Here is a 461,373-nt window from a genome sequence, read left to right as displayed (position 1 = left end):
AAGCGCTCAAAGTTCAAATTTTTGAAGAGTTCTAAGTCTTTTTCATTCATTTTTTTAGGTAAAACGGAAAGGTTATTGAGGGAAAGAAAAAGTTTTTTAGGGATAGGTTGTTTCCACAAGCTTGGTTTGAATTGGAATGATTCGAGTGTTGCTTTCAACTGTGGTATATCAACGGTGACGTTATCAACTTTGGCATCGGCTGAGGTAATGGCGAGCAATATGTTTAGAAGTAGACCATTTTGTGCTATTTTTTCAGCGGTTTTATTATTCTCTTTTTTTGCATTAAGATAAGCTTTGATCAATTTTTCAGGAGTTTGTTCAAGTGGCTTCATCTTTAAACCAGATGTTTTAAACTGTTGGAGAAAGAAAGAGCTGTTTTTTTCTGCTTCTTCAAAAATATCAACGCTTATATTATTCAGAGCAATGGGACCAGTAACGGTTTTACCTTGATTGAGAGTATTGTTTTTTCCAAAGATGATAGAATAGGCGTAGTTGATGTCGATATCATGGGCTTTTATTGTATCACTTTTAGCCATAATCTGCATCTGTTTGGCACCATTGACTGCAACTGTTTTAAGATCCATACTTTTGATACTAACTGAACGGATATGGCCATTTCTAAAATCAGAAAGCTGGAAATTATTGACTTCAACCGTTTCTATTTGCTTATTTTTATTTTCTATAGAAAGTTGTATATTGGGAGCAATAATTGAGGAAAGCTCAATACGCATCATTGATTGTAAAAGACGTGATGTTATCGTTCTATCTTTTTCTTTTAAAGATACACTTCGAAGAGAAATTTGGGGAATTTGCACATGAATATTATTATGCTTTAAATCAACATTATAGAGTGTGAAAGTTCCAGGAATAAAGGAAAGAGGAGGACGGGCAGAAATGGCACCAATTTTAAGTGATGTACCAGCTGGAACAGGTATTGTCACATTCTTCAAATTGATTTTACCTAGAATGCTTACTTCAGATGTTTCGGCTTTTATGGAATGACGGGCTATTTCTTTTCTTACAAAACTGTCAAGATAGGGTTTTGCAATATAAAATCCACCAACCATTATAATTGCCAAGATAGCAACAAATCCAATAATGCAAGTGAGCCAATATCTGAGGTTACTTTGATACCCACTATTAAGATTGACCATTCTTTCTTCTTTCATTTTTATCACTCTTTGAATTGAGAGTGAAGATAAATTCTTTTAAGCAACGACAAAGGTTTAAATATAGCGTGTACCAGTTTCAACAATTATCTACGCTCTATATTAGAGTTATTCTCATCTTTTTTGCAATATAGCTTTATCAACTTTTATCAATTTTCTTTGGGTTCAGCACTTTATAGAAAAGCACGCATAATAAGGAGAGGCAAGTTTATGCGCATCATAATTTTTTATCACTTTAAAATTATCCTAAAATATTTCGATGTCTGCTTTTATCTTGCTGCTGTTTATAGGAATATTTAAAACATAAAAAATATGTTCTTGTTCATTATAATTTAATGGGGAGAGGTAAGTGTTATGACAGAAAATCAAATAATGGCTTTTTCGATCATTGGTCTCATGATGGTTGTTTTTATTTGGGATCGATTTCGTTATGATCTTGTTGCTATTTGTACGTTATTAATAGCTTGTGCTCTTGGTCTTGTCAGTCCGAAGGAAGCTTTTAGCGGTTTTAGTAATGATATCGTTATTATCGTGGGGAGTGTGTTTGTTGTCAGTACGGCCGTATCGCGCTCTGGTATAATGGAATTTATTATTCAACGGGTATGGCCAGATGTGAAATCGGTGCGTCTTCAATTAGCTTTTTTGGTTATTTCTGTTGTCGTGTTATCAATGTTCGTTAAAAACATTGGTGCTTTGGCTATTATGCTTCCGATAGCTTTTCAGTTTGCTCGTCGTTCTCAGGTTTCTCCTTCTGTCTTTTTGATGCCCATGGCCTTTGGTTCTTTATTGGGGGGGCTTATGACACAGATAGGAACATCTCCCAATGTTGTTATTTCAGCGATGCAAGAACGCTTAGCAGGAACACCTTTTACGATGTTTGATTTTACACCAGTTGGTGCGGTTATTGCGACGGCTGGTGTTTTATATTTGGTTCTTTTTTATTGGCTTTTGCCTGTGCGTGTGCGTTCAGGTGTATCGTTTGATGATGCCATTGATATTCGTAATTATGTTGCAGAAGTGCATATTCCAATAAATTCACCGATTGTGGGAAAAAATATTGTTGATTTGGTTAAGCCATCAAGTGGTGATGTTATGGTGATTCAAATCATCAGAAACAAAGTATCTATTTCACCATTACCAGATTTTGTTTTGTCTGAAAATGATATTATTTTGCTGGAAGGATCACATACAGGGTTAGATAGCGTGATGAACTCTGCTCGTTTAGAGTTTTCTAAAGGGCGAACTATTGCTGCAGGTGATAAGGACAGTGATATTGATATTATTGAAGCCGTCATTACCCATAATTCACCTCTTATCGGTATTAGTGCGAAAGAGTTTTCCTTATTTGATCGCTATAATGTAAATTTGCTTGCGTTAAGTCGTCAGCATGAAAGGGTGCGGGGAAGACTTGATGATATTATTTTCCATCTTGGAGATGTGATTGTTTTGCAAGGACAGGATGCAGTTATTCCAAATTTGTTAAGGGAATTGAAATGCTTACCCCTAGCAAAACGAAATATTGTGTTTGGAAATTTACGACATGGTTTTATATCTTTGGCTATTTTATTTATAGCAATTATTTTTACAGCTTTTCATATTGTTCCAGTTGCTTTTTCTTTCTTTTCTGCTGCTGCTGCAATGGTGATCTTTCGTGTTTTGCCAGCGCGTGATTTGTATCAGGCATTAGATGGTCCAATATTAGTACTATTAGCGGCTCTTATTCCAGTGAGTGAAGCGTTAGAGAAAACAGGATGTACGGAGCTCATTGGTCAATGGCTGAGCCAATTGGCAATATTTTTCCCGCCATCCGGTGCTTTAGCGCTTATGTTGGTGACAGCTATGTTGGTTACGCCATTTTTGAATAATGCAGCAACAGTGATGATGGTAGCACCAATTGCGTCAAGTTTTGCTCATTCTCTCCATTATAAGCCTGAAGCTTTTTTAATGGCTGTTGCAATCGGTGCAGGTTGTGAATTCCTTACACCTATCGGACATCAAAGCAATATGCTCGTGATGGCGCCAGGAGGATACCGTTTTAGTGATTATCCACGTTTGGGTGCTCCATTGGCGGTGTTGATCGTTATTATTGCTGTTCCAATGCTTATGTGGGTTTGGCCATTACAATAAGATATTTTCAGAAGCTTTGAGTATCTATTACAAAAGGTTATTAATTGTATAAAGATAAATTGAAGGGATACACTTTCTTTGGCAAAATTTTATGAAAACTTCGCATTGATCATTCAGAACGTCTTTCAAATATAGTTGATAAATTAGGTTTATCTGTGTCATTTTTATCTTCTGTAGAAATTGGTAGAAAATCTGTTCCAGTAGGCATGGAAGAGAAAATCATAGAACTCTATGCTTTAGATCAAGAAAAAGCTTCTCTGTTAAAAAAGAAGCCTATCTTTGTCGAAAGAATTTTACAATCAAACCTTCTAATCCGTTGCAACATGAAACTGTTGTTGCATTTATGCTACTTTTAGATGTCTTATTTTAAGGGGCGTTAGCAGATTTCAAAGAAATGTTAGAAACACTCCATGAAGTATGCTTTTTGTAGAGGCTATTGCGAAATTCTATTCCCCAACTTTTATTTACGCATCCCTCATATTAAAAAAGATATATAAATACAGTAAGCTAGATGAATAAAGAATGGTATTAAAATCCTATAATCGAATACAATACAATGATTGTGTTAAAGACTTTAAAAGATATCTTTCATATAATAGAGAGGGAAGGGTGCTGAAGATGGTAGGCAATCATGGATAATATTAAAGCAGTGATTTTTTTATAAGATTCAAAAGTTGTGATGTAAGCTTAAAGAACATTTACATCGTTTTTGACTAAGACAGTTGCAAAAATCCAATTGATTTGGTTACATGTCAATTTGAAATAAATAAATCAGTAATTTAAAGATTTTAGTTGATTTAGGCTACCATCTTTGTCCATTTATGCGTAAAAGCGCAGAGAGTAAATTTTTACAAGGTATGATATATGTCGTATGATAGTTTTATTGCTGAAGTTAATGCTGAATTTCGTCAGGAAAAGGCGCTTGCTTTTTGGAGACGTTATGGTTTTTCAATTATTGGAGCAGTCCTTCTTTTCATCATCATGATAATTATTTATCAAATTTATTATCATGCACAAATAAAGAAAGCTGGTTATATTGGTGACGCATTTATAAAAAGCCTTAATTTTGCGGATACACGTCATTTTGATAAAGCGATAAAGCAATTGGAGAATGTTAAAGACTCTAACTTTGGAGGATATCCTTTTCTTGCTCGTTTGCGGGAGGCTTCTTTACTCATGGAGCAAGGTGATATGATTAAATCAGTGGAGATCTTTGATTCTGTTGCAGCGGATGGGAAAGCACCACAGATTTTGCGGAAAGTTGCAAAAATTCGAGCAGCCTATATTTTAGTTGATACAGGAACTTTGGAGGATGTCAAAAAGCGCGTCAAAGAGATGGCAAGTGATACCGATCCTATGCGTATGTCTGCAAGAGAAGCTTTAGGCTTAGCTGCTTATAAGTCGGATAAAATGGATGAGGCGGTTTATTATTTTAAGAAAATTTCTGAAGAAGGTGCTTTGGGTTTAAAAATAGCAGATCGGGCTCGAATGATGCTTGAGCTCATACAAGCCGAGGGCAAGACAAATAAGGAATAAATTGATGAGCCTTACCATTGCTATTGTTGGTCGTCCCAATGTTGGGAAATCAACACTTTTTAATCGTTTGGTTGGGCAAAGGTTGGCTTTGGTTGATGATAAGCCAGGTGTAACACGTGATCGGCGTATGCATGCGGCAAAACTTCAAGATCTACGTTTTGATGTGATTGATACGGCTGGGCTGGAAGAAGCAGGTGATCATACACTTGAGGGGCGTATGCGTTCTCATACAAAAGTTGCAATTGATGAAGCTGATCTTATTTTATTCGTATTTGATGCAAAGAGTGGAATAACACCAAGTGATTTAAACTTTGCTTCATTGGTTCGCAAATCAGGAAAACCAATAGTCCTTGTTGCTAATAAGTCTGAGTCAAGAGCGGCAACGGGAGGAGAGTATGAGGCGTGGTCATTAGGTTTGGGGGAGCCGTGCCCAATATCGGCTGAACATGGTTTGGGAATTAGTGATCTTCGTGATGCAATTATAGGGGCTGTTGGGGCAGAACGCGCTTTTGACAATAACAAAGAAGAAGATATTACGATACAGCCTGCATCTGTTGGTGATGATATAAACAATTTGGAAGAAGAGGGGCTTATGTACGATGAAAATAAGCCTATTCGGATTGCAATTGCGGGGCGCCCCAATACAGGAAAATCTACTCTTATCAATAGTATGCTGAAACAAGAGCGGTTATTAACAGGACCAGAAGCAGGACTTACGCGTGATTCTATTTCTGTAGATTGGGAATGGCGTGGTCGTCATGTTAAACTGTTTGATACTGCGGGTTTGCGTCGAAAATCGAAAATTCAAGAAAAGTTAGAAAAATTATCCGTTGCTGACACTTTGCGTGCTATTTGTTTTGCAGAAGTGGTGATCATTGTTTTTGATGCAACGATGCCTTTTGAAAAGCAGGATTTACAAATTGCTGATCTTGTGATTCGTGAAGGGCGTGTTCCAGTTATTGCTTTTAATAAGTGGGACCTTATTGAAAATAGTCAGGCTACATTGATTGATTTGCATGAAAAATGTGCACGATTTCTTCCTCAAGTTCGTGGTTTGAGAGCTGTTCCTTTATCGGGACAATATGGTCAAGGAATTGATAAACTTATGGAAAATGTGATGATGATGCACCGTGTATGGAATCGTCGCATTTCGACAGCTAAATTGAACCAATGGCTTGAAACTGTTGTGGCACATCATCCACCTCCTGCGGTTTCTGGACGTCGACTTAAGGTTAAATACATCACACAGGTTAAGACACGTCCTCCTGGATTTATGATTTCTTGCTCGCGCCCCAAAAGTATGCCCCAGTCGTATTTGCGTTACCTTGTCAATGGGTTGCGTGAAACATTTGATATGTTTGGTATACCAGTTCGCATATCATTACGAGCCTCTGATAATCCTTTTGCGACACGTTCCAAGAAGAAATGATAACTCTTTAATTTTATTGATAATCATTTATCATGAGCGCTATTGAATAGAGCTCTCTCATCTTGATAAAGGTCATTTATTTGCATGTCATGAGAAGAGTTTAATAGGGAGTATTTAAGAAAGAGTACATAATCCTCTTAATGGGTTATTATAAGTGCAAGAATAGATGCAATATGAGGGTAGGGGAATATAATTATGATGCTTGTTTGAAAAGCAGCATTAGATTATCGTTTCATAAAAATAAAGCTTATGAATAAGCGCTTTTGCTTACGATAGTTTGTTTGAATAAAAAGCAAAAATATTTGCTGAATCTACGGATATTCAATTGTAAAAAGCGAAGTTCATAAAAGTGGATTAAAATTGTATAAAGTGGTATGGTAATCGTGTTTAAAATTTATTATGTTCTATTGGCTTAATCTATTTGAAATTTTAGATTTATTAATATCTTGTATTTAAAGGAACTTCTCTTAATATCCTCAAGCTCATTTCGTGGTGGGGCCTTTAATGGCGTATGTAAAATACTTTGCGAATAGGATCATATAGAAACAATTGATTATTATTATTTTCATAAAATAAAAAGTGCAAGTTTATTCGAATAAAAGGAGAAAACCAACGCTCTCATACTGTTTTTAGCTTTCTATGTTCTCTTTCAAAACTAGGACTGATATAACATTGGGAGTCGGAAAATAAGATGGTATTAGTTTACACCTTTTGTTAAACGTAAAAATGGTTGTTCTATGAGTTTTATATTATTCACGTGAACTTTTCGTTATACATTCACGGGTGCTGTCGTGAAATCGGTTTAGGTGCTTGGAATATCTTTTTAAGAAAGCATGTAAATTGAAAAATACGTTATTTCTGCAATAAAATTTATACGATAACTTGTGATAGATTTCTTTTAGTATCTTGACGAATAAATTCGGGAACAATATGATGCACACGGTTTTATGAAATGTATTCTTACGTTGCTTTTTAATTAAGGAGCCAATGATGGCGATGGGCGAGAAACCCGTTATGAGCTGTAAGGAGGCTGAAGAGGAAAAGCAAGGAGAGTGTCTTCATTCAGAGGATTTGGAATGCCGTAGTAGGAACTTAAGCGTAGCTTTAGTACGCAAGCAAGCATTAAAGAAGCGGGAGCATAGGAATAAGCGGGAAAAATCACAAGGAAGGATGGCAGGTGCAATTAAGCTTTCCAGTGAGTTTCTGGCAAGTGTTATAGTTGGTATTGTTTTGGGGTTGGGGTTTGATAAGTTAGCAGATTCATGGCCTTGGGGATTGGTATTTTTTCTCTTCTTTGGATTTGCTGCTGGTGTATTGAGTATTCTTCGGTCTGTGGGGTATGTTTCCTCCAGTCAATTAGGAAAAGAAGGCGTATTGCGCCAAGATAAACAAAATAAAGGGGCCAATGAGAGGTCCGATAAATGAGGTTGAAGTGACAGCGCACGCTCCAGATCCTATTCATCAGTTTGAGGTTTTAAGGCTGATTAAGATTTCCATAGGAAATATGGATTTATCGTTTACAAATGTATCATTGTTTACAGTCCTCACGGTTGTTGTAACTTCTATTTTTCTCTTTATTTCATCATCGAGTCGTGGATTGGTTCCAACGCGGATGCAGTCTCTTTCGGAAATGGCCTATGAGTTTGTAGCATCGACTCTGCGGGAATCATCTGGTGTGCAGGGAATGCAGTTTTTTCCTTTAGTTTTTTCTCTGTTTACTTTTATTTTGGTTGCTAACTTTATTGGTCTCTTTCCTTATTTTTATACGGTTACGTCTCAAATCATGATCACGTTTTCATTAGCAATGGTGGTAATTTTGACGGTGATTGGGTATGGCTTTTATAAGCATGGGGTCAGTTTTTTGAAACTGTTCGTTCCCAGTGGAGTTCCTGTTGTGGTTTTACCTCTGGTGACAATGATTGAGGTTATTTCTTTTCTCTCCCGTCCAATTAGTCTTTCTCTTCGTCTTTTTGCGAATATGCTTGCTGGTCATATTACGCTTAAAGTGTTTTCTGGGTTTGTTGTTTCAATGATTGGGGTAGGGCTCGTAGGTGTGGGTGGTTCGATTTTACCGCTTATTATGACTGTAGCAATTACTGCTCTTGAGTTTTTGGTCGCATTTCTTCAGGCTTACGTCTTTACGGTTTTAACTTGTATGTATCTTAATGATGCAATTCATCCAGGACATTAATAAAACTGGCGGTTTTCCGTCGAATAATGCAATTTCGCTTTAAAGGAGAATAACATGGAAATGGTGCTTGCAGCAAAATATATTGGCGCTGGTCTTGCTTGCTTTGGTATGGCTGGAACAGCTTTAGGACTTGGTAATATTTTTGGTAGCTATCTTTCTGGTGCATTACGAAATCCATCAGCAGCAGATAGTCAGTTTGGACGTCTCGTCTTTGGTTTTGCTGTAACAGAGGCTTTGGGAATTTTTTCATTGCTCATTGCTTTATTACTTCTTTTTGGGGTTTAATCATCATCAAAAGGGTATATCTGTTCTTGCATGAGGAAAGATTTACCCTTTTAGGCTCTTAACCAGAGAGATGCCAGAGAGATGTTTGTCAGTTATCATCGGTTATAGAGGGCTTTAATAAGCTATTTAAAGGATGAAAGAAGATGTTTGTTTCAAGCGCTTATGCACAGAACACTGAAACGTCGATAGAACATATTAAAAAGGTGGCAGAGCATGCAAATCGTGTGTTTCCGCCTTTTGATTTTGTGCATTTTGGTTCGCATTTTTTCTGGTTGGCAATTTCTTTCGGACTGTTTTATCTTTTTATCTCCCGTGTAATTGTACCACGTATTGGCGGTGTTATTGAAACACGGCGAGATCGAATCGCATCTGATTTAGATCAGGCAATGCGCATGAAGCAAGAAGCAGACATTGTTGTTGAAACTTATGAGCGGAAATTAGCAGAAGCGCGTTTGAACGCGCAGGCTATAGCGCAGGTAGCTAGTGAAGAATTAAAAGAAAAGGCAGAGCTTGAACGGAAAGAAATTGAAGAGAGTTTAGAGAAAAAACTCGCAGATGCTGAAAAACAGATAGCAAAAATTCGGGATAAAGCCATGCAAAATGTTGGTTCTATCGCTGAAGAAGTAGCTCTTGAAATTGTGAAAAAATTGATTGACGTTGATATCAACAAAGAGGCTGTTCGTTCAGTTGTTAAAACTGCAGATTATTGAGGAAGAAAAAGATGACTGATACTTTTTGGGCATTTGTTGGGTTAGTTCTTTTTTTGGCTCTTTTAGTCTATTTCCAAATTCCACAGAGGGTTATACACCATCTTGATGCGCGCGCGAAACGTATCAAAGATGAACTGGATGAGGCTCTGCGTCTTCGTGAAGAGGCACAGGAAATATTGGCTGAATATCAACGCAAACATGCAGAAGCAGAAAAAGATGCGCAAGAAATTATTGCAGCAGCAAAGCATGAAGTTGAATCTGTTATTGCTGAAGCCCGTGCAAAAGCAGAAGAATATGTAAAAAACCGCAATAAATTGGCAGAACAAAAAATTTCCCAAGCAGAAGCCGATGCTATGCGCATGGTTTCTTCATCGGCTATTGATTTGGCAATTTCTACAGCACGTACCCTTATTACAAGAGAAATAGATGCTAACAAGGTAGATGAACTTATTAAAGAGTCTCTTGAGAAAGAATCATTTATCAAAATGAAAACATATCTTAATTAATGATATTTGAGAGATAAAGAACAGTCTCTTTGGTTGCATAATTTTCTCAATATTAATTAGTATCAATATTAATTAATAAAAGTCATAAAAAAGAAAAATTTATCTTCATTGTTTTTATCAGTTAATAGGCTCTTTGATTTTAAATGACAAGTTTTGAGAAGTCTGCAACCGATTGTGTAACAATGTGAGTGCGTTTGAGAAGAGCAAGACGGTTAGCACGAACATCAGGTTTTTTATCATTCACCAATACTTTTTCAAAAAATATATCAATCAATTTTCCAAGTGGCGCTAGCACACTGAGGGCAAATGATAAATTTGTTGTATTGATGGGAGCAAGAACTTTTTTTTCTACTTCACAGATTGCATGATAGAGCTGTTTTTCTTCTTTCTCGACAAAGAGCTCAAAATTAATTTCATTCGCTATTTTTGTGCTTTTTTGAAATTCATTTTCAAGAATATTGGCAGTACGTTTTACAGAGGCTACAAAGTTCATTCCATCATGGGTGTTGATAAAAGCGATAAGCGATTCGACACGACGTGCAACCAATAAAAAATCATCAGAATCTTTATTTAAAACGGCTTCAAGGGCGTCGTAACGAGCGCCTTCCTCTTTTAGATAGATTTTCAAACGGTCATGAAAAAAGAATAACAGATCTGATAAAATATATTCTGTTTTTTCTGGAAGCAGATTCTGCAATTGTGGATTTTCTCTTTGAGAGATTTCATATTTATTTTTTTGTTGTAAGAAAAGATTCGTTGCTAACTGGAACAGTGGCATAAGATTGATTTTCCAATCTCGCGAAAGTACAAGCCTAATAATTCCCAATGCTGCTCGTCTTAACGCATAGGGATCTTTTGAGCCCGTTGGTTTTTCATTAATGAGCCAAAAGCCAACGAGCATGTCAATTTTGTCGGAGAGCATAACGGTTATAGCAAGTGGTTCTTGTGGAAGACGATCTGTTGGTCCTTGAGGTTTATAATGGTCTTCGATTGCTACAGCGACGTGAGGATCTTCCCCTTGAAGAAGGGCGTATTTTTGCCCCATAACACCTTGTAGTTCAGGAAATTCTCCGACAATTTCTGTTTGCAAATCAGCTTTTGCAAGGATGGCTGCACGTTTCGCTAAGAGAGGATCTGCTTGTATCAAAGGTGCAATTTTTTGTGCGAGTGTAGCGATGCGTTCTACTCTTGCACCTTGTGTACCTAATTTGGCGTGAAAAGTTACATTCAAATGATCAAGTCGCGCCATTCTTTGATCAAGAGGTTTTTTTATATCAAGATCAAATTTTTTTACAGAAGATTCCAATTGTTTAATATCGGGCAAATCACGCTGATCTGTTTTCCAAAAATAGAGTGCATCAGAAAGACGAGCATGGACAACCTTACTATTTCCTTTAGAAATTTCTTTGCCTTCATCATTGGCGAGAATATTAGAAACGAGAATAAAATGATGAGAAAGTTTTATCTTTTCCCCTTGTTTACGGGTGACAAAACATTTTTGATTAGCTCGAATGGTCAAGCGAATAATTTCTGGAGGAATATCAAGGAATGATTTGTCAAAATCACCCATAAGGATAACAGGCCATTCAACAAGGCCAGAAACTTCTTCTAGGAGGGCATTATCTTGAACCAGTTCTAAACCGTTTGCAAAGCAAAGATTTTGAGCATCAGCTAAAATAATATTCTTTCGTCTTTCTGCATCCAGAATGACTTTGTGTGTTTCAAGTTGAGTAACATAGTCATCAAAGCGACGCACCTGGAATGGCTTTCCGTCACTTAAGAAACGATGACCATAAGTTAGATTATTGCTCTTAAGAGAACCAATTGTAAACGGAACAACATGTGTTTCGCCAATTTCTGGTCCGAAGATGCAAAGAATATTTTGTAAAGGTCTAATCCACTTCAAAGTACCACTTTGTGCTGAATCTTTTCCCCAACGCATAGATTTAGGCCATGGAAAGTTGCGGATAATATCCGGTAAAATATCGGCAATAATTTCTTCTGCAGCTCGACCTTTTTTAACAATTTTAGCAATATAAAAATGACCTTTTTTATCATCATGTCCAATATGCGCTTCAGAAACATCATTTAATCCTGTTGCACGTAGAAAACCATCAATTACATGCTGTGGTGATTTTATACTGGGACCTTTGCGTTCTTCATGGACATCTTTGGAGCGTATAGAAAGTCCGCGTACGTCCAATGTTAACCGACGAGGTGTCCAATATTCACGAGCGGCTTTATAGGTTAATCCAGCATTCACAAGTTGATCCGTAACAGCTTTTTTAAGATCAGCAGCAGCTTTTCGTTGCATACGTGCGGGTATTTCTTCACTGAAAAGTTCAAGAAGAAGATCAGACATTAGGCCTCTCCAGTATATATTTGTCCAGCTTCTGTGAGTAAGAAGGCTTCCCCACAACGGCGCGCGAGATTACGAACGCGAAGAATGTAATTTTGTCGTTCGGTTACAGAAATAACGCCACGTGCTTGCAAAAGATTAAAGATATGGCTCGCTTTAATACATTGATCATAGGCAGGAAAAACACAGCGATGGAATACATTTTCTTTATTTGGTTTTCCAGCATCAAGAAGTGCGCTGCATTCGCGTTCTGCATCGATAAAGTGCTGATGGAGCAGTTTTGTATCAGCAAATTCGAAGTTGTAATATGAGTATTCCTGTTCTGCCTGTAAAAAAATATCTCTATAACTTATTTTGTTTTCTCCCTCTAAACCATTAAAGTTAAGGTCATAGACGTTATCAACCCCTTGGATATACATCGCTAGACGCTCAAGACCGTATGTGAGTTCCCCTGAAACTGGAGCGCATTCAATGCCGCACACTTGTTGAAAATAAGTAAATTGAGAGACTTCCATTCCATCGCACCAACATTCCCATCCAAGCCCCCAAGCACCAAGAGTGGGACTTTCCCAATCATCTTCAACAAAGCGAATATCATGCAGTTTTGTATCAAGCCCGATAGCTTGTAGCGACTTTATATAAAGTTCTTGTAGATTGAGCGGAGAGGGTTTGAGAAGCACTTGGAATTGATAATAGTGTTGTAAACGATTTGGATTCTTACCATATCGGCCATCTGTTGGACGTCGAGAGGGTTGGACATAAGCAACTTTCCAAGGGCGTGGCCCTAGAGAGCGTAATGTTGTTGCTGGATGAAAAGTCCCAGCTCCGACTTCCATATCGTAAGGTTGCAAAATTGCACATCCATAGTGTGCCCAATAATTTTGCAAAGTTAAGATTAGTCCCTGAAAAGAACGTTTGGGGTTAAGATGTTCAGGCAGTTTCACGCTTTATACTCTTTATATTGGACTAAACAAAAAAACAAAGTAATTTTAGTTTCTCTATTTATTATTCATGTGGTTTATGGTTAAGCATCGTTTATTGCAAACCAAATTTCAACTTTTCTTGAATTTGTTCAGAATTTTCTGGTTTTCCGTCAATTGCGTGGTTCCATTGAAAGATTGCTTCACGTTTACGTCCAACTTTCCAATAGGCATCCCCTAAATGATCATTCAGTGTTGGGTCTTCAGGTTGTAATCTGACAGCATTTTCTAATATTTGCACTGCTTTATTATATTCTTTTAGTTTATAATAAGCCCACCCTAAAGAATCGAGAATATGACTGTTGTGAGCTTGCAAAGCAGAGGCTTTTTGTAGCATACGGAGCGATTCTTCAAGCTTCTCACCACGTTCCACAAGGGAATAGGCTAAATAATTAAGAACCTGCGGTTGATTTGGGAAAAATTCAAGTGATTTTCGCAAGTCAAGTTCTGCTTTTGGCCATTGCTTTAAACGTTCAAAAGCAATACCACGCTGATAAAAGAGTTTCCAATCGTCCTGCTGAAAGTTTTTTATCTTTGTAATAGCGTAGTCTAGAGTTTTAATAGCCTCAAGAAATTTATTGTCCTGCATATAAAAAGCAACGAGCGTTATCAAAATATTACGATCATTGGGAAATTTTTTATTTAACAATGTGAGTAATTTTATTGCTTCTTTGTAATTGTTGTTATTGGCAAGAAGGAATGCAAGATGAAGTTGTCCATCTTTATAATAAGGAGATTTAGGGGATAAAGCGCGATAAAGTTTAATTGCTTGATGTGGATCGTTCAATTTAGCAGAAATGTGTGCGAGCTGAAACAGTGTTGCGTCATTTTGAGGGTATAAGGCGAAAGATAATTGCTTAAAAATACGTGCAATTCGCCCTGAGTTTTTGTAGTTGAGGGCTGTTCCAAAATTATATAATACCTCGGCTGCTCCTTGTTGAGGTGTTTTAATAACTCTCTCTAAGAAAGAATTTTTTTCAATTTTTTCTTGAAAGTTTTTAAGGACTTCTCGACCTGACAACATTTGTTCGCCATGCTGGATTGTTTGAAGGGCTTGGTTGCGCATATTATGGCGCAATTGGAATGAGGCATAGGCTATGATAATACGCTCATAAGTATTAGGAGCGATAAGAGTTCCCTGTTTGTTACTCAGTGCTTTAATGAAATATTTTTTTGCATCCTTTGGCCGTTCTGCAAGGTCGCTCATAAGTGCTAGATGATAAGATATAAAAAGATCATACCAGACAGGACCTTTGAGTTTCTTAAGATCATCGATTGCCTGAGATTTGTGTCCAGATCCAAATGTAATCCAAGCACTAATTAATTCAGGTATTGGATTATTGGACGTAGGAAGTTCCTTTAATTTCAGAAGAGCCTTGGCATTCTTATAATCTTTTTTGATGAGACTTTCTACTGACAAAGTTAAGGAAACAAAGGGAGTTATAACATCGTTCTCTTTGAGTTTTTGGGCTTGTTGGACAGCTTCTTTAAAGTTTCCGACCGAGAGCATAGCTTCAAGGAGCTCTTTTTGTGTTTCAATGTTATCAGGTTGATAAACCAGTGCTTGTTTAAAATAATTGATAGCAAGTTCTGTTTTATTTTCATGATTTGCAACCCTTCCAGCTAAATAAGCACCTGTAAATGAGCTTGTATGAGTTGCTGCACTTATTTTACTGTAGGTGAGGGATGGCATCAGCATGATACCCACGATAAAGAGGGCAAAAAGTCGAGATACCGTTGCAGAGCACATGGAGTTAATCCTTTTCAAGATAATCAATTGATGGTGTTGTTTATAGATCATATCTCATTACTTTGTTGAGAAATACTGCGATTCTTGCAAAGAATTCAGTTTACGCGCGCAATACAAAATTCAACAGTCTCAACGAGAGCATTATAAGCAAGATTTTCATTCATGGGAACAAGAGCATCAATTGCATATTTTCCATAGATGCGTGCTTGTTCTATTGTATCTGTGATACTATCATACTTTTCCATTAAGTGTTGTGCGTGTGCGAAGGATTCATCATTATTATTGCCATCTTCAAGTGCCTTTTTCCAGAAATCTTTTTCTAGCATATTCCCACGCTCATAGGCGAGAATAACAGGCATTGTGATTTTTCCTTCTCTAAAATCATCCCCTATATTTTTTCCTAAGTTTTGAGCACTACCGCTATAGTCAAGTGCATCATCAATTAATTGGAAAGCTAAACCTAAGGATGTTCCATATTCACGTAATGAAGAACGCTCTTTATTTCCATAGCCAGCAATAATGGGTCCTACTTCAGCGGCTGCTGAAAAAAGTGCTGCTGTTTTTGCATCGATGATTTTGAGATATTCTGAAGGGCTGGTTTTTATATTTTTTGCGGCAGAAAGTTGCATAACTTCTCCTTCAGCAATAATTGCAGCAGCGTTGGCTAGGACAGAGAGCGCTTCTATGGAACCGACATCGACCATCATTTTAAAGGCCTGCCCCAATAGGAAATCACCAACAAGTACACTTGCTTGATTCCCCCAAATCATACGTGCTGTAGATTTTCCACGTCGTAAATTACTTTCATCAATCACATCATCGTGTAGTAATGTTGCTGTATGCATAAATTCAACAGCTGTTGCGAGTTTTATATGCCCGTCACTTTGATAACCGAACATATGAGCAGAAGCGAGCGTAATCATTGGGCGTAATCGCTTTCCACCTGATGAAATAAGATGGTTAGAAATTTCAGGGATCATCTCAACCTCTGATTTTGCCATAGAGAGAATAAATTGATTTACGCAATCCATATCTTTTTGAGTAAGATTGACAAGAGATTGAAGAGAAATTTGATTATTTCTTATTTGTTTTGGTTTGATAGCTGCACTCAATGTGTTTACTCCTAGAGTATTGCAATGGACATATATAAAATTTACTTTATTCATTAGCATAAAGGGGGTTTGGTTTTGACTCAAGCTTTTGATGTCGTTTAAAAGTGTTAGCTTGGAATGTTATTGGCAAGAAATGTTCTTTAGCGAGTGTAATCTTATTGTTATAAAATAATAAAAAATTTAAAATAGCAGCTGAATGGCAAAAATGCAGTTTATAAAGGTGAGCATTAGGCTTTTAAATGGATAAAGCAGCGAATCAGAGTGGTGAAACAATTGACAGTTTTCACCGCGGGAAATTTTATTTGGTTCAACCCCATAAATATGGTCATCGTTCTGGAATGGATGCGATGTTATTAGCTAGTTTGGTTCCAAGTGATTTAAAGGGCAAGGTTGTTGATTTAGGTGCTGGTGCTGGAGCTGCAGGGTTAGCTGTTGCTTCGCGTTGTCTGAAAGTTCATGTTACCTTAGTTGAACGTTCGGCTTTTATGATATCTTATGCTCAAAAAACGCTTATGCTAAAACAAAATAAACAATTTGCTGGCCGCATTTGTTTGCTAGAAGCAGATGTTACTTTCAAGGGGAATGAACGTATAAAAGCAGGTTTGATAGATAATAGCTTTGATTTTGCGATTATGAATCCACCTTTTAATAATCCTACTGATCGCAAGACACCTGATCAACAAAAATCTGAAGCACACGTTATGCCTGAAGCGATGTTTGATAATTGGTTGCGGAGTGCAGCAGCGATTGTCAAGCCAGGTGGATACTTAGGGCTCATTGCACGACCACAATCACTAGTAGATATTTTGCGTGCTTTAGAAGGGCGCTTTGGTGGTATTTGCATCGTTCCTGTGCATGCACGTGCAAAGACAGCAGCAATTCGTCTTTTATTTTACGCAAAACGAGGAAGCAGAGCAGCTTTATCTATTTTACCGGCACTGGTGATACATGAAGATAATGGTCATACTTTTTCACCACGGATTGATGCAATTAATAATGGATATATAAGCTTGTGGGAACTTTTGTAATGGTATCTTGTGTTTTTCAGTTTATTCTTTAAAGTCTACACTTTGTTACTAGGGAGGTTTAGCTTTTGTATGAAATTATATTTCTGGTTGTAATGTGGGGATTGATTGGCGCTTTTGGATGGTATCGCGTTGTTCCTTTTTGTTGTCCTGTCCTCTTTAATTTTTCTTAACTTATAAGGAGATTTTGTTTTGATTGACGTTATCAAGAAACTTGTTCCCCATCGTTTTTCTTCCAATAAATTAGAAATTCCTGTGGTTCGCCTTCAAGGGGCGATTATGGATTCATCAGCATCTATATCTCGTACGCTTTCCCTTAGTAGATGTGCTAGTCTTTTAGAGAAGGCTTTTGCGTACAAAAAAGCACCGGCTATTGCCCTTATTATCAATTCTCCTGGAGGTTCACCTGTACAATCGCGTTTAATCTTCAAGCGTATTCGTGATTTGGCAGAAGAAAAAAATAAAAAGGTTCTTGTATTTATTGAAGATATAGCAGCATCCGGTGGTTATATGATTGCTTGTGCAGGAGATGAAATTTTTGCAGATCCTTCTTCGATTGTTGGTTCCATTGGGGTGGTTTCAGCTTCCTTTGGTTTTCCGGAACTTTTAAAGAAAATTGGTGTGGAACGGCGCGTTTACACAGCAGGAAAGAACAAGGTTACACTAGATCCATTTCAGCCTGAAAAAAAGGCGGATATTGAGCATTTGAAATCTCTCCAACTGGAAGTACATCAAACTTTTATCGATTTAGTTAAAGAGCGGCGTTCTACAAAATTATCAAATGATTTGAATCTCTTTACAGGAATGTTTTGGAGTGGAAAAAAAGGCGTTGAACTTGGTTTGATTGACGGATTGAATGATGTACGTTCTGTTATTAAGGAGCGCTTTGGTAATGATGCAAAACTTCGACTTATTATGCCTCCAAAAAGTTTTTTAAGCCCTAAAACGCCTTCAGGAGTGACTGCTCATACAGTTTATACAGCAGTTGACAGTGCGTTGATGGCAGCAGAAGAGCGGGCACTTTGGCGGCGTTACGGTTTGTGAGGCCAAAAATCATTCGAGAGGAGATTTTATCTAAAAACAGATGATAGAAAAAAAGCTTGAAATGATACGAAAGTTTATTTTGTATAAGCATTCTCCATATTTATTACTTATTTAGAAAACAGTTAAGAATATTTCAAGCTGTTTATAGGGTTTATGCTACAGGTATGAATGAAAGGGGCATATTTATAAAAGAACTCTGTATAGGTTAATATTACGTCATATGATATCACATGTAAAAGCTTCGATCCAAAGACATTCTTATGTATTTACACCCATTAAATTGAATTTGGCTTTGCATGTTGTGGGGCAACGTGCTGATGGTTATCATTTAATAGAAAGTTTGGTTTATTTTAGTCTTAGCGGTGATTGCTTACACTATGCGTCTTGTGAAAGTGACCAGTTTGTTTTAACGGGGCCATTTGCAAAAGGGCTTGTTTCTCATTCAGATAATTTGGTTATTCGTGCACGAGATTTTATGCATAAGACTTTTCCTGAAAGTGCTCAACCTGCGTTTTTTCGACTTGTAAAAACATTACCTGTTGCCTCAGGTATTGGTGGTGGCTCAGGTGATGCTGCTGGGGTTGTAAGCATGTTGTATCAACAGTGGAATCTTGATTGCCCTTATGAAAAATTAGCAAAAATGAGTTTAGTTCTTGGTGCTGATGTACCCATGTGTCTTTTTGCATTAGAATATCAGCAGCCCCTTTTGGTTAAAGGGATTGGTCAAAAGATTATACGATTACAAGAGGCTTGTTCACTGGCAATGGTATTGGTTAATCATGGACAAGAAATTTCAACACAAGCTGTTTTTAAAGCGTTAGAGAAGCGTCATCATCCTTCTTTAAAAATTGATTCAGTCGCTTTAAAGACTGTTGATTCATTGGTTGAGGTTTTACAAGAAACGCGTAATGATCTTTTTTCTCCGGCATTAAAAATGGCACCTCAGTTAGCCGAAGTGTTATCTGTATTAGATGAATGTGGGTCTCTTTTTTCTCGTATGTCTGGAACGGGGGCAACTTGTTTTGGCATTTTTAAAAATCAACAAGCAGCGCAAAAGGCAGCTCTTTTTATCAAATCAATGTACCCAAATTGGTTTGTAAAACCGATCATGACTTTAGGAACTATTTGAGAAATAAAAACTTTTATTTTGTCTTGATTCTACTATACATAATGAAAAGGGTAACTAAAGAAATCTACTTTTTGTTTTTTAAACAAAATGAATACATGCTAGAATAATTTTTTAGAAGAAAAATGGACAATAGGATACTCTTTATCTCATGGTTTGTTTTTATCTTTTGTGTAAGAATTCGCAGAATGTTTGAAAAGCCATTTAAAACTGTAATGCTTGCAAAAAATAAGTAGGTTACAGAAATAAGTGTATATTTGTTGTATTTGTGATTTATCAAAGATGTTTAATTTGCCGCTTCAGCCAAATTTCTTGTGTGAATTGAATTTGCAGAAACAGGGTTTTTTTCATATAGCTGGTGTTGATGAAGTAGGACGAGGACCTCTCGCTGGACCGGTGGTAACGGCAGCAGTTATCTTGGATAAAGGTCATATTCCTGATGGATTAAATGATTCAAAAAAACTTTCTTTTCTTCAACGAAGTAGACTTTATCATGAAATTTTGCAAAGTGCATTGGCGGTTTCAGTTGCTAGTGTTTGCGCTCGTACAATTGATCAATCTAATATTAGACAAGCAACTTTAGAAGCAATGCGTCGCTGTATTAAAGGATTAGCTGTTTCAGCCCACTATGTACTTGTTGATGGACGTGATATTCCCTCTGGGTTGTCTTGTCCCGCAATTGCGTTGATTAAGGGCGATCAGCGTTCGGTTTCAATTGCAGCCGCATCTATTATTGCGAAGGTAACGCGTGACCGGATGATGGAATGTGCAGGACAAGTTTATAAAGGCTATGGTTTAGAGAAGCATGTAGGATATGCAACGTTAGTTCATCGTACGGCTCTTAATAAATATGGTCCAATCGTAGGATTACATCGTTATAGTTTTGCACCACTAAAAGAACGTTATAGGAATGATGTATCATGACGATTCTACCACTCAATAGCGCTTCAATAAAAGAGGCAATAGCGCTTCTTGAACAAGGAAAGTTAGTAGCGTTACCAACGGAAACTGTTTATGGATTAGCAGGCGATGCGACCAATGGGAGGGCAATTTCTTCTATTTATTCTACAAAGGGTCGTCCGCAAATTAATCCTCTTATTGCGCATGTCAGCGGCATCGAAATGGCGGAACGTTATGTTAAAATCGACTTTCTTTCACGCCAATTAATGGAGGAATTTTGGCCAGGACCTTTGACATTGGTTTTGCCTTTAAAGGAACAGCATAATATCCATCCTTTAACGACTGCCGGTTTGAATACATTGGCTATTCGTTTTCCAGACAGTCGTTTTGCGGAAGTTGTACAATATTTTGGACGCCCACTTGCTGCTCCTAGTGCGAATCAATCAGGACGTCTTAGTCCTACTTCCGCTGAGGCTGTTTTTGCATCTTTGGGGGAATCTGTTTCTTTGATATTGGATGGAGGATTTTCTAGAATAGGGCTTGAATCAACGATTATTAAGATTTGTGGTGAAAATATTTATCTTTTGCGTCCAGGGGGGCTTGCGGCTGATGAAATTGAAGAAGTTGTGGGGAAGCCTTTAAAACGGATAGATCAAAGGGCGGCAATTGAAGCTCCTGGGATGTTAAAGTCGCATTATGCTCCCAATGCCACGGTTCGTTTGAATGTAGAAAAGGTGGAAAGTGGTGAAGCGCTTTTAGCATTTGGTTCAAAGCGTGTTATGGGGGCTGAAAATGCTGTTTCTATTTTAAACCTTAGCGAAGATGGAAAATTGGAAGAGGCAGCCTCTCATTTATTTCAATATATGAAGGAATTAGATTCATTTAAAGTGAGATGTATCGCAGTAGAACCTATTCCATCATACGGATTAGGGGAGGCTATCAATGATCGTCTTATACGGGCTGCGGCTCCAAAGGAGAAATGAATATGGAGCAGGAATTAATTGAGGGGTTTAGGGAAATTGTTGGAGCCAAGTATGCTATAACAGATCAGACGTTGATTGCACCGTATTTGCTTGAAGAGCGTGGGCTTTTTCATGGAAAAACACCTTTACTTTTACGTCCATCTTCTTGCGCAGAGGTCTCATCGATTATGCAGTTAGCGAGCAAAACGCACACACCGATTGTACCACAGGGGGGGAATACAGGGCTTGTGGGGGGACAGCAACCAGATGAAAGAGGAGAGGGCGTTCTTTTATCCATGGAGCGATTAAATAAGATTAGAGCTATAAATCTTGAAGGAAATTTTGTTGTTGTAGAGGCTGGTGTTATTTTACAGGATTTGCAGAAAAAAGTGGATGAATCAGGTCGTTTTTTCCCTCTTTCTTTGGCATCTGAAGGTTCTTGCCAAGTAGGGGGAAATCTTTCGTCAAACGCTGGAGGGACAGCTGTTTTGGCTTATGGCAATATGCGTGATCTTTGTCTTGGTTTGGAAGTTGTTTTATCGGACGGGCGTATTTTAGATGATTTGCGTTTTGTTAAAAAAGACAATAGCGGTTACGATTTAAAAAATCTTTTTATTGGTGCAGAAGGCACATTGGGTGTTATAACCGCAGCCGTTTTGAAGATTTTTCCAAAAATAAAAGGAAAAGCAGTTGCCTTGGTGGGATTATATAGTCCGGCGAAGGCTTTAGAGTTTTTATCTCTGGCTCAAGAATATGGAGGAGGGATGTTGACAGGTTTTGAGCTTATGTCAAAGCTCAGTTTGCAAATGGCTTTAGATTATAAGATGTGTGAGAAGCCTCCTCTCCAGCAGAAACATGAATGGTATGTATTAATGAACATTTCATCGTTGCAAGGCAATGATGAGGCGTTATCGGTATTGAGTAGTATTTTAGAAGAAGCTTTAAAGAATGCGGTGATAGAAGATGCAGTTATTGCGCAATCTTTAAAACAGCAAGATTTTTTTTGGCAATTGCGAGAAAGTATATCATCGGCACAAAAGTTGGCGGGAGGATCTATTAAGCACGATATTGCAGTACCGCTTGCTTCCATTCCTGATTTTATTGCTGAAGCTGCACTTATTGTTGAAGATATTTCTCCAGGAGCACGGGTGGTTTGTTTTGGACACATGGGTGATGGAAATTTGCATTATAATGTTACACAACCTGTAGGGGCTGATACGACAGTATTTTTGCAGTTATGGTCAACAATGAACCATCGCATTCATAGTTTAGTGATGAATTATAAAGGTGCATTTTCTGCTGAGCATGGAATTGGTCAGCTTAAGCGCGAAGAACTTCGTTCTTTTAAATCGCCTGTCGCATTGGATATTATGCAAGGGATTAAAAAAACGCTCGATCCTTTAGGGATAATGAATCCTGGAAAAGTATTATAATTCAAGAATGGTGATCATGCATTTTTGTTTAGATTTTAATAACCAAAAAAGAAACCAGTTGTTTTTTATTCAAACTTTTAATAATCCAATGAGAAAAAGCTGCTAAAGGGTGTATGTTATTTAAGATAAATTGGGATAATGTATATGGCTAATCAATGCTTTAATCAGGCAAAAGCGGTGCTTGAATTTCGGTTAGATCCGTGCCATTTGCCACAAACTACGACATATTTTTCATCCAAAACGGGCAATAAGGTAATTTGTTCGTTAAATGAGCGTGGTGTTTCTTTTAAAACGGATATGCCTTCAAGCTTATCGCATTTAATACCTCCTTATCATTTTCAAGGAATTGCAGCACGTACCGTAAAAACGCGTTCAGGAGAAAGAGCTGTTGCATTAGAATTACTTCATGCAGATGAGGAAGCTTGTATACCGCTTTTGGTTTCCAGAGATTTGAATAATGTTCTTCTGGATTGGCGGTTATGGGCGGATACTTATGGCCTTCCCATGCTTATGATCAATGAAGATAATCGCATTCTGGTTGTAAAAGATCGTTCTGATTTACATCGATTTTTTGGTACAACATCGTATTCTAGACAAAAGCGTTTTTTACTTCGTTATAGCAATCCGTTAGGCTTGCGTTTGGTGATTGCGAATCGAATCGCACTCCAGTGATATTAATATGCATTCATTGTTGTACTACTATCAGCATTTATCTTGTTGTGCCGTAAAACATCGTTGTTTGGGGCGGTAACATAAGGGGTGTAAACTTCACACATGAAGTGTTTTTAGAAGATATGGCGAATATTCTTAAGTTTGCTTGTAGGTCTTTGTGTAAGTGCAGCATATGAGTGGGAAGCAAGAGGACCCCGCTCAATGAGAATCCAGACTTTTACAGACGGGATTTGGTGTGACTTTTGGTTCTTGAAAACAAAGAGGAAGTCAATGATTGTAAATGAGAGTTTTTTGACACCATACATTGGCAGCAGAAATCTATTATGTAAAACGCTTTTTTCGGAGAGGTGAAAACGGCTTTTGTAACAATAGAAACTGTTTTTTGCGGTATAATTTTGGGTTTTTGCCACATTATTAAAACATCAGAAAATTACTGGAAGTGTTTTTAAATTTTTTTTAATAAATCATTTCTCCATTTTGAATGAGAGCTTTGAATATTGCAGAACATTCTTATTTCATCTCTCTTTTATAATCAAAATCATTTAGATAGAAAGGGTTATCGTAATATTGAGAGTTGGAAAATACAAAGATGGTATCGGTTTTTATCTTTATTCCAGAAAGATGGCAGAATGGATTTATACTATTTGCAGGTAGTGTCGTAAAATGGGAGTGATGAGCATGAGAGATATTGTTTAAGAATTTGTATGTGAATAACATAACTATCTTTTTTGGGCATTTTATTTTTCGTAAAAGCGGAATTTCATTAAAAAACGCGATAGATAAAAGAAATGATAGTATATATGTTTTTCTTCAGGATTTTATAAAAAAGAAAGTGTTTATAAAAATGATGAGAAAATACGTTTAAAGTAAAGATAACAGTAAAATGATCATTTTATATTATATTCTCAGATTCAGAAATTTTTCCTATTTCATCATGAGTAGGTATCCTATTTACAATATTTGATTGTTCAAAGGAAAGCACACTCATTTTTTCAAAATTATGGTCAACGTAAAACAGTGAGAAAATTTGTGTATCATGCTCTTACGTGAAATCATCAAATTGTAAAAAAGAATAGTCAAAGGATTTAGTTTTTTCGCGCAATAGCTCGCCATCCGATATCGCGACGAACAAAACCCTCTGGCCAATCAATATAATCAACGGCTTCATAAGCACGTTTTTGTGCTTGCGTAATCGTTTTTCCTGTTGCTGTTATATTGAGAACACGTCCACCATTTGCAATGAGTTGTCCATTTCGTAATGCTGTACCAGCTTGAAAAACTTTCACATCGGGAAGAGTATCTATTTTATCAACGTTACGAATAACAGTCCCTTTTTGGGGAGAGCCTGGATAACCATTAGCAGCCATAACAACGGTGAGAGCAGTCTTTTCAGACCACTGAAGAGGTTTATTTTCAAGATTTCCTTGAGCTGCGGCAAGAAAAATTGGTAGAATATCATCTTTAAGGCGCATCATTAAAACTTGACATTCAGGATCACCGAATCGTACGTTAAATTCAATTAATTCGGGTCCTTTTTGCGTTATCATCAAGCCGACGAAGAGAATACCTCTAAAGGGGGCGCCCATTTCGTTCATGCTTTTTAAAGCTGGTTCAACAATTTCTTTAAGGGTACGATTCACTATTTCTTGGGTCATGATGGGTGCTGGTGAATAAGCACCCATACCACCGGTGTTTGCTCCAGTATCTCCATCTCCTACACGCTTATGATCTTGAGCAGATCCAAAGGGAAGAGCAACTTTACCATCACAAAGGCAGAAGAAGCTTGCTTCTTCACCTTCCAGAAAAGATTCTACAACAATTTTGTTTCCTGCATCCCCAAATGCACTTTTGAAGCAGGCATCAACAGCGTTAAATGCTTCTTCTATAGTTGTTGCAACCACGACACCTTTGCCGGCAGCTAAGCCATCAGCTTTAATAACAATGGGAACACCTTGTTGATGAATGTAGGCTTTGGCTCTAGCGGCATCATTAAAGCATTGGTAACTTGCTGTAGGAATGTTATTCTTATGACATAAATCTTTTGTAAAAGCTTTTGAACCTTCTAGTTGAGCAGCTTTTTGAGTAGGACCAAATACACAGATGTTAGCGCTATTAAGAGAATCTGTTATACCTGCAACCAATGGTGCTTCTGGTCCTACAATCACAAGATCAATAGAATGTGCTTTACAAAAATCAATAATAAGGGGGTGATCATCAATGTCTAAATTAATATTTTCACCAAATTCTGTTGTTGCAGGATTTCCAGGAGCACAATATAACTTTGTTAGCAGTGGTGATGCTGCTATTTTCCATGCTAAAGCATGTTCTCGTCCACCTGAGCCAATAAGAAGAATATTCATTGCTTGCTCCTCTCATAGAAGATGATTAATTTCATCTCCTTCTCATAAGAATGAAATGTCTCTATCGCAAGACTAAAGGTAAATCATTTGATGAAAAAAAATAAAAATATCGCACCTGTTCAGTCCTATAATAGCCAAGGACGGGTTATGGATGCATCTTCCAAACAATGGGTCTATAGTTTACTTCCCTGTTCTTTATGGTTTTATGCGCAATTGGCGCGTTGGGATCGGCCTATCGGATGGCAATTGTTGATGTGGCCTTGTTTTTGGTCAACAACAATGGCTTTTCTCTCTTATGAAATGCATTATGATACTCTTTCATCAATGTTGCTTCATTGGGTTTGGTATCTTTTTCTTTTTTTTCTAGGATCCATCGCTATGCGAGGGGCAGGATGTACTTGGAATGATCTTATTGACCATAAAATCGATTCTCAGGTAGAAAGAACACGTTCTCGCCCATTGCCGACAGGTCATGTGAGTCGGTTTCAAGCAAAAGTTTTTATACTTGTGCAATGTTTGGTTGGTTTAGGCGTTTTATCACAATTTAATAGGTTTAGTTTTTTTTTCGGTATTTCGTCATTGATAGCTGTTGCATTTTATCCTTTTATGAAACGCGTAACATATTGGCCGCAGTTTTTTTTAGGCGTTGCATTTAATTGGGGGGCATTAATGGGGTGGGCTGTTGTCTTTGGAAGTTTAAGCTGGTCACCGATTTTGCTTTATGTGGGATCAATCTTGTGGACCATAGGATATGATACAATCTACGCCCATCAAGATAAAGAAGATGACGCTACGGTTGGTGTGCGTTCTACAGCACTTCTCTTCGGTAAAGAAACCAAGCGTGCTTTAGTATTTTTGTATGGTGGTTTTGTACTGTTTGTGAGTTTAGCATTTTATTTAGCTGAAGTCCCTGTTCTTAGTTTTTTTGGGGTTTTTGTGGCAAGTATCCATATGTTTATTCAAATTAAAGTTATTGATATAGATGACAGTGCGCAATGCCTCAGGCTTTTCAAATCTAATTCGCTTATTGGTCTTGTGATTTTTGCTGGTTTAGTATGTGGTGGTATATGGATGATGTTTTATCCTGCAGCTTAACAACAAATTAGATAAAATCATATATTCTGATGATGAGGAGAGGAATGAAAATACAAAGATACTTTCATTAATTTTAAAGTGTATTATTTTTTCATGTTCAAAGCTTTTTGTATTTTATGATTAGTTTTATTCCAGATCTTTCTGGTTTGAAATAACGATTTTTTCAAATTTTATTGAAATAAAAATAGACTTTAGGAGGAATGAACAACTTTTTTAATTGAAAGTGCACTTTCTCTTATCAGAAATTACAAAAGTAAAATCATAATTTTTGCTGAATACCGTGTTTTCTCTTAAAAAAGCTTGTTGCGCATCTATTGTCTTCAAGCAATGCAGTAGGAGATATTATCAACCAACTTTTATAGTGAAAATAAAACTTTTCTATTGAAAGGAAACTAATCATTTTGTTTTAGAAATTTGCAAATAGAAAATAGTCATTGAACCCTTAGGAAGACAAAGTCTTCATAACGATAAAGCTTGAAGGATTAGGGATAAAGTTTTTGTTTTTTCCAATTGCTGTGTTCAACACAATCACGCGTAAAAAGCAGACGATCATGTAAACGAAATGGGCGATCACACCAGAATTCTATAGAAAGGGGTTTAACACGAAAACCAGACCAATAAGGTGGTCGTGGAATATTGCCTACTGCATAACGTGCAGTATATTGAGCAATTGCTTTTTCGAGCACAAAACGATTGTCTAATGGTTGAGATTGTTTAGATGCCCATGCCCCAATTCGACTCCCACGTGGTCGCGATTGGAAATAGGCATCCGCTTCCTGTTGACTTACTTTTTCAACAATGCCTCTAATTCTGACCTGACGACGGAGCGATTTCCAATGAAAACCTAAGGATGCCTTCATTGATTTTAAAATTTCTTGTCCTTTACAGCTTTCATAATTGGTATAGAAGACGAATCCTTGGGGACTGTAGTCTTTGAGGAGAACCATACGAACATTAGGAAGTCCTGTTTCGTCTACTGTTGCGAGTGCCATAGCATTCGGATCATTTATTTCGCTTATTGTTGCCTCTTCAAGCCATTTTGCAAAAAGTTCAAAAGGTTTTTGCATTTGCATAAAATGATCATCTGTTGGGATTTTATTGCTCATAGTGTCTCCAAATGTCAGCGAGCATGGGTAAGGCATTTTCTTATTTACTTTGTCATCTCGAAGTAAAGTAGCATTTTTTCCTATTTTCAAAAAGTCAATGCTATCGTGTATTTTTATAGTGGTTCCATTATTTTTGTCTTTAGCATAGACGATAATGAGCTATATTAAATAAATATCTCATTTTATCTGGTATTTTAGTTTATTGATAGACATATAAAGAAAGAAGAAATTATTCTCTAGAATAGATTGATAAAGTTATGAGGGATATTGAAAACATATCCGTTGATATTTTGAAAACCAAAAAATTGAAAAGAGGGCAATATGCGTGATCCCTACACGATTCTGGGTGTGGCACGTACCGCAAAATCGCAAGAGATTAAATCAGCATTTAGAAAATTAGCAAAGAAGTATCATCCAGATCACAATAAAGATGATGCAAAGGCTAAAGAAAAGTTTGCTGAAATTAATCAAGCTTATGAAATTATAGGTGATAAAGATAAAAAAGCACAATTTGACCGCGGTGAAATTGATATGGAAGGAAAACCACTTTATCAAGCCTATGGTGCTGGTGAGAATTTTAACAATAAACAAAATCCTTTTTCAGGAAGAGCGAGAGGATTTGATTTTTCCTCTTCAGGTGGTGCAGGTTTTGATGCGAGTGATATTTTTCGCGATCTGTTTGGGGGAGGCGGTAGCTTTTCGAATTCCACACACTATAATCGCCCTCAACAAGGAGCACATATTCGTGCTAATCTTGCCATAACATTAGAGCAGATGGTTGGCGCAGAAAAGGTGGAAGCCGTTTTTCCTAATGGAAAAAAGTTAAAAATTAAACTTCCAGATTATATTGAAGACGGGCAAACTATTCGTTTAAAAGGTCAGGGAGAAGAGGTTCCTCATGGGCAAGCAGGAGATGCATTAATAACCATTCAGATTCAAAAACATCCTCGTTTTCGGGTTGAAGGAAGGGCACTTCATCTTGATTTACCAGTTTCTCTTAAACATGCTGTTTTGGGAGCAAAAGAAGAAGTTGAGACATTGGAGGGACGTGTGGTTTTAACGATTCCTGCTTGGTCAAGTTCTGATCGCGTTTTACGGTTGAAAGGAAAAGGACTTCGTTTAAAAAGTGGTACAAGAGATGATCTTTATGTGCATGTTCGTATTATGTTGCCGGAAGGTAAAAATGTTGCGCTAGAACAGTTTTTGCAAATGCAAAAAGATTAAATTTTAATTTTTTTTATATATAAAGCATAGTTTTTGCTTGATTTTAAACCAATTACTTGAAGAAAAAGTTGACCTGTGTCATAGGCAAATGAATAATATTAATTTTAAGTAACAATGGGGCAGTGCTAATGGCTAAGGGTAATGGTTTATTGTACGGTAAGCGTGGCTTAATTTTAGGGTTGGCCAATAATCGCTCCATCGCTTGGGGAATTGCTAAAGCGGCGAGTAGCGCAGGGGCAGAGCTTGCTTTTACCTATCAGGGTGAAGCCATGAAAAAGCGTGTTGAGCCTTTGGCTGAAGAATTAAAGGGATTTGTTTGTGGACATTGTGATGTTTCTGACGGTGCTTCTATTGATTCAGTCTTTAGAGCCATAGAGAAGAAATGGGGCAAACTCGATTTTTTAGTTCATGCTATTGGTTTTTCTAATAAAGATGAATTAAGTGGTCGTTATGTTGATATCAGCGAATCAAATTTTATGATGACCATGAATATTTCCGTTTATTCCCTAACAGCTCTAACAAAGCGTGCAGAAAAGTTGATGCCGGATGGCGGTTCAATCTTGACACTGACCTATTATGGTGCAGAAAAGGTTGTTCCCAATTATAATGTCATGGGGGTTGCTAAAGCAGCTCTTGAAGCGAGCGTGAAGTATTTAGCGGTAGATTTAGGTCCCAAAAATATTCGTGTTAATGCGATATCTGCTGGACCGATTAAAACGTTAGCAGCTTCAGGTATTGGTGATTTCCGTTATATTTTAAAATGGAATGAATATAATGCTCCATTACGCCGTACAGTAACAATTGAAGAGGTTGGTGATTCTGCTCTTTATTTTCTTTCAGATTTGTCTCGTTCTGTTACTGGTGAAGTTCATCATGTCGATTCGGGTTATAATATCATAGGTATGAAAGCAGTTGATGCACCAGACATTTCTGTCGTTAAAGAATAAAGTTTGGTTTATAGGGTTTTATTGAACAGCGGTAATTTGACCAAATTAAAAGCGGCTGAGAGTATTTTGGAACAAAGAGCTGTCTTGTGTATAACTCAACATATGTTGTCGTTGGCGTATATTTGACAGAGAAACGGATCTTTTTTCATGTCGCATAATACATTTGGTCATTTGTTTCGTGTAACCACATGGGGTGAAAGTCATGGTGCTGCTCTTGGTTGTGTCATTGATGGTTGTCCGCCTGGAATTATTTTTACTCTTGCAGAAGTTCAAGCTTATCTTGACAAACGGAGACCAGGACAATCCGTATATACAACGCAGCGACGCGAATTGGATCAAGTAGAAATTCTTTCAGGAGCTATCGCTCAGGACAATGGGACGGCATTGGTTACAACAGGTACACCAATTTCTCTGTTGATTAGAAATACAGATCAGCGTTCGAAGGATTATAGCTCGATTGCCCATCAATATCGTCCAGGACATGCGGATTATACTTATGATATTAAATATGGCATTCGTGATTTTCGAGGAGGAGGGCGTTCTTCGGCAAGGGAGACAGCAGCACGTGTTGCAGCGGGTGCATTTGCACGTAAAATTGTTCCTGGTTTGGTGGTTCGAGGAGCAGTGATAGCAATTGGTCCTCATAATATTAATCGTGATCGTTGGGATTGGTCAGAGGTTGATAATAATCCTTTTTTTACACCTGACGCAGAGATGGTTCACATTTTTAGTGATTATATCAGTAAACTCCGTAAAGAGGGGACATCTGTTGGTGCGGTTGTTGAGATCGTTGCAGAAAATGTTCCGGCAGGTTTAGGAGCACCTATTTACGCAAAACTGGATCAAGATATTGCATCCTTCCTTATGTCGATTAATGCAGTAAAAGGAGTTGAAATTGGGGATGGTTTTGCGGCAGCCCGCATGAAGGGAGAAGAAAATGCCGATGAAATGCGGATGGGAAATGATGGAAAACCACTTTTTTTATCCAATCATGCTGGTGGTATTTTAGGGGGAATATCGAGTGGACAGCCAATTGTTGCACGTTTTGCTGTCAAGCCTACTTCATCAATTTTAACGCCTCGTCGCTCTATTGATGTTGATGGTCATGATGTAGATGTTATAACGAAGGGACGTCATGATCCATGTGTTGGGATTCGCGCTGTTCCCATTGGTGAAGCGATGGTTGCTTGTGCTATTGCGGACCATTATCTAAGACATCGCGGTCAAGTTGGGTGAGTGAGAAGGTGAATAATGGTGTATGATGAAGAAAAAATTGTTTCTGCACTTAAAGCTTTTGAACGCGGTGAAATTGTTGTGGTGACAGATGATGATGACCGTGAAAACGAAGGTGATTTAACTGTTGCTGCTGTCCATTGTACAGAAGAAAAGATGGCATTCATCATTCGCCACACAACAGGGATTGTTTGTGCACCTATGCCAAAAGAAGAAGCACAACGGTTTCATCTTGCTCCTATGGTGCCAGATAATAATTCAGCACATCGGACTCAGTTTACTGTTACTGTGGATTTTAAACATGGGATAACGACGGGTATCTCCGCACACGACCGCACATTAGCGGTTCGCAATCTTGCTAATCCAAATGCTGGTGCTCACGATTTTATTCGTCCAGGACATATTTTCCCTTTGATTGCGCATGAAGGGGGTGTTCTTATGCGTTCAGGTCACACGGAAGCGGCTGTTGATTTATGTAAATTAGCTGGTTTACCGCCAGTTGGTGTTATTGGTGAGTTGGTCAATGATGATGGCAGTGTTAAACATGGAGATGAAGTTACAAAATTTGCACAGGAACATCGATTGCATATGATAACGGTTGCGGATTTAATCGCTTATCGTCAGCGCAAAGAAATGTTGATCAGGCATGTTGGAGAAATGGCTATTGAAACACCAGTAGGACCTGCTATTGTTCAGAGTTATCAACTCCCTTGGGAAACAGTTCAGCATGTTGCAATCGTTTTTGGTGATCTTGGTGATGGTGAAGATATTCCTGTACGTTTGCATCGTGAAAACATTATGAATGATGTTTTTGGTCAAGCGTCAGATGTTACCGCTATCATGCAGCGTATGATGGAAAAAGAAAAACGGGGTGTTTTTGTTTATTTACGTGAAGGATCAGTTGGTATTGATGAAAAATCAGCTATGAGCATTCAGGAAATGGCAAAAGACGGTTCAGAAAACCATATACAGGCAATTGAACGTGAAGAAGAATGGCGACAAATTGGTTTAGGATCACAAATTTTGAAACATTTAGGAATCAGTTCTGTTATTGTTTACACTTCTAAAGAACGTCATTATTTAGATTTAGAAGGTTTTGGAATTCGTATATCCAGAATAGATATTTTGTGAGGTTCATATGAAAAAAGAAATACAAGAGGGGGATATTACGACCTTAAGTTTTGAGCAAGCGCTGAAGCAACTTGAAGTTATTGTTGAAAATTTGGAACGTGGCGATGTGCCTTTGGAACAATCCATAGATATTTATGAACGTGGTGAAGCGCTTAAAAAACATTGTGAAAAACTCTTGAAAGTTGCTGAAGCTAAAGTTGAAAAAATTCAACTTTCAGAAGGAGGTTCTCCAGAAGGAGTAGAACCACTTGATGCTCAATAGTATTAAACTATTTTTGGATATTTATTGCGGGATTAAGCAGTGCAATAACCTTATTTATAGAAAGCAAATTTTATTGGTTTCTTTTTTATAAAATAAGTTAAAAATGAGAAAAATCATAAATCATCTCAAATAGAGATTTTTCAGTAAAAAAGATGCAAAACTGTCAATGAAAGAGTAGAGAAGATGTATTTTTATCGTTGCGTTCTCTTAAGTTAAGGTGATAGGAGGGAGTTTTTTTGTCTCATATCTTAACACCATTGCTTGACCGTATTTGTTTCCCGCAAGATTTGCGGGCTTTGCCTGAGTCTGATTTGGTACAGTTGGCTAATGAGTTGCGGGCAGAAACAATTGATGCGGTTTCTGTAACAGGTGGTCATCTTGGGGCAGGACTTGGTGTTGTTGAGCTCACTGTTGCATTACATTATGTTTTTAATACACCAGAGGATAGGATTATTTGGGATGTTGGTCATCAAACCTATCCACATAAGATTTTAACGGGGCGTAGAGAAAAAATACGTACATTACGTCAAGAGGGAGGATTATCAGGTTTCACAAAACGTTCAGAAAGTGTGTATGATCCATTTGGAGCGGGTCATTCGTCTACTTCTATTTCGGCGGGGCTTGGCATGGCGGTAGCGAGTGCTTTGAAGGCAGAGACAAGACGCAATATTATCGCTGTTATTGGTGATGGTGCAATGTCTGCGGGCATGGCTTATGAAGCAATGAATAACGCTGGTGCTTTGGATGCGCGCTTGATTGTTGTTCTTAATGATAACGATATGTCTATTGCACCGCCTACAGGTGCTATGAGTGCACATCTTGCACGACTAGTTTCTCGTCCTGCTTATCGTCATTTGCGTGAACGCGTAAAGATGTTGAGCGAAAAATTGCCAAAGTTTTTTTTGGATAAGGCACGTCGTTCAGAGGAATTTGCGCGTAGTTTTTTGGTTGGGGGAACGTTATTTGATGAGCTTGGCTTTTATTACGTGGGACCCATAGATGGGCACAATTTAGGGCATTTATTACCCGTTTTAAAAAATATTCGTGAATGTCCTAATGGTCCAGTTTTGGTGCATGTCGTCACCCATAAGGGAAAGGGATATCCACCTGCAGAAGCATCTTCTGATAAATATCATGGTGTTAATCGTTTTGATGTTACGACAGGAAAACAGGTTAAAGCATCAAGTAATACTCTACCCTATACCAAGGTATTTTCTGAAGCCTTATCAGAAGAAGCGCGCCATGATGATAAGATTGTGGGCATAACAGCAGCGATGCCAACAGGGACAGGACTTGATGCTTTTGCAGAAAAATTTCCTGAAAAAATGTTTGATGTTGGTATTGCTGAGCAACATGCCGTAACTTTTGCGGCAGGACTTGCTTGTGAAGGGTATAAGCCTTTTGTTGCAATTTATTCTACTTTTTTACAGCGTGCTTATGATCAAATTATTCATGATGTATCAATTCAAAAATTACCGGTACGTTTTGCTATTGACCGAGCAGGTTTTGTGGGGGCAGATGGTGCAACACATGCTGGAAGTTTTGATATTGTTTTTTTGTCCACTCTTCCTGAGTTTGTTGTTATGGCACCTTCAGATGAGCTTGAATTGATGCATATGGTACGTACAGCTGCAGCCTATGATCAGGGTCCCATTTCTTTTCGTTATCCACGTGGTGAAGGTCTTGGTATAGATTTACCGCAACGTGGTGAGTTATTAGAAATTGGAAAAGGGCGCGTTCTGCGTGAAGGAAATAGGATTGCTTTGGTTTGTTTTGGAACGCGGATGTCAGAAGTGTTGCAAGCTGCTGATGCGTTGGAGGTTGAGGGATTATCTACAACAGTTGCAGATGCACGGTTTGCAAAACCTTTAGATAAGGATTTGATGCGTCGTTTGGCACGTGAGCATGAAGTTTTGGTGACAATTGAAGAAGGTGCAATCGGTGGGTTTGGAGCACACATATTACAATTTTTAGCGCAAGAAGGGCTCTTAGAGCATGGTTTGAAAGTTCGTACACTAAAACTTCCTGATGAATATTTGAGTCATGGTTCACCAGAAAAAGTTCTTTCACGTGTCGGACTTGATGCTATGGGTATTTTAAATACGGTTTTTACTGCTCTGGGACGCGAGATTCGAACGGGATAGAAAATTCAAGTATGAGATGGCTTCCAGAAAAAGGCTCGATATTCTTTTAGTTGAAAGAAACTTTTTTACGACACGTTCACGTGCACGTGATGCAATTATACGCAAAACTGTTAAAGTTAATGGCAAAATAGTTTTTAAAGCTGGGCAAATTGTTTTTGATGATGCAGAAATTTTTGTTTGTGATCCAGCGCAAAATTATGTGTCCCGTGCGGCATTGAAATTGATTTCTGCACTTGATGCATTTCCGATTGTAACCGATAAAGTGACAGCCATTGATGTTGGGGCATCAACAGGTGGTTTTACACAAGTTCTCTTAGAGCGTGGAGCGGCCCATGTCATTGCTGTTGATGTTGGGCATCATCAATTTGATGCACGTTTATTGGGCAACAGGGCTATAACGTTATTAGAAGGCTTAAATGTTAGAGATTTTCAACAGGAACATTTAGGCGGTAGGGAAATTGATCTTATCGTTTCCGACGTCAGCTTTATTTCTCTTAAACTTGCATTGCCTCCCGTTTTATCTTTAGCCAAGAAGGGTGCTCAAGCTGTTTTATTGGTAAAGCCTCAGTTTGAGGTTGGTCGTAAGCACCTTGGAAAGGGAGGAATATTAAATCCATCAAGTGCTAAAAAAACCGCTGAGGCACTTTTTATCTGGTTAGATACTCAAACAGGGTGGCGTGCAAAAGGTTTACTTCCTTCACCCATTACAGGTGGTGATGGCAATGTGGAATATTTACTATTCGGAGAAAAACAAGAGTGAACGATAATGTGATAATCGACTATATTGGAGCAAATGGTTATGGTACTTCCAAGACGTCCCACGGTTTTATTTATGTTCCTTTTACTTTACCGGGAGAGTGTGCTGAAATTACTGTTCATGGAAAATATGCAACATGTATAGCATTAAAAGAAAAATCACCAGAACGTGTTGATGCTCTTTGTCAGCATTTTGGAGAATGTGGAGGGTGTGCTCTTCAGCATTGGCATACTGATGCTTATTGCGTATGGAAACGACAATTAGTTGTTGATGCACTTAAAAAGTATGGACTTAATAATGTTGTTGCGCCTTTAATAGAATGTAAACCCTATAGCCGACGTCGGATGACGTTAACAGCATCCATGACCCCACAGGGGCAAAAAGTTGGTTTTAATCGTTATCTCTCTCATGAGATTATAGCTCTTGAAGAATGTCCAGTGACGCGTTTAGAGATTATGTCTAAACTAGATGATATCAGGTCACTTTGTGCTCTTGTAAGCAATCATGCCAAACGGTTTCATATAACGATAACATCTGTTGAAAACGGTTTAGATATAGCTTTAAGCGGTTGTGTTATACACGATGAGCGTGTTCGTCAGAAAATGATCAGTGCTGCTCTTTCATATGGGATTATACGTTTATCTGTTGACGGAGAAGTTTTGGTTGAGCAAGAAAAACCATTGGTTTATTTTGGAGATGTCCGTGTTGAATTTCCTTCTGGTGGTTTTCTTCAAGCAACTTGTGAAGTTGAACATATAATGGGCAATATTATTTTGACTCATTTAAAAAAAGCAAAGAATGCTCTTGATTTGTTTTCAGGGGTAGGAACATTTGCCTTGCGTATGGCAAAAAAGATGAATGTTCATGCAGTAGAAAATAATGAAGATGCATTAAGAAATCTAAATACAGCAGCACGTTTTGCAACTGGTTTAAAAACAGTCACTTGTGAAAAACGTGATCTTTTTCGCCATCCACTTTCTGTAAAGGAACTTGAGTGTTTTGAAAGCGTTGTTTTTGACCCTCCTCGCGCTGGAGCAGAGGAACAAGTACATGAACTGGCAAAGGCAACAATATCACGTGTTGTGGCAATTTCGTGTAATCCCGTTACATTTGCTCGTGATTTATCTTTTCTTGTTGCAGGGGGATATACAGTAGAAAAAATCATACCAATTGATCAATTTTTATGGTCGCCACATGTCGAAGTTGTTGCTGTTTTGAGCAAAAATAAAAAGAAGAAAAGTTGGAAGCTTTAGCCTGAAAGTTTTTTTGATATAATTCATTTGAGTATTATTATAAAATCTCTCTAAAATTTATCTACAATAATAACCTTTTTCTCGTTGAGTTAACGAGCACTGAATGTAGAAAGTGTTTTTTATTTTAAACTTTTTTATTATGAAACATAAAAGATAGTTGCTCCACTACTCCATACAAAAGACGAATGTATCATAAAGAAGGTGTATTTAAGCAAATACCATCGTAATATTGGCCACTTCCTAATGTTGCTATAGCTCTTGGCACTTGAGATGGTTCATTATAGGTATTTTTAGTTCTTTCTTGTACAGTTTTACTCCATGCATTTCCCCCCGCTTGTAACGTACAAACGAATAATCTTAATTGATTCAACAGACACAAATTTAAAATGAGAGAATCTTACGGTGTTCAAGGTTCTAATTTAAATATGAATAACGTTCAATTATCTTTATAAATCAATGTTTGTAGCAAAAATTCATCCTTCACAAGACCATCTTGATAAACGAGAAGGGGCAGTATTGAATATTGGGAAGGAATGAGCAAGCTTACTTCAACGCAGTTCCACCGATTGTCATATTATTAATCCGTAGATGAGGTTGTCCAACACCAACAGGAACGTTTTGTCCTGCTTTTCCGCACATACCAATACCATTATCCAGTTTACTATCATTTCCAATCATTGTGATACGTTTCATAGCATCCGGTCCATTTCCAATAAGAGTTGCACCTTTAATTGGTGCACCAATTTTACCATTTTCTACTCGGTATGCTTCAGTACACTCAAAGACGAATTTTCCAGAAGTAATATCAACTTGTCCTCCACCAAATGAAACAGCATAGATACCACTTTTAAGTGAAGAAAGGATTTCTTCAGGTGTTTTATCTCCTCCTAGCATGATTGTATTGGTCATTCGTGGCATTGGTGCATAAGCATAAGATTCACGCCGTCCATTTCCAGTTGATTTACCTCCCATAAGCCGTGCATTAAGCCTGTCTTGCATAAAACCAACGAGTTTTCCATCTTCAATGAGAACGTTATATCCTGAAGGCGTCCCCTCATCATCGACAGTGAGAGAGCCACGGCGTTGTGGAATTGTTCCATCATCAACAACTGTAACACCTTTTGCCGCAACTTGTTGTCCTAAAAGTCCAGCAAAAGCAGATGTTTTTTTGCGATTAAAGTCACCTTCCAAACCATGACCTACGGCTTCATGGAGCATAACGCCAGGCCATCCATTGGCTAAGACAACATCAAAAGATCCTGCAGGTGCTGCTTCTGCTTCTAAATTTGTTAAAGCCATACGTAAGGCTTCATCCGCGGCTTCTTTCCAATTGTCTTCACGAATAAATTGGTTAAATGCTTGTCGCCCCCCACATCCATAGAAACCATTTTCACGTCGATTGCCTTCAGCGGCGACCACAGATATAGAAAGTCGTACGAGTGGACGAATATCACGAACCAAATATCCATCTGCACGTAAAATTTCAACATGTTGTAGCGAGCCGGAAAGAGAAACAGTCACTTGATGTAATTTATCATTTTTCGCACGTAAATAGGCATCAATTTTTTGCAAAAGAGCACTTTTTTCTTCAAATGACGGAGCATCAAGGGGATTATGCGGTTGATAAAGTCTCTTGTTTGTTTGTTGAGGTGCTACACTATAAGGTCCAGCATGATTATTATAGGTAACAGCTTTAGCTGCTTCACAAGCACGCTTGAGTGCAGCAGCTGATAATTCATTAGAATGTGCATATCCGGTAGCTTCTCCAGCAACGACACGCAGACCAAACCCCATATCTTGATGGAAAGAGCCGTTTTTAAGCTGTCCATTATCAAATAAAAGAGCTTCGCTTTCTGTATACTCAAGGTAAAGTTCGCCATCATCCGCATGATGAAGCGTTTCCTGTACAAGAGACTGCACTTTAGAGGAAGCAATATCAAAATGATCAATCAGCGATTTCATAAGAATTATCCTATTTTTACGGGGGATGAGAAGATTTTTATTGATCTAAATTAAGGAGCTCTCAAAATATACGATGAGATTTTAATTGTCCAATGTGTGTCGATTTTATTCATGTTGGTAAGGTTGCATAGGCATCGCTAAGACCCTGAAGGTCAACCAGACCTCCAATTCCTTGCTCTGGAGTTGTGAAGATAAAATAGGTTGCCATTTTTCCTTTTAAAAAGAGTTGTAATATGTCTTCTTTCAGAAAAGCTTCAGCAACACAATTATCACCAAGACAACGACGATATTCCATTCTTCCCATATCTTTATCGTCAATTTTAATGCCAACACCAGGACGTAACTCAACGCGAATCGGAACAAAAACACGCATCAAAGCGCCTTGCTTTTGAGGAAGTTTATAAAAGGTAACGCGGAGGGTAATATCATGACGACCTTGTGTATGGACGTTTTGTACAACTTCACACTGCATATTAGGGGTACCTGGTGGTAGAGCACAAACCTTTGTCCATGCACCATAGGTTTGTGGAGCAGGGACATCTTGTGCATAGGGTGTTTGTGCAAATGCATGACTGATAAAACTACTATAAAGTGTGTAAAGAACAGCACCAATAAAAAAAGTTTTTTTGAGTAATTTATAAAGTATCACAGAAAATCCTATCCGACTCAACACCCAAAACCATGCATAGATTTACATAAAAAAATGAATTCCCCATAAAAAACCATAACACAAAATCAGTATTTACCCAAATATATTAATTCATATGATATATTTTTTATGATACATTTGTAATGTGGAGAGAACGTTGATTGAAAAAATGTATTTTTATTGCCAATATTTCCATTTACTTTTAGGGGATACGTGCGAAAGAGATATTTCATATTTTCTCAAAAATACGATTGGTCTTAATTGGTCATTTCCATACGCTAGATAATATTTGTCAGATAATATTGGGTTTGTGAATGACAGAAATGGAAAAGAGCTTTGAGTGGAATGTCAGTTTCAGAAGAGTTATCGGTTGTGAATGGTAAATCAACGCCACCAAAATCCGGTATTGGTGATTACATCACATTATTAAAGCCACGTGTTATGTCTCTTGTGGTCTTTACGGCTCTGGTTGGTTTGCTTGTATCGCCTGTTCCTATCAATCCGTGGTATGGTTTTTTAGCAATTTTATGTATTGCTGCTGGTGGCGGTGGTGCGGGAGCACTGAACATGTGGTATGATGCTGACATTGATGCTGTGATGGAACGGACTAAAAAGCGTCCTATTCCTATGGGTAAAATCAGCTCTCAAAGGGCATTTATTTTTGGCATGGTTCTTTCTATGCTCTCGGTATTGGTTATGGGAAGCTTCATTAATTGGTTTGCGGCATTTTTTCTTGCATTTACGATTTTCTTTTATGTCGTTATCTATACAATTTGGTTAAAGCGTATCACACCACAAAATATTGTTATTGGTGGTGCTTCTGGGGCTTTTCCACCAATGATTGGATGGGCCGTGACAACAGGGACAGTGAGTATTGATAGCTTTTTATTATTTTTAATCATTTTTATGTGGACCCCCCCTCACTTTTGGGCTCTTTCTTTATTTTCATCTCTTGATTATGAGGCTGCAGGTATCCCTATGATGCCTAATGTACGAGGTGAACATTCAACAAAAAAACAGATTTTATTTTATACTATTTTGATGGCATTGTGTGCTGCTGCTCCTTGCTTTACTGGTCTTGGCGGAATTTTTTATGGTATTTTTTCAACAATTTTAAGCATTATCTTTGTTTATTTTGCCTATCGTTTGTGGAAAGCTGATACACATAATGAAACTATTTTGATGGCAAAAAAACTATTTTTCTTTTCATTACTTTATTTGGCAGCTATCTTTGGGGTTCTTTTGATTGAATCTCTTGTTTGGTATTTTATCGCTCTTTAGGAGCGTGAAAATATAAAAAACAAATTTTAAAAGAGCTTTCCTACAAGAAGATACTATAAAGTATGTTTTTATGTAAAAGATGGTATTGCACGTTTTTTTGCATTGATTATTCGTGCATAAGGATAAGTTGTTTGATTATGATACTAAAGCTATAGAGATTAAGGATGATTTATGTCTGGACTTCCTCCTTTAACGATACGTCTTTGTGGTCCACGTGGATTTTGTGCAGGGGTTGATCGTGCTATCCAGATTGTTCTTCTTGCATTAAAAAAGTATGGTGTTCCAGTGTATGTTCGTCATGAAATTGTACATAACCGCTATGTGGTTGAGGGATTGCAGCAACGGGGAGCTGTTTTTGTTGAAGAACTTGATGAGATTCCAGAAGAATATCGCACTCAACCGGTTGTTTTTTCTGCCCATGGTGTACCAAAATCTGTATCAAAAGAAGCACAACGCTATAATTTGTTTTATCTTGATGCAACATGTCCGTTGGTCTCGAAAGTTCACAAACAAGCGATACGGCATCAACGTCACGGTCGTCATGTTATATTGATTGGTCATGCTGGTCATCCTGAGGTGATAGGAACGATGGGACAGCTTGAAGAAGGGGCTGTGACGCTCATTGAAACGATAGAAGATGCTTTGCATTATCAACCAAGGGATCCAGATAAATTAGGATTTGTGACACAAACAACGCTTTCTGTTGAAGATACTGCAGGAATTATCGATATATTACAACAACGTTTTCCTACATTAGCAGCCCCAGCGGCTGAGTCAATTTGCTATGCGACAACGAATCGACAAGATGCGGTTAAAGCCGCGGCAAAAGGGAGTGATTTGTTTTTGATTGTTGGAGCACCAAATTCTTCTAATTCGCGACGTTTAGTCGAGGTTGCTGAAAAGTCTGGTGCGCGACAAGCTATTTTAGTTCAGCGCGCTGATGAAATTAATTTTGAAAACCTAAAAGCTCTTTCTGTTGTCAGTCTTTCAGCAGGGGCTTCCGCTCCTGAAATTATTATTGATGAAATTATTTCAGCATTTCGTGAGCGTTATGATGTCACAATAGAATTGGCTGAAACAGTGGTAGAAACGGAAAAGTTTTTAGTGAGTCGCGAATTACGTGATGTCATTTTAACCTCTCAAGATATGGCTTTTGTTAATGGTCAAGAAAATAGTACAAAAAATGAACATCAAGATACAGACATGTCTAAAATGAAAGCAGAATAATGGCCGTTTATACAGATATTCATCCAAATGATTTAAAAGCGTTTTTAACAGGTTACGCAATAGGGTCACTTTTGTCTTATCAAGGTATAGAGGAGGGGATTGAAAATTCTAATTTTATGTTAGAGACAACACAAGGACGATTTATTCTAACACTTTATGAAAAGCGTATTTCAAAAGATGATTTACCTTTTTTTTGTAGCTTAATGCAGCATTTAGGACAGCGTGGAATTCCTTGTCCTCAACCTGTTATTCAAAATGATGGCATGATGATCAGTGAACTAGCAGGTCGTCCTGCTGCTATTATTACTTTTCTGGAAGGAGAGTGGATCCGCCAGCCCAATATAGATCATTGTGGTGAAGTGGGGACGGGATTAGCACAATTGCATTTAGCAGGACAGGATTTTACACTCAGTCGTAGAAATACTCTTTCTGTTATGGATTGGCAGCTATTGTGGCAACGTTGTCAAACAAAAGAAGATGCATTATTAAAAGAATTTGGACAAAAAATTGAGTGGGAATTGGTTTTTTTACAAGAAAACTGGCCATTAAATTTACCAACAGGCATTATTCATGCGGATTTATTTAATGATAACGTCTTTTTTGTGAATCATCGTCTTTCTGGGATGATAGATTTCTATTTTGCTTGTAATGACTTTTTTGCTTATGATTTAGCGATCTGTTTAAATGCTTGGTGCTTTGAGCCTGATCATTCCTATAATCTTACCAAAGCACGTAAGTTATTGGAAAATTATCAAAAAATAAGACCATTGATCCCTTTAGAATTGGACAAGATGGTTTTATTAGCTCGTGGTGCATCTCTACGTTTCTTACTCACACGCCTTTATGATTGGTTTAATACACCGCCTCATAGCTTTGTTATTAAGAAAGATCCATGGGAATATTGGCACAAGCTTTGTTTTTTCAGTAATGTAAATTCGCTAAGTGAATTAGGTTTTTAAATTTTATGGCAACTCAACAAAAAGTCGTTGAAATTTATACAGATGGTGCTTGCTCAGGGAATCCTGGAATTGGAGGGTGGGGGGCAATTTTACGCTGGAATGGTCATGAACGCGAGCTTTATGGCGGTAAGGTCCATACGACAAACAATCAAATGGAACTCATGGCGGCAATTTGTGCATTAAAGGCGCTTAAAGAGCCCTGTTTGGTCAACCTTTATACAGACTCAGTTTATGTGCGTAATGGGATATCTAAGTGGATTGAGGATTGGAAAAAGAATAATTGGCGCACCGCATCAAAAAATCCTGTTAAAAATATGGAGCTATGGCAAGCTCTTGAGGATGTTTGTTCTTGTCATACAGTCAGGTGGCACTGGGTAAAAGGGCATGCGGGACATCCAGAAAATGAACGCGCTGATGCACTTGCTCGCAAAGCAATTACGCAATATCGCAACAATGGACATTTTCCAGCATAATTGCTGTTTGAGAGCCTTTCTCTTTTATCACGGAGTTGTAAGAGAGGGGGGCTGCGTATGAAATATGAATGTTCCACTTAAGGCGTGATCTTTAAAAGAAACAGTGTAAAAAATTTTTTGGTTTATTTCTTTTGGTACGAAATAGATCGGAGCACTAAAGAGCGTATATTTCGCGTTATCACTGACTTTTTTTGCTGCTCCAATTTGCATTTCTCCTCCATCTAAAAAGAGAGAGGAAGGAGTTGTTTTGTCGTTATTTTTTATTTTTAGAAGAAGAGTATTGTTATTTTTTTCGGCGCTTATTTTGAGTGCATTCTGCATCATGCGAGGCAAAGAATCTTGGGCATTTTTTAAGAAGGAAAGGGGAAGATGCTTGTTTTTAAGAACAGATGGCGAAAAATCAAAGTTAATAGTCAATGGAAGACAGATTTTATTACATAGTCCGAGAGTGAAAGCCCCACTTAAATTTTTGCTTGAACTAGAAAGATTGAAGGGCAATGTCACTTTATCTTTATAGCCTAATGACCAATCATTTTCTGTTTCAAAAAGCTGTGGCGTCGGATAAAAGATTTCATAAGAAACTTGTTGATTGAAATTAAAAAATGGTGCCATGCCAGAATTACCTGGATTACGCCAGTAAGTTTTCCATCCTGGTTTAAGCACAATTTCAATAATACCTTCTCTTATTCCAGAAAGAGAAGGTTCAGTGATTGCTAATCGGATACGACCACCCTCTGATTCATACCAAGATGTTGCGAAAAGCTGGAGTTTTTGTTCTGTTTGAGCATTTACAGGAATGTTAAGTAATTTTAAAACTAAGAATGTTAAGCATAAAGTAACTAAAAGCTTTTTATAAAAGAAAGTTGCGATATTTTGTAAATTTGTAAATATGTGACTTTTTTTCATTGGAGTTTTATTTTCCTAGTGTACTAAATGAACAAACTTTTATCATGTAAATTATGGAGAATAGCAGATTAATGAAGCAGTGTAATGGCTTTTTGGGTGGTCAATTACTCATAGCAATGCCTGGAATGAATGACAAACGCTTTATTCGTTCTGTTATTTATATTTGCGCACATTCTGATGCTGGTGCGATGGGCATCATTCTCAATCAATTGCATCATATTGATTTTCCAGAGCTTTTGCTTCACTTAGGAATCATAGACAGTGGCCAAAAAAAAAGTCTTTCTGAACCGATAAAAAATTTTCCAGTTCGCTATGGTGGTCCTGTTGATCCTTCGCGTGGTTTTGTCCTTCATTCAGATGATTATGCTTGTGAAGAAACTGTTTTTATTGCAGATAAGATCTGTTTTACTGCGACAATTGATATATTAAAAGCGATCAGTTGCGAACAAGGTCCGCAACATGCACTGGTCGCATTAGGCTATGCTGGATGGAAAGCGGGGCAACTTGAGGCAGAAATTTCTACAAATGGGTGGCTAATCAGTTCTACATCACCTAGTTTTCTTTTTGAAAGCGATTTAAGCTGCAAGTATGATAAAAGTTTAACACGCATGGGTATCGATCCAACTTATCTTGCTTCTGAAATGGGACACGCGTAGAGTTTTTTCTAAGCTTTTTAACTTTACACGTTATTTTATCCCTTATGTTTTTATTTTATAAGGGAAATGGCTCTGAACGAGCGTAATTAATTCTTCTATGGCAATCGGTTTCGTCACAAGTGTACTTTGAACATATTTACAACCTTCTTGACGGAGGAAGATTGCTTCTTTTTCATTTTCAACACCTTCTGCGATAATTTGCAAATTAAGATCTGTTGCCATATTAATGATAGACTTTAGAACAATTTTCTTCTTAAGAGAGTCGATTGAGATAAGTGAACGATCAAGTTTAACCATATCAAATGGATAACGTACGAGATAGGTCAGAGACGAATAACCTGTTCCAAAATTATCGAGTGCGAGATTCATTCCAAGTGTTTTAATTTGTTCAAGAAAGTGCGCTGATTGTTCAGGATTATTTCTTAAGACAAATTCAGATATTTCAATCATTAAGCGTCCTTTGTGGAGCGGATGCCGAAGCAAAGCGGCACGCAATTGACTGATAAAACGAGGATGAATCATTTCTGCGCTTGGTAAATTAATTGAAATAAAGAAAGATTGTTGGGAAAACTTTTCTTGTACATTTATAAGATCGATAATGGCATTATCAATGATAAATTGTGACAAATCCATAACAATTTGTTCATTTTCTACGATTTTTATGAAATCAGAGACATTTAAATTTCCATAAGTGGGATGATGCCATTCTACAATTGTTTCAAAACCAATAATATGTCCGTCTGATAAATTAAGAATAGGATGGTAGAGGATTTTCATCTCATTACGTTTTATTGCATAATGAACATCTTTCTCCAGAGTATTATGTTCGAGACCCAGAGTGCGAAAATTAGGACGAAAAGGTTCAATATGATTTCCCCCCATTTGTTTTGCGCGAATCATTGCTAATTCACTATCATTAAAAATATCTTTAGCAGTTGATCGACTTTCACTCCATGTAACCAATCCGATAGAGGTTGAAAGGATTATTTTATTTTCTGAAAGTGAAATAGGTGCTGAAATTGTTTTGTGCAAATGATCTGCAAATGCTGCAATTTTTTGTGGTTCTGTTTCACTGAGTAAAATAATTGCAAAGCGGTCTGCAGAAAGGCGCGATAAGGTATCTTGAAAATTAATGAGACGATTTAAACGACGTGCAATTATAAGAAGTACAGTATCCCCAACAGCGATACCTAATTTGCGATTAATTTGGCGAAAATTATCAAAATCAATCATAAAGACGGTTGGTCTAATTTTGATATTTGCTTTCGCTAAAGAGGTATAATTTTGTAGTCTATCAAAGAAAATTTGTTGGTTAGGAAGTCCGGTTAAGCTGTCGTGGATTGCATCATGCAATAAGCGTTCTTCGGATTTTTTATGGTTAGTAATATTGACAATGGTTCCAATGACACGAGTGATTTTTCCATCTTTTTGCATAGCCGGACGTGCACGAAGAGAAAACCAATGATAATAACCACCACCGGAAGAAAGCCGAAAAATTTGATCAATGCGCCCTTTTTTATTTTTAAGAATGATATCCAATACGGCTTGAAAGCGTTCACGATCATCATGGTGCAAGGCTGAAATCCAGTTGCGCATAGGTCCATTGAGGTTATGAATTTCAGTACCAAAAAGGGTTGCCATGTTTGGATGTACAACAATACGGTCACGCTCAATATTCCAATCCCAAATAATATTTCCAGCTCCCTTTGCTGCGAGTACTTGTTGTTCAAGGTCGGAAAATATTCCTTCATGGAAAGCGTCATTAGAAAAAGTTTGTTGCAGGACAGTAAAGCTAATGAGAAGAACAATGAGCACTAATCCCCCCGCTAATGCTGGCTGGATAATATCATTGTTTAAATGTCCAGCTATGCAGGCATAGGCTCCAACACACCAAAAGCTAATGAGCAACCATGTTGGAATAAGCATAATGGCGCGGTCATAGCTTCTGATTGAGAAATAGATGATTAATATTATACCAAGCACAGCGGTAAGGCCAAAAGACAAACGCGCAATTCCAGCGGCTCTGATGGGATCATAAATAGCAAAGGCTCCTAGACTGCAAAAGGCAATGGTCCAAGCGATAGCCCCGTAACTAAAATGATAATGCCAGCGGTTAAGGCTGAGATAGGTAAAAAGAAAAATGAAGAGTGTAGCAGTAAGTGCTACTTCTGTACCAGCACGCCAGATTGGTTGGGTTGTGAGTGTAACAGCAAAGAATTTATTTAAAAAATTGAAGTCAATACCAATATAAAAAAGCACTGCCCAAGCAACAGCAGCTGTTGCAGGAAACAGCCCTGTTCCACGGACGACGAAGAGAACAGTTAACAAAAGCGCTAAAAGACCTGATATCCCAAGAAGAATACCGTGATAAAGTGTATAAGAATTAATTGCATCTTTATAAGCTTCAGGTTGCCATAAATAGATTTGCGGTAGATTTGCAGAGTTAAGTTCGGCCACAAATGTAATAACAGCACCAGGGTTAAGGGTAATACGAAAGATATCAGAGTTTGCACTAAGTTGACGATCGAGGGAAAAACCTTCGCTTGGCGTTATGGATTGAATCCTTGATGATCCAAGGTCTGGCCAAAAAAATCCAGAACGTGCCATGCGGTAATGGGGGGCAACGATGAGACGATCAACTTGTTCATCTGTTGGATTTGCAAGAGAAAAAACGGCCCAATTTCCGGAAAATTTTTCATTTTTTGCCTGCACTTCAATACGCCATACAATACCATCTGGTCCTGGTGCTGTACTTGTTTGAAAAATAGAATTGTTTGTATGGTGAATTTCAATTGCTTTTGAGAGATCAAGAGCAGCATCCTGAGAAGAAATTTTAACTGGTTCAATTGCTTGTGCTGATGTAAGATGGACAAAAGAACTAACGACTACAATGAAAATGATGTCAATTATTTTACGCAAACTCTTCACAATGTCCCACTCTCAATATTTTAGGATGTTTAATTTTCATTTCGATTTTTGAGAAAAAACGTCCACCTTTTATAATTTATTTACATAATAAATTGTTATCACTTTTTCTTAAGTTATGTGATTTTATATACAAATAGACCACATACCCATCTGCTTCAATGGAACCTGAAGCGAATGAAGTTTTATATTTTAAAAGGGCAAAGTTAAACCATGAATTTCCATATTTCACGGATATATCTTTACTGATTAGAATCTTTATCACATGAAGTATGAATTGGGTAGTTTTGTACACCTCTTTGCCCAATATTTCCAAAACTTATTTAATGAGGAGAGCTTTTGTGGTAAATTTTATGATAAAATATGTGATGTTATTGTGATGCTGCTTTGAAAAGAAGTTTTTACTTTAGCTTGTATGAAAGAGTTGACGTTAAATCATCAAAATTTATGAGGGGGCCTACAGGTCCGACAGCAGTTAGTGTTGGAGTGGAGTTTGTAAAAAGACGATGTGCTAAATCAGTTAATCTTTTAGGAGTGATGAGATTGAGGCGTTCAATTGTTTCCGATATTGGAATTGGTCGACCATAAAGGAGTATTTGGCGAGCAATGAGATGTGCTTGACTAGAGGGATTTTCCTGTGACATTGTCAGATTTGCACGATATTGCGTTTGTGCTCGTTGCAGTTCGTTGGCGTGAATATTTTTGCTGACCTTGGAAAGTTCATCAAGAATCACAGGAATAAGTTCTTTGAGCCCTTCTTGTCCGGTAGCTGCGTGAACACCAAAAAGCCCAGTATCTGAAAATCCCCAATGAAAAGCATAAATAGAATAGCATAATCCACGTTTCTCTCTTACCTCTTGAAAAAGACGTGAAGACATACCACCACCAAGAATGATTGAAAGAATTTGAGCCGCATAAAAATCACGCGCGTGATAAGCACGCCCTTCAAACCCTAGAACAACTTGTGTATCCATTAAATCGCGATATTCACGAAAGTCGCCACCGACATAATTTGCAAGATTAGTAAGAGGTGCGGTTGAATGGGAGCGAAAAGTACCAAGACGACTTTCAACTTCTCGCAAGAAACTTTCGTGCTTTACAGCTCCTGCAGCAACGACAATCATACGATCTGCACTATATTGTTTATTGATGAAATCATGGAGATCAGTAGATGTAAATGATTGAATAGTTTTAGCTGTTCCTAAAATAGAGCGTCCAAGGGATTGATGACGAAAGGCTGTTTCTGTAAAGTGATCAAAAACAATATCATCAGGAGTGTCATGGGCAGCACCAATTTCCTGAAAGATTACTTGTTTTTCTCGTTCTAGTTCATTGTCGTCAAATTTTGAATGCATTAAAATATCGGCTAAAATGTCTATAGCAAGTGGGATATCGCTTTTAAGTACACGTGCAAAGTAAGCTGTTGTTTCAATACTGGTTGTAGCATTGATTTCACCGCCAACATCTTCAATATCGGTTGCAATTTGAAAAGCAGTACGGTTTTCGGTTCCTTTAAAAGCCATATGCTCAAGAAGATGAGCAATACCATGCTGTGTGGAGGTTTCATTGCGTGAGCCCACTTTAACCCATATTCCGAGGGCAACACTATCAATTTGTTGCATTGTATGTGTGGCGATAGTCAAACCATTATTTAGGCGACAGATATCTACATCCATGTATTTACAACTCCATTAAATAAGCTAAATACCTCATTGTAAGGGTATCAGAATCTTCTTGATTTAAATTAATGCAGCTAACTTTAATAAGATGCACGCGATTTTAAAGAAATATAATCTTTTACTATTTTTTCATCATTAGCAAGATTTATAAAATGTTCTTCGTGTTTCATTACATCATTGAGATGAGATGGCCATGGAGCATGAAGGCCACAAGCGCTTTTAATAGTATCAGGAAATTTAGCTGGATGAGCCGTGGCAAGAACGATCATTGGAATATGCGGTTTTTTGTTTTCACGCGCTACTTGAAGAGCGACCGCTGTATGTGGATCAACAAGATAGCCACTTTCCTTATAGACACTATCAATTTTTTGAGCTGTTGCAGCCATGTTGCTTTTCCCAGCGGAAAATAGGGAACGAATATTTTTGAGTTGCTTTTCATCAAGAGTAAAGAGACCCGTTTTTTTCAAGTTTTCCATTGCATTGCGAATCCACATTGGATCACGATTGCCACTTTCAAAGAGCAAACGTTCAAAATTAGAAGAGACCTGAATATCCATAGAAGGTGATGTTGTATGGACTATTGGTTTTGTTTCGTAAGTACCACTGGTCAATGTACGTACAAGGATGTCGTTATCATTCGTTGCGATGACCAGTTGAGCAATGGGTAATCCCATACGGGCTGCGACATAACCTGCAAAAATATCACCAAAATTTCCAGTAGGAACAGTAAATGAAACAGCTCTATCAGGTGCTCCTAAGGAAAGAGCTGATGAAAAATAGTAAACAATTTGCGCCATGATACGCGCCCAATTTATAGAATTAACACCTGAAAGCGCTGTTTTTTTACGAAAATTATGATCATTAAACATTGCTTTGACAAGAGCTTGGCAATCATCAAAATTTCCTTCAATGGCAATGGCATGAACATTGGAACATTGATTGGTTGTCATTTGCCGTTGTTGAACAGGTGATACACGTCCTTTAGGAAATAAAATAAAAATATCTGAGTGCTCTTTTCCAGCAAAAGCTTGTATCGCAGCTCCTCCTGTATCACCTGATGTTGCAGCAATAATCGTTGCACATCTATTTTTTTCAGTCAAAACATAATCCATCAGTCGAGAAAGAAACTGCATTGCGACATCTTTAAAAGCTAAAGTAGGACCATGAAAGAGTTCAAGGATAAATTCATCTGCTCCAGTTTGTCGTAACGGACAGATTGCTGGATGGTGAAAGGTTGCATAAGATTCAGCGATCATATTTTCAAAAGCTGTATATTCGATTTCGTTATTCACAAAGGGCCACAGGATAGTTTTAGCAATTGTTGTATAGGACTGACCACGAAGTGCTCGTAACGCATCAAATGATAGCTGAGGAAATTTATCTGGCAAATAAAGTCCCCCATCACTTGCCAACCCTGTCATGATTGTTTCCGTAAAGCTTAAAGCAGGAGCTTCACCTCTCGTGCTGATATATTCCATAAGTCTTATCCTTTTTTTATTTCTGGCAAATTGGTGAAGTTATTTATTTCACGTTTTTCATAATATTTAAATTATTAAATGGATAGAGCTTCTTTTCTTCTTTTTAACTCAATAATGAAAGGAAATAGCCTTAAGCATTTTTATTTTTGAGATATAAACGCCAAATGTTCACAGAAAATCTTTTACAGTCGAAAATTTTCTCTCTATTATTCATTCACTTAAATTTTACAACGTATCTTCACTTGTGCACCTTCTTAAATAATACAATTAAATAGATAGAATGGCATTTACTGAAGAACTTTTGTATAAAACTCAATCATTTATAGTTATTTTATGCTCTTAATACTTTGTAACAATTAAATCTGCTGAACTGAATGTTAAAATGATACATCTCAGAATTCACATTGGAAGATTTATAAGGTAATTTTATGGCATTTCGTGCACAAATCATACTTTGAATAATCTTTTTTAGCTTAACTTATCACTTTGTATAATAATAGATATTATATTTGTGCTATACAGTATGGTAACCTAAAGTTTATCCATAGAAAACATACAACAGCCTGCTAAATGATGGGAAGCAGGCTGTAAAGTGTTTTCATTTTAAATAGAAAAAAATAACTAAGTATCTTTGAATTATTTGCCTTTAATTTTTCCTATTGCCCATCCGATTATCCCGCTAAATATGGCCATAACAGATCCAGTTAAGAATCCAAAACCCAAAGCTCCTACTGTAGAAAAAACTCCTAGCGTAATTGGTTCAAACACTTTCTCAAATTTTCCTTCAAAGGCAGATTCACTTTTTGCTCTATGAGTGAAACTTGGGACATAAAGAGCAGCTATATCGATAGTTTTTTTCTTTCCTTGTTCTATTAGAGAGACAGTTTCCCATTGAGTATCATTTTTCAAATGATTGGCATGAACATTTATAACTTGTGAAAGCAAAAAAGCAACTGCTATAAAAATATTTAATACGTAAGTTTTCAATACTTTAATCATAGTTTACCACCAATACTTTTATTTTAATCTGAATTGAATAGATGCATCGGCAGAATTAGTGCACATTGAGAGAAACAGAAGCATTTAAAGCTTTTTTCACTCTTATTGTGATAATTCATTAGTTTTTATCATCAACAATGGATAAACACAGAATGTGTTAATAGTTTATATTTCATATGAGAAGGTCTTAATCTGATGAAATTTCAATTTTAACGAGATTTAAAATAGGATATTATTTTGCTGATTATCCATCCTAAAAACATACCTACCGTACTTGATACATAACCAAGAGCCATCCCAATACCAAAAGTCCCGAGTGTAAGAGGTTCAACGACTTTTTCAAATTTTCCTTCGATGGTAATTTCATTTTTCATACCACGATTTAGATTTTGTGTATAGAGAAAAACCGTACTGATTGCATCCTTTCTGTTCTGTTCTGTTAAAGAAATAAAACTATTCTCACGATGAATATTGTTTTGCAAGTAGTTGGCATGTACACTTACAGTCTGTGAAATGTAAAAAACAGATATCATAGAAATAATTAACATATGATTGTTAAAAAATTTAATCATCATTTACCTCAAATACTTTATAGTATTCAATATATATATGTGTGTATATAAATTTATAATTTGGATTTTTGGATGTAATTTACATAATTTATAGTTATAATAAGAGAAATAGAAGCTTCATTATGTAATAAATTTATAATAATTAATAATAAAATAATGAAGCTATATATTCTATATTTCTACAATATATTGAATTACTTGAACATCAATACTATATCATTTATCCAATTTATTATCGATCCTATAAAACTTATTGCATATCCAGCGTACAATAGTCCCTCTCTTACAGTCATAGGCTCAAAGACCTTTTCAAATTTTTCTTCACCTATTGTTCCATGTTCTGTTTGATAATTTACAGACGGAACATAGAAAGCAGTCGTAGAAACTACATCGGATTTCGCATATTTTACTTGTTCCATTGGGAAAACAGAAAATTCCTCTTTTGGAGTATCATTTTTCAAATAGTTTGCATTAACATTTACAGTTTGTGAAATAAAAAAAGTGCTAGCTATAAAAATGCTTAAGATATAATTTTTAAATACTTTTACCATAACTTTACCTCAAATATTTTTAACTTATATATGTAAGAAATATACATATATGTTTATTTATATCACACATATATAGTTCAATATGTATTTTTAGTCAATAATAAAAACACATATAAAAATATAGATATAATTTTTTATAAACATTATTGTAAAAAAGTAACAGTAATAATTACAAAAAATATTTTAAAAAAACTTTATGAAATATTTTATTATGTGTTATATATAAAATAACACGTTGTTATCGTATAATTTTTATAAAATGAGATTAATATTATTTTATAAATACATTTATCGATAATAAAATGATCAAAATTTTTACATATTAAATATATAAAAAATTATTTATTATCGATAGTATAATAAAAAACATGAAAATTATGATATGTTTATATAAATATTCTTAACAATTAAAATATGAATGGACACGCTAAAATTTTATTATTTATAGTAGTTATTATTGTAGAATTTGTGTTATATAGATATTATTTAAGTTATTATTCAATGGTTATTTAATTGCATCGTGATAGCATAATGATACTTCACTATTAATTATATACATTTATGTTATAGATACTAAAAAATGTACAGTTCTCTCATAGTGTAAAGTAGAGCTCGAATTGGATAGAGATAAATGATATTATCTTTTTATCGCCAATGTGAACAGCATATTACTATGATGCAAAGCAGTGTATAGAAGAATCTAATTTAGACATATTTATGAGTGCCGAAAGATCAGTATTAGATAATATTTTTCAACACTTTCTTCTTTCCAAACAGAAAAGCCGCTTTAAGAAAAACACCCTTTCTAATATTTTTAGAAAGGGTGTTTTTCTTAAAGTTGGATTACTTTTAAAAAGATCTGATTTCATTGCTTATTTAAAAAGTCTATTAAGTGCTTTCGGAAAATTTTAAGCAACTATTAGTATCTCTGTAGGTTGTTTAACATGATTATATGTTTCATATTTATGTGTTTTTTTAAAGAAACCGTTCTCAAGGTACTCAAGCCTATTGTGCAATGATAGATATGATGATAAAGCCCCATAATATAAAACTCTTAGGGCATCAGAGTTTTTGGCGTTTATAAAGAAGAAAGATGGCATCGCCATACAATTTGCTCGCTCCTAATGTTGCTACATTTTTGCATTTTGCTTAATTTGAATAATGATTAATTATTGATTATAAATCAATACGTTGTCTGTAAATTACTTGGTATGAAATGTTTTTTATAAAATGCAAATCTTTATAAGAATGTATTCTTTTTGTTTTTTGTAATCTTAGGGAGGTTGTGCCGATTGATGCTGTTAAAATACTGTTTAAGCAGCAAAGTAAATAAGCCTTCAACAAGTTTGCGAGATTTGGATTGAGCAAATATAAGCCCGTGTAATTTAACAAGAATACTTTTGTTTTTTTCAATAAACTCTTGTGTTCCATAGGTTCTGCGAATTTTAATATTTTTTTCACATTGAGATGCAATTCACCCATGTCGTGAATTACGCATTTATTGAAGTTATTATAAAAGGAGCAGCGAGAAGAGAAGGACATTTGAATAAAAGTGCTTCTTACAAGAGTTTACAAACTGATATATTCAAGAGATTTCTTATAATAGATCTCGCCATACTGCCATTGCTTCTAAGACTTCTCCTAAATGAGCATGTTTTGCAATAACTGTTTCTGCACCAGCTTCTGCAAGTGCATTAGAGTGGCCAAGATAGCTATGTGATCCTCCCGTAAAGCCGATGGCACGCATGCCTGCTGCTTTGGCGGCATGTACACCATGAATTGAATCTTCTATAACGATAGTGTTTTGAGGCTCTACTTGTAATTGTTTTGCGGCAAAAAGGAAAATATCAGGGGCAGGTTTGGTTTTTTTTGTTCCAACTTCAGGTGCAGAAAATATTTTACCTTCAAAAAGTTCATAGAGACCAACAGTGGTGAGCATCTCTTTTATATCGATGCTCTTTGCATTAGAGCAGATACAGTAGGGATAGCGTGTTTGAATAATTTCTACTGCTTCTCTTACATCATCAAGAGCACGTAATTCAGTTTTTATTTGTGTACGAAAAATATCAGTCATTTGATCTATGAGATGAGCAGAAATTGGTTTTTCTGTTTCCTGTTCAACTTGTTTAAGAATATCGCGAAAGATAAGCCCTGCAAAACGTTCGCTCAATTCTTCAGGTGAGATTTCATATCCTGTTTGTTTGAGCAATTGAGATCCAATTTTTGCTGCAAGATATTCAGAGTCGACGAGAACTCCGTCACAATCAAAAATAATAAGATCTATTTGAGGCATAAAATATTCCTTTACATGTTACGAGATGAACAATTTTCATGAAAACGACATTGAGAGAATCTTATTTCATAAAAATATATTTTGAAAATGATTCTTATTCATTTTACGAAATAAAAGATAGGGGAACAGTATATTGAAAAAAGAAAAATTCATTCAGATGGAAGTTTTTTTACTTTAAAAAACAAAAAATAATAATCAATTTTTCGGAACTTTAACGATACGTTTACTCTATTTTGTAAATATGGATTGGTAAAGCGGGCCTATAAACTATTTTGGTTGATTATAGGGCAAATTCAGTTCATTTTGTTGGGTTTTTCATGACAGTTATTCAGCTTCAAAAAGATTTCGTTCGTAATCCCTCCCAGACGCCATGGCGCAATAAAATTTTTAAAGGAGATTGTGTTTCCGTTTTAGAAAAACTTCCAAAACATTCTGTTGATATGATTTTTGCGGATCCACCCTATAATTTGCAATTGGATGGTGCTTTATATCGTCCAGATCATTCGCTTGTTGATGCGGTTGATGATGCATGGGACCAGTTTGAGAGTTTTGCTGCTTATGATGCTTTTACCCGTGCGTGGTTGCTTGCTTGTCGTCGTGTGTTAAAACCTAATGGAACCCTTTGGGTTATCGGATCTTACCATAATATTTTTCGAGTTGGTACGGCATTACAAGATTTAGGTTTTTGGATGCTCAATGATATTATTTGGCGCAAAAATAACCCGATGCCTAATTTCCGAGGGCGACGCTTTCAAAATGCTCATGAGACACTTATTTGGGCTGTGCGAGATCAAAAAGATAAAAAGTATACATTTAATTATGATGCTTTAAAAGCGGCAAACGAAGATCTACAAATGCGTTCAGATTGGCTTTTTCCTCTCTGCACTGGAGCTGAACGTTTAAAGGATGATTCAGGGCGTAAATTACATCCAACACAAAAACCGCAAGCGTTATTAGCGCGTATTATTATGGCTTCTAGTAAACCTGGTGATGTTATTCTTGATCCGTTTTTTGGTTCGGGAACAACAGGTGCTGTTGCCAAGCTTTTAGGGCGTGATTTTGTTGGGGTTGAACGCGAGCAAGATTACATTGATGCGGCATGTGAAAGGATTGCGGCGGTTAAACCTTTAGGACAACCAGAGCTGGCGATTTTAGATAGAAAAAAAGCAGAACCGCGCATAGCATTCAACAGTTTGCTTGAAGCAGGTTTACTTTATCCTGGAGAAGTTCTTTATGATCGAAAAAAGCAAGTATCTGCTATTGTAAGAGCTGATGGTACGATTATGCATGGTGGTGAAGCGGGTTCAATTCACGCAATGGGAAGAAAGGCTCAAGATTCGCAGAGTTGTAATGGTTGGACATTTTGGTATTATGAGGAAAATGGACGGTTAAAGTCCATAGATCATTTAAGAATGATCATACGTTCACAAATGTTAAAAACGGGTGTTTTATGAACTAAGCTGATCGCTTCATTCTATTAATCACCAATGTACCTGATCTCGATTGGGATGGATGCAAGCGCGTTTTATGCTTTTCTTAGATATTTTATATTGAAATACTCACCTCGCTTGTAAGCGGCAAGCGAGTATTTTTCGCTTCTTGTAGAAAAAATTAAAACGAGAAATTTCTACTCTATGTTCTGATTTTAGTTCCAAAATAGTAAAATTTCAATATAATCTTATAAAAATGAAATATCAGAATTAAAAGGTTCATTCAGAAGTTCAAAATTAAGTGCTTTTTTGTACGTGCATCTATAAAGTGCGTAAAATATATTGATTTATCAAGATAATTTAGCGCAACTCATATTGAATTGCCCTCGGAATATCGTCAAACTCTTTTATTTCAAACCTGTTTCATATTGAATCAATAAAAATTACTTACTTGCATGTCATAAGCGGGGTTGGCGTGTGAATAAAAATTGTTAAAGAAAGAACTAAAAGTACCTCTTATGAACCGTTTCAAGTGCCAAGGGTGTCGTAGGGGGTGGGTAAATATAACGATGGTGCCGATTTGCTTCTTCATAAGCGAACAAAGGACAGATCCTGAAATTTAAATCTAAGATTTCTATTCCTTCTTAATTCTCATTGATAGAAAAAATGAGACATTCTACGTGTTTAAATTTTTCTTTGTAAAGATTAAGAAATGGTCATTAGGGATACAAAAGTCTCCATTAGCAAACATGTTTACGAATAAACAAGGTTATTTAAATCTGAAAGAATTGGGAAGTGCTACGGAAATGGCTTTTTTCATAACAGTAGGGAGCGCTTCTTTGGCAAGATGTTGAATGTTGCACCACCAACCATTTTCACAATTCATTTCATGAATATCTTCAGTATAGTAGACATCGAGTTTTAGAGAAAAATGAGTAAAAACATGCGTAATTTGCCCTTTGAATTGCCAATTGGCAGGAAAGGGGGCGTTTTGGAGCCCATTTTTGTTGTTTATATCAATATTGTTAGGAATTTGGGTCATTCCACCAAGGAGTTTTTGCGTCTGTCGTTTTTCCAAATAAATTTGTTTATTTTTATTAAGAACCACAAAGGCACTACCTGTTTTTGAAGGGCGTTCTTTTTTAGGGGCTTTAACTGGAAAAGACTCCGGTTGTTTCATCTTTGCCGCTTTGCATAAACTTTGAAGAGGGCAGATATAACAAGATGGTTTGCGTGGAGTACAAATGGTTGCTCCCAAATCCATCATTGCTTGAGCAAAGTCGCCAGGACGATTTAAAGCAGTAATTTTTTGTGTTTTTTCTTTAATTTCAGCTTTTGCTTTTGGTAATATTGAAGCGATAGCAAAAAGGCGCGCTATTACACGTTCGACATTACCATCAACCACTGCCACAGGATGGTTAAAAGCAATTGCGGCAATGGCTGCGGCAGTATACTCTCCAATACCGGCTAGAGTTCGCAATTCTTTTACAGATTGTGGAAATTGTCCTGCGTAGTTTTCAACAAGCTGTCTCGCACATTTTTTAAGATTACGTGCGCGTGAATAGTAACCAAGTCCAGCCCATGCTTTCATAATATCATCTTGTGAGGCTATTGCTAAAGAAGGAAGATCAGGCCAAAATTTCAGAAATTTTTTAAAATAGGGCTTAACCGTTTCAACGGTTGTTTGTTGCAGCATGATTTCAGAAAGCCAAACCTGATAAGGATCAGGACGGATACCTTGTCTTTGCTCTTCGGGGGTAATCCGCCATGGGAGGTTTCTATGATTTTGATCGTACCAAGAAAGGAGGTGCGAAGAAATTTCATACATGATTGTTTTCAAGCATAGAGAGATGTAAAATGCAAAAGAAAAAATATTTATTTTGTAATTCTTTTTTTGCTCTTTTATTGTCGAGACCCTGGTGAGGAGTGGATTTTTATTTTGTTGATATTTTATAAATTAGGGAGGCAATTATTTTTAGATAAAACAAATTATTGTAATTGAGTAAACGGTTGAACAATGATCTAAAAATGAGAAAACAACTAAAAAAACGTATCTTTTATTCTCTTTCTGAGACGGTATTCAAAATACTTGATCCCGTTTTGCGCAAACGGACAGGGCTAAATGTAGAGCTTATAGAGCATTGGCCACAAATTGTGGGCCATGATATCAGTGAACATACAATGCCGCTTAAAATTATTTGGAAACGTCGTGCAGATCAAGATGAAGTTTTTCAGCCAGCAACACTTGTTGTCGCATGTGAAGGATTTGCGGCGTTGAAATTAATGCATGAAACAGAGGAATTTCTTCATAAAATTAATGGATTTTTTGGCTATATTGCTATTGATCGCATCAAGATTGAGCAAAGGAGTCTGTCGGTTTTTATGAATCATTTGCCTCTAAAGTCGACTTTGAGTGAACAAGACAAAAAATGCGTGGAGAAAATGCTTGAAGGAATTGAAGATAAAAGTTTACGCCAATCACTTTATAAACTTGGCTGTTGCATTTTCTCGGAAAAAAATAATAAATAGCAAGATATTTTATATATATTTTCTTTAATATATGAGAAAGCATTGGATTCCTATTCGTTTAATACCAACAGAAAAGTATTATTTATGGTAAAATTTCGTTCTTTTTTATCTTTCGGGATAATTTTTCTCTTCATAACGATTGTACAAAATAGTGTAACAGTTGCTTTAGCGCGTGATCTCAAACCAGTGGCAACAGTTGATATGGCTGAGCTTCTCCAATCAAGTAAAGTAAAGGATCGCTTTGAGGGAGAGGCGGATGCACCAGTCATCATTGTTGAGTATGCTTCGTTAACATGTGTTCATTGTGCACATTTTTACAACGATATACTTCCTCAAATTCGTAAAAAATATATCAAAACAGGAAAAGTGAAACTGATTTTCCGAGAATATGCTTTTGATCCTCGGGCAACAGCAGGTTTTATGTTAGCACGGTGTGCACCAGAAGATCGCTATTTCCCTTTTATAGAAGTTTTATTTCAAAAACAAAATGAGTGGGTTTGGGGAAAAGATGCTCTGACACCATTGAAAAAAATTAGCTTAATGGCGGGTTTTTCAGATGAAAGTTTTACTGCGTGTTTGAAAAATCAGACCATTTTAGATGAAGTGAATGCATCTTTTGAGCGTGGTAAAGAACTTGGTGTGACAGCAACGCCTACTTTCTTTATCAATGGTAATAAATATGAAGGTGCTATGAAAGTAGAAGACTTTTTTTCGGTGATTGATAGTTTTCTTAAAAACTGAATCTTAATCTTCTAGAAGATAGATGGTGATGTGGTCATTATCTCTTTTAAGAAGGTTAGGTATTATGCATTTATGAAGCGATCTTTTTTATTTCGCCGATTTTGAATCATTTAAGTTAAGCCTAGGTTGAATGGTGTTTTGATGCTGATATGGGAGGATTTGTACAATGAAAAAATGGGTTTATAGTTTTGGAGATGGAAACGCAGAAGGAAGTGCAAGCGAGCGTAATCTTCTCGGAGGTAAAGGGGCTAATTTAGCAGAAATGAGTAGTCTTGGTTTGCCCGTACCGCCAGGATTTACTCTGACAACAGAAGTTTGTAATTTTTATTACGCACATGACAAATCATACCCAGAAGAGCTACAGGAATCTGTTAAGCAAGCATTAAGACGCGTTGGTGAACAAACAGGACGTGAATTTGGTAATGAGCAAAGACCACTTTTGCTTTCTGTTCGTTCAGGGGCTAGGGCTTCTATGCCAGGAATGATGGATACAGTGCTTAACCTTGGCATGAATGATAAGACTGTAAAAGCTATTGCTTTACAAGCTAATAATGAACGGTTTGCTTATGATAGTTATCGGCGTTTTATCCAAATGTATTCTAACGTTGTTTTGGGGGTAGACCATTCTTATTTTGAAGAGATTCTTGATGAGGTAAAAGAACGCAATGGTTACACTATTGATACAGAAATGACAGCAGATGATTGGAAACATGTTATTGCTTCTTATAAAGCATATATTGAAGAAAAATTAGGAATTCCTTTTCCACAAGATCCTGAACAGCAATTATGGGGGGCAATTGGAGCCGTTTTTTCAAGTTGGATGACAGCACGCGCAGTCACTTATCGTCGTTTACATAGCATTCCTGAAAGTTGGGGAACGGCAGTTAATGTGCAAGCTATGGTTTTCGGCAACATGGGTGAAGATTCGGCAACAGGTGTTGCTTTTACACGCAATCCATCGACAGGAAAAAAAGAACTTTACGGTGAATTTTTAGTTAATGCGCAAGGAGAGGATGTTGTGGCGGGTATTCGAACGCCTCAAAATATTACAGAAAATGCGCGTATTGTTGCTGGTTCAAATAAGCCGTCTTTAGAAAAAATTATGCCTGAGGCTTTTTTGAAGTTATGTCAGATCGCGCAGAAGCTTGAGCAGCATTATCGGGATATGCAAGATCTCGAATTTACCATTGAAAAAGGTAAATTATGGATGCTGCAGACTCGTTCGGGAAAACGTACGGCTCGTGCAGCTCTCAAGATGGCAATTGAAATGGTTGAGGAGGGGTTAATAAGCCGTGAAGAAGCGGTAATGCGTATTGATGCAAAGTCACTTGACCAACTTTTACATCCAACACTTGATCCCAAAGCAGAGCGTTTTGTTATAGGGCGTGGTTTACCTGCTTCTCCTGGAGCTGCAACGGGTGAAATTGTTTTTACTTCGGAAGAGGCAGAAATTGTGTCAGCAGAAGGGCGAAAAGTTATTTTGGTCCGTGTGGAAACAAGCCCAGAAGATATTCATGGTATGCATGCTGCAGAAGGAATTTTAACAACGCGTGGCGGCATGACAAGTCACGCTGCTGTTGTTGCGCGGGGAATGGGAAAACCATGTATTTCTGGTGCTGGTAGTGTGCGGATTGATTATAATACAAATACGCTATTTGCTTCAGGAGAAAGCTTTAAAAAAGGCGATGTTATCACGATTGATGGTGGAAGTGGGGAAATTTTCAAAGGAAAAGTTGCAATGTTGCAGCCTAAGCTTTGCGGAGACTTTGCAAAATTAATGGAATGGGCTGATGGGATGCGACGTATAAGAGTTCGCGCCAATGCTGAGACACCATCTGATGCCCGTATGGGGCGTTCTTTTGGGGCTGAAGGTATTGGTCTTTGCCGTACGGAGCATATGTTTTTTTCTGGAGAACGTATTGTTGCCATGCGTGAAATGATTTTAAGTCATGATGAACGTGGTCGTCGTAAAGCACTAGATAAGCTTTTGCCAATGCAGCGTTCAGATTTTAGTGAATTATTTGAAATTATGTGTGGTTTACCTGTTACCATTCGTTTGTTAGATCCGCCACTCCATGAATTTTTGCCTAAAACGAAAGCAGAAATTCTTGATGTTGCAACAGCTATGGGGGTTTCTGCTGAAGTACTTGCTGAACGTGCTCAGCAGTTACACGAATTTAATCCTATGCTTGGATTACGAGGATGCCGTTTAGCTATTACTTATCCTGAAATTGCAGAAATGCAAGCGCGGGCGATTTTTGAAGCAGCAGCAGAATCTGCCCAAAAATCTGGATCTCCTGTTATGCTTGAAATTATGGTGCCATTGGTTGCTCTTAAATCTGAACTCGATTTTGTAAAAGCGCGTATTGATCAGGTTGCTGAGGAAGTGATGAAAGAAAAGGGAGGTACTATTCAATATATAGTTGGGACGATGATTGAACTTCCAAGGGCAGCGCTTCGAGCAGATGAAATTGCTGAAACTGCTGAATTTTTTTCATTTGGAACAAACGATTTGACACAAACTACTTTTGGGATTTCCCGTGATGATGCTGCTCCTTTTTTGGCAACCTATTTTCAAAAAGGTCTTTTAGAGCAAGATCCTTTCGTATCTATTGACCGTGATGGAGTAGGGGAACTTATTACCATTGCTGCACAGCGTGGACGCTCAAAGCGTGCAAAAATAAAATTGGGAATTTGCGGTGAACATGGAGGCGATCCTGCCTCTATTGCTTTATGTGAAGAAAATAACCTAGATTATGTTTCGTGTTCTCCTTTTCGAGTACCAATTGCTCGTTTAGCAGCAGCTCAGGCCGCAATAGCAAAAAGGATGTAATGGGTTAATATTTTTTGTTGTATAGTTATTACAGAAATAAATTTTTATATATTTTTTATTTTCTTTAATAAAGGGAATAAAAATGCTTCTAAAATGCACGATAAGTTATGTTACGCGAGAAAGTGTTTTTTTAGAGGTTTATGAGAGAAAATATAAAGCAGGATAGACAAAAGATGTATTATTAATCACTTTCTATTGGCGAACCTCTTGATAGAGAGAAACGTGTTATTGTGCAGTCAATTTATGCATTTGCTTTTTTATAGGGGAATGAGCTCCTCACGCAAGATAGAATGCTGCAAACAAATGCATTTTTTTGCATATCATGCTGTTTGAGATAGACATTTCTCAGTAGATGCCCCATTTCACATTGACATTCGTGGAATGGGGATTATGTAAAACTCTCCGTAAGTTTATGAAAATCTTCCCAAAATTTATAAACTCCATTATGCACTACCGTCTTTACACTTATGAAGGAATATCAAAGTTACACAATCTGTTGATTTATAATGATAATTTTTTATTTCTTATATTGAATGAAAGCTGTAAATATCATAAAATCCTCTCATTTCGACTTTTTTTATAATGAATCAATCAAAACCATGTTTTTTGTGTGTTATAGGCGGGATGAGTGTCTGTGGATAAAAAAATAAAGTAAGGATATGCCTTTTATGAATCATCTCAAATGTCAAGAGCTGTCACAAATTGAAGGTAGGTAAATGTGTAATGGTGCCGGCTTGCTTCTTGACAAAAAGCGTAAAGATGATGCGCGGCGCTGGGGCTGCTATTATTATTCACGGGCGTTGTTGCGAAGTGGTCTTGGGTGCTTTAGAGATGTTTTTTAAGAAAGCCCGTGAATGGCAATCCAAGTATATTCCGTTTGGGACATTTTATTTTAGGTGAGGGGGAGTGAGGCCAAAAAGACATGTGATAAATAAAAGCATGAGGCAATAGGTAATCTCCATTAAAGATATTACTTTAGATGTTATTGAAAGGTGTAAAGCTGAATTAAAAGGAAATGGCAAAGATGAAAACTGGTTTTTACCTTAAATTTTCATATTCTTTCCAAATTAGGCTGTTTTCCTGTTTTAAGGAGATTATACAAACAGAGATGCGCAATATTCTTGCCTCCATTTGGCATACAAAAGCTATGACAGCTGAGAGAAGTACTAAACTGTCTTAATATTTGTTTCAAACATACTGCTGCGTTAGGTTTGGATGTTGATTTATAGGCAATACTAAACGCACACGCTCTCTTAGGAAAACAATGTCATAAAACACATAATTTTCCAGCAATAGATTGGAGAGAAGTGCTGGTTTTTTATCAGACACTTTGCGAAACAACAATCATAACACAACTAGCCTTACGTCTACTTATCTTTACAGATGTTTGCACAAATTCTTTGCATCATATTTATAAAGATCAAATTGACGATAATATATGGACAATTCGTGGCTCGATGATATGAAAGGTTTACGTGATACTACAAAAATTTCGTGTTCTTTTATCATCAGAGGCAATAAAAATGGTAGAACGAGCACGTTTGCTATTTTGCAATATTTCTTTTTTCTGCAATCGGTTGTGTTTTTTTTGCAGCAAATTGTACGGCTCAATATGTAATGTGTAAGAAAACCATTCTGATTGATTGAATATAAGAGGGCTTGAGATGAAGGAATGTTTGAGGGGAATATTAAATAAACGAAAGATGAATTATCATTATAAATTAAGAGATTACTTCAATTTAATAAACCAACTTCACGCATTTTCATTAAAATTGTGTGATTAATTTTACCTGTTACAGGAAGATCAAATATTTTTTGAAACTGTTTTAAGGCTTCTATCGTCTTTTGATCTTCTATTCCTGTGACAATAACCTCCTCATTCCCAAAAATATGTAAAGCTTTTTGCACTTGTATAATATCTTCAACAGAAGGCTCTAAAATAGCTTCTTTTAAGTGTGTCATATTTTTTGTATTGTTTGTTTCTATTTCGCTTTGCTTAATTAATATCGCGATTTCATCTGTTGCGGGATTAGATAGAACATTCTTTTGCATTCTCTGAGCAGTTTGCTGTTTCCATAAAGTGATGGCTCGGCGTGTTTTAGGTCCTTCCAGTCCATCTAATGGTCCATCATAAAGGCCTAATTTTGTTAGTTCTTTTTGCTTTTCCAGCATGCTTGCTGATTGAGAGGGTAAAGGTGAATTTGTGTGGTTCTGACTTTGAGAATGTACAGAAGTTACACGGGAGAGTTCTTGTGATTTTTCTTCTTTTTCCGATAAAATAGAGCTCTTACCTATACTTTGAACAGAGGAAAATTTCATTTGAGTTAAAATATTTTGATGCGTTGTCATTTGCAAAAATAAAGCATTAAATGAAATAAATAAAAAACTAATGCTAAAAAGAAGAGATCCAACAAAAAATAAAGTATTTTTTCTTGTATAGAAATAAAGAGTTTTTACACTCCAAAAAATAAAATGAAAAATTATAAGAAGAAGCGTTATAACAATACTACTATAGTATTTACGGTGTTTTACATTTTTTTTTCGGTATGTCTTTCGTTTTGTTGCCATTACTTTTATTTTCAGTTGCGTTTATTTTTTACAAAGAAACAAATATAAATTAGGAAACGAATATGAATCAGTTCTTATTTTCAGACAGCGAAAAGTGCATTGACATTATTGATTTTCCTTTCAAACTCCTAGAATGAGCGGCTTCATTATATCAATTTATAAGTTGATAAATCAACAAGAGTTCTTATCAACTTTTATTCATTTCATTTTATTTTATATAAATCTTTAATGTGTATAAAGAGAGCACCAAATGATTAGCATTCAAGATCATTTTGGTGTTTGCAAACTGCATTATCACATATAATTATCTAAACAATAATGCCACGTTATTCTTCATTTTGGGGCATATGTTTGGCTATTATTTAAACTAAAATTGAAAATATTTGCCTATAACACTAAAAAGATGACAATCATTATCTATTCTTTATAATTTACATATAGATGGTTACTTATCCATAAACGGTTTGGTAAGAATAATTATCTATCAATATTATTATATTTTTGTATAAATTCCTTCTATTAAATAATTTTCATAAGTATCAATTAAATTGATGTTTACAATGTTATAGAAAAAAACTGGTTTGAGATGTAATCATAAGAGATGCAGTTATTTTTTTGATGTTTTTATCGACATGTTGACTATTTTTATAACATTCCAGTAAAAATTTTATAGATAATATAAATATTTTATCGACACTAGAATCAGAATAACAGAGTTTACTCTTGTTAGCCTTTTCAACTAAGCTAAGATGGTGGATTATTATTTAAAATAATTATGTACACAACATGATTATCTCTCTCATTTTTTATCATAGTATGTTTATTAACATGACCAGCTTGTAAGTGTATAATTTTGATGTTAATTTTTTACTGAATAGACAATGTATCCCATTTTATACAGCGGAATTGTGCCATATTTATAAAAAAGCCAATGATATAGATCCAATACATGAATACTCAATTTTATAAAAAGTACATTTTATAAATTGTTTATAAAGCAACGGTGGATAAAATGCTTCTTTTATTGTATTTACCACTGCGGTACATTGATTATCCATGATACGTTTTTTAATCAAATTATCATTTTTTTTATTTTTTATTTTTGTCATTGTTTCATTTTTTGTAGCAGATCCAAGCAGTAATCATTCTTCTATCCCCCAAAATAATGAGACAACAACGAGCGATGTGATTGTTGCTTTTAAGGAAGCCTTAAATGACTTAGGCGCATTTTGTGACCGTAATATAAAAACCTGCAAAGTAGGAAAATCCTTTTTAAGTTCACTTGGCGAGCGCGCATATTACGGTGCAAGAGCTGCTTATGAATATTTAGGGAACATATTAGGAAACAAAAATAATATCAGAGACTTTCCCTAATGTTTCTTACAAAATCGAAATACAAGAGTTTTTACAAAACCATGCAATGTTATCTTGAAATAAGGATTTTTAACGTTCTTCGTGTTATTTATGTTAGGAAGAATAAATATTTATTTTTTATAAGTGTATTCAAGAATGATTATTCAAACGAAACAGGACTAAAATAATGGCGGACACAATCGGTAATATTATAGATAACTTTTCGCTTTTGGATAATTGGGAAGATCGTTATCGTTATGTCATCGAGCTTGGCTATGAATTGCCACCTTTTCCGGAAAGCGCTCGAAACGATGCTCACAAAGTTCCTGGTTGTGTTAGCCAAGTGTGGCTTTTATCTTCACGTAATAACTCAGAAGATCCAATATTGACGTTTCAAGGTGATTCCGATGCTCATATTGTGCGTGGACTCATTTATATACTTCTTGCTTTTTATTCAGGCAAAAAAGCTTCTGAAATTCGCAATTCTGATGCTCAAGAGCTCTTTGAAAAACTTGGTTTAAATGAAAATCTTACACCACAACGATCAAATGGTCTGAAATCAATGATTAAACGGATTCGTAACGAAAGCTATATGTAATACCTTTGGTAGAAATTGCTATATATACAAAAGCTTCACACAAAACATGTATACTAAAATAAACTTTATACATGAAACCATTTTTTCGCAAAATAAGATTATTTAGTTTTTTTCCGTTTGCTTTTGCGTCCAAGCCCCATTTCTTTGGCCAAAGCCGATCGTGTTTTTGCATAATTAGGCGCTACCATAGGATAAGAACTATCTAACTGCCATTTTTCACGATATTCCTCTGGCAACATTCCATAATGTGTCATGAGATGACGCTTTAGAGATTTAAACTTCTTTCCATCTTCAAGGCAAATGAGATAATCAGGAAATACTGAACGCTTCGGATTAACGGCAGGCCTTTGTTTTTCAACTTCGACTTCTGTTAACTCTAGATTCCCTGCTTTACGAAAAGCAGCATGGACATCAGCAATTAAACTTGGCACTTCAGTCGGTCGAATAGAATTATTACTCACGTAGGCAGCAACAATATCAGCAACCAATGTAATAACTAAATTGCTTTCAGTCTCTAAGACTGCACGATGTTCCATTCTTGTTTCCTTTAATTTAAAATTGAGTAATTCAAAATCGAGATATAGTGCATATACTCATGATATAAAGATCTCATGCACATGAGTTTCATATTGTACAAAAATCTTTTTTGTCAATTCAATTATTCTATAAAATTGCCAAAACACAAAAAAATCAAATAAATACCCATTTTTTGTCATAATATACAATAAGAAAAACGAAATTATTACATGATAAAATATATTTTTACCCTATAACATATCATACATAATATATAATACATCACAAATATAAAAAAATATATGATAAAATTTATTTATTTTTTTTGAGAACGTAAAAATAAAATTACTAATTATAAAAATATAATATATAAATTATTATATTTTGTTTTGAATACTTATAGTTTAGTAAGTTTATGTTTAATAAGTTTTAAATTTATTTTTATTATTTATATTTATAAAATTTAATAATAAAAAAATACTATATTATAAATATGACATAATAGTATTGTTTATAATATAAAACTATTCGTTAAAAGGAGATGGAACATTTTTATTTTTTATACAGTAATAATAATATTTTAGATATATTTATTCCTTTCTGTAAAATTATGCGATTATACTGTTTCAAAAAAAATCAATTCTTTTTCTAATAGTTTAATTGTTTTACCCGTCACTTTCATTATAAAAGTGGTATTATATCCCTAGAAAACAATAGCTGTGATATGTAATGAACAGAAAGGTATTAGTTTTAAAAATTATCATGGTGCTATTTTTGCAAGTGAATAGAACTTATAGATTTTTACACTTTCATCAATCATTGTGATTCTAACATATAAACGAAGCTATTAACATATTTTAATATAGGATTGTGTATGACTCGCACTTTTGCAATTCCTCCCAAAGCATCTAGAATCACTCATAAGGAAATATATCATGGTATTTTTCGTGATGATCCCTATCATTGGCTACGTGCGTCTAACTGGCAAGATGTTTTTAAAGATCCTAACTGTCTTGACCCCAATATTCGACAGCATCTTGAAAAAGAAAATGCTTATCAATCAGCTCAAATGGCTGATACAAAACCATTACGAGATTTGCTTTTTACAGAAATGAAAAACAGGATCCAAGAGAATGATAGTTCTGTTCCTATAAAACATGGTCCTTTTGCTTACGGATTCTCTTATGTTACCGGAGGCCAACAGCCACATTATTTTCGGACACCAAGGAATGGCGGAGAAAAAAACGTGTACCTTAATGGTGATGTCTTGGCAGAAGGCAAAGAATATTTTAAATTTGGTTCAGTTCAAGAATCTCCTGACCATACACATGTGGTATGGACCTATGATGACAAAGGATCAGAATTCTATACAGCTAAAATTCGTAATTTTGAGACATTGTCTGACTGTACGGACACAATTACTGATACATCTGGTCAAATTGTATGGGATGCTAGGTCTGAAGGTTTTTTCTATACTAAGATGGATAAAAACCACCGACCTTCAGAGCTCTATTATCACCAATTAAACACAGATCAATCACAAGATAAGCTTATTTTTCGTGAAGACAATCCAGGTTTTTTCTTAGATGTAAGCGGTTCTAAGCTTAATGATGTTATTTATATTAATATTCATGATCATGAAACATCCGAGATCTGGTTAATTCCTGCTGAGGCACCTTTTACTGTTCCCCAATGTGTACGGAAACGACAACAAGGTATTGAATATTCACTTACAGAGGGTGGTGATGTCTTTTATATTCTAACCAATTTAGATAATGCAAAAGATTTCAAAATTATGGTAGCGCCATATACATCTCCACAATCAGAAAATTGGTCTGAGTTTGTCCCACATCAGCTTGGGTGCCTAATATTATCCCATGATGCTTATCAAGATTTTCTTGTCTGGATCGAACGTTTTGAGGGGCTTCCACGTATAAAAGTAATGGAACGTACCACTAAACAAGTTAATTCCATCGCTTTTACTGAAGAGGCTTATTCTTTAGGTCTGCAAGGAGTTGCAGAATATAACAGTCCAACTATTCGTTTTTCCTATTCGTCTATGACAACACCTGATCAAGTGTTTGATTATGAGATGAAAAGTTGTAAACGAATGCTTTTAAAAACGCAAATAATTCCCTCTGGGCATAATAAAGATGCATATGTAACACGACGGATTATAGCAATAGCAGACGATGGTGAGAAGATTCCTATTTCACTTTTTTACCACAAAAACACTCCCCTTGATGGTGGTGCGCCTTGTCTGCTTTACGGTTATGGTGCTTATGGGATTTCTATTCCTGCCAGTTTCAATAGTAATGTACTTTCTCTAGTAAACAGAGGTTTTATTTACGCTATTGCTCATATTCGCGGAGGAAAAGAAAAGGGAGTAGAGTGGTATGAGAAAGGAAAACATCTCTTTAAGCACAATACATTTACAGATTTTATTGCTTGTGGGCGTTACCTTGTAAACAATAAATTCACTTCTCACAACCGGCTGATTGCCCATGGTGGTTCAGCAGGGGGGATGTTGATGGGAGCCATTGCCAATATAGCTCCCCAGGATTTTGCTGGGATCGTAGCGAATGTGCCTTTTGTTGATGTCTTAGCGACAATGTTAGATGCTTCATTGCCACTCACACCTCCAGAATGGGGCGAATGGGGGAACCCTCTTGAATCAGAAGAAGATTATAAGCTTATTGCTTCCTATTCCCCTTACGATAATGTCAAAGCTCAAAACTATCCCCCTATACTTGTGATGGCAGGATTAACAGATCCTCGTGTAACTTACTGGGAGCCTGCAAAATGGGTGGCAAAATTACGAGACCTAAAAACAGACGATAATGCAGTTTTATTACGTATTAATATGGATTCAGGGCACGCTGGTGCAGCTGGACGTTTTTCAAAGCTAGAAGAAGTTGCCTATATCTATGCATATATTCTAAAGATAGCAGGAAAAGACTTTTGCTAATCCATAATACTTCTGTATGAAAGTCTCCGATAATTTATTGGATTATAGAGACTTTCATACACTAAAAAGTTATCTAGATAGTTTAAAATTCACATTCTTCATAAAGTTCTAAAACATAGTCCCAATTAATTAAATGGTCTACAAAGGATTCGAGGTACTTCGGTCGAGCATTGCGATAATCAATGTAATAGGAATGTTCCCACACATCGACACCCAAAATAGGGCGAGCATTGTGCACTAAGGGATTTTCACCATTAGGGGTTTTCATAATTTCAAGCTTGCCATCTTTAACAGCAACCCACGTCCATCCAGAACCAAATTGGGCACTAGCAGCAGCAATAAAATCAGCGCGGAATTTGTCATAACCACCTAGATCAGCGTCAATAGCTTTTGCTAACTTTTCAGGAAGTTTTTGGCCACCACCATTTTTTTTCATCCAAAGCCAAAAGTGGTTATGATTGTAATACTGCGCTGCATTATTAAACAAACCAATATTTTTTCCAAAACTTTTTTTAACAATATCTTCAAGGCTTTCATTTTCTAAGCCTAACTCTTTCACAAAATTATTGGTGTTGGTAAGATAAGCAAGGTGATGCTTATCATGATGATATTCAAGTGTTTCGCGTGACATATAAGGCGAAAGGGCATCGTAATCATAAGGCAACGGGGGCAATTCAAAAGCCATTTAAAAATCTCCTCGATTCTAATTGTTAAGCTTATTTCATAAGCCTAATTTGCCATTTACCGAATTTAAAAGCAAATGTTGAATACCTAGTTTGTATGAAATAGTTTTAATGTCTCTCTTTTTGTAAAAGAAGCTTTTAGGAAATGTATATTCATCAATCAAAAAGGGTATTGGTCTACATAAAGATTGCTTCTGAAGATTTTTTACATCTATGAGCGGGTAATGAATATCATTATCTTTTGAATAAAAAGTAAATGGAAATAGCTATTATTCCTTGTTTTTGTATATCTATTTTTTCAAATACCATATAAAATGTTTTTAATTTTTGCAAAACTCTTCCAGTTTATTGGTGTATCATAATGTTTTCAACAGAATATTAAGTGTTATTTTTTAGGAAATATTTTTCAATGTGCTTGATTTTATTTTATGGTGCTACCCATGAATAATATAATGTAAAAATTAGTGGACATTACCATCTTTATGCTTAATGCAAGAGCACAGCAGCACTATCATACACTTACCGGTTGCCAATGTGGTGACAGCTTTTTTCTTAAATTGAGCAAGATGAGATTTTAATATATCAAGAAAATTAAATCATATGCAAATTTATTAGATACATGAGTAAACTGAAAGATTTTCATGTTCTGTTCCTAAGACATCAATACAAAGAGCGAAATAATTGGTGGATAAATGGTTGCTACTTATGTTAAAATCACAATTGTATATCGTTTCTGCTACGAATTTGTATCGATGGCAATGCCATACAAGACTCAGAAATTTTATGATAAAAAAGTAAGGTCTTTGATTTTCAGATATTGCGTCCAATCACAGGAATCGCTATAAGGTGCAGGAGTCGCTATAAAGCGTGTTTTTTGGGGTATAGCCAAGCGGTAAGGCACCGGTTTTTGGTACCGGCATTCCCTGGTTCGAATCCAGGTACCCCAGCCAATTTTAGTGAAATGAATCAATCATAAACTTGAGAAATCATAGACTTGAGAGTGGATTAAACCTCTTATATTATCTTTAGCCATTCATATCGGATTGGTTAGAGGGGAAATACGCGTCTGTAGCGGAGTGGCTCTTACTATAACTATAGTCAAAATAGTTATTTTAGGGATTTTTCTTTATAAGAGTGGGGCTTAAATGGTTTATGCGCACTTGCTTTAGAAAAACTATTTGGATGGATTTTGCGCTCTATAGCAACACCAGCGTGCAATTTTTCGTATTCCACCATCTTCATTACGTCGTACAGCATAACAATAACGCTGATCAGGAAATATATTTCGTTGCATATCACGTACAATATGAGCAGTATGGCCATAAGGTGCTACACAATCAATAAACCATACGTATTTTCCATTTTGCCAATTGGCATCGGGTAAAAATTCTCCCTTTTCAAGCATAGATTGATGATTTTTCTCATCTAAAAAAGCCCAAGTGATAAAGGCGCAAAATTCTCCACGTTCATTTTTATAGAGCTTGTATTGCCCAGTCTGTAAAGCTGGACCTAAGTTTCGGTCTATATCCCAAATTCGCCAGCGGCGGTATAAGGGAGATGTAAGCATTAAAACAACCATGGCACCCAAAGCCGTAAGAGGATCTATGAGTGATGGTGATGGATTTTCATTTACAGACATTATCTTTCCTTTAGGGACTGTTCTAAAATTTTGGTGATAGGTTCAAAGAAATAAGAAATGAGACGCCGTTTTGAGGTAATGACATCCGTTGTTACAGTCATGCCAGGGATAAATTTAAATTGTTTGTTATTCAAAGTGATATGATCTTGGTCAATTTTGATTAAAACAGCGTAGACACCATTAATTTCTTTATTATAGCGTGCTGTAGCGCCTACATTAACGACTGAGCCGTGGATAACACCGAAACGTTCAGGCGGAAAGGCAGAAAACTTGATGTAAGCACGTTGGCCCTTTTCTAAAAAACCAATATCTCGATTATCAAAAAATGCTTCAATAATGAGACCGCCCGCACCAGGGACAATGCGCATGAGAGTTTTACCAGCCTCTACAAAGCCACCCAAAGTATGGGTACTTAAATCATCGATACGTCCATCAACAGGTGCATAAAGTGATAAGTGGTCAAGATGGTATTGAGTGCTATCAAGCTTTGCTTTTAATCCTTGAAGATTCAGTTCTGTTTCACGCGAAAGTTGCCGATAGCGGGCGATTTCATCGGAAATGAGACTTTTCCGTTGTTGGCGGAGGGTATTTATTTCGGCGGCATTTTCTTCCAAATGTCTTTGATTGGTTAAAATTTCATGCTCGACATTTTTAAAGTCATGTAAACGCTCTAAGTAAACGGCTTGGCTAATGACTTTTGTTTCCATCAGGCTTTTTGCAGCTTTTAATTTTCCTTGGCTTAATTGACGATCATCTTCCAACCTATCTAATTGCGCATGTTGTGTTGCACCGCTGCGCTCGACGCGGTCCGCTTGTGCTTTTAGCGCTCTTAATTTATCTTGGAGAGATTGAAGGGTAGCGCTAATGAGTTTTTCCCCTTCTATTCTTGCAGTCGTGTTGCCAGAAGGAGGAGCTGGCAGATAGGCAAGCCCTTTGGTCACAAAATCTTTATCCAAAGGATCACTTTCATGCAAAGCTGTTAAAATAGCTGTTGCGATTTGTGCTTGAAGAGTTTGTTGCGCGATATCTGCTTGAACACGTGCGCACTCATTGAGGGCTTCACGGGGATCTAATTGAATAAGGAGATCCCCTTGATGAACAAATTGCCCTTCTTTTACAAGGATTTTTTCAATGCGTCCTGTATTTTGCGCTTGGACAAGCTGAACATAGGTGGTGGGAATAACACTTCCTTGCCCCCGTGCAACAATCTCTGTTTTTGCGATAAAGCTGCCGATCACAATAAAGAGAAATAAAGCAATCAAAACAGCAACCACCATATGAAGCGTTGGTGACAAAAGGCGCAAATAAGGAGCTTTATCTGCCATTTTTTGCCTCCAAATCAGTAAAGTTTAAGACGGTTGCATGCTGAGGAAAGAGGTCACTTTTGTGGGTAATAACAAGAACAATACGATCTTGTGAAAATTTATATAAATGCTCAACAATTTGTGCACTGACAGCGTCATCCAATGCGGAAGTAGGTTCATCCAAAATAAGAAGGCTTGGGTTTATCAGAAAAAAACAAGCCAAAGCCAAGCGTTGGCGCTGACCACCTGATAAAAAACCACCTTGCTCTCCTACTTGAGTATGGAGTCCTAGAGGTAATTGAGCAATCAAATCATGGCAAGCACTAATATATAGTGCAGCGTCGATTTCATCTTTAGTGGCATCTGGTTTTGCAAGAAGCATATTCTCAAGAATGGTTCCGGAAAAAAGGCAAGGATTTTGAGGAAAATACGCGATAGTTTCACGCACGCTACGGACATCAAAATTCTGTAAAGGTTGGGCGTTAATCAATATCTTTCCGCTTGTTGGGGGGGAGAGTCCACAAAAGAGCTTCGCCAAGGTTGTTTTTCCGCACCCTGAAGGACCAAGTAACATAATTGGTTGCCCAGGTTGTAAACAGATATCAAGATGATTGATAATGGACTTATCTCCATAAGAAAAACAGAGATCGTTGGCTTCAAGATGAGGAGGAGCACTGAGTTGAAGAGGCGGTTTTTCTTCTTCCCATTCTGGAGGGGAGTTAAGAATATCGCCCAAACGAAGACGAGAGATTTTCAAATGCTGCCATTCTTCCCATAGGGATGCAAGGCTTAAGATAGGACCAGAAACATTGCCTGCAAGAAGATGAAAGGCAATAAGATAATAAAAATAGTGAAAAGATCACCAAAAATATGGCTCATGGCTCCATTGAGAAGATGCAATTTACTGGTTGTAAGGCTTTGATCCAGACTACGTGCTAGAGTTTCTTGCATGCGTACCGTATGAGCAGCTTCTTTTACGTGTGCTTTAATGGCTTCAAGATTGGTAAAACTTTCAATAAGGCACGATTTATGGACAGCTTGCAGAGTGAAAGAACGGCGTAATTGGCGGCGCAAGAAGGGACCGACCAACGCTAAAGAACCCATTTGTAAAGGTAAAATGATAAGGACAATGAAGGTCAGTTTCGGACTAATGGAAAAGAGTGCAACAATATAAATAATGGCAAAGAGAACATTTAGCACAGTTGTGGTGATGGTTCCTGTTAAAAAACCGCGAATTGTATCAACCTCTCCAATACGTGAAAACAATTCTCCCACTTGCCAACGGCGTAAAGTGGGCAAAGAGAGACTTAAAAGATGGGTATAAATGCGCCGTCCAAATTCTAGCGTAAGCCGATTGGCTAAATAAGCTCCTAAATAACCTGATAGAGTGCTAAGAGCTGTGCTAAACAGCATGATAGCAACCATCAAGACAACGATAGCATAGAGACTTTCAATACGCTGAAAAGGGAGAATACGGTCAATAATCGCTTGAAAAATAAAAGGATTTACCAAGCCCAACAAACGCAAAACAACAGCAACGCAACTGAGTTCGATGACATAATAAATATATTTCTTTGTTGTTCTTGTAAACCAAGAGAAGGCTACAGGTTTTTCTTGTGAATGACTCATTTGATTTTATGATTTTGTTTAAGAGAAAGAGCGATGGATGTCGCATATTTAAACAGTATTGTAAATAGTATTATTACTCAACAAAATATACATTTTGTATGAATATAATATAAACATAATGTATTTATTATTTATACAGTATTTTTATTATTATTTTTACAACTTATGTTTGACTTCTTATAAAGTAAGAAGTAAAGAATTTCTCACTGCATCATTATGATACAGTATTTTAAATATATATAATGGATAATAAAAAGGGTAGTTCAAGCTCATCGCATGATTCAAGTAGTAGTTCACATCCAAAAAGTTGGCTTTTTCCAGAAGAAGATGATTGTAGCGCAGGTGCTCATTCCCAAGCAGCAGGTGCAGGTGGCATCGTAGGAGAATTAATAGGAGGTATTGCTGGTGCAGTTGGAGGTCTTTTTTCTGGACCCGGAGGTGTTGGTTCTGGCTTTGTCAATGGAGCAATAGGAGGTGGACTAGCAGGAGCTGGTGACGCTGTGGTAGATAAATACAATAAATGCTATACGGCACCAAGGTGTGAAACAAGCGATTATGTTGAAGCAGCTGCCATACACGGAGGCATAGGAGCAGCAAGTGGTGCATTATTGGGGCCGGAAGTAGCACTAGCAGGCGGATTAGGAGGAGCTGCTAACGGTTTGATAGATAAGTACAATGAATGCCATCCGAATCCAAGTTGTGAAGCAGGCGATTATGTCGAATCAGCAGCCATAAAGGGAGGCGCAGGAGCATTAATTGGTTTATTAAGTGGTCCGGAAGGAGCAGTCGCAGGCGGAGTAATGGGAGCTGTTAGCGGTTTGATAGATAAGTACAATCAATGTCATCCGTAAAGTGGAGGGACATTGTTTCTAATTTATTTAGAAAATAGCTAGTAAGATATTTCTGAGATCAGTGATATTGTAAACATACTTTAAAGCTATGGCTAAACTGATTTCAGGGATATTTTTGTGTGTAATAATAGATATTTTATTTTGGATTTTTTTGTTATGAATACTTTTACTGGCTCCTTATTGGCAACGTTTATATGTGGATTTTTAATGTTCTCTTACAATAGATTTAAAGGTGAGAACTGGAGTATAAAAAGGACAATATTATCAACAATTATGTTTTTTATATTATATTATGCTGGAAATTTATTAGTTAAATATATGGGAATTTTATAAATATTGTTTATATATAAAATTATACTTAATTAAGTTAAGTTTATTATTTGAATTATACTTTCTATATATATTAAAGACTTCATAAAGTAGATGAAATTTCAGTCTGGATTTTTTGTTATGCATACTTTTACTAGCTCCTTAGTGACAGCAATTGGATTTGGACTTTGCATGTTTTCTTACAATAGATTTAAAGGTGAGAACTGGAGTATAAAAAGGACAACATTATCAACAGTTAGGTTTTTTATATTATATTATGCTGCAAATTTATTAATTGAATATATGGGAATTTTAAAATAATATAAAATAAAGTTGTTATCAGTATTTTATTATTTATTATAATTTATATATTTTTACAAATTATAGTTTATTTTTTGCTAAATAGCATGCTCATCACATAATTCAATTAGTAACTCACATCCAAAAAGTTGGCTTTTTCCAGAAGAAGATGATTGTAGCGCAGGCGCTCATTCCCAAGCAGCAAGCGCAGGCGGCATCGTAGGAGCATTAGTAGGAGGTGTTGCTGGTGTGCAGTCGGAGGTTCTATTGCTAAACTAGGAGGTGCAGGTGCTGGCTTTGTGAGTGGAGCAGTAGTAGGTGGACTAGAAGATCTGGTGACGCCATGGTAGATAAATACAATCAATGCCATCCGAATCCAAGTTGTGAAGTAGGCGATTATGTTGAATCAGCGGTCATAAAGGGAGGCACAGGAGCATTAATTGGTTTATTAAGTGGTGTCCGGAAGGAGCAGCCGCAGGCGGAGTAATGGGAGCTGTTAACGGTTTAAAAGATAAGTACAATCAATGCCATCCGTAAAATGGAGGGAGGCTGTTTCTAATTTATTTAGAAAATAGCTAGTAAGATATTTCTGAGATCAGTGATATTGTAAACATACTTTAAAGCTATGGCTAAACTGATTTCAGGGATATTTTTGTGTGTGATAATAGATATTTTATTTCGGATGTTTATTATGTATATTGGTGATAATATTATTTCACTATTAATGAGTAATGTTTTTGATGTGTTGTATTCAATATTTATTTTTATATTTTTATTTGCATTAATTTATAGATACAGTGGTGACAGTAATTTATAGATACAGTGGTGACAGTTGGAAAAATAGTATAAAGGAATCGCTTAAGACATTTGTTTTGTTCTTTTTGTTCTTTTTAGCATTTTTTTTATTTATTTTTCTTTTAAATATATTAGATATTAGTATTTATATTTAACTTATTATAAAAACAAATTTCATTTAAATAAGTTTATATTATTTTTAATTATATATATTATGTTTTGACTTTCTTATTATGTATAATTTAAAAATTTTTTCTTATATACTTAGATTAAGAAGTTGAAAAGAATATAAAATTAGATTTATTTGAGTTAAGTTTATTATTTATAGAATTCTAAATTTCTATCTATATCTCTATATATATAAAATCATTCGTAAAATAGATAAATTATTTTAAATTAAAATATTATTATATATGATATGTTTTTTATCAGGTTAAATAAGATTTATTTTTAGTATTTGTTTTATATCTATGTAGACTTTTTACATTTCAGAAAATGAGCTGACTTAGTTAAAAAGAGATAGAAAAAGCAACATTCTATACGAAAATTCTATTTTTTGTTATAGATTGTTTGCGTATCTATAAATTTATGTAGCTATAAGTTTATAATCAAATTTGCTAAGTTTATTTGTTTTACAGAGTTTTTTCTTAAAAAGCACGAATTGTATTAATCTTTCCAATACGTGAAAACAGTTCTCCCATTTGCTAATGGCGTAAAACAGGCAGGAGAGCCTTAAAAGATGGGTGTAAACGCGTCGTCCAAATTCTAGCGTAAGCCGATTGGCTAAATAAGCCCCTAAGTAGCTTGATAGAGTGCTAATAGCCGTGCTAAACTGCATGCTAACCATCTTAATTGTATCGTTCTGATATGTTTTTTTACAAAATATAAAGGGGGATTTATATGTTTGGTTCATTTAGTTCTAGTTTTTCTAATGGTTGGTCTCATGTTTCTAATACGTGGTCAAATATTTCATCAATGAATTTTTCAAGCAGTGGATCACGACCTGGGTGTACTGTTGGAGATTATCTCTCGACAGCACATTCATCGGGATTAGTAGGATATCATATAGGACAGACTGGTGGAGTAATTATAGGAGGTGTCGCGGGAGCATTCGGAGCAGGAGCGGGTACGTTGGCAGGAGCGGGAACTGGTGGTGCAATTGGTTCTGGTGTTGGCTACGGTCTTGGAGGACTTGTGGGGATAGGTTTTCGGTATAATGTATGCTATTAAGTTATAATATTTTAATATATATTTAAAGTTATAGTAATATTATAGACATATTTTAATAAATATGTCTATAGGTGTTTATAGAGTATATTTCATTAATAAATTGATTTATATTTTAATTTGGAAATTTTATGTGTTATGTATATTTTAAGTATCTTTTCTGAATTATTTTTTACAGTTTGTTGTTTAAGTATATTTATATCTTTGTTTGAATTGTATTATGTCTCTAAGGGATACGATGAAAAAAATATTAAAAAAAAATCATTAATAAGAATAATTTTATTTTTTAGTGTGTTCTTTATTTTGTTTTATTTAGTTAAGTTATTTGTAAATTAATATATTGTTTAACTAGTTTTTATATATCATAATATTATGTATTAAATTATTTAATTAATTGGAAAATATTATGGGAGATATTTTATTTAATATTAAAAATGCATTACTTGCAACAAACATTTTTTTAATTTTAAGTATACTTTTTTATAAATTACAATTTCCTACTTGGAAAAAATCTATTAAATTGGGGGTAGTTATAATTATTATATACTTTATAATATATTTTGGACTTTATTATTTAATAAATGATATTAATATATAAAATATTTGATGTGTTTTATCTTTATTTATAAGTATTTTACTAATGTAAATATAATCTTATGTAAAAATAAAATTAGATAAATTATATTTTATAATTTTATTATTAACTATTTTAGTGGTTATTATTAATGTGGGAAGATTTTAGTCATTTTATTGTAAATATATTACTTTCAATAATAAGTGTAATTACAATAATATATTATTTATTATTGCAAAATAAATATAAAAATTATAATACGAAAGAATATAAAAGAAATATATTATTATTTATAATAAGCTTAATTTTTATATTAATTTTTATAATATTTTTTATGAATATATACTATAAAATTAATTTATTTAATAGTGTATTAAATATATTTAAATAAAATATTAAACCATTTTAATTGTATCTCTCTAATACATTTTTTAATAAACAAGGAGGTTTTATATGTTCCTAATACGTGGTCAAATATTTCATCAATGAATTTTTCAAGTAGTGGATCTCGACCTGGGTGTACTGTTGGAGATTATCTCTCTGCAGGATTGTCAATGGGACATATCGGACATATCGGACATGATATGGGAGTGGTAACTGGTGGACTTATGGGGTGGTCAGTTGGAGGACCAATAGGCGCTGCGGAAGGTCTAATGTTAGGAGGAAGAGTTGGCACTGGAGTAGGATTTGCTACAGGTGTAGGAAATACACTCTATGGATGTTATCGCTAATATAAAAATCAGCAGATATTTCTAAAATGAACAAGCTTGTAGGCATAATTATGTGTCTACAAACTTGACAGGAAGGTTTAGGTGTATAATTTTACAAAATTATATATTTAATTTGGATTTTTTTTATGAATGAGCTTATTAGTATTATTGTAGAATTATTATTTTCTATAGGTGCTTTATTTATATTTTTCTATACATTGTTTTCATGTTATAAATCTAAAGGTTATAGTAAAAAAGAAATTGTGAAAAAAATTTTTTCACAACATTTTTTTTCATTATATTTATTATATTACTTTCTATAACATTTTTTATTTGTATAAATTATTTATATGAACAATGACTATTTATTATCTTTATATAATAATGTTTTGATATGAGTTTTATAATAATTTATTTAATATTAAACTTTTAAAAATATTTACTGATTACAGTTAGACAGAGGCTTTAATATTAACATTATTATCAATATTTCTGTTTTTTATTTCCTATTTTTTTAATTTTTTTCATTATTTCAAGAATGGTTAGGTTTGAGAATATTATCTTTTGTATAAGAATTTTTAGTTTATAGCTTTGAAAAGTGATTGTTTGCTTATGTATCATAATGTATTGAAAAATAAGCAATTTTTGTGAAATAAAGTGTCTTATCTCTCTCTTGATCGTTATTCATCGTCTTGTGAAAGAGGAAGGGAAGCGATTTCCGTATCAAGGGCATCCATAAAATCGATAATAAAAGCAGCATTTGTCCCCAAATCTCTTGGCAAATAACGAGAAGCAGAACGCATATCAACAAAAGTGGTATCCCCTTCATCAGTTAAACGAACGATGATATCTGAAATAAAGCCAAGGTAAAAAGTTTTTGCTATTGTTTCAATGTAAATTTCATTTTCTTCGCCTTTGAATTCTCTTTGCGCTACAACAGGCCAATCATAGGCTTCTAAAACATTGAGAACAGATTCGCAAATACGATCAGGTGAGCCATCATAACGGCGCCCCGATATTTCTGGCCATTGTGAGATCTGTATTGCTGCTTGTTCAGTCAAAACACTTTTGAGCGGTAAAGCATCGCTGGGACGTATTGTGCGAAAAAAAGCCGGTGGTCTTTGTGTATCGGTAGAAATATCGTAAAGAGCTGGTAAGGTAAACCAAAGTCCAAAAAAGAGCATCAATGGTGTCGCAGTTATTAATGAATAAATGATCCCTTTTAAAGCTTTCATTCCCCCTAGAGCACCATAGACCCACAAACTATGAAGTGCTTTAAGAGCCAGAAAAAGAGAAATAATTACACAGCCAGTAGAGATACCTATCAAGATTATGAAGTCGCTTACGTTAAGTAAGGAAAAACGTTGTAAAATGACTGAAAATAATAAAATAAAGAAGGCTAAACCACCAAATCGAGGGGACCATACTGCTGCTCTTGAAACGAATAGAACATATCTCTTCTTCATGAAGTTTTTTCCCCTCAATTGTAAACTATAAGCCAAGTTTTTTCAGAGTGCTATCTTACAAAAAGCTTCTGCTCATAAACCAAAAATAAAGCACTTATTTTTAAGGTCAAGGATGCGTAATGTCTTATAAGTTTCCAGCGGTTATTTTAGCACTTCATTGAAAGTGATCAGTATTTCTTCTATAGTTTATCATGTTGTTGATGCGAACTTTATGGGAATTTTTGTAAATAAAAAGAAGTAAACTCAAATAACAAGTTCTACGGTTGTTAGCAGCATATATTTTTAGAACTTTACTCTTGATTTTTCTCTTCTAATGGCGGGGAGTTTTTTCTGTCAGATAATGCGTCTCAAATAGGATATGATTATGTGCAATAGAGATTTCATTCTACCTCAATAAAAAATTGAGGGATCTACAATCAGATAAATCTGAATTCGAATATTTGATTAATAGAGAAAAAAGATAACCATTTTGATAGGCTTCATGTATTTTGTACAGAAAGTAAGGTATTGTACAAATGAGAGGTTAGTCCGTTTTTATTCATAAAATATGCGACAGGTCGCAGATGAAAGAAAAGCTTCACTTTCTTTTTTTGCAAGGGAAGAAGGGACAAAAATACGTAAAATAACAAACCCTTCATTCAAATTTTTAGCAACCAAAACTGAATTGGCATTTTTTTTAGGTTTTGATTTTTTGAGTTCTATGATTTGTATTGGTTTTCCAATGATAAGATCGAGTATCGCATCAGGGGCTGTTCGGTCATTAAGGCTATAGAAAATAATTCCGTCGTGTGTGTAGGCTGCTAGTGACCAAAATTGTCGTGTTTTCAAAGCTTTTAAATGAACAGGTCCATTTTCAAGATTAAATCTGCAGACTTTAAGAAGAAAGAGTGGATCAGTATATTGTTGAATAGGATTATCAGGAGTAAAATCGACAAATTGATAAGAGGTTCCAGATTTTTTTAGTGCTGTCCATATATTATTTTGTGCCCAGGTGGGGATCAGAAATAAAAAGCAAATATGAACGATAATAGCGCCAATGATTGCAAGAAGTGCGGTATAAATGAATCTAATCACAATTTATTTGTCCTGATGGAATTTGTTCTATAGAGGGCATTGTGAGCTTTTGTAATGCCGTTGCTGAGATGATTGGAGTATCGTATAAAGTAAGAATAAGCCCGAATTCTTTTTGACTAATTGTTGCAAGCCAATTACCGGTTTGCGGTGTGGGTGAAATATTGATGCGGAATGATCCATCATGCTCATAGATAATATTATTAGTGTGAAGTTCAAAAGGTATTTCTTTGGATGAAGTATAGGGTTTAAGGGATTTGTCAGCTGTATAAAGGGTAAAAAGACGGGTTTCAGGGATGGTGCCTTTGAGCAAATAATGACAGTGATGATGAAGTGGACGCCCTTGGTTATCTTGCCAAATCTGGAACTGAATACCTTCAGTTCGTCCGAGTGAAACAATACCTCGTTTGGCAGTGCGAGCGCGGGTATAAGGATCCATATTGGCGGTTCCTACTTGTGGATAAGCGCTCCATTTTCCAATTGTAAAGTGTCCAAAATGATGAAAGGAATTGAGCACATAATCGACACTCAGTGTTCCACATAAAATGGAAAAAGCGAAGATAAAAAAGAAAATGGTGATATTAAAAAACATCAGTGAATATCTTGAATTCAAAATGTTGAATCTCCAGTTGTTTTCATCTTCAAAGAGATTGAAGAGGTTTTTTCAGATCTTTGTTAATCAATCGCACGATATTTAATGTTTCAGGAGAAAGCGTAGAGGGTATTTGGGAGGAAACTTCAGAATCTGCATGGGCGGAAAGTACTGGAGGCTGATAAGGAAGGAGAGAATCTTTAACACCATAGAGCTGTTTGAGCATAATATTTTGATGCGCAGCAAGCATGATACGATGCCATATCATGGCAGGAACGCCACCCCCAAAAGCACGATTCATCGGTGAAAAATTATCATTTCCCATCCATACCGCTCCCGTATAATTTCCCGTAAAGCCAACAAACCAAGCATCACGATAAGATTGTGATGTTCCAGTTTTCCCAGCGACAAGAGTCATGGGCAACGCAGCACGCTTACCAGATCCTCGTGTTGTGACACCCACCATCATTTGATTCATATAAGCTGCTGATTGTTCACTCAGAACTCGGTGTAGTTTTTTTCCGTTATGTTCGAAATCCCACACAACACGACCACCAATTGTTTTGATTTGCGTAAACCCATGACGATTACCCGCTATTCCTCCATTGGCAAAGACATTAAAGCCTGTAGCTTGATCCATGGGGGTCATGTTGGAAGTGCCAAGAACCATCGTTTTGTGTGATAAAATATGCGCGTTAATCCCCATATTTTTAATGAGATCTATGATAGGTTGGGTATCGCGGTTAAGATATTGGTAGGTGAGATAAACAGGGACTGTATTAATGGAAAAGGCTAAAGCTGTTGCTAAGTCAATTTTTCCCAGATAACGACCAGAATTATTTTTGGGTGTCCAACCTCCCCAATTGATGGGAGCATCTAGAACGATTGTTGAGGGTGATAATCCATGTTCCATTGCGGCTGCATAAACATAAGGTTTGAATGAAGAACCAGGTTGTCGACCGCCCTGTGTTGCTCTGTTAAATTGGCTCTTTTTGTAATCTAGTCCTCCAACAATTGCACATACCGCACCGTTATTATCGAGTATAACGGTGGCTGCTTGTGTTACACGATATTGTTGACCATATTGATGTAAATGATAGGCAATTGATTCTTCTGCTGCTTTTTGAATATTCGGATCAAGGGTCGTTTGAATAATTAAACTATGGCTTGGAAGTTGATTGCGCATTTTTTTGACTTCCTCGAATGCCCAATCAAGAAAATAATCAGGCTGATTATTGTCTATTTGGGGAAGGGCCCTAGCAGGGTGGCGATGCGCGTTGATAATCTGGCTTTTCGTCATAAAGCCACTATTAACAAGATTAGAAAGGACGACATTGGCACGTGTTTGAGCAGCAAAGAGATGACTATGAGGGGCATATTTTGTTGGAGCTTTAAAGAGTCCTGCTAACATAGCAGATTCACTCAAAGATACATGACGGATATCTTTTCCAAAATAAAATTTTGCAGCGGCTGCAATACCAAAATTGTTTCCTCCCATATAGGCTCGATCAAGATAAAGTTGCAAAATCTGCTTTTTGCTAAAATTTGCTTCTAGCCAAAGAGCAAGATAAGCTTCTTTGATTTTACGTGTTATGGTTCTCTCGTTTGTTAAGAATAAATTTTTAGCCAATTGTTGTGTGAGAGTTGAACCACCTTGCACCACCCCTTTAGCTTGAATATTTTGTGAAATTGCCCGTGTAAGTCCTTGAAAATCAACGCCCCAATGATCAAAAAAACGACGGTCTTCTGTGGCAAGAACGGCTTTAATAACAGTGTCAGGCATTTCTTCAACAGGGACAGAAATAGCCGGCATTGCACCACGGTGTCCAATTGGATTTCCATAGAGATCGAGAAAAAGAATGGAAAAGTTTTTAGGAGAAGACCAATCTGTTTTGGTAAGTTCAAAAACAGAAATGCCCAAAATGGTGAAAAGAGTAAATCCCATCAACCCTAATGTTAGTATTTCATCGAGAACTTCAACAATAAAACGTTTCCATCCTTGAAGATGAAAATTTTGTGAGACGATTTTTGCCTTTTTCCAGAAAAAACTGTTAGCAGAACGAATGTGATAAAGCGCTGTGTCTAATCGTGCGTCTAATTCAATGAGAGCAGGACTATGAAATGGCTTACGGTGTTGCCCTTTCTTTTTTTTAAAAAAATCAAACATTTAAAGAGAGCCTATGGCAAAGCAATACAACCAAACAAATCTACAATAAGTATATGGAGTAGAAGTATTTTTTTTCTATAGTTATAACAGAGAAAGAATTTGTTTTAGAATTATGCATTTTTTGTAAGATAGTATATTAATATTTTATTATTTTATTGAATAAATTTTATTCTCATTATTAAAAATATTTTTTTGATTTTTTAAAAATTTGGATTAATGTTAATATGTTACTTCTGTAAGATAGAGGATAAAGTTTTTCCATTTGTGATTTTTTAATCGACCAAAAAAAACCATTATTTCTTTTATCCTTTATCAAGGAAGAGAAGAGATGGGTTATTGAAATATTTATGATGAAAAAAAAATTCTTGTTTGTAATAATAGCAGCTTTTTTAGAAGCAGATTATGTTCTAGCTTCGGGGTGTGCTGAATTAGGTAAGAAGGCTGCTGCGCAAGAGAGCGGGGTTCTCGTCCGTTCAAAACCGGTTGTTCAGGATGGAAAGGACATGTGTGCAATTGTGGTTGTTGTACCAGCCCGTAATGGTGAAAAATTACGTCGTGTTGAGTTTTTTGTTCCTGCTGATTAGTTTTTGGCAGATGGTGTTGTGATGCGTATCTTAATCGTTGAAGATGATCGGAATCTTCACCATCAATTAGCAGAAGCTGTAAGACGTGCAGGATATGTTTCCGATAGTGCTTTCGATGGTGAAGAGGCTTATTTTTTAGGTAGCACAGAGTCTTACGACGCGGTGATACTTGATATAGGTTTACCGCAGATTGATGGTATTAGTGTTGTTGAAAAGTGGCGTCAAGAAGGGCTCTCCATGCCTGTTTTAATGCTAACAGCGCGAGACCGTTGGTCTGATAAGGTGCACGGTATTGATGCTGGAGCTGACGATTATGTTGTGAAGCCATTTCATTTGGAGGAAGTGATGGCGCGCTTGCGAGCATTAATTCGTCGCACTACGGGACATGCGACGAGTGCATTATGTTGCGGAAATGTTTTGTTGGATACAAAGACGTCTCGTGTTTTTGTGGATGGTCAATTGATTAAACTAACATCTTATGAATTCAGACTGCTTTCGTATCTCATGCATCATTGTGACAGGGTCATTTCAAGAACAGAGCTTACTGAACATCTTTATGATCAGGATTTTGATAAGGACTCGAATACAGTGGAAGTCTTTGTAGGTCGGTTACGGAAAAAGCTTGGAGTGGATTTGATTGAAACTATTCGAGGAATGGGATATCGCGTGAGAACGCGAGGTGATTAATGAATGTTTTTGAAGAGAATAATTGGTATAGGAGGTTCTTTTTTGTAATTACTCGATCTCTCAGTTTACGTGTTATGATCTTATCAACATTATGGGTTGTTATTTCTCTTTTATCGATTTCTGCAGTAAGTATTTTATTTTATAAGCGTTCAACTGAACAAAGCCTAGAGCGTATCCTTTCTGCTCAACTCTACAGTCTTATTGCAACAGTGACGGTGTCATCGGAAGGTACCTTGATAGGAGGGGCTGGGATTGATGATATTCGTTATTCTGATCCAACAACAGGATGGTATTGGGAAGTTGTTTCGATATCCCATAATTTAAAAGGAAGATTGACATCTCCTTCATTGGGAACAGGCGAGATATTTACACCAAGTGATGTTGATATACCTTTTGACAATAAATTCTTTCGCTCTTATCGGATAACGGGGAACAATGGTCAAAAGCTACAAGTGATTGAGAGTGATGTTGTTCTTGATAATAAAAATCATATTGCACGTTTTCGGCTTGTTGGGAATATCGATGAAGCTCATGCCCAGGTAAAGGGATTTAAGCGAACTTTGCAAATTTTTCTTTGGAGTTTCGGTCTCGGGAGTGTTCTTATTAATATTGCTATTATTTTCTTTAGTTTTCAACCGTTAAAGCTTATTCGACGTGCATTGAATGATATTCGCGAAGGAAGAGTTCATTATGTGAATACGGATTTAGTAAGCGAAGTGATGCCGCTTGTACAAGAGATGAATGCTCTCATTAATAATAATCAGCGTATTATCGAGCGATTTCGCACACAGGTTGGTAATCTCGCGCATTCATTGAAGACGCCTCTATCCGTGATTATGAATGAGACAGATAAGATGCGCGGAGAAAAGGCTAGTTTGTTGAGAGAGCAAACGCAAATAATGCAAGCTCAAATCAATCATTATCTTCAGCGTGCGCGGATTGCAGCACAATGCGATAGTGTTGTCTATCATACGTCTGTTCGCAGTGTGCTTGAACGCTTGGTGCGGGTTATGAAAAAGCTTAATCCTGAAAAACAAATTCAATTTATTATGGATGTTGATGATATTGTTTTTTCTGGAGAGAAGGAAGATTTAGAAGAAATTATAGGAAATTTGATTGAAAATGCTACTCAATGGTCTCGCGCAAAGGTTTTGATCTCTTGTTGTTTAGAAGAAAATGCTGAAGAAACAGAATATTTTAGTATCTTTGTAGAAGATGATGGTCCTGGTTTAACAGAAGACAAAATTGATGAGGCATTAAAAAGAGGGCGGCGCTTTAATGAAAGTAAACTAGGGTCAGGCTTAGGGTTAGCAATTGTTTCAGATATGGTCAGTGAATATGGAGGCAATCTCTTTTTATCACGTTCTGATTTGGGTGGGTTGTATGCAAAAGTTTTATTACCTAAGATGGGAGAATAACATATTTTCTCCTTAAGCAAGAAATGTCTATAAATTTTGTAAAGCAGTATTTTCAGACAATACATTTTAAAGAGTAAGGAAACATTGTTTTTAGTTTCTTTGTTTAATTGATATATATATAATAGATTTTATAATATTCTCCATGAAAAAATGAATTTTTATTAATTCACATCACTCTTCTTATGAAGAGGATAAAAGGTAAGCGAGAGATTCTCTGTTGGTATTGGAAAAAAGTGATATGCTCTTATTCATTTTTGCAGCATTTTTTCTGGCTTTTCTGGCAAGTGTTCTTTTTCTTTCACTCCGTTTTGACGATAGGATAAAGAAAGAAGGAAAAGATCAAACCATGGATGGTGATAGAAGCCATAGGCATACGATTGAGTGTAACAAGCTTTATATGCATTATAAAAAAAGGAATATTCTTAAGGCCTTAAGTGTTTTATTTGTTCTTCTCATCACATGGAGTATTTATGGGCTGACAGGTAATCCGGAAGTGAAAAGCTATTTTTTTAGCGAATTAATGGATAAAGATCCTAAAATTCTAAGTCAGCAAGAAAAGCTTGTTCGCTTACAAGTGCTGTTTTTCCGATCACCTCGTGATGGCAAGCTCGCAGATGCGTTAGCGGTAGGGTATCTTGAAGAGCGCCATTTTCAAGAGGCGGTCAATGCTTATTTAGATGCACTTCGTTTGAATGGAGAGACAGCTCCAAGGCTTGTAGGATATGGTTTAGCATTGGTTGGTTATGAAGGAGGCATGATAACGCAAGAAGCACAAAATGCTTTTCAAAAAGCAGCGGATTTAGCGCCAACAGATTTTTATCCACGTTTATTGTTGGCTGATGCATTGCATCAAGCAGGAAAAACTGCGCAGGCAGTGCAATTTTTACAAAGCTTTCTTGACACAATGCCTGAAAATTTTTCAGGACGATCACGTGTTGAAAAAATGATGATTCAGTTACGTGATTTATCGAGTGGGCCATACAAAGAAAAGGAATAGGCGTCAATTGAGATGAGAAAATAAAAGAGAAAAGCTGTTTAGGAAGATAAAAGAGGGGGGCATTCTAGAAGAGAAAGGTATGTGTAGAGACGATTAAAGAACAGAAATGAAGAATGGAAAGAGCGCAATATAAGTGGTTATATATTAAATAAAAATTGGTGAAAAAAGTAAGAAAGCTATTGGTAAGCTTATTAGCAAAGGTGAGAGATTGGATAAAAAGTTGCACCTATGTAGAAGATGTGCAAAGCTCTTAAAAAATAAAATATTGATACTTAATTATAACGTATTTAAAATTTTTTCGCAGAGTGTCTATGAACAATCAATCTTTAAAAAGTTCTACTTCGTTGAAGGTTATTTTAGAGCAGCGAAAAAAAAAGCGCTTACTGATCATATTATTATGTTGTTTGGTTATGACAATTGCAGCAAGTCTCATAGTGTATGCAATGCGTCATGCGGTCAGTTTTTTTAGAATGCCCTCTGAAATTACAAGAGAAGATATTTTAACGGGGCGCCCTTTGCGTTTGGGTGGCTTTGTTGAAAAGGGAACTGTTCAATATGTTGGAGAGAGAGGCGTTGTTTTTTTTGTAACGGATAACAAAAAACATGAAAAAGTAGTTTTCAATGGTGCCTTACCGGATCTTTTTCGTGAAGGTCAGGGGGTGATCGTAGAAGGGCATTTCGATAAACAGGGCTTTTTTATTGGGATGCGTATTTTAGCAAAACATGATGAAACTTATATGCCTAAAGAAACAGCTGATCGTTTGAAAAAACATTACATTATGGAGAAATAATTCGATTGTGCTTGTCGAACTGGGTCATATTTTTTTAGCTGCAGCATTTTCAGTAAGCTTATTAGGGGCATTTTTACCTGCTTTAGGTTTTTGGTGGAGAGAGCGTTTGTTAATGCAAACAGTTGTTCCTCTAACATATATCACTTTTATATTACTGCTTTTATCTTTTTTAGTGATAATTTATGCTTATGTCGTATCTGATTTTTCTGTTTTGAACGTTGTTGAGAATTCTCATTCAGAAAAACCGATGCTCTATAAAATTACAGGTATTTGGGGCAACCACGAAGGCTCTATGTTGTTATGGGTTTTAAGTCTTGCTTTTTTTAGTGCATTGATGGCTTTTTTTAACCAACATTTGCCAGAAGATTTTAAGACGCTTGTTTTAATTTGCCAAAGTTGGATTACAACTGCTTTTCTTTTATTTATTCTTTTTGTATCCAATCCATTTTTACGCGTAAATCCACCAGCATTGCAGGGAAATGGTCTCAATCCTCTTTTACAAGATATCGCATTAGCAATTCATCCACCGCTACTTTACTTAGGGTATGTCGGTTTTTCACTTTGTTTTTCTTTTGCCGTTGCGGCATTGATTATGGGACATGTTGATAGAATTTGGGCGCGTGGGATTCGTCCGTGGCTTTTACTTTCTTGGTGTTTTTTGACATTGGGTATTATGGTTGGCTCTTATTGGGCTTATTATGAGCTAGGATGGGGGGGCTACTGGTTTTGGGATCCTGTTGAAAATGTTTCGTTTATGCCTTGGCTTTCAGGAACAGCTCTTTTACATTCTATTCTTGTTCTCGAAAAACGAGAAATATTAAAAAGTTGGACTTTGTTTTTGGCTCTGCTAACTTTTTCTCTTTCTTTAATGGGAACTTTTCTTGTTCGTTCGGGACTTTTAGTTTCTGTTCATAGCTTTGCTATTGATCCAGCACGGGGGCAGGCAATTCTTGCACTTTTATTTTTCTTTACGGGAGCTGCTTTTCTTCTTTTTGCTTTGCGTACCCCTATTTTAAAAACAGAAAGATTTTTTCAACCAATTTCACATGAAGGGTTTATTGTTTTAAATAACTTGTTACTGACAACAATAACAGCAACAGTATTGATTGGTACGCTTTATCCTTATTTTATTGAGATATTAACAGGGCAAAAAATTTCTGTAGGGGCTGCTTTTTTTAACCTTACCTGTGGACCGCTAATGGTTTTGCTGTTGTTGTTTGTTCCGTTTGGGACAATGATGGCATGGAAACGCGGTGATTTTCTTGCAGTTTTTGAACGGTTGTGGTTTGTTTTTGTATTGGTTGGTATCGTCTGTTTTATAATATTTTACGCGACATCTGTGCGTGATATTTTTGCAGTTTTAGGGATTGGGCTTTCAGCGTTTGTTTTTTTAGGCAGTTTAGCGGATCTGTGGGGAAAGAGTGGATATGGCAAGAGAGCTTTTTCAGTACGCGTTAAGAGATTTCTTGGATTGCCATGGTCTACTTTTGGTGCAGCAATAGCACATATGGGATTAGGCGTTACATTATTTGGTATTGTTTGCGTGGCAAGTTTTGGGCAAGAACGTATTTTAATCATGAACGTAGGGGATAGGGTGACGATAGCGGATAAAACGCTTCATTTTGATGCAGTGTATGATGGTGTTGGTTCGAATTATTCGACAATGGAGTTTTATTTTAAAATATATGAAAATAAAAACATTGTAGGTCATGTAACAGCCTCAAAGCGATTTTATTCAAGCCAAAATACATCAACAACAGAAGTTGGTCTTAAAAATCATGGCTTATCACAGCTCTATATTGTACCGGGACATATTGATAATCGGGGTCTCGTTGTGCACATATGGTGGAAGCCTTATGTAATATGTATTTGGTTAGGGGCATTCATGATGGCTATGGGAGGATGTCTTTCTCTTTTGGGGTATTGGTTTCGCATTGGCATGTACAATAAGGTAGTGTTTGCTTTAAAATTTTGGAAAAGACATTGAGATGAAAAAAAATTTTTGGATTGTATTTTTTTTAATAGCAGCGTTTCCTTTTCGATTAGCAATAGCAGTAGAGCCGGATGAGATTTTAAAGGATAAGATTCTTGAAGCGCGAGCACGCCATATTTCATCGCATTTACGTTGTCCGGTTTGTCAAAATCAATCAATTGATGATTCAGATGCTGCTTTAGCACGTGATTTACGGCTTTTAATTCGGGAAAGGCTAAAAATGGGCTATAGTAATCAGCAAGTCACTGACTTTCTTGTTGAGCGATATGGTGAGTTTATTCTCTTGAAACCACCGTTGAATAAGATAACTTGGTTTTTATGGTTCTCGCCTTTGATCATTATTATCATTGGCGTAAGTATCATATTTTTCCACTTCAAACGGAATAATCATGAGTTATGTGAATGAAAAAGGACAGTCAAAAATGTCATTGCATTAAAAAAATGTTACATAAAAGAAAAAATAAGATTATCTGCAATGAGCAGACAATCTTATTGTAATTATATTAGGGAATACTGAAACCTTACAAAACTTTAATAATTTAGACAGAAAACGGTAAGGTCTGGTATTTTATAAGTGATCGGAATTGAAATAAAGGTATGATTGAATAGGAGCATAGAATAAATGGTTAAAAAGGCTTTCTTTAAAACGTTTGTCGCAGTGAGTTTTTCTGCGATATTGGAAAGTGCGCTGTTTTTTAGTGGATGTACATCAAGCTTGTGGATGACAAAGGCTCATGCAAGTTCTGTATTTACTTCGTTAATGCAACAACAGGGATTTGCCGATATTGTTGCTCAAGTGAAACCAGCCGTTGTAGCAGTACAAGTAAAGAGCAATAAAAAGAAAGAAGATAGGTTCTTTAGCAACTTTTTTAGTGGTCCAGGACTTGATCAATTACCAGATCAGCATCCTTTAAAAAGATTTTTTAAAGAGTTTTATGATTTTGATAAACCTAAAAATAAATTTCCGCACCAATCGCAGAGACTCCGTCCTGTTGCTTTTGGATCGGGTTTTTTTATTTCATCTGATGGTTACATTGTGACCAATGATCATGTGATTTCTGATGGAACAAGTTATACTGTTGTTCTTGATGATGGTACAGAATTGAATGCAAAGCTCATTGGGAAAGATCCCAAAACCGATCTTGCCGTATTAAAAGTGAATGATAAAAGAAAATTTTCTTATGTTGATTTTGGTGATGATTCAAAGCTTCGTGTTGGGGATTGGGTTGTTGCCATTGGGAATCCATTTGGTCTTGGTGGAACTGTGACAGCAGGTATTGTTTCTGCACGTGGACGTGATATTGGCACTGGTGTGTACGATGATTTTATTCAGATTGATGCTGCTGTTAATAGAGGAAACTCTGGTGGTCCAACGTTTGATCTTAATGGAAAGGTTGTTGGGGTTAATACAGCAATTTTTTCTCCTTCTGGAGGAAATGTTGGGATTGCTTTTGCTATTCCAGCAGCGACTGTAAAACAGGTTGTACAACAACTTATTGAAAAAGGTTCAGTTCAACGTGGTTGGTTAGGTGTTCAGATTCAGCCGGTAACAAAGGAGATTTCTGATTCAATAGGTTTGAAAGAAGCCAAAGGCGCTTTGGTTACTGATCCGTTAAAAGGACCGGCAGAAAAGGCTGGTATTAAAGCGGGTGATGTCATTATTTCAGTGAATAATGAAAAAGTTGCTGATGCGCGTGAGCTGGCGAAACGTATTGCAAATATTAAACCAGGAGAAATGGTAACCATAGGGATTTGGAGATCAGGTAAGGAGGAGAGCATCAAGGTTAAACTCGCTTCAATGTCTGAAGATGAAAGTAAGAAAGAGACTTCAAAATATTCAAATGGACAGAGTGATTTAGATGAAACATTGGAAGATTATGGTCTGATTGTTATGCCTTCTGATGATGGTGTAGGGGTTGTCGTAACGGATGTCGATACCGATTCAGATGCTGCAGATAAAGGGATACGCCCTGGTGATATCATTGTGACAGTAAATAATAAACCGGTTAAACGAATCTCTGATATTATTAACACAATCAAAAATGCTCAGCAGTTAGGACGAAAAGCTATACTCTTACAAGTGCGAACAAATGATCAAAATCGTTTTGTTGCTCTTCCAATTTTCAAAAAATAAAGCTTTAGTTGTAGGACAAATGTTTATTAAATATTTGTCCTACAACATAATAAAATAATGGAGATACGTTTTATGAAGATACTCGTTATTGAAGATGATCATGAGACGGGGCATTATCTCGAAAAAGCATTTTTGGAAGTAGGGCATTCTGTTGATGTTGCTTATGATGGAGATACGGGATATGCTTTAGCAACCACGGAAAATTATGACGTTATGGTTGTTGACCGAATGCTTTTGCATCGTGATGGTCTTTCTATTATTGCTGAATTGCGCGCTAAAGGCAATGAAACACCAGTTCTTATTCTGTCTGCTTTAGGGCAAGTTAATGATCGTGTAACGGGGCTGCGTGCAGGGGGAGATGATTATTTGACAAAGCCTTATGCTTTTTCTGAACTTCTTGCGCGTGTTGAAGTTTTACAACGGCGGAAAAATCCTAAAGAAGCAGAAACTGTTTACTGTGTAGGTAATCTTGAGCTTGATCGGTTAGCACATACGGTAAAACGGGGTGATAGAAACATTCTATTGCAACCACGAGAGTTTCGTTTGCTTGAATATTTGATGCGTTATGCGGGGCAGGTTGTTACACGCACTATGCTTTTGGAAAACGTTTGGAATTACCATTTTGATCCACAAACGAATGTCATTGATGTCCATATCTCTCGTTTGAGAGCCAAAATTGAAAAAGATTTTGATGTTCCCCTTCTCCATACAGTGCGTGGAGCTGGATATATGCTCAAAGTACCAGATAACAAAGCATGAATCGTTTGATTAATATAATGCGCACGACGGCGCTAAGGCTTTCAGCACTTTACATTTTATTGTTTGGATTGGTGGCAACAGGACTTTCGATTTATATGACGGCATTTTCTGCTTCATTGTTAACAGAGCAAACTGAACAGGCTTTACATGAAGAATTAAAGTATATTGAAAATGCTTATAATTATGGGGGATTATCCTTATTAATGCGCACTATTGATTATCGTTCAAGACAACCAGGAGCATTTCTTTATCTTGTTACAGATTCTATGGGGCGTATTTTAGCAGGAAATGTAGCGCGTATTGAATTAGGTCTTTTGAATCAGAGTGGTTTTATTTCTACCTCTTTTTTGTATTCCCGTTTTGGAGAACATGGCAAAACAAGTGAACATCGCGCTTTGGCGGTTATTGTTGACTTGCCTAATGCTATGAAGATTCTTATAGGACGTGATTTGGATGAGCCAGAACGTTTTGCAGTGGTTATTCGCAAAGCTGTGATCATTGCACTTGCTGCAATGGTTGGAGGCGCTTTACTCATATGGTTTTTTGTTGGCAGGAGAGCTTTACAAAGGATTGATCATGTAACGGCTGCATCACAGCGTTTGATGGATGGTGATTTCAGTGGGCGTTTACCTGTTTCTGGAGTAGGGGATGAGTTTGATCGATTGTCAACCAATCTTAATGTTATGTTAGACCGCATTGAAGAGTTAAATATTGGTTTACGTCAAGTATCAGATAATATTGCTCATGATCTGAAAACGCCGTTAACACGTCTTAGAAATCGCGCTGAAGAGGCGCTTTCAGGAAATAAGACAAAGCTTGAATATCGTCAGGTCCTTGATAGGGTTATTGCAGAATCAGATCAACTTATTTGTACTTTCAATGCGATTTTAATGATTTCACGTATTGAGGCCAGCAGTACAATTGAACATCTTGAAATGATTAATATGAAACTGATCATTGAGGATGCTGTTGAGCTTTACGAACCTTTTGCTGAAGAGTCAGGTGTTTTACTTCAGTTGGGAGATATATTTGATAAAGAGCTAAAATTGAATCGTGAGCTTGTTGCACAATCAATTTTTAATCTTATAGATAATGCAATTAAATATGCGCCTAAAGGTGGAAGGCAAGCGAAGGTTTGCTTATCAATGGAATATCGTGATGAACATTTATTAGTTGTTGTGAGCGATAATGGACCAGGAATAGCAGAGGATAAACGTGAAAAAGTGACAGAACGATTTGTTCGTCTTGAAGAAAGCCGCACACAACCTGGGTTTGGGATTGGTTTAAGTATAGCAAAAGCGGTTATGAAGCTTCATGGGGGTGAATTGTTACTTGAAAATGCAAATCCAGGGCTTAGGGCTATTTTGTTATTTCCTTAAAGATATTTTTCTTCACTTTTCTCTTTTCATACGTAATAACTATTTTAAAAGTATAAAGCAATAGAAAGGAAAGCAAAATGCTTTTCAAGGGAGCGCAGACGAAACAAGCTTTTTTAAAAACACAGCTTCTTTCTTTATGTCCTCTCGATAAAAGTGGTTCCCAATGGTTAAAAGACATGGAAGAACAAGCAAGGAAAGAAGGTTTAGAATCGCTTGTTTCCATCATTTCAGAGAGTGGAACGCAGATTGATTTTATCAGTTCGGTTATGACCTTATCTCCTTTTTTGCGTGAGGTTTTAATTGCCAATCCATCATATCTTAGTGTTTTATTAAATGTTGATATAGAAACAAGGCTGAGCGAAATTATAGATGATATTACGGCTATTGATAAGGATGAATCTATAAATGAAACTTCATTGATGGCTGCTTTAAGGCGCAAAAAACGAGAAGCGCATGTTCTCATTGCTTTAGCTGATTTGGGAGGTGTTTTTACTTACGAAATTTCATGTGCTTGGTTGACACGTTTGGGCGAAGCAGCATTAAGTGTAGCACTACGTTTTCTATTAAGAGAAGCGCATGATCATGGTAAGATTAATTTGCTAAGCCGCGAAAATCCAGAAAAAGACTGTGGTTTAATTATTTTAGGGATGGGAAAGCTAGGAGCAGGGGAACTTAATTATTCTTCTGATATTGATCTTATTGTTTTCATTGATGAAACATCACCTCATATTGGTAATCTTTCTGAAAGTGTTGACGTATTTTCTAAAATGGTACGCCGATTAATCCGTATCATTCAAGAACGCACTGCGGAAGGATATGTTTTTCGTCTTGATTTTCGTCTTCGTCCAGATCCAGGATCAACCCCTTTGGCCTTACCAGTAAGGACTGCATTGCGTTATTACGAAGGGCGTGGGCAAAATTGGGAACGAGCAGCCATGATTAAAGCACGTCCAGTTGCTGGTGATAAGAGGGCAGGTTTTAACTTTCTCAAAGAGCTTTTTCCCTATGTGTGGCGGAAATATTTAGATTACGCTGCTATTGCTGATATTCATTCGATCAAACGTCAAATTCATGCGCATAAAAATTATGGTCAAATTGCAGCTTATGGGCATAATATAAAGTTAGGTCGTGGGGGTATTCGTGAGATTGAGTTTTTTGTTCAGACACAACAACTCATTGCTGGTGGACGTTTTCCTCAATTACGTGGACGTCAGACAGTTGCAATGTTAGCAGAACTTCACACGCTTGGTTGGATCAGTGAAAAAACGAGAAATAGCCTTATAAAAAGTTATGCATTTCTTCGAAATGTGGAACATCGTATTCAAATGCTTTTCGATGAACAAACACATCTTCTTCCAAATGATACTGTTCAATTCACGAGTGTTGCCTATTTAATGGGCTATCACGATAGGAGCAGTTTTATCCGTGATTTATTAAAAACACTTCAGGTTGTTGAAAAACATTATGCTGCACTGTTTGAGAATGAGCAAGAACTTGGTTTAGAAATTGGTAATTTAGTTTTTACAGGTGAAGAAGATGATCCAGAGACATTAATAACGTTAAGCCGTTTAGGCTTTGAAAGAGCAAGTGATATTTGTCGTATTATGCGCACCCTTCACTGTGGTCGTTATAAAGCAACGCAATCAGCCGAAGCACGCGAGAGATTAACGGAATTAACGCCAGCTCTTTTGAAAGCTTTTGGCGCGACAAAGCGAGCTGATGAGGCGATGTTGCGTTTTGATAGTTTTTTACAGGGCTTACCCTCAGGAATTCAACTTTTTAGTCTTTTGCAATCTAATCCCTCTCTTTTGGATATGCTTGTCCTTATTATGGGGGCTGCTCCACGTCTTGCAGAAATTATTGCACGCAGGTCCCATGTTTTTGATGGAATGTTAGATCCGAATATTCTTTCAGAATTACCGACCAAAATGTACTTAGAAAAACGGCTTGAATATTTTCTTGAAAATGTTCTTTCTTATGAGGAAATTCTTGACCATTTAAGAATTTTTGCAGATGAACAACGTTTTTTGATTGGTATTCGAATTTTGAATGGTACAATTACAGGAGAAAGAGCGGGTTTTGCTTTTACTGCGCTTGCTGATCTTATGATTACAAAAACATTTGCTACCGTTCAAGAGGAATTTTCTCGTCTTCATGGTCGTATTAAAGGGGGGCGTGTTGGCATATTGGGTATGGGGAAGCTTGGAAGTCGCGAATTAACGGCAGATTCTGATGTTGACCTCGTTTTGCTTTATGAACATGATGATGATGCAGAAATATCTGATGGAGAAAAGCCTCTTTATATCTCTCAATATTATACGCGTTTAGCACAGCGCCTCGTTTCTGCTTTATCCACTCTTACAAGCCAAGGTGTTCTTTATGTCGTTGATTTAAGATTACGGCCATTAGGCAATAAAGGACCTATTGCTGTTTCTTTTCCATTTTTTAAAAAGTATTATCGCCAAGAAGCATGGATATGGGAATATCTTGCTTTAACAAGGGCTAGAGGCATTGCAGGAGATCCTGATTTTTTACAAAAGCTAGAAAATGAAGTGTGTGCAATTATTGCTATTTCTCGTGATAAGAAGGAAGTTGCAAAAGAAGTATGTGAAATGCGTTCCTTGATTGCAAAAGAAAAGCCGCCAAAAAATCAATGGGATTTAAAAACGATGTCTGGTGGCATTATGGATTTGGAGTTTATTGCTCAATTTTCTCTTATTACGCATGTCATTGAGTTTCACATTGGAGAGACGACAGCAGATATTTTAGATAATTTACCAAATAGTTTTCTTAATCAGTCATGTGTTGCTGATTTACATTATGCCTATGGTCTCTATACAAATTTGAGTCAAATTATACGACTTTGCTTAAATGATTCTCTTGATCCCAATGATATGCCAGCTGGATTAAGTGATCTTTTGTTAAAGAGTGTTGGGGAACCTGATTTGCTTCGTGTTGAAAAATTAATTGCAGAAACTGGGCAATTAGTCTGTTCAGTTTTTACGAAAGTCATGAAACATTAAATGTATTTTATAATGCTTTTATGAAATTATTGAATGCGATTATTAGATAAAATCATAAAAAGATATTATAGAAGCTTAAAAATTATTAATTCCATTTTTATATATTAATTTTGATATTTTATGTCATATAGGTTTGAGAGATCTAGAGAGTAAAAACCATTCTCTACTTATTTCTTCAAGTGTCATGAAAGAGTTTCTCTATCAAAAAAAGTCACTCTAGGTGTTATTCTTTATACAAAAAGAAATAAGGACTAGATTTTAGCGAATGATGTTGCTCATGTATATGATACAAGAATATGGATCAGTTATAAATCAGTAGTATTATATTAGATATACTTATCAAGTTAGAGATATTAAACACAATAATTATATTCAATAATGTTTTTATCATATTAGATTTATATAAAATATTATAGAGGTAGTGGATATATATTATTTATTATTATAAAAATATATTGAAGTAAATATGATAAAAAGTTTTATTGATTATATATCTCATTTTTTAAACAAAATTGATATTGGAGTTGTTTATATTATTATGGATAATAATGAAATATCCATCTATGAAAGCTATTATAAAGTAATAATTTAAGAAAATTATAAATAATTTTTTTAAAGTATTTATAATAATTATTTATTAAAAAATAATTTTATTTTTAAATAGGAGTTTAAAGTTTTTAACTGTGTCATTTTTGCTATAGATTTTTTGCAAAAAATGTGAAACGATTTACTATTATTTATGTATCACATTAGCTTTTAGGGGAGCAATTATGATTACAAAGTATTTAATCTCAACATCTATATTTTCTTTAATTTCAATTTCTATCGTACAGGCAGCGGATAGCGTTATTCCTGAACAGCCTGTTCCTGTTATTGCAGCGCCTTCTTTTTCTTGGACAGGATTTTATCTTGGAGGGCAGATTGGAAACTTTTCAGGCAAAACGACTGCAAGTTATTTAAAAAAAGAGACAGGGATATGGAATCCAGTTGGAAAAGAGAATTTGCCTAAACTTTCTGGTTTTATCGGGGGCGTTTATGCAGGTTCCAATATTGATATCGATAATGGTTTTATTATAGGTATTGATACGGATGTTATGTGGTCTAATAAAAAAAGTACGAAGGATATCCCTCTACCAAAAAATAAACCTGAAGGAATAGCAAAATCTTTAGAAAGAACAGGTTACACGAGAGATTCTCATGAGGAGGAATCTCCAGCGTTACCTATTGAGGCTATACAGCATACTTTAAAACAAAAATGGTCAGGTGCTACGCGAGTGAAAGTTGGTTTTGCACTTGAACGTATGATGCCTTATGTTTCTGGAGGAATTGCTTATACGCAACTTCAGAATATTTTTGCGGCAGTAGCTGATAGCAAAAATGGAGAAGTTGATTTTTCTGATTGGTTGCATGATGAAAAAAAGACCATGATTGGTTATACCCTTGGAGGTGGTATTGATTTTGCAATGACTGATAATATTATTGTACGTGCAGAATATCGTTATTCAGATTTTGGCAAAAAGAAATTCATACAGGATAAATTTGAAATGGGCTACAAGACAAACGATTTCCGTGTGGGGGTAGCTTATAAATTTTAATTTTTTGCAGAATTAAACACTTCAAAAGTCTCATTTTCGAATGAGGCTTTTGTTTTTCAGATATGTTCTAGTAAATATCCTTTACTCAAAAAAGCTACTATTTTATTCGAACAATACTTTGATTTGTAAATATAAATTACTTTTTGTCATGTTGAGTGAGAGACCCAAGTGTCATAAGATTTTCTCATTTTTAACCTATACCATATTGAACCAATCTAAACCATGTCTTTTGTACATCAAAAAGAGGGAGATTCGTGAGATAAAAACATTCAAGAAAGAATAAAAATGCTTCTTATGAACCATCTTAAGTGCTAAAGACTTTCGCTACATTAGGGGGGTGGCGAAGTATGAGATTTGATACGAGCTTGCTTTTCCATAAACGTGAAGATGGTGTTGCTAAATGGACTTAACATTACATCATTCCTAGGTGCCGTCGGGAAATGGGTTTGGGTGCTTTAAAAGATGCTTTTTTAAACCAACATGTGAATTGGCAAGCTAATGGCATTTTATTTTATTTGAAAGATTTCTCATACAATCAACTTTTCTGTTTTGCGGTATCGTAAAATATTTTATTTAATAACAAAAAGCTCGCAAAAAATTCTAAAGAACATAAAATTACATCCACAATGTAACTCAATAATAAAATAATTATAAAGAGTATTATAAAGTGATTTATAGGAAAAAATAGATGAAAAATTAGGAATTTATTGAGATATAAAAAATATTATTACCTATGTTTTTTATCGAAACATAATCTATTATTTTTCCTAAGTTTTTAATGTACGATAATAAATTTTGAGTGAAATAGTAATGGATCATTTCAAATCTATTTACGATAAATCAATCAACATCATTTGTTTATGAATCACAAGTATATTGGGTTATTTAAATTATATAATTTAGTTATTATTTGGCTTTTTTAGCCATTGATTTTCAGGCATAGAAGCTGAATGAGCTTCTCTATTATTCTATAAAATATCATCATTGTAATAATATAAGGATTTTACGCATTAGATGCTTTTGGAGGAGTGGATGATGAAATTCAAAGCAGGGTTTATGTGTAGAGCTTTGTGAAGTAAATCACATGTGCGATTAGCAGATGGAACCCTTGAGACAAGAATCCGAATTATTTATAAATCAGATGTGGTAGAATTTTCGTCCTTTAGGGCGGGAAGGAAGAAAACCAAAACCGATAAGTTTGTAAAAAGCTAGTCACATAAGTGGGGCTGCAGATGGAACTGTCTGAGAAAAATTGATCTATTGACAGAGAAGGTGAAACTTTATCTTTTAAGGAGAAAAAGGAAATAAGAATTATGATTTCCAAAGGGATATGAAATAAAAATATTTTCATTTTTGGTTGTTTGGGCAACTATGAAGGTGTTTAAAGATTAATTGTTTCAGTACATGCAATCTCGTTTTTGGGGTTGATAATGCTATAACGTTGTAATTGGCAATGCCATTGATTTTGTAAGCGTTCAATGGAAAATAAATTAAAGCCTGCGGGCGGTTTTTTATCACCAAAAGCTTGTGATGCGGAAGGAACACCAACAATAGGGATTTTTTTAATTGGTCCTTCAATGTAATTCAATGTGGGTAAATGAGTATGTCCGTGAAGAATAAGCTCACAACCGTGGTATTTGATAACGTCTAGAAAACGTTTTATATCCCGTAGTTTTTTATGCCAAGACGTTGCCTTTGGAAAGGGGGGGTGGTGAATCATGACGACACGAAAAAGGTTGCATTGTGCTGCTTCCTTTAAAAAGAGCGGTAAAGTTTGCGCTTGCATTTTACCAAAATAACCGGAAGCTTGAAAAGGCAATGTCGCAATGGCTGAAGAAGCTGCTATGATGGCAACATCTTTACGAATGCGCATATAAGGAAAGACGCTTTTTTGAGGGATGTCACCTGTAATCCAAGGTTTAAAAAGAGTGCATGCTTTTTGTAAAGCGCCGCGGACATAGGCATCATGATTTCCAAATGTCAAAGAAATATCTTGGGGTTGTCCTAAGTTAAGGAGCCAACGATACGCTTGTTCAAATTCCTTATCGAGAGCAAGATTGACAAGATCACCAGAGATCACCAGGTGATCAGGCTTTGTTTTTTTCAAGGCATCCATTAAAGTTTCTAAGACATTTGTTGCCATCTGACTCTTACGTTTTTTTTGCCAGTTCAGATAACCGGTAAGACGCTTCCCAGAAAGTTCAAAAAGGGAAGGTTGCGGGAGAGGGGAAAGATGTACATCCGATATATGGGCAAGATAAAACATAAAAGCTCGTAGAGTATTAAAAACGATTTAAAGAATAAACATAAGATAACTTAGTGTTTAAAGGCAAGAAAGATGGTAAAATGAAAATTAGCTTGCAAAAAAAGAATGTCTCAAACGGAATGTTCCAAATAGAATATCCCTAATAAAATATTATTGTGTCGTACATTCACATATTTGTAAAAAACATTTCTCAATGCGTTTGAGCTAATTTCAAGACGGTACTCGATATTATAATGGAAAGCTTCTGTGAACTATATAGGGCTTACTGTACACTACCATCTCTACGCTTATACAAGGTGCAAATAAAAAACATCATACTATTTTCCCCCCAATTTTATGAAAATTCTTGCTTTGCTTTAAGAGGATTCATAAGAGGTATTTCACTCTTTTCTTCAATGGTTTCTATCCATACAGCATTTCTTCTAATAATACGCAAGAGAATGTTTTTTATTATTTTAATATGAGGATATTGGAAATAAGGAGAATTCCACTGTATTTTGAGTTATAAATCAATACGTTATATAATTATAAAAGACAAGTAAATACGTAAAAGGATAAGCTAAATTTAAAAACTATTATACTAAATTTCAGATTTTTTAACGGCCTTCACGATACCACATGCTGCTCAACAGTAAAAGGCAGGCAAGCAGTGCAAAAAAGCCAGAAAATATCGAAAAATAAAAGGTATTGATTAAACGGGTTTCGGTTGCTTCTTTCAGAACAATTGAATGTGCTGGGGAAGAGGACGGACTTTTTTTTGATTGAATCAGCTTGAATGGAGGAAGATGAAAATTTTCTTTTCCCTCAGGGTGTAAACGTCCGATGTAGCCACCAGTGTGCTTAATAATGGGGGCCAGTTTTTCTTGTGTTGAAGTTAAGTCAAACAACTCAAGATTATCGAGCATCCCTACAGAAGAAAGTATTGTTAAATCGCCATTTTTAATGGTAAAAACTCCTGTCTCATCAGTGGTCACAGTTGCAGTAAAAAGGCCTTCTTGTTCTTTGGTGAGAGTAATATTTTCTTTTTTTCCAGAGGGAAAGATTATTTCGACGGGCTCTGGATGCTCTTTGAGGGTTTGGCGGCGAATTGTTAAATGATGATTGCTGCTGGTTGCACTTAATTTTTCTTCTTCAAGTTCTGGTTCTTTCATAAGCCAATGGGCAATTCGTCGATAAAGAGCAGCATAAGGACCTCCGCCTTCGAAACCTCTAGCCCAAAGCCAACTTTCATCGGAAAGCAACATGCCTACACGCCCTTTATCAACATGGGAGAGAATTAAAAGTGGTTGTTCATTGGCTCCTTTCATGAGGGCGATTCCGTTATTTATATTTTGAATAGCAATTTGTCGCAACCATTGTCCCCATTGAGAAGCTGGAAGGTTAAGTGTTGCAAGACCCCTTGTGACAGGATGGCGCTCACCTTCTTTGGTTAATGCGGGGCGAAAAGGTTTTTCAATAATAGTTCCATTGGGCAATGCCGGTAGAATGCTTATTAAAGGTGTTTTCGCAAGTGAGTTTTTTTGGGTAAATTCAGGTCCTGTTACCATCAACAATGCACCCCCCTTTTGTACATATTGGGCGATATAATCATAATAGATTAAGGGGAGAACAGTAGAGTGCTGGTAGCCATCAAGGATGATGAGATCAAAGTTATTAATTTCTTCAACAAAGAGTTTTCTTGTGGGAAAGACCACTAAGGATAATTGGCTTGAGGGCGTATTATCTGCTTTGGTGGGGGGACGCAAAATAGTAAAGTGAACAAGATCAATATTGGAGTCACCTTTCAAAAGGTCTCGCCATGTCCGTTCTCCATTATAAGGAGCACCTGAAATAAGAAGAACGCGTAAATTTTCTCTGATTCCTTCAATAATTGTTATAGCGCGGTTATTTTCAAAGCTTAGTTCACCTTTGTATGGATCAGTTATAACTTGGATAATATTTTTTTCAGCATGAGGAAGAGTAATTTCAGTTTGAAAAATCACGCCAGGAGTTACAGAATAATGGCCAATGTCTTGTCCATTGACGCTTAGTGTAATATTTGCTTTCTGTGGTATTGTTTTTTTGGCGGGGCCTTTATCTTCTACCAAAATGGAGAGCGTTTGTGGTTTGTTGACAAGGGCAAAGCGTGGAGGAGAAATAAACTTGATTTGGCGATCAAATTCATCTGAGTATCCTGTAATCAAAGCATTGAGAGGTGCTTCATGATGAAGATCTGATAGGTCAGGGATGTCATGCACTTGTCCATCAGTGATAAAAATGGTTCCTGCATAACGAGAGAATGGTACATCAGATACTGCTTGTGTTAAAGTCTCAAACAAATTCGTTGAGGGCGCATACTGATTATCAGCAAGTTTTCCAGCTTCAATAAAACGTGGTTCAAATTGTGGATAATGCGCCAATACTTGAGTTAATTGCGCGCGCGCTTCATCACTGTCGTTTGTACGTGTTCCAAATGTTTGGCTTTTGCTGCGGTCAATAATAATTCCCACTGTGCTTTTCAGTGGTTCGCGCTGTTCTTTTATGATCATTGGATTAAGCAAAGCAAGGATGAGGGCGCTTAATGCCATCAGACGAAATATAGAACCTTGACGTTGCGTAACAAGACCAACAACGACAAAAAGAAAGGATATTCCGCTTAAGAGCAGAATCCAAAAGAGTGGTAAGAAAGGCTGAAAAGTGAAAAGTGGTATCATTGCCTTCTTTCTCTTTTAAAGCGTTCCAAGAGCGCTGGAACATGAACTTGGTCCGCTTTATAGTTTCCTGTAAGCACATAAAGGACAATATTTAAACCAGCACGAAATGCCCATAGACGTTGCATTGGATCATTGGGAACAAGGGGATATTTCCATGCTCCTTTTTCATCGAGTGCCCAAGCACCGGCAAAATTATTGGCGGTGATGAGAAGAGAACTTACGTTATCACCACTGGCAAGAGAATTTTTATTTTTTTTGTTTATTGATGAAGATTCAACCCATAAAGGTGAACCACGGTAGAGACCAGGAAAATCTGGCATAATATAAAAGGAACGTGCAACAACGTGATCTGTTGATGCTGGCTCGATGGATGGAATATTTAATCCTTTTAAGATGGTTCGTAATCTTTGCGTTTCTGGAGTGGCATCTCCTTCAAGATTAAGGTTGCTCTTTATCTGATCGCGTGTGTCAAATAAAATTGTTCCCCCATGTTTCATAAAATTATTTATTTTTTCAAGGCTTTTGGGAGTTGGTATAGGACTCTCAATATCAATTGGCCAGTAAATAAGAGGATAAAAGGAGAGTTCATCTTTATCGAGATCAAGTGCTGTAACAGAGCCAGGGGAGAGCATTGTGCGCTCTGCGATAAATTGGCTTAAGGCTTCTAGACCACTTTTACTCGTTATATCAATTTCACGATTGTTGGTTATAACGTAGGCAAGATGTGTTGCACCAGCGGCTTGTATACTATCACGATGATTTTCTGTCGTTTGTGCATGAAGAATTGGAGCATATGCAAATAAGGCAATAAGAATTATGATAGGGAGGAAAAACATATTATGCCGTTTATTGAAAGAAAAAATACCTCTCATCCATAAAATGAGAAAATTATCAAAGGCGAATAATAAGATGGCTAATCCTAAAAGTGGACCGGTAAGATTTTTTTCTTTTGTATCGTAAAATAAAGGACTCTTGTTCAGAGAAGGTGGCAATGATGATTGTTTCACCAAGCGCGATGAATGAGTTAAGAGATTAAGCGCATAAAAATCGTTTTTGACACCATAAAGTCCTGGTGGAGTATGATAGGAAGGACGGGGTGGATTTTGAGCATCAAAGACCAGTGGAACAACATCAGAGGGTGGGACTTGTAATTGTCCGTCAGCGGCTATAGTTCGCCAAGGGCTTTGTACCACTGTTCTTTTTTCTCTATGTGTTGGGTTTATATTTTCATAGGTGCTTAATGTGATTAGTTTTTGCAACATTTGTGCAAAAAAGCCAGAAAGAGGAAGATTAGACCATGTTGGGTCAGGAGCAACATGAATGAGAATGAGGGTTCCTTTACCACGTTTTGCTGCGGTAATAAGAGGAGTTCCATCCGAAAGGCTAAGCCACGTTTTTTCAAAAAGATCTGGGGTTGGTTCTGCGAGGATTTGGCGCGAGACAGTAACATCTCCTGGAAAGGGAAGACCAAAGAAAAAGCTATTTTTTGCAAAAGGTGCAAGCTTTTGTGGTTTTGTCCAAGACATAATACTTCCAAGGGAACGTTGACCTGGGCGCAGTGGTATCGGAAGAAGGTTATCGTAATGTTCTACGCTACTGAGATTTTCTCCTGCAAAGCGGATGAGGGTTCCCCCTTTATTCACAAAATCAGAAAGTTTTTTTTCTGCATTTTCGGGCATGTTAACAATGTCACCCATAATAAAAACAGATGGATTTTGTTTAAGCAAATGATCAATATCCGTTGAAAGTTCTCTTCCACCGGCTGTTATAAGCTGTGTATGACCTTGTAAGGCTTTAATAATGTAATAAAATGGAGCAAGTAAAGGCTGTGCCATTTCATTGGTATCTGGTGAGAGAAGAGCAACACGGCTTATCCTGCTATGGCTGTCTACCAAGAAGGTTGCAGCAGCATGGTTTTGATTGTTTATTTTTATCCAAGCGATATCATTGCGTAGTTCAAGTGGGATATCAAAAGGAACAAGTGCTGTTGTTTCTCCTTCAGAGAAATTGTTCATAAATTGACCGAGAAGATGATTATTTGAATCGTAAAGGCTGAGTATAGCGGGAGTATTACTGTGTGTTGTTGAGCGGATAATACGCGCGCCCATGTTTCCATTGTTATTTTCTATGGATGTTATGCCGGTTAAATCGGAAATATCAGTCAAATACCACAAGAAGTTTCTAGGTTTTAATTCTTCAAGAAGAGCAAAAGCTTGCTCATCTTCATTTGTTTGTAATCCATCACTTAAATAAGCAATATCAAGAGGTTTTCCTTTGGTTATTTCGCTGAGTTTTTTGAAGGCATGCACACGGTTGACAGGCCAAGGACGCGGTTGCAAATGCATTAAATACTGTTTTATAATCTTGGCTGGTTGGGGCTCTATATTGGAGATATCATTTTCAGCCGTTGCAACAAGATAAATATCTTTTTGCTGTTTTTCTGCCTGTGCAAGGAGTATTTCAGCGATAGAGATGCGTTTTTTCCATTCTTTTACAGAAACCCAACCATTATCAATAATGAGTGCAAGGGGTTGAGACCCAGAAAAGCTTATTGGTTTTTGATTCCAAGTGGGGCGTGCTAGAGCTATGATAACAAGTGCCGCTATGGTTAAACGCAACAAGAGCAACCACCAAGGTGTATGTTTTGCTGTTTCTTGTTGATGAGTTGGTTTGGGTAAGAAGCGAAAAGGGGGAAAAAGCTCTTTACGCGGAGATGGAGGAGTTATCCGCAACAGCCACCAAATGACCGGTAGGAACAAAAGCCCTAGTAACAGAAAGGGAGCAGCAAAACTCAAAGTGCCCTCCTTTTTTGCAATGGAGAGTCGCTCATTGTATTTGCGAGATGAAAAATAGTCTCTGTTAAAGGTTGATCCGTTGTACTAACGTGATAAGACCATCCTTGGCGTGCGCAAAAATTTACCAATTCTTGTCGCCTTGCGTGATATAGTTTACAATAGCTCTTACGAAGATTTTCTGCTTTAGTGGAAACATGTTTCTCTTTCGTTTCAGGATCCAAAAATGCTGTGTGACCTGTGTAGGGGAAGCTTTCTTCTGCGGGATCAGCAATCTCAATTAAATGAGCTGTCACCTGTTTTGTAGTTAAAACGGTTAAATGTTGGATGATTTTTTCAGGATAGTCGAGAAAATCACTCATTATAACGACATGTGAAAAGCGTGTAATCGTTGAAAAATCCGGAAATGAATTTTCATCTGAATGATTTTCTAAAGCAAAGGCTATTCGTTCTACGACATTGGATGTCATTGTGGGGGACATTAAGTTGGGAATAGCAATATGTTCGCCACTGCGTGCAAGAAGGGATGCCAAGGTAAGGGTAAGAAGAGTGGCATGATTACCTTTAGAGATTTTAGAAAAGCGCGAACAGTAATGCATTGATGCGCTCTGATCAGGACAAAGCCAAACGGTTTGTGTCATTTGCCATTCATGTTCACGGAGATATGTATTTTCATCACGCGCTGAGCGACGCCAGTCAATGCGGCTAATGGATTCTCCTTCCATATAGGGACGAAATTGCCAAAAGTTTTCCCCATTACCGCTTTTACGTTGTCTATGCCATCCGGTTATCAATGTATTAGCGATATGACGCGCTTGTAAAAGGAAATATGGCATTTTGCCAGTATCCTTATGCAGTTCATTTGCCAGCGACAATGGAGGCTTTTGTAAAACTTTTTTGCCAAGAGCCATTCAAAGAGCATCTTTCACAAGGTTATTAATAATATCTTTTACGGTTATATCTTCAGCACGGGCAGAAAAATTAAGAGCCATGCGGTGTTGTAATACGGGATAGGCCAATGCTTCAACATCATCAAGTGAAGGAGCTAAGCGTCCATAATAAAGAGCACGAGCGCGAACACAAAGTGAAAGGGCTTGTGATGCCCGTGGACCAGGTCCCCAAGAAACATAAGTATTAGCAAGGCTATTGTCTTTATGAGGGCGAGATGAGCGGACAATTTTTAAAATAGCTTCAATCACATTTTCTGAAAGAGGCATTTTGCGAACGATATTTTGAATTTTTTGCAATTTTTTGCCGGATAAAATTGGTTTTGCATTTGATTTTTTTTCTTTTGTTGTTTCTAAAATAATCCGTCGCTCTGTTGTGAGGTCAGGATAGTCAATATCGATTTGCATCAAAAAGCGATCCAGTTGTGCTTCAGGAAGTGGATAGGTCCCTTCTTGTTCGAGAGGATTTTGCGTTGCAAGAACATGAAAAGGTTGTGGCAAATCATAACGGGTACCTGCAACAGTAACATGATATTCTTGCATAGCTTGTAAAAGGGCTGACTGTGTCCGTGGGGAAGCACGATTGATTTCATCGGCCATGAGAAGTTGCGTGAAAATAGGACCTTGAATGTATCGAAAAGAACGTTTACCGTCTTTATCGGAATCCATAATTTCAGAACCAATAATATCCGATGGCATTAAGTCAGGAGTGAATTGGATGCGTTTTTCATCAAGCCCTAAGACTGTTCCCAATGTTTCAACAAGACGTGTTTTTGCAAGTCCTGGAGCACCGACAAGAAGGGCGTGACCACCAGCAAAAATAGCGATTAAAGCATATTCGATTACCTGATTTTGCCCAAAAATAACTTTGTCAATTTCTTTTTGTAAAATATCCAACTCTTTGTGTGCCGTATCAATATCATCAATAATGACTTGAGCTTCATGATTGATATTGACCTTTTTTATAGAATTGGATGATGGATCATGTTGACTCATATTTCTTCCTTAAGGCGTTTGTCGCAAAAATGGTAATTTTCTCTGCATGATAATGGATATCTTATTGTTTGTAACAGAAAATGAGAAGAAATGAAGTATCATATGCCGTTTTTTTTCATATTCATATAGAAGAGAAAAGTTTCTTTGGAAGAATAGACGTGCTTTATAAGGGATGTCTTAAAAAAATTGTTTTATGAAGAGAGTTTTTTAAAGCAATGAAGACAACTTTTTTGAAAGGTTAAAGGGTGAATATAAGACAGAACTTCAAACAGGTTGCGTGGTTACAACAAAGCGATATCCAAACACTTCTTCGTGTTTTGTCTGTGGAGGGGGAAGAGGCGCGTATTGTAGGGGGAGCAGTACGCAATCAACTGCTAGGGCAGCCTATTAGTGATATTGATATTGCCACAACCTGCTTGCCGCAACAGATTATCGCACGTGTAGAAGCAGCAGGATTTAAAGCTATTCCTACAGGGATTGCGTTTGGTACAATAACAGTAGTTGCTCATTCATGTTCTTATGAGGTTACAACGCTTCGCTGCGATATTGAAACGGATGGTCGTCATGCAAAAGTGGCATTTGGTCGTGATTGGAAAAAAGATGCTGAACGGCGAGATTTTACGATAAATGCGCTTTATTGTGATGCTGCTGGCAACCTTTATGATGATGTGGGAGGTTTGAGTGATATTGCTAGCCGAACAGTTCGTTTTATTGGGGTTGCAGAAGATCGTATTGGCGAAGATTATTTGCGTATTTTACGGTTTTTTCGCTTTTTTGCGTGGTATGGAGCAGGGCGACCTGATGTGCAAGGATTGAAGGCATGTGTTCGTTTAAAACACGGTTTAAAAAAACTTTCTTCTGAACGTATTTGGGCAGAAATGAAAAAGCTTCTTGCGGCGTTTGATCCAACGCGTGCTCTTTTATGGATGCGACAAAGCAGAATTTTGGCACTCATTTTCCCTGAAACAGAACGATGGGGTATTGATGCAATTCACGCATTGGTGAAGACAGAACAGGCTCTTGGTTGGAAAGTTGATCCATTGTTACGGCTAGAAAGCCTTCTTCCTCCTGATCCCATGCGTCTTCATGAAATGGCACAGCGCTTGCGTTTTTCTCTTAAGGAAACAACGCGATTAAAAGAATGGGCAGAGTTAGAAATAATAAACCAAAACTGTTCTGATCATTTTGTGCAAAAACTGATTTATTTTCATGGACGACAGCCAGTTTTAGATCAATTATCGTTGTCTGTCGCTGCATCACATCTTGATCATCTGGAAAAAAGTGATGCTTTGCAAAAAGCAGAGGGTTATATTAAGCTTTATCAACTTGCCAAAAAATGGCAAATTCCAACTTTTCCTATTAATGGTAACGATTTAATAAAAAAAGGTTTTACGAAAGGTATACTTTTAGGAAAAAAGCTTAAAGAGCTAGAAATGATATGGATTGAAAGCGGATTTTTAATGGATCGTCATGCACTATTAGAAAAAATTGATTTATAATATTTCTGTTTATAAACCCACTGTTTTTTATATTTTTTAAGTCAACATATTAATTTATAATAATCACTATTCATGTGAAAGAAGAGTCCACAATATTGTAAGGTTATTTCAAACCTGTTCATATTACATCAATCAAAATTATTGCCTTACACGTCACAAGTGAGGAAAAATGATTACAGAGGGGGAAAATGTCTCTTATAAACCATCTCAAAGATAAGGATTCTCGAAAATGAGAACGAATAAAGAGAATAGTGATAGCGGTTTGCACCTTGTATGACCATAAAGAGGGGGATGTTCACTGGATTTTTACTATGAGGAGTATTTAATCATTCATAGGTGGTGATATGAGGTGATATGAAATGGATGTGATGGGCACTAATAAATGTTTATTTTACAAGCACTTAATTGTTTGAAAATGATAGGCATTATACGCTCTAACTGTTCTTTATATGTTGTATTATTGTTTTTCGTGATAATTTATATTTTTATAAAATACATTTTCTTTCATAATAACCAATTTGGCGCAATGCTTCTCCTGTTGTTATAGCCACGCTCATGGCGAGATTGAGAGAGCGTGCCTGTGGTTGCATGGGAATTTTCAGTGTGTAATCGGCCGTTTCATGAACATAATCGGGAACTCCAGCTGATTCCCGACCAAAAAGTAAAACATCATTTCTTTGATAGCATATCTGCGTATAGCATGTTTTTGCTTTTGTACTTAAAAGCAACAGGCGGCGGTTAAAGTGTTTCATGGAGCTTATAAAATGTTGCCAATCAATGTGTCGTTCTAAGGAAGCATATTCGAGATAATCCAATCCTGCGCGTTTGAGATTACGATCCGACAGATTAAAGCCTGCAGGTTCAATAATGTGCACATGTAAACCAAAGCAAGCGCTAAGACGTAAAATCGTTCCAGTATTACCAGCAATATCAGGTTGGAAAAGAGCTATATGAAGTGTCATGTTCTCTGTAATATGATTTTTCTTTCGACTTTGTAAAGAAATACCACAATTTATTCGAAAAATATGCTTTGAGAAATACATGTTTTTTACGGTTAATTTTTATTCCCTTTAAATTTCAGGGAAAAAGTTATGTATACAGATCTGTTTGGGATAAGAGAGAAGCTCCCTATTCGGGACTTCATTTTATTGAGCGATCCATGAATGGATTGGCTCATTATGTTGAAAAGTGGGATATTTAATGAGGTTAGATCATCCATTTTAATTAAAATCAACAAAATATGCTTTTTATGCAAAAACAGAAGCTTATGCAAAAAAAGAAGCGAAAAAAATACTCATACAACCAGTTGGAATTGAGAGAGGGAGAGATGCTGTAAATGTGTTAAAGAAATAACCGATAAGCTCAACTTGTTTACTGAGATATGGTCATAATAAGACTATCTTTCTTTAGAAGTGTTTATTTACATGCTATCTCTGATTTTCACGGGCGGGGGAGTAATTTTGATTGATTAATATGAATAGGTTGGAAATGAAAAAACCTTACGGTGTTTCAGGATTTCATTCACTCTGTAAAATGATGAATTATCATTATAAAACAGTTTTTTGTATAAACCATACAAATGGCAGGAGTTTTTACGGGGATGTTTTTATGATTGAGGTAACTGAGTGATCAAGCATTGTACAATGGGAGAGGGTATGGTAGAAAGGATGCTTTAGCAAAGTGTCTCTTTAAGTTAAGGCCATGGGTGAGCAAACGAGGCGGGATTTTCTGTTTTTGGTAACAGCTGTTGCAGGAGCAGTTGGAATGGGAGCGGTTATGTGGCCTTTTATCCGTCAGTTGTGTCCAGATGAAGCTGTTTTGGCATCTTCCTCTGTTGAGGTTGATCTTTCTGGTATTGAAGAGGGGATGTCGATAACGGTAAAGTGGCGAGGACAGCCTGTTGTTATTCGAAATCGTACGGCAAAAGAAATTGCTGATGCGCGCGCTACTGAATTGAGACTTCTAAAAGATCGTCAAGCGCGCAATCCTAATCTTGAAGGTGAAAAGGAAGCAACAGATTTTGCGCGTTCAGCAGGTAAAGGACGTGAAAATTGGCTTATTGTTATTAATCTTTGTACGCATCTAGGCTGTGTAACACTTGGGCAATCGGGTAAATTTGGAGGATGGTTGTGTCCCTGTCATGGGTCTGTTTATGATACAGCTGGAAGAGTGCGTTCGGGTCCAGCTAACTATAATTTGGCTATTCCTCCTTACCAATTTCTTTCTGATACTTTGCTCAAAATAGGATAAGGTTATGACAAGGTTTTCTCCTTATTGTCCTAAAAATGCACTTGCTCGTTGGTTTGATAAGCGTTTTCCTCTTCCTCGTTTTTTTTATAATGCATTTGTGATTTTTCCTGTTCCGCGTAATCTTAATTACTTTTACACATTTGGCGGTATTTTAACCATTATGCTTTTATCACAGCTATTGACAGGTATTGTCTTGGCTATGCATTATGTTCCGGATATTCATTTGGCTTTTGAAACTAGTGAACGATTTCGGCGTGAAGGGCAGTTTGGTTGGCTTTTTCGTCCATGGCATTGTGTAGGCTCTTCGTTTTTTTTTATTGCTGTTTATATCCATTTGGCACGTGGACTTTATTATGGTTCTTATAAAAATATGCGAGAAATGGTATGGGTTACAGGTATTTTTATTTATATCATCATGATGGCAATAGCGTTTTTTGGTTATGTGCTTGTTTGGGGGATGATGTCTATTTCAGCTGCTTCAGTGATTGCAGGGCTTTTCAAAACGATTCCTTTAGTGGGGTCTTGGTTGCATGAGACACTTCTTGGTGGTTATGTCGTAGGACAACCAACGTTGAATCGTTTTTATGTTTTCCATTATGTTTTATCATTTGTTTTGCTTCTTTTTGTGGGGCTTCATATTTGGGCAATTCATTGTGTTGGGCAAGGAAATCCAACGGGTCTTGCTATACAGTCAGATAAGGAAACGGTTCCATTTTCGCCTTATGCACTGATCAAAGATATTTTTGCTATTACTGTTTTTCTCATCTTCTTTGCCTGGTTTTTGTTTTATATGCCCGATTATATGGGGCAGGTTGAAAATTATAGTGTGGCAGATCCTTTAAAGGCACCTCTTCGTGTGGTTCCAGAATGGTATTTTTTGCCTTTTTATGCGATGCTTCGTGCTATAACTTTTGATATTGGTATTTTCTCTTCAAACTTTGTTGGCTTTGTTTTATTCGTCAGTTCGATTTGCATTTTAATTTTTGTGCCATGGTTAGACCGCTCTAAAATATGTTCAGCAAGATATCGACCTGTTTATAAAATTTTCTTTTGGGCGTTGGTTATTGATGTCGTTTTTCTTGGTTGGTTGGGGTCAAGAGAAATAAGTGACAAAATTCTTTTATGGACACAATTGGCTACGGTTTATTATTTTATATTTTTTTTGGTTATTTTGCCGATTTTGCCAGCGTTTGAAAAAAATTATTCTCTTCCTTCTTCAATTATGCAAGATTTAAAACAGAAAAAAAAGAGACTATGGTAAATGTTTTTTTCGGGCTGGTTGTTATTGTTGCTATGAGTTTTTCTGCTCAGAGTTTAGCGGGTGATGCCTCTGATCAGGAAGAGGGATTTATTTCTTTTCCTTTACAGGTTCCTAAAAAACAAGAATGGAGTTTTTCAGGTCCATTTGGGTTCTACGATAAGGCGCAATTGAGGCGCGGATTAAAGGTTTATAAACAAGTTTGTTCCAGCTGCCATGGGCTAAAATATGTGGCTTTTCGCAATTTAAAAGCTCTTGGGTATGATCAAGAACAGATTAAAGTTTTGGCGGGGCAGTATGAAGTGCGTGATGGTCCTAATCGAGAAGGAAAATTTTTTAAACGTGCTGGGGTTGCAACGGATTATTTTCCTTCTCCCTTTGCGTATGAAGAAGAAGCAAGACAGGTTTTGAATGGTGCTTATCCTCCAGATTTGTCATTGATGGCACGTGCACGTGGTGTATCTTTGCCTTTTCCTGCTTTAATTACGGATGTTTTGACTCATTATGATACGGCTGGTCCAGATTATATTACAGCTCTTTTAACAGGATATCAGGAAGCGCCGAAGAAAGTAAAAGTTGCTGATGGTTATTGGTATAATCCTTATTTTATTGCCAGTAATTTTTTAACTATGGCACCTCCTTTGAGTGATGGTGTAGTTGCTTATGAAGATGGAACCCCAGAAACCGTTGAACATTACGCTCGTGATGTTTCTGCTTTTTTGATGTGGTCTGCTGATCCTCATATGGAAATTCGTAAAAAAACCGGTTTTCGTGTTATTTTATTTTTAATCATTTTTGCAGGGCTTGTTTATATTTTAAAAGGTCGTATTTGGCGTAGTTTAGAAGAAGAGTTTGAGAAAGAAACAAAAGACGAAATAAAGAAAAAAGGATAAGGCGACTGGTTTTGAAAGAGTATAAAAAGCATAAGGAACAAATCTGTTTATAATGCATTGAGGTTTTATAAAGTAAAAGCAAAGTAAAAACGGAGATGTTAAAATGAAAAAAATTTCATGTACTACTCTTATGTCAATTTTGATGATTTCTAGTACTTATGCGCAGTCTTTTGAAGGACCTTCTAAACCTGAAATGATTTCTTCGACAGGTATTGTACAGGTAGGGATAAATAATTCTGTGCGTTATGTAACACCTTTAGCAACGGATTTTGTTGCTTCTAGCCTTATAGGTGCTAAGGTATATAATATAGAAGATGAAAATATTGGTGAAGTAAAAGATATTATTTTACGTGAAAATAATATTGCGGGATTTGTTGTTGCAGTTGGTGGTTTCCTTGGTATAGGGGAGAGTTATGTGGTCGTTTCTCCAGAAACAATCCAGATGACAAATGATTATGGTAAGTGGAAACTTATTACAAATGCGACAAAAGATTCTTTAAAGGACGCTCCAACATTTAAATACGAAGGGCGTTGGACGCGCTAATTTTATATTTCCATTCTTGAATGGATAAAACAGTTGCTGTCACAATAATGGTAGCACCTGTTTTTTGTTCAGGAGACCTTTAGGAACTTTTGCGGTAAGCTCTCATGAACTTAATACAAAATTTTCAAGATAAACTATTAAGATAGAGTGAAGATTTAAGTATTATGTTTAAATAACATGATATCGCCATCTTGCACAATGTATTCTTTTCCTTCATCGCGGGCTTTTCCTGCTTCTTTTGCACCGCTTTCTCCACCCAGAGCAATATAGTCATTGTAGCTGATGGTTTGTGCACGAATGAAGCCGCGCTCAAAATCTGAGTGAATAACGCCAGCTGCTTGGGGAGCTTTGGTACCACGCGCAATTGTCCATGCTCGCGTTTCCTTAGGCCCACAGGTGAAGTAAGTAATGAGATCAAGTAAATGATAACCAGCGCGAATAAGGCGATTTAAACTTGGTTCAAAGAGTCCTAGAGCATTGAGATATTCTGAGGCTTCAGCATCACTCAGTTGCGTGATTTCCGCTTCGATAGAAGCCGAAATGATAATACTTTGCGCATTTTGCTCTGTTGCCATTTTTTCAACTGTTTGGGTAAAACTATTGCCATGAGCGGCGTCATTTTCGCTTACGTTGCAAACATAAAGTACAGGTTTGGAGGTTAAAAGATTTAAACTTTTAAGAATGTTCTTTTCATCAGAAGAGATATCTTTGAGTAATAAGCGGACAGGGTTTCCCTGTTGCAGTATGTTTAATGCTTTTTCCATAATGGGTAGAATTGTAAGGGCTTCTTTATCTTTTCCAGTTGCTCGTTTACGGATTTGTACGATTCTTCTCTCAAGACTTTCAAGATCTGCAAGCATAAGTTCGGTTTCAACCGTTGTTGCATCACTAACAGGATCAATACGTCCTTCTACGTGGGTAATATCTTCGTTTTGAAAACAGCGTAAAACGTGGACAATGGCATCGACTTCACGAATATTGGCTAAAAATTTATTCCCTAAACCTTCGCCTTTTGAGGCTCCTCGTACCAACCCCGCAATATCCACGAAGTTAATGCGTGTAGGAATCGTTTCTTTTGAACCAGCAATTGATGCAATTTTTTCCATTCGTAAATCTGGAACAGCAACTTCACCGGTATTGGGTTCAATAGTACAAAAAGGATAATTGGCAGCCTGTGCAGTGGCTGTTTTTGTTAATGCATTAAAAAGAGTTGATTTCCCGACATTAGGTAATCCGACAATACCGCATTTAAAGCCCATGAGAGTCTTTCTTTTCTACTGATTTTATGGTTAAGATAAAGCTTCCTTTTTATAGCATATTTTCAGAAGAGTTATAGTCCTTGTCTTGCGATAAGTGAGAAAAAAGTCTAAAGTAGTAGGTATCTACTTTTTTACCTTAGTTCTTCTTATCTTAATGCTCTCCTTAGTTACAAGGATAAGAAAACTTCGAATTAATGTTAATAGTGTGCTAAGTTTTTCATGGTATGCAAATCTGCATAAATAATTAATCGGAGAAAATAGAAGAGTGTTATCTCGTTGTGCCTTTTTAATTGCAGCACTTTTGGCTTTGGCTGGATGTGCTACACGTCAGTCAGATATGTCATCGGTACCTTTTCAACAAGTTCGATACATTCCACCAGAAATACAGGCTTTGTATGGTCCTGTAACGAATGAGGCCTATTCGTTACCTGCTGTTGATCTTGCGACAATTGATCCAAAATATTGGCGACAAGAGGTGATTTATTATACATCTTATGCGCCTGGAACATTGGTTATAGATACGCAAGAGTGTTTTCTTTACCTTATTGGTGAAAATGGAAAAGCTTTGCGTTATGGGATTGGTGTCGGTAAAGAAGGCCTAGCATTTGAAGGTGAGGGGGTTATACAGCGCAAGCGTCGGTGGCCAAATTGGGCTCCTACTGCAGCTATGATGGCTCGAGAACCAGAACGTTATGGTCATCTTGGGAAAGGAATGCCACCAGGGCCCGATAATCCATTAGGTGCGCGGGCACTTTATTTGTTCAAAAATGGGAAAGATACACTTTTCCGTATTCATGGCTCACACGAATCGTGGTCAATTGGGCGTGCTATTTCAAGTGGGTGTATCCGTTTGCTTAATCAAGATATTATCGATCTTTATGATCGTGTTCCCGTTGGTTCGCGTGTTGTGGTATTGCAAAACAATAGGAGTATTCCTACAGTTTATAGTCAACAATCAAATGGTTACGATCCGCTACAATCGACCATTCAGCCAAATGATTTTTTTTAATTTAGGGGAGAAGATTGGAGAGAGCCGTTTGGGTATTTTGGTTTGCTGTTCAATCTTCTCTTCCTCCAAAAAAAGAGTATAGACCTCTTCTCTGTTTCAAAAGATATGTACAAATATCATTGTTCTATTTGCTAGCTTTCATATTTTCCCAACAGGTTTTGCCTTTGAGGAAATTTATAAGAGGCATTTTTCTTTCTTTTTTCAAAAGTTTTTATCCATATGTCCTCCAACTTGTGAGGTGTAAGCCAATGGTTTTTATGGTTTCATTATTAATAGATTTAAAATAAATCTTGTGATATTTGGCATTTCTATTCAAGAATATAAAACAATTAATTCTTATAAATCAATAAGTTATATGTATAGATTTTATAGAGAAAAGTTGTTTTTTTATTGATGAGAGAAATAAGCTGTTAGGGTCAGTTCTTATTTTTTATTGTTTGTGAAACTTCATTCATAAAGAGGGATTTGTCATCTTTTATAAGGAGAGCGATATTTTTTGCGATTGCCTCTAAGAGAGGGGGAAGCCATTCTTGATCAGATTTGGTAAAATTTCCTAGGACATGCTGATGAACAAGTTCTTTGCTTCCAGGATGACCAATTCCTATGCGTATACGGCAATAATTAGTACCACAATGGGTATCAATAGATTTAATACCATTATGTCCATTATTTCCTCCACCAATTTTTACACGGACTCTTCCCGGAGGCAGGTCTAACTCATCATAAATGATGATCAAATTCTTCAAATCTAATTTATAAAATCGCAAAGCTTCACCGATAGCTTGACCCGAGCAATTCATAAAAGTTTGCGGTTTTATAAGAAAAATTTTCTCATTATCTATGAAACCATTGGAGATTTCTGCTTGAAACTTTTTCGACCATGGAGAAAAAGAGAAGGACTGATAAATGGCATCAACAGCCATAAAACCGATATTATGGCGGTTATTTTGATATTGTAAACCAGGATTGCCAAGACCAGCAATAAGCCACATGTGTATTTTCAGTCAAAGTATGAGTAAGGGTAATGTCTCATAAATTAAGGCGGAAAAAATTTCCGCCTTTTGAGTTTTATGAAGTTTCCGTGTCTTCTTCATCATTTTCTTGTTCAGAGGTTTCATCGCTGACATCCATGCCAGCAGGAGCTGCAATGGTTGCAATGGTAAAGTCTCGATCTTGGATGATGGGAGTCACATCTTTTGGCAGTTGCACTGCTGAAATGTGAATAGAATCACCAATAGAGTAGCTGGAGAGATCAATTTCAATAGCTTCAGGAATAGCACTTGCTGGAGCTGTACATTCAATTTCGTGCCGAACAATATTGAGGACACCACCCTTTTTAAGTCCAGGGGCCGTATCTTCATTGAGGAAGTGGACAGGAATATTCACTTCTACAACGGATTTTGCTGAAATGCGTAAGAAATCTACATGGAGGGGAAAGTCACGCACGGGATCTAATTGATAATCTTTTGGCAAAACCATAATTTTTTGCTTGTCAAGAATAATCGTTGCAATGGTGGTACGAAAGCCACCAGCGTGAATTTTATAGAAAATTTCTTTATAGGGAACTGTTATTGCCAAAGGAGGTTGTTTTTCACCATAAATGACAGCAGGAATAAGACCGTTGCGGCGAAGTTCACGGGAGGACCCCTTACCAACCCGCTCGCGTTTTTCGGCCTTAAGAGTGTAGCTTTTGCTCATAATTTAAGTCCTTTTTACATGATTGGAGATCCTTCAAAAACAATAACAGTTTTTGCATGGATATGAAGATATGCGCTGATAAGCAGCGATTGCTCCATTCTGCGTTGCCTCCAAGGGTGTCTACGCAGAAGTCTGTTCTATAATTCAAACTATTCATAGATGCAAGAGTTGTGGGAAAAATCGATGATTTCTATCGTTAAAAAAGAGGAAATGTTACACATTATGGTACAGGATGGAGAATCAACCAATATGCGCTGATATGTTCAAAATCAAACACTGGAGATGTTATGAAGGTTGAGATTGCCTTGGGTGAGATATCAGAGAGTCGTGCTTTGCATAAATCGATGCCAGCACTTCTTGATTTGGAAGAGTTATTGGCAACACGTCTTCTTGTTCAAGGTAATTCTGGTTCAGGTAAATCACATCTTTTACGCCGTCTTCTAGAACAAAGTGCTCAGTGGGTACAGCATTGTGTGATTGATCCAGAAGGTGATTTTGTAACTTTGGCAGACAAATTTGGTCATGTTATTGTAGAGGCTCAACGGAGCGAACTAGAATTGACGCGTATTGCGCATCGCATTCGACAACATCGGGTTTCTGTAGTATTTAATCTTGAAGGTTTGGATACTGAACAACAGATGCGTGCTGTGGGTGCTTTCCTTGGGGCACTGTTTGATGTGGAACGTGATTATTGGTATCCTATGCTTGTCGTTGTTGATGAAGCACAATTGTTTGCTCCAACTGCTGCAGGAGAAGTTTCTGATGAAGCACGTAAAATTTCACTGAGTGCTATGACTAATCTTATGTGTCGGGGGCGCAAACGTGGTCTTGCTGGTGTTATTGCGACACAACGTTTGGCTAAGCTGGCCAAAAATGTTGCTGCTGAAGCTTCAAACTTTTTAATAGGGCGGACTTTTTTAGATATTGATATGGTGCGCGCTGCTGATCTTTTGGGAATGGAGCGTCGTCAAGCAGAAATGTTTAGAGATCTTGAGCGGGGAAATTTTATCGCTTTAGGTCCCGCTTTATCACGACGTCCCTTACCAATCATTATCGGTTCTGTTGAAACTTTGGCACGCTCTTCTAGTCCTAAATTAATGCCACTTCCAACAGAGCGGGATGATGTGCAAGAGCTCGTTTTTACTGCTTCACCAGAGGAAATTTTAACGCCATTTAAACAAACACGAGAGCCGATGAGGGAAAAATCAATGCACGAGATGTTAGAGGAGGTAGTACATAAAAAACAAGAGCTGTTGGAAGAAAACTTGAGTTTATTTCCTGAACTTTCTGATGTTGAGCGTGACGGCCAAGCAGAACATATTATTCGGGAAATTCTTGAGGATTCTGAGGCTTTTTATCGTTCAACAGCGGTGCTTTATCAAGATTTTTCAGTTCGTTGCCGTATCCATGGTATGTCAAAGGTTCCTTTTAATCTTTCACAATTTCGGCGTAAATTGGCTATTGCTCAGGCTTTTGTTGATGAACAAACGGCTGTCAGTGAACATTGGAAACATATTTTGCAGATATCAGAAAGTTTGGAAGAAGATGTTCAAGGAGTCTTCTTGAACGTGGCTCAAGCCGCATTGGGCGGAAAGCCTTGTCCATCCGATGCATTTTTAGCACGTCTTTATGGGACTCATTCTTTAAGCCGCGTCCGTCGGCTTTTAACCTACTTTGAAGAACGCGGTCTCATTGTTATTCATACGCATTTTAGTGGCCAACGCATTGTTGCATTTCCTGATCTTGGTGTTGAAACAGCACCAGGAGATCCCAAGGAACCACTTTAACCAAATAAGCTTGAAACGGATTGTTCTGCTGCTGTCCTTGCTATTGCTTCTCCCATAAGGTCGGCAATGGGCAAAACACGAATATTATGGGTTTTCTCAATAGCTTGTGTTGGCATGATTGAATCTGTAATAACCAATTCTTTCATCTCTGAATTGGCAATTCGCTCGATTGCATTACCAGAAAGAACACCGTGCGTGATATAAGCTGTGACACTATTGGCACCATGTTTAAGCAGAGCACTTGCTGCATTGCATAAAGTTCCACCTGAATCAACAATATCATCAAGCAAAAGGCAATCTTTTCCCGATACATCTCCAATGATATTCATAACTTCTGATTCACCGGGGCTTTCGCGACGTTTATCCACAATAGCGAGCAAACTGTTCAAGCGCTTGGCGAGTGCGCGCGCGCGCACCACACCACCCACATCAGGTGAAACAACGATAACATTTTCAAGAGAATAATGCACTTTGACATCGCGAGAAATGACAGGAACAGCATAGAGATTATCTGTAGGGATATCAAAAAAACCTTGAATTTGTCCTGCATGAAGGTCCAATGTTAAAACACGATGGGCCCCTGCTTCAGTAATGAGGTTGGCAACAAGTTTTGCAGAAATAGGAGTTCGTGGTCCTGGTTTTCTATCTTGGCGTGCATAGCCAAAATAGGGGATAACAGCTGTAATACGACGCGCAGAAGAACGACGAAGGGCATCAATCATGATGAGTAATTCCATCAAATGATCATTTGCGGGATAGGATGTAGATTGCAAAACAAAAACATCTTGTCCACGTACATTTTCATGCAGTTCTACGAAAATTTCTTGATCAGCAAAGCGCTTTACAGTTGCTTTGCCTAAGGGGATGTTCAAATAATTTGCAACATCTTCAGCTAGGCGTGGATTAGAATTTCCGCAGAAAAGTTTCATAGTAGAACCTCTGAATCATCATGGTAGGAATGCGACACGGTTTTTAATTTCTTTTTATTAAATTGCAAGAAAACAATTACAAAACCATTACAATTTTATTGATTATTATTAAAGAGCTATGCAGTATGTTTTCTCTTTTTCCAAAAGTTTGTTACTTTTAGAGCAAAGTTTTTTCTCCATGCGGCAAAGAAAAACATATTGATTAAGCTTTTTGGTTATTACTTTATAAAAATACTTTCAATATGGGGAATGTTTCATATTTAAGATGAATGAAAGGGAGTAATAAAAAGAAGTATTATCTTGCCTTCAATCATTATAACCAAACATTGAAAATGATCATAGCGAAGGCTATCATATTTTATGGGCTGGTAGATAATTTCGTGAAAAAAGCAAAGTATAATGGGATTTATTTTTATATTTGGGTAAAAAGTTTAGTTTTGCAGTTTTGGTATTGTTCTCAAGCATAAAAGGGGCTCATCTTTTATTTTTCAGCATAATAGCAGAAATTTGCCGTCCGTAATCGGGTTCGTTGCGGTGTATTGCACGGCGATAGGAGAAAAAACGCTGTTCATCTTGATAGGTACAAAGCTCTACACAAGAAGCATTAACACCTGCTTCTTTGAGTTGATTTATAATAAATGCCCATAGATTAAAATAAAAGCGATTTATTTTGTCTGTTTTTAAAAAATATTTTTGGTATTTGCTGTGGTAATCAATAAACTGGTCGTAAAATTCGTTTGTTACTTCATAGTGATAAGGGCCAATACAAGGTCCAAGGACTGCTGTTATTGATTGTCTTTTGGCTCCTTGTTTTTCCATAACAGCAATTGTTTTCTCGATAATTCCATTTAAGCTTCCACGCCAGCCAGCATGAGTTGCAGCGATGACTCCAGCTTGTGGATCAGCAAACAGAATGGGTCCGCAATCTGCTGTAAGAACTCCAATAACGAGTTCTGGGGTAGTCGTAACCAGAGCATCAGCTTGAGGAGGTGCACCGATAGTTGCTTGATGAGCTACGACAACGTTACAGGAGTGTATTTGATTAACTGTGACTAAATTTTGCGCTTCAATAGAAAAATAATTGGCGATCAAAAGACGATTCTGTACGATATGTTCAGGTTGATCATTTGAACCTTTCCCAACATTAAGACTATGATAAAGATTTTTTGAAAAACCACCTTGACGTGTAAAAAATCCATGTTTTATTCCATGGGTGTGTAAAGTAGAAAGATTTTTTGCAAGAATGGGATGAGGGATAGATTTCATAAAAGTTCCTTATGGAGATTATTTAAAGTGAGGATGGAGATGTTCATATTTGTCAATGAATATTTCAGATAATGATGTGTTGATTGACAAAAGCGCCGATCATTAAAATTGGGGAGGTATGGAGATATTTTTATCACTGAAATGTAAAACTTTAAATAATTTTCCCATCTGATCTGGACCAGCGAGCCGTTCAATGTCTTGGCGGATTTTGTCTTGCAAAGGAGCACTTTTGCCAACTCCAAGCTGTTTTGCGCGCTCCAGTAGCCCCATTTTAAAAAGAAACTCTCCTTGCTCTAAGATTTCAGCAAAACAGCCCTGTTCAAGAGCTATGTTTTTTAAAAAAGAAAAATCAACATGGGATGTTAAATCATGTTCACCAGGGGCATCAAAAACATCACGAAATCTATGTTTTGAGAGTGCTTGCAAGGTATCGCCAAAGGCAAGCTCACAAGCACCATAGTCGATAAGTAAAGCAGAACCTGTCACTTGCACTAAATGGTGGCTGATTTGTTGCATGAATTGATGCCGTAAGGGGGCATGTTCAAAAATTGTTCCGTCAGGCACTTTAGAACAATAGGTTTGTAGACAAGAAGAGGGAAGTTTATGCGGGGCAGCAATAAAGATAAAATCTCCATTTTGATTGACTGTAATGCGGCGCTCTTTCCATTTTCCATTGACTTTAATATATTGGTTGATAGGGAGTGTATCGAGAAATTCATTAGCAATGAGGAAGAGAGGTTTTGAAGGAATTTGATTAAAATTTTCAATGCTATGGATTTGTTTTTGATAAGAGCAAAGGCGCTTTTTTTGTTCTTTTGCGAGTTTTTGGCTTATTTCGATCAGAAAAATTTCAGCAGCATTAAATGCCGTTTGAGAGAGCTTTTGGATGGTTCGCAAAATGTCATCCATCAAAGTTCCTCGTCCTGGACCTATTTCAGCGAGAATAAAAGGGTGAGGACACCCTTGAGCTTTCCAGCTCGCAAGAGTCCAAATGCCAATCATTTCTCCAAATAATTGGCTTATTTCAGGTGCTGTAATGAAATCACCAGCACGTCCGAAAGGTGTTTGTGTTTGATAATAACCAAATTGAGGATCTGTAAGTGCCAACGTCATATATTGGCTAACAGTGATTGGTCCATTAAGGACAATAATTTCTTTAATTTTTTCTTTGAGATTGGCCATTTTCTGTCGGTTTATATTTAAAGGCGTGGAGAAGAAGATAAAACCCTACAAGAAGCATGGGAAGAGATAAAGCCATGCCATAGGTAAAACCAGTAGAATGGAAAAGAGTCGAAAACCATTCTGGATCTTCTTGAGGCGCACGGTAAACTTCAGAAATGCTGCGTGTTACTGCGTAGCCTATAATAAATGTTCCTGATACAGTACCGGGACGTTTTAATGCTTTGAACCCAAAAATAAGAAGACACAGGATGATGAAGAGAAGAAATCCTTCCATAAATGCTTCGTAAAGCTGGCTTGGATGGCGCGGTAAATAGTAAGGATCGAGAGGAAAACAAACAGCCCAAGGACGTGTAGTAATATTGCCCCATAATTCTTGGTTGATGAAGTTGCAGATTCGTACAACGCCGATACCAATAGGAGCACCTGCAGCAATGATATCAAACATGGCTCGTATGTTAATATGATTTTTACGGGCAAACCAGATCATAGCAATGATAATACCAATAAGTCCGCCATGAAAGGACATTCCCCCATCCCATACGGCAATAATAGCACTTGGATGGTTAAAATAGTAAATGGGATCCCATACAAGAACTTGTCCTAAACGCCCTCCGACAACAACACTTATGGCAGACCAGACAACAAAATCTCCGATCTTTTCTTTATCCATAGGAGGATAGTTTCTATACCATAGAGATGTTTTTTTTAATAATTTTTGCGCATACCACCAAGCAAAAAGAATACCCAGTACGTAACCAAGTCCATACCAATGAAGTGCTATGGGACCTAGATGGATAATGACAGGATCAAGAAAAGACGGAAAAGCAATGGCTGGACAAGACAAATTGTTCATGAGTTAAGCATCTTACATTATACGAGATGAATATGAAGTGACTCTGATGGTCAGAAATGACAGATGAATACACAATGGTCAAGTCAGTAGGAAGGCTAGTCAGAAAGGGGGGGAGATTTCCACTGATTTATTACGGTAAAAAAATATGGTGATAAAAGGAATATTAAAAAATCTGAAACAAAATCATTATGAAAAATCTGCACAGTATGTAAAATATAGAGTAAAAGGAACAAATTACAGTATCTAAATGTTATGAGAATACGCTATAATGCGTGTGTCAATAATTAAAATTTAAGGAAAAAGGTTATGCGTAATGGATCAAATCGTATTCTTGATGAATTAGCAAAATTAGCAACAGATGCTGCTGACGTTGCGCAAGGCATACGACGTGAAGCTGGAACAGCTTTTCGTGTGCAGGCTGAAAAGATAGCAAACAAACTTGATCTTGTTTCTCGCGAAGAGTTTGAGACTTTTAAGGAGATGGTGCTGAAAATCCATACTGATAATGCTGATTTGAAAAGACGCCTTGATGATTTAAAAAAAGATGATTAAAAAAAACGCAGGCACAAAAAAGTAAAATAGTTTAAAAAAAAGAATCTTCAAAAAAATATCCCCAATTTTTCAATATGATGCGTGAAACTAAAAAATGCTTAATCTTGAGTCTGTTAGAGCGGAGCATTTGTTTATTTTTGATTTTTTTTGGGTAAAAATACATTTTTTTGAATCAGGGGGGCTGGCGCTATCAAATTGTATCAATACACTGAAAAAACTTGATGATTCGTTTCATGATTATCAGGTTTCCCTAAAGAGCGCGATTGTGTTCTAGGTGTTTGTGTTTTGTTGATGTTTTTAATGTGTATTTGTTTGGTGTAAGAGGTTTGATTGTAGCAAATATTGTTACAATTTAAGCGGTTTATATTCTGTTGACAATGTTTTAAGATGATTGAGGATTGTGATGAGGCTTGCATTTTGCGCCACAGAAAGAAAAGAGCACCCTGTTGACTTTATCGAACAGATTGCCTGTGAATATGATTGGTCGTTTGAGCGAGATGCACAAGATGAAATTAGCGTTTGTGTGGAAGGAAAACGCGCAAACTATCGTCTTGCTTTTTCATGGATGGAAGAGCATGAAGCACTTCATTTAGCTTGTTCGTTTGATCTTTCTATTAAAAATGCTCGAACAGCTGAAATACAGCGCTTATTGCTAGCAATTAATGAAAAATTGTTGTTGGGACATTTTGATTACTGGCAAAGGAATAATTCAGTTATTTATCGACAAGGTCTTCTTTTGGCTGGTGGGATGCATCCATCTCATATACAGGTTGAAACATTATTGATACATGCACTTAAAGCCTGTGAAAGCCATTATGTTGCATTTCAGATGGTTGCTTTATCGGGAGAAAGTGCTTACAAGGCACTGCAGTACACTTTGTTTGAAACTGTAGGGAATGCCTAAAACATCAAGTTTGTTATTTTTACAGACGGTTTGCTGAAATATTGCTCATAGGGGGATATCAAGAATAGCGCGCAATCCCCCGAGTGGGCTCTCGTCTAATTGTATATTGCCACCATGGCTGCGTGCTATGTCTTGAGCAATAGAAAGACCAAGTCCTGTTCCACTTGCATCTTGATTTCGCGCTTTATCAAGTCGAAAGAATGGCTTAAAAACTTCTGTGCGCATATTTTCATGAATTCCAGGTCCATTATCATCGATTATCAATATAAAAGATTCTTGTTGAGAGTTAGCTGTTAGTTTAACGGTTGTGCCGTAACAAAATGCATTTGATACAAGATTGCTGACCAAGCGTGTGAAAGCACGTGGACGTACTTGTATTTCTGTAGGACCTTCAATAGTGTAAGAAAATTGACGTTTGTGAAGATGAGCATCGGTGGAGAATTTTTGCATAAGAGCATTTAAATCAAAAGTCTTGACACTTTCACTTCCTTCTCCACGGGCAAAGGCAAGATAATCTTCTAACATATTTTGCATATCACTTACATCTTGCTCAAGCGGTTTAATATCAAAGCCAGTATTTGCTAATGCTAACTGAAGTTTAAAACGTGTAAGAATGGTTCTTAAATCATGACTTACTCCTGAGAGCATCATGGTGCGTTGTTCTATTTGGCGTTCAATACGTTCTCGCATACGTAAAAAAGCGATGCCTGCACGACGGACTTCATCAGCTCCTAGTGGTTGAAATCCTTTTGGTAAGGGACGACCTCGCCCAAAGCTTTCAGCCGCTTCAGCGAGTTGTTGAATTGGTTTTATTTGGTTGCGTAAGAAATAAATTGCTATCAACAATAAAACAAGAGCTGTTCCTACCATCCAGCTTAAAAAAATAGAGGTATTGGAAGCATAGGCTTGGCTGCGTGGAGCGAAGACACGCAAGATGTTGTGACCAAGGTGGATACGGATTTCAACAAGATCAGAATCTCCTACGGTATCGATCCAGAAGGGACGGTTAATTTGTCGGGTAATTTCTTCGCTTAAAAAATAATCAAGAATTGCAAAAAATGGCTTAGGTCCCGGTGGGGGTAAGGGGGCAGGAGAGAGAATAGAAATGTTTAATCCCATACGTTGTTGTGCAATACGCTTGATATCTTCATAGTTATCTTGTTGTGGATATGTTTCAATAATATCAATAATGGCTGAAATATCATGCACGACAGCAGTTGAAAGACGCTCGGTTACCATTTGCCAATGACGTTCCATAAAGACGTAAGCAATAACCGTTTGCAGAAGCACCATGGGAGCAATAATAATGATCAAAGAACGAGCATAAAGCCGTTTAGGCATTTTTTTCGTTAGCCATCGAAAAAAAAATCTTAAAGGTTTGAACATTCTTGTGCCTATTCAATTGAGAGTTTATACCCTATTCCTCGCACAGTTTGGAGCCATATAGGAAGTGCTGGATTTTTTTCGATCTTACGGCGAAGGCGGTTGATTTGTACATCAATGGCACGTTCACTTATATTGCTGTCATCGGTCGCGAATTTATGGCGCGGAATTGTATCGCCTGCATTTTCGGCAAAAATGATCATCATTTCTTGTTCTTTATCGGTTAATTTAATAATTTCTCCTCTTTTTTTGAGTTCGCGCCGTGAAATTGAAAATATATAAGGACCAAAAATGATTTGCTCAATTTTAGGTTGGCTAAGGGGAAAACCACGTCGTAAAATGGCGTTGATGCGAAGGAGAAGTTCACGAGGGTCAAACGGCTTAGCCAGATAATCATCTGCCCCTGCTTCTAATCCACGGATACGATTGTCTATTTCTGATAAAGCTGTTAACATGAAGATAGGGACATCTTTTGTTTGACGGAGTGAATGAGTGAGATCAATACCGTTTTCGCCAGGCATCATGACATCAACAATAAGAAGATCAAAATCTAAACTTGCTAACAGTCGTCTTGCTTCATTCGCATTGGCTGAAACTGAAACACGAAATCCATTTTTAATGAGAAACTGAAATAAAAGATTGCGAATACGCGTATCGTCATCAATCACAAGAAGGTGAGGGGCATCGTCACACAAAACTTGAACGTGATTGCTCATTCTTAAAAAAACCTTGATAAAAATTTAGTTTACACAAAGTGCAAGTTTACATAAGTTGTATAAAGCTGTCGAGCAGCACCTTTACCTTAAAGGAGAGAAAGTTTTATTTATAAATTGAAAAAAGTTATTTTTGAAAAGGATATGATGGGTAGTCTTAATATACATATTATTCCAGTTACGACATTCCAACAAAATTGCACTTTGCTTTTTGATAGTGAATGTAAAACGGGGGTTCTCGTTGATCCTGGTGGTGATTGGCCGCGGATTCAAGACGTAATCGAAAAGAATGGTGTTATCGTTGAGGCTATTTGGATAACACATGGTCATTTTGATCATGTAGGAGCAGCAATGCAAGTGAAAGAAGCGCTTAATGTAAAAATTATCGGTTCACATCGCGATGATAAGCCTGTGATGGATGCCGTGAGCGAAAGCGCAAAAAATTATGGCATCACTGATGCTTGCATTTGTATTCCTGATCGATGGTTAGAAGATGGTGAGTGCGTTCATTTTGCTGGACATGTGTTTAAGGTTTTTCATACACCAGGGCATTCTCCTGGTCATGTTATTTATTTCAATGAAAAAGAGCGCTTAGCCCTCTTGGGTGATGTTCTTTTTCGTGGCTCTATTGGACGTACGGACTTCCCCTTCTGTTCCCATGAAAAATTGATGCAATCTCTTAGAGAAAAAGTTTTACCTTTAGGCAACGATGTTCGTTTCATCTGTGGGCATGGTCCCAAAAGTAGCATAGGCTATGAGCGCCAAAATAATCCTTTTCTTCAAGATTTTAATATATGAGCAAACAAAAAAAACGCTTTGAAGCGTTTTTTTGCCATTTAAAACTTTTTAGTAGGGCAGAACAGAAGTTAATTTATTGGGGCATAACAAAGGTGTTCGACGCCTTTACGGTCTCGGAAAGTTCCTGTTTTAGGGTTGAAGGAACGGTATTTTTTCTTGCAATAGTTAAGCCAATCAGATTCTAATGATTGTTGTACTGGCTCATATTCCACCGTTTGCGGAGCTTCATAAATTATCTGTTCTTGTGGAACCTGTTGATATACAATTTGATGCTGTGGTGCGGTTTGATAAACAACTTGTGGCTGTTCTGTTTTTTTAAAAATTTTGCCGAGAAGTGCACCTGCTGCAAGAGCAAGAATGCCCATTGCTAAAGCTTCTCCTGAGTTATTTATATTAATACTACTGTGTTTTGTCTTTTTGCGCTCGACATAATGATATGTCTTGTGTTCAACATGATGGTGTTGTTGTGCTCCCCATTTATGGCTAACATAATGACGCTTGTGGGGATTATCAAAAGAGTGATGTTCACTATGAGAAAAATGGGAGCTAAAATTGTGAGACGGTAAACCAGCCTCCCTTCTCATATCATAACTATGATACCATGCCATATCCGCAAGCGTTGGATCTAATGGCATCAAAACGGTTACAGTAGACATTGCTGATAATACCGCTAACCTGATCACTTTTTTCATAATGATGCTCCTTGTGTCAATTCGTATTTTTCACATCCTACACGTTTCAAACTGAATAGAGACTGAACAATTTTGGACTTTATTGTGACAAAAAAATAAAAATTCATTTAGTTAAAACTATTATCAATACAATAAAATAAAATCATGACAGAATTTTGATTTCAATTAATGTACTCTTCTTAAGCTTAATTAAGCAGCTTGTATTTAGAGCACCAGATTTTTTACTATTGGTTATAAATTATTTATTGATGAGTACTTTTTTATTGCTTGATACAATATGAATTGAACAATAGGTGTATGAATAAAAGTTATCGTTTTTTATTATAGGCTTATGGTGCTAAGATAGAACCTTATTTCACCTTATTTGTGTGATTGAATACAGTCCTGTTTCACTACTCTCTTGTGAGGCTAAATATTGAGTTCGATATCATATTATAACTGTATAAATATAATATATTGCGGGAACTTTTTTTGATATATGGGAAACATTCTTGTTGGGATATGGCTGTTAGTTTGACAGTATTGGCATGACAAAATGCATTTGACACAAGATTGCTGATGAGACGCGTGAAGGCACGTGGGCGTGCCTGTATTTGTGTAGGGCTTTCAATGGTGTAGGAAAATTGACGTTTGTGAAGATGTGCATCGGTAGAGAATTTTTGCATAAGAGCATTTAAATCAAAAGTTTTAACACACTCACTTTCTTCACTACGGGCAAAAGAAAGGTAATCTTCTAACATGTTTTGCATGTCGCTCACATTTTGCTCAAGCGGCTTGATATCAAAGTCAGTATTTGCTAATGTTAGCTGAAGTTTAAAACGGGTGAGAATGGTTCTTAAATCATGGCTTACATCCGCAAGCATCATGGGGCGTTGTTCGATATATTTAGAAGATGGTGAGTGTGTGTATTTTGCTGGACATGAGTTTAGGGTTTTGCATACACTGGGGCATTCCCTTGGTCATGTTATTTGTTTCAATGAGAAAGAGCGCTTAGCCTTCTTGGGTGTTGTTCTCTTTCGTGGTTCTATTGGACGTACGGACTTCCCCTTCTGTTCTTATGAAAAATTGATGAAATCCCTTCGAGAAAAAGTTTTACCCTTAGGCGATGATGTTTGTTTTATCTGTGGGCATGATCCCAAAAGTAGTATAGACTATGAGCGCCAAAATAATACTTTTCTTCAAGATTTTAATATATGAGAAAACAAAAAAACGCTTTGAAGCGTTTTTTTGCCATTTAAAACTTTTTTAGTAGGACGCAACAGAAGTTAATTTATTGGGGCATAACAAATGTGTTCCAAACCATTACGGTCTCGAAAGGTCCCTGTTTTAGGGTTAAAGGAACGGTATTTTTTCTTGCAATAGTTAAGCCAATCAGATTCTAATGATTGCTGGAATGGCTCATATGCCACCGTTTGCTGCACTTGATAAACCCTTTGATTTTGTGGAACTTTTTGATAAATTACCTGACTTTGTGGTACTATTTGATAAACCACTTGTGGCTGTTCTGGTTTTTTTAAAATTGTACCAAGAATTGTACCTGTTGCAAGACCAAGAATGCCCACCGCTAAAGCATCTCCTGAGTTGTCTATATGAATATTACTGTGTTTTGTCTTTTTGCGCTCGACGTAATGATATGTTTTGTTTTCAACATGATGATAATGGTGGTGGTGGTGATGATGGTGTTGTTGTTGTTGTTGTTCCGTCTTACTATGTTTGGCTACAGACCTTTCATGTTTGGCTTTAAATCTTCTCTTGTTGTCATCAGAACTCTTGTGGAAATCATCAACAAACTTTTGGAAATCATCAGAAAAAAAGCCACGTTTTTTATCAGAACAATGGGAGTGAGAAAAACCGCAAGGCAGAATATCAGCTCTCTTCCTTATTTCCCTTATCGCATCATCTGTTTCTTTACGCATCTTCCTCATCATATCATCTATTTCTCTCGAGATAGAGTCACTACGATTCCATGCCATATCCGCAAGCGTTGCATTTAGCGGCATCAAAATGGTCACAGTTGACATTGCTGATAATACCGCTAACCTGATCACTTTTTTCATAATGATGCTCCTTGTGTTAATTCGTATTTTTCACATCCTACACGTTTCAAACTGAATAGAGCCTGAACAATTTTGGACTTTATTGTGACAAAACAAATAAATAAGCCATTTAGTAAAAGCTATCATAGATACTGACAAAATTTTGATTTCAATTTAATGTATTTAATTGATAAGATTGTATTGGTAGTAGATGATTTTTACTATGTTGTATAAAGTATTTATTTGGGAATAATTTGTTCCTATCAATTAATTTAATATAATTTAATAACTATTTTATAAATAAAGCCTATAGTTTTATCACTATATAATTATGATTAATATTAAATTATATATTATAGTATAATTGTATAAATATAATATATTTGTAGTAATATTTTGTTTCATGGGAGATATTTTTTAAAATTTGTCTGCATTTATTTATATTTTAGAAGTTTTTACAGTTTTAAAGATTTTTATAATAAGGTTGAACAAGAAAGATTTTTTAAAAAGTCAATAAGTTTAGGCATTTTTTGTAAAATATCCTCTCTTATGTTATCTTAGAAAAATTGGAATATTTTTAATATTTGCTGTTATCTATTTTTAGGGCAATACTGTTTACTCTTCATCGATAGTCAGTTTTTTAGAAGAGCTAAAGATTAGTTTTGGCGGTGTGAAATTTCTTGCTCCTTCATTGATTGCGTTTTTTTCGTTTTATTGTTGCTTGATTAGGAGTGTTTTTACGAGATTTTCCTTTTTGATTTTCCAAAATACCAGTGTCCATGGTTGGTCCCATGTGTGCAAGGTCTGGTTTGGAGAAAAGACTTGGTTGTAACACGGGCTCTTGGGGGGATTGTTCTCTATGATGTGTTAAGGGATTCTCCGCGAGTTCTAGTTCTATCTTTTGTAATTGTTTGATTTCATCGCGAAGGCGTGCTGCTTCTTCAAAATTAAGATCAGCAGCTGCTTCATGCATTAATTTTTCGAGGTGTTTAATATGAGATGCTAAATTGTTGCCAACCATATTTTTTTTCTCGATGACATCAGGGATATTTGTACGAATATGGTTGTTTTCATAACCTGAATTGAGAATATCTCCGATATTTTTTTTGATACTTTTCGGTGTGATATGGTGTTCTTCATTATAGGCTATTTGTTTTTGTCGACGTCTTTGTGTCTCTTGTAAGGCTCGTTTTATGGAACCAGTGATCGTATCTGCATAGAGGATAACACGGCCATCTACGTTACGTGCAGCACGTCCGATTGTTTGTATGAGGGAAGTTTCAGAGCGCAAAAAGCCCTCTTTATCGGCATCTAGAATGGCAACAAAACCACATTCTGGAATATCTAAGCCTTCTCGGAGCAAGTTGATACCGATGAGGACATCAAAGGTGCCAAGCCGAAGATCGCGTAGAATTTCAATGCGTTCTAATGTATCAATGTCGGAATGCATATAGCGTACACGAATACCTTGTTCGTGGAGATATTCAGTTAAGTTTTCGGCCATACGCTTTGTGAGAACTGTCACCAATGTACGGTAGCCCTTTTGAATTGTTTTCCGAATTTCATTCACAACATCATCGACTTGAGTGCGTGCTGGACGAATTTCTGTTTCTGGATCGACAAGCCCTGTTGGGCGAATGATTTGTTCAGCAAAAATACCATGGGATTGTTCTATTTCCCAGCGTCCAGGTGTTGCGGAGACAGCAATTGTTTGTGGGCGCATGGCATCCCATTCTTCAAAGCGCAAAGGACGGTTGTCCATACAGGAAGGGAGGCGAAAACCATATTCTGCTAAAGTTGCTTTTCTGCGAAAATCACCTCGGTACATACCACCAATTTGGGGAATGGTTACATGGCTTTCATCGATAAAAACAAGAGAATTGAGTGGAATATATTCGAATAAAGTTGGGGGTGGTTCACCGGGATTTCGTCCTGTTAAATAACGTGAATAATTTTCAATTCCCGGACATGAACCGGTGGTTTCCAACATTTCCAAATCAAAAACTGTACGTTGTTCTAAACGTTGTGCTTCTAAAAGACGCCCAGCTTCGTTCAATTCATCGAGGCGTTGAACGAGTTCCATTTTGATAGATTTCATCGCTTGGTTAAGTGTTGGGCGTGGTATTACGTAGTGTGAGTTGGCATAAATTTTAATTGATTGAAGATCGCCTGTTTTTTGTCCGGTGAGAGGATCAAATTCCGTAATTGTTTCCACTTCATCGCCAAAGAGCGAAATACGCCAAGCACGATCTTCGAGGTGGGCAGGGAAAATTTCGATTGTATCCCCTCGTACACGAAAGGAACCACGAACGAAGTTGATATCTTGTCGATAATACTGTTGAGAGACTAAATCAGCCAAGAGTTTTCGTTGATTGAGTTTGTCCCCTTTTTCTATTTCGAAGGTCATGGCCGTATAGGTTTCTACGGAACCAATTCCGTAGATGCAGGAAACAGATGCGACGATAATAACATCATCACGCTCTAAGACGGCACGTGTTGCAGCATGACGCATCCGGTCGATTTGTTCATTAATAGAGGACTCTTTTTCAATATAAGTGTCAGAGCGTGCAACATAGGCTTCTGGTTGATAATAGTCATAATAAGAAACAAAATATTCGACAGCATTGTGAGGAAAAAAGCTTTTAAATTCTCCATAAAGCTGTGCCGCTAAAGTTTTATTTGGAGCTAAAATCAGAGCTGGACGCTGTGTTTTTTCAATGATATTGGCCATTGTATAGGTTTTTCCTGAGCCGGTAACACCCAAAAGCACTTGTGTACGTTCATCTTTTTGAATTCCCTCAACCAGAGTTTTAATGGCTTGAGGTTGATCTCCCGCTGGTTTAAAAGATGTTTCGAGTTGAAATGGAATACCACCTTCAGATTTTTCAGGACGAATAGGGCGGTGAGGTGTCCATAATGCACCATTCTTAAAAAGAGGATTACCTGAAGCAATGAGAGCAGAAAGAGCTTCTACTGTTGCAGTAACACCATTTTTCATTGTTGTATCCTTTGATAGAAGCGTGCTGGTGATTTTAAAGAAAATACTAATTTTTACAATTTCATTACAACAACAGCAAAACATTATTGAACAGATTTGTTTTGGTTTATTGGAGCTTTCATTAGGATCTTGATCAAGTTTTTTCTATGAGACAAATTCTTCGAAGTATTTCTTTGGAGGGAGCATATTTGTGGTTGTTCATAGACACTATTGCATTTTTTCCATGATGATATTCAAGAGGGCATAAGTTATTATGGCTGTTATGGAGAATAATCGGTACGTTTGGGCACTAAAGGCATTGTGTATGTGTGATAAAGATCATTTCCATCTTTAAATGAAAGATAACGAGATGACACCCAACCCATTTGAGCGTTATATCGGATATGGCACCAGTTTCCTTCACAGTTTTTGACAAAGATCAATTCCCCCGCAGAGATTAAGCCACAAAGCGCATACTGAGTGCTGGGGCCTGCTCTAAAATTAAGATTTCTCGTAACAAAGGCCTCTGCTGCCTCGGATATCGTTGTAGTTAAAAAGAAAGGAACAAACATAAAAAAAATTATGATTTTTTTCATTTTACTGCAAAGAACTTCTTTAGTAATTTTCTATCCTTCTCTCTTCGTATCACATATGATTTCTTTTGCCAGACTATGATAAAACAGAAAAAAATACAATTCTTTCTTCTTTAGGAGACTCAGCAGTAGAGTGAATTTTAATATTTTAAACACCAAAATGAGATGTTTTAAACACTATTGGTGCATGTTTTGTTCCCTTTATTTATTTTTATATGGAAAACAGAGAGACTGTACTATATAATGAAAAAGATCGTAGTTTTCGGATTCCAAAAGTAATTTTGGAAGCCGTTTTTTGTATTTTTATTAAACTTTCCGTGTAATAGAAAGGGACGGATTATGGAAAAAGTTCCGATGACTACAGCTGGTTTTGAAAGTCTTAAAGAAGAGTTGCGTTGGCGTCAACAACAGGAGCGTCCGCGGATTATTGAAGCAATTTCTGAGGCGCGAGCACATGGTGATTTGTCAGAAAATGCCGAGTATCATGCAGCTAAAGAAGCGCAAAGTCTTAATGAGGGGCGTATAAATGAGCTTGAAGATTATATCGCACGAGCAGAAGTGATAGATGTCTCGCGTCTTTCAGGTGACAAAATAAAATTTGGCGCAACCATTAAACTCTTGGATGAGGATACTGAAGAAAAAAAGGTGTATCAGATTGTAGGGGATCAAGAAGCTGATGTAAAAATTGGTAAAATCTCTATTTCTTCACCTATCGCACGTGCACTCATTGGCAAGCAAGAGGGTGACGTAATTGAGGTGAATGCGCCCGGTGGTGCGCATAATTACGAAATCATTGAGGTTCAATACATCTAAACTATGTCTAAATTATTATGCGTATCTCTTTGGAAGAAACTGAGGTTATTGCGCCTCATTTAAAAAAGCGTTTGTCGGGAGTGACATCTACGATTATTCAGCTTATTCCACTACAGCGCGAACAGGGGGTGCGTATATCTACTTTGGGATTTGGATTACCACAAAACTTGCCTGCTCTTACCTTTAGGGACCTTTTCGGACTTTGGAAAAGTCCGAAAGGGAAATCATTTCGTATTTGGCATGCACGACGCAATATTGAGATGCTTTGTGGGATCTTTTTACGCGATATCTTGCGAATGAAGCTGAGGCTTATATTCACATCGGCTTCACAACGCCATCATAAGCCTTTTACCAAATGGTTGATTCGCCGTATGGATAGAGTTATTGCTACCAGTACGCATACGGGTGCTTATCTAGAAGTGCCTCACAAGGTTATTATGCATGGGGTGGATGTAAGGCGTTTTACGCCACCACAGACTCTTAATGATTACTTTTCTTCAACAGGATTTCCAGGAAAATATGCGGTAGGATGTTTTGGACGTGTGCGTAGCTCAAAGGGAACAGATTTATTTGTTGATGCTATGATAGCATTATTGCCCCACTATCCTGAGTGGACAGCACTTATTGCTGGTCGTACGACAGAACAACATTATCATTTTGAAAAAGAATTACGCCAAAAGATTGCTAAGGCTGATCTGAATGATCGCATTATTTTTCTTGGTGAGATTCTGGATACACCTTTATGGTATCGTCGTTTATCACTTTATGTGGCACCTTCTCGTACAGAAGGTTTCGGTTTAACACCATTAGAGGCAATGGCATCACAGGTTGCGGTTGTAACGAGTGATGCGGGAGCTTATAAAGAGTTGGTAGTAGCAGAAACAGGAACGGTTGTAAAAGCAGGAGATGGTTCGGCTTTAACGGCAGCGATTGAACTTTATTTTTCTGATGTAGAAAAAACATTAGCAGCCGGAAAGAAAGCTTTAACCCATGTTCGTACTCACTTTCCTTTGGAAAAGGAGGCAATTGAGATTGGAAGTATTTACAAAGAACTGTTTGCGGAAAAAATACTTTAAAATATATTATATCAAAAATCTTCTTGAGGAATGATAAAAAGTGTTTCCTTTAAAGGTCTTTCTTGATCATCAAGAAAACATCTCAATTATATTAAGTGTTATTTCAAAAAAATTATCATGTCTTTCATATAACGCTATAAGAAGTTCTCAAAGTTTGGGATCAAAGATTAAAAAATCTATAGGTTTGAGAGCGATATATGGCTTATGACAAAGCATACGAGGAGAGAGAAGAATTATTTTAATTCCAGCAATATTTTAGAATGAGAAAATAATACTTTAACTTTTAAAGTCTAGAGATTTATGCACTATCTTAACGCTGTCATGCTAATATTATTACGTTTTGTAAGACTTAAATATAGAGCAAAAAAATTCTTATCTTAAATGAGAGAAAATTTTTGAGGTTTTCTGTAGTATTTTCATGGATAAAATAGCTGTACATATTTTCGGGTAGTAGAAATTCATAAACAAAATGTGCTCTGATTAATATATTGATATCATATAAATAATTTATCTTTGCAATTTGAATAAGAACTTTCAATATCGTATGATTCTTCCATGTTAAATCTGTTTATAGAAAATCAATAAAAACTATACATTTGCACGTCACAATTGGAAGAGAGCATGTGGCGGATAAAAACTATTTAAGAAAGGTGTAAAGAGATTTCTTATAAATTGTCTGAAATGCAGTCTGTTGCACATTAACAGCAGAAAAATAATATGATGGTGCTAATTGTATCTTATGTTGTGGTTTCGGCATGCACTTTATTATTTAAGTAAAAATGATGGGACCAATTAGATCTTATACCTTTCATAAGAATTGTTGTGAAATGAATAAGATGAGTATTGTGAGATGTTTTTTAACAAGCTTGTAAATTTGTAATAGCATGCATTCTATTTTCCATAAAGATGTTGTTCTATTAAAGAGAAAAAACACTTTTATCAGCAAATATTCATATTTTTGCATGAGGGATTATTCGTAAAAAAGAATGTTCTATGCGTCCATTTTATTTGATAAAGAAGATCAATAAAGTGAAGTTTTATATGTTATGGCTTTGAGAGTATTGGTATTTGATTGTTTTTGTTGAATTATTTTTATATCATTGATATGATGTTTTGTATGAAATTTTAGGAAATCTTCAGTAGATTGGGTGAGGGGTGAATATTATGACGCATACTGTTCTCGCCTTTTTATCTTGTAAATTTTTTATCATGGTAGCATAAAATACTCTATGCATTAAAATTGTTCACGCCAGAAAGCGGGAATAAAAAGGACGAATATTGTTATGATTTCAAGGCGTCCAGCTAACATTAGAAAACTTAAAATCCATAAAGCATTATCATTGATTGTAGAGAAATTACCTGCAGGGCCAATGATATCTCCAAAGCCTGGACCAACATTTGAAAGTGCGGTTAAGACACCTGTAAAGGCAGAGGTAAAGTCAAGACCGGTTGTAAGCAAAAGTGCAGTGCCGATAACAAGGCAGAACATATAAAGACATACAAAAAATAAAACGGCTTGAGCAACATCGTTTGATATATTTGAGTGATCATAGCGAGCTTTTACGACAACATTAGGAGAAAGAAGTTTTTGTATATTTGTTTGTGTAATACGCCAAAGAATAATAAGGCGATTGATTTTCATACCACCAGAAGTAGAACCAGCACACCCACCTGTAAAAGAAACAATAAAGAAAATTCCAAGCGCAAAGGGGCCCCAAAGTTGATAATCTTCAGCACTGTAACCTGTGGTACTAATAATGGATGAAAGGTGAAAAATGGCATCAAGAAAAACCAAATGGAAAGCGCGATGATCATGAAACCGTAGCCACACTGCTAAAGCAAAGCTGAAAAGGAGAACGATATGGAGAAAAACAATTACTTGTGGATCAAGGAAGCGTTTGGAGTGTCCAGGAAGAACTAATTTAACATAAAGGACGAAGGGTAAAGCAGAAAGCAACATGAAGATTGTTGAGATAATTAAGATAGCTGGTGTATTAGAAAAATAGCCAAAAGAAGCATCGTGAGTCGAAAAACCAGCAGTTGCTACTGTACTCATTGCATGGTTAATGGCATCAAATAAATTCATGCCTGCAGCAAAATAAGAAAGCATACAAGCCAATGTGAGACCAACATAAGCTATGATAATTCCATTAGCAATTTGGTTGATGCGAGGCAATATTTTTTCAGATTTATCAGATGATTCCATATGAAAAAGTCGTACTCCCCCCACACGCAGTGAAGGCAAAATCAAGAGGGCTAAACCGATAAAACCGATGCCTCCAATCCAGCATATGATAGAACGCCATAACAAAATACTTCGCGACAAATTATCAAGACCCGAAAGGACTGTAGAGCCTGTTGTTGTAATTCCAGAGACAGATTCAAAGATGGCACCTGCTAGAGAAATGGGTAGAGGGGAAAGATAAAGAGGTAAGGCACCCACGATGCTTCCTGTGAGCCAAAGACACACAGTGAGCATAAAACCAAGGCGTGCTGAAAAACGACAAGTAGCCCCCTTAGTTGCTAAAAGAATCAGCGTTGCTAACATGGTGGTTATGGCACAAGAATAGAGAAAGCTTATCCAATTACGATTGTTGTCGTGCAAATCCACAAAAATTGGCAAAAGCATTGCTCCTCCCATGATTAAGGCAAAACGTGCACAGACATTGATAATAAATTGAAAAATGATCGTTCCCTATCTTTGTATCTCTTTTTATTATGGTTTTGTGCTCATAAGAAGTTACATTTTTCTCTTTATAGGATAAGGATTAATTCTTAACATTAGCGCGCCTTGATGAATTGGTAATCAGACCTTTTCATAAAACTTGAAAAGAAGTATACATAACATAATTAGGGCTCTTGAAAAATATTTTTTTAAAAGGCTGCATTCCGTTATCATTTATAGAATAATTAATTTATAATAAAGTGAAGGGGATTTAATGGTACAATCTCATATTCGTCTGCTGATTATTGGCTCAGGTCCGGCTGGTTATACAGCGGCGATCTATGCAGCAAGAGCAATGCTTAAGCCGGTTTTGGTGACGGGCTTGCAGCAGGGTGGGCAATTAACAATTACAACTGATGTTGAGAATTATCCAGGTTTTGCAGATCCCATTCAAGGACCATGGTTGATGGAGCAAATGGCAAAACAAGCTGAGAATATGGGGACAAAAATTGTCTATGATACAATTATAAAGGCTGATTTGTTGAAGTATCCTTTTGTTTTATATGGGGATTCAGGAACACAATATTCTTGTGATGCACTGATTATTGCAACAGGAGCTCAAGCGCGCTGGCTTGGTTTAGAAAGTGAACAGACCTTTATGGGCGGAGGTGTTTCCGCTTGTGCGACATGTGATGGCTTTTTTTATCGTGATAAGGACGTTATTGTCGTGGGAGGAGGAAATACGGCTGTTGAAGAAGCACTTTATTTATCGCATTTGGCTAAAAGTGTAAGCGTGGTTCACAGGCGGGGGCAGTTTCGGGCAGAAAAAATTTTGCAAGATAGGTTGCTAGCTTGTAATAATGTACGTGTTCTTTGGGATCATGTGGTCGAAGAAATTTTGGGGCTACCCGCTCAAGATTCAATGGGCGCTGTTGTAACAGGGGCACGTCTGAAAAATGTTAAGACAGGTCACGAGATGAAAGTGAATGCAGAGGGCATATTTATTGCCATTGGGCATGATCCTGCTGTTTCTCTGTTTGAAGGACAGCTGAAACAAAAACAAAGTGGCTATTTATGGACAGCACCGGACTCAACAGCAACAAGCATTGCTGGTGTTTTTGCTGCTGGGGATGTGACAGATGAAACATTCCGCCAAGCTGTAACAGCTGCGGGAAGAGGATGTATGGCAGCGTTGGAAGCAGAACGGTTTTTGGATATACTCAAGCGTTAGTCACCCATTGAGAACATAGAGAATATAGAGGTAAAATTAATTGTGGCGCCACCGTTGGATTGGGATAAGTTAAGGGTTTTTCACGCTGCAGCAGAAGCGGGATCTTTTACGCATGCTGCTCAAAAACTTCATTTATCTCAATCAGCCGTTTCACGACAGGTTTCGGCTTTAGAACAAGAGGTTGGGGTATCCTTATTTCAACGTCATGCGCGTGGTTTGATTCTTACAGAACAAGGAGAAACTCTTTATCGTACAGCTCATGATGTTTTGATGAAGCTTGAAAGTGTGCGTTTGCAATTAAGTGAAAGCTATGCAAAACCAACGGGGCACTTGCGTGTGACCTCGACCTTTGGAATGGGGGCAGGGTGGATTGCAGAGCGTATGCCAGAATTTCTTAGTCTTTATCCTGATATGCAGGTTCAGCTTTTGCTTTCCGATGAAGAGCTTGATTTGACAATGTGTCATGCGGATTGTGCTGTTCGCTTACATCAACCCAAACAACCTGATCTTATACAAAGAAAACTCTTTACAATTCATATGCATGTTTATGCTTCGGAAAAGTATATTGCAAATTATGGAAAGCCGGAAAAATTGTCTGATCTCGATGAGCATCGTATTATTTCGTTCGGTGAACCGGTTCCACCTTATTTGTCTGGTTTAAATTGGTTGGAAAAGGCTGGTAGAAGTGATGGATCATTGCGCGTTTCAGTTCTACAAATCAACAATATCATCTCAATAAAGAATGCGCTTATGCGTGATCTTGGGATTGCTGTGCTTCCTGATTATATCGTCAATAATGATGAGCATTTAGTGCGTCTTTTTCCTGATATGGTTGATATTCCTTCTTTTGATACTTTTTTTTGTTATCCTTATAATTTAAAGAATTTGGCAAGGTTAAATGCTTTTCGAGATTATATTTTTTTAAAAGCCCGTCAGTGGTCTTTTTAATATTAATATCTTAATTTATAAGGGACAATTAGCTATTTTGCAACTTGAGACTCCCGTAATATTCTTTCGTTTCAAATTTGCCTATATTGAATCAATTAAAATTATTTGTTGCACATTAAAAGTGGAGGGAGTCTGTGCGGGTAAATATTTTTGAAAAGAGGGATAAATGTTTTTTATGAATGCTAGCAACGGTGAGGGTTATTATATATTGAAAAATGGAAAATCGTGTGATGGTGTAGTTAACATTTTTACTATTTAATTAAAGAGAGTGGTACATGATGGAGACAAATTTAAAGCTATGTGTTTATCGCATAGCAGATACGCTTAAGTCTTTATTGTGCTTTTCCTTATAAAATGACATAGAATATTATCTCTTGATTATGTTGCCTCCCAGTTTCGTTTTCTTGAGTGTTCCCTTACGAAGATCTATCAGATTGATTTTATCTCTGAGGATTTTCCAAATTTGCCGGACATATGTCCGGCTTTTTTTTAATTTTTGAAAGAGTCCCTAGAAATTGCAATATATGGGAAGATGATAAAGAAAAAATTTCGAAACTGGCGGATATCCAACAATTTTTTTAAGAATACTAAAATTCAATGAGGAGTTTGAGAGGGGGTATTCTACTGTACTGTAAAAGTCTGTCTTTTAGGAGCGTGATATAAAATATTTAAAACCTTATACATGAAGTGCTTTTTATTAGAATGTGAGATGAATATTTAAGGCAGGTCTTGTTCATAAAGCCTATGAAGTAAATCAAGTAGTTATTAGATAGAACTTAAAGGAAACTGGATTGTTTACACAACGATGGGAGGTGGCTTCTTCTTCATTTTAGGACGAAGAAGAAGCTGAGAAAGAAATAGAAGAGATTTTATTGTAAGGGCCTTTGATTATAAGGGCAATTGTGTTTAAAAGTGCTCGGTCTTTTTTAGAGTTATAAATTGAATGGAGAAAGCAGAATAGGCTTGTCATCTCTTATGATAAGAGACCGATTCATTTATTTGATAGCTAGATTTTTTTGATCTTTATCTACAGCATCTATTTTTGTGTTTATTCATAGATATTTTTGCTGAATCGATAGATTTAGACCATGACGCAGTTTCTGGTATTTTCTCGGATATACTAACATTCGGCAAAAAAACAATCACAAGAGATGATGTTAAAAATTTTAAGTTAAACTGTTGCAAAAGCGCTGGATACGTAAGCAAGCTTCTTCAAGCAGTTTTTCTGATGTTGCATAAGAAATACGAAAAGTTAATCCAAGTCCAAAAGCAGACCCTTGGACGACAGCAACAGCCTCTGTTTCTAGAAGCGCTATGACAAAGTCTTCATCATTCATAATACATTGACCGTTAGGTGTTTTCTTACCAATAAGTCCTTTGCAAGAAGGATAAACATAAAAAGCACCTTCGGGTGTTGGACAGTGAATGCCAGGAGCTTGGTTTAACATGGAAACAACGAGATCACGGCGTGCTTGAAAAATACTTTTATTTTTAGTGATAAAGTCTTGTGGTCCATTGAGAGCTTCAACTGCAGCCCATTGTGAAATAACACTCGTGCCAGATGTTTGCTGGCCTTGGATGGTATCCATAGCTTTAATGAGTTCTTGTGGTCCGCCTGCATAACCGATTCTCCAGCCCGTCATCGCATAAGCTTTAGAAACACCATTCATTGTGAGTGTGCGATCATAAAGCGCTGGTTCTACTTGAGCTGGAGTAACAAAGGTAAAACCCTCATACGTGAGATGTTCATATATATCGTCAGTGAGAATATATACATGAGGATATTTTACTAAAACATCGGTGAGTTTTTTCAGTTCATTATATGTATAAGCGGCACCTGATGGATTTGAAGGAGAGTTAAAGATAAACCATTTGGTTTTTGGGGTAATGGCAGCTTCTAGCTCTTGTGGTTGGAGTTTATAAGAAAATTCCGCTTTTGTTTCTAAAAAGACAGGCGTACCATCGTTAAGTGTGACCATTTCTGGATAACTAACCCAATAAGGAGATGGAATGATGACTTCATCTCCTCTATTCAAAGTTGCCATAAATGCATTAAAGAGAATTTGTTTTCCACCGGTACCAACAATAATTTGTTCTGGTTGGTAAAGAAGGTTATTTTCTCTTTTAAATTTTGCAGAAATTGCTTGGCGCAATTCTGGAATTCCAGATATGGGAGGGTATTTTGTTTCTCCCCTTCGAATAGCTTCAATAGCCGCGTTTTTGATGTTGTCTGGGGTATCAAAGTCTGGCTCTCCAGCACTTAAAGCAATAACATTTCGCCCTAATGCTTTTAAATGACGGGCTTTTTGAGAAGCAGCAATTGTTGCAGAAGGTTTGATACGAGACAGTTTGTCGGCAATAAAAGCCATAATTTAAAATCCTTATATTATATCAAATGATTATTGCTTTAAGAATATTTTATAAGAGATTATATTGTATGCAATAAAAAACTTCCACAATACTCTTACATAGGCTTTATATTCTTCTTTTTTGAGATTTTTGCAAGGTCATTTCTTCTTAGGTTTTATGAAAGATTTAAAGGAAAGATAGAGGAGGTTTGATAAATTGTGCAAAGGAGATAAGCAGTCTTTTATTTTAACAAGGTAAAATAATGTTTTATACAAAATAAAAAATCTTCGTCGTTACAGACGAAGATTTCTAAATAAAATATTGCAGAATTTAAACTTTAAAGTGCTGCAAGGTTACCAGCGGCAAATTTTCCTGAACGACGATCTTGAAGAACATCATAAGAGATTTTTTGCCCTTCATTAAGACTGTTTAGACCTGAACGCTCGACGGCAGAAATGTGTACAAATACATCTGCACTACCATCACTAGGCTGAATGAATCCGAAACCTTTTGTTGTATTAAACCACTTAACTGTTCCTGTAGACATAGGAAACTCCTTAGAATATATAATTATATTGAGAATTGAAGCTTTTATCCCTTCAATACGGCTGTAGATCGAAATTAGGTGGGAGAAGTTTCGTCGAAAGTGCAGATTGCACAGGAAAGAAAGTCACGTAACCGAAAATTCGATGAAACCTCTATAAAAGTTTTTAGAACAAAAAGCAAGTCTTAATCAATTTTTATATAAAGAAAAAACAAGAAAATAGTGTACATTTTACTAAGTAGAAAAAAAATCAACTAAAATAACTTTGTAGTGAACGTACCTCAAGGTGCCTTTTTTTGAGTGCTTTGATCGCTTCTACGACGGCTTCGGCTCCAGCTATTGTTGTATAATAGGGAACATTTTGCATGAGTGCTGCATAACGTAATGATTTTGAGTCTGAGATGGCACTGGCAGTGCTAGTTGTATTAAAAATCAATTGAATTTGGCGATTACGAATAGCATCTTCAATATGGGGGTGTCCCTCTAGAACTTTGTTGATTTTTTTTGCTTCAACGTGGTGTTCGGTGAGAAATTTTTGTGTTCCACTTGTGGCGACAACAGAAAAGCCAAGCTCAGTTAAACGTTTTACAGGATTTAAGATGCGTTTTTTATCTTCATCCCTTACAGAAACGAACAAAGTTCCCTCTTTAGGGAGTTTTACACCAGCTCCAAGTTGGGCTTTAGCAAAAGCAAGCGAAAACTCATAGTCAAGACCCATAACTTCACCGGTTGAGCGCATTTCTGGACCAAGAAGTGTATCAACACCTGAAAAACGAGCAAAAGGAAACACTGCTTCCTTGACAGCAATATGTTGTTTTTCCTGCAAAGAAGGTAATCCACCATAAGCTTGAAGAGCATCATGAAGCGTTTCTCCTGCCATAATACGTGCAGCCATTTTAGCAATAGGGCGACCAATCGTTTTTGCAACAAATGGAACAGTACGTGAAGCACGGGGATTGACTTCTAAGACATAAATGGTGTCATCTTTTATAGCATATTGTACATTCATTAAACCGCGAACATGAAGTGCTTGTGCTAATGCTTTGGTTTGGCGCTCTAATTCAGTAACTATTTTATTTGAGAGCGTATGGACTGGTAAAGAACATGCTGAATCACCAGAGTGGATACCAGCTTCTTCAATGTGTTCCATAATACCAACGATTAGTGTTTCTTTGCCATCACAGAGACAATCAACATCTACTTCAATTGCTTCTGTTAAATAGGTATCAAAAAGAAGCGGATTTTTACCAAGCAATATATTGATTTGTCCTGTTGTGTCGTTAGGATAACGGACTTTGATATCTTCTGAAATTAATTCAGGGACACTCTCAAGTAAATAATTTTGTAAGCTACGCTCATCACGAATAATTTGCATAGCACGTCCTCCTAAAACATAAGATGGACGTACAACCAAGGGGAAGCCTAGTTCGTGGGCAATGAGGCGTGCTTGTTCGATGGAGTGGGCAATACCATTTTGAGGTTGTGTTAAATTAAGTTTAAATAACAGTTTTTGAAAGCGATCTCTATCTTCAGCTAAGTCGATAGCGTCAGGTGAAGTACCTAGGATGGGGATGTTGTGTTTTTCTAGAGCGCTTGCCAATTTCAAGGGTGTTTGTCCGCCAAATTGGACGATGACTCCAACCAAATCTCCTTTTTCCTGTTCTGCTTCTAAAATAGCGATAACGTCTTCTGTTGTTAAAGATTCAAAGTAAAGGCGATCAGAGGTATCATAGTCGGTTGAAACTGTTTCAGGATTACAGTTAATCATAATCGCTTCAAATCCTGCATCACGCAGTGCAAAAGCAGCGTGGCAGCAACAGTAATCAAATTCAATACCTTGCCCAATGCGGTTTGGTCCACCGCCTAAAATAGCAATTTTTTTGCGTTCAGAAACGTGTGCTTCCGAGTGCTCTACACCTGCAAAGGGAACTTCATATGTTGAATACATATAGGCTGTAGGAGAAGAAAATTCAGCCGCACAAGTATCGATCCGTTTGAAGACGTGTTTAACATTCAGTGATTTACGCAAAGCTGCGATATAATCGGTTTCTTGTCCGATAAGGGAGGCTAATCGCGCATCTGAAAAGCCCATAGCTTTTAACATACGTAAATTATCTGCATCTTGGGGTAATCCATGAATGCGGATACGCTGCTCCATTTCAATGATGGAGGCTATTTGTTCTAAAAACCACGGATCAATTTTGCTAATTTGGTGAATCTCATTTAAAGGTAAGCCTGTGCGCATAGCTTGAGCAATATAGCGTAGACGATCAGGGCTTGGTATGGCAATGGCTGAGCGTATAGAACTTTTTTCATCACCTTCAGCATGCTCTGGAATCACAATTTCATCAAGACCCGTAAGCCCTGTTTCAAGTCCACGGAGTGCTTTTTGTAACGATTCTTGAAAAGTGCGTCCAATTGCCATGACTTCTCCTACAGATTTCATCGCAGTTGTGAGGACAGGTGATGAACCGGGAAATTTTTCGAACGCAAAACGAGGAATTTTTGTCACAATATAGTCAATAGAAGGTTCAAATGATGCTGGTGTTGCACCACCCGTGATATCATTTTTTAATTCATCAAGTGTATAACCAACAGCCAGTTTAGCCGCTACTTTGGCAATGGGAAACCCCGTTGCTTTTGAGGCAAGCGCTGAAGAGCGAGAAACACGCGGATTCATTTCAATAACAATGAGGCGCCCATTTTCAGGATTGACAGCAAACTGTACATTGGATCCCCCCGTTTCAACGCCAATTTCACGCAAAACAGCAATCGAAGCATTACGCATACATTGATATTCTTTATCGGTTAAGGTGAGAGCAGGTGCTACAGTGATCGAATCACCGGTATGAACCCCCATTGGATCAATGTTTTCGATAGAACAAACGATGATACAATTGTCGTTCTTATCACGAACAACTTCCATCTCATATTCTTTCCACCCTAAAACACTTTCTTCAATTAATACTTCTGTTGTTGGTGAAGCTTCAAGCCCACGTTCAATAATTTCATAGAATTCAGAGCGGTTATAAGCGATTCCACCACCAGTTCCACCAAGGGTAAATGAAGGACGAATAATAGCTGGAAGCCCAACAACATCAAGAGCTTGAACTGCTTTTGCTGTTGCATGAGCGATATAATGTTGTTTGCGATCAGCTTCGGTATGTCGCCAGTTGCGCTCAAGTTCTTCGAGTGCTTTGTCAAGCGCAGTACCAGAAAGCTTTGCTTTAAGTTCAGCACACGTTTTTGCGTGTTGTTGGCGATTTTCTTCTTTCAGTTCTGTTGCATTGGCTAACATAGAGCGTGGCGTTTCCAAACCGATTTTTGCCATCGCTTGGCGGAATAAAGCACGATCTTCAGCTTTATCAATAGCATCAGCATTGGCTCCTATCATTTCAACATGATAGCGGTCTAAAATACCCATACGCTTTAATGATAAAGCAGTATTGAGGGCTGTTTGTCCTCCCATAGTGGGTAAAAGGGCATCGGGACGTTCATGGGCAATAATTTTGGCAACGATTTCAGGCGTAATGGGCTCTATATAAGTTGCATCAGCTAGATCTGGATCTGTCATAATCGTGGCAGGATTAGAATTGACCAAAATAATTCGGTAACCTTCTTCTTTTAATGCTTTACAGGCTTGAGTACCAGAATAATCAAATTCACATGCCTGACCAATGATAATAGGTCCTGCTCCGATGATAAGAATAGATTTTATATCTGTGCGTTTGGGCATGACTTTTTCCTATGACAAATATCTATGTGCGATTGTTGCAGGCAAAATATTTCAGTTTTGAAGCTACAGTTATTTTATAAGTTAAGTGACAAAGAAAGTAAGCATTAAAATACCTTTTCCATGCTTTTTTTCATAAAATTTAAGATAAATTTCTTTTTTGAGTTGAGTCATCTCATCAGTCTATCAAAAGTATGACCTTTGATAAAAAATAATAACAGTGCTCCAACAAATTAGAATATTCAATCATACGTGGAGCATAAAAAGTCGGAACATCTTCCCAATACATTGCTTGCATATTTTGTGTTTTATGACGTTGTTTGCCTAAGAGACCCCGCGCTTTTTCTATTGCTTGTAAAACATAAGCCATTATTTATGGTTTGATGGGATTTCGTACAATGAAATGGGAAACTTATCGTGTTGTTCCGTAAAATACTGCTGTTTAGAGCTGTGATATAAGGTATGAAAATTTACCACATTAAGGTGTTTTTTGTTAGAGCGTATGATAAAATTCAGGACCAAATTTGTCTGTAGAGAGCTTATGAAATAAACCATATAAAATGGTTTCAGTTGGAATCTGTTAAATAAACAATAAGATTGTTGATAAGTCGGCTCTGGTCGAAGTTTCCGTTTTAGGGTAGGGAACGTCAATCTATAGATGTGTCCGTTTCATAAAAGGGTGAGAGTGTATTTTAATACAATGGCTAAGGAGATAATTTCAGAATGATTTTGTTTGTTTTTAAAAGAGAGTGAATACTCTCCCTTTACTTTATGGTGATGTTCAAAACTTTTTAAAATATAAAGAAGGATAAAATGCCGAGCATTTCCCAAACGAGATTTTGTCTGAAAGATGTATCAATAGGAAAGCTTTTGGTGGCTAGGTCTCAAAAAGGGATTTGTCATAGTGCGTTAGGAGACACTATAGAGCAATTACTACAGGAGTTTACGCTACGATTTGGTGATGCACAACAAGTTGTAGGTGACAATACATTTAAGAGAGAAGTTGCCCATATTATAGCCATGATAGAAACACCTAAGCTGGTAAAAAAATATAATTTTCCCTTAGATATAAATGGTACAGTTTTTCAACGACAAGTATGGGCAGTATTATGTGATATACCATGTGGTGAAACAATTTCATATGAGGTTTTAGCATGCCGTATTGGTATGCCGAATGCTTTTCGTGCCGTTGCTAATGCCTGTGCACGTAACGAATTGGCTGTTATCATTCCGTGTCATCGTGTTGTGCGTAAAAATGGTTTTATTTCAGGGTATCGTTGGGGGGACAAACGGAAACAGATTTTACTACAACGAGAACAAAATGGAGAAATTTAACTTTGTGTGATGGGCATTATAATCGTTACAGTTGTTCCTTTCATTTCTTTTGAAGTAATTTCAAGTTTTCCCTTGTGGAGTTCTAGCAAGGAGCGTGAAATGGCTAAGCCAAGACCTGAGCCCGTATGAGATTTAGTAAGTTGATTTTCAACTTGTTCAAAGGGTTGTCCAAGTTTTTTAATTGCTGATTGTGGAATACCAACACCTGTATCTGTAATTTTAAAAATAAGATTATTTTTTTTCTTGAAAGCGCAGACATCAATATTTCCGCCAGAAGGAGTGAATTTAACGGCATTAGAGATGAGATTAAGGAAAATCTGTTTCATTGCACGACCATCAACTTCAGCATGAAGTTCTGGGGTAATGTTTGTTGTAACAGCAATATTTTTTTCTTGAGCCTGAGGCGTTAGTGTTCGTACTGCTTCACTAATGATAGGTTCAAGATCGGTATTTTTACAATCAAGCGTAAATCTTCCAGCTTCGATTTTTGACATATCAAGGATGTCATTGATAAGGGTTAGAAGATGGGTTCCTGAATTATAAATATCATGCATATATTCTTTATAGCGTTGTGAACCAAGAGGGCCAAAGGTTGATTGTAACATAATATCTGAAAAGCCGAGAATAGCATTTAGTGGAGTGCGCAATTCATGAGACATATTGGCTAAAAATTCTGATTTAGCCTTATTAGCACTTTCGGCGCGTTCTTTTTCTGCTTTCAGACTTTTATTAAGTTTTTCAACTTCTGTTGCGCGTTGTTGAGCACTCCCTCTCGCACGTTTGAGTTCTTGAATGAAAGAAAAAAGACGCCTTTCGCTGTCTTCAAATTTTTCCTGTTGTTGTTTAAGCTCAGAAATGTCAGTACCAATACAAACCAATCCTCCATCTTGGGTTCGTCGTTCGTTAATTTTGAGCCAACAACCATCTGCCGTTTGGCGAATACTGGTTAAGTTACCAGTACCATCATCTTTAAGGGGATATTCACTAAGAGCAGGGCGTGCCATGGCTTCGACGGTTGCACGTTGGATACCTGATTGGAGAATTTGTTTAGGAATAGCGGCATATTCGCAAAATTTGCTGTTGGACATGACTAAACGTCCTTCAGCATCCCACAAGACGAAAGATTCTGAAATGTTTTCAATCGCGTCACGAATACGAAGGTCGGCTTGTGCCGTTTGTTCAGCCAATTGTTGCTGTTCACTAATATCGAAGGAAATACCAACCAAATGGGGTTCGTCTTCTTCAGTCACTTCGGCACGAATGCGCATCCATACATAATGACCATCAGCATGACGCATAGGAACGTTAATATCGATATGCTTTTTTTTGCCGCTCATTAATTCCTGAGCAAGGTCAAAAAAATTCGCATCATTTGGATTGATAATGGCGCTAATTTGGGAAATTGAGAGCAATGCATCTTGAGGGACATAGCCGAGCATTTCGTACATTGCTCGTGACCAGTAGACGCGCCCACTGGCCATATTCCAATCCCATAGTCCACAGCGTCCACGCATCATTGCCATATCAATACGGTTTTGAATTTTTTCTGAAACAAGATCTGTTTTGCGTGCTCGTACAATTTGGTTATAATAAGCATAAAGAAGAGCGAGGATAACGCCACTAGTTCCAATGAACATGGTTATATTTAACGAGAGAGCTTTCCGCCATTCCATATAAATATGTTGCATTTTTTCACTGATGAATACCCCATATTGTCCATTTTCTGTTAGCTCAAAGGAAGCAAGAGCAGGAATATCTTTTTCTATTGTAATTTTCATGATTCCAGCATGTTTTCCTAGAGCTTGTAAAGTAATGCTTTCAGAGGTAAAATCCTGTAAGGGTTTTCCTAAGACAATCTCGGAACTTGATGAAGCTAGGACATTGCCTTTTTGATCGACAATAGCAATAACAGCGCTGGTTTTTATAAAACCTTTGTTACGAAAATTGGTTAGGATATTTTGTAAATGATTATGAGAAAGAGCAGCAGCTTTTCCTTGTCGAGTGGCGGCAAGTAAGTCACGGTCGATTGTATTGGTAATATGAGAAGCTAAGAGAGTGATGGTAGAATGCGTGTTTTTATCAATTGTGTTGCGCCAATCATAGATTGATACGAAACGGATTGCTGCAAGCGCAATAAGAAATGCCACAATGACAAATGGAAGTGAGCGTCGCAACCAAGGTTCAATAAAGAGAAGCTTTTGATAGGTAGAGCCAGAAAACAGATGAATACGCTTTGTCTGCGCTTTATGGCTTTGAGCGCTCGATTTTGAATCAGCATATATCTCCGTTGGCGCATTATATGCGTCCAATTTAGCCATCTCTTGTTCCTTTAATTCCGGAATAATGTGATTTAAAAACTGCTTCGATATTCATTAATAACCCCATGAGAGTGCAATGAATCAAAACAGGAGTCTTCTGTCCAGTCTTTTTTTAAAAAAAAGTATTTTACTTTTATGAATTTGGAATATGAAAAGGAAAAGGCATTTTAAACATGGCCTATAAACAGGCTTAGATTGCCTGTTTATAGGTTTAATGATGATCAAAGTAGCTTGTAGAGTTTATTTTTAAAAATATTATAGTATATTGATTTAAAATGTTTTTTTGTTTCAAGTGAGTAGACGATTGATGATATCAGAAACATCGCTTGATAATTTTGGTGCGGCAGCAATCGTTTTTAATGCCGTTTCAAGTTTTTGTTGCCGAATGGGTTCTAATTGTCGCCAAGAGCGCAAAGTTGTTAATAATCGTGAAGCAAGCTGTGGATTTTTTTTGTCAATTTCTAAAATGATTTGGCAAAGAAAATCATAGGAGGCACCATCAACTCTGTTAAAGCCTGTTAGGTTGTTAGAGGCAAAGATACCGATCAGAGATCGTACACGATTAGGATTATCCTTTGAAAATAGCGGGTGTTGCATGAGCTTTTGAACATTTTCGAGTGTTGATGTGCCAGCAACCATTGCTTGAATAGAAAACCATTTATCCATAACCAAAGGGTCATGTCGATAGCGGTTTTCAAAATCATTTAAGGCATTTTGTGCCTGCTCACTTTCATTAAAACGCTTCACGAGAACAGCAATACTCGCCATTCGGTCAGTCATATTATCAGCTGTTGCATACTGTGTCGCCGCACGATTTGGATTGTTCTCAGAAATGGAAAGATAATCCAATAGTATGTTCTTGAATGCTCGCTTTCCGGCTTGTACAGTGTCTGGTGAATAGGGTTCTTGGGTTTGCATTTGTTCATAAAATTTTGTTAAGAGTTTTTGATGTGTTTGTGCAAGTGAAGCGAGAAACTGATTGCGCACGTAATGAATACGATCTGGATCAATATTTTTACCGATTGTATGAGCAAGCTCAACTTCACTAGGTAAATTTAAACAGAAGGCACGAAATTCAGGCTCTAAGGTTTCATCTGTTATGATTGTTTCAATCAGGTTTAGCAAAGCAGAGGAGATTGTTTCTTTTGCTGCTTGTGTTTTATCTTGAATGCTTTGAAGCAAAGCTTGCGTCATTAAATGATTAAGAGATTGCCAGCGATTAAGGTGATTGTCATCATGTTGTGCAAGAAAAATAAGTTCATTTTCATTAAATGGCGTGTGTAGAATGATTGGTGCTGAAAAATCTCGCAGCAGTGATAAAACGGGTTTTTCACGCAGTCCCTTTAATGTAAACGTTTGGCTTTCCTTGGATAAAAGCATAACATCTGATTGAATATCTGTATCCGCTTCATAAGCGAGGTTTTCTCCGTTAGGTCCTAATAAGCCAAATGCGATAGGGATAAGCATGGGCTTTTTTGTTTTTTGTTGTGGGGTTGCGGGAATATGTTGCTTTGCATGAATCGTTAAAACACCATCGCTATAATGACTATCGATTTCTACATTGGGTGTTCCTGCCTGTTCATACCATAGCATGAATTGGGAGAAGTCTTGACCAGACACTTCAGCAAAACAGGTAATAAAATCTTCAATTGTACAAGCTTGTCCATCATGACGTTGAAAATAAAGATCAGTGCCTTTACGAAACAGAGTAGGACCTAAAATAGTTCGTATCATGCGAACAACTTCAGCACCTTTTTCATAAACAGTTGTGGTGTAAAAATTATTAATTTGGCTATATTGACGAGGACGTACAGGATGCGCAAGAGGTCCTGCGTCTTCTGTAAATTGCGTCGCTTTTAATGCTTTTACATTTTCAATTCGCTGTAGGCTGCGTATATTTTGATCTGATGAAAATTCCTGATCACGATAAACAGTGAATCCTTCTTTTAAACAGAGTTGAAACCAATCGCGACAGGTAACACGATTACCGCTCCAATTATGGAAATATTCATGGGCAATGACACGTTCAACATTTCTATAATCCTGATCGGTTGCTGTTTCAGGATCGACAAGAACATATTTATCATTAAAAACGTTAAGGCCTTTGTTTTCCATTGCTCCCATGTTAAAGTCGGACACAGCAACAATATTGAAAACATCAAGATCATATTCGCGTCCGAAACATTGTTCATCCCAACGCATGGAACGTTTAAGAGCATCCATTGCATAGGTTGCGCGTTCGGTTTTTCCTTTTTCTACATAGATACCAAGCTCGATACGTCGTCCAGATACAGTTGTAAAATGGTCTTCTAACTTATCAAGATCTCCACCTACTAAAGCAAAGAGATAAGATGGCTTGGGATAAGGATCTTCCCAAATGGCAAAATGGCGATTATTCTCTAAAGTTCCTGTTTTCACCAGATTACCATTTGAAAGCAAGATTGGGATTGTTTGGGTATCTGCTTCAATTTTCACTCTATAGGTAGAAAGAACATCTGGGCGGTCGTAAAAATAAGTAATACGACGAAAACCTTCCGATTCGCATTGTGTGCAATAAACACCATTTGAAAGATAAAGCCCCATAAGTTGGCGATTGCTTTCTGGATTCAGTTCCGTGACCATTTTCAAAGTAAAAGGAGCCGTTTGTGGCGTTGTAATTTCTAAACGTGAAGGCGTCACTCTATAAGTGTTTGGGGCTAATATCTCATCATTAATAGAAACGGAAATTAAAGTAAGATCATCACCAGAAAGAACGAGAGGTGTTAATTCTTTTGTATCGTGACGAGGCTCAATAAACAATATGGCTGTAACATAGGTTTTTGTTGGTGCCAATTGGAAAGAAAGGTGTGTTTTAGGGATAGCGTAAGGAGTTGGTTGGTAATCTTCCAAACGATAAATAGATGTTATTGGCTGTTTCATAGTTTTTTCCCATTAGTATTTTAAGAGTTAAAGAAGGGTGTTTTAATTTTAGAAGCAAGATAGGATTAAAGAATTACAAAAGGCTGTCGAGGCGATTTTTTACTTCTAAGAAGTCTATCCATGTAAGCTTCTTTTGACTAGGGGTTCTAAGAAGGTAAGCTGGATGAAAAGTTGGCATAACAGGTATTTTTATATTATCTTCGCTTTCATAGATATGCCATTTCCCTCTTGTTCGGATAATCCCATTTTGAGATCCAGTAAGAAATTGTGCAGCAACGCCTCCCAGTGCTATAAGAACACGAGGACGTGCTAAATAAATGTGCCGTTCAATAAAAGGGCGGCACAAGGCAACTTCTCTTGGTGTTGGTGTACGATTTCCTGGTGGACGCCAAGGAATAGTGTTGGCAATGTAAACATTATTTCTTGCTAAGCCAATTGATGCGAGAATTTTATTAAGTAACACCCCTGCTTTTCCCACAAAAGGAATTCCTTGTATATCCTCTTCTCGTCCTGGTGCTTCACCTATGAGCATTAGGGGACTTCCTGCTGTTCCATCTGAAAAACAGGTATTTTTTGCTGTCAATTTTAGTGAACAGCCATTAAATGCAAGGAGGGCAGATTTTAATTCATCAAGTGTCTTTGCACTTTTTGCACTCTCTATAGCAGCGGATTCGTTTTGTATAGGACTAGAATTATACAGTGGATGATTATCTAATTTTACGCTTGGAGATGTTTTGGCAGATGTTTGTTGATTACCAGAAATGTTAACAACAGGCGTTAATTTTCTCTCTGAACAAGCAGACTGCTTAAAACGATCAATAGGGAAGTCTGTCAGAACGGCATCCGCACCACTTTCTTTATAAAAGTTTAAGAGTTCTTCATAGGAAATCGAGTACGGCGTTTGATTTAACATTTTACTTTTTCTAATGATCTAGGCACTATAGATCAAACAAAATTATCCTTCAAGTTTTATAAACGTATTCGCTAGCCATTAATGTATAAGAATGCTGATAGGATTCTCTCTTTTCACAAAAAAGGCAAATCGTAAAATGCGAGTTTTCGCGATTATATGCATCTTTAGATTATATGCATCTTTAAATGTATAATTTGTTTAAATTGCGCTATTTCAACTTTTTAAACAAAATAAACTCACTCATAATAAAAGAATTTTTTACTGAATGCAAGTGGCGTGATAATATTTTTTATCATTATATTCTATATTTAATACTTAGTGAAAGTGAATTTTGTAGTATTTTATTTAAAAAATTAAGTATAATTTTTTATTATTATATTTATTTAATAGCTTTTATTAAATAAATATAATATATTAATTGAAATATATAATTATTACTTTTATATGAGAAAACACTAAGACGTTACAAACAGTTTTCACAATGGGTTAAAAGCAATGTGTGGATATATTCTTTTGCTTTTTTTACAGCTGAAATGAGAGGTTCATTGAGTGCCAAATGCGCTGCAATAGCGCTTGATAGAATGCAACCTGTTCCACGCATTGTTCCTTTTAAACGTGGAGTAGAAATATTGATGACTTCAATTTTGTCAATGAAGCTATCAATTGCAAGAGGACCCTCCGCATGTCCGCCTTTTACTAAGATAGAGCGAGCTCCCAATGACAAAAGTTTTTTTGCTTGTTGTATTGCTTGCTTATCATTAGATGCCAATGGACTTTGGCTAAGAAGAGCGAGTTCTTCTCTATTCGGTGTTAAAAGATCAACATGAGGAAGCAGTTCATCGATCATAGTGTCGATGATTGTTTCTGTTATTAGTTTTCCTCCTGATGAAGCGACAAGTACAGGGTCCAAAACAACTGGAACATGGGGATAGTCTTTGAGTACGTTACAGATTGCTGCTATAATTGCTTTTGTCCCCGTCATACCAATTTTTATTGCGCTTATTGGATTTGCTTCTAGAGCAGCACGCATTTGCGCAGCGACAAGGTCTCCACACATTGGAATGATTTCGACAACGCGATTATCATCTTGTACGTTAACACAAGTAATTGCTAAATTTGCTTTTATTTGAAAATGTGCAGAGGTTTCTATATCACGAACAATACCGGCACCTCCTGTTGGATCAGTGCCTGCAACAATAAGAATGGAAGGTATCAACGCCATGTTTGTGTCACTTTTATCCACTGCTGTACACGCTCTTCAGGTTTTTTATGGAGGATAACATCAGTCACAACAGCAGCACTATTTGCTCCTGCATTTAAAACACTAACTGCACGTTCTGGTGTTAACCCACCAATACCCACTAAAGGTAAAGCACCAATCCGTTTTCTCCATTGTTTGATTTTCTCTAGTCCTTGTGGCATCCATTTCATTTTTTTTAAGATTGTCGGATAAATAGGACCAAGTGCAATATACTCAGGATTAGCAGAGAGTGCGATATCCAATTCATGTTCATCATGTGTACTAAGACCAACTTTTATACCACTTTTACGAATTGCGTGAAGATCAGCATTGCTCAGGTCTTCTTGTCCCAGATGAATAAAATTACACTTTTCATCAATTGCTATTTCCCAATGATCATTAATAATTAATTGTGTTCCCAATTTATTGCATATGTTTTTTGCACGCTTAATATGTTGACGGATTATTTGTTGATTTTCATGTTTCATACGCAATTGTACGAGCTTGATACCAAGAGGAAGCAAACGTTCAATCCAATCAGCGTTATCAACGATGAGGTAAAAAGGATCCAGTTTCATGAAAATACCGCTTTTCCAATGATTGGTGTTGAAGGGACTGCTACATTGCGTGCTTCGATCATGCCAGCTTTATACCCCATACGCCCTGCCTGAATAGCTTTGGAAAAGGCCTCAGCCATCAAAACAGGATCAGCTGCTTTAGCAACTGCGGTATTAAGCAGTACTGCATCATAACCTAGTTCCATCGCAATGGCGGCATGGGATGGGCGTCCAATGCCGGCATCAATAACAAGAGTAGCATCAGGAAGGTAAGCACGGATAGAACGCAATCCATCAGTATTATGAGGTCCTTTGGCAGAACCAATAGGAGCACACCAAGGCATAATAACACGGCAACCAATGTCGAAAAGTTTTTCAGCAACAATGAGATCATCCGTTGTATAGGCAAAAATTTTGAAACCTTCATTGTTTAAAATTTGAGCAGCTTCGATTAAGGAAAAAATATTTGGCTGTAAGGTGTCTGAATTACCGATAATTTCGAGTTTAATCCAAGCTGTTTTAAAAAGATCTCTTGCTAATTGCGCTGTGGTTACGGCCTCTTTAACAGTATAACAACCAGCAGTATTAGGAAGCACTGTTACCCCAAGATCTTGAAGAAATTGCCAAAACTGCCCTCCTTGTTTTCCACCTGCGCTTTCTCGACGTAATGAAACGGTTACAATTTCTGTATTGGATTTATGAATAGCATCACGAAGGATGACAGGAGAAGGATATTGCGCTGTACCTAACATAAGACGAGAGGTGAATTGTCGTCCATAAAGATTCAACATAATTAACCACCTTGCATTGGGCTTAAAATTTCCACTTTATCTCCTTCATGCAAAATAAATTGGTCACGCGCATCTACAGGAACAACTTCAGCATTAACAGCAGTTGCTAGCCAATTTCCTTCATACCCCAATTCCACAAGCAAGAGACTAAGAAAAGGAGCTTCTGTTTGAAGTGTTTCACCATTAACAAATATTTGCATGCTTTATTCCAATGCCAATTTCACTGCTCGTTTTGCCATTTCTGGAGACAAAAGAAAACCATGTCTATAAAATCCATTAATAGAGATATGGTTACCATATTTGCATACAGAAGGGAAGTTATCAGGATAAGCTGGACGAATACCAACGCCGGATTCAACAATTTCTGCTTCGGCAAAAGCAGGGTGCAATGTATAGGCCGCGTTGAGCAATTCCATCATTGATCTTACAGAGATTGCACCATCAAAGTCACTTTCAATCATCGTTGCGCCAATCATGAAAATATCATTCTGTCGTGGAACAACATAAAGTGGAAATCGTGGATGAAGAAGACGAATTGGGCGGGAAATTTTAATTTCTGTACTCCGCAAGAGTAGCATTTCACCACGTACACCCCGTATATTTTTATCTTTTCCTAAACGTCCTATTCCTGTCGCATCAATAACAATATCAAAATTTTTTTCAGCCTTCTCTACATCAACAAAACAGGCTCCATTGTTGAGAAGCTTTTCTTTTAAAGCCATAAGTGCTTTGCGAGGATCAATATGGGCTTCATTTTCATAAAAGAGTGCACAGTTAAAACGTTCCGCAAGATCTGGTTCAAGATGAGCTATTTCTGTATTATCTATGGTTTTGTGATTATGCGTACGCATAAAAAATCGTTCAAGCTCTCCTCTATCTCGTGTAGGTGCAACTACTAAAGTGCCTTTTTGTATGACAAGGTTGGGGAGCGTTTTACGCCACCATTGTATAGCTTGTACACCAAGATCTTCAACAATCTGTTCCGCATTTTCTCTTTCACAGTAAGGTGCGAGCATTCCTCCTGCATACCAACTAGCACTTCCTATAGGTGAATGAGGGGGGGCTGATACAGTAACAGAAGCACCTTTTTGCTGTAACATAAAGGCAACTGTTAAGCCGCCTACACCTGCACCTTTGATAAGAATGTTCTTCAACTGTTTACTTTCTTTTTTTGAGGAGGAACAATTTCCATATAAAGATCACCACTTTCTTGATATTTTTCAGCCATAGCAATCATACCTTCACCTTTTGTTTTTTTGAGTGCTGCAGCATCACGAATATCATGGGAAATACGCATAGAACAGAATTTTGGTCCACACATGGAACAAAAATGCACCAATTTATGGGCATCTTTAGGCATTGTCTCATCATGAAAGGCACAGGCTGTTTCTGGATCAAGAGAAAGGTTAAATTGATCATGCCATCTAAAATCAAATCGTGCACGCGAAAGAGCATTATCGCGCAATTGTGCTCTCGGCAAACCTTTGGCAAGGTCTGCGGCATGAGCAGCAATTTTATAAGTAATCACACCAGTTTTTACGTCATTCCTATCGGGGAGTCCTAGGTGTTCTTTAGGTGTTACATAACACAACATAGCAGTTCCAAACCATCCAATCATAGCGGCACCAATTGCTGATGTAATATGATCATAACCCGGAGCAATGTCCGTTGTAAGAGGTCCTAAAGTATAAAAAGGCGCCTCATGACAAAGATCTAATTGTTGCTCCATATTTTCTTTAATTTTGTGCATTGGGACATGCCCAGGGCCTTCAATCATAACTTGTACATCTTTTTTCCAAGCAACTTTTGTCAATTCTCCCAAGGTTTTAAGCTCTGCAAATTGGGCCTCGTCATTGGCATCGGCAATAGAGCCAGGACGCAATCCATCCCCCAATGAAAGAGAGATGTCATACGTGCGTGCAATATCACAAATTTCATCAAAATGTTCATAGAGAAAACTTTCTTTATGATGATGCAAACACCATTTTGCCATAATAGAACCACCTCGTGAAACAATACCTGTTACCCGATCAACGGTCAAAGGGATAAAAGGTAGTCTTAATCCTGCATGAATGGTAAAATAATCAACACCTTGTTCTGCTTGCTCAATAAGGGTATCACGAAAAATATCCCATGTTAAGTTTTCGGCAATACCCTGTACTTTTTCGAGTGCTTGATAAAGAGGAACTGTTCCGATGGGCACAGGAGAATTTCGGATAATCCATTCACGAATATTGTGAATATTTCGTCCTGTAGAAAGATCCATAACTGTATCTGCTCCCCAGCGAATGGCCCAAACCATTTTATCAACTTCTTCTTCCATAGATGAAGTTACTGCTGAATTTCCAATATTGGCATTAATTTTAACACGAAAATTACGTCCAATAATCATAGGTTCGCACTCTGGATGATTAATGTTTTGTGGAATAATGGCGCGTCCACAAGCAATTTCATTGCGAACAAATTCCGCAGTATAAGTTTCAGGTATTGATCCAGAAAATGTTTCATTTGATGGTACATTTTGCCGCTCTTCTACTGCTAATCCTTCATTTTCTCGTATAGCCACATATTCCATTTCTTCGGTAATAATGCCTGCGCGTGCGTAAGCCATTTGTGTAATTGCTTTGCCATTTTTTGCTCGTAAAATAGAACGTTTTTGCTTAAAGGCTGGTGTAAGGTTTTTATCAGAAGTCAATCCATTATCTTCAGGTTTAACTAATCGTGCAGGATAAGTTTCAGTATCATCCCGCTTAGAGAGCCAAGGCAAGCTAATTGCTGGAAGGCCTTTTGTAATATCAATGATCATATCTTTATCTGTGTAGGGGCCAGAAGTATCGTAGACGTTTAAAGGTTTTTCACCACTGCCATCAGCCAGTGAAATTTCACGCAATGGTACGCGCACATCAGAAAAGAGAAGGCTCTGTTGATAAATTTTGCGTGAAGCGGGAAAGGGGTTACAACTAATTGATGGAGTATTTTTCTGCACAAACTTTTTCCTTATAGACACGGAGTTCAAAAATAGGTTGCGATGTTAATGGAGTTACGATGTTAATGGAGATGTATTCAAATTATCAATCACGAGCATTCGGATGAATAGGGGTAAGTATTGCTTTGTAGCAAAGAAAACCCAATACAGCTCAAGAAAAGTTATTTTGAAAAACTGATACAATATCTATTCTAATATTTGCATGCCTCCTCCCACTTGAAGTATTTTTGTTAATACGAATATGGTTGGCTTAAATATCTATATTGTCAATCATAAAAATATATTTTAAACGATTTTGGTGTGTTTTTAAGAGTGAAAATAAATATTATGAAGTGATAAACTATGATATTGAAGCTTTTATAAACCAGAATAAAGTTAAAAGCGGATTATCAGAGAAAAAGTAGATAGTTTATGGCTCTGATTGAGATTTTTTTCATATTAAAATAATAACTCAGAATACCATAAGATTCTCTCATCATATATCTTTTCATATAAAAACACTTCCTTGCATGTCATAAGTGGGAGCGTATGGGGCAAAACACTTGAAGAAAGGAAGCCAAATGTCATTTAATGAACATTCTAAGATGTGAGGCTGTCAAAAAGTGGAGGCCAACAAAATGTATGATGGATTCCACTTGTATCTTCAAAAGCTTAAAGCTGATGATCTATAATGGCTTGCTATTGTATCATTGACGTGCGCTGTCGTAAAATGAAAGGAGTATATTTTGAGCAATATTTCTTAAAAAGTGCGTAATATGCAATATCATTATATTTTGTTTGGGGTATTCTATTCTTCATGAGGGGGATGTTTCCATTAAGAATGCGATAAACAAAAGCGGGAAACAATACCTAATCTTTATTATTAAAAATAATATTGTCTTGAATTAAGAAGAACACCAATAATTGCAAGATGTTGTTTAGAATGATTTATTGCTCTTGCAAAAAACATATACATATAATAATATATAGAGGGAGATGTGCTAAGTGTGGGAGGGGAAAAGTTGGTTATGGGGCGTTTAAAAAACAAGGATATTGTTCATAAAGATTGGGGGAGGGGCTAGGTTATGCTTTTTAATTTTTTCCGGATCGGATACAACCTTCAAATTTTGTGAAGGTGTGTGATATTTGATATTTCAAAGTATTTTATTTCCAGTTTAATGAAAGTGTGGAGCAAGTGTCCATATTGAATATATTTTCTATGATACATTTAGATTGAATAAAAGCTTATTCAAAAAAACATTGGTGCTAATCTTGTGACACAATTTCAGAAATAAATTGAATAAAATAGAACAAAGTATCTGCGTGTGAATAAAAAGATAATGAAGCATGTAAAAAATTTGAAGCTAATTTTTAAAGTTTTAATACAAATGATAGCCAAAAGATAGAATTTCTTTGTTTAAAATATATGGTATAAAATATCGATGAGATAGATTTAAACTATTGAAAAAAATAAAAAAAGATAATGTTTAAGTCAGAAACTTTCTATGTGGATGATAAGTTATTACATTCAGTAATGGTTATATGAAATCCATAATAAGGAAAAATTTGAATAATATTTATAAATTTTGCAACAAGATGCAAGATTTAAAAAATAATTATATAACAACAGCAAAACAACAAAACAAGATATTAAGTAACATCAGATGAGGTGGTTACATTATACATTAGAAGAGAAAGTATTCATACTAATGTTATGAAAAGCGTCTGGTGAATTTAGGTTATAAAATTGGAAGGAGTGAAGAGAGATAAAATGCGTAAATAAGGATGGTGCAGTGGTTATGATGTATCAATCAACAGCGGCAGCACATTTTAGTGCACAGAACGAGAAGTTGTTAGAAAAACTATGAAAATAATGGGGGTTTAAAATGTCTAATATTTACGATTGGTCTCTAAAGGCTGATGAAAATGCTTATTCAGATAGTATCATTAATTGGGCAGAAGGACAGCCGCCTAGTTCTGTTAATGATAGTGCACGGGCGATGATGCAGCGCGTACGAGAATATCTTGCAGATAATGGTGGATCTATTGACTCAAGCTTTATGGTAAATGCGGAAGATAAAACAACATTAATTACCTTAAAGACAGTTTCACCAATAAAGAAATACAACAATGATATCATCATACGTTTTAAAGCTCGTGGCACAAATATTGGCACGACGACAATAACTGTTAATAATATAGGAGAAAAGCTTATCTATAAAGCCACTGATGTGGGGGTTATCCCCTTAGAAGGGGGAGAGCTGCAAAGAGGTGGCATTTATGAAATGGTATATAATAATGGTGTTTTAATAAAAGAGCATGAAGGGTGGTATTTATTAAATCCTACACCACCAAAAATAGAAAATTTTCCTGCTGGATTCATTGCAACATTTGCTATGCAAAGTGTGCCAAATGGTTGGCTTTTATGTGATGGTAAGTCCTATAAGTGTGAGGATTATCCGCAGTTATTCAAGGCAATAGGTGATAAATGGGGGAAAAACAGCTATGGAACTTTTAAAGTTCCTGATTTTAGAGGTATGTTTTTACGCGGCTTTGATGATGGCCGTGGTTTAGATGGTGGTAGAAAATTTGCAGATAAACAACAAGATAGCATAAGATCGCATACGCATATTGGGACCATTGAAGAAGCAGGCGAGCATGCACACAGTTTTGAGTATAAAACAGTAGGATGGCCCGTTGGTGATATTGGAAGACTACCAAATCATTATACCTATAATGCGACCCTGAAAGGGACAACAGCTTCTGCTGGTGCACATACACACAAGATCACTCTTTCCCATACGGGTGAAACAGAAACGCGCCCTGTTAATACAACTGTTGTCTATGCTATAAAATCATGAGTATGATCTGCTCATAAATAATCTATACACTTTGATAATTTTGTTAACGCGGAGCAATTCCGCGTTATTTTTTATGTATGTGAAGAGGAAATCTATACTCTTTATACAATACTTGAGAGAGTTAAAAAATAATTTTAAATGATTGGAGGGAAGAGTTAAGGATATAATTTATTATAATTGTATGATTATGAAGAGAAAATATGTAAAAATTATTTTAAATTTGCCATTAAATGATCTGGAGATATATCTTTTCATCAGGTGTTTTGATAGGGGCTAAAGTGATACAATTACTCAATCTGAGGCATGAAAAAGTGCAACATTTGTAGCGTTTTATTACAAAAACAGTATATCTTTGTATCAGCGAATTGATCTCATAAAGAGATTTCTCATCTCTTTATCAATTTTATTTCTTTGCAATGCTATGATGTAGGTTATATTTGTAAATTGTATACTCCTTGAGTGAAATTATCGTTATACTTTCTTTTCATCTCTATATTACGCATTGTTTTTGCGTTAAGGGGACGACAAGAAGCGTTATTGAATTTATTTTAAATATTTTATTCAATAGTTTAATTCTTTTGATGTACCAATAAACAATTTTTCTAATAGAGGAAGAAAAATAAAAATATGATTATATTTAATGTTTTTATTGACTACAGAGATAGATAAAGAATCAATATAAAAAAAGATAAAGAAAAAGCATATATGTTATGAGAAAAAATAACGCCGTTAAAGCAACAAATAAATCTTTTACAGATTGTTAAGAGGTACTTAATTTTTATCTAGTCCCTAGAAAATATAAATAATCCATGTAATTATTATGACAAAGGTATTTGTATGTATTTCTGGATCATTTTTATTAAAGACAAGAGTGATAGAAATAGCGAGGAAAATACATATTTATGTCGTATAAACTTGCATTATATAAAAGTATGATAGCAAAACAAAATCTCAAATATTTTTAGTACGTAAAATCTTGAAAGATTTTAAACAGATAGTCTTTTCCAAAAATATCTTTGATGCGAGCGGAAGACGTTAGATGATAGAAAGGAGTTCATTAAAAATAAAATAGAATCTTGAATATTTGCGTACTTTATTGTGCTAGGTACATTAATTTTTAGATTGAAGCTGACTGCTTTAGGATCTAAATCTCATAAGAGGATGCTGTTTGAGGGAGTATAAATGGGATATCTTCTTTAGGTAATTCAGAAACGTTTAAGGAACAATGATAAACATCGCGGAGATTTTGTGTTGTCAAAACATTAGTCGCATTTCCTTCGCAATAAATCTCTCCTTCTTTTAGCAAGATCATGCTATCTGCATAATGTGCTGCAAGATTGAGATCATGAAGAACAGCGAGAACGCCGCCACCAGAATGAGCAAATTGTTTAGCAATATCCATAACGATGATTTGATGTTGAATATCGAGGCTAGCAATAGGTTCATCTAATATCATCCAGCGAGGAACCTCATTATGAACAGGTTTCCAGATTTGGCAAAGAACACGAGCAAGTTGTACGCGCGCTTGTTCTCCACCTGATAATTGGTGATAATATAGGTTACCATAATCAGAAAGGTCAACGCGATCTAAAGCTTTCTGGATAAGATTTTGCAATTCGGCTTTGGCAGTGCTAAATTGGTTTACAGAAAGGCCAAGCCCTACAACTTCATGGACTAAGAACGGAAATACGAGCGTTGTTGATTGTGGTAGTACAGCGCGCATTTTTGCCATTACATGAGTTTTTGTTTGGCATACATTATAACCATTTAAAGTTATTTTTCCACTGTAAGGAATTTCACCACTCAGAGCTTTGATAAAAGTACTTTTTCCTGATCCATTAGGGCCAATAATAATGGTAAAAGCACCACTTTTAGCTTGAAGATTAATGTGTTTAAGAATCTGTTTTTTTCCGCGCTGAACACAAATATTTGTCGCTTCAATCATGAAAAGTCTGTTCCTCGTTTGCATATAAGGATCCATAGAAAGAAAGGTGCACCAAAAAGTGCTGTTACAATCCCAATCGGCAATTCTGCGGGGGCAACAATTAAGCGTGCAAACATATCAGCAAAAATAAGTAATGCTGCTCCCAAGAGAGCAGAGCAAGGAATGAGATAGCGATGATCAGGACCTATGAGCTGACGTAAAATATGAGGAACAATAATACCAATAAAACCAATACCACCACTGACAGCAACAGCACTACCACACATAAGAGCAACAAGGGGAATAGAAATATTTTTGACGCGTTGAATATGGAAACCAATATGGCCAGCAACAGCTTCTCCAAGAGCAAGGGCATTAAGTGCTCGTGATAAAAAGGGAGAGAAAAGAAGACCAATAACGATAAAAGGGAGAACGAGCCATACTTTCAACCATGTAGCGCCCGCAAGAGAGCCCAGACTCCAAAAAGTGATATCACGCAGTTGTTGGTCATTTGCGACAAAAATCAATGTTCCGACAACAGCACTACTTAATGCACCAAGAGCAATACCAGCAAGCAGCATGGTTGCAATAGAGGTAAAGCTGTTATGTGTTGCTATTATGTAGAGAATAATCGTTGATAAAAGTCCACCAAAAAAAGCACCTATGATAACTTTATAAGGCTCTAGAAAAGGTGCAAATGAAACAGGAAAAGCAATGCCGACAACAATTGCTAAGACTGCTCCAAGTCCAGCACCTGCTGATACACCTACAATTCCGGGATCTGCAAGAGGATTACGAAAAAGCCCTTGCATAAGAACACCGGAGACAGCTAAAGCTGCTCCAATCAATAATCCCAAGATAACACGGGGAAGCCTTATGTCGATGAGCACGAGGTAATCACGCGTTTTACTACTTACCGAAAAATCTTGTGTAAGCATCACATGGAGGAGATCAACGAAAGAAACCTTTGCTGCACCATTCAATAGCCCACCAAAAATACTTAAAATAAGGAATATTATTAAGCTTAATAATAAAATCTTCCCCTGCTTTGAACGGTTTATTTTTTTACCTTCTTTTTCTTTAGGTAAATGCATCCTGGATGTACCGTCTACCATTTTTATCAGCTCTTACCGTTTTGATGTGCACCATAAAGTATCTCAATAAGCTCTCTTGATGCGTCTGCAGTACGTGGACCAAATCCCAAAAAATACATAGCATCCATCTGTTTTATGGCATGATTTTTCGCTGCAGTTGTTGCTTGAATTGCCGGTATGGCTAAAATCTTATCAATGCTGGTTGATCTTGCACCATGTTTTACAAGCAAAATAACATCAGGATCTGATTTCAATAATGCTTCGCCGTTGAGAAGTTTATATCCTTTATAATCGGTGATAGCATTGATAGCGCCTGAAAGTTTGATCATACTATCAGCTGCAGTACCTGTTCCAGATGCCATGACGCGTCCATTTTGCACAGAGAAAACAAAAAGAACACGCTTTGGTGTTGTTACTTTCGCCAAAAGCGCATCGTTGTCTAAAAAATTACGCTTCAATTTCTCAATTAACGCTGCGGCTTGCACTTCCCGATGAATGGCTTGACCAACGAGGCGAATCTTTTCTATCACATTTTCACGGGAGTAGTCTTCTGGTATGATCACCAGAGGTATCGATGTTTTTTTGAGAATATCAATTGTTGAAGCGGGACCACTTCCTTCAACAAGCAATATACCCTCTGGAGCAAGTGATAAAACCCCCTCAGGTGAAAGAGCACGCATATATCCTAGCACAGGAAGCTTGAGCGCTTCTTGTGGGTAGACGCTTGTACTATCACGGGCGACAAGTTGATCTTGGGCTCCCAATGCATAGACAATTTCTGTAAGTGCTCCGCCGATAGAAACAATTCGAGCATTTTCAGGAAAACGCGTTGCAGGTTCAGCAATCACTTGTTTAGAAAAACAAGTAAGAGAGAGCAGTAAACACATAAGAAAAAGGTTTGATAACCTATGTAAAAGAGATATGAACATGTCTAACCTTATCTTAGTTACTACTGTTTTCTTGGCATGATGGCAAACTATTCAATAAAGAACGCCAATCTTCACGTTCTTTTTGACCCTCTTTGCGTACGCCAAAAAATTGAATAACCATCTCATCATCTTTATCGAAAACTTCAAGTGAACTGACATAACCATCACGGGTAGGTTTGCGAACATGCCATACACTAGAAATCCCAGACGTGAGTAAATGAAGGTCAAATCTTGGATCAAGAACATTAAGCCAAGGTCCCATTTGCTTAATATTTTTTACAGTCCCACTAAAAATTTGAATACACCCTTTATTCCCAACAAAACACATGATTGGCAGTTCTTGTTGTGCGACTTGGTTAAGCATTATTTCAACAGCATTTACCTGTAATTCATCGGCAAATTCATTACCAACATATTTTACAGCATGATGTCGATTAATTTTAAATTCGGAAATAATTTTGTGAAGTTGGTGTACATCTGTCATTTTCCGCCAACGGTCCCGAAAACTCTCAATATCCAATTCTGTTATGTCACACTGGGCTGGGAGAGAAACGGGAAGAATGTTAAGAACAGGAGACTGATCTTCAAGAAGGAGCTTTTCAACAAGTTTATTCCACTCTTCCATATTTGTCATATCTTTAGAATAGACCTTTAAGATAGCAACGCCATGTTGATCAAAGAATTGCAGACTTTTTGTAGGTTTTCCAAGAATAACGACATCATATTCAAAACCGAACTTCCATTGTTTTGTAAAAATACGCAAATCAATTTCACCAAGTGTGATAGGAATATGTTCGTTTTGAACAATTTTTTCAAAGCGTCCCGTTATTTCGTGAACAGCATATTCATTGCGAGTTAAGACCATGACGGTTCCAAGTCGAGGTGCATTTTCCAAGAGAGTAGCAACATCAGTTTGTAGCCTTTTTGCTTTTCCAATGGTACAATAAGCCGCAATAAGCTCCGCTTCAGATATACCAATCGAAACCGCAAAATCGCGGTTTCGCATTTCTTTTTTTTCTTCACGCAAACGAAGAATCATTTCAGCTGTATGTGCCATGAATTTACCTTATGCTACTTAACTCAAAAACTAACTTTCAAATTTTACAATTCCAAGGCAATAAATTAAATTCTTTTAAGAGTTCAATCTATCACAAAATAACACTCTATCGCCAACAGCTGAGCAATCAAAAAACGATAAAACAGAAAGAATTAAAACTTTTCTACCAAATCTTTGTAATTTTAAAGATGTTGAAAATAGAAACACAATAATTAATCCTTTTATCAATATGATTTTATTGACCGAATAATTAACAGAAGTGACTAAAACTTTTGTACAAACGACACCTTAAAGTTACGACCAGGCTGGCTATAATAGTCTTTTGGTGTTGAACTTTTACCTGAAGGAAGTTCAGATACATTCCAATATTTTGTATTGAAAAGATTATAAACACCGGCTCTTAGAATAGGTCCTGTTTCACCGAATGGTTTCCACCACCCTGTCATATCAACGACATGATATCCTGGAATTTTTTGGTAATCAGATTCTCCGGCTACTTTATCACGTTTAGCTGCCAAAGTAAGGATAATATCGCTTCCCCAAACCTCTTTTGCATATCCTAATCCGATAATTGCTTTCAAAGGAGGAATTGAGTTAAGATACTCCTTTTTATCAAGATCTTTTCCTTGTGAATAAGCAAGAGCAACATTGCTATGAAAACCGTTTTTAAGAACTAAATGGGCTTTTGTCTCAACACCAAAAATTTGCACGTGAAAACGATTCATATAATGCCGACGCGCAAATCTAAATTCCTCTGATGGCCCTCTATCCTCAGTATCTATGAAATTCTTATATTGATTAAAAAAGGCATTGAAGGAACCACCGAAATTTACATTTCCATACCGTAAACCAACATCATACCCATTGCTTGTTTCTGGTTGAAGATCAGGATTCCCTTTCACGTAATAAGCAGAAGGTTTGATATAAGAGACGTAAAGTTCTGAAATACGTGGTGCACGAAAAGCCTGTGCCCACTGAGCATAGAGCGTTACTTGATTACGAACATCCCACTCCACGCGTAATTTAGGAGAAAAGCGTGAACCACTTCTTTCTGGAGGGAATTTATCAGAAATCAGAGCTTTCTCATAAGAAGGTGTTTTCTGAGGAACATATTTGTACCAATCATACCGGATTCCCGGTGTTACACGAAAACGATCATCAACCAACCCAATTTCATCTTCAAAAACAAAACCTAAATTGTAACCATTTGTGTCTGGCGAATCTGATCGATTAGCAGGAACAAAAAGACATCCTCGAGCGTATTCTTTTATATGACAATTGTCTTTACCTAACAAATAGTGATGAAATTTAGATGACGAAACATTCATTACAAACTTTAACGTATGGTTTATAGTGCCAAAATCCACTTTTTTAAGGGCATCAGCATTGAAACCATAATTGATATTACGCAAGAAATTATCTCTCAAATAATCCCCTTTGGGGGCTGAAACACGAACGCCTGTCATAACGTAACGACTTGATTGCCTTTGCCAATAAAGCTGCCCATTAAACGCATCAAGAACTGCATCACCATTACCATTATAATTATAAGAAAGAGAAAAGCGCTCACGAAGTTTATTATCCTGCTCATAAACGGAACCTGGAGCGTATCTTTTAGACGAATTTAATTCATGTGTGTTACTCTTATGACCAAAACGCTCTGCGGTAAAACCAAGGCGGTGATTATCACTCAAATATTGATGAATTTTAAAAAGTAAGTTATTTTTATCAAAGTGAGAAGGGTTTTTGCGCGTGCGTTCCTCATACCCTTCTACTGTTCCCATATTTTTGCGCTCATGACCTTCTACATAAGATCCTTGAAAAAGTAAAAATGTCCGGTAATTACGCACAGCAAAAGCTTGATCGATGCGCCAGCTGTTATCAACAGAATTATAACCACCTTTTATAAGGCTTCCCCAATTCTTTTCTTCCACGATCAGGTCTTCAGGATCAAGGGTACGCAACGCAATGATTCCCCCTAAGGCGCCAGAACCATAAAGACTAGAATCTGATCCTTGAATAGTATCAAACGTAGAAAGAGCATTGAAATCAAAAGTTGTGTTTCCACCTCCACCACGGAATATATCATTAAACCATGGAAGAGAAATACCATCCATTGTCGTAAGAACACGGTTTGCATCTAAACCCCGAATAACGAAACTGTTATTTTCTGAGTTATAGGATACGGAAGGATTAAGACGACTCACATCATAAACATCAGTTATTTGTCTTTCATCAATATTCTTGTTGGTCTTACGATCAGTCAGAATGGTTATTGAATTTGAAGCATCTTCTATTTTTTTTCCTTTAATAAGGATTGGTTTGAGTTCAGTGACAGCACTTCCATCTTTATTTTGTGCAAAAACAAATGAAGGTATACAAACCGATAATGCACTTAAAATTACACAGCTTTTATAGATATTTTTTCGTCTTATTTGCATAACACATCATAACCCTTTTAAACATCCCCTCTCTGTTTTGAAATTTTTTTAATACAAAAAGGCTGGACTCACTAATTAAAACTTGCCAGCCAAGTAGGAATGATTTTGACAACAGCACAAAATCATTAGAAGACCATATTAAACATGACAAAATCAGTCAAGAAAAAAGTTGCAATTTCAAAATAGCTTGTTTTAATGAGATTGAACACCAATATTAAGCTTAAAATAGTGGCAGAAAAAACGATGAATTTTGCAAATACGAAACAATTATTAATTCTTTGGATTGGTGCATTTATTGGGGCTTTCTTTTTGCATGTATTATTGGCAGCACAGTTTTATTTTCAAAGTACTGGTATCAGTAATGGCTTGCTCTCGTCGGAGATTATGCTGACTTTTGTGCAAGAAACTGTATATCCGGATGTTGATACAGACTTGCCAGATATTCATAGAGAGTTGGATATTAATACAGAGCAAGAAGTATTACAGTCTGATCTCCTAGAGCAGGAGTCAGAAGGATTGGAATCCGTGGATGAAGTTCAATCGGAAGAACCTCAGCATATAGTAGAACAAGATGATTTAAAGCCTTTGGAAGAACCCCTACCTCAAAAAGTGGAGCATAAAGCGTTTATCAAAAAAACAATACCGATGCCAAAGGCAGTAGTAAAGCGCTCCAATGCAAAGGCGGTACGTTCTTCTTCCATCAACAAGGGCGGCGGTACAGCAGGGCTTGAAGATATGTTGTTAATGGAGTGGTTAGCAAAGGTACAGTCACAATTAGAAAGGCAAAAAAATTATATTGTGGGACAGCGCACCAATCGTACAAAAGGAACGGTGAAGTTAGAATTTATGGTGCATGAGCAGGGGAGTATTTTTTCTAGTCGTGTCGTTGTTTCTGCTGGAGATCCAGAACTTGATCGATTAGCGATGGCAGCCCTTCGACGCGTTGGTTCTTTTCCACCACCACCACCATCAAAAGTGAATAAAACAATTAGAGTATCCCTAATATTTAGCTGATTTTTTATACGGGGCGATTTTCTTATAATATATTGATTTATAATGATTGTTTATAATTTTGATGAAAGTTAAAATATAATTTATTCGAATTTTTTTGATGTTGAATCAATCAAAACCATCCGCTTACTTATGATACAAGTTGAGGAGGAGCATGGACAAAAAACTTCTAAAAAGCAGTGAACATACTTCTTATGAGTGCTCTAAATGAAAGGGCTTTTGCAACATTGGGAGTTAAGGGATGATAGAGCTATAGCTTTTATTAATTAAAGGTCTAATCGATTTTTATACCATTCGTGAGAAGATTTTCGTAAGTACTTTTCAGATACACCGTTGTGAAATGGACTTAGAAACATTAAAATAAAACAATAATATAAATAAGAAAAACATACTATTTGGGGATGCTCTGTTTTGTGTAAAGGATGTGAGCTTATATGTAAAAATGAGAAAAAAGCAAAGCTTCATCTTCATTATTAAAAGATATTGACATATTTAAAAGTCGTAAAACCGAATGAAAAGGGAAGGGGCAGAAGAGAATTGTTTGTCTTTAAGGCTTTCTAACTCAATGAGTCTCTCTTTCTGTTATCAGAGATAACCCAAACGATATACACAATAATGCGCCCCTATTGGGTATAGAAATATTGTAAGCAGAAAAAATAGTCTTAAAATAAGCTGTTTCACAAGATTTGAATATTGACTAATAAGCAACAGTAAAAGGATGAGCTATTTGTTTCACTCTTCTCTTATATTTGTAATCTCTATGATATTGTCATCTATGTTGAGAAGAAATGAATTATTTGTACTACCTGTTGATTTATAATGATAATTCATCATTTTGTATTTGAAATAAAAGACCCAAATAGTATAGGGTTTTCTCATTTCGAATTTATGAATACTGAATCAATTAAAATTACTTTCTTATACGTCCTAAGAAGGTTGGTATGTGGGTACTATTTAAAAAGGAATAAAAACACTTCTTATGAACCCTTTCAAATGCTACTTGGGAAGTTCAGGCATATTATTTCCGTCGACCAGAAAGCAAGTCGGTTTTTATATCTATTTTCCCAGTGAGTCTCGCTTTGTAAACACCGTAATTTTCCATGACACACATCACGTAATTCCGTGTTTCTGTATAAGGGATACGTTCAATCCAATCGATGACGTTATCGAGAGGTTGTCCTCGAGGATCGCCATAGCGCTTGATCCATTCATTGACACGGCGGGGGCCTGCATTATAGCCAATAAGAGTTAGTATATAGGATCCATTAAAACGTTCCAATTGTTCATTGAGAAAATGGGTGCCTAATGTCACATTATAACGCGCATCACTGCTAAATCTTTTAGGAGACCATGCGATTGAGTATTTTTTTGCTAGTGCTTCTGCAGTTGTAGGAAGCAATTGGAGTATCCCTTGTGCACCTGCTTGTGATATGGCTGTTGGATTAAATTCGCTTTCTTTGTGTGCAATGGCATAGATAAGCGATTTTTCTTCTACAGAAATATGAGCAGAGTCTGGTATAGCTCCCAGAGGATGAGAGAGTGCTCCGACATTTTTTCCTAGGAAAGCAGCCATTTTTCCGATTCTGAGGCTGGTATAATAGTCACCATTTTTTTCTGCCATAACAGCCAGAAGAGCTAATTCACCGGGGCTTTCTATTTTTTTTCCGAGTTCTCTATAAAAAACTTTAGCAAACTCAGCATATCCAGCTTCTTCAAGACGTTGAATTGCTTTGATCGCTTTTCGTGCACTAAAATGTTGTCGCTCAGCGATTGTTGGTTTAGGAAAAGAGATATTAAATTTTTTTTGGTTGAGTCGCGCAGCGGCTAATTGACCATAATACGTTGCGCCAAAATGAGCGGCGCGATGAAAGTACAGCTGGGCATTTTTATGTTCTCCTAGCGTTTCTGCTGTTCGTCCCATCCAGTAATATCCACGTGATGCAGCAAAAGGTAAAGAGGAGAGTTGAGGAATGCGTGAAAAATGTTGCATTGCCAACTTAGGGTTATGAAGAAACCGTAGTGCATACCATCCTGCGTGAAATTCAGCATCGACGGCTAATGCAGATGTCATACCGGTGTGCCTTGCAACGAGTTGATAAGCTATTTGGGGTTTGTTTAAATCAAGCATTTCACGAGAAAGGGCGCGTTGCTCTTTCCACAATGATTGAGGGTTCATAAGATGGAATGCATCTTGTGATGTTTTCATCATGAGTGTTGCGGCTGCATCATATTGTTCTGTTCGCCGCAGATGGCGCATTCGAGCAAACTGGAAGAGAGGATCTTTTTTCCATACTCTTTCTAAAGCTTTTAATTTTTGTGTTGCGCTAGGATCATTTTTTTCAACCGCCACAAAAGCATCAAAAAGAGATTGAGCATGGGCTAATTTTGCAACGCGTGCCGCTGAATCAAAACGATGTGCATACAACATAAACTGCATGCGTTTTAAATGATCAATAGGTTTTAAGGCAGCACTTGCATTTTTAAGAACAAATACTTCTTCTTGTGCATTAAGCCGTGTTTTATGCCACCATGGTGCAATAATGTGTTGAGCACGGGTGATTTGTCCCGTTGTAATGAGTGCTTTAGCAAAGAGAGCCATGCCTTGTGCTGTAAGGGGGGGATGATGAGAAAATTTTTGGATAATGGCGTGTGTGATATTGGTTTCGTTAAGAAAAGCACGTTCAGCATTGCGTTGCATCGTTTCTATACCAGGCCATCCTTTTAGCATGTTAATTGCATTAGATATTTCAGAGCTTGGTATATTATTTTGCTTTGATAGTCCTAGCGCCCATGTCAAAATATAACGATCAAGGCTATGTTTTTCCATTGAATTACGAAGATTTATTGTTTTTGCAATATTGTTGTTTGCTAGTGCATCTAATCCAGCTTTTAGTTGTTTGAGTGTCGCAGTATTGTGCGATGTCGTGTGTCTCTGTTGAAGAGGTTCTTGAGCTTCTTGTTTTATGGCAATGGGGGTAGGACGTGTCGAAGGGATTGGTACTTTCCCATGTAAAAGCGGTGTTTGTGCAAGTGCACTTGAAAATAAAATTCTTATTGCCAGTATAAGTGCAGTAAAGGTTGATACGAAAAGAGAGGTGGAAAATACACGCATAGAGAAAAGACCTTGAGACCTTGCTTTTTGTAAAAAAAACTTAAGGTTTTTTAGAACACAAGCGTGAAAAACGCGTTAATATAGACGGTTTGTTTTAAAGAAATGTTCAACATTTAAGGAGGTCCATTTTCATCTTATGAGGGCTTTTTTTGAAATTCATCTTGCTTCAATGATAGAGCAAGATTATGCTCTATTTAAAATTTATAAAAGGCGACTATAAAAAAATAAAAGCAAACATTATAGGGAGTTTATCATGCTCAAGGGAGCTATAACTGCGCTTATCACCCCGTTTGATAACAAGGGCGCAATTGATGAGAAGGCATTTTGTGATTTTGTTGAATGGCAGATTACACAAGGGATTAATGGTGTAAGCCCTGTTGGGACAACAGGTGAATCAGCAACTTTAAGTCATGAAGAACATAGGCGAATTATAGAATTGTGTGTCAAGCAGGTCGCAAAGCGTGTTCCTGTTATTGCGGGAGCGGGATCAAATAGCACAAGTGAGGCTATAGAGCTTGCACAATATGCAGAAAAGGCTGGTGCAGATGCAGTTTTGGTTGTCACTCCTTATTACAACAAACCAAATCAATCTGGTTTATACAAGCATTTTTCTTCTATTGCCAAAGCTGTTTCTATTCCGATTATAATTTATAATATCCCTGGTCGTTCTATTATCGATATGGCCGTGGAAACGATGAGAGATCTTTATCAAGATTTTAAAAATATCGTTGGTGTTAAGGATGCGACGAGCAGAATTGAGCGCGTTAGTGAGCAACGTGAAAAGTGTGGCAAGGATTTTATGCAGCTTTCCGGTGATGATTGTACAGCGTTAGGATTTAATGCACATGGAGGTATGGGGTGTATTTCGGTTTCCTCGAATGTTGCTCCAAAGCTTTGTGCAGAGCTTCAAGCTGCGTGTTTTCGTGGTGATTATAAAACAGCACGAGAATTAAATGATCGCCTCATGCCTCTCAATCGTGCTGTGTTTATTGAACCTAGCCCAGCAGGGATTAAATATGCTGCTACAAAATTGGGGCTTTGTGGTGAGACTGTACGTTCTCCGATTGTTCCATTAACAGAGAGCACAAAGAAGGTTATTGATGTAGCCCTCAGCCATGCTGGTCTTTTAAAAGCATAAAATGATATTGAAAAAGTCATGAATAAAAAAAAGAACGCGCCCGTACGGAAAATAATTGCTGACAATCGTAAAGCACGTTTTAATTTTGAAATCCTTAATAATCTCGAGGCTGGTCTTGTCCTTCAGGGAGCGGAAGTGAAGTCCTTACGTTCCAATCATGCTAATATTGCTGAAAGCTATGCGAGTTTTGAGAATGGGGAATTATGGTTAGTAAACAGCTATATTCCTGAATATACGCAGGCTAATCGTTTTAATCATGAACCACGACGTTTGCGCAAATTATTACTTTCAAAACGTGAGATGGCACGTTTTTTTAATGCAACGTCTCGTGAAGGAATGACACTTGTTCCTCTCAAACTTTATTTTAATGAACGAGGGCGCGTTAAGTTGGAGATCGCTCTAGCGCGAGGGAAAAAGCTTCATGATAAGCGCGAAACGGAAAAAAAACGCGATTGGGGACGTGAAAAAGCAAGACTTTTAAAAAGATATGGATGACGGATGCGATTTAGATATCCTTTATTTATAGCGCTATTTAAAACAGTTTTAGCATTGATCTAAGTATGTTTTTACTGCTTGAAAAATTTGGTGAAACATAGCGTCTGTTAAGCGGCCAGTATTCGTATTATAACGAGAACAGTGATAGCTTGAAAAGATGCGTAATCTACCGATATTATTGATTTCGCCATGTCCAAAAGGGTGAGCTAAAACTTTTGCATTAAGGGCACGTATTGTTGAATGGTGCGCAATGGTGCCTAAGGTAATAACGGCTTTAAGTTTGGGAAGATTTGTTAAAAGAGGAGAGAAGAAATAGCGGCACGTGTTAATTTCTGCACCGGTGGGTTTATTTTCTGGTGGAACACAACGAACAGAGTTAACAATTGCTGCATCAATAAGTTCAAGAGTATCGTCTGCTCTTTCTTCAAAGGTTCCTTGGGCAAAACCAAACTTTTTTAAAGTTGAATAAAGTAAGTGCCCAGCATAATCACCAGTAAATGGACGTCCAGTTCGATTTGCTCCGCGTAATCCAGGGGCAAGCCCAACAATAAGAAGGCGTGTTGTGTCTGGCCCTTTATAAGGAAAGAATGGGCGCACCGGTGCATTATACCAACTTGGTTCTTTTACACGCCAGCCAGCGATAAATTGATGAAGCCTAGGACATAAATTGCAATTTGGGGGTGGTTCTGGGCAAAGCGATATTAATTGGCTATTCATGGTGTTAGGCATTAATCGTTTTTCTATTTTTTTGAGTCTTTTATAGCGTATATGACGGGTTATGGTTTGATAAACAATCTATAATGAATATAAATAAACTTTTTTAGAAGAAAGTTTAATATAAACTTATTGCTCATTATTGTGTAAGGATAGGTCATCTTTCAGTAATTTATTCGATGAATAAGAGTGCAATACACATGATGTTCAAAGAAAAAAGTTCTCTCTTTAGATAAAGATATTATCATAAAAAGTATGTATAAGGCTGCTGTTATTGCAAAGGGTTTAAACAGCAGGTATTCCTTTTAAAAGGATAAGGACTCCAGACAAGTATTCTGTCAAGAAAGATCTCTCTTTGTTTGAAGTCAATCTATTGGAATGCTTTTAAAAGAAATTTTGATAACGAGCATGAATAGGTTATACATTTTTATAAATTTTCCAAGATTTTTTTTAAATAAGTTCTTTAATTAAAAAATATAAAAGTTTGTGTTGTTTTTCTTGTGTTTTATTTTGATTATTGTATATACTACTTTATCCGCTATTAAATTTTTTTATTTGAGAAAGAGGCATAAATGGCCCGCGTAACGGTAGAAGATTGTATTGATAAAGTTGACAACCGCTTTGAGTTGGTACTTTTAGCAGGTCATCGGGCGCGTCAGATTTCACAAGGAGCGCAGATTACGGTTGATCGCGATAATGATAAAAATCCAGTTGTTGCTTTACGTGAAATAGCAGAAGAAACATTGTCGCCTGCTGATTTAAAGGAAGACCTTATTCATTCGCTGCAAAAACATGTGGAAGTAGATGAGCCAGAAATGGCAAGTGAATTTATTACCCATTCAGGTGAAGCTGAAAGTGTTTTTAATACGTCGTCGCAAGAAGAAGGTACTTCATTTGATCATATGTCAGAAGAAGAGCTTTTAGCGGGTATTGAAGGTTTGGTTGTTCCAGAAAAAAGTGACGATTACTAATTGCAGCAATTTATGTTACAGGAGTAAAGATACCTTGTCATGTAAGGAGCAATTATTTTTCTTGTCTTTTTTGATAGGACATGTTCAATAAAGATTAGAGGTGTGAAAAGATAAAGGATATGCTCGTATGATGCGTCAGTGTGAGCTTGTTGGACGTGTTCAACGTTACAAGTCTGACGTAGATGAGGCTCTTTTAAACAGGGCCTATGATTATGCAATGAAAAAGCATGCACATCAAAAGCGTGCATCAGGTGATCTTTATTTTTCTCATCCTTTAGAAGTTGCTGCTATTTTGACAGATATGCGGTTGGACGAGGCAACGATTGCTGTTGCTCTTTTGCATGATACAATTGAAGATACAAGCGCTACACGAGCAGAAATTGATCAGATTTTTGGTTCTGAAATCGGAAAGTTGGTTGAAGGGCTTACAAAGCTTAATAAGCTTGATCTTGTATCAAAGAAAGCCGTACAAGCAGAAAATCTTCGTAAACTTCTTATTGCTATTTCTGATGATGTTCGTGTTCTTTTAGTCAAACTTGCTGATCGTCTTCATAATATGCGTACCCTTGGTGTTATGCGTGATGATAAACGTCGGCGAATTGCTGAGGAGACGATGGATATCTATGCGCCACTTGCAGGCCGTATGGGTATGCAGGATATGCGTGAGGAGTTAGAGGATCTCTCTTTCTTTTATTTAAATCCAGAAGGTTATCGTACGATTACCAATCGACTTTCTGAATTATTGAAACACAACCGTGATTTGCTTTCCACAATTGAAAATGAATTGACAAAACTTTTTTTCGAGCATGGCATTAAAGCAGATGTTAAAAGCCGTCAGAAAAAATCTTATTCAGTCTTTCGCAAAATGGAAAGTAAAGCATTATCTTTTGAACAATTATCGGATATTTTTGGATTTCGTGTGATTGTTGAGTCCGTGAATGATTGTTATCGTGCTCTTGGTGTCATTCATACGACATGGCCAATGGTTCCTGGTCGTTTTAAAGATTATATCTCTATACCAAAGCAAAATGATTATCGTTCTATTCATACAACAATTGTTGGTCCTTCAAGACAACGTGTTGAGTTGCAAATTAGAACGGCTGCTATGGATGAAGTTGCTGAATATGGGGTTGCTGCTCATTCTATATATAAAGAGCACGGTTCCAATTATTCGACTGTGAAATTATCAAGTGAAACGAATGCCTATGCATGGTTGCGTCAAACGATACAATCTTTGTCTGATGGAGATAATCCAGAAGAGTTTTTAGAACATACAAAACTTGAGCTTTTTCAAGACCAAGTTTTTTGTTTTACGCCGAAAGGTCGATTAATTGCTTTTCCTAAAGGAGCTACGCCTATTGATTTTGCTTATGCCGTCCATACAGATATCGGTGATTCTTGTGTAGGTGTAAAAATCAATGGTCGTATTATGCCTTTAATGACCAAATTAAAAAATGGTGATGAGGTTGATATTATTCGCTCACACGCTCAAATTCCGCCAGCAGCATGGGAATTTCTTGTTGTCACAGGTAAAGCACGTTCAGCTATTCGACGAGCAAGTCGTGCAGCAGTACGTAAACAATATTCGGGTTTAGGATATCGTATTCTCGAGCGTTCATTTGAATATATGGGAAAGCAATTTTCAAAAGACCTTTTGAAGAAAGTTTTGCCACGTTTAGCACGTAAAGATGTAGAGGATGTATTGGCTGCTGTTGGGCGTGGAGAGCTGTTTTCCGCTGATGTGATTAAAGCAGTTTATCCTGATTATCAAGAGCGTGTCGTACAAAAGCCCTCTTTTAAGCCTGGGGAAGAAGGGTGGTTTAATATTGAAAATGCTCAAGGTATGATTTTTAAAGTTCCAGAAAATGAAAAGGATACAATGGTTGAAAATCATCAATCTAAAGCATTACCTATTCGAGGAACTCGTGGAGATATTCCTGTACGCTTTTCACCAGAAGGAGCTGTGCCTGGAGATCGGATTGTTGGTATTATGCAGCCAGGGGCTGGGATTGTTATTTATCCAATACAGTCTTCAGCTTTGATGGCGTATGATGATCAGCCAGAACGATGGATTGATGTCCGCTGGGATATTGATGCCCAAATGAATGAACGTTTTCCTGCACGGATGAATATTTTAGTTGTAAATAGTCCTGGTTCTTTGGCTGAAATTACACAAATAATTTCTGCTAACGATGCCAATATCCAAAATTTATCTTTTATCCGTACAGCACCAGATTTTACAGAAATTATGATTGATTTGGAAGTGTGGGATTTAAAACATTTGAATCGTATTTTTTCTCAGTTAAAAAAGGCAGGTTCAGTAAGTACAGTACGGCGGGTTCATGGATAAAAAGAAAGATTTTGCAATGAATACACAAGATGTCATTGATATTTTTAAACAAGCAGATGCTATTCTAGAAGGGCATTTTATTTTAACATCGGGGCGCCATAGTGCGACTTATATGCAAAAGGCGAAAGTATTCATGCATGCTAATTTGACGGAAAAGCTCTGTCGTGGATTGGCTGAAAAAATAAAAGAATCTATCAAGGAATCAATTGATTATGTCGTTGGTCCCGCAATTGGCGGTCTTATCCCTTCCTATGAGACTTCACGTCACCTTGGTGTTCCTTCTCTTTGGGTAGAGCGTGTAAATGGCATCTTTGAATTGCGTCGTTTTGAAATCAAGAAGGGTGCACGGGTTGTTATTGTTGAAGATATTGTAACAACGGGTCTTTCCATTCGAGAGACTGTTGAAGCACTTGTTGCAGCAGGAGCAGAGGTATTGGCCAGTGCATGTATCCTTGATCGTTCTGGTGGTAAGGTCAATGTTGGAGTTCCATTGATTGCGCTTGCTGAATACGAGATAACCTCTTATGCTAGTGATGCACTTCCTGCAGATCTTTCTGTTCTTCCCGCGATTAAACCAGGCAGTCGAAATATTTAATTGTCGTTCTATTTTTTGTGCAAAAGCTTAAAAAGATTAATTTGGATGATATAGATTATTTCATCATCAAAAGATGTATATTGAGAGTCATATGCTTTTTCGTCGTCGAGAACCAATAGATTTTGTAACGCGTATTCGACTTTGGTTATGGCCACGTCGTTCATTTTCTCGCTCATTTTGCTACATACATAAACGTATTTTGCGTATATCAGCAACACCGCATGAAGTAGCATTAGGGGTTGCTGTTGGCGTTTTTTTAGCGTGTTCCCCTTTCTTTGGGCTGCATATTATTTTGGCAATATTTTTTTCTTGGCTTTTGCGTGCAAACTTTGCTGCCGCAATCATTGGGACGATTTTTTCTAATCCACTCACATTTTTATTGATTGTTATGGCTGATTATAAAGTAGGGTATTTTTGTTTATCACTTTTTAGCGATGTCAAAGAGATTTCTCTTTCGCAAATTCGTGCTCTATTTAATGGTTTGACATTGTCAAATCTCTCTCTCCTCTTTAAAGGCGCATGGGACACAATTATGAGTCCTATGATTTTAGGGGGAACTCTTTTAGGTATTGTTTTTGGTGGTTTATCTTATATAGGTGTTTACAGAGCAACGGTTCGTTTTAAACAAAAGCGATATCAAAAGATTATAAAAAAAAGGCGTTTAAAGAAGCGCTCATCGTAAGAAAGATCGGGTAATATCTTATGATTATTGGTCTTGGAAATGATCTGGTTGATATACGACGTATTGAGAAAATGTTGGTTCGTTATGGTGAGCGTTTTATCCAACGGATTTTTACGGATATTGAAAGAAATAGATCTGAAAATCTCAAAAAAAGCTCCTCTTCCTATGCAAAAAGATTTGCTGCGAAAGAAGCATGTGCTAAAGCCTTAGGAACGGGAATCGCTTGTGGTATCAATTGGAAAGACATGGGGGTAGTTAATTTGCCATCTGGTAAACCAATAATGCAATTAACAAATCGTGCGCAAATGCAACTTCAAAAGTTATTACCTCCTCATCATGATGCAGTTATTCATCTTAGCATAACAGATGATTTTCCTTGGGCACAGGCATTTATTATTATCGAAGCACTTCCACGTGGATAGATGGCGTGAGAGATTGTGCTTTTGTTATTTGAATATTATGATGAAAAAATTATATCTGTGATGAGAAGGCAGTTGGTGATGATCCCAAAAGATAAAGTGCATAAAAAAGAAAAAAAAGGTGGGCTTCTTGAATTTATTTCTGTTTTAATACAGGCTTTGCTTTTAGCAGCGTTTATTCGGACACTTTTTTTCCAGCCGTTTAGTATTCCTTCCGGTTCAATGCGTCCTACTTTGTTGGTGGGAGATTATCTGTTTGTTTCTAAGTATGCATATGGGTATTCTCGTTTTTCCATCCCCTTTTCTCCTCCTCTTTTTTCTGGACGGATTTGGGCATCTCAACCTCAACGTGGAGATGTGGTCGTTTTTCGCTTACCAAGTAATCCGAAGATTGATTATATAAAACGCGTCGTTGGGCTACCAGGTGATCGTATACAAGTCCGTCAAAGTGTCCTTTATATTAATGATGAGGCTGTTTCACGTCACTTTATGGGGGAGATTGATAATTCTGATATAACAGAAGTGAACTATCCTGTTGAGGTTTATCGCGAGACAATGCCTAACGGTGTTAGCTATGATACACTTGATTTAGCTTTCATCCCCAAAGTTGACGATACAGAAGTCTTTGAAGTTCCTCAAGGACATTATTTTATGATGGGAGATAACCGCGACAATTCAGATGATAGTCGTTTGGATGTAGGCTATGTTCCAGAAGAAAATCTTATTGGTCGCGCGAGCGTGATTTTCTTTTCTATCAGTAATGGTTCAAGTGCTTGGCAGATTTGGCGTTGGCCATTTGATGTGCGTTGGAAGCGTTTGTTTTCTTTCATAAATACGGTTCATGATTTGCCGCTTATCAAGCAAGGAAACAACGATGAAACGTCTAATGATTGATCAGCTTGTCAAGCTGACGGGACATCGTTTTAAAGATGAAGAGAGATTAAAGAAGGCATTAACACACTCGAGTGTACAAGATTCGGAACAAGGAAATTATGAACGGCTAGAATTTCTAGGGGATCGGGTTTTAGGGCTTTTGATTGCAGAAATGCTGTATCAACTTTTTCCTCAGGCAAGTGAAGGTGAATTATCAGTCCGTTTGAATCATTTGGTCAATGCACAGACATGTGCTGATATTGCGCGCGAAATGAAGCTTCCTGACATGATCCACGTTGGTTTTGAGATGAAAAATTTCGAAGAACGTCGACTCATCAATATGCATGCAGATGTCGTGGAAGCTTTAATTGCTGTGATATATCTCGATGGAGGATTGGAAAGCGTTCGCCCTTTTATTCAAAAATATTGGCAAAGTCGGGCAAAGAAAATGGATGCTGGTCGACGTGATGCCAAGACAGAATTACAGGAATGGGCGCATATCCAAGGCAATGCACAACCACATTATCAGGTTATAAAACGTTCAGGTCCAGATCACGATCCTGTTTTTATGGTAGAGGTAAATATTGCTGGTTTTGCTTCAGAGATTGGGCAGGGAAGCTCCAAAAGATATGCTGAAAGAATGGCAGCTGAAAAAATTTTGCGACGAGAGGGTGTATGGAAAACAGTGGGAAAAAATGATCATGAGTGACGTTATGAAAACGCGTTCTGGATTTGTTGTGCTTATTGGGATGCCTAATGCCGGTAAATCGACACTGGTTAATCAATTGGTTGGAACAAAGGTTTCAATTGTAACACATAAAGTACAAACAACACGAACTTTAATCCGCGGTATTGTCATTCATGATGATGTGCAAATTGTGTTGGTCGATACACCGGGTGTTTTTCGTCCCCATAAGCGCTTAGAACGAGCCATGGTCTCTGCTGCTTGGGGAGGGGCTAAGAGCGCTGATGTTCTGCTTGTTTTAATTGACGCTCAAAGTGGTCTTTCGGATGAAGTTGATATGATGTTAGATATTGTGAACAATATGAAACAAGAAAAAGTTCTTGTTCTTAATAAGGTTGATACAGTTGTTAAATCATCTCTTCTAGCGTTAACCACTAAAATAAATGAACGTGTAAAGTTTGCGCAAACATTTATGATTTCTGCTCTAAACGGTTCTGGTTGCAAGGATTTACTTCATGCGCTGAGTAACATGATGCAGGAAGGGCCATGGTATTATCCAGAAGATCAAATTTCTGATATGCCCATGCGTCATCTTGCTGCTGAAATTACGCGTGAAAAACTTTTTCTTCGTCTTCATGATGAACTTCCTTATTCCTCAACGGTTGAAACAGAAAACTGGGAAGAGCGTTCAGATGGTTCCGTTAAAATTAATCAAGTTATTTATGTCGAGCGTGAGAGTCAGAAAAAAATTGTCTTAGGAGCAAAAGGCGATACAATTAAAGCGATTGGTCAAGCAGCACGTAAAGAACTCATGGAAATTATGGATCAAAAGGTTCATCTTTTTCTCTTTGTGAAAGTGCGCGATAATTGGGATACCGATCCAGAACGTTATCGTGAAATGGGATTGGATTTTTTAAAATAAGATTTTTAAAAATAATTAAAGTAAAATGAAGTGGAAAGAACAAGCCGTTATACTTGGTACACGCCAATATGGTGAAACAAGTGTTATTCTTGAGATTATGACACGTGAACATGGTCGTTATATGGGAGTGGTAAAAGGGGGGCGCTCGCGTCGCATGGCTGCTCTTCTTCAACCTGGAAATTTTGTGGAGGCTGAATGGTGGGCTCGTTTAGACGAACATTTGGGACTTTTTCGGCTTGAAGCTCTTGATTTACATGCGGCACGATTAATCTGTCTACCAGAAGCACTTTATGCTTTGCAATTGATAGCTTTTCATTTGCGGCTTCTTCCCGAACGTGATCCGCACCCCATTTTATATGATATTTTACACCTTTTTATGCAGAATTTTGATGAACCATTTATCAATGCAGAATTGCTTGTACGTTTTGAAATGCGGCTTCTTGAAGAACTTGGTTTTGGTCTTGATTTATCTTGTTGTGCTGCAACAGGTCGTCAGGAAAGGCTTCATTACGTATCACCAAAATCTGGTCGGGCTGTCTGTGAAGAAGCAGGAGAACCTTGGAAAAAAAAGCTTCTCATTCTACCACAATTTCTTGTACAAAGAATGACTCGTCCTGCTGATTTTAGTGACATAATAAATGGTTTTATACTGACGGGTTTTTTTCTTATGCGTCATGTCTGGGAGCCACGAGATATAAAGCAGCCGTCAGTGCGCATGAATTTGATACAATTGTTTGAGCGCCAATTTGGTGTACAGGCATTAATTTGTTGATCTGATGATAATTGAATGGGAAAATGAGAATTTTAAAGACAATTGCTGAGGTTCGCCAATATACTTCAGAGGAACGACGTTTAGGTTTTTCGATTGGTTTTGTTCCAACAATGGGGGCATTGCATGATGGTCATCTTGCATTAGTACAGTATGCAAGAGCAATGTGTGATCGCGTAGTGGTTTCTATTTTTGTCAATCCAAAGCAATTTGGACCTCATGAAGATTTTTCTCAATATCCAAGAGATTTGAAGGGCGATTGTGCTTTGTTAAAAGAAGCAGGTGTTGAATGTGTTTTTGCTCCTTCTGTCGATGAAATGTGGCCACTGGGAAATGAGACAATTGTGAAGGTGGAAAAATTATCACGTATTTTGATAGGAAAATTACGTCCAGGGCATTTTTGTGGTGTAACGAGTGTTGTTGCTAAGCTTTTTAACATTGTCCAACCAGATAAGGCTTTTTTTGGGGAAAAGGATTTTCAACAAATTTTAATTATTCGGCGTATGGTTGAAGATTTGGCTTTTCCTATTGAGATTGTTGGAGTTCCTATTTTACGTGAAGCAGATGGAGTTGCGCACTCTTCACGCAATCAGTTTTTAACATTAGAAGATCGTAAAGCTGCCAAAATTATTCCTAAAAGTGGAAAAGCTGCTGAAAAGCTTTACCATGAAGGTGAACGGTCGGTTGATAAATTATGCAAAACTGTTCGTGATATTTTACAACAAGAAACGCGTGCAATCATTGAAGCAATAGATTTACGGGATATGGAAACTTTATGCGTGATCAAAGGAACATTGAATAAACCGGCGGTTTTACTCCTTACTGTCCGCTTTGGTGAGGTAAGACTTATTGATCAATATATATTGCAAGAGAAGGGTGGAAAATGAGTGTACATAAAACCGTAAAGCGTATGACATCTTCCGAAATACGTGCAAGAAAGGGACAACAGCCAATTGTTTCTTTAACAGCTTATCAAGCTTATACTGCGCGGATTGCTGATCCATATTGCGATATCCTTTTGGTTGGTGATAGCGTTGGGATGGTTGTGTATGGGTTTGAGACAACGCTTCCTGTTAATTTAGATATGATGATTTCACACGGGAAAGCCGTGGTGCGTGGATCTCAAAAAGCTCTTGTTGTTATTGATATGCCTTTTGGGTCTTATGAGGAAAGTCCAGAGCAAGCTTTTTTAAATGCATCGCGCATTCTTGCACAAACGGGGTGTGGTGCAGTTAAGCTTGAAGGTGGCGTTTATATAGCCGAAACAATAGATTTTTTGTGTAAACGTGGCATTCCAGTGATGGGGCATATCGGTCTTACACCCCAAGCAATGAATCGTTTTGGTGGTTTTAAAACACAAGGACGCAAGGAGAATGATTGGCAAAGAATTGAAGCAGATGGAGCAGCGATTGAAGAGGCAGGTGCTTTTGCTGTTGTTTTAGAAGCAATGGTTGAACCTTTAGCGGTGAAACTGACAGATAAACTTTCTATCCCTACGATTGGTATAGGGGCGTCCAATCAATGTGATGGGCAAGTATTGGTTATGGAAGATATGTTAGGTTATGGTGCCCATGTGCCAAAATTTGTTCGTCGTTATGGAAATCTTGAACAAGCCATGGAAATTGCAATCAAGAATTATGCAGAGGATGTTACCTCCCGTGCTTTTCCAGCGGATAATGAGGTTTATAAACTAAAATAAATTTCAGTTTAAGATCAGCAGTTTGAAAAGAGAACATTTGTTGTTTTGATAATGAATGTCATTATTTCATGTATTTTGTATGCAATTTGAACTGTGATTTTTTCCATTTCTTTAATGAAGTCATGTTCCTCATGCAAAACAGAGCGCCATTGGGTCGCTAATTCAGGTGTTTTTTTAAAGAAAGCTTTCTAAGGCACCCAATCCTATTTCGCGACGGCGTTCGTGAATAGTATAGTGGTAACTCCCTTATGAAATGTATAAAATTTATAGAGCACTTCCGTCTTTACGCTTCATAAGAGAGCAAGCCGGTATCATCACACACTTTTCCAATTTTCAATGCTGCGACAGCGCTTAGCACTTGAGATGGTTCATAAGAAGCATTTTAACTCTTTCTTTAAAAAATTTTACTCACACGCCAGCCCCGCTTGTGGTGTGCAAGAGAATGATTTTGATTGATCCAATATAAACAGATTTGAAATGAGTGAAGCTTACGATATTAGGAGCTCTCATTCAAAATGAAAAAACAATGAATTATTATTATAAGTCAGTGTGATGAGTCTGTAATGACAAGGAATCAACAATGCGAAGGGGCTATAATCTTTGGACATCCAAGTCATTAAAGCGCGTTAAAAATGCGTTTTCAATGTGTTGGGTAGAATAGGAGGATAAATTCAGATCATCGGGTAAAATATTATTGGGAGAGCCAAAATAGCGAAGGGCTTCTTCTGTATTAAATCCAGCAAGCGTAATCGATTCATAATATGCAGCGATACGGTCGGCTTGTTTAATTTTTTTTAAAAGTTTTTGAGAAAGATCAACGGGAAGAGAAAAGCGCATGTGGATAGCATCTTGGATGCGCTTTTCAACGCGTTCATATTGTTTTCCTATGACAGCTTTAAAAGGGGAAATCATATCGCCGATGACATATTCTGGAGCATCATGAAGAAGGGCATAAAGACATTCATTGCTTCCCGATTGTGGAAAAAGTTTTTGAAATATTTGTTCAACCAAAAGTGAGTGTTGTGCAACAGAATAGGCGTGTTCTCCTCGTGTTTGACCGTTCCAACGTGCTACACGAGCAAGTCCATGGGCAATATCTTCAATTTCAACATCAAAAGGAGAAGGGTTGAGAAGATCAAGTCGCCTTCCAGAAAGCATTCTTTGCCAAGCACGTGCTTCTCCATTTTTTAATAATTCAGCTTTAGCCATGCGTATTTTCTACAGTATTTTCAGGAAAGGTAAAATTCATATTTTCAGCAATACTTATGGTGATAGGAATGTTTTTTACAGTAAAGGGGATGTTATGATCCATAGCATCTTTTACGTGGTCAATACGCAGTAAAGCAAGAGCTTCATTGTCTACACATGTTCCCAAGGATCCAAATACTTTTGTTCCTGCTTCAATGCTAGATTGAGGAGACAATTCATGCTGGCCTTTTACAATTAAAATACGGCGACGTGCTGCTTGGCGGTGGTGCATTCGTGAAACAACTTCTTGTCCAATATAACACCCTTTGTTGAATGCAAGTCCATTTATTTGATCGTAATTAATATCATGAGGAAAGACTTTACCAACTTCATAATCTTGACCACTTTCTGCAATTGCATAACGGATACGCAATTGATTCCACATGTTATGATATTCTGAAGCCAAAAAAGATGTTTTGCCATAGATTCGTATTATTTTTTCTTTTTCTGGGAATCGTTTATCAACAAAACTTGAATCAAAATTTAAAGTATCTGATTCATTTTTCCAAGAAACTGTAACAACTTCTTGGAATGGTTGTGTAATTTCTATTTTTTTACGCAGTTTATAAAGCAACAGACGCTTGTAGAGTATATCAGCTAAAGGCATGATAATATCAATCAAATAACCATCTTCTTTTTTGCCAATAAGAAAATCAGCAAGAACCTTTCCTTGAGGGGATAAGAGGGCTCCAGGGAAAATTTCTTGCGGGTTGATTTTTTTTACATCTGTTGTGATTAGGGATTGCAGAAAATCTGTTGCTTCTTCGCCTGTAATTTGAATAATTGCGCGATTTTTTAAGCAAATGGCATTTTGTTTTTCAATCATGGTTCTTGCCTTTCTGCTCAAAGTTACATAATCGATAAGAGAGGAATATGTAAGGAGCGTGGCTATGTTTAAAACATTTGATACAATTTTTAAAGGTGCAACACTTGTGAATCATGATGGAAGAAGCAAGCGTGATATTGGTGTTACAAATGGCCGTATTGCTGAAATTGGCGACCTTACATGTGCATCGGCAGGTGAGGTGATTGATTGTACGGGGCTTCATATTTTACCGGGAATTATTGATAGCCAAGTACATTTTCGCGAGCCAGGTAATGAATATAAGGAGGATTTGGAAAGTGGCTCGTATTCTGCTGTGTTAGGGGGGGTGACAGCAGTTTTTGAAATGCCTAATACCAATCCATTGACAACATCAGAAGCTACATTAAGCGATAAGGTTAAACGCGCATTTCATCGAATGCATTGTGATTTTGCATTTTGGGTTGGAGGAACGCGTGAAAATGCTCATGAATTGTCTGAATTAGAAAGACTTCCTGGTGCAGCTGGAATTAAAGTCTTTATGGGGTCTTCTACGGGTGATCTTTTGGTCGATGATGATGAAAGTGTACGCCTTATTTTGAAGAATATACGCCGTCGTGCGGCTTTTCATTCTGAAGATGAGGCGAGGCTCAAAGAGCGTAAAATACTGCGTATTGAAGGGGATGCATCATCACATCCGATTTGGCGTGATGAAGTTGCGGCATTAAAATGTACGCAGCGTTTGGTAAAAATTGCTCATGAGACGAAGGCTCGGATTCATGTGTTACATCTTTCGACAGAAGAAGAAATTGATTTTCTAAAAAAACATAAGGATGTTGCAACAATTGAAGTGACACAACACCATTTGACGCTCACGGCTGATGATTATAAGCAATTTGGTACATTAATTCAGATGAATCCGCCTATTCGTGAGCCGCGCCACCGTGAAGCTCTTTGGTACGGTGTTCAACAGGGGATTATTGATGTTTTAGGCTCAGATCATGCGCCTCATACTTTGGAAGAAAAGCTTCAATCTTATCCTTCTTCACCTTCAGGAATGACAGGGGTGCAAACAACAGCAGCAATTATGTTGACACATGTGAATGCAGGAAAGATATCTCTTGAGCGTTTTGTTGATCTCACGTCACATGGCCCTAGTCGTATTTTTGGTATAAGCTGTAAAGGACGCCTTGCTGTTGGATACGATGCTGATTTAACAATTGTTGATCTTAAGCGAGAAGAAATTATTACGAATGGCTTAATTGGTTCGCGTGCCGGTTGGACACCTTATGATGGTAAAAAGGTTAAAGGTTGGCCTGTTGGGACCATTATCCGTGGTATGCGTGTGATGTGGGAAGGTGAAATTGTTACTTCTTCACAAGGAGAGCCTGTTAAATTTATAGAAACTTTAGTGTAAACAGATTAAACTTTATAGGTTTTATTTTATTATGCCATAAAACATCGCCTTTTAGAGCGGTGATATAAGGCGTGCTAGCTCCCTTGGCACATAAGTATTTTTTTAAGTGTATGGTGAATATTCTTAAGACTTGTTTGTCAAGCCTTTAGTACTTTTAGTTTAAGTAATAACATGGGTGAGAAGCCAAGAAGAATCTGTTCAACAAGAACCCAGCCTATTGATAAACAAGCTCTGAGGGTGGGCAGGAAGCCAAAGAACGATTTTGTTCAGGGGAAAGATGCTCACAAGAATAAAAACGTGTCGAGGAATTATTTTTCAAAAACTTCTCTATTTTCAGAGTAGATTTACAGCTCCCCTCATTTGTGAGAGAACATGGTTGATATTGCTGAAATTGAAGAAGACACTTTTTGTATAGATTAATTATTTATAATGCATGAGGAGGTTTTCGGATAAAGTTCTTCCTTCCTCAACGTATCTTTGATTGGCTTCAATTGCTGCTTGTGTACAATGATGATAATTTTCTGAGAAAGCACGGTATGCTTCATTAAACGCTTCATAAAAATAAGCGCGTCTTTGTGGGATAGGCTTTTCTGCTTCAATCAATGCGTTCATGTAGTCATACCATTGGTTTGTTGGAGTCTCGCAAAGATTTTGAAGAGAATGCAGAGATCCCAAAATTTCCGCTAGTCGGAGTAATTTTTTCTCATAAGGTGGAGATTGTTGCGCAAAGGTTGGCATTGAACTTACAATGAATATTAAAATAATGATGTTCATCAATCTATTACGCATTATTGTTATTGTTTTCCTTGGAATAAAACTCTGTACAAATAAAATAATTGTGTCATGAAAACGATGTCAAAAAATAGGGTTAATTGTTACATTATTCTCACTTACTTATAAAATATAGGGCGTAAGAGACAGTAAGGAAACCATAATGAAATATTGAAAATACTAACGGAGTTTTTTGTAGTGAAAAATTTAAGATTTGCTTCCTGCAATCTATTTTTCACATAAATTTATAGTGTAACGCCTATAGAATTTTTTAAAGCTCGTTTTCTTCAAGGAGAGAAAAAATCTCTATCTACAGAATGTTTTTGTCTAATCAAATAAAATAGATTGTTTTTACGATCAATGATGGATACAGCCGTGAATACAATGGGAAAATGATAAGAAAAATTTACTATAAGATAAAAGTTCTAGCCTAAACCGCATAATGCGATAATTTGAGGTAAGATACATTCAAAAAGAGCGGTGCGTGGTATCGTTCATGGAGCCAATGATGAAAGAGTTGCGATTTTATAATACGCTAACACGTAAAAAAGAAAATTTTACACCAATAGATGCGACAAGAGTACGTCTTTATGTTTGTGGACCGACAGTTTATGATTATGCACATATAGGAAATGCACGCCCTGTCATTGTTTTTGATATTTTATTTCGTTTATTGCGTCATGTTTATGGCAATGAGCATGTTCTATATGCACGTAATATTACAGATGTTGATGATAAAATTAATGCACGAGCAGCTTGCGAATATCCAAACTTGTCACTGAATGACGCTATTCGTCAATTAACAGAACGTACATATTCTCAGTTTCAACAAGATACAATAGCACTTGGTTGTCTATTGCCAACCAGTCAGCCGCGCGCAACCGAGCATTTAGAGGAGATGCGCTCTTTAATTGAAAGGTTGCTTGAAAAGGGGCACGCTTATGAAGCGGAAAATCATATATTATTTTCTGTAAGTAGTATAAAAAATCCTCCCCATTATGGGGCATTTGCAAATCGTTCTTTAGATGAAATGAGGGCGGGGGCACGTATTGATGTTGCTGCTTATAAAAGGGAAGAGATGGATTTTGTTTTATGGAAGCCTTCTGAGGAAGGAGAACCAGGTTGGAAATCACCGGGCGGAATTCCTGTTTTAGGTCGTCCAGGTTGGCATATTGAATGTTCTGCAATGTCAATGGCAAAGTTATTAGCGCCCTATGGTGGTGGTTTAACTTGTGATGATCCGACCGCCAATATTTTTGATATCCATGGTGGTGGACTTGATTTAATTTTTCCTCATCATGAAAATGAGATTGCACAAAGTTGTTCAGCTTTTGGGACGGAGCGAATGGCTAATTTTTGGATGCATAACGGCTTTTTACAAGTTGAAGGTAAAAAGATGTCGAAAAGCTTTGGCAATTTCATAACTATTCGTTCTGTTTTAGAGAATAATTTTTTGGAGTTTAATGGTATTTTATCCGATGAAATGAAGCAAAATTGGGCTGGTTTGTCTGCGCGTTTTTCGATGTTGCAAACACATTATCGTGAACCATTAAATTGGACAGCACAGCGTTTAATACAATCGAGCAGCGAACTGTATCGTTGGTATGAATTGCTTCGCAGCAAAAAGAGTGAGATGAAAAACAATGAAGTAGTTGATGATACTTTGATAGATGCACTTAGTGATGATCTTAATACTCCAAAAGCACTGACTCTTTTGCGAAAATTTTATAAAGAAGGAGATGCTTTGGCTCTTGTTAATGGGATGAATTTATTAGGACTGTTACGAAAAGAATGGATTAAAGAAATAGACTGCCCATTATTTACAAGAAAAACTTTTCTTGATTCAAAATTTATTGATCAGCGCATTGCCGAAAGACTACAGCTTATCCATAATAAAGAGTGGGAAGCTGCGGATATAATTCGTGATGAGCTTGCAGCTGAGGGGGTTCTTTTAAAAGATAGTAAGGATCCGCAGAGTGGTAAGCGCATAACCGTGTGGGAAATAAAGCGACACTAATGTCTCTATTCCAGCAGCTCTCATGAAAAAGGAGAATATGATGGAATTTTTATATCATTATGGGTATGTCGCACTAAAATTAGTTGTAGGCCTTATCGCTTTCCTCTTGATTTTAAGAACCACAGGTCGTGGTAGTCTTAGTCAAATGACGCCAGTTGATTTGGTAAGTAATTTTGTGATGGGAAGTATCATTGGAGGCGTTATTTATAGTCCGGATGTTAGCAGTATTCAATTATTGATCGTCTTATTTATTTGGCAGACTTTGGTCACCACTCTTAATTTTCTGATGCGCTATTCAGTTTTTTTTCGTCGTCTCATTGCAGGACGTCATATTGCATTGGTTTTAGACGGAGTATTTCAAGTGGATAAGATTAAAAACTTAGGTATCAGTGTGAATGATCTGATTACAATGTTGCGTATTAAAGGCTGTAGTTTACACGAAGCTGCTTTCGTTCGTTTAGAAACCAATGGCGATTGTTCTGTTATTAAAAAGGAAGAAGGAAAGAAGTCTATCATTTTAATACAAAATGGCGAAATTCTTGATAAGGGGCTGAAAGAGATTGGTAAAACAAAAAAGTGGCTTCATGCAGAACTGAAAAAAAAGCATGTAAAAGTTGAAAATTTATTTGCAGCAGAGTGGTATGAGAATACAGACCCAAATAATAAATTATATAGTGGATTATTTCTTGTTCCTCTTTCAAAAACAGTCTAACTTCAAACAACGAGTAGGTATAGCTTATTGGAAGCATAATGAAGAGATGAACCTATAAACAACCACAGGGGGGTGTTTTGCCTTTTTCGTGTGGATGATAGAGAAGTAAGGGCTTTATGAAACGTAATGAAATAACAAAAACTGTATCATCAGATACGGGGAAAACTCTGCGCACACTTTACAATTTATGGCCTTATATGTGGCCAGTAGATCGGCGTGATCTAAAAATGCGTGTGCTATGGGCAATATTTTATCTTGTTTTGGCCAAGTTCGTTCTCATATCTGTACCGTATTTCTTTAAATATTCTACGAATGTGCTTGATGCCAGCTTTCAGTTACCTGAATGGTTTCCATCCAATTGGATTATTCCCATTATGCTCGTTTTGGCGTACAATGTTGCACGTATTATGCAGGCTGGATTAAATCAATTACGCGATTCTCTTTTTGCCACTGTTGGTCAATATGCTGTTCGTCAATTAGCTTATAAAACCTTTGTACATATTCATGAATTATCTTTGCGATTTCATTTGGAACGCCGAACTGGTGGGCTTTCTCGCGTGATTGAGCGTGGTACAAAAGGAATTGAAGCTATCGTAAGATTTTCAATTCTCAATACAATACCGACAGTTTTAGAATTTATATTAACAGCACTTGTATTTTACATAAGTTATGGGTGGTATTATCTTCTCATCGTTGTTGTAACGGTTGGGTTATATACCTTGTTTACCATTAAGGCGAGTGATTGGCGCATTCGTATTCGGCAACAAATGAATACAGCGGATACTGAGGCGAATACGCGCGCTGTTGATTCTCTCTTGAATTTTGAAACGGTCAAGTATTTTAGCAATGAAACTCTAGAAGCTGATCGTTTCAATGCTTCTATGGTATGTTATGAAAAAGCCGCAACAAAGATTTGGACATCATTAAGCTGGCTTAATTTTGGTCAGGCTCTTATCTTTGGTATTGGAATGACGATCATAATGCTGATGTCAGCTTATGAAGTTTATTATAAGACACAAACTTTAGGAGACTTTGTTTTTATTAATGCACTTTTAATGCAACTTTCTATTCCACTGAATTTTATTGGTTCAATTTATCGTGATGTTCGGCAAGGTTTAACGGATATTGAAGCGATGTTTGATCTTTTAGATGTTCAACAGGAGATTGTTGATAAATCGGACGCCAAACCGTTAGAGATAAGCGATGGAACCATTCGTTTTCATCAGGTAAAGTTTTCCTATGATTCGACGCGTCAGATTCTTCGAGATATTGATTTTGAAGTCCCTGGAGGAAAAACAGTCGCTATTGTTGGTCCATCGGGTGCAGGGAAATCAACTATTTCTCGGTTGCTTTTTCGGTTTTATGATGTTGATTCGGGCTCTATTACAATTGACGGGCAGGATATTCGTGATGTAACACAAAAAAGTTTGCGCGAAGCGATAGGCATGGTACCACAAGATACGGTGTTATTTAATGATACAATTGCCTATAATATTTGCTATGGGCGTCCAAGTGCTACAGATGAAGAGATGCGCAAAGCTGCTGAAATGGCACAGATCTCAAAATTTATTGAGATATTACCAGAAGGTTTTCAATCTATGGTAGGAGAGCGTGGTCTCAAATTATCAGGTGGTGAAAAACAACGTGTGGCTATTGCACGGACACTCTTAAAAGCCCCCCCACTTCTTATTCTAGATGAAGCAACAGCGGCTCTTGATACGGCGACAGAACAGGAAATTCAACAAGCATTGGATATTGTAAGCCGTGGACGTACAACATTGATTATTGCTCACCGTCTTTCTACGGTTATCAATGCTGATGAAATTTTGGTTCTTAAAAGTGGTCGTATTATTGAAAATGGGACACATACAGAGCTTTTACGCAAGAAAGGTCTCTATGCTTCAATGTGGAATAAGCAGCTTGAAGCATCGCAAGCTGAAGAAAAATTACGTAAAATGCGTGAAGAAGATGAGACGAGTGTTGTTAATCGTAAAAAATAAATAGAGCAAAATGTAATCTATATCTTTATATGGAGTGATTGATTAAATACATAAAAAGACACAAGAGGAACAAAAAGCTTTGTTGCTTGTTTAAGTTTACGATGAATAGGAAATTATATGAGTATTCTGCAATCTTTCCATAATAGCTTTGTACCGGTTCATAAAGAAGGTTATCCTTTTATTGTAGCGTTTTTTGTTATTTCGCTCATTCTTGGTTGGATATGGAGTCCGTTTTTTTGGTTTGGTCTCGTTCTCACGGTGTGGTGTATATACTTTTTCCGTGATCCAGATCGTGTGATCCCTTTGAATTCAAATTGGGTGATGTCGCCTGCTGATGGGCGTATTTCATGTGTGGAATCATGTGTTCCACCTGAAGAATTAGGTTTAGGGAAAGATGAAATGATCCGTATTTCTATTTTTATGGATGTTTTTTCATGCCATATTAATCGTATTCCTATCAGTGGTACAGTAGAGTCTATCGTTTATCATCCAGGTCGATTTACCAATGCTGACTTTGATAAAGCTAGTCAGTTTAATGAGCGTAATGGGGTGGTAATTGATAGCAAACATGGTAAAATTGGTGTCGTACAAATAGCGGGAATGGTTGCGCGCCGGATTGTTTGCTGGTCAAAAGAAAACGATGCCGTTATGACTGGTGAGCGATTTGGATTGATTCGTTTTGGTTCTCGCCTTGATACTTATATACCGACTGAAATGAAATTACGTGTTGCAGTTGGACAGACAGCAATTGCTGGAGAAACGGTTTTGGGTTCTTTTGATGATAAGAGTGCCACAACGGACTTCAGATACGATTAGGACTCACAATGAAAAATTTTTCGCCATTTTCTTCATTCAATCCTGAGGGGCAGCATGATGATGTTGCAAATCGGCGGCGTTCACCTACATCAATGCGGTATGTCATTCCTAATATCATTACTATTTTAGCAATTTGTGCAGGGATGAGCAGCATTCGTTTGGCTTTTGAACATCGCTATGAAGCTGCTATTTTAATGGTGCTTCTGGCCGCAGTTTTAGATGGTGCTGATGGTCGCATTGCCCGTTTAATAGATGGTAGTTCATCTTTTGGGGCACAGATGGATTCTCTTGCTGATGTTATAAATTTTGGTGTTACCCCTGCACTCATTGTTTATTCTTTTATCTTGAATCAAGCGAATCATATTGGGTGGGTTGCTGCCCTTGTTTATTGTGTTGCTTGTTGTTTGCGATTAGCACGTTTTAATGTGATGTTAGATAATCCCAATATACCTAAGTGGCAGAAAAGTTATTTTGTTGGTGTTCCAGCACCAGCAGGAGCATTATTGCTTTTATTGCCTACTTATTTAGGCACTCTTGGTTTGGTTCCCAATTGGGGGTGGGCATTATTTTTTAGTCTTTATACTGTAATTATTGCTTTTCTTTTGATTAGTCGTTTACCAGTATGGAATGCAAAAACAATTGATCAAAATTTAAGGCGCGATATCGTTATACCGTGCATGTTGGTCATTGTTATTTATGTCGGTTTTCTTGCGACTTACACATGGAAAACTTTATTGATTACAGCGGTTAGCTATATGATTTTTCTCCCCTGTAGTTTTATCGCTTATAATAAACGTGCTACTTTAGAAGAGAAAAAGACTGATACTAAAGCTATCCAAGAATCATAAAGTGTCTCATTCTTCTATTGAGAAGCACAGGAAAAAGAGAGAGTCAAAAGATTTACTTCTCATATGATGATCAATCAGGTATATGATAATCTACAAACCGATTTTTACGGACATTAAAGAGTTTTCCAGTTTCTTTTAAATCAGGTGATAACAAATGGATTATCTTTTTTGCAATCTCTTGTGGTGAAGGGAGAGTTTGTGGATCTTCACCGGGCATAGCTTCAGCGCGCATGGCAGTGCGTGTGGCACCAGGGTTGACACAATTAATCTTAATAGGGGTTTGTTTGAGTTCTTCTGCCCAACAGCGGGCAATCACCTCTAAAGCCGCTTTAGAGGCTGCATAAGCTCCCCAGAAAGGGCGCGCAGCATGCGCAACGGTTGAGGATAACAGGATGGCTCGTCCAGCGTCAGATTCACGTAATAAAGGCTCAACGGCTTTCATTAAGCGCCATTGGCTGAAAAGATTTATTTGAAAAACATCTTCAAATACTGTGTTTTCAATATGTGCTATTGGTGAGAGTGTTCCAAGAATTCCTGCGTTTGCGACGATAATATCAAGTTTTTTCCAGCGTTTGGCAATTGAGATAGCAAGGGTATCGATGTTTTCCATATGATGCAAGTCAAGGGGAACAAGGGTTGCATGAGCCCCTTTTTTTCGGATTTGATTGTCCAATTCAGTAAGTCCACTGACTGTTCGTGCAAGAGCAATAATATGAGCGCCGCGTGCAGCAAGCTCGAGTGCCAAATAATAGCCAATCCCTCTTGATGCGCCAGTAACAAGTGCAACACGCCTATGGAGACTAAAGTCACGTTTTGTCATCATTAATCTCTTGTTTTTAGAACAGATGATTGATGAATTTTGGAGAGATTTTCTTGATCAACCAGATGCGTAGGATAATATCCAGTAAAATAATGGTCAGTAAATTGTGGATCGGCGTTATTCCGTTTTTCCCCTGCTACAGCAAGATATAATCCATCCGTTGAAAGAAATTCTAATGAATCCGCTCCAATAAAATCACACATAGATTTTAAATCTGGATATTGATTTGCTAAAAGGTTTTCAGCTTTAGGTGTATCAATACCATAAAAGTCAGGATAAAAAATCATAGGGCTAGAAATGCGCATATGAACTTCTTTTGCTCCTGCATCGCGAAGCATTCGTACAATTTTAAGGGATGTTGTTCCACGGACAATAGAGTCATCAACCAGAATAACACGTTTTCCTTCAATCACAGGACGGTTTGCCGAATGTTTTAACTTGACGCCAAAAGCGCGAATTTGTTGTGTTGGTTCGATAAAAGTGCGGCCAACATAGTGATTACGAATAATACCAAGCTCGAAGGGAATTCCAATTTCTTGTGCATAGCCAATTGCGGCAGGCGTTCCTCCATCAGGAACAGGAACCACAACATCACCCTCACAAGGGGCTTCCTGTGCTAAACGGATTCCCATATTTTTGCGTGTTGTATAAACACTACGTCCTCCAACGATTGAGTCCGGACGGGCAAAATAAACATATTCAAACAAGCAAAGTTTTTCTGGTTTTGTATTTTCTGGTTTTATAATTTTTTTCGTAATTTCCCCATTTTTTTGTATTTCACATATGATGATTTCTCCATTTTTAACATCACGGACATATTTTGCTCCAATAATATCAAGAGCACAAGTTTCAGAACAAAAGATAGGCTTACCATCAAGTTCCCCCATCACGAGAGGTCTAATTCCTGTTGGATCGCGTGCCGCAATAAGCTTTGTACGTGTGAGCGCTAACATAGCATACCCACCTTCTACTTGCCGAATCGCATCAACAAAACGATCAGAGGACGATTCATAACGTGAGCGGGCGATAAGATGGAGAAAAACTTCTGAATCTGACGTTGATTGACAGATAGCACCAGAAGCGATGAGTTCACGGCGTAATGTGAGACCATTGGTAAGATTACCATTATGCGCAATAGCAATACCTCCAACTTTCAATTCAGCAAAAAGGGGTTGAACATTGCGTAATGCCACTTCTCCAGTTGTTGAATAACGGGTATGTCCAATAGCACGATTTCCTGGTAAGCGCGCAAGTGTTGCAGGGTTTGTATAGTGATCGCCAACAAGACCTAAATGCTTTTCTTGATGAAATATTTTATTATGGTAAGAAACAATCCCAGCTGCTTCTTGCCCACGATGCTGAAGTGCGTGGAGTCCAAGAGCTGTTAATGTTGCGGCATCTTCATGCCCAAGAATACCAAAAACTCCACATTCTTCATGAAGGGTATCATCATCTAATGAAAATTCTTGACAGAAAACATCGCTTTTTATCATCATATTCTTTCAGTTGTGATATGGAGGAATCATTAATATCACATTTTACATCATTTAGTTTTCTTTCCTCATGAAAAACTATTCTCTATTTTTTGAAAATTATCTTTTCATGAGAGTGTTGCTCATACGTATGTTTATTGCTGTCTTTAAACAAATTTTCCGTCTTTTCGAGAACAGATCCAATATCTTTGGGGAGTATTTCCCAAACTTTTTGTCCCAATGAATCTAAAATAGGTCTTGTTTTTGCATTTTTTAACCAATTCGCTTGAAGATCGGGTTTAATCAGTGCATTAATCAGCAACATACCGATGACCATGATAAGTAAACCACGAAGTGCTCCAAAAATAAAACCAATAGCACGGTCAAGAATACCAATTCGACTATCAATAATAAAATCAGAGATCTTCATTGTAATAATTGAAGTAATAATGAGAACAATAATAAAAATTGTGACCAATGTTGTGATCAATGCAATCATTTTATTAGAGAGATATTGTTCAAAGAAAGGTAAGACAGGTTTGAATAAAAACAGTGTTGTAACAGCTGCAACTGCCCAAGAAATCAACGATAACACTTCACGTGAAAATCCTCGAAGCATAGCAAGAAAAGCGGACAACAGGATGATTACTACGACAATTCCATCAAGGATTGTTATGATCATTTGTTTGTTCCTTATACATAAAGTTGTGTTCTTTTAAGTCTGTGTGCAAATATATTTTTTGTTATGCCATTTTTTGTTCTTATAGCAAGGATCTTTTGTATTTTATAGAGTTTTTTCTATATTATCATATCTGTGGTACAGATCATTTTTTACTTACAGTAAGAGTAGCAACGAGTTCGGGAAGGTCGGAGAAAGTTTTTTGTTGAAAGTTGAGCGAATTCATCATTTCGGTTGTTGTTGTGGGGTGAAAGGCTCCCTGAAAGCCGAGTTTTTTTGCTTCATTGATGCGTTGTGCTGAATGTGCAACAGCGCGGGTAGCTCCTGAAAGACTGACTTCACCAAAATATACATAATTTGTTGGCAAAGGAATATTGGCAAGAGAGGATACCAAAGCAGCGGCTACAGCTAAATCAGCAGCGGGTTCTGATATGCGATATCCACCTGCCACGTTCAGATAGACATCATGCTGTCCAAAACGAATGCCACAATGGGCTTCTAAAACGGCAAGAATCATAGAAAGACGATTTCCATCCCATCCGACAACTGCACGTCTTGGTGTCCCAAGGGAAGAAGGAGCAACAAGCGCTTGAATTTCTACTAATATTGGGCGTGTTCCTTCCATGCCGGCGAAAACAGCAGCGCCTGGTGCTTTTTCATTACGTTCTCCTAAGAACAATTCGGATGGATTTATCACTTCGCGTAATCCTTTATCAGACATTTCAAAGACACCAATTTCATCTGTTGGCCCGAAGCGATTTTTTACAGTTCTAAGAATGCGATAATGATGTCCACCTTCACCCTCAAAATAGAGAACGCCATCAACCATATGTTCAACGACTCTAGGACCAGCAATTTGCCCATCTTTTGTAACATGACCAACAAGAACAACAGCAGCTCCTGTTTTCTTGGCAAAGCGGATCATTGCTTGAGCGCCAATACGTACTTGTGTGACAGTGCCAGGTGCTGAATCTGCTGTATCTGACCATAGAGTTTGAATCGAATCGATAATCACCATATCAAGGTTTTTATGTTCGCTTAAGGTTGCCAGAATATCTTCTACATTGGTTTCAGCGGCAAGTTTTACTTCTGTATTGTTCGCTCCAAGCCTCTGTGCACGCAGACAAATTTGCGCAATAGCCTCTTCACCTGAGACATAGATGACATGATGTCCTTTGCGGGATAAAGCAGCAGCTGTTTGTGTCAGCAATGTTGATTTTCCAATACCAGGATCACCACCAACAAGAAGTGCTGATCCACGGACAAAGCCCCCACCGGTAACACGATCAAGTTCCGCAATACCAGAATGAATACGTGGAGCATCTTGGATATCTCCAGAAAGAGATGTAAGGGCAACGATGCGTCCTTTACACGTATTCTGCTTAGGACCACTTCCTATGCCGCCATTTATATTTTCTTCAACAAGAGAATTCCATTCTCCACAGGCGCTACATTTCCCTGCCCAACGAGAATGGATGGTTCCGCAATTTTGACAGATAAATTGAATACGGTTGCGTGCCATGGTGGTTTAGCCAATTTGCTCTGGAAGATAATTGCTATCAGCCAAATCACTAAAGCGTGTGAAGTCAGATTGAAAGGCAAGGGGAACGATTCCTGTCGGCCCATGGCGATGTTTTGCAATAATAACATCAGCTTTTCCAAAAGCTTTGTCCATTATTTCTAGCCATTTCATATGTTCAAGGCTACCGAACTTTGGTTCTTCATTTTTGAGGTAATATTCTTCACGATAGACAAATAAAACGATGTCGGCATCTTGCTCAATAGAACCAAATCCACCTAAATCTAAAAGTTTTGGGCGTTTATCTGTTCTGTTTTCAACTTGATGTGAAAGTTGTGAAAGAGCAATAATAGGGATATTTAATTCTTTAGCTAAGGCTTTTAATTCTGCAGTGATTTCTTGAATACGATATTCAGATGTGTATTTTAAATCACTTGTCATGAGTTGGATATAATCAATAATTAAGACATCCAAACCATGTTTTTGCTTGAGACGCCGAGCACGGGCAGCCAGTTGTGAAACTGATATTCCTCCAGTTTGATCAATATAAAGGGGTGCCTTTTGGAGCTGATTTACCGTACGAATAATTTTTGAAAATTGTTCATCTGAAATATGACCACGTCGAATATCAGAAGAAGAGACTTCCGTTTGTTCAGAAATAATACGTGTTGCAAGCTGCTCTGAGGACATTTCAAGTGAGAAGAATCCTACAACGCTGCCTTCATTTTCTTGGATATTACCATTATGATTATAAGCATTGGCAATATTAAAGGCAATATTGGTAGCAAGTGAAGTTTTACCCATACCAGGGCGCCCTGCAAGGATAATTAAATCGGATGGTTGTAATCCTCCTATTTTTTCATCAAGTGTTTGAATATGAGTCGCTATCCCTGATATTTGCGAAGAGCGCTTTTTTGCAGCACCTGCTATATCAATAACTCTTTTAATAGCTTCATCAAGACTGTCAAATCCACTATCGCAGTCTTCTTTTTTTTCTAGCATAATTACACATTTTCCTTTTGTTATATATCAGTTTTTATACAATTTTATATCAAGAATATTTTGCATGTTATAGAATTTTCTCTGTGCTGTAGTATTTAAAACACTGCTTGTTTTTTATATTGCGGTAATTAGGGTAATTTTTCAGATAGATTAGAAAATATTTTTGTTAAAAGGTTAGAGATTGTCCTATAAAGAGGAAATTTTCTGATATTTTACATAATAGCCAGCCTTGCGCAACAGCAGCAATTATTTTTGAATTTAAAAACAAGAAAATGAGTGTCTTGTGAGAAGGAGTTTTTTTAAAGAAGGAACAATATAGAAAGATTTAGATTAGCTATAGATTTTGGATATATGTATCTTACTTGCAACGCTAAAAAGATGTATTATCTTCTCATATTATTAAGATTAATATTGTTCAAGAGCTTTTTAGATAGCAAATAATGACGGCCAAAATCATCCATTTTCCTGCCCAACGAGAATGGATGGTTCTGCAATTTTGACAGATAAATTGAATACGATTACGCGCCATGTCGATTTAACCAATTTGCTCTGGAAGGTAATTGCTATCGGCCAGATCACTAAAGCGTGTGAAATCAGATTGAAAGGCAAGGGGCACGATTCCTGTCGGCCCATGGCGCTGTTTTGCAATAATAACGTCAGCTTTTCCAAAAGCTTTATCCATTATTTCTTGCCATTTCGTATGTTCCAAGCTACCTAGTTTTGGTTCTTCATTTTTGAGATAATATTCTTCGCGATAGACAAACAGAACGATGTCGGCATCTTGCTCAATTGAACCAGATTCACGTAGATCTGAGAGCTGTGGACGTTTATCTGTTCTATTTTCTACTTGACGTGAAAGTTGAGAGAGAGCGATAATAGGAATATTCAATTCTTTCGCTAATGCTTTTAATCCTGTGGTAATTTCTGTGATCTCTTGAACACGATTTTCTGATGAACGCTTTGAACTGCTTGTCATGAGTTGGATATAGTCAATAAACAAGATATCTAAACCATGTTGCCGCTTGAGACGCCGCGCACGAGCGGCTAATTGCGTAATTGATATTCCACCAGTTTGATCAATATAAAGGGGTGCCTTTTGTAGTTGGTTCACCGCACGAATAATTTTTGAAAATTGTTCATCTGAAATATTACCACGCCGAATATCAGAAGAAGAGACTTCTGTTTGTTCAGAAATAATACGGGTTGCAAGCTGTTCGGATGACATCTCAAGTGAGAAGAATCCGACAATGCCGCCTTCATTTTCTTGGATATTGGCATTACGATTATAAGCATTAGCAATATTAAAGGCAATATTGGTAGCCAGTGAGGTTTTACCCATACCAGGGCGGCCCGCAAGGATAATTAAGTCAGATGCTTGTAATCCTCCCATTTTTTCATCAAGTGTTTTAATATGGGTGGCTATCCCTGATAATTGTGAAGAGCGCTTTTTCGCAGCACTTGCCATATCGATAGCTTTTTTAATGGCCTCATTAAAATTTTCAAATCCACCTCCATATTTCCCTTTTTCTGCTAGCTCAAATAACTGATTTTCAACAGTTTCAATTTGTTGGGTAGGCGTGAGTTCTACAGGAGCATCAAAGGCTGTATTGACAACTTGAGTTCCAAGGTTAATCAAAGATCGTCGGATAAAGAGATCGTAAATGACGCGTCCATAATCTTCAGCGTTAATAATAGTGACTGCCTCTGTGGCTAAGCGAACAACATATTGGTATACAGTAATATCTCCAATTTTCTCTTCCATTTGGATATAGGGTTTGATTGTAACTGGATCTACACGTTTTCCTATTTTAATAAGGTGAGATAAAACATGATAAATTTTTTGATGCAATGGTTCAAAAAAATGTTCTGGTTTTAGAAAATCTGAAACGCGGTCAAGAGAATCATTGTTGATAAAGATGGCACCAAGCAATGCCTGTTCAGCTTCAATATTATGCGGAAGTTGCCGAAAAGAAGGAGAATCCTCTTTCTTTGAAGAGCTGACATTAACAACGTTAGTTTCTTCCATAATATTTTTCCACTAAAATTCTAAGTCTAGCTACTTTAGGTGATAAATTGAAAATCGTATAATTAAAAGAATAGAGCTACAAATCTTCATTTTAAGTTAAAATTATATAATTTTTTAAAACTCTCTTTCGTTCCTCATTTATCATTTGTGTATTATTTATATAACGTCTATCTATTTTATTTTATAATATGTGATTTTAAAGTGGAAGTTTTTCTACTCTAAATTTAAGTATTTTTAAGTTACTTAACCTTAAAATTCCAATATCTGTTTAAGTAGAATTATTTTTTTATAACTGAAATTATTTCAGATCATGTGAGGATATAATCAGCCTAACGCTCATATAAACTTTATCCTTAAGGGTAAAACTTTAAATTATTTTTGCTTTATATGCTGGAAAACAAAAGATATTTCCTCTTAGTGATATTATCATTCTCGGCATGTAATGCTTTTAAATAGTATATTTCTAATTCTTTCATAAAAATTAGGTTCTTTACGTACGATAGTCATAAAATACTCACTTTTAAAGTGTGAGTATTTTATGAGCGATATTTAAAATGGAATAAAAAATATAAAACAGAAAGAAAAAATAGCAATTAAGCTTCTTGATGAGAACTGTTTATATCGTTGTCATTAATTTCTTCTGCCAATAATTCTTCCTGACTTTCTTCTAATAATTCTTCTTGAATATTATATATTTCTTTAGCCGAAGTGAGAGTTTCACCTTCTGCTTGGCGTTGTGCTTCACTGGCAGAACGCGCAACGTTAATAATCACAGAAATTTGAACTTCTGGATGTAAACTAAGAGTGATAGTGTGAAGACCGATCATTTTTATTGGATGATTAAGTTCGATTTGATTTCTTCCAATAGAAAAGCCTTCATCTGTTATGATTTCAGCAATATCACGTGTTGACACAGAACCATAAAGTTGTCCCGTTTCACCAGCAGAACGAACAACAATGAATGATTGTTCATCAAGTTTTTCAGCAATTTTTTGCGCTTCGCTTTTGCGTTCAAGATTACGTGCTTCAAGTTGTGCACGTTGTACCTCAAAATGTTTTTTATTAGCTTCATTTGCGCGTAAAGCTTTACCTTGAGGCAAGAGAAAATTACGCGCATAACCATCTTTAACTGAGACAATATCACCCATCTGACCAAGACGAGGAATGCGCTCAAGTAAAATAATATCCATAGTTTTTCCTTTCGAACAAATAAATTTAGTGGAGTTTTTTGCGTGATTGAAAATTGTATTGAATAGCAGCCCAAATTCCCATCAAAAGCATCATGAAAACAATAGGTGGAGTAAAAACGACTGTTAAAATAGCAATATAAACAAGAGAAAGTATAATAATCCGACCGTTTACCCCTTTTGTAATATTGTGAAGATATGCTAGACCGCTAATTAATATGATGACAGTGTATGCAGTACTAAAGACAAGTGTACTCAAGTTGAGAGAAGCGCTCAACTCAACCATCGATGCTATGCAAACAATAATAAAAATAATAATTCCAGAAATTGGAAGGCGGAGAGTTTGGCTCCAATCATCACGGGGTCTTTTCAGCCATTTCATATGTTGTGCTGCTATCATGGAAAAGTAAAGGTTACCAATGAGAAAAACCAAACTATAAATAGTCAAAGAAAAAGCAGTAAAAGTTGCTGTATGCGTCATTAAAAGCTCATTAAAAGCGCGTATATCGGCTTCCTTTATTGACTGTGTTTGTTGCAGAGTTTGTGCTATGTTTTCGGTGATTTTTTTTGCAACGATGGGTGTGGAAGGACGTGTTTGAACATAGAGCCCAATGAAAGTTGCTATAAGAGCGATAAAATTAGTTAAATGAAAAATAACCGATGATAATGGATACCACATCAGTTCGTTTTCTTTTTGCGCTGGTCGTGCAAGCCCAAGAAGCCAAGAAGCATAGACAGCAGGAAGGAAAAATAAGAACATAAAGCCAAGAGCAATATAGGTATTAGTGGTTATGATAAGAACAACAGTGGCACTTATGAGGGCGATGAGACTGGCTAATGTTCCTTGACCGAACGCAACAATAAAAATTGGCAATGAAAGAAAGCAGCCAAGAAGAAGAGAAAAAAAGGGCGCGATATTTGCAACACTGATGATTGCCATTCCTATCACAACAGCAAATAATCCTGCCAAAATACCGGTTAATATCTCATAAGTACGATTTTTTTTCATTTATTGCTGTCCTGCTTTCTGCAGTTAGAGGCGTGTCAATACCCCAACTTTGACATTTAATAGCTTAACATAGGATACAACAAGCTATTTTTTAACCATATAAGAAAAGCAACTGGATAAACTCTCCAGTTGCATAGCGTATTGATCACTTACTTTATAACGTACGGAAGTAAGCCTAAAAAGCGAGCACGTTTGATAGCGTTAGCTAATTCACGCTGTCTTTTTTGACTAACAGCTGTAATCCGTGAAGGAACAATTTTTCCACGTTCAGAGATATAACGTTGTAACAATTTGATATCTTTATAATCAATTTTCGGTGCATTAACTCCTGAAAAAGGACATGTTTTGCGACGGCGATGAAAGGGGCGACGTGCAGAGTTTTGATTAGTATCAGTCATCATTCTACCCCTTCTATAGCATTTTCACGTTGACGACGCGGGGAACGAGAACGCTCCTCATCATGACCAATGTGGCTATTGCGATCAAGATGTGAGAGCATAGCAGATTTTTCTTTTTCATGTTTTTCTACACGAATGGTCATGTAACGCAAAACATCCTCATTGATGCGCATCTGACGCTCCATTTCAGCAATTGCTGTAGCTGGTGCATCAATATTGACCAATACATAATAAGCCTTACGGTTTTTTCGAATACGGTAAGCAAGAGGACGAAGTCCCCAATTTTCTACACGCCCAACTTTTCCACCCTGCGCTTCAATGACACCTTTGTAGAGACTCAAAAGTTCATCAACTTGTTGCGGTGCAATGTCTTGTCGAGCAAGGAACATATGTTCATAAAGAGCCATTGTTTTGCCTTTCTTCAATTAAATTCCACCGGTTTTAGCGCAAAGCCTCTGCGACTTGTCTTTTTTGGAAATCCAAAGAAGAAAGGACGCGTTTACAATTCGAGACATCTCAGAGCGGAGACACGGGAGGTCGGAAACATTGTATTTCCTACTGATTTCACAGCCCTCCGTTCAACCTCCAGCTAAAGTACCGGCAACGAACACTCCATATCTACAGGTTATCTTTAAAAATAGCAAGTTTACGCACATAAAAAAATTGATTTATTAAATCTTGATATATTTTCAATATATTTCCCTCTTCTACAAAGAGATAGTTCTGTAACACTATAAAAATAAGGAGAGAAAAATGGACTTTTTAAACCAGATTGATGTTTCACTCTTTGAAATGTTTGTCGGCAATCATCAATCTTGGTCGATTTTAGTTTTGTTTAGCATTTTTTGTGCAAAGTTTTTAATTTACATCATTCCTATTCATCTTTTTGCGTTGTGGTTTTGTGGTAGAGAAAGGGAACGATGTGTCGTGCTAAGCACTTGCATGAGCATTTGTACTTCTCTTTTCATAGGCTATCTCATTTCTCTTTTTTACTTTCATCCACGCCCATTCGTTGTAGGGCTGACAACACCCCTGATTCAACATCGTGCAACGGCTTCTTTTCCTAGTAATCATGCCTTGACCATTGCATCTTATACAGCTAACTTTTATTTTTACCGATACAAAGTTGCTTTTAGATTTGCTGTGGTGTTTTTATTCTTAATCTGTTGGGCGCGCATCTTTGTGGGTGTACATTACCCTTTTGATATTTTAGCAGGTATAGTTTTAGGAAGTCTTATAAGTTTGAGTGTTATTCAGTTTATAGCACCATATTTTCCTAAGTTTTTATATCAAATTCCACCCTTAAAATATAATTTTAAGTGTGGTATTCGTTTTAAATAAAGGGCTTTATCTTGATTTGTGCGGATGAATAAGGTCAAAAGAAAATAATTTAATTGTACAGTTTTAGGAGTTGATAAATGGGTGCAGCTTTTGTTTTTCCAGGGCAGGGGAGTCAACTTGTTGGTATGGGGAAAGCGCTTGCAGAGCAATTTGTTGCGGCGCGGATGGTTTTCGAGGAAGTTGATGATGCTTTGGGTGAGAAATTATCAAAGATCATTTTTGAAGGACCAGCAAATGTTTTAACGTTAACAGCAAATGCACAACCGGCATTAATGGCTGTATCTATGGCTGTCATTCGTGTGATGAAACAATTAGGGCTTCGTATAGAAGAAAAGGTAAGATTTGTTGCTGGCCATTCTTTAGGCGAATATTCGGCTCTTTGTGCTGCTGGTACATTTACTCTCACAGATACGGCAAGACTTTTGCGTATTCGTGGCAATGCTATGCAGGCTGCTGTTGCGGTTGGTGAAGGTTCTATGGCTGCATTGATTGGTTTGGAAGAGCACATTGTGGAAGAAATTTGCGAAACTGTTTCTGGAGAAGGACTATGTCAGATTGCTAATGATAATGGTGGTGGGCAAATTGTTATTTCCGGTAAAGCAAAAGCAGTTGAGGCAGCGGTAGAGATTGCATCAATAAAAGGTGCAAAACGTGCACTTCTTCTTCCTGTTTCTGCACCTTTTCATTCATCTTTAATGCAACCTGCTGCTGATGCCATGAAGAAAGCACTTTTGACTGTTAACAAAATGTCCCCTATTGTTCCTTTGATTGCCAATGTTTCTGTTGCACCTGAGAGCAATCCAGAGCGTATTACTACTCTTCTTGTCCAACAAGTGACTGGGAGGGTGCGATGGCGTGAAACAATAGAATGGATCGCTGCGAATGGGGTTGATACGCTTTTTGAAGTTGGTTCTGGAAAAGTATTAACAGGTTTAACGCGTCGTATTAACAAAGATATAAAGGGGGTAACAATTGGAACAGTTGATGAAATAGAATCAGCGCTAGGCATGCTTGGCGTTTAATCTATAAGGAGTTAAAAAATGTTTAGATTAACAGGGCGTAAAGCTCTTGTAACGGGGGCTTCGGGAGAAATTGGTGAGGCAATTGCACGCTGCTTTCATGCACAAGGAGCCATTGTTGGACTTCATGGAACACGTGAAGAAAAGCTCAGAGAAGTGGCGGCAGAATTAGGGCAGAATGTTTTTGTATTTCCCGCTAATCTTTCTGAACGCCAATCGATTAAACAATTGGCTGAAGTTGCAGAGAGAAAAATGGATGGCGTCGATATTTTGGTTAACAATGCGGGAATCACTAGAGATGGTCTTTTTGTGCGTATGCAAGATAAAGACTGGGATGATGTTTTAGAAGTTAACCTAACAGCTGCTTCTCTTTTGACGCGTGAATTAATACATTCTATGATGCGCCGCCGTTATGGAAGAATTATTAACATTACATCTGTTGTTGGTGTTGTGGGAAATCCTGGACAAACAAATTACTGTGCTGCAAAAGCAGGCTTGATAGGTTTTTCTAAAGCATTGGCACAAGAAATTGCTTCGCGAAATATCACTGTCAATTGTATTGCTCCAGGATTTATTAAATCTGCAATGACAGACAAGCTTAATGAAAAGCAAAAAGAAGCCATTATGGCTGCGATTCCAATGAAGCGTATGGGAAGTGGGCAAGAAATAGCCACTGCTGCTGTTTATTTAGCAAGCGATGAAGCAGCCTATACGACAGGTCAAACACTCCATATCAATGGTGGAATGGCAATGATATGAGTATTTATTTTATTCCACATTGATTTATGAATTGTATTATTTTAGATAGTAACGATTGAAATGGATAGATGCATCTATTTCTTTAATATGGTCGTTAATCAATTGATGTCGGAATGTCAGATTGGTTCATTTTGTAGGGGATATCCACAGGATGTTTTAAATCATTACTAAAATCTTTTAAAGTAATGCATCTATTGCTTGATTAGATGAACCGATATAGTTAACCAAATTATAGGAAATATAAATTCGAGGATTTCAACATGAGTGATACAGTAGAGCGCGTTAAGAAAATTATCGTGGAACATCTTGGGGTTAATGCTGATAAAGTTGTAGAAAATGCAAGCTTTATCGATGATCTAGGGGCTGATAGCCTTGATACGGTTGAACTCGTTATGGCTTTTGAAGAAGAGTTTGGGGTAGAAATTCCAGATGAAGCTGCTGAAACGATTTTCACCGTTGGTGATGCAGTCAAGTTCATTGATAAAGCTTCTGCGTGATTACTAAAGGGCAAAGGCATAAATTGCTTTTGCCTATATTCTTCGGAGTTCTTTTGAAAAGAGAGCTTTGAGAGGTGAAGTTTAGTTCAAGGTTAGAAGTTATGAGACGTGTTGTTGTTACTGGTTTAGGATTGGTATCTCCATTAGCTGGTAATATTGAATATAGTTGGAAACGACTTCTTGAAGGAAGAAGTGGTGTCCGACGTATCACTGAATTTGATGTATCAGATTTGCCATGCCAGATTGCTGCGCGTATCCCCTTAGGGGATGGAACAGAGGGGACCTATAATGCTGATTTGTATATGGAACCTAAGGAGCAACGTAAAGTTGATGCATTTATTGTTTATGCAATGGCTGCTGCTAACCAAGCGCTTGCAGATGCCGAATGGTTTCCTAAGAGTGATGAAGATCAGATTTGTACAGGTGTGTTAATTGGTTCGGGAATTGGGGGAGTTGAGGGCATTGTTGAAGCTGGTTATACGCTTCGTGATAAGGGCCCACGTCGTGTTTCTCCCTTTTTTATTCCAGGTCGTTTGATTAATCTTGCTTCTGGTTATGTGTCTATTCAATATGGTTTACGGGGGCCTAATCATTCTGTTGTAACGGCTTGTTCGACAGGGGCGCATGCGATTGGTGATGCGGCACGTTTGATTATGTTTGGTGATGCAGATGTCATGGTGGCAGGGGGGACTGAATCTCCGATAAATCGGATATCTCTTGCAGGTTTTGCAGCTTGTAGAGCTCTTTCTACTTGTCGCAATGATGATCCTGAACGGGCGTCACGTCCTTATGATACTGATCGTGATGGTTTTGTGATGGGGGAAGGAGCAGCTGTTGTTGTTTTAGAAGAGCTGGAACATGCCAAAAAACGAGGGGCGCGTATTTATGCTGAGATTATTGGCTATGGTTTATCTGGTGACGCTTACCACATTACAGCACCTTCAGAAAGTGGTGAAGGGGCTCAGCGTAGTATGATAGCTGCTCTTAAGCGTGCACAAGTGAATGTGAGTGAACTTGATTATATTAATGCTCATGGTACATCTACGATGGCTGATTCCATAGAGCTAGCGGCTGTTGAGCGTGTTTTAGGGAGTTATGCACCACAAGTTTCTATGTCATCAACGAAATCATCTATCGGGCATTTACTTGGTGCAGCCGGTGCTGCTGAGGCTATTTTTTCTATTTTAGCTATACGGGATAATATAGCCCCAGCGACACTGAATCTTGACAATCCATCGATTGAAACAAAAATCGACCTTGTACCACACAAACCGCGTGAACGAAAGATTGATACGATTCTTTCTAATTCTTTTGGATTTGGTGGGACAAATGCATCGTTGGTGATACAACGTTTTAGAGGATAATAAGTATTTTTATTTAATTTCTTCTTTTGAGTTTTCTACTTTATTATAAGGTGAATGAGAAATTATAATATTATCCTTAATCGCTATGAGGGGTTATGTCCGATGTGAAAAATGGAAAACCATTAAAGGACGTAAGTGATTCCTCTTCGAATCATTTAGCAGATAGTTATGACATGTTAATACATAAAAAACGAAAGAAATCATCTATCGTCCGTAATCCATTGGTTGTTCTCGGTAATTTTTTTCTTATGCTGATTGTGATTATTCTTTTTGGCATAAGTATTCCTCTTTATATTGGAAAAAGTATTTTTGAAGAAAAGGGAAAAATTGAGGAAGAACAAATTGTTCTTATCCATCCTGGTACCGGAATTCGTGAAATTGCTTCATTGCTAGAAAAACGTGGTTTCATTCGATCATCAGATATCTTTGTTTATGGGGTTGGTTATCACCAAAAAACAACGCATCTGAAGGCTGGTGAATATTTAATTCCAGCTCATGCTTCGATGCAGGATATTATGGATATTCTTGTGAAAGGAAAATCTATAGAGTATACATTTACAGTACCTGAAGGTTTAACGGTTCAGCAAGTTTTCGATCGATTAGCTGCGAATGAAATTTTGATTGGAGACCTTCCAAAAATTTTGCCTCCAGAAGGCTGTTTAATGACGGATACTGTTCGTTTTATTCGGGGGACAACGCGTAAAGAGATTGTAAACAGATTGCGTGAAGGACAGACAAAATTAATTCATGCTATATGGGCTACGCGTTCACCTGATTTACCTATTAAATCAATTGATGAATTTGTTATATTAGCCTCAATTGTTGAGAAAGAAACGGGAATTGCAGCAGAAAGACCAATGGTTGCTGCGGTATTTTATAACCGCCTTACAAAGCATATGCGTCTTCAATCGGATCCAACAGTAATTTATGGTCTCTTCGGAGGAAAAGGAAAACCATCCGGTCGTGCGATTTATCGTTCAGATCTTGAGAAGGAAACACCATATAATACTTATAAAATTAATGGTTTGCCTCCAACGGCTATTGCAAATCCAGGTCGAGATTCTTTGAAAGCGGTAGCACATCCACCAAGCAGTGATGCACTTTATTTTGTTGCTGATGGTTCAGGAGGGCATGTCTTTTCTCGAACTTTAGAAGAACATAATATGAATGTTCGCAAGTGGCGAGAATTAAAGGCAAGACATTAAATTTATAATAATAACGTATCTGTTTGCATCGTAAAATGAAAATCCAAAGTATAGTAAAATTTTTTTATAAGAATTATAAAAATCATTTTCTTGTATGCTACAAGAGAGCTTAGCGTATGGATAAAAATATTTAAGAAAGAAATAAATATACTGCTAATAAATTATTTTAATGGAAGAACAGGATAACATTGAGATCTAGCTGCTAAAGCAAATACCATTGGTTGGGAGAAATATTGAGGTAATGTATTATTTAAATTTTGAAGAAAAATTTATAAACAAAGTAGAGTGGTGTGATGACAGCCTTTGAAAGTAAATTCAATGCCATAAAAACAAATCAACGCCGCGGTTTTTTATTTATTCTCTCTTCACCTTCAGGCGCTGGTAAATCAACAATTTCTCGATTACTTCTAAAAGAGGGACAATTAGAGCTTTCCGTAAGTATGACCACAAGGAAAAGGCGTCCTAGTGAAGTAGATGGGCTGCATTATTACTTTATTTCAAAGGAAGAGTTTGAATATAAGCGTGATAGGGATGAATTTATTGAGTGGGCAGAAGTTCACGGGAATTATTATGGCACTTTACGTGAAACTGTTGAAAAAGCATTGAATACCGGCCGTGATATGCTATTTGATATTGATTATCAGGGTACTAAGCAGCTGCAAAAAAAAATGCTAGGAGATACTGTATCTGTTTTTATTCTTCCACCATCAATGAAAGAGCTTGTTTCGCGTTTACATCGTCGAGCCGAAGATAGTCAAGATATCATCAATTTACGATTGGAAAATGCACGAACGGAATTGAAGCATTGGCATTCTTATGATTATGTTGTGATTAACGAAGATTTAGATCAATCTTTATCTTTTATTAAGTCGATTTATTTAGCTGAAACCAAAAAACGCGAGCGCTGTTCTTATCTTGCCTCTTTTGTTGATGGGCTTATTGCTGAAAAGATCGATAAATGCCTTTATTAAAAAAGAATGCAAAACAAAAAGTGCATTTTTTAGAGCACTAGATGCGCTAAAGTTACAAATTCAGAAACCGAGAGTGTTTCAGCACGGCGTCTTCCATCAATTCCAGCTTTTTCTAACAGCTCTTCACCTCCAAGTGTTTTGAGATTTTGACGAAGCATTTTTCGTCTTTGTCCAAAAGCAGTTTTTGTAATGAGGCTTAGTTTTTGTGCAGAGCAGGCAAGAGGGCGGGGGCGCGGAATAATATGAACAACGGAAGAGGTTACTTTAGGCGCTGGTATAAAGGCTTGAGGTGGAACATCAAAAGCAATTTTAGCAACGGTACGCCAGCCAGCTAAAACACTAAGGCGTCCATAGTGAGCAGAGTGAGGTTGAGCCGTAATCCGTTTGGCAACTTCACGTTGGAACATCAATGTCATTGACTCATAAAAAGGAGGCCATGGTTCAGACAAAAGCCAATTTAATAAGAGTTGTGTTCCAATATTATAGGGAAGGTTTGCAATAATGCGTGGTTTTTCTAGGCTTGTTTCAAAGAGTTTTGAGAAATCTTGCTTCAGAGCATCATTACAAATAAGTTTTAATTTTTGAGGATAGTGTTTTTCTATTTCTAAGAGAGCCGGTATACAACGCTCATCGCGTTCTATTGCTATTACAATGGCGCCCTTTGCCAGCAAGGCACGTGTGAGACCTCCAGGACCAGGCCCAACTTCAATAACAGGTTTTCCTTCTATATTTCCTGCTTGATGAGCAATTTTAGAGGTTAAATTAAGATCAAAAAGAAAATTTTGCCCCAAAGATTTATGTGCTTGTAATCCATATATATCAATAACCTCACGCAGAGGAGGAAGATTATCTATTGGCATGGGTTCAAACTATTTTTTGCAAGTTGATTTGCAAGTTTAAGAGCAGCAATAAAGCTTTCGGGAGAGGCTATCCCTTTATCAGCAATGTCAAAAGCAGTCCCGTGATCTGGAGACGTACGAATAAAAGGTAAACCTAATGTAACATTAACGGTGGTATCAAAGTCTAATGTTTTAACAGGGATAAGGGCTTGATCATGATACATACAAATGGCAACGTCATATGCCTTTCTTGCGCATTCATGGAACATTGTGTCGGCAGGCAGCGGGCCTGCAATATTGAGTCCTTTCTTTTTAAGATATTCAATAGCAGGAGTGATAACTTCAATATCTTCTTTTCCCATTGCACCTCCTTCTCCAGCATGAGGATTAAGACCAGCAACAGCTAGTCGGGGTGATGTTATTTTAAACCGTGTTTTTAAGTCACATTCAGTAATAAGTACCGTTTGAATAATTAAATCACGGGTAAGCTGTGAAGGAACATCTTTGAATGGAATATGAACAGTAATTGGTACCGTTTTTAATCGAGGTCCTGCTAACATCATAACGGGATGATAACATTTATGAAAAGCTTTATATGCCAAATCGGCTAAAAATTCTGTATGACCTGGAAATTGAAAACCAGCATCATAAAGATTTTTTTTTGCAATAGGACAAGTGATTAGTGCACATGCATGGCCACTTTGAATCAATTGAACACTGCGTTTAATCGCTTCAATGATTCCAGCAGCATTATTCGATGAAGGTATACCTAATTGATCACTTTGTTTGTTTTTTAACGGTATGATAGGAAGAGCATTTTGAAAATTTTTTGTAGGATTATTGATTAAAACAGATTGCACCTCAACATCAATCTGTAAAAAACGAGCGCGCGAACGAATAACATCTGGATCAGCAAGAAGTACAAAAGGTGGAATTTTATGCGTAACACGCAAATTCCACGCTTTTAGTACTATTTCAGGACCAATTCCGGCAGGATCACCACCGCTAACAACAAGAATAGCCATTATGAATTTTGAATACGCGCCACTCGGCGCAGTTCTTCTAAATATTTGTCGCTTAATTCTTCAAGTTTTTGCGGGCTTCTTTTTTTACTATCTTGAAGAGAAAAGATCAGCCGAGCGACATAATCATCAGAAACTCTCTTTATTTTGCAGACAGCAATTGCTTCGATTCCATCAGATGTTTCTTGTAATTTTGTCATTTTTCCAGCAGGTGTTGCAAGAATAGCTTGTTCCCATGCACTGGGGAGTTGGGGCTCCAGAAACTTTCCTAAGTGACGGATAGTAACGTCTAAAATACCTTTTGCTTGATTGTGAGCATTTGCACATCCACGGAAATGTGCGCGAAAATTACTTGCTTCTCTTTGACGTCTCTCAAAGATTTCTGAACGACGATGTGCTGGAATGACAAAAACAATTCTCTGTAATGTATATTCGTTGGTTGAAGGTTTTACACCACCATTTTTTAATATTCTGCGTACAGCTTCTTGTTCGCTAATCATACCTGTTTCAGATTGATAGCGTGCGCTAACAAGACGTCCCCATCCTATTTGTCCACGGATGTAATCTTTAAAGTGTTGCACAGTGATATCAGTTTGGATCAGAATCTGGTTGAGCTGATCAATCGTCATATTATTTTGTGTTGCAAAATTCTCAAAAGCTTTATCAACTTCATCATTGCTTACTTCAATATTAAGACGTTTTATTTCAATATTTTTTAGCTTTTCGTCAACAAGCTCTTTTTTAGCCTGTGCCACCAAATTGCCTTGCTTTTGTTGTAATCTGAGAAAAGCAAGGCGCCTTTGTATATCATAATTTGTGATGGGGTTGCCATTAACTGTAACAACAATAGAAGTCTGCGCAAAGACTGTCGGAATCAAAAATCCATTTATTAACAGGCTACTTACGCTCAAAGACGCAATATAAAATAAAGCAAGAAAACGCTTTTTCAATTTATTCATATAAATAGGCTTTCGCATTGTTTATTAATTCTCATCAACAACTTAAAATACACGCTTTCTTTCATAAAAACAATGATAAGTTAAATGACTGATACATTCCTTTTATAAATTAATCTATCTTTTTTCCGATATCTGCAATCGTACGCAATGAAAGAGAGAAATTAAAGTTTTGCAAGGGTGCTTTCCTGCCTGGATTCGTTACCTGTTGATAACCGAATGTTAACCCGAAACATTCATCCATATAACTCAAGCTAATTCCTCGCTTTATAAATGTACCAGATACTAAATCATAACCGGCGTTGCTATTAATGGACCAATAATCTGCCAATTTAAGTCCTGTTTGAAAAGAAATTTCTTGGCGCTCTTGAGAATATTCATAATCTGGTTGCTTTGCGATATAGGCATATTGTAGAGCCGCCCAAAAATTTTGCCATTTTTGTGATGCTTCGATTTCACTACGGCGGATTTTTCCTGTTTTTTTGTCAAAGCGTCCACGCGTTTCTAAGGAAAAACCACTTTTATGGGTTGTACCAAACATTGCAACATAGTCTGAACGTTTTGCCTCTAAGCTAGAATGAGTACCGACATTGATAAAGTCCTTTTCTGCAAAAGAATTCTTTCCTGCTAGATGAAAGGATTGTCCAATGAGACCATAAAGAGACCAATTATCATTAAGGCTTCCAGAGTATCTTAGACCTATATTGGCTCTTGTGCCACCTTCTACACGATCATAACCAGAAAATTTATCCCGTTGAAAGAGAGTAGTTGCATCAAATACAAAGCTTTGAGCATCTTCATTAGGAATTTGTCCGATATATTGTTCATTATTGCGTATGAAAATTTGTGCGGTTGGTTCTATGATATGTGTAGAATGATCAGCTGTAATGAGAAAGGGATAGCGTAGTTCTAACCCTGCTGTTGCCATGCCACGAATTGCTGAACCACGAACTTCGGATAACACAGTGTTTTTTATAGAAGAATCATGATTTTCACGTACATTGGTTGTAATGATATCGGCTCGTAGAGAGAGGAGGGGGGTTAAGATGAGTCCATTGTGCGTGTTGAAGCGCTTTTTCCACTGAAGCTCGTTTGTTAACCGCAAACTATTTCCAGCTATACCAGAAAGTCTTACTATGTTGAGAGAATTTGCGTTCTTGTCGGGTGAACTGAAATCAGCATGACGACGATAAATTGATTGCATATTACTATGGAAGGTGAGCTCTCCATTATAAATGGGTTCATCTGGTGTGAAAGTATAATCGATGCGTGGTAGAACCCACGCTTGCCGAGAGTGACGTTCATAATGAGGATCATTCAATATCAAATCTTGAACTTTAAAATGATAAAAACGCATATCAAAATAATTTTTTCCTGCAAGACCATTCAGATAGATCTGAGAAAGTTGTGTAGGATTGTTATAGTTTTCAAGTTTATAGGCACGACTAAAATGCCGATCTGACTGTGCAAGAATATCCCATCCATAAGTCCAGTGTGAATTAATACGAAAGTCCCCTTTTGTTGCCAGCATATAACGATTTTTATACTGTGCATCAATTGTATCATTATCAAATTTATGCGGTTTTATTTGATATATATAAGCAAAGCGAATGTTATAACGGCCCGTTTTAAAACGTTGACGCCATTCCCCTTCGGTCAAAAGCCCTTGTTGGGTATAAACCGTAGAAGAAAGTGTGAAATCGTAATGAGGAGCGAGATTCCAGAAATAAGAATTCTTTATCCCCATGCCGAGATCATTGGTATAAAAAAAATGAGGAGTAAGCAGACCGCTAGCACGCCTGACAGTTGGATCATAGATCTCAAAATTTGGAAATTTTATAATCGGTACACCAAAAACTTCAAAACTGCTATTTTCAAACCGAATTTTTTTGACGCTATTATTCCATATGATCTTTCTTGCTTTAATTTTCCATAAGACGTCTCGATCTGGTTTATAAGAGCAAGGTTCACAGGCTGTATAGGTTGCATTTTCAAAGACTGTTATGTGATTGTGTTTGCGTGTAGCATTTTGGGCTGAAAAGTGAACATTGTTGGCTGTATCAATACGTAAGGCGTTTACAAAACCCTCGCCAAGATCTTTGGTCATATCAATTTGGTTGGAATAAATTTTATTACCATCCTTTTGAGTAATTTCAACGTTTCCTTGTGCTATAAGCCGTCCTGTTTTTTGATTGTAAATAATTTTTTGAGCGACAACTTTATTGCCATCATATTCGATTTGGACATTACCGTGTGCAGAAACAGTGTTTTCATCACGATTGTAGATGAGTTCATCCGCAGAGAGCAAAAGAGGAGGTTCCGGATTTTGAATGCGACTTTGAGAAGGAGATTGAAGGCTTTGAGCGTGCGCACAATAAGACAAAGCACCTCCTAAAATAACCCCCACAATACTTTTAAAAGCGAGAGCACTTAATTTTGTTAAAATAGTTTTTTTAAGTGTTAATGCCTTCACTTAGCCATCCTCTTTATGAAGCAAAAAAGAGATTCCTAAGAATAACGCAATAACAACGGGTGTCCAAGCTGCAATAATTGGTGGAATATATCCAGCATTACCAAAAGCTTGGACAAGTACGGAAATAACATAAAGCATAAACCCAGCTATCACGCCACCAAGAATCAACATTCTAGATTGCCCAAAACGTGTAAAATTTAAAGATACAGTTGCTGCAATGAGGGTCATTGCCACAAGCAATGCCGGTAATGCAATCAAAGATTGGAAATACATATCAAAATTATGAGCAGAATAGCCAAATGAACGTGCAATCATAATTTTTTGGGGCAATTGGTAAAATGGAATAGTTGCGGGATTCACTAAACGTTCCGTTAAAAATTCAGGTTTTAGATTGGTTTTTATTTGCAACATGGTAAATTTTTCAGGAGGATGCCCTATTTTATAGATTGTTCCATTTGTTAATAGCCAAAATCCATTAGTCAAAGTTGCTTTTGGGGCATTAATCCAATTTTTAACGGTTGCATTATCATTGTATTGTACAAAGGTTGCATCGAGAAGAGAAAGTCCTTGATCGGAGATAGATTTAGCACCAATGGTTGTTCTGCCTAAATTTGTATGTTGTGTTAACCAGTGGATACTTGTATTGTGAAGAGGTGTTAGTACATTGTGATTGCGCCATTCAGTCATCTTTTTTTCTGCTTGAGAAAATCCCCATGCAGCAAGTGGATTAATAAGAAGAATTGAAAATAATCCTAAAAGAAAAGCTCCAAAACAAGCTGGCATAAGAAATTGCCATGCAGAAACACCGATTGAACGAGTCACCACAAGTTCAAGTTTTTTGTTGAGCGAGATAAGCGTTGCCATTGCAGAAAAGAGTGCAATGAAAGGGATAAGTTGTTGCATGATAAAAGGGATGCGTAAAACAGAGAGGAAAAATGCATCTTTTGCTGTATAATGCGCAAGGGAAGATAGCCTACCGGAATTCTCTGTGAAATCGATTAAAAGAGCAAGAACAAAAATGCTTCCCCAGAAATAACAAGTTATTTTAAGATAACGTATAAAAAAATATTGTCCAAGTGTCCACCCAATCATGATATTTTATCCGAGGAATCTTGAGATTTTCGATGTTCAAATTTGTTCATTATTTTTTGAAAAGCGATTTGAAGTATCTCATTAACTTTTGTGGGAAGCCCAATTTTATGATTCGTTAAAAGCATAAAAAAGACAAATGCACTTGTTCCTATAGGTATAATATAAAGGAAAGGAACGTATGCAAGATCGCTTTTTGCTTTTTCTGCGAAAAAATATCCTATCCAATATACCAGAAAAGAGAGGGCAATTGCCGAGAGATTTGCGGAATGACGAGCTTGTCGATGGGAGCGTACATCCCCTGCCGCTGCTAATGCAATAAGTGAAAAAACAATAGGGTAGAGCCATTGTGTTAATCTGCGGTGAAATTCAGCTTTATATTGGAGTGGTTTTCGTTGATAGTAGGGATCTTTTGGGTCAGGGTTTTGTAAATAAGAAAGAGACCGATCTTTTGGATAAAGAGTAGGTGTTTTATCACTGGGGATAAACTCTCCTAGGCTAAAAGTATATGAGCTAAATTGCACGATTGAAACACTGTTATTTTGATGATTGACTCTTTCTATTTCACCGTTATTGAGAACCAGAAAACTGCCGTTTTTATTGCTCACAATGGATGCGTCTGTTGCATAATAAAAAAGATCAGTCTTAGGATCACGCTGGTCGGCAATGAAAAGGCGTTCAAGTGTTCCATTTGGATTTCGTTCGCCAATTTCTATGTAAAGGTTATTGGCGAGTTTTTGAAAGCTCCCTTCACTAATGAATAGATTGATAAGATCAAAACGAGCGCTTGCTAGCATTTGTCGCATATGAAGACGCGCTTGAGGAACAACAAAATTAGCTATAGAAAAGGAGATACAGGATGCAATAATAGCAAGAAGAAGGATAGGTTTCCAGACAGTACTTTTAGGAAAACCAGAGGCATTGATGACAGCAAATTCTGAGTCTTGATGCATTGCTGAGAGGATGGTTGTAATTGCGATCACTAATGCAAACGGAATGACCAGAAAAACAACAGAAGGAACCAATGAGAGTGAAAATTGTAAGACTGTGAGGAGTGTTTGTTTACTTGTTGTGAGAAAGTTTATCCGTGCAAGAATTTGTATAGTCCAACTAACGCTCACTGCTGCAATCATGACAGAACTAAACAAAACAAGGACACGTTTCAGGATGTAGAACTCAATAATACGCATAAATTGGGGAAAATCCTCAGTTTTTAATTCGATAGCAAATATTCTTACTGCTTTCGGTTAAAATGTAATAAAGTTTGAAAAAATATCCTTTAATGAATTGGATATTTTTACCAAATAAATAATATAAAATTGCCTATGAGGTCCTCTTTAAATTTTCCGTACATTATATTTTATTTTCAACTATAGTCTACAAAGAATCTGGAAAATAACTTAAAAAACTTTTTTATTAACGTTGAAAATAAAAATTATTGTCTTTTAAAGATACGTGCAAAGAGATAATGCATCTCAATCAAAAAAGAGGGTTTATATCTTGAACCGTTTCCTTTGTATTAGGGGTATAGAAGTTTTTTTAAAAAGATATTAGCTTTTTTATAAAGAATGATGAAGGCTTAAGAGATTGGATATTTTATTCTATCATTTGACGCAGTCAACGCTGAAGGATATTTTGCCGACGCTTGTGGAGCGTGCATTGGCTCGTTTTGGTAAAGTAACAATACAGTGTGTGAGTAAAGAACAACGCGATTCTATAGATATACATTTATGGGTTTATACTGATGAATCATTTATTGGACATGGAACGGAGTGTGATCAATATCCAAACTTTCAGCCTGTATTTCTTACAACAGGACAAGAAAATCCGAATGATTCAAAGATTCGTTTTCTCATAGAGGGAGCTGTTTGTTCGGATATTGATGCTTATCAACGACTTGTCGTGATATTTGATGGTAAAAGTGAAGAGCAGTTGAATCTCATTCGTGCACAGTGGAAAAAATATAAAATGGAAAATCATAATTTAACGTATTGGCAACAGACTGAAGATCATCGTTGGGAAAAACAAATTTAATGCGTTTCGTATCTGTTGTTCTGATTTTTATAGGAGTGGTAGGAATAGTAAATCCAGCACTTTTTATTGCGCAAGGATCAGGGGGAGGGCGTTGGGTTTTTATTGTGATTTTTCTTTTAGGCATGTTAAATATATGGACTATAATTAAAAAAACGAAACACCATAATGATGATTATTGATCGAATTTTGCTTGTTTTATGGGCTGTGATGTTGGCCTTCTTTTGCGTTTCATGGTTGGGGACGACGCATATCTTATCAGAAATGTTTGCTGTTTCTTATATAAGCAATATTGCAGATTTTTTATTTTTCTTTTTGAGTGCATTGTTTGCGGGAATATTGTGGTGGAAGATACCTCAACCCATGTCTTTAAAAATGAAACTGGCAGCATTTTCGCTGCCAGTCCTTATTTTATTCTTCGTTATTATATTTTAGTTGGATATTTCATCCTCTGTAAATCCGACGAAGCAAATCAGTGAAATAAAAGAAGCAAAAAGCAAATAGTAGCCGAGATAAGACGTATCGAAATGTTGTACCAGATATTCTGCAATATAAGGTGCAAGAGATGCTCCTACGATAGCAGATAAATTGAAAGTGATAGAAGAACCAGTATAACGAATTGCTGTTGGGTACGGTGAAGCCAAAACAGCACCAAGAGGACTGTATATCATTCCCATGAGAGACAAGCCAATGACAGACATTGCAAGGACTCCCATAACTCCAGAATTTAAGAAATAAGGAATTGCGAAAGAATACATACCGGTGATGATTGTAATCCAAATCATCAAAGTTCTACGTCTAATACGATCAGCGAGTTTCCCAGTGATGACAGTAAAAATTCCACAGAAAACAGCACCGACAATTTCGACTTGAAGAGCTTGATGAAATGGCAATTGCAAATGGTTTGTTGAATAGCTTAACAAATATGTCGTGACCAAGTAAAATAAAACAAAAGTTGCCATACCAGAAAATATTCCAAGAAATAGGATTCGTGGACATTTTAAAAAGACATCTATGATAGGCACTTTGACATGTTCTTTACTTTCAAGAGTTTTTTTGAATTGCACAGTTTCATTGATTGAAAGACGAACCCATAATCCTATAATCATAAAAACAACTGAAGCAATAAAAGGAATGCGCCATCCCCAAGCTAAAAGTTCAGCGCGATCAAGGAAATGCAGCAGACCCAAATAAACAGCAATAGATAAAAACAAACCGATTGAAACGCCCAATTGGGGGAACATCGCATACCAGCCGCGCTTTTCTGGAGGGGCATTTTCTGTTGCGAGCAAAACAGCGCCTCCCCATTCTCCTCCTAATCCCATTCCCTGTCCAATACGGCATAAGGTTAACAGGAAAGGGGCAAACCACCCAGCCATTTCATAAGTAGGAAGAAAACCAATAATGACTGTTGAAAGTCCCATGGTGAGAAGAGAAGCGATAAGTGTTGCTTTTCTTCCAATTTTATCTCCAAAATGTCCAAAAACAACTGATCCAAAAGGGCGAGCAAAAAAGGCTGCTCCAAAGATCAGGAAAGATTGTAAAATGGCAACCTGATCATTTTGTGTTGGAAAAAACACATGAGGAAATATGAGAGCTGCGGCAGTGCCAAAGACATAGAAATCAAAGAATTCAACTGTTGGGCCAATAAGGCTTGCAAACAAAATGCGACGAGGGGAATTTCTGTTGTTTTTATCTTGCATTTCTAAGTTTGTAGACATGAATAGAATGTCCCTTTCAGTGTATGACAAATCAAATGACGAATTAACTAACTATAGTTATAAAAATTTCAAATCAGTGTCGAGTCAATATTATGACGTTTCCTCTATATTAGGACAATGAGTATAGACTGATGAGCATGAATTAAGTGTTCTATAGATTATACAAATTGAATAGAATAAAGGCACTGCTTTAAATGCTGTAGAAGATGGAAATACGTAGCCATAAACGCTGTTCTCATTCACATTGCTGTTTCCTTTAAAGTTCAATGCTGTTTTTATCTCTTGAGGGATCAGCCTTATTTGTAGATCAGTGTTTATTGCCTCAAAAATATTTTCATGAATGTAATTATAACACTTTTTAGGTGTATATAAAAAATAATTAAATCTTTTAGTTGTGCATATATTTTAAAACACATGGTGTATATTTGATCTGTCAAAGCTTAATTTATCGAATGCTTCGTTATCTTAAAAGACATGAGGGTGAGCAACATTGTGTTGTTTTGGTCTGTGCACTTTTTTCTAAATGGGAGAATTTAAATTTAAAATTATGGAGTGTGAATAATGCAACGCAAATTGAAATTAAGTTTTTGTGCACTAATGACCAGTGGTTTTTTTGTCAAGATTGCGAGTGCAGATGGAGTAGCGACACCAAAAGAAAAGCTATTAACACCAGTAGATATCAGTGAACATCTAGAAGAGACAAGAACATCGTTATCAAAAGTGAGGGGATTAAAAGAAAAAAAGGGGGAATCAAAAAGGATAGAGAATAAACAGACAGTAGAAGGAAGTAAGTCTTCAGAAGAGGAAAGGAAGGGATTAGAAAACCTATTCTTTGAAGTTCTCACAAATTCAGTAATAAGCGATGAGGCTATTGTCTATATTACTAACCGTGACTCTGAAGGTTTTGAAATAAATAGCTTTAACTATGAAGAAGCAGGCTATTCCATCAATAATACGGTTCAAGAAGGTGGAAAACTCTACATTGATGCAGCAAGTGTTAGCAGGGATACGACAATTGAGAGTGGTGGTATTGAATTCGTTCAAAATCTGAGCAGTTCGGAATATGCCGCTGTTAAAAAAGAGGGGAAACAAATTGTTGAGAGTGGTGCAAATGCAGAAGGGGCTCAAATCTATGGTGGTGAGCAGATTATTTTTGGTAAGGGTTTTCTTGGGGATGGTTTGTCGCGGAAAGATAAGGAAAGTAGTGCTTATGGCACTGAAATTCATGCTGCAGATGGAGTGCCAGGAATACAAAATGTCTATAGTGGGGGGCTGGCTGTTGACACAAAGATTATGAAAGGCGGTATTCAAAATATTGATGGTAAAGAGAATTTTCATAACGGTTTCTCAGAAGATGCTGATACAGTCGATACAGAAGATGAAGATTTTACAATTAATGAGGGGGCTTTTGCACTGAGTACCGAACTTTTTAAAAATGGTATGCAGAATATCTTTGCAGGAGGGAATGCGAGTGAAGTCACTTTATACGATAGAGCTATTCAGAATATATATGATTCTGGATACGTGGATAATCTGACCATTAATCATCAAGCAAGGTCATGGGCTTTTGTGGGGGCAATATTAGATAAGGATACAAATATTCATGATTTTGGTAGTCTCTATCTTTATGCTGGAAATGGTGAAGCTGTTACGGAAGTAGAAAATCTTAATTTAAATGGAGAAGATAGCAAACTATACATTATTGCTCCTGAAGATAATGACAAAAAACCTCACGTTAATATCCAGAATTTAAAAGGAAATGGGAGAGTTATTTTTACGTCTTTAGGGACTAATAAGCAATACTCAGAGCTTAATATTGATGAGCTTTCAGGTTCTTTACATTTCGATTTTAATGTCAATTTTGCCAAGCAGCTTAGTGATTATCTTGTCATTAAAAAAAGGAGCTCTGGTTCTCACACAATAAGTGTGGCTGATTCTGGGCGTGAAATTACAAATTCTTCTTATAAAAAGCTTAAATTAATTACTGATCGTAGTGGAAATGCTCATTTTACTCTGACAAACACTTTTGGTGAAAAAATCGGAACTGTTGATGCCGGAACCTATCGGTACAGTTTGAAACATAGAAACAATAAGGGTACTGGTAAAATTTGGTACTTAGATGCAAACCACACCATTGATGAGACAACTTCTCAAGTTTTTGATAGTGTATTGAAACCATATACTGGTTCATCAAGTGATTTACTCACAGAACTCACAATTGATCAAGGAACAACTGTTTCTATTGCGGATCCTAGCTTTGACACGAGCAGCAAGGAAGTTGATAGCAATGGAGAAACTTCAATTAGTAATACAGTTAAAGATGGTGGAAAGCTTTCCGTTTATAGCGGTGGTTTTAGCTTGTATACGACAATTCAAAGAGGCGGTACTGAGCTTGTTAGAACACAGGGTCTTTCACAGGATAGTACAGTTAAGAAAGGGGGAAAACAAAAGGTTGAAGATGGGGGGAAAGTTGAAGGGGCTAAAATTTACGGTGGTGAGCAGTTTGTTTCAGGAAAGTCTGATATCAAAGGGGAGATGGTAAGGAGTAGCGCCCATGACACTATCGTTTCTGGTGAGAATGGAGTGCGAGGATATCAGAATGTGTATGATGATGGAGAGGTTTTTAGCTCAAAGATCATGGAAGGAGGGGTACAAAATCTTTATGTGGAAGAAGATCTAGACGCGTATAGCAGTTTTGCATTTGATACGAAGGTCTTTTCTGGTGGAGAGCAACATGTTTTAGCGGGGGGAATCGCGATTGGCGTTCTTTTAGAAGGGACTGCTTTTCAGGCAATAGATTTAGGAGGTTATGTAAAAGATTTAACCGTTAAGGATCAAGCACAATCGTGGTTACATGGTGGCGCAACATTGGAAGGAAAGACAACGGTTAATGATTCTGGACGGATTTATCTTTATGCTGGTGCAGAGCAATCTCGTACTGAAGTAGAAAAAATTGTCTTAAATGGCAGAGATACAAAATTATACGCGATTGCCTCTAGTATAGATGGTGAAAGCTCTTTGATTGAGGATCTAAGTGGGAATGGACGCGTTGTTTTTACTTCTACCGTGTTTAATCCACATTATTCTAAACTTGAGGTTGGTAATCTTTCAGGTAATTTACATTTTAGGTTTAATACTAATTTTGTAGAACAGCGCGGTGATTATCTTCTGATAAAAAAAGGAGCAGGTAATCACACCATAAGCGTTATCGATTCTGGTGTTGAAATTACCAATTCTCTTCTACAAAATCAGAACTTAATTTTGGAGCTTGATTTAATTCATGATCAAAGCGGAAATGCGCATTTTACTCTGATAGATTTTTGGGGTGAAGAGATAGCTACTGTTGATAATGGAGTCTACATGTACGCTCTCAAGAAAAAAGATCATAACGGTGGAAAGATTTGGTCTTTATCGACACCATCTATGCCAGAAAAAAATTTTTCTCCTATCTTTCCTCCATCTCATATGGAGTTGCCTATAGCTGAATCTTTTGAGCAAGAAAAGTATGGTTCTCCTTTGGAAGATTCTATAGCCAATTCTTATAAAGGTGATTTCAGTTTTTATGCAGAGGATTTCATTACTGGTACACGTGAAAAAATTTTGCAAAGCTCCGTGCTCGGTGACAATAGCATAGTTTATATTGCTGGTGATGGAGAAACGGATGATTTTAAATTATCCATTAATAATACGGTTCCAGAAACTGCAACACTCTATGTTGAGACTGGTGGTTTCAGTAAGAATACGACCATTGAAAATGGTGGTGTTGAGATTGTAGGGGAACAAGGGATTTCAGAATTTACGATTATTTACGAGGGTGGAAAACAAAGAGTGGAGGGAGGAGGAACCGCATTGAAAGCTGAAATTTATGGTGGGGAGCAGCTTGTTTTCGGAGATGGTTATGTAAATGGTGGAATTGTGGGGAGCAGCGCTTATAACACGACACTTTATGGTCAAGGTGATACGCCAGGACAGCAGAATGTATATGATGATGGGATGGCTGTGGGAACAAAAGTGATGAGTGGAGGAATACAAACTCTTGCTAAGTGGTTCGCAGATGATGATGATTTTATACAAAAGAGTGGTGGTTTAGCTGTGAATACTGAGGTTTTCGCGGGTGGTGTACAGCGGGTATTAGCAGGGGGAGAGGTGAACATTGTGACTTTACACCGCCATGCTGCTCAAGAAGTTCATGCTGGTAGCATTGTAAAAAATCTAACAATTAAAGAAGGAGCCAATTCATGGATTTTTGCTGGTGCGGTGTTGGAAGGAAAAATAAAGATTCATGATTTGGGACAAGTCCATCTTTATGCTGGAAATAATAGCTTTTATACTGAATACAAAAATTATCACACAACAGTAGACGATATTAATTTAGAGGGAGAAAACGCTAAATTATACTCTATTTCTAATGGATATGGAAACACAGAAACTTATATTAAGAAGCTGAGCGGTGTGGGAAATATTATTTTTACTTCTACAGAATCCGATTTACATTACTCTAAGCTTTATATTGATAATCTTTTGGGGAGTCTACATTTCGATTTTAATGTCAGCCTTGCAGAAGGAGAAGGTGATTATCTCTTTATCAAAAATGGCCGTGGTTCTCACACAATAAGTATTTTAGATTCCGGTATTGAAATTGTTGATCCTTCTTCAACAGAACTTGATTTAATTGTTGATCAAAGTGGAGGTGCACATTTTACCCTGAGAAGCTTTTCTGGTGCAAATGTTAAAACTATTGATGGCGGAACCTATACGTATGGTTTAAAACAGAGAATTGATGAGGATGGGGGCGAAAAAGTTTGGTATTTATCTGCAGTATTTATTGATAATGTTTCATTTCTCAACAGTTTACCACGTAGTAGAAGCAGATCTGTGCGGCATTTAAATCAAAATCAATCGGTTTCTTCTCTTTCAACGATTGCAGCACCACAAGCGCATGTTATTAAATTGCCACGTCGAAGAGAGAACTGCCAAAACTTAAGGCAAAAATCTCAGGCTTCTGTATCTCCAACTGTTTTCTCTTTTGGAAGTCACGTTATTGAAGTTTTAGGTTCAGGAAGTTCTCATCCTCTTTCTGATGAAAAACAACAAACTGCTGTTTCAGAATCTTCTCACTCTTTAGCCGATCAAATGATTGTGCGTCCAGTTCATAAAGAACAACCTTCTTCACAATTAAGCGAGACGTTTTCAGTTTCTCACTTTTTGACCACTCCCTCTACAGATGCGGTATTGTCTATGTCTGTGGCTCCAGTGATGGTTTTTCACAATGAAATGCAAACCGTACGTGCGGGAAGAGGAGTTCTAGATAAAAGTAAAAAGAATGCAGCTTTATGGACTTATGCGATTAAATCTAAAGAGAGCATTGTGACAGAGCATATAGATTTTAAACTGGATCAGACCGGTATCGTTTTGGGGATCAATGGTTTAAGCGAGTGGGAAAATGGAGAGTTTTATATAGGTGGTTTTGGCAGTTATGATCGTGCCCGTGTTGCGCATGCACGGGGGGGTAACAGTGGAATCAATACTTATGGTATTGGCGCTTATGTCACTTATTTTGATCATAGTGGATGGTATCTCGATGGTATTTTAAAATACAATCATTATCAAAATACTCTAAAAGCCGTTTCAACGAATGGTTTAGAGATTGAAGGAACATATACTCAAAGGGCATTGGGAACTTCCTTTGAAGCTGGTTATCGACTTAAGACGTCAAAGAACAGTTGGTTGCAGCCTTATGGACAATTTACATGGTTGCGTGTTGAGGGTAAAGAAATCAAGTTATCGAATGGCATGACAGGTGACATGCGTCCATTTACTTCATTACGCAGTGAGGTTGGCTTATCTTTAGGATATGAATTTGGTTCTCACATGGATTCCTCATCGCTTGCGTATATTACAGCAGCATGGTTGCGTGAGAATAAAGATGACAATCAAACGTTAATTAATCAACGTCATCCATTTACCACGGACTTATCGGGCAATGCAGGTAAGTTAGGATTAGGTTTAAGCAGTTTTGTGAGTGAGAAGTTAAAGTTATATGGTGAGGCCCATTATGTTAAAGGACATAAAACAAAACAGTCCTTTCAGGGTATTTTAGGTGTACGCTATAGTTTCTAACGATATGGTTATTTTTTAGTTATCTTTAAATGTATGATTAGTTTTTTTAAGTTTTTAATGCAGCATCAGAGAACAATTTTTCAGAGCACGCAGCTTCGTTGTTCATGATAAACTGTATACCTTTATATACTTGATTATGCATTACTTTTTTTTGATAAGAAAATTCTGAGGAAATGCTAAAGAAGCACTATAAAAACGCCCTTATATTCTTGATCAAAAAAGTATTAAAAAAACTGTAAAGAACGGTTTTTTATGAAATAAGGAGGATTTTTAAGAAGGATTGTTGCAATCTAAGGTTGAAAATATGTTTTGTAGAGCTAATTACGTTCAGTGTCTATGCAGGCGTGAAGGGGGGAGGATATGGCTCTACAATATAAATGGAAACGACATTGTTGGATACTCATGTTGAGCAGCTGTTTTGTGCAAGCTGCTGCTGCAAATGAGGGAAGAGCAGCACTTTTTTGTCAATCTTCAAGTTATGAAAATGATAAGGTATTTCACGATCAATACAATGAGGATATGAAAACAGGCAGATGCATACTTGGAGCCTCTCATGGTGTCATGATAAGAACGCGCAATGAATTAGACTTTTTGAAAAAGCCTAGCGATTTTATCATGGATAAGGGTGCTAGAGTGTTTGCGAGTCAACAGGAGTTTGACAGCAGTCATCGTGACAATGCTGGATATAATGCACAAGAACAAAATACTGCGTTTCTTAAAAAGCCTGAACTTATTTCCATTAAAGATGGGGCAATATTAGAAAATTATATCCTTGATAATGAAGGTAAAGCATACATTTCAAATGATGGTGAGATTGATAGTCCAGGGCGATCCATTAATAACACTGTAAGGAATGGTGCAGAGCTTTATGTGTATGCAGGAGGACTCAGTGAGAATAGTAAAATTGAACATGGTGGAATTGAAAATGTTCAGGCTTTAAAAGGAAAACAAGGTTTTTCGAAAAATGCTGTTGTTAAAGAAGGCGGGCACCAAAGTGTTGGAAATGGAGGGAAAGTAGAGGGGACTAAAATTTATGGCGGTGAGCAGCTTATTTTCGGCGAGGGGGATATTGGAGGAGAGATTAAAGGCAGTAGTGCTTCTCACACTATCATTTATGGTCAAGATGAAACACTAGGCCAACAAAAAGTATATGATGGCGGAAAAGTTTGGAATACAAAAGTTATGCGAGGGGGTGTCCAAGAGGTTGGACAAAAGTCTCAAAGTGCAAAAAATGGTGGTTTTGCATTTGACACAGAAGTTTTTGGTGGTGGTAAACAACGTATCTTAAAAGGTGGTCAGTCCATTGGAGTCACTTTAAATGAGAATGCTATTCAGGAAATAGATACTGACGGATCTGTAAAAAATCTAACAATGAATGATCAAACAAAATCATGGGTGCATGCTGGAGCAACATTAGAAGGCAAGACACAGGTAAACCATTCTGGGCAGATCCATCTTTATGCTGGGAATGATCAACAACGCACCACAGTAGAAGATATTATTTTAAATGGAAAAGATACAAAACTATACTCTATTACTGATGAGTTTGATGGAAAAAGTTCTTTGATACAAAAATTAAGTGGTGAAGGGAGTATTATTTTTTCGTTTACAGGTTCTGATCCATATTATTCTCAGCTTCATGTGAATAATCTTTCAGGAAATTTACATTTCGCGTTCAATACTACGATTGCCCATAACCGTGGTGATTATCTCTTGGTTGAGAAAGGCGCTGGGAAACATACAATAAGTGTTGCTGATTCTGGCGTTGAAATCACGGATCCTTTTTCAAATAAGCGTGATTTAATTACGGATCAAAGTGGTGGAGCGCATTTTACGCTGACAGATCTTAAGGGTGAAAAAATTAACGCCATTGATGGTGGAACTTATATGTATGATTTGAAAGAAAGAAAGGATGAAAATGGAAAAGTTTGGTTTTTATCGGCAGACCGCCTCAGTGGACCAGAACCTTCTATGCCAGATCCGACAAATCCTTTTTTTCCTGGAGAAACATTAACAACCCCCTCTACAGATGCAGTGTTAACGTTGTCCGTAGTTCCTGGGCTTATTTTTAATAATGAGTTGCAAATTATACGGAATGGTAGAAAAATTTGGGACAGAAATAAGAAAGATATCGAACTATGGACTTATGGGATTAAGAGCAGAGAACGTGTTGCGACAGGCCATACACACTTTAAACTTGGGCAGACAGGTTTAGTCTTTGGTGCTGATCAGTTGAGTGAATTAGGGCATGGAGAGTTGTATGTTGGTGGTTTTGGGAGTTATGATCAAGCACGTATTTCTCATGCACGAGGTGGTGACAGCAATTTGAGCTCTTATAGTATTGGAACTTACGCAACTTATTTTGATCATCGTGGATGGTATATGGATGGTGTTTTGAAATATAATTATTACCGAGATAATTTGAAAGCCATATCAACGAATGGTTTAGCCATTCAAAGTCATTACAATCAGTGGGCAATAGGTGGATCATTTGAGATCGGTTGTTATTTTGAACCGGCACAGAATACTTGGATGCAGCCTTATATCAAACTAACAGGTTTGCAGGTTGAAGGTAAAAGAATAAAACTTTCGAATGGAATGATAGGTGATCTAAGCCCATTAACTTCATTCCGCAGTGAAGTTGGATTGACTGCAGGACATGAATTTTTTGTGAATTCAGAAACGTCATTAACAGCTTACATTATGGCAGCTTGGTTGCGTGAGAATATAAATAATAATTATACGACAATTAATAACCAGTATAAATTTATTACAGATTTATCAGGCAGTGCGGGTAAATTGGGAATAGGTTTAAACGGTTCGGTCAATGATAAACTAACACTTTATGCGGAAGCACATTATCTAAAAGGACATAAGATTAAGAATGCTCTTCAAGGTATTTTAGGATTACGCTATAGTTTCTAAATATGTGTGCATGGCTGATTAACTTTACAAATGTAATTGTTTTGCAAACTTAAACAGATAACGTTCGGCTATGTCTTCTCGAGAGTGTAGGGACTTTCTCAAATAGTAGGAATGTCTTTATACTCTCTCTTTTAAAGGCAACATACTGAATTTATAATAATAATTCATTTCTATGCGTGTTGAATAAGAGTCGCGAAAATCATAGGATTCTCTCATTCCAAATCTGTTTATGTTGAATCAATCAAAATTATTCGCTTGGCACATCGCAAGCGGGATGAAGGTGTGTATAAAAACTATACAAAAAAGAAGTAAAAATGTCTCTGATGAATCGTCTCTAGTGTCAAGGGCTGTCACAACATTGGGATGGCAAAGTGTATGATGATATCGGCCCGCTTCTTCATAAGCGTAAAAATAGGGGGGCAATGGCTTTACCGGTATATCATTCATGGATGACGTTACGAAATGGGCTTGAGTGCATTGAGAGATGTCTCTTTAAAACAAGTGCGTGAATGTACAACCGAATGGCGTTTTGTTTTACGTGAAGGGGGGTGCCATTAAAGGGCACGAGCATTTTTTTCATCTATAATTCCAGATATGCAAATTATTCCTTGAATTTAAGTAAACATTTTGAATTTTATTCAATTTTTCTGCCTTAAGTTAGAGTTTTTTAGTGGTTGATAGATAAACAACTTAAAGTTGTTTAAATTAAAAAAATACACTAAAAAATTGTATTTAGACATAAATAAAACACATTATGATACAATCTAAAACGAGCTACCTATGTAGCCGCGGGGTATTTTTCTAAATAATTGAGAGTGGAGTGTGGATAATGCGGTATAAATATAAGTTAAGTTTTTCAGTATTGATGATCAGTAGTTGTTTTGCGCAATCTGCAAGTGCAGTAGAGAGTAGGAATAGAGTGCTAACAAGAGCAACAGATGTGGTAAATAGAGAAGAGGAAGGAAAAAAATTAGAACAGATTGCTAGTTTTTTCAAAAATAATATTACGATTGAATATGGTGATGTAGAGCTTGTTGAAAATGGAGAAACTTCTGTAGGTTCCACTATTAAAAAAGGAGGGATGCAAATAGTTACACGAGCAGGAATTGCAATGAACGCCAAAATTTTGGGAGGGCAGCAGTTTATTCATGAAGAGCCATATATTGATCTTACAAGCGTGGTTAGACGAAGTAGTGCATATAATTCCACAGTTACTAGTGGAGATGGAGCAATAGGGCAGCAGAATGTGTATGATGGGGCAGAGACTTGGTATACGAAAGTGGGAGATAATGGAGAACAAAATCTTTATGCAGGACAAAGAAAAGAGGGAGGGAAATCAATGTATGCTGAGGTTTCTGGGAATGGGAGACAGCACGTTTTAGCGTTAGGAGAATCTCTGAAAACTACTTTGAAGGATCAAGCTATTCAAGTTGTATATCCTAGAGGGTTTGTGAATAGTTTAACAATTACAGATTCTGCCAAATCGTGGTTCCATGTTGATATACAAGATGTCCTTGGAGAAGTAAGGATCAATGATCACGGAGAACTTTATTTATTCGCTGGTGATAGGACAAATCATACAACTAAGAAAAAAATTCCTATAAAGGACAGAGTTGAAGAAACAATATTTGAGATTGGTGAACGAGATACCCAGCATAAACCTCAGATTAAAATTAAAGATTTAGGTGGTAATGGAGGGACTGTTACTTTTACTTCTATTCCGTATGATCCAAGACATATTTCGCTTCATGTTGAAAAACTTTCAGGGGATTTACATTTTCGTTTTAATATAAATGCTATGGGAGATTATAATAGCGATTATTTGTTGATCGATAATGGTGCCGGTAACCACAAAGTAAGTGTTACAGATTCTGGTCGGGAAATTACAGATTCTCTCCTACAAAGGAATGGTTTAGTTAGCGGAGTCAATTTAATTACCGATAAAAGCCAAGAGGGAGGAGCTAATTTTACGCTGGCAGACCTTTCGGGGACGGAAATTACAGCTGTTGATGGTGGAACCTATCAGTATCGCTTGCTGAAGAGAGAAAGATGTGCTGATTCTAGTGGTCATTCTACAATTTGGTATTTATCTAGAGCTTCTGAAGATATGGGACGTTCGAATACTGAAGCACAGTGTGTGAATAAGAAAGCGAAGACTCCTCTTTCATTATCTGCAAGGAGTGGTACGCAGTCTGATCAATCTTCCTCTTCTGGAGGGAAAAATACCAGTCCTCGTCCACCTACTAAAAAAGAGATGCCCAAACAACGCCCTCCACGTCATTTAAGAGGGGCACAGAATGTTTCCAGTGTTTCGGTATCTTCCTCTCAAGAAAATCAGAATCTTGTAACGTTACCTCCATCAGGTCTTCATCCTCTTTCTGATGAAAAACAACAAACTGCTGTTTCAGAATCTTCTCACTCTTTAGCCGATCAAATGATTGTGCGTCCAGTTCATAAAGAACAACCTTCTTCACAATTAAGCGAGACGTTTTCAGTTTCTCACTTTTTGACCACTCCCTCTACAGATGCGGTATTGTCTATGTCTGTGGCTCCAGTGATGGTTTTTCACAATGAAATGCAAACCGTACGTGCGGGAAGAGGAGTTCTAGATAAAAGTAAAAAGAATGCAGCTTTATGGACTTATGCGATTAAATCTAAAGAGAGCATTGTGACAGAGCATATAGATTTTAAACTGGATCAGACCGGTATCGTTTTGGGGATCAATGGTTTAAGCGAGTGGGAAAATGGAGAGTTTTATATAGGTGGTTTTGGCAGTTATGATCGTGCCCGTGTTGCGCATGCACGGGGGGGTAACAGTGGAATCAATACTTATGGTATTGGCGCTTATGTCACTTATTTTGATCATAGTGGATGGTATCTCGATGGTATTTTAAAATACAATCATTATCAAAATACTCTAAAAGCCGTTTCAACGAATGGTTTAGAGATTGAAGGAACATATACTCAAAGGGCATTGGGAACTTCCTTTGAAGCTGGTTATCGACTTAAGACGTCAAAGAACAGTTGGTTGCAGCCTTATGGACAATTTACATGGTTGCGTGTTGAGGGTAAAGAAATCAAGTTATCGAATGGCATGACAGGTGACATGCGTCCATTTACTTCATTACGCAGTGAGGTTGGCTTATCTTTAGGATATGAATTTGGTTCTCACATGGATTCCTCATCGCTTGCGTATATTACAGCAGCATGGTTGCGTGAGAATAAAGATGACAATCAAACGTTAATTAATCAACGTCATCCATTTACCACGGACTTATCGGGCAATGCAGGTAAGTTAGGATTAGGTTTAAGCAGTTTTGTGAGTGAGAAGTTAAAGTTATATGGTGAGGCCCATTATGTTAAAGGACATAAAACAAAACAGTCCTTTCAGGGTATTTTAGGTGTACGCTATAGTTTCTAACGATATGGTTATTTTTTGATTGATTTCAATGATAATTTTGATAGGAAGCATTTAAAATTATGGAAGAAGATTCAATATTTATTAAGAGTCGGTAGCGCATTTTTATGATGGGATGAGCAATTGCAGGATTTTTATTAAAGTTTTCTTTATAATTTATTCTATATTTTTGAGAATTTGTGTAGATTTTTGCAGAGCCACTTGGCAAAGGGTTCCTTGCTCGCTATAGGAATGGCTAGAGAATATTATCAATGAAATAAAGGTGGTTAAATGGCTTTAGAGCGTACTTTTTCGATGATTAAACCAGACGCAACCGGTCGTAATTTGACTGGCGCAATTACTAAAATGCTTGAGGATGCGGAGCTACGTGTTATTGCGTCTAAACGTGTCTGGATGAGCAGACGTGAGGCTGAAAAATTTTATGCTGTTCATAAAGAACGTCCTTTTTTTAGTGAATTGGTTGAATTTATGTCTTCTGGTCCAACCGTTGTACAAGTTTTGGAAGGTGAAAATGCAATAGCTAAAAACCGTGAAGTAATGGGGGCTACGAATCCTAGTGATGCAGAAGAAGGGACAATTCGTAAGGTTCATGCTTTATCGATTGGCGAAAATTCTGTCCATGGATCCGATAGTGCTGAAACGGCAAAAACAGAAATCGCCTTTTGGTTTCCTGAGGTAGAAATTGTTGGTTAATAAAGCGTATATAAGAAGCAAAAATCCGAAACACTATATTTCGGTTTTTTGCTTATGAGGTTATAGATTTTTTTGAAAGCATATGGAGCCATTAATCATTTTTTTAGCTTTTAATATTGCAGCTGCTTTTACGAAAATATAAAGCCTATTTACTCTTTTCTGAAGAGTTTTTATCTACACGCTACCCTTACTTGTAATGTGCAAAAAAGTGTTTTATTGATTTATCATTAATAGATTTAAAATAAATCAATCTTATGCTATTCTCATCTCTTATTTAAGTACAAAAAGATAAATCATTTTATAAAATTCCATACTATTCATAGGATAACGTGTTTTAAACCTGCACGAAAATAATCCCACCCTGTCCACAATGTAAGGAGGGCAGAAATCCACAGCATAGTAATACCAAACTCTACTGTGTAAGGGAAAATTTTATTACCAGCTGGTCCAGCTAAAAGAAATACAATAGCGATCATCTGTACAAAAGTTTTCCATTTTGCAAGACGAGAGACAGGAACACTAACTTTTAACTCAGCCAAATATTCACGTAATCCTGACACAAGAATTTCTCTGCAAAGAATGATAATAGCTGCCCATAGAGTCCATCCAGCGATGGTACTGTCTGCGGCAAGCAAGAGCAAACAAGCAGAGACGAGAAGTTTATCGGCAATTGGATCTAACATGCGACCAATATTGGATGTTTGTTCCCAAATACGAGCAAGGTAACCGTCAAGAAAGTCAGTAATGGATGCAACGATAAAAATGGAAACAGCAATCCAGCGGGTGATATCACTTGATTGTAGCCGCCCTTCTAAAAAAAAGCATGCAACAACCATTGGGACTGCAACAATTCGTGCATAAGTTAAAATATTTGGAAAAGAAAAAGTATGATTTTTCATGGAGCCATTTTTAATTCTTGTGAAAGAGAATATATTTCCTAAACGTAACAAGGCGAAGGTTATGAAACAAGCTTATTTTTCATGAAAATGGTTATGAATTTTTTGTGCAATTGTCATAGAGATTCCCGTAACTTTTTTTAAATCTTCAAATGAGGCACTAGCAACAGCTTTGGCACTTCCAAAATGATGAAGCAACGCACGCTTTCTTGTCGGACCGATATTTTCGATTTCATCAAGTGGGTTTTTGAATGTTGCTTTTTTTCGTTTTATCCTATGAGTTCCAATCGCAAAACGGTGTGCTTCATCACGCAGACGTTGCAAAAAATAGAGGATAGGATCACGTGGAGGAAGTGTAAAGGGCGGAATACCTTTTATAAAAAATCGTTCACGTCCCGCATGACGGTCAACACCTTTGGCGATTCCAACAACTGTGAAGAGATCATTTAATTGTAATTCAGCAAGTATTGCATGTACGCTGTTGATTTGTCCTTCACCACCATCGATTAAGATAAGGTCAGGCCAAATGGGAAAAAGATCATCATCTTTTATGCTATGACTTCTATTTGGCAGATCATGCTCTTTGATAAGGCGTGAAAATCTTCGTTTAATCACTTCTTTCATCATACCAAAATCATCGCCAGGCGTGATATCTGTTGAGCGAATGTTGAATTTTCGATATTGATTTTTAATAAATCCCATTTGACCAGCAACAATCATAGCCCCTACAGCATTTGTTCCCATGATATGAGAATTGTCATAGACTTCTATCCGGCGTGGAGGAAAAGGTAGTTGGAATGTTTTAGCAAGACCTTGAAGCAATTTTGTATGGGTGGCTGTTTCAGAAAGCTTATGTTCAAGTGCTTCATGAGCATTGAGATAGGCACGATTAACAAGAGTTTTCCGTTCACCTTGTTTGGGTAAAGAGAGGGATACTTTGTGGTTTGCTTTGAGACTAAATGCTTCTGTAAGAAGTGCCTTTTCTTCAATTTCTTCAGATAAAAGGATGCTTTTGGGAAGTGGTTTATCATCATAAAATTGGGCAAGAAAACTTGCTAAAATTTCAGTACGGGAAAAAGAGGGATCTGCTTTAGGAAAATAAGCACGGTTTCCCCAATTTTGCCCCATGCGAAAAAAGAACACTTGAATACAGGTCATTCCTTCTTTTTGCGCAATCGCAAAAACATCCGCTTCTTTTATCGTTTGAGGATTTATACCTTGATAGCTTTGTATGTGAGAAAGGGCTGATAGGCGGTCACGATAGGAAGCTGCTTGTTCAAAATCAAGATTTTCTGCAGCTTTATGCATAGCTTGAACCATATCGCTTTTAATAGATTGATCTTTTCCCGAAAGGAACGCTTTTGCTCCTTTCACCAGTTCTTTATAATCACTGTCGCTAATTTCATGAGTGCAAGGTGCAGAACATCGCTTAATTTGATAAAGCAAACAGGGGCGTGTACGGTTTTCAAAAACTGAATCAGTACAAGTTCGTAATAAAAAGGCGCGTTGTAAAACATGAACTGTTTGTGTCACTGCACCAGCAGAAGCAAAAGGACCAAAATAGTGAGCTTTTCGTATTCGAGCACCACGATGTTTGTAAAGTGCAGGCACTCGATGATCATCTGTAATCATAATATAAGGAAAACTTTTATCATCACGCAGGAGTACATTAAAATGTGGATGCAATCTTTTGATGAGATTGGCTTCTAAAAGGAGTGCTTCTGTTTCTGTATGGGTGACGATAAATTCCATATGATATGTTGCACGAATCATGCGGGTAATACGATTATTGTGTCCTTGTTCACGTGTATAGTTTGAAACACGTTTTTTGAGATTACGGGCTTTGCCAACATAGAGAATATCACCATTTTCACCAATCATCCGGTAAACCCCTGGCTTATGCGGAAGGTGTCTAACAAACTCTTGTATGAACTTGATACCTTGGAACTGATTTTTCTCATTGCTTTGATTGGCATTATGCCATGTAACATTAGAGAGAAAAGAAAGTTTTTCCCGTTCATTTTGCGGACAATTTGTATTATTTTTCAGGACCATTCCGTTTATTACGAATATGTTGTTTATTTAATATATGAAATATTCTTTTTTATTAAATAATGATTATTTATGTCTTTATAATTTTTTTTATAAATATATCTTATAGCATAAGAGTATGATTTTAGAGAGCCGATCTTTCATAAAAAAATATGAGAGTTGTTATTCTAAGACAGCTTTATGAATTTGGCCAATTTATCCATTAAAATGATTGAAATAAGAAATCCATGATGATTAAGAGGATAGGCTTTCTAAAAAAATAATTCACGCTGATCGTTATTAGCTTATCATTATAATATGTTGATATTATCCAAAGAATCAAAGAACTTTATCATTTAATGCCTTTGTATTTTACAACATGATATTTGATTTAGGAAAGATATCAGAAAAAGATCTAAAATAATAGATGTTCTTTTTTAAGCCACTTATGCGTTATTTTGGCATTTTCATCTTGTCCAAGACGGTTGATAAGAAAGGGGCTGAGTTTTTTCATTTCTTCTTCCAAAAGGTAGGGAGGGTTAATAATAATCATACCGCTTCCATTCATTGTAGGTGATGTTGATTTTTTTCGGATACGCATTTCAAGCTGGAGAATTTTAGGAATTCCTGTTTGATAAAGCGCGTGAAGAAAACTTTCAATTTCTTTGTCATATTTAACAGGATACCATAAAGCGTAGATTCCTCCAGAAAAGCGACGATAGGCTTTCGTTAATCCCTCAATAAGGCGGGAAAACTCTCCAGCTTTTTCAAAGGGAGGGTCAACAAGGATAAATCCACGTTTTTCTTTTGGTGGTACATGAGCATTTAAGGAAAGCCAACCATCTAAATGCAGAACTTTTGTCTGATAATCTCCTGCAAAGTTTTTTGCTAAAATATGATAATCTTCATTGTGCAATTCTATTGCGGTGAGGCGATCTTGTTTCCGTAATAATTGACGAATAAGAACAGGAGATCCAGGATAAAATATAATTTCTTTTTCCCCTTTATTGAGGGCATCAATGATGTCACACCATGGACAAAGGAGTGTTCTTAAATCTTCTGGGATAGGAGTTGAAAAAAGTCGTTGGACACCTTCGCGCCACTCTCCTGTTTTATGTGCTTCTAAAGAAGAAAGGTCATAAATACCGATTCCAGCATGCGTATCTATAACGCGAAAAGCTTTTTCTTTGCGTTTGAGATATTCTACAATGCGAGTGACAATAATGTGTTTAAAAACATCAGCAAAATTGCCAGCATGATAAATATGCCGATAATTCATGGAGTAAACTCTATCATATGTGTAACTGTACCGGATTATTAGCATAGAATAATAGAATTGATATCCATAAAAATACTCTTGTAGAAATCAAACAATGCCCTCACTTCCAAATTATACACTACAGAAAAAATATTAATGTCATGGGAGCATTTATTCACAGGGCTATTTTTATATTATGAGCTTAATCGTTAAAATTTTAAATTTTTTATATGAGAGATAGACAAGAAGAGATCAAACATCTCAATAGAGATATTTATGTTGTAAGAGAATTTTTTTATGATCGCGGTCTCTTCCAGGAATACTATAAAAAACCTCAATCAACGAGAATATTAGTGAAGTTTGTTGAAAAATTGAAGAGTACCTTTCAAATTCATTCATAAATTTTCTTGTTTAAAGATTAAAGAATTTCAAATACTTGATAAAAACATTGTTACATTTATAAGTTTTTTAGCAAGCGTAAAATTATGGATAGAGCAATAAAGTGCTGGTGTTATAGTGATAGATTTTTGTAAAAGTATGAATGAATCTCATTGCTTTAAGCAGAGCCAAAGCTTTACATTATACACGCTAAATGGCTAGGTTATTGTGTATGATGCTAAAATAAAACTTTTGAGAATTGATATGTGCTCTGCAAGCTATCTCAATAAAATGAGGAATTTTAAACTAAAGCAAATAGGTTTATCTATCTCTAACACTGTATTATCGAGCGGCTTTATAAGGTAATCTTATAAAAAAGGCTAGGATAAGAAATTCTTTTTACATGGATTATGCTTCGATGCCATGCTTTTGATTGAATGTAATTTTCTATTAATGCCCATTCTGGTTTCAACACTGAGATAGGTTAAACACATGATATTATGAGAACGCATGCCCAGAATCCAGAGACTTGTAATAGTTAGAGCATGCCGTGGCTTAGAGAGCTGGTTATATGGAGGTATTTTACTGAATAAAGGCACAAGCTGGTACCTTTTTTATTTTTTAGCAGTATTGCCATACCTCTTGGCACTTGCGTTGGTTCATAAAGTACATTTTTACTCTTTCCGCTAATAGTTTTTATTTACACGACAGATATTTAATTGAATACGATGATGGCTCATATTTCGTATTGTGTATGGAATAATGGATGATAAAATTCCCACCCCAACGCAAAGAATAAATGTTGTGCGTAAGATGATCGTTTTTGAAGAGACTGATGATGTGTTAAGAAAGTTTTTTAGAGATTTTTCTTTCTGATTTTTTTAATTGAATACGTAAAATGTTTTACAGCATTATGATTTTTATCAGTAACGGATAATTTGGCGGAAATATTTGTAATGATACGTACAACATTGTTTAAAAGGAAAGACGTTGGCTATAGTCTTTACAGGAAGATGAGTAACCTAAGAGATCAGATGAAGTTATTTTAGAAAAGTTTTTAAGTGTTTTGAATTTTGTATGAAGCGGTTTATCATTGTTGAATGGTTTGTGTTATAGTACGCTAAAAAGCGATAAGAGGATAAAAAGCTCTTTTTGCAATAAAAGCGTGTAATTGCTTTTAAGTTAAGAAGAAAATATATAAGTAAGATATTATATTTGATACATTCTTCAGAGGAAGCATGAATAAATGAAATCAAATTTAAAAGCATAAAGTTAGAGAGAATAATGGGTAATATTTTTTCACCAACGCATTTAATTATAATTTTATTGATTATCTTTGTGCTTTTCGGTCGCGGTAAAATTTCTGAATTAATGGGCGATGTTGCTAAAGGAATTAAAGCCTTCAAAAAAAATATGAAGGAAGAAGATGATAGCATTGAGGATAAAGTTGAAATGGCTCCTACTTCCCAAATGATTGATGTAGAATCTCAACAATCTCAGCCGTTATCGGTAAAACATGCAACAGTGCGCAGAAAGGTTTCTTCTGCTTCTAAAAAACGCAAAACATCTGTTGCTAAAAAACAGTAACAAAAACGCAATCATCATTGTGCAATATTTTTTGATGAGAAAGTCGAATTAAGAGATGTTTGGGATTGACGGATCAGAGTTTATCGTAATCTTACTTGTTCTCATCATTGTCGTTGGACCAAAAGACTTACCTAAAATATTAAAGACAGTAGCAAAGATAAGAGCGTATGTGTATTCAACAGCAAATGAACTTCGTCATCAGTTTGATAATTTAATAAAACAAATCGAGCGCGATGATTTGCAAAAAGTATGTTCGGATATTAGCGATTCAAGTAAGAAGTTGGCAGAAACTTTTGATCCCACTCAAAATATATTAGAGGATATCCACGATAATTGGGATGTTAAGGAAACACACTATAAATCAAAAAAAGATAAAGAAATTTTGGAATGCGATCAAAACGTAACCAATAAAGATACGACAGTATCTATCGCTTCTAAAGATAAAGAAGATATGTCATGAATGTTAAGAAAGATGAAGTTGATGCCCATATGGCACCACTTTTAGAACATTTAATTGAACTTCGTCAGCGAATTATTGCTGCCTTGGTTGCATTTATGATCGCTTTTATGATGTGTTTTCTTGTTAAAGATTATATCTTAAATTTTTTACTATGGCCATATCAGTGGGCAATGAAAATAGCAGGGGGTAATCCTGAGGGAATTCGTTTACAATCAACGCAAGTATGGGAAACTTTTTTAACGAAGATGAAGCTTTCTGCTTTTGGGGGAATTATTTTATCTTTTCCCTATACGGCTTTTCAGTTTTATAGTTTTATTGCACCAGGGCTTTATAAAAATGAGCGGATGGCTTTTTTACCATTTCTCATTGGGGGGCCTATTTTATTTTGTATTGGAGGAGCGTTTGTTTATGGTCTATTCGCGCCAATAATACTATGGTTTAGCCTTTCTCAACAATTTCTTCCAGATGTTCATTTAAAAATAGAGTTTATAGTGCGTATTTCTGATTATTTGGGCTTTATGACATCATTTATCCTAATTTTTGGTTTGATTTTTCAATTACCTCTTGTCATCAGTCTTTTAACAAAAATTGGATTTTTAACATCTCATGATTTGGCGTCTAAACGAAAATGGGCTATTTTGCTCTCTTTTATCATTGCGGCAATCATAACGCCGTCGGATTTTTTTACGATGTTTGCAGTGGCTTTACCAACGATAGCACTTTACGAGATTTCAATTTTAATTGCTTACAGTATAGAAAAGAGAAGAAAATCCGCTTAAGAAAAGTGTATAATCTTATGCGATAAGGAATGAATAAAAACAATATAAATGAGGAATTTTTATGCTTGATATTAAGTGGATTCGTGACAATCCTGAGAAATTAGATAAAGCACTCGTAAGTAGAGGTCTTGAGCCACAAGCTAAAAGGTTAATACAACTTGATCTTGCACGTCGGTCGCATATTGCTAAGGTGCAATTGGCGCAGGAACATCGCAATGCTGTTTCAAAGGAAATAGGACAGGCTTTGGCTGTATCTGATCAGCAAATGGCTGAACGTCTTAGAGCTGAAGTTGAAGAGATTAAAGCTTTTCTTTCCTCTGCAACAGTGGAAGAAAAGCAACTGACGGAGAGTCTTGAGAAACTTCTTTCAGCACTTCCAAATATTCCATTAGATGATGTTCCAGAAGGTAAAGATGAAAGTGATAATGTCGTCATTCGACATTTTGGTACACCTCCAACATTTAATTTTACACCAAAGGAACATTTTGATCTTGGTCAAGATCTCAAACAAATGAACTTTGAGCGAGCTAGTCGTTTGTCTGGAACACGTTTTACAGTGCTTTCAGGGGCGTTAGCACGGCTAGAACGAGCATTAGGACAATTTATGCTTGATGTGCATGTGAATGAGCATGGTTATACAGAAGTCTCAGTACCTCTTCTTGTTCGTGATGAGATTGTTTACGGAGCAGCACAATTGCCGAAGTTTGCAGAGGATCTTTTTCAGACAACAGATGGTCGATGGCTTATTTCTACTGCAGAAGTACCATTAACTAATTTGGTTAACGATGAAATTCTTGAAATATCAGATTTACCACTGCGATTTTCTTCTTTATCTCCTTGTTTTCGTTCAGAGGCTGGAGCAGCCGGTCGTGATACGCGCGGTATGTTGCGTCAGCATCAATTTTGGAAAGTTGAAATGGTCTCGATTACCAGTGAAGAGCAGTCTTTAATTGAATTGGAACGTATGACTGAATGTGCAGAAGATATATTAAAACGGCTTGATTTGCCTTTTCGCACAGTGGTTCTTTCTACGGGTGATATGGGGTTTGCAGCGCGTAAAACCTATGACATCGAGGTTTGGCTTCCTGGTCAAGAATGTTATCGTGAAATTTCTAGCTGTTCAGTTTGTGGAGATTTTCAAGGTCGTCGTATGAATGCGCGCTATCGTAAAGACGGCGATAAAAAATTGCATTTTGTTCATAGCCTTAATGGTTCTGGTACGGCTGTTGGACGTTGTCTTATTGCCGTACTTGAAAATTATCAACAGGCTGATGGATCAATTATTATTCCAGATGTTTTACAACCTTATATGGGAGGCATGCGCTGTATTACTGCTTAATTTTACGAAAGGAGAGACAATATGCGTTTATTGCCAAGAGGTGATGATACACAGGCGCAAGTTTTTGCCATTTTAAAAGAAGCAGTTTGTCAGTATGATAAAAGTGCACCTTCATTGGAGATTGAATGATACTATGGGGCAAAAGGGTATTTTACAATTTCGTGAGGAGTTAGCCGCTCTTGTACTGAAAATGCGTAGCAAAGGCATTGATGACGTGCGATTTTTTTCTGCATTAGAGAAAATTCCGCGTCAACAGTTTGTTGCTGCTCCTTGGTTCAATAGTGCTTATGATAATAAAGTTATTCCCCTTGAGTGTGGTGAATATATGGAACGTTTGGAAGAACAACTCTTAATTCTTTCGGCATTATCGTTGAAAAAAAGGCATCGTGTCTTAGAAATTGGTACAGGATCTGGTTTTTGTACTGCTCTTATAGCATGTCTGAGTGACCGTGTGACAACGATTGATCGTTATAAAACGCTTGTTGATTTAGCACGACAAAAATTTCAAACTTTAGGAATTGAAAATATTGTTATACGGCAAATTGATGGAAGTCATAGTGTGACAGGCTTAGGATCATTTGATCGCATTCTTATTTGGCCATCACGTTTTGATGAACCCAAGGAATTTTTAGAACTTTTAGCTGAAAATGGAATTCTCATTCAGGCGATAGGACCTGACGAAGGGGTACAAACGGTGACGCGCTATACAAAAATCGGTAGTCGATTTGAGTGTTTAGAACTGTTCCAAGTGCGTTACCAACCTTTTATTAAAGGCATTGCAGAGATACTTTAATTTTTAAAAGCTAAGAAATTTCTGCAAATTGCCTACGTTAAATTCATTTTGATCTTATATAAAGATATTTATGAATAAAACATCTCATTTTAACTCTTCGGTAATTTAAAAAAGCTTTAATGGAGTGAGTTGATTATTGATGAGTGAGCAAAACGATGTGTCTAAAAGCTTTGGATAATATTTTCCAGCATAATTTTCAGAGAATAACTTTGTTAGCGGTGGTAACTATTGTTGCTGGTTGTAGTTCTGGTACACAGCGTTTTTCCGATACGTTCTCTCATCGTACGGTATCATCTCAATCAAATATATCAAGTACTATGTATACAGATCCGCGAATGCTATCATACGGTAGTGGTATGATACAAAGCACTGAATTGCCACCTGTGGAATCAAGCGATGATTCGTGGGGAGATGATAATTCCCCCTATAATTTTCTACATCAAGGTAGGATAACTTCTTCTGATGGTCGCGTTATGGGCGCCCCTCCACGTAATCTTGGAACACTTTCTCGTTCAGAAATGGATAAATCTCCTATTTTTCGGCGGAATTCTTATATTGTTCAGAGTGGAGATACACTGCTCAGTATTGCACGACAAGTAGGGGTTAGTGTTGAGGCATTAAAATTAGCAAATGGTATAAACGGCAATTCCATTTATATCGGTCAGGTCCTTGTTGTTCCAAGCAGGCGTACATTAGCAGCTTCAAATGCACACAATAATAACGATTGGGCAGTGTCAACAACAGAATCTGCATCCCAATCTCAAGTGATGTCCTCTATAAAAAACAAGAAGTCCTCTCCTATATATAAAGCTCCTGTAACAACGCCACTCTCTGCAAAGATGAACAAATCAAGTTCTGAGAAAAAAATTTCTAGACAGATGATGCAATTGAAACATGAGACTGGTTTGTCAAGTACTGTTACGAATACAGATAATATGATGACTCCGCAAGCCACAGGAATTTCTAAGATGCGTTGGCCAGTACGAGGGCGTTTATTAAGCCAGTTCGGTCAAAAAAAGGGAACAGTAATGAATCGAGGAATAGATATTGCAGTGCCTGAAGGGTCTTCGGTAAAGGCGGCAGAAAATGGTGTGGTTATTTATGCGGGAGATGGACTAAAAGAGCTTGGTAATGTTGTGATGATTCGACATGAAAATGATATTATCACTATTTATGGATGTAATAGTAAGCTTGTTGTTAACAAAGGACAAAGGATAAGGCGCGGTGATGAGATTGCTAAATCTGGTGTTTCAGGAAATGTTAAAACGCCACGTGTCTATTTTGAGATGCGTAAGAATTCATTACCTGTTGATCCCCTTAAATATTTAGAAAACTAATTTATTGATGACTTTTACATTTGAATAGTCTTACAGTTTATAGAAAATTCATGAAAAATAATTGATTTTCTTAAATCAATAACATTGCAGCAAAAAATCATTGGTTTCAGGAAAGTAGTTCGTTGGGGTCGTTAGGTATTACCATCTTTGTATTTATGAAAGTGTAAGACAATAGTATCATACTATTTGTCAGCTTTGAGTGTTCCAATTTCTCTTGCATTTGAGAGAAGCATGAAAAAAATATTTCACGCCTTTCTTAAAAAGTTTTTATCTACAGGCTCATTTCATATGTGTGACGTGCAAGAAAATCGTTTTGATTAATTCAGAAAGTTTGAAATGAGAGCGTTTTATTGTATTTAGATCTGTCATTTGATATCAAAAACGATAAATTATCTATATAAATTAAGTTTGTTCATTAGAAAAATTATCTTGTATAATTTATTGAGTTAGTGAAAAGATTTGTATTGTAGGATATACAATAGGGGAAAGTGAATCTATTTTTTAAGATTTTTCTCATTGTATTTTGGTATTCTGCCTCTTAAGGATTTATTGTATTTTTGTAAAGCTGTGATTAGATTATGTAGTTATTGCTTTTTATGATAAATTCTTTAGGAATTTTTTCTGTATCGGAATTTCATTTTAATAGAGTGGGAAATAACTGAGGTTTAACTATAGGAGATAAAAATGTTTATTACGAACGCTTATGCTCAAATTGCAGGCGATGTTTCCGGTGGAATTTCATTTGCTAGCGCTGTCCCATTCATTTTAATTTTTGCAATTATGTATTTTTTTATCGTTCGTCCACAGCGTGCCCAAATGAAAAAACGCCAAGAAATGCTTAATGCAGTACGTCGTGGTGATACAGTTATAACGGGTGGTGGTATTATCGGCAAGGTTACGAAGGTTCACGACGAGAGTGATGAATTAGAGGTTGAAATTGGTGAGAGTATGAATATTCGTGTTATTCGCTCAACATTAGCTGATGTGCGCATTAAAGGTGAGCCGATTGCAGAAAAAAAATCAAAACTTAATGCTAAAGCAAAAAGACCACAAAAGTCTAAATCTAAAACGGCAACGAAAGAAGATATGAGTATCTCTAAAGAGAAAAAAGCTATATCAAAGGAAAATGCATCTTAAGGTGTAATGGCAGTTTATTACATTTTTTAAGCATTTTTATAAAAAGCTTGGCAAGATCAAGACAATTTCATTGAAAAATGGGCTTTTATAGTGGCTACAGAAAATGGAGTTTTTGTTTTCTTTAGATTATTAAAATAGTTGTTTTATTTATAGAATATTACGCAATTTTTTTCTGTTTTTTAAACAAGATCATTGTTTTTATAAAAAGAGATTTGTGAGTAAATAAGCTGAGGAAACTTTTTAAAAAATAGATTTATTTAAACAGGTATAGCATTTTACTGCGGTTTATTCCCAAATTTTCATATATTTGTTGTATGATAAGATTAGGGTATTATATAAAAATTTTCACTTCAATACTAGGCTATGTTTAACATATCAATGTTTATATCATCCTTACTTTAATTTTTATGGTGAGAAGTAGCAAAGACAATTGGATTATTCAAAAATAAAAGGTGCATATTCATGTTCGATGCAATTCAAATTCGTGAAGCACATTTTCCAAGTCGCGCACCTATTGATGCTTATGGAAATGGTGGGTTTCGTTTTGCTGATATGTCTCATAGAGGTTCTATTATTTGTGTACCATCAGGCATTTATGGCATTGAGATGGCAGGGCCTGTTCCCACTCAAGGGGATATATCTCGTATTTTAGAAGAAGCTTCTGAAATCGAAGTTTTATTAATAGGTACTGGAATTGAATTATTACGATTACCTGAAGAGTTACGGGTGCTTTTATGGGAAAAACGTATTTCATCAGATACAATGAGTACGGGAGCGGCGGTCCGTACATTTAATGTTTTATTGGCTGAAGATCGCGCTGTTGCGGCGTTATTATTTGCGGTAGAATAGAGTATTGTTTAATAAAAAAAAGGCTCTGGTCTAGCATGAAAGACTTGTGTAATTATTTCCTGCGCTGTAAAATACTGTCGTTTAAGGCGGTGATATAAGGGTATAGAATGTACATAACTTAACACATTAAGTGTTTTTAAATACAGCAGCAAGTATTCAGGACAAAGTTTGCTCGTAGTTCCTAATGAATCACATGAGTGATCAGCTCTTGGCACTTGAGACAGTTCATAAGAGGCATTTTAATTCTTTCTTATACAGTTTTTACCTACAAGCCAGTCCCGCTTGTGACGTGCAAGGGAATAGTTTTTATTGATGTAACATGAAATTGGTTTGAAATGAAAGCATATCTACGATATTTGGGATTCTAATTTAACATACAAAACACAAAATTGTCATTATAAATCAATGCATTTATAGTAACAGAAACGCACCGAGAGCAATTGGATTTTTTACAAATTGGTGTTGGTAAGAACCTTTGTCTTTTAGAGTGGGGAGGAGGTCAATGATTTGATGAAGTTTTTGTGATCAGTGCATTTTTTATAAAATAACATTGTCATCTATCCACTGAAAAAGTGTTTTGCGTTGTTTGTTGTTCAAGTTTTACTATGCATGTTACGATTGGTTTTTAGCTTTTTTACTGCAAATGAAAACTTGAAGTCCGATAAGATAAGTTTTATCAGAAAAATTATTTATTTAATTTTTTCTTTCTAAAACGAAAAGGGACTAGAAAAGAAATTTTAATTCATAATACAGTTAAGAGACGCATTTAAAAATCTTATTTTCTGAACTGTATTTGCCTATCTTTCATTTTTTAATATGAATAAAAAGAGGGTATTAATTTAATTGCTAAAAAAGGGACGTTAATAGGTTCATAGAATGATAGGCTCTCTTCCTTATTGTCTTGATATTTTACGTACCATAGATCGTGATCGCTATATATCGGTTTTATTTGCGCCTAAAAAAAAGCGCCAAGCATTGGCTGCTCTTTATGTATTTAATGCTGAAGTTTCTCGTATCCGCGAAAGTGTACATGATCCACTTATAGGAGAAATACGGTTACGTTGGTGGTATGACGCTATTGCTCATGGTGAAATGCAAACGAGTGGAAACAATCCGATTTTGAATGATTTATTAAAAGCAATGACTCTTTTTAATTTACCTAAGACAGCTTTTTTACGTTATTGTGATGCGCAAATTTTAGATCTTTATCACAATCCAATAGAAACACTTCATGATCTAGAGCATTATTGTAGTGAGACAGCAGGCATAATTTTACAGCTTTCTTGTCAGATATTAGATCCTGAAACTGCACAAGAGTTTACAGATATCTATGAATACGGAGGGATTTCTCAAGGATTAAGCGGTGTATTGCGTCTTTTATCATTCATGCAATCACGATATCAATATTATTTACCCACTGATATATTAAAAGCTGTAGGAGTGAATAGGGAAGATTTGGAATCTCATCGTCTCAGTGATCAACAAAAGAATTGTATTGTTGAAGCTATGGTAGCATTATCGCGCGATCATTATAACCGATTTTACGAGTATTCTTGTACTTTACCGAGAGTTCTTAAGCCAGCTTTTCTTCCATTGGTCATTGTACCGGCTTCTCTTCAAAAAGCTATACAGCTGGGGGCAGCAATTTTTCAAGAGAGCGCAACTTTGCCATTGATGTATCGCTATTGGTTGATAACAAGGGCAGCAATAAGCGGCAATTTTCCAAAGATATTGTAAAAGAATATTACTATGTTGGAATGCGTGACATGTAGACTGATTTTCTCATATGAAGATAAAGGAGCTATTGTGATTCCAAACCATTTTTTTGTTATAAAAAATGTTGATGTTTTGGTTGTTATGAACACAAAAGAATAAGAAATTTTGTGATCTTGAAAATACGGTATATTTCTTAATCAGTAGTATGTTTTATTCAGTGTATTGGATAGGTGAGATGCAGAGAAAGAAAAACATGAAATAAAATTTCTATTTTATGAGACAAGTTATCTTAGCAGTCTATAAGTCTATAAAAAACTCTTATTTTTGAGAAATTATAACATCATAATTGATGACTGTTATGATTTATGAATATATTGATTTATAATGATAATTCGTTTTTTCTCATATTGAATGAGAGTCTTGAATAGAACAAGATTTCTCCATTTTTATAATGAATTTTAAAAATAGTTTTTTTATCTATTATAAGTTGGGTGTGTAAATGAAATCATTTAAGGAAGAAGCAATACGCTCCCTATGAATGAATATTAAGAGTAGCAATATGAGCTATGAATGAATGACGATAGGGATGACATTTATAGCTTAATGGGCGACAACCTTTGGATGGATAATGTTTTTTAATGCATTGCAAAAACGATTCTACATTCCATTGACTATTTTCTCGCAAATCCATACATGCACTGTTTTGCGAGAAAATGAATCATTATAAAAACGCTGATACTAAGATATGCAGACAAGAAACCTGTCTTACCTCTTAAACTATAGACGAAGAGCGATAGACACTTTATCAAATAAGCCCTTTAAATTATGCACAATCTTTTTATTGGAGAGCGTTAAAGATCTGATTATAATTTGTGCTATTAATTTCCAAAGGATGTTCTTTATTGGCAACTTGGAGCATTTCTAGCTTAAGATCTTCTCTTATCATCATATCTATATTGGCGCGGACCTCAGTTGAAAGAGTATGAGACGTGATATCTTTAGGCATTGTTACAGTCTTTATTTGATAAATGATACGGTTTGTTGCAACCGGTCCTTTTATGACACCATAATGACCTTTGGGACCAGAAAACAAGGCTTTAACACCTTCAACACCAAGGACTTCAGATGAATCTTGACGCCGGAGGGCTGGTGTTGTTTGTTTTGTAACACCAAGGGTATGAGCAAGAGCAACAAGACTTTTTCCTTCCGTGAGCTGTTTGAGAGCATTTTGGGCTTTTTCATCAAGAAGACGTTGGATTTCCTCATTTTTCCATTGAGAAAGAACATCTAGCTTAGCTTCTTCAAGTGTCTTATCGCGGGCAGGAATAATTTTATCGACCTTATACCAGAGATACCCACCATTTTGAAAAGAGAGAGGATCAAGATCGACACCTTCGTTTGATTGATAGATGGCATTCAGTAAAATATCTTTTTGAGGTAAATCCGTGAGTATTGCACCTTCAAGCGTTTTCCCCGTTTTATCAATGGTAATTGTGCGCAAAGATAACTTGTATTGGTCAGCTAACTCTTTGAGAGAAGCACCCTCAAAACGAGCATTTTCAATGGCTACATAATTATTACGAATATCATCCGTAGCACGATTTTTGGCAAGTATTTGGCGAATATTTTCTTCTACACTTTCAAAAGGAAGAGAGCTTGAGGGTTCAATATGTATGATGCGAATGATAACAGGTCCCTGTAAGTCATTGATTACAGCACTGACTTGCCCTTGTTGGAGTTCAAAAATTTCGGATGCTAGATGGCTAGGAAGTTCATTTTCTGCGAGAGGCCCTTTTTGTATGTCATTAAGAGTCTTTTTTTCAGCTTTTACCAGTTCATCAAAACTCAATCCATCGGCTATTTTTTTTGCTGCATTATCGGCTTCTTCGCGTGAGGGGAATCGCAGTTCTTCGAATGTACGCTTTTCAGGGGTTACAAAACGTGAAGCATTTTGGGTATAATAAGCTTTTGCCTCATCTGTTGGGATATCTTTAGGTTTTACGAAATCATTAAGTTCCATAGATAATAAAGAGACAGTGCGGTATTCTGGAGTACGAAATTCATTTTGATGTGTTTCAAACCATTTTTGCAGTGTTTCGTCATCAGGATCAGCTGTTATTTCCTTTTCTTTTAGATCAATCATGAGATAATCTGCGATACGCATTTCTCCTTGATAAAGAGCAAGTGCTTTATAGAAGAGATCTGGTGCTTTCATATCAGAGAATAAAGCTGAAATAATTTGGTTACGCTTTTCTTTTCTGGTGTAATAATTAAGAAAAGCACTTTCACTGATACGTAAATGCTGAAGATAGTTATAAAATAAATTTTTATCAAAAGTGCCATTTATTTGGAACATATTATCAGTTCCAATCATACGCGCTATTGTATCTTTTGAAAGACTTATTTTCATTTTACGGGCTTGTTCATCAAGCAGTGTATTTTGTTGTAATTGATTAAACACAAAAGCGGGAATTTGGTATTGCTGCATTTCATTTGGCGTAAACATTCGTCCAAGATGAGCGGCATGTGCTAAACGTGCGCTTTGATCGGCAAGAGCGAGACGATAATCATCGACAGTTACTGTGGACTTTCCAGAAGTAATAAGGCCTCTTTCATTTTTGGTGTGTAACTGTGGTATCCCCCATAAAAGAATGAAGCATAAGAGTAAAATAGCAAGGAAAATTCTGGCAATCCAAGAATTTGCAGCATTTCTTACGATGTCAAGCATTGTTTAATTCCACTTTTAACATGAGTTATTATCAAAGCAGTAACGGAATTTGCAACAAAGACACGAAAGATGCAAGCTTTAAAGACTTGCTTTCACTTTATAATTTGGTACTTACAGATAAATAATATATTATAATAGCTCTTGAGGTGAAAATATGTCTCCAAATATTCGGCCTTTTCTTGCTGGAAATTGGAAAATGAATGGAACGAGTGAATCGCTTGGAGAGTTGCGTGCTATTGCTACAGGCGTTAGCTCTGATCTAGGTCATTTGTTTGAAGCTTTAATTTGTGTTCCAGCAACGCTTTTATCGCGTGCTTCTGATACGCTGGATGGTGAAAATCTCCTTTTAGGAGGACAAAGTTGTCACTTTGATGACTATGGCCCTTATACTGGAGATATTTCAGCTTTTATGCTTAAAGAAGCGGGAGCAAGTCATGTTATTATCGGGCATTCAGAACGTCGTACAGTGTATCAGGAAAATGATGCTATTGTCTGCGCCAAAGTGCAAGCAGCGTGGCGAGCAGGGCTTGTGGCTCTTGTATGTATTGGTGAAACATTGGAAGAACGCAATAATAATAAAGTGCTGGATGTTCTCGCACAGCAGCTTGAGGGATCTTTACCAGATGATGCAACAGCAGAGAATATCATTATCGCTTATGAACCTGTTTGGGCGATAGGCACCGGCAATACAGCAACTGTAGAAGATATTGCAAAAGTGCATCATTTCATTCGTGATGAGATGTGCTCTCGTTTTGGGGATGAAGGGAATAATATGCGCCTTCTTTATGGTGGATCAGTAAAACCCTCCAATGCATTTGAGCTTTTAAGCATTGCTCATGTTAATGGTGCTTTGATAGGTGGAGCAAGTTTAAAAGCGACTGATTTTTTAACTATTTGCGATGTTTATCGTAAATTATAGCGGAGAAATTTGAGTTACCCCTTGGATTGTGTGTTATTTATGTGTAAATAACCATGAAAGAGTTATTTGAAGAGCAGGGTTTATGCAAACAGTACTTATTGTTATTCATTTATTGATTGTGATTACTTTGGTTGGTATTATATTAATTCAACCTTCAGAAGGTGGTGGGCTCGGTGTGAGTAATAGCTCAGGGTTGATGAAAACTCGTGGATCTCGAAACCCTTTAACACGTTTGACTGCTATTTTAGCCTGTTGTTTTTTTGTTGTGTCTATTGGACTTACCGTGGTGAGTAATATATCAAATTCTAGTTCTGATATTTTAAAGCGTATACCGGTTAATTCAGAGCAGAATTCTACCAATAAAGGCTCAGGATCAGTCCCATCATCAGATGGTGAGTCTTCCCCTTCTATTCTTGAGCAGCTAGGAGGTCCTTCGAATTCTCCGCAGGAACAGAAACAGTCCACAAATCCTGAAGCAGAAAGCCCAGTTCCACCGGTTCTTGAAAATACAGTTCCGGATAACAGTACAAAATAGTTTTTTAAGAAAATATAGACTTTTTAAAAAGGTGATTTTTTCACCTTTTTTATTTTAGAAGAAAAATTGTTTCTTTTTGCATTTTTTGCTGGAAAAATCATTATAAATTGCTTATCACCATAAGCCCATGGCACGTTATGTTTTTATTACTGGTGGTGTGGTTTCTTCCCTTGGAAAAGGCATCGCAGCAGCGGCGTTAGCAGCGTTATTACAGGCTCGTGGCTATCGCGTACGTCTTCGCAAACTTGATCCTTATTTAAATGTTGATCCAGGTACGATGTCACCTTATCAACATGGTGAAGTATTTGTGACCGATGATGGTGCAGAAACGGATCTTGATCTTGGTCATTATGAGCGTTTTACTGGGCGTTCTGCAAATAGCCAAGATAATATTACAACAGGGCGTATTTATCGCAATATCATTGAACGAGAGCGGCGTGGTGATTATTTGGGGGCAACAGTCCAAGTTATTCCTCATGTTACAGATGAAATTAAGAGATTCATTACGATGGGAAATGAAGAATTTGATTTTGTTTTGTGTGAGATAGGTGGAACGGTTGGTGATATTGAAGCAATGCCTTTTCTAGAAGCGATTCGTCAGCTTCGCAATGAGCTACCGAGACAAAATGTCGTTTATGTCCATCTCACCTTAATGCCTTATATTCCTTCGGCAGGTGAATTAAAAACGAAACCAACACAACATTCTGTCAAAGAATTGCAAGCAGTTGGTATTTCTCCTGATATTTTGCTTGTACGTGCAGATCGATCTATTCCAGAAACAGAACGATGCAAATTATCACTTTTTTGCAATGTTCGCTCCAATGCAGTCATTCAGGCATTAGATATGCCAACAATTTATGATGTTCCTATGGCATACCATAAGGAGGGTTTGGACTCTGAAGTTCTTTGCGCTTTTGGAATCGATTCGGCTCCTTCCCCCAAGATGGATCGTTGGGAAGATATTACGCATCGCATTCACCATCCTGAAGGAGAAGTTACGATTGCTGTTGTAGGAAAATATACGGGCTTAAAGGATGCTTATAAATCCCTTATCGAAGCGATTGCGCATGGTGGTTTAGCGAATAAAGTGAAGGTTAATATTGAGTGGATTGATTCGGAACTTTTTGAAAAAGAAGATTCTGTTTCAGCTTTACAAAAAGCCCATGGAATTTTGGTTCCAGGTGCTTTTGGGGCACGAGGGTCTGAAGGGAAGATTCGAGCAATTCAATTTGCACGAGAGCGTAAAGTTCCATTTTTAGGAATTTGTTTTGGAATGCAATTAGCTTGTATAGAAGCTGCACGCAATATTGCACAGATTGAGAATGCTTCATCAAGTGAATTTTGCGAAACAGACAATCCAATTGTAGGTTTAATGACAGAATGGCTTAAAGGAGACGTTCTTGAAAAACGTACAAGAAATGGTGATCTCGGCGGTTCAATGCGCCTTGGTGCTTTTGCTGCTGAATTAAAGGAAGAGAGTCATATTGCTCAAATTTATGGGATGACCAAGATTGTCGAGCGACATCGTCATCGTTATGAGGTCAATATTGATTATAAGGATAAGTTAGAACAGTGTGGTTTGATTTTTTCTGGGATGTCTCCTGATGGTATTTTACCAGAAACGATAGAATATGTAGATCATCCATGGTTTATTGGTGTTCAATATCATCCAGAATTAAAATCTCGTCCTTTTGATCCACATCCGCTTTTTTCTTCTTTTATTGAAGCCGCTGTAGAACAAAGTCGATTAGTTTAATGCATAAATTTGGTTACTTTGCTTTTGAGGGATAAAATGACTAAACCAAATGCCCGTGTGAAAGTTGGAAATATGATTTTTTCAAATGAAATGCCTCTTTCATTAATTGCAGGGCCGTGTCAGATGGAAAGTCGAGATCATGCTTTTGAAATGGCTGGTCGTATTAAAACAATTACCGATCAGCTTGGTATCAGGTTTGTTTATAAATCAAGTTACGATAAAGCCAACAGAACCTCTTTGAGTGCGGCACGCGGCATTGGTCTTGAAAAAGCAATGGCTATTTTTTCTGATTTAAAAAAAGAGTTTGATTGTCCCATATTAACTGATGTGCATACAGAAGAGCAATGTACAATTGTTTCTTCTACAGTTGATATTTTACAAATACCGGCTTTTTTATGTCGTCAAACAGATCTTTTGGTAGCAGCCGCTAAAACAGAATGTGTTATTAACATTAAAAAAGGTCAGTTTTTAGCGCCGTGGGACATGGAGAATGTTTTAAAAAAGGTTGTTTACAGTGGTAATCCGAATGTTATGCTTTGTGAGCGAGGCACGTCATTTGGTTATAACCGACTTGTTTCTGATATGCGTTCGTTGCCTATTTTACGTTCATTGGGTGCTCCTGTTATTTTTGATGCAACGCATTCTGTTCAAGAACCTGGGGGGCAGGGGGCTTCATCTGGTGGACAGCGTCAATTTGTTGAAATTTTAGCGCGTGCGGCTGTTTCTGTTGGGGTCGCAGGTATTTTTTTAGAAACGCATCAAGATCCAGATAATGCGCCTTCTGATGGACCCAATATGATTAAAGTTGATGATTTACAAAGATTGCTTGAGACTTTAATGGAATTCGATTATCTGTCAAAGAAACTGAATTGAGAAGAAAAAGTATTTCATTAATAGGTTGTTAGAAATGAATCGCGACTTTTATCGGATAAGGAAATACATATGACTATAATTGTCGATATCATTGGACGTGAAGTTCTTGATAGCCGTGGTAATCCAACGGTAGAAGTTGATGTTCATTTGGAAAATGGTGCGTTTGGTCGTGCTATGGTTCCTTCGGGAGCTTCAACGGGAGCACACGAGGCTATAGAACTTCGTGATGGTGGTTTGCGCTATCAAGGAAAAGGTGTTGAAAAAGCAGTTGCTGCAGTCAATGGCGAAATTCTTGAAGAACTTGGTGGTCGGGATGCAACAAATCAAATCGCTATTGATCAAGCCATGATTGCTTTGGATGGAACGCCAAACAAAGCCCGTCTTGGTGCCAATGCACTTCTTGGTGTTTCATTAGCTGTTGCAAAAGCAGCTGCGGCTTCATTAAATTTACCTTTGTATCGTTATATTGGGGGTACACAAGCGCATATTCTTCCAACACCTATGATGAACATTATTAATGGTGGCGTTCATGCTGATAACTTGATTGATTTTCAAGAGTTTATGATTATTCCTATAGGAGCGCCTACTGTTCGAGAAGCAATTCGTTATGGTGCTGAAATTTTTCATGCGTTGAAAAAGCGTTTAAAGGGTGCAGGTTATAATACCAATGTTGGTGATGAAGGTGGTTTTGCACCTCAATTTAAAAGCGCTGATCAAGCAATTGATTTTATTATGGAATCTATCATGATATGTGGTTATAAACCAGGTGAACAAATTGCCATTGGTTTAGACTGTGCTTCAACCGAATTTTATAAAAATGGCTCGTATTTTTATAAAGGTGAGGGAAAATGCCGTGACACCCAAGAGCAGGTAGAGTATTTAGCGCAGCTTGTGAAAAATTATCCTATTATTACAATTGAAGATGGAATGGCAGAGGATGATTGGGAAGGTTGGAAGCTACTCACGGATACAATTGGAGAAAGATGTCAGCTTGTTGGTGATGATTTGTTTGTAACGAATTCAGCACGTTTGCGTGATGGTATCAAAATGGGGGTAGGCAATTCTATTCTCATAAAAGTTAATCAAATTGGTACATTGAGTGAAACACTTGATGCTGTAGAAGTAGCACATAAAGCAGGTTATCGTGCCATTATATCTCATCGTTCAGGCGAAACAGAGGATTCTTTTATTGCAGATCTTGCGGTTGCAACGAATTGTGGACAAATTAAAACAGGTTCTCTTGCACGTTCGGATAGATTAGCAAAATACAATCAACTTATTCGTATTGAAGAAATGCTAGGAACCCAAGCGCGTTATGCTGGTGATGTATATCGTTGATAGTTGTGAGCACAAAGTGTGAGAGTATGATATTATTTAGATTATGAAATTGAGATTTCTTATCAAAGACATATGCGCAGTAATTTTATAGGTATTTAAATTTATAGGGATTAAGATGAGAGGTATAATTATTACTCAAGATCAAGGAATGTATCTCGTTTCGGGTGATGATGGTAAGCGTTATCAGTTTGCGACTTGGGATTGGTTGGGAAAGAAACCACCAAGGATCGGTGATACTGTTGATTTTGTGTATGAAGGGGGCGTTGTCAGTTCTGTTTTTCCATTGTTGAGAACAGGTACAGAGAACACAAAGATGATGTTCGCACTCCTTTGTTGGTGTGCAGGTATCTTTGGTGTCCATCGCTTTATGGTTGGTAAAGTTAGGACAGGTGCTTTAATGCTGGTTCTATCTTTATCATTGTTTGGATTGATAATTACCGGAATTTGGGCAGTTGTTGATTTTATAGTCATTCTTGGAGGAAAATTTACGGATAAAAATGGGAATCAAATTACAGATTTTTAAAAATCTTATAATAAAAAGGAGGTAATCTAGCCCGCTTTTTATTTTTATCAATATATTAAGTTCATAATAGCTCTGCGTTATTGTATTACATGTCTTTAATGTAAAATATTAAAAGGCTATGCCCAGTTGAACAAAAATATTGAAAAAACTGTGCTATTTTATATAGGTAAAACAAAAGCGCAAATCAATTACAGCGTACTTTAGGTTGCTGCTTATAGCAGGGAAAACATTAGTTATTTGGGGGGGCAAGACTATTCCAATTACACGTTGATCATGGTTTTTATGCGTTTTATTTATACCGTGAGGTTAATCCGCATATTATCGAATTAGAAATAATCTCTTTATGAATAACACATGAGGAGTAGCTTTATAGGTGGGCAAGGATGAAGGGTAAAATTATTGGTCAAGATCAAGGAGATTATTTCGTTTCAGGAGCTGACGGTAAGCGCTATCAATTTACGAGTTGGGATTGGTTAGGAAAAAAAACACCAAAGGTAGGGGATACCGTTGATTTTGTATATGAAGATAATGTTGTTAAATCTGTTCTCCCTCTTTTGAGTAAATCGCAGTCAGAAAAATCAAGATTGGCGATAGCACTTGTTTGTTGGTTTTTTGGTTTATTGGGAATTCATCGCTTTATGGCTGGTAAAGTTGGGACAGGCATTGTAATGCTTCTTATAACGATAACAGGTGTAGGATTGCTCGTTACTATACCGTGGACATTCATTGATTTTATAGTTATTTTATCCGGATATTTTAGGGATGAAAATGGGGATAAAATTATAAATTGGTAGAAATTTTAGAATAATATAAAATGTAAAGAGCTAGAAACTTTCTTTACTTTTAATGTTGTCAATATATTAATTTAATAATGTAAATTATTTTAGGCTATGTCTTTAAATGTGAAATATTAAAGAAAATTATGAATATTTAAATAAAACTATTGAAAAAGATTGTACTATTTCATATGAAAAAAGCAAAAGTGCAAATCGAACAGCGTACTTACCACTTATAATTGCGGGAATTTTAAGTTGTTGGGGGATTTTAAGCTTTTTAAATTGTCATATATCACGGTGAATACAGATTGTATTCATGCTGTGAGGTTTATCCAATATATTATCATATTAGAAGAAAAGCTTCTTTATGAATAACAATTTTATAGGTGGTGAAGATGAAAGGTAAAATTATTGGTCATGATCAAGGAGATTATTTTATTTCAGGGGCTGATGGTAAGCGCTATCAATTTGCGAATTGGGATTGGTCAGGAAAAACGCCGCCGAAAATTGGTGACGTAGTTGATTTTGTGTGTGAAGGGGATACCATTAAATCTATTTTCCCTATCTTGACTGAAGGTCAGTCACAGCAATCAAAAGTGACGTTAGCGGTCGTTTGTTTTTTTCTAGGTGGACTAGGAATTCATCGTTTTATGGTTGGTAAAGTTGGAACTGGCATTGCAATACTTCTTATAAATATAATAAGTGTAATAAGTATAATAAGTGTAATATTTATGCCGGTAGGGCTTATAGGAATTTTTTTGATAATTACACCTTGGGTATTGATTGATTTTATAGTCATTTTAACAGGAAGTTTTAAGGACAAAGATGGGTGTAAAATCACAACTTAGAGGATATCCAATATTTATAATATAAAAAGTGGGTTATTCAGCTTACTTTAATTGTATTAAGGGGGGGGACTTTGGTGGTAACAAATTGTTTGCATGTGTAGATTGAGTAATGAGGTGTTAATCAAAATCGTGCATAGTTGGGCTGAGTATTGAGGAATTTGTGCTGTAAAGACTGTGCTATTTTATGTGGACAAAGCAGAAACGTCGATCAATCAAAGTACGCTTTGTACTACCTCTTATGACGGTGGGAGTCTTAAGCTATTTCAGTTATCACATTTATCATGGTGAGTATGGATTGTATTCACGCAGTGAAGTTAATCAGCATATTAGTGAATTAGAAAAGGAGCTTCATAAAATAGAAGCTGAGCGGATATTCATGGAAAAGCGTATTTCTCTTTTACGCAACGGGCATATAGAAAAAGATATGTTGGATGAGTATGTCCGAAAGAATTTGAACTTCTCTAAGCCAAATGAACTGACAATCTTAATACCTTGAAATTGATACTAAAGGTAAATGAAAAATCGCTTAATTTAGACAACAATCAGCAATGATATTGTTTAAGCCGATTGATAAGGCTTGTAACTTTTGTTCGTAAAGGTTATTCCTAGATAATCATAAAAGGGAGTTTAATATGGCAGAACGACTTAAAAAAAATTCTGCGTCGGTAGCGCACACTGTATTATCAAGCACTACAAAGAAAGCACCAATAGCCTCTTTTACAAAAGAGGAAGAAATTGTTGCCTATCGTGAAATGCTTTTAATTCGCCGTTTTGAAGAAAAAGCAGGACAACTTTACGGTATGGGGCTTATTGGGGGGTTTTGTCATCTTTATATTGGACAGGAAGCCGTTGTTGTTGGAACATTGAAAGCGGCAAAAGAAGGTGATCAGGTTATTACGTCTTACCGTGATCATGGACATATGTTAGCGGTTGGGATGAGTCCGCGTGGTGTTATGGCAGAATTAACGGGGCGCCAAGGGGGCTTTTCCAAAGGGAAAGGTGGCTCGATGCATATGTTCTCTAAAGAAAAAAACTTTTATGGGGGACATGGTATTGTTGGGGCACAGGTTCCCATTGGTTCAGGCTTGGCATTTTCGAATCAATATCTTGATAAAGATAATGTGACATTGGTTTATTTTGGTGATGGTGCTGCAAATCAGGGGCAGGTTTACGAGAGTTTTAATATGGCTTCACTTTGGAAGCTGCCTGTTGTTTATATTATTGAAAATAATCAGTATGCTATGGGAACGTCCGTTTCACGTGCATCTGCAGAAACTGATTTTTCCCGTCGTGGTCTTTCTTTTGAAATTCCAGGTATTGTTGTTGACGGTATGGATGTTCGATCAGTAAAAGGAGCTGCTGATGAAGCAATTTCTTGGGCACGCTCAGGTAAAGGGCCGATCATTCTTGATATGCAAACCTATCGCTATCGTGGTCATTCCATGTCTGATCCAGCGAAATATCGTTCAAAGGAAGAAGTCCAAAAAATAAAAGAGGAACACGATCCGATTGATCAAGTAAAAAGTCGGATTCTTAAAAAAAATTGGGCGAGCGAGGACGATTTAAAATCTATTGAGAAAGAGGTCCGTGCAATTGTTGCTGATGCGGTAGATTTTGCACAAAGTGATCAAGAGCCAGATGCTTCTGAGCTCTATACTGATATTTTAGTTTGATGCGAGGGAAGCAAGTATGTCTATTGATATTTTGATGCCGGCGCTTTCACCAACTATGGAAGAAGGTAAACTGTCTAAATGGCTCAAGAAAGAAGGTGATAAGGTTAGCTCTGGCGATGTTATTGCTGAAATTGAAACGGATAAGGCTACAATGGAAGTAGAGTCCGTTGATGAAGGTACTCTTGGTAAAATTTTTGTGCCTGAAGGTTCAGAAGGCGTAAAGGTTAACACTGTTATCGCAATTTTGTTAGAAGAAGGTGAGCGTGCTGAGGATATTTCGCAACCTACTGATACAGCACAAAAACCTAAGGAATCTTCTCTTTCTCTGCCTTTGTCAGTTCCGCAGGCTGCTCCTACTTTTGATACATCTCTTAATTTTGATATTCCAGCGGGAACACAAATGGTTACAATGACAGTTCGTGAAGCGCTTAATCAGGCTTTGGCTGAAGAAATGCGGCGTGATGAAACAGTTTTTCTTATGGGGGAAGAAGTTGCGCAATATCAAGGTGCCTATAAGGTTAGTCAAGGTTTGTTGGAAGAATTCGGAGAACGCCGAGTTATTGATACCCCAATTACAGAGCACGGCTTTGCTGGGCTGGCTGTCGGGGCTGCTTTTGGTGGGTTACGTCCTATTGTCGAGTTTATGACCTTTAATTTTGCGATGCAGGCGATGGACCAAATTATTAACTCAGCAGCCAAGACACGTTATATGTCTGGTGGACAAATGACCGCTCCTATGGTTTTCCGAGGTCCCAATGGTGCGGCTGCCCGTGTTGGTGCTCAACATTCTCAATGTTATGCAGCATGGTATAGTCATATACCAGGTCTGAAAGTTGTTATGCCTTATAGCGCTGCAGATGCAAAAGGTTTGCTGAAAGCTGCTATTCGTGATGATAATCCTGTTGTTTTCCTTGAAAATGAGATTTTGTACGGGCATCAATTTGATGTTCCTCAACTCGATGATTTTGTTTTACCTATTGGTAAGGCGCGTATTCATAAGTCTGGACAAGATGTGACAATTGTTGCATGTGGGATTGGAATGCATTACGCGGTTGAAGCATTACCAGAAATTGAAAAACTTGGTATTGATGTTGAATTGATTGATTTACGAACCATTCGCCCGATGGATCTTCCAACAATTCTTTCTTCAGTTAAAAAAACAGGTCGTTTGGTAACAATTGAAGAGGGATTTCCTCAGTCATCCGTGGGAACTGAAATAGCAACGCGTGTTATGCAGCAGGCTTTTGACTATCTTGATGCGCCAATTGCTACGATTTCTGGCAAAGATGTTCCGATGCCTTATGCCGCTAATCTTGAGAAGTTGGCTTTGCCTAATACTGCTGAAATTATTGAGGCCGTTAAGGCTGTGACATACAGAGCATAACGGAGGAAAGCATAATGCCCATTAAAATTACAATGCCAGCGCTTTCCCCTACGATGGAAGAGGGAAATTTAACAAAATGGAATATTAAGGAGGGAGATAAGGTTTCCTCTGGTGATGTTATTGCTGAGATTGAGACGGATAAAGCGACGATGGAGGTCGAAGCTGTTGATGAAGGTAGGGTTGCTAAAATTGTTGTTCCTGCTGGAACACAAGGCGTTAAAGTAAATGCTTTAATTGTTGTTTTAGCAGAAGAAGGTGAAGATTTAGCTGAAGCTGCAAAAGTTACAGAAGAAATCTCTTCTTCTACAAGACAAAAACTAGAGGGTATCAAACAGACAGATTCTCTGAAACAGACGGACTCAAAGGGAATAAAAATGTCTCATGAATCATCAACTGGGCAATTAATACAGCAAGATAAAAAGGGAGCTCGTCTTTTTGCTTCTCCCTTAGCGCGGCGATTAGCATCTCAGGCAGGTCTTGATTTATCCCTTATTTCTGGGAGTGGGCCGCATGGGCGTATTATTAAGCGTGATGTAGAAAAAGTTATGAGCGGTGATATTTCTAAGATTTCTTATTCGTCACAGACAGGAGAGCCAGTAGCCGCAGGTGCTTCTGAGAAACAGATATTGAAACTCTTCAAAGAGGATGAATATGTCTTCACACCCCATAATAATATGCGTAAAACAATCGCGACACGTTTGGTGGAATCAAAACAGAAAGTCCCACATTTTTATGTAACGGTAGATTGTGAACTTGATGCGCTATTAGCGCTGCGTACACAATTGAATGTTGCTGCACCAATGGTTAAGATGCAGGAAGAAGCTAAGCCTACTTATAAGATTTCTGTTAATGATATGGTGATCAAAGCTGTTGCACTTTCTTTGAAAGCGGTTCCTGATGCGAATGTCTCTTGGCTTGAAGGTGGAATGCTTCATCATAAACATTGTGATGTTGGGGTTGCTGTTTCTATTCCCAATGGATTAATTACGCCGATTATTCGCCATGCAGAGGAAAAGCCGTTATCGCTTATTTCCAAAGAGATGAAGGATTTTGCAAAGCGTGCGCGTGAGGGCAAGTTAAAAATGGAAGAATATCAGGGTGGAACAACAGCTGTATCCAATATGGGGATGTATGGTGTGAAAAGTTTTTCTGCTATTCTTAATCCACCGCATGCGACAATTTTTGCGATTGGTGCAGGGGAGCAACGTGCTGTTGTTAAAAATGGTGCTTTAGCCATTGCGACAGTTATGTCAGTTACAATTTCTGCGGATCATCGTGCTGTCGATGGTGCTTTAGCAGCAGAGCTCGCGCGGACTTTTAAGAAGATGATTGAAAATCCATTAGCAATGTTGGTTTGAACTGTTTAACAGTTCTTCACGTAAATTGTGAGAGAGTGTATTTAAGAGAATAAAAACAAATTTAAAGAGTTTGAAGAGCAGAGGTATTGCTGTTTCTAGTTTGGGTAAAGCATTTATAGAAAGCTTAGAGTATAAAGACATAAAGATAATTCTTTTATGTTCATTTTCATTTTTAAGTTCAAAAAATGCATATCCATTTTATATATATCCATGGAGGAATTACTGTGGCAAATCTTTATGATGTAATTGTGATTGGATCAGGTCCAGGCGGATATGTAACCGCAATTCGTGCAGCGCAATGTGGCTTTAAGACTGCGATTGTTGAACGTGAACATTTGGGAGGGATTTGTTTAAATTGGGGATGTATTCCAACAAAGGCTCTTTTACGTTCAGCGGAAATGAAACATTTTGCTGAACATGCAAAAGATTATGGACTAAAAATTAATGGTTCAATTGAGGCAAACATCAAAAATGTTGTGGCACGTTCACGCGGTGTTTCAGCACGTTTAAATGCTGGTGTTGCTTTTTTAATGAAAAAAAATAAAATTGATATTATCTGGGGTGAAGCAAAGCTTACTAAAGAAGCAAAGGGAAGCCAGCTTGCGGAAATTATGGTTTCTTCATCCTCCAAACCGGTTATGCAACCACAAAATCCAGTCCCTAAAGGGACCTTGGGAGAGGGAACTTACCAAGCAAAGCATATCATTATTGCAACGGGAGCACGTCCTCGTGTCCTTCCTGGTATTGAGCCAGATGGAAATCTCATTTGGACTTATTTTGAAGCTATGATACCGCCAGAAATGCCAAAATCGCTTTTGGTCATAGGGTCTGGGGCTATAGGCATTGAATTTGCCTCTTTTTATCATGATATGGGAGCGACAGTCACTGTTGTTGAAATAATGCCCCACATCATGCCTGCTGAAGATATTGAAATTTCAACATTTGCTTGTAAACAATTAGAGAAAAAAGGTTTACGTGTTCTTCGTCAAGCAAAAGTAACAAGGGTTGAAAAATCTTCCGATTCTGTAACTGTACATATTGATATTCAAGGTAAAAAAGAGACAATGACTGTTGATCGGTTGATTTCTGCTGTTGGGGTGCAGGGTAATATTGAGAATCTTGGATTAGAAGCTTTGGGAATAAAAACCGATCGTGGGTGTATTGTAACTGATGAATGGAGTTGGACAGGAGTTTCGGGTATTTATGCTATCGGTGATGTGGCAGGTCCTCCTATGTTAGCCCATAAAGCAGAAGAAGAAGGCGTAATATGTATTGAACATCTTGCTGGTTTAAAGAATGTTCATCCGCTTGATAAGAAAAAAATTCCAGGATGCACCTATTGCACACCGCAAGTTGCTTCTGTAGGGCTTTCAGAAGCGACAGCAAAAGAAGCAGGGTATGATATACGTATTGGTCGTTATTCTTTTTCCGCGAATGGCAAAGCGATTGCTCTGGGTGAAGATCAAGGGTTAGTAAAAACAATTTTTGATAAAAAAACAGGACAGCTTCTTGGGGCCCATATGGTAGGAGCTGAGGTAACAGAATTAATACAGGGGTTTGTCATTGCCATGAATCTTGAAACAACAGAGGAAGAATTAATGCATACTGTTTTTCCACATCCGACTTTATCGGAAATGATGAAAGAAAGTGTATTGGATGCTTATGATCAAGTTTTAAACGCTTGATGATTAGATTGTATGAAAGATTTTAAATTTTTCATTGCTCCTTCGTATTTATAAGGCAAAGGCTTAAATGGTTACGGTTGTTGATAGAGTTACGAATAGACGTTTGCGCCATCCTGAAAAGGCGCATCGTCCGGATACAAGCGTTCAAAAAAAGCCGGATTGGATTCGTGTAAAAGCGCCAACATCACCAATTTATAAGGAAACACATGGTATTGTACGTACGCATAAGTTAGTGACTGTATGTGAAGAAGCTGGTTGCCCTAATATTGGCGAATGTTGGAGCCAGAGGCATGCTAGCTTTATGATTTTAGGTGAAATATGTACGCGTGCTTGTGCTTTTTGTAACGTTGCAACAGGTATTCCACTTGCCGTTGATCATAATGAGCCAGAACGTGTCGCTGATGCTGTTGCACAGATGGCACTAAAACATGTTGTCATTACATCTGTTGATCGTGATGATCTTGCTGATGGTGGTGCTGAGCATTTTGCAAAAGTTATTTATGCGATTCGTCAAAAAACTCCTAAAACAACAATTGAAGTTCTTACACCTGATTTTCGTCATAAGGATGGCGCTTTAGAAGTTGTTGTTGCTGCTAAGCCTGATGTTTTTAATCATAACTTAGAAACAGTTCCTTCTAAATATTTGAAGGTCCGTCCAGGGGCACGTTATTTTCATTCAATTCGTTTATTACAACGTGTTAAAGAACTTGATCCAACAATTTTTACAAAATCGGGAATTATGGTTGGCCTTGGGGAGGAGCGAAATGAAGTTTTGCAATTGATGGATGACTTGCGCGCTGCTGATGTTGACTTTATGACAATTGGACAATATTTGCAGCCTACACGAAAACATCATCCAGTTGTTCGTTTTGTGCCTCCTGAAGAATTTGAGTCTTTTGCCAAGATTGGTAAAGTAAAAGGATTTTTACATATGGCCTCCAATCCTCTAACGCGTTCATCTCATCATGCTGGAGATGATTTTGCCATTTTGCAAAAAGCGCGTGATGAAAAATTTTCCTTACAGAGATAATTATGCCGATTTTTACAATACATCGGCAGATCACCCATAGTGCCAGTGAAATGTTTGATCTGGTTTCAGATATTGAGCGTTATCCTGAATTTTTACCAATGTGTGAGTCTTTAATAATACGTTCTCGAAAAGAATATGGAAAAAAAATATTGCTTCTTGCGGATATGACCGTTGGTTATAAGATTATTCGTGAAACTTTTACGACTCAAGTATTTCTTCAGCCGGAAAAAAGTCTTATAGAAGTTAAATATATTGATGGTCCATTCAAATATCTTGAAAATCGTTGGGCTTTTCATGATATTGAAAATACCAATGCATGTAATGTAGAGTTTTTTATTGATTATGAATTTAAAAGTAAAACGCTTGGATTAGTGATGGGCTCAATGTTTGATATTGCGTTTCGTAAATTTACCGAGGCTTTTGAGAAGCGTGCGCATCAGATTTATGGCTCTACGGTAACATAGTCTATTCTGTTATTTTTTAACAATACGTATTGCTTAAACAGCGTGAAGGTGAAAACGGGTTTCCATCTTTACTATTTGTTTTTAATTCAGCTTTCAAAAGCATATTGAAGGAATATCATTTTAAATGATGAAGATGATGCACAGCTTCATGCTTTTGTTTTTCTCTTTTTTAATGGATGCACACTCGTTAAACGAAACGCCCAAATAGAACATGCTTGCGTCATACCCATTTCATAATAGTGCTCATAATAAATAGTATAGATTCTCGTAAAAGTATATAAAATCTACATCTGTACACTTATGAAGAAGTCCTCCTGCATCATTTATTTGCTATCTCTCAAGATGTTGCGCGCCAGCTCTTAGCACTTGAGAGAAGTACAAGTGTCTTTTTCTTTAATTATTTTATTTATATAGTTTTTTCTCTTGTGGCGTGTAAGTGAATAAATTTGATTAATTCAACCTACACAGGACTAAAGTGAGATAACTTTACGCTATTGAGATCTTTCATTTTCAAGTTGTGATACAATAAAATTTTTTCAAGATATTGACGATTATAGACTCGATGGCGAATAAAGAATTTTGAAATTAATATGGGGAATTCAGTGAAGCAATTCCAGAATCATTTTAAAAGCATTTTCAACAGTTGCATGGCGGATAGCATTGCGATTAAGATGAGAAAAGTGCATTTCTTTGTGCAGGGGGGAGTGGTTTTTATAAGCTACTGCGCAATGCACAAGTCCTACAGGTTTATCAAAACTTGCACCTCCTGGACCAGCAATTCCTGTTACAGAAACTGCAATGTCAGCTTGTGAATGTTTTAATCCGCCTTCAGCCATTGCAAGAGCAACTTCTTTTGAAACGGCACCATAGGTTCTTATAAGTTCAGCACAAACGCCAACAAGGCGTGTTTTGGATTCATTTGAATAAACAACAAATCCACAATCGAGAACATCTGACGATCCTGCAATATTTGTGAGGCTTGCAGCAATGAGTCCTCCTGTACAAGACTCTACAGTTGTTAACAGCAAACCTTTTTGGCGAAAGGTATTAAGGACTTCATGTGCGTGTTTTTCACAAAGATATGTCATTGGGGAATTTCTCCTGAATAAAGGACGCTCGCTGTTGCAAGAGCAGCAATTCCCTCACCACGACCAATAAATCCAAGTCGTTCATTTGTTGTTGCTTTGATAGAGATTCGATCAGGTGTCATTGCAAGTATTGTCATAAGATTTTCTGTCATGGCATGACGATAGGGACCAATTTTAGGATTTTCAGCGATAATTGTGATATCAACATTGGCAATACGACCACCTGCTTGTTTTATAATATCAAGAGCATGACGGAGAAAAATTTCTGATGATACATTTTTCCATTGAGGATCAGAGGGAGGAAAATGTGTACCGATATCTCCAGCACCTTGAGTTGCAAGAAGGGCATCTGTTAATGCATGAAGAGCAACATCCGCATCGGAGTGTCCATTTAATTTTTTATGAAAAGGAATTTTTATACCACATAATATAAGAAAATCACCATCCTCAAAAGAGTGAACATCATAACCATTGCCGGTACGAATATCAGGAAATATTTGCATTTTCTTTTGGAGATATAAATGGGCAGTATTAAAATCTTCATGCCATGTAATTTTTATGTTGTTAGGATCCCCAAGAACAGTACGCATAGGAATTCCAAACCATTCGGCAATTGCAGAATCGTCAGTGAATTCTTGTTTGCAAGCTTGTTTTGCTTGTTTATGAGCCGCTAAGATATGTTCAAAGGGAAAACACTGTGGAGTTTGTGCTCTATAAAGATGGGTACGGGGAATTGTTTCTAAAACATGCTGATTATTTATACGTTTAAGGGTATCAGAGATGGGCAGAACAGGAAGAACACCTTCTTGAGGTGTGATAGTGTTGTGAATGTTATTAAGAAGCTTGTTTTCTATAAAAGGGCGTGCACCATCATGAATATGCACATATCGGGGGGCAAATTTTTTGAGTGCCTGAAGTCCATATAAGGTAGAGATTTGACGTGTATTGCCTCCTTCAACGATAATAAGGCGCTCTTTAAAATCGTCAATAGCTTGTTCACAGATTTGACGATCTTCTGGATGAATAACAAGAATAATTGTTGTGATAGCTGGATGCTGCAAAAAACAATGCAAGGTATGATAAATAATTGGCTTTTGTCCTAGAAGCCGATATTGTTTTGGAATTTTATGGGGAGATCCTGCTCTTTCACCGCGTCCAGCGGCTAATATTATTGCTGCAATAGAAATACTTAATCTCCTTGTATTATAATCTTAGTTTGCTTTTTTGTCATTAATTTTAAAATGATTTTGAAAGGGTGATCGTTGTAGATCAGCCAAGGATATCACTGATAATACCTCAAAAAAAGCATTTAATGCTTTTTGAAGTGCGGTATTTAAACCACAAAAATCAAACAAGGGGCAAGTTGGTTCTGCAGTATCGAAACATTCTGCGAGGGAAAAGTTGTCTTCTGTTACTTTCACAACATCCGCGACTGAAATCTCTGCTGCGGGTTTAGCCAATCTAACTCCACCATTGCGTCCACGCACTGTTTGGATAAAACCTGCTTGAACAAGCAGCTGAAGGATTTTAAATAAAAAAAGCTCTGAAACGGCATATGCTTTAGCAATTTCTGGAACACGACTGAGAGTTCCCTGATTATCTGCACAATACATGAGCATTCGAAGAGCATAATTTGTTTGTTTTGTTAATCGCATCTCATTTCCTTCGTAAAGTATTGTCGAACACAGTCTATTTTAAAGATATTTTGCAAAATGTAGAAGTTTTTTCTCGTTGACTATATTTGTCCTATTGTAAATGTAGTATTAGTATTGTCAATTTTTGCTACAAAAGGTTATATGATAATAATGAGATAAGGGTATGTAAGCTCATGACGAATATAACATCTGTGACGAATCTTCAAGACATAGATAAAAATACTTATAACGATGAGTTGTATCGTTTAAGTAAGGTATATATTTTTTTAGGGATTACAATTATTATATTGGCTTTACTTACGGCCTCTGTTTCGTTCATTATTCTTATTGGCTTAACTCCTGTTGTTCCCAATAGAACAGTAACCCTTATTCTTATAGGAATTAATAGTTTTTGGGTTTTAGGGCTTATTGTCATCGTTTTTTATGAGATGATTCCGATCATTCGTGCTTGGCGTTCAAGGCGTGCAGGCTCACGTCTTCATGTACGCCTTATTTCATTGTTTGCACTTGTTGCAACAATGCCAGCTGTTGCTGTAGCTCTTGTGTCAGGGCCAGCACTGAATTTGGGACTTGATCGATGGTTTGATACAACAACGCGGCAAATTGTGGGCTCTTCTATTGATTTAGCAAATGCTTATGCAGATGAAATGCTTCAAAATTTAAAAAATTTATCCTACGCGATGGCATTTGCACTTGATAACAAAAAACTCTTAGAACGTAATCCAGCTGAATATAGGATGCAATTGACGCGTCATGCTCTAGGACGCAATTTGCGTGGTGCATTTTTGTTAAGTTCTAGCGGAGCTATTTTTGTATCGAGCGCTCTTGGTGATGAAGATAAACTGCCAATTCCTCCTTCTCATCTTATTGAACGTGCAACCAGTGCGAGACCTTTTTCTTTTCAACCAGGCGTTCATGATTATTTTGGTATTATTTTAAAGTTTACCAATATTCCAAACACATTTTTATATTTGGTGCGTGACGTTGATAAAGGTGTTTTATCTGCTTTGCGTTTGACAGAAGTCAATACAGATCGTTATCGTGATTTAAATGAAAATCGCCTGCTGACACAGATTGCATTTGGTATGCTTTATTTGTGTCTTTTTTTTAGTTTATTCTTATCAGCCATTTGGGCTGCTATTGCTGTTGCTGATCGCTTAGTACGTCCTATTCGTCTTCTCATTAGTGCTGCCGATGATGTTGCTTCTGGAAATATGGAAATTTTCGTGCCAGTACGAGCAAAAGATGGCGATATTGGGCAATTATCCAAAACTTTTAATTACATGGTCAGTGAATTGAAAAGTCGGCGTAATGAATTGATTGCAGTGCGTGATCAAATTGATGAAAGACGGCGTTTTTCTGAAGCTGTATTATCGGGTGTAACAGCGGGAGTAGCAGGGATAGATGATAATGGTGATATCACCATTATCAATCGGTCTATTGAAGCGATGTTTGATATTCGCTCTGAGCACGTTGTTGGAAAAAGTCTTTTATCTTTAAGTGCTGAAATTTGGCAGGTTTTTCAGTTTGTGCGTTCATTGGATCGGAAAAACCATCGTGAGCAGGTCACTTTAAACGTTGCAGGAAAAGAGCGTGTCTGTAATGTTCAAGTTACGATGGAGGAGGATGATGGACAGGGGCAATCTTGGGTTCTAACAATTGATGATATTACAGACCTTGTTGCAGCGCAACGTACAGCGGCGTGGGCGGATATTGCGCGACGTATTGCACACGAAATTAAAAATCCTCTTACACCTATTCAGTTATCCGCTGAACGCATTCGTAAACGTTATAACAAAGCTATTACACAAGATAGAGAGGTCTTTGAGCGGTGTATTGACACAATTATTCGGCAGGTTGGAGATATTGGGCGTATGGTTGATGAGTTTTCCTCTTTTGCACGTATGCCCAAACCCAAAATGCATATTTTAGATATACGAGAATTGTTGCGCGAAGCATGTTTCTTGATAGAAGTGACGCGACATGATATTCATTTTGAGCAAGATTTAGGAACTCTACCACTTATGGGTGCATTTGATAACCGTCTCATTGTACAGGCTTTTTGCAATGTGATCAAAAACGCGAGCGAATCCATAGATTCAGTTATGCGAGAGGAAAATATTCACGGTCATATTCTTGTCCGTTCTTATCATCAAGAAGAATGGGTGGTTGTGGATGTTGTTGATAACGGAAAAGGACTTCCTAAAGAGCAAAGACAAAAGTTATTAGAACCTTATATAACAACACGGGAGAAAGGAACAGGACTCGGGCTGGCCATTGTGCGCAAAGTTATTGAAGATCACGGTGGTTCCATGGAGCTTCATGATGCACCGGAGAGTTTTTATGAAGGTCGTGGTGCGATGATCCGTTTGATGTTTCCGACGGTTGGGGGTAAGCAGGGTAGTATTATACAAGCTATAAATCATAAGATAGGGGAATAGTATGGTATCAGATATCTTGATTGTTGATGATGAAGCGGATATTCGTGAACTTGTTGCTGGTATTTTGGATGATGAAGGCTATGAAACGCGTGTTGCTTGTAACTCTGATGAAGCATTAGCTCAAATTAGTGAACGTATTCCAAAGCTCATTTTTTTAGATATTTGGTTACAGGGGAGTCGCCTCGATGGTTTAGCACTGCTTGATGAAATTAAAACACACTATCCAGCTCTTCCGGTCGTTATGATCTCTGGTCATGGTAATATTGAGACGGCTGTTTCCGCTATAAAGCGAGGAGCCTATGATTTCATTGAAAAACCTTTTAAAGCTGATAGACTTGTATTGGTTGCAGAGAGAACACTTGAAAATTCAAATTTAAAACGTGAGCTTTTAGAATTGCGAAAACGTTCGAACGAGACATTAGAGTTGCTCGGAAAATCGACAGTTATAAAAAATTTGCGTCAAATCATAGAAAAAGTAGCACCAACCAATAGTCGCATCATGATAACAGGTCCTTCAGGGGCAGGAAAAGAGACTGTTGCACGAACTATTCATGCGCTCTCCACGCGTTCGAATGGGCCATTTGTTACAATAAATGCTGCAACGATTACTCCGGAAAGAATGGAAATAGAGCTGTTTGGCAGCGAAATGGAGGGAAGAGAGCGTAAAATCGGTGCCTTAGAGGAAGCCCATGGCGGAATACTTTATCTTGATGAAATTGCTGATATGCCACGTGAGACTCAAGGTAAGATTCTTAGGGTGTTAACGGGGCAAACATTTGAGAGAGTTGGCGGTACAAAACGTGTTAAAGTAGATGTTCGTATCATTTCTTCGACAGCGCAAAATCTTGAAAACCTCATTTCTGACGGGCGCTTTAGAGAAGATCTTTTCCACCGTCTTTCCGTTGTTCCCATTACTGTTCCGCCCCTTTCTGCTCGTCGTGAAGATATTCCAGAACTTGTCCATCATTTTGTAAAAACAATATCACAGCAGGTTGGGATTAAGCCACGTGAAATCAGTGATGATGTGATTGCTATTTTGCAAACGCATGCTTGGCCGGGTAATGTAAGACAATTACGTAATAATATTGAGCGTCTTCTTATTCTTGTGCGGGATGGGGATGGTCCTATAACAGCGGATTTTCTTCCCAGTGAAGTGAATGATTCTTTGCCACGTCTTCAAATGGATTCGGATGAGAGTATAATGGATTTACCGTTGCGTGAAGCACGAGAATTGTTTGAAAAGAGATATTTAGTGGCGCAGATTGGACGTTTGGGTGGAAATATATCGCGTACTGCTGAATTTATAGGCATGGAGCGTTCAGCTTTGCACCGTAAACTTAAAGCGCTTGGAGTTTCTTAAAGCGATGCGTATTATTATTTGTGGAGCAGGACAGGTTGGTTATGGGATAGCAGAGCGTCTTGCTGCTGAAAATCACGATGTTACTGTTATTGATATTGAAACAAGATTAATTGAAAAGATTCGCGATACATTGGATGTGAGAGGTTTTGTTGGTCACGGTTCACGGCCTGAAGTTCTTTTGGCTGCAGATGCAGACAAAGCTGATATGTTGATTGCTGTCACTTTGTTTGATGAAGTGAATATGGTAGCTTGCCAAGTGGCACATTCATTATTTAATGTGCCCACAAAAATTGCTCGTATTCGCTCACAATCTTATTTAGAACCACGTTATAAGACGCTTTTTTCTAGAGAAAATATTCCTATTGATGTGGTTATTTCGCCAGAAGTTGAAGTTGGGGAAATGGTTTTGCGTCGTATTGCTTTACCTGGTGCAATAGATGTTCTTTATTTTTGTAATGATGATATTGTTGCGTTAGCCTTGGAATGCATGGAAGATTGCCCCGTTATTAATACACCTTTGCGTCAATTAACAGAGCTTTTTCCAGATCTTCAAACAACGGTTACCGCTATTAAACGTGGCTCGGAATTATTGATTGCACATTCAGAAACGCAATTACGTGTCGGTGATATAACCTATCTTGTTGTTGCTCGTGAACAGATGCGTCGTGCTGTTGGGCTTTTTGGTCATAAAGAACAAGATGCCCACCGCATGATTATTGCAGGGGGTGGTCACATTGGCCTTTATGTTGCACAGGCTATTGAAAAGCGTTTCCATAAATTAAAATTGAAGATTATAGAAGCGCATAGAGAAAGAGCCCTCACAATTGCTGATCAGCTTGAAAAAACAACAGTTTTATACGGTAATGTGTTAGATCCAGTGATTCTTCAAGATGCGGGAATTGATCAGTCCGATTTAATGATTACATTAACCAATCAAGATCAGGTTAATCTCTTAAGCGCTATTATTGCTAAAAGATTGGGCTGCAAAGCCAATATGGTATTGATTAATAATGTTGCCTATCAAGAATTTAGTCGTGCTGTTGGTGTGGATGCATATCTTAATCCCCATAGCGTTACAATATCGAGAATTTTGCAACAAATGCGCCGTGGGCGTATTCGTTCTGTTCATTCAGTTTTTAATGGCCGAGCAGAAATTATTGAAGCTGAAGTGATGCAAACATCTTCATTGGTTGGTAAGTCATTATCAGAGCTCAATTTATCAGATGGTTTGAGAATTGGTGCAATTTATCGCAATAAGACAATAATACAGCTTTCGGCAGATACGCGTATTTTATCTGGTGATAGAATAGTGATTTTTGCTCTTGCTGAGTTCGTTCGTGATGTTGAACAACTCTTTCGCGTAAGTTTAGAATATTTTTGATATATTATCTATGGATATTTGTACTTTTTGGTATAGTGGACAATTAAGATTGGTGGATAGGCTTTGTTTGTCCTCAATGGTTAAAACTGGACAGCGCGTTAAGCTTTTTAGTTATGATAAAAAATAGATAATCTTCCTGCTGGTGTTGAGCTGCATGAAGCCGAATCAATTTTACTACGCTCAGCAATTTATCGCCTTGACCCCGATTTTTCTGATGATAAACTATGGTGTACAATTGTTCGGTTCTCGGATTTTTTTCGTGTTATGCTGATGAAATATCAACAAGGTGTTTGGTTAGATACAGATGTTTACCTTGTTAAACAATTTCAGCCAGATACGGAGAAGGTTTGGTTGGCAAGAGAAAATAATATAAGAGTGGGCGTTTCTGCACTTTATTTTCCGCCCGATAACCCTATTATAAAAGTATTTGAAGATTATTGGGCAGGCGCAGAAATTATTCCTCATTGGCTTGGGTTTAAGCGTCGTGTTTGGAGACCGTTCTGGTTAAAGAGGAAAAAATGCCGATTTTACCGGGAAATTTTGGCGTTACAATATTTGGTAATGATGGTATTTCACGATTAGCAAAACGATATGGTTTTTTTCATGAAGCAAAGGAAAAGGAAACTTTTTATTACTGGATTGGGCGAAAAACTGAAAGTATTTTTGAACCAGCTTTTGGCGTAAAGCCGCTCACCGATTCACGCTTGATAGGATTTCATATTCACAGAAAGACAAAGACGACGCAAAAACCTCAGGAAGGAAGTTTTTACCATTGGGCGGTATCTCGCATTCCGGATGTTCATGATTTGTTTAGGTAGAGTTATTATTGCTATTTTAACTATTGAGATTTTAATCTATCTTATACAATCTCTTGATTGTAGCTTGCACAAGAGAGTAATGTTAACAAATGGATAAAAACATTGAATGTGTAAAGAGCGGTTGTTATATGAACGGAAAGTAAAAATATGAGTGATCCAATGAAAACAGCATTAAGCCTTGTTCCTATGGTTATTGAACAAACAAATCGTGGTGAACGGGCGTATGATATTTTTTCCCGTCTTTTAAAGGAACGGATTATTTTTATTAATGGACCTGTTGAAGATGGTATGGCAATGCTTGTTTGTGCACAATTGCTTTTCTTGGAAGCGGAAAATCCTAAAAAAGAAATTAGTCTTTATATTAATTCTCCAGGTGGTGTCGTAACATCTGGTATGGCTATTTATGATACTATGCAGTTTATTCGCCCTCCTGTTTCTACGCTTTGCATGGGGCAAGCGGCATCTATGGGGTCTTTATTGTTAACGGCTGGAGCAAAAGGTCATCGTTTTACATTGCCAAACGCACGTATTATGGTGCATCAACCATCTGGTGGTTTTCAAGGTCAAGCTTCAGATATTGAGCGACATGCGCAAGATATTATAAAGATGAAACGGCGTTTAAATGAAATTTATGTTCAACATACGAGTCAAGATTATGAGGTTATAGAGAGAACTCTCGATCGTGATCATTTTATGACAGCGGAAGAAGCCAAAGCGTTTGGCTTAGTTGATGATGTTATACAATACCGTGCAGAAACTGAAAAAGAAGAAAAAGATTAAGAGTTTTTATAGAAAAAACAGCTACTTTAAATCAAAGAGTTTTATAAAAAATATCGCAAAATAAGAGAAACACCTAAAAGTATTGAGACATGCATGGTTTTCTATATGTCTTTTAGTTTTCATGATGAAAAGCTTCCTTTGAAAAGGCAAAGTGTTCATATATTGTGGTGAAAGGAAAGAAAAATGAGCAAAATTAGCAATAGCGGGAACGAATCAAAAAATACTCTCTATTGCTCGTTCTGCGGCAAGAGTCAGCATGAGGTGCGTAAGCTCATTGCGGGGCCTACTGTATTTATCTGTGATGAATGTGTAGAGCTTTGCATGGATATTATTCGGGAAGAAAATAAGTCTTCTGGGGTTAAGGTGCGTGATGGTGTTCCTACGCCACAGGAAATTATAACAGTTCTTGATGATTATGTTATTGGTCAGCAGCATGCAAAGCGTGTTCTTTCTGTTGCTGTTCATAATCATTATAAACGGTTGGCGCATCAGTCTAAAAGCAATGATATTGAGTTAACTAAATCAAATATTCTTCTTGTTGGTCCAACGGGTTGTGGTAAAACTTATCTTGCACAAACATTAGCACGTATTATTGATGTGCCTTTTACGATGGCGGATGCGACCACTTTGACTGAAGCGGGTTATGTGGGAGAAGATGTTGAAAATATTATTTTGAAGCTTCTTCAAGCAGCAGATTATAATGTTGAACGTGCGCAGCGTGGTATTGTTTATATTGATGAGGTTGATAAGATTTCTCGTAAAGCAGATAATCCTTCTATTACAAGAGATGTTTCGGGAGAAGGAGTTCAGCAAGCGTTATTAAAGATTATGGAAGGAACGATTGCTTCTGTTCCTCCACAAGGTGGACGTAAACATCCGCAACAAGAGTTTCTTCAGGTTGATACCACAAACATCTTATTCATTTGTGGGGGAGCTTTTGCAGGTTTAGAACGGATTATTTCAGGGCGTGGTGAAAAAACTTCTATTGGTTTTTCTGCGACTGTTAAGGCTCCGGATGAGCGTTGTGTCGGTGAAATTTTTCGTGATTTAGAGCCTGAAGATCTTATAAAATTTGGTTTAATACCAGAGTTTATTGGGCGGCTTCCTATAGTCGCCACCTTAGAGGATTTAGATGTTAACGCCCTCATGCAAATTTTATCCCAACCTAAAAATGCGTTAGTAAAGCAATATCAGCGTCTTTTTGAAATGGAGAATGTTGAGTTAGCATTTCATGAAGATGCTTTACGTGTTATTGCAAAGAAAGCAATTGAACGTAAAACTGGTGCTCGTGGTTTACGTTCTATTATGGAGAAGATCCTTCTTGAGACGATGTTTGAGCTACCGGCTCTTGAAGGCGTTCAAAAAGTGGTTATTTCGAGTGATGTCGTTGATGGGAAAGCGCGTCCTCTTTATATTTACTCAGAACGTGCAGAAGATAAAGAAAATGTATCAGCATGACATTGTGCGATGCGCAATATAAAAGGTGGTAATGAACGGTATTTGATAGGTATTTCTAATAATATCATTATAATGCTTGATTTATGTATGAGTAATTACCACTTCATGTACAGTGAAGAGCTGAGATTTTCTACAGGTGGGCTAATTGTTGTAGATAGCTCATAGGCTCCAGAAAGGAGAGTTATGCAATATATTGATGAAAAGACAGATGAAGTAAGAGATGGGGTTTATGCTGTTTTACCTCTTCGTGATATTGTTGTCTTCCCCCATATGATTGTTCCACTTTTTGTGGGTCGCGAAAAATCAATTCGTGCTCTTGAAGAAACGATGGCGGTTGATAAGCAAATACTCTTGGTGACACAAAAAAATGCTTCTGATGACGATCCAAAATCAGAGGATATTTATCATATTGGTACATTTGCTAATATTCTTCAACTTTTAAAGCTTCCTGATGGTACTGTAAAGGTTTTGGTTGAAGGAACTGCACGTGCAAAAATTAGTCAATTTGCTTTAAGTGAAGGTTATCATCAGGCTTTTGCGACTGTTACAGAAGAACCTAGAGAGAGTGATGTTGAGATTGAAGCTCTTTCAAGGTCAGTGATTGCTTATTTTGAAAACTATGTAAAGCTTAATAAAAAAATCTCTCCTGAAGTTGTGAATGCGATTGGCCAGCTTGATAATCCTTCTAAGCTTGCCGATACGATTGCTTCTCATTTGATGATTAAACTTGCAGAAAAACAGGAGATATTAGAGCTCTTACCTGTGCGGGCCCGTCTTGAACGTGTTTTGTCCTTCATGGAAGGAGAAATTTCTGTTTTGCAGGTTGAAAAACGTATTCGTTCGCATGTTAAACGGCAAATGGAAAAAAACCAACGAGAATATTATCTCAATGAGCAGATGAAGGCTATTCAAAAAGAGTTAGGAGCAGGTGATGATAGCCGAGATGAACTCTCTGAATTAGAAGAACGTATCAAGAATACAAAACTATCCAAGGAAGCACAGGAAAAAGCTGGAGCAGAATTGAGAAAATTACGGAATATGTCTCCTATGTCTGCAGAAGCGACAGTTGTACGTAATTATCTTGATTGGTTATTAGCAATGCCTTGGGGTAAAAAATCTAAGATTAAAAACAATTTAGATTTTGCTGAAAAGGTCATGAATAATGAACATTTCGGTCTTGAAAAAGTTAAAGAGCGAATTATTGAGTATTTGGCTGTACAAAGTCGCGCATCAAAGATAAAAGGTCCCATTATTTGTTTGTTAGGTCCTCCTGGTGTGGGGAAAACATCATTAGCGCGCTCTATTGCAAAGGCAACGGGACGTGAGTATGTTCGTATCTCATTGGGAGGTGTCCGAGATGAAGCAGAAATTCGTGGACATCGCCGAACATATATTGGATCGATGCCTGGAAAAATTATCCAGTCTATGAAAAAAGCAAAAAAATCTAATCCACTTTTCTTGCTTGATGAAATTGATAAGATGGGCCAAGATTTTCGTGGCGATCCTTCATCCGCTTTATTAGAGGTTCTTGATCCTGAACAAAATGGTACATTCATTGATCATTATTTGGAAGTTGAATATGATCTTTCTGATGTCATGTTTATCACGACGGCAAATACGCTTAATATTCCAGGTCCATTAATGGATCGAATGGAAATTATTCGTATTGCGGGTTATACTGAATGTGAGAAAATGGAAATTGTTAAACAGCATCTTTTACCAAAGGCACTAAAAGATCACTGTTTGTCTAAAAAAGAACTCAGCATTTCTGATGGAGCGCTCAGGTCGATTATTCAGTTTTACACACGTGAAGCAGGAGTTCGTAACCTTGAGCGTGAACTCATGAAAGTTGCCCGTAAATCTGTTACAAAAATTCTCAAAACAAATCAAAAATCTGTAAAAGTTACAGAAAATAATATCAATGATTTTTTGGGTGTTAAACGTTACCACTATAATCAGATTGAAGGAGAAAATCAAATTGGTGTTGTGACAGGCCTTGCGTGGACAGAAGTTGGTGGAGAGTTATTGACCATTGAAGGGGTCATGATGCCTGGAAAAGGCAAGATGACTGTAACTGGAAATTTACGTGACATTATGAAAGAGTCCATTTCAGCAGCAGCATCTTATGTACGTTCTCGTGCTGTTGATTTTGGTATTGAACCTCCACTTTTTGAAAAACGCGATATCCATGTTCATGTTCCAGAGGGGGCGACACCCAAAGATGGCCCATCTGCTGGGATTGCAATGGTGACAGCAATTGTTTCTGTACTTACAGGGATAGCGGTGCATAAAGATATTGCAATGACTGGTGAAATTACTTTACGTGGACGTGTTTTACCAATTGGTGGATTAAAAGAAAAACTCTTAGCAGCTCTTCGAGGAGGGATAAAAAAAGTCCTTATTCCTGAAGAAAACGCAAAAGATTTGGTTGACATTCCTGATGATGTCAAAAATAACATGGAAATTATTCCGGTAAGTCATGTGAGTGAAGTTTTGAAACACGCTTTGGTTCATTTTCCTGATACTATTGAATGGAAGGAGCCTTCTGCAGTGGCTGTCCCCATCAGATCAGAGGGCAGCGATAGTGAAGGAATACAGATTGCACACTGATTCACTTATCTCATTTATAACGGCATTTTTTAGGTGGTAGAAGGTGTTTTTGAGGTTATTATTCTGTTTTTTGTTGGAAAAAGTGAAAAATTCCGTGAATAACTATGATTATTGCTAAAAAAACAATGTTTTGGATAAAAATAAGACTTCTGTTTGCTGTACTTTTCAATAAACTGAGCAATAACATGATTAAGTCATGTTGTCAGGTAATATAGGGAAAGGAAATATTTTATGAATAAAAGTGAATTGGTTAGCTCCGTTGCTGAAAAGGCAGGTGTTTCGAAAGCGCAAGCTGGTGCTGTTGTGGATGCTTTTATGGCTTCTGTAACAGAAGCTTTAGCTTCAGGGGGAGATGTTCGTCTTCCAGGTTTTGGCACTTTTGAAGTTTCTCATCGTGCGGCAACAAAGGGGCGTAATCCTTCAACGGGTGCTGAAATCGATATTCCAGCACGTTCTGTACCCAAGTTTTCTGCAGGAAAAAGCCTTAAAGAAGCAGTTAATAAAAAATAATTTAGGCTACATTAAAAAAACCCGATTTATTTATAAGCGGGTTTTTTTTAACACATGTGTTATGCTCGTTTTTCATATAAAAACTCTGAATCTTTGCGGTATTTTTCTTATTTATATATTTTGGTATTTTTAAATGATTTTAAATATTGCGTAAAATACCATAGATTTGGAGTGGGTTGTTTTTAGCCATTTTTAATGGAATAGAGTACTGTATCGTTTATAAAATGTGATGGGAGCTTTTATTATACCTTAAAGTGCTTGATCTTTATTTAAAAATAAAGACCTGTAAATAGTGTAAGACGAAAAGCTCTATGAAGTGTATAAAAACTATTATATAGCACCATTTTTACGCTTAATAAAAGAGTAAGGTTGGTGTCGTCATGCTATTTTCAGTTCCTATACTATTGTGACGAGCTTTCAGTATTTGAGATGGATTCACAAGGAGTAGTTTTATTCATTTTTTCATAGTTCTTTATTTACACACTAGCTTCGCTTGCGAAGCACCAAGCGGATGATTTTCATTGTTTTACTATAAGATGAGTTTGAAATAAAAGAATTTTACGATATTCAGGTTTTTCATGCAATATAGAAAGATACAAATTATTATTATAAATCAATTCATTGTAAATTAATAAAGTAGCATCATCATTCTTTTTCTTTTTTAATATTGTGATTTTTCTTGGTGCTTGAAATGAAAGAGAGATTGGGCTCTGTCTTAAAATATTTTTTCTTCCTGTCTTTATTTTACTTGTGATATGCAGGCGAGCGTTTTTTTTCATCATACAAGAGTTAAAATGAGAGAATATCACAAATTTTGAGGGAGGAAGTTACAAAACAGAAAAATGACTCTTATAAAATAATATACATTACATAATATAAAAACTATTAGTAAAGATAATACAGTATTAATTGTGTATTTTTCATCTATTTATTTTTTTGATTATTCATAATATATTTATATGATTATTTTGTTTTTAGTCATTAAATCATATTAAATTGTTGATAGCAGTAAAGTTTTTTTATAGCAAAAAGTTATTTTACAGCACCTGCAAAATTGAATAAATGATGAAACGTAGGGTAGTATTTATTGATTGGGGGAGACAGTCTTTAAAAGGCTTTAGAATGATTTTTTCACGAGAGTCATAAAGATCTATTCAGTAGGTGAGAGGCGAATCGTATGTTTTTTATAAACAGAAGCTCTTTGATTCTTTATCTGCTAACCATTGAGTACAATCATTGAGAGCTCTCGCTGTTATGGCTTGTTTTTTTACTAATTTTTTTTCTTTACTTGGCAAGCGTTTTCCTGAATGTTTAATAGAAGCAATAGGGGGAAAGAGTCCGAAATTGATATTCATTGGCTGAAAAGATTGTGTTTCTACTTTTTCATCTATGATGTGTCCCCCTGTAATATGATTCAATAGGGCTCCGAATGCTGTAGTTTGTGGGGGTAGGCAAGGACAGTTATGATGATATTCGGCAGCAGCAAAACGTCCAGCAAGAAGCCCTATTGCCGCTGATTCTACATAACCTTCACATCCGGTAATTTGCCCTGCAAAGCGTAGTCGTTTTTTTTGTTTTAAACGAAGGGTTTGATCAAGAATGATTGGCGAGTTGAGGTAGGTATTGCGGTGAAGACCACCAAGACGCGCAAACTCTGCTTTTTCAAGACCGGGAATCGTTCTAAAAATGCGAATTTGTTCACCATATTTCAGTTTTGTTTGAAAGCCGACCATATTATAAAGCGTTCCAAGTTTATTATCTTGGCGTAATTGAACAACAGCATAAGGTTTAACTGTAGGGTTATGGGCATTGGTTAAGCCCATAGGTTTCATAGGTCCATGTCTTAAAGTTTCAAGTCCGCGTTCAGCCATAATTTCAATGGGTAGGCACCCATCAAAATAGGGTGTTTTTTCAAAGTCACGAAACTCTGTTTTGTCGGCATTTTTTAACGCTTGAACGAATGTTTCATACTGTTCTTTATTTAAGGGACAATTAAGGTAATCTTTTCCTGTTCCTTCAGGACCAATTTTATCATAGCGAGATTGATACCAACAAATATTCATATCAATACTATCGGTATGGATAATAGGTGCAATAGCATCAAAAAAAGAGAGCGATTCTGTTCCGGTGATTGCTTGTAATTCTTGAGCAAGTGCAGATGAGGTAAGGGGACCTGTTGCGATGATAACATGTTTCCAAGCTTTAGGAATTTTTTGAACTTCTTCACGTTTGATTGTTATAAGAGGGTGGTTTTCTAGTGCTGTTGTGACGGTTTTTGAAAATCCATCACGGTCAACGGCAAGAGCACTCCCTGCAGGGACTTTATTGGTATCAGCAGCTTTCATAATTAATGATTTTGCTAATCGCATTTCAGCATGGAGAAGTCCTACGGCATTTGTTGATGAATCATCGCAACGAAATGAATTTGAACAAACTAGTTCTGCTAAATGATCGGTTTTATGGGCATCTGATTTTTTTAGGGGTCGCATTTCATGCAAAATAACAGAAATTCCTGACTGAGCGATTTGCCAGCTTGCTTCACACCCTGCAAGGCCGCCACCTATGATATGGATTGGAGTATCAAATGTTTTTAACATAATCGACTTTTAGCGTAAGCAACCGTGTATGAAAAGCGTAGATTTTGTTTTTTTTAATATATTTGTTTGCTTTTTTTCTGTAATTAATGGTATAGAGACGCCGCTTGTATAAGGTTATTAGCTTGTCAGTTTGGCGGATGTGGCGAAATTGGTAGACGCACCAGATTTAGGTTCTGGCGGGAGACCGTGGGGGTTCGAGTCCCTCCATCCGCACCAAAGCAATCCCTTAAGTGCTACGGATTTCTACGTGTCTGGAATTCCGCTTCATGGTAATGTAACACTCGAAGTGTTAGAATGTAATGATTATTAGAGTGGGCATATCCCTCTCCTTAGAAAAATGAAGGTGTTTAATGCAGGTTACCGAGACGCTTAATGAAGGACTGAAGCGCGAAATTAAGATCGTGGTTCCAGCGAAAGATTTAGAAGAAAAGTTGAATGAACGGTTGGATGATACCAAGGGAAAAATCAAGCTTAATGGTTTTCGTCCGGGTAAAGTGCCTAGTGGGCATTTGCGAAAAATGTATGGTAAATCCTTTATGGCGGAGATTCTCAATGAGATACTCAGTGAGGCGCCTCGTTCTATTTTAGCGGACCGTAATGAACGTGCAGCGATGCAGCCAAAAATCGACATAGATGAAGATGAAAAAATTCTAGATGGCAAGGCTGATTTTACTTTTAGTTTAAAGTATGAAGTTTTACCAAAAATTGACATTAAAGATTTTAAACATATTGAAGTTATCCGTGAAATTGCAACTATCCCTGAACAGGAGATTGATGATCAAGTCAAACGCGTCCTTTCTTCTACACGTAATTATTCCCTAAAAGAGGGGGCTTCTGAAGAAGGTGATCGTATTACCATAGATTATCAAGGTAAGCTTGAAGGCGTTCCATTTGAAGGTGGGACAGATAGTGATTCACAACTGATTCTTGGGTCAAAACAATTTATTCCTGGCTTTGAAGAGCAATTGGTCGGTGTGAAGGCTGGGGATGCAAAAACGATTTCTGTTAAATTTCCTGATAATTACAGTGCGGCACATTTGGCGGGAAGAGAAGCAGAGTTTGATATTACTGTTAAAGCTGTTTTTAAACCAGATGAATTAAAAGTTGATGATGAAGCAGCGCAAAAAGTTGGTTTAGAATCTCTAGATCGTTTACGTGAGGTCATTCGTGAACAGATTGAAAGCCAATATGGTTCAATGACACGTCAAAAAATTAAGCGTCAAATTCTTGATGCTTTAGATGCTGATTATAATTTTGAGATTCCTGAAGAGCTTTTAGAAATTGAGTTTAGCAATATATGGGCTCAGGTTAATGATGATTTGAAAAAGGCTGGGCGCAGTTTTGAAGATGAAGGTATTACAGAAGAAAAGGCAAGGGAGGAATATCGTGTCCTTGCACAGCGTCGTGTTCGACTTGGTTTAGTGCTTTCTGAAATTGGAGTAAAGGTTGGTGTTAAAGTTAGTGAGGATGAGCTAAAGGCAGCTGTTTTTGATCAGGTTCGCCAGTATCCTGGACAAGAGAAAGAAATTATGGATTTTTTCCGTAAGACGCCAGAAGCTGTTGAAAATCTGCGTGCTCCGATTTTTGAAGAAAAGGTCATTGATCATTTATTGGCACAGATAAAAGTCATAGATAAAGAAGTGACGGTTGAAGAGTTGATGAAAGAATATGACGAATCAGATGTTATTGAAAAAAAGCCAGCAAAGAAAAAATCTGCAGTGAAGGAAAAGTCCGAAGAGAAAACATCAGTTAAGAAAAAGGCTCCTAAAAAAGCTTAATATTTATGCAAACAACACAAGCCCGATAAAATCGGGCTTGTGTTGTAAGATTTATATCCTAGGATTGCACTGAGAATAGTTTTAGATAAGCCATGAGTGAATTTTAAATATTGGTAATGGATTGGCAATGAGCATCATTGATACGCGTATTCCTGATTCTAAGCGTTTTATTTCTGGAGTTACAGGTGATTGGGAAGTCATAATTGGCATGGAGGTTCATGCGCAAATCATATCAAATTCGAAACTTTTTTCAGGAGCATCCACCAAATTTGGAGCAGAGCCAAACAATCATGTATCCCTTATTGATGCAGCTATGCCAGGTATGTTGCCTGTTCTTAATCAAGAGTGTGTTCGTCAAGCGATTCGAACGGGGTTAGGATTAAAGGCACGTATTAATTTAAAATCTGTTTTTGATCGCAAAAATTATTTTTATCCAGATTTACCGCAGGGATATCAGATTTCTCAGTTTCACTATCCCATTGTAGGAGAGGGGAAGATTATCATATCTGTTGGTCCAGATTCGAATGGCCAATTTGAGGATATAGAAGTGGGAATTGAGAGGTTGCATCTTGAACAGGATGCTGGAAAATCGATGCACGACCAACATCCAACGATGTCTTTTGTGGATCTTAATCGTTCTGGTGTTGCTCTTATGGAAATTGTTTCCAAGCCTGATATGCGCTCATCAGATGAAGCCAAAGCCTATATGACAAAATTGCGTACAATTGTTCGTTATTTGGGCACCTGCGATGGTAATATGGATGAAGGTTCTATGCGTGCGGATGTCAATGTATCCGTTCGTCGTCCTGGTGAAAAGTTTGGAACGCGTTGTGAAATCAAAAATGTTAATTCTATTCGCTTTATTGGCCAAGCAATTGAGTATGAAGCGCGTCGTCAGATCGCAATTTTAGAAGATGGAGGCGTCATAGATCAAGAGACTCGGCTTTTTGATGCCGCTAAAGGTGAAACGCGCTCTATGCGCTCAAAGGAAGAAGCGCATGACTATCGTTATTTTCCTGATCCTGATCTTTTACCATTAGAATTTGATCAAGCATTTGTGGATGCTTTGGCAGCAGACTTACCAGAGTTACCTGACGCTATAAAAGCACGTTTTGTTAAGGAAATGGGATTGACAGTGTATGATGCTTCCATTCTTGTGACAGAAAAGGCTATTGCTGATTATTTTGAAGAAGTAGCGCGTGGGCGTGATGGAAAAATAGTTGCCAATTGGGTGATTAACGACCTTTTAGGGGCTTTAAATAAAGATAATCGTGAGATTGAAGAGTCACCAGTATCGCCAAATCAATTAGGAAGCATTATTGATCTTATAAAAGAAGGAGTTATTTCTGGAAAAATTGCCAAAGATCTTTTTGAGATTATTTGGAATGAGGGGGGAGATGCACGCCAAATTGTAGAAGAGCGAAATATGAAGCAGGTAACGGATACAATGGCTATTGAAAGAGCTGTTGATGAGATCGTTGCCAATAATTCTGATAAAGTTGCGCAAGCAAAGCACAAACCTGCTTTAGCTAGTTGGTTTGTTGGACAGGTAATGAAAGCAACAGGTGGTAAGGCAAATCCCCAAGCTGTTAATGAATTGGTTAAGATGAAACTTGGCATAGATTAAATTTTATGGGGTGGAGAAGAAGCCATACATATGATATCTTCTTGAAATTAAAGGATAGCACGTTAACCTATCAATTGGAATTGTAGTTGAATTTACTAGTAACTTTTTCGATAATTTCAATCGTTAATAATTTTATTCAAACGATTAATTTCATGAGCGCACTAAATGAATGGAATAGCAGATGGCTCGTTTTTTAAAACAAATCTTCACATGGTGGAATGGCAATACCATTGGTACGCGTTTTTTCACATGGCGCAAAGGTAAGCGGATAGGGGAAGATCAGTTTGGAAATATATATTATGAAGGAGGACTTCATAAGGATGGTTATCCGCATCGTTGGGTTATCTATAAAGACTATTCTGAGGCCTCTACTATTCCACCAGGTTGGCACGGCTGGATTCATCATCGCTGTGAGTGTCCACCAACACAAGAGGATTATCATCCTTATGAATGGGAAAAGCCTCATGTTGCAAATATGACAGGAACAAGTGAGGGCTATCGACCAAAGGGGGCTATCACTTTCAATGGAGAGCATTCTTGTGTGCATGAAGATTATGATGCTTGGTCACCTAAAAAATAACATGTTTTTTAATGTACGTGTGTATTTTTGTCTTATTTGACTCTATGTTATGAAAAGAATTATTTTTTAAGGTGCGATTGATTTTGATATGATGAGATTTTTTTTATTGTTAGGGGTGAGGCATTTTATATATATTTTTTTTATGGGAATTTTAGTGTTTTTATCCTTAAATAATGGAGTGCGGGCTGAGCGTATTAGCAATGGAATTGCTGTTTTTGCAGGTCTTGACAAAATCACGGGACGGACCACACGTTTTGAAGTTACTCTTGGTAAAATTTATCAGTACGGCGCATTACAGGTAACACCACGTGCATGTTATACGAGTTCTAAAGATGAACCCACGCGTACAACTGGTTTTGTTGAAGTCAATGAAGTAACATTAGATAAAAAAATACGGCGTATTTTTACAGGATGGATGTTTGCAGATAGTCCTGGTTTGAACGCTGTTGAGCATCCTATTTATGATGTGTGGTTAAAGGATTGCAAGCAGAATTCTCAAGATCGTTCTCTTCAATAATTAGTGTGTTATCTATTTATAATACATTGATTTATAATAGTCCTTTATCATTTTACAACTTAATAGCAAATTCCTATGATTACCTCATTTAATTTTTTATATTAAATAATCCAAACTATTCTCTTGCGCGTTACAAGTGGCGGATGTGTCAATAAGACTGTCTGAGAAAGGAATAAAAAATTCCGTCATGAACTGTTTAAATTCAAAGATGCATCATTAGAATCAACATATTTTTTCAGTGTTTCATAAGAGATAGTTCTTGAATTATATCTGTTAAAGGTTGAAATGAAAGGCTTGTTTATATTTGTTAAAGAGATGAACTGACGCTTTTGCATGTATGAGGGAAACAGACTATCAAGTAAGTAATTCATCATGAAACACCAATTATTATATCTAGAGAACGCTGTATTGGTATTTTTTCTCATAGAGATGTCGTTTTTCGTTCAAAGCGTAGAAGCAATGCAGGCCATATTAATGGAAAAATTGAGATTTAAGATTCTTTAAAGTTTATCAATCGAGGTATAGCTTGTTTAAGAAATGCAATAATCAATATATTTCTAGTAAGAAAAGAATGTTTATATATTTTTATTATACACCACCTCATAAGTGAGTTTGTCTATTCGTAAGTTCTTGTATATTGCATGGTAATTTCACATTTAAGTAAGCAGGATACCACTAAGTTTGTAAATCATATTCTTGATATCCATACTTTTTAAAATCTTTTGTATAAAATACACGTGTTTTCATGTAGAGCTATTGAAAATTTAAAAAGGGGCTTCGGAGGCGTTGAGAAGATTCTGCATCACTGGGAATGGTATATTTATTTTGTATAAAGAATAACCCATTTTCTAAAAAATACGAGATTTTATACAATGAAAGTTTCTAGTCACCAACATAATGATGTTTCCCGATTGCCGAAACAACCTAAAGAACCCTTATTGAATGTTCCATTTATTATAGTTGTTTTGATAGCATTTTGTTTTTGTCTTTATTGCATTTCTCAGTATTTTTTTTCTCATCATGTTTATGTTGAAAGCCTTGAGTTTTTTTCATTTATACCAGCATTGTTTAAGAGGCATCCTGTAGCATTTTGTTATACCATGGTAAGTTATTCATTTATGCATAGTAGTTTTAAACATGTTGCTCTTAATATGGTTTGGCTTTTGGTTTTCGGCTCTCCTTTAGCAAGGCATTTTGGTGTTTTACGTTTTTTAATTTTTTGGGTGTTAACGGCAGTTATTTCTGTTTTGACTTATTTTACATTTCATCAAGAAAGTACCATATCACTTATTGGGGCGTCAGGTGCCGTATCTGGAATGATGGGTGCTATTGCACGTTACGGTTTTCCTAGTGGTAATCTAGCTGTCAATGCGCAGAACGAAAAACTTTTGGGACCTTTATTGTCTGTCAAAAAAGCTCTGTGTTCTAAGGGGGGTCTTGTTTATATGAGTGTATGGCTGACGACTGATTTTATCATAGGTATTTCTTCTATTTTGTTTGAAGAAAATGGCATCTCAATAGCATGGGAAGCTCATATTGGCGGATTTCTTGCGGGTTTTTTGTTGGTTGGTTTTTTTGATGTTTCACAAAAAATTAAAAACTAGAATCTAAGATATTGATGTGCCACATAAAGAGCTATTGTTGCTGCATTTGAAACATTTAATGATTTAATATGTCCAGGCATATCAAGGCGTGTTAAAGCGCAAACGGTTTCGCGTGTTTTTTTACGCAAGCCTTTACCTTCTGCTCCTAAAACAAGAGCAATTTTATTTCCTTTTAATGCTGTTTCTAGAGGTTGTTCACCTTCTGAATCGAGACCAAAGCTTGTGAAACCTGTTTGATGAAGTTCTTGAAGAGCTTCAGCAAGGTTTCGTACGGTAATATAATGAATCATTTCCAGAGCTCCAGATGCTGCTTTCGCAAGAACACCGCTTTCGTGGGGAGAGTGACGGCAAGTTGTAATAAGTGCTTTAGCTTTCAATGCGACTGCAGAGCGCATAATAGCGCCAACATTATGTGGATCGGTAATTTGATCCATGACAATGACCAGATCAGTATTGGTTAGTTCCGACAGTTTGCATGGTTTGAGGGGGAGAGTTTCCAACACAACACCTTGATGAACTGCTTCACTTCCAACAAGCGAATCAAGATATTTGGGCGTGCATAATGTAACAGAGCAAGGATAATCTGATTCGGATATATTTAATCGTTTTAAGGCATTTTGTGTAACGTAAAGACATTTTAAAATTCTTTTTGGGTTTTCTAAAGCAGCCTGAACAGAATGAATGCCATAAAGATGGATGATCTCTTTCTGTAAAGAAGCAGCTTTCTTCTTTGGGTGTGTAAAAGATCGAGAAGGAGAGCCTTTTGTATCGCGATATCGGCGACGCAAACGAGCATAATGAGAATTTTGTGATGTTTTTTCTTTCATAGCTTCTTTATAACGTGTTAATAAGAAAAATAGAGAGAAAAAATCTATGATTTAAAATTATGAGCAGGAAATTTGTACAGAATTGTATTTATTCTGTTGACAGATACAATAGTAATCGTCATAACCACTTCGCAATCAGATTGAATTGAATGGGTATTCAAGATGGTTGTCGTGATGTCTCATTGCGCGACTTTATCGGTGTAATGGAGGGGTGCCCGAGTGGTTAAAGGGGGCGGACTGTAAATCCGTTGCGTATGCTACGTTGGTTCGAATCCAACCCCCTCCACCATTCATCGAAGGAGAGTTAGTACGTGGGTCATGCGGGTATAGCTCAATGGTAGAGCAGCAGCCTTCCAAGCTGAATATGCGGGTTCGATTCCCGCTACCCGCTCCAAATGGTTGTTGATGATTGGGCAAATAGGTATGATGGAGGATATTCCATTTATAGATTTTGTGGGGTTTTCCGTCTAAGAGTTGTGGTGATTGGGCTGTTTACAGTCTGGTCAGACTTAAGTTTTGCAGAACTGTCCCTAGGTGCTAATAAAAATAGGGAATAAAACAAGAGATTAATAGCAATGGCGAAGAGCAAGTTTGAACGAACAAAACCGCATGTTAATATTGGTACGATTGGTCACGTTGATCATGGGAAGACTTCGTTGACAGCAGCGATTACGAAATATTTTGGTGAATTTAAAGCTTATGACCAAATTGACGCTGCGCCAGAGGAACGTGCACGTGGAATTACTATTTCTACAGCACATGTTGAGTATGAAACGGAAAATCGTCACTATGCGCACGTTGATTGTCCAGGACACGCTGATTATGTGAAAAACATGATCACAGGGGCAGCACAGATGGATGGTGCTATTTTGGTTGTTTCAGCAGCGGATGGCCCAATGCCTCAGACACGTGAGCATATTTTGCTTGCACGTCAGGTTGGTGTTCCAGCAATTGTTGTTTTTCTTAATAAAGTTGATCAGGTTGATGATGCAGAACTTTTGGAGCTTGTAGAGCTTGAAGTTCGGGAACTTTTATCCAAATATGATTTCCCAGGCGATGATATACCAATTGTTAAGGGTTCTGCGTTGGCAGCTCTTGAGGATAAGGATAAAAGCATTGGTGAAGATGCTGTTCGTCTTTTAATGAGTGAAGTTGATAATTATATTCCAACCCCTGAGCGTCCTGTTGATCAACCATTTTTGATGCCGATAGAGGATGTGTTTTCGATTTCGGGTCGTGGAACCGTTGTTACGGGTCGTGTTGAGCGTGGTGTTATCAAAGTTGGAGAGGAAATCGAGATTATCGGTATTCGTCCAACTTCTAAGACGACGGTTACAGGCGTTGAAATGTTCCGCAAGCTTTTGGATCAAGGTCAAGCGGGTGATAATATAGGAGCTCTGCTACGTGGTGTTGACCGTGAAGGGATTGAGCGTGGTCAAGTATTGGCGAAGCCAGGATCCGTTACACCTCATACACGGTTTAAAGCAGAAGCTTACATTTTGACAAAAGATGAAGGTGGACGTCATACGCCATTTTTCACGAATTATCGTCCACAGTTTTACTTCCGTACGACGGATGTTACAGGTATTGTTACGCTTCCAGAAGGTACAGAAATGGTTATGCCCGGTGATAATGTTGCCATGGATGTTTCGTTGATCGTTCCAATAGCGATGGAGGAAAAACTTCGTTTTGCTATTCGTGAAGGTGGTCGTACTGTTGGTGCCGGTATCGTCTCTAAGATCATTGAATAAATAATGCTTGTTAAAGGGGTGTTAAAAGTATTTTAATTTTGAGAGTTAGGGGTATAGCTCAGTTGGTAGAGCGGCGGTCTCCAAAACCGCAGGTCGCGGGTTCAAGTCCTGCTGCCCCTGCCAAAGGGGGATTTTACATATAAGGGAGTGGATTTTGCTGCCTTTTTCGCTTTTTTTGATATGGGGCTTGTTTTTTTGTGTGTGAAACGGTATTGAATAGAAAGTAAGGAAATTGCATAAGTCTGAAAGTTGGCTTTTGCATTTTTTTTCTGTTTATTTTGTTCTATAAAACACAATAGGACTAGAGAGAGTATAGTGTGACGATGGCATCTAAAACCAATCCGATTACCTTTTTGAAGCAGGTTTATGCAGAAACGATTAAAGTGAAATGGCCTACACGTCGTGAGACGGTTATTTCTACTATTATGGTTTTGTTGGTAACTGCATTGGCTTCAGCTTTCTTTTTTATTGTGGATCAGGTTATGCATTTTGGTGTTTGGCGGGTTATTGATCTTCTGAAATATCTTTTTAGTTGAGAATGTAAGGAAGTGTGACTGTGGCAGCTCGTTGGTATATTGTTCAGGCATATTCAAATTTTGAAAAGAAAGTAGCGGAAGCTATTGATAAGGAGGCAAAGCAGAAGGGACTTGATCATCTTTTTGAAAAGATTTTTGTTCCAACAGAGCGTGTTGTAGAGGTTCGTCGTGGACGCAAAGTTGATACTGAGCGAAAATTTTTTCCTGGTTATGTTCTTGTTCGTGCTGAGTTAACAGATGAAGTTTATCATCTTATTAAGAATACGCCTAAAGTGACAGGTTTTTTAGGATCGGATGCGCGTCCTGTTCCCATTTCTGATCGAGAGGTTGAGCAAATTCTCAAACAAGTTCAGGAAAGGGTTGAGTCTCCAAAGTCTTCTGTATTGTTTGAGGTTGGAGAGCAAGTTCGCGTTGCTGATGGTCCTTTTGTTTCGTTTAATGGAATTGTTCAAGAGGTTGAAGAAGAGCGCTCTCGTCTTAAGGTTGAAGTGCTTATTTTTGGGCGTCCTACGCCTGTTGATTTGGAATTTGGTCAGGTTGAAAAACTCTGATTAAACTTAGAGTAGTTTTTATTACTTTAAGAAAGGAGTGGGAGGTGATTTATAGCTTTTGTCGGCTTAATGATCCGAACCACGTGACTGCAAGCGGGTGACGGGCAAGATGAATTGTCAGTATACCAGTGAAATTAAAGGCAGATTGTTATGGCAAAAAAAAGTATAGGTCAGCTTAAGTTGCAGGTCCCTGCAGGAGCTGCTACTCCATCTCCACCGATTGGTCCAGCTCTTGGGCAGCGTGGTATTAATATCATGGAATTTTGTAAGGCGTTTAATGCAGCGACACAAGAAATGGAAAAGGGGGCACCGATTCCAGTTGTTATTACGTATTACCAAGATAAATCTTTCACATTTTCTCTCAAGACGCCTCCTGTATCATTCTTTTTAAAGAAGGAAGCAAACCTGAAATCTGGCTCAAAAGAGCCTGGTAAAGTGTCTGTAGGAAGCATTTCTCGCGATAAAATTCGTTCGATTGCGGAATCAAAGATGAAAGATCTTAATGCAAATGACATTGAGGCAGCGATGCGTATGGTTGAAGGTTCTGCTCGCTCGATGGGTTTGGAAGTGGTGGGCTAGTATTATGGCAAAAGTAGCAAAGAGAATAAAAAATATCCGAAAAGATATCGATTTTAGTGAACTTTACGCTTTAAAAGATGCTGTTTTAATGGTTAAGGAGCGTGCCGTTGCTAAATTTGATGAAACAATCGAAATTTCAATGAATTTGGGTGTTGATCCTCGTCATGCTGATCAAATGGTTCGAGGTGTTGCTCATTTGCCTAATGGAACAGGAAGAAATATTCGTGTTGCCGTTTTTGCTCGTGGGGATAAGGCTGAGGAAGCTAAGGCGGCAGGAGCTGATATTGTGGGTGCCGAAGATTTATTTGAAAGCGTTAATAGAGGGACTATAGATTTTGATCGTTGTATTGCAACACCAGACATGATGCCTCTTGTTGGTCGTCTTGGTAAGATTCTTGGTCCACGGAGTTTGATGCCCAATCCCAAAGTTGGTACTGTAACACTTGATGTTGCTGGTGCTGTCAAAGCATCTAAGGGTGGTGCTGTTGAGTTTCGTGTTGAAAAAGCCGGTATTGTGCATGCTGGTATTGGTAAGGCTTCTTTTGGTGTTGAAAAAATCGTAGAAAATATAAAAGCCTTTGCAAGTGCAGTTATTAAAGCTAAGCCGCAAGGTGCAAAAGGTGAGTATATTAAGCGCGTTGCTGTTTCTTCGACTATGGGGATTGGTGTTAAAGTTGATCCAGCAACAGTTCGTTCAGAGACAGTATAAGCTGATTTATAATTTTGTTTTGGGGTATGTGAACATCAAAATTGTATTTTAAATGCTGGTTTTGATCAGCTAGCTATCTAAGCTTTATAGAGCTTAGGTTGTACCGGAAGAAATTCCGGAATATCCTGTCCGAGATTGTAGGTGATACTTTTAAGTATCTTAATCAAAAAAGCCTGCATGAGACTGGGGTAAAAACTGAGAGTTAAAAGACTTAAAGGGTTTGAGCCAAGGTTGCCTTTGAACGCTGTGCGTGAAAAAGGGGACAGGATCCTCATCGGTGACATGAAGTATTTTATGTTATCAAAGGTAACCAACAGGTTTGTTCTAAGCAAATCTGTTAAATGGAGAGAGACAGTGAATAGAGCGGAAAAACGCGAATTTGTTACATGGCTTAACGAGGCTTTTCGGAAGTCTGGTTCTGTTGTTGTTGCACATTATTCCGGTCTGACAGTTTCACAGATGAATGATCTGCGTTCGAAAATGGGTGAAGCTGGCGGTGCCGTTAAGGTCGCCAAAAACCGTCTTGCTAAAATCGCTCTTCAGGGCACGGAATCTGAATCGATAGTGGGTTTGTTTACCGGACAAACACTTATTGCTTATTCAGAAGATCCAATCACAGCACCAAAAGTTGCTGTTGATTTTGCGAAAAGCAATGACAAATTTGTCATCCTTGGTGGTTCAATGGGTGCAACAAGTTTAAGTGTAGATGCTGTGAAGTCATTGGCTTCATTGCCTTCATTAAACGAGTTGCGTGCAAAACTTGTGGGTATGATTTCTACCCCTGCGACCCGTATTGCACAGGTTGTTAATGCCCCTGCTGGTCAGGTTGCGCGTGTCATTGGAGCATATGCTCAGGAGGATAAGGCGGCTTAAGGCTGTTTGTATTCATGTTTATGGAAAAGCTTTAATGCTTTTCTGTTTTTTTGGATAAGTTTTAATAATGGTTCAAATCTTTTAATTGAAGGAATTTAAAAATGGCTGATCTAGAGAAGATCGTAGAAGACCTTTCTAATCTAACCCTTTTGGAAGCTGCTGAGCTTTCTAAGTTACTTGAAGAAAAGTGGGGGGTTTCGGCTGCTGCTCCTGTAGCTGTCGCTGCTGTTGCTGGTGCTGCTGCTCCAGCTGCTGAAGAAAAAACAGAATTTGATGTTATTCTTGTTGAAGGTGGCGCACAAAAAATTAATGTTATTAAAGAAGTTCGTGCCCTTACTGGACTTGGTCTTAAAGAAGCTAAAGATCTGGTTGAAGGAGCACCCAAGCCTATTAAAGAAGGTGCTTCTAAAGAAGAGGCAGAGAAAATTAAATCTCAACTTGAAGCTGCTGGTGCTAAAGTTGAACTTAAGTAAATTTAATTTTATCGGCGAACATTTATGTTCGCCGATTTTCTTTCTCTTAATACAAAGAGGGAAAATAATGAGTAAAAAACCTTTTCCCAATGGTTTCGTAACATGAATGGGATAGGTTTTGATTACTTCCCCCTTCATCATAGAGTCAAAGAGATAAATGGCTTATGTTGGTGGGGAAAGTTAATGATGCTCATTATGAGTGTCAAGTGAACTGGTCTGCATATGCAGGTTAATGGTATAAGGCTTTCAAGGTTGGTCTACCTTGAACAGTAAAGATCAAGGAGCGACGATGGCTCAGACTCACGCAATGATGTCTCAATTCAATGGTCGTAAGCGCGTACGGAAATTTTTTGGTAAGATTCCTGAAGTAGCAGAAATGCCGAATCTTATTGAGGTTCAAAAAGCCTCATACGATCAATTTCTCATGGTTGAGGAACCGAAAGGTGGGCGACCAGATGAAGGTTTGCAAGCTGTTTTTAAATCGGTTTTTCCTATTTCAGATTTTTCCGGGACAGCTATGCTTGAGTTTGTAGGTTATGAATTTGATTTACCAAAATTTGATGTTGAAGAGTGCCGTCAACGTGATTTAACTTATGCTGCCCCATTAAAGGTCATATTGCGTTTGATTGTTTTTGATGTTGATGAGGATACTGGCTCCAAAGATATCAAAGATATTAAAGAGCAAGGCGTTTATATGGGCGATATGCCTTTAATGACGACGAATGGTACCTTTATTGTTAATGGTACGGAGCGTGTTATTGTTTCTCAGATGCATCGTTCTCCTGGTGTCTTTTTTGACCATGATAAAGGAAAGTCCCATTCATCAGGAAAGCTTCTTTTTGCTGCTCGTGTTATTCCATATCGTGGTTCTTGGCTTGACATTGAGTTTGATGCTAAAGATATCATTTATGCGCGTATTGATCGACGGCGCAAGATTCCTGTTACTAGTCTTTTGATGGCATTAGGTATGGATGCGTCGGATATTTTATCGACGTTTTATGATAAAGTGACTTATGAGCGTGATGGAGAAGGATGGCGTGTTCCTTATTCTGTGGATCGCTTTAAAGGAATGAAGCTCATTTCTGATCTTATAGATGCAGATAGTGGTGAAGTCGTTGCGGAGGCTGGTAAAAAATTAACAGTTCGTACTGCAAAGTCTTTGGTAGAAAAAGGACTTAAAGCGGTTAAAGTTAGTGAAGATGATTTATTAGGTTGTTATCTAGCCGAAGATATCGTCAATTACGAAACAGGTGAAATCTACCTTGAAGCTGGTGATGAAATTGACGAAAAAGTATTAAAAATTCTGCTCGATGTTAGTGCTGATCAAGTCAATATTCTTGATATTGATCACATGAATATTGGCGCTTACATCCGCAATACTTTGAAGGTAGATAAAAATGAAAGTCGGCAGGATGCGTTATTTGATATTTACCGGGTGATGCGTCCAGGTGAACCACCAACAATCGATACAGCAGAAGCAATGTTCCATTCATTGTTTTTTGATCCAGAGCGTTATGATCTTTCCGCTGTCGGGCGTGTTAAGATGAATTTACGTATGGATCTTGATTGTCCAGACACAGTTCGCATTTTACGCCAAGAGGATATTATTGCTGTTGTTAAGATGTTGGTTGAATTGCGTGATGGACGTGGTGAAATTGATGATATTGATAATCTTGGCAACCGTCGTGTTCGTTCCGTCGGGGAGTTGATGGAAAATCAATATCGCATTGGTCTTCTTCGTATGGAGCGTGCGATAAAAGAGCGTATGTCATCGGTTGAAATTGATACAGTTATGCCACAGGATTTGATTAATGCAAAGCCTGCGGCAGCAGCGGTCCGTGAATTTTTTGGGTCTTCACAATTGTCTCAGTTTATGGATCAAACCAATCCATTGTCAGAAATTACCCATAAACGCCGTCTTTCTGCTCTTGGTCCAGGTGGTTTGACTCGTGAACGTGCGGGTTTTGAAGTTCGTGACGTCCATCCTACGCATTATGGTCGTATTTGTCCGATTGAAACACCAGAAGGCCCCAATATTGGTCTGATTAACTCCTTAGCAACATTTGCGCGAGTTAACAAATATGGCTTTATTGAAAGCCCATATCGAAAAATTATTGATGGTAAAGTCACAAAAGAAGTTATTTATCTTTCAGCGATGGAAGAAGCAAAGCATTATGTAGCTCAAGCTAATTCTTCATTAGATAGTGAAGGCCGCTTTATAGAAGAGTTTGTTGTTTGCCGTCATGCAGGTGAAGTTTTAATGGCGCCACGCGATCATGTTGATTTGATGGATGTTTCACCAAAACAGTTGGTTTCAGTTGCAGCAGCGCTTATTCCATTTTTGGAAAATGATGATGCGAATCGTGCGTTGATGGGATCGAACATGCAGCGTCAGGCAGTTCCTCTTGTACGCGCTGAGGCACCCTTTGTTGGTACGGGAATGGAATCCGTTGTTGCACGCGATTCAGGAGCTGCTGTGAGTGCAAAACGTAGTGGTGTTGTTGATCAAGTCGATGCTACCCGTATTGTTATTCGTGCAACAGAAGATTTAGATCCTTCAAAATCAGGCGTTGATATTTACCGTTTACAGAAATTTCAGCGTTCTAATCAGTCCACTTGTATTAATCAGCGTCCTCTTGTACATGTTGGTGATAGGGTAGAGAAAGGTGATATCATTGCAGATGGTCCATCTACGGATCTTGGTGATTTAGCTCTTGGGCGGAATGTTCTCGTAGCATTTATGCCTTGGAATGGATACAATTATGAAGATTCTATTTTGTTATCCGAGCGCATTGTTGCTGATGATGTGTTTACTTCAATTCATATTGAGGAATTTGAAGTTGCGGCACGCGATACAAAACTTGGACCTGAGGAAATTACGCGCGACATTCCTAATGTTGCGGAAGAAGCGTTAAGAAACCTTGATGAAGCTGGCATTATTTATATTGGTGCTGAAGTTCAACCAGGTGATATTTTAGTTGGAAAGATTACCCCAAAAGGTGAAAGTCCCATGACGCCGGAAGAAAAGCTTCTGCGTGCAATCTTTGGAGAAAAGGCATCTGATGTTCGTGATACTTCTATGCGTATGCCTCCTGGGACTTTTGGTACTGTTGTTGAAGTTCGCGTTTTTAATCGCCATGGCGTGGAAAAAGATGAACGTGCGATGGCAATTGAGCGTGAAGAAATTGAGCGTTTAGCAAAAGACCGAGATGATGAACAGTCGATTCTTGATCGCAATGTTTATGCGCGTCTTACCGATATGTTGACAGGTAAAGTTGCTGTAGAAGGTCCGAAAGGCTTTTCGGGTAGTAAAAAGCTTGATAGTACAGTAATGGGGCATTATCCACGATCACAGTGGTGGCAATTTGCTGTTGAGGATGAAAAGCTTCAAAATGAAATTGAAGCTTTGCGTAAACAATATGATGAATCAAAAGAAGCATTACAACGTCGCTTTATGGATAAAGTTGAAAAAGTCCAAAGAGGTGATGAAATGCCTCCTGGTGTCATGAAAATGGTGAAGGTTTTTGTGGCTGTGAAACGCAAAATCCAACCAGGTGATAAGATGGCGGGGCGTCACGGGAATAAGGGTGTTGTTTCACGTATTCTTCCCGTAGAAGATATGCCTTTTCTTGAAGATGGGACCCATGCTGATATCGTCTTGAATCCACTTGGTGTGCCTAGTCGTATGAATGTTGGACAAATTCTTGAGACGCACCTTGGTTGGGCATGTGCCGGGATGGGCAAGAAGATTGGCGATTTGTTAGAGTTATATCAAGAAACTGGGGATATACTTCCTTTGCGTCAGCGTATTGAAAATCTTATGCCTGATGATAATCATAATGAGCCAGTCCGTCAGTATGATAATGAAAGCCTTTACAAATTGGCTTTACAGATGAAGAAAGGGGTTTCAATTGCAACGCCTGTTTTTGATGGAGCACATGAGTCTGATATTAACATGATGCTGGAAGATGCAGGATTAGATAGTTCAGGGCAGGTTACGCTTTATGATGGTCGTACTGGGGAGCCTTTTGATCGTCCAGTAACGGTGGGATATATTTACATGTTGAAATTGCATCACCTTGTTGATGATAAGATTCATGCACGTTCTATTGGTCCCTATTCACTTGTTACGCAGCAGCCATTAGGAGGTAAGGCACAATTTGGTGGTCAGCGTTTTGGTGAAATGGAGGTTTGGGCACTTGAAGCTTATGGTGCTGCATACACTTTGCAGGAGATGCTAACAGTAAAATCAGATGATGTGGCTGGTCGAACAAAAGTCTATGAGGCAATTGTGCGTGGTGATGATACATTTGAGGCAGGTATACCCGAAAGCTTTAATGTGTTGGTAAAAGAAATGCGCTCACTTGCTCTTAATGTGGAGCTTGATGATGCGCGTGAACTTATTGCACAGCGGGCATTGTCTGATACGACAGAATAATAATTCAAGGAGCGCACTAGAAAAAGGCTGCGCTCTTATTACTTTAAGAGGCTCAATAACCTTATTAAGGCTATACAGGTTGTTTTTTAAAAGTAAATGTATTTTAAAGAAGATCTGTTATAAAATAAATGAGATATTACAACAGGTTCTAAGAATCTTTGAAGGAGAACAGCATGAACCACGAGGTCATGAATCTTTTCAATCCTCAAGCGCCAGCGCAGACATTTGACTCTATTCGTATTTCTATTGCGAGTCCTGAGAAAATTTTGTCCTGGTCGTATGGTGAGATTAAGAAGCCTGAGACGATTAATTATCGGACGTTTAAACCAGAGCGTGATGGTCTTTTTTGTGCACGTATATTTGGCCCTATTAAGGACTATGAATGTCTATGTGGCAAATATAAACGCATGAAGTATAAGGGCATTATTTGTGAAAAATGTGGTGTAGAGGTTACTCTTTCCCGCGTACGTCGTGAGCGTATGGGGCATATTGAACTTGCGGCACCCGTTGCGCATATATGGTTTCTTAAATCATTACCAGGTCGTATTTCTACACTTTTAGATTTAACTTTAAAAGATATTGAACGGGTTCTTTATTTTGAGAATTATATTGTAACCGAACCAGGATTGACATCTCTTAAGCTCCATCAGCTTCTTTCTGAAGAAGAATATATGCTTGCTATTGATGAATTTGGAGAAGATCAGTTTACAGCTATGATTGGCGCTGAAGCTATTTACGAGCTTTTAGCTAGTATGGAGTTAGATAAAATCGCTAATGATTTGCGTCTTGAATTAGCTGAAACAACTTCAGAGTTAAAGCAGAAAAAATTGATTAAACGACTTAAAATCGTTGAAAGTTTTCTTGAATCTGGAAATAAGCCAGAGTGGATGATTATGAAAACAATTCCGGTTATTCCACCGGATTTGCGTCCATTGGTTCCGCTTGATGGTGGGCGTTTTGCGACATCAGATCTGAATGATCTTTATCGGCGTGTTATTAATCGTAATAACCGCTTGAAACGGCTGATTGAATTGCGTGCTCCTGGAATTATCGTGCGCAATGAAAAGCGTATGGTACAAGAAGCTGTTGATGCATTGTTTGATAATGGACGGCGTGGGCGTGTGATTACTGGAGCCAATAAACGTCCTCTTAAGTCTTTATCAGATATGTTGAAGGGCAAGCAAGGACGTTTTCGTCAGAACTTACTTGGGAAGCGTGTTGATTACTCGGGGCGTTCTGTTATCGTGACGGGTCCTGAATTAAAATTGCATCAATGTGGTCTTCCCAAAAAAATGGCTCTTGAATTATTTAAGCCTTTTATTTATGCGCGGCTTGATGCAAAAGGCTATTCATCAACGGTAAAGCAGGCAAAGAAGCTTGTTGAAAAAGAACATCCAGAAGTTTGGGATATCTTGGATGAGGTTATTCGTGAACACCCTGTTTTGCTCAATCGTGCACCAACATTGCACCGCTTGGGGATTCAGGCTTTTGAACCTATCTTGATTGAAGGGAAAGCTATCCAGCTTCATCCGCTGGTGTGCACTGCTTTTAATGCAGATTTTGATGGAGATCAGATGGCGGTTCATGTTCCGCTTTCTCTTGAAGCACAGCTTGAAGCCCGTGTTTTAATGATGTCAACCAATAATATTCTTCATCCAGCTAATGGAGCTCCCATTATTGTTCCATCACAGGATATGGTTCTTGGTCTTTATTATCTTTCGATTGTTTCTGAAAAAGAACCAGGTGAGGGAATGGCTTTTTCTGATATAGGTGAGCTTCATTATGCTTTAGAAAATAAGGTTGTAACGCTTCATACGAAGATTAAAGGCCGTGTTAAGAATATGGGGAAGGATGGAAAAGAAGTTTCTAAACTTTATGATACGACACCTGGTCGTTTGATTATCGGTGAGCTTTTGCCAAGAAATGCGGATATCTCATTTGATATTGTCAATCAAGAGATGACGAAAAAGAACATTTCTAAAATGATTGATCATGTTTATCGGCACTGTGGACAAAAAGAGACGGTTATTTTTTGTGACCGTATTATGCAGCTTGGCTTTTCTTATGCTTGTCGTGCAGGAATTTCATTCGGTAAGGACGATATGGTTATTCCTGATAGTAAGTCGCGTTTAGTTGCAGAAACAGAAGCTTTGGCTAAGGAGTACGAACAGCAATATAATGATGGTTTGATTACACAAGGTGAAAAATACAATAAGGTTGTAGATGCTTGGGGTAAATGTACAGATCGCGTCGCAGATGAAATGATGAAACGTATTCAAGCCGTCGATTTTGATCCTAAAACAGGTCGTCAACGACCGATGAATTCGATCTATATGATGTCGCACTCTGGTGCTCGTGGTTCTGCTAACCAGATGAGACAATTGGCCGGTATGCGTGGATTAATGGCAAAACCATCGGGTGAAATTATTGAAACACCCATTATTTCAAATTTTAAAGAAGGTCTAACTGTTAATGAATACTTCAATTCCACGCATGGTGCACGTAAAGGACTTGCTGATACTGCGTTAAAGACGGCGAACTCTGGTTATTTAACACGGCGTCTTGTTGATGTTGCACAGGATGCTATTATTTCAGCAGTTGATTGTGGTACCGCAAAAGGGCTTACCATGCAGCCGATTGTTGATGCAGGACAAATTGTTGCCTCCCTTGGGCAAAGAATTCTTGGTCGTACAGCGCTTGTTGATATTCTACATCCTGTCTCTGGAAAGGTTATCCTTGAAGGTGGAGCAATGATTGAGGAAGCTGATGTTGCGAAGATTGAAGCAGCTGGGATTCAATCTGTTCAAATTCGTTCTGCATTAACATGTGAAACACGTCTTGGTGTTTGTGCAAAATGCTATGGTCGTGATTTGGCGCGTGGAACACCTGTTAATCAGGGAGAAGCCGTTGGTGTTATTGCTGCTCAATCCATTGGTGAGCCGGGAACACAGCTTACTATGCGTACTTTCCACTTAGGAGGAACTGCGCAGGTTGTGGATTCATCGTATTTAGAGGCATCTTATGAAGGTAAGGTGGAAATTCGTAATCGTAATGTGGTTCGTAACTCTGAAGGCCATTTGGTTGTTATGGGGCGTAATATGGCTATCCTTATCAAGGATGAGTTAGGAAAAGAGCGCGTTGTACATCGTGTTAGCTATGGTGCTCATATTTTTGTTGATGATGGTGATGTGGTTAAACGTGGCCAACGTATAGCAGAATGGGATCCTTATACACGTCCAATTTTAACGGAAGTTGAAGGCTATGTGGGTTTTGAAGATATGATTGATGGTTTATCTGTCACTGAAACAGCTGATGAATCTACGGGTATTACGAAGCGTTTGGTGATTGATTGGCGCGCTAATCCACGTGGTGCGGATCTTAAACCAGCCATTATTATTCACACGGATAAAGAAGGTGAATCTATTGCTAAATTGTATAAGGGAGGTGAAGCCCGTTATATGATGTCAGTGGAAACTATTCTTTCTGTTGAACTTGGTGCTCATGTTAAGGCTGGTGATGTTATTGCTCGTTTGCCAATGGAAAGTGCCAAAACGAAAGATATTACGGGTGGTCTTCCTCGTGTGGCTGAGCTTTTTGAAGCGCGTCGTCCAAAGGATCATGCGATTATTGCTGAAGTTAGTGGTACAATTCGGTTTGGCCGTGGTTATAAGAATAAACGTCGTATCATTATTGAACCAAATGATGAAACTCTTGAGGCAGTAGAATACTTGATTCCAAAAGGTAAGTTGTTCCACTTCCAAGAAGGCGATCAAATTGAAAAGGGGGATTATATCCTTGATGGGAATCCAGCACCTCATGACATCTTGGCGATTAAGGGAGTTGAGGCTTTGGCATCTTATCTTGTTAATGAGATTCAGGAGGTTTATCGTTTGCAGGGAGTTCTTATTAATGATAAGCACATTGAAGTGATTGTTCGTCAAATGTTGCAAAAAGTTGAAATTACTGAATCTGGAGATTCTGGTTATATTCCAGGTGATAATGTTGATCGTATTGAACTTGATGAAATCAATGATAATTTGATTGCAGAAGGGAAGAAACCTGCATCTGGTAATCCCATTCTTCTTGGAATTACAAAAGCTTCTCTTCAAACGCCTTCTTTCATTTCGGCGGCATCGTTTCAGGAAACAACACGTGTTCTTACTGAAGCAGCAGTTTCTGGTAAAATTGATACTTTGCAAGGACTTAAAGAGAACGTTATTGTCGGTCGTCTTATTCCAGCAGGTACGGGTGGTACAATTTCTCAAATCCGTCGTATTGCTGCAGTTCGTGATGATTTGATTGTAGATGAGCAGCGTAAGTCTAGTAATAACGAAGTGGCTAAGGCTATGTTGACAAATATGACAACCGGGGCTGTTGCTGAATAATTTAAATACAACATCACATAATAAAAAAACGTCTGAATAGAAAGTTCAGACGTTTTCTTATTTCGAAATGCAGAAGTTGTATATTCTCTTGAAAAATATAAAAAATTATAAGGCGATAGTTATTTTTAACATCTTTAGTAGCTTATTGTTTTGTAATGATGCTTATCTTTCTTGTTGCTTCATTTTAAAGTTTTCTTATTTCTGAAGGCAGTATAGAAAGTTTTTTCCCAAGTATGTGAAACTCAAAAAACATATTCAAGGAAAAGAGTTGATTATCTACAAATCAAATAATGATTGATTTTGAATTTTAGGAAAATTTCTGATTGATATCTTCTATAAAGATTTAAAAGGACTTATAATGAAAGATCAATAGTCTTTCTGTAATATAAAAATAATTGATTCTCTACTATACAATGTTTGTGAATGTATTTTCTTCTAAAGTAGAATGCAGAAAATTAGAGATTAAGGTGCTCACTAAGTTTTATAAAAAATAGACATATTTCTTATAACAATGTGATCTATGCAGACAGAATAATAAAATGTACGAATATTATTCAATTGGAAAATTAACACGTGAGTTTTCAATAATAGCTCGAACTTTGCTATGAAGAAGAGGGACTTCTTATCCCTTTTCGGTTTGCAAATACACGGCTTTATACATAAACGGGTCGTCATAAGTTAAAACAAATCCTGTGTACTAAAAGAGTTAAATTTTCGTTGTCTGAAATATCTGATATTTTGACAATGGTTGGAAAACCACCTGATAATGAGAAAAAGCTTAAGAAATTAATTGCAGGAATTCATAAAAAACGAACTGATTTAAAGCAGATGCAGCATGATGTTGATGATCTTCTACAGGATTTAGAACGAATTGAGGAGAGTTTTTTGAGAGCTTAGCGGAGTTGGTGGTTAGACATTGATTATAAATTTATTTTGTCTTCTTTTAGACAAATTTCTTTCTCTTAAAAGAGATAGATTATACTATCTCTAAGGGGAATATTTACCACTGCGTGAAATGTGTAAGTCATTTAAAGAAATAGAGTGTTTGAAAAAGCTGCAAAGGTATTTCGCAGTATATTATCCTTGATAAGAAAAAACTATTTTTCATAAAGAAAGTAAAAACAATGACAGTTTCTCCTATGAGTGTTTTTCAATCTATATTGTCACGAAAGTCAATTCGCGCTTTTACTGATCAGCCAGTTAGTTTGGAAACAATCAAAGAAATCTTAAAACTTGCAGCACGTGCACCATCTGGAACAAATATTCAGCCATGGCAAGTGATTGTGCTTACAGGAAGTGTATTACAGAAAGTAGGGCAAGAGCTTTCACAACTTGTGCTTTCAGGTGTAAAAGGAGAGCGTGAATATAGTTATTATCCACGTCAGTGGCGTGAGCCTTATATTTCAAGGCGTCGAAAAGTTGGTTTGGATCTTTATCAGAGTCTTGGAATTCAAAAAGGAGATGAAGAAAAAATGCTTCATCAAAAAGCACGAAATTTTTTATTTTTTGATGCACCTGTAGGACTCTTATTTACAATGGATCACGACATGGAAATAGGGAGTTGGCTTGATTTGGGTATGTTTATGCAGACCATTATGTTAGCAGCACGTGGATTTGGATTGGATACCTGTCCCCAAGCAGCTTTTGCTGATTATCATAAACAAATTCGTACGCTTTTATCTGTACCTTCTGATCGGAATATTATCTGTGGTATGGCACTTGGTTATCGCGATATGAGTGCTCCAGAAAACAATTTTGAGACAGAACGAGAACCGTTAGAAAACTTTGTACGTTTCATCGAAGCATGTCCATAAAATATTTTATATCATTAAGCATATACTTTGAAGAACTTGGTGCATTATGAAAAATATGCTTGGTAGAATTTTTTCATTCTTATTAAATTATGATGTTGCATATTAACACTTATTTTACTACGTTCGAAACATTAAGAGAGTGATGACTCTAAGGGCATTGTTCGTTTTGAAGGTTGGCTAATGGAAAACACTATAGAAAGAGGGTGTTGGGTGGTAGCAAGACGAGCAACATTCGTGTTTATTGCTATCATTTTTTTACTCTATCTCGCAATTTGATTTTAAACAGGACAAACGTTATAGAAAAGCGTATACTCAGACCATATTGGAGTTTTGAGGTGGTTCGTGTTTTTATCTGTTTTTGAACTTTTTAAAATTGGTATTGGTCCTTCTAGCTCACATACGATGGGGCCGATGACAGCGGCTAATATGTTTTTGCAAAGGATACGAGATTTTTCTCAGTTATCTGATAACCAAGTTTCTCGTATACGTGTTTATCTTTATGGTTCTTTAGCTTTCACAGGTATTGGTCATGCGACAGATAGAGCTATCATATTAGGACTTTTAGGAGAAAAAGCGTCTACTGTTGATCCTGATAGCATGGGATTCCTGTTAGAAAAAGTTATACGTGAAAAAAAAGTGCAACCAGAAGGCCATCCCGTTTATCAGTTTGATTTGCAACGTGATCTTATTTTTGAACGAAAGGAAATTCTCCCTGGTCATACGAATGGACTAGCATTTGAAGGGTTTGATACTGATGGGAATGTTCTTTTGCGGCAGATTTATTATTCTATTGGTGGTGGCTTTGTTGTAACTGAGGATGAATTAAGACACATGAATGGTAATATAGAATCAGAAGTGTCTGAGGTGCCATATCCATTTGATTCTGCTCGTACAATGTTATCAATGGCAGAAAAATCAGGATTTTCAATTGCTGAAATGAAACGCTTAAATGAAGAAATAAAAATAGAGCGTTCTTCTCTTGATGCTGGGCTTGATGAAATTTTTTCAGCGATGACAAATTGCATTAATAGAGGTCTTTCACAAGAAGGTGAGTTGCCTGGTGGATTACGTATTCCAAGGCGTGCTAAAAAACTGCATGATACACTTTTGGAAAATCAAAAGAAAAATTGCAATTATCCACTTTTTGCAAATGATTGGCTTTCGGTATATGCTATAGCAGTCAATGAAGAAAATGCAGCAGGTGGTCGTATTGTTACAGCACCAACAAATGGGGCTGCTGGTGTTGTCCCAGCCGTTTTGCGTTACTATCTTCAGTTTAATGATGGTTCAGATCGAAAGGGAATACATAATTTTCTATTAACGGCAGCAGCTATTGGCGGTGTTATCAAACATAATGCCTCTATTTCTGGTGCAGAAGTTGGGTGTCAAGGTGAAGTTGGAACGGCATCTTCAATGGCTGCAGCAGGGTTAACCGCGGCGTTAGGTGGAACACCAGCTCAAATTGAAAATGCAGCGGAAATTGCGCTTGAACATCATTTAGGAATGACGTGTGATCCTGTTGCAGGTCTTGTACAAGTTCCTTGTATTGAGCGTAATGCAATGGGGGCTGTTAAGGCGGTAACGGCTTCTTCTCTTGCATTACATGGTAATGGAGATCATTTTGTTTCTCTTGATGCTTGTATAGAAACAATGCGCCAGACTGGTCATGATATGAGTGAACGCTATAAAGAGACAAGTAAAGGCGGTCTTGCAGTCAATGCGATATCTTGTTAAGAGCTGGAACATTTTTCAATCCATAACTGGACTTTTGGGAGAGAGATCGTATTTCCTAATAAAGCTTATGTTTTTTGTTCCTTATAAATCAAAGTTCCACTTTAATGCAGCAGTAGTTTGAAATAAATCTGAGATCATTCAGTGTTTTCTTAACGAATAATAGGTGTTGCATGCAAGCTTGGAGGGGAGAGTGTTGTGCATCTGTTTGATTTGTCTCTAAAGTGGGGAAAAAGTGTAATTTGGAAAAAATAAGAAAGCGTAAAGTAAAGTTAGTGATCAATCTGCCATTATTTTTAGCTGGGTTTTATGGCTTTAAAAAGTTTCCATAGCCATATATCTTTTAAGTAATGGAAGATTATGCCTGAGTATCCAAGGAAAATTTGTTTTAAATCTGAATAATTATGATGAAGAGAGTAGAGTTTTAAAGACTTTAATTTTTTAAAAGTGAAGTTTTTTCTACCTAGTATGGTAAAAAATGCCTTGAAAAAAAACACTAATTTACAATAATTAAGAGATATATTGGAAATATCTTTTTTATTTATAAATTTTTTACCGACAAAAAAATTAAAATAAATAATAACGTATACATTAAGAAATATTTATAAAAATTCTCATGAGAATAGAATGCACACAATAGAACATTATCGTGTTACGCGTTCGTGAGTTCGTTTTAAAAAAATATCTCTCAACGCTCCCAAGCTCATTTCACGATGGCACCTGTGAATGATATAACAGTAAATCCATTGAGCTGTCCCCATCTTTATGCTTAATAAAAAGAGTACGCTGGCATGGTTGCACACTTTGCCAGAGCCGCCCCTCTGTACAGGGACAAAGCTCTTGGCATTTGAAACGGTTCATTATAGGCATTTTTAGTCTTTTTGGTACAGTTTCACGCTACACACTAATCTCGCTCATAACATGCAAGAGACGGTTTTGATTGATTCAACATAAACAGATTTTTAATGAGAGAATCTTACGATATTCGAGATTCTCATCTAACATGCAAAATAATTAATTATCTTTATAAATCAGTATCTTGCATATGAATAATATAATGTAAGTTTTCCATGGATGGTATAAAATCTATAGAGTATTAGCATTTTTATTTATAAAGAGAGAAAACCAACACTATCATCCTTTTTTAAATAGTTTATATGCCAATTTTTCTCGTGATGAGCAAGCGAGCGATTTTGACTGATTCAATATAAGAAGTAAAATAAGAGCATTTTACGAAAATCTCTTATTCAATATGCAAAAAATAAATTATAATTATAAATTAAAATCTTATGGAAATCGTTATTATAATATTTAATCTGATAATTTGTTTACGTTTTTTCATCGATAGTATTTGTATTTTCCAATTTTCTGTGCCTTTTGACATAAATACAAGTAAGAGGAGTGAGATTGTTTTTTTACAGCGTTTATGTTGTATGGGGAGCGTTATTAAGAGAGATTTTCTTTATTGAACTTTTACAATAATCCCATCAAATGATAAGCTTTCATCTAATGAAGCTATTCATTTTTTCCAGAAAGATATCAAGGACAATTTTTTATATTAAATCCAAAAAGTGGAAAAATATTGGGTATTTTTATGTCATTAACAATGTTTTTATTAAAAGCTTGGAGATATTGGATAGTTGGAAAAGCTGTCAGAAAAATTCAACAATTTAAGAAAAAAGTATGTTTATCAAAAGGTTTTCTAAGGCTGTAGATAATGGTTAATAATAAAATAATTTTTTAGAGAGGGTCTGTAGAATTAAATATTTGTTGCTCCTAAACGGATTTTAATAGGCACATTACCAGTTTGGCTCGCAACGCGTAAATGAATGCGTACAGGAGGCATTATGAGACGACGGTTGCGCATTGTTTGGCAAATGAGAAGGTTAACAAGAGACTGTGTATCTAATGCTGTCGAATTATATTTTAAACCAGTAAGTTTTGCGGCAGCGTCGTGAAGAGAACGCAATGAAAGGAGGGATGATTGCTTCAATAAAATTTCTTTTTTATGGAATGAAGCAAAAGCATTATCTGTCATAATACTATCCTTAACGCAGAATTCAAAAATTTTTAGTAGGCTACAGTATAGCAGTTAAAATTTGCTTTCTTTAATGTAGAGCAAGCATCAAATGCAGCTTTTTTTGATTGAAACCCTGTAAAGCGTGCTCGGTAATAACGCCGCCCACTTTTTTCAAACAGTTGCATGTGTGAAGATGCATGCTTTAAAGTAGAAAAAGCTATATTTTTTGCTTTTAAAAGTAGAGTTTTTGCTTGTTCTTCACTAGGAAGAGAACCAATTTGGATAGCCCATCCGGCATTTTCGGACAAAGAGACTGTTACAATTTTATGAGTCTCAGCTGGTATAGTTTTTTGAGGATTCGGTATTGGTATAATTACCTTATTTACAGCCGTTATTGCGATATTGGAGTTTTTAGGTTGTTCTGCAAATGCTGTCAACATAGTCGAAATTTCATCGTCAAAATTACTTGAATCAGCTTTAATGGTCGGTATAGGAGTATTGGCCCCAGTGGGTAAGTGATAGCGTACAGAAGCTATTAAACGTTCACCACTTTTCATTTGGCTTGCTTTGGGCAAATATTGATTCAATAAGCTAGCCATATGCTCGTCACGTGCAGTAGATGATTTACCTCCCATAACAACAGCGACAATAGAGCGCCCCTCAAGACGCATCGAAGTTGCTAAATTAGAACCTGACATTTGTGTGTAGCCTGTTTTAATTCCATCGACACCTTTCATTATTTTAACAAGTTTATTGTGGCTGTTAATTTTATGTCCACGGAAATTAAAACTTTTTGTTTTGAACAATTTATATTGTTTGGGAAAATGTTTACGTAAAGCTAATGATAAAGTCGCTATATCTCGTGCTGTAGAATAATTGTGCACATCCGGAAGTCCTGAAGCATTTGCAAAATGTGTATGTTTCATGCCAAGTTTACGGGCTTTTACTGTCATCATTTGAGCGAATTTTTTTTCACTACCTCCAAGATATTCTGCAATGGCAGCAGCAACATCATTTGCGGATCTTGTAATGAGTGCTTTAGCTGCTGATTCTGCAGAAATTGTTTGGCCTGCTTTAAATCCAATTTTTGTCGGTGGACGCATTGCTGCATAATGTGAAACAGGAATTGGTGTATTTGGTGTCACACGACGCATCTGCATAGCTTCAAAGAGGAGGTACAATGTCATCATTTTTGTTAAAGAAGCAGGATAACGTTTCAGTGTTGCATTGGCTTGAAATAGAGTTTTTCCCGTAGTAGCATCTATAACAATAGCCGCATACTTATCAGGATAGGCCCCTTGAGGTGTGGCGGATGCCCAACAGTAAGAAAAAGCTAACATAACAAAAGAAATTGCTATTGTTTTACAGTAGCGCATAATTTTTTGATAATTAATATACACTTGCAGTATCCTATTTCTCCATTTATCCTAAAAAACTTCTATAAAGCTTCCTTTTCTGTAATTTATTGATGCAGTTTAGACGAATGGTATTACTAATTTGTTTACAGAAGTTATTTTATGAGTGAGCGATTGAAGTCTAACCATAGAGGAAATTTTTTTTCTAATACAAACAGGTATTGCAATAGTTATGAAAGAATTTAAAATTAATAAAAATGTGCTGCATGGAAAACGATAATGGGACAGATGCTCATAATAAACTCTATAGCTCGTATTATGCATAATGAAAAGGGCAAGAATTGGGATGAAGGTAGGCATGGTGCGGTTATAATGCCTAAGGCTAGAGAAAAACTTGAAAAACCTAAATTATGTCGCGTTTTTTTGCTTAATGATGATTACACACCTATGGATTTTGTTGTTTTCGTTTTGAAGAACTTTTTTAAAAAAAGTTTCGAAGAGGCAACGCGGATAATGTTAAATGTTCATCACAATGGGATAGGAGAATGTGGGACTTATACTTATGAAGTCGCTGAAATGAAAATATTACAAGTGAGGGAATGTGCGCGTCAAAATGAACATCCGTTACAATGTGTAATGGAATGGAAGTGAGGAGCTATGCCATCTTTTACACCTAGTCTTGAAGAGGTTTTGCATCGTGCATTAACAATTGCTACTCAAGCACGCCATGAATATGCAACACTAGAGCATCTTCTACTTGCGCTGTTAGATGATGCCGATGCAAATTCCGTTATTCAGGCTTGCCAAGTAGATGTGGAGGAATTGCGAGAGCGCTTAACCAATTATCTTCGCTCAGAGTTAGATGAACAGATTAGAGCTGATGAGGATACAAAGCCTACAGCTTTTTTCCAGCGTGTTATCCAACGTGCGGTGATTCATGCACAATCGGCTGGAAAAGATGAAGTATCGGGGGCAAATGTTCTTGTTGCAATTTTTTCTGAACGTGAAAGCCATGCAGCATATTTTCTTCAAGAGATGGGAATGACACGCTATGATGCTGTACGTTTTATTTCACAGGGTGTCACGCGTGATGATGGGTTATCCATGTTACTTGAAGGACTTGAAGAGCAATTAGATCAGCAGATTTCGGATAATGGTGAAAGAGGAACAAGTGCTTTAACGAATTATTGTGTTGATCTCAATTGTAAAGCACGTAATGGAAAAATTGATTTATTAATTGGCCGTGAAATAGAAATTTCACGCATGATTCAGGTTTTATGTCGAAGGTCAAAAAATAATCCGCTTTTGGTTGGTGATCCTGGAGTGGGGAAAACCGCTATAATTGAGGGATTGGCAAAGCGCATTGTTGATGGGCAAGTGCCTGAAGTTTTATCAAATGCAACAATATTTTCTCTTGATATGGGGGGACTTGTTGCAGGTACACGTTATCGCGGTGATTTTGAAGAACGCTTAAAGCAAGTTATTAAAGAGTTTGAGCTATATCCAGATGCTATTTTATTTATTGATGAAATTCATACCTTAATTGGAGCAGGAGCGACATTAGGGGGAAATATGGATGCAGCAAATCTTTTGAAACCTGTATTATCTTCTGGAACTATGCGATGTATTGGTTCGACGACTTACAGAGAATATCGCAAATTCTTTGAACAAGATCGTGCTTTAGAGCGTCGTTTTCAGAAGATTGATATTAATGAACCTTCTGTTACAGATGCGATTAAGATTTTGCAGGGGATGAAGCCTTATTTTGAAGATTTTCATCAGATTAAATATACAGATCAGGCGATGAAGGCATCTGTAGAATTATCTTCACGTTATATAATTGACCGTAGGTTACCTGACAAAGCAATTGATATTATTGATGAAAGTGGAGCAGCGCAAAAGCTTTTGCCACAAAAACAACGCAAGAAGAGTATAGGTGTTAAAGAAATTGAAGCGACTGTTGCTACAATTGCAAGAATTCCACCAAAAACAATTTCCCGGAATGATCAGAAGATACTGAGTAAGCTTGAAAGAGAACTCAAACATGTTGTTTATGGTCAAGATCAGGCAATTTCCGTCTTAGTTTCATCCATAAAATTGGCGCGAGCAGGTTTACGCGAACCGGATAAACCAATAGGGAGTTATTTATTTTCAGGACCAACAGGTGTAGGAAAAACTGAAGTTGCAAAACAGCTTGCATCATCTTTAGGCATTGAATTATTGCGTTTTGATATGTCAGAATATATGGAACGGCATACGATAGCACGTTTAATCGGAGCACCTCCAGGTTATATAGGGTTTGATCAAGGAGGTCTCCTTACAGATGCCGTTGATCAGAAACCTCACGCAGTTCTATTGCTAGATGAGATTGAGAAAGCGCATCCAGAGTTATTTAATATTTTATTGCAGGTAATGGATTATGGTAGATTAACAGACCATAATGGTAAGAAAATTGATTTCCGCAATGTTATTTTGATTATGACAACCAATGCTGGTGCTTCAGATATGGCAAAATCAGCTATTGGATTTGGGAAAGTACATCGTGATGGTGAGGATATAGAAGCAATCAATCGACTCTTTACACCAGAATTTCGTAATCGGTTAGATGCAATTATTCCGTTTGCACCTTTATCTCATTTAATCATCAATCAGATAGTGCAAAAATTTATTTTTCAGCTTGAAGCACAATTAGCTGATCGGGGAATTTGTTTTGAATTAAGCCCTTCTGCAACTTTATGGCTTTCTAATAAAGGATATGATTCTCAGATGGGAGCACGCCCATTAGGGCGTGTTATACAAGAATATATTAAAAAGCCATTAGCTGATGAAATTTTATTTGGAAAGTTACGCAATGGTGGTACCGTTCGCGTATTGACACAAAAATCAAATGGTAAAAAAGAAAGCTTACAGTTAGAAATTTCATCTTCCGATATATCTGTAAGTTCAAAGAAAAGTAAAATGGAAAACTTTACAAAAAAACGTTTAGGAAAAAAAAGCACAACAACTTAAGAGTGTGTTATAAAGCTGCACGGATTTTTTTTGCATTCTCTTCAAGTATTTCTGGAGGCGTTACCATATCATTATGAGGGGTAAGCTCTATTCCCTCCATACGTGGTATAATATGAAAATGAAGGTGATAGACGGTTTGTTGACTAGCTGCTTCATTAAATTGCATGACAGTTATGCCATCTGCTTGAAAGGCTTTTTTGACAGCATTTGCAATTTTTTGAACAGCTTTAATAACAGGAAATAATGTTTCAGGATCTGCATCAAGTAAGTTTCTAGAGCCTTTTTTAGGAATGACCAGCGTATGACCTGGTGCCTGTGGCATGATATCCATAAATCCAATAACATCATCATCTTCGTAGACACGAACAGAAGGGATTTCATTGCGAATCAATTTAGCAAAAATATTATTATTGTCATAAGCTTGTTTCATACAAATATTTCCTTTTATCGTAAGTTTAAGATTCTAATTTAAAAACGAAAAAATGCAAGGTTTATCAGAGTGTAAGACAAAGAAGTACTTTGACTTCAGTTATATTTAGGATAATGCACTGTCTTAATGAAGGTTTAGATTTCTATGATGGCTTCAACTTCTACAGGAACATCCATAGGAAGAGAGGCAACACCAATAGCAGAACGGGCGTGTTTTCCAATTTCACCAAGGATATTGACGAATAAATTAGAAGCTCCATTGGCAACAAAAGGAATATCGGTAAAATGAGAATCTACAGCCACAAAAACAGTAATTTTGACCACACGTTTTATTTTATTTAAGTCACCCAGAGTTGCCTTGAGTTGCGCGAGAATATTGAGAGCGCAAGCTTCAGATGCTTTTTGGGCTTGTTCGGTATTCACAGTTGCACCAACTTTACCGATAGCTATAGGTTTTCCATTAATAAGAGGGAGTTGTCCAGAAATAAAGAGTTGATTGCCACTTTGTGAAGTGGTGATGTAATTGGCAAGGGGGGAGATTACTTCAGGAAGAGTGATTCCGAATTTTTCTAAGTTTTTTTCAATCATATTGGTCATAATTTTAACTCCATAGCTGCTTTATAATATATTCATTGCATAATCTATTTTTTGATTTAAGAAAATGTGTGGTTAATTGAGAAATTAGCCTTTTTTGCCTTATTGTATGATGTTATGCAACGGGGATAAAGTTCGGAAGTTGGGAATGATTAGATCATTATTTATAATAATTTTATATATTGTTTTTTTATGTACTGCGAGAGCTGAAGAGCCCATTTTTATTGTGCCTCATCGAGCAATTTATGATTTTCATCTCGATAGTGTTTCTCATGAAATGACAATTTCTGCGATGTCAGGACGAATGGTTTACGAGCTCACTGGTTCGGCATGCCAGGGCTATAGCACACGTTTTCGTTTCATTAGCCGTGTTCACATTGAAGATATGCCAGTACGTTTGACGGATCAACAGACGACGAGTTATGAAACAGGAGACAGCCGTACATTTCGTTTTAATATTACAGATCAAGAGGGAGAAGAGGTTGTGCATCGTGCCGAGGGGGTTGCGGAGCGTACGCAAGATGGTATTACAGTTACCTTAAAAAAGCCAAAGGGAAAAGAGTATAAGCTTGCAATGGCTGAATTTCCAATGATGCAACTAAAAAATATTATCCGCCATGCAAAAGCAGGAGATCATTTTTACAATGTTACTGTATTTGATGGGACAAATAAAGCAGATAAAGTTATAAAAGAAAGTATCGTCATAGGGGAAAAGAAAACGCTTTTATCTGATAGCGAAACGGAAAAAGTAAGAAAATTGGATGAAGAAGAATATTGGCCTGTTACAATTTCTTATTTTGATGATGGAGAAAATAAAGATGGTTTGCCGGTTTATCGTAGCAGTTTTCTCTTACATGAGAATGGTGTCATGCGAGATCTTCATATAGATTATGGAACTTTTTCAGTGCGTGCAAAATTGAACAGTCTCGAATTCTTGGAACTTGGAAAAGATCTTAATCAATGTGAAAATGCAAATATTAAATGATTAAAGAAAATAACTTGAAAAAGAATCAAATATTAGTATGTTTGCGCTATTCCACACGCGGAGTCTGGGTGTTTGCAAATGATCTCTGAGAAACTTCTAGCAAGCATCCGCCGGTAGCAGGTCTTCCTGCTTTTTCCGCGGAGGTTGAACCGGAAAGGATAAGATTTATGGCACTACCCGATTTTACTATGCACCAGCTTTTAGAAGCCGGTGTGCATTTTGGTCACCAGACTCATCGCTGGAATCCCAAAATGACTCCCTATATTTATGGTCAGCGTAATAATATCCATATTATTGACCTTGCTCAGACCGTTCCACTTTTACATCAAGCACTTAAACTTGTTTCAGATACTGTAGCGCGTGGTGGTCGTATTCTCTTTGTTGGTACGAAACGACAAGCATCTGACATTATCGCTGATGCGGCCAATCGTTCTGCCCAATATTACGTTAATGCGCGTTGGCTTGGTGGCATGCTCACAAATTGGAAAACGATTTCCAATTCAATACATCGTTTGCGTAAGCTTGACAAAATTCTTGCCGCTGAAGCACAAGGCTTTACCAAAAAAGAACGTTTAAATCTCGAACGTGATCGTGAAAAGCTTAATCGTGCGCTTGGTGGTATTAAAGATATGGGTTCTGTTCCAGATCTTATATTTGTTATCGATACAAATAAAGAAAATATTGCACTCCAAGAAGCAAAGCGTTTGGGTATTCCTGTAATTGCTATTATTGATACCAATTGTGATCCCGATGACGTGACACATCCAATACCAGGTAATGACGATGCTTCACGTGCAATTTCTCTTTATTGCGATCTTTTTGCCCGTGCTGCTCTTGATGGTATTGCACGCCAGCAAGGAGCAATGGGTATCGATTTAGGAGCTCAAGTTGATGCACCTATGGAGCCTATTTTGGAAGAAAATGCAGTTTCAGAGGTTTCTGAATAATATAAAATGCCTAATTAAGGTACTTTTATTGTCTAAAGAAGAAGTTATAGGCGTGCAGAGGGATTTTGCACGCTTTCACTGTTACAAAATAAAGAGGCAAATATGAGCATTACTGCTGCACAAGTAAAAGAACTTCGAGAACTATCTGGCGCTGGTATGATGGACTGTAAAGCCGCCCTAGCAGAGACCAATGGTGATATGGAAGCTGCTGTTGATTGGCTTCGTAAAAAAGGAATAGCTAAAGCAGATAAAAAGGCTGGTCGTACAGCAGCTGAGGGATTAATCGGAGTCGTATCAAAAGATTCACATGCAGTTTTGGTTGAGATTAATTCTGAAACAGATTTTGTTGCACGCAATGATGGATTCCAAGACATCGTGCGTAAAGTAGCAACTGCTGCCTTAGATACGTCAGGGGATGTTGAATCTGTTTCTGTTTCTCTTTATCCAGGTTCTGAGAAGACTGTAGAGCTTACAATTAAAGATGCAATTGGCACAATTGGCGAAAATATGACATTTCGTCGTTCCGCTAAATTGTCTGTTGAGAATGGTGTTGTTGCGACTTATATACACAATAGTGTGGCTGATGGGCTTGGAAAACTTGGTGTTTTGGTTGCGATTGAAACAACAGGAAATAAAGAGGCTGCTCTTGCTTTTGGTCGGCAGGTCGCGATGCATATTGCGGCAACCAATCCATTAGCACTTACAGCACAAGGTGTTGATGCTTCTGCTGTTGAACGTGAAAAAGCAATTTTTTCAGATCAAGCACGTCAGTCTGGAAAGCCTGAAAATATCATTGAAAAAATGGTAGAAGGGCGTATGCGTAAATTTTTTGAAGAGGTTGTTTTGCTTTCACAGGCTTTTGTTATGAATCCTGATATGACTGTTGAGGCAGCTTTAAAGGACGCTGAGAAATCAATTGGTGCACCAGCAAAAATCACAGGCTTTATTCGTTTTGCACTAGGTGAAGGTGTAGAAAAAGAGGAGTCTGATTTTGCTGCAGAGGTTGCTGCTGCTGTAAAAGGCTAGTTATTGCAAACTCTTGATCAGAGATTTAAAGTCATATCATTGATTGTAGAATCTCTGAGGGGAACAGTGTAATTGTTGAGAGGGCGTCACGTGAAAAAAGTGGTGCCCTTCGTGATGTCAAAAGCAAAAAGTAAATGGGCTTTTGGGGAGATTATTAATGGCATTAGCACTTCCGTATAAACGTATTCTTTTAAAGGCTTCTGGTGAAGCTCTTATGGGAGGGCAGAATTTTGGCATTGATGTTTCTGTTGTAGACCGTATTGCCGCTGATATTGCAGAAGTGCGCGCAATGGGGATAGAGGTTGCGGTTGTGATAGGTGGGGGAAATATTTTTCGTGGCGTTGCTGTTGCTTCGCATGGTGGAGAGCGAGTGACAGGTGATCATATGGGAATGCTTGCAACGGCTATTAACTCTTTAGCATTGCGAACATCATTGACAAAATTAGGCGTTGAAACGGTTGTACTCTCTGCGATTGCTATGCCACAAATTTGTGAAAGTTTCTCGCAACGTAAAGCAATAGCTTATATGAATCAGGGAAAAGTTGTTATTTTTGCAGGGGGTACAGGAAATCCATTTTTTACCACTGATTCTGCTGCCACTTTACGTGCAGCAGAAATTGGTGCGGATGTCCTTCTTAAAGGAACACAAGTTGATGGTATTTATTCAGCAGATCCAAAAATAGACCCTACGGCTAAGCGTTTTGACCAATTAACACATATTGAAGTTTTGCAATGGGGATTATCTGTTATGGATTCAACGGCGGTCACTTTAGCACGTGAGAACAATGTACCGATTATTGTGTACTCCATTCATGAAAAAGGCGGTTTGGCTAAGGTTTTGAATGGAACAGGACGCTTTACAATAGTATCGGAATAAGGATAAGCTTCAAAGAACAATTGAAGGAGACAGAAATATGAATGTTACATCAATTATGGATGATCTGAAACGTCGCATGGATGGTGCTATTACGGCTTTTAAACATGAATTAGGTGGTTTGCGGACTGGACGTGCATCGGCCAGTTTATTAGAACCGTTGACCGTTGAATCTTATGGTTCTGTTGTGCATATAAATCAAGTTGCTAATATTTCTGTTCCTGAACCTCGGATGCTTTCTGTTTCTGTATGGGATAAAACGATGGTCGGAGCTGTAGAGCGCGCTATTCGCGATTCTGGTCTTGGTTTAAATCCCATAACTGATGGTACGAATTTACGTATTCCTTTGCCTGAGTTGAATGAAGAGCGCCGTAAAGAACTTGTAAAAATTGCGCATCACTATGCAGAGCAAGCGCGTGTTGCTACACGTCATGTTCGTCGGGATGGTCTGGACAATTTGAAAAAGTTAGAAAAAGATGGTGAAATTGGACAAGATGAAGCCCATAGTTTGTCTGAGAAAGTTCAAAAACTCACAGATGAAACTATTGCTGATATTGATAAAATTTTAGCCGTAAAAGAATCTGAAATTATGCACGTTTAAGACGATTTTGTCGCTAGAAAAAGGATGTTATATTCCCAGCCTGTAAATTGTTTCTAGGGATAATTGTAGGGCGTGGTGTGCTCTGTGGTAGCAAGGTGTTATGCAGGAAGGTATTCTATCATTTTGATATGGGAGAGACTGATTTGAAAGGGCAGATGTTTTTATTTTTTAGTCTGCGTGGTAAATCATGCCCTTTGGTGGGAGACACTATTTAACAGCATGGTGCGGTTTTTTAGTTGAACACGTCTTTGTTAAAATGCATAATGAAAGCATTATTAGAAATTATTCAAATATTCTAAGATGAAGGTTGGGGAAAGAATATAATGAAAAAAACAAGCCTAACCTTTCTCTTATTTCTCATTATAAAACATGTGAGTATAATTGATCAAGCAGATGTTATGTGGCGTAATTCGTTTTTTAATGACGAATAGTTGATAGAAAAGTGTTTTTATACGAAACCTATATTAGTTAATTTGTATGGGGCAGAGGTAACTGCTTTTTTATTTTATATTTGAGAAAATATTAAAAAAATATTTTATAATTTTGACGGAGATTTTTGAAGCTGTTTTCATTGATTATTAGTTTCATAAGCGCTATCTTAGTAGACTGAATTATTTATGATAAATTATAAGAGAAATTATACAAGTATGAGATAAAAATACTGCGTAGGGGAGTTTTTCTTGCGTTAATTTTAGAGCTTGTATTTTCTATTTTTATTGTTTGGATGTTGTTTTGTCTAATTTGGTTTATCGTATTCTGACAGCTTTTGTTTTTGGCATTATTGCGTTGTATCTAACATGGTTGGGAGGAAATTTCTTTTTTTTATTTGTATGGTGTATTGGCGGTTTTGTTCTTTATGAGTGGATGAGTATTACTAAAGAGAAATGGTGTATTTTACAAAAAATATTAGCAAGTATCTTTTATTTAATCTTTGGCTTTTTTTTAGTGTTGAGTGTATCTGCTTCATTGATTTTTTGTGTTTTAATCGTTTTAGCTACAGTGTTAGCTATTATATCTATAAAAAAGAGTGGTTGGGTTTTTTGTGGTTTTTTATATGCCTCTTTTCCTGTTGTTGCTTTATGCTTTCTACGGGATCATGAACTGTTGGGGTTCCAAGTTGTTATTTTCTTATTTACGATAGTGTGGGGAACAGATATTGGTGGTTATTTTATCGGACGTGCATTAGGGGGCCCTAAATTAGCACCACAATTTTCTCCTAATAAAACATGGTCAGGAGCACTTGGTGGTACATTTGTCGGAGTTTTCGGTGGTATATGGGTTGCTTTTGGATTTTTTGATATAAATTTAGCCAGTTTTTTTGTGCCACTCCTTACACTTGTTTTGTCAATTGTTTCACAATTGAGTGATTTAGGGCAATCATGGCTCAAAAGACGGTTTTCTGTTAAAGATTCTAGTTCTTTATTGCCTGGACATGGTGGTTTTATGGATCGTATAGATGGATTGGTAGGGGCAGCTTTTCTTCTTTATTTAATTGGTTCATTTATGTCTGATATGGATGCGCCTTTTAATCTTTTTAGTATGATCTAATTGGGAGAAGATAGTTTGGAGCTTTTAAATCATATCGTCACTATGGGTGATTTTCTTTTAAGAAGTTTGAGTATTCTTTTCATCATTATGATTATCATTTTTGTGCACGAATTTGGGCACTATCTCATTGGTCGGTTGTGTGGTATTAAGGCGTTAATTTTTTCGCTTGGATTTGGACCAGAAATAGCGAGTTATACAGATAAGCATGGCACGAAGTGGCGTTTAGCACTTATCCCCTTAGGAGGTTATGTAAAATTTGTTGGGGATGAGGAAAAAATCGATACGGAATCATCCCAATCATCTCTGATTGTTGATGGTTCATTTGCTAGTGCGCATGCTTGGAAAAAAGCAGCAACTGTTTTTGCCGGTCCTTTTTTCAATGCTCTTTTTACTGTTGTTATTCTAACATTTTTTTTCTTTATCTATGGTCGTGTAGCCATTGAGCCCGTTGTTGGTTCATTGGTAAAAGATAGCCCTGCTCTTCAATCCGGTTTGGAATTAGGTGATCGTTTTGTTGAAATGGATGGACGACGGGTTGAAAGCTTTGAAGATTTGATGAATTATGTAGCTTTTCACGGAAGAGAACCCATAGAGTTTAAAATAGAACGCATGGGGCGAGTCTTTACAACGATGATTACCCCAAAAGTCGTTGAGCGAGATGATGGATTTGGTAATCGAACACGAAGTGCTATGATAGGTGTAGGTGTTCCTGTTGATTTAAATAATCCTGCACATTTAGATCCAACTTATATAAAACATATTCGCTATGGTTTTGTAACAGCTGTAAGAAAAGCTTCAGATCGTACTGTGTTTATCGCCACTCAAACTGTTCTTTTTATGAGTCGTTTAATAGGAGGCAAAGAGGATCATTGTCGGCTAAGTGGACCTTCTAAAACCGTTAAAATTGCTTGGAAAGTGAGCGAGACAGGTTTTATCTCTTTGTTGAATTTGGCAGCTTTTCTTTCAATAAGTGTTGGGCTTATTAACCTTTTTCCGATTCTACCGCTTGACGGTGGGCATCTTTTATTGCATGTCATTGAGGTCATTACTGGGAGGAAAATATCTGCTAAAATTCAGGGAATCTTTTTTCGTTTAGGTTTTTCCATTCTTCTCCTTTTTATGATCTTTGTCTTTTTTAATGATTATTTTTGTTGGTTTAGCTAATTAAATTATGGAAAATGCTTTATAAATTAAGTAATAATAGCAAAAACAAATTGAAGGTTGTTTACCATGTCTACAAAATGTTGTGGCGTTGTACATTATAATGAGTAATTAAGGAATGAAAAGTCTCGCTGTAAAAAGGTTGTTATGGCAGTTAGCTTTTTAAGGCATCATGTCCAAGGAACGAGAGTAAGGTAAAAAAGCCAATGACTACGAATTCAAAGTTTTTAAATGCAGCATCTGTATTGGTGTTAAAGATGGGGATGATTGCCCCTGCAACGGTTTTTATGTCAATTGCTGCGGTCGGAGAAATACAAGCGTCTGTAGTCCGCTCTATTGAGGTTCGTGGGAATAAGTTTGTAAGTTCTCAGGCGATTCGAGACAATATGGGGATTAAGGTTGGGCAAGGTGTTTCCAGTGGTGATGTTGATAGTGCTGTGAAGAACCTTTTCGAATTGGGTTTATTTTATGATGTTAAAATAAATCCGGTGGGTGATAAATTGGTTGTATTCGTAAAAGAATATGAGGTTGTCAATCAAATATTGTTTCAAGGAAATAAATCTTTTAAAGACCCAGATCTTAAGCGGTTTATTTCTTTAAAACCGAATGAGCCTTTTAATTCTGCTAAGCTTTCTGCTGATATAAATACAATTCGTGAGGCTTATAAAACTCTTGGTCGTAATAATATCACTGTTAACGTTCAAACGATTAACCTTGGAAAAGGGCGGGTTAATGTGGTATTTAATGTCGTTGAAGGGAAAAAAACAAAGATTGGTGATATTACTTTTAAGGGAAATAATGTCTTTGGAAGTCGCCGTTTGCGTGATGTGATTTCAACAAAAACTTCAGGAATTTTTTCGAAGTTGTTGGGAGGTGATGTTTATAGTGAAGAGCGCCTCGCTGTTGATGAAGAAGCTTTACGTCGCTTTTATTATAACCGTGGTTATGCAGATTTTCGTGTAGTCTCTTCTAAAGCAACTTTTGATGCAGCAAGCAATACGTATAAAATTTCTTTTGTTCTTGATGAAGGGGCGCGTTATAAAATTAGTGATATTCAAGTTGAAAGTGATGTTGATGGAATTGACGTTCAATCTGTAAAAAGGATGCTTAAAACCCAGCCAGGTAATGTTTATAGTGCAGAAGATATTGAACAGTCTGTTGCAACTATTAATAACAAAGTTGCTGATTCGGGATATGCTTTTGCTAAAGTTGAACCGCGGGGAAATCGTAATTTAGCAAATCATACAATTTCAATTTTATATAATATTGAACAGGGTACACGTGCTTATATTCAGCGTATTGATATACGTGGTAATGAGAAAACGCGTGATTATGTCATTCGTCGTGAGATTGATTTGAATGAAGGAGATGCCTACAATCAAACTTTATTACAGCGGGCAAAACGTCGTCTAGAAAGTTTAGGTTTTTTCAAAGCCGTTAATATTTCAATGGTTCCTACCGAGCAATCTGACCAAGTTGTTTTGGTGATAGATGTCGTTGAAGCCTCAACAGGAGATCTCTCTCTTTCAGGGGGGTATACAACGGGGGGAACAAGTCCTGGTATGTCACTTGAAGTTTCTGTTACTGAACGTAATCTTGGGGGACGTGGTCAATATGTTCGTTTAGGATTAGGTGCGGGGCAAGAAAAATCTCGTAATTATAATTTATCATTTGTTGATCCTTATTTCTTAGGGTATCGTTTATCTGCTGGCGTTGATGTTTTTCGTAGTACTTATCGTGCTGATAAAGCCTATGATGTACGGCAGACAGGTGGATCACTGCGGTTTTCGTTACCTATTAATAATCAATTATCTGCTAATGTAGCTTATTCTTATGTGCAGGAAGAATATGATTTTGGCGGAGAGTATGATTTTGACAAAGAGAGTGACATAATAGAATTATATGGGAAATATTCTGGTGCGATTGTTCAAGCTGCAAAACACAGCCCTTGGAAACGTTCATCAATTAGTTATGGTTTCACCTATAATACGATTGATGATATGAGATCCCCCCATGATGGGTGGTATGTGCATCTGCTTCAGGAATATGCAGGGCTTGGTGGGAGTGCAAAGTTCTTGAAGACCACGGGTAAGGCGATGATGTACAAGACTCTTTCTGACCAGAAGGATATTGTTGGTTTGCTTTCCTTTGGGGGTGGTTATATCCACGGAATGGGTCGAGATGGTGTTCGTATTTTCGATATGTTTAAGGCGAATACTGATATAATCAGAGGGTTCAAATATAATGGGATAGGCCCACGTCAGGTTTCCAATAAGGGTGAAGTTTATTTCTTAGGGGGAACAACATATATGAATGCGACTGCTGAAGTACAGTTTCCTATTCCTGTTGTGCCTGAAGGATTTGGGTTGCGCGGTGCTTTATTTGCGGATATTGCCACGCTTTATGGTAATAATTATAAGGCAGTTTTTAAAGGTGAGCCGCCTGTTACCAATACCAAAAGTGCTTGGCGCTCATCTGCAGGTGTGAGTTTGATGTGGGATTCTCCGTTTGGTCCTTTGCGTTTTGATTATGCTTGGCCAATAATGAAGCAGGAGGGGGATCGTGTGCAGCAATTAAACTTTGGTATTTCTACAAAGTTCTGATTTGAGCGATTTTAAGAAGGAAAAACTTGAAGAGAATAGCTTAAGCTGGGAGAGAAAGTGTTTTGATGGCGGATACATTTTTTTTTACGCCGTCCCGACGATTGACAGTTGCAAATGCTGCTGAGTTGACGGGTGCAAAGCTTCTTAATCCAGAGTTTTCTCATAAAGTTATCAATACTCTTTCTTCACTTGAGAGTGCTGTGGAGGGTTCGCTTGTTTTTGTAGAGCATCGGAAGTTTTCTGATGCTTTGCTGGATAGTTCTGCTGTTGCTGTTTTGTGTACGAATGAGATTGTTTTTAAAGTTCCCGAAACTATGGCAATTTTGGTGACATCCACACCACAGCGTGACTTTGCTCAGATTGGTCGTATTTTGTTTCCAGATTCTGTTAAGCCAATACCTTGGTTGGGGAAGAAGGGGATTTCATCGCATGCGCATATTCATCCAACGGCTAAGTTGGCGCATGATGTGTGTATTGAAGCGGGAGCTGTTATTGGTAAAAATGTTGAGATTGGTGCAGGAACTCTTATCTCATCCACAGCTGTTATCGGTGAAAATTGCCGTATTGGATGTGACTGCTATATTGCTCCTAAGGTAACAGTTCAGTGTTCTATAATAGGTGATAAGGTTCAGCTTTATCCTGGTGTTTGCATTGGGCAAGATGGTTTTGGTTATGTTGGGGGCGTTTCTGGAATCGAGAAAATTCCACAGCTTGGTCGCGTTATTATTGAGGATGGTGTAGAAGTTGGTGCGAACACGACAATTGATCGTGGAACATTTCAAGATACTGTTATTGGTGAAGGAAGCAAGATTGATAATCTTGTACAAATTGCCCACAATGTAAAAATTGGTCGCTATTGTCTTATTGCCGCTCAATGTGGCATTGCGGGAAGTACATCTATAGGGGATATGTCTCAGCTTGGTGGAAGTGTGGGAGTAGCTGATCACATCATAATAGGTAAATCTGTTCAGATTGCTGCTCGTAGTGGTGTTATGAATGACATTCCGGATGGCGAAAAATGGGGAGGTAGTCCAGCGCGACCATTTAAACAATGGTTTCGTGAAGTAGCGGCGTTGCGCAGTATGGGAAAAGTTAAAAAGGAGAAACGCTGATATGATCAGCAGTGAAAAAACTAAAAACTTAGAGGCTGTCGATATTGAAAAACTATTATCAATATTACCGCACCGTTATCCATTTTTATTAATTGATCGTATCGTTGATATTGATGGTGAACAAGAAGCGATTGGTATTAAAAATATAACGATTAACGAGCCACATTTTACAGGACATTTTCCCTCAAAGCCTGTTATGCCTGGAGTTTTGATTTTAGAAGCTATGGCACAAACGGCAGGAGCAATAGCACTTTTAAATTTAGGCAATAAGCAAACAAATTTAGTTTACCTTATGACGGTTGATAATGCGAAATTTCGTAAGCCGGTTATGCCTGGTGATCAGCTCAAGATTCATGTTCAGCTTTTGAAAAAAAGATCTGGTATGAGACGTTTTTCATGTGTTGCAAAAGTAGAAGATGTCCGCGTCGCTGAAGCAGAAATTGCTGCGATGATTGTTGAAAAAGAATAAACGATATTTGATAGGAATTTAAAAATGTCCGGTACGAAAATCCATCCAACTGCTCTTGTGGAGAAGGGAGCGCAGCTTGGTGAGAATGTATGCGTTGGGCCGTTTTGCCATATTAGTTCAGAGGCTGTTATTGGTGATGAATGTAGTTTGACAAGTCATGTTGTAATAATGGGAAAGACGACTTTAGGAGCTAAGAGTAAAGTATTTTCTCATGCAGTTTTGGGAGCTGAACCGCAAAATAATAAACATAAAGGAGGGGCTACGACTCTTTTTATTGGTAAGAATTGTACGATTCGTGAAGGTGTAACAATGCATAGGGGTTCCGATTCGAGTGTAGGAATGACAGTTGTTGGTGATAATTGCCAATTTTTTTGTTATGCGCATATCGCTCACGATTGTCATGTAGGCAATCATGTAACATTTGCCAATAACGTAATGATTGCTGGTCATGTTACTGTTGGTGATTATGTGATTATCGGGGGTGGAGCTGCTGTTCATCAATTTGTTCGTGTTGGACATCATGCATTTATTGGCGGTGTATCTGCACTAGTTGGTGATCTGATTCCTTATGGAACAGCTGTTGGTGTGCAGGCAAAACTTGCCGGACTTAATATTATTGGCATGAAGCGTGCAGGCCTTGGGCGTCAGGATATTCACGCACTACGTCATGCGGTTGCGATGCTTTTTGATCATAGCAAACCATTTAAAGAGCGTGTTAGTGATGTTGCTTCTTTTTATTCTTCTTCTCAGTCTGTTTCTGAAGTTGTTAATTTTATTAAAGAAGAAGGAAAGCGTTTTTATTGTACACCAAAATTTGAAGATAATAGAATAAAAGAACATAAGGATTAAAAATGCCTATTTACGGTGCCAGAAATTTTCTTTCCGGCCGTACTGCCGTTATAGCAGGAAATGGTGTTCTACCGATTACTGTTGCGCAGGTTCTTGAGAAGAATGGGCAAAATCCTTTTCTTGTACTTTTGCGTGGTGAAGCAGATTCTATTCTTTATCGTTATGAGCATTGCGAGCTATCAATTGTAGAGTTAGCACAACTCGTTAAAATCTTAAAAGAGGTTGGAGTTTATAATGTTGTTTTGGCAGGTGGTGTGAAAAAGCGACCACTTCTTAAACAATTGCGACTGGACTGGACAACATTTTTAGCTCTGCCTAAGTTAATCGGAGCTTTGAGGAAGGGAGATGATGCGTTATTAAAAGCTTTTATACGGATTATTGAAGCGTATGGTTTTTGTGTTATCGGTGCCCATGAAATAGTACCAGATCTTTTAGCTCCCATAGCATTTAATTTAACAATACGGCGTGCTACGCCAAAAGAGAAAAAAGATATTTTTTTAGCAGCAGAAGCAGCAAAACTTTTAGGTCAATTGGATATTGGACAAGCCGTTGTTGTTGTTCAGGGAAGGGTGGTTGCTTTGGAGGGCGCTGAGGGAACTGATAATATGTTGTGGCGTGTTTGTGAAATGCGAGAAAGAGGGCAAATTCCCTCTAAGGGTGGTGTTCTTGTAAAATGTGCAAAACCACAACAGGATAATCGCGTTGATTTGCCATCAATTGGTCCCGCGACAATAATGAATATTGCAAAGAGTGGTTTATCTGGTGTTGCGGTGGAGGCAAATAGAAGTCTAATATTATCAGTGAAAACAACAATAGAAAAAGCCAACAAATATTCTCTATTTATAGAGACATTTGAGAAGTTTGGTCATGAATAATTGTTTCTTAAAGATTGCAGTGGTTTCAGGTGAGGAATCTGGTGATTTACTTGGGGCCGATCTAATTTCTTGTTTATCACAACAGATAGGATGCAATATTCATTTGATTGGTGTTGGGGGGAGCCATTTAAAGGCATTAGGCTTAAAAAGCTTTTTTGATTCCCATGATATTGCTTTAATAGGTTTAAAGGAGGTGTTGAAAAAACTACCGTTGTTGTTGCTACACATTCGCAATTTATCCAAATTTATTGCACAAGAACAACCTGATTGTTTAATTATTATTGATAGTCCTGATTTCACGCATCGTATTGCAAAAAAGGTACGTGCTTTAGCGCCTTCTATTCCTATCATTAAATATATTGCACCAACCGTTTGGGCATGGAGGCCAGAGCGTGCAAAAGCTATGTGTGGATTTGTTGATCATGTTTTAGCGGTTTTTCCTTTTGAAGAAAAGATTATGCAAGATTTGGGAGGCCCTGCCACGACTTATGTTGGACATCGTCTTTTGACATATCCTCCCCTTTTGAGAATTCAGTCAGAAAAAAAAAGCCAATTAGAACAAAGAAATTTGATCGATACACAAGCATTATCGCCTACATTAGTTATTTTGCCAGGATCGCGCAATTCAGAAATTCGTTCTTTAATGCCTATTTTTCGAGAAACAGTAGAGATTCTTGTACAACGTATTCCTCATTTACGTATTATTTTACCAACCTTACCTCATTTGGTAGATAGAATCCGGGACTTTGTGCAGGGCTGGAAAAGCAAGATAGAAATTGTAGTTGGTGAAGATGAAAAATGGCGTGCTTTTGCACAAGCAGATGTTGCTCTTGCTGCACATGGAACTGTTTCACTTGAATTAGCCTTAGCAAAAGTTCCTATGGTTCTTTGCTATAAACTTGATTTCTTTTCTAAATTATTTATTTTTCCTAAAATGATGTTATGGAGCGCTGCTCTTCCGAATATTATTGCTGATAAGCCTATTGTTTCGGAATATTTGAATGAATTAATCCGTCCTGGCATGTTAGCAAGACAGGTAGAACAACTTTTGGCTAATCCTTTATTGCGACAGGCACAACTTGATTCCTTTGAGATGGTAGAACAGAAAATGAAAACTGAAGTACCATCGGGGGTTGTTGGCGCACAAACAATTATCACTCTTTTAAAAAGTAGGAATAAAATTGTATAAATAAAGCAATATTTTAATGATTAATATTTAATTTTAGCAAGAAATTCACAAGCACGTTGGCTTTTAGGATTGGTAAAAAATTTTTCAGATGCTGTATCTTCAACAATTTTTCCGTTTTCTAGAAAGAGTATTCTTTCTGAGACTTTCCGTGCGAAGTCCATTTCATGAGTAACACAAAGCATTGTGATTCCTGTATCTGCTAATTGAGCCATTACTTGCAAAACTTCTCCTACACTTTCTGGATCAAGAGCAGAGGTTGGTTCGTCAAAAAGCATTACTTCAGGTTCCATACAAAGTGCACGGGCAATCGCAACACGCTGTTGTTGCCCACCAGAGAGTTGTAAAGGATATTTTTCACAGTGTTTTTCAATACCGACATGCGTTAAGTAATGAATTGCTCGTTCTTTTGCTTGTTGTTTGGAAAGACCTTGAACTGTCATAGGGGCTAAAATACAATTTTGTATAACGCTCATGTGGGGGAATAAATTAAAGTTCTGAAAGACCATTCCTATCTTACGGAGAACATTTTTTTGCTGTTGTACAGGGGCGGTATGGATATCAACGTTATGGATACGGATCGAACCTTTTTGTGCTTGTTCTAATTGATTAATACAACGAATTAACGTTGATTTTCCAGATCCGGATGGGCCACAAATAACGATATGTTCACCAGTTTGAACATCAAAGTTGATATCATGTAGAACCTGAAAGTTTCCGTACCATTTATTGAGGTTTCGAATGGAGATCACAGGGTTTTTATTGGGAGAGATCGATTGATTATTTTTCAAATTCATCTTGTTTTATTCTTTCATTGATGAATGAATTTATTAATTCAACATTTTGATTTGGTAAAGTTCTTTTATGATCATTTATTTATCGTAAATATCGAGTGAGGCGATGTTCGATAAAAACAATAAAACGATGAATGAGTTCAACAATAAAAAGATAGATAAGGGCTGCCCAAACGTAAACTTGAAAATCGAATGTACGTGAATAAGTGAGTTTAGCAATCCCCATTAAATCATAAACAGTAATAAGTGAGGCAATGGCACTGGATTTAATCATTAAAATCAACTCATTGCCTAGAGGGCGTAATGCTATAATCATTGCTTGTGGAAGAATAACTTTAAAAAATGTGACAGAGTTGCTTAAACCTAAAGCTTTTGATGCTTCACGTTGCCCAGTTGTTACGGATAAAAAACTTCCTTTAAAGATCTCAGATTGATAGGCAGCAGAATTGAGTGTAAAAATAAAAAGACAACAATACCACGCGTTTTGAAAAAACCACCATAGACCAACCTGTTGCCAAAAATTGTTCATTGAACCAAGCCCATAATAAAAAAGGAAGAGTTGGGCTAACAAAGGAGAGCCGCGAAAAAAATAGACATAAGCATTTGCGAAATATTGTAAAAACGTATTCTTTGATAAACGCGCAAAAGCGATAAGCATACCAAGGAAAAAACCAAGAGAACAAGAAATAGAAACAAGCTCAACAGTAACAATAAAGCCATCAACAAATTTGGGGCCATAACGGCTTAAAAGATCAGGATTAAAAAGGAAATAAAGCCACTCCGGAATCATTAACCTAGCACCTTTTTATAGCCTATTTGAGTGTATGTTTCCACATAGCGTAATATTGTAGAAAAAAACGCTGAAAATAATAAATAGAGTAAGCATGCTACAAGATAAAATAGCATGGGTTTATTGGTTGCCGCGACAGCTAAATTCGTTTGTCGCATGAGGTCAACAAGCGCGATAGTTGAAACGAGGGATGTATCTTTCAGTAAAGTAAGCCAATTATTAGAAAGTCCTGGTAAGGCATTTCGGATGAGCTGAGGGAAGACAATACGAAAAAATGTGGTTGATCGTGAAAGGCCTAAAGCTTTGGCAGCTTCATATTGACCTTTATCAAAAATATTAAATGCTCCAAGCCAAACTTCACAAGAGAAAGCTGCAAAAACCAGACTGAGTGCAAGGACACCAGCAACAAAAGCATTGATGCTGAACATGATTTCAAGATTAAAATAGTCAAAGGCATTTTGAATAAGATTTTGTAATCCATAGTAAACTAAAAACAGAGTTAAAAGCTCTGGTAATCCACGAAATACCGTTGAAAAGAGACGTGCTAGAGCTTTAGCTATCTTAATATTGGATCGAATCATTACTGCATTGAGAAGACCTAAGGGAAGCCCTAGAAGGCCACAACACAACGCCAATGACAATGTCATTCCTGCACTGGAAAGTATAACCGCTCCCCATCCACCATTGCTAAATGATAGCAATGCTAAATTTTCAATCATTCTTGTGTTCCTCATGAAAGAGTTAGATAATGTTTTTTAGAAATAGACAGTAGGTTGCATTTAAATATCACATTGATATTTAATAAACATCATTTGTAAAATATTTTCTCATAATTTTCTCATAAGTTCCATCCAAACGGATTTCTTTTATTGCTTCATTGAACTTATTTTTAAGATCATTATTATTTTGACGGATTGCAATTGCAACAGGAAACTTTGTTTCTTCCAGAGTTCCTAGGAGGAAACAGCAATCTTTTCCTTCATTTTTAAGCCAATTTAACGCTTCTAATTTATCAACAATAATCATATCAAGTCGATGATTTAAGAGGTCACGATTCATTTCTATTGTGGAAGGATAGAGTTTGATTTTTACCTCTTTAGAGGCATAATGATCTTCCGCATACAAAGCTTGTGTTGTATTGGATTGCACACCAAGATTTTTACCTCTAAAGCTTTGTGTTGAGAGTTCCTTAATTCCTGAATCTTTAGTAACAATGACAGCCAGTGCTGTGTCATAGTAAGGATCTGTAAAGTCAATTTTTTGTAAACGCTCTTGCGTATGAGAGAGAGAAGCAACAATAGCGTCATATTTTTTTGCAATAAGTCCGGGGATCATTCCCTCGAAATCTTGCGTGACAATAGTACACTCAACATTCATTTTTTTACAAAGTGCATAAGATATATCAATATCAAATCCCTGCAGTTTGTTATTTGAATCAATATAACTAAAAGGAGGATAGGTGCCTTCACTCGCAATTTTTAATGTTTTCGCATCAGCCAATTGGGCGAATAGCGCGGCGCTTATTATAAGAGCTCCAGCTAATAGTTTCATGATATTCTCCTATTGGATAAGCGGGCAAATATGAAATCGTCACGTTTTATAATCTGTAAGCTTTTTGGGAGCAATGCAAAAATTTATCGGCGTTTATTTTAGATCATTATGTTGCAGATTATTATCAAAAAATTATCTTTTTTATTGATTTAAAGAAAATGAATATCTTATTGCTTTTATGATGGCTTAATTTTCATAAAATGAGTGCTTTGCATTATCTCATAAATAAAAATCGAGAAATTTTCTTGCAAAATAAGGCTATTCAATTTGAACATGAAGAAAAAATTAGATTTTTATAAAATAAAAATACAATCTCAATTATTATTAGATTCCATGAAAGGTTTAAATATCGAGAAACAATTAAAAATTAACTTTTTATAAATATAAATTTTTCTTATAAAAATACTGGGTTTTCAATCATACTTGCATGTTCAACAAAGAGTTTGAAAATATTCCTTAAAATATAAAGCTTCAAGTTTAATTCATAGTGATATTTAATCGATATCGAATGCAAAATACTTTCTCATAATTTCATCATAGGTTCCATCGGCGCGGATTTCTTCTATTGCTTTATTGAACTTATTTTTAAGATCAGTATTATTTTGACGGAGTGCAATTGCAATAGGAAATTTTGTTTCTTCTAAAGTTCCTAGAAGCTCGCAGCAATCCTTTCCTTCATTTTCAAGCCAATTTAATGCTTTTAATTTATCAAAGATGATTATATCAAGCCGATGGCTTAAAAGGTCACGAGTAACTTCTATTGCTGTAGGATAAAGTTTGATATTCACTTCTCCAGAGGCATAATGGTCTTCTGAATATGAAGCCTGTGTTGTATTTGATTGTACACCAAGATTTTTACCTTTAAAGCTTTGTGTTGAGATCTCTTTAATTCCCGAATTTTTGCTAACAATAACAGCGAGTACTGTATTGTAGTAAGGATCTGTAAAATCAATTTTTTGTAAGCGCTCTTTTGTAGGAGAAAGGGAAGAAACGATAGCATCGTATTTTTTGGCAATAAGTCCGGGAATCATTCCCTCGAAGTCTTGCATGACGATAGTGCATTCAATATTCATTTTTTTACAAAGTGCATAAGCTATATCAATATCAAACCCTTGAAGTTCGTTATTTGAGTCAATATAACTAAATGGCGGATAAGAAGCATCACTTGCAATTTTCAGCGTTTGAGAATTGGCCGTTAGAGTAAACAGTGTTGCGCTTATTATAAGAGCTCCTACTAATAATTTCATTATGTTCTCCTATTAGATAAGCTGGCAAATATGAAACCATTATGCATTTTTATAATCTTTAAGCTCTTTGGGAGCAATGTAAAAAATTGAGTTGTTTTCATTATGCTGGATATTATTATCAAAAAAATAATTTATTTTTATCAAGCATGGGAATAGAAAATACAGGAAAGAAGTAAACCTCTTATCGCTTATATAATGAATTTTAATAATTTTATTTAAAAATCAGTAAATTATCTTTAAAAGAAAAACTATTAATTTAAATACAAAGAAAATTTTAGTCCTTAACAGGATAAAATATTATTATTTCCACTTTTTATATGAAATGCAGAATGTCAAAATAAATTTATTTTCTAACAATTGTGAAGATTTTCTTCTAAGAAGTTTGATTTTAGCCGATGATGTTTAAGATGAATGCCTGTATAGGATATAATCATTATAATAAGTTGATCTTTATAGCTATTCTTATAGAAAGAGTCATTTTGCATAGCAAATTTTAAGAGTGCATTTCATTTTCATTCTAATCTACTGTATTTGAAGAAGATAGAAAGAAAAATTCTGACATTGCTAAGTTTTAATATGTAATAAAGGTTTTAAATATGAGGGAATCATAGAAAATACGCTTCATTGAAAATAATGAGAATTATAGGGTAAAATTTTCAATTTTTTTTACTAAATGTGTAGCTAATTTTCAAAAGAGTATTATCAATTTATTGACAGAGCCAAAATTTAGAATTTTTTCGTAAATTTTTATAATGATGTTCTCTGGCGAGAAAGAGCTTTAAAATGAGGTTTTATAAAAATCCTTAAAGGATGCTTTTTGATCACTTTCAATAAAGCCTCAGTAAACTGAAGCTTTATTGATTGATTTATCTCTTTAATTTACACGTTCATCTATAGGAACATAGTCACGCATAGCATAACCTGTGTAAAGTTGTCGAGGACGACCAATTTTTTGGGCAGGGTCTTCAATCATTTCTTTCCATTGTGCCACCCACCCAACACTGCGTGCTAATGCAAAAAGAACAGTAAACATTTCGGTTGGAAAACCTAAAGCTTTTAATGTAATGCCGGAATAAAAATCAACATTGGGATAAAGCTTTTTCTCAATAAAATATTCATCACTTAAAGCAATTTTTTCAAGCTCTATTGCAATATCAAGAAGCGGGTCATCTTGAATGTTGAGTTCTTTTAAAACTTCATGACAAGTTTTTTGCATGATTTTTGCACGTGGATCATAATTTTTATAGACACGATGCCCAAAGCCCATAAGGCGGAAAGGATCATTTTTATCTTTTGCACGTGCAATAAATTCAGGAATTCTTTTAATAGAACCTATTTCTTGTAGCATTTTTAGACATGCTTCATTGGCACCACCATGTGCTGGTCCCCAAAGGCATGCAACACCTGCTGCAATACAGGCAAACGGATTAGCACCTGAGGATCCAGCAAGACGCACTGTAGATGTAGAAGCATTTTGTTCATGATCTGCATGAAGGATAAAGATTTGATCCATCGCTCGGGCAAGCACTGGATTTATTTTATATTCTTCACAAGGAACAGCAAAACACATATGGAGGAAATTTGCAGCATAACTAAGATCATTGCGTGGATAAACAAAGGCTTGTCCGATACTGTATTTATAGGCCATAGCAGCAAGCGTTGGAACTTTTGAGATAAGACGTACAGAAGCAATCATTCTCTGGTGAGGATCTGTAATATCAATAGAGTCGTGATAGAACGCAGACATAGCGCCAAGGCAGGCAACCATGACGGCCATGGGATGAGAGTCACGACGGAAGCCGTGGAAGAAACGTGAAAACTGCTCGTGGACCATGGTATGTTGCATAATACATCGATCAAAGTCGTTTTTTTCTTTCTGTGTTGGGAGTTCACCATAAAGGAGAAGATAACAACTTTCGAGAAAGTCTCCTTTTTCAGCCAATTGGTCGATAGGATAACCACGATAAAGCAATATGCCTTTATCACCATCAATATAAGTAATTTTTGATTCACAAGAAGCTGTTGAAGTAAAACCAGGATCATAAGTAAAAATATCGGTTTTTTTGTAGAGAGAAGCAATTTCGATGACTTCAGGTCCACTTGTGCCTTTACGCAGGGGAAGTTCTACTTTTTTATCATTCACAATAAGATGTGCGTTATTCTCAGACATTCGGTATTCCTTTCAGATCCTTCGCTTCTAAAAATTAAGACTCTGCTTCATCAGAGTAGGAGATATACAATAACTGAAGCTTTTCTTACTTATACTAAGGGCAGATTGCCTCTAAAAGTGAGTACATGCAATCTAAAATATTTCCTTAGCGATCATTATTACTCAATACAAATTGTATTTCAATGATATAACATAAAAAACTCTTTTAGATTGCGTTGAAATATTTGTATAGAGATCTATTTGAGGAGATCTATTCAGTACATATCATGAGTATATTTTTTTGATAAGTTGGTCTTTGATACGATGAAGGCATTCATCGCGTCCTAATAAAATAAGAATATCTAAAACTCCTGGCGATGTTGCGCGTCCTGTAAGAGCTGCGCGAAGTGGTTGGGCGATAGATCCAAATTTAAGATTTTCTGTTTGGGCATAAGAGCGAAGAGTTTCATCTAAAGCTTTTGTATCCCAAGAGGGGCAAGCTTTCAGGGCAAGATAAAGAGCGTTTAAAATGGTTCGTCCATTTTTATCTAAGAGCATTTGTGCTTTTTCATCAAGCTGTAATGGTCGTTGCGTAAAAATGAAGGCGGCATTATCAATCAGCTCGCACAGTGTTTTTGAACGTTCTTTCAAATGTGGGATTGCTTTTAAAAATTGAACACGGCGTTTTTCATCAAGTCTTTCAATGGTTTGTGCTCCCTTATCGGTTTCTGGTAGAATATCAAGAGCGGCATCAAAAAGTTCTTGATCATTGCTCATGCGCATATAGTGTCCGTTAATGGAATCGAGCTTTTTGAGATCAAAACGAGCAGCACCTTTGTTAATATCCTCAATATCAAACCAAGAAATCATATCTTCAAGTGATATAAGTTCGTCATCCCCGTGACTCCACCCTAAACGGACAAGGTAATTGCGCAAAGCAGCAGGAAGATATCCCATGGTTCGGTAAGCATCAACACCGAGCGCCCCATGCCGCTTTGATAATTTTGCGCCGTTTTCACCGTGGATAAGAGGAATATGTGCCATAACAGGAATATCCCATCCCATTGCTTTAAAGATGATTATTTGTCGGGCTGCATTGGTAAGATGATCGTCTCCACGTATGATATGTGTGATGCCCATATCATGATCATCAACGACAACAGCATGCATATAGGTAGGCGAACCATCAGAACGCAAAATAATAAAGTCATCAAGATCTTTATTAGGAAAACGAACATCACCTTGAACAAGATCATGTACTATGGTTTCTCCCTCTTGAGGGGCTTTGATGCGAATAACAGGTTTAACACCTTTAGGAGCTTCAGAACGATCACGGTCCCGCCAACGTCCATCATAACGGGGCGGGCGCCTTTCTGTACGGGCTTTTTCACGCATTTCAGCTAATTCTTCAGGTGAAGCATAACAATAATATGCTTTGCCATTCTTGACCAACTGCTCGGCGATTTGGCGGTGACGTTCTGCACGTTCAAATTGCGAAATAGGGGCGCCATCATAGTTAAGACCCATCCAGTGCAAGCCATCTATTATGGCTTTTACAGCTGCTTCTGTTGAACGTTCCCGGTCTGTATCTTCAATTCGTAGAAGCATTTTTCCACCGGTATGTTTTGCATAAAGCCAATTAAAAAGAGCAGTACGAGCGCCACCAATATGAAGGAAACCTGTGGGTGAAGGGGCAAAACGGGTAATAACAGACACGAATATTTTCCTTTAAATTGAGATATTACTTATGGAACTTTATAGAAAGGTTATGTTAGCATAAGTGATGGGGTGTGCAATAGCCGTATTGCGAGTTAAAGTGGGGGACTGATGTTTTATAAAAGTAAAGAGGGTTTATCCGAAAAATCTGTTACAGAAAGAAAAAAGCCATGTCAGATAGGGCAGAGTGTTTTTTCTAGATATGATGATGCAAAGAACGGTAGCTATAACCAACAAAAACTTTTTTTATTGACACTCTTAAAAGAAGTAATCATTTTTTTTCGCAAATGGTTAGAAGATTGTATTAATAAAGAGGTTGCTTTTGGTATCCTTTTTTCGCTGATTTTAGTCTTTTTTGCCCTAGGAATCATTTTCTATTTTCATTTAGAGTGGGAACCAAGTTGGGGACAATTGGGGGCATTGGTCAGTATTTTTCTGGGAATATTCTATGGTGCACGTTTTTATCCAAAAATATGGATTCCCGTGGGATTTCTGTTTTGTATTATATTGGGTACTTTAGCGGCAAAAATAGAAACGTGGCGTATTGCAACACCCATGTTAGGCAGTGACATTGTCACTACATTGACGGGAAGAATTGTTTCTATTGAGTCAGGTGCCAAAGGAGGATTTCGTTTAGTTTTGGATATTTTGAGTACAGAAAAGCCCATATTACGCCATAGTCTTCATCGTGTTCGTTTATCGGCAAAATATTTGCCATCTGGCTTAGCGATTGGTGATGGACTGCATGGAAAAGTGAAGATGCGTGCATTCTCTGGGCCGGTGCGTCCAGGAGGCTACGATTTTAGTTTTCATAATTACTTTAAAAGAATTGGGGCACAAGGCGTTTATTTAGGAAAACCAAGAAAAATATCCGTTTCTCAGCCTGATGGGATATTCGCTATCATTCTACAGAAAATTGAAAATTTACGCACGAAGATGACACAAAGAATCCGTATAGCCCTTGAAGGAGAAAAGGGGAGTGTTGCAGCTGCCCTCATAACAGGGCAGCGTGCTGGTATTTCAAATGAGACAAATGAAGCATTACGTACAGCTGGATTAGCCCATATTTTATCAATATCAGGTTTACATATGGCGTTGTTAAGCGGCATAGTTCTTTTGAGTATCCGTAGTTTTTTAGCATTTTTTCCAGTTTTTTCTTCCTATTATTCCAGTAAAAAGTTTGCTGCTATCGTTGCGTTTATGATAACAGCTTTTTATTTGTTATTGTCGGGCTTAGCAATATCAGCGCAAAGAAGTTTTGTGATGATTGCTGTTATGTTGGTTGCTATATTGTGTAATCGCTCTGCTATAACAATGCGTAATTTTTCCATTGCAGGGTTGATAACTCTGGCGATGACACCCCATGAAATATTAGGTCCTAGCTTTCAAATGTCCTTTTCTGCGACTGCTGCTTTGATCGCTTTTTTTGATTGGTGGAGTGGAAGATCATTTTTTCGTAAAAGAAAAACAACTCCCTCTTATGTTGGAGGAGGAGTGATGAATTTTGTTTTCTTATCGATTCTTTCAACGTGTGCTTCTTCCTTTGTTGCAGGGAGTGCAAGTGGAATTTATGCTGCTTATCATTTTTCTAATATGGCATCTTTGAGCATTATCAGTAATGCTTTTGCTTTGCCTGTCATCTCAATTTTTGTCATTCCCTTTGGATTAATCGCAGTTCTTGCAATGTTAGGAGGATTTGAATGGCTTCCCCTTCAAATTATGGGGTTTGGAGTTGATCTTGTGATAAAGATTGCACATGCTATCAAGGCTATTTCTCCTGATTTGAATCCTGGTTTTATGCCGTTATCTGCGTTGATCTTACTGAGTATAGGCTTGGTTGGATTGACTTTTTGCAAAACACCTATCAGGCTCTTTTTTAGTTTTTTTATTTTGGTTGGTATTTGTATTTGTGTGATGCATTCACCTGTACAACTGATGATCGCAGATAATATGCGTCTGGTGGGTGTTATCCATGATAAAAAATTATATATTGATCGTTACCATATTTCTAAATTAACGTCATCCATATGGAAAAAGTCATTCCGTGTGAATGAAATGATTAAACCAACAAAATATGGGCCTTCATTGCATGGACAATTTATTTGTGATCGTCATGTCTGTGCATCCTTATTGGATAATGGATTAAAAGTGATCGTTTTACACAGAGAAACAGATCAATGTGTAGAGGCAGATATTCTCATTCAGACATTTACAATTGCGATGCATAATCCAGTATGTCACAAGAAGGCAAAAATAATATTTACCCCTCAACAATTGTTATCACGAGGAAGCGTGATGATGACCAAAAGTGGGGATATTATTTGGTCTTCTCTAGGGTTTCATAGACCATGGAATATGCATAGACGGTATGCACAAAAAAATATATAATTAAATCGCATTTTTCTTCATATCTGGACGATGACAAAACAGAAAAGAATAGAAGACTTTTCTGATAATATTTTGCGGTATTTAGATTGGTAAATTTATCAATGTCATTGAAACGAAATAATAATCTACAGTTTTCTAGAAATAGATGATTTTTATATCTGATCATTTTAATTTTTTCAAAAAAATTGCTATGTGCATCTTTGTGCATCCTATTGATAGAACAAGATAAATCAAAAATTCTTATTGAATGAGAAAAATGCTAACAAATCTTCTCAAAGAAATAAAAAAGATAATTGTTGATTATTCTATTTTATTCTTATCATATATTTCTATAACGAGTAACATCTCTTCAAGCAAAAGCGATGGTCAATTTAAATAGATTGCGTCAAGAGGTTATCTTTTATTATCATTATTATCGGTGGTAATAGGGGTGATAAGTGTTGCTTATACGGATAGAAGGCAAAGTCATTCATGAATGTTCAGCAGTTAAAAAAAATGGCAGCTGTTAGAGCGCTTGAATTTATTGAAGATGGTATGCGGCTTGGTATCGGATCTGGTTCGACAGTCAATGAGTTTATTCGTCTTCTTGGTGAGCGTGTTGCTGATGGTCTACGTGTGACTGGTGTTGCTACCTCACGACATTCTGAACAGCTCTGTCGTAAGTTTGGAGTTCCTGTTAGCACTTTAGAAGAAATACCTGAATTGGATCTTGATATTGATGGAGCAGATGAAATTGGTCCTCAGATGATGCTCATTAAAGGGGGAGGGGGAGCATTGTTGTATGAAAAAATTGTGGCATCGGCATCCCGTGAAATGCTTGTCATTGCTGATGAAACAAAGATAGTAAAAAGACTTGGTGCTTTTGCACTACCGATTGAAGTTAATTCATTTGGTATCCATACAACACGCAAAGCCATCGAAAAAGTTGCTGATGATTTAGGGCTTTCTGGAAAAATTGCATTGCGAATGAATGGAAAAAATCCTTTTGAAACAGATGGTGGCCATTTTATTTTTGATGCATTTTGGGGCTGCATTTTGCAACCAAAACCATTATCGGATGCACTTCTTGCTATTCCTGGTGTTGTTGAGCATGGCCTTTTTTTGGGGTTGGCTTCACGTGCAATTGTCGCTATGGCTGATGGGCAAATAAAAGTTTTAGAACCGTTTGATTTTTAGAAAAGGCATTTACATGATGATATGTTAGCACAGTAAAAAAGGGTCTTAAAGATTTTAGGTAGAATAACGAATTAAAATTATAATTAGCGATCGGGGTAATCATTAAATGAAAGTAATATTTTCTTTTCAGCGTTTTGTCGTATATTTTAGTGCAATTGCTATTTTTGTTGTGAATGTTGGAATGGTTTATGCACAAGGTGTGAGTGATCAACATTTAGATTCAGCGCGAAAGGCGATCAGATCCATTCATGCAACGGATCAATTTGATAGCTTTTTACCAAATGCAGTCCATGATTTCAAAAATGAACTAATCAGTGATGATCCGAATTTGGCAACAGCTATTTCTGATATTGTTGATAAGCAAGCGCTTGCTTTAGTTAAAAGGCGCTCTGATCTAGAAAAAGAGATTGCTCATGTGTATGCAAAATATTTTACTCAAAAAGAGCTTGATGCCATTACAGCATTTTATAATTCTGACACCGGTAAAAAGTTTTTGACAGAAGTCCCCAATATTGCACGTGATTCTTATTCAGCATTTGATATATGGCGTACTGCTCTTATGCGGGATCTTGTAGAAAATGTGAAAAAAGAGATGTCTGAAACACTTAATTTGAATAATTCTACTATGCCTACAAATATGCCTATAAAATCAGAATCTTCAGAAAATAAAAAATAACTTGATTGATATTATAACAACAATGGGCAATTTCTGATTTTTTTAATAGCGGCGGTTTTCCCGCCGTTTTAAATATTTTAATAAGAATAAACCCTTTAAGAATATTGCTTAAAATGCTTCTTCAAAAGAAAAAAGACTTTTATTTGATAATAAATGATCTTAGCCTATTGTTTGTAGATATATGAGAAGGATTAGTTCGTGGGTTCTTTTGATTTTGATTTATTTGTTATTGGAAGTGGTTCTGGTGGAGTGCGTGCAGCACGGCTTGCTGGAGGTCTTGGCAAGCGGGTAGCTATAGCAGAGGAATATCGTATAGGGGGCACTTGTGTTATTCGTGGTTGCGTTCCCAAAAAACTTTATGTTTATGCATCACAATATGTAAGAGAATTTAAGAAAAGTGTTGGTTTTGGGTGGGAATATGCGGATCCAATTTTTAGCTGGGAAAAGTTGGTTGCAGCTAAAAATAAAGAAATATCAAGGTTAGAAGGCCTGTATCGTAAGGGATTAGAAAATAACAATGTGCATATTTATGAAAGTCGTGCTACTTTTATAGATGATCACACATTAGAGCTTTCTGCCACGGGTGAGCGGGTAAGTGCAGAAAAAATTTTGATTGCAACAGGGGCAAAACTTGCACCAAATACGTCCATAGAAGGCGGTGAATTTTGCCTTACTTCTAATGAGATTTTTGACCTTAATCAACTCCCAAAATCAATAGTGATTGTTGGTGGAGGGTATATTGGTGTTGAATTTGCTAATATTTTTCATGAATTAGGTGTAAAAACAATACTCCTTCATCGCGGTGATTTAATCCTTCGTAATTTTGATCATGATTTGCGGCAATTGCTCAGCGATGCAATGATTGAAAAAGGGATTTCTATTCTCTATGGCATAACAATTTCTAAAGTACAGGCTGCCGAAAACTGTTATGATATTGTTTTATCAAATGGGCAAACGATCAGCACTGACCAAGTTCTGTTAGCTACGGGACGGATGCCCAATACTGCTGGTTTAGGACTTGAGAGAGTAGGTATAGAAGTTAATGAATTTGGTGCAGTTGTTGTTGATGAGAAAATGACAACAAATATCCCCCATATTTGGGCTGTTGGTGATGTAACAGGTCATATTCAATTAACACCCGTTGCGATTCATGATGCAATGTGTTTTGTTAAGACAGCATTTGAGAATATTCCCACAACACCTGATTATGATTTAATTACAACGGCAGTTTTTTCTCAACCAGAGATTGGAACGGTTGGTCTTTCAGAAGAGGAGGCGGTAAAGCGTTATAAGCGTCTTGAAATTTATCGTACAGTTTTTCGTCCTATGCGTAATATTCTTTCTGGTATTTCAGAGAAAATGCTTATGAAACTCATTGTTGATGGTGAAAGCCGTATTGTTGTGGGCGCTCATATTTTAGGGGAAAATGCTGGTGAAATGGCACAGCTTATAGGGATATCTCTCAAGGGTAAGCTAACGAAGGATATCTTTGATGAAACGATGGCAGTGCATCCAACGATGGCAGAAGAATTGGTAACGATGTATAAACCAAGTTATATATATGAAAATGGGAAGAAAATAGAAAGTTAAACAGCATATATTTTGGTGAAAAGTTTTTGATATGCCAAGCTGTAAGTTTAGTCTTTAGAGAGAGTATAATGATAAAAGAATGGGTGCCTGACTCTTGGAGAGAAAGGCCAATTAAACAAGTTCCGACTTATCCGGATAAGTCTATGTTAGAAAATGTTGAACGAAAACTGAGAAGCTATCCTCCTTTAGTTTTTGCCGGTGAAGCACGTGATTTAAAAAATGAATTAGCAGCCGTTGCGAAAGGCCAAGCTTTTTTATTGCAAGGTGGTGATTGTGCCGAAAGCTTTGCAGAACATGAAGCTGATAATATTCGTGATTTTTTTCGTGTATTTTTGCAAATGGCGATTGTTTTAACCTTTGGTAGTTTTAAGCCTGTTGTTAAAATTGGTCGTATTGCTGGTCAATTTGCAAAGCCACGCTCTTCTGATATCGAAAGTAAAGAAGGGATTGATCTTCCTGCTTATCGGGGGGATATTATTAATGGCATTGAATTTAGAGCCGATTCTCGTATTCCGGATCCGCAACGGATGTCCATGGCTTATCGCCAATCTGCGGCAACACTTAATCTCTTGCGTGCTTTTTCACAAGGTGGCTATGCTGATTTAGAAAATGTTCACACATGGATGTTGAGTTTTGTTTCTAACAGTCCGCAGGGGGAACGTTATGAATTATTGGCAGAGCGTATTTCTGAAGCAATTGATTTTATGCGTTCTATAGGGATTACATCCAAAACGCATTCTTCATTGCGTGAAACATCTTTTTATACCAGTCATGAAGCACTTTTACTTGGTTATGAAGAGGCTTTGACGCGAATTGATTCAACTTCAGGAAATTGGTATGCAACATCTGGCCATATGTTATGGATTGGAGACCGTACACGTCAGATTGACCATGCTCACGTTGAATATTGTCGTGGTATCAAAAATCCTATAGGATTAAAGTGTGGCCCTTCCATTGAGCCTGATGAGCTTTTAAGATTAATTGATATTCTAAATCCTGAAAACGAGCCAGGTCGGCTTACCCTTATTACGCGCTTTGGTTATGATAAGGTTGAAAGTTATCTACCTAAACTCATCCGCGCCGTTGAACGCGAGAAGCGTGCGGTTATATGGTCATGTGATCCAATGCATGGCAATACAATTACTGTTAGTGGTTATAAAACGCGTCCCTTTGATTATGTTTTAAAAGAAGTCGAGAATTTTTTTGCTGTGCATCATGGAGAGGGAACTTATCCAGGAGGCATTCATATTGAGATGACAGGTCGTGATGTCACTGAATGTACCGGTGGGGCACATGCTATTTCTGTGGACGATTTGTCTGATCGTTATCATACGCAATGTGATCCACGATTAAATGCAGATCAATCGTTAGAATTGGCGTTTCTTGTTGCGGAACTCCTTAAAAAAAATCGTGCCACTGACCCGTTAGCAATTGCCGCTGGTGGATAGCAAAAATTTGCCTAAAATTTTTGTTTTAGGTCATATGACAGAAGAGAATTTTTAAAAAAGCGATATTTCCGATGATTAAAAATAAAGTTGTGGTTGCCAAACTGATGAAGTGATAAAAAGACTTATGAAAAATGATTTTCGGGTAGCAATTGCCCAATTAAATCCTATTGTCGGTGATATTGAGGGGAATTTTTCTCTAGCTGTTATGGCACATCAAAAGGCTAAAGAAGAGGGAGCTGACATTGTTTTATTATCGGAGCTTTTTATAAGCGCTTATCCACCAGAAGATCTTGTTCTAAAATCTGCTTTTACAAAAACATGTGAAGAGGCTGTTAAAAATTTAGCAAAAATAACCGTAGGCGGACCAGGAGTTGTCATTGGTCTTCCATTAAGGCGTAATGGCAATGTTTATAACGGTCTCATGCTTCTTGATGAAGGGCGAGTTATTGCTGAAAGCTTAAAGTTTGATTTACCTAATTATGCCGAATTTGATGAAAAGCGTTTATTTTCTTCAGGTCCACGTCCTGAGCCTATTGTTTATCATGGAATCAAATTAGGAATAGTCATTTGTGAGGATCTATGGAATGATTTCTCTCTGAGTACAGAGCTTAAAGATAAAGGAGTGGAAATTATTCTCGTCCTTAACGGATCTCCCTACTATCGTAATAAAACTTTAAAACGTATAGATGTTGTTCATACGCAAGCTCTACGATCTGGGGTACCAATTATTTATGCTAATCAAGTTGGTGGTCAAGATGAGCTCGTTTTTGATGGCGGGTCTTTTGCCTTAAATGGGCAAGGCAAAAAAGTGTTTCAAATGAAACACTTTGAAAGGCAGATAGCTTTGAGCCATTGGCAACGAACAACGACGGGATGGAACTGTGTTTTAGGTCCTAATGAAAATCTTCTCAATGGATTAGCAGCCGATTATCAAGCTTGTGTTTTAGGCTTGAAAGATTACGTTAATAAAAACGGCTTTAAGGATGTTATTCTTGGTCTTTCAGGAGGAATTGATTCAGCCCTGTGTGCGGCAATGGCGGTGGATGCTCTTGGTGCTGAGAGGGTTCGCACCATTATGATGCCTTATCATTTCACTTCGCAAGAATCATTGAAAGATGCCAAAGAATGTGCTGATCTTTTAGGATGTCATTATGAAATCATACCGATTGCACAACCTGTTGAGGCTTTTTTAAAGACAATGGCACCTATTTTTTCAGGGTTACCCTCTGATGTAACAGAAGAAAATCTTCAAAGTCGCATACGCGGTACACTTTTGATGGCTCTTTCGAATAAATTCGGATCAATGGTGGTAACGACAGGCAATAAGTCAGAAATGGCTGTAGGATATGCAACACTATATGGGGATATGAATGGCGGATTTAATCCTCTTAAAGATATTTATAAAATGCAGGTTTACGCATTAGCTGAATGGCGCAATAAAAATCACTTGCACAATTTGAGAGGACCAGAAGGAATTGTCATTTCATCCAATATTATAGAAAAAGTGCCTTCTGCAGAACTGCGAGAAAATCAAAAAGATGAAGATTCTCTTCCCCCTTATCCTATTTTAGATGATATATTACAATCTCTTGTAGAAAATGACATGAGTATTTGTGATATTGTTAAACGTGGGCATTCACGAGAAACTGTTGAGAAAGTTGAACAGCTTCTTTATGGTGCCGAATATAAAAGACGACAATCTGCACCCGGTGTAAAAATCAGTTACAAGAATTTCGGACGCGATCGTCGCTATCCCATAGTCAATCATTTTCGTGATAAAAATTGAGTATTATTTTATGGTTAAAGTTCGTTTTGCTCCCTCTCCAACAGGTTATATTCATATTGGCAATATCCGTATTGCACTTTTCAATTGGCTTTATGCGCAAGCGTATAAGGGAGAATTTATTTTGCGCTATGATGATACAGATGTTGAACGTTCTAAACAAGAATATATTGATGCTATTGCTGTTGACCTTGAATGGCTTGGTATTCAACCAGATTCAATTTATTATCAATCTAAGCGATTTAATCGATATGATGAAGTTGCGGAAATTCTCAAACAACGCGGGCTTCTTTATCCCTGTTATGAGACTGCAGAAGAATTAGAGCGGCGTCGTAAAATTCAGCTTTCACGCAAATTGCCTCCTATTTATAACCGTGCAGCATTAAAATTGACGGCAGAAGAGAAAAAAAACTTTGAATCTCAAGGTCGTAAACCCCATTGGCGTTTTCTTCTTCCTAATTTTGAAAGTGATCCTTTGCAAACAAAGCGAACAGAAGTTTGCTGGAATGATGCGATAAAGGGGAAGCAGACGATTGATTTGGCTTCTCTTTCAGATCCTGTTCTTATTCGTGAAGATGGAAGCTATCTTTATACATTGCCGTCTATTGTTGATGATGTAGATATGGCTATTACGCATATTATTCGCGGGGATGATCATATTACAAATACAGGCGCTCAAATTGCTATTTTTAAAGCCCTTAATGCAGAATTACCGGTTTTTGCTCATACCAATTTATTGGCGACAGTTTTAGGAAAAGGATTTTCAAAACGTAATAATGATCTTTCTATTCGTTCTCTACGGGAAGAAGGATTTGAATCTATCGCTGTTCAATGTCTTGCTGTTTTGATTGGGACATCGCAAAATGTGCATCCCTATCCCAATCAAGCTGCGCTTTTAGAACATTTTAATCTCCAAGATACGTCAAGATCCGTTGCAAAATTTGATATTACTGATCTTTGTACTTTGAATAGCCATCTTGTCCATGAACTACCCTATGAGGAAGTTAAAACACGCCTTAAAAAACTTTCTATTGAGGGAGATAAGGTGGAATATTTCTGGAACGCGATAAGACGCAATATTGATAAAGTCAAAGATGCTGTTTTGTGGTGGAAAATCATTCATGATGAACAAAATTTTGATACAGTAGCACTAGAGGATCGTGCATTTGTGCGTCAATCACTCGATTTCTTACCTGAAGGTGCTTTGAATGAGGAAAGTTGGAAAATTTGGACAACAGCATTAAAAGAAAAAACAGGTCGGAAAGGAAAATCTTTATTTATGCCATTACGTCAAGCACTTACGGGCATGGATCATGGACCTGAAATGGGAAAGCTTTTGCAGCTTTTAGGGCGTGAAAAGGTAATAGAAAGGCTCTCTAAGAAATAAGAGAAACTTTTAAAAGGCATCTTTTATTTACTTTATGCTTACAGAGAGTAAAGGACGAGTCTATCTACGCGTTTTTATGAGCATGAATGCAGGAATATCATCACCAAATCCAAGGGGCGTGTAATTCTTATTTTTTCGTGAGCGTTGTTGCTCAGATGGCTTCTCCTTATTATTTGCGTTTTTGATATATTCTGTTTTATTCTCTTCTACAGATTTTTTAGTGTGAGCAACAGGCTCTTTAGGAGCAGTTTTCTTTGATGATTTTGAAGACTTTTTCTTTACAACAATATCTTCTGTTTGATCATCGGCTATTAAAGTTGAGAGATCTCCATTGAGCCATTCAATTTTTTCATTACTCATTTCCTCAATGGCATTGATATATTTTTGATCAGCTTTTGTGACAATTGTAAAAGCTTTTCCGCTACGATTTGCACGCCCTGTACGACCAATTCGATGGATATAGTCTTCAGCATGTGTAGGAACATCATAGTTAAATACGTGGCTTACGGCTGGAATATCGAGACCACGGGCTGCAACATCAGAAGCAACCAGAAGTGTAAGTTTATTATTTTTAAAATCGGCTAGGGTGTTCATACGTGAATATTGGTCCATATCCCCATGCAATGCACCTACATTAAAGTTATGTTTAATGAGTGATCTAAGAAGTTCAGAGATATCCCTCTTGCGATTACAGAAAATAATAGCATTTTGAAGCTCGGCACCTTCATTTTGGATAAGTTCTCGTAAAACTGCTCTTTTGTCCCATGATTTATTTCCAGATTTAACAAGCCGTTGTGTAATTGTGGTTGCTGTTGAGGAAGCTTTTGTAACTTCAACAGATACTGGAGAATGTAAAAATTGTTTCGTTAGTTTTGTAATTTCTGGTGCCATTGTTGCAGAAAAGAACAAAGTTTGACGTGTAAAAGGTGTTAGTTTACAGATGCGTTCGATATCAGGAATAAAGCCCATGTCCAACATGCGATCAGCTTCATCAATAACAAGGATTTCAACGCCCATCAGGAGCAATTTACCGCGCTCGAAATGATCAAGAAGGCGCCCTGGTGTTGCTATAAGAACATCAGCTCCTCGTTCAAGTTTGCGATCTTGGAGTTCAAAAGATACCCCACCAATCAAAAGAGCAACATTTAAACGATGATTTATTCCGTATTTATCGAAATTTTCTTCAACTTGAGCTGCAATTTCTCTTGTTGGTTCTAAGATGAGCGTACGGGGCATTCGTGCTCTTGCACGACCTTTTTCAAGGAGAGTGAGCATAGGCAATACGAAAGAGGCGGTTTTACCCGTTCCCGTTTGAGCGATTCCTAGAACGTCTTTTCTTTGAAGGACGTGAGGAATTGTTTCACTTTGAATAGGTGTTGGAGTTGTATATCCCGCTGATTTTACAGCGTTAACAACCTTTGCGGAAAGACCTAAATCATCAAAACTGTTTAAAGATGGTATCATTTTTTTATCAATTGCTCTGTGATTTTAATTTTGCTATCTAAATGATGAGTATAACCAATATCCCCCACTCTTAAAGAGTTTTAAGATGCTTTCACAAAAAAACTAACTATAACAACCATATACACATAAAACGCACAATACAATCATTAATAGCGAAATTGTTCTGATAAAATGCGTTCATCCCATGAATGATTTGAGTCAAAAAGGATTGAAGCTGTTACTTCTGTTGCCATTGAAATAGTAACTGAATGGACAGATTTAACTTCAACATTATCAGCAGCAGCGTTAACAGGGCGTTTGTCAGGTTCAAGCATATCAAAGCGCACTGTTACTGTATTGGGAAGCAATGCTCCATGCCAACGCCGAGGACGAAAAGGACTAACGGGAGTAAGAGCCATAAGGGGGGCCATAAGGGGTAAAATAGGTCCTTGTGCTGATAAATTATAAGCGGTTGATCCTGCCGGTGTAGCGACGAGGACTCCATCACAATTTAATTGTTCCATGCGCACGTTGTTATCAATGGTGATACGAATTTTTGCTGCTTGATAAGATTGCCGAAAGAGAGATACTTCATTAATTGCAAGAGCTTCAATAGATTCTTGACATTCAGCTTTTGCAATCATGCGCAGGGGATGGATTTCTTTTCTATGAGCGACAGCAATACGATTAGGTAATTTTTTTTCATGAAATTCATTCATAAGAAATCCTACAGAACCTTGATTCATGCCATAAATGGGTTTGCCTGTATTCATGACGTCCCGTACGGTTTGTAACATTGTCCCATCACCACCGATTGCAACAACAATATCAGTTTCTTCCAGAGAAGAATGACCATAAACGGAAATTAATTTATGGGTAGCTTTGAGAGCTTCCTCAGTTTCTGCGGAAACAAAATGAAAGCGACTTGGTAATGTAATCATTTAGAAATTATCCTGATACTTACAGTTTATATTGTAACTTATTTTTTGAAAGTTTTGAAGTTGTAATAAAAGCTCTTTTAATAATAAAACGAGTGTTGAAGACAAAAAAGCTCTTTCAAGATAAAGTATCATTGTAGAAAAATAAAAGGGGTGCGTAGTTAGATAATTTACAAATAAGTAATTTTTTTATTAGAATGGTAATTTAGCATTGAAGCTAAGAGAATGATTAGTTAAAAGATCACAACTAATTTTAATAATCGGTTTTAAGCACCCGTAGCTCAGCTGGATAGAGCGCTGCCCTCCGAAGGCAGAGGTCACAGATTCGAATTCTGTCGGGTGCACCAAACTTTTCAATTTCATATCATCCTAAATAACAACATTCTCCAAAAAGAAGCAGATTTCCTCTTTATGAAAATGGTCATTTGAGTTGTTCATTAAGTTTTTTAGCGAATAAGTAAATGATTTTAAGAGAAGTAAAATTTTACAGTTGCGTATATAATTTTTTGCTTAGTCATTTTGAACATCGAGATAAAAAAGCAAGATTATCTAAATGTGCTTTCAATTTAACTATAAATATTTATAATATAAAAATACATATTAATTCAATATGTTATTGTACAACTGATCTGGCGATGTTGATAGTAGATCGCTAAATATATTGTTCTGGTCATTAAAATAAATAGCTAAATTTGCTTTTTTTCTATTTTGGGAGTTAAAGGCTGTTATGGTGATATGGAACGCAGATGAGGAATATCACCAGTTAAAGGAGTAATAAGGGGGAAAGACAACCGTCAAGGTTTGAATTGTTTCAAAATACTGTATTCGATATGGTTTTGATATGGGTATCTGGTGATTTCTCTATACACCAATATTGCCAGTTATGTTGGATGAGGGATTGTTTAGCTTTAATCAACTTTCTTATATCCCGAACGCTAATTATGGTGGTTATTTAGTTGGGAGTATATTCTTTACGTTTGGCAGTAATTGGGATTATATCTTTTGCTCCTCGCATACTATCTTGTGCAGCTATAGTAATGAGTGCACTTAATTATTTCCATGGCGTTAACACTTAGTTCTTTTGATCCGTTTTGCTGTTGGTGAATGATGGTTTTAGGTTCTATTATGGTCACGCAGCATAGCCATAATGGGCGGATTATTTCTTCGCTTTATGCAGGTGTAGGAGTTGGTATTCTCCTAGGTAATGAATATGTTATTATTAGCTTGAATATGACAACTATATCACAAAAACACCTCCGTTATTTTTTCCATTGCAAATGAAACCGCTCCTGTTAATAAGAAAAAATCATCCCAAAATATGAATTGACCAATCAAATAGATTTCGTGACTGGTCATATATCTTATATCGCATTCGTACTTTAAACGATTTTGGTGATGTAAAAAAGGCGATCTAGATGCTTTTATTGAAAATGAAAGCAATCTCTCTCATGATGGTAATTGCTGGGTTGCTGATAATGTCTGTGTTGTAAAATCTGGTTGTGTTTATAAAAATATAAGGGGCTATGGCAATGCTGCCATTGGTGGCTATGTGTAATGGCAATACCCTTATATGTGATAAAACCCATGTGTATTTTGGTGTTCATGTTTATGACAATGCTCATCTTTCTTATAACGTATGAGTTTATCATTATGCGCGGGTTTATGGGAATGAAAAATTATCCGGTAGTGCACGTATTCATAACACTGCCGCGGTTTATGATCATGCGGTTGTTAGGCAAGGTTTACGGCAATGCTAGCGTGGGGTGTCATACTAAGGTCTACGGTTCTATTTATGGCAATGCCAAGATCTCCTGATTATATCGTGATTAGAGGTAATGTATATGGCAATGCAAGAATAAAAAGACATAGCGATTTATATTCGGTTCCCATAAATTGTGAGGTTTATGAAAGTGATGATGTTATCAAGATTGATAAACAGAATAAATGACAGACGTGGAGGGTGCTTCTTTGATGGTTAAAACGCATCATAAAAGAAAGCTGTGCCAATTGATATGACGCTGCTTTTAAATAGAGGTACTACAGATCATACAAAAGAAATCAATAATGAATGCATATATACAAAACGTATCATATTGCAAACGCTCTATTCTATTGATTAAAACTGATCAATGGGAACGTAAATGATAGGTATAATATTTAATCACTCATTTGAATTACAGAACCTATAAACACTTTTGTATGGCTATAAAACTTATTAAGAATAACGCTCTCATTTTTGAAGTTGTCATTTGACACAAAGTACATTATCAAAATGTCTCTTTTAAAACGTTTGGTAGGTTCATATTAAGACAATCAAGAGAAAGTGCGTATTAAGTGAATATTTGTAACAAAATCCGTTGTTTACATTTACGAACATTGGTTTTTAAAAGCAGCTTTTCAGAAGACAATAAACAACCACTTTTTATAAAATCTAAGGCTTTTAAACTGTTATAAAACCTAGGTTTCAAAGGTTTTTATAGAGATATCATTTTATGTCTCTAAACGTTTAAACTTTCATTTAGTGAGGTTCTCATAAGCGTATTTTCACTTTGCATTTAAACGTAACTTCTCTGCAAATAAGCCGGTCCATATTTGGGCTGGCAAAATTAATCAGTTCAAATTCGAGCTCGTTAACTTTAGAATAGAGCAGTCTTTAATATTGTCGCTTTTGACTCAAAATTGAGTAAAACCCCATGCCTTTGTAATATGATTGCAATCCTTTTGAAATTTATCTACTTATCTTTGTCTTAATAAGTATCCTCAAATTTGAGGGGACTTCATTTGGTTTCGTATTTTTAAACTGTAACTTTTAAAACGTTTTTTGCTTGTTTGCCTGCGTTATATCATTAAAAATCTTTTGACTTCTAAGACATAACATTATTAATTTCATTACCTGCTGTGATGATAGTATCTATATAATGTCTGCTTATTATTGACTAACTTTTTAGTAAGCAGCGCTTTAAAATCGACTTGTATTTAAATCCTTTTATGTGTCCTTAATGAATTAAAACCTATTCTATGATAGTTTCAAATGACTGTTTCTTTTAAGGTTTAGCTCAAAAAAAGAGTAAACCCCATACCATTTTTTAAACGCATGCAATTTATATTATCGATTATTTCAAACAATTACGTTTTTAATAATGCGATTTGTGTGTGATAAAAACGTATCATAAAATTTATGAACTGTTATAAATGATAGCTGCGTTTCACTTCATTTGAATGTTTACATGCGTTATAACATTTGCATCATGATTTGCTTTTTATGGTCTATCCATACATGGTAATTGTTTATGAAAAATGGTTAATTAAATCACGTATAAAAGTGTAGATTTTAAATGGGATTTATATAAAATAATTGCACACAATCTATTGACTTTATTATATTTTTTTATGAATTAAGATTCCATCTCGTTTAGACGTTGCAAAAGAAATCACCAAAGACCTTATTGATAAGATTCTTCTCGTACACGGCGTTATCACTTTTGTTTGCAAAAATCTGCTTCGCTTTTGACTTTGATATGGATACAACCTCTTTTGAGGTAGAGCAAAGAACTTTTTAATCATGGAGAGTGCAACAGTGTTCTTCAAAAATCTTGATTGGTCTGTTGAAAAAATTAAAGAGGTAGATAATTATTCCGCACGTTATCAACTACCAGATTGTGAAGTACAAATTCTTTATAATGACGCAATTATCAAAGATTATTGGCAATTTGATGTTGGAGTTTCGATTAGTACTGGTATTTTAGCTGCTGCCTGCATGGTAATTGATCCCTATCAATTACCAGCATTTACAAGATCTACAACTTGATTTTGATAAAAAGGGATTGAGAATTTGTGAAGAAGAAATATATGCAGATTAGTTGGAATTAAGCTTGATTATATCTTGAAATGGGCGATGGAAAAAATAGATCTTCATAAATGCTTTTATTCCAGATATGGAGTACCACTTTGGCGAAAGAGTGAAGTTGGAGGCACATAAGGTTATCAAGGTAGATGATGCAGATTATAGCTTACTTCATATTGGTGCAGTGGCTTTATTGGGTGATGTTGCACCCTTACAATCTTATTATCAAAGTTTCAGTGCAGAGGATCATTTAGGCTTTGATGAAAACACCCAACAGATTCATCTGGAACGTGCATTGGCTTTAGCCAAAGAAGTAGTGAAATCTAAGCAGCTCAGCTACGCTTTAATTAAAAAAGTAGCAAAAAATATGAGTCATCTAGAAGAAAAACAAAGTTCTTAATAAGGGTTTTCCAGAGAGGTGGAGTTTCATTCTTGGAAGGAAAAAAAATAGCTACATTTATCGAAACAAAAGATAAGGAATAGCTCCTTAAGAAATATCAAGAAGATCTAAAAAGATTATAGGAGCCAGAGTCTGTTTTAAAGCTGCCATCATCAGTTGAGTGAATTCAACAATGGTTGAATTTTATCCATTGGCGGAAATCTGATGTTTGAAAGAGGCTTTCTTGATGTGAAGGTAATATCATAATAAAAAATTATTATAAATCAATATGTTGTATATATTCATTGTTTTGAGATTAATGACCATTGACAAATAATTTTGCACCATTTTCTCTCTTCCAGCTTTTCGTCAATCATCAATGAAAATTTTTTATAATGGAAAGTTCATTGATAATATAACTTTTGTATGTCATTATTTTACGCTTTAAAAAATATAAAAATAATGAAATGCAATTGAGTTATCAATTGCTTATTCTTTTCAATTTTTAATCATAAAAAAATCTTTTTATTCATTTTTCTTATAAAAAGAATTAGCTTTTTTCTGGTGATACAAGCGGAGAAATAAGGATTTTAGATATGTTTCTGCGTTCCATTTCAATCACTTTAAAGTGTAAACCGTCAGTTTCAAAACTTTCTCCCTCATTTGGTAAATGACCAAACTGCCAAAGCATAAAGCCTGCCAGAGTCGTATAACGATCTGCTTCATCCACAAGGTTACGCCCAAGATAACCACTTAAACGGCGGATATCAGCGTATCCCTCAACAAGAAGACTGCCATTTTCAAGTTGTTCTGCGATCATGAGTTCTTCATCGTCATCAGGAAAGTCTCCTGCAATAGCTTCAAGAATATCGGTTGGTGTTGCAATTCCTTCAAAAGATCCATGCTCATCAACAATAATTGCAAGCTGAATCGAAGAATGACGTAATTGCTCCATCAATCGTAAAACACTTGTGTTTTCATGAACAACGAGGGGTTCTCGCATAGCTTTTTTCCAATTAATCTTTTTTCCCTCAGCCAAATTCAAAAGAAGATCTTTTGTCAATGCAACGCCAACAAATTCATCCACTTTTTCACGCGCAAGAATTAAGCGGCTATGTTTAAACTTTTGTAATTCTTCACGCATTTCATTTTCATCAGCATTTAAATCTAACCACTCAATCTCATTACGCGGCGACATGATAGAGCGAACAGGGCGATCAGCTAAATCGAGAACACCACGAATCATTTCCTTTTCTTCTGGTCTAAACAACTCAGAAGCTGCGGCCTGTTCAGCAATAACATCTACAGTCTCAGCAAGGTGATTATCTTTGCTTCCTCCTCCTAAGAGCCTCAAAACAGCATCAGCTGTTCTACTGCGTAGATCATTCGTTTTAATCATTTTTTCACGGTTACGACGTCCAATTTGATTAAAAGCTTCGATGAGAACAGAAAAACCAATAGCAGCATACAAATACCCTTTTGGAATATGAAAACCAAATCCTTCAACAATGAGAGTAAAACCAATCATCATCAAAAAACCAAGACAAAGGATTACAATAGTGGGATGACGATTAATAAAACGCATAAGAGCACCAGATCCGCACATCATTACTCCCATAGCAGCTATGACTGCGATATACATAACTGCTGCCTGCTCTTTTGCAATCATACCTGTTGCGGTAATAATACTGTCTAGTGAAAAAACGGCATCCAGCACCACGACTTGGACGATTACTTGCCAAAAAACAGCATAACCAACACCTGTTTTTCTTTCATGTGATACTCCTTCTAACCTTTCATGTAATTCTAGCGTTCCCTTTGCGAGCAAAAAGGCTCCACCACCGATTAAAATAAAGCTATGCCAACTAAATACAAAAGATGAAAGTGAAAGAATTACCCTATCGAGTCTCATAACCCATCCAATAACGGTAAGAAGGAAAAGCCGCATAATTAATGCTAAAGTAAGACCTATAAAGCGTGCGCGGTCACGCAAATGCAGTGGCAATTTTTCAGCTAAAATTGCAATAAAGATAAGGTTATCTATTCCTAAAACAATTTCGAGAAAAACCAGCGTGATCAAACCAAACCACGCATGGGGATCAGTGATCCATTCCATCATTCCTTACCTTTTAGAAGCTTAAAAGCGCGCGATTGACAAAAAAAATTCATAGGCTTTTATTCGTATATTGGATCATGAACATTGAATGTAAAAAACTTATATTCAAAGAAAAAAACAGCACAATATTGCTTGAATGCATGTGATTGTTGATAAAACAAAATGATGCCCCATCCCGCTTACAACCACAAGAAGGTTCCTCTAATTTTCGCTCGGGCATTATGCTCGATAATCCTCTAACTATAGGTTCTGTATAACAATCAGAACATTTATTTATAAAGCTTCTTATAATGGGTTTATTTTTATATAAGATCAAGTGGTGAATATCATATTTTTAACCTTACAGACAATGAGTTTATATAACAAACAACAAAACATCTGGACATCTATCCTTAGGAGCGTTATAGAAACGCTCATTCTCGTCTTTTGAGAAGCTTATGGGTGATTAGCTCAGTCGGTAGAGCAGCTGACTCTTAATCAGCGGGTCGTGGGTTCGATCCCCTCATCACCCACCATTTTATTTTATACCGTAAATAACTTATTGATTGGGTAATTTTTTTAAGGTACGAGTTGCTAAATAAAATTGGGCAGTAGGATTTCCCCATATCTGTTTGTTTAAAAAAAGATTGTTGATATAGCTTAGTCATCGGTTTTTGTACTTTTTAGGGGTCTCAAAGAACTTTCAAAGGACATTTAAAGATTTTTTAATGCGTATTGTTTCTTTTTTTTAAGTTGCAATTGGTAAGGAGAAGCTTCTTACCGACAATTGTTTTATTTAAAGGAGTATAGAAATCAACAGTTTTCACTTCTTTTAATATAAATTGATTAAAATTTTTTTGGATTTTTAGCATATTGTTTAAAGAAAGAAGCAACTTTACACTTTAGTTGTGTCAGCAGCGTGGATATTTTTTGATAACTCTCCCGCTTAAACAAAAAACTTCTGTAATAATCATCAGTATTCCAAGAGGGTAAATAAAGATAAAATGAAGTATTTAGCTGGACATACAAGGAATAAAATTATATCAGTTTAATTGTTTAAAGCTAATACCTGTTAAACGAAAGACAATAAACTTTAATGAGGCTTAAAGTTTTAAAATATTAAGCTGTGTGGTTACGCTATGCTGCCTTTCCGTTAGCTAAACCTCTAAAAATATAAATATTAAGAAAGCTACTTAGATTCATTATAATATATTGATTTATAAAGAATTGATTATTCTTTGTTTGAAAAAACTTTACTATCATAAACTTCTTTTGTTTCAATCCCTCTTATAATAAATTAATTAAAATCATTCATTTGTACATCATAAATGGGATTATAAATGGGATTAACGTGTGGATAAAGACTATTGAAGAAAGGCATAAAAATAATTCTTATTAATGTTCTTAAGTGCTAAAAGTTATCATAACATTGGAAAAATAGTATAATGGTGCAGGCTTGATCTTTTATTAAGTATAAAGTTGATGGTGCAACAATAGCTTTACTATTATACCATTTACGGGTATTGTTGTGTAATGGAGAAGAGCGTTGAGAGAGGTTTCTTAAAAAAGATATGTAAACTGGCAACACGGTGGTGTTTTGTTCTTTTATAGGTACACAAAAAAGAAGTCATTGATAGCCTTTTATTTATTCCGGTGGTGTTTTGGGGGCTCTTTTCCAATATTGTCGCGCCTCAAAAATGACGACCACAAATAATGAAAGGATGAGCGGTATAATCAAATAAAACATTCTAAAGACAATAAGCGCTGCAATAACATCAGTTGGATTTATATTGGGCATGCCTGTTATGAAGAGAGCTTCAAGAACTCCTACTCCTCCTGCTGGAGCATTAGAGAGAAGAGTTATCGTAAAAGATGCTAGAAAAACACCAAGAACAGAGATAAAATGAATATCTGCGTTATGTGGGAGAACAGCATATATAATTCCTGCTGCTCCTAAAAGCTCTAGAGGGCTAATGAGAAGCTGTTGAATAACAATTTTCAGCCGTGGATAGGAAAGTTGAATTTTCTTACCCAAGCGTAAGGGTTTTAACTGAAGCCAGCTGCCAAACGTATAAAGTGCTATACAGCTGAGTAAAATTGCTCCAGCCGTTGTTCCGAGCCATTCAGGAAGTTCTTTATGAATGAGGGTGATAATTTCGGGTTGCAGCACCAAAACGATTCCCAAAAGCAAGATTGTGCCGATTACAAAAGTAAAAGAGCAAAAACCTACTAATATTGCGATTTCTGTTCCGTTTAATCCTTTCATTTTATAGGCGCGATAGCGTACAACGGCACCAGAAAAAACTGAAGCACCGATATTGTGTGAAAGAGCGTAGGTTGTAAATGAACATATAGCGATAAAAATCCAAGAAATTTTATGGCCTAGATGTTGCAAGGCAATTCGATCATATCCAGCAAGAGCAGCATAAGCTAGGAGAGAACATAAACAGGCTAATAACCAGTGCTGTGCATTTAAATTGTTCAAACGCTCCAATACATCTCCAAATGAAATGGCAGAGAGCTTCATGTAAAGAATTCGAATAGATACCAGCATTGCTAAGATACCAATCAATGGCCATATAAATTGCTTTATTTTCACGATTCTGTATCCATTTTATGTTTTCTGTAAATTTTCATGATTGAGCATATTCCTTACAGATCTTCGTTCTGTTATATACTCTATAATGCCATTGGCAATTTCTTCATCATCTGTTACTACAACATCAGCACCTAAATCAATGAGATATGTTGTTTCTGTATCGGATAATGCATGTGTGATTATCTGGATATCTTTCTTCATATCACGGATATTCACGATACATTCTCCTACTTCAATGGTACTTCGCATTGTAATAACAACTTTATGTGCATTATTTATATTTGCTGCGTTTATTATTTCTTGTTGAATGATATTGCCACAAATAGCCTCAAAGCCATCTGCAATCGCTTTATCAGAGAGGCGTTTTGATTCTTCTACGATCACTATAGGTTCACCTCTATTCATTAAAGATAATGCAACATACTTACCGATACGACCATAGCCAATAATTACGATATGGTTATTTTTTAAGGTCATCGGTAAAAAATCTTGGTCAGGATCTTGTGGATCAATATCAATAATTGTTTGGGTATTTTGTGAGGATACAGAATTTTTTTCTAGACGTTTTTTAATTTTATTACAGGCAATGAAAACAAGAGGGTTGAGCAAAATAGAAAAAATTGCTCCTCCAAGAATTAAATCATGAGCGTCATTGTTTAAAAGTCCTAAGCTTAAACTTAAACCAGCAAGGATAAAGGAAAATTCTCCGATTTGGGCAAGGCTTGCAGAAATAGTCAAAGCTGTTGCATTAGAATAGCGAAAAGCCTTGACGATGAAAAAGGTAACAGCAGATTTTCCGATTACGATAATGAATAAGGTTGCTAAGAGTGGGAAAAAATGAGTCAAGAGTTTCTCTGGGTCAAATAACATACCTACAGAAACAAAAAAGAGAACAGAAAAAGCATCGCGCAGTGGTAAAGATTCTTCCGCAGCACGGTGGCTTAATTCTGATTCGCTCATGACCATACCAGCAAAAAAAGCACCAAGAGAAAGAGAAACTCCAAATAAATGAGCGGCTCCGAAAGCTACTCCTAATGCAATAGCAAAGACGCTAAGACGAAATAATTCACGTGATCCCGATTGTGCGCTCATTTTTAAAAGCCATGGGATAACGCGTCGCCCAATGACAAGCATAAGTGCGATAAATACAATCACTTTCAGGATGGTGAGACCAAAAATACCCCAAATACTTAAATCTAACCATTGAACAAGAGGATCCAACGCTTCTTTTTTTGTATTGCTGAGGGCACTTGCCAAGGAAGGGATGAGGACAAGTATAAGGACCATTGCTAAATCCTCAATAATCAACCATCCAACGGCAATGCGTCCTTTTTCTGTTTCAATAAGATGACGCTCTTGCAAAGCACGTAGCAGGATAACGGTACTTGCTATGGATAAAGCAAGACCGAAGATCAAACTACCACTAAAGCCCCATCCCATAATCAGACCAAGGCACAAACCTAGAAAAGTAGAAAATGCCATTTGTGCAATAGCAGCGGGGACAGCAATAGCTTTGACAGATAAAAGGTCTTTTAATGAAAAGTGGAGCCCAACACCAAACATCAACAAAATAATACCAATTTCAGCAAGTTGATTAATGATGACGGAATCTATTTTAAATCCGCCTGTATTGGGTCCCACAATAACACCAGCTAACAAATAGCCTACAAGGGGTGAAATACGTAAACGGCTAGCAATCATTCCCAAGAGAAATGCTAAACATAAGCCTGCAACAATAGTTGTGATAAGTGGTGTGTCGTGGAGCATGGATTATTTACTACTCTTGATCAAAAAGCGAATGAATGAAAACGACTATATTTCTATGAGAAGAGAGGCGAGATGTACCATACGCATTAAAGGGCATTTTTATTTCACTTTGATATTTGCACGATTATTTCGCTCACGCCACCAATTTCCTAGCAGGAGCAAAATAGGAGCAGCAATAAAGATAGAGGATGATGTTGCAATAATAATCCCAAAGACCATGGGTAATGCAAAATTATGAACAGCACTTCCACCCCATATCGCCATGGGGAGCATCGCAAGAATTGTTGTGGCTGATGTAAAAAAACAACGTACAAGAACCTGATTAATTGACAGATCAATCAGCTCACGCAACGGCATTTTTTTAAAAAGACGCATATTTTCGCGCATCCTATCATAGACGACAACTTTATCATTTATAGAATATCCAACAATTGTTAAGAGCGCAGCAATGGCTGTTAAATTAAAATCAAATTGAAATAAAGCAAAAAAGCCAATCATTTTTGTGGTGTCTAGAATGAGTGTGACAATGGCTCCAATGGCAAAGAACCACTCAAAGCGTAACCATATATAGAGAGACATGGCAATAGCCGCAAGAATAACAGCAGTAAAAGCAGCTGTGGCAAGCTCGCCTGAAATTTTTGGACCAACAACTTCTATTTGATCGAATGTGGTATCGGGATAGATATTTTGTACAGCTGTTTTGACCTTATCAATGGCGGTGGTTTGTTGTGCTTCGCCACCGCTTTGTTTCTGCATGCGAATTAATACGGTATTTTCGTTATCAATATTTTGCAAGGTAACTTCACCAATATTAAGAGTAGAAAGCTTGGAACGCAGGGTTGCTAGATCTGCTGGTCCTTTCGTGGTAATACTCATTTGGCTGCCGCCAATGAAATCAATTCCGAAATTTAAGCCAGGCTTAAAAAAGAGAAAAACTGAAGCTATTGATAAAACAATTGAGACGCCAATACCAATGAAACGTGCTTTCATAAAGTGGAAAGTTGTGTTTTGTGGCATGATGTTGAAAGCAGAATGAATATGCAGTTTTTTAATTTTCCATTTACGAACGATCCAAATCATGATGATGCGCACAATGGTGATATTTGTAAACATGGAGATGATAATACCAAGCAACATTGTTACAGCAAAACCACGAACTGGGCCTGTGCCAAACCAAAATAGTAAAACAGTGGCTATAATGGCTGTAACATTTGCATCAACAATGGTTGCAAAAGCTTGTTTAAATCCACGATCTAGAGCTGCAAAAGCACTTACGCCTTTTCGACTTTCTTCGCGAATACGTTCATTGATGAGAATATTGGCATCAACGGCTATACCGATGCCTAAGATAATACCAGCAATACCGGGCAGCGTAAGCGTAGCTCCAAGGAGACTTAGTGCAGCAAATGTTAAAATCGTATGGAGGGCTAGTGCTATATTCGCAATGAGTCCCCAAATGCGATAGAGAAGAAAAATAAAAATTGCAACGAGAATAAAGCCAATTATGCCGGTATAAAGCCCCATTTGGATGGCATCAGCGCCAAGATTTGGACCTACGGTTCTTTCTTCAATGACGGTGAGTGGTGCGGGGAGGGAACCAGCGCGGAGCAGAGCAGCCAGAGTTGAGGCTTCTTTGGGGTCAAAGTTTCCTGTAATTTGACCTTGTCCATTGGGAATAACACTATTGATGGTAGGAGCGGTTAAAACCTTATTATCAAGAACAATGGCAAAAGGACGGTTAATATTTTGTCGTGTTATATCGGCAAATATTTTTGCACCAGCCGAATCTAGAGTAAATGAAATCATAGAACGTCCTGGCAATTGTGGATCAAAACCAGCACGGGCATCTTTCAGGACATTTCCATCTAAAGCAATTTGATCATAAATTGCATAGCGTTGCGTTTCATCAGTATATCCAGGAAGAATTGAAACACCTATCGGTGGATTATTGGGATCCACGTTAGAAGGAACAAGATGAAAACTCATTTTGGCAGTTGTTCCTAAAAGATCACGTAATTGTTTTGGATCTTGTAGTCCAGGCAATTGGACCATAATACGGTCATTTCCGACCTTTTGGATGGCTGGTTCTGAAACACCAACTTGATCTATACGGCGCCGGATGATTTCTAAGCTTTGTTCAATAGCATTGCTTATACGGTCTTTTATACCAGCTTCTGTTAATGTGACGCGGAGAGTTTCATTTTGAGTACTGATCGTGATGTTATGTTCTGTTGTGCCAAAGCTACTGTGTATGGGGGTTATTAATGTTTTCAAAGCAGAGAGTGCTTTTTCAGTTTGCGATGGGTCAGAAATAAGGGCAATAACGCTATCTTCAACGATACGCACACTTGAGGTGCGGATTTGTTTTTCACGCAATACATTGCGCACATTGCTTAAAACGATGTGTAATTGATCGCGTTTTAACGTTTTGCTATCAACCTCGAGCAGAAGAGAAGAGCCTCCTTGAAGATCAAGACCAAGTGCCACACGGGTATTGGGTAAAAATTTCGAGTTGTTAACTTGTTCGTGTGAAAATAAATTGGGTAAGGCAACATAAATGCTGCTTAAAAGAATAAAACAATAAAGGGTAGTTAACCAACCAGGTGTACGCATGATATATTCCGTAAATAGGCAATCTAACAGTTATTCAAAGTTAAAAGCACAATTAAAATAAGATGATCGTTTTTATATTCAAGGAAGAGAATTAAGTGTGTTCATTGGGAGGAGCGCGTTTATTTGAGAAATATTGTGTTTTAACGTTACGAAATCGTGTGTCAACAGCTGGAATCTTTATTAAAAAGAAATCCAATGTTAGGATTTTTTGAAAGGTCCTGATAAAAATAGATTCTGTATGAAGTGTTACAAGTTTTTTGTTTTCAGTTGTGGTAACATTCACCTGATCACACTTATGATGTAAATCAAATCTATTCGTTTTAATGACATTATTGGTGTGCGATTGTTTGATTAAATAAGCACGCGTTTCTAGGTTGTTCGTCAAGAATACACCTAAACTGGATAGAAAAATCCAGGTTGTCAAAGGAAGAAAATCTTCTTTTTTGCAATAAAGGTGCAAAAAAAACATGCTAGAGTGCCTTCTTTAATCTTATTGAGTTCAGCTTATTTATCATTCTTTTATCTTATTATCAGTATTATAGGATAAGGGAAAGCTTTTATAAGATTATTCTATAAAAGTTGAAAATATCTACTTTATACCATATTTAAAAAAGAAAAATAAAATCCCTTTTGTATTAATAAGGTAGATATGTATTCATTTTGTAGAAAAAGCATCCTCATACTTTTCCTTCTTTTGGGGATTATCTTTGTATTTAATTCTGGTGCATGGGGGAATAGGGGGGCACAAAATACAATTGTCGAACAAACGATAGATTCTTATTCAGTTGATGAAATTATTAAACAACAACAGTTGATTATTGAGACTCTTGAAGAAAATACTGAAACTTTAAAAAGAGATTTTGACAGAAAGCCAGAAGATGAGCGTGCTTTAGAAGAATTACGGTTACGTGCACAAGATATCAGTGAACGTGCTATTGAGGCAGCATTTGTTTTGCGTCCTCCTCTTAATGAGATTAATACACTTCTTGATCAATTAATGGAGCTCCATCGTGACATAAAAAAACTGAAAAGCTCAGTGAAGGAATATTCCTATTTGATAGAGCAAAAAGCTAAAATTAACAGTATCATGCTTCGTTTTGAAGCAATTTTCTTAGCGGCAAATAGAATAGCGGAACTTTCTATTTCTCAATCTCGGGAGCTTTTTAAACGCACGCTTACGTATAGGCTTGAGTTTTCGATTCCGATGGTTAAACATCTCGCCCAAAAAACAAAAGAGGCTTCATCAGATTTTCTTGTTTTGTTAAATTCTTGGTGGAATTTTATATTTTACTTCAAGTTTTTACAACTAGTTCTTTGCTTTTTAATTCCACTTTTTATTACTTTAGGACTTTCGTATTTTTCTCAAAAAGTTCTTGTTCATGTGTATTGCCACTTTACGAAGTCTAATGAGGAAATATCTTATTTACAACGCTTATTGATCGCCTTTATTTCAGTTCTTTTACCTTCACTTATCTGTATTCTTTGCGTTTATCTTGTGTTGTTTTTGTTTCGTAGTTTTAACTTAGATCCAGGTAAGCTTACAACAGTTTTTGATATGATAGGTTGTCAAATTATTTTATTATTTTTAATCAATCGATTAGCTGTTGTTCTTCTATCATCGAATCGGCCCCATGTGCGTCTTCTCAGTATTGCACCATCGTCTGCTTATCAATTAGTGATTTTACTCACTTCTTTAGGGGGTATTTTGGCATTTGACGCTGTTCTTGATAGTATTTATCAAATCATTTCAGCGCCTCTATCTTTGACAATTGCTAAAAGTTTTATTGCTGTTTTTCTTGTAGCGATATTGCTATTTATAATATCATTTGTACCTTTGCGGTTTAGACCTAGGCGTGTTCAAGAAGAAAAAAAAGAGCCATACTTTTGGCCATTTTATATACGCATTCCTCTTATTGGCTTGGGGTTACTGCTCTTTGTATTGAATTTTTTAGGTTATGTTGGACTTGCGCGTTTTATTACGCAGCAAATTATGATTGATGGAGCATTTTTAGTTCTCATGTATTTAGGAATACAAAGTGCTCAAGCACTTGGAACTAAAGACCAATTTATGAAAACAACGGTTGGTCATCTTTTGATGCAGAGGTTTCATTTAGAAGAAAAAACAATGAATCAATTGGGAATTTTTGTGGGCGTTTTTCTCAATTTATTTGTTGTTATATTTTGTGCAATGCCCATTGCTGTACAGTTTGGATTTTCCTATTCTGATTTAAAAGCAGTTTTGTGGCAATCGGTGACCGGTTTTCAGATTGGAAATATTAGTCTTTCTTTGATTTCTCTTGTAACAGGAATTATTTCTTTTTGTGTTTGCTGGTTTCTTATTCGAAGATTTATTGGTTGGTTAGATAATGTGGTGTTGGTTCATGGAGAGTTCGATTCTGGTATACGTAATTCTATCAAAACAGTGATAAGTTATGGAGGCGTTGTTGTATCTGCTTTGACCGGATTATCAATGGCAGGTTTGGATCTTAGAAATTTCGCTCTTATTGCTGGAGGACTTTCACTTGGTATAGGTTTTGGTTTACAGAATATTGTCCAAAACTTTGTCTCTGGACTTATTATTTTAGTTGGAAGACCATTTAAAATAGGAGACTATATAGAATCTGGATCAGTAGGGGGCGTTGTTAAGCGTATTAGTGTGCGTGCAACGGAACTTGAGACCATTCAGCGTAAGACGATTATTATTCCCAATTCAAGCCTTATTAATAACAACGTTAGTAATTGGACACGACGTAATAAAGTAGGACGAATTGATGTACCAGTTACTGTATCATCTAAGGTTGCTCCAGAGCATGTTGCTGAAATTTTATTAGAGATTGCTTCTACGACAGAAGGCGTTTTAAAAAATCCTATCCCACAGGTGAGTTTTACAGCATTTGATCGTAAGAGTTTTTCCTTTAATTTGGCTATTTATGTGCCTAATATTACCTCATCTTCTCATGTAACCAATGCTCTTCGATTTAGCCTATATAAGCGTTTTGCTGAGGAAGGAATCTTAGAATGCTGAAATATACTTATATTTTTACTACAGTTATTCTATTAAGTATTTTTACCATAACAGCTTTTGCTGCAACAGTGAAAAATACTGATTTAAAGATACACTCTCTCATTATTGTTGAAGGAAGTGTACCTTTAAAAATTTCTTTAAATACGCATCAAACAATTACAATTTGTATGAAAGGATGTTTTATAACTTTTCCTAATAAAGACCGTTTTGCAATAAAAGCAGATGATAATATAGAAATCAGTAGGGGAAGAGCAATTTTTAAATAAAGTGATTGAGGACTTTTTTGAGATAATCTCTAGAAAGATAACGATATTGCGCCTGTTAATAATCTCATACTTTAAAAGTAGTATTATGATTTCAGTGTAAGATAGATGTAGTTTTTTATATACATAGAATCTACTTATATGTAAGCATATAGAGGTATTTTTATACTATTTTATATTTATAATATTTTTAATTAAATATCAATGTGCTAACAATAATTACATCATTTCAGAATTTTTTCATGAAAAAATGCTTTGAAATATTCTATTTTATGATTTTTTATGCGGTAATTTGGATAAAAAATGTGTTATATTTTCTCATTTTTAAAAATATAATAGACATTTTTATTAAAGATTTGTCATTTAAAGTATTCATTATTATACTATTTTAATAGTTATTAAAATTTATTTGATAAAATTCAATTTTGATGTAATGATGTATTTAGTAGTGGTATATTTAAATGTAAATGTAAAGGAGTGCATGCGGTTTTTTGGTATAAAATTTTATAAAACTTTGTTTTTCTAAATGTGATTTTTAATTATATTTAAATTTAGCAATGGGGTATAATTTTATGAATACAAAATTTATAACAGCATCTGTTTTTTCTTTGGTTTCATCTTCTATAGTACAGGCTGCAGATGTCGTAGTTCCTGAAGAGTCTGTACATGTTGCTTCAGAAGTTGCTTCTTCTTCACTTTTTTCTTGGTCAGGTTTTTATTTTGGGGGGCAAGTTGGAGGCTTTTCAAGTAAAATTTCTGCAAAAACGCCTTATGTTGATATTCCTCTCTATCCTGATGAGGAGAGTAAAAGTAAATCATGGATACCCATCGAGAAACAGCATATGCCCGATCTTTCTGGGTTTATAGGTGGTTTTTATGCGGGTGTTAATTTTGATCTCGGTAATAATTTTATTATGGGGATTGATACGGATATCATTTTAACGGAAAAAAAAGACACAAAAACAAGATTTCATGCAGATGAATCGAGTGCTGGTGGTTCGAGTCCTGAAGGAACTCATACTGGTACTGGAACTGATGCTGGTACTGAAGAAAATGGTAAAAAGAAAGAAAGTTATAAAAGGGCACAGTTTGACAAAGGGCAGGGGACTAGCTTTTCTCGCTCTGGTACAGAGACTATAGAAGAAAAGAATAGCTTAACTTTTAATCATACTTTTAAACAAAAATGGACTGGAGCCACAAGGGTGCGTGTTGGGTTTTCTGCTCATCGTGTGATGCCTTATATTGCTGGTGGTGTCGCTTATGGACAATTTCAAGATGTTTTGTCGACAGTCATTACGGGATCTGAGCTTTTTAACAGGACATCGGATGCTACAAAAATGATGATTGGTTACACTCTGGGTGGTGGTGTTGATTTTGCAATGACAGATAATCTTGTTTTACGTGCGGAATATCGTTACTCAGATTTTGGTAAAAAGAAATTTAAAGACGAGATTGAAGTTAAGTATAAGACGAATGATTTTCGCGCAGGAATAGCTTACAAATTCTAGTTTTATAGGATAAAGAAGCTTAAATTTAAAAGGTCCTATCTCTTTGATAGGGTCTTTATTTTTTTAAATTGTATGCATTGTAAACACTATTTTATGGTGAAAAAAGGGAGCATTGACTTTAAGTGAGGATGAGGAAGTAAGGAAGAGTTACTCAGATTCTTAACTGTTAAGAATAAAAAATTTTTAGTTTACGAGGTGTGGTTGAAACATTTGTTAGCCAAGAAGGATTGCTTCGTCTTTCATATTATTACAGTTATCATATTCATAGTATCGTTATAGAATTGCAAACAGTAAATTTAAAGAGAGTTTTTACTATCTAAGTAATGAGAAAATAAAGAAAATTCATATAGAGTGATGTGGACGGCGTGCACGTTTGTGCACCAATTTTTTTTCCTTAGAATTCTCTATAATATCACCTGATAGCGCAGTTTATCTTTTTTCTATTTAATAATTAATTGTTTTTATTTTTTTATTAAATTGCTTTTTATATATAATCTTGGCACCAGATGAAAGTGCTCCAAGCGCAATTCAAAAGGTGGTTTGCAGAATAAAAACACGTGATAGACTGTCTGTCTTATCTGTAAAAATCTATCTAAAGGCAAATATGCTGACAGAGCTGGTTTATGGCTTATCAAAACTACACCAGATCAAGGATGATGGGTTTTTAGGTTTGACCTCAATAAAAGACGATGAGAAATGGGATTAGGCTCTTGTCGCAATGTATCTTTAAAAGAAGCACTGTTCAAAGCTTTAGCCTGTCGTGATCTTTTAGATCAAAGAATTGATCCAATTCGGCGAAAAAAAAAGAAAATTTGCGTCGGGCAGGTGGGTATTTCTTTACGAGAAAATGCCTCTAGTACTTTTGAAGCGAAAAAAACGAATTGAAAAATCAAGGAAAAGCAGCAAGCTGGTTAACACCTCTTGAGTTACATGTTTTTCTTAAACTTGGTGATACGCTAATCATTGAACTGACGCAAATTGATATAAAAGGATGCATTTCTCCCATTTGGAAGACAAAAAACGAAACAGCAAGTAAAGCTCTATCCCGCTTGAATATAGCTATAAAACATGCGGCGGCACTTGGTATAGATGTGGATATGCAATTGATACCAAAAGCAAAAGCTTTATTAGGAAAGTTATTCAAAATACCCAAAATATTCCAGCAATGCTATGGAAAGAAATGTCTAAGTTTTTTCAATCTTAAAATGATGAGCTTGTATCACATCTAGCCTTAAAAATTCTTATTTTGACGGTTTTTTGTTTTATGCCAATCAGGCATATTCGATCAGAAGAGATTTATGGACCAATATGGATTATCCTAAAAGAAAATATGAAGAGAATTGTTGGAAAGGTTTCTGATTTTCATGTCCCGCTTACAGCTGAAGCGCTTGTTATTATTGAAAAAGCAAAAAAATGGTTTTTTATTTGTTGAGAGTTTTGGAAAGCCTATATCTGATGTAGCACTTTCTAAATTTATGAAAGACAAAGGTTTTAATTATAGACTTCATGGTTTCAGATCGATTCTGCGGGACTGTATAGCAGAGACAACGTCAACACCATTTGAAGTTGCAGAATCTGTTCTTGCGTATTCAGTTAGGAATTCTGTGACAAAGGCTTACATGCGGACGGATTTTTTAGAATAGCGCCGTGTCCTCTTAGAACAATGGGCGTCTTTTATATCTGGAGGGGCTTGATAATTGTTATGTCTATTGTCGCGTCAGATGTCTAAGAAACACTTAAGCGATTAGCGGATAGATTACGATATAATCTCTCTTTCCTTGCTTTAAAAGCGGGGAGGGGGTAAAGCTTTCAGTTTTTGGTTAGCCACTGTTTTATAATGTGCAATGACATTATCTATCACCTCCATGAGACGAGCAAAATTAAGAAACCATTTTCTAAAGAATTTCGCGCGTCTCAGAGTATGTTTAGAGTCGGATATTTGGTTTTTGTGTAAAAATACTTACCAATGCGTCCATAATACGTGAAAAATCAAGTGCTAATAAGAGTATAATGAGTACAATCCATTTCGTATAACGTGACATCACTTTTATACTTTTGTAGGTCATGATAATTTCTTGAAGTATTTCTTTTTCTCCTTCTGTAAGTTCTATATCGTCTTGTGTTCTTTTCCTAGCCATGTTTCCACCCACACACACGTTCGCCCTGCTTGTTATGCTTTAAGATCTCTCTTGCTAAATTGGAACTGATGACGTTGACATCTTGCCTCTCTAAATAAATTGGCAACCAACCAACACAAGAGATATACTTATTTGTCGCGCAACCAATCAGAGAGAGCAGCACGCACATCAGCATCACTTTTTTGATTAACTTCACTTTCCACCTCCAGACGTGTTGTTGCTGCCTTTAAGGTTTTTTCTGTTTGCTTTTGCTGTTCTGCCTTTTTTCCAAGGGTAAAAGCTATTGCCAAAGCCATAAAAAAAGCGGCTAAAGCCGCGCCTATTAACAGCAGATTTCTTTTCATCCATAAGATCATAGGCGGTGTTCCTGAAAACGTTTAGCAACAAAGAAAATGCCAGCACATGCGGCTAAAACCATGATAGTGGCAAGCGCCCATTGGACTGGACCATTTCCTGCCAATAAACCACCAAGCCCTGAAAAAGAACCAATAACTGGTGCAAGGGCTTCGGCTTTGAAACCCCCCGTTGGTGCTTGCGTTTCTACGGTTTGGTAGTTAGAGGAAACAAAAGCACCTTTCGCCCATAAGCCTGCTTCTGCTGCACGCCGATGTACAAGACCTTGCAAGCGTTTACCACCGGCTTTGGTCCATTTCTGTAATTCGGTTGGGATTGCTTCATAATCGCCACTATTGAGTTTTTTTAATAGGGTCGAATTGCAAAAAGCTGTTGTCCCTACATTATAGCAAAAGGAGACTAACGCCGCGAATTGTTCATCCGTTAAGGAAACTTGAACGGTTTGTTCAACGGCATTTTCAAATTGTCTTAAGTCTTGGCAAAGAAGTTCTTCTGCGTGTTTTTCAGTGATTGCCATACCTTTATGAACAAAAGGTTTTCCAGCATTGTTTGTATGTCCATAACCAATGGTCCACACTCCAATGGCATCTTTATAGGCATTGAGACGTAAACCTTCCCATTGTTTAATCAGTGCTAACCCTTCTGGTGATATTGTTCTCATGTATTGCTCCTATAAAAAAGCCCCACAAAAGGTGGGGCAGATTGATAGATTAAAATTGTAATTATTGCGTTTTATTAAAAGTAGTGTTTCATGTAACTTTTTTCTATGTTATACGTTACATGAAACATAATGGAGATTTTGTTATGGCTACAATGCACGTCAATGAACGCGTTCAAAAACATCGCAACGCACAAAGAAAAGCAGGTTTGCGTTTAATGCAAATTTGGGTACCAGATACTCGCCAACCGAACTTTGCAGAAGAGTGCCGACGCCAATGTCGCTTAGTCGCAAAAGTGGATAAAACAGATACATCTATGCAGTTGTTAATGGATCAATCTTTAATGGATGTTGATGGCTGGACAGAATGATGCGTGGATCTCTCGTCACAATAGCTATGCAAGGCGATTTTGGTAAACCAAGACCTGCGTTAATCATTCAAGCTAATCAATTCAGTGAGCATACAAGTGTAACGGTTTTACCCATTACTAGTACACTTGTTGATGCGCCATTACTCCGCATTACGATTCAGCCAAACGCTAAAAATGGTTTGCAAAAACCTTCGCAAGTCATGATTGATAAGATTATGACGGTAAGATGTGAAAAAGTTAGTCCAGCTTTCGGCTCCATTCATGCAGATAAAATGGTAGAAATTGAACGCTGTTTGGCTGTATTTTTAGGAATAGTAAAATAAAAATTGGATTTCTTTTTATCATCATAAAATAGCTTTGTTTATCTGTCTTCCTCGTCCATATGGATAACGCCTTCGCCTTCGTTGCATGCGTTTGGTGGAGCGTTTGGATCAAGGGTATCGTCCTTGTCTGGTGTAGTGTTTGCAACGTTTCCAGCTGTGTCTTCTTGGGCTTCATCAAAAAGTTCGCACTCTATTTTTGTGGTGTAACCACCCGTTTTATCAAGTTTGTGTTTAACGCTTTTGATGCGCCATTCTGCTGGAATATAGGGGCGGAAAGGGGGCTCCTGAACAAGCTTTGCTTCCGCTTGTACAAAGGGATCACCACCAATATCACATGAGAAAGAAGATTTCCCACGCGATGATTTATTGCGATAAGCCGCAATGGCTGCAACAGCTTCTGATTGATTGTGGTAGGTATATTTGAGTTCATGAAACGGTGCTTTACCAACTTTGACTTCCTTTTTTTCACCAGTGCGAATATCATGATAGCTTGCAATAACACCGCCTTTTTTCTCTTCTTCTTGCTCTTGATTTTCAGGTGTTTTGGCTTCCGTCTCTACTTTAGGCAAATTGGGGGCGTCATTTTCGTCCATATGGATAACATCTTCGCCTTCTTCAATTTCCTCTGGCTCTCGTGCATCAGCGGCGGCTTTTTGATCATCTCCTGCCTCTGTTGCTAAGCCGTTTGCTGCTCCTGCTTCATCACGCGCACTGTATTTAAAATCCCAAGAGGTACAGAGTTTTTCATGGATAATAACAACGGGGAGTGTTTCACCAGTGATGGCTTTGCCTTCCCCCCGTCTAGCCAAAACAAGCTTGCCATCAACGGGTTTTGCTACCGCATCATAGTCTTCTGCAAGGCGCGTGGCAAAAGCCATATCGCTTTCAGAAGTTTGATCAATGTGACGCACAACAATTTTAGCAAGAGCAGGGTCAACTTTTGGTGTATAGCCATTGCGCTCTGCTATCTCTTGAACAATACTGCCAAGGGTTTGTTGGTGATAGGATTGGCTTTTGGGTGTTCTATAAGACGTATTCATAGAGGCGGTGCGCCCTGTCACGCTTAAACTTTGTGGAGGGCTGCTTACAGAGATTTCATCAATTAGATAGGCTCCCATATCGCGGTTTTTGCCGCCTTCATAGCCAAGTGTGACAGAAATGATTGTTCCGATGAGAGGAATATCAAGAAAGCCGTTATCACTGTCACGGGCGCGGTCATCAAGCTCTATGGTAATGCGGTCACTTTTGTCTTCTGCTTCATCGGTAATTTCAATCGACAAAACATAGTCCATCAGCGTTCTTGTGATGTCCTCTCCATTTGCTATCACTGTGCAAAAAGGTTTCATGACTGGCTACCCCAAATTCTAATCACCGGTGTGGCTTTAGGATAGGGGAGGGTTGGTAAGAGTATTGTGATACCTGCTTTTAAAATGGGTCCATAGTCTGCAAGTCCAAAATTCGCTGCATAAACGCGTTCAACAGCAAGGGCTTGTTGACCCTTGGCATAATATCTCCAGCAAATGGCGTCAACCATATCGCCTTCTTTTGTTACGTAAAGATCACTCATAGCTCTTCACCATATTCTCTCAACTTTATCGTAAATTCTTGTTTTTTGGGGGACCCGTTATAGTGAAAAATGCTTTGTTTTTCCTCTACAGAAAGAATGACAAACTTGCCTAAAATTTTCCCCTGACCGGTCACAAGAATGTGAGGACCATTATGTGCCATTTGCCGTAAATATTCGAGCTGTCTGTGACCACCTTTGAAATCTGGATAGATCACCCCAGTTAAAGAAAATTCCGCATTTGCCACAGCAGGCAATTGAAGCGCTGCTTTGCGCCCCAATCGCCCTTGCTCGACCCATGGAATGCCATAAGACATGTCAAGGGTTTGATAAGCAGCTGTTTCAATGGAAAAGATAAAACCACCCAAAGCTAACATCATGGCGCTTAATCCGAAAGGCTAGAGGCTATAGCCAAGCGTTGCTGCTTGGCATAGCGTTCAAGGGCTTGATTGACTGCGTCTCTGATTTCGTCCTTGAGACCATTGGGGACAGAAATATTTAAATTTGAAATCATCACGCGGGCATCTACTTCTACCGGCTTATGAACGGTAATGGGCTTGGGAGCTTTGAAGGCGCCCACTTTTGCATTTGTAGCCTGCATTTGTCCTGTTTCGACTACGCTTGTATTAAAGCCACTTTTGCGTTTTTCAGGGGGGGTATTTGTAACCACTGCTGTATCCAGCATTCTTTTTGCCCGTGTATTAGTTTCTTCGGTAAAGGTTTTAATGGTCTTCGTTGAAGTTTTGTCTATTGAGACATTAAACCCTAACTTTTCTTTCATCCAATTAGGCATCCAACTGGTTAATTTACTCATCATGCCGCTAAGCCATTCAGACAGAGCATTCCATTTGCTTTTTGATGCCCTCCCAAAGCCCATTAATAAGATTGGAGCCTACTTCCATTAAATCGACACCAAACAGCCATTCAATGAGTTCATTGATTTTTTTCGAAATCCAAGAGAGTGGTGAAAAGTTTTTAAAGAACGTCAAGAGGTTATTGAAAACATTACTACATAAGCTGTAAAAAGAATCCCATAACTTGCTTATAAAGCTTATGACTGTATCCCAATGTTTGTAGAGCAGATATCCGGCAGCAACAAGAGCTGCAATACCAGCCATTATCCAGCCTATGGGGGTTGTCATGATGGCAATACCAAGCGATATAAAAGCAGAACCAACGGCGGTTATTGCTGGAATAAGTGACGCTACAAGAACTGCCCCAACCGCGGCTAAAGATGCTGCTACCCAACCATTGAGTTTGTCCCAATATTGATAGAGGACAAAGAGCGCTGCAATGCCACCCATTAACCAACCGATAGGTGTCGTCATAATTGTGATACCAAGGCTAACAAACGCTGTTCCCACGGCTGCTAATGCGGCAATGAGTGGACCAAAAATGAAGGAACCAAGAGCTACAAGCCCCACCTTAAAGAGGGTTATTTCACCAATCAATGGCTCTAGCCATTGGAACCAGCCTTTAATCCTCTCTGTGAGATCACTGATGCTTTTTCTTAAATCAGAGGTAGGATTAAGCAAATCATTAAGAACTTTTTTTAAGGTTTTTGCCCAGCTCGCAACGGTTGTTTGAATGAGATCACGGTTTTCATCAATCAACTTTGAAAAACCGTCAATCATATCATTGATGACGGGCATAAAACGGGCGCCAATAAAGCTCGCGATACCGCCTATTTTTTTCTTAAAAGCACCAAGCTTATCACTCAAATCTGCTGCATAGCGTGCAACATCGGCGCCTATGAGCCATTTTCCTTTCCGCGCCTTTGCAAACAGTTCTTTGATAGGCGCCATGCCTTGTGCAAGCATGGTCGCCATTTCTTTACCATCACCCCCAAACAGCAGAGCGGCAATATGCTGTCTTTGTGCTTGGCTTTTCATCTTACTCATCTTGTCGGTAATTTCTTCTAACAAGACAGAAGTGGATTTGAGTTTTCCAGAAGTGTTTTTGACAGAAATGCCAAGTGCTTCAAAGCCCATCATGCCTCTTTTTTGTCCAGCATAGGCTTGTGCCGAACGCCTATTTAAAACCGCTAAGGATTGTTGAAAAAGTTCGGCAGAAGTGCCTGAATTATCGGCTGCATCACCCCATAATTGAAGTGCCGTAACACTCATATTTAAATGGTGTGATGCGTGATAAAGACTATCTCCCAGATGCATGGTTTTCATGGTGAGGGCGGTCACACTTGCCACAAGACCACCCCCGGCAAGCCCTAAGACACCGGTAAAGACTGAAGCACGACTTGCCGCCACTCCAAGAGCACTTTGAACGCCATGAAGGCTTTTTGTCATGTTTTTGACAGCAGCAGAAAAGCGCGGAATACCCAAACTATGTGAGAGTGTTTTTGACAATGTATCGAATTGTTTTTGAACACGTTTGAGAGGTGCCGTGAGTTTATCTTCAAGAGACAATTTTACCTTTGCATCAGCAACTTTTTCACTCATTTTGTCTTACACCTTTCTGCTGCTTGGTTTCGCCAGAATATGAGTTCTTGTGGTTCCATTTCCATCATGTCTGAAAGGGACCAATGGAACACAATGGTAATATCGGCTATGAGTTTTGCGGCGGTTTCCCAGTCTAGGTTTCCCGCCGTTTGATAAAAGACTCCAAGATCTCTCCAATATTTGTCAAATCATTGATGTCGAGTTCGCTGATAACCTCATGCGGCCATTCAGAAAGGCGTGCGATCATAGTGATTGTTTGCTCTATACCTTCTTTTTTGTCGATTGCTTGCAAATCTTTTGTTTTGGGGCGCCGTAAGGTAATTGTGGTGTGCTCTTTTCCTTCAAATGTGAGAGGTTCAAGCAATTGATATGTAACATTTTTTTGTAGTGTCATTTTTATAATCCTAAATTGTTTCTATGGTCTGCGAGTTGATTGACACCATTGAATTTTCTCACCAAGTTGAGGACGTCTATCTCAACGATTTCAACGTCCTTCTGGACATATTTGAAATACTGCAATGTGAATGTAGCCGTAGAAGTTGCTTTTCCTCCCGGTTGCCATTCTGCCATTTCAAAGCCTTTGCAAAGCCCTCTCATGGTAATGACAACACCTTCTGCGGGGGTGCCTTGAGCTTGCATTGAACTGCGCAATGAGATGTTGACATCGGTGCGCCCTAACAGTGCCATCAACTCTGGAGAGCAATCAGAAATGGTCATGCTAAGCGTGAGGGTTTCAAGACCAAGGTCAACTTCAATGGAGCTATCCATGCCACCCCCGCGATAACTTTCAACAACCAAACTCAAATTCGGTAGGGTGACACTTTCACATTTTGCCTGATAGGGAATACCATCGACAAAAATATTAAAATATTTCAAGACTCTGGGTAAAACAGGTACGGTCATTAAAAGATCTCCTCTAAGTAATCATTCACAATGCGTGAACGGAACGTGATATGTTCTGCAGGTGTTGTGGGGGTGAATTCGACATTGAAATAGACTTTGCCGCTCTCAATGGCGCTTGCTGTATTAAGCTCTAGATCAGGCGTACAGCGCCCACCAAGAATGGCGCCTTGTGCTTTTAAATCACGCAAATAGGCATTGACGCTTTCACTGACATCATTCATGTAGGTTTTTTTGATATTGCGGTCGACAGCCCATAGATGTCCGCGCAAAATAGCATCATTGATCATATCTGCGGTGCGCACCACCGATAAGAAAGCAAATTTTGTATCGCTTGAGAGTGTGCGATTGCCCCAGAGGCGATAGCCGTTTTCACGGATAATTGTTGTGATATTTTGTTCATTGAGAAGGTTGGCACGGCTCGATCTGTCCCCAATGGAAAAATCAATAGGGCGTGCAGTTCCCACAATGCCATTGATCACTTTATTGGAAGGAGAATGCCAAAAACCGTTGTCAAAATCTGTTTTGGCAATGACACCAGCAACCGCTGCACTTGCCGGCTGTTCTATGATTTTTCCATCACGATTTACCTTTACAAACGGGTCAATGAGAATGGCGCGTTTTGAATCAAAATCCTTTGCTGTGCTAAGAGCTGCTTCATCTGTTGTGTTGGGTGCATCAAGCACCACAATGGCGCGCAAACGCTCTGCAATGCCAATCAGTTCTGCTGCTACAGGATTAGAGGTTGCACTGATTTCGGCTTTGGCTGTCGCTCCAGTGCCATCTCCTTCAATCGTCACATTTGGGGCGCTGTGATAATCAAAGCCACCGTTCTTAATGACAACAGAAGTTACTTTTCCATCTTTCAGGATTGCTTCTGCTTCTGCACCGCCGGCAATTTTAACTGTTGCTTGAGTGTAACCACTTCCTTGGTTCGTCACATCAATCTTGCTAAGACTGATAGGGCGTTTGTGTGTAAAGCCTGAAGCGATGAGAATGCGTGGTGTTTGTCCCACAATGGATTGTGCTCCAATCAAAGCATGGACGCCTTCATAAGCACCATTTGCGTTCACACCCCCTAGAATATTAGTGAGTGTTGCATTTTCGTTGTCACCTTCTTGCACGCGTACGACAACAACAATGGCACCCACTTGCTTGAAAATAAGATCAAGGGCATTGGGTAAAGTGCCGCGTCGTTTACCTGTTGTATCCAGTTTTGCGGTTTGTGAAAGAGAGCCGGCTACCAAAACTGGTGTGTTGAGGGGGAATGCTCGTTCATCGGCATCGGGTGCTGTGCCAACAATTCCGATAACGGCAGACTGAACCGCGCGAAGGGGGCGGGTGCCGTCGTCAACTTCAACGACTTCAACACCGTGTAAAAAACCTGTTGCCATACTTTATGCTCCTTTGAAATATTGGCTAATGAAATGAATGGAAAAAATGAGAGGCGAAAGCCGTTCTTGCGAGCGACTTGACAAAATGTTTAAAACCGTTAGATTCATACAAAGGTGCCTAACAAACACCTTAAAACAACAAGCGGATTGGTTGCCGAAATAACTAATCTTCCGCAGACTAAAGACTTTGACTCATTATATGCGCGTAGCGTATAATAGTGTTGTCGGGTGTGGTTATGCTATACAATACCCTTTTAGGGGAAGGCATAACGACGGGCTTGTTGCCGTGTTTGTTAGCACCCGGCATTCTTCATTGAGTGTCATTAACAAACATTAATCAACAAGGAGTTCACCATGAACAATTTAGTGACAATCAACAATGCTGGTATTGCTGTCACAACCTCTTTAAAAATTGCCGGTGGTGTGGGGAATAGCCACGCTACAGTTATAAAGCTGGTACGTCAAAACATTGAAGACTTTGAAGAATTTGGAAGGGTTGGATTTGAAATCTCACCCTTTGGGACAAAAGGCGGAAGACAAAAGAGAGAAGTTGCTATCCTTAATGAACCGCAAGCAACTCTACTCATGACCTATATGCGCAACAATGATATGGTGCGTGCATTTAAAAAAGCCCTTGTTAAAGCTTTTTATGATTTAAAAAACAAGTTAATGGATAATGACCGCGATACACGGTTTGATTTTCCAAGTAACTGGGATGAAATGGGAGCGACTGAAAAGGCTGTTTATATTTATGGACCGCTTCACATGCATCTTGTTAGAGCCTTTACGTTAGTAGAAGAGAGCAAACATTATAAAACGCTTGTTGAAGAAGCCAAGCAAGTTTTAGGAAAAACTATTGTAAAAGCTGCTTAAGTAAAAAACATGACTCATCTCCTCGCCTTGAGGCGGGGAGGTAGTTAATGCCGTAAAATATCTTTACATAATACATATTGTACGTATAATACGTATTATACATTAAAGATAGGATGTGCATATGAAAAAATATAGTTTTACAGATGTAAACCGCGGGGCAGGCGATATTTTAGATGAGGCTATGTCTACACCTGTCGCTTTGACAAAACGAGGGCGTGAAAAAATCATTATGCTTCCTGTTGATTTATATCATGAATTAATAAAATCCCGTTCTAGTGTACAATCTTTTGTTTACGCAGATGCACCGCAAAATATATTAGACGATTTAGATCGTGGTTTAGATGACATTTTGAATAGTGATGAACATGTTTAAAGCAGGGGATGTTGTTCAATATTATTATTTATGGCACGAACAAGCGCAAAAAGGTGAACATTTGGGACGTAAAGCGCGTCCTTCTTGTGTTATGGTTAAAACTGAAAGCCATTTCTTTTTGTTTCCTATCACTTCTCAAGAACCTATTAATTTGCAATTTAGCTTAAAAATACCTGAGATAGAATGTAGACGTGCGGGGTTGCAAAAGCAATCTTGGGTGCGTGTTGATGAATTTAATGTTGTTCCTTGCGAATCTTTGTTTGACTTTGAAGATTTAAAACCACAAGGGCGTTTTAGTCTTTCTTTCATGCGTAAAATTGCACTTAAAATTAAAGAAGTTAAAACAATAAAACCACTTGGAAAAGTTTCTAGAGACTGAGTTATACAATTAAGCAGTATGGAGTGTCGGAACTTTGCTAACATCTGTTTCACGCTCTGCATGCCAAGCATCATAATTGGCTTGCATACGTAACCATATTGCTGCTCCATTCCCAAACATTTTGCCAAGACAAGCCGAAAGAGAAGGAGAGACGGGCTTTTTGGCATTTAGAATATCATAAAGATGTTGGCGTGATATACCGAGCATTTGTGCAATTTCTGACTTTGTTTTGCCTGTTTCAGGAATAATATCTGCTAAAACTTCTCCTGGATGAGTAGGACAACGATTAGGATTGCGTATAGTCATAGATAGTCTTCTTTGCAATTAACTTAAAAACCATTACAATCTAAACAGTATAACATCAATACTGTGTAATTTAAGAAATGAATATCAAACCAATTTGTACAGAGAGAGATTACCAAGAAGCTTTAGAAATTGTGTCTGCAATGTTTGACAAGCAACCTAAAGAGAATACTCTAGAATTTGATAGAATGAAAACTCTTGTTTTGTTAATTGAAGCTTATGAAACAGAGCACTATCCTGTTTCTCCACCTCATGCGTAAAGAGAAGAATAGGTGCATGGAGGGGATAAATTTGCACGTTAACATCAAGGATTTTACAAACATACCAACGGCTGTCTGATCAAATATTGCTAAAAACTTAGATCCCTTGCCATTCTTAATAAAGTGAATACGAAGTTTAAATTCTATTGCCATTTTGCTCTCCACATTAATGAAGAGACCATAACAATCATCTACACTCTCTCATAAGACTGACACTGTCAGTCAAAAAAGCCCTTTAAAGGGCTTTGAAAGAGCTTTAAAGGGGATTTTAAAAACATACAAAGCCAGCTTATACAACAAGCATCATTAACACTATTGTTTGAGTGCCTAAGCTTCTTCACCTTTTTCTTGTGATTTATGGCTAAGCTCTGCCATTGTTTCTTCATCCACCACGGGAGGAGAGAACACTTCGTCTTTATAAGTCCAGCCGATCTGCGCTTCACGTGAGGGGATTGCCTCACCATCAAAGGCGTGAACATAATCTTCTGAGGCTACAATAATATTTGTTACCACACCATTTTCAACAACTGCATATTTCATAAAAAACTCCTAGATAAAAAATCTCAACAAGATTGCTCCGTCACCACCATTACCGCCATCTCCACCAGATTTTCCTGGAAAGTAGCCACCGCCACCGCCGCTGGTAAAACCATTTCCATCACCACCATTGCCGCCTTTCCCACTGTACCCCCCTTTTGCGATACCATCACTGCAACCACCACCAGCGCCACCATAAATAGAGCTTCCACCATGTCCAATGTTTGTTTTATAGACAATAAAGGGGCCGTCGTTACTTCTATAGTATGCGTAGCCACCACCACTCCCGCCACCGAAAGTAGAACTACTGCCATTGACGCTGGTATTGCTAGAGTAATAGCTGCCACCGCTACCGCCGCGACCACTGCTGTTGGCACTTCCTTCACTGCCACTAGTTGCGTATCCATAATATCCACCACCTCCGCCACCGCCTGCGGTAAGAAGTCCCTGAATTATTGTTTGACCACCTATGCCTCCCCTCTCGTTATTACCGCCTTTCCCACTACGTCCAATTTGAGCATTTTTTGAGTTTCCCAGCTGGTATCCTTTGATTTTAATACGTACGCAACCGCCGCCACCTCCACCACCGCCTTTTATATTACTGCCGCCTCCACCGCCACCCCACGCCCATATTTCAATATCGGTGTAGCTAGTAACACTATCAGGAAATGGAATGGGTCCACTTTCTGTCATGAGGATTTCAAGGGGATTAAGCGCGGTAACTTCTTTCAGTTTTGCAATCTCATTGCGTATTTTTTGAAGGACAGTGGTAGCCTCATCTTTTGTGTAAAGTGCCTTACCATCAACAGTTGCTGGACCTCTAAGCATGCTTCCACTTGCACTTAGACTTGTCACAACTTTATTATTGTGGGTGAGATTAAACGATGAATTACCTAACAGCTCTAAGCCACCACTCATGCTAACTTTGCTGGTAAATTTATTATAACTTTGCCATTCATTTGGGCTTGTGAGGCGCCCATAGCTTGTGAGATCTTCGTTAAGCTTGGCTCTAAAATCGTCAAGCCCCACGATATCTTCGGTTTTATGTTGATGCGCGCCTAACAGTGAGACAGCACTGCCAAAGGTAAAGTTATTGTTGCTTGATTTATAGAGAACATAGTTGTTAGCGGCATCTTTTGCCCCTTCGATATCGCTTAAATCAGCAAAAGTAAAGGTTTTATCCGCTGCCATCTTGCCATTGAGAGCGCTTTCTAGATCTGCGATTTCGTTGATCGTATGCGTGTGCTGTAAAGGCGCCTTTTCGTTTACCTTTTCCTCAACTTCCGCAAGTGCTTGATCAATTTTGGTCAAATTTTCCCGCAAGATTGGGAATTCAGAACTGATAAAACGCCCCTCTTTAGGCAATTCCATGTCGAGTTTTTTGGTTTTTGTCATCTCTCATTTTCCCATTATAATATGCCAGTTCCCATCACAATATGCCAGCGCCAAAATCACTCACCATGGACCGCGCAGCAGGTCCACCGGTAAGGGTCAATTTCAAGCGCGCTTGTTTGGCTGTTTTGTCACTGCTCACAAATTTTCGTTCTGTCCAAAGTGGTTCAGCGAGTTGTTCTGTTTCGTCAAGTTTCAAAGGGGTGAAGCCACCATCATCTAGTTGCATCTCCAGTGAAAAGGTTGCACCACCCGGTAAAAAGGTTTTGATATAGCTGGTCAACCTTGCCTTTTCGCCAAAGGCAAAAGCACGCGTGACATAGGTCGCTTCCTTATGGATCTTCCCCGCAATCAACTGAACAGGGGCAAATAACACCGGTGAGAGTTTCTCTGTTCCTTTAAGAATAGCGCGAAGCTTGACCTTTTCACTGATATATTCAGTAAGACTGAGCAATTGAAAGGGAAGAAGTTGATAAATTGTGCCATTGTTTCGTTCAATTTCAAAGATGACAGAACACTCACTTGAAGGCAACTCAATGGCTGCGCGTATTTGCAAATCAGAGCAGTCTACAAGGTCAAAGGTGCCTAAATCGACAATCTTTTCTGTTTGCCTATAGCGTGCAGCGAGCACTCGAAAGGCTAAAGCCTCATCTTGATGGGCGCTCCAACTTTGTGCGTTAACAGAAGAAAAGCGTGGACCGGTCACGTAAGGGTGACTTGAGACAAATCTTTGACTGTTTACATCAAAATCTCCAAGCTTTGCTAGTGAGATGGCATGATCAGCATCATCGGTTTTAATGATAAAAGCAGTGAGACGATCATTAGGGACTAACAAGGGGATATCATAGCGTGCCCCAGCCCAACCTAGCTTTGCGCCCTTCATAGAATAAAAGCTTTGTGCTTGAATATCGGCGGTAGGATAGCCGTTTTCGGTTGTCACCAAATCAATCACCAGATCATGGTTCTGATTGCCGATTTTACAAAGATGAAAGTCAATTCCAGTGATTTGCCGTGTTTCATCGGGGGTAAAGACTTGCGCTTGTGGGTCAAATTGCGTCCATATCTTCACTGTTGTGGTGCGCCGCATCACTTTCACATCAATCAGACCTTGTCCGGTAAAAAGTCCCGTTGCAATGGTGCCCCCTTTCCCCTGTGCCACGACATTTTTTGTACCAGCGGTAATATTTTGTGGAATCGTGAAAGTGCCCTCAAGGACGCCTTGTCTATCGGCAACAAGGCGGCTCGCTGGCAAAATATCCACACCATCAAAGGTAAGACTTTCCAAGATTTCGCTACTGCCAAAACCTTCAATTTTAAAGTGAAGGGTAATTTGTCTTAAAAAGTCGATTTGTTCTTGGTGTGTGTTGATGAAATTATCGCTTACTTCTGTTCTACGTATGGTACTGCCGCGATGTTTTCCCATAATGATTTGATTGGTCACGCTTGAGAGCCAATCGGTGCGCTGTTCGTGCCAAAAGTCTGTTGCGGGTTCAAGGGTTACTGTACCAGGCAGGGGTGCAAAATTTTGATAGGGGTTGATCTTTTCGCAAGCCGTTGTCAATTCTTGCGCAATGATCACTTCATTTGTCCAGTCAAGGGTGACAGGCGCTTTTAAAGGAGCAGTATAGAATGTTGGGTCAATAGCAAGCTGCAAAATGCCATTGCCTACAGCCCCCGTTTGTTGAAAGCCTTCATCTCTGTAACTATCATCGAGAAAAGGATCAGCAAACATGCCTTTTTTGGCAACAGGCTCTTTAGAGTCTACATTGCTTTTAATGCGCTCTAACTGCATCAACCGGTCAAGGGAAAGCACCCGTTGAAAATAGCGCCACATCTCATCATAGGGGGCAACACGGGTGCCATCATTGACCACAAGGGGGGGTACTAAGCCAATTGTTGGTAATGGTTGCGAGCGACAACACCTCATCAGGGACACTAGGTGCCATGGGTTGGTCTGAAGAAATCCCTTTGATATAGACGACATTTCCCCCTGTGTTGAGACCAATACGGTCAATGCGGGGGAGTTTGTAAGTGTAACTGACAATGATATCACCACCCTCCGCACCCCCTGATACTGTAATTTCCTGCGCTGTTACCTTATCAGCCGTGATTTTTGCACGATAGCGATAAGTCACCTTATAGCTGCTCCCTGCTAAAGGTTCGTCTCCCACCGGTGCCCAATCAATGGTGTCTCCGGTTTTTTTAAAATCCGTTCCTTCTTTAAATTCTTTAGTTCCTTGAACAATTTTGATAAACGCGGTGATGCTTTTATCCGGCACGCCATCACGCCCTGCGGCAACGGCACCGCGGGTGACGGTAACGGTTTTTTCTTTTGTCAACAAAAGAGACTGAATATCAGCAAGAGGAAAATAATAGGGTTTAAAGGTAAAGCTTGTTTTCCCTTTTGGGGGCGAAAAAATATGCGTTTCGCTAGGAACAACGCTTGTCGAAAAATCTTCCATCTCTTCATGGCGCAAAGCTGCTAAGCGTTTGCGTTTAAAACCATTGATATTGGCTTCTCCCTCTTGAATGCTAAACACTTGGCAACCGTTATTTGCTCCCAATGCACTTACACGGCATCCCCCCACGATATAATGCCCATGGGCGCGGTCGTACGTCGCAATGGCTTGCATGGCCGGTTCAAGGAGTGAGGGCGATTTTTGATCAATCAAAACGCCATCTTGTAAGATATAGACCGGAAAGAAAGCCCCTTCCTGCTCATCATCTTTGAGAGCCCAGACAAGTTTTGCGACTTCGCGTGCCGCTCCGGGCTCTCCTTCTGCCAAACTGCCGGCAACTTGCCCCAACAGCTCTGGATCATCCTCATATGTCACCCATTTCTTTTGTAGCTTTACACCAATTTCCACACGCCCAATCATGGAAATATTCTCCAAGACAGCATTTGAGACAGGAAAGATATCGCCTGCAATATAAATTTTGCCCTCTGTTAACGTGACAGTCCTTGTCTCTTTATTGACAAAAGCATCAGCCCGTTCAACGCGGTCTCCTTCTTTTGCCACAAGGCGTCCCAAACGGTCATGACGCCCTCTGATGATGGTTTGAACCTCATTGAGTTCACCCGCTTGAAGAAAAGGGCGCTTGCCATAAAACACCACGCTTTGTTGTTCGTCTTTGCCTACCGATCTGTCAATTGCAAAGGGTAAACCACTTTCATGCTTCATGTTAAAACCTCAATAAAATTTTGAATTGTTCGCGAACATCAGCACGCAAAGGAATGTTGACCGGTGTTTTAAGAATTTCTACACCACCACGCAGTTCATGAGCTTCAAGCCAAAGCTTGCCAGGAGGGGTTTGTTGTGCAAGAGAGCCATGAACGAGAAGGGAAACAGCGGCGGCTTGTTTGTCCTCAACATCTTCAAAATCTGTGCGAGCTGCAAGAAACAACAGAGTGCCGGTGGGGGAAGGGTTAAATCTGTTGCCACAATGGTTGTAAACACCCTCTAAAACCTGCTCTACAGGCGCTACAGCATAGCATCGGCGATACCCAATCAGAGTATTGTTTGCGTCTCTTAAAGCCAAATAAAGGGGACGATTTTGGAACCACTCTGCCATGAGTATATCGCGTTCATGTTTTTTGACCGAACACCAAGGAAAATTTGCCAAATCCCAAGGGTAATCAATTTGGTTCCAGCTTAACTCCTCGTCAAAGTCATCAATCCAGTTGCCAATTAATGTGCCTTCTTCTTTCGTCAGCGTGTGATTGATTTCTGTTGTGCGTCCAAAGGAAAACAAAGTTCCCCCAGCTGTAAGACAGATGCCACTCTCGAAATCCAACATGCTGTCATCAAGGCGTGACATATTGCATTCAACAGCTCCAACATCATACCCATAAACACCACGACGAAAATCAGAGCGCAAACTTTTGGAAAGTCTCACGATTGCTTCAACGGCTTCAAGCTGTGTTGGTTCAGGCAACTGGTTAAATTCAAGTTGAAAGGAATTCCACCATGCACGCTCTGACCATGCGGGCTTAAAACGCGCGGAAAGCTCTAACCATTGAAGCCCCATCTCTATTGCCATAACAGACCCGCGCAGGCGTTGCCATGCAAGCCCTTGATCAATCAAATCATAGAGGTTTGGAACATAAGGTGTCAGTTCACCAAGTCCATATTCTTCAATCAACTACGGCAAAAAGCGGGGAGGGCGCGTGATCAGTTTTGCACGTGAAATCCCCAAAACAGCTCCATCAACATCTTGATGAAAGTTGCAAGCATCGGCAAGGCGTTTTTCAAATTCTGTTGCATGTGAGGGGAGGAGGGAACCAACCATTAGCGTGCACGCCCTTTGAAGTTTAAGGTGATTTTGCCAATCGATAAGATTTCTTCATCACAAACTGCACTGTCCTTTGTGGGTGTAATGGCAATCACTTTTTGGACACCAGGGATCATCAGTTTTGAAACCCACCACGAGAGGCTTAATTCACGACCAATGGCTTGTTCTTGTCTCCATGCTGCTCTTAAATTTGCCTCCATTGTCGTGAGAATTTTCAAAGATGTTTCCGGTAACAGCCAAACATCTGCTTCTAAGTCCAGCACTTTTTTAACAGCAGCATGCACAATAATCGTATCATTGGTCATGATGATATTTTTTCTGTGAAGAGCTTGTGAAACTGTTTGTAAGAGATCTTCAGAGGCTGTTCCTTCTTCATTATTACCAAAAAGAGCAACATAGATGGTTGGGTCTTTGCCTTTACGATAGATAATGGCATCTTTCACTCGACTATCGGCTGTTAAGGCGATAAGCTTGTAATAGGGTTCTGTTCCACTTCCGTTTCCTCCACGGGCATGAAGCTGTATGCGTTCACGATATCTCTCGTCACTTTCTCCTTCCATGCGGGCAATACCATGCCAGTTTCCCAAGGCATCAAGAGATTCACCGATTGCAAAATCAAGAATGTTGTTGCGTGCTGCCTCATTAATACGCTGTCTTAAAAGCAATTCTCGATAGCTAAAAGCCTCTATAACTTTTACGGCTGGATCACTTTCCAAAAATGTATATTCGGGTAAAAGTTTTTTTAAATGAGCAAGAGCCGCAGCGCGGATTTCCTCGAAAGAAAGTTCTGTAATAATTTCCGGTTTTGCAAGCGCTTTACTCATTTTATCAGTAATCCTTCCATGGTAATGGGCTTGCCCGATGGCAAATAAATGCCTTCAAAGGATAAAGAAACGTGTCCATTCTCACCCCTTTTAAAATCGATTTTTTTCACTTTAAAACGTGGTTCCCATTTGTCTAAAGCCTCAGCAACGGCGGCATAAAGGGCAACGGCAAAAGCATTATTCACTGGCGCATCAATGAGTTCTGCAACGCGTGAACCATAATCACGTCGCATCACCCGTGTGCCAATGCGTGTTGATAAGATATCAATAATCGATTGCCGCAAATGCTCTATGCCAACCAATGGTTTGCCTGTTGTGCGGTCCATTCCACTGTTCAATTTGGTCCTCCTGTCATCGAACCACCAGGGTAAACACCTCCATGAACATGGGTTGCTCCTACATTGGTGCCGTTATGCTTTAAGCTACTTGAATGAAGAGAAACATTATTTCCAGAATGAAGAGAGAGACTATCATTCGAATTCAGTGAAATGTCACCACCAGCCTTCAAAGAGATGCCGCCCTTTGCCTTTAAACTAAAGTCACGTTCTGAAGTGATTTTTATGCCCTCCGGTGCGCTGAGCTCTAACTTACCAGCATCTCCTTTGAGTGATACGCCATCAGAGATTGTTAGGATAAATTTTCCACCCGATTTTATATTGAGGGCATAGGTGTTTTGTTCATCATCATATTCAAGGCTGGTTCCATCAGGGTATATCGTTCGGTGAATGCTGCCCTTATCGGCTGCTTGATTAGCATCTGTATGAATGGAACCCACAATCATTCCTTGCGATAAATCCCCTGATGATGAAACAACAATCACTTGCTCTCCAACATCGCGCCCTTCATAAGAGCGTGTTTTACCGGCGCGGGCTTGTGTGTCTGGAATCCAGTCACTGATAAGACCTCCAGTTTTTACTCGATAGCGTGCGTTTTTATGGTCGACATGGCTAATTTTCCCCACCACAACCATATTGGCTACGCGTCTCTTTAAATCGGTGATCTCCTTATCGCGCCGCTCTAACATGTCCACCTTCAATTTTATGGTATTTATCTTTATTTCTCACGCCTGTTTCTGGTTCAAAACTTAAGAAAGGTTCAACGATTTTTGCTGTTATACTGCCTTCTTCTTCATCCATGTTGGGGATATTTGTCACATAAATGGCTTCAAAGGTTAAAATCGCACCATGGAGCGCTAGGGCGCCATTATCACCAAAGGCAAAAGCAATATTTTGCAGGCGGCATGTCTCAACGGTATTGTTAAGATTGGGGTTGGCATGGAAAATCTCTTCAACTTCCCATGCTAATTGGTCAACAAAGCGTGCACCCTCTTCACATGTTGCATAGCATTCAACATCTACTGTTAAAACACGCCGTCTTAAGCCAAAATCATGTCCATCTTCAATGGTTTCACTTTGCGTTGAGATATTAATAGCTGGCATTGCTTCAATAAATAAGTTGAAATCGCGCATATTGAAAACATTATCACCAGCTACTGTTTTTGCTGCCTTTATCAACGCAACAAATGTTTCTCTTATCGTCTCACGGGGGGGCATGGGGGCTCCTGTTCAATTAAGTGCATAAAATGATTGACTAGGATTAATAATGATACTATTATTGGTTATGAGTAATAAAGTTGAAAAAATAATCAGCTTGATGAAAGCATCACCAAAGAACATTAAGTTTTCAGATTTGTTGGCTGTATGTGTCTATTTCTTTGGAGAACCACGGAACAATGGTACAAGCCACTTTGTTTTTAAAACACCGTGGCTTGGTGATCCTCGTGTGAATATTCAAAAAGATTCTGGTAACAAAGCAAAAGCTTATCAAGTCAAACAAGTCTTACAAGCGATAGAAAGGATGAAACATGAACAATAATCATTATACATATCGTGTTTTGTGGTCGCAAGAAGATGAGGAATATGTCGGATTGTGTGCAGAATTCCCATCCCTTTCATGGTTAGATGCTCAAGCAGAGAAAGCTTTAAAAGGTATTATGGACCTTGTTTCAGAAGTTGTTGAGGACATGCAACATAATGGAGAAGAAGTTCCTGTGCCTTTGTCACATGGTAAATATAGTGGTAAGTTTCAATTAAGAATACCACCAGAACTCCATAGAAAACTTGCAATACAAGCCGCTGAAAATGGTGTGAGTTTAAATAGATATATTTCTTCTAAACTTTGAATCTTTTAAAAGTCTATACGTACTAAAAGAAAACTAATTCTTATGAAAACCTCTAAATTAAAACAAATACCCGTTTTCAAGACGGGTGAAGAAGCAGAAAACTTTGTTGATACTGCCGATCTTACAGATTATGACTTAACTAATTTTAAATCCGTTCATTTTGAGTTCTTACCTAAAGAAGTCTCTTGACTACCTCCCCACCTTTAACGATAGGGAGGGGAGTTTTGTTTTTAAGTTAAGCAACCTTTTTAATGGGGCTCTCGAAATTTGCTTCATAAGCGCGTAACAAAGAATCCATGCTATGCGGTAACTCTGAATCACCAAAATCTGTTAGAACTGTTAAGATTTTAAGCATACTTGGCATCTCATCTTGAAGTTTTAAAATCAAAACCTTTTCTATTAATTCCATAACTTCAACTATGGCATTACAATTTTCATCTCCAATGCTTCGATGATTGGAAAACTGAGACAATGCTATCCACAAATCGCATAAGAAATTGGTATCTATCTTCATTGCACACCTCCATGAATTTGCTCTCTCAAACATGCTAATCCTCTGGATGTGATTTTCGTTGAAGGGAGTACCTTTTCTGTACCATCAGGTCTTTGGATAGTAATAGCAGGACAATCCATGAATCCTTTCTTTATTTTGTCCTGATAAGGTAACAGAGGCGCCCCTGGAGCCCGCCGGTAAACCCAATCATGTTTACGTAAGTAATCCGTTAAATCCTTTGGTCGCAACTCTAACATCTTTGCGGCTTCAATTAAACCAAACAGACCATCAGAGCGTTTTAGACCCTCAAGTGCCTCTGCTTTTGGTGCTAATTCTGCAATAACATGATCTTTCTGCTCAATTTGCCTTTGTAAATGGTTCAAGACACCAAGTAATGCTTCGGGTTTAGAGTAGTCAACTTGTGATGCAGCTATCTGTGGTGTTGCTACTTGTTTCAAAAGTCGTTCACATTTGATAAAGTATTGACGTGCTTCATGTCCTTTATCATTACGTTCGATCATGGAAAGGTGTTTAGCCATGTCTAATGTAATGTGGTATTCTTTTACCTTTCCACTGTTTTCTAAATTTTTAGAAAGCGCCACAAAGTCTATATTTTCTCGAAATTTACATTCTTTAATGCGATTTTTTATCCAATTTCTAAATTCCGATTTAACTTCCAAAAACGTATGCAATTCACGTGCATTAACAGTTTGAACGGTTTTCGGATCAATGACTTGTTCTGATATTTTTAAGAATGTTCATAATGAACTCCTATCGATTAGAGGTTTTCTATTGACACTTTAAAAGAGTTCTGGGCACTAAGAAACACGGCAATCTAGTCTGTCGTTACGCCTTTCCCCGAAGGGTGTTATATGGTATAACCACACCTGACAAAGCTATTATATGCATGTAGCATACAATGAGTTAAAGCTTTTAAATTGCGGAAGATTAGTTATTTCGGCAACTAATCCGCTAGTTGTTTTGAGGTGTTTTTGAGGCACCTGATTCGAAAATACCTATTACTATAGAATTGTCCAGCAACAAAAATTACTTCTTGCTAAGAAAACGTTTCACATACTGTACAGTGTACATAATAAAAATTGTTATTTATCAATGAGTTAAGTGTAAAACGTACAGTCAAATTGAAAATTCTGTCGCTAGCGATAATTCGCACTAGTCTGCCCTGCAACGAAGCCAACCCGCTGGGAAGTACCTTTTGCATTGATTTTATTAACTTTTTTATGGAAAAAGAGAAGCATAAGTGATAATCTGTTTTTAAGATTGCAATAAGAATATGTAATGCCTATCCTCATAAGGATATGGAATATATAGATAAAGCTTGAGAACATGATCTAGCCTTTTTTATTAGCAGCGTATTCTCGACGAAAAAGTTGTCTCTGTATATTTTGGGTTAATCTTTCATTGGCATATTATGCAATAGCACTTGCAATCTCTGGCTTTGACATGACCTCAGAAGTTGAGGGGCCCTCTTGTTTTGCAATAGGGAATTGATCTCCGTCATCTCTTTGAAACACATTCCCTCCCATTTTCAAATCAACGCGCTTTGGAAAACTCCCACCCTTAATAAAACCATGAGGCAAGATTTCTTTCTTTCCAAATAGTGTGTAAGCCACGCCGTGTTTTGTTTCTTTTGCTTTAAAAAATTTAAGAGGTATTGGTGTTCCAGAACCAATGATATCTGTCTCAAGAAACTTTGCTGTCGCCTTTTCTTTAATATAAACACCTTTTCTTATACCCTTTATTTGGGCTGATGAGATGTCAGCAACTTGCTTTTCAGTAAAGCGTTCAACTTGTTTTGCTGAGGTGTTTAGAGCATTACGCAGAGCCCAATTAAGGCGTGATGCTTGAAGGCTTGTGAAGGTATCTTTTGCCTGTTGAAGATACCATTTTTGGTGGTTGATTAACTTCAACGTCTAAGCCTTTTTAAGAGTAGGTGTTGATGATTGAGAGACCTTAGATGCTTTTGGTTTTTCGAGAGAGGTTTCTTTAGTCACTGATTTCGTTGATGTTTGTACGGCTTCTTTTTCTATTTGCTTAATTTGTTCAACTACCTTGTCGGGCTTTATTTTTGTTTTAACATCAACAAAGGGTTTAGCAGCATTTGCACGCTTGAGACGAGCATAGACTTGATTAGAAAGCTCAACAAATGGATTATTGGGAGTTGAAATTTCAAAACGAACAGTGCTTTTATTGTTGCCAACAACACACATTGGCTTAGTGATGACAACTTTCATTATGGCTCCTTTTGAGTCATAATTAATGACATCATTAGTCAAATATTGATTTTTATTCTGTGAAAAATTGATTAGCTGCTTGTCAACAGAAAAAATCATGATCTTATGCTTTTTTACTTTTTACCTAAAGTTGGTATTTTTAAACATTAAAAGTTGTAGAAAAAATTCAAGTAAGAAATGTTGATAACTTTGCTAAGACTTCGCCCATTACGCGTTACTATATCTAAAGCACGCGGCTGGTCGCAGCGTATCACACCTGTTGTATGCAGCCCTGTTCCCACCAATGAAACAGCAAAGCCTGCTGTTCTAGCAAATGACATAATCAGTACAGGACGCGTTCCTTTTTCTCATAGACAGAGGTTGGGTCAAGCGATACAAACCAAATTTCACCCCGCTTCATTACAAGAGCTCTCTGTCAACAGGCTTTGCATCAAACCACTCTACATCTTTATCCGCAAAATCGTCCGAAGGATTACATTGGGCTAACAATTCTTCAAGAGTGTAATTTTGCGATTTGTCCATTATCAATAGCCAAACCCACTTGCATATTTTCAGTAAGATGAAGAACATCAAACAATGCAGGAGGTATAGAGAGCATAACGGATCCTCCAACTTTACGTAATTTTGTTGTGCATAAAACGCCCTCTCTAATATTATATAAAAATATAACATAAAGCTCATGATTCAATAGCTTCTTATGCTTTTGTGTAAATGTTTAAGAAGCGCATTTAGAGCAATACGCAATATACTCTGAATTAAAGTCAATATTTTTTATCTCTCTGTTGATCTAGTCTATAAGAGGTTCGTAATTGAGAATGCTTTTCGGAATATCACCACCGTAAACCATGCTTTTACTTGCGCTTTGGTACTAAAATCCGCATTCTTAGGTGTTTTGTAATACTGACCACCATCAAACTTTTCACATCCTCTTGTGCCGTCTCCATATTCGTAGAGGTTGTAAAAATACTCCTCTGTCCAATCCCCCATGGGGCATACCCACTGCCGTTGCAACAAACCTCTTTCGCATGGGCTTGTTTACGGTTTTTTAAGAGTAGATGTTTTAAAATGAACATGCTTTAATCCTAATTTTACAAATTTGTCTATTTGCCTCAAATTTGACCGTACAGAGCGTTTTATATGATAGGTTTTTTATCATAAAATCTTTAAATCACTCTGTACGGTGCCATTTTGTCGATTTAAATGCACATCCAATCACAAAACGATCAGCAATTTTCTCTAGTTTGCTAACCTGAAATGTTTTTCACTTGCTTTTCAACCAACGTGAGTGGTCTTGAATTCTCTCTCATTGCCTTTTTTCAGCTTTTTTTCATGGGTGTTCAAAACAGCCTTGTGTACAAGATTGGCTTTTGCCAAAAGACTATTTTCCAAATCACGGCATAATCTTACTAACTCACGAGTGCTTGGAAAAAACGTATCTGATAAATCTTCTACCTCATCGCATAAAATCCGTTTAACCATTTTTATCAGTGACTACGTAGAAACACTTTCCAAAATCATTCTCCATAGGTAAGCGCTATACCTTCATGATCGGCCTGTTGCGAAATTTTAAACTACACGAAAGCATCCGAATTTCCTTGGCTATGTCCTCTTTGTTCGCTTTTATTTAAAACAATTCGTGAAATTGATCACATGCTTCTAAGGCAATTGCTTCCTTCTGTTGTGTCAATGCTTGCCATTTTTCAAAACTAAAGGAAACTGCGGAGCTATCATCTCGTGAATGTGTTTCAAAGTGACCTCGAGGCCTGATATCAAGGATGCTGTCTGAGATGCGTTCATCTACACTTTTTTGCCTTTGAGAGTGATTTCCATAGTTTTTTCCATTCTCTAAATCCTTGATAGCTTTTCACACCCAATTGCGTCATGTTGCTTTCCAATAATCTCGAAATTTTGTCATTTCGACTTTGACACGCTCTGGAGGCAATTCCTCATCGATTGCAAAATTATCAGGGATACGACAGTCACTGTCATTTCTAACCCGTTTAGCTTTTTTCGGAATGTTTTTTTGCTCGTGAATGGAAGGTTGGTTTTCTATACCCGTTTCGATTTGCTCTGATGTGGTCTCAACAGCAGCAACCTTTGTTGGTTCGTCAACTTGTTCGTTTGTTTCTAAATTTTCAGAACCAGTTTTTTTACTAAAATGATGGTTTTAGTATATTATATATATATTCTTATTCTGGTTCTTTATAGCTTGATTTTGCTTAGCGTTTGCTTCAGCAAGATCATTACAATGTTTTTTATAGCGTTTTTTATTGTGCACTTTTTCCAGCCTCACTATGAATTTGCGATATGTGCACTTTTTTTATCAGTAAAATCTTTTAGCTCTTCTTCAACGCGCGTATTCGACAAACCATTATCTTTCTCAATAAGTTTATCATTTCTTATTAAGTGTTCGACAAGAGTTGCAAACTTTTTTGCGAGCAATTGCAGTGCGTACAAGCGTTTCAAAGTCTTCTTTAATTGGTGCTTTTTGTCATACATGCGAATGAAAAGCGTTATATAAACTCACCTTTGCTCCAACGTCATTCCATCTATCTCATTGATCCAGTCATTCAAATGGAATCTTATCCATTGCATTGCATTAGACATGCGCATTCCCTTCTTTAACTAAATATAAAATTGCTAAAGCATTTGCTTCGGTGTCATCTTTTGGGTTTTACCCTTTTGCACAACACCGTTTTAATCATCTTTTCTTGTGAAGAGTTGCCTTTATCTGTTGTTATTTTCATTTTTGTAAGTCATTGCTGAAAACGCAAATAGCGCATACCATCGCCTTTAAAACGACAAGATTCAAAATTGACAAGTGCCACTTGTTATACTGCTGTCTACACGAGAAATCGCTCAGCCTGTCTTGGTACCTAGATCAAGGTAGAGAATGATTTGTGTATTTGATGATCATCTTCCCCCATTAAGGCTGTTGTGTATTTATATGTGCGCTATGATAGAGCGTGTTGTGATTGCCTGTCTTGAAAAAATGTTTGTGAGAAAGTACTTGAAACTACTTTTGGGCTAAATTTTTAATTGCCATTCGAGGAAAAATAATTTTAGAAGCAGTTGATTTTCGAATTAACTCTTCTTGTTTTTGAATCACATCTTTTTGTGCACGTATTATTTTAGCTTCTTTATCTATTATTTTGTCTTTTGCATCTATCTCTTTTCTGAGCTTTTGCGTCGTTTTATAAGAGTCATGAAGAGTATAAGCCAATCCCAAATTAGCAATACTAATTGCCTTTCCATCCTATAAAGATGAGGAGGAGGTCAAAGTGCTAAAAAGGTACCTCAAAAAGCAGCAATGATTCGCATTTTAGCATCATCGCGGTGCTGTCTAATAGCGTTATAATAAAGTTACGAAAGGTGGTGTAGAAGGTGCTTTAATTTTTTTTGATTTTTAATAACTCATTGGAAAATAAGAGAGATTAAGATAATTTGGTGCGGACGGCGGGACTTGAACCCGCAAGGTCTTCGACCGGCAGATTTTAAGTCTGCTATGTTTACCGTTTTCATCACGTCCGCGATGTGAGTTCTCTCATAAGCTATATCTTTTATTGAATCAAGAATTAATGACAAAAGAAACATTTTTCATTTTTTAGTGAAATTTTGACTGACAATAGTTTCCTTTATCGATAGAAAAAGCTTTTATAATGTAAATAAAGTATGAAATGATTAGTGTTATGAGTCAATTTATTCAAGACGTCACAAAAGCTATGGTGGGATTGCATCACGTGTTTGCTGAAACACCACTTCAAAGAAATGATTTTCTTAGCCAAAAGTATGATGCAGAAATTTATTTAAAGCGTGAAGATTTAACACCGGTGCGGTCTTATAAGATTCGTGGTGCTTTCAATTTTGTTTCAGAAATGCTTAGCTGTATATCACCAGATTCTGCATTTGTTTGTGCTTCAGCGGGGAATCATGCGCAAGGGGTTTCTTTTGTTTGTCGTTATTTTAAACGTAAAGGCGTGATTTTCATGCCTATGACAACGCCACAACAAAAAATTGAAAAAACACGTATTTTTGGTAAAGAATTCATTGATATTCGTTTGGTTGGTGAAACATTTGATCAATGTTATGAAGCTGCACAATCCTTTGTCGTAGAGAGCGGTGGTGTAATGGCTCCACCTTTCGATGATATTCGCATTATTACGGGGCAGGCAACAGTGCTTTGTGAGGCTGCTTTACAATGGAAAAAACTCAATGGAGAAAGTGAGCCAGATTTGATGATTGTGCCGGTAGGTGGGGGTGGTTTGGCAAGTGGAGTGAGCAAGTTTCTACATGAATATGGTTGGAAAACAAAGCTTCGTTTTGTTGAGCCGCAAAGAGCAGCAAGTTTACTTGCTTGTTTGGAGAGTGGAAAACGCGTCAAGCTTGAAAGCATTGATACTTTTGTAGATGGTGCTGCTGTGGCTGAAATTGGTGCACTAAACTATACAATTCTAAAGCAATTTCCCCCTGATTCTGTCATTACGGTTCCTGAAAATCGCGTTTGTTCTACGATGGTTGAAATGCTTAATGTTGAAGGTGTGGTTCTTGAACCGGCTGGTGCTTTATCGATTGATGCGCTTAACAGTATTCCTCCTCAAGAGTTAAAAGGGAAAAAAATTCTTCTCGTTATTTCAGGAGGTAATTTTGATTTTGAGCGTTTGCCAGAAATTAAAGAGCGTTCTTTACGTTTCCAAGGGTTGAGAAAATATTTTATTTTTAGTTTTCCGCAACATCCTGGTGCATTGCGTCATTTTCTTTCCACATTATCACCAGATGATGATATCGTACGTTTTGAATATCTTAAAAAATCAGCGAGAAACTTTGGTTCTGTATTGGTTGCGATTGAAACAAAAAAATACGGTAATTTTTGTCTTTTAGAGGAAAAATTTCAAACGTTAGGTTGGCGTTACCGTGATATTACTGATGATCAAACTTTATTTGATTTTGTTATTTGAAAAACTGAAATTTTACTAAAACAAGAAGTATAACGATGAAACCTATTTTTTATTCGGTGCTGAGTCTATTTTTCTTTTTGATTGTTAATCAACAGAGTTTAGCATCTCAGCCAACAATAGTACAAAAAGATGAACTTTCAAGAGTCGTTGTTGATGTCAATAATGCTATAAAAAATGGGGATTTTATGCCTATTTCTCGTTATATGCCTGAGCGGCTTTATAAAGAGATGGCACATCGATTGAATACAACAGAGAGTGCTTTACGTAGTGATTTTCTTCAACAGTTGCATAAGAAGTTTGAGGGGTTGCCTTCTGGTGCTTATTATTTAGATAAAGAAAATATAGAGTATTTACAAACTGATAACGGTACTTTGTATGCTTTAATTCCAACAGTTCTTGAGATGAAAGATCGCATCATTCAATATAAAACTTTGGCGATTTTTGATAAAAACCAATGGTATTTAATTTATGGCGGTCAAAAAACTTTACAAAATCCAGTTTTTCTCGAGATTTATCCTGATTTTATCAAGGTACATTTACCGATGGACACAATCATCAAAAAGTAAACGATCTAAATATTGTTTTTATTCATGATAAATGTATTTCGTAAAGTTCTTGCTTTTTTATCATAATCCAAAGATAATAGAGATGAAGGCATTTAGGCTGGTTTGTTGGCTTTTTGTAAAGTGAAGTTTATACGCCTTTATCTTGATTTCAAGGTGTTCATGAGTTGCGCAAGCCGCTTTTTAGGCGTTGCTTCATTTAAAATGTCAGGGATTTCTCTTGCGCGGATTCTTGAGTGGAGAGTTCAGATGGTTACTTCATTTTGAGTTCTTCAGCTAAGGAAAGATTTTATTTTGCCTATAAAAGAAGAAAATGTTTTTACAAAGTTAGGTTTGCCTACTCTTTTGATTAAAAATTTACTCATTGCTGGGATGAGTAAACCTAAACCTATACAAGAACAAGCTATTCCAGTGATGTTGAAAGGACACGATATTTTAGGTGTTGCTCAGACAGGTTCTGGAAAAACCTTGGCATTTAGTTTGCCTATTTTAAGTCAGATTTTGGCTTTAGGTGATAAACGATGCCCTAAAACTGCACGCGCTTTGATTTTAGCTCCAACGCGTGAACTTGCTGTTCAGATTGATGAAACGATTCGCACTGCGGCGAAAGGAGCACATCTTTCAACATGTCTTATTTTTGGGGGCGTATCACGTTTAAAACAAATTAAACGTATGGAAGCAGGTGTGGATGTTTTGATAGCGACTCCAGGGCGTTTGAGAGATCTTGTTCGTGAAAAGTGTGTTGATCTTTCCCAATCTCGTTTTTTGATTTTGGATGAAGCAGATCGTATGTTGGATATGGGGTTTATTCATGATGTTAAGCAAATTGCAAAGCTTTTGCATCAAGAGCGTCAGACAGCACTCTTTTCTGCAACAATGCCGAGGGAAATTGCTGTGCTTGCAAAATGTTTACTCAATGATCCGGTTAAAATTGAAGTTGTTCCTCAAGGTACTACGGCTGTAGAGATTTGCCAAAAATTATATTGTGTTCCTACGAATGAAAAAAAGAATGTTTTAAGTAAACTTTTGACAAATCCAGCTTTTGATTCGGTTATTGTTTTTACTCGAACGAAACATGGGGCAGATGCTGTCACGCGTAGTTTAGAAAAGGTAGGATATTTAGTCGCAACAATTCATGGAAATAAATCACAAGGTGCTCGCCAGTCTGCTTTAAAAGCTTTTCGTGAAAGATCTGTGCAGATCCTAGTGGCAACAGATATTGCTGCACGCGGTATTGATATACCAGGGATAAGTCACGTTATTAATTACGACTTACCAGATGAAGCTGAAAGTTATGTACATCGTATTGGTCGTACAGGACGTAATGGTGCCTCTGGTGTAGCACTTACGCTTTTTGATGAGAAGATAGAAAGGTCCCGCTTGCGTGCTATAGAGCGCTTGATTCGTATGAAATTGGTGGCTGAGGCTGTTCCAGAACAATTTGCAGCGTTTCCAGAAAAGCCAATTGTACGAGAAAATAAAGAAAACGATAAGGAACGCCGTTTTAAAAAATCTAAACGTCAAAAACAGTTTTTAGGTCGAAAAGATGATGCTGCACAGTTGCAGCGGAAGAATTCTTCACCTCAAAATGAGAGGCAGCAAAAAGCAAAAGCGGTAGTAAAGCGTGCAAAGACTTTTCGTTTTCGGAAATCAGTTAAGAAGGCTGCTTAGATAAAGTCTTGAAAAAGATCATGTATAGGAGATTTTTTACTTTTGTTGATTTATTCTCAATTGAAAAGAGTTAAAAGTAAGAAGATTCTTCAGAGTTTTTCATTTTTTAGAAATGAAAACTTCTAACCGTTTGGATTTATTTAAAAATCATTATTGTAGAGGCAATTATTTATTTGCTTTATTCCCATTTTTAAAAATGGGAATAAAAGTAGATTTTATTTATATAAAAATTATTTTTATAAAGGATGTGTTTTATCTTTAATGATAACTTTTAATTTTAAAAATTGATGTCTAATAATAACTCATTGTTTTATATATTTAATAATTCATTATATCGTATTTTTTTTCATTTTTAAGTTATTTATGCGGATCAATCAAAAGTATTCGCTTGCACGTTATGTGTGAAGTTGTCATATAAATAAACATTTGAAAAATAAATAAAATAATTTTTATAAACTCTTTCAAAGGCAATGGGGGATTGCTGAGATTGAGAGTTGAAAAATAGTACGATGGTATGACTTTTATTATAAATAAAGATGGGGCTGATCAATCGATTTCATTTTATACCATTTACGGGGGTGTCATTGTGAAAGAGTCTTGGGGAATTTAAGAGATATCTCTTTAAAAAAGCATGTGACTGCATAATACAATAGCGAGAATGTCATGATTTCTGAAGGCTTTCTCAGGATTCTTAACAATTTAGCTTGTTATCTTGGTTTTTACTGTAAAACACTATTATTTGGGGGGGGGGATATAAAGTATTTGGGAGATATAAAGCCTATAAGACTTTATGTATTAAATGTTTTATGACAGTGTGGTGAACAAGGCAAGGTTGTTTGTAAAGCGTTGAAGTCGTTAGCAGGAGGAATAACCTGTTAGATAAGACGTCGGAGTGTTTACAGATTTGTTTTATATTTTTTGCTTTTAGGATGGGGAGGAGATTATGTGGGGTGTATGGAGATAATATATGACCTTGATTATTGATTCTTCCATTTTTCAAAATGATTGCTTCATGAGCAGGTTTTTAAGTTTAATTTCTTTATTGAGTATAAATCATTCTTTCTTTGGAAAAAAATATGATACAGTTTCATTGCTGATGGAGCTTAATAATTCATCTTTGATGAAAGAAATCGTAATTTATAATATGCAAATAATTGCAGTGCCCTCTTATAGAAGCGCGGTGGTTTGAAAAAAGTAATCTTATTTGTGCTATTCTAAAATGAATCAATTGCTTTTTGCGTTCATTGCAAAAAAACACATCCCGTATGATATTGCGTTTCTATATTTATTGCAAAAATCCTATTCCCTCACTTTTATTAACGAATCCCTCATGTCTAAAAGCTTGAGAAAAAACAATAAACTACGTGGAATAAAAGAAAAGTGGCTCCCCGGGCCGGATTCGAACCAGCGACCAACCGGTTAACAGCCGGTTGCTCTACCGCTGAGCTACCGGGGAACGGTGCCCAATTATTTAATTGAAAAGGCTATAGCAAAGCAATACTGATTTGCAAAGGATAAAATTACTTTTTTTAAAAAAATATGATAAATTGTGTAATAAGAGGAAAAAAGGTGTGAGAAGATTTCTACACCTTGACGGATGCGTTGCCTTCCCTTATGGAAACCTTTATGTTTGTTGACGAGGCCTCGTGGCGGAATGGTTACGCAGAGGACTGCAAATCCTTGTATCCCGGTTCGATTCCGGGCGAGGCCTCCAGCCGATTTTAAACGAAACGGCTTTTAGGGGAGATGAGGTATAGGAAAATAGATTATTTCCCTCTATTCTTGTGAAGACACTTTTATGTGAGAGATTATATAGTTAAAATCTAATTGTTGACTGTGGCGTCCTTTTTTGTAACACCTATAGTTTAAGAGATCTTCGTCCCTTATTGTCGCTGTTTTGTTTGTTTTTTGTAGGTTAGGAGAAAATATTCGTTATGGTTGCAGATTTTGCTGAGCTTCGTCGCAAAATGGTTGACAATCAAATTCGTACAGTCGATGTAACGGATTTATCAGTTCTTGAAGCCTTTTTAACGGTATTTCGTGAAGATTTTGTATCGGAAGATATGAAAATGTTAAGTTATCTTGATACCGATATTGTTCTATGTCCAGTGCAAGATGGGGTTCCTGCACGCTATTTGATGAAACCTGCGTCTCTAGCAAAATTACTACAGCTTGCTGCTGTAAAATCATCAGATGTTGTTTTAGATATTGGTGCAAATAGTGGTTATTGTGCAGCGTTGCTTGCAAAACTTGCAGGGTCTGTGATTGCGCTGGAAAGTGATCAATCTCTCTTTGAACGTGCTCTTGACGCTTTAGAACGTAATCAATGTGATAATGTGGTTGTCGTTCATGGTCCTTTAGAGCAAGGATATGCCGTTGAGGGACCTTATGATGTGATTTTCATTGAGGGATCTGTTGATTTTATTCCTCAAGGTATCTTTGATCAAATGAAAGACTGTGGACGTCTTGTTGTGGTTGAAGGGCATGGAAATGCTGCTATTGCACAAATCTATATAAAAGAAGATGGGATCATCTCGGCTCGTCGTGCTTTTAATCTTGCTGTAAAGCCTCTTCCTTGTTTTTTAAAAACACCTGGTTTTGTATTTTAGAGCTTGTTTGTTCGGTGAATAAAAGATAATTTCGTAATTTATTTGGGGTATGTTGTTGTGTGTATTGTGTTAAAAATAAACAAGAAGTTTCAGGCATGTTTGTTGTTGGTGTTGAGTATTTTTTTATCAGAGACTGTTTGTGCTGAAACATTGATGGATGCCTTTTCTAAGGCTTATAAACACAATGCTAAGTTGAATAGTGAACGTGCAGCTGTGCGTATATCCAGAGAGGATGTTGTTATTGCGCGATCGGGGTTGTTGCCACAAGTTGAGGGGGTTGGGAACTATGGGCGCAATAAGTCTTTTACAGGTCCTTATGTGACTTCTGGATCTATAGGCGTGAGATTAAATCAAAGATTATTTGACGGGTTTATCACGCAAAATATCTTTTCTTCAGCGCAAGTTAAGTTGCAGGCTCAACGTGAGTATCTTCGTAATGCTGAACAAAATACTTTTCTGGAAACTGTAACGGCTTATGCTAATGTCTATCAGGCACGTCGTATTGCCGATCTTCGGAGAGAAAATTTGGCAGCTCTTGAAGAGCAAGTTCGTTCCGATAAAGCAAAATTTGATGTGGGTGAGGGAGGGCGTGTTGATCTTGCTCAAGCTCAAGCAGCACGTTCCGTGGCAGTTTCAGAGCTGAGTCTTGCTCGTGCTGATGTAAAAGCAGCCGAGGCAGTGTATCGACAAGTTATTGGTTCTGATCCTGAAAAGTTAAAAAGCCCTCCCGTAGCCAGAGATTTTCCTGCCAACCTTGATATGGCTTACCAGATGAGCGTTTCTATGCATCCAGCAATCCTTTATGCTAAATATTTAGTCGATGCGAGTGTTTACAATGTAAAGGCAAAAGAAGGTGCATTGCTCCCTAAGGTCGATTTTTCTGCGACAGCGTCTTATAATCGAATTTATAGTGGTCCTGGAGAGGATGGCGTTTCTAAATCAATAGGGTTGTCAGTGAGTGTCCCAATTTTTGAAGGAGGGCGTACGTCTGCGCAAATTCGCCAATCAAGGGAACAGCTTGGACAGGCGCAGCTTCAACTCGATTTGGCGCATAGCAATACGCGACAAGCACTTACTTCTGCTTGGTTTCAGTTGGAGGGCGCACGCTCATCTGTTGTTGCTTATCGTGAAAGTGTTCGTGCTGCTGAAATTGCTCTGAAAGGTCGTGTTCAAGAAAATCGCGTAGGGCAAGCAACGACATTGGATGTTTTAAATTCTCGTACTCAATTGATTAATGCTCAAATTGCGCTTGCAATGGCAGAGCGTAATGCTGTTGTGGCGAGCTATAGTGTTCAATCTTCTATTGGTAAGTTGACTGCAAGTTATTTAGGTTTAAAAACAATTCAATATATCCGATAATACATAAAAGTATCTCTTTGAATCTTATTAAATTATTTTAGTTTTTAAAAGATTAGTAAGTCAACAGTTGAATATGTTGAAAGATATTGCGGCGAGATATTATTTTTATAAGTGTAGAAAACTGTGTGTAGCGCCCTCTTTATGACAAGCATATTTGAAAATATCATAGGAGGCATGTTGATCTTATAATTCTTTTGCATACACTGAAAATATGATTCTATTTGTTGTTGCGTCTTTGAGAGGTTGTAAAGTATGGTACAGAGTTCAAGCGTGTTACGTGAGCCAAGTATGGATGAAATTTTAACATCTATTCGTGAAATAATCGAAGAAAATGCGGTTCAATCTGATCACTTTTTAAATGAAGATGTTGCACTGAATGCTTCAGAAGTGGCATCCGAGGGTATTTATGATACAACCTTATCGGTTGATGATGCTATGAAAGCTTTAGCTGATCGTATTGGTCTTTCTTCTGAAAATCAAGGAGGGAAGATAACGCAAGAGAAAGAGGATATAGAGGCAGAAAATAATACAGTTGGTATGGATATGCAAAAGATGAAGCTTTCTTCTGAAGAACGGAATTCTGTTTATAAAGCAAAAGAATATGAAGATGAGATAAGAAAATCACAGTCAGACGCTGGAAGGGATGGTCATGTGGAATTGTCTGCATATTGTATTTCTTCTGCAGAAAAGATTGCAAAGGATGTATTGCGTCCGGCTATAGCTGAATGGTTACAGTCTAAATTGCCTGTTTTGCTGGAAGATATTTTGCGTGAAGAGATTGTGAAGGCGATTAAGAAATCGTCTTAATTATTTTTACATTATTTTTATGTTTTTCATTTTATGGGGATTTTGTTTGCGATTGTGCGAGCTCTCTAGTGAATGGCTGAGATTCACGAAATTTTGATCAGGTTTTGATCATATATTGTGTTGTTCAGCGGCGTTATGGATGGATAGAATGTTAGAAAAAAACTATGATGCTGCCTCTATAGAGCAACGGGTTGCAAAGAGATGGGAGACTCGTGGGGCTTTTAAAGCAGGAGTGGGTTCTAAAAGTGGTGCAGAAACTTTTTGCGTTATGCTTCCACCCCCGAATGTTACCGGCTCACTTCATATGGGGCACGCACTCAATACGACAATTCAAGATATAATGGTTAGATTTCAGCGGATGCGTGGCAGGAATGTGTTGTGGCAGCCTGGTATGGATCATGCTGGGATTGCTACACAAATGGTTGTAGAGCGCCAACTTGCAGAACGCCAAGAACCAACGCGTCAAGAAATGGGAAGAGAAAAGTTTATTGAGCGTATTTGGAAATGGCGTTATGAAACTGGAGGCATTATTGCAAACCAGTTGCGCCGTCTTGGGATTTCATGTGATTGGTCGCGTGAGCGGTTTACAATGGATGAGGGGTTGTCGCAGGCGGTTCGTGAAGTTTTTGTCACGCTTTATAAGCAAGGGTTGATATATAGGGATAAGCGCCTCGTCAATTGGGATCCTAAATTGTTGACAGCTATTTCAGATCTTGAAGTTGAGCAAAAAGAAGTTCAAGGACATTTGTGGCACTTTAGATATCCACTTGAAGGTAAAGTTTTTGATCCAAATGATGCGACAACTTTTATAACAGTGGCGACAACACGACCAGAAACAATGCTTGGTGATACAGGAATTGCTGTTAATCCTGAAGATGAGCGTTATAAAAATCTTATCGGTAAAAATGCTCTTTTGCCGCTTGTTGGTCGTCGGTTATTAATTGTTGGTGATATGCATGCTGATCCTGAGGCTGGAAGTGGTGCTGTAAAAATCACGCCAGCCCATGACTTTAATGACTTTGAAGTGGGGCTGCGTAATCATTTACGCTTGATCAATATTTTTACCCCAAAAGCTGAGATTTTTCTCCGTGAGAATGAAGCATTTTTTGATGGTTTGATATTATCAGATGAATTAGAAATGTTAGTAGAAAGTCTCGATAAATCTGATCGTTTTGTTGCGCGCCAGAAGATTGTTGCTTTGATGAAAGAACAGGGATATTTGGCTTTTGTTGATGATCATCCCCATATGGTTCCTCATGGAGATCGCAGTGGTGTTCCTATTGAGCCTTTTTTGACAGATCAATGGTATGTTCATGCTGCTGAATTAGCAAAGCCAGCGATAGAGGCTGTTCAACAAGGAAAAACGCAGTTCGTTCCCGATAACTGGAAAAAGACCTACTTCAATTGGATGCAAAATATTCAACCTTGGTGCATTTCTCGCCAATTATGGTGGGGACATCAGATTCCTGCTTGGTATGGACCTGATGGAACAGTTTTTGTTGAAAAAAGTGAAGAAGAGGCTTTAGATTCAGCCGTTGCTCATTATGGTGAGGTGGTTGAATTAATCCGTGATCCGGATGTTTTAGATACTTGGTTTTCATCAGCTCTTTGGCCTTTTTCAACATTAGGATGGCCCAATAAAACGACTGAGTTGTCTACTTTTTATCCAACATCTTTATGCGTGACAGGGTTTGATATTATTTTTTTCTGGGTTGCTCGTATGATGATGATGGGACTTCACTTTATGGGTGATGTTCCTTTCCCAACGGTTTATGTGCATGCTCTGGTACGGGATCAAAAGGGTGCAAAGATGTCAAAATCTAAGGGAAATATTATCGATCCCTTAGAGCTTGTTGATCAGTATAGCGCTGATGCACTTCGTTTTACTTTGGCTATTATGGCAGCACAAGGTCGTGATGTAAAACTTGATGTTTCCCGTATTGCTGGTTATCGTAATTTTGCTACGAAATTGTGGAATGCTACCCGATTTGCACAGATGAATGGTGTGAAGCATGATCCAGCTTTTAAACCAGAACAAGCAAAACTGGCGCTTAATCGTTGGATTTTAACGGAACTCTCTAAAACGATTTCAGCAGTGACAATTGGTATTGAACACTATAAATTTAATGAGTCTGCCGCTACACTTTATCGTTTCATTTGGAATACACTCTGTGATTGGTATTTGGAACTTCTCAAACCTATTTTTCAGGGGGAAAATGAAGATGCTAAAAATGAGGCTCAAGCTTGTACTGCTTGGGTTTTAGATGAAGTTTATAAACTTCTTCATCCTTTTATGCCATATATGACGGAAGAGTTGTGGTCTCTTACAGAAACGCAAGCCATCAAGCGTGAGGATATGCTCGCATTGACAAAATGGCCAGAGGAAACATTGATAGATGAAGAAGCTGCTGATGATATTAATTGGCTTATTGATGTCATCACGGGGATTCGGGCTGTACGTTTTGAAATGAATATTCCAGTGGCTACGCAAGCACCTCTTGTTGTTGTTGAAGGAGGGGAAGTAACGCGAGAGCGTGTGAAGCGTTATGATGCACTTCTTAAAAAATTAGCGCGTATTGAAGTTATTGATTTCTCTGATAAAGTTCCGGAAGTATCAGCACAAATGATTTTGGGAGAGGCTGTTTTTTGTTTGCCCTTAGGACAGTTGATTGATTTGGAAGCTGAACGTGTTCGTTTGAGGAAGGATGTTAGTAAAATTGAACAAGATATTGAAAAAATATCGCTTAAGTTAAACAACCCCCAATTTATAGCAAATGCAAAAGCAGAAATTGTTGAGCGTGAGCGGAACAGGGTTTTAGAACTGCGTGCAGCGCAGAAAAAAATATTTGTTGCTTTAGAGCGGTTAGATTGATTTCAGCTTTTTATTTTTTTGATAGATAATTTCATACCAGTAGGGCTGGTATAGATCTTCTTTAAAGGAAACTTTTCTTTTGTTAGTTTTTCATGAACGATCATAAAATCTCTACTGAAATCCATAGTTTTATGTTTATCATTAAAGAGATATCTTTTAAGGCATCTAAGCCTATTCCATGACGTAGATCATGAATGCTATAACAGTAAATCCATAGAGCTTCCCTTCTTTATGCTTGTGAAGTAGCAAGCGCGCGCCGGTATCATTCTGTCCAATCAGGACAGCTCTTGGCTCAGACCGTTCGTAAGAGGCATTTTTAGTTCTTTCTTACACAGAGTTTTTATCCACATAGCTCTCTCTACTTGTAATGTGCAAGCGGATGGTTTTGAGTGATTTAACATGGAACAGGTTTGGAATGAGAGAATCTTACGATATTTGAGGGACTCATTCAAAGTGCAAAAAGGTAAATTATCATTATAAATCAATTTCTTGCTTTATTATTATAAAATATCATCATTTAGAGTAGCAATATAAGGTATGTAAAATTACACATGTGGTATTTTTTTGTATGTAGTGGTGAGTATTCTAAGGTAGAACTTGTGTGTAAAGTATGAACTAACCCCATGTGAAATGATGTCAGGTGCAATCTGTTAAACAAAAAGCTGTATTGTTTATAGATTGGCAGAGACAAAAAACTTCATCTTTAAGGTGGTAAGGCAGTTGTGAAGTTATAAGTTAACTATCATCATTATATTTATCCATCTTTCGTATTGTTTTTTATACTTAAACGCTTGCCATTCATCATGTATTCTCTTCGTTCTCAAGTTGCGGTTTAATGCACGTTATTCTATTGAACGATTTTTGCTCATACGTATAAAATTTTAAGATCAATAAATCCTAGAATGTTAAAGGGTGTGTTACAAAATATAGAATGATGATTTATATTTAAAAATCAATTTGTTATATATAAAAATTGATACTTAATTTTATCGAACATTTTGGATGGTTTTTATCTATTTGTTTTTTCTTTTAAAATTTTTACTTTAAAATTGCGTATGCTTCTTACTAAGAAAAAGAGTTTAAATATCTACAAAGAAATTTGTAACAGATATAATCATTAAAATTGAGGTAGGGGGGGGAATGGTTAATAGGTTTCAGATATGGAAAAAAGTCACGATTGTTGTGATTTTAGGGGGATTCTTTTCGACTGTTTGTGTAATAGATGTCAATAGCTTGCAAGAAGCGAATGATGGTTCGTTTTATTTTTTTAAACGTATAGAAATGGGCATATAAATCAGGCTATTCCAGCACTCCGTTGTGCTGTTAAGAGGGGCCATATCGGTGCGAATTGGAAACTTGGCTACATCTATGCAAAGGGTGATGGTGTTCCTAAAGATGATTACAAGACATATCATTTTTTTGCATATATCTTTGAAAAAGGTACAGATCTTGGTTCAGAAGATGAAAGTTATGTTTCTGATGCATTGGTTAAACTTGCAGGATATATAAAAAAGGTATTCCTCAATCACCTATGAAACCTGATCCTTCTTATACTATTTGTCTTTATATGCAGTCTGCGGTAAACTAGGAAATCCTAAAGCTCAGTATCATTTAGGAAAAATATTTTTAAAGGGAGAGGGAAGGGAGAAAAATCCTTTACAAGCCACGATGGTTTAAACTCTCAGCAAAAAAAAGGAAATCCTTCTGTTCAAACAATGCTTGGAAATATACTGCTTAAAGAAGGAAAAATTGTCCGTGGGGCAGCAATTTTAACTGCTGCCTATAAAAAAGCTAATGTAAAAGACAAAAATTTGATTCACCCTTTGCAAGAAGAGGCTTTTGCTCTTTGTAATGAATCTGAGAGACGTACAGCAATTTGACTGGTTGCTGAGATTTTAAAGAATAACAGTTTTTAAACATCTTATTGTAATATTTTTACACTCTCTCATATTATATTAAACTCTATTTTCTTGTATACAAGTTCATAATAAAGATAGCTTTTTTTGATAATCTAACGGCTAATGACTTAGGATCTTAGACAAAAATTCTTGCGTTCTCGGTTTTCTTGCTTGCGGATCAGAAAAGAACTCTTTAGATGAACAGTCTTCAAGAATTGTTCCTTGATCTATGAAAATAACACGCTCCGAGACTTTTTGTGCAAATCCCATTTCATGGGTTACACAAATCATCGTCATACCTTCTTCTGCTAAGCTAATCATGACATCGAGTACTTCACCTACCATTTCAGGATCTAGAGCAGATGTTGGTTCATCAAAAAGCATGACAAGTGGATCCATGGTTAAGGCACGTGCAATAGCAACACGTTGTTGTTGCCCTCCAGAAAGTTGACCAGGATATTTATCTTTGTGTTCAATGAGTCCAACGCGTTCAAGATATAACAATCCACGTTCAAGTGCTTCTTTTTTGCTTCGTTTTAGGACTTTGATTTGTGCAATTGTCAAATTTTCTGTGACAGATAAATGGGGGAAAAGCTCGAAGTGTTGAAACACCATTCCTACCTGACTTCGCAATTTAGGTAGATTCGTTTTTTTTGAATGAACAGGTATTCCATTAATCCAAATTTCACCTTTTTGAAAAGGGACGAGAGCGTTAATAGTTTTAATGAGTGTTGACTTTCCTGAGCCTGATGGACCACAAACGACAACGACTTCTCCTTTATTAATATTGGTTGTACAGTTTTTAAGGACTTTAATTTCGCCATACCAATTAGAAACATTTTTTATTTCGATCATATGAGTAGACATTTTTTTTCCTGTTAGCGAATAATGGATACTTTTTTTTGTAAATACAAAACTATTTGTGACAGTGTAAAACAGATAACAAAATAGAAAATAGCTGCTAAGATATAAGCTTCTTGCTTTACACCAAAATTATTAGCAGCAATATCAAAACCATTCAAAAGGCTATGACCACTGATGGCATAAACAAGGGTTGTATCCTGAAAAAGGATAATAACTTGTGTTAAAAAGACTGGAAGCATATCTCTAAAGGCTTGAGGAAGAATGACAATGTACATACTTTGCCAATATGTCATTCCAAGAGCTTGTCCTGCATATTTTTGTCCTTGCGGAACTGAATTGATTCCAGCACGCATAATCTCAGCAAAATAAGCCGTTTCAAATGCGGTAAAGGTAATGAGTGCTGATTTATTTGCACCGATGGATATACCGGTTAAAAAAGGCAGAAGCACGAAAAACCATAAGATAACCATCACAAGGGGTATTGAACGCATAGCTGTTATGTAACTGATTGCAAACCAAGAAAGAAGTTTTATGGAAGAAAGGCGCATCATTGCTAAAAGCGTACCGAAAACAAATCCCAACACCGTTGCAAAAAGAGTTAGAAAAACGCTAAAGAGTAAACCTGATAAAATGTAAGAACGAAATACATCAAAGGTAAAAAAGGAAAAATCAAAGTCGGAAAAATTGAAAGGAGAATAAAATCCAAACTGAGAGCTTATGAAATTCATCATATTCAATTTCCCTTTGTTTGAAAATTAGGAATTTTGAGTATTTGTTCAATGACTGTCATCACAATGAATACAAATAAGGCTATTAGAATATAAAGAGCCGTAACAAGTAAATAATTTTCGTAAACATGGCTTACCTCTTCAATTGCTTGGTATTGAAATTGCATGAGCTCATTTATTGAAACGGCGAATGCTATAGACGAATTTTTCACAATCCCCATTGCTTCTGAAGTAAGAGGTGGCATAATTGCACGTATAGCACGTGGTAGAATAATATAGCGATAACTTTGATAAGTTGTAAACCCCATTGCCATAGCAGCATAGCGTTGTCCAGAAGGAATCGCTTCAATGCCTGAACGAACCTGTTCAGCAATGCGTGCAGATGTAAAGAATCCCAATGCGCATGTTATTAAGAGAATGGGGGAAAATTTCATCGCTGGTGGATAAATCTTCGGAACAACAAAATACCACAAAAACACTTGTACAAGGAGGGGAATATTACGCATAATCTCTACCCAAATAGTACCGATAGTGCGAAATATATAATTGATTATGGATGTTTTGGGTAAAGTGCGCATTGTTCCTATAATAACACCACACAATACAGCTAATATAAGTGAAGTGATAGACAATATAACCGTATTTTTAAAGCCATCGAGAAGTGTATCTAAATAGGTATGGCTCACGCCGGGAGTCCCCAAGCATCCTGTTACCAATGTTTGAGTAAGGTCATCTCTACAAAGGAAAGAAAAGTCCATTAATTGATATTCCCTCAAATTAGTCATTCACAAATAGGGCAATAAACCAAGCATATCTACATAGGCCAAATTTATTAAAAAGTGAATTAAAATATAAACCACACTCAATTTCAAAAGAGTGTGGTTCTTCTTTATTAGATTCTATAAATCTTTTTCTGCGTAGCTTTCTCGAGGCTTATTATTTGGGTGATCCCAAGCATATCTTGTTTGTTTTGATAAGGGAAGGTTCATAACAGTGTTAGCAGGTGGGATCGGTTTCATAAACCACTTATTATAAAGCTTTTCCAGTGATTCATCTTTAATCTGACGTACGATACTATCGTTGATTGTTTGTTCAAATTTTTTGTCATGTAATCTGAGCATACAGGCAATAGGTTCGACTGAAAGTACAGTATCAAGAATGACATAATCAGATGGATTCTTTGATTTAGCAATATGTCCAGCAAGAATTGAAGCGTCCATGACAAAAGCATCTGCCTTACCAGATTCTAATAATAAAAAACTATCTCCGTGATCTTTCCCCTTTAAAACCTTAAACTGAATGTTTTTTGCACGTTTATTTTTACGAATAAGTTGAACAGATGTTGTACCGGTGGTCGTTGCAACTGTTTTTCCCTTTAAATCCTCAAGAGATTTAATGTTAGAGTTTTTCTTTACAGCAATCCGAACCTCTTCAATGTATGTCGTATAAGCAAATGCTGCTTCTTTACTGCGAGCAATATCATTTGTTGTTGAGCCGCACTCAAAATCATAGGTTTTATTTTTTAAGAGAGGAATTCTATTTTGAGAAGTGATGGGAAGATAATGAATTTTAATTGGTTTACCAATTTTTTTTGAGATATCATCAATGATCCGTTCTGCCATTTCTGTATGAAAACCTACATATTTATTATTACCAAGGGCGTAGGCTAAACCAGACGATTCACGGACACCTAAAGTAATTTCCCCTGTTCGTTTTATTTTTTCAAGAGTATCATGTTCAGCATGTGCGACACTTGTAAATCCAATGGCCGTTGCTGCAATAAGCATTAACAATGATTTCTTCATTTATGTCCTCCATTCATTTATTTTTTATTTTAGGTACTTAAAATATACTGTTTATATGCTGTAGCATAGTTATTATTTTTGAGTGGAATTTTTTTGTTGTCTCATGAAATGAGGATTGTACTTTCTTAATTGATATTAAGGTGAATCCAAACAGGAACGTGGTCGGATGGTTTTTGATATCCCCTTACTTCTGTTTGACTATGAGCGCAAATTAATTGATCAACAGCTTCTGGTGATAATAATAAATGATCAATGCGAATCCCATTATTTTTAGGCCAAGCACCCGCCTGAAAATCCCAAAAACTGAAGGAGGGAGTATCGGTGACATTCCGGATAGCATCATAAAAACCTAAATGAAGAATACATTGGAATGCTTTTCTTGTTTCTCGAAGAAATAAGGCATCTTGATACCATTCTTGAGGTTTTTTTGCATCTAATGGAGTGGGGATGACATTATAATCACCTGCTAGAATAAGAGGTTCTTCATACGCAAGTAATGATTTTGCATGTGTATATAATCTTTCCATCCATTCTATCTTATAGGAATATTTTTCACTCTCAATAGGATTCCCATTTGGCAAATAGAGAGATGCAACACGAACAACACCTTTGTTTGTTGAATAAACAGCTTCAATGTAACGTGTTTGTTTATCATTATCATTGCCTGGTAATCGACGGATCACTTCATCTGGTGTTTTTTTAGAGAGAATCGCAACGCCATTAAAACTTTTTTGTCCGTGTGTTTCTATATGGTAACCTAAATTTTCAATTGTATCGCGTGGAAAATTTTCATCAATACTTTTAATTTCCTGTAAACAGACTATGTCCGGTTGGTTTTGCTGCAGCCATTGACATAATGTTTCATGTCGCGCTTTTATTCCAGCAATATTCCACGTTGCTATTTTCATGGTGCTCATCATTAGATATCAAATATGCAATTCAATTTACTGCATTTATGTTTTACTAAAGTCACATCTTTTCTTTTTTGTTTATAGGGGATATTACTATGGTAAATTAATTTATCAAGAGTAGCGGTAAAAGCAAATTTAAAGCTTTAAAATTTAATTTATTTTCATTTTTAAAAAACTTTCTGCTGTTTAGTTCTTGACGAATGTACGTGTTCTCGCTATTAGGAATGAACATAACCGATGTGGATGTAATCAGGTGTTTTGGATATGAGCCGGAAAATTATTCACAGGTGTTAAGAAGATTAAAAGCAAATGCTAGTGCAAAAGGCTATTGCCTTCTCTGCTTATGGTCGGGTGAACTGTTTTGTGCAGGTGTGCCCGATTTTGTGTGTAGACTTAGATATCTGTTCCGATTTTGTTGGGGTGGATGGAAATTAAGATAGAAAAGCCCGATTGGGTAAGACGAATGTAGATCGAAAAGAGGAAGGTTGCATGCCTACCGTAAACCAGTTGATTCGAAAGCCGCGTGTGGCGCCAGTTAAACGTAATAAGGTTCCTGCTCTGCAGTCGAATCCGCAGAAGCGTGGTGTTTGTACGCGTGTTTATACAACAACACCGAAGAAACCTAATTCTGCTCTTCGTAAGGTTGCTAAAATTCGCTTGACGAATGGATTTGAGGTGATTGGTTATATTCCTGGAGAGGGACATAATCTTCAAGAGCACTCTGTTGTAATGATTCGTGGTGGTCGTGTGAAAGATTTGCCAGGAGTTCGTTATCACATTATTCGTGGTTTGCTTGATACACAGGGTGTCAAGAATCGTAAACAGCGTCGTTCGAAGTATGGCGCAAAGCGTCCAAAATAATATTGAGAGACAAAGCCAATGTCCCGTCGTCATAGAGCAGAAAAGCGTGAGATTAATCCAGATCCAAAATTTGGTGATTTGGTTATTATGAAATTTATGAATGCCATTATGTTTGATGGTAAAAAATCAGTTGCAGAGCGTATTGTTTATGGTGCGCTTGATTCTGTAGAAAAAAGAGTAAAAACAGATCCTGTGGCTCTATTTCATCGAGCTTTAGAGAATGTTGCTCCTCATATTGAGGTTCGTTCACGCCGTGTTGGTGGTGCTACTTATCAAGTTCCGATTGATGTTCGTCCTGATCGTCGTCAGGCTCTTGCTATTCGTTGGTTGATAGCGGCGGCACGTGGTCGAAATGAAACGACGATGGTTGAGCGTTTATCTGGTGAATTGATGGATGCGGCTAATAATCGTGGTTCTGCCGTGAAAAAGCGTGAAGATGTTCATCGTATGGCTGAAGCTAATCGTGCTTTTTCTCACTATCGCTGGTAGAAGTTTTAAACTAAGGCAAATATAATGGCTCGCGAATATAAAATTGAAGATTATCGTAATTTTGGTATTATGGCGCATATTGATGCTGGTAAGACTACGATGACTGAACGTATTCTGTTCTATACCGGTAAGAATCATAAAATTGGCGAGACCCATGATGGTGCTTCTACAATGGATTGGATGGAGCAGGAGCAGGAGCGTGGTATTACGATTACGTCTGCTGCGACAACGACATTTTGGGAAGGGCAGGACGGTCGGAAGCGTCGCTTTAATATTATTGATACGCCAGGGCACGTTGATTTTACGATTGAAGTTGAGCGCTCTTTGCGTGTTCTTGATGGTGCAATAGCCTTGTTGGATGCAAATGCTGGTGTGGAGCCTCAGACGGAAACTGTTTGGCGGCAAGCTGAAAAATATCGTGTGCCTCGTATGGTTTTTGTTAATAAAATGGACAAAATAGGAGCTGATTTCTATCGTAGTGTGGAGATGGTTGGCTCTCGGTTGGGTGCTAAAGCGCTTGTTTTGCAGTTGCCGATTGGTGCTGAAAATGACTTTGAAGGTGTTGTTGATCTTGTAGAAATGAAGGCTTTAAAGTGGGATGGTTCTATTGGTGCCTCGGCGGTAATAAGTGAAATTCCCTCTGATTTAAAGGAGAAAGCTGAAGAATATCGCGAGAAATTGATTGAGATGGCCGTGGAGGTTGATGAAGCTGCGACAGAGGCTTATTTGGAAGGTGTTATGCCAACCAATGAGCAACTTGTTTCTCTCATTCGTCGGGGGACAGTAGAAGTTCAATTTCATCCGGTTCTTTGTGGTACGGCTTTTAAAAACAAGGGGGTGCAGCCACTTTTGGATGCTGTTGTTTCCTATCTTCCTTCTCCAATTGATATCCCGGCGATTAAGGGTATTGATGTAAAGACTGAGGCTGAGACGACACGCGAATCTTCTGATGATGCTCCGTTATCTATGCTTGCTTTTAAAATTATGAATGATCCTTTTGTTGGTTCGTTGACGTTCTGTCGTATTTATTCTGGTAAAGTTCAGAAGGGTATTTCTCTTGAGAATACTGTGAAGAAGAAGAAGGAACGTTTGGGGCGTATGCTTCAAATGCATTCAAATTCTCGTGAGGATATTGAAGAGGCATTTGCTGGTGATATTGTTGCTCTTGCAGGGCTTAAGGAGACGACAACGGGTGATACTCTTTGCGATCCTTTGAAGCCTGTTATTTTGGAGCGGATGGAATTTCCTGAACCCGTTATTGAGATTGCAATTGAACCGAAAACAAAAGCAGATCAAGAAAAAATGGGGATTGCTCTTAATCGTTTAGCGGCGGAAGATCCCTCGTTTCGTGTTAAATCGGATGAAGAATCAGGTCAAACTATTATAGCTGGAATGGGTGAACTTCATCTTGATATTATTGTCGACCGTATGCGGCGTGAGTTTAAAGTTGAAGCAAATGTTGGGCAGCCTCAAGTTGCTTATCGTGAGTCAATTACTAAAATGGCGGAAATTGATTATACGCATAAGAAACAATCGGGTGGTGCCGGTCAATTTGCTCGTGTGAAAATTGTTTTTGAGCCTCATGATGGTGATGATTTTATTTTTGAGTCAAAGATTGTTGGTGGTGCTGTTCCTAAAGAATATATTCCTGGTGTCCAAAAAGGGATTGAGAGTGTTATGGGGTCAGGTCCTCTTGCGGGCTTTCCTATGCTTGGTGTAAAAGCGACTCTCATTGATGGTGGCTATCACGATGTTGATTCTTCGGTTTTGGCTTTTGAGATTGCTGCTCGTGCGGCTTTTCGTGATGGGGCAAAGAAGGCTGGTGCACAGCTTCTTGAACCGATCATGAAGGTGGAAGTTGTTACACCAGATGATTATGTTGGTGATGTTATTGGTGATCTCAATTCTCGTCGGGGACAGATTTCAGGAACTGAAGCGCGCGGCATTGCAACGGTTGTGAATGCAATGGTTCCTTTAGCAAATATGTTTGGTTATGTGAATACTCTTCGCTCTATGAGTCAGGGGCGTGCGCAGTATACAATGCAGTTTGATCATTACGAGCCTGTACCTTCGGCTGTTGCTTTGGAGATTCAAAAGAAATACGCGTAATTTCAGGTTGGTAATTAATTTTTAACTTAGTCCTTGGTTTGGACGGAAAATGGAGAGCTCAAATGGCGAAGAGCAAGTTTGAACGAACAAAACCGCATGTTAATATTGGTACGATTGGTCACGTTGATCATGGGAAGACTTCGTTGACAGCAGCGATTACGAAATATTTTGGTGAATTTAAAGCTTATGACCAAATTGACGCTGCGCCAGAGGAACGTGCACGTGGAATTACTATTTCTACAGCACATGTTGAGTATGAAACGGAAAATCGTCACTATGCGCACGTTGATTGTCCAGGACACGCTGATTATGTGAAAAACATGATCACAGGGGCAGCACAGATGGATGGTGCTATTTTGGTTGTTTCAGCAGCGGATGGCCCAATGCCTCAGACACGTGAGCATATTTTGCTTGCACGTCAGGTTGGTGTTCCAGCAATTGTTGTTTTTCTTAATAAAGTTGATCAGGTTGATGATGCAGAACTTTTGGAGCTTGTAGAGCTTGAAGTTCGGGAACTTTTATCCAAATATGATTTCCCAGGCGATGATATACCAATTGTTAAGGGTTCTGCGTTGGCAGCTCTTGAGGATAAGGATAAAAGCATTGGTGAAGATGCTGTTCGTCTTTTAATGAGTGAAGTTGATAATTATATTCCAACCCCTGAGCGTCCTGTTGATCAACCATTTTTGATGCCGATAGAGGATGTGTTTTCGATTTCGGGTCGTGGAACCGTTGTTACGGGTCGTGTTGAGCGTGGTGTTATCAAAGTTGGAGAGGAAATCGAGATTATCGGTATTCGTCCAACTTCTAAGACGACGGTTACAGGCGTTGAAATGTTCCGCAAGCTTTTGGATCAAGGTCAAGCGGGTGATAATATAGGAGCTCTGCTACGTGGTGTTGACCGTGAAGGGATTGAGCGTGGTCAAGTATTGGCGAAGCCAGGATCCGTTACACCTCATACACGGTTTAAAGCAGAAGCTTACATTTTGACAAAAGATGAAGGTGGACGTCATACGCCATTTTTCACGAATTATCGTCCACAGTTTTACTTCCGTACGACGGATGTTACAGGTATTGTTACGCTTCCAGAAGGTACAGAAATGGTTATGCCCGGTGATAATGTTGCCATGGATGTTTCGTTGATCGTTCCAATAGCGATGGAGGAAAAACTTCGTTTTGCTATTCGTGAAGGTGGTCGTACTGTTGGTGCCGGTATCGTCTCTAAGATCATTGAATAAATAATGCTTGTTGAGTGCTTTGATTATTGAAGGCACTTTGTATAACAGGGAAATAAAGAGCATGAACAGTCAGAATATTCGCATTCGCTTGAAAGCGTTTGATCATAGAATTCTTGATACGTCGACGCGTGAGATCGTATCGACTGCTAAACGTACCGGTGCAAATGTCCGTGGTCCCATTCCGCTTCCTACGCGGATTGAGAAGTTTACGGTCAATCGTGGACCGCATATCGATAAGAAAAGTCGTGAGCAGTTTGAGATGCGAACACATAAGCGTCTTCTTGATATTGTTGATCCAACGCCGCAAACGGTGGATGCGCTTATGAAGCTCGATCTTTCTGCTGGTGTGGATGTAGAAATTAAGCTCTGAGGTTTGAGGACAGAAGGAACAGACCCGATGCGTTCAGGTGTAATAGCACAGAAGCTGGGCATGACCCGTATTTATAATGATGCTGGTGAGCATGTGCCGGTGACGGTACTTCGTTTGGAGAATTGTCAAGTCGTTGCTCAGCGTACAGTTGAAAAGAATGGTTATACTGCTGTTCAATTAGGTGTAGGCTTTGCTAAGGTTAAGAATACTTCACAAGCTCTTCGTGGACATTTTGCTAAGGCTTCTGTTGAGCCTAAAGCCAAAATAGCAGAGTTTCGTGTGAGTCCCGACAATCTTCTTGATGTTGGTACTGAGATTACAGTGGAACATTTTGTTCCAGGACAAAGAGTTGATGTGACTGGTACCAGTATTGGTAAGGGGTTTGCTGGTGTTATGAAGCGACATAACTTTGGTGGACATCGTGCTTCTCATGGTAATTCTATCACACATCGTGCTCATGGTTCTACAGGGCAGTGCCAAGATCCTGGTAAAGTTTTTAAAGGCAAAAAAATGGCTGGCCATATGGGGCAAGTGCGTGTAACAACACAGAATATTGAAGTTGTTTCCACTGATAGTGAGCGTGGTTTAATTTTAGTGCGTGGTGCTGTTTCTGGTTCTAAAGGTTCTTGGATTTTGATACGGGATGCTGTGAAGAAGCGTCTTCCTGATAATGCTCCAAAGCCTGCTGGTATTCGCCGTCTTGTGAAGGAGAAAGCGGAAATGGTTACTCCGGTGACGGAAACCTCTGAAGTTGAGGGAGCCTAATAATGGATCTTGTAATTAAAACTCTTGATGGTAATGAAGCTGGCAAATTAAAGGTTTCTGAAGCTGTTTTTGATCTTGTTCCGCGTGAGGATATTTTGCAACGTGTTGTTCGTTGGCAGCTTGCACGTCGTCAGCAGGGAAGTCATCAATCCCAAGGTCGTTCTGATGTGTCGCGAACAGGGGCAAAAATGTTTAAACAGAAAGGAACTGGGCGTGCTCGACATTCATCTGCACGTGCACCGCAGTTTAGAGGTGGGGGTAAGGCACATGGACCAGTGGTTCGTAGCCATGCGCATGATCTTCCTAAAAAAATTCGTGCTCTTGGATTGCGTTTTGCGTTATCTGCGAAATTAAAAGCAAAAGATTTAATTATTGTGGATGAGTTGACTGTTAAGGATGCTAAAACGAAAATGCTTGTTTCTCATTTTTCTAAGCTTGGATTTAATAACGCTCTCTTGATTGGTGGTAAGGAGATTGATATTAACTTTTTTCGTGCAGCCTCTAATATCCCTAATGTTGACATTTTGCCTATTCAGGGAATTAATGTTTATGATATTTTGCGTCGCAGCAAACTTGTTTTATCAAAAGCAGCTGTTGAGGCTCTTGAGGAGCGTTTTAAATGACAGATCTTCGCCATTATGATATAATTATTAGTCCAGTTATTACTGAAAAGGCGACTATGATTTCTGAATACAATCAAGTTGCTTTTAATGTCGCGCCGAAAGCGACGAAGCCTGAGATTAAGGCTGCTGTTGAAGCGCTTTTTAGCGTAAAAGTTAAAGCAGTTAACACGATAGTCCGTAAGGGTAAAGTGAAGCGTTTCAAAGGTATAGTTGGTCGGCAGAGTGATGTCAAAAAAGCGATCGTAACTCTGGCCAGTGGTCAGACTATCGACGTTTCGACAGGTCTTTAAGAGGCTCGGAGATAGGAATAATGGCACTTAAGCAGTTTAATCCAACGACACCTGGGCAGCGTCAGCTTGTTATTGTGGAACGTTCTTGCCTTTATAAGGGAAAACCTGTAAAGATGTTAACTGAAGGTTTGTCTTCAAAGGGTGGCCGTAATAATCGCGGTCGTGTTACTGCTCGTTTTCAGGGTGGTGGACATAAACGTAGTTATCGGTTTGTCGACTTTAAGCGTCTTAAACGTGATGTTTCAGCAAAGGTTGAGCGTTTAGAGTATGATCCTAATCGTACCGCTTTTATTGCTTTAATCCGTTATGAGGATGGGCAATTGAGTTATATTCTTGCACCACAGCGTCTTGGTGTTGGTGATTCTGTTATGGCTGGTTTAAATGTAGATGTTAAGCCGGGTAATGCTATGCCTCTTGCTAGTATGCCTGTAGGTACAATTATTCATAATGTTGAGATGAAGCCAGGAAAAGGCGGACAGATTGCACGTTCAGCAGGTGCTTATGCGCAGTTGGTTGGACGAGATCATGGTATGGCTATTCTTCGTTTAAATTCTGGTGAACAGCGTTTGGTTCCCAGTAGCTGTTTTGCAACTGTTGGCGCTGTTTCAAATCCTGATCATGGGAATATTAATGATGGTAAAGCAGGTCGGTCACGTTGGCGTGGTAAGCGTCCACATGTTCGTGGTGTTGCTATGAACCCCGTTGATCATCCACACGGTGGCGGTGAAGGTCGTACATCAGGGGGGCGCCATCCAGTATCTCCTTGGGGTAAACCTACGAAAGGTAAGCGTACGCGCTCTAATAAAGCCACTGATAAGTTTATTATGCGTACGCGTCATCAACGCAAGAAATGAGAAAGGTAGTCTGAAGTGGTTCGTTCAGTTTGGAAAGGTCCGTTTGTTGACGGCTATCTTCTTGGTAAAGCAGAGAAGGTACGTGCAAGTGGGCGCAATGAAGTTATAAAAATATGGAGTCGTCGCTCTACTATTTTGCCGCAATTTGTTGGTTTAACTTTTGGTGTTTACAACGGTAATAAGCACATTCCTGTTTCTGTTTCTGAAGAGATGGTTGGGCATAAGTTTGGTGAGTTCGCTCCTACCCGGACTTATTATGGTCATGGTGCCGATAAAAAAGCAAAGAGGAAGTAGGAATGGGAAAAGCTAAAGTTTCGCGCCAACTTAAAGATAATGAAGCAAGAGCTGTCACACGGACAATTCGTGTTAGTCCGCAGAAACTTAATTTAGTTGCTGCAATGATTCGTGGTAAAAGAGTTAATGTCGCACTCGCTGATTTGATGTTTTCACGCAAGCGTATTGCTGCTACTGTGAAAAAAACGCTTGAATCAGCAATTGCAAATGCAGAGAATAACCACGATCTTGATATTGATTCGCTTGTTGTGGCGGAAGCTTATGTTGGTAAGTCGATAGTGATGAAGCGCTTTCATGTTCGTGGTCGAGGGCGTGCGAGTAGAATTGAACGTCCATTTTCGCATCTTACTGTTATTGTTCGTGAAGTTACCGAAAAAGTGGAGGCCGCGTAATGGGTCAGAAGATCAATCCAATAGGACTTCGTCTTGGTGTTAATCGGACTTGGGACTCTCGTTGGTATGCTGATAGTGGTGAATATGGACGTCTTCTTCATGAAGATTTGAAAATTCGTTCGTATGTGCTTGAGGAGCTTAAACAGGCGGCTATTTCTAAGGTCGTTATTGAGCGTCCTCATAAAAAGTGTCGTATTACGATTCATTCTGCACGTCCTGGTTTGATTATTGGTAAAAAAGGTGCTGATATCGAAAAGCTTCGTCATAAACTCTCAGAAATGACGGATGCTGAAACTTCATTGAATATTGTGGAGATTCGTAAACCGGAGATTGATGCGACAATTATTGCGCAATCAATTGCTCAACAGTTAGAGCGTCGTGTTGCTTTTCGTCGTGCAATGAAGCGTGCTGTTCAGTCTGCTATGCGTCTTGGTGCGGAAGGTATTCGTATCAATTGTTCTGGCCGTCTTGGTGGTGCTGAAATTGCTCGTATGGAATGGTATCGTGAAGGTCGTGTTCCACTTCATACCTTGCGTTCTGATGTTGATTACGGTACAGCAGAAGCTAAGACCGCTTATGGTATTTGTGGTATTAAAGTTTGGGTCTTTAAGGGTGAGATTCTTGAGCATGATCCGATGGCTTCAGAACGTCGTGCTACGGAAGTTGATCAATCTGGTTCTTCATCGAATCGTCGCCGCGAAAATGCTTAGTTTTTGAGATTGAACTAAATTTTGGAGTAGAGAACAATGTTGCAGCCAAAGCGCACAAAGTTCCGTAAACAGTTCAAAGGCCGTATTCACGGTTTTTCGAAGGGTGGTACGGATTTGAATTTCGGTGCCTACGGTTTGAAGGCTGTTGAGCCGGAGCGGGTTACTGCTCGTCAAATTGAAGCGGCGCGTCGTGCGATTACACGTTATATGAAGCGTTCTGGTCGTGTGTGGATTCGCATTTTTCCAGATCTTCCGGTTACATCTAAACCGACTGAAGTTCGTATGGGTAAAGGTAAGGGAAGTGTTGATTATTGGGCTGCACGTGTTGCTCCTGGGCGCGTCATGTTTGAGCTTGATGGCGTTCCGGAGGATGTTGCACGTGAAGCACTAAGATTGGGTGCTGCAAAGTTGCCTATAAAAACGCGTTTCATCCAGCGTATTGCTGAATAATGAGGTTAAGCGATGAGAGCCACAGAATTACGGGCGCAAACGCTCGACCAAATGAAAGATGAATTGGCTAAGTTAAAGAAAGAGCAATTTAATTTGCGTTTTCAAAAAGCAACAGGTCAATTAGAAAAGACTGCGCGCGTTAGACAAGTTCGTCGTGATATTGCGCGTATTAAAACTTTTCTTCGTCAAAAGATAAGTGAAAGTAAGGTTTAAGGAAATAAGAGATGCCTAAACGCGTTTTGCAGGGTGTTGTTATTAGCGACAAAAGTGATAAGACTGTTGTTGTCAAAGTTGAACGCCGTTACTCTCATCCGCTTCTTAAGAAGACTGTTCGGCAGTCTAAAAATTATAAAGCGCATGACGAAAACAACCAATTCAAGATTGGGGATCAAGTTTCTATTCAAGAATCTAGACCAATTTCGAAAGATAAATGTTGGATTGTTGTAAAAGACAATGTAGCGTAATGAGTTAAGCTTATTGTTTTAGAATTTAACAGTGTGGTTATCATTGATAAATTTGAAGGCGATAACTTTATCGTTATTTGGCAGGCAAATCCGAGTGTGTAAAAGATACAATCGGATATATGTGTTAAGAGAAGGTGGCCAGTCATGATTCAGATGCAAACAAACCTCGACGTTGCTGATAATTCTGGAGCGCGTCGTGTCATGTGCATCAAAGTGTTAGGCGGTTCAAAGCGGAAATATGCTTCGGTCGGTGACATTATTGTTGTTTCGGTTAAGGATGCAATTCCTCGTGGCCGTGTTAAAAAAGGTGATGTTATGAAAGCTGTTGTGGTTCGTACTGCTAAGGATATTCGTCGCGCAGATGGTAGTGTCATTCGTTTTGATAGTAATGCTGCGGTTTTAGTGGATAATAAAAAAGAGCCGATCGGTACGCGTATTTTTGGACCTGTTCCTCGTGAATTGCGTGGTAGGAATCATATGAAGATCATCTCTCTCGCTCCTGAAGTGCTGTAAGGAGTAGATGTTATGCAGAAGATTCGAAAAGGTGATAAAGTTGTTGTTTTATCCGGTAAGGATAAAGGATGTAGTGGTGAAGTAATTAAGGTTAATCCGAAAGATAATAAGGCTTTTGTTCGTGGGGTTAATATGATTAAACGTCATCAACGTCAAACGCAGAAGCAAGAGGCTGGAATTATTTCTAAGGAAGCTCCAATTCATCTGTCTAATTTGGCGATTGCTGATCCTAAAGATGGTAAGCCTACACGTGTGGGTTTTCGTATGAATGCAGATGGTAATAAAGTGCGTTTTGCCAAGCGTTCGGGAGAGTTGATTAATGGCTGAGGAAAGACAAATACCGCGTATGAAAGCGCATTATTTTGAAGTGATCCGTAAAACACTTCAAGAAAAGTTTAATTACAAAAATGCGATGCAAATTCCGCGGATTGATAAAATTGTGATAAATATGGGGATAGGTGAAGCGACTGCTGATTCGAAAAAGCCTTCCCTTGCTGCTGAGGATTTAGGACTTATAACAGGACAGAAGGCCGTTATTACGCGTGCACGTAATTCTATTGCAACCTTTAAGGTTCGTGAAGGAATGCCTCTTGGGGCTAAAGTTACATTGCGTAAAGATCGTATGTTTGAGTTTTTAGATCGTCTTGTTACGATTGCTCTTCCGCGGGTTCGTGACTTTCGTGGTTTAAATCCAAAAAGCTTTGATGGTCGTGGCAATTTTGCTATGGGTATTAAAGAACACATTGTGTTTCCAGAAATTAACTATGATAAAGTTGATCAAATTTGGGGCATGGATATTATCGTTTGTACGACAGCAAAAACGGATGATGAAGCTCGTGAACTATTGCGTGCTTTTAATTTTCCTTTTCGTTCGTAACGGCAAACGTAGCGAGGTGAAATTATGGCCAAAGTAAGTGCCGTTGAAAAAAATAAACGTCGTGAGGTGATGGTGAAGCGTTATGCTGCACGTCGTGCACGTTTGAAAGCAATAGTGATGGATCAGAAGGTTTCTCTTGAAGAACGCTTTAAAGCTTCCGTTCAATTAGCAGAATTGCCACGTAATTCTGCAAAAGTTCGTGTTCGTAATCGCTGTGAGGTTTCAGGTCGTCCACGGGCTTATTACCGTAAGTTAAAAATGTCGCGAATTGCATTGCGTGAACTTGGCTCTGTGGGCCATATCCCTGGTATTGTAAAGTCTAGTTGGTAAGAGGAGATTATTCAATGTCTATGTCAGATCCTCTTGGTGATATGTTAACACGTATTCGTAATGCACTTGGTCGTAAAAAAGGCAAAGTGGTTACTCCGGCTTCGAAGCTTCGTGCACACGTTCTTGATGTTTTGCAGTCAGAAGGTTATATTCGGGGATATAATCGCGTTGATTTAGGTGATGGAAAAGCTGAAATTGAAATCGAGTTGAAGTATTTTGAAGGGTTGGCTGCTATTCGTGAGATTTCACGTGTGTCAAAGCCAGGTCGTCGTGTGTATGTTTCCGCTAAGTCGCTTCCGCAGGTGGCAAATGGTTTAGGTATTTCGATTTTATCGACTCCTAAAGGTGTTATGGCGGATCATGAAGCGCGTGAACAGAATGTTGGTGGAGAACTCCTTTGTCGTGTTTTCTAAGTTATGTCAAGAAAACGGAAGAAAAAGTAGGTTAGAACAATGTCTCGTATTGGAAAGAAACCCATTTCAATTCCTTCTGGAGTTACTGCTACTGTTGAAGGTCAGCTGGTTAAGGCAAAAGGTCCAAAAGGTGAGCTGAGTTACGTCGTCAATGATGAAGTCTTGGTCAAACTTGAGGAAAATATCATATCAGTTATGCCGCGGGATCAGTCAAAAGACGCGCGTTCTAAATGGGGTATGTCGCGCTCAATGATTGAGAACATTTTTTGTGGTGTGAAAGATGGTTTTGAAAAGAGATTGGAGATTAATGGGGTTGGTTATCGTGCTGCTTTGCAGGGTAAGGATGTCCAACTATCTCTGGGCTTCTCACATGATGTGGTTTATAAAGTTCCGTCGGGTGTGACTGTGACTGTTCCTAAGCCAACGGAAATTGTTGTTTCTGGAATTGATAAACAGCAAGTTGGACAAGTTGCAGCGGAGATTCGTGAGTATCGTAGGCCTGAGCCTTATAAAGGTAAAGGTGTTAAGCATGCAGATGAACGTATCTTCCGTAAAGAAGGTAAAAAGAAATAAGGATTTTGTATTATGGTTTCATCTAAGGACATTATCCAACGTCGTGCGAGGCGTGTTCGTCGTAGAATTAAAATGGTTTCTCATGATCGTCCTCGGCTTAGTGTTTATCGTTCAAATCAGAACATTTATGCTCAAGTTATCGATGACTTGCGGGGATGTACACTTGTTTCAGCCTCTACTCTTGAAAGTGATTTGAAAAAATCGTTAAAGAGTGGTGCTAATAAAGAAGCCGCTTTCGCTATTGGTAAGTTAATTGCTGAGCGTGCGAAGCAAGTTGGTGTAAGTGACGTGGTTTTTGATCGTGGAGCCTATGTGTACCATGGTCGTGTCAAGGCTTTGGCTGAAGCTGCTCGTGAAGGTGGTTTGAATTTCTAAATTTTCCTCTTTATGAATGTGTAAGGAGAGTTTAGAGTGTTTCGTTTAGGTTCTTCTGGTTTGATGAGGAGCTTTATTATCGTGCTTCCGGAAAAGAAAAAGGAATGAGGAATGGCACAAAAAGAACGTGGTGAGAGAGAAGAACGCGATAATGAATTTGTCGATAGGCTTGTTCATATAAATCGTGTTGCTAAAGTTGTAAAGGGTGGTCGGCGTTTTGGTTTTGCCGCTCTTGTTGTTGTTGGGGATCAAAAAGGGCGTGTGGGTTTTGGTCATGGTAAAGCTCGTGAAGTTCCGGAAGCTGTTCGTAAAGCAACGGAATCTGCAAAGCGTGGGATGATTTATGTTCCGCTTCGGTCTGGACGCACATTGCATCATGATCTTGAAGGTCGTCACGGAGCGGGGCGTGTTTTATTGCGTTCAGCTTCTGCGGGTACTGGGATTATTGCTGGAGGGCCGATGCGGGCTATTTTTGAAGCTCTTGGTATGCAGGATGTTGTTGCAAAATCATTAGGATCTTCGAACCCTTATAACATGGTTCGTGCAACATTTGATGCATTGAAACATCAAATGCATCCTCGAGATATTGCTGCTCAGCGTGGTATAAAATACTCAACTTTGCAGGCGCGTCGTCGCCATTTAGTTGATGTAGAAGGGTAGTTTCTGAGATTATCAGAAAAGGAATTAGGAAATGGTTCAAAAAAAATCTCAGAGTGGTAAAACTGTGATGGTAGAGCAAATTGGAAGCCCTATTCGAAAATCACAGATTCAGCGTGCAACCTTAAAAGGGCTTGGATTAAATAAGATGCGTCGGCGGCGTGTTTTAGAAGATACACTTTGTGTACGGGGTATGATTGCTCAGGTTCGGCATCTTGTTCGCGTTATAGATGAAGATTAAGGGTTGCAGGAGTATTAGATATGAAACTCAATGAACTGCGTGATTGCGAAGGCGCAACAAAAAATCGTAAGCGTGTTGGACGAGGTATTGGCTCAGGTATTGGTAAGACTGGTGGTCGCGGTGTCAAAGGACAAAGGTCACGTTCTGGTGTTTCCCTTAATGGTTTTGAAGGTGGGCAAATGCCTATCTATCGTCGTTTACCGAAACGTGGATTTAAGAATTTCTTCGCCAAAACCTATAATGAAGTTTCTTTGGGACGTATTCAGTCAGCCGTTGATGCAGGAAAGTTGGATATTGAAAAGCCTGTTGATATGATTGCTTTGAAAGAGGCTGGTATTATTCGTCGTAAAAAGGACGGGGTTCGTCTTCTTTCTGATGGTGATTTGAAAGCTAAGATTATCTTTCATGTTTCTGGAGCTTCAGAAGCTACTCGTGTTAAAGTTGAAAAAGTGGGTGGTCAGATTATTTTTCCTGATGTTGATCAATAATTTTTTTGATATGAGTAGAGATCTGAAGAAGGGTTATATATATTCTGCAAAATGTTTTGTGTGGAATTTTTTAAGTTCCGCATTTATTCTTGTATAAAGATATGAGTTTTAGGGTTATACTTCTGTGATTTAAAGAACTGGAGTGTGAAGTGGAGACGTTTTATGGCATCAGCAGCAGAGCAATTTGCTTCCAATATAAACTTCGGTACCTTTTCGCGTGCAACTGAATTAAAGAAACGCATCTGGTTTACTCTGGCGGCACTTCTTGTCTATCGTTTTGGCACTTATATCTCTCTTCCAGGTATTAATATTGATGCTTTACGGCAGACCTTTGAACATCATGCATCAGGTGTATTAGGACTCTTTAATATGTTTGCAGGAGGTGCTGTTGGGCGTATGGCGATTTTTGCGCTGGGTATCATGCCTTATATCTCAGCATCTATTATTGTACAGTTGTTAACATCTATTATTCCTTCTTTGGAGACTCTTAAAAAAGAAGGGGAATTAGGTCGTAAGGTTATTAATCAGTATACGCGTTATGTAACAGTTGTATTGGCAATTCTACAAGCTTTCGGTATCGCGGTTGCGCTTGAAAGCGGTATAGGGACAGGGCTTCAAATTGTTTTAGAACCAGGTCTGATGTTTCGTATCTCTTCTGTTATTACACTTGTTGGTGGGACAATGTTTCTCATGTGGCTTGGCGAGCAAATTACGTCACGCGGTGTTGGTAATGGGGTTTCTCTCATCATTTTTACAGGAATTGTAGCTAACTTTCCTTCTACTTTTGCTCAGCTTTTAACAGCTCATAGCCAAGCTGATTTATCAACTTTTCTTTTAATAGGGATCGTCCTTATTGCTATTTTGGTTATCGGACTTATTGTTTTTATAGAGCGTGCGCAACGGCGAATTCTTATTCAGTACCCGAAGCGTCAGGTTGGTAATCAAATGTTTCAAGGCGATATGTCGCATCTTCCTTTAAAGTTGAATACTGCTGGTGTTATTCCACCTATTTTTGCTTCATCTTTATTGTTATTACCAGCTACTATTAATAACTTTTCTGATAAAATGCCACAATGGGTTCAGGCTATTTCTTATTCTCTTGGTCATGGACAGCCACTTTATATGATCGTTTATGCATTTTTAATGGCGTTTTTCTGCTTTTTTTATACGGCGATAGTGTTTAATCCAAGTGATACTGCAGATCAGTTGAAAAAACATTCTGGTTTTATTCCAGGGATTCGTCCAGGTGAACGCACAGCCCAATATATTGATTACGTTTTGACACGTATTACTGTTGTGGGGGCACTTTATATCATCTTGGTTTGTTTGTTGCCTGAATTTATGATATCTGCATTACAGGTACCTTTTTATCTTGGGGGGACGTCCTTGTTGATTGTTGTTACTGTCACACTTGATACAGTTGCTCAAATTCAGGGATACCTTGTTGCTCACCAATATGAAGGGTTGATAAAAAAATCAAAACTTCGTGGAGGTAGAAGGAATCGATGAGGGTTATTCTTTTAGGTCCTCCTGGAGCGGGGAAAGGAACACAAGCAAAAATGTTGACTGAGGAATACAACATTCCTCATTTATCAACAGGGGATATGTTGCGTGAGGTGATTGCCAAAGAAACGGATACTGGTAAAAAAGCTAAAGCTATTATAAGTTCTGGTGCTTTGGTTCCTGATAGTATTGTTAATCAAATCGTATCAGATCGGATTGATGGAGCTGATTGTGTAAACGGTTTTGTTTTGGATGGATATCCGCGAACTGTGGGGCAAGCAGAAGCGTTGCAACAGATACTCGATTCAAAAAATATGCAGCTTAATGCTGTTGTTGAGTTGTGTGTTGATGAAGACGTGTTGATTGAACGTATGAAGAAGCGCGTTGAGGAAACAATAGCGGTTGGTGGACAGGTTCGTTTAGATGACAATCCTGTTGCTTTTGCAAAAAGATTAGTAGAATATCGTGAAAAAACGGCTCCCTTATCAAAATTTTATTCAGAGAGGGGAATGTTGAAGGTTATTGATGGAATGATTGGTGTTGCTGAAGTGACACGTATGATTAGAGGGTTTCTTTCATGAGATTTTTTTTAGAAATAAATGAAAAGAGTTGACTTTTGAGATGAAATCTATCAAAAGTGAATTTAATTTATTTTAGTGAAATAATAGGATTCGGAAGAATTTTTTTCTGAGTCTATTTTTTTCTGTAAGGTATATCAGGTATTTTATAACAATTTGTCAACATAACTAAGGAGAGTAGGCGTGGCTCGTATCGCTGGCGTCAATATCCCGACAAATAAGCGTGTAATTATTGCGCTTCAATATATCCACGGGATTGGACCAAAATTTGCTCAAGAAATTATTGAAAGAGTTGGCATTCCTTTGGGGCGTCGTGTGCATGAGCTTTCAGATGCTGAGGTGCTGCAGATTCGTGAGGCGATAGATCAGGGCTATCAAGTTGAAGGTGATCTTCGTCGTGAAGTGGCTATGAATGTTAAGCGTTTGATGGACCTTGGTTGTTATCGTGGATTGCGGCATCGTCGATCTTTGCCTGTCCGAGGACAGCGTACGCATACGAATGCTCGTACGCGTAAGGGGCCTGCTAAGGCAATTGCCGGTAAGAAGAAATAAGGGCCTTTGTGGAAGGTTTTTATATATTCTTTTTCTTGTTTGATTTGTTTGGCAAGGAAAAAAGGTGGAGCTGCTGATGTTACGGCAGTGATGAGATCGTTGAAAGGGAAATTATGGCCAAGGAAGCCACACGTGTTCGTCGTCGCGAACGTAAAAATATTTCATCGGGTGTTGTGCATATTAATTCAACATTTAATAATACAATGATTACTATTACTGATGCTCAGGGTAATGCAATTGCTTGGTCATCTGCGGGAGCTCAGGGGTTTAAAGGTGCGCGTAAATCGACACCTTTTGCTGCTCAAGTTGCTGCGGAGGATTGTGCAAGAAAAGCGCAAGAGCATGGTATGCGTTCTTTGGAAGTTGAAGTTTGTGGACCTGGATCAGGGCGTGAATCTGCTCTACGTGCATTGCAATCTGTTGGTTTTGTCATTACTTCTATTCGCGATGTAACACCAATTCCTCATAATGGATGTCGTCCGCGGAAAAGGCGGCGTGTTTAATTGGGTGTTGTTTTTTGTTGTCGGAGATTTCTCTGATGTTCACATTGGTCGTTACGATTGAATGGTAACGGAACTAAAGAACGGGAATAAAAATATGATCCAGAAAAACTGGCAGGAACTTATTAAACCCAATAAGGTTGAGTCATGTGCACATGATAATCCAAATATTATAAGTGTGATTGCTGAACCTCTTGAGCGTGGTTTTGGTTTAACGTTAGGAAATGCGCTTCGTCGCGTGTTGTTATCTTCGCTTCGTGGTGCTGCTATTACTGCTGTGCAGATTGACGGTGTCTTGCATGAGTTTTCATCGATTCCAGGTGTGCGTGAGGATGTTACGGATATTATTCTGAATATAAAAGAAATTGCGCTTCGTATGGAAGAAGAAGGGCCTAAACGTGTCGTTGTTTATAAAGAGGGGCCTGGTGTCGTGAAAGCGGGAGATATCAGTACAGTTGGGGATATGGAAATTCTAAATCCAGATCATGTTATTTGTACTCTTGATGAAGATGCTGAAATTCGCATGGAATTTGTTGTCAACACAGGAAAGGGGTATGTTCCATCTGATCGTAATTGTGCTGATGATGCGCGTATAGGGCTTATTCCAATTGATAGTCTTTATTCACCGATCCGTAGGGTATCTTATAAAGTAGAAAATACACGTGAAGGTCAAGTTCTCGATTATGATAAATTAACGCTCACGATTGAAACAAACGGTGCTGTTAATGGTGAGGATGCTGTTGCTTTTGCAGCACGCATTCTTCAGGATCAATTATCGTTATTTATTAACTTTGAAGAACCACAGAAGGAGCCTGTTGAAGAGGTTGATTCTGAGCTTTCTTTTAATCCTGCACTTCTCAAAAAAGTGGATGAATTAGAACTTTCAGTTCGTTCGGCAAATTGTCTTAAGAATGATAATATTGTCTATATTGGTGATCTGATTCAAAAAACAGAATCTGAAATGCTTCGGACACCGAACTTTGGTCGCAAATCGTTGAATGAGATTAAAGAAGTTTTGGCGTGTATGGGTTTACATCTTGGGATGGAAATTCCTGCGTGGCCGCCTGAAAACATTGATGATCTTGCAAAACGTTATGAAGATCAATATTAGAATTAGAATTTAAGGAGAGGGCTTATGCGCCATAGTAAGTCAGGACGCAAGTTGAACCGTACTGCCAGTCACCGTAAAGCGATGTTTGCAAATATGGCAACTTCGTTGATCGAGCATGAGCAGATTGTGACAACGCTTCCAAAGGCTAAAGAAATTCGTCCTATTGTTGAAAAACTCGTTACTCTTGGTAAGCGTGGTGGTTTGCATGCGCGTCGGCAAGCAATTGCAGCACTTCGTGATGCAGGAAAAGTTGCAAAATTATTTGATACGCTTGCGCCACGTTATGCATCACGCAACGGTGGGTATTTACGTATTATGAAAGCGGGGTTTCGTACCGGTGATAATGCGCCCATGGCTGTTATAGAATTTGTTGATCGTGATGTCGAAGCGAAAGGGGCTGGGGATCGCATTCGTATGGAGGCTTCTGAGAATGAAAAAGGGACATCTTCGTAGAGTTTTTTTATTCTGTTGAATTTTTAAAGGCCGCCTTGTCTTGGGCGGTTTTTTTGTGAGCATTTTTAAGTTTGTTTTAGTTGAGAAATAGGTGCAGAGAGAAAATTATAGAATATTGAATTATTTTATTTTTATAATATTTATTGTTCAAATAGGTTGTTTTTATTCTCTATTATGAAATATTAATAGAGGTCCTTAATTTGCGGGGATGCGTTTTTTTATTCTATTAATCTTCAACAGAATGTGCTGATTTTAAAGGAGTGGATTATGAGGTATTCTTTTTGGGTGCGGATTTTTTTTGCAATTATGATGCAGATATCATTTGATCATGTATATGCTCATATCCCTCAAACACAAACAGAAATCACCCTTTCATTTGCTCCTTTAGTTAAAAAGACAGTTCCATCTGTTGTAAATATTTATGCAGCTCGACAAATTAGAGCACGATCACCTTTTGAAGGCGATCCATTTTTTGAGCAATTTTTTGGTCGTTTTCAAAATAAATTTCCTGTTCGTAAGCAATCGTCATTAGGGTCAGGGGTGATTGTTGATGCACGTGGTTTGATCGTTACAAATTACCACGTCATTAAAGATGCAAGCGAAATTAAAGTGGCTTTTTCTGATGGGCGGGAGTTTGAGAGTAAGGTCGTGCTCAAAGATGAAGCGACTGATATTGCAATTCTTGAAGTTAAGGAAAAAGATGCTCAATTTCCAGTTCTTTCTTTGGGAAATTCTGATGCTGTTGAAGTTGGTGATCTTGTTCTTGCTATTGGTAATCCTTTTGGTGTTGGTCAAACAGTTACAAGTGGTATTGTTTCAGCGCAAGCGCGTACACGTGTTGGGATTTCTGATTTTGACTTTTTTATTCAAACAGACGCAGCCATTAATCCAGGGAATTCTGGTGGCGCTTTAATTGATATGAAAGGTCAGTTAATCGGAATTAATACGGCTATTTATTCGCGTTCGGGTGGTTCTGTAGGGATTGGTTTTGCTATTCCAGTTAATCTTGTAAAAGTGATGCTTGATACTGTTAAACGCGGTGGAAAATATTTTGTGCCGCCTTATATTGGTGCTTCTTTTCAAAATGTTACACCTGATATTGCTGGTGGTTTAGGTTTAGAACGTCCCTATGGTGCTCTGATTATTGAAGTTATCAAAGATAGTCCTGCTGAAAAAGCTGGATTGAAAGTAGGTGATGTTATTTTGAGTGTGCAGGGGGTACGCGTTGACAGTCCAGATAGTCTTGGGTATCGTTTGATGACAGCTGACGTTGAGCATAGTCTTGCCTTGGAATATTTACGAAGTGGAAAAATTTTAAAAACACAAATAACAGTTTCATCGATATCAGAAACTGCATTTTTAAAATCTGAAAAAATTACGGGTGACAGTCCTCTTGCTGGTGCTGAGGTGTTAGATTTAACACCTCAAAATAGTCGACGTTTTCATCTTCCTATATTTGCAAAAGGGGTTGTGATTACCAATCTTGAGGAAATGAGCAATGCAGCTGGAATTTTTCAGTCAGGAGATATTCTACGTGTTGTAAATGGCCATAAAATTCAAACAGTTCATCAATTGAAAAAGGTTCTTATGCAAGGTCGCTCAAATATGTGGCAATTGGAATATGAACGTGATGGTATGTATATTCGCCAATTTATTCGTTGAGGTTTTTTTTGAAGAAAGATTTTTTTACTTCGTCGTTTGATTTTCAAGTTAATAAAAATCAGCCACTTGCAGAAAGAATGCGCCCTTGTTCTCTCAATGATGTTGTGGGACAAAAGCATTTGATTGGAGAGGATGGTTTGCTTTCACGTATGGCGGCAACTGGCTCAATTGGATCGATGATTTTTTGGGGACCTCCAGGGACGGGAAAAACGACTGTTGCACGTTTGTTAGCCCTTGAAACAAATTTCGCGTTTGAGCAGGTTTCTGCTATTTTTACCGGAGTTTCTGAACTTAAAAAGATTTTTGAAGTTGCGCAGAGGCGTTTTATATCTGGGGATAAAACACTTCTTTTTGTTGATGAAATTCATCGGTTTAATCGTGCTCAGCAGGATAGTTTTCTTTCTGTGATGGAAGAGGGTACTGTGGTACTTATAGGCGCAACAACCGAAAATCCTTCTTTTGAACTGAATGCTGCCCTTCTTTCGCGTGCACGTGTTTTAACATTTCTTTCTCATGATCATGAAAGTTTGAACCTGCTTTTGAGGCGTGCTGAAGAAGTTGAGGAAAAAACTCTTCCCTTGGATAATGATGCCAGAGACGTTTTGATAGAGATGTCTGATGGTGATGCGCGTGTTGCATTAACATTGGCAGAGGAAGTTTGGTCTATTGCACCATTGGGAGAGGTTCTTGATGTTGTTGCTTTGCAAAAAGTTATTCAGCGTCGTGCGCCCATTTATGATAAAGGACGAGATGGGCATTATAATCTCATTTCAGCGTTGCATAAATCCGTTCGTGGATCTGATCCTGATGCTGCGCTTTATTATTTGGCACGTATGTTGGATGCTGGTGAAGATCCTCTCTATATTGGGCGAAGGTTGGTTCGTATGGCTGTTGAAGATGTTGGTTTGGCGGATCCTCAAGCTCTTATCATTTGTAATGCAGCAAAAGATGCCTATGATTATTTAGGATCACCAGAAGGAGAATTGGCTTTGGCGCAAGCATGTCTTTATGTTGCAACTGCGCCAAAGTCAAATGCAGCATATCTTGCGTATAAAGCAGCACTGCGTTGTGCGCGCAAAAATGGCTCTTTACCACCCCCTAAGCATATTCTTAATGCTCCTACGAAATTTATGAAAGAAGAAGGGTATGGAAGTGGTTATTGTTATGACCATGATGAACCAGACGCTTTTTCAGGACAAGAATATTTTCCCGAAAAACTTGGGCGTCAGAGTTATTATAAACCAGTTGAGCGTGGTTTTGAGCGTGAAATTGTGAAACGTCTTGAGTGGTGGCAACAGTTGCGCAAAAAACGTAAAGATCAAAATAAAATTTGAGTTGAAATATGTTTTTTATTAATCTCAGATTTATTTTTTATCTCTTATGTTATTATATGAGAAATTTAGTTTATATTTTAAACATTTATTGCATTGCTTGTAGAGATTTTTTTATGATATCTTCATAATTGCATATTTTTTCAAATTTAAATATGTCATTCAACTTTTAAGCTGCTTTATTTTTTTTGGTTTTTATTAAATAATATATTGACTTATAATGATAATTGACTGTTTCGTAAGTTGAATAAAAGTTTCAAATACCGTAAATTTCTCTCATCCCAAGTCCGTTATTTGTTGAAGCAATCAGGTTATTCGGTTGCATGTTACAAGCAGGATTAGCGTGTTATAAAAACCGTACAAGAAAGGACTAAAAATTCCTCTTATGAATCGTCTCAAATGCCGAGAGCTGTCGCAACCTTAGGGGATGATAAATAGTGTGATGGTGCCAGCTTTCTCCTTCTATAGTGTAAAGATGGTGGCGTCAAAAAGTCTTACAGTATACCACATTCATAGGTGTTGTCACGAAGTGAGCTTGGAAGTTTTGAGAGGTGTTTCTTAAATTAAGTGTATGAATATGCAACACAATGGCGTTTTGTTCTTCGATGCAATATGGTGTGATTTTAATTGGTGATGCGTTTTTATGTGATCAATAGCGGGAGAATTCTAGTCTCTCAAGTATTTAATCAAAGGGATAAGCAGAAGGGCTATAGAACATTGTGTTGAAATTTAAATTGTTCCTTTTCTAGAGAGATATAAATGTGTTAACTTGCTCTCTTAGGAAGTATTGTTTTATTAGAATTTATTTTTTGTGTCATAAGATAAGCAATGCCAATTCTTTATTGTGATGCTCATGATATGTTATGGACATAATGTGGAGATAGGAATGCAAATAGTCTGTGAAAATCTAAACTCAAGACTTTAGTTAAATTAAAAGTACAGTGTAAAATTTAAGTGTTAGATTATTTATGAATTCGGTCAAGGATATAGTCGTGGATAAAACAAAAGCTCTCGATGCTGCTCTCTCACAAATTGAACGTTCTTTTGGTAAAGGCTCGATTATGCGTCTTGGGCAAAAAGAGCAGGTTGTTGAAATTGAAACAGTTCCAACAGGGTCATTATCCTTGGATATTGCTTTAGGGATTGGTGGATTACCCAAGGGGCGCATTGTTGAGATTTATGGACCAGAAAGTTCTGGGAAAACAACATTGGCTCTCCATGCTATTGCTGAGGCACAGAAAAGTGGTGGGATTTGTGCTTTTATTGATGCAGAGCATGCACTTGATCCTATTTATGCGCGTAAGCTTGGTGTTGATTTAGAAAATTTGTTCATTTCTCAACCAGATACTGGTGAACAGGCATTGGAAATTACAGAGACGTTGGTTCGTTCTGGTGCAGTTGATGTGCTTGTTGTGGATTCTGTTGCAGCTTTAACACCGCGTGCGGAAATCGATGGTGAAATGGGGGATGCTTTGCCTGGATTGCAAGCGCGATTGATGAGTAAAGCATTGCGAAAATTAACAGCAGCGATTTTTCGCTCTAATTGTATGGTTGTTTTTATTAATCAAATTCGCATGAAAATTGGGGTGATGTTTGGTTCGCCTGAAACAACAACAGGGGGAAACGCTTTAAAGTTTTATGCTTCTGTTCGTTTGGATATTCGTCGCATTGGGTCTATTAAAGATAGGGATGCAATCGTTGGTAATCAGACGCGTGTTAAAGTGGTGAAAAATAAATTGGCACCTCCGTTCAAACAGGTTGAGTTTGATATTATTTATGGTGAAGGCATTTCTAAAGTAGGTGAATTGATTGATTTGGGTGTTAAGGTTGGTATTGTGGAAAAATCTGGTGCATGGTTTTCTTATAATTCTCAGCGTTTAGGACAGGGGCGTGAAAATGCAAAGCAGTTTTTACGTGAACATGCGGAAGTTGCTACAGAAATTGAAGCAGCTTTGCGCCAAAATGCTGGTTTGATTGCCATTGAATTGTTAGAAAATGCAGGTTCAGAAAATACAGAGAGCGATGAAGCCATTTGATGGAGCGTTTTTTCATCTATAATTTTTTTCATTTAAGATTTTTTCTGTTTTTATTTGTTTGAGTTTTTAAATATACAGTCATTTTTTCTCAATTTTTTTGAACAAATATTCCATTCTTTGATTAAATTGACTCCATGCGTGGCAAAGAGGATATTTAATGAGGGGGATTTTTCTTTTATGGTTTTGTACTGTATTGAGCAGGTGTCGATATGAATAGTGTTAATAACATTCGGTCAACATTTTTGGATTATTTTCATCGTAATGGGCATAAAGTTCTTTCTTCTAGCTCACTTGTTCCACGTAATGATCCTACACTTATGTTTACAAATGCAGGAATGGTGCAGTTTAAAAATGTTTTTACTGGACTTGAAAAGCCCCCTTATAAGCAGGCAACAACGGCACAAAAATGTGTTCGTGCGGGTGGAAAGCATAATGATCTTGATAATGTTGGTTATACGGCACGCCATCATACATTTTTTGAAATGCTGGGTAATTTTTCTTTCGGTGATTATTTCAAAGAAGAAGCCATTTTTTTGTCATGGAACCTTTTAACAAAAGAATTTTGCCTGCCAAAAGATAAACTGTTGGTGACAGTTTATCAGAGTGATGATGTTGCTGCTGAACTGTGGCGTAAAATTTCAGGTCTTCCAGATGAAAAAATTGTCCGTATTGCGACGGCTGATAATTTTTGGGCGATGGGAGATACAGGACCCTGCGGTCCTTGTTCAGAGATTTTTTATGATCATGGTGATGAAATATGGGGCGGTCCTCCTGGAAGTGCTCATGAAGATGGGGATCGCTTTATTGAGATTTGGAATCTTGTTTTTATGCAGTATGAGCAGATTTCCAAGGAAGAACGTGTTGATTTACCTCATCCTTCTATTGATACAGGCATGGGGTTAGAGCGTATTGCTGCTGTTTTACAGGGTGTTCATGATAATTATGACATTGATCTTTTTCGTGCATTAATTGCTGCTTCAGAAGAAATTACAGGGATTGAGGCAAAGGGTGATTTTATTGCCAGCCATCGTGTCATTGCTGATCATCTTCGCTCGTGCGCATTTTTGATTGCTGATGGTGTTCTTCCTTCCAACGAAGGAAGAGGATATGTTTTACGTCGTATTATGCGTCGTGCTATGCGTCATGCCCATCTTCTTGGTGCTAAAGAGCCTTTAATGTGGCGGCTTTTGCCTGCTTTAATTCGCGAAATGGGACAAGCCTATCCTGAATTAGTGCGTGCTGAGTCTTTGATTTCAGAAATTTTGAAGTTAGAAGAAATACGCTTTCGTAAAACACTTGAACGAGGACTTGGTTTGTTAAATGAAGCGAGTAGTCTTCTTAAAGAGGGAGATCATTTAAATGGTGAAGTTGCTTTCAAGCTTTATGATACCTATGGTTTTCCGCTTGATTTGACGCAAGATATGCTTCGGCGTCGCGGAATATCTGTTGATGTTGATGCTTTTGATAAAGCGATGGAACACCAAAAAGAGGAAGCGCGTGCTCATTGGTCTGGTTCTGGTGAAGCTATAACGGAGACAATTTGGTTTTCTGTTCGTGATAAGGTAGGGGCGACAGAATTTTTAGGTTATGAAACAGAAAAAGCTGAAGGCATTCTTACAGCTCTTGTGTGTGATGGTAAAATTGTTGATCATATTTCTTCGGGGCAAAAAGCTATTCTTGTGGTAAATCAGACTCCTTTTTATGGTGAATCTGGCGGGCAAATTGGTGATAGCGGTATCATTTCTGGTGAAGATTTTGTTTTTGAGGTGCATGATACTCAGAAAAAGGGTGATGGTGTTTTTATCCATATTGGAGAAGTAAAATCTGGTCAGGCATCGAGGTCTGATTGTGTAGAATTAACCGTTGATGGTATTCGTCGTAAAAAAATTCGTGCAAATCATTCTGCTACCCATTTATTACACGAGGCTTTACGGCAAATATTGGGGGACCATGTTACTCAAAAGGGCTCTCTTGTATCGCCAGATCGGTTACGTTTTGATTTTTCTCATCCAAAGTCTGTTTCTTTGGAAGAATTGAAAAAAATAGAAGATTTAGCCAATGAGATTGTTTTGCAAAATAGTAAGGTCGTAACGCATCTCATGGACGTGGATGAAGCCATTTCTAAAGGAGCCATGGCATTATTTGGTGAAAAATATGGTGATGAAGTTCGCGTTGTTTCTATGGGGAAACAGTGTCACCAAGAGGGATTAAAAAAGCATTGGTCAATAGAGCTTTGTGGGGGCACACATGTGGAGCGAACAGGCGATATTGGTTTGATCCATATTGTTTCTGAAAGTTCTGTTTCAGCAGGAGTACGTCGTATTGAAGCCTTAACTGGCCAAGAAGCACGTTTTTATCTTTGTCGCCAAGATGAGCGTATTCATGAGATCGCTGATCTTTTAAAAACGTCTTCTTCTGGTTTAGAAGAACGGGTGCGAATTTTGCTTGATGATCGTCGTAAACTTGAAAAAGAGTTGAATGATGTACGCAAAAAAATGGTGTTGAGTGGTGGTATAACAGAAAGTAGTCAAGATGATATTACCATCATTAATGGGCTTTCTTTTCTCGGACGCATTGTCAAAAATATTTTACCACGGGATCTTAAGGCATTCGTCGATTCTGGAAAAAAACAAATTGAGTCTGGAGTCGTTGCTTTTATTAGTGTTTCGGAGGATGGAAAAGGCAGTGCTGTTGTTGGCGTTACGGATGATTTAACGGATAAGTTGAATGCTGTTGATCTCGTTCGTATTCTTTCAGTTGTGCTTGGTGGTCGAGGTGGTGGTGGTCGTCCTGATATGGCGCAGGCTGGTGGTCCTGAGGGTAACAAGGCTGGTGAGGCATTTGCAGCACTAAAAGATTTTCTTGAAAAAATTTAAAAAGCAAAATCTTTTCTCATTGGTGTTTTTTACATTTTTATGTTGGATTGGTGTATAAGTATCACGAGTATCTGTCCGATGTCTTGCTGAAATCCAGATATAGCGTAATGGGGGCTTATACAAAATCAGTAAAGATAAAAACAGTTTTTATCTTTATCATCACTGTTTCATTTGATTTTATGTTTTTCAAGAGTTTCGGGAGTTACCTTTCAAAATAAGAAAGATTATGCAGCATTTTACACTTTGCTTTGTAGTATATTTTTACGAAGAAGAGCAGTCATTGTGTGGCTCTTACAGATTCTTTTTAAAGAAACATCTCTATCCTATTTTATAAAAAGGAATATCGCATAAATTTAAAGAGGTATATTAATGTCTGATTTATTATGATGCTATTTACTCAATACATTGATTTATAATGATAATTTATTTTTTATATCTTGAGTAAGAGCTCCAAATATTCGTAGGATTTTCTCATTTTAAATCTATGTATATTGAATCAATCAAAATCATTCACAAGAATTGTTGTGAAAAATAGGCTTAGGAGTATTGAGAAATATTTCTTAAAAAAGCACGTGATGAATGTACAACACAATGACATTTTGTTCTTGGCGAGGGGGGCTTCTACAAAAAACATGATAAACAAAAGTGTGAAGCAATACGTCATATCCATTATTAAAAAAACACTGTTTTAGATAGTTTTGAAAGTTGTAAAGCTGAGTTAAAAGAAGATGGTAAAATTGAAAGCTTTTTTACCTTTGCATTTTCCTTAAATTCGATTGTATACTCATTAATATGCAAAGATATAGGCAATAATTTTGTTCCAATCGAGTAAAATTTCAACAGTAGAAAAAGTGCGGAATGGTTTTAATCTTTTTTCAAAGATCTCGCGTCAAAAATGGATTGTGATATTCTTAGTAACCTTTTTATTTGTATCAATAAAGTATTTTTGGTGTATTGAAGAGGTATTTTTTACATGAGATTTGTGAAGAGTATCAATTTTATGATGCTATGGCTTCATGTAAGAGGATGACGTTTTCATTTTCTCCTTCTATTTCTGGTGGTTTGATTGTTAAACCACTGGCTTTTAAGAATTGAGAAAAACGTCCGCCTCTCTCGATTAATTCTTGAAAGCTTCCTTTTTCAATTAAATGACCATGTTCTAGAAAGAGTACTACATCAGCATTGCGTACTGTTGAGAGGCGATGTGCTATAATGAAAGTGGTGCGATTATGGCTTATGCAATCAAGGGCATTTTTGACACGTGCTTCTGTTTCAACATCAAGAGCGCTTGTTGCTTCATCTAGAATGAGAATAGGGGCATTTTTTAAAACAGCGCGTGCAATTGCTAGTCGCTGTTTTTCTCCACCTGATAATTGAGATCCTCGTTCGCCCACCATTGTGTTATAATAATCAGCTTTTTTTAGAATAAAATCGTGAGCTTCTGCTATTTTTGCTGCTTCATAAAGTTCTTCATTCGTTGCGCTCGCTTTTCCTATTGAAATATTGTCATGAATAGTACGGTTGAAAAGACCTGAGTCTTGAAATACTGTTGCTAGAGATTTGCGTAAAGATTCGCGATTGATCGAGCATATATTTATTCCATCAATGGAGATATGCCCAAAGGTAGGGTCGTATACGCGTTGTAACAAATTGATCAACGTTGTTTTTCCAGCCCCTGTTGGTCCTACAATCGCAACAGTTTGTCCTGCTTTAACCTCAAAAGAAATATCAAAAACACCTTGAGAAGAATTTGGAAATTTATAGGTCACGTGATGAAATTGTATGGTGCCTTTAACATTTTGGAGGGAGGGAAGATTCTGCGGTTCGTTGATATGAAAGGTTGAGTCTTCCATTTCAAAAAACTCTTGCAGTTTTGCTTGTGAGGATATTGCACAATGAATAAAATTGCTCATTTGGTCTAGGCGGCTAATCATGAGTTGTGCAAATCCAACAAAAGCAACGACGTCACCTACTCGTAGTTGACTTTTTGCAACAAAAAAAGCTCCAAGGAGAAGAACACAAACGATTGAAATCGTTGAAGCCATTCGATTTAAGCCACTGGCGAGCGCCCACCAATTGAGAACAGGATTTTGTGCTTTAAGCAGAGCATTTGTATGTTGGTGCAGTATGAAAGTTTCTTCTTTTATTCGGTTATAACTTTGTACAATGGAAACATTAGAGATTGAATCACTGACATGTTTAAAAAGGTTATGATGATAGCATTCTACAGCGGCTTGCCCGTCTTTTGTTTTTCGCATCACTAAACGTGCAATTAATACATAGATGATGGCAAGCACAACCAAGACTATTGAAAGGCGCCAATTCATATTAAAGGCTATGGGGATGAGAACCAATAAGGCGACAAGCGTTGAGAGATGTTGTCGCATAAAATCAAGCCATATGGTTGACATGGAATCTATAGCGCGCAAAAGTGTATGGAGTGCGTTAGATGTTCCGCGTTGTTGATGCCAAATTAACGGCATGGCAATGATACGTTCGAAAGATTCTGTTAAAACCGTTAAGCGACGTCTATGGGCTAAGCGGTCTGCACCGCGAGCAACAAGGACATAAGCGATAATATGTGAAAGTCCAAAACAAACCCAAATGGCAAGAGTAGAGATGATACCTGCTTTTTCTGTAATAGAATCGATAACCCGTCCAAATAAAATAGGTTCTGCAATGGTGATAATCGCTAACATAACATTAGCGGTACAGATTAAAAGGGATGCATTTTTTTCTCTGTTTAGGTAAGTGAGAACACGTGCATAGGTTTTGAATAAGGACACTGTTAATTATCTCCATTCGCTGTTAAGCGTAAAGGTATTGATTTTTTTATAACGCTTAATTTTTAGCTAATAAAATTTGGACGTTAAGAAAAGGCAATTTTGGATACTAACTGTAATATGGTGTGATAAAGCCAACTAAAATATGAATTTTTGTGTTTATATTTGTGCTTATAAAGGCGCAAAAATAGATCAATAAAATTATCAGGCAAGGGAACTTTCATGGCAGGCGTAGAAATAAAAAAAGTTGAGGCTGATGAAAATGGAATGCGCTTAGATCGCTGGTTTAAAGTGCATTATCCAGGACTTGGTTTTGGAGTCTTGCAAAAACTGTTGCGTTCTGGTCAGATACGGGTTGATGGTGGACGTGTTAAAGCCGATACGCGTCTTTGTATGGGACAGGCTGTCCGTATTCCACCTCTCCCTATTAATGACAAAGAAAATCTTTCAATAACGGATAAAACACTTCATGGGCAGGATGATGGGACCGTTTTGAAAAAAATGCTGCTTTATGAAGATCCAAAGGTATTTGTTTTTAATAAACCAGCTGGGTTGGCTGTACAAGGAGGCTCTGGTTTAACACGTCATATGGATAGTATGCTTGAGGTATGGCGCAATAAAAAAGGTGAAAAGCCGCGTTTGGTTCATCGTCTTGATCGTGAGACGTCGGGTGTGCTTATTGTTGCGCGATCAAGGGGAGCTGCTCAGTCCTTAACAGCTGCTTTTAGAGCGCGAGAAACAAAAAAGACTTATTGGGCGTTGGTTCGGGGCGTACCTAAAAAAAAGCAGGATAAAATTTCAACGTGGATGGTTAAGGAAATGACTGCACAAGGTGACAAAATGCGTGTTTGTGAACATGGGGAGCCAGATTCACATCATGCGGTTTCCTACTATCGCGTTTTAGATACGCGAGGGCGGGCTCTTTCGTGGCTTGAAATGGAACCCTATACAGGGAGAACACATCAGCTTCGTGTTCATGCTGCCCATATGGATCATCCTATCATTGGCGATTCAAAATATTTTTTTTCTGATAGTAATTGGACATTACCAGGAGGAATTCAAAATCGTCTTCATCTTCATGCACGTCGTATTCGTATTCCTCATCCTTCAGGAGGAATATTGGACATTGTTGCACCTTTACCACCTCATATGGTTCAAAGTTTCAATCTTTTGTCTTTTAATGAGAGTGATGCTGAAACAGAGTAAAAAAGCTTCGTTTATCCTTTTTGATTGGTAAAAATTTTGTCTATAAATTTGATGAGATGGATAGGGCTTCATTTGAAGAGAGCTTTAGTAATCGCTATGAGAAAATGGTGTTTTTGAGTGATGAATTTTGAAATATCATAAATTTTCTTTCTACAGTTCTTTATCCATATTGATTGTATTATTATCTCTAGATAAGGTGTATCGTTTAATAATCTGAGTTGATGAAGCTGCTCCTTTGAATTTATCTGTAGGGCTGTATATTGGGGAGGCGTGTCTGTTGAGGAAGATGAATGAGATAAAATCTGAAGGATATTTGCTGAAATGTGTAAAGGCGCTTTTTAATTTTTCATGGGAGATAAAGGAGGCATTTTATAGTAATGCTGAGGAAAAGTAGCCTCTCAAAAAAATCCTGTTGTTAAGGAGGTTTGTTTTGTTATCAATGTGATTTGATATACTTATGATAGATTTACTATTTGTACCTTTGCTTACACCATGAAGATTTATTAACAAAGCTCTCCTTTCGATGATCAATTATTTTTCTACTTACTTTATTTATCTGAATTTGTTCGAAAGATTTTCTTTCGTAAAAGAAGAAACAACTTTTAGCATTCTTAATGCTTTATTTCAGTGAATGCATCAGATTGAAGAAATATGCTATACCAAAAATTGGAGATTAAAGCTTTAGGTGCGTTTATTGCTCTTTAGGAGGGGGAGAACATGGTCGTTTTTTCCAGTGAAAAAACAGATATTCAAAGATTATGGGAACATTCCAAGAGGGGATAAGTTGAAATGAGGAGTGACTGATGGGATCATTATTGATTGACGTTAATAACGTCTCAAAAATATACCGTAGCATGGACAGAGGAACTTCTTTCAAAAACAGAGTGCTTTCTCTTTTTAAGCCAGTATATACGAATTATCACGTGCTGAAAGATATCAGTTTTACCCTTTTTTCAGGACAATCTCTTGCTATCCTCGGAGCTAACGGGGCAGGTAAATCAACACTGATTAAAATACTTGCTGGTATACAATTCGTTGATAAGGGAAGTGTTAAAGTCTTGGGATTTAATCCGTATAAAACCAAGAAAGATCTGTTTAGACAGTTGGGTGTGGTCTTTGGTCATAAGAGTTGTTTATGGTGGGATTTACCTCTACGTTACAGTTTGGATATGGTGCAACCCTTATATGGTATTGAACGAACCTCTTTTATCCGCGACCTTAAAGAGATTGCAGAGTTGCTTGGTATTGCGCATATCATGGACAAGCCAGTGCGAATGCTGAGTTTGGGTGAGAGAGTCAAAAGTGAATTGGCATTTAATTTATCTTTTAGACCTAAATTATTGTTCCTAGATGAACCAACTATTGGTCTTGATATTACTTCTAAGCATGAAATTAGGGAGCTACTTACAAAACTTAAAAGAGAGCGAGGGATGGGATACATCATCACAAGTCATGATATGGGGGATATTGATGGTTACGTTGATGATATTCTTCTCTTGCATAAAGGAAACAAACACTTTTACGGTGATATTGATGCATTTAAAAATATGCTTCCTTCTTTGGTGAAAGTGACATTTTTTTGTGAACACTTGCAGGCGCTTTATGCTGTTGTAAAGAGAATGGATGAACTTTCGTTAAAATTGTCCGCTCCTTTAAAAAATAAAAAACTGAACAATGAAGAATGTTCATTGGAAATTTCGTTACCTCGTGGAGATTATTCGCATTTCATACGGGAAATGACAACTAAATTCAACTGTACGTTTTCTGTGTCCACTCCCTCATTTGAGGAGATGCTCCGTGTTAAATTTAAAGAATTTATTTAATTATTGTTTTGGCATGTTTTTTTATGCAAGGAATGGATTACTCTCTATTCTAAGTGATAGAGCCATGTTTTTTACTGATATTGTCATTGGGACACTTTCGCCATTTATTATTCAACTTCTATTATGGAATGCACTTTTCTCTGATATGGGAAACACCATAAATGGCTTTAGCTTTCATGATATGATGTATTATTATGCTTTTGCTTTAGTCTTAGGACGTTTAAATAATGGTTATAATGTGATTAAGTTTTTTTCTCATCATGTTAGGGAAGGTCAATTAGAAGTCTATCTCACAAAACCCTTTAGTTATATGACACAAATACTTTTTACTTTTTTAGGAGAGAGTGTATTATATTGCATTCCGTTATTGGCTCTTTTTGTTGCAAAGCTTGTTTTATCCTATGAAAATATTCTGGGATTGGTCATCTCTTTTCTGTTCTTTTTTCTGGTTGTTATTCTATCACAATTGCTTTGTTTTTTACTCTCTTTCGGGATTGCCTTATTAAGTTTTTGGGTGATTGAGTACAATATATTACTCTCTTTCAGTATTCTCAGTTCAGCGCTTCTTGGGGGTGTTCTTTTACCACCATCTTTTTGGCCGGTGTGGCTTATTCCGCTCATGCAATTTAATCCTTATCGTTTCATGATATCAGCTCCTGCCGAGTTTTTCGCGACGCAAAATTTAGCGTTGTTTCAGCAGTTTTTTTTCGGAAGTTTTGCTTATATTTTGTGTCTTTTATGCTTAATTCATATTGCTTGGAATAAAGGAATGAAGATGTATTATGGAGCGGGCGGTTGAGATGAAAATAATCCTTCATTTTATCAGCCTGAATATCTGCCGACAGATTGTTTATGGTAAGAATTTGGCTGGGGAGTTTATTCTTTCTCTATGCTATTATTTTATTCAATTCATATTTATTGATAGAATATCTTCTTTTTCAGGAAAGATTGGTAACTATAGCAGAGATGAAATTCATTTTATCTTTGTTGTCTTTGTTTTACTTGGGATATTTTTGAATATTTTTACTCATTCTATTGAAACGTTTTTTGAAAAAGTAGCAGATGGTAAAATTGAACCCTACTTGATAAAGCCTGTTTCAATCTGGTTGTTGATGTTGTTTGGTTGGTGCAAACCACTTAATCTGATAAAGCTATTTGTTCTTTATGTTAGTGCCTATTTGTTCGTATCATTACCGGATATGTATGATCTTAAGCTCAGATGGATCTCTTTTATTGTTGCAATATTTTGTGTTTTTATCGTCAATATTTGTTTTTTCATGATGTTTAATTTTGTGACATTTATTATTAGCCGTAAGATGCCTGTCGAATATTTTCATGAAATGATTTACGAGCTTTCATTTGTACCAATAGGAATTTATCCCTCAAGCATTGTAAAATGGCTTTTGTTTATGCTTCCCATGGCTTTTTCTGCTTCTTTTCCTGTATCCCTGTTACTTGGTAAAGGCGAATGGAATATTGGATATCTTCTGTCGAGCACTTTTCTTTCTATAGTCATGACTTTCATAATCTATAAGAAAACAATTATTAAATTTAATGGATTAGGGGGATGATATAAAAATCATCATGATTATAAAAATAAAAAATTGAGTGAATAATTCTATTATAGCGTAGATTATCGTTATTTATGCTGGTGGTATAGGGCATGTAAAATTTACACATGAGGATTTTTATTAGACATATTCATGCATAAAATCAGTTGTATTTCTATAGCTATGAGCAAAGAATTTACAATAAAAATCAGAGAATTAAATTTCTTGGTTTTAGATTAGTTTGAGTTTAGATGGCTGCTTGATGACACAAGCCAATGGTAAGATGGTGTACAATATTAGTAGTGTTTTCTCATCTGAGCAAAATTTATTTTTGTTACGTTTATAATGCTAAAAAATTGTCAAAGATGGGTAATTTTTATATGTGCAAAATGTGGTTATTCGTGCGGATTTTGTTGGTACATTCAATATATTATTACGTGGATGAGTTTTTGCTTAAACAATAAGAAAATTGACAGAATAAAGCTTTTAAGTTGCCCGATAGAAAGCTAAGAGCTTCGCCAAACAACATGATAGCAATTATCAAGACAACAATCACATAGAGATTTTTCAGCATGCTGAGCAGTCAAAATTCAGTTAATAATTGCTTGGAAATAAAAGGATCCACTAAGCAAAGCGGGCAAAAACGATGGTAATGCAACTGAGTTCAATAACATAATTAAATATATTTATTTGTTGTACTGGTAAACTAAGAGAATTATACTTAATTTTATTGTGAATTTATTATTTCATGTTATGATTTTATTTAATAGAAAGATATTTATTATGTAATATTTTAGTGTTATTATAAATATTATTATTTAATTAGAAATATACAATTTAAACACATACAATATAAACATAATATATTTATATTATTTTAAATGGGTTATTTTAAACAGTAATTAAATAAGATATTATTTTGTAAAAAATTATTTTCTATTTTTTTAATATTAATAAGCTCATTTTTCAATTTTTCTTAACAATGATAAGAGAAAAATGGAGTTTTACATCCTCTTTTACAATAAATAAAAATGATACTTTAATCTGGTGTTGTTCTCTAAGCTTAGAGCTATACAGATGTTATTGCTTATCATTAATAAAACTAATGTGATTGATGGCGTAGAGATTACAAAGGGCTAATTTTTTTGCATGTAATTCATATTTTTACAAGACTTTAAAAATAACACAGAAAAAATGAGAGAGGAAGGAATAGTGAACAAGAGTGATAAGCTTTTTCATTTTCTAGTGTTATGATTACTTTTGTATTTTATGGTTCATTCATTGTATGTATGATCAATTCCAAAATTTTTATTTTAAGCTTATAGTGAATCTATATTTTAAACTGTTATTGAAGTATTGTCGTGATTGAGATTAAAATATCACAGTAGTGAACACTCTGATTTAATAGAGAAGATTGTTTGCTAGCAAATAATCTATCCATATCAACGTTATTTAAATTTTTTCCAAAATATATATCTATGCTAATTTTCGTGATTGATATCTTTTCTAAGATGAAAAGGGGCATGAGCTGATTTGAATATCCATAAAATTTTTCATATTAACTCAAAAAATATACGATCACATCATTTTACGGCTATTCTAGATTATCATTTTGATAAACTGAAGAAGTATAACGATTAGCATTACAAAGGTTTGTGCAAAAATGCTTTTATTGGACATTATTAAATTTTTTATGATTTATATTTTTAATCATTTTATCTTGGTTAGAAAGAAGGTGTATTCATTTTTATTTCTCTATTTTATCTTAAAGTTGTGGAATTATATTAATGTTAGAAAGTTATAATTGTGGAAGACAATGAACTTTATTAAAATTATTCCACGTTTTTGTAGAAACGTATGGCTGTGAAATCGTTGAAATGTGTAATAGCTTATGGCATTAGATTTGGCGCATTTACCAAAGTTATCCCTTATCTTACTTAATTTAGCTTTTTCAATCAAAGAATTAAGCTGGTGTTTACGCTAATTGTAGCTGGGGCAAATATTTTTTCTTAATCTATACTAAGAAAAAATTATTTTATAAAAATATTTATTTTACTATATTATATAAAAAATAAAAACATTGCGTGTAACTAAAAAGCAACAAAATAAATTTATTTTTATCATTAAATTACATAGTATAAATTACAAATAAAATAATTGACAACTCTTAAATAAACATGTAACGGATATATTACAAGTGTAATATAATATAAAAACAACAATTTAAATAAAATTATTAATTAAATTTTGTATTATATTTTTATTGTAATAAGATAAATATACTTTATTGATAGATAACGGAATGTTTTCTATTTAGAGGGGGCGGTAAAGAAAATTTATTTTATTAAATATTGTAATTAGGTGGTTATGATGAAAATATTCAAGCATTGTATAGTATGTTTTGTTGCAGTAGCGATTTTCTTTTCACAGATTTTAAGAGCCAATGCTGATTCTTTAAATGATAGATTTCAAAATGCTGGTTTTATTTCTGTAATGACACAAGAAAATAGAGTTATTAAAGCTGTTGGTATGATTATTAGCCAGTTTGGAGGACAAGGGGCTGAGAAAAACGTCCAAAAAGTTGCGGGGTTAATGGGGATGGAGACAGCGATTTTTGCTTTAATCGCATATTTTGTATATTTCTTTACTAGAAAGCCGCCGAGTCCTAACAGGGAGACAGGTGGAAGAACATTCGATGCTTTTGCTCATAGTTCATGGGCTTTGAATTAAAAGATATTATCCTTGATAAACTTTGAATTATTCTGTTATTGGATTTAAACAGCAAGTAAAATGAAATAGTTATGTCTAATATGGGGGAATTGAGGAATCCTGATTCTATTACGTTTTTTTTCCTCTATCCCCCATCTTTTTGAAGCTTTTTTATGGCTTCAAGAGCGAGTTTTTTGCGATCTGCGCTCTTTGTGTAGAGAGATGCCATAGCATCATGTGTCCAGCCAAAAATTGCTTTGAGTTGTGATACTGTTGCACCAGAATTAGCTGCGCGTGTTGCTGCTAATTTTCTTAAGCCATGGGCTGTTTTTTTGATACCTGCTTGGGTACAAGCATTATAAAATGTAATTCCGAATCTTTCTTTAGGTATTTTCCCCCCGTGTTTACTACAAATGAATGTGTCCTCACCAATAGGACCAGCTTCAAGTGTTTTGGCTAATTCCGGTAAAATAGGGAGAAAAACATCTGTTTGGAATTTACTTTTCTCTGTTTTGAGATGAATAATATTGTCTTTGACATCTTTCCAGCCAATGCGAACTGCATCACCACGGCGCAACCCCGTGTAAAGAAGAATATCAATCCAAACACGTTCATGGGTACCATGAGGCCATCTTTTATAATATTTCTCAACATCTTCTTCTGTCCAAACAGGAAAGCCCCCTTTATTTTTTAGAGGAGGTTTTTTGACCCCTAAAGTTGGATTGTTTTCCAAAAGACCTTGGTCAATCGCCCAATTAAAAAGCCCATTAAGTACTTTCAGAAATTCTCTAGCCATTGCTGGTGTTTCTTTACGCCGTTCAACTCCAGCTATGATATGTTTCTTATTAATTGCTTGGTATGGGATATCTCCTACGGAATCGCATATCTTCATAAGGATGTATTCTCTTTGCTTTTTTGTAACTGTAGAGAGGCTATGCCAATTAGAGCTGTTTAAATACTGTTTAAGCAGCCATGCAAATGACCCTTCAACAAGTTTACCGGTTTTGGATTTAGGAAGTATAAGCCCTTGTAATTCGGCAAGTGCGCTTTTGTAGTTATCAACAAACTCTTGCGTTCCATAGGTCCCGCGTATTCTAATGCGTTTGCCGTGACCAATACGTACATACCATACAATTTTGCCATGTTGAGTAATTTGTTTAACGAGATGAGGGGGGCGTGGTTTTGGCATGGTGATCACCTATAAGACGATATCAAATTCATAATCATCACGAGATAAATTCCATATTTTATCAGGATGTGCTGTTGAGTTTGGTAATGGGATATCTGCTTTAAGATAGATAAGCAGTTCACCGGTAGGTTTGATTTCTATGAGTTCGCATTTTTGTTTTTTTGCTTCTCTTAAAGCTCGTGCAATGTCTGCTTGCGTTATGATAGCTTTACGAGGTGCCATATCTTTTCTCCTACATTGAGACGCAATTCACCCATTTCGTGAATCACGCATTACTTGAAAGTGTTAGGAAGG

Annotated in this window: 385 protein-coding genes, 10 tRNA genes and 12 pseudogenes (1 of these 407 only partly in view); 251 read left to right on the top strand and 156 right to left on the bottom strand. The window is 37.3% G+C overall.

Annotation, left to right across the window (positions count from 1 at the left end; genetic code table 11):
* Positions 1-1,169, bottom strand: partial view of a hypothetical protein gene (locus tag ACFIMU_RS02035; RefSeq protein WP_375696779.1) — the 5' portion only. Its footprint begins 538 nt before the window's first position; 1,169 of the gene's 1,707 nt are visible here — the first part of the coding sequence; the start codon lies at positions 1,167-1,169; the stop codon falls past the left edge of the window.
* Positions 1,170-1,523: 354 nt separating this feature from the next.
* Between ACFIMU_RS02035 and ACFIMU_RS02030 the strand changes: the two genes are divergently transcribed.
* From ACFIMU_RS02030 to ACFIMU_RS01990, 9 genes and pseudogenes are all read left to right on the top strand, one after another.
* Complete coding sequence (locus ACFIMU_RS02030) at positions 1,524-3,296, top strand: SLC13 family permease (protein WP_375606437.1); 1,773 nt, start codon at positions 1,524-1,526, stop codon at positions 3,294-3,296.
* 104 nt (positions 3,297-3,400) lie between these two features.
* Positions 3,401-3,666, top strand: a pseudogene (locus ACFIMU_RS02025) (XRE family transcriptional regulator).
* A 494-nt stretch (positions 3,667-4,160) separates the two neighbouring features.
* Positions 4,161-4,832: a tetratricopeptide repeat protein gene (locus ACFIMU_RS02020; RefSeq protein WP_375606436.1), complete on the top strand. Its 672-nt coding sequence runs from the start codon at positions 4,161-4,163 to the stop codon at positions 4,830-4,832.
* 4 nt (positions 4,833-4,836) lie between these two features.
* A complete protein-coding gene (gene der, locus ACFIMU_RS02015) occupies positions 4,837-6,261 on the top strand; it encodes a ribosome biogenesis GTPase Der (protein WP_375696778.1) in 1,425 nt (474 codons plus the stop codon).
* 990 nt (positions 6,262-7,251) lie between these two features.
* Positions 7,252-7,686 (top strand): AtpZ/AtpI family protein, encoded by a 435-nt coding sequence (locus tag ACFIMU_RS02010; protein WP_375615297.1) that lies wholly within the window; start codon positions 7,252-7,254, stop codon positions 7,684-7,686.
* Positions 7,687-7,693: 7 nt separating this feature from the next.
* The gene (locus tag ACFIMU_RS02005) at positions 7,694-8,452 is read left to right on the top strand and encodes a F0F1 ATP synthase subunit A (RefSeq protein WP_375606478.1); all 759 of its coding nucleotides are present in this window, start codon (positions 7,694-7,696) and stop codon (positions 8,450-8,452) included.
* A 54-nt stretch (positions 8,453-8,506) separates the two neighbouring features.
* Positions 8,507-8,737, top strand: a complete 231-nt coding sequence (locus tag ACFIMU_RS02000) for a F0F1 ATP synthase subunit C (protein WP_005773968.1) — start codon at positions 8,507-8,509, stop codon at positions 8,735-8,737.
* Between the two features lie 143 nt (positions 8,738-8,880).
* Positions 8,881-9,447 (top strand): F0F1 ATP synthase subunit B, encoded by a 567-nt coding sequence (locus tag ACFIMU_RS01995; protein ID WP_375606433.1) that lies wholly within the window; start codon positions 8,881-8,883, stop codon positions 9,445-9,447.
* An 11-nt stretch (positions 9,448-9,458) separates the two neighbouring features.
* On the top strand, positions 9,459-9,953 hold the full coding sequence (locus ACFIMU_RS01990) for a F0F1 ATP synthase subunit B (RefSeq protein WP_375606432.1): 495 nt from the start codon (positions 9,459-9,461) through the stop codon (positions 9,951-9,953).
* A gap of 139 nt (positions 9,954-10,092) precedes the next feature.
* On the opposite strand, the gene glyS is transcribed toward ACFIMU_RS01990, so the two are convergent.
* The 4 genes from glyS to ACFIMU_RS01970 all read right to left on the bottom strand — a co-directional run bounded on the left by glyS (position 10,093) and on the right by ACFIMU_RS01970 (position 16,214).
* Complete coding sequence (glyS, locus tag ACFIMU_RS01985) at positions 10,093-12,315, bottom strand: glycine--tRNA ligase subunit beta (protein ID WP_375695803.1); 2,223 nt, start codon at positions 12,313-12,315, stop codon at positions 10,093-10,095.
* A complete protein-coding gene (locus ACFIMU_RS01980; protein WP_375606430.1) occupies positions 12,315-13,256 on the bottom strand; it encodes a glycine--tRNA ligase subunit alpha in 942 nt (313 codons plus the stop codon). Before ACFIMU_RS01980 ends, glyS begins: the two co-directional genes overlap by 1 nt.
* A gap of 91 nt (positions 13,257-13,347) precedes the next feature.
* Complete coding sequence (locus ACFIMU_RS01975; protein WP_375687432.1) at positions 13,348-15,042, bottom strand: tetratricopeptide repeat protein; 1,695 nt, start codon at positions 15,040-15,042, stop codon at positions 13,348-13,350.
* A 95-nt stretch (positions 15,043-15,137) separates the two neighbouring features.
* On the bottom strand, positions 15,138-16,214 hold the full coding sequence (locus ACFIMU_RS01970) for a polyprenyl synthetase family protein (protein WP_375606428.1): 1,077 nt from the start codon (positions 16,212-16,214) through the stop codon (positions 15,138-15,140).
* 179 nt (positions 16,215-16,393) lie between these two features.
* Here ACFIMU_RS01970 and ACFIMU_RS01965 point away from each other — a divergent pair, with 179 nt between their 5' ends.
* From ACFIMU_RS01965 to ACFIMU_RS01935, 7 genes are all read left to right on the top strand, one after another.
* Positions 16,394-17,182, top strand: coding sequence for a tRNA1(Val) (adenine(37)-N6)-methyltransferase (locus tag ACFIMU_RS01965; RefSeq protein WP_375615289.1), 789 nt, complete (start codon positions 16,394-16,396; stop codon positions 17,180-17,182).
* A gap of 189 nt (positions 17,183-17,371) precedes the next feature.
* Positions 17,372-18,223: a S49 family peptidase gene (locus tag ACFIMU_RS01960; protein WP_375696777.1), complete on the top strand. Its 852-nt coding sequence runs from the start codon at positions 17,372-17,374 to the stop codon at positions 18,221-18,223.
* A gap of 220 nt (positions 18,224-18,443) precedes the next feature.
* The gene (locus ACFIMU_RS01955; RefSeq protein ID WP_375606425.1) at positions 18,444-19,352 is read left to right on the top strand and encodes a 4-(cytidine 5'-diphospho)-2-C-methyl-D-erythritol kinase; all 909 of its coding nucleotides are present in this window, start codon (positions 18,444-18,446) and stop codon (positions 19,350-19,352) included.
* A gap of 279 nt (positions 19,353-19,631) precedes the next feature.
* Positions 19,632-20,273, top strand: a complete 642-nt coding sequence (locus tag ACFIMU_RS01950; protein WP_375606424.1) for a ribonuclease HII — start codon at positions 19,632-19,634, stop codon at positions 20,271-20,273.
* Complete coding sequence (locus ACFIMU_RS01945; protein ID WP_375607815.1) at positions 20,270-21,232, top strand: L-threonylcarbamoyladenylate synthase; 963 nt, start codon at positions 20,270-20,272, stop codon at positions 21,230-21,232. Before ACFIMU_RS01950 ends, ACFIMU_RS01945 begins: the two co-directional genes overlap by 4 nt.
* A gap of 2 nt (positions 21,233-21,234) precedes the next feature.
* Positions 21,235-22,644, top strand: a complete 1,410-nt coding sequence (locus ACFIMU_RS01940; RefSeq protein WP_375696776.1) for an FAD-binding oxidoreductase — start codon at positions 21,235-21,237, stop codon at positions 22,642-22,644.
* A gap of 144 nt (positions 22,645-22,788) precedes the next feature.
* Positions 22,789-23,316, top strand: a complete 528-nt coding sequence (locus ACFIMU_RS01935; RefSeq protein WP_375606421.1) for a DUF6101 family protein — start codon at positions 22,789-22,791, stop codon at positions 23,314-23,316.
* A 1,085-nt stretch (positions 23,317-24,401) separates the two neighbouring features.
* Here the strand turns inward: ACFIMU_RS01935 and purD are convergent.
* The gene (gene purD, locus ACFIMU_RS01930) at positions 24,402-25,676 is read right to left on the bottom strand and encodes a phosphoribosylamine--glycine ligase (RefSeq protein ID WP_375696775.1); all 1,275 of its coding nucleotides are present in this window, start codon (positions 25,674-25,676) and stop codon (positions 24,402-24,404) included.
* 90 nt (positions 25,677-25,766) lie between these two features.
* Here purD and ubiA point away from each other — a divergent pair, with 90 nt between their 5' ends.
* Positions 25,767-26,771, top strand: a complete 1,005-nt coding sequence (gene ubiA / locus ACFIMU_RS01925) for a 4-hydroxybenzoate octaprenyltransferase (RefSeq protein WP_375696774.1) — start codon at positions 25,767-25,769, stop codon at positions 26,769-26,771.
* Positions 26,772-27,253: 482 nt separating this feature from the next.
* Here the strand turns inward: ubiA and pdxH are convergent, their stop codons facing one another.
* Positions 27,254-27,877: a pyridoxamine 5'-phosphate oxidase gene (pdxH, locus tag ACFIMU_RS01920; RefSeq protein ID WP_375606418.1), complete on the bottom strand. Its 624-nt coding sequence runs from the start codon at positions 27,875-27,877 to the stop codon at positions 27,254-27,256.
* A 321-nt stretch (positions 27,878-28,198) separates the two neighbouring features.
* On the opposite strand from pdxH, the gene ACFIMU_RS01915 reads away from it, so the two are divergent.
* The 8 genes from ACFIMU_RS01915 to ACFIMU_RS01880 all read left to right on the top strand — a co-directional run bounded on the left by ACFIMU_RS01915 (position 28,199) and on the right by ACFIMU_RS01880 (position 36,828).
* On the top strand, positions 28,199-29,101 hold the full coding sequence (locus ACFIMU_RS01915) for a DnaJ C-terminal domain-containing protein (RefSeq protein WP_375606417.1): 903 nt from the start codon (positions 28,199-28,201) through the stop codon (positions 29,099-29,101).
* A gap of 128 nt (positions 29,102-29,229) precedes the next feature.
* Positions 29,230-30,048, top strand: coding sequence for an enoyl-ACP reductase FabI (gene fabI / locus ACFIMU_RS01910; protein WP_375609084.1), 819 nt, complete (start codon positions 29,230-29,232; stop codon positions 30,046-30,048).
* Between the two features lie 147 nt (positions 30,049-30,195).
* Positions 30,196-31,284 carry a chorismate synthase gene (aroC, locus tag ACFIMU_RS01905; protein WP_375614429.1) on the top strand — a complete coding sequence of 363 codons (1,089 nt, stop codon included), beginning with the start codon at positions 30,196-30,198 and terminating at the stop codon, positions 31,282-31,284.
* A gap of 15 nt (positions 31,285-31,299) precedes the next feature.
* Positions 31,300-32,412: a 3,4-dihydroxy-2-butanone-4-phosphate synthase gene (ribB, locus tag ACFIMU_RS01900; RefSeq protein WP_375696773.1), complete on the top strand. Its 1,113-nt coding sequence runs from the start codon at positions 31,300-31,302 to the stop codon at positions 32,410-32,412.
* A 7-nt stretch (positions 32,413-32,419) separates the two neighbouring features.
* Positions 32,420-32,674 (top strand): exodeoxyribonuclease VII small subunit, encoded by a 255-nt coding sequence (locus tag ACFIMU_RS01895; protein WP_375606413.1) that lies wholly within the window; start codon positions 32,420-32,422, stop codon positions 32,672-32,674.
* A 236-nt stretch (positions 32,675-32,910) separates the two neighbouring features.
* Positions 32,911-34,818: a 1-deoxy-D-xylulose-5-phosphate synthase gene (dxs, locus tag ACFIMU_RS01890; RefSeq protein WP_375614428.1), complete on the top strand. Its 1,908-nt coding sequence runs from the start codon at positions 32,911-32,913 to the stop codon at positions 34,816-34,818.
* Positions 34,819-34,834: 16 nt separating this feature from the next.
* Positions 34,835-35,578, top strand: a complete 744-nt coding sequence (locus ACFIMU_RS01885; RefSeq protein WP_375606411.1) for a TlyA family RNA methyltransferase — start codon at positions 34,835-34,837, stop codon at positions 35,576-35,578.
* Positions 35,575-36,828 carry a class I SAM-dependent RNA methyltransferase gene (locus tag ACFIMU_RS01880; RefSeq protein ID WP_375696772.1) on the top strand — a complete coding sequence of 418 codons (1,254 nt, stop codon included), beginning with the start codon at positions 35,575-35,577 and terminating at the stop codon, positions 36,826-36,828. The genes ACFIMU_RS01885 and ACFIMU_RS01880 overlap by 4 nt, the downstream gene beginning before the upstream one ends.
* 543 nt (positions 36,829-37,371) lie before the next feature.
* On the opposite strand, the gene tldD is transcribed toward ACFIMU_RS01880, so the two are convergent.
* Positions 37,372-38,790: a metalloprotease TldD gene (gene tldD, locus ACFIMU_RS01875; protein ID WP_375606409.1), complete on the bottom strand. Its 1,419-nt coding sequence runs from the start codon at positions 38,788-38,790 to the stop codon at positions 37,372-37,374.
* Between the two features lie 109 nt (positions 38,791-38,899).
* Positions 38,900-39,439 carry an invasion associated locus B family protein gene (locus ACFIMU_RS01870; protein ID WP_375606408.1) on the bottom strand — a complete coding sequence of 180 codons (540 nt, stop codon included), beginning with the start codon at positions 39,437-39,439 and terminating at the stop codon, positions 38,900-38,902.
* 345 nt (positions 39,440-39,784) lie between these two features.
* Between ACFIMU_RS01870 and cyoE the strand changes: the two genes are divergently transcribed.
* From cyoE to rnhA, 4 genes are all read left to right on the top strand, one after another.
* The gene (gene cyoE, locus ACFIMU_RS01865) at positions 39,785-40,720 is read left to right on the top strand and encodes a heme o synthase (RefSeq protein WP_375606407.1); all 936 of its coding nucleotides are present in this window, start codon (positions 39,785-39,787) and stop codon (positions 40,718-40,720) included.
* Between the two features lie 171 nt (positions 40,721-40,891).
* Positions 40,892-41,947 (top strand): 4-hydroxy-3-methylbut-2-enyl diphosphate reductase, encoded by a 1,056-nt coding sequence (gene ispH, locus ACFIMU_RS01860; protein WP_375606406.1) that lies wholly within the window; start codon positions 40,892-40,894, stop codon positions 41,945-41,947.
* A complete protein-coding gene (locus ACFIMU_RS01855) occupies positions 41,947-42,906 on the top strand; it encodes a homoserine kinase (RefSeq protein WP_375606405.1) in 960 nt (319 codons plus the stop codon). The genes ispH and ACFIMU_RS01855 overlap by 1 nt, the downstream gene beginning before the upstream one ends.
* A gap of 5 nt (positions 42,907-42,911) precedes the next feature.
* Entirely contained in the window at positions 42,912-43,379 is a 468-nt protein-coding gene (rnhA, locus tag ACFIMU_RS01850) for a ribonuclease HI (protein ID WP_375687410.1), read from the top strand.
* A 27-nt stretch (positions 43,380-43,406) separates the two neighbouring features.
* On the opposite strand, the gene ACFIMU_RS01845 is transcribed toward rnhA, so the two are convergent.
* Positions 43,407-44,285 carry a protein-disulfide reductase DsbD domain-containing protein gene (locus ACFIMU_RS01845; protein ID WP_375614426.1) on the bottom strand — a complete coding sequence of 293 codons (879 nt, stop codon included), beginning with the start codon at positions 44,283-44,285 and terminating at the stop codon, positions 43,407-43,409.
* A gap of 71 nt (positions 44,286-44,356) precedes the next feature.
* Between ACFIMU_RS01845 and ACFIMU_RS01840 the strand changes: the two genes are divergently transcribed.
* Positions 44,357-44,941 (top strand): YqgE/AlgH family protein, encoded by a 585-nt coding sequence (locus tag ACFIMU_RS01840; RefSeq protein WP_375606402.1) that lies wholly within the window; start codon positions 44,357-44,359, stop codon positions 44,939-44,941.
* A 42-nt stretch (positions 44,942-44,983) separates the two neighbouring features.
* Here the strand turns inward: ACFIMU_RS01840 and ACFIMU_RS01835 are convergent, their stop codons facing one another.
* The 7 genes from ACFIMU_RS01835 to ACFIMU_RS01805 form a co-directional block, all read right to left on the bottom strand.
* Entirely contained in the window at positions 44,984-47,869 is a 2,886-nt protein-coding gene (locus ACFIMU_RS01835) for an EAL domain-containing protein (RefSeq protein ID WP_375606401.1), read from the bottom strand.
* 398 nt (positions 47,870-48,267) lie between these two features.
* Entirely contained in the window at positions 48,268-49,542 is a 1,275-nt protein-coding gene (locus tag ACFIMU_RS01830; protein WP_375606400.1) for a M16 family metallopeptidase, read from the bottom strand.
* An 83-nt stretch (positions 49,543-49,625) separates the two neighbouring features.
* Positions 49,626-51,023 carry a threonine synthase gene (gene thrC / locus ACFIMU_RS01825; protein WP_375606399.1) on the bottom strand — a complete coding sequence of 466 codons (1,398 nt, stop codon included), beginning with the start codon at positions 51,021-51,023 and terminating at the stop codon, positions 49,626-49,628.
* Positions 51,024-51,659: 636 nt separating this feature from the next.
* Positions 51,660-52,022: a hypothetical protein gene (locus tag ACFIMU_RS01820; protein ID WP_375606398.1), complete on the bottom strand. Its 363-nt coding sequence runs from the start codon at positions 52,020-52,022 to the stop codon at positions 51,660-51,662.
* 209 nt (positions 52,023-52,231) lie between these two features.
* Complete coding sequence (locus ACFIMU_RS01815) at positions 52,232-52,555, bottom strand: hypothetical protein (protein ID WP_375606397.1); 324 nt, start codon at positions 52,553-52,555, stop codon at positions 52,232-52,234.
* A 233-nt stretch (positions 52,556-52,788) separates the two neighbouring features.
* The gene (locus ACFIMU_RS01810) at positions 52,789-53,145 is read right to left on the bottom strand and encodes a hypothetical protein (RefSeq protein WP_375606396.1); all 357 of its coding nucleotides are present in this window, start codon (positions 53,143-53,145) and stop codon (positions 52,789-52,791) included.
* Between the two features lie 1,597 nt (positions 53,146-54,742).
* Positions 54,743-55,438, bottom strand: coding sequence for an HAD family hydrolase (locus ACFIMU_RS01805; RefSeq protein ID WP_375606394.1), 696 nt, complete (start codon positions 55,436-55,438; stop codon positions 54,743-54,745).
* Positions 55,439-55,755: 317 nt separating this feature from the next.
* On the opposite strand from ACFIMU_RS01805, the gene ACFIMU_RS01800 reads away from it, so the two are divergent.
* Positions 55,756-56,892 (top strand): site-specific DNA-methyltransferase, encoded by a 1,137-nt coding sequence (locus tag ACFIMU_RS01800; RefSeq protein ID WP_375606393.1) that lies wholly within the window; start codon positions 55,756-55,758, stop codon positions 56,890-56,892.
* A 745-nt stretch (positions 56,893-57,637) separates the two neighbouring features.
* Here ACFIMU_RS01800 and mutY read toward each other — a convergent pair.
* Positions 57,638-58,696, bottom strand: coding sequence for an A/G-specific adenine glycosylase (gene mutY, locus ACFIMU_RS01795; protein WP_375696771.1), 1,059 nt, complete (start codon positions 58,694-58,696; stop codon positions 57,638-57,640).
* Between the two features lie 200 nt (positions 58,697-58,896).
* Between mutY and ACFIMU_RS01790 the strand changes: the two genes are divergently transcribed.
* From ACFIMU_RS01790 to ACFIMU_RS01775, 4 genes are all read left to right on the top strand, one after another.
* On the top strand, positions 58,897-59,397 hold the full coding sequence (locus ACFIMU_RS01790) for a DUF721 domain-containing protein (protein WP_375696770.1): 501 nt from the start codon (positions 58,897-58,899) through the stop codon (positions 59,395-59,397).
* Positions 59,398-59,481: 84 nt separating this feature from the next.
* Positions 59,482-60,138, top strand: coding sequence for a DsbA family protein (locus tag ACFIMU_RS01785; RefSeq protein ID WP_375695442.1), 657 nt, complete (start codon positions 59,482-59,484; stop codon positions 60,136-60,138).
* Between the two features lie 166 nt (positions 60,139-60,304).
* Positions 60,305-62,971, top strand: a complete 2,667-nt coding sequence (gene ppdK, locus ACFIMU_RS01780) for a pyruvate, phosphate dikinase (RefSeq protein ID WP_375696769.1) — start codon at positions 60,305-60,307, stop codon at positions 62,969-62,971.
* Positions 62,972-63,687: 716 nt separating this feature from the next.
* On the top strand, positions 63,688-63,813 hold the full coding sequence (locus ACFIMU_RS01775; RefSeq protein ID WP_375614987.1) for a hypothetical protein: 126 nt from the start codon (positions 63,688-63,690) through the stop codon (positions 63,811-63,813).
* A gap of 892 nt (positions 63,814-64,705) precedes the next feature.
* Here the strand turns inward: ACFIMU_RS01775 and ACFIMU_RS01770 are convergent.
* On the bottom strand, positions 64,706-65,539 hold the full coding sequence (locus ACFIMU_RS01770; RefSeq protein ID WP_375606388.1) for a peptidoglycan-binding domain-containing protein: 834 nt from the start codon (positions 65,537-65,539) through the stop codon (positions 64,706-64,708).
* Positions 65,540-66,595: 1,056 nt separating this feature from the next.
* On the opposite strand from ACFIMU_RS01770, the pseudogene ACFIMU_RS01765 reads away from it, so the two are divergent.
* Both ACFIMU_RS01765 and ACFIMU_RS01760 read left to right on the top strand, forming a co-directional pair.
* Positions 66,596-66,971: pseudogene (locus ACFIMU_RS01765) on the top strand (DUF5330 domain-containing protein).
* Positions 66,972-67,079: 108 nt separating this feature from the next.
* On the top strand, positions 67,080-67,490 hold the full coding sequence (locus ACFIMU_RS01760; protein WP_375606387.1) for a SufE family protein: 411 nt from the start codon (positions 67,080-67,082) through the stop codon (positions 67,488-67,490).
* 98 nt (positions 67,491-67,588) lie between these two features.
* Here the strand turns inward: ACFIMU_RS01760 and ACFIMU_RS01755 are convergent, their stop codons facing one another.
* Positions 67,589-68,026 (bottom strand): MucR family transcriptional regulator, encoded by a 438-nt coding sequence (locus ACFIMU_RS01755; protein ID WP_012754848.1) that lies wholly within the window; start codon positions 68,024-68,026, stop codon positions 67,589-67,591.
* Between the two features lie 854 nt (positions 68,027-68,880).
* Between ACFIMU_RS01755 and ACFIMU_RS01750 the strand changes: the two genes are divergently transcribed.
* On the top strand, positions 68,881-70,974 hold the full coding sequence (locus ACFIMU_RS01750) for a S9 family peptidase (RefSeq protein ID WP_375696768.1): 2,094 nt from the start codon (positions 68,881-68,883) through the stop codon (positions 70,972-70,974).
* A gap of 82 nt (positions 70,975-71,056) precedes the next feature.
* On the opposite strand, the gene ACFIMU_RS01745 is transcribed toward ACFIMU_RS01750, so the two are convergent.
* Positions 71,057-71,659, bottom strand: a complete 603-nt coding sequence (locus ACFIMU_RS01745) for a superoxide dismutase (protein ID WP_375606385.1) — start codon at positions 71,657-71,659, stop codon at positions 71,057-71,059.
* Between the two features lie 873 nt (positions 71,660-72,532).
* Here ACFIMU_RS01745 and ACFIMU_RS01740 point away from each other — a divergent pair.
* Positions 72,533-72,607, top strand: a tRNA-Gln gene (locus ACFIMU_RS01740).
* A 224-nt stretch (positions 72,608-72,831) separates the two neighbouring features.
* On the opposite strand, the gene ACFIMU_RS01735 is transcribed toward ACFIMU_RS01740, so the two are convergent.
* Genes ACFIMU_RS01735 through ACFIMU_RS01720 form a run of 4 tightly spaced genes read right to left on the bottom strand, consistent with a single transcriptional unit; the run spans position 72,832 to position 76,229 of the window.
* Complete coding sequence (locus ACFIMU_RS01735; RefSeq protein ID WP_375696767.1) at positions 72,832-73,296, bottom strand: toxin-activating lysine-acyltransferase; 465 nt, start codon at positions 73,294-73,296, stop codon at positions 72,832-72,834.
* Positions 73,296-74,621 carry an HlyD family type I secretion periplasmic adaptor subunit gene (locus ACFIMU_RS01730; protein ID WP_375606382.1) on the bottom strand — a complete coding sequence of 442 codons (1,326 nt, stop codon included), beginning with the start codon at positions 74,619-74,621 and terminating at the stop codon, positions 73,296-73,298. The genes ACFIMU_RS01735 and ACFIMU_RS01730 overlap by 1 nt, the downstream gene beginning before the upstream one ends.
* The gene (locus tag ACFIMU_RS01725; RefSeq protein ID WP_375696766.1) at positions 74,611-75,357 is read right to left on the bottom strand and encodes an ATP-binding cassette domain-containing protein; all 747 of its coding nucleotides are present in this window, start codon (positions 75,355-75,357) and stop codon (positions 74,611-74,613) included. Before ACFIMU_RS01725 ends, ACFIMU_RS01730 begins: the two co-directional genes overlap by 11 nt.
* A gap of 32 nt (positions 75,358-75,389) precedes the next feature.
* Positions 75,390-76,229 carry an ABC transporter transmembrane domain-containing protein gene (locus ACFIMU_RS01720; RefSeq protein ID WP_375606380.1) on the bottom strand — a complete coding sequence of 280 codons (840 nt, stop codon included), beginning with the start codon at positions 76,227-76,229 and terminating at the stop codon, positions 75,390-75,392.
* Positions 76,230-76,471: 242 nt separating this feature from the next.
* On the opposite strand from ACFIMU_RS01720, the gene ACFIMU_RS01715 reads away from it, so the two are divergent.
* The 3 genes from ACFIMU_RS01715 (at position 76,472) to ACFIMU_RS01705 (ending at position 81,016) form a co-directional block, all read left to right on the top strand.
* On the top strand, positions 76,472-77,080 hold the full coding sequence (locus tag ACFIMU_RS01715; RefSeq protein WP_375614418.1) for a hypothetical protein: 609 nt from the start codon (positions 76,472-76,474) through the stop codon (positions 77,078-77,080).
* A gap of 2,304 nt (positions 77,081-79,384) precedes the next feature.
* Positions 79,385-79,714, top strand: coding sequence for a hypothetical protein (locus ACFIMU_RS01710; RefSeq protein WP_375606378.1), 330 nt, complete (start codon positions 79,385-79,387; stop codon positions 79,712-79,714).
* A gap of 1,056 nt (positions 79,715-80,770) precedes the next feature.
* The gene (locus tag ACFIMU_RS01705) at positions 80,771-81,016 is read left to right on the top strand and encodes a hypothetical protein (protein WP_375606377.1); all 246 of its coding nucleotides are present in this window, start codon (positions 80,771-80,773) and stop codon (positions 81,014-81,016) included.
* A gap of 659 nt (positions 81,017-81,675) precedes the next feature.
* Here ACFIMU_RS01705 and ACFIMU_RS01700 read toward each other — a convergent pair.
* The 4 genes and pseudogenes from ACFIMU_RS01700 to ACFIMU_RS01685 form a co-directional block, all read right to left on the bottom strand.
* Positions 81,676-82,461 carry a DUF1499 domain-containing protein gene (locus tag ACFIMU_RS01700; RefSeq protein WP_375696765.1) on the bottom strand — a complete coding sequence of 262 codons (786 nt, stop codon included), beginning with the start codon at positions 82,459-82,461 and terminating at the stop codon, positions 81,676-81,678.
* A 534-nt stretch (positions 82,462-82,995) separates the two neighbouring features.
* On the bottom strand, positions 82,996-83,535 hold the full coding sequence (locus ACFIMU_RS01695) for a hypothetical protein (protein WP_375696764.1): 540 nt from the start codon (positions 83,533-83,535) through the stop codon (positions 82,996-82,998).
* Positions 83,528-84,124, bottom strand: a complete 597-nt coding sequence (locus ACFIMU_RS01690) for a DUF1214 domain-containing protein (protein ID WP_375614415.1) — start codon at positions 84,122-84,124, stop codon at positions 83,528-83,530. Before ACFIMU_RS01690 ends, ACFIMU_RS01695 begins: the two co-directional genes overlap by 8 nt.
* 17 nt (positions 84,125-84,141) lie before the next feature.
* A pseudogene (locus ACFIMU_RS01685) lies at positions 84,142-86,291 on the bottom strand (transglycosylase domain-containing protein).
* A gap of 347 nt (positions 86,292-86,638) precedes the next feature.
* Between ACFIMU_RS01685 and ACFIMU_RS01680 the strand changes: the two are divergent.
* The 12 genes from ACFIMU_RS01680 (at position 86,639) to ACFIMU_RS01625 (ending at position 101,651) form a co-directional block, all read left to right on the top strand.
* Positions 86,639-86,875, top strand: coding sequence for a hypothetical protein (locus ACFIMU_RS01680; protein ID WP_375606372.1), 237 nt, complete (start codon positions 86,639-86,641; stop codon positions 86,873-86,875).
* A 21-nt stretch (positions 86,876-86,896) separates the two neighbouring features.
* Positions 86,897-87,562: a response regulator transcription factor gene (locus ACFIMU_RS01675; protein ID WP_375606371.1), complete on the top strand. Its 666-nt coding sequence runs from the start codon at positions 86,897-86,899 to the stop codon at positions 87,560-87,562.
* Complete coding sequence (locus ACFIMU_RS01670) at positions 87,562-88,980, top strand: ATP-binding protein (protein WP_375606370.1); 1,419 nt, start codon at positions 87,562-87,564, stop codon at positions 88,978-88,980. Before ACFIMU_RS01675 ends, ACFIMU_RS01670 begins: the two co-directional genes overlap by 1 nt.
* 238 nt (positions 88,981-89,218) lie before the next feature.
* On the top strand, positions 89,219-89,977 hold the full coding sequence (locus ACFIMU_RS01665; protein WP_375606369.1) for a tetratricopeptide repeat protein: 759 nt from the start codon (positions 89,219-89,221) through the stop codon (positions 89,975-89,977).
* Between the two features lie 311 nt (positions 89,978-90,288).
* The gene (gene ccmE, locus ACFIMU_RS01660) at positions 90,289-90,768 is read left to right on the top strand and encodes a cytochrome c maturation protein CcmE (RefSeq protein ID WP_375606368.1); all 480 of its coding nucleotides are present in this window, start codon (positions 90,289-90,291) and stop codon (positions 90,766-90,768) included.
* Between the two features lie 7 nt (positions 90,769-90,775).
* A complete protein-coding gene (locus tag ACFIMU_RS01655) occupies positions 90,776-92,755 on the top strand; it encodes a heme lyase CcmF/NrfE family subunit (protein ID WP_375696763.1) in 1,980 nt (659 codons plus the stop codon).
* Position 92,756: 1 nt separating this feature from the next.
* Positions 92,757-93,167, top strand: a complete 411-nt coding sequence (locus ACFIMU_RS01650) for a cytochrome c-type biogenesis protein CcmH (RefSeq protein WP_375696762.1) — start codon at positions 92,757-92,759, stop codon at positions 93,165-93,167.
* Between the two features lie 216 nt (positions 93,168-93,383).
* Positions 93,384-94,895, top strand: coding sequence for a Do family serine endopeptidase (locus ACFIMU_RS01645; RefSeq protein WP_375606365.1), 1,512 nt, complete (start codon positions 93,384-93,386; stop codon positions 94,893-94,895).
* A gap of 72 nt (positions 94,896-94,967) precedes the next feature.
* Positions 94,968-95,654 (top strand): response regulator transcription factor, encoded by a 687-nt coding sequence (locus ACFIMU_RS01640; protein WP_273791552.1) that lies wholly within the window; start codon positions 94,968-94,970, stop codon positions 95,652-95,654.
* On the top strand, positions 95,651-97,033 hold the full coding sequence (locus tag ACFIMU_RS01635; RefSeq protein WP_375606364.1) for an ATP-binding protein: 1,383 nt from the start codon (positions 95,651-95,653) through the stop codon (positions 97,031-97,033). The genes ACFIMU_RS01640 and ACFIMU_RS01635 overlap by 4 nt, the downstream gene beginning before the upstream one ends.
* A gap of 77 nt (positions 97,034-97,110) precedes the next feature.
* Positions 97,111-100,056 carry a bifunctional [glutamine synthetase] adenylyltransferase/[glutamine synthetase]-adenylyl-L-tyrosine phosphorylase gene (locus ACFIMU_RS01630; RefSeq protein WP_375696761.1) on the top strand — a complete coding sequence of 982 codons (2,946 nt, stop codon included), beginning with the start codon at positions 97,111-97,113 and terminating at the stop codon, positions 100,054-100,056.
* A gap of 770 nt (positions 100,057-100,826) precedes the next feature.
* Positions 100,827-101,651, top strand: coding sequence for an outer membrane protein (locus ACFIMU_RS01625; RefSeq protein ID WP_375614411.1), 825 nt, complete (start codon positions 100,827-100,829; stop codon positions 101,649-101,651).
* A 1,381-nt stretch (positions 101,652-103,032) separates the two neighbouring features.
* Here the strand turns inward: ACFIMU_RS01625 and ACFIMU_RS01620 are convergent.
* The 5 genes from ACFIMU_RS01620 to ACFIMU_RS01600 form a co-directional block, all read right to left on the bottom strand.
* Positions 103,033-103,917 carry a metallophosphoesterase family protein gene (locus ACFIMU_RS01620; RefSeq protein WP_375696760.1) on the bottom strand — a complete coding sequence of 295 codons (885 nt, stop codon included), beginning with the start codon at positions 103,915-103,917 and terminating at the stop codon, positions 103,033-103,035.
* A gap of 596 nt (positions 103,918-104,513) precedes the next feature.
* Positions 104,514-106,610, bottom strand: coding sequence for a glutamine amidotransferase (locus ACFIMU_RS01615; RefSeq protein WP_375696759.1), 2,097 nt, complete (start codon positions 106,608-106,610; stop codon positions 104,514-104,516).
* The gene (locus ACFIMU_RS01610) at positions 106,607-109,405 is read right to left on the bottom strand and encodes a DUF4159 domain-containing protein (RefSeq protein WP_375696758.1); all 2,799 of its coding nucleotides are present in this window, start codon (positions 109,403-109,405) and stop codon (positions 106,607-106,609) included. Before ACFIMU_RS01610 ends, ACFIMU_RS01615 begins: the two co-directional genes overlap by 4 nt.
* Positions 109,402-110,313 carry a DUF58 domain-containing protein gene (locus tag ACFIMU_RS01605; protein WP_375696757.1) on the bottom strand — a complete coding sequence of 304 codons (912 nt, stop codon included), beginning with the start codon at positions 110,311-110,313 and terminating at the stop codon, positions 109,402-109,404. The genes ACFIMU_RS01610 and ACFIMU_RS01605 overlap by 4 nt, the downstream gene beginning before the upstream one ends.
* Complete coding sequence (locus ACFIMU_RS01600; protein ID WP_375606357.1) at positions 110,314-111,345, bottom strand: AAA family ATPase; 1,032 nt, start codon at positions 111,343-111,345, stop codon at positions 110,314-110,316.
* A gap of 245 nt (positions 111,346-111,590) precedes the next feature.
* Here ACFIMU_RS01600 and ACFIMU_RS01595 point away from each other — a divergent pair, with 245 nt between their 5' ends.
* Complete coding sequence (locus tag ACFIMU_RS01595) at positions 111,591-112,844, top strand: CCA tRNA nucleotidyltransferase (RefSeq protein WP_375610117.1); 1,254 nt, start codon at positions 111,591-111,593, stop codon at positions 112,842-112,844.
* A gap of 485 nt (positions 112,845-113,329) precedes the next feature.
* Here the strand turns inward: ACFIMU_RS01595 and ACFIMU_RS01590 are convergent, their stop codons facing one another.
* Positions 113,330-113,806, bottom strand: a complete 477-nt coding sequence (locus ACFIMU_RS01590; RefSeq protein WP_375606355.1) for a tRNA (cytidine(34)-2'-O)-methyltransferase — start codon at positions 113,804-113,806, stop codon at positions 113,330-113,332.
* A 739-nt stretch (positions 113,807-114,545) separates the two neighbouring features.
* Between ACFIMU_RS01590 and petA the strand changes: the two genes are divergently transcribed.
* From petA to ACFIMU_RS01570, 4 genes are all read left to right on the top strand, one after another.
* The gene (gene petA, locus ACFIMU_RS01585; RefSeq protein WP_375614405.1) at positions 114,546-115,094 is read left to right on the top strand and encodes a ubiquinol-cytochrome c reductase iron-sulfur subunit; all 549 of its coding nucleotides are present in this window, start codon (positions 114,546-114,548) and stop codon (positions 115,092-115,094) included.
* Positions 115,095-115,098: 4 nt separating this feature from the next.
* Positions 115,099-116,355, top strand: a complete 1,257-nt coding sequence (locus ACFIMU_RS01580) for a cytochrome bc complex cytochrome b subunit (protein ID WP_375606353.1) — start codon at positions 115,099-115,101, stop codon at positions 116,353-116,355.
* The gene (locus tag ACFIMU_RS01575) at positions 116,349-117,245 is read left to right on the top strand and encodes a cytochrome c1 (RefSeq protein WP_375614404.1); all 897 of its coding nucleotides are present in this window, start codon (positions 116,349-116,351) and stop codon (positions 117,243-117,245) included. The genes ACFIMU_RS01580 and ACFIMU_RS01575 overlap by 7 nt, the downstream gene beginning before the upstream one ends.
* 103 nt (positions 117,246-117,348) lie before the next feature.
* Positions 117,349-117,789, top strand: a complete 441-nt coding sequence (locus tag ACFIMU_RS01570; RefSeq protein ID WP_375606351.1) for a PRC-barrel domain-containing protein — start codon at positions 117,349-117,351, stop codon at positions 117,787-117,789.
* 155 nt (positions 117,790-117,944) lie between these two features.
* Here the strand turns inward: ACFIMU_RS01570 and ychF are convergent, their stop codons facing one another.
* Positions 117,945-119,048, bottom strand: coding sequence for a redox-regulated ATPase YchF (ychF, locus tag ACFIMU_RS01565; protein WP_375606350.1), 1,104 nt, complete (start codon positions 119,046-119,048; stop codon positions 117,945-117,947).
* A 265-nt stretch (positions 119,049-119,313) separates the two neighbouring features.
* On the opposite strand from ychF, the gene ACFIMU_RS01560 reads away from it, so the two are divergent.
* Positions 119,314-120,057: a L,D-transpeptidase gene (locus ACFIMU_RS01560; RefSeq protein WP_375606349.1), complete on the top strand. Its 744-nt coding sequence runs from the start codon at positions 119,314-119,316 to the stop codon at positions 120,055-120,057.
* A 416-nt stretch (positions 120,058-120,473) separates the two neighbouring features.
* Here ACFIMU_RS01560 and pth read toward each other — a convergent pair whose 3' ends face one another.
* Positions 120,474-121,049 carry an aminoacyl-tRNA hydrolase gene (pth, locus tag ACFIMU_RS01555; protein ID WP_375606348.1) on the bottom strand — a complete coding sequence of 192 codons (576 nt, stop codon included), beginning with the start codon at positions 121,047-121,049 and terminating at the stop codon, positions 120,474-120,476.
* A 76-nt stretch (positions 121,050-121,125) separates the two neighbouring features.
* Complete coding sequence (locus ACFIMU_RS01550; RefSeq protein WP_375610123.1) at positions 121,126-121,755, bottom strand: 50S ribosomal protein L25/general stress protein Ctc; 630 nt, start codon at positions 121,753-121,755, stop codon at positions 121,126-121,128.
* A gap of 287 nt (positions 121,756-122,042) precedes the next feature.
* On the opposite strand from ACFIMU_RS01550, the gene ACFIMU_RS01545 reads away from it, so the two are divergent.
* The gene (locus ACFIMU_RS01545; protein ID WP_375606346.1) at positions 122,043-123,542 is read left to right on the top strand and encodes a helicase HerA domain-containing protein; all 1,500 of its coding nucleotides are present in this window, start codon (positions 122,043-122,045) and stop codon (positions 123,540-123,542) included.
* Here ACFIMU_RS01545 and ACFIMU_RS01540 read toward each other — a convergent pair.
* The 4 genes from ACFIMU_RS01540 to lgt all read right to left on the bottom strand — a co-directional run bounded on the left by ACFIMU_RS01540 (position 123,539) and on the right by lgt (position 127,772).
* Positions 123,539-124,471 carry a ribose-phosphate pyrophosphokinase gene (locus ACFIMU_RS01540; RefSeq protein WP_375606345.1) on the bottom strand — a complete coding sequence of 311 codons (933 nt, stop codon included), beginning with the start codon at positions 124,469-124,471 and terminating at the stop codon, positions 123,539-123,541. The genes ACFIMU_RS01545 and ACFIMU_RS01540 overlap by 4 nt on opposite strands.
* A gap of 474 nt (positions 124,472-124,945) precedes the next feature.
* Positions 124,946-125,737 carry a peptidoglycan editing factor PgeF gene (gene pgeF, locus ACFIMU_RS01535; protein WP_375606344.1) on the bottom strand — a complete coding sequence of 264 codons (792 nt, stop codon included), beginning with the start codon at positions 125,735-125,737 and terminating at the stop codon, positions 124,946-124,948.
* Between the two features lie 102 nt (positions 125,738-125,839).
* The gene (locus ACFIMU_RS01530; protein WP_375606343.1) at positions 125,840-126,919 is read right to left on the bottom strand and encodes a class I SAM-dependent methyltransferase; all 1,080 of its coding nucleotides are present in this window, start codon (positions 126,917-126,919) and stop codon (positions 125,840-125,842) included.
* Positions 126,894-127,772: a prolipoprotein diacylglyceryl transferase gene (gene lgt / locus ACFIMU_RS01525; RefSeq protein WP_375606342.1), complete on the bottom strand. Its 879-nt coding sequence runs from the start codon at positions 127,770-127,772 to the stop codon at positions 126,894-126,896. The genes ACFIMU_RS01530 and lgt overlap by 26 nt, the downstream gene beginning before the upstream one ends.
* 306 nt (positions 127,773-128,078) lie before the next feature.
* On the opposite strand from lgt, the gene ACFIMU_RS01520 reads away from it, so the two are divergent.
* Positions 128,079-128,324 carry an accessory factor UbiK family protein gene (locus ACFIMU_RS01520; RefSeq protein ID WP_375606341.1) on the top strand — a complete coding sequence of 82 codons (246 nt, stop codon included), beginning with the start codon at positions 128,079-128,081 and terminating at the stop codon, positions 128,322-128,324.
* A gap of 403 nt (positions 128,325-128,727) precedes the next feature.
* Positions 128,728-129,228 (top strand): YbjN domain-containing protein, encoded by a 501-nt coding sequence (locus ACFIMU_RS01515; protein ID WP_273724125.1) that lies wholly within the window; start codon positions 128,728-128,730, stop codon positions 129,226-129,228.
* A 45-nt stretch (positions 129,229-129,273) separates the two neighbouring features.
* Here the strand turns inward: ACFIMU_RS01515 and ACFIMU_RS01510 are convergent, their stop codons facing one another.
* Together ACFIMU_RS01510 and ACFIMU_RS01505 are read right to left on the bottom strand one after the other, a co-directional pair.
* The gene (locus tag ACFIMU_RS01510; protein WP_375606340.1) at positions 129,274-130,614 is read right to left on the bottom strand and encodes an ATP-binding protein; all 1,341 of its coding nucleotides are present in this window, start codon (positions 130,612-130,614) and stop codon (positions 129,274-129,276) included.
* Between the two features lie 8 nt (positions 130,615-130,622).
* A complete protein-coding gene (locus tag ACFIMU_RS01505; protein WP_375606339.1) occupies positions 130,623-131,327 on the bottom strand; it encodes a response regulator in 705 nt (234 codons plus the stop codon).
* Positions 131,328-131,471: 144 nt separating this feature from the next.
* Between ACFIMU_RS01505 and ACFIMU_RS01500 the strand changes: the two genes are divergently transcribed.
* Positions 131,472-132,122, top strand: a complete 651-nt coding sequence (locus ACFIMU_RS01500) for an MBL fold metallo-hydrolase (protein ID WP_375606477.1) — start codon at positions 131,472-131,474, stop codon at positions 132,120-132,122.
* 68 nt (positions 132,123-132,190) lie between these two features.
* Here the strand turns inward: ACFIMU_RS01500 and ACFIMU_RS01495 are convergent, their stop codons facing one another.
* A complete protein-coding gene (locus tag ACFIMU_RS01495) occupies positions 132,191-132,814 on the bottom strand; it encodes a BA14K family protein (protein WP_375696756.1) in 624 nt (207 codons plus the stop codon).
* A gap of 482 nt (positions 132,815-133,296) precedes the next feature.
* Positions 133,297-133,701 (bottom strand): annotated as a pseudogene (locus tag ACFIMU_RS01490) (sensor histidine kinase); the annotation flags it as partial.
* Here ACFIMU_RS01490 and ACFIMU_RS01485 point away from each other — a divergent pair.
* Positions 133,697-134,011 (top strand): annotated as a pseudogene (locus ACFIMU_RS01485) (MBL fold metallo-hydrolase); the annotation flags it as partial. The pseudogenes ACFIMU_RS01490 and ACFIMU_RS01485 overlap by 5 nt on opposite strands.
* Before the next feature lie 68 nt (positions 134,012-134,079).
* Here ACFIMU_RS01485 and ACFIMU_RS01480 read toward each other — a convergent pair.
* From ACFIMU_RS01480 to ACFIMU_RS01470, 3 genes are all read right to left on the bottom strand, one after another.
* The gene (locus ACFIMU_RS01480; protein ID WP_375614974.1) at positions 134,080-134,871 is read right to left on the bottom strand and encodes a BA14K family protein; all 792 of its coding nucleotides are present in this window, start codon (positions 134,869-134,871) and stop codon (positions 134,080-134,082) included.
* Between the two features lie 667 nt (positions 134,872-135,538).
* Positions 135,539-137,848, bottom strand: coding sequence for an excinuclease ABC subunit UvrB (gene uvrB / locus ACFIMU_RS01475; protein ID WP_375614037.1), 2,310 nt, complete (start codon positions 137,846-137,848; stop codon positions 135,539-135,541).
* Positions 137,849-138,108: 260 nt separating this feature from the next.
* Positions 138,109-138,423 (bottom strand): SH3 domain-containing protein, encoded by a 315-nt coding sequence (locus ACFIMU_RS01470; RefSeq protein WP_375609122.1) that lies wholly within the window; start codon positions 138,421-138,423, stop codon positions 138,109-138,111.
* A 336-nt stretch (positions 138,424-138,759) separates the two neighbouring features.
* Here ACFIMU_RS01470 and greA point away from each other — a divergent pair, with 336 nt between their 5' ends.
* Both greA and ACFIMU_RS01460 read left to right on the top strand, forming a co-directional pair.
* Complete coding sequence (greA, locus tag ACFIMU_RS01465) at positions 138,760-139,233, top strand: transcription elongation factor GreA (RefSeq protein WP_375609123.1); 474 nt, start codon at positions 138,760-138,762, stop codon at positions 139,231-139,233.
* Between the two features lie 17 nt (positions 139,234-139,250).
* Positions 139,251-140,309 carry a glycosyltransferase family 4 protein gene (locus ACFIMU_RS01460; protein WP_375607748.1) on the top strand — a complete coding sequence of 353 codons (1,059 nt, stop codon included), beginning with the start codon at positions 139,251-139,253 and terminating at the stop codon, positions 140,307-140,309.
* Positions 140,310-141,543: 1,234 nt separating this feature from the next.
* Here ACFIMU_RS01460 and ACFIMU_RS01455 read toward each other — a convergent pair.
* Positions 141,544-142,938 carry a TrkH family potassium uptake protein gene (locus tag ACFIMU_RS01455; RefSeq protein WP_375607747.1) on the bottom strand — a complete coding sequence of 465 codons (1,395 nt, stop codon included), beginning with the start codon at positions 142,936-142,938 and terminating at the stop codon, positions 141,544-141,546.
* 310 nt (positions 142,939-143,248) lie between these two features.
* Between ACFIMU_RS01455 and trxB the strand changes: the two genes are divergently transcribed.
* Positions 143,249-144,205: a thioredoxin-disulfide reductase gene (trxB, locus tag ACFIMU_RS01450; protein WP_375606331.1), complete on the top strand. Its 957-nt coding sequence runs from the start codon at positions 143,249-143,251 to the stop codon at positions 144,203-144,205.
* A 42-nt stretch (positions 144,206-144,247) separates the two neighbouring features.
* A complete protein-coding gene (locus ACFIMU_RS01445) occupies positions 144,248-145,153 on the top strand; it encodes a LysR family transcriptional regulator (RefSeq protein ID WP_273791217.1) in 906 nt (301 codons plus the stop codon).
* Between the two features lie 1,166 nt (positions 145,154-146,319).
* Here the strand turns inward: ACFIMU_RS01445 and ACFIMU_RS01440 are convergent.
* The 4 genes from ACFIMU_RS01440 to ACFIMU_RS01425 form a co-directional block, all read right to left on the bottom strand.
* Positions 146,320-147,522 carry a pyridoxal phosphate-dependent aminotransferase gene (locus ACFIMU_RS01440; protein ID WP_375610130.1) on the bottom strand — a complete coding sequence of 401 codons (1,203 nt, stop codon included), beginning with the start codon at positions 147,520-147,522 and terminating at the stop codon, positions 146,320-146,322.
* A 317-nt stretch (positions 147,523-147,839) separates the two neighbouring features.
* Positions 147,840-148,049, bottom strand: a complete 210-nt coding sequence (locus tag ACFIMU_RS01435; RefSeq protein WP_012754908.1) for a cold-shock protein — start codon at positions 148,047-148,049, stop codon at positions 147,840-147,842.
* Positions 148,050-148,296: 247 nt separating this feature from the next.
* A complete protein-coding gene (gene carB / locus ACFIMU_RS01430; protein WP_375614401.1) occupies positions 148,297-151,782 on the bottom strand; it encodes a carbamoyl-phosphate synthase large subunit in 3,486 nt (1,161 codons plus the stop codon).
* 175 nt (positions 151,783-151,957) lie between these two features.
* Positions 151,958-152,149: a hypothetical protein gene (locus tag ACFIMU_RS01425; RefSeq protein WP_375614400.1), complete on the bottom strand. Its 192-nt coding sequence runs from the start codon at positions 152,147-152,149 to the stop codon at positions 151,958-151,960.
* Positions 152,150-152,592: 443 nt separating this feature from the next.
* Between ACFIMU_RS01425 and ACFIMU_RS01420 the strand changes: the two genes are divergently transcribed.
* Positions 152,593-153,114 (top strand): methylated-DNA--[protein]-cysteine S-methyltransferase, encoded by a 522-nt coding sequence (locus ACFIMU_RS01420; RefSeq protein ID WP_375606327.1) that lies wholly within the window; start codon positions 152,593-152,595, stop codon positions 153,112-153,114.
* On the opposite strand, the gene ACFIMU_RS01415 is transcribed toward ACFIMU_RS01420, so the two are convergent.
* The 9 genes from ACFIMU_RS01415 to thiC all read right to left on the bottom strand — a co-directional run bounded on the left by ACFIMU_RS01415 (position 153,111) and on the right by thiC (position 164,838).
* A complete protein-coding gene (locus ACFIMU_RS01415; RefSeq protein ID WP_375696755.1) occupies positions 153,111-155,432 on the bottom strand; it encodes an ATP-binding protein in 2,322 nt (773 codons plus the stop codon). The genes ACFIMU_RS01420 and ACFIMU_RS01415 overlap by 4 nt on opposite strands.
* A gap of 288 nt (positions 155,433-155,720) precedes the next feature.
* Positions 155,721-158,351 carry an aminopeptidase N gene (gene pepN / locus ACFIMU_RS01410; RefSeq protein ID WP_375696754.1) on the bottom strand — a complete coding sequence of 877 codons (2,631 nt, stop codon included), beginning with the start codon at positions 158,349-158,351 and terminating at the stop codon, positions 155,721-155,723.
* A gap of 73 nt (positions 158,352-158,424) precedes the next feature.
* Positions 158,425-159,264, bottom strand: a complete 840-nt coding sequence (locus ACFIMU_RS01405; protein WP_375606324.1) for a uracil-DNA glycosylase family protein — start codon at positions 159,262-159,264, stop codon at positions 158,425-158,427.
* A 463-nt stretch (positions 159,265-159,727) separates the two neighbouring features.
* Positions 159,728-160,486 (bottom strand): hydroxymethylpyrimidine/phosphomethylpyrimidine kinase, encoded by a 759-nt coding sequence (locus tag ACFIMU_RS01400; protein ID WP_375696753.1) that lies wholly within the window; start codon positions 160,484-160,486, stop codon positions 159,728-159,730.
* Positions 160,477-161,082: a thiamine phosphate synthase gene (locus ACFIMU_RS01395; protein ID WP_375696752.1), complete on the bottom strand. Its 606-nt coding sequence runs from the start codon at positions 161,080-161,082 to the stop codon at positions 160,477-160,479. Before ACFIMU_RS01395 ends, ACFIMU_RS01400 begins: the two co-directional genes overlap by 10 nt.
* The gene (locus ACFIMU_RS01390; RefSeq protein ID WP_375606322.1) at positions 161,079-161,852 is read right to left on the bottom strand and encodes a thiazole synthase; all 774 of its coding nucleotides are present in this window, start codon (positions 161,850-161,852) and stop codon (positions 161,079-161,081) included. The genes ACFIMU_RS01395 and ACFIMU_RS01390 overlap by 4 nt, the downstream gene beginning before the upstream one ends.
* A gap of 2 nt (positions 161,853-161,854) precedes the next feature.
* On the bottom strand, positions 161,855-162,052 hold the full coding sequence (gene thiS / locus ACFIMU_RS01385; protein WP_375606321.1) for a sulfur carrier protein ThiS: 198 nt from the start codon (positions 162,050-162,052) through the stop codon (positions 161,855-161,857).
* A 3-nt stretch (positions 162,053-162,055) separates the two neighbouring features.
* Positions 162,056-163,006: an FAD-dependent oxidoreductase gene (locus ACFIMU_RS01380; RefSeq protein WP_375695448.1), complete on the bottom strand. Its 951-nt coding sequence runs from the start codon at positions 163,004-163,006 to the stop codon at positions 162,056-162,058.
* On the bottom strand, positions 163,003-164,838 hold the full coding sequence (gene thiC, locus ACFIMU_RS01375; RefSeq protein WP_375606319.1) for a phosphomethylpyrimidine synthase ThiC: 1,836 nt from the start codon (positions 164,836-164,838) through the stop codon (positions 163,003-163,005). The genes ACFIMU_RS01380 and thiC overlap by 4 nt, the downstream gene beginning before the upstream one ends.
* Positions 164,839-166,703: 1,865 nt before the next feature.
* Here thiC and ACFIMU_RS01370 point away from each other — a divergent pair.
* Positions 166,704-167,678 (top strand): phage tail protein, encoded by a 975-nt coding sequence (locus ACFIMU_RS01370; RefSeq protein ID WP_375606318.1) that lies wholly within the window; start codon positions 166,704-166,706, stop codon positions 167,676-167,678.
* Between the two features lie 1,144 nt (positions 167,679-168,822).
* Here the strand turns inward: ACFIMU_RS01370 and ACFIMU_RS01365 are convergent.
* The 5 genes from ACFIMU_RS01365 to ACFIMU_RS01345 all read right to left on the bottom strand — a co-directional run bounded on the left by ACFIMU_RS01365 (position 168,823) and on the right by ACFIMU_RS01345 (position 175,123).
* The gene (locus tag ACFIMU_RS01365; protein WP_375606317.1) at positions 168,823-169,623 is read right to left on the bottom strand and encodes a heme ABC transporter ATP-binding protein; all 801 of its coding nucleotides are present in this window, start codon (positions 169,621-169,623) and stop codon (positions 168,823-168,825) included.
* Positions 169,620-170,717, bottom strand: a complete 1,098-nt coding sequence (locus ACFIMU_RS01360) for a FecCD family ABC transporter permease (RefSeq protein WP_375606316.1) — start codon at positions 170,715-170,717, stop codon at positions 169,620-169,622. The genes ACFIMU_RS01365 and ACFIMU_RS01360 overlap by 4 nt, the downstream gene beginning before the upstream one ends.
* A gap of 5 nt (positions 170,718-170,722) precedes the next feature.
* Entirely contained in the window at positions 170,723-171,625 is a 903-nt protein-coding gene (locus ACFIMU_RS01355) for a hemin ABC transporter substrate-binding protein (RefSeq protein ID WP_375606315.1), read from the bottom strand.
* A 13-nt stretch (positions 171,626-171,638) separates the two neighbouring features.
* Positions 171,639-172,682 carry a hemin-degrading factor gene (locus ACFIMU_RS01350; protein ID WP_375606314.1) on the bottom strand — a complete coding sequence of 348 codons (1,044 nt, stop codon included), beginning with the start codon at positions 172,680-172,682 and terminating at the stop codon, positions 171,639-171,641.
* A 263-nt stretch (positions 172,683-172,945) separates the two neighbouring features.
* On the bottom strand, positions 172,946-175,123 hold the full coding sequence (locus tag ACFIMU_RS01345; protein WP_375610142.1) for a TonB-dependent hemoglobin/transferrin/lactoferrin family receptor: 2,178 nt from the start codon (positions 175,121-175,123) through the stop codon (positions 172,946-172,948).
* A gap of 243 nt (positions 175,124-175,366) precedes the next feature.
* On the opposite strand from ACFIMU_RS01345, the gene ACFIMU_RS01340 reads away from it, so the two are divergent.
* Positions 175,367-176,137, top strand: a complete 771-nt coding sequence (locus ACFIMU_RS01340) for an energy transducer TonB (protein ID WP_375606475.1) — start codon at positions 175,367-175,369, stop codon at positions 176,135-176,137.
* A gap of 1,015 nt (positions 176,138-177,152) precedes the next feature.
* Here the strand turns inward: ACFIMU_RS01340 and ACFIMU_RS01335 are convergent.
* Positions 177,153-179,246, bottom strand: coding sequence for a lytic transglycosylase domain-containing protein (locus ACFIMU_RS01335; protein WP_375606312.1), 2,094 nt, complete (start codon positions 179,244-179,246; stop codon positions 177,153-177,155).
* Positions 179,247-179,499: 253 nt separating this feature from the next.
* Between ACFIMU_RS01335 and dapA the strand changes: the two genes are divergently transcribed.
* A complete protein-coding gene (gene dapA, locus ACFIMU_RS01330) occupies positions 179,500-180,384 on the top strand; it encodes a 4-hydroxy-tetrahydrodipicolinate synthase (RefSeq protein ID WP_375606311.1) in 885 nt (294 codons plus the stop codon).
* Between the two features lie 18 nt (positions 180,385-180,402).
* A complete protein-coding gene (gene smpB, locus ACFIMU_RS01325) occupies positions 180,403-180,879 on the top strand; it encodes an SsrA-binding protein SmpB (protein ID WP_012231306.1) in 477 nt (158 codons plus the stop codon).
* 48 nt (positions 180,880-180,927) lie between these two features.
* Here the strand turns inward: smpB and ACFIMU_RS01320 are convergent, their stop codons facing one another.
* Positions 180,928-181,596, bottom strand: a complete 669-nt coding sequence (locus tag ACFIMU_RS01320; RefSeq protein WP_375696787.1) for a uracil-DNA glycosylase — start codon at positions 181,594-181,596, stop codon at positions 180,928-180,930.
* 569 nt (positions 181,597-182,165) lie between these two features.
* On the opposite strand from ACFIMU_RS01320, the gene rpoZ reads away from it, so the two are divergent.
* From rpoZ to panB, 11 genes are all read left to right on the top strand, one after another.
* Positions 182,166-182,564 carry a DNA-directed RNA polymerase subunit omega gene (gene rpoZ, locus ACFIMU_RS01315; protein WP_273791104.1) on the top strand — a complete coding sequence of 133 codons (399 nt, stop codon included), beginning with the start codon at positions 182,166-182,168 and terminating at the stop codon, positions 182,562-182,564.
* Between the two features lie 127 nt (positions 182,565-182,691).
* Positions 182,692-184,914 carry a RelA/SpoT family protein gene (locus ACFIMU_RS01310; protein ID WP_375606310.1) on the top strand — a complete coding sequence of 741 codons (2,223 nt, stop codon included), beginning with the start codon at positions 182,692-182,694 and terminating at the stop codon, positions 184,912-184,914.
* A 16-nt stretch (positions 184,915-184,930) separates the two neighbouring features.
* Positions 184,931-185,509, top strand: coding sequence for an orotate phosphoribosyltransferase (gene pyrE, locus ACFIMU_RS01305; protein ID WP_375606473.1), 579 nt, complete (start codon positions 184,931-184,933; stop codon positions 185,507-185,509).
* Positions 185,510-185,600: 91 nt separating this feature from the next.
* Positions 185,601-186,191, top strand: a complete 591-nt coding sequence (locus tag ACFIMU_RS01300; RefSeq protein WP_375606309.1) for a DUF2062 domain-containing protein — start codon at positions 185,601-185,603, stop codon at positions 186,189-186,191.
* A gap of 20 nt (positions 186,192-186,211) precedes the next feature.
* Positions 186,212-186,613, top strand: coding sequence for a holo-ACP synthase (acpS, locus tag ACFIMU_RS01295; RefSeq protein ID WP_375606308.1), 402 nt, complete (start codon positions 186,212-186,214; stop codon positions 186,611-186,613).
* Positions 186,614-186,691: 78 nt separating this feature from the next.
* On the top strand, positions 186,692-187,504 hold the full coding sequence (gene lepB, locus ACFIMU_RS01290) for a signal peptidase I (RefSeq protein WP_375606307.1): 813 nt from the start codon (positions 186,692-186,694) through the stop codon (positions 187,502-187,504).
* Positions 187,485-188,192, top strand: coding sequence for a ribonuclease III (gene rnc / locus ACFIMU_RS01285; RefSeq protein WP_375606306.1), 708 nt, complete (start codon positions 187,485-187,487; stop codon positions 188,190-188,192). The genes lepB and rnc overlap by 20 nt, the downstream gene beginning before the upstream one ends.
* Positions 188,185-189,090 (top strand): GTPase Era, encoded by a 906-nt coding sequence (era, locus tag ACFIMU_RS01280; RefSeq protein WP_012754937.1) that lies wholly within the window; start codon positions 188,185-188,187, stop codon positions 189,088-189,090. Before rnc ends, era begins: the two co-directional genes overlap by 8 nt.
* Before the next feature lie 25 nt (positions 189,091-189,115).
* A complete protein-coding gene (recO, locus tag ACFIMU_RS01275) occupies positions 189,116-189,862 on the top strand; it encodes a DNA repair protein RecO (protein ID WP_375610149.1) in 747 nt (248 codons plus the stop codon).
* Between the two features lie 23 nt (positions 189,863-189,885).
* A complete protein-coding gene (gene panC, locus ACFIMU_RS01270; protein ID WP_375606304.1) occupies positions 189,886-190,746 on the top strand; it encodes a pantoate--beta-alanine ligase in 861 nt (286 codons plus the stop codon).
* A complete protein-coding gene (panB, locus tag ACFIMU_RS01265; protein ID WP_375606303.1) occupies positions 190,743-191,558 on the top strand; it encodes a 3-methyl-2-oxobutanoate hydroxymethyltransferase in 816 nt (271 codons plus the stop codon). Before panC ends, panB begins: the two co-directional genes overlap by 4 nt.
* Before the next feature lie 591 nt (positions 191,559-192,149).
* On the opposite strand, the gene ACFIMU_RS01260 is transcribed toward panB, so the two are convergent.
* Together ACFIMU_RS01260 and ACFIMU_RS01255 are read right to left on the bottom strand one after the other, a co-directional pair.
* Entirely contained in the window at positions 192,150-192,767 is a 618-nt protein-coding gene (locus tag ACFIMU_RS01260) for a YfbR-like 5'-deoxynucleotidase (RefSeq protein ID WP_375606302.1), read from the bottom strand.
* Complete coding sequence (locus tag ACFIMU_RS01255) at positions 192,760-193,632, bottom strand: YgfZ/GcvT domain-containing protein (RefSeq protein WP_375606301.1); 873 nt, start codon at positions 193,630-193,632, stop codon at positions 192,760-192,762. Before ACFIMU_RS01255 ends, ACFIMU_RS01260 begins: the two co-directional genes overlap by 8 nt.
* 64 nt (positions 193,633-193,696) lie before the next feature.
* Between ACFIMU_RS01255 and ACFIMU_RS01250 the strand changes: the two genes are divergently transcribed.
* On the top strand, positions 193,697-195,025 hold the full coding sequence (locus tag ACFIMU_RS01250) for a dihydroorotase (protein ID WP_375606300.1): 1,329 nt from the start codon (positions 193,697-193,699) through the stop codon (positions 195,023-195,025).
* 420 nt (positions 195,026-195,445) lie between these two features.
* On the opposite strand, the gene ACFIMU_RS01245 is transcribed toward ACFIMU_RS01250, so the two are convergent.
* A complete protein-coding gene (locus ACFIMU_RS01245) occupies positions 195,446-195,814 on the bottom strand; it encodes a TIGR02301 family protein (RefSeq protein WP_375606299.1) in 369 nt (122 codons plus the stop codon).
* A gap of 490 nt (positions 195,815-196,304) precedes the next feature.
* On the opposite strand from ACFIMU_RS01245, the gene cysS reads away from it, so the two are divergent.
* The 5 genes from cysS (at position 196,305) to pssA (ending at position 202,189) form a co-directional block, all read left to right on the top strand.
* Positions 196,305-197,813, top strand: a complete 1,509-nt coding sequence (cysS, locus tag ACFIMU_RS01240; protein ID WP_375609161.1) for a cysteine--tRNA ligase — start codon at positions 196,305-196,307, stop codon at positions 197,811-197,813.
* Between the two features lie 40 nt (positions 197,814-197,853).
* On the top strand, positions 197,854-198,525 hold the full coding sequence (locus ACFIMU_RS01235; RefSeq protein WP_375606471.1) for a DUF421 domain-containing protein: 672 nt from the start codon (positions 197,854-197,856) through the stop codon (positions 198,523-198,525).
* 116 nt (positions 198,526-198,641) lie between these two features.
* Entirely contained in the window at positions 198,642-200,525 is a 1,884-nt protein-coding gene (locus tag ACFIMU_RS01230; RefSeq protein WP_375614967.1) for an ABCB family ABC transporter ATP-binding protein/permease, read from the top strand.
* A 117-nt stretch (positions 200,526-200,642) separates the two neighbouring features.
* Entirely contained in the window at positions 200,643-201,341 is a 699-nt protein-coding gene (locus ACFIMU_RS01225) for a phosphatidylserine decarboxylase (RefSeq protein ID WP_375610157.1), read from the top strand.
* Between the two features lie 8 nt (positions 201,342-201,349).
* Positions 201,350-202,189, top strand: a complete 840-nt coding sequence (pssA, locus tag ACFIMU_RS01220; protein ID WP_375687356.1) for a CDP-diacylglycerol--serine O-phosphatidyltransferase — start codon at positions 201,350-201,352, stop codon at positions 202,187-202,189.
* Between the two features lie 70 nt (positions 202,190-202,259).
* On the opposite strand, the gene ACFIMU_RS01215 is transcribed toward pssA, so the two are convergent.
* The 10 genes and pseudogenes from ACFIMU_RS01215 to rpsF all read right to left on the bottom strand — a co-directional run bounded on the left by ACFIMU_RS01215 (position 202,260) and on the right by rpsF (position 212,708).
* Complete coding sequence (locus ACFIMU_RS01215) at positions 202,260-203,009, bottom strand: SDR family NAD(P)-dependent oxidoreductase (protein ID WP_375606470.1); 750 nt, start codon at positions 203,007-203,009, stop codon at positions 202,260-202,262.
* 2 nt (positions 203,010-203,011) lie between these two features.
* Positions 203,012-204,505, bottom strand: coding sequence for an amidophosphoribosyltransferase (purF, locus tag ACFIMU_RS01210; protein WP_375610159.1), 1,494 nt, complete (start codon positions 204,503-204,505; stop codon positions 203,012-203,014).
* Between the two features lie 82 nt (positions 204,506-204,587).
* On the bottom strand, positions 204,588-205,163 hold the full coding sequence (locus ACFIMU_RS01205) for a CvpA family protein (protein ID WP_375606294.1): 576 nt from the start codon (positions 205,161-205,163) through the stop codon (positions 204,588-204,590).
* 142 nt (positions 205,164-205,305) lie between these two features.
* Positions 205,306-206,682 (bottom strand): DNA repair protein RadA, encoded by a 1,377-nt coding sequence (radA, locus tag ACFIMU_RS01200; RefSeq protein ID WP_375606293.1) that lies wholly within the window; start codon positions 206,680-206,682, stop codon positions 205,306-205,308.
* A gap of 6 nt (positions 206,683-206,688) precedes the next feature.
* Positions 206,689-207,678, bottom strand: a pseudogene (locus ACFIMU_RS01195) (DnaB-like helicase C-terminal domain-containing protein); the annotation flags it as partial.
* Positions 207,679-208,216: 538 nt separating this feature from the next.
* A complete protein-coding gene (locus ACFIMU_RS01190) occupies positions 208,217-209,707 on the bottom strand; it encodes a replicative DNA helicase (protein WP_375610161.1) in 1,491 nt (496 codons plus the stop codon).
* Positions 209,708-210,300: 593 nt separating this feature from the next.
* Entirely contained in the window at positions 210,301-210,897 is a 597-nt protein-coding gene (rplI, locus tag ACFIMU_RS01185; protein ID WP_375696751.1) for a 50S ribosomal protein L9, read from the bottom strand.
* A gap of 25 nt (positions 210,898-210,922) precedes the next feature.
* Positions 210,923-211,903 (bottom strand): hypothetical protein, encoded by a 981-nt coding sequence (locus tag ACFIMU_RS01180; protein WP_375606291.1) that lies wholly within the window; start codon positions 211,901-211,903, stop codon positions 210,923-210,925.
* Between the two features lie 149 nt (positions 211,904-212,052).
* Positions 212,053-212,301, bottom strand: coding sequence for a 30S ribosomal protein S18 (gene rpsR, locus ACFIMU_RS01175; protein ID WP_375606469.1), 249 nt, complete (start codon positions 212,299-212,301; stop codon positions 212,053-212,055).
* The gene (gene rpsF, locus ACFIMU_RS01170) at positions 212,301-212,708 is read right to left on the bottom strand and encodes a 30S ribosomal protein S6 (protein ID WP_375606290.1); all 408 of its coding nucleotides are present in this window, start codon (positions 212,706-212,708) and stop codon (positions 212,301-212,303) included. Before rpsF ends, rpsR begins: the two co-directional genes overlap by 1 nt.
* A gap of 346 nt (positions 212,709-213,054) precedes the next feature.
* On the opposite strand from rpsF, the gene ACFIMU_RS01165 reads away from it, so the two are divergent.
* The 7 genes from ACFIMU_RS01165 to gmk all read left to right on the top strand — a co-directional run bounded on the left by ACFIMU_RS01165 (position 213,055) and on the right by gmk (position 219,457).
* Positions 213,055-213,642 carry an undecaprenyl-diphosphatase gene (locus ACFIMU_RS01165; RefSeq protein ID WP_375606289.1) on the top strand — a complete coding sequence of 196 codons (588 nt, stop codon included), beginning with the start codon at positions 213,055-213,057 and terminating at the stop codon, positions 213,640-213,642.
* A 77-nt stretch (positions 213,643-213,719) separates the two neighbouring features.
* Positions 213,720-214,664, top strand: coding sequence for an ACP S-malonyltransferase (gene fabD, locus ACFIMU_RS01160; RefSeq protein WP_375614391.1), 945 nt, complete (start codon positions 213,720-213,722; stop codon positions 214,662-214,664).
* A gap of 18 nt (positions 214,665-214,682) precedes the next feature.
* Positions 214,683-215,420 carry a 3-oxoacyl-[acyl-carrier-protein] reductase gene (fabG, locus tag ACFIMU_RS01155; protein ID WP_375614390.1) on the top strand — a complete coding sequence of 246 codons (738 nt, stop codon included), beginning with the start codon at positions 214,683-214,685 and terminating at the stop codon, positions 215,418-215,420.
* Positions 215,421-215,680: 260 nt separating this feature from the next.
* A complete protein-coding gene (locus ACFIMU_RS01150; protein WP_004860281.1) occupies positions 215,681-215,917 on the top strand; it encodes an acyl carrier protein in 237 nt (78 codons plus the stop codon).
* 101 nt (positions 215,918-216,018) lie between these two features.
* On the top strand, positions 216,019-217,281 hold the full coding sequence (gene fabF, locus ACFIMU_RS01145) for a beta-ketoacyl-ACP synthase II (RefSeq protein ID WP_375610164.1): 1,263 nt from the start codon (positions 216,019-216,021) through the stop codon (positions 217,279-217,281).
* 95 nt (positions 217,282-217,376) lie between these two features.
* Complete coding sequence (gene mltG / locus ACFIMU_RS01140; RefSeq protein WP_375606286.1) at positions 217,377-218,486, top strand: endolytic transglycosylase MltG; 1,110 nt, start codon at positions 217,377-217,379, stop codon at positions 218,484-218,486.
* A gap of 293 nt (positions 218,487-218,779) precedes the next feature.
* On the top strand, positions 218,780-219,457 hold the full coding sequence (gene gmk / locus ACFIMU_RS01135) for a guanylate kinase (protein WP_375606285.1): 678 nt from the start codon (positions 218,780-218,782) through the stop codon (positions 219,455-219,457).
* A gap of 29 nt (positions 219,458-219,486) precedes the next feature.
* Here gmk and rsmA read toward each other — a convergent pair whose 3' ends face one another.
* From rsmA to lptF, 6 genes are all read right to left on the bottom strand, one after another.
* Complete coding sequence (rsmA, locus tag ACFIMU_RS01130; protein ID WP_375606284.1) at positions 219,487-220,317, bottom strand: 16S rRNA (adenine(1518)-N(6)/adenine(1519)-N(6))-dimethyltransferase RsmA; 831 nt, start codon at positions 220,315-220,317, stop codon at positions 219,487-219,489.
* Positions 220,308-221,321 (bottom strand): 4-hydroxythreonine-4-phosphate dehydrogenase PdxA, encoded by a 1,014-nt coding sequence (gene pdxA, locus ACFIMU_RS01125; protein ID WP_375614963.1) that lies wholly within the window; start codon positions 221,319-221,321, stop codon positions 220,308-220,310. Before pdxA ends, rsmA begins: the two co-directional genes overlap by 10 nt.
* Positions 221,321-222,277: a SurA N-terminal domain-containing protein gene (locus ACFIMU_RS01120; RefSeq protein WP_375606282.1), complete on the bottom strand. Its 957-nt coding sequence runs from the start codon at positions 222,275-222,277 to the stop codon at positions 221,321-221,323. Before ACFIMU_RS01120 ends, pdxA begins: the two co-directional genes overlap by 1 nt.
* A gap of 109 nt (positions 222,278-222,386) precedes the next feature.
* Entirely contained in the window at positions 222,387-224,747 is a 2,361-nt protein-coding gene (locus ACFIMU_RS01115) for an LPS-assembly protein LptD (RefSeq protein WP_375614389.1), read from the bottom strand.
* Complete coding sequence (gene lptG, locus ACFIMU_RS01110; protein ID WP_375696750.1) at positions 224,748-225,839, bottom strand: LPS export ABC transporter permease LptG; 1,092 nt, start codon at positions 225,837-225,839, stop codon at positions 224,748-224,750.
* Positions 225,836-227,026, bottom strand: a complete 1,191-nt coding sequence (gene lptF / locus ACFIMU_RS01105; RefSeq protein WP_375696749.1) for an LPS export ABC transporter permease LptF — start codon at positions 227,024-227,026, stop codon at positions 225,836-225,838. The genes lptG and lptF overlap by 4 nt, the downstream gene beginning before the upstream one ends.
* A 397-nt stretch (positions 227,027-227,423) precedes the next feature.
* Here lptF and ACFIMU_RS01100 point away from each other — a divergent pair, with 397 nt between their 5' ends.
* Genes ACFIMU_RS01100 through ACFIMU_RS01090 form a run of 3 tightly spaced genes read left to right on the top strand, consistent with a single transcriptional unit; the run spans position 227,424 to position 228,302 of the window.
* The gene (locus ACFIMU_RS01100) at positions 227,424-227,870 is read left to right on the top strand and encodes a DNA polymerase III subunit chi (protein WP_375696748.1); all 447 of its coding nucleotides are present in this window, start codon (positions 227,424-227,426) and stop codon (positions 227,868-227,870) included.
* Positions 227,870-228,049 carry a hypothetical protein gene (locus ACFIMU_RS01095; RefSeq protein ID WP_375606277.1) on the top strand — a complete coding sequence of 60 codons (180 nt, stop codon included), beginning with the start codon at positions 227,870-227,872 and terminating at the stop codon, positions 228,047-228,049. Before ACFIMU_RS01100 ends, ACFIMU_RS01095 begins: the two co-directional genes overlap by 1 nt.
* A complete protein-coding gene (locus ACFIMU_RS01090; protein WP_375606467.1) occupies positions 228,039-228,302 on the top strand; it encodes a hypothetical protein in 264 nt (87 codons plus the stop codon). Before ACFIMU_RS01095 ends, ACFIMU_RS01090 begins: the two co-directional genes overlap by 11 nt.
* Here the strand turns inward: ACFIMU_RS01090 and ACFIMU_RS01085 are convergent.
* Positions 228,299-229,588, bottom strand: coding sequence for an MFS transporter (locus ACFIMU_RS01085; protein ID WP_375606276.1), 1,290 nt, complete (start codon positions 229,586-229,588; stop codon positions 228,299-228,301). The genes ACFIMU_RS01090 and ACFIMU_RS01085 overlap by 4 nt on opposite strands.
* Before the next feature lie 561 nt (positions 229,589-230,149).
* On the opposite strand from ACFIMU_RS01085, the gene bafA (ACFIMU_RS01080) reads away from it, so the two are divergent.
* From bafA (ACFIMU_RS01080) to ndk, 4 genes are all read left to right on the top strand, one after another.
* A complete protein-coding gene (bafA, locus tag ACFIMU_RS01080; protein WP_375696747.1) occupies positions 230,150-235,708 on the top strand; it encodes a BafA family autotransporter in 5,559 nt (1,852 codons plus the stop codon).
* Positions 235,709-236,068: 360 nt separating this feature from the next.
* Positions 236,069-238,633 (top strand): BafA family autotransporter, encoded by a 2,565-nt coding sequence (gene bafA / locus ACFIMU_RS01075; RefSeq protein ID WP_375696746.1) that lies wholly within the window; start codon positions 236,069-236,071, stop codon positions 238,631-238,633.
* 829 nt (positions 238,634-239,462) lie between these two features.
* Complete coding sequence (gene bafA, locus ACFIMU_RS01070; RefSeq protein ID WP_375696745.1) at positions 239,463-242,054, top strand: BafA family autotransporter; 2,592 nt, start codon at positions 239,463-239,465, stop codon at positions 242,052-242,054.
* A 267-nt stretch (positions 242,055-242,321) separates the two neighbouring features.
* Positions 242,322-242,744 (top strand): nucleoside-diphosphate kinase, encoded by a 423-nt coding sequence (gene ndk / locus ACFIMU_RS01065; protein WP_375696744.1) that lies wholly within the window; start codon positions 242,322-242,324, stop codon positions 242,742-242,744.
* Positions 242,745-243,061: 317 nt separating this feature from the next.
* Here ndk and pgsA read toward each other — a convergent pair whose 3' ends face one another.
* The 3 genes from pgsA to ACFIMU_RS01050 form a co-directional block, all read right to left on the bottom strand.
* Positions 243,062-243,643, bottom strand: a complete 582-nt coding sequence (gene pgsA, locus ACFIMU_RS01060) for a CDP-diacylglycerol--glycerol-3-phosphate 3-phosphatidyltransferase (protein ID WP_273723320.1) — start codon at positions 243,641-243,643, stop codon at positions 243,062-243,064.
* Positions 243,644-243,715: 72 nt separating this feature from the next.
* A complete protein-coding gene (gene uvrC, locus ACFIMU_RS01055) occupies positions 243,716-245,695 on the bottom strand; it encodes an excinuclease ABC subunit UvrC (protein WP_375696743.1) in 1,980 nt (659 codons plus the stop codon).
* A 391-nt stretch (positions 245,696-246,086) separates the two neighbouring features.
* Positions 246,087-246,950 carry a 23S rRNA (adenine(2030)-N(6))-methyltransferase RlmJ gene (locus tag ACFIMU_RS01050; RefSeq protein ID WP_375696742.1) on the bottom strand — a complete coding sequence of 288 codons (864 nt, stop codon included), beginning with the start codon at positions 246,948-246,950 and terminating at the stop codon, positions 246,087-246,089.
* Between the two features lie 1,641 nt (positions 246,951-248,591).
* On the opposite strand from ACFIMU_RS01050, the gene tatA reads away from it, so the two are divergent.
* The 9 genes from tatA (at position 248,592) to ACFIMU_RS01005 (ending at position 257,325) form a co-directional block, all read left to right on the top strand.
* Positions 248,592-248,894, top strand: a complete 303-nt coding sequence (gene tatA / locus ACFIMU_RS01045) for a twin-arginine translocase TatA/TatE family subunit (RefSeq protein WP_375606269.1) — start codon at positions 248,592-248,594, stop codon at positions 248,892-248,894.
* Between the two features lie 55 nt (positions 248,895-248,949).
* On the top strand, positions 248,950-249,354 hold the full coding sequence (locus tag ACFIMU_RS01040) for a twin-arginine translocase subunit TatB (RefSeq protein ID WP_375606268.1): 405 nt from the start codon (positions 248,950-248,952) through the stop codon (positions 249,352-249,354).
* Positions 249,351-250,133 (top strand): twin-arginine translocase subunit TatC, encoded by a 783-nt coding sequence (tatC, locus tag ACFIMU_RS01035; RefSeq protein WP_375606267.1) that lies wholly within the window; start codon positions 249,351-249,353, stop codon positions 250,131-250,133. Before ACFIMU_RS01040 ends, tatC begins: the two co-directional genes overlap by 4 nt.
* Positions 250,134-250,194: 61 nt before the next feature.
* A complete protein-coding gene (gene serS, locus ACFIMU_RS01030) occupies positions 250,195-251,472 on the top strand; it encodes a serine--tRNA ligase (protein WP_375606266.1) in 1,278 nt (425 codons plus the stop codon).
* Between the two features lie 133 nt (positions 251,473-251,605).
* Entirely contained in the window at positions 251,606-252,265 is a 660-nt protein-coding gene (locus ACFIMU_RS01025; protein WP_375606265.1) for a protein-L-isoaspartate(D-aspartate) O-methyltransferase, read from the top strand.
* 155 nt (positions 252,266-252,420) lie between these two features.
* A complete protein-coding gene (locus ACFIMU_RS01020; RefSeq protein ID WP_375696741.1) occupies positions 252,421-253,602 on the top strand; it encodes a peptidoglycan DD-metalloendopeptidase family protein in 1,182 nt (393 codons plus the stop codon).
* 684 nt (positions 253,603-254,286) lie between these two features.
* Positions 254,287-254,739 carry a preprotein translocase subunit YajC gene (gene yajC, locus ACFIMU_RS01015; RefSeq protein ID WP_375606263.1) on the top strand — a complete coding sequence of 151 codons (453 nt, stop codon included), beginning with the start codon at positions 254,287-254,289 and terminating at the stop codon, positions 254,737-254,739.
* 462 nt (positions 254,740-255,201) lie between these two features.
* Positions 255,202-255,588 (top strand): Mth938-like domain-containing protein, encoded by a 387-nt coding sequence (locus ACFIMU_RS01010; protein ID WP_375606262.1) that lies wholly within the window; start codon positions 255,202-255,204, stop codon positions 255,586-255,588.
* An 876-nt stretch (positions 255,589-256,464) separates the two neighbouring features.
* Positions 256,465-257,325, top strand: coding sequence for a phytoene/squalene synthase family protein (locus ACFIMU_RS01005; protein ID WP_375606261.1), 861 nt, complete (start codon positions 256,465-256,467; stop codon positions 257,323-257,325).
* A gap of 817 nt (positions 257,326-258,142) precedes the next feature.
* Here the strand turns inward: ACFIMU_RS01005 and ACFIMU_RS01000 are convergent.
* Positions 258,143-260,032 carry a peptidyl-prolyl cis-trans isomerase gene (locus tag ACFIMU_RS01000; RefSeq protein ID WP_375606260.1) on the bottom strand — a complete coding sequence of 630 codons (1,890 nt, stop codon included), beginning with the start codon at positions 260,030-260,032 and terminating at the stop codon, positions 258,143-258,145.
* Positions 260,033-260,186: 154 nt separating this feature from the next.
* Here ACFIMU_RS01000 and tpiA point away from each other — a divergent pair, with 154 nt between their 5' ends.
* The 15 genes from tpiA to ACFIMU_RS00925 all read left to right on the top strand — a co-directional run bounded on the left by tpiA (position 260,187) and on the right by ACFIMU_RS00925 (position 275,194).
* On the top strand, positions 260,187-260,951 hold the full coding sequence (tpiA, locus tag ACFIMU_RS00995; protein ID WP_375614954.1) for a triose-phosphate isomerase: 765 nt from the start codon (positions 260,187-260,189) through the stop codon (positions 260,949-260,951).
* 82 nt (positions 260,952-261,033) lie between these two features.
* Positions 261,034-261,486: a preprotein translocase subunit SecG gene (secG, locus tag ACFIMU_RS00990; protein ID WP_375606258.1), complete on the top strand. Its 453-nt coding sequence runs from the start codon at positions 261,034-261,036 to the stop codon at positions 261,484-261,486.
* Between the two features lie 127 nt (positions 261,487-261,613).
* The gene (locus ACFIMU_RS00985) at positions 261,614-263,242 is read left to right on the top strand and encodes a CTP synthase (protein WP_375606257.1); all 1,629 of its coding nucleotides are present in this window, start codon (positions 261,614-261,616) and stop codon (positions 263,240-263,242) included.
* A 36-nt stretch (positions 263,243-263,278) separates the two neighbouring features.
* On the top strand, positions 263,279-264,115 hold the full coding sequence (gene kdsA / locus ACFIMU_RS00980; RefSeq protein ID WP_375606256.1) for a 3-deoxy-8-phosphooctulonate synthase: 837 nt from the start codon (positions 263,279-263,281) through the stop codon (positions 264,113-264,115).
* Positions 264,116-264,184: 69 nt separating this feature from the next.
* On the top strand, positions 264,185-265,453 hold the full coding sequence (gene eno / locus ACFIMU_RS00975) for a phosphopyruvate hydratase (protein WP_375606255.1): 1,269 nt from the start codon (positions 264,185-264,187) through the stop codon (positions 265,451-265,453).
* 115 nt (positions 265,454-265,568) lie between these two features.
* Positions 265,569-265,976, top strand: a complete 408-nt coding sequence (locus tag ACFIMU_RS00970; protein WP_375606254.1) for a TM2 domain-containing protein — start codon at positions 265,569-265,571, stop codon at positions 265,974-265,976.
* 383 nt (positions 265,977-266,359) lie between these two features.
* A complete protein-coding gene (locus tag ACFIMU_RS00965; protein ID WP_375606253.1) occupies positions 266,360-266,770 on the top strand; it encodes a TM2 domain-containing protein in 411 nt (136 codons plus the stop codon).
* Between the two features lie 377 nt (positions 266,771-267,147).
* The gene (locus ACFIMU_RS00960) at positions 267,148-267,600 is read left to right on the top strand and encodes a TM2 domain-containing protein (RefSeq protein ID WP_375606252.1); all 453 of its coding nucleotides are present in this window, start codon (positions 267,148-267,150) and stop codon (positions 267,598-267,600) included.
* A 184-nt stretch (positions 267,601-267,784) separates the two neighbouring features.
* Complete coding sequence (locus tag ACFIMU_RS00955) at positions 267,785-268,096, top strand: septum formation initiator family protein (RefSeq protein ID WP_012754998.1); 312 nt, start codon at positions 267,785-267,787, stop codon at positions 268,094-268,096.
* Positions 268,097-268,232: 136 nt separating this feature from the next.
* On the top strand, positions 268,233-269,273 hold the full coding sequence (gene pdhA / locus ACFIMU_RS00950; protein WP_375606251.1) for a pyruvate dehydrogenase (acetyl-transferring) E1 component subunit alpha: 1,041 nt from the start codon (positions 268,233-268,235) through the stop codon (positions 269,271-269,273).
* A gap of 16 nt (positions 269,274-269,289) precedes the next feature.
* A complete protein-coding gene (locus tag ACFIMU_RS00945) occupies positions 269,290-270,657 on the top strand; it encodes a pyruvate dehydrogenase complex E1 component subunit beta (protein WP_375606250.1) in 1,368 nt (455 codons plus the stop codon).
* A 14-nt stretch (positions 270,658-270,671) separates the two neighbouring features.
* Complete coding sequence (locus ACFIMU_RS00940; protein WP_375606249.1) at positions 270,672-272,015, top strand: pyruvate dehydrogenase complex dihydrolipoamide acetyltransferase; 1,344 nt, start codon at positions 270,672-270,674, stop codon at positions 272,013-272,015.
* A gap of 224 nt (positions 272,016-272,239) precedes the next feature.
* Positions 272,240-273,700, top strand: a complete 1,461-nt coding sequence (lpdA, locus tag ACFIMU_RS00935) for a dihydrolipoyl dehydrogenase (RefSeq protein WP_375614378.1) — start codon at positions 272,240-272,242, stop codon at positions 273,698-273,700.
* Positions 273,701-273,767: 67 nt separating this feature from the next.
* On the top strand, positions 273,768-274,730 hold the full coding sequence (gene lipA / locus ACFIMU_RS00930; RefSeq protein WP_375614947.1) for a lipoyl synthase: 963 nt from the start codon (positions 273,768-273,770) through the stop codon (positions 274,728-274,730).
* A 2-nt stretch (positions 274,731-274,732) separates the two neighbouring features.
* Positions 274,733-275,194 carry a type II toxin-antitoxin system RatA family toxin gene (locus ACFIMU_RS00925; RefSeq protein WP_273791149.1) on the top strand — a complete coding sequence of 154 codons (462 nt, stop codon included), beginning with the start codon at positions 274,733-274,735 and terminating at the stop codon, positions 275,192-275,194.
* 599 nt (positions 275,195-275,793) lie between these two features.
* On the opposite strand, the gene ACFIMU_RS00920 is transcribed toward ACFIMU_RS00925, so the two are convergent.
* The 3 genes from ACFIMU_RS00920 to rirA are packed head-to-tail and all read right to left on the bottom strand — an operon-like array spanning position 275,794 to position 277,937.
* Positions 275,794-276,282, bottom strand: coding sequence for a CinA family protein (locus ACFIMU_RS00920; protein WP_375610192.1), 489 nt, complete (start codon positions 276,280-276,282; stop codon positions 275,794-275,796).
* Entirely contained in the window at positions 276,279-277,469 is a 1,191-nt protein-coding gene (locus ACFIMU_RS00915; RefSeq protein WP_375686413.1) for a bifunctional 2-C-methyl-D-erythritol 4-phosphate cytidylyltransferase/2-C-methyl-D-erythritol 2,4-cyclodiphosphate synthase, read from the bottom strand. The genes ACFIMU_RS00920 and ACFIMU_RS00915 overlap by 4 nt, the downstream gene beginning before the upstream one ends.
* A gap of 24 nt (positions 277,470-277,493) precedes the next feature.
* A complete protein-coding gene (gene rirA, locus ACFIMU_RS00910; RefSeq protein ID WP_375606245.1) occupies positions 277,494-277,937 on the bottom strand; it encodes an iron-responsive transcriptional regulator RirA in 444 nt (147 codons plus the stop codon).
* A 173-nt stretch (positions 277,938-278,110) separates the two neighbouring features.
* On the opposite strand from rirA, the gene ACFIMU_RS00905 reads away from it, so the two are divergent.
* The 8 genes and pseudogenes from ACFIMU_RS00905 to ACFIMU_RS00870 all read left to right on the top strand — a co-directional run bounded on the left by ACFIMU_RS00905 (position 278,111) and on the right by ACFIMU_RS00870 (position 289,295).
* Complete coding sequence (locus tag ACFIMU_RS00905; protein ID WP_375696740.1) at positions 278,111-280,378, top strand: ATP-binding protein; 2,268 nt, start codon at positions 278,111-278,113, stop codon at positions 280,376-280,378.
* Position 280,379: 1 nt separating this feature from the next.
* A complete protein-coding gene (locus ACFIMU_RS00900; protein ID WP_375606243.1) occupies positions 280,380-281,738 on the top strand; it encodes a sigma-54-dependent transcriptional regulator in 1,359 nt (452 codons plus the stop codon).
* Positions 281,739-281,742: 4 nt separating this feature from the next.
* The gene (gene trkA, locus ACFIMU_RS00895) at positions 281,743-283,119 is read left to right on the top strand and encodes a Trk system potassium transporter TrkA (RefSeq protein WP_375606242.1); all 1,377 of its coding nucleotides are present in this window, start codon (positions 281,743-281,745) and stop codon (positions 283,117-283,119) included.
* Between the two features lie 10 nt (positions 283,120-283,129).
* Positions 283,130-283,937 (top strand): annotated as a pseudogene (locus ACFIMU_RS00890) (hypothetical protein).
* A 147-nt stretch (positions 283,938-284,084) separates the two neighbouring features.
* The gene (clpP, locus tag ACFIMU_RS00885; protein ID WP_375611281.1) at positions 284,085-284,717 is read left to right on the top strand and encodes an ATP-dependent Clp endopeptidase proteolytic subunit ClpP; all 633 of its coding nucleotides are present in this window, start codon (positions 284,085-284,087) and stop codon (positions 284,715-284,717) included.
* A gap of 183 nt (positions 284,718-284,900) precedes the next feature.
* Complete coding sequence (gene clpX / locus ACFIMU_RS00880; protein ID WP_375606240.1) at positions 284,901-286,175, top strand: ATP-dependent Clp protease ATP-binding subunit ClpX; 1,275 nt, start codon at positions 284,901-284,903, stop codon at positions 286,173-286,175.
* Positions 286,176-286,358: 183 nt separating this feature from the next.
* Complete coding sequence (gene lon, locus ACFIMU_RS00875; RefSeq protein ID WP_375606239.1) at positions 286,359-288,785, top strand: endopeptidase La; 2,427 nt, start codon at positions 286,359-286,361, stop codon at positions 288,783-288,785.
* Between the two features lie 231 nt (positions 288,786-289,016).
* Entirely contained in the window at positions 289,017-289,295 is a 279-nt protein-coding gene (locus tag ACFIMU_RS00870) for an HU family DNA-binding protein (protein WP_273791158.1), read from the top strand.
* A gap of 1,184 nt (positions 289,296-290,479) precedes the next feature.
* Here ACFIMU_RS00870 and trmFO read toward each other — a convergent pair.
* Complete coding sequence (gene trmFO / locus ACFIMU_RS00865; RefSeq protein WP_375687330.1) at positions 290,480-291,892, bottom strand: methylenetetrahydrofolate--tRNA-(uracil(54)-C(5))-methyltransferase (FADH(2)-oxidizing) TrmFO; 1,413 nt, start codon at positions 291,890-291,892, stop codon at positions 290,480-290,482.
* A 133-nt stretch (positions 291,893-292,025) separates the two neighbouring features.
* Here trmFO and ACFIMU_RS00860 point away from each other — a divergent pair.
* The 6 genes from ACFIMU_RS00860 (at position 292,026) to ACFIMU_RS00835 (ending at position 297,998) form a co-directional block, all read left to right on the top strand.
* Positions 292,026-292,108, top strand: a tRNA-Leu gene (locus ACFIMU_RS00860).
* Between the two features lie 134 nt (positions 292,109-292,242).
* Positions 292,243-293,670, top strand: coding sequence for a trigger factor (tig, locus tag ACFIMU_RS00855; RefSeq protein ID WP_375695777.1), 1,428 nt, complete (start codon positions 292,243-292,245; stop codon positions 293,668-293,670).
* A gap of 127 nt (positions 293,671-293,797) precedes the next feature.
* A complete protein-coding gene (gene gatB / locus ACFIMU_RS00850) occupies positions 293,798-295,297 on the top strand; it encodes an Asp-tRNA(Asn)/Glu-tRNA(Gln) amidotransferase subunit GatB (RefSeq protein WP_375606236.1) in 1,500 nt (499 codons plus the stop codon).
* A gap of 181 nt (positions 295,298-295,478) precedes the next feature.
* The gene (locus ACFIMU_RS00845) at positions 295,479-295,877 is read left to right on the top strand and encodes an NADH:ubiquinone oxidoreductase subunit NDUFA12 (protein WP_375606235.1); all 399 of its coding nucleotides are present in this window, start codon (positions 295,479-295,481) and stop codon (positions 295,875-295,877) included.
* 91 nt (positions 295,878-295,968) lie between these two features.
* Entirely contained in the window at positions 295,969-296,394 is a 426-nt protein-coding gene (locus tag ACFIMU_RS00840) for a DUF2155 domain-containing protein (RefSeq protein ID WP_375606465.1), read from the top strand.
* 872 nt (positions 296,395-297,266) lie between these two features.
* Positions 297,267-297,998, top strand: coding sequence for a rhomboid family intramembrane serine protease (locus ACFIMU_RS00835; RefSeq protein ID WP_375696739.1), 732 nt, complete (start codon positions 297,267-297,269; stop codon positions 297,996-297,998).
* Here the strand turns inward: ACFIMU_RS00835 and ACFIMU_RS00830 are convergent.
* A complete protein-coding gene (locus ACFIMU_RS00830; RefSeq protein WP_375614374.1) occupies positions 297,995-298,825 on the bottom strand; it encodes a TrmH family RNA methyltransferase in 831 nt (276 codons plus the stop codon). The two genes, ACFIMU_RS00835 and ACFIMU_RS00830, sit on opposite strands and share 4 nt — an antisense overlap.
* A 205-nt stretch (positions 298,826-299,030) precedes the next feature.
* Here ACFIMU_RS00830 and ACFIMU_RS00825 point away from each other — a divergent pair.
* The 15 genes from ACFIMU_RS00825 to ACFIMU_RS00755 all read left to right on the top strand — a co-directional run bounded on the left by ACFIMU_RS00825 (position 299,031) and on the right by ACFIMU_RS00755 (position 316,668).
* Positions 299,031-299,114, top strand: a tRNA-Tyr gene (locus ACFIMU_RS00825).
* A 31-nt stretch (positions 299,115-299,145) separates the two neighbouring features.
* Positions 299,146-299,219, top strand: a tRNA-Gly gene (locus tag ACFIMU_RS00820).
* Positions 299,220-299,400: 181 nt separating this feature from the next.
* Complete coding sequence (gene tuf / locus ACFIMU_RS00815; protein WP_012755022.1) at positions 299,401-300,576, top strand: elongation factor Tu; 1,176 nt, start codon at positions 299,401-299,403, stop codon at positions 300,574-300,576.
* A 47-nt stretch (positions 300,577-300,623) separates the two neighbouring features.
* A tRNA-Trp gene (locus ACFIMU_RS00810) sits at positions 300,624-300,699 on the top strand.
* 200 nt (positions 300,700-300,899) lie between these two features.
* The gene (secE, locus tag ACFIMU_RS00805; RefSeq protein WP_273790652.1) at positions 300,900-301,112 is read left to right on the top strand and encodes a preprotein translocase subunit SecE; all 213 of its coding nucleotides are present in this window, start codon (positions 300,900-300,902) and stop codon (positions 301,110-301,112) included.
* A gap of 20 nt (positions 301,113-301,132) precedes the next feature.
* Entirely contained in the window at positions 301,133-301,663 is a 531-nt protein-coding gene (gene nusG, locus ACFIMU_RS00800; RefSeq protein WP_273790740.1) for a transcription termination/antitermination protein NusG, read from the top strand.
* Between the two features lie 150 nt (positions 301,664-301,813).
* Positions 301,814-302,242 (top strand): 50S ribosomal protein L11, encoded by a 429-nt coding sequence (gene rplK, locus ACFIMU_RS00795; RefSeq protein WP_273723157.1) that lies wholly within the window; start codon positions 301,814-301,816, stop codon positions 302,240-302,242.
* A 4-nt stretch (positions 302,243-302,246) separates the two neighbouring features.
* On the top strand, positions 302,247-302,951 hold the full coding sequence (gene rplA, locus ACFIMU_RS00790; protein WP_375607230.1) for a 50S ribosomal protein L1: 705 nt from the start codon (positions 302,247-302,249) through the stop codon (positions 302,949-302,951).
* A 354-nt stretch (positions 302,952-303,305) separates the two neighbouring features.
* Positions 303,306-303,824, top strand: coding sequence for a 50S ribosomal protein L10 (gene rplJ, locus ACFIMU_RS00785; RefSeq protein ID WP_375607229.1), 519 nt, complete (start codon positions 303,306-303,308; stop codon positions 303,822-303,824).
* 101 nt (positions 303,825-303,925) lie between these two features.
* Complete coding sequence (rplL, locus tag ACFIMU_RS00780) at positions 303,926-304,297, top strand: 50S ribosomal protein L7/L12 (RefSeq protein ID WP_012755028.1); 372 nt, start codon at positions 303,926-303,928, stop codon at positions 304,295-304,297.
* A 289-nt stretch (positions 304,298-304,586) separates the two neighbouring features.
* Entirely contained in the window at positions 304,587-308,735 is a 4,149-nt protein-coding gene (gene rpoB, locus ACFIMU_RS00775; RefSeq protein ID WP_375614670.1) for a DNA-directed RNA polymerase subunit beta, read from the top strand.
* Positions 308,736-308,908: 173 nt separating this feature from the next.
* Positions 308,909-313,120: a DNA-directed RNA polymerase subunit beta' gene (gene rpoC, locus ACFIMU_RS00770; protein ID WP_375696738.1), complete on the top strand. Its 4,212-nt coding sequence runs from the start codon at positions 308,909-308,911 to the stop codon at positions 313,118-313,120.
* 717 nt (positions 313,121-313,837) lie between these two features.
* The gene (locus ACFIMU_RS00765; protein ID WP_375607226.1) at positions 313,838-314,017 is read left to right on the top strand and encodes a hypothetical protein; all 180 of its coding nucleotides are present in this window, start codon (positions 313,838-313,840) and stop codon (positions 314,015-314,017) included.
* A 227-nt stretch (positions 314,018-314,244) separates the two neighbouring features.
* Complete coding sequence (locus ACFIMU_RS00760) at positions 314,245-314,934, top strand: nitroreductase (protein WP_375607225.1); 690 nt, start codon at positions 314,245-314,247, stop codon at positions 314,932-314,934.
* Positions 314,935-315,276: 342 nt separating this feature from the next.
* Positions 315,277-316,668, top strand: coding sequence for an L-serine ammonia-lyase (locus ACFIMU_RS00755; RefSeq protein ID WP_375695479.1), 1,392 nt, complete (start codon positions 315,277-315,279; stop codon positions 316,666-316,668).
* A 1,756-nt stretch (positions 316,669-318,424) separates the two neighbouring features.
* Here ACFIMU_RS00755 and ACFIMU_RS00750 read toward each other — a convergent pair.
* Together ACFIMU_RS00750 and ACFIMU_RS00745 are read right to left on the bottom strand one after the other, a co-directional pair.
* Positions 318,425-318,703, bottom strand: coding sequence for a hypothetical protein (locus tag ACFIMU_RS00750; RefSeq protein ID WP_273790659.1), 279 nt, complete (start codon positions 318,701-318,703; stop codon positions 318,425-318,427).
* A gap of 32 nt (positions 318,704-318,735) precedes the next feature.
* Positions 318,736-320,085, bottom strand: a complete 1,350-nt coding sequence (locus ACFIMU_RS00745) for a D-alanyl-D-alanine carboxypeptidase (RefSeq protein WP_375607223.1) — start codon at positions 320,083-320,085, stop codon at positions 318,736-318,738.
* A gap of 234 nt (positions 320,086-320,319) precedes the next feature.
* Here ACFIMU_RS00745 and clpS point away from each other — a divergent pair, with 234 nt between their 5' ends.
* Positions 320,320-320,691, top strand: a complete 372-nt coding sequence (gene clpS / locus ACFIMU_RS00740; protein ID WP_375607222.1) for an ATP-dependent Clp protease adapter ClpS — start codon at positions 320,320-320,322, stop codon at positions 320,689-320,691.
* 6 nt (positions 320,692-320,697) lie between these two features.
* On the top strand, positions 320,698-323,049 hold the full coding sequence (clpA, locus tag ACFIMU_RS00735; RefSeq protein WP_375695786.1) for an ATP-dependent Clp protease ATP-binding subunit ClpA: 2,352 nt from the start codon (positions 320,698-320,700) through the stop codon (positions 323,047-323,049).
* 7 nt (positions 323,050-323,056) lie between these two features.
* On the opposite strand, the gene ACFIMU_RS00730 is transcribed toward clpA, so the two are convergent.
* A complete protein-coding gene (locus ACFIMU_RS00730; RefSeq protein WP_375607220.1) occupies positions 323,057-323,479 on the bottom strand; it encodes an HIT family protein in 423 nt (140 codons plus the stop codon).
* Positions 323,480-323,613: 134 nt separating this feature from the next.
* The gene (locus tag ACFIMU_RS00725; protein ID WP_375607219.1) at positions 323,614-324,075 is read right to left on the bottom strand and encodes a RidA family protein; all 462 of its coding nucleotides are present in this window, start codon (positions 324,073-324,075) and stop codon (positions 323,614-323,616) included.
* Positions 324,076-324,220: 145 nt separating this feature from the next.
* Here ACFIMU_RS00725 and ACFIMU_RS00720 point away from each other — a divergent pair, with 145 nt between their 5' ends.
* The 13 genes from ACFIMU_RS00720 (at position 324,221) to lpxB (ending at position 338,311) form a co-directional block, all read left to right on the top strand.
* A complete protein-coding gene (locus ACFIMU_RS00720; RefSeq protein ID WP_375607218.1) occupies positions 324,221-325,057 on the top strand; it encodes a cell envelope integrity EipB family protein in 837 nt (278 codons plus the stop codon).
* A gap of 167 nt (positions 325,058-325,224) precedes the next feature.
* Positions 325,225-326,004: a 30S ribosomal protein S2 gene (rpsB, locus tag ACFIMU_RS00715; protein ID WP_375607217.1), complete on the top strand. Its 780-nt coding sequence runs from the start codon at positions 325,225-325,227 to the stop codon at positions 326,002-326,004.
* 102 nt (positions 326,005-326,106) lie between these two features.
* A complete protein-coding gene (gene tsf / locus ACFIMU_RS00710) occupies positions 326,107-327,030 on the top strand; it encodes a translation elongation factor Ts (RefSeq protein WP_375607216.1) in 924 nt (307 codons plus the stop codon).
* A 157-nt stretch (positions 327,031-327,187) separates the two neighbouring features.
* Positions 327,188-327,907: a UMP kinase gene (gene pyrH, locus ACFIMU_RS00705; RefSeq protein WP_375696737.1), complete on the top strand. Its 720-nt coding sequence runs from the start codon at positions 327,188-327,190 to the stop codon at positions 327,905-327,907.
* Positions 327,908-327,944: 37 nt separating this feature from the next.
* Complete coding sequence (frr, locus tag ACFIMU_RS00700) at positions 327,945-328,505, top strand: ribosome recycling factor (protein WP_273790667.1); 561 nt, start codon at positions 327,945-327,947, stop codon at positions 328,503-328,505.
* Between the two features lie 732 nt (positions 328,506-329,237).
* Complete coding sequence (locus ACFIMU_RS00695; protein ID WP_375607214.1) at positions 329,238-330,053, top strand: phosphatidate cytidylyltransferase; 816 nt, start codon at positions 329,238-329,240, stop codon at positions 330,051-330,053.
* 15 nt (positions 330,054-330,068) lie between these two features.
* Complete coding sequence (locus ACFIMU_RS00690; protein ID WP_375607213.1) at positions 330,069-331,217, top strand: RIP metalloprotease; 1,149 nt, start codon at positions 330,069-330,071, stop codon at positions 331,215-331,217.
* A gap of 203 nt (positions 331,218-331,420) precedes the next feature.
* Positions 331,421-333,817, top strand: coding sequence for an outer membrane protein assembly factor BamA (gene bamA, locus ACFIMU_RS00685; RefSeq protein ID WP_375607212.1), 2,397 nt, complete (start codon positions 331,421-331,423; stop codon positions 333,815-333,817).
* Between the two features lie 65 nt (positions 333,818-333,882).
* Positions 333,883-334,929: a UDP-3-O-(3-hydroxymyristoyl)glucosamine N-acyltransferase gene (lpxD, locus tag ACFIMU_RS00680; protein ID WP_375614674.1), complete on the top strand. Its 1,047-nt coding sequence runs from the start codon at positions 333,883-333,885 to the stop codon at positions 334,927-334,929.
* Position 334,930: 1 nt separating this feature from the next.
* Positions 334,931-335,398 carry a 3-hydroxyacyl-ACP dehydratase FabZ gene (fabZ, locus tag ACFIMU_RS00675; RefSeq protein WP_375607210.1) on the top strand — a complete coding sequence of 156 codons (468 nt, stop codon included), beginning with the start codon at positions 334,931-334,933 and terminating at the stop codon, positions 335,396-335,398.
* 24 nt (positions 335,399-335,422) lie between these two features.
* Positions 335,423-336,247, top strand: coding sequence for an acyl-ACP--UDP-N-acetylglucosamine O-acyltransferase (gene lpxA, locus ACFIMU_RS00670; protein WP_375610638.1), 825 nt, complete (start codon positions 335,423-335,425; stop codon positions 336,245-336,247).
* A 2-nt stretch (positions 336,248-336,249) separates the two neighbouring features.
* Complete coding sequence (locus tag ACFIMU_RS00665) at positions 336,250-337,122, top strand: LpxI family protein (protein WP_375607208.1); 873 nt, start codon at positions 336,250-336,252, stop codon at positions 337,120-337,122.
* Positions 337,115-338,311: a lipid-A-disaccharide synthase gene (gene lpxB, locus ACFIMU_RS00660; RefSeq protein WP_375607207.1), complete on the top strand. Its 1,197-nt coding sequence runs from the start codon at positions 337,115-337,117 to the stop codon at positions 338,309-338,311. The genes ACFIMU_RS00665 and lpxB overlap by 8 nt, the downstream gene beginning before the upstream one ends.
* Positions 338,312-338,331: 20 nt before the next feature.
* Here lpxB and ACFIMU_RS00655 read toward each other — a convergent pair whose 3' ends face one another.
* The 7 genes from ACFIMU_RS00655 to gltX (ACFIMU_RS00625) form a co-directional block, all read right to left on the bottom strand.
* Positions 338,332-339,105, bottom strand: coding sequence for an amino acid ABC transporter ATP-binding protein (locus ACFIMU_RS00655; protein ID WP_375607206.1), 774 nt, complete (start codon positions 339,103-339,105; stop codon positions 338,332-338,334).
* A 79-nt stretch (positions 339,106-339,184) separates the two neighbouring features.
* Entirely contained in the window at positions 339,185-339,892 is a 708-nt protein-coding gene (locus ACFIMU_RS00650) for an ABC transporter permease (protein ID WP_375607205.1), read from the bottom strand.
* Positions 339,892-340,611, bottom strand: coding sequence for an ABC transporter permease (locus ACFIMU_RS00645; protein WP_375607204.1), 720 nt, complete (start codon positions 340,609-340,611; stop codon positions 339,892-339,894). Before ACFIMU_RS00645 ends, ACFIMU_RS00650 begins: the two co-directional genes overlap by 1 nt.
* A 79-nt stretch (positions 340,612-340,690) precedes the next feature.
* The gene (locus tag ACFIMU_RS00640; protein WP_375608543.1) at positions 340,691-341,443 is read right to left on the bottom strand and encodes a transporter substrate-binding domain-containing protein; all 753 of its coding nucleotides are present in this window, start codon (positions 341,441-341,443) and stop codon (positions 340,691-340,693) included.
* Between the two features lie 494 nt (positions 341,444-341,937).
* Positions 341,938-342,690, bottom strand: coding sequence for a transporter substrate-binding domain-containing protein (locus tag ACFIMU_RS00635; RefSeq protein WP_375615217.1), 753 nt, complete (start codon positions 342,688-342,690; stop codon positions 341,938-341,940).
* Between the two features lie 874 nt (positions 342,691-343,564).
* Positions 343,565-344,860 (bottom strand): citrate synthase, encoded by a 1,296-nt coding sequence (gene gltA / locus ACFIMU_RS00630; protein WP_375609502.1) that lies wholly within the window; start codon positions 344,858-344,860, stop codon positions 343,565-343,567.
* A gap of 264 nt (positions 344,861-345,124) precedes the next feature.
* Positions 345,125-346,555: a glutamate--tRNA ligase gene (gene gltX, locus ACFIMU_RS00625; protein WP_375608546.1), complete on the bottom strand. Its 1,431-nt coding sequence runs from the start codon at positions 346,553-346,555 to the stop codon at positions 345,125-345,127.
* 111 nt (positions 346,556-346,666) lie between these two features.
* Between gltX (ACFIMU_RS00625) and ACFIMU_RS00620 the strand changes: the two genes are divergently transcribed.
* The 7 genes from ACFIMU_RS00620 (at position 346,667) to gltX (ACFIMU_RS00590) (ending at position 357,003) form a co-directional block, all read left to right on the top strand.
* A complete protein-coding gene (locus ACFIMU_RS00620) occupies positions 346,667-348,943 on the top strand; it encodes a ComEC/Rec2 family competence protein (RefSeq protein WP_375696736.1) in 2,277 nt (758 codons plus the stop codon).
* Positions 348,944-349,414: 471 nt separating this feature from the next.
* Positions 349,415-350,119: a ribose-5-phosphate isomerase RpiA gene (rpiA, locus tag ACFIMU_RS00615; protein ID WP_375696735.1), complete on the top strand. Its 705-nt coding sequence runs from the start codon at positions 349,415-349,417 to the stop codon at positions 350,117-350,119.
* 106 nt (positions 350,120-350,225) lie between these two features.
* A complete protein-coding gene (locus ACFIMU_RS00610; RefSeq protein ID WP_375614678.1) occupies positions 350,226-350,795 on the top strand; it encodes a DUF2059 domain-containing protein in 570 nt (189 codons plus the stop codon).
* Between the two features lie 198 nt (positions 350,796-350,993).
* Entirely contained in the window at positions 350,994-352,385 is a 1,392-nt protein-coding gene (gene gor, locus ACFIMU_RS00605) for a glutathione-disulfide reductase (protein WP_375607196.1), read from the top strand.
* Positions 352,386-352,453: 68 nt separating this feature from the next.
* Entirely contained in the window at positions 352,454-353,833 is a 1,380-nt protein-coding gene (locus tag ACFIMU_RS00600) for a class II 3-deoxy-7-phosphoheptulonate synthase (RefSeq protein WP_375686666.1), read from the top strand.
* A 124-nt stretch (positions 353,834-353,957) separates the two neighbouring features.
* On the top strand, positions 353,958-355,619 hold the full coding sequence (locus tag ACFIMU_RS00595; protein WP_375686667.1) for an NAD+ synthase: 1,662 nt from the start codon (positions 353,958-353,960) through the stop codon (positions 355,617-355,619).
* A 10-nt stretch (positions 355,620-355,629) separates the two neighbouring features.
* Positions 355,630-357,003 (top strand): glutamate--tRNA ligase, encoded by a 1,374-nt coding sequence (gltX, locus tag ACFIMU_RS00590; RefSeq protein ID WP_375614680.1) that lies wholly within the window; start codon positions 355,630-355,632, stop codon positions 357,001-357,003.
* A gap of 60 nt (positions 357,004-357,063) precedes the next feature.
* On the opposite strand, the gene ACFIMU_RS00585 is transcribed toward gltX (ACFIMU_RS00590), so the two are convergent.
* Both ACFIMU_RS00585 and ACFIMU_RS00580 read right to left on the bottom strand, forming a co-directional pair.
* Entirely contained in the window at positions 357,064-358,467 is a 1,404-nt protein-coding gene (locus tag ACFIMU_RS00585) for a DEAD/DEAH box helicase (RefSeq protein ID WP_375607192.1), read from the bottom strand.
* Positions 358,468-358,613: 146 nt separating this feature from the next.
* Positions 358,614-359,387 carry an NAD kinase gene (locus ACFIMU_RS00580; RefSeq protein ID WP_375608554.1) on the bottom strand — a complete coding sequence of 258 codons (774 nt, stop codon included), beginning with the start codon at positions 359,385-359,387 and terminating at the stop codon, positions 358,614-358,616.
* 267 nt (positions 359,388-359,654) lie between these two features.
* On the opposite strand from ACFIMU_RS00580, the gene ACFIMU_RS00575 reads away from it, so the two are divergent.
* From ACFIMU_RS00575 to ACFIMU_RS00555, 5 genes are all read left to right on the top strand, one after another.
* A tRNA-Arg gene (locus ACFIMU_RS00575) sits at positions 359,655-359,731 on the top strand.
* Positions 359,732-360,267: 536 nt separating this feature from the next.
* Positions 360,268-360,435, top strand: coding sequence for a YbfB/YjiJ family MFS transporter (locus ACFIMU_RS00570; protein WP_375607190.1), 168 nt, complete (start codon positions 360,268-360,270; stop codon positions 360,433-360,435).
* A 53-nt stretch (positions 360,436-360,488) separates the two neighbouring features.
* Positions 360,489-360,665, top strand: coding sequence for a YbfB/YjiJ family MFS transporter (locus ACFIMU_RS00565; protein WP_375607189.1), 177 nt, complete (start codon positions 360,489-360,491; stop codon positions 360,663-360,665).
* 2,281 nt (positions 360,666-362,946) lie between these two features.
* Positions 362,947-363,192 (top strand): hypothetical protein, encoded by a 246-nt coding sequence (locus ACFIMU_RS00560; protein WP_375607188.1) that lies wholly within the window; start codon positions 362,947-362,949, stop codon positions 363,190-363,192.
* A 151-nt stretch (positions 363,193-363,343) separates the two neighbouring features.
* Positions 363,344-363,628: a DUF6990 domain-containing protein gene (locus ACFIMU_RS00555; protein WP_375607187.1), complete on the top strand. Its 285-nt coding sequence runs from the start codon at positions 363,344-363,346 to the stop codon at positions 363,626-363,628.
* A gap of 529 nt (positions 363,629-364,157) precedes the next feature.
* On the opposite strand, the gene ACFIMU_RS00550 is transcribed toward ACFIMU_RS00555, so the two are convergent.
* On the bottom strand, positions 364,158-365,726 hold the full coding sequence (locus tag ACFIMU_RS00550; protein WP_375607186.1) for a TerC family protein: 1,569 nt from the start codon (positions 365,724-365,726) through the stop codon (positions 364,158-364,160).
* 436 nt (positions 365,727-366,162) lie between these two features.
* Between ACFIMU_RS00550 and ACFIMU_RS00545 the strand changes: the two genes are divergently transcribed.
* Positions 366,163-366,238: transfer RNA gene (locus ACFIMU_RS00545), tRNA-Lys, on the top strand.
* A gap of 1,109 nt (positions 366,239-367,347) precedes the next feature.
* Here the strand turns inward: ACFIMU_RS00545 and ACFIMU_RS00540 are convergent.
* The 4 genes from ACFIMU_RS00540 to ACFIMU_RS00525 form a co-directional block, all read right to left on the bottom strand.
* Positions 367,348-368,301, bottom strand: coding sequence for a YbhN family protein (locus ACFIMU_RS00540; protein WP_375607185.1), 954 nt, complete (start codon positions 368,299-368,301; stop codon positions 367,348-367,350).
* A 15-nt stretch (positions 368,302-368,316) separates the two neighbouring features.
* Entirely contained in the window at positions 368,317-370,068 is a 1,752-nt protein-coding gene (ybaL, locus tag ACFIMU_RS00535; protein ID WP_375607184.1) for a YbaL family putative K(+) efflux transporter, read from the bottom strand.
* Positions 370,069-370,167: 99 nt separating this feature from the next.
* Complete coding sequence (secD, locus tag ACFIMU_RS00530) at positions 370,168-372,681, bottom strand: protein translocase subunit SecD (protein WP_375607183.1); 2,514 nt, start codon at positions 372,679-372,681, stop codon at positions 370,168-370,170.
* Positions 372,682-372,772: 91 nt separating this feature from the next.
* Positions 372,773-373,150 (bottom strand): hypothetical protein, encoded by a 378-nt coding sequence (locus ACFIMU_RS00525; RefSeq protein ID WP_375610650.1) that lies wholly within the window; start codon positions 373,148-373,150, stop codon positions 372,773-372,775.
* Positions 373,151-373,330: 180 nt separating this feature from the next.
* On the opposite strand from ACFIMU_RS00525, the gene ACFIMU_RS00520 reads away from it, so the two are divergent.
* The 6 genes from ACFIMU_RS00520 to ACFIMU_RS00495 all read left to right on the top strand — a co-directional run bounded on the left by ACFIMU_RS00520 (position 373,331) and on the right by ACFIMU_RS00495 (position 379,120).
* Complete coding sequence (locus ACFIMU_RS00520; protein WP_375696734.1) at positions 373,331-375,706, top strand: mechanosensitive ion channel domain-containing protein; 2,376 nt, start codon at positions 373,331-373,333, stop codon at positions 375,704-375,706.
* Entirely contained in the window at positions 375,700-375,972 is a 273-nt protein-coding gene (locus tag ACFIMU_RS00515; RefSeq protein ID WP_375607180.1) for a hypothetical protein, read from the top strand. The genes ACFIMU_RS00520 and ACFIMU_RS00515 overlap by 7 nt, the downstream gene beginning before the upstream one ends.
* A 569-nt stretch (positions 375,973-376,541) precedes the next feature.
* The gene (locus ACFIMU_RS00510) at positions 376,542-377,477 is read left to right on the top strand and encodes an outer membrane protein (RefSeq protein ID WP_375696733.1); all 936 of its coding nucleotides are present in this window, start codon (positions 376,542-376,544) and stop codon (positions 377,475-377,477) included.
* Positions 377,478-378,173: 696 nt separating this feature from the next.
* The gene (locus tag ACFIMU_RS00505; protein WP_375687618.1) at positions 378,174-378,362 is read left to right on the top strand and encodes a hypothetical protein; all 189 of its coding nucleotides are present in this window, start codon (positions 378,174-378,176) and stop codon (positions 378,360-378,362) included.
* Positions 378,359-378,706 (top strand): phage integrase central domain-containing protein, encoded by a 348-nt coding sequence (locus tag ACFIMU_RS00500; RefSeq protein WP_375695861.1) that lies wholly within the window; start codon positions 378,359-378,361, stop codon positions 378,704-378,706. Before ACFIMU_RS00505 ends, ACFIMU_RS00500 begins: the two co-directional genes overlap by 4 nt.
* Before the next feature lie 135 nt (positions 378,707-378,841).
* Positions 378,842-379,120 carry a hypothetical protein gene (locus ACFIMU_RS00495; RefSeq protein ID WP_375686671.1) on the top strand — a complete coding sequence of 93 codons (279 nt, stop codon included), beginning with the start codon at positions 378,842-378,844 and terminating at the stop codon, positions 379,118-379,120.
* A 282-nt stretch (positions 379,121-379,402) separates the two neighbouring features.
* Here the strand turns inward: ACFIMU_RS00495 and ACFIMU_RS00490 are convergent, their stop codons facing one another.
* The 4 genes from ACFIMU_RS00490 to ACFIMU_RS00475 are packed head-to-tail and all read right to left on the bottom strand — an operon-like array spanning position 379,403 to position 380,630.
* Positions 379,403-379,615, bottom strand: coding sequence for a hypothetical protein (locus tag ACFIMU_RS00490; RefSeq protein WP_375607123.1), 213 nt, complete (start codon positions 379,613-379,615; stop codon positions 379,403-379,405).
* A complete protein-coding gene (locus ACFIMU_RS00485; RefSeq protein ID WP_375686672.1) occupies positions 379,608-379,811 on the bottom strand; it encodes a hypothetical protein in 204 nt (67 codons plus the stop codon). Before ACFIMU_RS00485 ends, ACFIMU_RS00490 begins: the two co-directional genes overlap by 8 nt.
* Entirely contained in the window at positions 379,744-379,971 is a 228-nt protein-coding gene (locus ACFIMU_RS00480; RefSeq protein ID WP_375696732.1) for a hypothetical protein, read from the bottom strand. Before ACFIMU_RS00480 ends, ACFIMU_RS00485 begins: the two co-directional genes overlap by 68 nt.
* The gene (locus ACFIMU_RS00475) at positions 379,968-380,630 is read right to left on the bottom strand and encodes a lysozyme (RefSeq protein WP_375696731.1); all 663 of its coding nucleotides are present in this window, start codon (positions 380,628-380,630) and stop codon (positions 379,968-379,970) included. The genes ACFIMU_RS00480 and ACFIMU_RS00475 overlap by 4 nt, the downstream gene beginning before the upstream one ends.
* Before the next feature lie 143 nt (positions 380,631-380,773).
* Between ACFIMU_RS00475 and ACFIMU_RS00470 the strand changes: the two genes are divergently transcribed.
* Together ACFIMU_RS00470 and ACFIMU_RS00465 are read left to right on the top strand one after the other, a co-directional pair.
* Positions 380,774-380,998: an antitoxin MazE family protein gene (locus ACFIMU_RS00470; protein ID WP_375609590.1), complete on the top strand. Its 225-nt coding sequence runs from the start codon at positions 380,774-380,776 to the stop codon at positions 380,996-380,998.
* The gene (locus ACFIMU_RS00465; RefSeq protein WP_375609602.1) at positions 380,998-381,321 is read left to right on the top strand and encodes a type II toxin-antitoxin system PemK/MazF family toxin; all 324 of its coding nucleotides are present in this window, start codon (positions 380,998-381,000) and stop codon (positions 381,319-381,321) included. Before ACFIMU_RS00470 ends, ACFIMU_RS00465 begins: the two co-directional genes overlap by 1 nt.
* A gap of 38 nt (positions 381,322-381,359) precedes the next feature.
* Here ACFIMU_RS00465 and ACFIMU_RS00460 read toward each other — a convergent pair whose 3' ends face one another.
* From ACFIMU_RS00460 to ACFIMU_RS00420, 9 genes are read right to left on the bottom strand one after another with little or no spacing between them, the layout of a single operon-like run.
* Entirely contained in the window at positions 381,360-382,667 is a 1,308-nt protein-coding gene (locus ACFIMU_RS00460) for a contractile injection system protein, VgrG/Pvc8 family (RefSeq protein ID WP_375696730.1), read from the bottom strand.
* Positions 382,664-382,888, bottom strand: a complete 225-nt coding sequence (locus ACFIMU_RS00455) for a tail protein X (protein WP_375607131.1) — start codon at positions 382,886-382,888, stop codon at positions 382,664-382,666. Before ACFIMU_RS00455 ends, ACFIMU_RS00460 begins: the two co-directional genes overlap by 4 nt.
* Positions 382,885-383,265 carry a phage tail protein gene (locus tag ACFIMU_RS00450; RefSeq protein WP_375609588.1) on the bottom strand — a complete coding sequence of 127 codons (381 nt, stop codon included), beginning with the start codon at positions 383,263-383,265 and terminating at the stop codon, positions 382,885-382,887. The genes ACFIMU_RS00455 and ACFIMU_RS00450 overlap by 4 nt, the downstream gene beginning before the upstream one ends.
* Before the next feature lie 5 nt (positions 383,266-383,270).
* Entirely contained in the window at positions 383,271-383,762 is a 492-nt protein-coding gene (locus ACFIMU_RS00445; RefSeq protein ID WP_375696729.1) for a hypothetical protein, read from the bottom strand.
* Positions 383,716-385,341, bottom strand: a complete 1,626-nt coding sequence (locus ACFIMU_RS00440) for a phage tail protein (protein ID WP_375696728.1) — start codon at positions 385,339-385,341, stop codon at positions 383,716-383,718. Before ACFIMU_RS00440 ends, ACFIMU_RS00445 begins: the two co-directional genes overlap by 47 nt.
* Positions 385,338-385,442 (bottom strand): GpE family phage tail protein, encoded by a 105-nt coding sequence (locus ACFIMU_RS00435; RefSeq protein ID WP_375696786.1) that lies wholly within the window; start codon positions 385,440-385,442, stop codon positions 385,338-385,340. The genes ACFIMU_RS00440 and ACFIMU_RS00435 overlap by 4 nt, the downstream gene beginning before the upstream one ends.
* A gap of 32 nt (positions 385,443-385,474) precedes the next feature.
* A complete protein-coding gene (locus ACFIMU_RS00430; protein WP_375696167.1) occupies positions 385,475-385,735 on the bottom strand; it encodes a phage tail assembly protein in 261 nt (86 codons plus the stop codon).
* Positions 385,736-385,737: 2 nt separating this feature from the next.
* Entirely contained in the window at positions 385,738-386,244 is a 507-nt protein-coding gene (locus ACFIMU_RS00425) for a phage major tail tube protein (RefSeq protein ID WP_375608785.1), read from the bottom strand.
* Positions 386,244-387,635, bottom strand: coding sequence for a phage tail sheath subtilisin-like domain-containing protein (locus tag ACFIMU_RS00420; protein WP_375614646.1), 1,392 nt, complete (start codon positions 387,633-387,635; stop codon positions 386,244-386,246). Before ACFIMU_RS00420 ends, ACFIMU_RS00425 begins: the two co-directional genes overlap by 1 nt.
* Before the next feature lie 354 nt (positions 387,636-387,989).
* On the opposite strand from ACFIMU_RS00420, the gene ACFIMU_RS00415 reads away from it, so the two are divergent.
* From ACFIMU_RS00415 to ACFIMU_RS00405, 3 genes are all read left to right on the top strand, one after another.
* Positions 387,990-388,508: a Rha family transcriptional regulator gene (locus tag ACFIMU_RS00415; protein ID WP_375614645.1), complete on the top strand. Its 519-nt coding sequence runs from the start codon at positions 387,990-387,992 to the stop codon at positions 388,506-388,508.
* A 121-nt stretch (positions 388,509-388,629) separates the two neighbouring features.
* Positions 388,630-388,881, top strand: coding sequence for a type II toxin-antitoxin system prevent-host-death family antitoxin (locus ACFIMU_RS00410; protein WP_375607138.1), 252 nt, complete (start codon positions 388,630-388,632; stop codon positions 388,879-388,881).
* Entirely contained in the window at positions 388,874-389,260 is a 387-nt protein-coding gene (locus ACFIMU_RS00405) for a hypothetical protein (RefSeq protein ID WP_375696727.1), read from the top strand. The genes ACFIMU_RS00410 and ACFIMU_RS00405 overlap by 8 nt, the downstream gene beginning before the upstream one ends.
* Positions 389,261-389,269: 9 nt before the next feature.
* On the opposite strand, the gene ACFIMU_RS00400 is transcribed toward ACFIMU_RS00405, so the two are convergent.
* Entirely contained in the window at positions 389,270-389,566 is a 297-nt protein-coding gene (locus ACFIMU_RS00400) for a HigA family addiction module antitoxin (protein ID WP_375607140.1), read from the bottom strand.
* Between the two features lie 77 nt (positions 389,567-389,643).
* On the opposite strand from ACFIMU_RS00400, the gene ACFIMU_RS00395 reads away from it, so the two are divergent.
* Complete coding sequence (locus tag ACFIMU_RS00395) at positions 389,644-389,823, top strand: hypothetical protein (RefSeq protein ID WP_375607141.1); 180 nt, start codon at positions 389,644-389,646, stop codon at positions 389,821-389,823.
* Positions 389,824-390,150: 327 nt separating this feature from the next.
* On the opposite strand, the gene ACFIMU_RS00390 is transcribed toward ACFIMU_RS00395, so the two are convergent.
* The 8 genes and pseudogenes from ACFIMU_RS00390 to ACFIMU_RS00355 all read right to left on the bottom strand — a co-directional run bounded on the left by ACFIMU_RS00390 (position 390,151) and on the right by ACFIMU_RS00355 (position 398,422).
* Positions 390,151-390,363: a hypothetical protein gene (locus ACFIMU_RS00390; protein ID WP_375608845.1), complete on the bottom strand. Its 213-nt coding sequence runs from the start codon at positions 390,361-390,363 to the stop codon at positions 390,151-390,153.
* Positions 390,364-390,372: 9 nt separating this feature from the next.
* Positions 390,373-391,755 (bottom strand): Bgr_08870 family protein, encoded by a 1,383-nt coding sequence (locus ACFIMU_RS00385; RefSeq protein ID WP_375696726.1) that lies wholly within the window; start codon positions 391,753-391,755, stop codon positions 390,373-390,375.
* Positions 391,756-391,789: 34 nt separating this feature from the next.
* Positions 391,790-394,934, bottom strand: a pseudogene (locus ACFIMU_RS00380) (DUF4815 domain-containing protein).
* 1 nt (position 394,935) lies between these two features.
* A pseudogene (locus tag ACFIMU_RS00375) lies at positions 394,936-396,042 on the bottom strand (phage tail protein).
* Positions 396,042-396,869 (bottom strand): baseplate J/gp47 family protein, encoded by an 828-nt coding sequence (locus ACFIMU_RS00370; protein ID WP_375687949.1) that lies wholly within the window; start codon positions 396,867-396,869, stop codon positions 396,042-396,044. The pseudogene ACFIMU_RS00375 and the gene ACFIMU_RS00370 overlap by 1 nt, the downstream one beginning before the upstream one ends.
* Positions 396,866-397,207: a GPW/gp25 family protein gene (locus ACFIMU_RS00365; protein WP_375608688.1), complete on the bottom strand. Its 342-nt coding sequence runs from the start codon at positions 397,205-397,207 to the stop codon at positions 396,866-396,868. The genes ACFIMU_RS00370 and ACFIMU_RS00365 overlap by 4 nt, the downstream gene beginning before the upstream one ends.
* Entirely contained in the window at positions 397,204-397,893 is a 690-nt protein-coding gene (locus tag ACFIMU_RS00360; RefSeq protein WP_375696725.1) for a phage baseplate assembly protein V, read from the bottom strand. Before ACFIMU_RS00360 ends, ACFIMU_RS00365 begins: the two co-directional genes overlap by 4 nt.
* Positions 397,874-398,422: a hypothetical protein gene (locus ACFIMU_RS00355; RefSeq protein ID WP_375696724.1), complete on the bottom strand. Its 549-nt coding sequence runs from the start codon at positions 398,420-398,422 to the stop codon at positions 397,874-397,876. Before ACFIMU_RS00355 ends, ACFIMU_RS00360 begins: the two co-directional genes overlap by 20 nt.
* A 49-nt stretch (positions 398,423-398,471) precedes the next feature.
* On the opposite strand from ACFIMU_RS00355, the gene ACFIMU_RS00350 reads away from it, so the two are divergent.
* The 3 genes from ACFIMU_RS00350 to ACFIMU_RS00340 are packed head-to-tail and all read left to right on the top strand — an operon-like array spanning position 398,472 to position 399,240.
* Complete coding sequence (locus ACFIMU_RS00350; RefSeq protein ID WP_012231065.1) at positions 398,472-398,744, top strand: toxin HicA; 273 nt, start codon at positions 398,472-398,474, stop codon at positions 398,742-398,744.
* Positions 398,734-399,051 carry a type II toxin-antitoxin system HicB family antitoxin gene (locus ACFIMU_RS00345; RefSeq protein WP_004856761.1) on the top strand — a complete coding sequence of 106 codons (318 nt, stop codon included), beginning with the start codon at positions 398,734-398,736 and terminating at the stop codon, positions 399,049-399,051. The genes ACFIMU_RS00350 and ACFIMU_RS00345 overlap by 11 nt, the downstream gene beginning before the upstream one ends.
* A 42-nt stretch (positions 399,052-399,093) precedes the next feature.
* Positions 399,094-399,240, top strand: a complete 147-nt coding sequence (locus ACFIMU_RS00340) for a CopG family antitoxin (protein ID WP_375696723.1) — start codon at positions 399,094-399,096, stop codon at positions 399,238-399,240.
* A gap of 46 nt (positions 399,241-399,286) precedes the next feature.
* Here the strand turns inward: ACFIMU_RS00340 and ACFIMU_RS00335 are convergent, their stop codons facing one another.
* The 4 genes and pseudogenes from ACFIMU_RS00335 to ACFIMU_RS00320 form a co-directional block, all read right to left on the bottom strand.
* Positions 399,287-399,565: a hypothetical protein gene (locus ACFIMU_RS00335; protein WP_375686763.1), complete on the bottom strand. Its 279-nt coding sequence runs from the start codon at positions 399,563-399,565 to the stop codon at positions 399,287-399,289.
* Positions 399,562-400,290 carry an antA/AntB antirepressor family protein gene (locus ACFIMU_RS00330; protein WP_375696785.1) on the bottom strand — a complete coding sequence of 243 codons (729 nt, stop codon included), beginning with the start codon at positions 400,288-400,290 and terminating at the stop codon, positions 399,562-399,564. Before ACFIMU_RS00330 ends, ACFIMU_RS00335 begins: the two co-directional genes overlap by 4 nt.
* Before the next feature lie 606 nt (positions 400,291-400,896).
* A pseudogene (locus tag ACFIMU_RS00325) lies at positions 400,897-401,475 on the bottom strand (hypothetical protein).
* 3 nt (positions 401,476-401,478) lie between these two features.
* On the bottom strand, positions 401,479-401,799 hold the full coding sequence (locus tag ACFIMU_RS00320) for a hypothetical protein (RefSeq protein WP_375696722.1): 321 nt from the start codon (positions 401,797-401,799) through the stop codon (positions 401,479-401,481).
* Between the two features lie 177 nt (positions 401,800-401,976).
* Here ACFIMU_RS00320 and ACFIMU_RS00315 point away from each other — a divergent pair, with 177 nt between their 5' ends.
* Entirely contained in the window at positions 401,977-402,285 is a 309-nt protein-coding gene (locus ACFIMU_RS00315; protein ID WP_375615095.1) for a hypothetical protein, read from the top strand.
* 301 nt (positions 402,286-402,586) lie between these two features.
* On the opposite strand, the pseudogene ACFIMU_RS00310 reads toward ACFIMU_RS00315, so the two are convergent.
* From ACFIMU_RS00310 to ACFIMU_RS00295, 4 genes and pseudogenes are all read right to left on the bottom strand, one after another.
* Positions 402,587-402,872: pseudogene (locus ACFIMU_RS00310) on the bottom strand (hypothetical protein).
* A gap of 1,219 nt (positions 402,873-404,091) precedes the next feature.
* The gene (locus tag ACFIMU_RS00305; RefSeq protein ID WP_375615097.1) at positions 404,092-404,265 is read right to left on the bottom strand and encodes a hypothetical protein; all 174 of its coding nucleotides are present in this window, start codon (positions 404,263-404,265) and stop codon (positions 404,092-404,094) included.
* Between the two features lie 550 nt (positions 404,266-404,815).
* The gene (locus tag ACFIMU_RS00300) at positions 404,816-405,022 is read right to left on the bottom strand and encodes a hypothetical protein (RefSeq protein ID WP_375696721.1); all 207 of its coding nucleotides are present in this window, start codon (positions 405,020-405,022) and stop codon (positions 404,816-404,818) included.
* A gap of 222 nt (positions 405,023-405,244) precedes the next feature.
* Positions 405,245-405,330 (bottom strand) — tRNA-Leu (locus tag ACFIMU_RS00295).
* A 146-nt stretch (positions 405,331-405,476) separates the two neighbouring features.
* On the opposite strand from ACFIMU_RS00295, the gene ilvA reads away from it, so the two are divergent.
* The 3 genes from ilvA (at position 405,477) to ACFIMU_RS00280 (ending at position 408,988) form a co-directional block, all read left to right on the top strand.
* On the top strand, positions 405,477-406,754 hold the full coding sequence (ilvA, locus tag ACFIMU_RS00290) for a threonine ammonia-lyase IlvA (RefSeq protein ID WP_375608747.1): 1,278 nt from the start codon (positions 405,477-405,479) through the stop codon (positions 406,752-406,754).
* Between the two features lie 35 nt (positions 406,755-406,789).
* Complete coding sequence (locus tag ACFIMU_RS00285) at positions 406,790-407,320, top strand: hypothetical protein (protein WP_375607472.1); 531 nt, start codon at positions 406,790-406,792, stop codon at positions 407,318-407,320.
* A gap of 291 nt (positions 407,321-407,611) precedes the next feature.
* On the top strand, positions 407,612-408,988 hold the full coding sequence (locus tag ACFIMU_RS00280; RefSeq protein ID WP_375607456.1) for a DEAD/DEAH box helicase: 1,377 nt from the start codon (positions 407,612-407,614) through the stop codon (positions 408,986-408,988).
* 1,381 nt (positions 408,989-410,369) lie between these two features.
* Here the strand turns inward: ACFIMU_RS00280 and ACFIMU_RS00275 are convergent.
* Positions 410,370-410,444 (bottom strand) — tRNA-Asn (locus tag ACFIMU_RS00275).
* A gap of 184 nt (positions 410,445-410,628) precedes the next feature.
* Between ACFIMU_RS00275 and ACFIMU_RS00270 the strand changes: the two genes are divergently transcribed.
* The 6 genes and pseudogenes from ACFIMU_RS00270 to ACFIMU_RS00245 all read left to right on the top strand — a co-directional run bounded on the left by ACFIMU_RS00270 (position 410,629) and on the right by ACFIMU_RS00245 (position 418,515).
* A tRNA-Cys gene (locus ACFIMU_RS00270) sits at positions 410,629-410,702 on the top strand.
* Positions 410,703-410,922: 220 nt separating this feature from the next.
* Entirely contained in the window at positions 410,923-411,597 is a 675-nt protein-coding gene (locus tag ACFIMU_RS00265) for a protein-L-isoaspartate O-methyltransferase (protein ID WP_375607444.1), read from the top strand.
* Positions 411,598-411,705: 108 nt separating this feature from the next.
* The gene (locus ACFIMU_RS00260) at positions 411,706-412,956 is read left to right on the top strand and encodes a TolC family outer membrane protein (RefSeq protein WP_375607443.1); all 1,251 of its coding nucleotides are present in this window, start codon (positions 411,706-411,708) and stop codon (positions 412,954-412,956) included.
* 252 nt (positions 412,957-413,208) lie between these two features.
* Positions 413,209-413,763: a DUF2497 domain-containing protein gene (locus ACFIMU_RS00255; protein WP_375607442.1), complete on the top strand. Its 555-nt coding sequence runs from the start codon at positions 413,209-413,211 to the stop codon at positions 413,761-413,763.
* 148 nt (positions 413,764-413,911) lie between these two features.
* The gene (locus ACFIMU_RS00250; protein ID WP_375696720.1) at positions 413,912-416,635 is read left to right on the top strand and encodes a valine--tRNA ligase; all 2,724 of its coding nucleotides are present in this window, start codon (positions 413,912-413,914) and stop codon (positions 416,633-416,635) included.
* 1,140 nt (positions 416,636-417,775) lie between these two features.
* Positions 417,776-418,515, top strand: a pseudogene (locus tag ACFIMU_RS00245) (tetratricopeptide repeat protein).
* Between the two features lie 138 nt (positions 418,516-418,653).
* On the opposite strand, the gene ACFIMU_RS00240 reads toward ACFIMU_RS00245, so the two are convergent.
* The 5 genes from ACFIMU_RS00240 to xth form a co-directional block, all read right to left on the bottom strand.
* Entirely contained in the window at positions 418,654-419,400 is a 747-nt protein-coding gene (locus ACFIMU_RS00240) for an amino acid ABC transporter ATP-binding protein (protein ID WP_273791447.1), read from the bottom strand.
* Between the two features lie 11 nt (positions 419,401-419,411).
* Positions 419,412-420,128 (bottom strand): amino acid ABC transporter permease, encoded by a 717-nt coding sequence (locus tag ACFIMU_RS00235; RefSeq protein ID WP_375607440.1) that lies wholly within the window; start codon positions 420,126-420,128, stop codon positions 419,412-419,414.
* A gap of 2 nt (positions 420,129-420,130) precedes the next feature.
* Positions 420,131-420,883 (bottom strand): amino acid ABC transporter permease, encoded by a 753-nt coding sequence (locus ACFIMU_RS00230; protein ID WP_375607439.1) that lies wholly within the window; start codon positions 420,881-420,883, stop codon positions 420,131-420,133.
* A 141-nt stretch (positions 420,884-421,024) separates the two neighbouring features.
* A complete protein-coding gene (locus ACFIMU_RS00225; RefSeq protein WP_375607438.1) occupies positions 421,025-421,930 on the bottom strand; it encodes a transporter substrate-binding domain-containing protein in 906 nt (301 codons plus the stop codon).
* 125 nt (positions 421,931-422,055) lie between these two features.
* Positions 422,056-422,838: an exodeoxyribonuclease III gene (xth, locus tag ACFIMU_RS00220; RefSeq protein WP_375607437.1), complete on the bottom strand. Its 783-nt coding sequence runs from the start codon at positions 422,836-422,838 to the stop codon at positions 422,056-422,058.
* 492 nt (positions 422,839-423,330) lie between these two features.
* Between xth and rpsL the strand changes: the two genes are divergently transcribed.
* The 35 genes from rpsL to alaS all read left to right on the top strand — a co-directional run bounded on the left by rpsL (position 423,331) and on the right by alaS (position 449,819).
* Positions 423,331-423,702, top strand: a complete 372-nt coding sequence (gene rpsL / locus ACFIMU_RS00215; RefSeq protein WP_005773262.1) for a 30S ribosomal protein S12 — start codon at positions 423,331-423,333, stop codon at positions 423,700-423,702.
* A gap of 18 nt (positions 423,703-423,720) precedes the next feature.
* A complete protein-coding gene (gene rpsG / locus ACFIMU_RS00210) occupies positions 423,721-424,191 on the top strand; it encodes a 30S ribosomal protein S7 (protein WP_273791452.1) in 471 nt (156 codons plus the stop codon).
* Between the two features lie 24 nt (positions 424,192-424,215).
* Positions 424,216-426,300, top strand: coding sequence for an elongation factor G (fusA, locus tag ACFIMU_RS00205; RefSeq protein WP_375607436.1), 2,085 nt, complete (start codon positions 424,216-424,218; stop codon positions 426,298-426,300).
* A 62-nt stretch (positions 426,301-426,362) separates the two neighbouring features.
* Positions 426,363-427,538, top strand: coding sequence for an elongation factor Tu (tuf, locus tag ACFIMU_RS00200; RefSeq protein WP_012755022.1), 1,176 nt, complete (start codon positions 426,363-426,365; stop codon positions 427,536-427,538).
* Between the two features lie 61 nt (positions 427,539-427,599).
* Entirely contained in the window at positions 427,600-427,908 is a 309-nt protein-coding gene (rpsJ, locus tag ACFIMU_RS00195) for a 30S ribosomal protein S10 (protein WP_005773267.1), read from the top strand.
* Positions 427,909-427,935: 27 nt separating this feature from the next.
* On the top strand, positions 427,936-428,673 hold the full coding sequence (gene rplC / locus ACFIMU_RS00190; protein WP_375606720.1) for a 50S ribosomal protein L3: 738 nt from the start codon (positions 427,936-427,938) through the stop codon (positions 428,671-428,673).
* Between the two features lie 2 nt (positions 428,674-428,675).
* Complete coding sequence (gene rplD, locus ACFIMU_RS00185; protein ID WP_375696719.1) at positions 428,676-429,296, top strand: 50S ribosomal protein L4; 621 nt, start codon at positions 428,676-428,678, stop codon at positions 429,294-429,296.
* Positions 429,293-429,586: a 50S ribosomal protein L23 gene (locus ACFIMU_RS00180; RefSeq protein WP_375606718.1), complete on the top strand. Its 294-nt coding sequence runs from the start codon at positions 429,293-429,295 to the stop codon at positions 429,584-429,586. Before rplD ends, ACFIMU_RS00180 begins: the two co-directional genes overlap by 4 nt.
* Before the next feature lie 20 nt (positions 429,587-429,606).
* Positions 429,607-430,440, top strand: a complete 834-nt coding sequence (gene rplB, locus ACFIMU_RS00175) for a 50S ribosomal protein L2 (protein ID WP_375606717.1) — start codon at positions 429,607-429,609, stop codon at positions 430,438-430,440.
* A 15-nt stretch (positions 430,441-430,455) separates the two neighbouring features.
* Positions 430,456-430,734 (top strand): 30S ribosomal protein S19, encoded by a 279-nt coding sequence (gene rpsS / locus ACFIMU_RS00170; protein WP_004855734.1) that lies wholly within the window; start codon positions 430,456-430,458, stop codon positions 430,732-430,734.
* Between the two features lie 2 nt (positions 430,735-430,736).
* Positions 430,737-431,126 carry a 50S ribosomal protein L22 gene (gene rplV / locus ACFIMU_RS00165; RefSeq protein ID WP_273791407.1) on the top strand — a complete coding sequence of 130 codons (390 nt, stop codon included), beginning with the start codon at positions 430,737-430,739 and terminating at the stop codon, positions 431,124-431,126.
* Positions 431,126-431,836: a 30S ribosomal protein S3 gene (gene rpsC, locus ACFIMU_RS00160; RefSeq protein WP_375606716.1), complete on the top strand. Its 711-nt coding sequence runs from the start codon at positions 431,126-431,128 to the stop codon at positions 431,834-431,836. The genes rplV and rpsC overlap by 1 nt, the downstream gene beginning before the upstream one ends.
* A 36-nt stretch (positions 431,837-431,872) precedes the next feature.
* Positions 431,873-432,286, top strand: coding sequence for a 50S ribosomal protein L16 (rplP, locus tag ACFIMU_RS00155; protein ID WP_375606715.1), 414 nt, complete (start codon positions 431,873-431,875; stop codon positions 432,284-432,286).
* A 12-nt stretch (positions 432,287-432,298) separates the two neighbouring features.
* A complete protein-coding gene (gene rpmC / locus ACFIMU_RS00150; RefSeq protein WP_375606714.1) occupies positions 432,299-432,499 on the top strand; it encodes a 50S ribosomal protein L29 in 201 nt (66 codons plus the stop codon).
* Between the two features lie 11 nt (positions 432,500-432,510).
* The gene (rpsQ, locus tag ACFIMU_RS00145) at positions 432,511-432,750 is read left to right on the top strand and encodes a 30S ribosomal protein S17 (protein WP_012231991.1); all 240 of its coding nucleotides are present in this window, start codon (positions 432,511-432,513) and stop codon (positions 432,748-432,750) included.
* A 144-nt stretch (positions 432,751-432,894) separates the two neighbouring features.
* Positions 432,895-433,263 carry a 50S ribosomal protein L14 gene (gene rplN / locus ACFIMU_RS00140; protein ID WP_004855715.1) on the top strand — a complete coding sequence of 123 codons (369 nt, stop codon included), beginning with the start codon at positions 432,895-432,897 and terminating at the stop codon, positions 433,261-433,263.
* Positions 433,264-433,275: 12 nt separating this feature from the next.
* Positions 433,276-433,590, top strand: coding sequence for a 50S ribosomal protein L24 (gene rplX / locus ACFIMU_RS00135; RefSeq protein WP_273760562.1), 315 nt, complete (start codon positions 433,276-433,278; stop codon positions 433,588-433,590).
* Positions 433,583-434,140 (top strand): 50S ribosomal protein L5, encoded by a 558-nt coding sequence (gene rplE / locus ACFIMU_RS00130; RefSeq protein ID WP_375606713.1) that lies wholly within the window; start codon positions 433,583-433,585, stop codon positions 434,138-434,140. Before rplX ends, rplE begins: the two co-directional genes overlap by 8 nt.
* Positions 434,141-434,164: 24 nt before the next feature.
* The gene (gene rpsN / locus ACFIMU_RS00125) at positions 434,165-434,470 is read left to right on the top strand and encodes a 30S ribosomal protein S14 (RefSeq protein ID WP_375606712.1); all 306 of its coding nucleotides are present in this window, start codon (positions 434,165-434,167) and stop codon (positions 434,468-434,470) included.
* 14 nt (positions 434,471-434,484) lie between these two features.
* Positions 434,485-434,883: a 30S ribosomal protein S8 gene (gene rpsH / locus ACFIMU_RS00120; protein ID WP_375606711.1), complete on the top strand. Its 399-nt coding sequence runs from the start codon at positions 434,485-434,487 to the stop codon at positions 434,881-434,883.
* Positions 434,884-434,922: 39 nt separating this feature from the next.
* Positions 434,923-435,456 carry a 50S ribosomal protein L6 gene (gene rplF / locus ACFIMU_RS00115; protein WP_273791413.1) on the top strand — a complete coding sequence of 178 codons (534 nt, stop codon included), beginning with the start codon at positions 434,923-434,925 and terminating at the stop codon, positions 435,454-435,456.
* Positions 435,457-435,468: 12 nt separating this feature from the next.
* Positions 435,469-435,831, top strand: coding sequence for a 50S ribosomal protein L18 (gene rplR / locus ACFIMU_RS00110; RefSeq protein ID WP_375606710.1), 363 nt, complete (start codon positions 435,469-435,471; stop codon positions 435,829-435,831).
* Between the two features lie 111 nt (positions 435,832-435,942).
* Complete coding sequence (gene rpsE, locus ACFIMU_RS00105; RefSeq protein ID WP_005773287.1) at positions 435,943-436,491, top strand: 30S ribosomal protein S5; 549 nt, start codon at positions 435,943-435,945, stop codon at positions 436,489-436,491.
* 31 nt (positions 436,492-436,522) lie between these two features.
* The gene (gene rpmD, locus ACFIMU_RS00100) at positions 436,523-436,729 is read left to right on the top strand and encodes a 50S ribosomal protein L30 (RefSeq protein ID WP_375606709.1); all 207 of its coding nucleotides are present in this window, start codon (positions 436,523-436,525) and stop codon (positions 436,727-436,729) included.
* 20 nt (positions 436,730-436,749) lie between these two features.
* Positions 436,750-437,217, top strand: a complete 468-nt coding sequence (gene rplO, locus ACFIMU_RS00095) for a 50S ribosomal protein L15 (protein ID WP_375614556.1) — start codon at positions 436,750-436,752, stop codon at positions 437,215-437,217.
* Between the two features lie 162 nt (positions 437,218-437,379).
* Entirely contained in the window at positions 437,380-438,726 is a 1,347-nt protein-coding gene (gene secY / locus ACFIMU_RS00090; RefSeq protein WP_375606731.1) for a preprotein translocase subunit SecY, read from the top strand.
* Entirely contained in the window at positions 438,723-439,301 is a 579-nt protein-coding gene (locus tag ACFIMU_RS00085; protein ID WP_375606707.1) for an adenylate kinase, read from the top strand. Before secY ends, ACFIMU_RS00085 begins: the two co-directional genes overlap by 4 nt.
* A gap of 180 nt (positions 439,302-439,481) precedes the next feature.
* Positions 439,482-439,850, top strand: a complete 369-nt coding sequence (rpsM, locus tag ACFIMU_RS00080) for a 30S ribosomal protein S13 (protein ID WP_026500557.1) — start codon at positions 439,482-439,484, stop codon at positions 439,848-439,850.
* Between the two features lie 113 nt (positions 439,851-439,963).
* Complete coding sequence (rpsK, locus tag ACFIMU_RS00075) at positions 439,964-440,353, top strand: 30S ribosomal protein S11 (protein ID WP_007347762.1); 390 nt, start codon at positions 439,964-439,966, stop codon at positions 440,351-440,353.
* Between the two features lie 94 nt (positions 440,354-440,447).
* A complete protein-coding gene (locus ACFIMU_RS00070) occupies positions 440,448-441,461 on the top strand; it encodes a DNA-directed RNA polymerase subunit alpha (RefSeq protein ID WP_375606706.1) in 1,014 nt (337 codons plus the stop codon).
* A 24-nt stretch (positions 441,462-441,485) separates the two neighbouring features.
* The gene (gene rplQ / locus ACFIMU_RS00065) at positions 441,486-441,914 is read left to right on the top strand and encodes a 50S ribosomal protein L17 (protein ID WP_375696718.1); all 429 of its coding nucleotides are present in this window, start codon (positions 441,486-441,488) and stop codon (positions 441,912-441,914) included.
* A 267-nt stretch (positions 441,915-442,181) separates the two neighbouring features.
* Positions 442,182-443,576 (top strand): DegQ family serine endoprotease, encoded by a 1,395-nt coding sequence (locus tag ACFIMU_RS00060; protein WP_375696717.1) that lies wholly within the window; start codon positions 442,182-442,184, stop codon positions 443,574-443,576.
* A gap of 8 nt (positions 443,577-443,584) precedes the next feature.
* On the top strand, positions 443,585-444,910 hold the full coding sequence (locus ACFIMU_RS00055; RefSeq protein WP_375696716.1) for a replication-associated recombination protein A: 1,326 nt from the start codon (positions 443,585-443,587) through the stop codon (positions 444,908-444,910).
* A 989-nt stretch (positions 444,911-445,899) separates the two neighbouring features.
* On the top strand, positions 445,900-446,943 hold the full coding sequence (gene recA, locus ACFIMU_RS00050) for a recombinase RecA (protein WP_375606702.1): 1,044 nt from the start codon (positions 445,900-445,902) through the stop codon (positions 446,941-446,943).
* Positions 446,944-447,152: 209 nt separating this feature from the next.
* On the top strand, positions 447,153-449,819 hold the full coding sequence (gene alaS, locus ACFIMU_RS00045; protein ID WP_375696715.1) for an alanine--tRNA ligase: 2,667 nt from the start codon (positions 447,153-447,155) through the stop codon (positions 449,817-449,819).
* A gap of 998 nt (positions 449,820-450,817) precedes the next feature.
* Here alaS and ACFIMU_RS00040 read toward each other — a convergent pair.
* Positions 450,818-452,605 (bottom strand): glucan ABC transporter ATP-binding protein/ permease, encoded by a 1,788-nt coding sequence (locus ACFIMU_RS00040; protein ID WP_375696714.1) that lies wholly within the window; start codon positions 452,603-452,605, stop codon positions 450,818-450,820.
* 219 nt (positions 452,606-452,824) lie between these two features.
* On the opposite strand from ACFIMU_RS00040, the gene ACFIMU_RS00035 reads away from it, so the two are divergent.
* The 5 genes from ACFIMU_RS00035 (at position 452,825) to ACFIMU_RS00015 (ending at position 459,911) form a co-directional block, all read left to right on the top strand.
* Positions 452,825-453,808, top strand: coding sequence for an RluA family pseudouridine synthase (locus tag ACFIMU_RS00035; RefSeq protein WP_375608632.1), 984 nt, complete (start codon positions 452,825-452,827; stop codon positions 453,806-453,808).
* A gap of 803 nt (positions 453,809-454,611) precedes the next feature.
* The gene (locus ACFIMU_RS00030) at positions 454,612-455,631 is read left to right on the top strand and encodes an ATP-binding cassette domain-containing protein (RefSeq protein WP_375606698.1); all 1,020 of its coding nucleotides are present in this window, start codon (positions 454,612-454,614) and stop codon (positions 455,629-455,631) included.
* Positions 455,606-456,430 carry an ABC-2 family transporter protein gene (locus ACFIMU_RS00025; RefSeq protein ID WP_375606697.1) on the top strand — a complete coding sequence of 275 codons (825 nt, stop codon included), beginning with the start codon at positions 455,606-455,608 and terminating at the stop codon, positions 456,428-456,430. The genes ACFIMU_RS00030 and ACFIMU_RS00025 overlap by 26 nt, the downstream gene beginning before the upstream one ends.
* On the top strand, positions 456,414-457,202 hold the full coding sequence (locus tag ACFIMU_RS00020) for an ABC-2 family transporter protein (protein WP_375608634.1): 789 nt from the start codon (positions 456,414-456,416) through the stop codon (positions 457,200-457,202). Before ACFIMU_RS00025 ends, ACFIMU_RS00020 begins: the two co-directional genes overlap by 17 nt.
* Positions 457,203-459,551: 2,349 nt before the next feature.
* Positions 459,552-459,911, top strand: a complete 360-nt coding sequence (locus ACFIMU_RS00015; RefSeq protein ID WP_375606730.1) for a hypothetical protein — start codon at positions 459,552-459,554, stop codon at positions 459,909-459,911.
* Between the two features lie 124 nt (positions 459,912-460,035).
* Here ACFIMU_RS00015 and ACFIMU_RS00010 read toward each other — a convergent pair whose 3' ends face one another.
* Together ACFIMU_RS00010 and ACFIMU_RS00005 are read right to left on the bottom strand one after the other, a co-directional pair.
* Entirely contained in the window at positions 460,036-461,079 is a 1,044-nt protein-coding gene (locus tag ACFIMU_RS00010; protein WP_375696713.1) for a tyrosine-type recombinase/integrase, read from the bottom strand.
* Positions 461,080-461,088: 9 nt separating this feature from the next.
* Entirely contained in the window at positions 461,089-461,301 is a 213-nt protein-coding gene (locus tag ACFIMU_RS00005) for a hypothetical protein (protein ID WP_375610653.1), read from the bottom strand.
* Positions 461,302-461,373 lie beyond the last annotated feature (72 nt).

Origin of the sequence: Bartonella sp. AC70YNML (assembly GCF_042196545.1) — a bacterium.
GTDB lineage: Bacteria > Pseudomonadota > Alphaproteobacteria > Rhizobiales > Rhizobiaceae > Bartonella.
This window is presented reverse-complemented; position numbering and strand designations above follow the sequence as displayed.

Excerpts from the sequence above, each read along its gene's own strand:
- ACFIMU_RS01665 (WP_375606369.1), top strand. The coding sequence starts at position 89,219 with ATGCTCTTATTCATTTTTGCAGCATTTTTTCTGGCTTTTCTGGCAAGT.
- rnhA (WP_375687410.1), top strand. The coding sequence starts at position 42,912 with ATGGCAACTCAACAAAAAGTCGTTGAAATTTATACAGATGGTGCTTGC.
- ACFIMU_RS01645 (WP_375606365.1), top strand. The coding sequence starts at position 93,384 with ATGGTTAAAAAGGCTTTCTTTAAAACGTTTGTCGCAGTGAGTTTTTCT.
- ACFIMU_RS00725 (WP_375607219.1), bottom strand. The coding sequence starts at position 324,075 with ATGACCAATATGATTGAAAAAAACTTAGAAAAATTCGGAATCACTCTT.
- xth (WP_375607437.1), bottom strand. The coding sequence starts at position 422,838 with ATGAAAATAGCAACGTGGAATATTGCTGGAATAAAAGCGCGACATGAA.
- ACFIMU_RS01235 (WP_375606471.1), top strand. The coding sequence starts at position 197,854 with ATGGAATTTTTATATCATTATGGGTATGTCGCACTAAAATTAGTTGTA.
- ACFIMU_RS00480 (WP_375696732.1), bottom strand. The coding sequence starts at position 379,971 with ATGATCTTATGGATGAAAAGAAATCTGCTGTTAATAGGCGCGGCTTTA.
- radA (WP_375606293.1), bottom strand. The coding sequence starts at position 206,682 with ATGGCACGCAACCGTATTCAATTTATCTGTCAAAATTGCGGAACCATC.
- ACFIMU_RS01365 (WP_375606317.1), bottom strand. The coding sequence starts at position 169,623 with ATGATTGAAGCGACAAATATTTGTGTTCAGCGCGGAAAAAAACAGATT.
- pdxH (WP_375606418.1), bottom strand. The coding sequence starts at position 27,877 with ATGAGCAATAAAATCCCAACAGATGATCATTTTATGCAAATGCAAAAA.
- ACFIMU_RS01840 (WP_375606402.1), top strand. The coding sequence starts at position 44,357 with ATGAAGCAGTGTAATGGCTTTTTGGGTGGTCAATTACTCATAGCAATG.
- ACFIMU_RS00395 (WP_375607141.1), top strand. The coding sequence starts at position 389,644 with ATGAATATCAAACCAATTTGTACAGAGAGAGATTACCAAGAAGCTTTA.
- clpP (WP_375611281.1), top strand. The coding sequence starts at position 284,085 with ATGAGTGATCCAATGAAAACAGCATTAAGCCTTGTTCCTATGGTTATT.
- ACFIMU_RS01790 (WP_375696770.1), top strand. The coding sequence starts at position 58,897 with ATGAGAAAACAACTAAAAAAACGTATCTTTTATTCTCTTTCTGAGACG.
- ACFIMU_RS00265 (WP_375607444.1), top strand. The coding sequence starts at position 410,923 with ATGGTTGCAGATTTTGCTGAGCTTCGTCGCAAAATGGTTGACAATCAA.
- ccmE (WP_375606368.1), top strand. The coding sequence starts at position 90,289 with ATGAACAATCAATCTTTAAAAAGTTCTACTTCGTTGAAGGTTATTTTA.
- rnc (WP_375606306.1), top strand. The coding sequence starts at position 187,485 with ATGAAACGTCTAATGATTGATCAGCTTGTCAAGCTGACGGGACATCGT.
- ACFIMU_RS01955 (WP_375606425.1), top strand. The coding sequence starts at position 18,444 with ATGATATCACATGTAAAAGCTTCGATCCAAAGACATTCTTATGTATTT.
- ACFIMU_RS01355 (WP_375606315.1), bottom strand. The coding sequence starts at position 171,625 with ATGTTCATATCTCTTTTACATAGGTTATCAAACCTTTTTCTTATGTGT.
- ACFIMU_RS01700 (WP_375696765.1), bottom strand. The coding sequence starts at position 82,461 with ATGAAGAAGAGATATGTTCTATTCGTTTCAAGAGCAGCAGTATGGTCC.
- ACFIMU_RS01885 (WP_375606411.1), top strand. The coding sequence starts at position 34,835 with ATGGCTTCCAGAAAAAGGCTCGATATTCTTTTAGTTGAAAGAAACTTT.
- rpsL (WP_005773262.1), top strand. The coding sequence starts at position 423,331 with ATGCCTACCGTAAACCAGTTGATTCGAAAGCCGCGTGTGGCGCCAGTT.
- ACFIMU_RS00595 (WP_375686667.1), top strand. The coding sequence starts at position 353,958 with ATGAAAAATGATTTTCGGGTAGCAATTGCCCAATTAAATCCTATTGTC.
- ACFIMU_RS00390 (WP_375608845.1), bottom strand. The coding sequence starts at position 390,363 with ATGAAATATGCAGTTGTTGAAAATGGTGTGGTAACAAATATTATTGTA.
- rpoC (WP_375696738.1), top strand. The coding sequence starts at position 308,909 with ATGAACCACGAGGTCATGAATCTTTTCAATCCTCAAGCGCCAGCGCAG.
- pdxA (WP_375614963.1), bottom strand. The coding sequence starts at position 221,321 with ATGGCTATTCTTGTTGTTAGCGGTGGTGATCCTGCCGGAATTGGTCCT.
- ACFIMU_RS01480 (WP_375614974.1), bottom strand. The coding sequence starts at position 134,871 with ATGAAAAAAGTGATCAGGTTAGCGGTATTATCAGCAATGTCAACTGTG.
- secY (WP_375606731.1), top strand. The coding sequence starts at position 437,380 with ATGGCATCAGCAGCAGAGCAATTTGCTTCCAATATAAACTTCGGTACC.
- ACFIMU_RS00405 (WP_375696727.1), top strand. The coding sequence starts at position 388,874 with ATGTTTAAAGCAGGGGATGTTGTTCAATATTATTATTTATGGCACGAA.
- pgeF (WP_375606344.1), bottom strand. The coding sequence starts at position 125,737 with ATGAAATCTATCCCTCATCCCATTCTTGCAAAAAATCTTTCTACTTTA.
- ACFIMU_RS00495 (WP_375686671.1), top strand. The coding sequence starts at position 378,842 with ATGTCCCGCTTACAGCTGAAGCGCTTGTTATTATTGAAAAAGCAAAAA.
- ACFIMU_RS01150 (WP_004860281.1), top strand. The coding sequence starts at position 215,681 with ATGAGTGATACAGTAGAGCGCGTTAAGAAAATTATCGTGGAACATCTT.
- uvrB (WP_375614037.1), bottom strand. The coding sequence starts at position 137,848 with ATGAAAAATGGTGTTACTGCAACAGTAGAAGCTCTTTCTGCTCTCATT.
- ACFIMU_RS00180 (WP_375606718.1), top strand. The coding sequence starts at position 429,293 with ATGACAGATCTTCGCCATTATGATATAATTATTAGTCCAGTTATTACT.
- ACFIMU_RS01715 (WP_375614418.1), top strand. The coding sequence starts at position 76,472 with ATGGATAATAAAAAGGGTAGTTCAAGCTCATCGCATGATTCAAGTAGT.
- ACFIMU_RS01345 (WP_375610142.1), bottom strand. The coding sequence starts at position 175,123 with ATGCAAATAAGACGAAAAAATATCTATAAAAGCTGTGTAATTTTAAGT.
- ACFIMU_RS00235 (WP_375607440.1), bottom strand. The coding sequence starts at position 420,128 with ATGATGAATTTCATAAGCTCTCAGTTTGGATTTTATTCTCCTTTCAAT.
- rpmD (WP_375606709.1), top strand. The coding sequence starts at position 436,523 with ATGGTTCAAAAAAAATCTCAGAGTGGTAAAACTGTGATGGTAGAGCAA.
- ACFIMU_RS01190 (WP_375610161.1), bottom strand. The coding sequence starts at position 209,707 with ATGGAAGAAACTAACGTTGTTAATGTCAGCTCTTCAAAGAAAGAGGAT.
- ACFIMU_RS01010 (WP_375606262.1), top strand. The coding sequence starts at position 255,202 with ATGTTCGATGCAATTCAAATTCGTGAAGCACATTTTCCAAGTCGCGCA.
- pssA (WP_375687356.1), top strand. The coding sequence starts at position 201,350 with ATGAAAAATTTTTCGCCATTTTCTTCATTCAATCCTGAGGGGCAGCAT.
- ACFIMU_RS00560 (WP_375607188.1), top strand. The coding sequence starts at position 362,947 with ATGGAGAGTGCAACAGTGTTCTTCAAAAATCTTGATTGGTCTGTTGAA.
- ACFIMU_RS01255 (WP_375606301.1), bottom strand. The coding sequence starts at position 193,632 with ATGATTGAAAAACAAAATGCCATTTGCTTAAAAAATCGCGCAATTATT.
- ACFIMU_RS01500 (WP_375606477.1), top strand. The coding sequence starts at position 131,472 with ATGGGTAGTCTTAATATACATATTATTCCAGTTACGACATTCCAACAA.
- ACFIMU_RS01680 (WP_375606372.1), top strand. The coding sequence starts at position 86,639 with ATGATGAAAAAAAAATTCTTGTTTGTAATAATAGCAGCTTTTTTAGAA.
- pyrH (WP_375696737.1), top strand. The coding sequence starts at position 327,188 with ATGGCATTAGCACTTCCGTATAAACGTATTCTTTTAAAGGCTTCTGGT.
- lptF (WP_375696749.1), bottom strand. The coding sequence starts at position 227,026 with ATGCGTATTATTGAGTTCTACATCCTGAAACGTGTCCTTGTTTTGTTT.
- ACFIMU_RS00580 (WP_375608554.1), bottom strand. The coding sequence starts at position 359,387 with ATGATTACATTACCAAGTCGCTTTCATTTTGTTTCCGCAGAAACTGAG.
- fabZ (WP_375607210.1), top strand. The coding sequence starts at position 334,931 with ATGATCAGCAGTGAAAAAACTAAAAACTTAGAGGCTGTCGATATTGAA.
- lon (WP_375606239.1), top strand. The coding sequence starts at position 286,359 with ATGCAATATATTGATGAAAAGACAGATGAAGTAAGAGATGGGGTTTAT.
- rplE (WP_375606713.1), top strand. The coding sequence starts at position 433,583 with ATGGCTGAGGAAAGACAAATACCGCGTATGAAAGCGCATTATTTTGAA.
- ACFIMU_RS01215 (WP_375606470.1), bottom strand. The coding sequence starts at position 203,009 with ATGACAAAACGTGACTTTAGTCTCCATAGGCGTGTTGCACTTGTTACT.
- tatC (WP_375606267.1), top strand. The coding sequence starts at position 249,351 with ATGAATGTTAAGAAAGATGAAGTTGATGCCCATATGGCACCACTTTTA.
- ACFIMU_RS00970 (WP_375606254.1), top strand. The coding sequence starts at position 265,569 with ATGAGAGGTATAATTATTACTCAAGATCAAGGAATGTATCTCGTTTCG.
- ACFIMU_RS00460 (WP_375696730.1), bottom strand. The coding sequence starts at position 382,667 with ATGAAACCTTTTTGCACAGTGATAGCAAATGGAGAGGACATCACAAGA.
- rplO (WP_375614556.1), top strand. The coding sequence starts at position 436,750 with ATGAAACTCAATGAACTGCGTGATTGCGAAGGCGCAACAAAAAATCGT.
- ACFIMU_RS01950 (WP_375606424.1), top strand. The coding sequence starts at position 19,632 with ATGTTTAATTTGCCGCTTCAGCCAAATTTCTTGTGTGAATTGAATTTG.
- rplL (WP_012755028.1), top strand. The coding sequence starts at position 303,926 with ATGGCTGATCTAGAGAAGATCGTAGAAGACCTTTCTAATCTAACCCTT.
- bamA (WP_375607212.1), top strand. The coding sequence starts at position 331,421 with ATGACTACGAATTCAAAGTTTTTAAATGCAGCATCTGTATTGGTGTTA.
- ACFIMU_RS00525 (WP_375610650.1), bottom strand. The coding sequence starts at position 373,150 with ATGTTTTTTTTGCACCTTTATTGCAAAAAAGAAGATTTTCTTCCTTTG.
- secD (WP_375607183.1), bottom strand. The coding sequence starts at position 372,681 with ATGCGTACACCTGGTTGGTTAACTACCCTTTATTGTTTTATTCTTTTA.
- rplX (WP_273760562.1), top strand. The coding sequence starts at position 433,276 with ATGCAGAAGATTCGAAAAGGTGATAAAGTTGTTGTTTTATCCGGTAAG.
- ACFIMU_RS01940 (WP_375696776.1), top strand. The coding sequence starts at position 21,235 with ATGGAGCAGGAATTAATTGAGGGGTTTAGGGAAATTGTTGGAGCCAAG.
- ACFIMU_RS00720 (WP_375607218.1), top strand. The coding sequence starts at position 324,221 with ATGATTAGATCATTATTTATAATAATTTTATATATTGTTTTTTTATGT.
- petA (WP_375614405.1), top strand. The coding sequence starts at position 114,546 with ATGGGTGAGCAAACGAGGCGGGATTTTCTGTTTTTGGTAACAGCTGTT.
- eno (WP_375606255.1), top strand. The coding sequence starts at position 264,185 with ATGACTATAATTGTCGATATCATTGGACGTGAAGTTCTTGATAGCCGT.
- lepB (WP_375606307.1), top strand. The coding sequence starts at position 186,692 with ATGATCCCAAAAGATAAAGTGCATAAAAAAGAAAAAAAAGGTGGGCTT.
- clpA (WP_375695786.1), top strand. The coding sequence starts at position 320,698 with ATGCCATCTTTTACACCTAGTCTTGAAGAGGTTTTGCATCGTGCATTA.
- ACFIMU_RS01545 (WP_375606346.1), top strand. The coding sequence starts at position 122,043 with ATGAAGGTTGAGATTGCCTTGGGTGAGATATCAGAGAGTCGTGCTTTG.
- ACFIMU_RS01975 (WP_375687432.1), bottom strand. The coding sequence starts at position 15,042 with ATGTGCTCTGCAACGGTATCTCGACTTTTTGCCCTCTTTATCGTGGGT.
- mltG (WP_375606286.1), top strand. The coding sequence starts at position 217,377 with ATGTCCGATGTGAAAAATGGAAAACCATTAAAGGACGTAAGTGATTCC.
- ppdK (WP_375696769.1), top strand. The coding sequence starts at position 60,305 with ATGAAAAAATGGGTTTATAGTTTTGGAGATGGAAACGCAGAAGGAAGT.
- ACFIMU_RS00835 (WP_375696739.1), top strand. The coding sequence starts at position 297,267 with ATGAAAGTTTCTAGTCACCAACATAATGATGTTTCCCGATTGCCGAAA.
- pyrE (WP_375606473.1), top strand. The coding sequence starts at position 184,931 with ATGAATACACAAGATGTCATTGATATTTTTAAACAAGCAGATGCTATT.
- ACFIMU_RS01250 (WP_375606300.1), top strand. The coding sequence starts at position 193,697 with ATGTTTAAAACATTTGATACAATTTTTAAAGGTGCAACACTTGTGAAT.
- ACFIMU_RS01760 (WP_375606387.1), top strand. The coding sequence starts at position 67,080 with ATGGCGGACACAATCGGTAATATTATAGATAACTTTTCGCTTTTGGAT.
- ACFIMU_RS00650 (WP_375607205.1), bottom strand. The coding sequence starts at position 339,892 with ATGATTCCGGAGTGGCTTTATTTCCTTTTTAATCCTGATCTTTTAAGC.
- ACFIMU_RS00570 (WP_375607190.1), top strand. The coding sequence starts at position 360,268 with ATGTTGGATGAGGGATTGTTTAGCTTTAATCAACTTTCTTATATCCCG.
- rirA (WP_375606245.1), bottom strand. The coding sequence starts at position 277,937 with ATGCGATTAACAAAACAAACAAATTATGCTCTTCGAATGCTCATGTAT.
- ACFIMU_RS01390 (WP_375606322.1), bottom strand. The coding sequence starts at position 161,852 with ATGTTGAATCTTTATGGACGACAATTCACCTCTCGTCTTATGTTAGGT.
- ACFIMU_RS00060 (WP_375696717.1), top strand. The coding sequence starts at position 442,182 with ATGAGGTATTCTTTTTGGGTGCGGATTTTTTTTGCAATTATGATGCAG.
- panC (WP_375606304.1), top strand. The coding sequence starts at position 189,886 with ATGAGAATTTTAAAGACAATTGCTGAGGTTCGCCAATATACTTCAGAG.
- rpsN (WP_375606712.1), top strand. The coding sequence starts at position 434,165 with ATGGCCAAAGTAAGTGCCGTTGAAAAAAATAAACGTCGTGAGGTGATG.
- ubiA (WP_375696774.1), top strand. The coding sequence starts at position 25,767 with ATGAAAAAAAATAAAAATATCGCACCTGTTCAGTCCTATAATAGCCAA.
- ACFIMU_RS01470 (WP_375609122.1), bottom strand. The coding sequence starts at position 138,423 with ATGAAAAAAATCATAATTTTTTTTATGTTTGTTCCTTTCTTTTTAACT.
- tldD (WP_375606409.1), bottom strand. The coding sequence starts at position 38,790 with ATGAAATCGCTGATTGATCATTTTGATATTGCTTCCTCTAAAGTGCAG.
- pdhA (WP_375606251.1), top strand. The coding sequence starts at position 268,233 with ATGGCAGAACGACTTAAAAAAAATTCTGCGTCGGTAGCGCACACTGTA.
- uvrC (WP_375696743.1), bottom strand. The coding sequence starts at position 245,695 with ATGGTCCTGAAAAATAATACAAATTGTCCGCAAAATGAACGGGAAAAA.
- ACFIMU_RS01370 (WP_375606318.1), top strand. The coding sequence starts at position 166,704 with ATGTCTAATATTTACGATTGGTCTCTAAAGGCTGATGAAAATGCTTAT.
- ACFIMU_RS00550 (WP_375607186.1), bottom strand. The coding sequence starts at position 365,726 with ATGATGGAATGGATCACTGATCCCCATGCGTGGTTTGGTTTGATCACG.
- cysS (WP_375609161.1), top strand. The coding sequence starts at position 196,305 with ATGAAAGAGTTGCGATTTTATAATACGCTAACACGTAAAAAAGAAAAT.
- dapA (WP_375606311.1), top strand. The coding sequence starts at position 179,500 with ATGCTCAAGGGAGCTATAACTGCGCTTATCACCCCGTTTGATAACAAG.
- ACFIMU_RS00250 (WP_375696720.1), top strand. The coding sequence starts at position 413,912 with ATGTTAGAAAAAAACTATGATGCTGCCTCTATAGAGCAACGGGTTGCA.
- ACFIMU_RS01720 (WP_375606380.1), bottom strand. The coding sequence starts at position 76,229 with ATGAGTCATTCACAAGAAAAACCTGTAGCCTTCTCTTGGTTTACAAGA.
- tsf (WP_375607216.1), top strand. The coding sequence starts at position 326,107 with ATGAGCATTACTGCTGCACAAGTAAAAGAACTTCGAGAACTATCTGGC.
- ACFIMU_RS00420 (WP_375614646.1), bottom strand. The coding sequence starts at position 387,635 with ATGGCAACAGGTTTTTTACACGGTGTTGAAGTCGTTGAAGTTGACGAC.
- bafA (WP_375696747.1), top strand. The coding sequence starts at position 230,150 with ATGCAACGCAAATTGAAATTAAGTTTTTGTGCACTAATGACCAGTGGT.
- carB (WP_375614401.1), bottom strand. The coding sequence starts at position 151,782 with ATGCCCAAACGCACAGATATAAAATCTATTCTTATCATCGGAGCAGGA.
- tig (WP_375695777.1), top strand. The coding sequence starts at position 292,243 with ATGCAGGTTACCGAGACGCTTAATGAAGGACTGAAGCGCGAAATTAAG.
- ACFIMU_RS01735 (WP_375696767.1), bottom strand. The coding sequence starts at position 73,296 with ATGTCTGTAAATGAAAATCCATCACCATCACTCATAGATCCTCTTACG.
- trxB (WP_375606331.1), top strand. The coding sequence starts at position 143,249 with ATGGTACAATCTCATATTCGTCTGCTGATTATTGGCTCAGGTCCGGCT.
- rplI (WP_375696751.1), bottom strand. The coding sequence starts at position 210,897 with ATGGATATTATTTTACTTGAGCGCATTCCTCGTCTTGGTCAGATGGGT.
- ACFIMU_RS01230 (WP_375614967.1), top strand. The coding sequence starts at position 198,642 with ATGAAACGTAATGAAATAACAAAAACTGTATCATCAGATACGGGGAAA.
- ACFIMU_RS01510 (WP_375606340.1), bottom strand. The coding sequence starts at position 130,614 with ATGTTCAAACCTTTAAGATTTTTTTTTCGATGGCTAACGAAAAAAATG.
- secE (WP_273790652.1), top strand. The coding sequence starts at position 300,900 with ATGGCATCTAAAACCAATCCGATTACCTTTTTGAAGCAGGTTTATGCA.
- bafA (WP_375696745.1), top strand. The coding sequence starts at position 239,463 with ATGCGGTATAAATATAAGTTAAGTTTTTCAGTATTGATGATCAGTAGT.
- ACFIMU_RS00520 (WP_375696734.1), top strand. The coding sequence starts at position 373,331 with ATGTATTCATTTTGTAGAAAAAGCATCCTCATACTTTTCCTTCTTTTG.
- ACFIMU_RS00640 (WP_375608543.1), bottom strand. The coding sequence starts at position 341,443 with ATGAAACTATTAGCTGGAGCTCTTATAATAAGCGCCGCGCTATTCGCC.
- ACFIMU_RS00430 (WP_375696167.1), bottom strand. The coding sequence starts at position 385,735 with ATGACACTACAAAAAAATGTTACATATCAATTGCTTGAACCTCTCACA.
- rplN (WP_004855715.1), top strand. The coding sequence starts at position 432,895 with ATGATTCAGATGCAAACAAACCTCGACGTTGCTGATAATTCTGGAGCG.
- ACFIMU_RS01675 (WP_375606371.1), top strand. The coding sequence starts at position 86,897 with ATGCGTATCTTAATCGTTGAAGATGATCGGAATCTTCACCATCAATTA.
- ACFIMU_RS00900 (WP_375606243.1), top strand. The coding sequence starts at position 280,380 with ATGGTATCAGATATCTTGATTGTTGATGATGAAGCGGATATTCGTGAA.
- rpiA (WP_375696735.1), top strand. The coding sequence starts at position 349,415 with ATGAATGTTCAGCAGTTAAAAAAAATGGCAGCTGTTAGAGCGCTTGAA.
- ACFIMU_RS01970 (WP_375606428.1), bottom strand. The coding sequence starts at position 16,214 with ATGCTAATGAATAAAGTAAATTTTATATATGTCCATTGCAATACTCTA.
- lpxD (WP_375614674.1), top strand. The coding sequence starts at position 333,883 with ATGGCGGATACATTTTTTTTTACGCCGTCCCGACGATTGACAGTTGCA.
- gltX (WP_375614680.1), top strand. The coding sequence starts at position 355,630 with ATGGTTAAAGTTCGTTTTGCTCCCTCTCCAACAGGTTATATTCATATT.
- ACFIMU_RS00515 (WP_375607180.1), top strand. The coding sequence starts at position 375,700 with ATGCTGAAATATACTTATATTTTTACTACAGTTATTCTATTAAGTATT.
- ndk (WP_375696744.1), top strand. The coding sequence starts at position 242,322 with ATGGCTTTAGAGCGTACTTTTTCGATGATTAAACCAGACGCAACCGGT.
- ACFIMU_RS00400 (WP_375607140.1), bottom strand. The coding sequence starts at position 389,566 with ATGACTATACGCAATCCTAATCGTTGTCCTACTCATCCAGGAGAAGTT.
- ACFIMU_RS00030 (WP_375606698.1), top strand. The coding sequence starts at position 454,612 with ATGGGATCATTATTGATTGACGTTAATAACGTCTCAAAAATATACCGT.
- ACFIMU_RS01530 (WP_375606343.1), bottom strand. The coding sequence starts at position 126,919 with ATGGCCAATCTCAAAGAAAAAATTAAAGAAATTATTGTCCTTAATGGA.
- glyS (WP_375695803.1), bottom strand. The coding sequence starts at position 12,315 with ATGTCTGATCTTCTTCTTGAACTTTTCAGTGAAGAAATACCCGCACGT.
- ilvA (WP_375608747.1), top strand. The coding sequence starts at position 405,477 with ATGATTAGTGTTATGAGTCAATTTATTCAAGACGTCACAAAAGCTATG.
- ACFIMU_RS00830 (WP_375614374.1), bottom strand. The coding sequence starts at position 298,825 with ATGAAAGAAAAAACATCACAAAATTCTCATTATGCTCGTTTGCGTCGC.
- ACFIMU_RS01340 (WP_375606475.1), top strand. The coding sequence starts at position 175,367 with ATGAATTTTGCAAATACGAAACAATTATTAATTCTTTGGATTGGTGCA.
- ACFIMU_RS00285 (WP_375607472.1), top strand. The coding sequence starts at position 406,790 with ATGAAACCTATTTTTTATTCGGTGCTGAGTCTATTTTTCTTTTTGATT.
- clpX (WP_375606240.1), top strand. The coding sequence starts at position 284,901 with ATGAGCAAAATTAGCAATAGCGGGAACGAATCAAAAAATACTCTCTAT.
- ACFIMU_RS00410 (WP_375607138.1), top strand. The coding sequence starts at position 388,630 with ATGAAAAAATATAGTTTTACAGATGTAAACCGCGGGGCAGGCGATATT.
- ACFIMU_RS00315 (WP_375615095.1), top strand. The coding sequence starts at position 401,977 with ATGTTGATAACTTTGCTAAGACTTCGCCCATTACGCGTTACTATATCT.
- ACFIMU_RS00760 (WP_375607225.1), top strand. The coding sequence starts at position 314,245 with ATGACAGTTTCTCCTATGAGTGTTTTTCAATCTATATTGTCACGAAAG.
- ACFIMU_RS01570 (WP_375606351.1), top strand. The coding sequence starts at position 117,349 with ATGAAAAAAATTTCATGTACTACTCTTATGTCAATTTTGATGATTTCT.
- aroC (WP_375614429.1), top strand. The coding sequence starts at position 30,196 with ATGTCGCATAATACATTTGGTCATTTGTTTCGTGTAACCACATGGGGT.
- ACFIMU_RS01670 (WP_375606370.1), top strand. The coding sequence starts at position 87,562 with ATGAATGTTTTTGAAGAGAATAATTGGTATAGGAGGTTCTTTTTTGTA.
- ACFIMU_RS01630 (WP_375696761.1), top strand. The coding sequence starts at position 97,111 with ATGCTTTTCAAGGGAGCGCAGACGAAACAAGCTTTTTTAAAAACACAG.
- ACFIMU_RS01540 (WP_375606345.1), bottom strand. The coding sequence starts at position 124,471 with ATGAAACTTTTCTGCGGAAATTCTAATCCACGCCTAGCTGAAGATGTT.
- ACFIMU_RS01495 (WP_375696756.1), bottom strand. The coding sequence starts at position 132,814 with ATGAAAAAAGTGATCAGGTTAGCGGTATTATCAGCAATGTCTACTGTA.
- ACFIMU_RS00345 (WP_004856761.1), top strand. The coding sequence starts at position 398,734 with ATGAACAATAATCATTATACATATCGTGTTTTGTGGTCGCAAGAAGAT.
- ACFIMU_RS01575 (WP_375614404.1), top strand. The coding sequence starts at position 116,349 with ATGGTAAATGTTTTTTTCGGGCTGGTTGTTATTGTTGCTATGAGTTTT.
- ACFIMU_RS00505 (WP_375687618.1), top strand. The coding sequence starts at position 378,174 with ATGGGATTAGGCTCTTGTCGCAATGTATCTTTAAAAGAAGCACTGTTC.
- ACFIMU_RS01640 (WP_273791552.1), top strand. The coding sequence starts at position 94,968 with ATGAAGATACTCGTTATTGAAGATGATCATGAGACGGGGCATTATCTC.
- ACFIMU_RS00355 (WP_375696724.1), bottom strand. The coding sequence starts at position 398,422 with ATGCCCCCCCGTGAGACGATAAGAGAAACATTTGTTGCGTTGATAAAG.
- ACFIMU_RS01435 (WP_012754908.1), bottom strand. The coding sequence starts at position 148,049 with ATGTCTACAGGAACAGTTAAGTGGTTTAATACAACAAAAGGTTTCGGA.
- ACFIMU_RS01845 (WP_375614426.1), bottom strand. The coding sequence starts at position 44,285 with ATGAAAAAAAGTCACATATTTACAAATTTACAAAATATCGCAACTTTC.
- ACFIMU_RS00385 (WP_375696726.1), bottom strand. The coding sequence starts at position 391,755 with ATGACAAAAACCAAAAAACTCGACATGGAATTGCCTAAAGAGGGGCGT.
- ACFIMU_RS00320 (WP_375696722.1), bottom strand. The coding sequence starts at position 401,799 with ATGAAAGTTGTCATCACTAAGCCAATGTGTGTTGTTGGCAACAATAAA.
- ACFIMU_RS00565 (WP_375607189.1), top strand. The coding sequence starts at position 360,489 with ATGATGGTTTTAGGTTCTATTATGGTCACGCAGCATAGCCATAATGGG.
- fabI (WP_375609084.1), top strand. The coding sequence starts at position 29,230 with ATGGCTAAGGGTAATGGTTTATTGTACGGTAAGCGTGGCTTAATTTTA.
- ACFIMU_RS01090 (WP_375606467.1), top strand. The coding sequence starts at position 228,039 with ATGATTATTGATCGAATTTTGCTTGTTTTATGGGCTGTGATGTTGGCC.
- ACFIMU_RS01750 (WP_375696768.1), top strand. The coding sequence starts at position 68,881 with ATGACTCGCACTTTTGCAATTCCTCCCAAAGCATCTAGAATCACTCAT.
- ACFIMU_RS00015 (WP_375606730.1), top strand. The coding sequence starts at position 459,552 with ATGAAAATATTCAAGCATTGTATAGTATGTTTTGTTGCAGTAGCGATT.
- ACFIMU_RS00370 (WP_375687949.1), bottom strand. The coding sequence starts at position 396,869 with ATGAGTAAAGCGCTTGCAAAACCGGAAATTATTACAGAACTTTCTTTC.
- panB (WP_375606303.1), top strand. The coding sequence starts at position 190,743 with ATGAGTGTACATAAAACCGTAAAGCGTATGACATCTTCCGAAATACGT.
- ACFIMU_RS00455 (WP_375607131.1), bottom strand. The coding sequence starts at position 382,888 with ATGAGTGATCTTTACGTAACAAAAGAAGGCGATATGGTTGACGCCATT.
- rplV (WP_273791407.1), top strand. The coding sequence starts at position 430,737 with ATGGGAAAAGCTAAAGTTTCGCGCCAACTTAAAGATAATGAAGCAAGA.
- ACFIMU_RS01965 (WP_375615289.1), top strand. The coding sequence starts at position 16,394 with ATGGATAAAGCAGCGAATCAGAGTGGTGAAACAATTGACAGTTTTCAC.
- ACFIMU_RS01600 (WP_375606357.1), bottom strand. The coding sequence starts at position 111,345 with ATGAGTCAACATGATCCATCATCCAATTCTATAAAAAAGGTCAATATC.
- ACFIMU_RS01415 (WP_375696755.1), bottom strand. The coding sequence starts at position 155,432 with ATGGCTAAATTGGACGCATATAATGCGCCAACGGAGATATATGCTGAT.
- ACFIMU_RS01180 (WP_375606291.1), bottom strand. The coding sequence starts at position 211,903 with ATGAAAAAAAATCGTACTTATGAGATATTAACCGGTATTTTGGCAGGA.
- secG (WP_375606258.1), top strand. The coding sequence starts at position 261,034 with ATGCAAACAGTACTTATTGTTATTCATTTATTGATTGTGATTACTTTG.
- rplK (WP_273723157.1), top strand. The coding sequence starts at position 301,814 with ATGGCAAAAAAAAGTATAGGTCAGCTTAAGTTGCAGGTCCCTGCAGGA.
- ACFIMU_RS00470 (WP_375609590.1), top strand. The coding sequence starts at position 380,774 with ATGGCTACAATGCACGTCAATGAACGCGTTCAAAAACATCGCAACGCA.
- ACFIMU_RS01320 (WP_375696787.1), bottom strand. The coding sequence starts at position 181,596 with ATGAATAGCCAATTAATATCGCTTTGCCCAGAACCACCCCCAAATTGC.
- ACFIMU_RS01025 (WP_375606265.1), top strand. The coding sequence starts at position 251,606 with ATGGGGCAAAAGGGTATTTTACAATTTCGTGAGGAGTTAGCCGCTCTT.
- ACFIMU_RS00020 (WP_375608634.1), top strand. The coding sequence starts at position 456,414 with ATGGAGCGGGCGGTTGAGATGAAAATAATCCTTCATTTTATCAGCCTG.
- ychF (WP_375606350.1), bottom strand. The coding sequence starts at position 119,048 with ATGGGCTTTAAATGCGGTATTGTCGGATTACCTAATGTCGGGAAATCA.
- ACFIMU_RS01225 (WP_375610157.1), top strand. The coding sequence starts at position 200,643 with ATGAGTATTCTGCAATCTTTCCATAATAGCTTTGTACCGGTTCATAAA.
- ACFIMU_RS01770 (WP_375606388.1), bottom strand. The coding sequence starts at position 65,539 with ATGGCAACAAAACGAAAGACATACCGAAAAAAAAATGTAAAACACCGT.
- ACFIMU_RS00255 (WP_375607442.1), top strand. The coding sequence starts at position 413,209 with ATGGTACAGAGTTCAAGCGTGTTACGTGAGCCAAGTATGGATGAAATT.
- ACFIMU_RS01775 (WP_375614987.1), top strand. The coding sequence starts at position 63,688 with ATGTGTAATGGTGCCGGCTTGCTTCTTGACAAAAAGCGTAAAGATGAT.
- ACFIMU_RS01745 (WP_375606385.1), bottom strand. The coding sequence starts at position 71,659 with ATGGCTTTTGAATTGCCCCCGTTGCCTTATGATTACGATGCCCTTTCG.
- ACFIMU_RS01460 (WP_375607748.1), top strand. The coding sequence starts at position 139,251 with ATGCGTATCTCTTTGGAAGAAACTGAGGTTATTGCGCCTCATTTAAAA.
- ACFIMU_RS01785 (WP_375695442.1), top strand. The coding sequence starts at position 59,482 with ATGGTAAAATTTCGTTCTTTTTTATCTTTCGGGATAATTTTTCTCTTC.
- rpoB (WP_375614670.1), top strand. The coding sequence starts at position 304,587 with ATGGCTCAGACTCACGCAATGATGTCTCAATTCAATGGTCGTAAGCGC.
- greA (WP_375609123.1), top strand. The coding sequence starts at position 138,760 with ATGGAAAAAGTTCCGATGACTACAGCTGGTTTTGAAAGTCTTAAAGAA.
- ACFIMU_RS00335 (WP_375686763.1), bottom strand. The coding sequence starts at position 399,565 with ATGAAGATAGATACCAATTTCTTATGCGATTTGTGGATAGCATTGTCT.
- ACFIMU_RS01335 (WP_375606312.1), bottom strand. The coding sequence starts at position 179,246 with ATGCGTGTATTTTCCACCTCTCTTTTCGTATCAACCTTTACTGCACTT.
- ACFIMU_RS00230 (WP_375607439.1), bottom strand. The coding sequence starts at position 420,883 with ATGGACTTTTCTTTCCTTTGTAGAGATGACCTTACTCAAACATTGGTA.
- rplC (WP_375606720.1), top strand. The coding sequence starts at position 427,936 with ATGCGTTCAGGTGTAATAGCACAGAAGCTGGGCATGACCCGTATTTAT.
- ACFIMU_RS00035 (WP_375608632.1), top strand. The coding sequence starts at position 452,825 with ATGGCAGGCGTAGAAATAAAAAAAGTTGAGGCTGATGAAAATGGAATG.
- ACFIMU_RS00965 (WP_375606253.1), top strand. The coding sequence starts at position 266,360 with ATGAAGGGTAAAATTATTGGTCAAGATCAAGGAGATTATTTCGTTTCA.
- rplP (WP_375606715.1), top strand. The coding sequence starts at position 431,873 with ATGTTGCAGCCAAAGCGCACAAAGTTCCGTAAACAGTTCAAAGGCCGT.
- ACFIMU_RS01895 (WP_375606413.1), top strand. The coding sequence starts at position 32,420 with ATGAAAAAAGAAATACAAGAGGGGGATATTACGACCTTAAGTTTTGAG.
- ACFIMU_RS01800 (WP_375606393.1), top strand. The coding sequence starts at position 55,756 with ATGACAGTTATTCAGCTTCAAAAAGATTTCGTTCGTAATCCCTCCCAG.
- ACFIMU_RS01120 (WP_375606282.1), bottom strand. The coding sequence starts at position 222,277 with ATGAATAAATTGAAAAAGCGTTTTCTTGCTTTATTTTATATTGCGTCT.
- rpsC (WP_375606716.1), top strand. The coding sequence starts at position 431,126 with ATGGGTCAGAAGATCAATCCAATAGGACTTCGTCTTGGTGTTAATCGG.
- purF (WP_375610159.1), bottom strand. The coding sequence starts at position 204,505 with ATGATGATAAAAAGCGATGTTTTCTGTCAAGAATTTTCATTAGATGAT.
- ACFIMU_RS01550 (WP_375610123.1), bottom strand. The coding sequence starts at position 121,755 with ATGAGCAAAAGCTACACTCTTAAGGCCGAAAAACGCGAGCGGGTTGGT.
- ACFIMU_RS00465 (WP_375609602.1), top strand. The coding sequence starts at position 380,998 with ATGCGTGGATCTCTCGTCACAATAGCTATGCAAGGCGATTTTGGTAAA.
- ACFIMU_RS00510 (WP_375696733.1), top strand. The coding sequence starts at position 376,542 with ATGAATACAAAATTTATAACAGCATCTGTTTTTTCTTTGGTTTCATCT.
- pepN (WP_375696754.1), bottom strand. The coding sequence starts at position 158,351 with ATGAAACAGCCAATAACATCTATTTATCGTTTGGAAGATTACCAACCA.
- ACFIMU_RS00350 (WP_012231065.1), top strand. The coding sequence starts at position 398,472 with ATGATACTATTATTGGTTATGAGTAATAAAGTTGAAAAAATAATCAGC.
- ACFIMU_RS00940 (WP_375606249.1), top strand. The coding sequence starts at position 270,672 with ATGCCCATTAAAATTACAATGCCAGCGCTTTCCCCTACGATGGAAGAG.
- ACFIMU_RS00225 (WP_375607438.1), bottom strand. The coding sequence starts at position 421,930 with ATGAAGAAATCATTGTTAATGCTTATTGCAGCAACGGCCATTGGATTT.
- kdsA (WP_375606256.1), top strand. The coding sequence starts at position 263,279 with ATGACTAAACCAAATGCCCGTGTGAAAGTTGGAAATATGATTTTTTCA.
- mutY (WP_375696771.1), bottom strand. The coding sequence starts at position 58,696 with ATGTATGAAATTTCTTCGCACCTCCTTTCTTGGTACGATCAAAATCAT.
- rpsF (WP_375606290.1), bottom strand. The coding sequence starts at position 212,708 with ATGGCTCTTTATGAACATATGTTCCTTGCTCGACAAGACATTGCACCG.
- ACFIMU_RS00960 (WP_375606252.1), top strand. The coding sequence starts at position 267,148 with ATGAAAGGTAAAATTATTGGTCATGATCAAGGAGATTATTTTATTTCA.
- ACFIMU_RS01405 (WP_375606324.1), bottom strand. The coding sequence starts at position 159,264 with ATGTTAAATCAAACGCCGTACTCGATTTCCTATGAAGAACTCTTAAAC.
- thrC (WP_375606399.1), bottom strand. The coding sequence starts at position 51,023 with ATGGAATATATCAGCACGAGAGGTGAAGCTCCTGCTTTAAGCTTTACG.
- fusA (WP_375607436.1), top strand. The coding sequence starts at position 424,216 with ATGGCTCGCGAATATAAAATTGAAGATTATCGTAATTTTGGTATTATG.
- ACFIMU_RS00445 (WP_375696729.1), bottom strand. The coding sequence starts at position 383,762 with ATGGGCTTTGGGAGGGCATCAAAAAGCAAATGGAATGCTCTGTCTGAA.
- ACFIMU_RS00340 (WP_375696723.1), top strand. The coding sequence starts at position 399,094 with ATGAAAACCTCTAAATTAAAACAAATACCCGTTTTCAAGACGGGTGAA.
- ACFIMU_RS01690 (WP_375614415.1), bottom strand. The coding sequence starts at position 84,124 with ATGTTTTTTAATATCACCATTTTCTTTTTTATCTTCGCTTTTTCCATT.
- ACFIMU_RS00920 (WP_375610192.1), bottom strand. The coding sequence starts at position 276,282 with ATGACATATCTTTGTGAAAAACACGCACATGAAGTCCTTAATACCTTT.
- ACFIMU_RS00730 (WP_375607220.1), bottom strand. The coding sequence starts at position 323,479 with ATGAAACAAGCTTATGACAATAATAATATTTTTGCTAAATTGATTCGC.
- ribB (WP_375696773.1), top strand. The coding sequence starts at position 31,300 with ATGGTGTATGATGAAGAAAAAATTGTTTCTGCACTTAAAGCTTTTGAA.
- ACFIMU_RS01650 (WP_375696762.1), top strand. The coding sequence starts at position 92,757 with ATGAAAAAAAATTTTTGGATTGTATTTTTTTTAATAGCAGCGTTTCCT.
- der (WP_375696778.1), top strand. The coding sequence starts at position 4,837 with ATGAGCCTTACCATTGCTATTGTTGGTCGTCCCAATGTTGGGAAATCA.
- bafA (WP_375696746.1), top strand. The coding sequence starts at position 236,069 with ATGGCTCTACAATATAAATGGAAACGACATTGTTGGATACTCATGTTG.
- trmFO (WP_375687330.1), bottom strand. The coding sequence starts at position 291,892 with ATGTTAAAAACATTTGATACTCCAATCCATATCATAGGTGGCGGCCTT.
- rpmC (WP_375606714.1), top strand. The coding sequence starts at position 432,299 with ATGAGAGCCACAGAATTACGGGCGCAAACGCTCGACCAAATGAAAGAT.
- ACFIMU_RS01515 (WP_273724125.1), top strand. The coding sequence starts at position 128,728 with ATGAGGCTTGCATTTTGCGCCACAGAAAGAAAAGAGCACCCTGTTGAC.
- lpxB (WP_375607207.1), top strand. The coding sequence starts at position 337,115 with ATGAATAATTGTTTCTTAAAGATTGCAGTGGTTTCAGGTGAGGAATCT.
- ACFIMU_RS00870 (WP_273791158.1), top strand. The coding sequence starts at position 289,017 with ATGAATAAAAGTGAATTGGTTAGCTCCGTTGCTGAAAAGGCAGGTGTT.
- ACFIMU_RS01050 (WP_375696742.1), bottom strand. The coding sequence starts at position 246,950 with ATGAATTATCGGCATATTTATCATGCTGGCAATTTTGCTGATGTTTTT.
- ACFIMU_RS01810 (WP_375606396.1), bottom strand. The coding sequence starts at position 53,145 with ATGGTAAAAGTATTTAAAAATTATATCTTAAGCATTTTTATAGCTAGC.
- thiS (WP_375606321.1), bottom strand. The coding sequence starts at position 162,052 with ATGCAAATATTTGTTAATGGTGAAACACTTCAAACAGAAGCTCCTTTT.
- era (WP_012754937.1), top strand. The coding sequence starts at position 188,185 with ATGAGTGACGTTATGAAAACGCGTTCTGGATTTGTTGTGCTTATTGGG.
- ACFIMU_RS01205 (WP_375606294.1), bottom strand. The coding sequence starts at position 205,163 with ATGATCATAACAATCCTTGATGGAATTGTCGTAGTAATCATCCTGTTG.
- lipA (WP_375614947.1), top strand. The coding sequence starts at position 273,768 with ATGGTTACGGTTGTTGATAGAGTTACGAATAGACGTTTGCGCCATCCT.
- ACFIMU_RS00925 (WP_273791149.1), top strand. The coding sequence starts at position 274,733 with ATGCCGATTTTTACAATACATCGGCAGATCACCCATAGTGCCAGTGAA.
- ACFIMU_RS02010 (WP_375615297.1), top strand. The coding sequence starts at position 7,252 with ATGGCGATGGGCGAGAAACCCGTTATGAGCTGTAAGGAGGCTGAAGAG.
- ACFIMU_RS01095 (WP_375606277.1), top strand. The coding sequence starts at position 227,870 with ATGCGTTTCGTATCTGTTGTTCTGATTTTTATAGGAGTGGTAGGAATA.
- ACFIMU_RS01505 (WP_375606339.1), bottom strand. The coding sequence starts at position 131,327 with ATGAGCAATCACGTTCAAGTTTTGTGTGACGATGCCCCTCACCTTCTT.
- ACFIMU_RS01615 (WP_375696759.1), bottom strand. The coding sequence starts at position 106,610 with ATGATACCACTTTTCACTTTTCAGCCTTTCTTACCACTCTTTTGGATT.
- ACFIMU_RS01620 (WP_375696760.1), bottom strand. The coding sequence starts at position 103,917 with ATGTTTTATCTTGCCCATATATCGGATGTACATCTTTCCCCTCTCCCG.
- ACFIMU_RS00840 (WP_375606465.1), top strand. The coding sequence starts at position 295,969 with ATGAGATTTTTTTTATTGTTAGGGGTGAGGCATTTTATATATATTTTT.
- rpsJ (WP_005773267.1), top strand. The coding sequence starts at position 427,600 with ATGAACAGTCAGAATATTCGCATTCGCTTGAAAGCGTTTGATCATAGA.
- ACFIMU_RS00620 (WP_375696736.1), top strand. The coding sequence starts at position 346,667 with ATGTTTTATAAAAGTAAAGAGGGTTTATCCGAAAAATCTGTTACAGAA.
- ACFIMU_RS01755 (WP_012754848.1), bottom strand. The coding sequence starts at position 68,026 with ATGGAACATCGTGCAGTCTTAGAGACTGAAAGCAATTTAGTTATTACA.
- pgsA (WP_273723320.1), bottom strand. The coding sequence starts at position 243,643 with ATGAAAAATCATACTTTTTCTTTTCCAAATATTTTAACTTATGCACGA.
- ACFIMU_RS01935 (WP_375606421.1), top strand. The coding sequence starts at position 22,789 with ATGGCTAATCAATGCTTTAATCAGGCAAAAGCGGTGCTTGAATTTCGG.
- ACFIMU_RS00905 (WP_375696740.1), top strand. The coding sequence starts at position 278,111 with ATGACGAATATAACATCTGTGACGAATCTTCAAGACATAGATAAAAAT.
- ybaL (WP_375607184.1), bottom strand. The coding sequence starts at position 370,068 with ATGCTCCACGACACACCACTTATCACAACTATTGTTGCAGGCTTATGT.
- ACFIMU_RS02020 (WP_375606436.1), top strand. The coding sequence starts at position 4,161 with ATGTCGTATGATAGTTTTATTGCTGAAGTTAATGCTGAATTTCGTCAG.
- ACFIMU_RS01350 (WP_375606314.1), bottom strand. The coding sequence starts at position 172,682 with ATGGCACATACAGCTGAAATGATTCTTCGTTTGCGTGAAGAAAAAAAA.
- ACFIMU_RS00425 (WP_375608785.1), bottom strand. The coding sequence starts at position 386,244 with ATGACCGTACCTGTTTTACCCAGAGTCTTGAAATATTTTAATATTTTT.
- ACFIMU_RS01995 (WP_375606433.1), top strand. The coding sequence starts at position 8,881 with ATGTTTGTTTCAAGCGCTTATGCACAGAACACTGAAACGTCGATAGAA.
- fabD (WP_375614391.1), top strand. The coding sequence starts at position 213,720 with ATGGGTGCAGCTTTTGTTTTTCCAGGGCAGGGGAGTCAACTTGTTGGT.
- ACFIMU_RS00750 (WP_273790659.1), bottom strand. The coding sequence starts at position 318,703 with ATGACAGATAATGCTTTTGCTTCATTCCATAAAAAAGAAATTTTATTG.
- rpsG (WP_273791452.1), top strand. The coding sequence starts at position 423,721 with ATGTCCCGTCGTCATAGAGCAGAAAAGCGTGAGATTAATCCAGATCCA.
- ACFIMU_RS00450 (WP_375609588.1), bottom strand. The coding sequence starts at position 383,265 with ATGATGTTAGCTTTGGGTGGTTTTATCTTTTCCATTGAAACAGCTGCT.
- purD (WP_375696775.1), bottom strand. The coding sequence starts at position 25,676 with ATGAATATTCTTCTTATTGGCTCAGGTGGACGAGAACATGCTTTAGCA.
- ACFIMU_RS01580 (WP_375606353.1), top strand. The coding sequence starts at position 115,099 with ATGACAAGGTTTTCTCCTTATTGTCCTAAAAATGCACTTGCTCGTTGG.
- ACFIMU_RS00845 (WP_375606235.1), top strand. The coding sequence starts at position 295,479 with ATGGCTCGTTTTTTAAAACAAATCTTCACATGGTGGAATGGCAATACC.
- tuf (WP_012755022.1), top strand. The coding sequence starts at position 299,401 with ATGGCGAAGAGCAAGTTTGAACGAACAAAACCGCATGTTAATATTGGT.
- ACFIMU_RS00415 (WP_375614645.1), top strand. The coding sequence starts at position 387,990 with ATGAACAATTTAGTGACAATCAACAATGCTGGTATTGCTGTCACAACC.
- ACFIMU_RS01830 (WP_375606400.1), bottom strand. The coding sequence starts at position 49,542 with ATGGATGTAGATATCTGTCGCCTAAATAATGGTTTGACTATCGCCACA.
- ACFIMU_RS01425 (WP_375614400.1), bottom strand. The coding sequence starts at position 152,149 with ATGGCTTATGTTTTACAAGCAATAGAAAAAGCGCGGGGTCTCTTAGGC.
- gltA (WP_375609502.1), bottom strand. The coding sequence starts at position 344,860 with ATGTCTGAGAATAACGCACATCTTATTGTGAATGATAAAAAAGTAGAA.
- ACFIMU_RS01395 (WP_375696752.1), bottom strand. The coding sequence starts at position 161,082 with ATGAAACTGGATCCTTTTTACCTCATCGTTGATAACGCTGATTGGATT.
- fabG (WP_375614390.1), top strand. The coding sequence starts at position 214,683 with ATGTTTAGATTAACAGGGCGTAAAGCTCTTGTAACGGGGGCTTCGGGA.
- ACFIMU_RS00240 (WP_273791447.1), bottom strand. The coding sequence starts at position 419,400 with ATGTCTACTCATATGATCGAAATAAAAAATGTTTCTAATTGGTATGGC.
- ACFIMU_RS00005 (WP_375610653.1), bottom strand. The coding sequence starts at position 461,301 with ATGGCACCTCGTAAAGCTATCATAACGCAAGCAGACATTGCACGAGCT.
- rplB (WP_375606717.1), top strand. The coding sequence starts at position 429,607 with ATGGCACTTAAGCAGTTTAATCCAACGACACCTGGGCAGCGTCAGCTT.
- ACFIMU_RS00440 (WP_375696728.1), bottom strand. The coding sequence starts at position 385,341 with ATGAGTGAAAAAGTTGCTGATGCAAAGGTAAAATTGTCTCTTGAAGAT.
- lptG (WP_375696750.1), bottom strand. The coding sequence starts at position 225,839 with ATGATTGGGTGGACACTTGGACAATATTTTTTTATACGTTATCTTAAA.
- ACFIMU_RS02030 (WP_375606437.1), top strand. The coding sequence starts at position 1,524 with ATGACAGAAAATCAAATAATGGCTTTTTCGATCATTGGTCTCATGATG.
- ACFIMU_RS01945 (WP_375607815.1), top strand. The coding sequence starts at position 20,270 with ATGACGATTCTACCACTCAATAGCGCTTCAATAAAAGAGGCAATAGCG.
- ACFIMU_RS01820 (WP_375606398.1), bottom strand. The coding sequence starts at position 52,022 with ATGATTAAAGTATTGAAAACTTACGTATTAAATATTTTTATAGCAGTT.
- tpiA (WP_375614954.1), top strand. The coding sequence starts at position 260,187 with ATGTCTCCAAATATTCGGCCTTTTCTTGCTGGAAATTGGAAAATGAAT.
- rpsR (WP_375606469.1), bottom strand. The coding sequence starts at position 212,301 with ATGACTGATACTAATCAAAACTCTGCACGTCGCCCCTTTCATCGCCGT.
- ACFIMU_RS01300 (WP_375606309.1), top strand. The coding sequence starts at position 185,601 with ATGCTTTTTCGTCGTCGAGAACCAATAGATTTTGTAACGCGTATTCGA.
- rpsE (WP_005773287.1), top strand. The coding sequence starts at position 435,943 with ATGGCACAAAAAGAACGTGGTGAGAGAGAAGAACGCGATAATGAATTT.
- tuf (WP_012755022.1), top strand. The coding sequence starts at position 426,363 with ATGGCGAAGAGCAAGTTTGAACGAACAAAACCGCATGTTAATATTGGT.
- ACFIMU_RS00665 (WP_375607208.1), top strand. The coding sequence starts at position 336,250 with ATGCCTATTTACGGTGCCAGAAATTTTCTTTCCGGCCGTACTGCCGTT.
- ACFIMU_RS00985 (WP_375606257.1), top strand. The coding sequence starts at position 261,614 with ATGGCACGTTATGTTTTTATTACTGGTGGTGTGGTTTCTTCCCTTGGA.
- lgt (WP_375606342.1), bottom strand. The coding sequence starts at position 127,772 with ATGAACAATTTGTCTTGTCCAGCCATTGCTTTTCCGTCTTTTCTTGAT.
- ACFIMU_RS01020 (WP_375696741.1), top strand. The coding sequence starts at position 252,421 with ATGTGTCTAAAAGCTTTGGATAATATTTTCCAGCATAATTTTCAGAGA.
- rplD (WP_375696719.1), top strand. The coding sequence starts at position 428,676 with ATGGATCTTGTAATTAAAACTCTTGATGGTAATGAAGCTGGCAAATTA.
- ACFIMU_RS00610 (WP_375614678.1), top strand. The coding sequence starts at position 350,226 with ATGAAAGTAATATTTTCTTTTCAGCGTTTTGTCGTATATTTTAGTGCA.
- ACFIMU_RS01990 (WP_375606432.1), top strand. The coding sequence starts at position 9,459 with ATGACTGATACTTTTTGGGCATTTGTTGGGTTAGTTCTTTTTTTGGCT.
- ACFIMU_RS01590 (WP_375606355.1), bottom strand. The coding sequence starts at position 113,806 with ATGACACTTCATATAGCTCTTTTCCAACCTGATATTGCTGGTAATACT.
- tatA (WP_375606269.1), top strand. The coding sequence starts at position 248,592 with ATGGGTAATATTTTTTCACCAACGCATTTAATTATAATTTTATTGATT.
- rpsH (WP_375606711.1), top strand. The coding sequence starts at position 434,485 with ATGTCTATGTCAGATCCTCTTGGTGATATGTTAACACGTATTCGTAAT.
- alaS (WP_375696715.1), top strand. The coding sequence starts at position 447,153 with ATGAATAGTGTTAATAACATTCGGTCAACATTTTTGGATTATTTTCAT.
- ACFIMU_RS01360 (WP_375606316.1), bottom strand. The coding sequence starts at position 170,717 with ATGGTAGACGGTACATCCAGGATGCATTTACCTAAAGAAAAAGAAGGT.
- gmk (WP_375606285.1), top strand. The coding sequence starts at position 218,780 with ATGACAGCCTTTGAAAGTAAATTCAATGCCATAAAAACAAATCAACGC.
- gatB (WP_375606236.1), top strand. The coding sequence starts at position 293,798 with ATGAGCATCATTGATACGCGTATTCCTGATTCTAAGCGTTTTATTTCT.
- pth (WP_375606348.1), bottom strand. The coding sequence starts at position 121,049 with ATGTGGCTTATTGCTGGTCTTGGCAATCCTGGTTTACAATATCAAAAT.
- ACFIMU_RS02000 (WP_005773968.1), top strand. The coding sequence starts at position 8,507 with ATGGAAATGGTGCTTGCAGCAAAATATATTGGCGCTGGTCTTGCTTGC.
- ACFIMU_RS01245 (WP_375606299.1), bottom strand. The coding sequence starts at position 195,814 with ATGCGTAATAGATTGATGAACATCATTATTTTAATATTCATTGTAAGT.
- ACFIMU_RS01710 (WP_375606378.1), top strand. The coding sequence starts at position 79,385 with ATGTTTGGTTCATTTAGTTCTAGTTTTTCTAATGGTTGGTCTCATGTT.
- ACFIMU_RS00360 (WP_375696725.1), bottom strand. The coding sequence starts at position 397,893 with ATGTTAGAGCGGCGCGATAAGGAGATCACCGATTTAAAGAGACGCGTA.
- ACFIMU_RS01040 (WP_375606268.1), top strand. The coding sequence starts at position 248,950 with ATGTTTGGGATTGACGGATCAGAGTTTATCGTAATCTTACTTGTTCTC.
- ACFIMU_RS00475 (WP_375696731.1), bottom strand. The coding sequence starts at position 380,630 with ATGAGAACAATATCACCAGAAGGGTTAGCACTGATTAAACAATGGGAA.
- ACFIMU_RS01705 (WP_375606377.1), top strand. The coding sequence starts at position 80,771 with ATGAATTTTTCAAGTAGTGGATCTCGACCTGGGTGTACTGTTGGAGAT.
- ACFIMU_RS00635 (WP_375615217.1), bottom strand. The coding sequence starts at position 342,690 with ATGAAATTATTAGTAGGAGCTCTTATAATAAGCGCAACACTGTTTACT.
- ACFIMU_RS01805 (WP_375606394.1), bottom strand. The coding sequence starts at position 55,438 with ATGCCTCAAATAGATCTTATTATTTTTGATTGTGACGGAGTTCTCGTC.
- ACFIMU_RS00070 (WP_375606706.1), top strand. The coding sequence starts at position 440,448 with ATGATCCAGAAAAACTGGCAGGAACTTATTAAACCCAATAAGGTTGAG.
- trkA (WP_375606242.1), top strand. The coding sequence starts at position 281,743 with ATGCGTATTATTATTTGTGGAGCAGGACAGGTTGGTTATGGGATAGCA.
- ACFIMU_RS00945 (WP_375606250.1), top strand. The coding sequence starts at position 269,290 with ATGTCTATTGATATTTTGATGCCGGCGCTTTCACCAACTATGGAAGAA.
- ACFIMU_RS01455 (WP_375607747.1), bottom strand. The coding sequence starts at position 142,938 with ATGCTTTTGCCAATTTTTGTGGATTTGCACGACAACAATCGTAATTGG.
- serS (WP_375606266.1), top strand. The coding sequence starts at position 250,195 with ATGCTTGATATTAAGTGGATTCGTGACAATCCTGAGAAATTAGATAAA.
- rplF (WP_273791413.1), top strand. The coding sequence starts at position 434,923 with ATGTCTCGTATTGGAAAGAAACCCATTTCAATTCCTTCTGGAGTTACT.
- yajC (WP_375606263.1), top strand. The coding sequence starts at position 254,287 with ATGTTTATTACGAACGCTTATGCTCAAATTGCAGGCGATGTTTCCGGT.
- cyoE (WP_375606407.1), top strand. The coding sequence starts at position 39,785 with ATGTCAGTTTCAGAAGAGTTATCGGTTGTGAATGGTAAATCAACGCCA.
- ACFIMU_RS01005 (WP_375606261.1), top strand. The coding sequence starts at position 256,465 with ATGATAGGCTCTCTTCCTTATTGTCTTGATATTTTACGTACCATAGAT.
- recO (WP_375610149.1), top strand. The coding sequence starts at position 189,116 with ATGAAGTGGAAAGAACAAGCCGTTATACTTGGTACACGCCAATATGGT.
- ACFIMU_RS01165 (WP_375606289.1), top strand. The coding sequence starts at position 213,055 with ATGGACTTTTTAAACCAGATTGATGTTTCACTCTTTGAAATGTTTGTC.
- ACFIMU_RS01730 (WP_375606382.1), bottom strand. The coding sequence starts at position 74,621 with ATGGCAGATAAAGCTCCTTATTTGCGCCTTTTGTCACCAACGCTTCAT.
- ACFIMU_RS01000 (WP_375606260.1), bottom strand. The coding sequence starts at position 260,032 with ATGCTTGACATCGTAAGAAATGCTGCAAATTCTTGGATTGCCAGAATT.
- ACFIMU_RS00010 (WP_375696713.1), bottom strand. The coding sequence starts at position 461,079 with ATGCCAAAACCACGCCCCCCTCATCTCGTTAAACAAATTACTCAACAT.
- ACFIMU_RS01085 (WP_375606276.1), bottom strand. The coding sequence starts at position 229,588 with ATGTCTACAAACTTAGAAATGCAAGATAAAAACAACAGAAATTCCCCT.
- lpxA (WP_375610638.1), top strand. The coding sequence starts at position 335,423 with ATGTCCGGTACGAAAATCCATCCAACTGCTCTTGTGGAGAAGGGAGCG.
- rpsB (WP_375607217.1), top strand. The coding sequence starts at position 325,225 with ATGGCACTACCCGATTTTACTATGCACCAGCTTTTAGAAGCCGGTGTG.
- ACFIMU_RS01625 (WP_375614411.1), top strand. The coding sequence starts at position 100,827 with ATGATTACAAAGTATTTAATCTCAACATCTATATTTTCTTTAATTTCA.
- smpB (WP_012231306.1), top strand. The coding sequence starts at position 180,403 with ATGAATAAAAAAAAGAACGCGCCCGTACGGAAAATAATTGCTGACAAT.
- ACFIMU_RS01310 (WP_375606310.1), top strand. The coding sequence starts at position 182,692 with ATGATGCGTCAGTGTGAGCTTGTTGGACGTGTTCAACGTTACAAGTCT.
- fabF (WP_375610164.1), top strand. The coding sequence starts at position 216,019 with ATGAGACGTGTTGTTGTTACTGGTTTAGGATTGGTATCTCCATTAGCT.
- rplA (WP_375607230.1), top strand. The coding sequence starts at position 302,247 with ATGGCAAAAGTAGCAAAGAGAATAAAAAATATCCGAAAAGATATCGAT.
- rplR (WP_375606710.1), top strand. The coding sequence starts at position 435,469 with ATGGTTTCATCTAAGGACATTATCCAACGTCGTGCGAGGCGTGTTCGT.
- rpsQ (WP_012231991.1), top strand. The coding sequence starts at position 432,511 with ATGCCTAAACGCGTTTTGCAGGGTGTTGTTATTAGCGACAAAAGTGAT.
- ACFIMU_RS01915 (WP_375606417.1), top strand. The coding sequence starts at position 28,199 with ATGCGTGATCCCTACACGATTCTGGGTGTGGCACGTACCGCAAAATCG.
- ACFIMU_RS00585 (WP_375607192.1), bottom strand. The coding sequence starts at position 358,467 with ATGATACCATCTTTAAACAGTTTTGATGATTTAGGTCTTTCCGCAAAG.
- ACFIMU_RS01260 (WP_375606302.1), bottom strand. The coding sequence starts at position 192,767 with ATGGCTAAAGCTGAATTATTAAAAAATGGAGAAGCACGTGCTTGGCAA.
- acpS (WP_375606308.1), top strand. The coding sequence starts at position 186,212 with ATGATTATTGGTCTTGGAAATGATCTGGTTGATATACGACGTATTGAG.
- ACFIMU_RS00955 (WP_012754998.1), top strand. The coding sequence starts at position 267,785 with ATGTGGACAAAGCAGAAACGTCGATCAATCAAAGTACGCTTTGTACTA.
- ACFIMU_RS00600 (WP_375686666.1), top strand. The coding sequence starts at position 352,454 with ATGATAAAAGAATGGGTGCCTGACTCTTGGAGAGAAAGGCCAATTAAA.
- ACFIMU_RS01440 (WP_375610130.1), bottom strand. The coding sequence starts at position 147,522 with ATGGCTTTTATTGCCGACAAACTGTCTCGTATCAAACCTTCTGCAACA.
- ACFIMU_RS01400 (WP_375696753.1), bottom strand. The coding sequence starts at position 160,486 with ATGGCGTTGATACCTTCCATTCTTATTGTTGCAGGCACTGATCCAACA.
- rplQ (WP_375696718.1), top strand. The coding sequence starts at position 441,486 with ATGCGCCATAGTAAGTCAGGACGCAAGTTGAACCGTACTGCCAGTCAC.
- ACFIMU_RS01815 (WP_375606397.1), bottom strand. The coding sequence starts at position 52,555 with ATGATATCTGTTTTTTACATTTCACAGACTGTAAGTGTACATGCCAAC.
- frr (WP_273790667.1), top strand. The coding sequence starts at position 327,945 with ATGAATGTTACATCAATTATGGATGATCTGAAACGTCGCATGGATGGT.
- ACFIMU_RS00645 (WP_375607204.1), bottom strand. The coding sequence starts at position 340,611 with ATGATTGAAAATTTAGCATTGCTATCATTTAGCAATGGTGGATGGGGA.
- ACFIMU_RS01635 (WP_375606364.1), top strand. The coding sequence starts at position 95,651 with ATGAATCGTTTGATTAATATAATGCGCACGACGGCGCTAAGGCTTTCA.
- ispH (WP_375606406.1), top strand. The coding sequence starts at position 40,892 with ATGTCTGGACTTCCTCCTTTAACGATACGTCTTTGTGGTCCACGTGGA.
- ACFIMU_RS01420 (WP_375606327.1), top strand. The coding sequence starts at position 152,593 with ATGCCGAGCATTTCCCAAACGAGATTTTGTCTGAAAGATGTATCAATA.
- rpoZ (WP_273791104.1), top strand. The coding sequence starts at position 182,166 with ATGGCCCGCGTAACGGTAGAAGATTGTATTGATAAAGTTGACAACCGC.
- ACFIMU_RS00085 (WP_375606707.1), top strand. The coding sequence starts at position 438,723 with ATGAGGGTTATTCTTTTAGGTCCTCCTGGAGCGGGGAAAGGAACACAA.
- ACFIMU_RS01520 (WP_375606341.1), top strand. The coding sequence starts at position 128,079 with ATGCGTAATGGATCAAATCGTATTCTTGATGAATTAGCAAAATTAGCA.
- ACFIMU_RS01855 (WP_375606405.1), top strand. The coding sequence starts at position 41,947 with ATGGCCGTTTATACAGATATTCATCCAAATGATTTAAAAGCGTTTTTA.
- ACFIMU_RS00655 (WP_375607206.1), bottom strand. The coding sequence starts at position 339,105 with ATGAATTTGAAAAATAATCAATCGATCTCTCCCAATAAAAACCCTGTG.
- clpS (WP_375607222.1), top strand. The coding sequence starts at position 320,320 with ATGGGACAGATGCTCATAATAAACTCTATAGCTCGTATTATGCATAAT.
- ACFIMU_RS00490 (WP_375607123.1), bottom strand. The coding sequence starts at position 379,615 with ATGGCTAGGAAAAGAACACAAGACGATATAGAACTTACAGAAGGAGAA.
- rsmA (WP_375606284.1), bottom strand. The coding sequence starts at position 220,317 with ATGCCAATAGATAATCTTCCTCCTCTGCGTGAGGTTATTGATATATAT.
- ACFIMU_RS01605 (WP_375696757.1), bottom strand. The coding sequence starts at position 110,313 with ATGGCTCTTGGCAAAAAAGTTTTACAAAAGCCTCCATTGTCGCTGGCA.
- rpsK (WP_007347762.1), top strand. The coding sequence starts at position 439,964 with ATGGCCAAGGAAGCCACACGTGTTCGTCGTCGCGAACGTAAAAATATT.